Raw genomic sequence first — 446,336 nt, forward strand, 5'->3', positions numbered from 1 at the left:
GTCGGCACGATCACCTGCCAGTTGTCCTCGGCGGAGAGCTGCAGGTAGCGCTCGAGGCGGGCCGAGCTGTGCTCGGGCCCCTGCCCCTCGTAGCCGTGCGGCAACAGCATCACCAGGCCGTTCATGCGCAGCCACTTGCTCTCGCCCGAGCAGATGAACTGGTCGATGATCACCTGCGCGCCGTTGGCGAAATCGCCGAACTGCGCCTCCCACATGACGAGCGCATTCGGTTCTGCCGAGGAGTAGCCGTACTCGAAGCCGAGCACGCCGGCCTCGTTCAGGGGACTGTCGATCACCTCGAAGTGTGCCTGGCCTTCGGCCACGTGGTTGAGCGGCACGTACTTCGCCTCGCTGGTCTGGTCGACCAGGACGGAATGGCGTTGCGAGAAGGTGCCGCGGCCCGAATCCTGGCCGCTCAGCCGGACCGGCGTGCCCTCGGCCAGCAGCGTGCCCCAAGCCAGCGCCTCGCCGGTCGCCCAGTCGATGTTCTCGCCGGTGTCGATGGTCTTGCGCTTCTCCTGGAGCTGCCGCGCGATCTTGCGGTTGAGCTCGAACGACTTCGGCGTGTCGCAGAGCGCGTGGCCGACCGCGCGCAGCTGGTCGAGGTCGACCGCCGTGCTGCCCTTGCGGTCTTCCTCGCCCGGCGCGACCGTGAGGCCCGCCCAGCGTCCCTCCAGCCAGTCCGCCTTGTTGGGCTTGTACTGACCGGCCGCCTCGAGCGCCTTGTCGAGCTTTTCGCGCAGCGCGCCGTCGAGCCCCGCCACGTCCTCGGCCGTGACCACGCCCTCGGCCTCCAGCCGCGCGGCGTAGACGTCCTTGACCGACTTGTGCCCACCGATCTGCTTGTACATCAGCGGCTGGGTGAACATCGGCTCGTCCGACTCGTTGTGCCCGTGCCGGCGGTAGCAGAACATGTCGATGACGATGTCGCGCTTGAAGTGCTGGCGGTATTCGGTCGCGATGCGCGCGACGTGGACCACCGCCTCGGGATCGTCGCCGTTCACGTGCAGGATCGGCGCCTGCACGATCTTGGCGACCTCGGTGCAGTAGGGTCCCGAGCGCGAATAGGTCGGCAGGGTGGTGAAGCCGATCTGGTTGTTGACGATGAAGTGGATGGTGCCGCCGATGCGGTAGCCGCCGAGATCGCTGAGGTCGAGGCTCTCGGCCACCAGCCCCTGGCCGGCGAAGGCCGCGTCGCCGTGCATCAGGATGGCCATGACCTGGCTGCGCTCGGTATCGCCGCGCTGGTCCTGCTTGGCCCGCGCCTTGCCCAGCACGACCGGGTCGACCGCCTCGAGATGCGAGGGATTGGGCGCCAGCGAGACGTGGATCGTGGCACCGTCGAAGTCGCGATCGGCCGAGGCGCCGAGATGGTACTTCACGTCGCCCGAACCGCGCATTTCCTCGGGCAGCGACGGGCGGCCCTGGAACTCCGAGAACAGCGCCGTGTAGCTCTTGTGCAGGACGTGCACGAGCGTGTTCAGGCGGCCGCGATGGGGCATGCCGATCACGACGTCGCGGATGCCGAGCTGGCCCCCACGCTTCAGGATCTGCTCGATCGCCGGGATCAGCGATTCGCCGCCGTCGAGGCCGAACCGCTTGGTGCCGACGAACTTGACGCCGAGATAGCGCTCGAGCCCCTCGGCCTCGACCACGCGCTCGAGGATCGTGCGGCGGCCCTCGACGGTGAACTCGGTGCGGTTCTCGATATGCTCGATGCGCTCCTGGATCCACGCCTTCTGGTCGGGATCGGAGATGTGCATGAACTCGACGCCGATCTTGCCGCAGTAGGTCTTGCGCAGCCGGTCCATGATCTGGCGCAGCGTCGCCTGCTCGCCGAGCGCCAGCGAGCCGAAGATCAGGATCGGTCGGTCCCAGTCGCCCTCGCCGAATCCGTAGGTCGCGGGATCGAGCTCGCGGTGCGGCGGGTGGCGCACCAGGCCCAGCGGATCGAGGTCGGCTTCGAGGTGGCCGCGGATCCGGTAGGCGCGGATGAGCATCAGCGCCCGCGCCGTGTCCTGGGCGGCCGCCTTGATCTCCTCCTCGGTCTTGCCGGCCAGCGCAGTCGGCGCGGCGGCGCCGTTGGCCCTGACGTTACGGTTGGCGGGTGCAGGGAGGCTCTCGGGATCGACCGCGCCGATCACGCGCGCCCCGTTGGGCGCCCACGAGGCGCCGCGGATCTCCGCCTCGACGTCGTCCTGGCGCTCGGCCAGCGCCTCGAAGAAGGTCCGCCATTCGGCGTCGACGGCGTTGGCGTCATCCAGCCAGCGGCCGTACAGCTCCTCGATGAAAGGCGCATTGGCGCCGAACAGGAACGAAGTCTGCTCTGCTCTCATTGGCTTTCTCCTCTGGCCCTCCTTCTTTTTTGCTCCTCTCCCCCGCCAGGGGGAGAGGAACAGGAGGGTGAATATGGGTCAGCCCTTCATCGCCTTAAGCATTTCGTCGCCCAGCGCGGCCGGCGAATCCGCCACCCTGATGCCCGCCGAGCGCATGGCCTCGACCTTGAACTCGGCCGTGTCGTTGCCGCCCGATATGACGGCGCCGGCATGGCCCATGCGGCGGCCCGGCGGGGCGGTGCGGCCGGCGATGAAGCCGACCACGGGCTTCTTGCCCTTGCACGACTTGATGTACTCGGCGCCCTTGACCTCGGCGTCGCCACCGATCTCGCCGATCATGACGATGCCCTGGGTCTCCGGGTCGGCCATGAACATCTCGAGGCATTCGACGAAGTTGGTGCCGTTCACCGGATCGCCGCCGATGCCGATGCAGGTCGTCTGGCCGAGTCCGGCCGCCGTGGTCTGCGCCACCGCTTCGTAGGTGAGCGTGCCCGAGCGCGAGACGATGCCGATCTTGCCGCGCTTGTGGATGTGGCCCGGCATGATGCCGATCTTGCACTCGTCGGGGGTGATGACGCCCGGGCAGTTGGGTCCGATCAGGCGCGACTTCGATCCGCCCAGCACGCGCTTGACCTCGACCATGTCGTTCACCGGGATGCCCTCGGTGATGCAGACGACCAGCGGGATCTCCGCGTCGACCGCCTCGAGGATCGAATCGGCCGCGTAGGGCGCGGGCACGTAGATGACGGTGGCGTTGGCGCCCGTCCTGGCGACGGCCTCGGCCACGGTATCGAACACCGGCAGGTCGAGATGGGTGGTGCCGCCCTTCCCCGGCGTCACGCCGCCCACCATCTTGGTGCCGTAGGCGATCGCCTGCTCGGAATGGAACGTGCCCTGCGAGCCGGTGAAGCCCTGGCAGATGACCTTGGTGTTCTTGTCGACCAGGACGGCCATCAGTTCGCCTCCTTGACGGCCTTGACGATCTTCTCGGCGGCGTCGGCCAGGTTTTCCGCGGACGTGATCTTGAGGCCCGATTCCTTCAGGATCTTCTTGCCGAGCTCGACGTTGGTGCCTTCCAGCCGCACCACCAGGGGCACGTGGAGATTGACCTCGCGGGCGGCCGCGACGACGCCCTCGGCGATGACGTCGCAGCGCATGATGCCGCCGAAGATGTTGACCAGGATGCCTTCGACGTTGGGGTCCTTCAGGATGATCTTGAAGGCCGCCGTGACCCGCTCCTTGGTGGCGCCGCCGCCGACGTCGAGGAAGTTGGCCGGCGAGGCGCCGTAGAGCTTGATGATGTCCATCGTGGCCATGGCGAGGCCCGCGCCGTTCACCATGCAGCCGATCTGGCCGTCGAGCTTGACGTAGTTCAGCGCGTACTTGGCCGCCTCGGTCTCGGCCGGATCCTCCTCGTCGACGTCGCGCAGGTCCTCCAGCTCCTTGTGCCGGTAGAGCGCGTTGTCGTCGAAGTTCATCTTGGCATCGAGGGCGACGACGTCGCCCGCGCCGGTGACGACCAGCGGGTTGATCTCGATCAGCGAGGCGTCGAGCTCGGTGAAGGCCTTGTAGAGCCCGCCCAGCAGCCCGACCATCGCCCCGACCTGCTTGCCGGAAAGGCCGAGCGCGAAGGCGATCCGCCGGCCCTGGTAGGCCTGAAAGCCGGCGGCAGGATCGATCGACTGGTGGACGATCTTCTCCGGCGACTCGTGAGCGACCGTCTCGATGTCCATGCCGCCCTCGGTCGAGGCGACGATGGCGATGCGCCCGACGGCGCGGTCGACCAGCATCGAGAGATAGAGCTCCCGCTTGATGTCGCAGCCATCCTCGACATAGAGCCGCTTGACCGTCTTGCCGGCAGGACCGGTCTGCTTGGTCACAAGGTCATGCCCCAGCATCGCCCCGGCATGCTGGCCGACCTCGTCCGCCGACTTGGCGATCCGCACCCCGCCCTTGCCGTCGGGAGCGTCCTTGAAATGGCCCTTGCCGCGGCCGCCGGCATGGATCTGCGCCTTCACCACCGTGACCGGCCCGCCGAGCTTGCGCGCGACGTCCATCGCCTCGTCCTTGGTATAGGCGACTCCGCCCTTGAGCAGCGGGACCGCGAACTTGGCCAGCAGGGCCTTGGCCTGGTATTCGTGGATGTTCATGGAATCCTTCGTCGGGATTTGTGTGCAAGGCCTGCGCCAATAGTCAGTTTTCTATCAAAACCGACTAAGGCTTGCGCCACTTTATGGGTGACGCAAGCCCTTGGCAATGAAGGAGGCATGAACCTTCCAAGACGTGCGACCAAAGTCGCGCGCAGCGTGCAGATCAGGCGCGGCCGACGATCTTGTTGGTGGCGTCGATGAGCGACTTCACGGCGGCGACGGACTTGTCGAACATCGCCTTCTCCTCGTCGTTGAACTCGACCTCGACGATGCGCTCGACGCCCTCCTTGCCGATCACCACCGGGACGCCGATGTACAGGCCCTTCACGCCGTACTCGCCGTTCAGCATGGCGGCGCAGGGGATCATGCGCTTCTTGTCCTTGAGATAGGACTCGGCCATGGCGATCGCCGAGGCCGCCGGGGCGTAGAAGGCCGAGCCGGTCTTCAGCAGAGCCACGATCTCGGCGCCGCCGTCGCGGGTGCGCTGCACGATCTTCTCGAGCCGCTCCTTGGTGGTCCAGCCCATGTCGACCAGGTCGTGCAGCGAAATGCCGCCGACCGTCGAGTAGCGCAGCAGCGGCACCATCGTGTCGCCGTGGCCGCCCAGCACGAAGGCGGTCACGTCGTCGACCGAGACGTTGAATTCCTCGGCGAGGAACAGGCGGAAGCGGGCGCTGTCGAGCACGCCGGCCATGCCGACGACCTTCTTGGCCGGGAAGCCGGTGACTTCCTGCATCAGGCCGACCATGGCGTCGAGCGGGTTGGTGATGACGATGACGAAGGCGTTGGGCGCGTGCTGCTTGATGCCCTTGCCGACCGAATCGATGATCTTGGCGTTGATGCCGACCAAGTCGTCGCGGCTCATGCCGGGCTTGCGCGGCACGCCGGCGGTGACGATCACGACGTCGGCGCCCTCGATGTCCTTGTAGTCCGAGGTGCCGCTGTACTTGGCATCGAATCCCTCGACCGGGCTGAGCTGGGCGATGTCGAGCGCCTTGCCCTTGGCGACGCCCTCGAGATCGGGGATGTCGAACAGGATGACGTCGCCCAGTTCCTTCTGGCCCGCGAGCAGCGCGAGGGTGCCACCAATCTGTCCGGCGCCGATCAGCGCGATCTTCTTGCGAGCCATGCCACACTCCCGATTTCTTGAAGGCGGCGCGTGGTAGCGCGATTCGCCGGGAGCGGCAAGAACACCGCGATCAGCGCGGCGGCGGCGGCTGGCGTCCGCCGGGACCCCTCATCGGACCACCCATCGCACCGCCGGGCGGCGGGCCGCCGCGCTTCAGGAAGCTCGTGTCGGCGACACCCATGAAACAGCGCGGCACGTACGGGAATTGCGCGGTGACGACATAGTAGTAGGCGCCCTCGGGAAACTCCGCGGTGACCCCCTCGCGGCCATTGCACTCGTCGAGATTGCCGGCGCCGCGCACATAGGCGTAGTCGCGCGCGTAGGTGCCGTCGGGCCGCCCGCCGGGACCGCCGGGATCGCGCACCGGCTTCAGTCGCCAGCCCGGGCGCGCCGCGGGGTCGACGTAGATCGCGAAGCCGTCGGCCGCCCAGCCGACCAGCACGGGGCGCCCACCGCCACCCAGGCTCTCGACCAGGCCGGTCGGCACGCCGTGATAGTGGTAGGAACCGTCGGGCTGGACATGGGCATTGTTGCGGTCGATGCCGAGCGGCCGCGCGCCCGACAGCGCCTCCATCATCCAGCCCGCACGCCGGTCGTTGTTCCAGTACTCGGCGGTGTTGGGATCGAACACCACGCCGTTGACGGCGACGCCGAACAGGTGATTGGGCCGGTAGTAGGTGGCATGGCCGGTCATCACCGGCTTCAGCGGCACGCGGAACGAATAGCTCTGGGCCGAGATGCGATTGGGATTGTCGCGGTTGGGAAAGGCGCCGGTGGCGTGGTTCGGCAGGCCGTCGGCGCGGATGAAGCGAACGCCCTGCCGCTCGTCGATCTCCATCCGCTGCGCGGCGGCGGCGCGCGGCACGAGGTCGAGCCACCAGGAGTCCTGGCGCTCGACGCCCTGCGGCTGGCCGGTTCCATGGTCGCCGTGCGCCCAGGCCGGGCCGGCGAGCAGCGCCAGGCAGGCGCCGATCCAGATCTGCTTCATTGGTCCTCCCGCCCCCGTGTCGGGGTTACGGGCGGGACTCTGGCTCCATCCCCCTCAGACGGGATGCCGGCCGAGATGCGCCAGCATCAGGTCGGTCGCCCGTTGCGATGCCTGGTCCATGACGAAGTGGCCGACGCCGGGCAGCACCTCGAACGCATAGGAGCCGCCGACGAACTCGGCCGTGCCCCGGGCGGCATCGGGGCCGACCGTGGCATCGGCATCGCCCCAGATGTAGAGGGTCGGCACGTCTATGGTGCCGATATCGGCGGCCAGCCCGACATTGGCGCGATACCAGGCGAGCGCAGCCTCGATCGCCGCCGGATTGCCCAGCACCGTGAGATGCTCGGCCATCGCCTCCGGCGGCACGCCCTGGCCGAACATGCCCTCGCGCAGCCGGCGCGCATCGTCCTGCAGCAGCAGGCCGCCGGTTCCGGCATCGAGGAAGGCGCGGTGATGGCGCGAGCGATGCTTCTGGTCGCCATCCGGCTTCTCCAGCGCACGGCGGAACGATTTCGGATGGGGCCGCGACAGGATCGTGAGCGAGGCGAGGCGCTCGGGATGCGCCCCCGCCACGCCCCAGGCGACCTGACCGCCCCAGTCGTGGCCGACGAGATGGAAGCGCCGGCCGCCACGGCCCGCGGCCTCGACGATGTCGATCGCATCGGCGACGAGCTTCTCGAACGCGTAGTTCGACAGGTCGGCGGGATCGGGCCGGGCGCCCGGCGAGTAGCCGCGCTGGTCGGGCGCCACCGCGCGATAGCCCGCGGCGGCGAGAGCCGGCAGCGCCGCCCGCCACGTATGGCGGGATTCGGGAAAGCCGTGCAGCAGCAGCACCAGCGCACCGTCGGCGGGACCCGCCACGTCGGCCGTGAAGACGAGTCCCTGCCGGGTCGTGAGGCTGATGCTGTCCGCCATTCCGGCGGTCAGCCTACGCCATTGGCCTTGAACCAGGCCAGCGCCCGCTTCCAGCCGTCCTCGGCCGGTTCCTTGCGGAAGGACGGGCGGTAGTCGGCGTTGAAGGCGTGCGGCGTGTCGGGATAGGTGATGATCTCCGACTTCATCGCCGCGGCGTTGCCCGAGGCCTTCAGCGCCTCGCGCATCTTGTCGACCGAGTCGTTGGGAATGCCGCTGTCGGCGCCGCCATAGAGGCCGAGCACCGGACCGTGCAGTTCCTTCACGATGTCGATGGGGTGCTTGGGCGTGAGCGGCGTCGACTGGCCGACGACGCGGCCGTACCAGGCGACCCCCGCCTTCACCGCCGGATTGTGCGCGTCGTACAGCCACACGATGCGGCCGCCCCAGCAGAAGCCGGTGATGCCGAGCTTGGCGGTGTCGGCCTTGCCCTCGCCCTTCACGAAGGCGACGGTCGAATCGAGGTCGCCCATGACCTGCTCGTCGGGCACCTTGGAGACGACCTCGCTCAGCAGCTTGGGGATCTCGGTATAGGTCTTGGCGTCGCCCTGGCGGAAATAGAGCTCGGGCGCGATGGCGCAATAGCCCGCCTTGGCGAAGCGCCGGCAGACGTCGGCGATATGGGCATGCACGCCGAAGATCTCCTGCACGACCAGGATCGTGCCGAAGCCCTGGCCGCTGGCCGGCATGGCGCGATAGGCGGCCATGTCCTTGCCGTCCTTGGTCTTGACCACGACCTCGCCGGCGGTGAGGCCGTCGGCCGGCGTGACGATAATGGTCTGCGCGCTGACCGGCTGGACCGACAGGGCGAAGCTGGCGCCGAGTGCGGTTCCCGCCAGCGCGGTACGGCGCGACAGGCCCCGGTCCATGACGCTCTGTCCCGAAAGAGAGATCGTGCGATCGCCGTCCATGCTGCCTCCATTCGATGGTATGGCGGCGAGCCTAGGACGGACCGGCGGATCGCCCGTAATCACAATTAGGCGATGTGCTCCAGGGCGAGATATTCGGGACTCTGCATCTCCATGAGACGCGAGACCGTGCGCTCGAACTCGAACGAACCGTCGCCCGAGACGTAGAGGCCGGTGGGCGCCGTCGCCGCCGAGCAGATGAACTTCACCTTCTTCTCGTAGAACGTGTCGATCATGGTCACGAAGCGTACCGCCTTGTCGTGGCTGTCCGGTCCCATCCGCGGAATGTCGGCGACGATGACGCTGTGAAAGTGGTCGGCGATGCACAGGAAGTCGGCGGCGCCCATCGGCTTGGCGCACCAGTCCATGAAATGCGCCATCGCCACGCCCGGCGCGGCGCGCGGAATCTCGACGTTGCGGCCCTGCGTGCGCAGCACGCGAGGTGCGCCGTCGGCGCCGCCGCTCAGCGAGCGGAATGCCTCGTCGAGCTTGGCCGTCGCCCACGCGCCGAGCGGCGTCAGGTAGACGTCGAAGTTGCGCAGCCGGCCGAGGCGGTAGTCGTGGTCGCCGCCCAGCTCCAGCACCTCGAGCCGCTCCTTCACCAGATCGATGAACGGCACGAAGCGCTCGCGCTGCAGCCCGTCCTTGTAGAGATCGTCCGGCCGCCGGTTGGAGGTGGCGATCACCGTCACACCCTGGTCGAACAGGGTCTCGAACAGGCGGGCCAGGATCATCGCGTCGGCGATGTTGGTGACCTGGAATTCGTCGAAGCAGAGCAGCCGGGTCTCGGCGGCGATCTCGCGCCCGATCGGCACGATCGTGTCGGCCTCGGGCGGCGCGCCCTTGGCGGCCAGCTCCTCGCGCCGGCGGTGCAGGCGCTCCTGGACCTCGAGCATGAACTCGTGGAAGTGCACGCGCCGCTTACGCGCGACCGGCGCGTCCTCGAAGAAGAGGTCCATCAGCATCGACTTGCCGCGCCCGACCGGTCCCCAGATGTAGAGCCCGTGCGGCCCGGCGGGCGCCTTCGGCGCCGACGCCAGCCCCAGGCGCGCCAGCAGTCCGGGCTTCGGTGCCGGCCGGTCGGCCGCGAGCGCGAGCTGCTCGAACACCGCCTGCAGACGCTGGACGACGCGCTCCTGGGCGGGATCGGCATGGACTTCGCCGGCAGCGCGCAGCGCGGCGAGGTTGGCGGCAGGCCCCTTGCCGGCGATCGAGGGGGTGTGGACTTCCATTGTCGGCGCATACCTAGAGCGGAATGCGACGAGATGGAACCGCACGCGGTTCCATCTCATCGCATTCGCGCGCACTGGGACTGTGTGTTGCAGGAGGCATGGTGGGTCCAGCTGATTGCAGCTGGACCCACCATGCTATAGCTCAGCCGCGCGTGGCTGCCTATAAGGTCCGGCGATGAAGATCGCCTTCCTCGGCACCTCCGACTTCGCCGTTCCCGCGCTCGAGGCGTTGGTCGAGGCCGGCCACGACGTGGCCTCGGTCTACACGCGCGCGCCGCGCCCCGCCGGCCGCGGCCAGCAGGAGCGTCGCACGCCCGTGCACGAGACGGCGCTGGCGCTGGGGCTCTCCGTGCGCACGCCGCGCAGCCTGCGCAGCGAGGACGAGGCCGCCGCCTTCCGCGCGCTCGACCTCGATGCCGCCGTCGTCGTTTCCTATGGTCACATCCTGCCGCCGAGCTTCCTCGAGGCGCCGGTGCTGGGCTGCCTGAACATCCACGGTTCGCTGCTGCCGCGCTGGCGCGGCGCCGCGCCGATCCATCGCGCCATCCTGGCCGGCGACGTCGAGACCGGCGTCACGATCATGAAGATGGACGAGGGGCTCGACACCGGGCCCATGCTGCTGGCCGAGCGCACGCCGATCTCGGCCGCCGACACCGCGGAGACCGTCCATGACCGGCTGGCCGCGCTCGGCGCACGCCTGATCGTGTCGACGCTCGACGCGCTGGTGTCGCGCAGCCTCGAGCCGGTGCCGCAGCCGGACGAGGGCGCGACCTACGCCCACAAGCTCGGCAAGGAGGAAGGCGCGCTGGACTGGCGGCGCCCCGCCGCCGAGCTCGAGCGCAAGGTGCGGGCGTTCCATCCCTGGCCGGGCACCTGGTTCGAGGTCCAGGGCGAGCAGGGCAGCGAGCGCATCAAGGTGCTGGAAGCGGGCCTCGCGCTCGCCGCCGGTGCGCCGGGCGCGCTCAGCATCGGCCGCGACGGCTTCCCGGTCGTGGCCTGCGGCGTCGGTGGCCTGAAGCTCCTGCGCCTGCAGCGCCCGGGCAAGTCGGCGCAGGCGGCCGACGCCTTCCTGCGCGGCTTCGCCCTGCCCGCCGGCACGGTCCTGCCGCCGCCCGCCGCCGTCCCCCTGCCCGCCTGAACGCCCGCCGTGGCGCGCTACAAGCTCACGATCGAGTACGACGGCGGACCGTTCGTCGGCTGGCAGCGCCAGGACAATGGCCCGTCGGTGCAGGGCGCTCTGGAGGACGCCGTGTTCGCCTTCACCGGCGAACGCGCGGCGGTGACGGGCGCCGGCCGCACCGACACCGGCGTGCACGCACGCGGCCAGGTCGCGCATCTCGACCTCGCCGAGGAGCGGCCGGTCGACACCGTGCAGGCGGCCATCAACTTCCATCTCAAGCCGCTGCCCGTCGCGGTCGTCGAGGCCGCACCGGCGGCGCCCGACTTCCACGCCCGCTTCTCGGCCACGGGACGCCGCTACCGCTACTCGATCCTGAACCGCCGCGCCGCGCCGGCGCTCGACCGCGGCCGCGTCTGGCACGTGCCGGTGCCGCTCGATACGGCGGCGATGCAGAAGGCGGCGGCGCTGCTGGTGGGCCGCCACGACTTCAACAGCTTCCGCTCGGCCGCCTGCCAGGCCGCCTCGGCGGTCAAGACGCTCGACCGGCTCGACGTCACGCGCGAGGGCGAGCGGCTGGAGATCGACGTCGCCGCCCGCTCCTTCCTGCACAACCAGGTGCGCATCCTCACCGGCACGCTGCAGCTCGTGGGTCGCGGCCGCTGGAGCCTCGACGACGTCGCCCGGGCGCTGGCCGCCCGCGACCGAACGAAGGCCGGTCCGACGGCACCGCCGCAGGGCCTCTGCCTGATGGCGGTGACCTACGGCTCAGGCCCCGGCCATGCCGAGGATGCCGACGTAGCGGGCGACGATGAATGACAGGAGCAGCGAGGGCACCCAGTTGACGATGAGCAGCATCGCCGACATCAGCCAGTCGGTGCCGAGCGCCAGGCGGGTCGTCACCAGGAACCAGTAGAAGAAGAGCGCCCGCAGCGCGATGTCGGTCAGGACGGCGAGCGAGGCCGGCATCACCGCCTCGAAGGAGATGGCGGCGGTCGCGATGATCGTTCCGGGCAGGTTGATCCAGTTCAGCGCGCCGATGTAGCGCGGGTAGCGGTCGAGCCAGCCGCGGCGGCGCGCCACCTCGTAGAAGATCACCGGGAACAGCAGCCACTCGACGACGTAGCGCATCACCTCGATCATCACGATGTCGAGCGCGTCGGCGGCGACGTCGACGCTGGCGTAGCTCACCAGCACGTAGAGCGCATAGATCGGCGCGGTCAGCGCCATCACCCGGAACGAGCGCAGGCAGGCTTCCGGCGTGTTCTCGAAGCGCATCAGCGCCGCGGGATCGCGCTGCAGCAGACCCAGCGCGCCCTGCAGGCCGCGGGCGATCTCGGCGGCGGTCAGCACGGCCGGCCTAGGCCGCGAAGTAGCGGTCGAGCATCGTCTCGTAGACGCGGCTCAGCAGGCGCAGATCCTCGATCGCGCTCTTCTCGTCGACCTTGTGCATGGTCTCGCCGACCAGGCCGCACTCGAGCACCGGGCAGTAGCGCCGGATGAAGCGTGCGTCCGAGGTCCCGCCGGTGGTCGACAGCTCGGTCTCGACGCCGGCGACGTCGCGGATGGCGCCGGCCACCAGATCGCTGAGCGGCCCGGGCGGCGTGTAGAACGACTCGCCCGACACTTGGGCCGAGAGCTCGATCGTGCCGTGACCGCCCAGCGCGGCACTGGCGCGGTCCAGCCGCTCCTGCAGGTGCGCCAGCAGGGTCTGCGACGTCCAGAGATCGTTGAACCGCGTGTTGAAGCGCGCCCGCACGACGCCCGGCGCGATGTTGGTCGCCTTGTTGCCGACGTCGACGGTGGTGAACTGCAGCGAGGTCGGCTGGAAGTGCGTCGAGCCCTCGTCGATCGGCTCGCGCACCAGGGCGGCGATCAGCGCCGACAGGCGGTGGATCGGATTGTCGAGCCGCTCGGGATAGGCGACATGGCCCTGCACGCCGCGCACCGTCAGGTCGACGTTCATGCTGCCGCGCCGGCCGATCTTGATCATGTCGCCGAAGCGCTTCGAGCTGGTCGGCTCGCCGACGACGCAGGCGTCGATCGTCTCGCCGCGCCCGGCCAGCCGCTCCAGCATCTTGACCGTGCCGTTGATCGCGGGCCCTTCCTCGTCGCCGGTGATCAGCAGGCTGATCGAGCCGCCGAAGGCCCGCCCGCGGCGGGCGAGGAAGTGCGCGGCGGCGTCGACGAAGGCGGCGATCGCGCCCTTCATGTCGGCGGCGCCGCGCCCGAACAGGTAGCCGCCGGCGAGCTCGGCCGAGAACGGGCCGATGGTCCACGACGACAGGTCGCCGACCGGCACCACGTCGGAATGGCCGGCGAAGCAGAAGTGAGGGCCGCCGCTGCCGATACGGGCGTAGAGGTTGGCCACGTCGTCGGTCCCGGCCTCGCTGAAATCCATGCGCTCGCAGGCGAAGCCGAGCGGCGCGAGCACGCCCTCGAGATGCTGCAGGGCGCCCGCCTCGCGCGGCGTCACGCTCTCGCAGCGCACCAGCGCGGCGGTCAGTTCGACGACGTCGGTGACGGGGGGAGCCATTGTGTCGGGCATGCGGCGACACTACAGGCGGTGCCGGACAAAGAGAAGGGCGCCGACAGGCCTGGCCGGCGCCCAGTTTTTCGAGAGAGGAAGATCTGTCTTCTTGCTTGTGTAGTCTCGTCGCCCCGCGATGCGCGGGATTCCTGCCGCCTAGGCGGCGATGCGGTCGGCCTCCATCAGGTTGACCGACACGAGCTGCGACACGCCGCGCTCGGCCATGGTGACGCCGTACAGCCGGTCCATGCGCGCCATGGTGACGCGATGGTGGGTGATGACCATGAAGCGCGTGTCGGTACGGCCGGCGATCTCCTTCACGAGGCCGCAGAAGCGCTCGACGTTGAGGTCGTCCAGCGGCGCGTCCACCTCGTCCAGCACGCAGATCGGCGCCGGGTTGGTCATGAACACCGCGAACAGGAGCGAGATCGCCGTCAGCGCCTGCTCGCCGCCCGACAGCAGCGACATGACCTGCAGCTTCTTGCCCGGCGGCGAGGCGTGGATCTCGAGCCCGGCCTCCAGCGGATCCTCCGATTCGGTCAGCCGCAGCTCGGCCTTGCCGCCGCCGAACAGCTTGGTGAAGAGCTGCTGGAAGTGGCCGCTGACCTGCTCGAAGGCGGCCACGAAGCGCTCGCGCCCTTCGCGGTTCAGGCTCTGGATGCCCTGGCGCAGGCGGCCGATGGCCGCCACCAGGTCGTCGCGCTCGGCGGTCATGCCGGTGATCTGCTGCTCGAGCTCGGCAGCCTCCTCCTCGGCCCGCAGGTTGACCGCGCCCATGGTCTCGCGCTCGTGCACCAGCCGCTCCAGCCGATGCTCGGCCTTCTCCAGCTCGGGCAGCTCGTCGAGGGTCTGCACCTCCGCCGCCGCCAGCACGCCGTCGGGCTCGCAGCGCAGGCGCTCGACGATGCGCTCGACCACCGCCTCGCGGTCGCGCGTCGCCTGCTCGACCTGGCCCTCGCGCCGCACCCGGCTCTCGCGCGCCGAGGCGAGCTCGGTCTCGGCCTGCTTCAACGCCTTGTCGGCCTCGCCGAGGCGCGTCTCGCCGACCGCCAGCCGGTCGGCCGCCTCCTGGCGGCTCTGCTCGGCCTTGGCGATCTCCTCGCCCAGCGTCAGCCGCTTGGCCTCGATCTCGCCCGGCCGGGCCGCGAGCTCGGCCAGCGAAGCCGCGATCTGCTCGCGCCGCGCGTCGAGCTCGACGATCTGGCCGTCGGCATCGGCCAGCCGCTTGCTCCAGCCCTCGTGGTCCTGCGCGATCTGCGCCAGCCGGTCGCGCCGCATCGCCGCCTCGCGGGCGAGGCGGTCGCACCGTCCCTCGGCCTCGACCAGCGCGGCGCGCAGCTCGGCGATGCGGGCCCGCAGCGTCGCGGCGGTCTCGCGGTCGGCCTGGCTGTCGGAGATCGCCGACAGGCGCGCCTCGCGGAAGGTGCGGCGCATCTCGACGTCGGCGATGTCGGTCAGGACCTCGGCCATCGTCTTCTCGACGCCGCTCAGCCGGGTGTGCAGCTGGTCGGTGCGGCGCGCCACGTCGGCGTGACGGTCTGTCGCCTGGGCGGCGACACGCTCGGCGGCGGCGACCGCCTCGCGGGCGGCGCGCTCGGCCATCCGCGTGGCCTCGCCGGCCTCCTGGGTCTTGCGGCGGGCCGCCTCGGCGACGCTGCGCTCGTGCGCGCGGGCCTCCTCGACCGACGCCTTCTCGGCCTCGCGCGCGGCGGCCAGCAGGTCGGCAGCGGCCTCGACATGCGCCTGCGCCTCGGCCTGCTCGGCCGCGACGCCTTCGATCTGCTGGCGGATCTCGGCCAGCCGGTTGCGCTGGCTGAGCCGCACCGCCGCCGTCGACGGCGCGCCGGCCCGCATCGTGTAGCCGTCCCAGCGCCAGACCGCGCCGTCGCGCGTGACGAGCTGCTGGCCCGGCATCAGCCCGCCCTGCAGCACCGCACCGGTCTCGTCGTCGGCGACGATGCCGATGAAGGCCAGCCGGCGCTCGAGTTCCGGCAGGGTCCGGACGTGGTTGGCGAGCGGCGTCGCGCCTTCCGGCAGGGCCGGCGCGTCGGCCAGCGGGCCGAGCGGCAGCCAGTGCACCGGCGCGCCGCGGTCGGACGAGGCTTCCAGCTCCTCGCCGAACGCCGCGCCCAGCGCCTTCTCGAAGCCCGGCTCGACGGTGATGGCGTCGAGCAGCGGCGGCCACAGCGAATCGGCGGCCGACTTCAGCGCCGCCGCCACGCCGGCTTCCTCGGCCCGCAGCTTGGTGAGCCGCCCGTTGACCTTCTGCAGCACCTCGCCGGCCGCGGCATGGCTGTCCTGGGCGGCCTGGCGCTCGGCGGCGCGCAGGCGCTCGGTCTCGAGGCGGGCGACCTCGGCCTCGGCCACCGCCTGGCGGGCGGCGTCCGATTCGAAGCGCTCGGCCTCGCGCGCCTCGTCAACCGCCTGCTGGCCGTCGAGCCGCGCCTGCTCGAGCGCGGCGCGCGCCGCCTCGAGCTCGGCCTCGACCTCGGGAAGCTCGGGCAGGCCCGTGAGCTCGGTCTCGATCTGCCGCTGCTGGCCGACCATCTCCTCGCGACGGATGTCGAGGCGGCGCAGGCGCTCGCGCAGCTCGGCGAGCTCGCGGCCGACGCTCTGGCGCAGCGCCTCGTCGTCGGCGATCTGGCGGGTCAGCCGGTCGTGCTCGGCCTCGGCCGTGCTCGTCTCGCCCTGGGCGGTGTCGCGGGTGGCGGCGGCCTCGGCGGCGCGCTCGTCCTCGCCCACCTGCTCCTGCTCGAGCCGGGCGCGCTGGCCGTCGAGATCGGCGATGGCGGTCTCGGCGTCGGACTTGCGGCCATGCTCGCGGCCGAGATCGGTCTCGGTCTGGCCGAGCCGCGTCTGCGCCTCCTGCTGGGCCTGCGCGACGCGCTCGGCCTCGGCGGTCAGCGCATCGTGGGCCACGCGCAGCCGCTGCAGGGCGGCCGCCGCCGCGGCCTCGTCGTTGCGCAGCGGCGGCAGCGCGGTCGCCGCCTCGGCCTGCGCCGTGGTGGCGAGGCCGACCAGGCGGGTGAGATCGGCGACCTGCGATTCGGCCTCGCGCAGGCGCTCGCCGGCGTCGGCCAGCTCGCGCTCCGCGGCCGCCAGCTTGAGCGCCAGCACGGCCGCCTCGGCGCGGCGGATATGGTCGCTGAGGTTGCGGTAGCGGCTGGCCTGGCGCGCCTGCCGCTTCAGCCCCTTGTGCTGCTCCTCCAGCGCCACCAGCACGTCCTGCACGCGGGCGAGGTTCTGCTCGGCGGCGCGCAGGCGCAGCTCGGCCTCGTGGCGGCGGGCATAGAGGCCGGTGATGCCGGCGGCCTCGTCGATGATGCTGCGGCGGTCGGCCGGCTTGGCGTTGATCAGCGCGCCGATGCGGCCCTGGCTGACCAGCGCCGTCGAGCGCGAGCCGGTGGCGGCGTCGGCGAACAGCGTCTGCACGTCGCGCGCGCGGATCTCGCGGCCGTTCACCGAATAGGCCGAGCCGTGGCCGCGCTCGATGCGGCGCACGATGTCGAGCATGTCGGCGTCGTTCACCATTGCCGGCGCGGTGCGGGTCTTGTTGTCGAGGGTGAGCGTGACCTCGGCGATGTTGCGCGCCGGCCGGGAGCCGGTGCCGGCGAAGATCACGTCCTCCATCTCGCTGCCGCGCATCTGCTTGGCCGAGGTCTCGCCCATGACCCACTTCAGGGCCTCGACGAGGTTGGACTTGCCGCAGCCGTTGGGGCCGACAATGCCGGTCATGCCGGGCTCGATGGCAAGCTCCGTCGGATCGACGAACGACTTGAAGCCGGAGAGCCGGAGTTTGTCGAAATGAACCATCTACCCCACGCCTGTCTGTTGACGACTACTTCGCGCGCTTGGCGAACACCGAGTCGAGCTCCTCGACCGAACGCGCCCCCTTGTACTGCTCCCCGTCGATGAACAGCGTCGGCGTCGAGCTGACGCCGAGCGTCTCGCCGCCGCGATAGTCGGCGATGACGGCATTGGCCTTGGCCTCGTTGGCAAGGCACGTCTTGATCTCGGCCTCGTTGAGGCCGGCGATGCGCAGCGGCTTGGCCAGCTCCGCCACCGGATCGGGCGTGGCCGCCCAGGTCGGCTGGCTGCGGAAGATCAGGTCGATGATGCCGAAATAGCGGTCGGGCGCGGCGCACTCGGCGATCTGGGCGGCCTTTGCCGCGACCTGGTCCAGCGGGAAGTCGCGGTAGATCAGCTTCACCTTGCCGGTGTCGATCCACTTCTTCTTGATCTCGGGCAGGATCTGGGTGTGGAAATGGGCGCAGTGCGGGCAGGTGAACGAGGCGTACTCGATCATCGTGATCGGGGCCTTGGGATCGCCCAGCACGTGGTCGCCCGGCATCACGCCCAGCAGCTTGGCCTTTTCCGGCGTCGCCGCGACGGCGACCGGCGGCTGGCCCGGCGACGGCGCGCGGGTGCCGAAATAGACGCCAGCCGCAATCGCGGCCACCGCCACGACACCTGCGGCGACGATCAAGATATTCCGCATACCGTCTTCCTCTCCACTACATCTTGGGAATTCGCCCTGTGGGGAGTCAAACGATTACCGCCCCACCTGGCGCAAAATCGCGGCAATGGCATCGGCGCCGCCGGGATTCGAATAATTCTGGTCGTTGATGAACAGGGTGGGCGTCGAATGGACCCCGAGCGCCTGGCCGGACTGGACGTCGGCGATCACCTTGTCCATCGCCCGGTCGTCGGCGAAGCAGGCCTCGGCCTTGTCCGGGGTCATCCCCCGGCCCGCCAGCACCTTGACCATCTCCTCGAGCGGATCGCCCCCGGTCAGCCATTCGACCTGCTTCTGAAACAGGAGCTCGACCGTGGGAAAGAACCCCTCGGGACCGGCGCACTCGGAGAGCTGGCTGGCGCGGGTCGCCACGACGTCGGACGGGAAGTGGCGATGGACGAACAGCAGCTTGCCAGTGTCGATCCATTCCTTCCGCACCGTCGGCATCACGGCGATGTAGAACTGGGCGCAGAACGGGCAGGTGAACGAGGCATAGTCGATCAGGATGTTGGGCGCGTCGGTCCGGCCCATCGTGTGGTCGCCGGGCAGCGGCATCAGCAGCTTCTCGCGCGGCAGGTTCTGGGCTTCCGCCTCGCCGCGGGGAGCGAGCAGCAGGCCGCCGAGGCCGAGCAGCAGGCCGCGGCGGCCCGTGCCGATGCGGGCGCCGAGCCGGGCCAGGGCGGCGCGCAGGTCGGGATCGCTGACGGCGGCGGCGCGCTCGACCGCGGCCTGCAGGCTGCGCGCATCGGGCGGCGGCGTCGCGGCCCGCACGGGCGCGGCCGAGACGGCCCCCTGCACCAGCCGGATGTCCTCGATCATGCGATGGCCGAAGTAGGCGTTCACGCGCTCGACGATCTGACCCGCGCCGTGCTGCACCTCCAGCGCAGCAGCGCCGGGCACGCGCAGCCGCAGCATCGCGCCGCCGCGGCCGCGCGCCGGCAGCAGCGCCTCCGGCCGGCTGACCCGCGCCAGCTCGGCGCCGACGATGGCCGACCATTCTGCGCGCAGGCGGGCGACCGATCCCGACCGTCCCGCCTTGCGGCGCCGGGCGATGTCGGACGCCAGCCGCTGGGCCAGTCCGCCGACGGCGCGAAAGCCGTTTTCCCGCATGGACCCTTTCAAACTCCGCTCCGTATGGTAGGGCACGCTACCCTGCATGACCACGACCCACGCCTCACGTTTGCTTGCCTGGTACGATCGTCATCGTCGCACCCTGCCGTGGCGCGCGGCGGCCGGCGAGACCGGCGATCCCTACCGCGTCTGGCTGTCGGAAATCATGCTGCAGCAGACGACGGTGGCCACCGTCGGCGACTACTTCCGGCGCTTCGTCGAGCGCTGGCCGACCGTCGAGGCGCTGGCCGCGGCGCCGCTCGACGAGGTGCTCTCGGCCTGGGCCGGCCTCGGCTACTACGCCCGCGCGCGCAACCTGCATGCCTGCGCGCAGGCCGTGGCCACCGAGCATGGCGGGCGCTTCCCGTCGGATGAAGCGGCACTGCTGGCGCTGCCCGGCATCGGCGCCTACACCGCCGCGGCGATCGCCGCCATCGCCTTCGACCGGCCGGCCTCGGCGGTCGACGGCAATGTCGAGCGGGTGATCGCGCGCCTCTACGCCATCGACACGCCGCTGCCCGACGCCAAGCCGGAGATCCGGGCGCGCGCCGCGACGCTGGTGCCGCCGGAGCGCGCCGGCGACTACGCGCAGGCGATGATGGATCTCGGCGCCACCGTGTGCACGCCGCGCGGACCGCGCTGCGTCATCTGCCCGCTGATGGCGGGCTGCCGCGGCCGCCGGCTCGGCGTCGCCGAGGAGCTGCCGCGCCGCGCCCCCCGGGCGGAGAAGCCGACCCGGCGCGGGCTCGCCTTCGTGCTGGCGCGCAAGGACGGCGCCATCCTGCTGCGCAAGCGGCCGCCCCGCGGCCTGCTGGGCGGCATGGACGAGGTGCCGTCGAGCGCCTGGCGCGAGGGGCTGCTGGTGCCCGAGGAGGCGATGCAGGCGGCCCCCGTGCCGGCGCGCTGGAGCATCCTGGACGGGCTGGTGCGCCACACCTTCACGCATTTCCACCTCGAGCTCACCGTGGCCCGCGCCGTCGCCACGACCGGCCGGCTGGCCGAGCTCGCCCCCGGCACGAGCTGGTGCACCATCGACCGCCTGACCGAACGCGCCCTGCCGACGGTGATGCGCAAGGTGATCGCGCACGCCCATCGCTGACACACGGCTGCTTTCCGGACGACACGTTCGACTTGTAGCATGGGCCGACCACGCGATCAATAACTTCCGTTTTCATGGGCTCACGACCAACGGATCGGCAATTTAATTATATTTTTTCGCACCGAGGCACAGTCGAAGGAGATGCCGTCAATGACTGCACATCTCAGATCGTCAGCGGAAGGGATTGACGATCTTGACGCCGCCGACCCGCCGCCCGTGACTCATGTCTTCGGAAAGCAACTCCCGGCAACCCAGCGCCTGGGCGGCCGCGACGATCGCGCTGTCCCAATATGAAAAGCCGTGCGACACGCGAATTTCGAGCGCCGTCATTACGACTGCCAGCGAGATCTCCTGGACTGGAAATCGCGCCCACGCCCGAACAAGGCCGGCTGCAACCTCATGCGGCAAGGCATCGTCCCGCGTCGGACGTGTGGCCTGAACGTAGAACTCCTGCAGCACCTGCGCCGACAATCCGAGATCCGTCGCCCCGAGGAGCGCAACCGCACGTTCTCGCTTTGCCGCTTCGGCGGGGTCCCGGCTGATCGAGTAAAGGAGAATGTTGGTGTCGAGAAAGCGTCTGGGCGCCATCGCCGACGCTCAGCGCCTGCGCTCGTGAATGGCCTCTCGCGGCAGCCGATCGCTCGCGCGGAAGGACACGACACGCTCGCGCAGCTTGCGCTCCAGAGCTGCCAGTCTCTCGAACTCGCTGTCCTCGCCCGCGAGTTCGACCAGATAGCGCTTCACCAGCGCCGACACAGACGTCTCGAGTTCGGCCGCCTTGATACGGGCACGCCGGTACGTTTCATCGTCCACGGAAACTGTGATATTTTTCACATATTCACAGTATGCTCGGACCCGCCCTCCCGCAAGCCTTCGCTTACAGGCCCGCGCGCACCTGCTGGCGGAGATGGTCGATCGGCAGCCGCGCACCCTGCTGCTCGAAGTGCCAGAAGGTCCAGCCGTTGCAGGCGGGGGCCCCCTGCACCGCCGCGCCGACCTGGTGGATCGAGCCGCGATGCTCGCCGAGTGCGTTGGCGGCCGACAGCGTGCCGTCGGCACGCACGCGCGCGACGTGGCGGCCGCTCGGGTCGCTCAGCAGCGCGCCGGGCTCGAGCAGGCCCGCCTCGATCAGCACGCCGAACGGAATGCGCGGCTCGCTGCGCTTGCTGGGCTTGGGCGAGACGTCCTCGGCGGCCAGCGGCTCGATGAGCGCGATGCGCTTGCGCGCGATGGCGGCATAGTCGGGATCGCGCTCCAGGCCGATGAAGCGCCGGCCGAGCCGCCGCGCCACGGCGCCGGTCGTGCCGGTGCCGAAGAAGGGATCGAGCACGACGTCGCCGGGATTGGAGGCGGCCATCAGGCAGCGGAACAGCAGCGATTCGGGCTTCTGCGTCGGATGCGCCTTGCGGCCGTCCTCGCCCTTCAGCCGCTCGCCGCCGGTGCACAGCGGCAGCAGCCAGTCGGAGCGCATCTGCACGCCCTCGTTCAGCTCCTTCATCGAATCGTAGTTGAACGTGTAGCGCTTGGCGCGGCGATCGCGCGCCGCCCAGATCAGCGTCTCGTGTGCGTTGGTGAAGCGCTTGCCGCGGAAGTTGGGCATCGGGTTCGACTTGCGCCAGACGATGTCGTTCAGGATCCAGAAGCCGTGGTCCTGCAGCGCCGTGCCGATGCGGAAGATGTTGTGGTAGCTGCCGATCACCCACAGCGTGCCCTGCGGCTTCAGCACCCGACGCGCGGCCGCCAGCCAGGCGCGCGTGAAGGAATCGTAGCGCGAGAAGTCGGCGAACTTGTCCCAGTCGTCGTCGACGGCGTCGACCTTGCTGTTGTCCGGCCGCAGCAGGTCGCCGCCCAGCTGCAGGTTATAGGGCGGGTCGGCGAACACCATGTCGACGGAAGCGGCGGGCAGGCCCTGCATCAGCTCGATGCAGTCGCCGACCAGGACTCGATCCAACTTGTCCACAAGCATCGGCGGAGCATGAGTCATCCCCCGTTTGGAGGCAAGAAATTACAATTGATTCAATTGTTTAGAGCATCAATCCACAAGATCGAGTCGGCTGGCGGCAGGCATCCACAAGAGGTTGATAGCGGGGACTGCCGCGACCTCAGGCGCTGGCCTTCTCCACCGCCAGCAGGAAGGCCAGCAGCGCCTCGCCCGTCGCCTCGGGCGCCTCGACCAGGATCGAGTGGCGCAGCCCAGGCAGCACCTCGAGCCTGCCCTGCGGCAGGGCCTCGGCCATGCGGGCGTTGAGGGCCGGCGGGCATCCGGGATCGGCCTCGCCGGTCATGACGAGGGCCGGCACGTCGAGCGCCGGCAGCCAGGGGCCGGTGTCGGTCGTGGCGTAGGTGCGATAGGTCTCGAGGTAGACGCGCGGGTCGAGCCCGAGGACGAGCGCGCGGCGCGCCTCGACGATGTCGGGCCGGTCGCGGCGGAATTCGTCGGTGAACCAGCGGTCCATCAGCGTGCCGATCACCGCCGCCGTGCCGCCCGTCTTCATCTTCTCGACGAAGGCGGCGAGGTTGGTCTGCGCCTCGGGACCGCGGAACGCCACGGTCGAGAGCAGCCCCAGCGACCGGACGCGCGCCGGGTGGGCGCGGGCATAGGCCGGCGCGATCATGCCGCCCAGCGAATGGCCGACGACGTGCGCCCGCTCGATGCCGAGCTCGGCGCGCAGCGCCTCGAGGTCGGCGACGAACTCGCCAAGGCCGATCGGCCGGTTGCCGCCCTCCGACTCGCCGTGGCCGCGCAGGTCGTAGCTGATGCAGCGGAAATGGGGTGCCAGCCGCTCGATCACGCCGTCCCAGCTCTGGCGCCGGGCGCCGACACCGTGGATCAGGAAGACGGCCGGCCCCTCGCCCGCGATCGCGTGGCTGGAACGGATGGGAAGCGGCATGGAATGTCTCGGAGGGAAGGAACGGGACGGACGGCCCGGCGGGTTCGACGCAGGGGCCCGGACAGGCGCGGGGCCGGGAGGGCGATGCCGCCGTCCCGGCCCCGGTCTTCGGTCAGCGGAGCGTCACTTCTTCGGCGGGTCGACCTTGAACACCGGCTTGAAGTCGGCCGGCGCCAGCAGCGTCGTGCGGTCGTAGGTGTTCACGTTCTTGCCGTCGATGATGTCGAACTTGCGGCTGGCGACCTTCACCTCGAGCTTTCCCTCGAGCAGGCGGATCGCCTGGTCGACGCTGATGCGCGAACCCAGCAGGTTGTTGTCGTTCACCGTCGCCATGACGATGCCGTCGCGCACCGCCTGCTCGATCGGCGGCGTCGAGTAGAAGGCGATCAGCTTCTTGTCCTTGAGGCCGCGCTCCTTGACGATCTCCATCGCGCCCTCGATCGCCGGCGCCACGCCGCCGATGATGGTGAGGTCGGGATAGGTCTGCAGCGCATCCTCGAGCAGCTTCATCTGCGTCGCCTTGCCGGTGTCGCCGTAGATCACCTTCACCAGGTCGACGTCGGAGCCCTTGATGGCGTCCTTCATGCCCTTGACCGCATCCTCGACCCATTGCGAGCCGGCCGGGCCGGCCAGCCAGACCATCTTCTTCTTGCCCGAGCCGGCCGGGAAGGTCTGGGCGAGATACTTACCGGCGGTGTTGCCGGCATAGTAGTACTGGGCCAGCGCGGCGGCGGCGATCTTGTCGGAGGTGACGCCGTTGCCGAGGTCGAGCACCGGCACCTTCTTGCGCGCCAGCTCCTCGATCAGGCCGTTGAGGCCGGTCTTGGACACGGCATTGACCAGCACGGCATTGCCGCCCGCGGCGACGCAGTCCTCGATCTGCTGGATCTGCCCGGCGATGTCGTTGTAGCCGTTGGCGGCCATGATGGTGGCGCCGACGCCCTGGCGCTGCGCCTCCTTCACGATGCCGTAGTCCTTGGCGACGTAGTAGGCGTCCTTCATGTGCGGGAACGCCACGCAGAGCTGCCAAGGCTTGGAGACGGCACCGACCGGCAGCGGCTTGTAGACCGCCGTCGGGTTCTTCTCGTCGACCATGAGGTTGGCCGTCCAATCGTCGGCCGCGAACGCCGCACCCGCCGGCAGGGCCAGCATCAGCGACAGGGCAATGCCCGATACCTTGCTCATCATCATGTCTCCCAACTGCTTCCCCATTCTTCCCAAAGCTCCCTAGACCCGGCCGTGGATGATCATCGAGGTGAGGTCCTGGCGGGTCGTGCTCTCGGTCGGCACGACGCCGACGAGGTTGCCGTTCTTCAGCACCGCCACCCGGTTGGAGATGCTCATGACATGCTCCATGTTGTGGCTGACGATCAGGAAGGAGATGCCGCGCTGGGACAGGCTCTCGATCAGGTCGAGCACCTTCTGGCCCTCCTGCACGCCGAGCGCGGCCATTGGCTCGTCCATGATGATGAGCTTGACGTCGCCGAGCAGCAGGCGGCTGATCGCCACTGCCTGACGCTGGCCGCCCGACATTGTGCTGACCGGCCGGTCGAGATGCGGCAGGCGGATGTCGAGCTGCTTCAGGAGATCGGCGGTGCGGCGACGCATCTCGCCGTGCAGCAGGTAGGGGAAGACGCCGAGAAAGCGCGCCGAGAGCTCGCGGCCGAGGAAGACGTTCTGGGCGACGTCGAAGCAGTCGACGAGGCCGAGATGCTGGTGCAGCGTGGCGATACCCTGATCCTGGGCGTCGTGCGGGCTCGCGATCTCGGCCGGCACGCCGTTTACCTGGATCGTGCCCTCGTCGGGGATCTCGGCCCCCGACAGGATCTTTACCAGGGTCGACTTGCCGGCGCCGTTGTCGCCGACCAGCGCCACGATCTCGTTGCTGCGCACGTCGAGCGACACGCCGTTCAGCGCGCGGTTGCCGCCGAACGACTTCACGATGCCGTTCGCCCTGAGGAGCGGCACGGCGGCAGCGGCACTGGCGGGCGGGCGGACGGAGGTCTGGGCGGTGGCGGCCATGGCTTCGCTCTCCCCTATTCCGGCCGCTGCTGCTGCAGCATGCGCATGCGGAGCTGGTCGACCACGACCGCGAGGATCAGCAGCACGCCCAGCACGATCAGCTGCTGGTAGCTCGGCACCCGGAGCAGGTTCATGCCGTTGGTCACCAGCGTCACGAAGAAGGCGCCCAGCACGACGCTGCCGACCCGGCCGATGCCGCCGAAGAAGGAGACGCCCGCGATCACCACGGCGGTGATCGATTCCAGCACGTGCGTCGCGCCCAGCGTCGCCTCGCCGGTGCCGACTCGGGCCGTCAGCAGCACGCCGCCGAAGGCGACGATGGTCGAGCACATGGCGTAGGTCAGGACCGTGTGCAGGCGCGTGCTGATGCCGGCCAGCCGCGCGGCGACGCCGTTGCCGCCCAGCGCATAGATGCGGCGGCCGAACGGCGTCCAGTTCAGCACGTAGACCATGAGCGCGTAGAGGCCGGCGGCGAACAGGACCGGCGCCGGGATGCCGAACGGCGCGGCGTAGGCGAAGATCCGGCTGAATTCCTCGGGCATGCCGTACATGGGCATGCCGCCGCTCACCGTCAGCGCGACGCCCGACAGGATCGAGAGCATGCCGACGGTCATGATGAACGGGTTTACGTTGAACACCGCGATGCCGATGCCGTTCACCGTGCCGACCGCCACGCCCACCGCCAGCCCGGCGGCGATGCCGAGCGTGATGGCCAGGCCCGGCGAATCGGGAAAGGAACCGAGCACGGTCGCCATGCACAGCGCGACGCAGACGCTGACCAGCGCCTCGGTCGAGCCGATCGACATGTCGACGCCGCGGACCAGCAGCGTCAGCATCTGGCCGATGCTGACGACCACCAGGTAGCTCGCCGCGCGCGTGACGTTGAACATGTTGTCGTAGGTGAGGAAGCGCGGCTCGGCCGCGCCGAAGCCGACGATGGCGATGACCAGGACGACCGGCAGGATGCCGCCGGCGAGGAATACGGCACGCGCCATGCGCATCAGGCCGCCGATCGGATCCGCCGGTGCCTTCTGCCCGACCACCAGGCGCTCAGACATCGATTCGCTGGAGAAAGTTCGGCATCCCATCCATCCCGATAGCGGTTTCCGCTCCTGCGGCCCTGGCGAACGGGCCTGTGACAATCCCGATTAGCCTACGCGGACATACCATGAGGCAAATTGATATTTTCGATATCGAAAGCAATAATTTCGATATTGGACGAAACGATTGGAATCGCGAGGAAAACTCCATGAGCCGCCCGCCCGCGAGACAGGCCGCGCCCACCGAAGGCCTGGCCAAGAAGATCAACTGGAACCTGCTGCACATGTTCGTGGTCGTCGCGGAGATGCAGAGCATTTCACGTGCCGCGACTGTGTTGGGGCGGGGGCAGCCCGCGATCAGCGCGGCGCTGAAGAAGCTCGAGGAACGGCTCGGCACAAGGCTGGCGGCGCGCGGGCCGACCAACTTCGCACTCACGCCGGCCGGCGAGGTGCTCTATCGCGAGGCCCGCGAGATCGCCAACGGCATCGACCGCATGTCGCTGCTGATCGCCGATCTCAGCGGCGATCTCACCGGCACGGTCCACCTCGCGATGGCGAGCCACATGACCTCGCCGCTGCTGAACGACGCCTTCGCCGAGTTCCATCGCCGCCATCCCAAGGCGACGTTCCTGATCACGGTGATGTCGAGCCCGGAGATCATGAAGGCGATGGCCAGCAGCACCATCCATTTCGCGATCACGCCGCTCGCCCAGAAGCCCGACGCGTTCGACTGCCTGCAGATCTTTCGCGAGCACTGCGCGTTCTATTGCGGCCCGACGCACCGGCTGTTCGGCCGCCGCGACCTGACGGCAGCCGACCTGCGCGGCGAGGCGTCGGTCAGCTACTACCGGCCGACGGCGATCTCCTACACGCTGCAGACGATCGCCGACGCCCATGCCGACGTGCAGCTCGCCGAGCCGGCCGTGGCCGTCTCCAACCACATGGAGGAGGTACGGCGCATGATCGTCGCCGGCATCGGCATCGGCGCCATCCCGATCCATATCGCCGCCCGCGACGAGCGCGACGGGCTGCTGTGGCGGCTGCCGCCCTACAAGCCGACCATGCCGGTCGACGTCTTCATGATCACCAATCCCCGCGTGCGTCCGAGCCGCGTCGAGCAGGCGCTGATCGACGTGATCCAGGAGATGGTCGCCGCAAGGCCGCTCAAGGACCGGACCTATCCGCAGGCGCTCGGCCTGCCCTTCACGCCGATCTCCGCCGACCGGCCGCGCGCTCAGAAGAAGCGGTCGTAGCGGATCCGCTCGGCCGGCACGCCCTTGGCCCGGGAGAGCAGGGCCACGACCGCCTCGGCCATCGGCGGCGGGCCGGCCAGATAGAAATCGGCCTCGGCGAAGGCGCTGTCCGGCAGGTCGGCCAGCAGTTCGTGGATCATCCCGGTACGGCCCTGCCACAGCGGGTCCTCGCCCGAGACGCTGGCATGGAAGCGCAGCCGCGAGCCGAGCCGCGGCAGGGCGCGCAGCAGCGGCTCGCCGCAGATGTCCTGCGCCGAGCGGCCGCCCTGGAAGAAGTCGAGCGAGGCCGTGCCGGCCGCGTTGGCAGCGTCGAGGCCGCGCGCGATGCCGATCATCGGCGACAGGCCCGAACCGCCAGCGATGCAGACCACCGGCCGGGTTTCCGTGCGCAGGAAGGCGCGGCCGTACGGCCCGTCGATCGCGACGCCACCGCCCGGAGGCAGCGCGAACAGCGCGCCGGTCGCCCGGCCGCCCGGGACGCGCCGGACGATGAACTCCCAGTCGCCCTCGGCATTGGCGAGGTTCGACATGGAATAGGCGCGCGGCCCCTCGACGCCGGGCAGCGACAGGAGCGCGTACTGTCCCGGCCGGAAGGCCGCCGCGCCCCCGCCGCGGAAGCGGAAGAGGCGCATGTCGGGCGCAAGGTCGCGCGTCCCGGCCAGCACCGCCGTCCGGCGCTGCGGCAGCGGCGCGTCGGCAGGCTCGCCGCGGCCGATCATGCGGATGCTGCAATCGCCGAGCGGCCGCGACTGGCAGGCCAGCCGTCGGCCCCGCCGCCGGTCGCGTTCGCCGAGACCCGGCGCCTCCGGCCAAAGGTCGGCGACCTCGCCCGCCACCAGGTCGAACTTGCAGCTTCCGCAACCGCCGGCATTGCATTCGTAGGCGAGCGGCAGTCCCGCCCGCAGGCCGGCGCGCAGCACCACGTCGTCCGGCGCGCAGGCGAAGCGGACGCCCAGCCGCTCGTCGACGATGCTGAAGGTCACGGGGTCCAGGTTACGGCTTCCAGGTCACGCGTTCCGGATCAGGCGCGGGCGTCGCCCGTCAGTCGAGCTGCCGCGACATTGCGGCGTGCAGCGTCGCGAGCCGGCCCGGGCCGACGAAGTCGCCGTCCTTTACCAGCTGCACGTCGCCCACCCACAGCGACTGGTCGAGAACGATGCCGTCGGGATGGTTCTCGCCGCCGCCCGGCTCCCACCACGGCAGGCCCATGCCGATGGCGTTCGAGCCGGGGATGCGGATGTCCTCGATGAACTGCCGCTCGGTCAGCTTGGTGCCGGGATGGAAACCCAGCGTGAAGTGCACGAAGTAGCCGAGATCCCCCTTGCCGCTGGCCCGCCGCAGCGCCCGGCCGAAGCTCGGCCGGTCCTCGGTACCACCACCGCTGAAACCCTGGATCTTGCCGTCGACCTCGATGGTGATCGGCTGGCGCAGGTGGCGGTAGTATTCGTCGAACAGGGCCTGGATGACGATTCGCCCCTTCACGCTCTCCATCACCGGATAGAAGCTCTGCGTGCCCGGAACGGTGTGCATGCCCGGTCCCTGACAGACGCGCTGGCGGATCATCTTCAGCTTGTCGAGCGTAAGGGTGACGTCGGTGCCCAGCGGGCAGGTGAAGCGCACCTGCTCGCCCGCCGCCTCGGCGAAGTACTCGGCCAGCGCCACGTTGAAGTCCATCATCGCTGGGAAATCGACGCAGCCGTACAGACGCTCGAAGCTCTCGGCCTCGGCCAGCGCCAGCAGCGCATAGCGGCAGCGCTTGGCCTCCATCGCCGCGGACTGCGCGCCCGACCCGGCATGGTAGGGGAAGCAGAAATCGAACCAGACGTCGCAGGCGACGACGGCCGCCTTCAACGCGTCGGAGACGTAGGGGTCCGACAGGCCGCCCTGGAAGGGAAGCTGGGGGGCGATGGCGACCAGCGGCTTGGCCCCTGCCCGCACGACGGCGTCGGTCACGGCGCGGATCAGCGCCGGCTCGGTCGCCGTGTCGGCCGTGATCACCACGCTCTCGCCGGCACCGACCGCGAAATGGCGGACGACCAGGTTTTCCGCCGCCCGTACCAGCCGCTTGGATGTGAACATCGTCGTCTCCCCGGGCCGTTCGCCCGTCACTCGGCCGCGACCGCGACCCGCGTCGGCCGCGGCATGGTGAAGGTATCGCGCACGACGGCATATTCCTGGTAGCCCAGGCGCGCGATCGGCTGCAGCCGGTCGATCTTCAGCAGGCCGTCCTGCAGGAGGTCGTCGCGGATGTGAACGCCCAGCACCTCGCCCAGCACCATGCAGTTGGCCACGCCGCCGAAGGCGCCCGGCATCCGGATCACCTGCGCGACCCGGCACTCGAGGTGCAGCGGCGATTCCTTGACCCGCGGCGGCCGCACCAGGCTCGACGGCTCCTTGGTGAGGCCGGCCAGCTCGAACTCGTCGACCGTGCTGCCGGCCGGCGCCGAGGAGGCGTTGACCGCGTCGCGCAGGTCCCAGGTCGCGACGTTGACGACGAACTCGCCGACCTCGCGCACGTTGCGCAGGGAATCCTTCTCCCCGCCCTCGGCATGGGCGCCGACCGGGCAGTAGATCACCAGCGGCGGGTTCTCGCTCACCAGGTTGAAGAAGCTGAAGGGCGCCAGGTTGACCCGCCCCTCGCCGTCGACCGTGGACACCCAGCCGATCGGCCGCGGCACGACGCACTGCTTCAGCGGATCATGCGGCAGGCCGTGATCCCGGGTCCGGCAATCGTAGAACATCGCGCCGCGCCTATTCGGCGGCGGCGGTCAGCGGCGGCTCGGCGCCGTAGATGCGCTCGAGATTGTGCAGGATGAAATGCTGCACGCCCTTCTCCAGCCGGCTCATGCGGCCGGGCACGAAGTGGGTGGCCTTCGAGGCGTTCTGCAGCGATTCGACCATGGCGAAATCCTCGCCCAGGATCTTGTCGCTCATTACCAGGAACTGCGCCTTGATCTCGGGGAAGCGCGGGCTTTCCACGATGTGGCGAGGGAAGACGATGAACTGCTTCATCACCATCGTGTCGGCGTCGACCGGCCAGGACGAGTAGAGCATCACGTAGTCCGGCCGCACGAAGAAGTTGACGTTGGGCGTGATGACGCCGGCCTGAGAGAAGCGAGCCGGCTTGTCCTTCAGCGCCGGGATGCGCTCGACGAACACCTCGCCCGACTGGGTATGCGAACCCGCATCGTACTCGTTGATGAAGACTTGGCCGCGCTTGCGCGTCTCGTAGGGCACGTCGGTCGTCTTCATGTAGCGGCCGATCGTGTCCTTGTGCAGGACGCCGATGTGGTAGAAGTCGATGAAGTTCTCGACCATCAGCTTCCAGTTGCAGTTCAGCGGGATGTCGCGCTGGATGCCGAGCCGCATGGGCTCCATGTCGATGTAGCCGAACTTCTCGGCGAACTCGGCGATATAGTCCGCGAACGGTTCCGGCGTCCGGTTCAGCGACACGAACAGCCAGCCCTGGAAATTCTCGCAGGGAAGCTCGGGCAGGCGGCAGGTCTTGCGGTCGAAGCCCTCGGAATCGCGCATATGTGCGGCGCCGAGGAGCTGCCCGTCCAGCCCGTACAGCCAGCCGTGATAGGGGCAGGTGAATTCCTTGGCGTTGCCCTCGCCGCTGGCGATCTCGACGCCGCGGTGCAGGCAGGTGTTGGAATAGGCCACGACCTTGCCGTCCGGCCGGCGCACGAGCAGCACCGGCTGCCCGACCAGGCGGAGGGCCTTGTAGTCGCCGGGCTCGGCCACCTCTTCGGCGCGGCCGATGCACAGCCAGTCGCGACCGAAGATCGTCTGCTTCTCGCGCTCCAGCACCGCCGGGTCATGATAGATCCTGCCGTCGGGATGGCTGGCCTGGGTGAGCGGGAGAAACGCCTTGGCAAGAGACGCATCCGATCGGGCACCGCGGCGGCTGAGGCTGTCCATTTTCGACCCTTCGTGTTCGTTTGGGTCAACCATGACGCGGCTTGCGTCAGGTCTCAAATCGATAGAGCGGATGAAAACATCGATTGAGTTGATGAATCGTGCTGCCGCATTTGACGCCCGTCGGGGGCCGCACTATCTGGGGCGCATGACCATCGTATCGTTCGATATCATCGATATCTCCATCGATTCTCTCGATGATTATCCGCCCAAGGGCCCGGCGGCATGACCTGGCACAAGGCGGCGGATGCCGCGGAACTGGACGGCAAGGACGTGGTCGGCATCGAGGTTGCCGGCCGGGAGATCGCGATCTACCGGCTGGACGGCGAATTCTTCGCCACCGCCAACATCTGCACCCACCAGTTCGCGTTGATGTCGGACGGCTATGTCGAGGGCAACTGCGTCGAGTGCCCGCTGCATCAGGCCCTGTTCGACATCCGCACCGGTGCGGTCGTCGAGGGTCCGGCCGAGGAGGCGCTGCGCACCTTCCCCGTCAGGGTGGAGGGGACGGAGATCCTCGTCGAATTGCCGGACTGACCATCGGTCGCCGGGCATTCATCGTCTCGATATGGAAAAGAAAAGGTCATCCCGGCGGAGGCAATGCTTTGGGGTGGGAAGCCTCCGCCGCCCGCACGTTGGGAAGCGTGTGGGGCTGAGACCCGCTTGGGGGACGGGTGCAGCAGGATGACGCCGAGAAGATAGCGCCGCCGACCGGCGACGGTCAGGGCCTGGAGGCCGATCCGGGCGCTTGCCACGGCAAGGCCACAGGCCACCGGCCGCCGCCCGGTTGCCCCGAGAATCGCCTCTAAGCCGCTGACGCCAATGCCTTTTCTGCCTCGAGCGCCCGCTGCGTCGCCGCCCGCTCGCCGACCCGGCGGCGGTGGTCGATCACCCGCGGCACGCGCGCCGGGTCGACGCCGTCGGCATCGAGCCACTGCGCCAGGGTGAAGAGGTAGGGATCGCAGATCGTGTAGCGCTCGCCCATCACCCACGGCCCCTTCAGCATCCCGCGCTCGATCAGCTCGAAGCCCGCGGTCACCGACTGCGGCACCTTGCGCTGCATCGCCGCGATCGCCGCCTTGTCGTCGGGATCGACCCAGCGATGGCCGCGCATGCGATGCGCGTGTGCGACGTGGACGGTGGAGCAGAGGTAGCTGTTGAAGGCCTGGACCTCGGCGAAGGCAAAGGGATCGTCGAAGGGCGCCAGCCCGGCTGCCGGGAAGCTCTGGGCGACGAAGGCCAGCATGGCCGGCGTCTCGGTGAGGATGCCGCGGTCGGTGACGAGCGCCGGCACGCGCCCCTTGGGGTTGATCTTCAGATACTCGGGCGACTGCTGCTCGGCCTTGGCGAAGTCGATGCGTACCGTCGTGTAGTCGGCACCGGCCTCCTCGAGGGCGATGTGGGTGGCCAGCGCGCAGGTGTTCGGGGCGTAGTAGAGCTTGAGCATCCCGCGAGGTTAGGCGATCGGCCGCCGCTTCGCCTCTGCCGCGGCAGGGGAGCGCCCCGACATTTTCTCGCGTCTGCGCCGGGAAGCCGTGCCGACCCGGCTGGCCCCCCCGGCTGGCCCCCCCCCCGGATGGCCACTCGGATGGCCACTCGGATGGCACGTGGGTTGCTGGCAACCGGGCATGTCCGCAACGGAAACCGGTCCCGGCAGCGCGGCCGAACGCGAGGCCCGGGTGGCGCTGGCCGCCTGCTATCGCCTGGTGGCAAAGCTCGGCATGGACGACCTGATCTACAACCACATCTCGATGCGGGTGCCGGGCCGCGAGGGCGAGTTCCTGCTGAACCCCTACGGCCTGCTGTTCGGGGAGATCACCGCGTCGAGCCTGGTGCGCATCGACACCGAGGGCCGCAAGCTCGACAATGCGCCGCACGAGGTCAACGTCGCGGCCTTCGTCATCCACGCCGCGGTCCACAAGAGCCGGCCCGATGCCGTCTGCGTGCTGCACACCCATTCCGACGCCAGCGTCGCCGTCTCGGGCCAGCAGGACGGGCTGCTGCCGCTCAGCCAGTTCGCCATGCGCTTCTATCGCCGGCAGGCCTTCCACGACTACGAGGGCGTGGCCATCGACCTCGACGAGCAGGAACGGCTGGTACGCGACCTCGGGCCCCACAGCGTGATGCTGATGCGCAACCACGGCATCCTCACGGTCGGGCGCACGCCCGGCGAGGCCTTCATGCTCCTCTACTATTTCGAGCGCGCGGCGCGCATCCAGCTCGCCATGCAGGCCGCGGCGGCCGCCGGCGCCACGCTCACCATCCCGCCACCCGAGGTCTGCGAGAAGGCGGCGCGCCAGTTCTGGGAGCTGCAGGGCGACATCCTGGTGCCGGGCGAGCGCGAATGGCCGGCCTTCCTGCGCCAGCTCGACCGCGCCGATCCCTCCTTCCGCACCTGAGCCCGGCGATGCCCGCTTCGCCCGAGCGCCGGATGCATCTCGGCCTCTTCATCCTCGGCACCGGCAGCCACGTCGCCGGCTGGCGCCATCCCGGCGCGATGACGAGCTTCCAGGATTTCGAGCAGGTGCAGGCGATCGCCCGCATCGCCGAGCGCGGCCTGTTCGACCTGATCTTCATGGGCGACAATCTCTATGCCGATCCCGGCGCCCATCCCTCCTACACGCTCCGGCTGGAGCCGCTCACCATGCTGGCGGCGCTGGCCGCGGTCACGCGCCATGTCGGGCTGGGGGCCACCGTGTCGACGACCTACAGCGATCCCTGGACCGTCGCCCGCGCCTTCGCCTCGCTCGACCATATCAGCAAGGGGCGCGCCGCCTGGAACGCGGTGACGACGGCGAGCGGCCAGGGCGCGGGCAACTTCGGCACGGTCCATCCCGACCATGCGCGGCGCTACGAGCGCGCCGCCGAGTTCGTCGACGTGGTGAAGGGCCTGTGGGACTGCTGGGCCGACGACGCGCTGGTCGCCGACCGCGCGACCGGCACCTACATCGACCCGGCCCGCCTGCGCCCGCTCGACCACGAGGGCCCGTTCTTCAAGGTCCAGGGACCGATCAACATCGGCCGCGCGCCGCAGGGTCAACCCATCGTGCTGCAGGCCGGCGGCTCGGAGCCCGGCCAGGCGCTGGCCGCGCGCACCGCCGACGTCGTCTTCTCGGTCGTCCAGGATTTCGGCGAATCGCAGGCGCAGTACGCCGCGCTCAAGAAGCGCCTGCCGTCGTACGGCCGCGCGCCGGAAGACGTGACGGTCCTGCCCGGCGTCATGCCGGTGATGGGCCGCACCGACCGCGAGGCGCGCGACAAGCTGGCCGCCCTGCAGGGCTACGTCACGGGCAGCAATGCGCTGCAGCTCCTGTCGGACCGGCTGGGCCAGGACATCACACGCTACGCCCTCGACGAGCCGGTGCCCGACATCGCGCTTCCCGATTCCTCGCACGGCTTCGCCCGCGTCATGCTGGCCAAGGCGCGGCGCGAGGGGCTCACCCTGCGCCAGCTCTACGACCTGGTGGCGGCCGCGCGCGGCCACTGGGTGCTGTGCGGCTCGCCCGAGACCATCGCCGATACGCTGCAGCACTGGTTCGAGGAACGCGCCGCCGACGGTTTCAACGTCATGCCGGCCCACTTCCCCGAGGGCTTCGACGACTTCGTCGACGGCGTCGTGCCGATCCTGCAGGAGCGCGACCTGTTCCGCCGCGCCTACGAGGGCGAGACCCTGCGCGACCATCTCGGCCTGCCGCGGCCGAAGTCGCGGTTCTGGGGGTAACGGCCGCGCCCCGCCACGGGCGCGGAGGCGGAGGTCAGTCCCCCGCCGCGAGCGGCTCGCCCGCGGGCACCTTCTTCGAATGGTCGGCCGCCAGCATCACGTAGACGGCCGGCACCACGAACAGCGTGAACAGCGTGCCGAGCGACAGTCCGCTCGCGATCACCAGCCCCATGCTGAAGCGCGAGAGGGCGCCGGCGCCCGTGGCGACGATGAGCGGCACGACGCCCAGGACCATCGCGGCGGTGGTCATCAGGATGGGCCGCAGCCGGATCGCCGCCGCCGCCTCGATCGCCTCGCGCCGCGACTTGCCGGCGGCCTGCATCTCGTTGGCCACCTCGACGATCAGGATTCCATGCTTGCTGATCAGGCCCATCAGGGTCACGAGCCCGACCTGGGTGTAGATGTTGAGCGTGGCGCCGGGGAACGCCACGGTGCTCAGTCCCATGAGGAAGACCAGCGCGCCCGCGATCGACATCGGGACCGAGAACAGGATGATCAGGGGATCGCGGAAGCTCTCGAACAGGGCGGCGAGCGACAGGTAGATGATGATCAGGGCGAAGCCGAAGGTGACGACGAAGCCACCCGATTCCTGGATGTACTGACGCGAGGCGCCGCCGTAGTCGATCGAGTAACCCTGCGGCAGCGTGCGCGCCGCGAGCTCCTGCAGCGTCTGCAGTGCCTCGGCCTGCGACACGCCGGGGAAGGCCACGCCCTGGATGGTGGCGCTGTTGAGCTGCTGGAAGTGGTTCAGCGACTGCGGGATCGCCTTGGTGACGATCCTGGCCACCGTCGACAGCGGCACCGACGAGCCGTCGCTGGCGCGAACGTAGTAGTCGAGGATCTGGTCGATGTTCTGGCGGGAGCTCTGCTGGACCTGGGGGATCACCTTGTAGGACCGGCCGTCGAGCGCGAAATAGTTGACGTAGCCGCCGCCCAGCATCGAGCCCAGCGCCGCGCCGATGTCGCTCATCTTGAGGCCGAGCTGCGAGGCCTTGTCGCGGTCGATCACCACCGTCGCCTGGGGCGAATCGATCTTGAGATCGGTGTTCAGGAAGATGAAGCGGCCCGTGGCCAGCGCCTCCTGCAGGAAGGCCTGCGCCACGTCGTTCAGGGGCTCGAAGTCGCCCGTCGTGCTGATCACGAACTGGATGGGAAGGCCCTGGCTGCCCGGCAGCGGCGGCGGCTGGAAGGCCACGACCTGGGCGCCGGCGACGCCCGCCAGCTCGCCCTGGATCACCGGCTGCAGCTGGTTGGAGGTCCTGGTGCGCTTGTCCCACGGCTTCAGCACGTAGCCCGTGATCGACTGGCCCGGAACGTCGAGCTGAAAGACATGGTCGGTCTCGGGATGACTGGCACCGATCAGGTACATCTGCCGCGAATAGAGCTGGCGCTGATCGAGGGTCGAGTTGGGCGCCGACGTCGCCAGCGCGATGATGATGCCCTGGTCCTCCTGGGGCGCCAGCTCGCTCGCCGTGGCGCTGTAGAGGAAGTAGATGCTGGCCAGCACCAGCACGGCGAAAGTCGCCGTCACCGGCAGGTAGTTGAGGCTGCCCGCCAGCCAGCGCGCATAGGCGCGGCGCAGACGGTCGAACACGCGGTCGATGCCGCGGACCAGGCGGGCCTCGAAGCCGCCACCCGTGGCGAGGTGGGGACGCAGCATGCGCGAGCACATCATGGGCGACAGGGTGAGCGCGACGATGGCCGAGACCGTGACCGCGCCGACCAGCGTGAAGGCGAACTCGGTGAACAGCGCGCCGGTCAGGCCGCTCTGGAAGCCGATCGGGACATAGACCGCCACCAGGACCACGGTCATGGCGATGATCGGCCCGCCCAGCTCGCGCGCCGCCTGGATCGCGGCCGGGAAGGGCTTCATCCCCTCCTCGAGATGACGGTTCACGTTCTCGACCACGATGATGGCGTCGTCGACCACGAGGCCGATCGCCAGCACCAGCGCCAGCAGGGTGAGCAGGTTGATCGAGAAGCCGAAGGCCGCCATCAGGGCGAAGGTGCCGATCAGCGACAGCGGGATGGCGATGACGGGAATCAGCACGGAGCGCACCGAGCCCAGGAACGCGAACACGACCAGGGTGACGATCACCAGCGCCTCGACCAGGGTGCGGATCACCTCCTCGATCGAGCTGTTCACGAACTCCGTCGAATCGTAGATGATCTGGCCGTTCAGCCCCTGCGGCAGCTGCGCCTGGATGCCGGGAAAGACGTCGCGGACGCCCTTGATCACGTCGAGCAGGTTGGCCGCCGGCGCCACCTGGATTCCGACATAGACGGCCCGCTGGCCGTCGAAGCTCACCTCTGAATCGTAGTCGTCGGAACCCAGCGTGACGTTGGCGACGTCGCTCAGCCGCACGATCGCCCCGTTCTGCTGCTTCAGCACGAGGTCGCGGAATTCCTTGAGCGAGGTGAGCGCCGTCGAGGCCTTGAGGGTGACCTGCACCATCTGCCCCTTGGTGGAGCCGAGGCCGGAGATGTAGTCGTTGGCCGTGAGTGCCTGGGCGACGTCCGAGGCGGTGAGGCCGTAGGCCGCGAGCTTCTGCGGATCGAGCCAGGCGCGGAGCGCGAAGTTCTTGGCGCCCAGCAGCTCGGCGGTCTGCACGCCTTCGACGGACTGAAGCCTGGGCTGCACGACACGGACCAGGTAGTCGGTGATCTGGTTGGTGGCCAGCTCCTTGCTGCTGAAGCCGATGTACATGGCGTCGATCGTCTCGCCGACCTTGACGGTCATCACGGGCTGCTGCGTGCCCGCGGGCAGGCGATTCAGCACCGAATTGACCTTGGTGTTGATCTCCGTCAGCGCCTTGCTGGAATCGTAGTTGAGGCGCAGGTTGACGGTGATGGTGCTGACGCCGCTCTGGCTGGTCGACGTCATGTAGTCGATGCCGTTGGCCTGGGCGATCGCCTGCTCCAGCGGCGTGGTGATGAAGCCGGCGATGACGTCGGGATCGGCGCCGTAGTAGGTCGTCGACACCGTGACCACGGCATTCTCGGTGCGCGGATACTGCAGCACCGGCAGGGCACCGATCGCGCGCAGCCCGACGACCAGGATCAGCAGGCTGACGACCGACGCCAGGACCGGCCGGCGGATGAAGAGATCGGTGAACTTCATGGCGTGACGCTCCTGTTCGCCTCCTCCCCGGCGAAGCCGGGGAGGTGTCGGCGCAAGACGCCGACACCTCCCCTTCGCGGATTCCGCGAAGGGGAGGAAAACCTGGTCAATGGTCGACGATCTTCGGGTCGGGATCGCTCTTCGGCACGACGCGGTTGTCGACGACGACCGGCACGCCGTTGCGCAGCTTCAGCTGGCCCGAGGTCACCACGACGTCGCCCTCGCCGACGCCCTTCAGGATCGCGACCTGATCGCCGCGCGTGGCGCCGGTGGTGACGAACACCTGCCGGGCGACGAGCTTCGGCTTGCCGTCCGGGTCCTTGCCCTTGTCGTCGACGAGGTAGACCAGCGAGCCGTACGGATTGTAGGCCACCGCCGTCTGCGGCAGGGTGACCAGCCGCTCGGGCTCGCCGGTCTCGAGCCGGACCGTGGCGAACATGCCGGGCAGCAGCTTCTGGTCGGCGTTGGCCAGCGTGGCGCGCACCTGGATGTTGCGGCTGGCCGTGTCGATCCTGGGATTGATGGCGGTGATCTGCCCCTTGAACACGCGATCGGGAAACGCATCGATGCGGGCCTCGACCCTGGCGCCGACGGCGAGCTGGGCCACCGCCTGCTGCGGCAGCAGGAAGTCGACGAAGATCGGATCCAGCGACTGCAGCGTGGCGATCACCGTGCCGGCCGAGAGGAACTGGCCGAGATCGACCTGGCGCAGGCCGAGCCTGCCGCCGAAGGGCGCCCGCAGGGTCTTCTTGTCGACGACCGCCTTCTGCTGGGCGACCTGCGCCAGGGCGTTGCGCAGCGTGGCCTGGTCGTTGTCGACGATGGCCTGGCTGATCGCCTGAGCCTTGAGCTGCTTGACGTCGCGGTCGTACGTGATCTGGGCGAGCTGCGCCGTCGCCTCGAGCGACTGGAGCCTGGCGATCTCGTCGTCGGCGCGCAGGCGCAGCAGGACGTCGCCCGCCTTCACCTCGTCGCCCGACTGGAACAGGATCTCCTCGACCACGCCCGGAACCTCGAGCGACAGGTCCGCGCCGCGCACGGCGCGCAGGCTGCCGACGGCGTCGATCGCGGGCTGCCAGTCATCGAGCTCGGCCTTCGCGGTCGAAACCGTCTGGGGGGCGTTGGCCATGCTGGCCATCGCCTCCTTGATCTTGCCGTTGACGAAGACCTTGAAGCCGAACAGTCCGCCCAGGACCACGCCGACCAGGATCAGCATGGCGAGCATTCTCTTGATCATCGCGGGCCTCTCGAACTGAACTGCGCTTCCCCCACGGCGAAGCCGGGGAGGTGCCGGTGTCCTGCGCCGGCCCCGTCGGCGATCTCGCGACGGGAAGGCCTGGTGAAATCGACGTCCATGGTGGCCTGCCCGATCAGTGGCCCGCGCGGGGCAGCTTGATCTCCTGCACGGGCGGCAGGGCGAAGTAGCCGGGCTTGCCCATCGACTTCGGATCGACGTCGCTGCGGTTCCACCAGCCGCCACCCAGCGCCTGGAACAGGGCCGCGGTGTCGGAATAGCGCGCCGCCTGCGCCTTCAGCCGGCCGATCACCGCGTTCTGATAGGTCTGCTGCGCGTTCAGCAGCGTGAGGTAGCTCACGCCGCCGAGCTGGTACTGCTGCTCGGAGAGCCTGAGGCTGGCCGCCGCCGTGCGTTCGGCCTCGACCTGGGCCCGCAGGGCATCGGCATCGCTCTGCAGGGCGCGCAGCGCGTTGGCCACGTCCTGGAAGGCCGACAGGACGGTACCCTTGTACTGCGCCGCGGCCTTCTCGTAGGCCGCAACCGCAGCCTTGCGCTGATGGTCGAGCTTCGCGCCGTCGAGCAGCGTCTGGGCGATGCCGAGGCCAATGCTCCACACGCCCGACCCCGGCACGATCAGCGAGCTGATGCCGGCCGACGTGAAGCCGAGCGCGCCGGTGATGGTGAACTGGGGCATCTGGTTGGAGACCGCCACTCCGATGTCGGCGCTGGCCGAATGGAGCTGCGCCTCGGCGGCGCGCACGTCGGGCCGCTGCTCGACGAGCTGCGACGGCAGGCTGACGGGCAGGTCCTGCGGCAGCACGAGCCTGGCGAGGTCGAAGCTCTCGCCGCGATCGCGGTCCGGCGAACGGCCGACGAGGCGCATGAGCTGGTTGCGCTGCTGGGCCAGCTGCTTCTGCAGCGGCGGCAGGGTGGCGCGGGTCTGGGTCAGCGTCGCTTCCTGGGTCAGCACGTCGGCGCGCGAGGCGCCGCCCAGGTCGAACTGGCGGCGCACCACGGTGAGGGAATTCTCGAGAATGCGGATGATCCCCTGGGTGGCGTCGATCTGTGCCTGCAGCGAGGCGAGATTGATCGCGGCGACGACGACGTTGGCGGTCAGCGAAAGGTAGGTCGCCTCGAGCTGGAAGCGCTGGACCTCGGCCAGGGCCTCCTTCGATTCGACCTGGCGGCGGACACCGCCGAACACGTCGGGCGCGTAGGAGATGTTCAGCGAGGCCGAGGTGACGCCGAAGATCGTCGCCGAGCCGGACTGGCCCTGCGAGGCCGGCGAGGCGAGCTGCTGCTGGCCGGAACCGTTGCCGCTGATGGTCGGGAACAGCCCGCCCTGCTGGGCATAGAAATTCTCGCGGGCCTGGCGCAGCGACGCCTGGGCCGCATCGACGTCCGGGTTGGCCTGCATGGCCTCCCGGACCAGCGTGTCGAGCTGCGGCGACTGGAACAGCCTCCACCATTCGCCGGGAATGTCCTTGTCCGGGACGAAAGTCTGCGCCGCGCCGCCCGGACCGCCGGCCGCGCTGGTCCGCAGCGACAGCGTCTCGGGCGTGTAGCCCGTGGCGGTTGGCTTGGCGGGACGCTCGAAGTCCGGACCCGAACTGCAGCCGGCCAGCAGAGCGGCGGTGAAGACGGCGACGAAGCGCGACGGCAGGCGCATGACGGTTCCCCTAGCCCCGCGCGGGGGCAGCGAGGGCGGCGCGGCAGACGGCTTCGGTGTGCTCGCGCACGACGAGCTTCATGAGGCGCACGCTCTCCTCGTCGAGGTCGTTGAAGTCGAGGACCGCCTTCTTGTGGATGTTGCAGAAGATGACGACCTGGCCGATCAGCGCCAGGGTGCGCATGGTCATCTCCCGATCCGTCGTCGGCTTGCCGTGCAGGCGGCTCAGCAGGCCGAGGCAGGGATCGAAGATCTGTCGCATGCCGTTCTCGTGGAGGATGTCGAGGCCCGGCGTCTGCTCGATCTCGGCGCGAGCGAAGATCAGGCGCCGGCTCTCGACCTGCGTGCCGGAGGTCACCAGCACCACGAAGGTTTCGAGAACCTCGCCCAGCAGGGCCGCAAACGTTTCGCGCGGCGTGTCCGGCGCGTCGAGCGCCGCCCGCACGCGTGGCGCCACCGAGGCCATCTCCCGATCCGTCTCGGCGCAGATATCGTCGATGATGGCGCGGTACAGGCCTTCCTTGCTGCCGAAATAGTACTGGATGGCCGGCAGGTTGACCGCCGCCCCTTCGGCGATCTGGCGGGTGCTCGTGCCCTCGTATCCCTGGGCCGCGAACAGATCGAGCGCCGTCTCGAGGATGCGCCGGCGGGTGTCCTCTCCCCGGGCCTGGACCGCGGGGCGGCTGCGATTGGCAAGTCTGTCGTCGATCATGTCCGGGCTCGCATGCGAGCCTAATTATATCGATCGATATACTATGTCAATCGATCGATATGTTTTAGCGCTTCGGATGCATGAACAGGCCGCGGAGGGCGGCGAAGTCGCGGTTCTGGGGGAAGTTCATCGCCTCCCCATGCCCCGCGGGGGAAGGTGGCGGCGTCTCACGCCGACGGAGGGGTCATCAAGCTTTTCGGGAGCGGCGCACGCCGACTAAGCGGCCCATGGATCGATGACGTCGATTCCGCAGCCGTCGAAGTCGGAGACATTTCGGGTCGCAACAGCGGCACCGTGCGCGCGCGCAATGGCGGCGATCTGGGCATCGAACGCGCTGATCGGGCGGCCCCTGCTCCGACGCGCTGAGGCAATGAGGGCGAATTCGGCCGCGGCCGAACGATCGAAGGCGAGGACCCGCCCCGGGAAGTCCTCGGAAAACATGCGCCGCAGGGCGTCCTCGAGCGCCGTCCGGCGGCGCCCCGCTGGCAGGGCTGCGACGCCGTACAGGATTTCGGCCTCCGAGATGGTCGTCGTGAAAAGCGACGTCGCCTGCTGCTCGGCGAGCCAGTCCAGCACGCGCTGCTCAGGGGCAGAACGGGTTGCCTCGGAGAGAACGTTCGTATCGAGAACGATCATCAGCCGAAGCGTGGCGGCTTGCGGATCGGCTCGCGCGGCGGGATGTCGAGTTCCAGGCCGCCCAACGGCTCGAAGCGCCGCCGGATCGCCACCGCCAAGTTTTCCGGCTTGCGCGGAGTCTCGGCCAGCGCCGCGCGCAGGATGGTGCGGGCCTCTTCCTCCATCGACCGTCCATGCTGAGCGGCGCGCACGCGGAGCTTGCGCTTTACGGACTCGTCGAGGTCGCGGATCGTGATGCTGGCCATCGGCTCTTTTTGCAATCGATGCAATCAACGTAATCAATGATTGCAAATCCGGCAAGTCATCTCAGTCGACAAGGTCTACCGGGACGACCTCCAGCGGCAGGGTGGGCTCGAGCACCATCCGGACCGGGGCGAAACTGCGGCGATGATGGATCGTGGCGCCGAGACGCCGGAGACCGGCCAGGTGCTCGGGGCGGGCGTAGCCGACATTGGTCTCCCAGCCATAGCCCGGGAAGGCGCCGGCGAGCGCGCGCATGGTGCGGTCGCGGGTCACCTTGGCGACGATCGAGGCGGCGGCGATGGAATAGGAGCGCGCGTCGCCGCCGACGATGGTCTCGGCGCGGCAGCCGAGGCCTGGCGGCGCGCGATTGCCGTCGACCAGCACCAGGTCCGGCGCGTCGGCCAGGGCCTGCAGGGCACGGCGCATGGCGAGGAAGGTCGCCTGCAGGATGTTGATCGTGTCGATCTCCTCGACGCTCGCTTCGCCGACCGCGTAGCGCACGGCGCCGGATTCGACGATGGCGGCGTAGGCCTCCTCGCGCTGCTCGAGGGTGAGCTTCTTCGAATCGTCGATCAGCCGCAGCAGCTTGCGCCTGGCCAGCGTGCGGTCGATCACCGCGACCGCGGCCACCACGGGACCGGCCAGCGGGCCGCGGCCGACCTCGTCGATGCCGGCGATGCGGATCGCCCCGGCCTCGGCGCAGCGCTTCTCGTGGCGAAAGCTCGGCATATCCCCCGGCAGGTCTCCTAGAGTGCGGCCATGATCCCGATCCTGGACATCATCGCCCAGAGCCCTGTGGGCATGAAACGGCTTCGTGTCGCCCGGCGCGCGCGTCGGATGGCCGCGATGCTGGGGCGGGCCGTCGCGGTCCTTTCGCTCGCCGTGCCGACGGCGGCGTTTGCCGACAGCGCGCAGAACGCAGCCAACGATCCGCTGACGCCGAAGATGGCGGTCCAGGTGCACGACTATGCGCAGCCCATCCTGTCGGACCGGCCCGACGCCGGCGCGCACCAGCTCTACCTGCGTCACGTCCTGCCGCACGACACGCTGGGCATCGAGCAGATCGCCCGGGCCTCGCTGCCTCTGATCGCCAACCGCTGGGGGCCGGACGGCGCCTGGAACGGCATCGGCGACGTCACGATCTACGACATGGCGGTCGTCTACCTGAAGGAGACGAAGCTCGGCCTCGGCCCGCTCGTGGTGGCGCCGACCGCCACGGCGCCGGCCCTGGGATCGGGGAAGTGGCAAGGCGGCGCGCAGAGCGTGATCAGCACCACCCACGACTGGGGGCTGAGCGCGCTCCTCGCCTCGTACCAGCACGCCTTCGACGGCAGCGGCCAGACGCTCACGCTGCAGCCGCTCCTCTTCCTCGATCTCGACGGCGGGTACTACCTGCGCTCGACCGGCATCGCGACCTTCGATCTCGGCCGCAGCTCGGTCGTGCCGGTGGGACTCGGCCTCGGCCGCGTGTTCGAGCGCTCCGACGGCCGCACGGTGAACGTCTTCGTCGAGCCGCAATACTCCGTCCTGCAGACCGGAGCGGGCGTGCCGTCGTTCCAGGTCTTCACCGGAATCGTGCTGCAGTTCCCCGTCCGCCGGCAGGCCCATCGCTGACATGTCGACCGGAGCGGACATGATCGCCGCCATCGTCGCCGCCGATCCTGAGGCGCTGGCCGAGCTGCGCGCCGTGCGCGCGCTCGCCCTGCCCGACTGGTGCATCGCCGCGGGCTTCGTGCGCAACCGCGTGTGGGACCATCTGCACGGCATTGCCCCGCCGCGGCGGCCGGCCGACATCGACGTCCTCTACTACGACGCCGGCGATCTCTCGAAGGAACGCGAGGCCGGCTACGAGCAGCGACTCGACGCGCTGCTGCCCGGCCTGCCCTGGCAGGTGCGCAACCAGGCGCGCATGCATGTCTGGAAGAACCTGCCCCAGCACGCCAGCACGGCCGATTCGATGATCCACTGGCTGGAGACGGTGACGGCGGTCGGCGTGCGGCTGGAGGCCGACGACAGCCTGACCGTCATCGCACCTCTGGGCACCGACGACCTGCTCGGCCTGCGCTGCCGGCCCACCGCCTACGGCCGCACGCGGCGCGACGAATACGAGGCGCGCATCGCCGCCAAGCGCTGGCGCGAGCTGTGGCCCAGGGTGCGGTTCGTCGAGTAGTGCCCGCACCGGCTGGAAAGTCGAAACTGTCACCCCGAGCGAAGTGAGGGGCCTTTCCTGCGGCACCAAAGGCCCCTCGCTGCGCTCGGGGTGACAGCAGTACAGGCCATGCTTTCGCCGTCTCGTCGTGCGACAGGCTGAGAGACTGGAGACAGGGAGCCTGCCATGGCGATCGCCGGAAACAGGAGCGTCTTGATCTCGGGCGCCGGCATCGCCGGACCCACCCTCGCCTACTGGCTGAACAAGGCCGGATACGACCCTGTACTGGTCGAGCACGCGCCGACGCTGCGCACCGGCGGCTACGTCATCGACTTCTGGGGGCTGGGCTACGACATCGCCGAGCGCATGGGGCTGCGGGACGAGATCCATCGGCTCGGCTACAGCGTGCGCGAGATGCGGATCGTGGACGGAAGCGGCGAACGCATCGCCGGCTTCGGGACGAAGGTCTTCCAGGAGCTGACCGACGGCCGCTACGTGACGCTGGCCCGCAGCGAGCTTTCCCGGCTGCTGTTCGAGAAGGGCCGGGACCGCACCGAATTGATCTTCGGCGACGAGGTCGCCGGCCTGGAGCAGCAGGACGATCATGTGCGCGTCCGGTTCAGGCACGGCGAGGAGCGCCGGTTCGGCCTCGTGATCGGCGCCGACGGCCTGCATTCGCCGGTGCGCCGCCTGGTCTTCGGGGCGCAGGACCGGTTCGAGAAGGATCTCGGCTACGCCGTCGCAGCCCTCGAGGTCGCAGGCTACCGGCCGCGCGACGAGGACGTCTATGTCCTCTACGGCCAGCCGGGCCGCATGCTCGGGCGCTTCACGCTGCGCCAGGACAGGACGCTCTTCCTGTTCGTCTTCGCGACCGACGGCGCGCCGCTGCCGCAGACGCTCGACGGCCAGAAGCAGATGCTGCGGGCCCGGTTCGGCGACGGCGGATGGGAGTGCTTGCGCATCCTCGACGCGCTCGACGCGGCCGACGCGCTCTACTTCGACAGGGTGAGCCAGATCCGCATGCCGGGCTGGTCGCAGGGCCGGGTCGCCCTGGTCGGCGACGCGGCGTTCTGCGTGTCGCTGATGGCCGGACAGGGCTCCGCCCTCGCCATGACCTCGGCCTACGTCCTCGCGGGCGAGCTCGCGCGGGCCGCCGGCGACCATGAAGCGGCGTTCCGGCGGTACGATTCCCTCCTGCGCGCCTACATCGAGCTCAAGCAGCGCGGCGCCGAGCGCTTCTCGGCCGCGATGGCGCCAAAGACGCGCCTGGGACTGTGGTTCCGCAACCAGGTCGTCCGCGCCTTCGCCCTTCCGGGGCTGGCGACGCTCACCATCGGCCGCGAGATCACCGATCGCCTGGAGCTGCCCGACTATGACTGGCCGTCGTGAGGCCGGCCGCGCCGACCGGCGTCAGGTCTGCCAGACGATCGCGGCCATCACCAGCGCGAGGCCGGCCGTCGCCAGGTTCCAGCTCAGCGTGCGCAGCCAGGGAACGCCCAGCGCGTAGAGCGGCAGGAAGAGCAGCCGCCCGCCGAGATAGATCAGGGCGCCGATCTCGCTCAGCGGCGTGCCGGTGCGCCGCCCGACCTCGAGCATCAGGACGGCGGCGGCGAAGATCGCGAACGTCTCCAGGAAGTTGCGCTGGGCGCGGGCCAGCCGGCCGGCCATGCCGATCGGCCGGACATCCTCGTCGCGCGGACCGACCGTGTAGGCATTGCCGACCTGCGCCTTGAAGGCGAAGGACGCGGCGGCGAGATGCACCAGCCCCAGCAGCATGGCGCAGAACAGCACCCAGGATTCGATCGACATCGATGCCTCCCCACTCGGCCCCCCGGTCCGACCGGGATTCCAGTCTAGGACAGCCGTGGCGCGCCGGCTGCTTGAACCCGCACGTGCTTCATGGCTCACTGCCGGCGCTGCCCGTCCCCGGGCGGCCGTAAGCGTTTCACGTCAATCAACGCGATCGTCCCCCGCCGGGGCCGCGAGGCCGGCGGTCGGCGACGCGCGCGACGAGGTGAGGCGTCATTCTCCGCCCCTGCGAGTCCCCGCGTCCGCCGGCCTGGCGTGCCCTCGCCGTGCTCCGGCATCGCCGTCGTGAAAGGATTCGCCCATGGATATCGACCGTCTCGCCCTCTTCGCCGCCGCCTATCTCGCCATCGTCGTGCTGCCCGGCCCGGCCGTGACCGCGCTGGTCGCGCGCGTGCTGGCGCGTGGCCCGCGTGGCGCGGCCGCCTATGTGGCCGGCATCGCCGCCGGCGCCCTCGTGTGGTTCGCACTGGCAGCCGCCGGCCTCTCGGTGCTGGCGGCGGCCTTCGCCGGCGTCTTCGTCGTCCTCCGCTACGCCGGCGCGGCCTGGCTGCTCTATCTCGCGTGGAAACTGTGGACGTCGGCGCCGCAGCCGATGGAGCAATCCGCCGTCTCCGGCACCGGCAGCGGCGGCCTGTTCCTGGCCGGGCTGGCGCTGAACCTCGGCAATCCCAAGGCGATCCTCTTCTTCCTCGCCCTGCTGCCGTCAGTCGTCGACCTCCAGGGCCTGACGCCGCTCGCCGCAGCCGAGATGGCCGCCATCATCGTGGCCGTCGTCGCCGGCGTGTTCGGTGCCTATGCCGTGATGGCGGCACGCCTGCGCCGGCTGCTGGTCTCGCCGCAGGCGCTGCGGATCGCCAACCGCGGCAGCAGCGTTGCCGTCGCCGGTGCGGCCGCCCTGGTGGCGACGCGATAGCTAGAGCAGCTTCATCTGCCGCGCGTCGCGCCTGGCATCGACCAGCGCGGTGCGGGCATGCTCGGGCACCGAGAAGCGCAGCGTGTCGAGGCGGTAGCGGATGCGGTTGAGGCCGAGCCGTTTCACCGCCGCGCCGAAGCGCGCGCTCACGAGCTGGGCGATCGGCCCCTCGCCCTTCATGCGCAGGCCGAACTGCGACTGGTAGAGCGCGCCGCCGCGCATCTGGCGGATCAGCGACAGCACGCGCTCGGCGCGGTCGGGCCGGCGCTGGCGCAGCCATTCCTCGAACAGCTCCTTGATCTCGAGCGGCAGGCGCAGGACGGTGAAGCCCGCGCGCGTGGCGCCGGCCGCGGCGGCCGCCTCGAGGATCGCCTCCATCTCGTGATCGTTGAGGCCGGGGATCATCGGCGCCGTCATCACGCCCACCGGCACGCCGGCGTCGGCCAGAGCGCGGATCGCCTCCAGCCGCCGGTGCGGCGCCGAGGCCCGGGGCTCCATGTCGCGCGCCAGCGTCTTGTCGAGCGTCGTCACCGACAGGAACACCTCGGCGAGGTTGCGCCTGGCCATGTCGGCCAGGATGTCGATGTCGCGGGTAACCATGTGATTCTTGGTGACGATGCCGACCGGATTGTTGAAGTCGCTCAGCACGCCCAGGATCTGGCGGGTGATGCCGAGCTCGCGCTCGACCGGCTGGTAGGGATCGGTGTTGGTGCCCATCGCCACGACGTCGGGCCGGTACTTCGGCGCCGCCAGCTCGGCCACCAGAAGCTTGGCGGCGTCGGGCTTGAACAGCAGCTTGGTCTCGAAGTCGAGGCCCGGCGACAGGTCGAGATAGGCGTGGGTCGGCCGCGCGAAGCAGTAGATGCAGCCGTGCTCGCAGCCGCGATAGGGGTTGATCGACCGGTCGAACGGCACGTCGGGCGATGTGTTGCGCGCCAGGATGGTCCGCGTGGCGTCGCGGGTCAGCGTGGTGCGCAGCGGCGGCAGCTCCTCGTCCTCGGCCTCTGCCGGGGCCGCATTCTCCCAGCCGTCGGTCGTGCGGATGCGCCGCTCGCTGTCGAAGCGGCTCGACTCGTTGGAGAGCGCGCCGCGGCCGCGATGCACGGGCTCGGCGATGGCGTCGTCGGGATAGTCGGGAGGCTTGGTCGGCCGCATGGCGCCGACTCTGGGAACAAAAAGGGAACGAGTCAATCCACTAGGGATTGGGGGTCCACTCGCGCCGGATCGCCTGGATGGTGTCGAGGCGCAGGCAGCGGTCGATGACGCTGTCGATATGGGCCTTCATCGACGGAGCGAGGCCGGCATCGCTCCACTGGCCGGGATCGTCGGGATCGCGCGGCGCCCGCGTCTGGACGCGCCAGCGCGCCATGAACAGCGTCGTGCGCAGCCACGTGAGGCGGCGCATGGGCAGCAGCCAGGGCACGAGACGCATCGCCGGCCCGGGCCCGACCGCTGCGCGGTAGCGGGCGTGGAACGCCTCGACCTCGGCCGGCGCCAGCAGCCTGCCCGCCGCCGGATGCCACAGGGTCGAGGTCGGCAGGGTGGCATGCGCGAGGTCGATCGCGGGCGAGCCGACATGGACCTTCTCGAGATCGACGAACCAGGCGATGCCGGCTGAGTCGACGATGAAGTTGCCGGGATGGGTGTCGGCCAGCGCCACGGCGAGCGGCTGGGCCGCGCGGTCGAGGCCGGCCGCGAGAGTACGCATCCGGTCGAGCTCGTCGCGGATCGCTGCCCGCGCCTCACCGTCGGTCACGGCCGCATCGAGGAAGCGCGCGGCGTTCTGCTCGATGCCGGCCAGCGTCTCGCCGAGAGGATCGCCCTGGCGCGGGATCGGCGAGCCGGGCGGCGGCAACGGCAGGCCGTGGATCGCCGCCAGCGTGTCGGCCATGGCGGCGAGGTCGCCCGGCAGGCGCGGCACGTGACCCTCGATGCGGTCGACGATCAGCGCGCCGCCGGGCAGGCCGGGCCGCGGCGCGAGCACGTCATGCAGGCGCGGCGTGCGCCCGGCCGGCGCGAGATAGCGGAAGGAAGCGGCCTGTACCGCGAGACGCGCCGCCGCCGTCGGGTCCCCCTCGTGCGCATAGGCGACGCGCGCCAGCAGGCCTCGCGACAGCACGACATGGCCGTGCGCGGTGCCGGTGGACGGCAGCGGCACCAGGTCGGCCGCGGTGAGCGACGCGAAGGCCGGCCGTTCGCGGAGCGCGGCGAGCAGGGAATCGATCATCGCCTTACCCTGTCGTCCTGAGCGCAGCGAAGGACTTCATCGCCGCTTGCCAATGTCATGAGATCCTTCGCTCCGCTCAGGATGACAGAAGGGAGCTGCGCGCTCCCAGCTAACCACTGCGCGGCATCTTGCCTTCGTTGAGGCGCGGCATCAGCTCGGCGAAGTTGCAGGGGCGGAAGCGGATGTCGAGCTGCTGGCGCAGGATGTCGTCCCAGCCGTCCCTGCAGGCGCCGGTCGAGCCGGGCAGCGCGAAGATGTAGGTCGCGTTGGCGACGCCCGCGATGGCGCGCGACTGCATGGTCGAGGTGCCGATCTTCTGGAAGGAGATCCAGCGGAAGACCTCGCCGAAGCCGTCGATGCGCTTCTCGAACAGCGCCTCCAGCGCCTCGGGCGTGACGTCGCGGCCGGTGACGCCGGTGCCGCCTGTCGTGATGACGGCCTCGACGCCGGGATCGTCGATCCACTTCTTCACCTGGGCGCGGATCTTCTCGACGTCGTCGGTGACGATGGCGCGATCGGCCAGCACATGGCCGTCGCGGGCGATGCGCTCGACCAGCGTGTCGCCCGACTTGTCCGTCTCGAGCGTGCGGGTATCGGAGACCGTCAGCACGGCGATGTTCACCGGCTTGAAGGGCTTCGTGTCGTCGATCCTGTTCATGCCCCATCCTACAGCCGGCATCTTGCGGCGGCGAGGCCGTGCGCCTAGATGGGTGCCATGACCGACTGGAAGCACGACGGCGTGCGGGTGATCCCCGCCGGCTCGCTCGACACCAACACTGCCCAGACCCCGGGCATGAACCGCGCCGCGGCCATCAACTTCGCGCGCGTCGGCGCCCAGAAGCTGTGGGCCGGCACGGTCACCATCCACGCCCACGCCAAGACCGGCGCCCACCATCACGGCCACCTGGAAAGCGTGATCTACGTCGTGAAGGGCCGCGCCCGCATGCGCTGGGGCGACCAGCTCCAGTTCACCGCCGAGGCCGGTCCCGGCGACTTCATCTACGTGCCGCCCTACGTGCCGCACCAGGAGATCAACGCCTCGGACACCGAGCCGCTGGAATGCGTGCTGGTGCGCTCCGACAACGAGGCGGTCGCGATCAACATCGACATCGAGCCGGCCGAGAAGGTCGAAGAGGTCTACTGGGTCGACCCGACCCATCCGCATCCTCACAAGCATTGACGCGTTCCCACGCGTCAATGCAGGCGAGCGGCAGCGCCTTCGAGGCGCGAGAGCTCGCGCGGCCCAGAATAAGCAAGGATCAAGAGCGCGCGAGGAGGCCTCGGCAAACCGCGACCGAGCGCAGTCCGAGGACTACGACGCCGCCCGCGTCTCGGCGGAGCGATCCCAGATGTTGGGCTGTTCCTTGTTGGTGTAGCCCGAGACGAAGAGCTTGGGCTCGCCCGTCTTGACGTCGAACGTGTGCCGGCGCACCGCGCCGATGTTGCCGCCGTAGACGTGGATGCTGATCGAGCCGCGGTCCGTCAGCGCGTTGGTCACCTGGTGGATGTCGCCGTCGGCCGGGACCAGCAGCTCGACGTCGCCGGGCTTCAGCTCGGTCAGCGTGCCGGCCTTCAGGGCGCCGGTCTCGGCGTCGGGCTTGAAGGCGAGCGAGGTCTCCGAGCCGCGCAGCATGCCGACCATGCCCCACATCTGGTGATCGTGCACCGGGGTCACCGCGCCCGGCGCCCACACGAAGCTGACGACGCAGAAGCGCTCGAAGGGATCGCACCACAGGAGGTTCTGGGCGTAGCCGTGCGACGGCACCTTGGCCGCCTGCTCGGGCAGCCAGTCGTCGTGCAACACCAGCTCGCCCAGGAGCTTGGCCCCGACCTCGAGGGTCGCGGCCTCGTCCCTGTCCTGCCAGGCGCCGCCGACCAGCGACGTCATGTCCCCGATGAAGCGGCGCAGTCGGTCGATGCTCATCGTGTCACCTCAACTCAACGCCCATTGTCCAATGCCTGGTAGCGCGGCCATTCGTGGGCCGCGATCTGGTCGAGCGACGGCGTCGGCTGGCCGAGCCGGATCTGGTACATCCAGTAGTTGGCCAGCACGCGCTGCACGTAATCGCGCGTCTCCTGGAACGGGATCGAGGCGATGTAGAGCAGCGGATCCTGCGAGGCGTTGAGCGAGTTGTCCCAGCGCATCACGTTGCCCGGCCCGCCATTGTAGCCCGCCGCCGTGCGCACGAGGTTGTTGTCGACCTCGGTGAGCAGGGACACGAGATAGGCCTGGCCCAGCGCGACATTGGCCGACGGGTCGTAGGGGCTGACCCCGGCCTGGTCGGGCAGCCACTTGTTGGTGACGATGCGCGCGGTGAGCGGCATGAGCTGCATCAGGCCCATGGCGCCGGCATAGGAACGCGCCTTGGGATTGAAGGCCGATTCCTGACGCATGAACGCCCAGATCAGCGCGCGGTCGAGCGAGTAGCCGCCGGCCGGCTGCCAAGGCGGCATCGGATACATGGCGCCGTCGTAGCCCTTGATGCGATGGCGCTGGTCCCAGTTGGCGTTGCCGACGCGCACCGACAGGCCCGGCATCGAGGCCGCCTTCGCCAGCCCCATCACGGCTTCGATGTACTGCGGATCGGCGTCGATGGCGGCGGCGAACAGCTCGCGCTCGGCGGCGGTCGCGGCGCCGAGCTGCAGCAGGGCGAGCGCGCGGCGGCCGGCGCGGTCGTTGCGCAGCTGGTCGAGATGGGCGCGGTCGAGCGGCGGCACGTCCCAGTCCGGCTCGATCTTCATGCCCAGCGCCTTCTGGGCAATCAGCCCGTAGAAGGTGCGGCCATGCAGCGCCGCCCGCTTGAGATAGGGCGCGAACTTCTGCGGGTTGCCGGCCAGCAGGTTGGCACGCGCCGCCCAGAACGAGCCGGCGGCCAGGGTCCAGGACGAAGCCCGGTCGGGGGCGGCGTCGGCGACCAGCTCGAAGCGGCGGGCGGCGTCGGCCATGTCGCCGCGGGTGAAGCCGGACAGGGCGGCGTTCCAGTTGGCGTCGGGCGGCACGCCGGCCTCCACCGGCAGGAGGAAGCCGCGCTGCGAATCGGCCTCGAGCGCCCGCGTGCGCATGCGGCCGCGCCACAGCTCGACCTCCTGCGGCCCCAGCACCTCGGCCGTCGACTTGCGGTCGAGCAGGACGAAGGCGGCGTTGAACCCGCCATCGTCGGCCATCTGCTGCAGGCGCGCCCTGAGCTCGGCAGCGCGCGTGGCATCGGCGCCGCTCACCGTGCGGGCGGCGGCGAAGTTCGGCGAGGGCTGCGCCTGGCCGACGAAGGTGGCCGGCGTCAGGTCCCCCGAGCCGCGCGTGCGGCGGGCCAGCGCCAGCTTGTAGATCGCCGGCGCATCGGGATGGTCGTTGTACTCCTGCAGCCAGGCGGCCAGTTCGTCGTAGCGCGCCTGGTAGCCGCGGCCGAGGAAGCGCTGGGCGCCGACATAGCCCATCAGCGTCTTGTCCTTGAGCCGGGCGATCTCGGCATCGGCCTGGCCGAAATTGCCGGCGGCCTGGTCCTGGAAGATGCGGCGGTAGCTGTCGCGCGTCCCGGCATCGAGCACGGTCGGCAGATCGGCGACCACCGCGATCTCGTCGAGCTCGATCACCGGCGGCGGCGGCACGAACACGGCCGCCCGCGGAATGATCGTGGGATGGCGCCGCCCGGCCGTCGAGTGGCCGCGGGCTGCCTGCTTGGCGGCGACGGGCTTCGCCGCCGCGGGCTTGGCCGGCGGCTTGGGCTTGCTCTGGGTCTGGGCCAGGGCCGACGCCGCCACCATGGTCGCCGCCCCCATCAGGACGACCGAGACGATGCGTTTCATGCCGGGAGGGTAGTGGCATATGGCATGGGGCGACAAGCGCCGGATGGCTATACTGCCGGCAACGGAGGAACCCCCATGTCCCTGCATCAGGAGCGCGCCGCTTCCGTCCGGCGCCTGGTCGAAGAGTCCCGCGCCATCGAGAAGACCGGCGTCACCCGCGCCAACCTCGAGAAGATCGGCGGGCTGCTGGCGTCGCTGGCGGCCCGCGCCGACCTCTTCCCGCAGGACGAGTTCCCGCTCGGCGCCGACGGCGGCATCTACCGGCTGAGCGAGGATCCGGACCATCGCTTCGCGCTCTATGCCTCGGCCGGCGGCGCCGGCAAGAAGGTGCCGCCGCACAATCACACGACCTGGGCGATCATCGCGGGCGTGCACGGCGCCGAGCGCAACGTCGTCTACGACCGGCTCGACAATGGCGCGCGCGCCGACCAGGTGCAGCTGCGCGAGGCGCCGGCCAAGGAGAAGACCCTGCGGCGCGGCGACGTCATCTGCTACCTGCCCGAGGACTTCCACCATATCGAGACGCCCGCCGGCTCGGGCAACGCGCTGCACCTGCACTTCTACGGGCTCAGCCTCGAGCACCTGCCCGACCGCGTATCGGTCGACCTCGCGAGCGGCACGGCCAAGCGGTTCATGGCCAAGGCGCGCATCCTGACGCCGCTCCTGTCGGCCGCCGCGGTCAAGGCGATGCTGAAGGCGGGCGAGGTCTTCGCCTTCCTCGACGTCCGCGAGGAGGGCGAGTTCGCCCAGCAGGGCCATCCGCTGTTCGCCACGCCGCTGCCGCTGTCGCGGCTGGAGCCGCGGGCGCTGGCCCTGCTGCCCGACCCACACACCCGCATCGTGCTGATGGACAGCGGCGAGCCGGCCGTCGACCCGCAGTGGGAAGGCCGCGCCAACCGCGCCGCCGCCCGGCTGTCGCAGCTCGGCTACACGAACGTTGCCGTCATGGCGGGCGGGCTCGCGGCCTGGCGCGCCGCCGGCTACGAGGTCTTCACCGGCGTCAACGTGCCCAGCAAGGCGTTCGGCGAAGTCGTCGAGCACGAGAACGACACGCCGCGCATCGACGCCGCCGACCTCCAGAAGCTGGTCGACGACGGGACCGACCTGGTGATCCTGGATTCGCGGCCGATGCCGGAGTTCAACAACATGTCGATCCCCGGCGGCATAGACTGCCCGGGGGCCGAGCTGGTCTACCGGGTCAAGGACCTGGCGCCGCGCCCCGAGACGCTGGTGGTGGTGAACTGCGCCGGCCGCACCCGCTCGATCATCGGCGCCCAGTCGCTGATCAATGCAGGCCTGCCGAACAAGGTGATCGCCCTCAAGAACGGCACCATGGGCTGGCACCTCGCCGGCCTGCAGGTGGCGCGCGGCGAGACCCGCAGCTTCGGGCCGCAGGGCCCGGAGGCGGCGACCTTCGCCCGGGCCGCCGCCAACCGGCTCGGGGAGCGGATGAACATCGCCCATATCGACAAGGCCGGCCTCGAGGCCCTGGCAGCCGACCGGCTGGCCCGCGGCGTCCCCGTCCACCGGCTCGACGTGCGCGATCCCGCCGAGTATGCGGCCGGCCATCTCAAGGGCTTCCGCCATGCGGCCGGCGGCCAGCTCGTGCAGGCGACCGACCAGTATGTCGGCACGCGCAACGCCGCCATCGTCCTGCACGACAATGACGGGGTGCGCGCCACGCTGACGGCGCACTGGCTGATGCAGATGGGCTGGAAGGACGTCCATATCCTCGACCACGCGCCCGCCGCCGGCGAGCTCACCACCGCGGCCGAGCCGCGCTTCCCGGCAGGCTTCGCCCTGCCCGCCGTGGCCGAGATCGCGGCCGCCGAGCTGAACGCCGGCCTGGCCGGGACGCTGGTCGTCGATCTCGACACCAGCCTGCGCTACCGCGACGGCCACGTGCCGGGGGCCTGGTTCGCGGTGCGGGCCGGCCTTGCCCGCACCCTGCCCGAAATGCTGGCAAAGCAGCCGCAGGCGACCCGCATCGTGCTGGTCTCGCCCGACGGCGAGATCGCGACCCTGGCGGCGCCGGAGGCCGAAGCGGCGGCCGGCGGCCGGCCGGTCGCGGTCCTGAAAGGCGGCCTGAAGGCCTGGCGGGAGGCCGGCCTGGCGCTGGAAACCGGCCATGTCCGCATGGCCGATCCGCCGACCGACGTGTGGTACCGGCCCTACGACTTCCGTGACACGAAAGTGAAGGTCGAAGACGCCATGCGGCAGTACCTGGAGTGGGAAGTCGACCTCGTTCCGCAGGTGGCGCGCGACGGCGACGCGGCGTTTTCGGTCCTCAAGGCCTAGGTGGGCGCAACCTGTTGGTTTTTCAGGCCTTGTCACATCGCCGCGTCTGCTTGACACCCGGTGGGCCGGCCAATAGTTTCCGGCGCGTTTTTCATCCTGACCGCAGTCCATCCCGGGCGGCGGTCGGGGTGGGGACCCCGGAGCGGAGCATCCGGTGATGGCAGACAGCGATCGCAAGTCCCAGTCCGACGATCTTGACCGGCGCCTCAAGGGGGTCCGTCAGGAATACGAGAAGGGGACCGGCCGGTCCTCGAAGCCGTCCAACCGGAGTGCCGGCAGCGAGAAGCTGGGCGTCGGGATGCGGATCGCCGTCGAACTGGTCGCCGGCGTCGTGGCGGGGGCGTTCATCGGTCTGATGGCCGATCGGTGGCTGGGCACGAAGCCCTGGCTGCTGATAGTCGGCTTTGTGCTGGGGTGTTGTGCGGCGTTCCTGAACGTCTACCGGGTTGCGCAGGCGGAGGAGCGGCGCAGCAAGGAAAGCCCCGGGAAATGAGAAGAGCTGATTTGGGGATAGAGTATCGTGGCCAGTCCGCTTGAACAGTTCGCGATCCATGACATCACGCCCCCGCTGTTCAGCATCGGCGGGCATCCGATAGCGGTCACCAATTCGGCGGTCTTCATGATGGCGGCGGTGGTCGCCTCGGCCGGCCTGCTGCTCGCGGGCAACCGCGGCGCCCTGGTGCCGGGCCGCATGCAGGCGATGTCGGAGCTGTTCTACGACTTCATCGCCAACATGATCCGGGACAATGTCGGCAGCGCCGGCAAGCGATACTTCCCGTTCATCTTCACGCTCTTCATCTTCACCCTGTTCGGCAACGTGCTGGGCCTGCTGCCCTACGGCTTCACCTTCACCAGCCAGATCGCCGTCACCTTCTTCATGGCGATCGTCGTCTTCCTGGCGGTGACGCTGATCGGGATCTATCGCCACGGGCTGCACTTCTTCTCGCTGTTCTTCCCGCACGGCGCGCCGCTGTTCACCGCGCCGATCCTGATTCCCATCGAGCTCGTGTCCTATCTCAGCCGTCCGATCAGCCTGTCGGTCCGACTGTTTGCCAACATGACGGTCGGCCACGTGCTGCTGAAGGTACTGGCGGGCTTCGTGGTGGCGCTGGGCATCTTCGGCGTCGTGCCGCTGGTCGTGCTGGTCGCCATCACCGCGCTCGAGCTGCTGGTCGCGGTGCTGCAGGCCTACATCTTCACGATCCTCTGCTGCATCTACCTGAACGACGCGCTGCATCTGCACTGATCGCCGCGCCCGTACCCTTCCATCCAACACGTCAACGTTCGAAACAGGAGACAGACATGGACGCCACAGCCGCCAAGTTCATCGGTGCAGGCCTCGCCGCGATCGGCATGATCGGCGCCGGCATCGGCGTGGGCAACGTGTGGGCCAGCTACATCTCGGCCCTTTCCCGCAACCCGGCCTCGAAGGCCGAAATCGGCGCCAACATCTGGATCGGCTTCGCCGTCACCGAGGCCATCGCGCTGTTCGCGCTGATCGTCGCGCTGATCGCCCTCTTCGCCTGAGTTCGATCGTGCCCGTTCAGGCACCTCGGACCTGGGCGTCGGCCTCGGTCGCCGTCTTCCTGCTCGCCGCCGGCCCCGTGCTGGCGGCCGAGGAGACCGGGAAGAGCGGCATGCCGCAGTTCGACGTCTCGCGCTTTCCCAGCCAGATCTTCTGGCTGGTCGTGTGCTTCGCGGTCCTCTACTTCCTGATGTCGAAGCTGGTCCTGCCCGGGATCGGCAAGACGATGGAAGAGCGCGAGCGCAAGATCCAGGGCGACCTCGACGCCGCCCAGAAGGCCAATGACGTCGCTCGCGCGGCGGCCGCCGACCAGGAGAAGGCGCTGGGCGCCGCCCGCGGAGAAGCCTCCCAGGTCCTGCGCGCGGCTTCGGAAGCGGCGGCCGGCCAGACCTCGGCCCGGATGCACGAGATCGCCGACAAGCTCGCGGCCGATATCGCCGCGGCCGAGCGGCGCATCGCCGACCAGCGCAACCAGGCCATGGCAGGGCTCACCGGCATGTCGGCCGAGATCGCCTCGGCCGTGATGTCGAAGCTCGTGGGCCCGGCCGACGCCGCCCAGGTCGCGAACGCCGTCGACGCCGCGGCAAAGGCAGGCAAGACATGATCAGCACCGCTTGGGCCGCCGACGCGCATGGCGGCGGTGGCCTGTTCGCCGACCCGGCCTTCTGGGTCGCCGTCGCGTTCGTCATCTTCCTGGCGCTGACCGGCAAGAAGATGGTGGAGGGCATCGTGAAGATGCTCGACGACCGCCGCGCCCTGATCGCGCGCACGCTCGGCGAGGCCGAGATGCTGCGCCAGGAAGCGCAGAAGGCGCGCGACGAGGCGCAGAAGAACCTCGCCGATTCGGCGCGCCTGTCGCAGGAGATCGTGGCCCAGGCCCGGCAGGAGGCCGAGCGCATCGCCCAGCATGCCGCGGAGGAGCGCGAGACGCTGATCGCCCGCCGCGAGCAGCAGGCCCGCGACCGCATCGCCCAGGCCGAGGCCCAGGCGGCGCGCGAGGTCCGCAACATGGCCGTCGACGTGGCCCTGACCGCGACCCGCAACCTGCTGCGCCAGCAGGTCGGCGGCGCCCAGTCGCAGGCCCAGATCGACGAGGCGATCGCCGAGCTGCCGCGCCGCCTGCATTGAGATTGCCCGCATAGAAAAATCGCGGGCTACCTGGCAGCCCCCGCCGAAAGGCGGGGGCTTTTTCTTGCGCCGTGGTAGCGTCCGGCATGACCACCGATCCCGCCGCCGCCTCCCTGTCCACTGCCGAGACCGCAGCCCTGCGCGAGATCGCCGGCGCCATGATCCCGGCCAGCGCCGAGCACGGCGTGCCGGGTGCCGACGATCCCGCCATCCAGGACGACATCCTGCGCACGCTGGGGCGCGACCTGCCGCTGGTGCGCGAGGCGCTGGCGGCGATCGCGGCGCGGGCGCCGGGGGGCCTCAGCCCGCTCGACGACGGGCAGCGCGAGGCACTGCTCAACGACTACCAGGCGAGCGGCGGCGCGCCGGCGGCAGCCCTCGGCCGGGTCGTGCTGGCCGCCTATTACCGCGACGACCGCGTGCTGCTGGCGCTGAAGCACGAGGCCCGCGCGCCCTTCCCCGGCGGCTACGTGCTGGAGCAGGGCGACTGGTCGCTGCTCGATGCCGTGCGCCAGCGCCCGCCGCTGTGGCGCGACGATCGCCGGGAGGCCGGGCGATGAACCACGACAAGGTCGACGTCCTGATCGTCGGCTCCGGCGCCTCGGGCGCCGCCGTCGCCTGGAGCCTGGCCGAGACGAAGATGCGCATCCTCTGCCTCGAGCAGGGCGACTGGATGAAGCCCACCGACTTCCCCAGCAACGGCCGCGACTGGGAGGCGCGCCGCTACACCGACTTCGAGATCAGCCCCAACCGGCGCGGGCGCGACACCGACTATCCGGTGAACGACGACGCCTCGCCGATGAAGGTCGCGAACTTCAACGGCGTCGGCGGCGGCACGATCATCTACACCGCCCACTGGCCGCGCCTGCACCCGTCGGACTTCAAGGTGAAGTCGCTCGACGGCGTCGCCGACGACTGGCCGATCGACTACTGGACGCTGGAGAAGTTCTACGCCGAGAACGACCGCATGATGGGCGTGTCGGGCCTCGCCGGCGATCCCGGCGTGCCGCCGCGCGACCCGCCCATGCCGCCGATTCCGCTCGGCCGGACCGGCACGCATTACGGCAAGGCGATGAACCGGCTGGGCTGGCACTGGTGGCCGTCCGACACGACCATCGCCACCACGGAGTACGAGGGCCGCGCGCCCTGCATCAACCTCGGCCATTGCACGCCGGGCTGCGCCCAGGGCGCCAAGGCCAGCACCGACATCACCTACTGGCCGCTGGCGATCCGCAGCGGCGTCGAGCTGCGCCCGCGCGCCCGCGTGCGCGAGATCACCACAGACGCCGAGGGCATGGCGGCCGGCGCGGTCTACTACGACGCCGAGGGTCGCGAGCACTTCCAGCCGGCCGAGGTGGTGATCCTGGCCTGCAACGGCGTCGGCACGCCGCGCCTGCTGCTGAACTCGGCCTCGGGCAAGTTTCCGAACGGTCTCGCCAATTCCTCGGGGATGGTCGGCCGCAACCTGATGATGCACCCCTGGCCGATGGTCTCGGGCTATGTCGAGGAGACGCTGGATGGCGGCCGGGCGCCGATCACCAACATGTGGAGCAAGGAGTTCTACGAGACCGACCGCAGCCGCGGCTTCGTGCGCGGCTACACGCTGCAGTTCAATCGCGGCACCGGCCCGGTGACCCAGGCGGTCGGCGCCATGGCGGCCGGCCAGCTCCCCTGGGGGCGCGACCATCACCGCGTCTACCGCGAGATGCTCGACCACCGGGTCGGCATCGGCATCGCCTGCGACGACCTGCCGGAGGCGCACAACCGCGTCACGCTCGATCCCGTGCTCAAGGACAGCAACGGGATCCCGGCGCCGAAGATCGACTACACGATCGGCGACAATACGCGCCGCATGATGGAGCACGGCATCGCGCGCGCCGAGGAGATCCTGGCCGCCGCCGGCGCCCGGCGCATCTTCTGCTCGCGCACGGCGCTCAACTATCCCGGCCACCTGCTGGGCACGGCGCGCATGGGCACCGATCCCGAGCGCTCGGTGGTGAACGAATGGGGCCGCAGCCACGACGTCAGGAACCTGTTCATCGTCGACGGCAGCGTGTTCGTGACCGGCGGCGGCGTGAACCCGACCTCGACCATCCAGGCGGTGGCGCTCTACATCGCCGACCAGATGAAGCAGCGGCTGGCGACCCTGTTCGATTGAGTCGCTGCGAGCGCGCATGAGCGCCACGGGTGGCGCGTCATGGGAGCGCGGACCTGGAGGTCCGCGCTCCAACAGACTCTTCTACGCGTGCCTGTAGACGGTCGGGATCCGCGCGAGGTCCTGCAGCAGGTCGGGCGACAGGTCCGAGGGCTTGGCCGAGTTGGCGCTGGCGCTGATCGAATCGACCAGGCCGCCGAACCGCGCCTCGATCGCCTTGGCGATCTGGTCGTGGCGGCCGACCGCGGCGAACAGGTGCACGACGTCGTCGGGCACCTCCTTCGCCATCTGGTCCCACTGGCCCGCCCGCGTCATGGCGTTGAGCTTGCGGCCGAGATCGCCCAGCCCGTGCGCCTCGAACACCGGCCAGTAGGCCGGCGTCGAGCCATAGAAGGCGACGCGGTAGCGCACCCAGTCGAACAGCTTCTGCACCGCCGCGTCGTCCTTGCCGGTGACGACGAAGCCGCCACCCGAGATCTCGAAGGCCTCGCGCTTCCGTCCCGACTTGGCGAGTCCCGCCTCGAGGATCGGCATGATGGTCTCGGCCAGGTACTTGCGGGTGCAGAAGACGTGGAGCTTCACGTCGTCGGATTCCTCGGCCGCGACCTTCAGCATGGCCGGCCCGACCGCCGCGAGGCCGAGCCGCGGCGCCGGCCCCTCATAGGCCTCCGGCACGAAATTCGGCGTCATCAGGGTGAAGCGGTAGTGCTTGCCCTCGTAGGCGAGTTTGCCGTCGCCCTTCCAGGCCGCCCAGATCGCCCGCACCGCCTGGATATACTCGCGCATGCGCGGCGCCGGCGGCGACCAGGGCACCGAGAAGCGCCGCTCGTTGTGCGCCCGGACCTGGCTGCCGAGCCCGATCGTGACGCGCTGCGGCCCGTAGCTGGCGGCGAGGTCCCAGCCGACATTGGCCACCGTCATCGGCGAGCGCGCGAAGGAAATGGCGACGCCGGTATGCAGCTCCAGCCGCTCGGTCGCCGCCCCCGCCACCGCCAGCGACAGGAAGGGATCGTGCCGGTTCTCCTGCGTGCTGACGCCGGTATAGCCCGTCGCCTCGATGGCGCGGGCGGCAGGGCCGACCTTGCGCAGGTCTTCCTGCGGCAGCGTGGTGAAGACTCTCATGGCGCTCGCATCTCTCGACTGTTGCCGACAACGTCAACAGTCCTATCGTGCGCCAAGAGCGACCGTGTGCCTACCGATCGCGGCCCTGCCCTTTCGTAGGGAAGAACGCCCGGCCTACTCCGCCGCCTGCTTCAGCGGATCGCTTCCGGGCGGGTTGTTCGACGGGCGCCAGCGCAGGACGGGCTTGCGCGCGGCCAGCGTCTCGTCGAGGCGCCGCCGCGGGGCAAATCGCGGCGCCGCCTTGAAGTCTTCGGTCGCCGTTCCGCTCTTCGCCCGCTCGGCCAGCGAGCGCAGGGCGGCGATGAAGAGGTCGAGATCCTCCTTGGCCTGGCTCTCGGTCGGCTCGATCAGCAGGGCGCCATGCACGACCAGCGGGAAGTACATGGTCATGGGATGGTAGCCCTCGTCGATCATCGCCTTGGCGAAGTCGAGCGTGCTGACGCCGGTGTCCTTGAGGAAGCCGTCGTCGAACAGCGCTTCGTGCATGCAGGGCCCGTCGAACGCCGGCGTCATGACGTCCTTGAGCGAGGCCAGCACGTAGTTGGCCGAGAGCACCGCGTCCTCGGAGGCCTGCTTCAGGCCGTCGGCGCCGTGGCTCATGATGTAGGCGAGCGCCCGGGTGAACATGCCCATCTGGCCGTGGAAGGCCTTGAGCCGTCCCACCGGCTTGCCGTCGACCGCCGCGCCGTCCTCGGCGACGCGCCAGCCGTCGCCGTCCTTCACGATCCACGGATAGGGCGCGAAGGGCGCCAGCGCTGCCGACAGCACGACCGGTCCCGCTCCCGGCCCGCCGCCGCCGTGCGGCGTCGAGAAGGTCTTGTGCAGGTTGATGTGCATGCAGTCGACGCCGAGGTCGCCCGGCCGCACCCGGCCGGCGATGGCGTTGAAGTTGGCGCCGTCGCAATAGAAGTAGGCCCCGGCCTCGTGCACCGCGCGCGCGATCTCGACGATCTCGTCCTCGAACAGGCCGCAGGTGTTGGGGTTGGTCAGCATGATCGCCGCGACGTCGGGACCGAGCGCCGACTTCAGGGCGTCGAGGTCGACCCGGCCGCGATCGTTGGCCGGGATCGGCTTCACGGTGAAGCCAAGCGCCGCCGCGGTCGCGGGATTGGTGCCGTGCGCCGATTCCGGCGCCAGCACCGTGCGGCGTCCGGCGCGCTCGCCACGCGCCTCGAGCGCGGCGGCGATCGCCATCATGCCGCACATCTCGCCATGCGCGCCGGCGGCCGGCGACATCGCCACCGCCGGCAGGCCGGTCAGGGTCTTCAGCCAGTGCGCCAGGCTGTCGATCAGCGCCAGCGCGCCCTGAACGGTCGAGACCGGCTGCAGCGGATGCAGGTCGCCGATGCCGGGCAGCCGCGCCACCTTCTCGTTCAGCCGCGGATTGTGCTTCATGGTGCACGAGCCCAGCGGATAGACGCCCATGTCGATGGCGTAGTTCTTCTGGCTGAGCCGCGTGTAGTGCTGCACGACCTGCGGCTCGCCGAGGCCCGGCAGGCCGATCTCGCCGGCGCGCCGCAGCCCGTTCAGCCGGTCCCGGCCGCGGGGAGCGCCGGCCAGCGGTGCGGGCAGGTCGACGCCGCATCGGCCGGGCTGGCCCATCTCGAAGATCAGCGGCTCCTCGATCATGAGCGCGCGATTGCCGGTGAAGGTCGCGGGAGCCTCGCCGGCCACGGCGGCTGCGGCTCCGGTACGGCCCTGGGAGCGGTCGAGCGACTGGACCATCACAGAACCTCCTTCAGACCGGCGACCAGCGCGGCCATGCCCCTCTCGGTCGCCGTCTCGGTGGCGGCGAGCAGGAGCAGGTTGGCGACGCCCGGGTCGTCGGGGATCAGCCGCGACACCGGCACCCCGCCCAGGATGCGCCGGGCTGCCAGTGCCTCGACCACCGGCGCGGCGGGCTTCGGCAGGCGCACGCAGAACTCGTTGAAGAAGCTCTCGTTCAGCAGCTCGACGCCGGGCAGCGCGGCGACACGGTCGGCGAGCTCGTTCGCCTTGTCGTGGTTGATCTCGGCCAGGCGGCGCAGGCCCGCCTCGCCCAGCAGGGTGAGGTGCACCGTGAAGGCCAGCGCGCAGAGGCCGGCATTGGTGCAGATGTTGGACGTCGCCTTCTCGCGGCGGATGTGCTGCTCGCGCGTCGAGAGGGTCAGCACGAAGCCGCGCTTGCCGTCGGCATCGACCGTCTCGCCGGCGAGGCGTCCCGGCATCTGGCGCAGGAACTTGTCGCGGGTGGCGAACAGTCCGACATAGGGGCCGCCGAAGCCCAGCCCGTTGCCGATCGACTGGCCCTCGCACACGACGATGTCGGCGCCCATCTCGCCCGGCGGCTTGATCAGCCCGAGCGACACGACCTCGGTCACCACCACGATCAGCAGCGCGCCGGCGGCGTGGCAGGCCTCGGCCAGCGCGGCGAAGTCGCGGACATGGCCGAAGAAGCTCGGATTCTGGACGACGACGCAGGACGTCTCCTTGTCGATCCGGGCGATCAGGTCCTCCAGCCCCTCGGCGTCGGCCGCGGCCGCCACCACCCGGTAGCCCTGCCAGTGCGCGGTGGTCTCGATGACGCTGCGATAGTGCGGATGCAGCCCGCCGGAGATCAGCGCCTTGCTGCGGCGCGTGATGCGGTTGGCCATCAGCACCGCCTCGGAGGCGGCAGTCGAGCCGTCGTACATCGAGGCGTTCGCCACCTCCATGCCGGTGAGCAGGCTGACCTGGGTCTGGAACTCGAACAGGTACTGCAGCGTGCCCTGCGTCACCTCGGGCTGGTAGGGCGTGTAGGAGGTGAGGAACTCGCCGCGCTGGATCACGTAGTCGACCGTGGCCGGCACGTGATGGCGGTAGGCCCCGGCACCGATGAAGAACGGCGCGGTCGACGGCGACACGTTCATCGCCGCGAAGTCCTGGAAGGCGCGCTCGACCTCGAGCTCTCCCAGATGGTCGGGCAGGCCCGCGACCTTGCCCGACAGCCGCGCCGTGGCCGGCACGTCGCGGAACAGCTCGTCGACGGAGCGGGCGCCGATCGCCGCCAGCATGTCGCGCCGGTCGGCCTCGGTGAGCGGAAGGTAGCGCATCGCCTTCCCCGTCAGCCCAGCGACTTCACGAAGGCGTCGTAGGCGGCCTCATCCATCAGCCCGTCGAGCTCGCTCTTGTCGGCGAACCTGAGCTTGAAGAACCAGCCCTTGCCGGTCGGCTCGGCGTTGACGTCGCCCGGCGAATCGGCGAGCGCGGCATTGGCCTCGACGATCTCGCCGGAGACCGGGGCGAAGATGTCGGACGCCGCCTTGACCGATTCGACGACGGCGCAGGCCTCGTTCTTCGCGACCTTGCGGCCCGCCGCCGGCAGCTCGACGAACACCACGTCACCCAGCTGCTCCTGGGCGTACTGCGTGATGCCGATGGTGCCGACATCGCCCTCGACGCGGATCCACTCGTGTTCCTCGCTGTACTTCATGTCGGCCATCGAAAAGCTCCTATCCGCGGTAGTAGGCGTGTTTGACGAAAGGCATGGGCGCGATCTCCGCCGGCACGGGCTTGCCGCGCACCACGAGCTCGACCCGTGTGCCGTTGGCCGCCGGTCCGGCGGGCACGGCGGCGCGCTCGACATAACCCATGGCGACCGGGCGGCCGAGCGTGGGCGAGAAGCCACCCGAGGTGACCTTGCCGACCACCGTGCCGTCGATCGCGATCTCGGCGCCCTCGCGGGCGATCGCCTTGCCGTCGGGCATGAGACCGACGCGCCGGCGCGGCGCGCCCTCGGCAATCTGCTTCTGGATCACGTCGGCGCCCGGATAGCCGCCGGCCCGGCTGCCGCCCGCGCGGCGCTCCTTGCCGATGCTCCACAGCAGCCCCGCCTCGACCGGCGTCGTCGTGGTGTCGATGTCGTGGCCGTAGAGGCAGAGGCCGGCCTCGAGGCGCAGCGAATCGCGGGCGCCGAGCCCGATCGGCTTGACCTCGGGTTCGGCCAGCAGCGTGCGCGCGATCGCCTCGGCGGCATCGGCCGGCGTCGAGATCTCGTAGCCGTCGCCGCCGGTATAGCCCGACCGCGTGACGTAGCAGCGCGCGCCGTCGATCACGAAGAAGGCGCCGGTCATGAAGGTCATCGTGGCCGCCGCCGGCGCGAGGCGCGCCAGCGCCTGCGCCGCCTTCGGACCCTGCAGGGCCAGCAGGCCGCGGGCGAACATGGGCTCGATCTCGCAGGTCGCCGACAGGTGCTTCCGCAGGTGCGCGAGGTCGTCGTGCTTGCAGGCAGCGTTCAGCACCAGCAGCAGATGATCGCCCGTGCTGGTCACCATCAGGTCGTCGAGGATGCCGCCGGCAGCGTCGGTGAACTGGGTGTAGCGCTGCTGGCCGGGCTGGAGCCCTGCGATGTCACCCGGCACCAGGGTCTCCAGCGCCCGGGCCGCGTCCTGCCCGGGCTTCGCGGTGAGGCGCACCTGCCCCATGTGGGAGACGTCGAACAGGCCGGCGGCCTCGCGGGTCTGGGCATGCTCGGCCAGGATGCCGGTCGGGTACTGCACCGGCATCTCGTAGCCCGCGAACGGCACGAGGCGCGCGCCGAGCTCGCGATGAAGGTCGTGGAGGGGTGTGCGTTCGAGGGTCTCGGCCAAGCAGATCTCCAGAGTCGCAGTGCCCGACGCAAAGATTGCGCCGCCTTGCGACCCCCTCTGTCCGGAGACCTGAAAGATTCGCCGGAGCGATCCGGCTTACTTCGTCGGTGGACGCGCCCTCGATCGAAGGCTCGTCGCTTTCCAGAGACCCATCCTCCTGCGGTCCGTTTGCCTGAGAGTTTCCGGGGCCGGTTGCTCCTTCGGCGCCGCCCCCCTTCGTCACGAAGCGAGGCGGTCTCTCCCACAGGGATCGTCTGGGTCCGGGGACCTTAAGAGCCCCTTCCCGGCCCGTCCATCGGGAAAATCCCGAAAAACCAATCGATTACGAGCCCCTTGAAATTGAGTGATTGCTCACTTATAAAATGAGCGCGCACTCACCCAAGGAGGGTCCCATGTTCATGCGCCAGGCTTTCCAGACCTTTCTCCTGCTGCAGAGCGAGTCCGATCGCCGCCCCGCGGACGCCGATCGCGAGGCGACGGCCAACCCGGCGGCCTGGCCGATGGACCATGCCGACCGGACCGAGGGGCGCGACTGGACCCTGGATTGGCGCTGGTTCACCAGCGAGGACGCCCGATGAGGTTCAGGCGTCCGGTAGACCTCGGCTTCTGGCGCGCGCTGGCCGCCGAAGCCGAGGCCATCACGCGAAGCCGCGGCGGTCCGTTCGCGACAGGCGGCCTGTGGGCGAAGGCGGCGCTCTATGCCGCCTTCGTCGCGGCGAGCTACGGCTGGCTGCTGGCCGGCCCGTCGAGTTTCGCCGCCACGCTCGCGGCCTACGGCGTCTTCAACCTCGCCGCCCTCCTGCTGGTGCTGAACGTCGCCCACGACGCCGCGCACGACTCGCTCACGCGCCACCCGCGCCTGAACCGCGTCGTCGGCGAGGGCGCGTTCGGCCTGCTCGGCATCGACGGCCATCTGTGGCGTCTCCGCCACACGCGCTCGCATCACCTCTTTCCCAACGTCAATGGCTGCGACGCCGACATCGACCACAATCCCTTCCTGAGGCTGTCGCCGAATCACCCGTGGCGCCGCCGCCATCGCTGGCAGCACCTCTATGCCCTGCCCGTCTATCTGCTGGTGCACCTGCATGCCATCTTCGTGCAGGACGCGATCTACATCTGCCAGAAATCACTCGCGAATCTCAGAGACATCCGCCACTCGCCGGCGCGGCATGCGGGCTTCGTCGCCGCCAAGCTCCTCTACTTCGCGGCCCTGCTGGGCTTGCCGATCGCCTGCTCGACGCTCGCCTGGACCTCGGTGATCGCCGCCTACGTGCTGGCGACCGCGGTGACGTCGCTGGTCTTCGTCCTGATGCTGATCGGCACGCACTTCGCCGACGGCAATGTCTTTCCCGTGCCGGACGCCGAGGGCTATATCGGCTCGTCCTATGTCGAGCACGTCTTCGCCTCCTCCCTCGACTGGGCCCCGACCAGCCGGGTCGCGACGTTCCTGATCGGCGGGCTGAACGCGCATGTCGCCCACCACCTCTTCCCGCGGATCAGCCATGCCCACTATCGCGCCATCTCGCGCGCGATCGACCGGCTGGCCCGGCGGCACGGCGTCGAGTACCACCGCACCGGCCTCGCCGGCATGATCTCCGCCCATTTCCGCCATCTGCGGCAAATGGGCCGGCGGGACGGCGCGGCCGGGACTTCCTGATGTGAGCGCTCCCTCATAGACTCCCGGCCATGGGCAAGGCCGAGGAAACCAAGGCGCGGCTGGAGCGCGCCGCGCTGACGCTGTTCGTGGCGCGCGGCGTCACGGAGACGACGACCAAGGAGATCGCCATGGCGGCCTCGGTCGCCGAGGGCACGATCTATCGCTATTTCCCGAGCAAGGAGCAGCTCGCGCTGGACCTCTTCCTGCGCCATCACCGCGCGCTGGCCGAGGCGCTGGTCGAGGCCCAGCAGCCGGCGAAGGGGCTGCGCGCCAAGATCGACGCGATCGTTCGCTGCTACTGCCAGTGGGCGGACCGCGACTGGACGCTGTTCGCCTACCACCTGCTGAACCAGCACTCGTTCCTGATCCAGGTGCCGGAGGGCACGCCCAACCCGGTCAACGCCGTTCGCGAGGTGATCTCCCAGGCGATGAAGGCGGGCGAGATCCCCCGCCGCAACATCGACCTCGCCGCCGCCTCGGCGATCGGCGTGGTGCTGCAGGCGGCGACCTACAAGGTCTATGGCCGCTTCACCGGCGACCTGTCCGACCATGTCCGCTTCTTCGCCGACGCCGCGTGGGCGGTGCTGGCGGTCAAGGAGAGGTGATCAGGCGAGCCAGCCGTGACCGGCGCCACTGGTGAAGTCGAGCTGGATCAGCAGATCGTTGAAGTCGTGGTCGCCGCCGCCGTACTGGTCCTCGAAGCCCCAGGTGTTCAGCCCGTAGTTCCAGAGATGGGCGACCGACTGGCCGTTGACCGTCTCGTTGCCGCGCGCGAAGCCCCAATAGGTGGCGCCCGTCGACTGGTCGATCAGCGTCATGGCGATCACGTCGCCGGCGCCCACGTTCAGCACCGTCGATTGGGCGAAGTTGCCATATCCCGGCCCGGCGAGCTGGGTGCCGCCGCTGCCGACCTGGTAGGCACGGTTCTGCGCCGCCGCGGCATAGCCGGCATCGCCCGGCGACAGCCCGCCGATGTGGCCGGCGAGATCGTCGACCCGGTAGAAGGAGACCGCGAGACTGTCGGTGCCGGCCTGACGCAACCGCACGATCGCGTCCATCGTGCCGGCGCCATCCGGGATCTCGGCGATCGCCACCGGCCGGGCGACATGCAGGGCGCTGGTGGCCGAGGCCTGGAAGTCGGCGAACCCGAAGCTGCTGGTCAGGGCCATGCCGAAGGCGCTCGCGGCCTCGCCGTCGAGGGTGACGGACAGCGCCTGGCCCGCCCCGACCGTGACCTGGCCGACCGTGCCCTGCGCCTGCTTGTCGAACAGGATCACGAGCTGCGGATCGAAGAAGGACTGCATCACCTGGCCGGCGAAGCGCGGCGTCCAGGCGAAGGCCGACGTGGCGAGGCTGTCGAACGACGCCGAGCCCCCGCCGGCGAGGAAGTCGATGTCGACGCTCTGTCCGTAGGAGATGCCCTGCAGCAGCAGGGATTGCGCCGCGCCGCTCGACCAGCCGCCGTTCCCGTCGCTGTCGATCACGCCGGCGACGCTGCCCTCATAGTACATCTGTGAATGGGCGATGGCCGTGAGCGCTCGGCCGAGCAGCGTGCCGTTGGGCGAGCCGAGCCCGCTCGCGAGATCGTAGCCGACGGTCGCCGTGTAGCCGAAGACCGTGGGAATGATGGCTTCGCCTTCGCTCTGGTAAGTCGCGCCGCCGTAGAGGAACGACGAGACGTTGTTGCCCTGCGTGACGTCGTTGAAGGAGGCCGGCGCAATGGCCGCGGCGATGTAGAGCAGGTCCGTCATGTACCCGAGATTGGGCAGGCCCTGATCGTTGAAGATGGCGTTGAACTGCACGATCAGCGACGCCCAGAGCGGCGTCGACGCGCTGGTGCCGCCGTCGGCCGACGTGCCGATCAAGTCCGCCGGCGGCACGTTGTAGAGCATGTTGCCGCCCGCCAAGGCCGAAACGTCGGGAACGCCGCGTCCGGCGAGATTCGTCCCGTCGGCGGTCTCGAATGGGACGAAGGGCGACAGCGCCGACTGGAACCACGGCGTCGACTGCGTCGGATCGACGCCGCCGTTGCCGGATTCATCGCTCTGGTAGCCGGGCTGCAGGTCGTACGGCGCCGGCTGCGTCAGGTAGTAGCGGTTCCACACCGTCTCGATGAACCAGCGCGGATCGTCCGCGGTCGGCATGGCTGTCAGGCCGCCACCGACCAGCGACCACAGCGTCGCGGGATCGTGCTGGTCGACCGCCAGCGCATAGAGGTTGGCCGCGAGCGTGGGATCGACGGCCGCCTGCTCCCCCAGGCTGAGCGACGTGCCGCCGACCACCAGGCCGTAGGGGCTGGAGCGCGTGTAGGTGACGTTGGTGAAGCCGTTGGCGATCTCGTAACCCGAGCCACCGTCGCCGCTCGACGACACGACCGTGATGTTGCGCAGCGCCGCGTCGACGAAGAGCTGCTGGGCCGCCCACAGGAACGGCGAGCCGGGCGAGGGCTGCGCCACGACGAACCGCTCCGACGACGACACGACGGCCGGATTGTTCACGGTGTCCCAGATCGCCGCCTGGTAGGCCGTGAAGGGCTCCGAGTTGGCGGAGCCGTTCGATCCGGACCCGGCGTAGAGGATGAGCGGGCTGTTGGGGTTGATGGCGGTCGCGACGCCCATGTCGAGCGAGCGCTCCGCCGTCGACGTGCCGTTGAAGCCGCCGGGCTCGACGCCGATCACCATGGCGCCACCGGGCAGGAGGATGCCCTCGCGATACTGGTCGAGCAGTTGCGCGACCGTCATGCCCGGCACTGGCGAGAGATCGCCCAACCCCGATTCCAGCAGCCCGATGGCGCCGGTCGCCACCGACTGGCCGAGCAGCGGAAAGTTGTAGTAGCTCGCGACGGTCTGGGGATCGGTCGGCGGCAGCGAATGGCCGGGCGCCGCCGCCCCGTTGCCGATCCCCTGATAGCCCGGCGTCAGCGTCCCCTGGCTGCCGCCCGACGACGGCATCATCGCCCCGAACGTCGAATCGTCGACGTCGAACCACAGGCCCTTGACGATGCCCGCCCACGCGTCGGGGATCGTGAGATTGCCGTTCCAGTAGTACTTGCCCGACGGTTCGCCGTCCTGCTTGAGCAGGGGCGTGCCGAACAGGGTCTGGAAGCCTGCGGTGTCGAGTTGCACCCAGATGGTGCGCGAGGCGGCAGACGAGACGTATCCGGAGAGGCCGGGGAAGACAGTCTGCTCGGTCGTCTGGAGTCCCATCCCCGCAAGGTCGTTCAGGACGGTCTGGTAGGCCTGTGGGTCGGCGCCGAACGCGCTGTCGACGCCGCCCGGCCCGAGCTCGGCCAAGGCCTTCTGGCGGCTGGCCCAGTTGCCACCGAGCAGCGACTGGAGCGTCTCCTCCGGGCTGGCGCGGTCGAGCACCAGCGCCACGTTCATCGCGTAGGTCGGCGGAGCCGGCGTCGAGCCGGTTGGCATGCCGCCGTTGCTCAGCCCGTTGTTGAAGTAGCTGTCGAGATCGAGATAGGTCGAGTTCTGCAGCGAATAGGGCATACGGGTGCGGCCTCACCTGACCACGCCAACGGTGCCCCGGGAACCGACGCGACCTGTCGCTCATGATGCCAGACATCGCCGCCGCCGCGAACGGAACGGCCGTGCAATTAGATCGCTCGCGCGTTCAGTCCCCGTGAGGCGCGCGACGGCGGGCCGACCCGACGGACGTTCAGCCCGTCTTCGCCATTGCCGTGAACGCCTGCGCGAAGGCCTCGCGGCCGCCGGCGAGGCCGGTCTCGTCGAAGATGTCGGCGGTCAGCGACTTCACCGACGTCTCGTCGATCCGGACACCGTTGTCGCTCAGGAAGCGGCGCGCCGCAGCGACCGCCTCGTCCATCGCGCCGCCCTTCTTGTAGAGCCGGTAGTAGTCGGGATGGCCGCCGCGGCCCAGCGCCTCGGCCAGCACGTCGGTGAAGTTGACGACCGTCAGCCCGGGATGCACCGCCTCGGCGCCGGCCAGCGCGCGATGGCAGGAATGGTACATGGTGACGATCGTGTCGGCTCCGGCCGCGACCGCGCCCTCGGCGAGCGCCCGATGGATCGCCTGCTCGCGCCCCCTGAACTTCGCCGCCTGGCCGCCGCAGGCGTAGGAGAAGCCCGAATCCTGCGCGAGCTCGACCAGCTCGAGCTTCGGCACGGCCGAGAGCAGCGCGCGGATGCTTTCCAGCGTCGCGCCGATGCCGAGATGCTCGTGGATCACGACCCGCCGGCGTGGCTGGTCGGGCCGGAAGCGTGCCCTCAGCGCGTCGAGGTTGGCCGCCAGGAACTCGCTGACATGGCCCATGTCGAAGGCGGCAGGCTCGACGCTCTCCTCCAGCTCGTCGAAGTTCTTGGTGCAGGTCGGGCACCAGGTCAGCACCTTCGACGCACCCGACTGGCCGAAGCGCTGGAAGGTGCGATGGCCCATGCGCTCGTAGGTCGGCATGTCGGCTTCCTGGAACTGGTAGACGCCGCAGCAATGGGCGGTGCCGCCGACGACGTCGAAGTCGAGTTCCAGCGCGTCGAGGATGTCCATCACGTTGAGCACGATGTGCGGCGTGCGCAGCACGTTGCAGCCCGTATAGAACAGCACGTCGGCGGTCCGCCGCTCGGCCGGCGCCAGGATCTTCTTCAGCGTCTCCGAGGGAAGCTGCATGCTGGCGAGCAGCCGCACCGCCTGCGCCATGTGGCGGAAACGGCCGGCGGCGTTGGCCGCGCCGACCTCGCGCGCCCGCGTCGCCTCCAGCGCCTTCATCTTGGCGATGGTCACCCACTGGCGGACGTTGATGTCCTCGGGACAGGCGGCGGTGCAGCGCGCGCTGCCATCGCAGGCGTCGAGCCATTGCCGCAGGGGCGCGGCGGGTGTCTCGCCGCGCGTCAGCGCCACCAGCTCGCCGATCCGGGCGCCGGCCTCGTCGGCCGCGAGGCCGATCTCGCGCGCCGTGGGACAGGCCTCGAAGCAGTGCCCGCAGCCGGTGCAGCGATCCGCCGCCGCCGCCGCCAGCGCTTCCAGGCGTTGCGCATAGTCGCTCACGTCAGCCTCCGTCGAACGGCCCCGACCCTTGCCGGTCCAGTGGGCCGCCCGCGCCGGCGCGTGTCAAGCCGGCGGCGCGGTCAGCGACCGGTCGAGCGTCTGTTGTAGTTGAGTTCCTCGGGCGTCGGCTTCAGGCCGACCGCGATCCGGTAGTTGCCGCCGTGCGGCAGGAACAGCGACAGCTCTTCGCGCGAGGCCCCGCGCGGGCTGCCGCCCGAAAGGCGGAAGTCGGCCGCGAAATCCTGGCCCTGCACGACGGCTCCGCTGGCGTCGAGCACGCGCACGAAATAGGGCACGCGCGTCGTTCCCGGGCTGACCGACGGCCCGGCGACCGCCGAGATGCGCATCACCAGGGTGACGTCGATCCCGCGTCGGCTGGCCTTGCAGCCGCTGCGCGCATCGGTGAGCACGGCCTCGTAGGCGATGTCGCGCGGGTCGCGGCCGGGTCCGTCCTTGAAATGGGTCAGCCGCTCGGCGTCCTGCACCGTGAACGGCTCGGGACAGTAGGCAACGTACTCGTCCTTGGAGCTGCCGCAGGCGGCGAGCGACAGGGCCAGCGCAGCCGGCACGACAAAGGCTCGTCTCATCGAGGTCATGCGATTGTCTTGTGGCTTCCGTCGCAGAGCGGCTGGCGGGCCGAGTGCTTGCAGGCACAGAGCCAGTAGTCCCCGCTCTTCTCCACGCTGTACTTCATGGGCGCGAGGCCGGTCCCCTTGTGACTTCCGTCGCAAAAGGGCTGCTTGGTGCTCAAGCCGCATGCACACCACCAGTAGTCCTTTCCGGCCTCGAGCGCCACTTTCACTGGCGCTTTCGCCGCGACAACCGGTTCGGTCATGTTGCTTTCCCCGCTCTGGCGGCTTTGTTACGGTGCCGCGCCAATTCCGTAGTACTCATCTGTTGCGGGCGGAGTCTAGGCAATGGTCCGCAGGCCCGCAAGCGATCGGGTCCGCGCCGCCGCCCGCCGTCCGAACGTGCTGAATGACAGAGACGAAGAAGCCGCTCACGATCCTGCTCGCCGCCCCGCGCGGCTTCTGCGCCGGCGTCGACCGCGCCATCCAGATCGTCGAGCGCGCCATCGAGCGCTACGGCCGTCCCGTCTACGTGCGCCACGAGATCGTTCACAATCGCCATGTCGTGGAGACGCTCGAAAAGCGGGGCGCGGTGTTCGTCGACGAGCTCGACGAGGTGCCCGACGGCCGGCCCGTCGTCTTCTCGGCCCACGGCGTGCCGAAGACCGTGCCGGCCGAGGCGGGGCGGCGCAACCTCTCCTATGTCGACGCCACCTGCCCGCTGGTCTCGAAGGTCCATCGCGAGGTCGAGCGGCACCACGCCGCCGGCCGTACCGTCGTCCTGATCGGGCATGCCGGGCATCCCGAGGTCGTGGGCACGATGGGCCAGCTGCCCGAGGGCGCCGTCCTGCTGGTCGAGGACGTCGCCCAGGCCGAGGCGCTGGCGGCGCCCGATCCCGACAATCTGGCCTACGCCACCCAGACGACCCTGTCGGTCGACGACACGATGGGGATCGTGGCGGTGCTGCGCCGCCGCTTCCCTTCCATCGAGGGGCCGAAGCTCGAGGACATCTGCTACGCCACCACCAACCGCCAGGCTGCGGTCAAGGCGATCGCGCCCCGGTGCGACGCGATCGTGGTGATCGGCGCCCCCAACTCCTCCAATTCGATGCGGCTGGTCGAGGTCGCGGCGGGCTACGGCTGCGCCAGGACCCGCCTGGTCCAGCGCGCCGCCGACATGGACTGGGAATGGCTGGAGGGCGTCGACCGGCTCGGCATCACGGCCGGCGCCTCGGCGCCGGAGAGCCTGGTCGCCGAGCTGCTCGCCGCGTGTCGCGAGCGCTACGAGGTCACGGTGGAGGAGATCCGCACGACCGAGGAGACCGTCGTCTTCAAGCTGCCGCGCGCCCTGGTGGCGTGAGGACGGCCGATGGCGGTCTACACGGAAGTCAGCGACGCCGAGCTCGAAGCTTTCCTGGCCGAGTACGATATCGGCGAGGCCGATTCCTTCAAGGGAATCGCCGAAGGGGTCGAGAACTCAAACTACCTGCTGGTCACCAGCATCGGCCAGTTCATCGTCACGCTCTACGAGAAGCGCGTCGATCCCCGCGAGCTCCCCTTCTTCCTCGGCCTGATGGACCATCTGGCGGCGCGCGGCATCAACTGCCCGCAACCCATCCACGGGCGGGACGGGCAGGCGCTGCGCCAACTGGCCGGCAAGCCGGCGGCGATCACGAGCTTCCTGCACGGCCTGTGGCCGCGCCGCATCCTGCCGTCCCATTGCGGGCCGGTCGGCGAGGCGCTGGCCGGTCTCCACCTTGCCGGCCGCGACTTTCCCCTGCGACGGCCCAACGCGCTCTCGGTCGGCGGATGGCGGCCGCTGTTCGAGGCCTCGCGCCACTCGATCGACGACCCGGCGCTGGCGCACGAATTGGAGGACGAGCTCGTCTTCTTCGAGGCCGGCTGGCCGGACGGGCTGCCGTCCGGCGTCATCCACGCCGACCTGTTCAACGACAACGTCTTCTTCCTGCATGACCGGCTGTCGGGCCTGATCGATTTCTACTTCGCCTGCAACGACGCCTTCGCCTACGACGTCGCCATCTGCCTCAACGCCTGGTGCTTCGAGCCCGACATGTCGTTCAACGCCACCAAGGCGCGCGCCCTGCTGCAGGGCTACGAGCGCGCGCGGCCGCTGGAGCCGGAGGAGCGCCGGCAGCTGCCGCTGCTGGCGCGCGGCGCGGCCCTGCGCTTCCTGCTGACGCGGCTCTACGACTGGGTCCATACGCCGGAAGGCGCGCTGGTGAAGCGCAAGGATCCGCGGGAGTATCTCGACCGGCTGCGCTTCCACCGCGGCACCGCCTCGATCGCGGATTACGGCCTGTGACGGCGCCGCACGTCGACATCTTCACCGACGGCGCCTGCAGCGGAAATCCGGGCCCGGGCGGCTGGGCGGCGATCCTGCGCGTCGGCAGCCGCGAGCGCGAGCTCGCGGGCGGCGAGCCGATGACGACCAACAACCGCATGGAGCTGATGGGGGCGATCATGGGGCTGGAGGCGCTGAAGCGCCCCTGCCAGGTCCATGTCCACACCGACAGCCTCTACGTGCGCGACGGCGTCACCAAGTGGATCCACGGCTGGAAGAGGAACGGCTGGCGGACCGCCGACAAGAAGCCGGTGAAGAACGTCGAGCTGTGGCAGCGGCTCGACGCGGCGCGCGCCGGCCACGACGTCCAGTGGCACTGGGTGCGCGGCCATTCCGGCCATCCCGAGAACGAGCGCGCCGACAGCCTGGCGCGCGGGGAGATCGACAGGATCCGCGCTGGACGGCCCTCGGTCTGACGGTTCAGAGCGGCTTCCACTAAATGAGCGGCTTGCGCTAAGCCGGGATCGCCTGGCGCCCTAGCCGCGCTTGGGGACCGGCCGCTTCTCGGGCGGCTTGCTGTGCACCAGATCGAAATTCTCGCGCGCGCCGTCGCAGGGATTGTCGCCTTCGACCAGGCGCCAGACCTGCGACTTGCCCGAGCGCTTGAAGTTGAGCAGGCCGCCCACCTTGCAGGGCACGCCCTTCTCGACCTTGGCGACGCGGAAGGCGACCTCGCCGCGGATCTGCACCAGGCCGGGCGCGATCTTCTCGACCACGCCGTCGATCGACGCCCAGTCGCCTTCGGTGCCGGGTGCCGCGCTGTCGATGCGCCCCTTCACCGTCCACAGCGCGCCCTTGCGGGTCACCGTGAGCTCGCCGGGCTTGGCGCCCTTCACCTTGGCATAGCGGCCCCAGACGATCTTGCGGGCGTCGGCGAAGAGCTGCGCCTCGGCGTCGGACGCGACGTCGGTGCGCTCGACCTTGGCCGGCGCGTTCGGCAGCGGCGAGCTGAGCCCGCTGGTCGACGCGCCTTCCTGCACCGTCGGCGCCTGCTGCGGCGGCGGCGCGGGATAGTAGGGCGAGGTGGGCTGCGCCTGCTGCGCGGCGGCCGATCCGGCCAGGAGGACGAGGACGAGAGGGGCGAGGCGTTTCATGTTTCTTGGCTCCTACACCAGCGTTGGCCTGGATTCTACCGCTTGCCGCCGCCCCTGGCAGCGCCCGCCGGCGCCTGCGGCAGAGCCGGTTCGGAGGGATGGGGCAGTTCGCCCCGCAGCCCGGCTTCGGCGCGCAGGGCCGCCGGCGATCCGGGAGGCACAAGCCGCAGCACCATGCTGAAATCGACGTTGGCGGTCCCGCGCTGGCCGCGCGCCAGGTTGGCGAAGGCGCGCTCGAGCAGCGCCTCGGAATGGTCGGGCGCGATCCTGAGGGCCCGCGCGGCGTCGGCCAGCGCCCGCTCGGGATTGCCGGCGTTGCGCCATGAGGCCGCCCGCAGAACAAGGACCTCGACGTCGTCGGGCGAGAGCTGCAGGGCACGGTCGAAGTCGGAGATGGCGCGCGGCCAGGCGCGCTGGGCGGCGTGACTGAGCCCGCGATCGACCCACAGGCTGGCGTCGGTCGGCTTGAGCTCGATCGCGCGGTTCTGGGCCTCGATCGCCTTGGTGGCGACGCCCGCCTCGATGAAGGCCTGGCCGGCCTGCGCCCACAGCTCGGCGCGCAGACCCGGCCGGTCCTGGCCCATGTCGCGGGCGATCGATTCGAACTGGACGGCGGCCTGCGCATAGCGGCCCGCCATGAACATCGCCGTCGCCACGCAGTGGCGCGCCGCGAAGCCGCCACCCTGCGCGTGCCATTTCTCCGCCGCCGGCAGCGCCTTCAGGGGGTCGGCGCGCGCGAGCTTCATGCAGTCGTTGTAGAGGCGCAGATGATCGGGCGTCTCCTCCATCAGGCCGAGCCCCTTCTGGGCCATGGCCGGACCGGTCAGAAGCAGGAGGGCGAGCGCCGGACGGAGCAACATCATCCTTGCAAAGAACCGCGCCGCGCCGATGCTGACAAGGTGACAGGACGTCTTTTCATCTTCGGACTGGGCTTCAGCGGCCTTGAAATCGCCATGCTCGCGCGCTCGGCGGGCTGGCAGGTCGCGGGCACCTGCCGCGGCGAGGAAAAGGCCGGGCGCCTGCGCGCGCTCGGCATCGAGACGCACCGCTTCGACGGCACCGCGCCCCTGCCCGACCCGGCGCTGGCCGGAACGACGCACGTCCTCTGCACCATCGCGCCCGGCGAAGCCGGCGATCCCGTCCTGCGCACCATGGCCGGTTGGCCGCGCTCCGTCGGATGGTTCGGCTACCTGTCGACGACCGGCGTCTACGGCGACCGCGCCGGCGGCTGGGTCGACGAGGACACGCCGCCCCGGCCGGGCCAGCCGCGCAGCATCGCCCGGCTGGCCGCCGAGCGGGCCTGGGAAGCGGCGGCGCAGGCGGCGGGCGCGGCGCTCGACGTCTTCCGCCTGCCCGGCATCTACGGTCCGGGCCGCAGCGCCATCGACCAGGTCAGGGCCGGCACCGCGCGGCGCATCGACAAGCCGGGCCAGGTCTTCTCGCGCATCCATGTCGAGGACATCGCCGCAACCGTGCTGGCGGCGCTGGCACGACCCGGATCCGCAGGCGCCGTGCGCCTCTTCAACGTCGCCGACGACCTGCCGGCCTCGACGGGCGACGTCGTCGCCTTCGCCTGCGCCCTGCTCGGCGCGCCGGTCCCGCCCGCGATCCCCTGGGAACAGGCGGAGCCCGCGCTCAGCCCCATGGCGCGCTCCTTCTATGCCGAAAGCCGGCGCGTCCGGAACGACAGGATCAAGGACGAGCTCGGCGTGGTGTTGCGCCATCCGACCTACAAGGAAGGATTGGAGGCGATCGCGCTGGGGGCGCGCCACTCCGATGGCGCGTCATGACCTTTTCTGCAGGCGTCCCGCCCTCCAAGCGCACCAGAGGCGCGCGGTCCGGAAGAACCTGACATGACGTGCCACTGGAGTGGCGCGCCTCCAGCTACAGAAGCTCCTCTACGGTCGCGATAAGGCGCGCGATGTCGGCCGGCGTGCTGAGGCGGTGATCGCCGCCCTTCACCAGCGTGGTGATCACCTCGGGCGACTCGACGTGGCGGGCGATCTGCAGGGAATAGTCCCACGGCACGTCGGGATCGCTCTGCCCGTGCAACAGGCGCACCGGACAGGGAAGAACGAGCGGCTTGTCGAGCAGGAGATGGGAGCGTCCCTCCTCGATCAGCCGCCACGTGAACACCGACGGCTCGGGCGAGTATTGCGACGGCCGCTCCAGGCGCCCCTCGCGCTGCAGCCGTTCGCGCTCGTCGGGCGACAGGCCGGCCAGCAGCATGCGCTCGGTGAAGTCCGGCGCCGGCGCGATCAGCACCAGCCCGGCCAGACGCTCGGGCCGGGCGCGCGCGGCCAGCAGCGACAGCCAGCCGCCCATGCTCGAGCCCACGAGCACGAGCCTGCCGTCGGTGAGCCCGTCGAGCACCGCCAGCGAATCGTCGAGCCAGCGGCCGATCGTGCCGTCCTCGAAGCGGCCCGACGACTGGCCGTGACCGAGATAGTCGAAGCGCACGAAGCCCTGGCCGGTGCGTTCCGCCCAGGCCTCGAGCGCGAGCGCCTTGGTGCCGGTCATGTCGGAGCGGAAGCCGCCGAGGAATGCCACCGTCGGCGATCGTCCTTCGACGCGCGCGTAGGCGACCGTGTTGCCATCCGGTCGCGGCAGCCTCTGAACCCTATCGTCCCCCGTCATGCCGTGTTACCTGCCACAGGAAGAACCCCTCGCCAAACGCGACGTGACAGCCCCGAACCTCCTGCAGATCGTCCCGACCCTCGCCGGCGGCGGACTCGCCCGCGCCACGCTCGATGCCGCGCAGGCGGTGATCGCGGCCGGCGGATCGGCGGTCGTCGCCTCGCCCGGCGGCGCCCTGGTGCCGGACCTGCTGCGGATGCGCGCGACCCACATCGAGCTGCCCGCCAACCCGACTCTCCTGCGCGGGCGCTTCGCCTTGCCGGCGCGGCTGGCCGCGGGCCTGCGCGAGGCGCAGGTGACGCTGGTCCAGGCGCGCTCGCCGGCGACGGCCTGGATCGCCCGGGCGCTCGCCCGCCGCCTCGCGGTCAGATGGATCGCGACCCTGCACCGGCCGTTCCTGGCCACGCGAATGGCCGAGCGCTTCGTCGAGGGCCGCCAGGCGCGCGCCGACTTCGCCATCGCCGTGTCCGACTTCGTGGCGCGCGACGCGCTGCAGCGCTTTCCCGGCCTCGAGGGACGGCTCGAGGTCATCCCGCCCGGCGTCAATCTCGACCGCTTCGATCCGGCCGTCGTGCGCGCCGACCGCGTGATCCGGCTCGCCGGCACGTTGCGGGTGCCGGACGGCAGCCATCTGATCCTCTGCCCCGCCCGCTTCGACGAGGATCGCGGCCAGAAGATCCTGATCGAGGCCGTCGGCCGGCTGGGCCGCGAAGACGTCTTCTGCCTGCTGCTGGGCTCGACCGGCGACGCGACGCCCTTCGAGCGCGAGCTCGAGCGCGCCATCGACGCGGCGAAGCTCAACGGCCGCGTCCAGATCGGGCCCTATGTCGACGACATGCCCGCCGCCTACATGCTGGCCGACGTCGTGGTCGCCACGGGCGGCCGGAAGCAGGGTTTCAGCCGGACCTTGATCGAGGCGGGCGCGATGGGCCGCCCGGTCGTGTCGGAGGATGGCGGCGGCGCCGAGGAGGCGGTGGTCATCGGAAACACCGGCTGGCTGGCGCCCGCCGGCGATGCCGCCGGCCTCGCCGAGGCGTTGCGGACCGCCCTGTCGCTCGACCAGGAGCGCCGGGCCGAGCTGGCGCGCGCCGCCCAGGATCACGTGCGCGCCCGCTATGGCCTCGCCGAGGCCAATCGGCGGTTGCTGGCGCTCTACGAGCAGCTGGCGCCGGGCGGCCGAGCGGGCGCCATCGCCGGCGGCCATTGACTCAAGCGTCACGCGCAATTATCTCCAGCGCCATGGAACGCCGGTTTTTCACCGCTCCAGCCTGCACGACCACCGTTCGAACTTGATTCGGCCGGGCGCGCGCACTCGTGCCGCTTCCCGGCCTGCCGCGGCCGACAGTTCCTGTCGGCTGGCGGGTCTTGTCCGCAATTTCGTCTTTCGGTGGTAGTCATGATCAATATTTCATTGCCGGACGGTTCGGTCCGGTCGTTCGACAAACCGGTGAGCGGCGCCGACATCGCCGCCGCGATCGGGCCCGGCCTCGCCAAGGCCGCCCTCGCCCTGCGGGTCGACGGCAAGCTGATGGACCTCTCGCACGTGGTCGATCGCGATGCCCGCATCGGCATCGTGACGTCGCGCGATCCCGAGGCGCTGGAGATCCTGCGCCATGACGCGGCGCACGTGCTGGCCCAGGCCGTCCAGGAACTCTATCCCGGCACGCAGATCACGTTCGGCCCGTCGACGGAGGACGGGTTCTACTACGACTTCGTGCGCAGCGAGCCGTTCTCTCCCGAGGACTTCGCCCGGATCGAGCAGCGCATGGGCGAGATCGTCGACCGCAACCTGCCGATCGAGCGCGAGGTCTGGGACCGCGCGCGGATCAAGGACTACTTCCGCGAGCACGGCGAGAGCTTCAAGGCGGAGTGGGCCGACGAGCTGCCCAGAGACGAGGAGATCTCCGTCTACAAGCAGGGCGACTGGCTCGACATGTGCCTCGGCCCGCACCTGCCCTCGACGGGCAAGCTCGGCAAGGCGTTCAAGCTCACGAAGGTGTCGGGCGCCTACTGGCGCGGCGACGCGAACAATGCCCAGCTCCAGCGCGTCTACGGCACGATCTTCTTCTCCGACAAGGAGCTGAAGGACTACCTGCGCCGCATCGAGGAGGCCGAGAAGCGCGACCATCGCCGGCTCGGCCGCGAGATGGGCCTCTTCCACCAGCAGGAGGAAGCGGCCGGGATGGTGTTCTGGCATCCCAAGGGCTGGACGTTCTGGCGCACGCTCGAGAGCTACATCCGGCGCAAGCTCGAGGCCGGCGGCTATGTCGAGGTGAAGACGCCTCAGCTGGTCGACCGCAAGCTCTGGGAGGAGTCGGGCCACTGGGAGAAGTTCCGCGAGAACATGTATCTCAGCGAGAACGAGGAAGGGCTGCGCGAGTACATCGCCGACCCGGCCAAGCGCATCTTCGCGCTGAAGCCGATGAACTGCCCCTGCCACGTCCAGATCTTCAACCAGGGGCTCCGCAGCTACCGCGAGTTGCCGCTGCGCATGGCCGAGTTCGGGTCGTGCCATCGCTTCGAGCCCTCGGGCGCGCTGCACGGCATCCTGCGGGTGCGCAACTTCACCCAGGATGACGCCCACATCTTCTGCTCCGAGGACCAGATCGAGGCCGAGACGATCCGGTTCTGCGAGCTTCTGGGCTCGATCTACAAGGACCTGGGCTTCCCGGACTATTTCGTGAAGTTCTCCGACCGCCCGCCGGTCCGCGCCGGTTCCGACGCGGTCTGGGACCAGGCCGAGGGGGCGCTCAAGTCGGCGTCGAAGGCGGCCGGCCTGGACCTCAAGCTCAATCCCGGCGAGGGCGCGTTCTACGGGCCCAAGCTGGAATTCGTGCTGCGCGACGCGATCGGCCGCGACTGGCAGTGCGGCACGCTGCAGGTCGACTTCGTGCTGCCCGAGCGGCTCGACGCGGCCTATGTGGCCGAGGACGGCGCGCGCAAGCGCCCCGTCATGCTGCACCGCGCCATTTTCGGCAGCTTCGAGCGGATGATCGGCATCCTGATCGAGCACTATGCCGGGCGCTTCCCGCTCTGGCTGGCGCCCACACAAGCGGTGGTAGCCACGATCGTCAACGATGCCGACTCCTATGCCGAGGAAGTTGCGACCAAGCTGCGTTCTGCCGGCATGCGGGTGGACACGGACCTGCGCAACGAGAAGATCAACTACAAGGTCCGCGAGCATTCGCTGGCCCACGTCCCGCTGATCCTGGCGGTCGGCCGCCGCGACATCGACAACGGCACGGTCGCTATCCGACGGCTGGGCTCGGAAAAGCAGGAGGTCCTTGAACTCGGGGCCGCCGTCACTAAACTTTCTGAAGAAGCACGGCCGCCCTTCTAGGGCGGCCGCGTCTTCGGACCCCGCTCCCTCCGGGAGCTTTCACGAAGGAGAATGAAGCCATAGCAAGACCCGTCCAACAGAGCGCGCCCACCCGCGAGGGTCCGCGCGTCAACGGCGAAATCAGAGCGCCGCAAGTCCGACTGATCGACGAGAATGGCGACATGGTCGGCGTGCTCAGCACCCGCGAGGCACTGGAGATGGCCGAGGAGGCCAGTCTCGATCTGATCGAGATTTCACCCAATGCCGTTCCGCCGGTCGCCAAGATTTCCGACTACGGCAAGTACAAGTACGAGTCGCAGAAGAAGGCGCACGAAGCTCGGAAGCATCAGAAGGTCATCGAGGTCAAGGAGATCAAGATGCGCCCGAACATCGATGACCACGACTACGAAGTTAAGATGCGCGCCATGAAGCGGTTCATCGAGGAAGGCGACAAGGTGAAGGTCACCCTGCGCTTCCGCGGCCGCGAGATGGTACATGCCGAGCTCGGCCTGCAGGTCCTCAACCGTGTCCGTGGCGAGATGGACCCGCTCACCAAGATCGAATCGATGCCGCGCATGGAAGGCCGGCAGATGATCATGGTGCTGGCGCCGAAGTAGCTACTTCGCCTTCGTCGGACGCAGGCGCAGCGTCACCGTACCGTCGCTGCGCGATTCGTCGGGATCGAACCGGCCGGTTGCCGTCGATCCATCCTGCCAGCGCACGCTGTAGACGGCCTCGCCGGCGAAGCCCATTGGCTCGCCGGCCTTGCCGTCCAGCCAGTAGTCGCAGCGCACCGGATCGTCCGCCGCAAGGTCCTGCGCGTGGCAGATCTGGTGAAGCACGTAGGGAATGAACCGCGCCCGCCCGTCCTTCGGCAGCGTCGTCCAGCGCAGGCCGAGCGAGCGCGTTTCCTCCGCCTTGCAGCGCGGCACGGCGTGGATCTTCGCCGCGCCCGGCGCCGCCGCGCGAAGGGCGTCCAGGTCGGTCACCAAGCCCTCGACGGCGCGCGTCCGCGCGGCGTCGGTGAAGCCGGCCGCGACCAGCATCGCCTCGTAGCGGCCGATCGCCTCGGCGACGGGCTTCTCGGAATAGCCGGCGCGCACGAGGTCGCGCTGCCAGGACCGCGTCTCGATCGCGGCGACGACCATCCGGCCGGTCAGGCCGGCGCGCTCGGCCCAGTCGCCCAGCACGTTCGCGGGCGTCCAGCAGTACTTCAGGAGATTGTAGCCGCCGGGCTCGATGGGCCGCGCCCGCGCGTCGAGCACGCCCATCACCTGCCCGACCACGGTCTTCACCAGCACGTACTGCCCGGCCGGGTTTTCGCGCACCTTCTCGGAACTCGACGAGGCGGACACGGTGATGCGGGTGGCGACGGCCGGCGGCGGGGCGGTCTGCGCATGGGCCGCACCGGCGAGGATCAGGGCGCCCAGCAGGAAGGCGATGGTCTTTGTCATGGGCGCGTCGATCCTCTACCCGATCCAACGCCCGACCCGACCGATCGTTCCCCCTGCCGGAACGGGCCCCGCTCCCGTCAGGGCATGTACGACCCGCCGTTGATGTGCAGCACCTGTCCGGTCATCGCGTCGGATTCGTCCGAGGCGAGATAGACCGCGGCATGGGCGATCTGCTCCGGCCGCAGCAGCTTGCCGCCCAGCGGGATGGTGGCACGGGCGATCTCGACCAGCTCGTCGTCGGTGTTGCCGTATCGCGGCTGGGCGGTGTCGGTCGTCCCCGGCGCGATGGCGTTGACCCGGATGTCGTGCGGCGCGAGCTCGAGCGCCATGGCGCGGGTGAGCGAGACGACGCCGCCCTTGCTGGCGCTGTAGTGGACGCCGCGCACCGCGCCGCGCATCGCCTGCGACGACAGGTTGATGATGGAGCCCGGCTTGCCGGCGGCGATCAGCCCCTTGGCCACGGCAAGCGCGGCGAAGCAGCCGGCCTTGAGGTTGATGTCCATGACATGGTCCCAGTCGGCCCCGGTCATCTCGAGGAACTTCACCCGCGGGAAAACGCCGGCATTGTTCACCAGGATGTCGGGCGTCCCCAGCGTGCCCGCCGTCTCGGCGACCATGGCCTCGACCTCGGGCAGCCGGGCGACGTCTGCCTTGATCAGGTGGGCCCGCCGGCCGGCCTTGCGCACGTCCCCGGCGACCGCCTCGGCCCCGGCCCGGTCGTCGAGCCAGGTCAGCGCCACGTCGGCCCCCGCCGCCGCCAGTTCCCGGGCGATCGCCGCCCCGATCCCCTGCTGGGCGCCCGTGACCAGCGCCACCTTTCCTGCCAACCTCATCCGCATCCCCTTTCCGGCGCCCCTGCAGTCCTCTGGCCCGGCGCCCGTCGGCCCCTCCGCTTGCACGGTTCGGGCCGCATGGCTATAAGCCCCCTTCTTCGGCGGCCTGGCCGTACAGGGCATTGCCTCGGCCGCCAATCGTAACCCTTTGAAAAGGAACGAAAATGCCCAAAATGAAGACCAAGAGCGGGGCCAAGAAGCGTTTCAGCTTCACGGCATCCGGCAAAGTGAAGCATGGCGTCGTCGGCAAGCGCCACGGCATGACCAAGCGGAGCAACCGCTTCCTGCGCCAGCAGACCGGCACATCGCTGGTGGCGGAGCCCGACGCCCGCATCATCAAGCGCAACTTCTTTCCGTACGAGAGATAAGCCATGGCACGCGTCAAGCGGGGCGTGGCTGCACACGCTCGTCACAAGAAGGTCCTGAAGCTCGCCAAGGGCTATCGCGGCCGCGCCAAGGCGGCGTTCCGCGTCGGCATCGAGAAGGTCGAGAAGGGGCTGCAGTACGCCTATCGCGACCGGCGCAACAAGAAGCGCACGTTCCGCGGCCTGTGGATCCAGCGCATCAACGCCGCGACCCGCGAGCACGGTCTCACCTACTCGCAGTTCATGAACGGCATCCTCAAGGCCGGGATCGAGGTCGACCGCAAGGTCATGGCCGACCTGGCGGTGCGGGAGCCGGCGGCGTTCAAGGCCCTGGTCGAACAGGCACAAGCAGCGCTCAAGTAGGGCCGCCCTCAAGTAAGGTCTGCGCGCCCGCCGGGCGCCGCAGGCAGAGATCGCAAAGAGGGAGCCTGGACCACAGGCTCCCTTTTTTCGTGTCGGATTCGGGAGACCCGAGGGATGAGTGATCTTTCGACCATTCGCAGCGAAGCGCTCGGTGCCGTCGAGCGGGCGGCCGATCTCGCCCAGCTCGACGCGGCCCGGGTGGCGGCGCTCGGCAAGAAGGGCAGCGTCACCGGCCTGATGAAGACGCTGGGCGGCCTGTCGCCCGACCAGCGGCGCGAGTTCGGCGCCCAGGTCAACCAGCTCAAGGGCGAGATCGAGGCGGCGCTGGAGACGCGCAAGAGCGCGCTCAGCGCCTCGGCGCTGGCCGCGCGGCTGGCCGGCGAGAAGATCGATGTCAGCCTGCCGGCCCGTCCCGAGGGTCAGGGCACGCTGCATCCGATCGGCCAGGTCATGGACGAGCTCGCCGCCATTTTCGGCGAGATGGGCTTCACCTGGGCCGAGGGTCCCGACATCGAGGACGACTGGCACAACTTCTCGGCGCTCAACATCCCGCCCGACCATCCGGCGCGGCAGATGCAGGACACCTTCTATCTGCCGCCGCGTGCCGACGGCACGCCGATGGTGCTGCGCACCCACACCTCGCCGGTGCAGGCGCGCACCATGCTCGACAAGGGCGTGCAGCAGATGCTGGCCGGCGGCGGCTCGCTGCGCATCATCGTGCCCGGCCGCACCTTCCGCATCGACAACGATGCCACCCACACGCCGATGTTCCACCAGGTCGAGGGGCTGGTGATCGACCGCACGACCCACATGGGCCATCTCAAGGGCTGCCTGGTCGATTTCTGCCGCGCCTTCTTCGAGGTCGACGACCTGCCGCTGCGCTTCCGCCCGTCCTACTTCCCGTTCACCGAGCCGTCGGCCGAGGTCGATATCGGCTGCTCGTGGAAGGACGGCGAGCTGCGCATCGGCGCCGGCGATTCGTGGCTGGAGATCCTGGGGTCAGGCATGGTCCATCCCAACGTGATCGCCAACTGCGGGCTCGATCCCGCCGTCTACCAGGGCTTCGCCTTCGGCATGGGCATCGACCGAATCGCCATGCTGAAGTACGGCATCCCCGACCTGCGCAGCTTCTTCGACGCCGACTTGCGCTGGCTGCGCCACTACGGCTTCTCGGCGCTGGAATGGCCCTCGCTCACGGGAGGGCTCGGCCGATGAAGTTCACCCTCTCCTGGCTCAGGGAGCATCTCGACACGACCGCGTCGCTGGCCGAGATCCGCGACGCGCTGACCATGCTCGGCCTCGAGGTCGAGGGGATCGCCAACCCGGCCGAGATGCTGGCGGGCTTTGTCGTCGGCTACGTCGTCGAGGCCGTGCAGCATCCCAACGCCGACCGCCTGCGCGTCTGCCGCGTCGACACCGGCGCGGGCATCGTCCAGGTCGTGTGCGGCGCGCCCAACGCGCGCACCGGCATGAAGGGCGTCTTCGCGCCGCCGGGCAGCTACATCCCCGGCACCGACCTGCACCTGAAGGCGGGCAAGATCCGCGGCGAGGCCAGCAACGGCATGCTGTGCTCCTTCCGCGAGCTGCAGCTCGGCGAGGACCATAGCGGCATCATCGACCTGCCGGCGGACGCGCGCACCGGCGCGCCGGCGGCCGAGGCGCTCGGCCTCGACGACCCGGTGATCGAGATCAAGGTGACGCCCAACCGCGCCGACTGCCTCGGCGTGCACGGCATCGCCCGCGACCTCGCCGCCGCCGGGCTGGGCACGCTGAAGCCGGTCAGGGCCGACAAGATCGCGGGCAGCTACCAGAGCCCGGTCAAGTGGACGCACGGCTACGCGCCCGCGCCCGACAGCCCCTGCCCCATCGTCGTCGGCCGCCACTTCCGCGGCCTGAAGAACGGTCCCTCGCCGGACTGGCTGCAGCGCCGCCTGAAGGCGATCGGGCTGCGGCCGATCTCGATCCTGGTCGACATCACCAACCTCGTGACCTTCGACCTCAACCGGCCGCTGCACGTGTTCGACGCCAAGAAACTCGCGGGCGACCTGGTGATGCGCCAGGCGCGCGAAGGCGAGCAGATCCTGGCGCTCGACGGCAAGACCTACACGCTCGACCCGGCCGTGTCGGTGATCGCCGATGCGAAGGGCGTGCACGGCATCGGCGGCATCATGGGCGGCGAGGATACCGGCGTGCGCGACGACACGACCGAGGTCTTCCTCGAGGCGGCCTACTTCCAGCCGATCGGCATCGCCGCCTCGGGCCGCAAGCTCGGCATCCTGTCCGACGCGCGCTATCGCAACGAGCGCGGCATCGATCCCGAATCCTGCTGGTGGGGCGCCGAGGTGGCGACGCGCCTGATCCTCGACCTGTGCGGCGGCGAGACGAGCGAGCTGGTGTCCAGCGGCGTCATGCCGGCGTGGCAGCGCCGCTACACGCTGCGCACCGATCGCGTGAAGACGCTGACGGCGATCGACGTGCCGGCAGCCGACACCGCCGCGATCCTGGGGAAGCTCGGCTTCGCGGTCGAGGGCAGCGGGCCGTGGACGGCCTCCGTCCCGTCCTGGCGGCCCGACATCGTGGGCGAGGCCGACCTGGTCGAGGAAGTGACGCGCGTCTGGGGCTTCGACCGGATCCCGACGACCTCGCTGCCGCGCCTGTCGGCGACGTCGAAGCCGGTGCGCGACCCGATGCAGCGCCGCGTGCCGCTGGCGCGCCGCGCGCTGGCGACCCGCGGCATGAACGAGGCCGTCACCTGGTCGTTCCTGCCGCTGAAGCAGGCCGAGCGCTTCGGCGGCGGCCAGGCCGATCTCCGGCTGCTGAACTCGATCGCCGCCGAGCTCGACACGATGCGGCCCTCGATCCTGCCCAACCTGCTCGACGCGGCGCGGCGCAACGAGGCGCGCGGCCTGTCGGACCCCGCCCTGTTCGAGGTCGGGCCGCAATACAAGGACGCGACGCCCAAGGGCCAGCGGATCGTCGCCGCCGGCCTGCGCCATGCCCAGGCGACGCCGCGCAACTGGGCCGGCCCGGCGCGGCCGGTCGACGCCTTCGACGCCAAGGCCGATGCGCTCGCCGTGCTGGCCGGCATCGGCGCGCCGATGGACAATCTCTCGGCCCAGCCCGGCGCACCGGACTGGTACCATCCCGGCCGCTCCGGCGTGCTGAAGCTCGGCGACCGCGTGATGGCGCAGTTCGGCGAGCTGCATCCCGAGATCGTGGCCGACGCCGACCTCAAGGGGCCGGTCGTGGCCTTCGAGGTGTTCCTCGACGCGCCGCCGCTGCCCAAGGCCAAGGCGACCAAGGCGCGGCCCAAGCTCAGCCTGTCGCCGTTCCAGCCGCTGGAGCGCGACTTCGCCTTCATCGTCGATGCCGGGGTCGAGGCCGAGAAGCTGGTGCGCGCCGCGCGCAACGCCGACAAGGCGCTGGTGGCGGGCGCGCGCGTGTTCGACGTCTACGCCGGCAAGGGCGTGCCCGAGGGCAAGAAGTCGCTGGCGATCAGCGTCACCCTGCAGCCCGTCGAGCGCACCCTCACCGACGCCGAGATCGAGGCGGTGTCCGACAAGATCGTCGCGCAGGTCGCCAAGGCGACCGGTGCTACACTGCGTGGTTAGACTTTCTGTCGTCCTGAGCGTAAGCGAAGGACCTCATCGCCGCTCGCAACCGGCATGAGATCCTTCGCTCCGCTCAGGATGACAGTTCACTGGAGTTGGTAGTCTCGGCACCCATGACCGACCTGTCGTTGATCCGGAACTTCTCGATCATCGCTCACATCGACCACGGCAAGAGCACGCTGGCCGATCGGCTGCTGGTGCGCTGCGGGGCGGTGACCGAGCGCGAGTTCCATGACCAGATGCTCGATTCGATGGACATCGAGCGCGAGCGCGGCATCACCATCAAGGCCCAGACGGTTCGGCTGGAATACGCCGCGCTCGACGGCCGGACCTACACGCTGAACCTGATGGACACGCCGGGCCATGTCGACTTCGCCTACGAGGTCAGCCGGTCGCTGGCGGCCTGCGAGGGCTCGCTGCTGGTGGTCGACGCCAGCCAGGGCGTCGAGGCGCAGACGCTGGCCAACGCCTATCACGCGATCGACGCCAACCACGAGATCATCCCGGTCCTGAACAAGATCGACCTGCCCTCGGCCGAGCCCGACCGCGTGTGCCAGGAGATCGAGGACGTGATCGGCATCGACACGTCGGAGGCGGTCAAGGTCTCGGCCAAGACCGGCCTCGGCATCGACGACCTGCTGGAGGCGATGGTCAAGCGCCTGCCGGCGCCGATCGGCGACCGCAACGCGCCGCTCAAGGCGCTGCTGGTCGACAGCTGGTACGACCCCTATCTCGGCGTCGTCACCCTGGTCCGCGTCAAGGACGGCGTGCTGAAGAAGGGCATGCGCATCCGCATGATGGCGGTCGGCGCCTCCTACGACCTCGACAAGGTCGGCGTGTTCACGCCCAAGCCCAAGGACGTGGCCGAGCTCGGCCCCGGCGAGGTCGGCTTCATCATCGCCGGCATCAAGGCGATCGCCGACTGCAAGGTCGGCGACACGATCACCGACGACCGCAAGCCCGCGCCCGAGATGCTGGCCGGCTTCAAGCCGTCGGTGCCGGTGGTGTTCTGCGGCCTGTTTCCGGCCGACGCGGCCGAGTTCGAGCAACTTCGGGAGTCGCTCGCCAAGCTCCGGCTGAATGATTCGTCGTTCCATTTCGAGCCCGAGTCGAGCGCGGCGCTGGGCTTCGGGTTCCGCTGCGGCTTCCTCGGCCTGCTGCATCTCGAGATCGTGCAGGAGCGGCTGGAGCGCGAGTTCAACCTCGACCTCGTCACCACCGCACCCTCGGTCGTCTACCGGCTCACCATGACCGACGGCACGGAGATGGAGCTGCACAATCCGGCCGACTATCCCGATCCCGTGCACATCGAGACCATGCAGGAGCCGTGGATCAAGGCCACGATCATGACGCCCGACGAGCATCTCGGCTCGGTGCTGACGCTCTGCCAGGAAAGACGCGGCCAGCAGATCGAGCTCACCTATGCCGGCGCGCGCGCCATGGCGGTCTACCGCCTGCCGCTGAACGAGGTCGTGTTCGACTTCTACGACCGGCTGAAGTCGGTGACGCGCGGCTATGCCAGCTTCGACTACGAGATGGTGGGCTACGAGGAGGGCGAGCTGGTCAAACTCACCATCCTGGTGAACGGCGAGCCGGTCGATGCGCTCAGCATCATCGTGCACAAGAACCAGGCCGAGCATCGCGGCCGCGCGCTGTGCGAGCGGCTGAAGGACCTGATCCCGCGCCAGCTCTTCAAGATCGCCATCCAGGCCGCGATCGGCGGCCGCGTGATCGCCCGCGAGACGATCAGCGCGCTGCGCAAGGACGTGCTGGCCAAGTGCTACGGCGGCGACATCAGCCGCAAGAAGAAGCTCCTCGAGAAGCAGAAGAAGGGCAAGAAGCGCATGCGCCAGGTCGGCGACGTGGAGATTCCGCAGTCGGCCTTCATCGCCGCGCTGAAGATGGACAGCCGCTAGGGCGCCAGTCCTCTTCGGAGCGCGGACCTCCAGGTCCGCGCTCCAACGAGACGCCAAAGAATGGCGCGCCCCCAGCGATGCACCCGCCGGAAGCGCCGCGGGCGCAGTGGCAAATGCCACACGGCGGCCACCAGCCTGTCACGGACTGATATGCGCAATTGAGTTGTGACGCGCATTCGGCGTGCACATTATCCTTCCATGACCGTCGGCAAGCCGGCCCGGGACACAGGGCCCCTTGACCGCGATCGATCGGGGACACACCGGCCGGGGCGACATGAGCGGGATCAGCAGGACGTCGACGCAACGCGTGCGGCTCGCCGCACTCGCCCTCTTCTGCCTGCTGCTGCCCGCGGGCTGCGCACAGCCGCTCGCGGTCGAGCCCGTCCAGCTCTATGCCGACACCGCCAAGCAGACACGCGACGCGGGCGGCGTGATCCTCGACCGGGTCGCGCCCATCGTCGCCGCCCAGGACGGCGCGCCCGCCGCGGGCAATTGCGGTCCCGATCCCCAGTCCGGCATTCCGCGCTGCCTCGACCTCGGCAAGATCGCGGCCGTCGGTCCGCGCCGGGCGGATCCGCCGCCGGTCGCGGTGCAGCGCACGGCGCTCGACCTCGTCGCGGCCTATGCCCGGATCCTGGCCGACCTCGCCGAGGGCAAGAGCGCGGCCGAGCTGCAGACCCAGGTCGCCGCCACTGCGGCGATCGCCGGCACGCTGGTCACCCTGACCGGCGTCGGCGCCCCGATCGGCGTCGCGGTCGCGGCGCTGGGGCCGCAGGTCCAGGCGCTGGCCGTCCGGCTGGAGGCGGCGCGCGCCGGCCAGCTCGTCCGCCAGTCCATCGCGGCCGACAAGGACACGCTGCAGGCCGTCCTGCGGGCCCTCGAGGACAGCACGCCCTCGATGTACGAGCTCTACAAGGCGAAGCGGCAGCTCGACCGGCTGTCCGCCCTCGAGGCCCGCGACCGCGCGGCGGCCAACGCCGCCGTCGAGGACATCAAGAACTTCCACGCCGCGCTGGGGGCCTACGTGCTCCTGCTGCGCCAGACGTCGGCGACGCTCGACACGCTGGCGAGCGAAGCGCAGCAGCCGGTGAAGCTCACCCCGCAGACCGTGCAGGCCGCCCTGCGCAAGGCGATCGACGCGCGGGCCGAGGCGCAGGTGCTCCTGAACACCGTGCGCCAGCTCGAGGGGGCGCGGCCCTGAGGGAGACAGCGAGATGAGCGACATCGAGAGCGAAGCCGTCCGCCTCCAGGATGCCCTGGAGGAGACGCTGTTCGGCATCATGGAGGATTTCGACGCGCCGCAGGCGACGCGCGACGCGGCCAGCCGGATCCTGCGCGACAAGCTCAACGCGCAGCTCAAGGCGGCGCTCGGCGACTTCCAGGCCAGCACGATGAAGCTCGTCGACCTGGTGAGCCAGCTCAAGCTCGCCGTCGACGGGCTGGGCGCCAGGGTGCCGCATGCCGGCGCCGCGGCGGCGCTGCCCGCGCTGCTCCACCGGGCCGGCGAGCTGCTGCGCCGCGTGCACGACCAGCAGGGCATGCGCACCACGCACACGACGCTGCAGGAGGCGGAGGCCTCGCATCCCGACGAGCAGATGCTGCCGCCGTTGCCCGTGCCGCCGGACGGCGCGCCGCCGCCGCTGACGCCGGTCAACGAGACCGGCCAGCGCCTCGACGGGCCGGTGCCGCTCGACAGCCGGCGCTACGACGAGCTTTCGGACGAGTACATGCGCTTCTTCGTCGGCGCGCGGTTCGCCGACGCCACCGCCGAAGGCCAGGTCCGCCAGAACGCCGAACGTTGCCTGCGCTTCAAGCCGCGCTACGAGGCGGTCGGCGGGCCGCTCGGCATCCCGTGGTGGTTCATCGCCGGCATCCACATGCTGGAATCGTCCTTCAATTTCGAGACCCACCTGCACAACGGCGACCCGCTGTCGGCCAAGACCTTCCGCGTGCCGGCCGGCCGGCCGGCGGTCTGGAACCCGCCCAACGACTGGGAGTCGAGCGCCCGCGATGCGCTGCGCGGCCATCAGCTCGACGGCCAGGCGGACTGGTCGCTGCCGCGCGCGCTCTACCGCTGGGAGGCCTACAACGGCTTCGGCTACCGGCCGCAGCAGGTCGCCTCGCCCTATCTCTGGAGCTTCTCGAGCATCTATCGCGGCGGCAAGTACGTCGCCGACGGCGTGTTCGACCGCAACGCGCGCTCGCAGCAGTGCGGCGCCGCCAGCATGCTGAAGCGGCTGCATCTCGACGGCCATGTCGCCCTCACCCTCGACCGCATGAGCGAGGGCGAGCCGGCAGCGCCGCCGGAGGTCGTGGCCGCCGCCGAGGCCGCCGCCGCGGCGGGCCGCGCCACCATCGATGCCGCGCTGCCGGGCAATGCCGGCTTCGAGCAGTTCCTCAAGGCCGCGGTGCCCGGGCTGCAGCATTTCAAGGCCAGCGAGTTCCTGATGATGGGCGGCGGCGGCGACAATTCCCTGCCGCCCGAAGCGCTATGGCCCAACGTCGTGCCGCTGGCGCGCGTGCTCGACGCGCTGCGCAGCAGGATCGGCAGCGCGGTGGTGCTGACCAGCGTCTATCGCAACGAGGCGCACAATGCCGCGGTCGGCGGCGTGCAGGGCAGCCAGCACGGGCGGTTCTGCGCCGCCGACTTCCACGCCGCCACCGGCAGCCCCTCGCAGTGGGCGGCGATCCTGCGCCAGATGCGCGCCGACAACATGTTCCAGGGCGGGATCGGCCTCTATGGCCGCTTCGTCCATGTCGACACGCGCGGCTGGAACGCCGACTGGACGGGCTGAGCTTTCAGGGACGGGTCAGGAAAGTCCGCGGCTGCGCTTGCGGCGCGGCGGGCGCGAGCCGCCGAGGAAGCTCTGCTCCGGCCGGGCCGGACCGCGGCGACCGCCCAGCCAGAGGAAGACCAGGCCGAGCGCGGCGAAGGCCGGGAAGGCCGGGAGCAGCAGGATCGGGCGCACCAGCCAGGCCCACAGGGAAGGCGAGGCGTGGTTCTGGACGGCCATCTGGGTGCTGCTGAGCGAGCGCATGTCGATATGCGACCACAGCGCCCCCAGGCTGATCAGCCGGAACGTGCCTTCGGACCACCAGGCCAGGACGTCGCGGACGATGGTCGCGACCGACATGACCAGCAGAATCCACCCCAGACCCCGAAATACCACCTCGATCCCCCAAATGGCGGCGGGCACCCTACAGAAGGCGGCCGCGCAGGGGAAGATGCCGTTGCCCCACCCAGCGGCCGCGCTATAAGAGCGGCCGACCAGCCCTCCCGTCCTGCGGCGAGGGGACGCTCCCGGACAGGTGGCCGAGTGGTTTAAGGCACACGCTTGGAAAGCGTGCGTGGTGTAACAGCCACCGCGGGTTCGAATCCCGCCCTGTCCGCCAGCGCTACAGCGACCCACTCATCTATGACGAACCCGGCGCCGGACCAACGTCCGCTTGGCGTCTCACCATTTGCCTATGGCACAGTCAGGCAGCATGAGGGCCCTTCGGGAGAGGCCCCGCCAGCACGAGAGGCCATCGATGAAACGGGGCATCTATGCCGGATCGTTCGATCCGGCGACTCGCGGGCACTTCGACGTCATCCGACGCGCAAGCCTCATCGTCGACGAGCTTCACATCATGATCGGCGTCAACCCCAAGAAGAGCGGCGGCCTTTTCACGATTGGCGAACGGCTCAACCTGATCGAAGAATCATTGCAGGAGATGGAGTGGTTCGGTTGCCCCCGAAGCGCGTTCCACATCGGGCAGTTCACCGGCTTGCTCGTGGACTACTGTCGGGCGCACGACATTCGCTTCAACGTCCGCGGGCTGCGCGCCGTTCAGGACTTCAACTACGAGTTCGAGATGCACGGCACCAACTGCGAGATGGCACCGGAGGTCAATACGGTGTTCTTCATCGCCCCGCCCGAGTTCCAGTTCGTCAGCAGCAGCACCATCAAGGAACTCGCCACGTATCGGTCTCCTGCTGTCCAGAAGTACGTGACGCGATGCGTCGCTCGCGCGCTCCTCGAGGCGACCCGGACGAGCTAGCCGCGCATCATTCCGCTTTTCCGGCCGCTCTCTGCGACACCGCCAGGCCGAGAAACACCATCACCGCCCGATTGAGCCGAACCACGTTCTCGTCATCCAGCCGGCCGATCCGCGCGCCCATCTTGGACTTCGGGACGGTGGTGATCTTGTCGACCATCAGGCGGGAGGACGAGTGCAGGCCGTTGCGCTCGTTCGGTTCCACGGGCAGCCGGAACAAGGGCGCTTCGGTCGGATCGGTCGTGAGAGCGCAGATCGTGATCGAGTCGGTCGCGTCGAAGCTGTCATCCTGCAGGATCACGACGGGGCGAGGTTTGCCCGCATAGTCCGTCCCGCCCGAGACGGTCCAGATCTCTCCCCGCCTCATGCCCCGTCAGAAACCGCGTCGATGAACGCCTGATCCTCGGCCGCATGGGCACTTGCTGCCACGGCCACAGACTGCCGGTGGGCCTCCGACCGAAAGGACGGCGCACGCACGTCCGGCACCCAGATCTGGATGGGCCGCAAGCCCTGCGCGCGCAGTCGCTCGCGATGCTCGCGAACCTTCACGCGCGTCGACTTCGCGCCTCTTGCCAGCGCCATGGCTCACTCCACTGCTTGCGGTTACATGTAACATAGGAGCGAAGGAAGGCAAAAACCAGTCCCTGGCGATCTGCCCCAGTGTGCGACGGCGCTATCGGGCAATTGTGGAAGAAGACTTCCGCCAATCGCGCGATCCTCCATCCTCACCGTCTCGCACATCCGGGAAGTCTCGTGTTCCAATCGCGCCGGCTATCGGTCCAGCCTACCCAATCTCGCGGTGGATGCCGTAACTTCAACTTGGACGAAACCAACCGAGACCGGAGGAGCACCGAGACGTGACCCGCAACACGATCAAGGTCGAGATCGACGGGCCCGTCGGCTCGCTCGTCTTCAACCGGCCGCAGGTGCTGAACGCGTTCGACAACGAGGCCATGGACGAGTGCGTGGCGGCGCTGCGCGAGTTCGCCGAGGACGAGCGCGTGCGCGCCGTGCTGGTGCGCGGCGAGGGCCGCGCCTTCTCGGCCGGGTTCGACATGAAGGCGGCGGCGGCCCGCGACATGTCGACCGTCGATCTCGTGCGCCGGCAGATGGAGCGGCAGTTCGACTTCATCATGGCTTTCTGGGACTGTCCCAAGCCGACGATCGCCCTGGTCCACGGCTTCTGCATGGCCGGGGCCTTCGAAGTGGCGCTGGCCTGCGATATCACGCTGGCCGCCGAGGGCACGCGCTTCGGCGAGCCGGAAGTGCGCTTCGGCACCGGCATCGTCGCCATGCTGCTGCCCTGGACGGTGCTGCCCAAGCACGCCAAGGAGATGCTGCTGACCGGCAACGACAAGATGGATGCCGAGCGCGCCCACGCGATCGGCATCGTGAACCATGTCGTGCCGGGTGACGGGCTGCTGGCGGCCGGCCGGCGCATGGCGCTCGACATCGCCGCGGCCGCCGGCCCGTCGGTGTTCTTCACCAAGCGGGCGATGAACCGCACCTACGAGATCATGGGAATGCGCGAGGCGCTGCGCGCGTCGCTCGACATCGACGTCATCCTGAACAGCACGCCGAGCGCCGAGAAGGCCGAGTTCCAGCGCCTGCGCAAGGAACAGGGGCTGAAGGCGGCGCTGGCCTGGCGCGACGCCCGCTTCTCCGACGGCGGCCGGGACTGACCGCCTGCCCGCCTCCGGCTTTGTACTCTCGGCATGGAAGCCATACGTTTTTTCATTAGAACGATTCTAAAGAAGAGCCCATAGTCCAGTCATCAGCCCAGGAGGAAGACATGGATGGAGACAGCGCGAACGGCGGCAAGTGCCCGTTCTCGGGAGGCCCACGGGGGCCCAGCAACGCCGACTGGTGGCCCGACCAGCTCGACCTGCAGGTCCTGCACCAGCATTCGGCCCTGTCCAACCCGCTGGACGAGGCCTTCGACTATGCTGCGGCCTTCAAGAGCCTCGACCTCGACGCGCTGATCAAGGACCTGCGCGCCCTGATGACCGATTCGCAGGACTGGTGGCCGGCCGACTTCGGCCACTATGGCGGCCTGTTCATCCGCATGGCCTGGCACAGCGCCGGCACCTACCGCATCGGTGACGGCCGCGGCGGCGGCGGCTCGGGCCAGCAGCGCTTCGCGCCGCTGAACAGCTGGCCCGACAACGCCAACCTCGACAAGGCGCGCCGGCTCCTGTGGCCGATCAAGCAGAAGTACGGCCAGAAGATCTCGTGGGCCGACCTCATCATCCTGACCGGCAACGTCGCCCTGGAATCGATGGGCTTCAAGACCTTCGGCTTCGGCGGCGGACGCAAGGACGTGTGGGAGCCCGACCAGGACATCTACTGGGGGTCCGAGGGCAAGTGGCTGGCCGACGAGCGCTACAGCGGCGACCGCGATCTCGAGAATCCGCTGGGCGCCGTGCAGATGGGCCTGATCTACGTCAATCCCGAGGGGCCCAACGGCAAGCCCGACCCGCTGGCCGCCGCGCGCGACATCCGCGAAACCTTCGCGCGCATGGCGATGGACGACGAGGAGACCGTCGCCCTGATCGCCGGCGGCCATTCCTTCGGCAAGACCCATGGCGCCGGCGACGCGGCCCTGGTGGGCGCCGAGCCCGAGGGCGCCACGCTCGAGGAGCAGGGGCTGGGCTGGAAGAGCAGCTACGCCTCCGGCCGCGGCAAGGACGCGATCACCAGCGGGCTCGAGGTCACCTGGACCGCGACGCCGACACGCTGGGGCAACGGCTTCTTCGACAACCTGTTCGGCCACGAATGGGAGCTGACCAAGAGCCCGGCCGGCGCCCACCAGTGGCGGGCCAAGGACGGCAAGGCGACGATCCCCGATGCCTTCGATCCGGCGAAGAAGCACGTGCCGACCATGCTGACCACCGACCTGTCGCTGCGCGTCGATCCGGCCTACGAGAAGATCTCGCGGCGCTTCCACGAACATCCCGACCAGTTCGCCGACGCCTTCGCCCGTGCCTGGTACAAGCTCACGCACCGCGACATGGGACCGATCGTGCGCTACCTCGGGCCGCTCGTGCCCAAGGAGCACCTGCCGTGGCAGGACCCGATCCCCGCCCTCGACCATCCAGTGATCGGCGCGGCCGAGATCGCGGCGCTCAAGGAGAAGATCCTCGCCTCCGGGCTCTCCGTGGCGCAGCTCGTGTCGGCGGCCTGGGCCTCGGCCTCGACCTTCCGCGGCTCCGACAAGCGCGGCGGCGCCAACGGCGCGCGCGTCCGGCTGGCGCCGCAGAAGGACTGGGCGGTCAACCAGCCGGCCGAGCTCGCCAAGGTGCTGTCGACGCTGGAAGCCATCCAGAAGGATTTCAATGCCGGCGCGAGCGGCGGCAAGAAGGTCTCGCTGGCCGACCTGATCGTGCTGGCGGGCGGCGCGGCGATCGAGAAGGCGGCCAAGGCCGCCGGGCACGACGTCACCGTGCCCTTCACCCCGGGCCGCATGGACACGTCGCAGGAGCAGACCGACGTCCCCTCCTTCGCGCCGCTGGAACCCGTCGCCGACGGCTTCCGCAACTACCTGCACGGCGGCAGCCGCCGCCTCAAGCCCGAGGAGTGGCTGGTCGACAAGGCCCAGCTCCTCACCCTCACCGCGCCGGAAATGACGGTGCTGGTCGGCGGCCTGCGCGTGCTGGGCGCCAATGCCGGCGGCTCGAAGCACGGCGTGCTGACGGCAAAGCCCGGCACGCTCAGCAACGACTTCTTCGTCAACCTGCTCGACATGGGCACGGAATGGCGGCCGGCCGGCGACAACCTCTACGAGGGGCGCGACCGCACGTCCGGCGCGGTCAAGTGGACGGGCACGCGCGTCGACCTGATCTTCGGCTCGCACTCGCAGCTGCGGGCGCTGGCCGAGGTCTATGCCTCCGATGACGCCAGGGCGAAGTTCGTGAAGGACTTCGTCGCGGCCTGGGCCAAGGTGATGGACCTCGACCGGTTCGACGTCGCCTGACGCCGGCGGACCCGCCACCCGACGGTTGGTGGCGGGTCCTCCCCTGCGCTAAGCTCGCGAAGGCCCGCATCTCACAAGCGGGCATTCCGGGAGTTTTGCGATGACCGTCGCCACCGCCAGCCAGCCCGCCACCGAGAGCAAGTCGGCCGCGTCGCTGAGCGCCGCCGACCACGAGCGCGTCATGCGCGACTACGGCCGCCGCGCCGAGGCGCGCGCCCGGTCGCTCGGAAATCGCGGCCCGATCCGCACCGGCGCCGACGGGAGGCTGCTGCCCGAGATCCTCGACTCCTACTGGACGCACGGCTTCTACGTCTTCGAGCGCGTGGTCGGCCCCGAGGAGCTGCAGGAGCTGCGCGCCGACATCGACGCGGTGCTGGCGCGCGCGCCAGTGGCGCCCGACGCCCAGGTCGACCGCTCCGGCCGGCCGGTCGCCGAGCATGGCATCGTGCGGCCGCCCTATCGCTGGGCGCGGCCGCTCAGCGATCCGGTCGGCGGCACCGACCGGAACAACGGCCGTCACCCCGCCGCCATGCTGCAGCCCGCGCCGGGCGCCGACGCGCCCGACTGGACCGTCGAGCTGCTGGACGGGAACCTCCATCTCAGCGACGCCTGCCTGCGTCTCTACGGCCATCCCGGGCTGCTGACCGTGGCGGCGTCGATCCTGGGCGACGACTTCGTGCCCTACAACGAGGTGACCTTCGTGAAGGAGCCGGGGCTCGGCCCGTCGGTCGCCTGGCACCAGGACGGCACGACGCACTGGACCGCGGCCGACTGGGACCAGGGCGCGCACGGCTTCAACTTCATGACCCAGCTCTATCCCAGCACGGCAGCCAACGGCGTCTGGGTGCTGCCGGGCAGCCACAAGCACGGCAAGGCCGACATCAAGCGGCTGGTGGCCGAAAGCGGCTCGGACCGTATCGAGGGCGCGGTGCCGATGCTGTGCGAGGCCGGCGACACGATCGTCACCAACCGCCAGCTCGTGCACGGCTCGTTCGCCAACAGTTCGCCCGACCGGCGGATCACGCTGAACGAGGGCTTCTTCCCGCGCCGCCGCGTGCTGAACGTGACGACGCGCCGCCTCACCGGCAACGTCGAGACCTTCGACCAGGCCCGCATCGACGCCCGCACTCGAATCATCCAGATCGCGATCGATGCCCGCCGCCAGCGCTTCCCCGACGAGACGCCGTTCGTCTACCGGCCGCTGGCCGGCCACGAGGACGAGAACCGCTGGAACGAGACGACCCGGGCCACCGTGCTGAAGAACTACAACCAGCTCGACATGTTCATTTAGGGCATCGAGGTCGGCTCATCGCTGGGGGCGCGCCACTCTGTGGCGCGTCTTCGTGTCGACAGTCCATGAGCGCCACAGAGAGCCTGTGACGTTTTCGGAGCGCGGACTTCCAAGTCCGCATCATGATCATGAGCGGACCTGGAGGTCCGCGCTCCAAAGACGCGCCACGGAGTGGCGCGCCCCCAGCAGGATGGCGATGGATCTCAAATCATCGCGCATCGGCCCAGCCCGTCATCCGGGTACGTCGGTGCTGCCGCGGCTCCATTCCAGCAGGCGGCCCTCGATGAGGTCCATCAGCGAGGTGAAGGTCATCACCATCAGCGCCACCAGCAGGATCAACGCCATCACGCCCGCCACGTCGAAGCGGCCGCTGAAGGTCTGGACCAGCAGGCCGAGCCCGCTCTTGGCGGCGATCATCTCGCCGACCACCGCGCCGGCGCTGCAGTAGATCAGGGTCAGCTTCAGGCCGGCGAAGATGCCGGGCAGCGCCCAGGGCAGGCGCACGTCGCGGAACAGGCGGATCTCCGACGAGCCGAACAGGCGCGACATCAGCAGCAGGTCGCGATCGACGTTCTTCAGGCCGCCCAGCGTGCTCAGCAGCATGATGAAGTAGCCCAGCGAGAAGGCGAGCACGACCTTCGAGGCGATGCCGATGCCGAACCACAGGATGAACAGCGGGCCGAGCGCGATGCGCGGCATGCTGTTGAAGGCGGTCAGGAAGGGCGACAGGATCCGGTTCAGCCAGTCATTGCGGTCGAGCACGACCGCCGACGCGACGCCGAACACGACCGACAGGACGAAGGCGATGGCGATCTCGAGCACCGTGGTGGCGAGGTCGGGCAGGATGGCGCCGTCGCGGAACAGGCCCCACAGGGACTCCGCGACGCTGAGCGGCGTCGAGACGAAGGCGGCGTCGGCGAGGCCGACGGCGACGGCGCCCTGCCACAGCGCCAGCACGACGACCAGGAAGGCGAAGCGCGCGGCGTTGATGGCGCCGGTGCGGCCGCCCGCGGTCCGCGCGGCGGCGCCGAGATCGGCTTCCGAGCTGGCGAGATCGGTCATTCGGTGCTCGCTTTCAGGGAGGTCCAGGTCTGGCGGTAGAGATCGTGGTAGCGCGGATCGGCCTGCAGCGCGTCGGCCGAGCGCGGCCGCGGCAGGTCGACCCGGATCTCCTCGACCACGCCGGTCCCCTTCTTCGACATCACGACCACCCGGTCGGCGAGCGTGATCGCCTCGCCGATATCGTGGGTCACGAAGACGACGGTGGCGCCGCTCTGCTCCCACAGGCCGAGAAGCTGGTCGTGCAGGATCAGCTTGGTCTGGGAATCCAGCGCACTGAACGGCTCGTCCATCAGATAGATGTCGCGTCCGACCGCGAAGGCGCGCGCCAGCGAGGTCCGCTGCCGCATGCCCTGCGACAGCTTCGACGGATAGAAGTCGCGGTAGCTCCCCAGCCCGACCTTCTCGACGAAGCTCGCGGCCCGCCGCTCGCGCTCCTCGCGGCCGACGCCCGAGACCTCGAGCCCGTACGACACGTTGCCCAGCACGGTCCGCCACGGCAGCAGCGCGTCGCGGGCCAGCACGTAGGCGATGTCGCGGCGGCCCGCCATCGGCGGCCGGTCCTTGACCGTCACCGTGCCGCCGGCCACCGGCACGAGGCCGGCGATGACATTGAGCAACGTGGTCTTGCCGCAGCCGCTGGCGCCGATCAGGGCGACGAATTCGCCCCGGCGCACCGTGAGGTCGACACCGGTGAGCGCGTTGCGGGCCCGCCCGAAATTGACGGAGAGGCCGCGCACGCTGATGTCGGCAGGGATTTCGCTCTCGGGTGCCGGGTCCCGGGTCGCAGTCAGGGCCATCCGTTCGTGCCTGTTCCGGCTATTTCGGGCAGGTGAAGCTCTCGCGCGCCGTCGCGGCGATCACGTCGGCACGCTTCTTGGGCGCCTGGAGCTGCTTGTGCTCGACCAGCAGCGCCGACCAGGTGTCGATGGTGCGCGCCGTGATGTCGGGACCGAAGGTCGGGATCAGCCGCTTCACCATGTCCTTGTACTGCTCGGGGGTGAGATCGGGCACCTTCACGAACTGCTGCATCAACGACACGACCTGATCGAGGTTGGCCGGATTGCTGTACCAGCAGTACGCCTCCTCCAGCGACTTGGCGAAACGGTCGACGAGTTGCGGCTTGTCCTTGATCGTCGACAGCGACGCCCACCAGCCATTGTAGCCGAGATCGTGGAACACCTTCGGACCCTGGTTGCGGGCGAGGTCGACGACGATGGTCGCCTCGTTCTTCGCTTGCGCCAGCGACGGGAGGGGCTCGACGCTGAGATACGTGTCGACCGTGCCGCGCTGAAGGGCGGGCCGCGCGGTGTTGGGCAGGCCGACGGCGATGAAGGTCGCGTCCGTCGGCTTGAAGCCGGCATCGGTCAGGATGGTCTGCGACATGAAATGAACGGAGACGCCCAGCGCCAGGACGCCCCAGGTCTTGCCCACGAGGTCCTGGATGACCGCCGGATAGCCGTCCTTGAGATGCGGCAGCGGCAGGCCCTTGCGGGCGATCAGGCTGAACGGGACCTTGACCGTCGAGCCGGCCACGCCGCGCACCGGCAAGCCCTTCTCGACGGCCGACAGCAGATTGTCCCAGGAATTGTTGACGAACGTCACGCTGCCGCTGGCAACCGCGGCGGTCATCGCGGGACCCGTCGAGACCGGCACCAGTTCGACCTTGAGCCCGTTCTTCTCGAAGAACTTGCCTTCCTTGGCGACCAGCGCCGGCATCGAGATCAGGGCGCCGGGATAGTAACCGACCGTCGCCTCGAGCGTGTCCTGGGCGCGCGCCGGCGCCCCGGCCGCAGCCATCGACAGAAGTCCCAGGGCCAGCATGCTGGCCGTCATCCGATTGCGCATGTCCTTGCCTCCCTTGATGGCCCGCCGGCACGCCGCCAGCGGGTCGCGTCGTTCTTTCGTCACCAGACCCCGTCCCGTCGCAACGCCTGGCGCTGCTCCGCGTCGTAGCCGAGCTCGGCCAGCACCGAGTCGTTGTCCGCCGCCAGGGCAGGCGCCGACCGGTCGGGTCCGACGCGCTCGCCGTTCAGCTTGAAGCCGGCCGTCGGGTAGGATGCTTCGCGGTCCTGCCCGGGCAGGCCGAGCGAGCGGAACAGCGCGCGCGCCGCGACCTGCGGATCGTCCACCACCTCCGGCACCGAGCGCACCGCACCGACCGGCACGCCGGCCGCGCCCAGCGCCTGCTCCCACTCGAGTGCCGGCCGCTCGGCCAGCCGGGCGGCGATGAGGGCGCGCAGCGCGTCCTGGTTCTGCTTGCGAATCCGCGAATCGGCGAAGCGTGGATCGGCCAGGAACTCGGTCCGGTCAAGCGCGCGGCAGAGCGCGCGGAACTGGTCCTCGGTGTTGGCGACAATGCTGAGCGGCGAGGTGGTGGTCTGGAACAGGCCGGAGGATGCCGATCCGCTGGCCGCTGCGTTGCCGATCGGCTCCGCCTTCAGCCCGCCGTTGACGAAGGCCGAGATGATCGAGCCCATGCCGGCGACCGCGGAGTCGAGCATGCCGACATCGACGCGCTGGGCCTCGCCGGTGCGGTCGCGCTCGCGCAGCGCCGCCAGCACGCCCACCGCCGCCGACATCGCCGTCAGGTAGTCGACCAGCGGCGGTCCGGTGCGGCTCGGCGCCGTCTCGGGCGTACCCGTCACCGACATGATGCCCGAGACGGCCTGGACGATATGGTCGTAGGCCGGCCGCGGCGACATCGGCCCGTCCTGGCCGAAGCCCGAGATCGAGCAGTAGACGATGCGCGGGTTGACCGCCTTGATGTCCTCGAAGCCGACGCCCAGCCGTGCCGCCGTGCCGGGCCGCCAGTTCTCGATCATCACGTCGCAGCGCGCCGCAAGCTCGCGCGCGATCCTGACGCCGCGCGGGTCCTTGAGGTTGAGCGCCACCGACCGCTTGCCGGCGTTGCAGGACAGGAAGGTGGCGCCCATGCCGGCCCCGACCAGCGCCGCGTCGCCGCCCTGGTGGCGCATCCAGTCGCCCTGGACCGGACGCTCGATCTTGATCGTCTCGGCGCCCAGCATCGTGAGGATGAGCGACGCGTAGGGACCGGCGATGACGCTGGCGCATTCGACGACGCGCACGCCAGCAAGCGGAAGGGTCGTCATGTGCCGAACCTCGGCTCGGGCAGGCCGCGGCAGCCGAGCCCGTGGATGGCGAAGACGCGGCCCGCGAGCGGTTGCGCCTTGAGCCTCTCCGCATCGAGGAAGCGGCTGGCCGAGGCTACGTAGAGCACGTCGAGATCCGCGCCGCCGAACCCGCAGATCGTCGGATTGGCGACCGGCAGGCGCACGTGACGCATCAGCTTCCCCTCCGGATCGAACTGCGCGACGGCGCTGCCGCGGAACAGGGCCGCCCAGTAGCAGCCGTCGGAATCGACCGTCGCACCGTCGACCACGCCCTTGATGTGCTCGGTCGAGATGAAGATTTGGCGGTTGGCGATCGCGCCGCTGGCGAGGTCGAATTCGTAGCGCCAGACCGTGCCCGCCATCGTGTCGGCGAGGTACATGGCGCGATCGTCGGGGCTCCACGCGATGCCGTTGCCGACGATCAGCCCGTCCTGCGCCAACACCGGCGCGCGACCCTGCTCCAGGCACCACAGCGCCCCGGTCGCCGACTGGTGATCGGTATTGACCGAAGCGCACCAGAAGCGGCCGGCGCGGTCGCACTTGCCGTCGTTCAGCCGGTTGCCTTCCGGCCGGTCGGCCTCGACGGCCGCCACCAGCGTCGCCCCGGCTTGGTTGGGATCGAGGCGCCAGAAGCCGCCCCGCACGCCGGCCATCAGGCCGCCGCCGGCGTGGCTCACGACCGAGCCGATCGGTCGGCCGCCCAGCGCCGACGAATAGTCGACGGTCCGGATGTCCCCGGTCAGCGGATCGAAATCGTGGACCTTGGCCTTCCAGGCATCGATCCAGCGCAGCCGGCGGTCGCGTGCGTCCCAGTAGAGCGACTCGCCGAGATCGCAGGGCTCGGATGAAACGCAAACGATGTCCAAGCCGCTGCCTCCCCGGCCTTCGTCCAATTAGTTGTGCTCACAACCATATGGCTTGAGCGCTCCGGCCGTCAAGTGATAGGTCTTCGCCATGCAAGAGCCGAAGTCAGCCGCCGACCTGTTGACCTATCGCCTGCTTCGCCTGTCCAATTCGCTCGGCCTCTACAGCAGCCGTCGCTATCGGCGCGATTTCGACGTGACCTTGCCCGAATGGCGCGTGCTGTCGGTCATCGCGGCCCAGGAAACCACGACCGCCCGCGACATCAGCCTGACGCTCGCCACCGACAAGGGATGGGTGAGCTTGTCGGTCGATCGCCTTGTGAGCCGCGGCTTCGTCAAGCGTTCTCCCGACAAGCTCGACCTGCGGCGCAGCCTGCTGACCCTCACCGCGGAGGGCCGGCGCCTGCACGACACGATCATGGCCAACGCGCGCCGGCGACAGAAGCGGCTGCTGGGCGCCCTGGCGCCCGGAACGATCGACCAGTTGATCGCCAGCCTCGAGCGGCTGCAGGCCGAGGCCGACCGCATGCTGGACGAGCTCGACGTCGAGAGCGGCGAGACGCGCTCGAAGTGACCGGGATCAGAGGCTCGTGAAGACGGGCTCGGGCGCGCCCGCGAGGGAGCGGATGGTGGCGGCCAGCGCGCGGATGCGCGGCCCGATCTCGCCCTCGAGCTGGCCGGGCTGCAGCCGGAAGGCGGGGATGCCGCAATTGATGGAAAAGGTCTGGGCGAGGCTGCTCGCCGTGAACAGCGGCGCGGCGACGGCGTGGATCGTTTCCATGTACTCGCCGAAGCAGGTGCAGAAGCCGCGCCCGGCGCATTGCCTCAAGCCGTCGCGATAGAGGTCGCGGTACGCCGCCCAGTGGTCGGGACGCTCGGCCTCGATCCGCTCCTCCAGCAGCGACGCCTCGGCGGGCGGCAGGATGGCCGCCATGGCGCGGCCCATCGCCGTCCGGACGACCGAGATCGGCATGCCGATGTCGGGTACGTGCGGGCCGACGTCACCCGAGCGCGCGGACTCGACATAGATCGCTACGGTGCCATCGAGCAGGCCGATCGATACGGTGCCGCGTACGCTCTCCGCCAGCTCCTGCATCAGCGGACGCGCGAGCTGACGGAAGCGCATGCCGGCCAGCAGCGGATGGACCATGCGCAGGGCCCGCGCGCCGAGCGCGTACTTCGCGAGGTCGCGGTCGTAGCGCAGGTAGCCGAGCTCGGTGAGCGTGTGGGTGAGCCGCGCCACGGTCGGCCGCGGAATGCCGGTCCGCGCCGACAGCTCCATGTTGCCGAGCATCGCCGCGCCGGCATCGAAGGCCTCGAGGATGACCAGGCCCTTGGCCAGCGTGGTGGCGAAGCCGGAATCGCCCGCGCTCTCCGCCAGCACCACCTCCGCAGAGGTCGACGCCAGAGCGGTGGGGTTGCGCTTTACAACGGTGGCCATGGACGAACACCTACACAGTATCTGGATGTCTGTCCAATTTGCGATCGAATATATAGATGGATGTCTAATAGTTGGACACAAACGGAAATAACGTCCAATTATATGGCCAACACAAGCGACATCCTGGTCGGGAGGAAGAACCATGTTCAAGCGTCGCCATCTCATCGCCAGCGCCGCAGGCGCAATGATCCTGCCGTCGGCCGCCGTGCGGGCCCAGGCCTGGCCGAGCCAGCCCGTGAAGCTCGTCGTCCCCTACGGACCGGGCGGCGCCTCCGACGCGCTTGGCCGCGTCGTCGCCGAGAAGATGACAGCCCTGATCGGCCAGCAGGTGATCGTCGAGAACAAGGCCGGCGGCAACACGATCATCGGCATGGACGCCGTCGCGAAGGCCAAGCCCGACGGCTACACGCTGCTGCTGGGCAGCACGACGATGGCGACCAACGTGGCGCTCGGCTTCAAGATGCCGTTCGATCCGCTGAAGGACTTGCAGCCGATCTCGACCGTCGCCGACATCTACGACCTGCTGGCGGTGGGCAAGGAGGTGCCGGTCACGGACTACGCCTCGTTCGCCGCCTGGGTGAACAAGCAGCCGCAGAAAGTGCGCTTCGCCTGCTCGGGCATCGGCAACCAGCCGCACCTGTGGGGTGAGCTGTTCCGCAGCCACAACAAGCTCAACATGGAAGTGGTCGGCTACAAGGGCTCGGCCGATGCGCTGCGCGACGTGCTGGGCGGCCACGTCCCTGTGCTGGTCGACGTCGTGCTGCCGACCGGCAACCTCATCCGCCAGGGCAAGCTCACCGGCATCTGCATCGCCTCGAAGGAGCGCTCGCCGATCTGCCCGTCGGTGCCGACCGTCGTCGAACTCGGCATGCCCGACCTGGTGAGCGCCGCCTTCTACGGCCTCGTCGGTCCCGCCGGCCTGCCGCCCGCCCTCGTCGAGCGTCTGAACGGCCTGTGCGGCGAGATCCTGAAGGACGCCGCCGTGAAGGCGAAGCTCGCCGAGCTCGGCCTCGTCACCACCGGCAGCACGCCGCAGGCCTTCGCCGACAAGATCCGCTTCGAGACCGACCGCTGGAGCAAGGTCGTGAAGGAAAACAACATCAAGATCGAGACCTGAGCGTCTGACCAGCCCGTCGTCCCGACCGCAGCCGAGCGACGCGAGGCGGAGCGGAGGGAGCTTGTCTCAACGAATCGGGCCTTGTCGCTGAAACAAGGTCTCTCCGCTTCGCTCCGGTCGGGACGACGAACACTGTCGGCGCTGGAAGTGCGCCACCCCAAGTGCGGCTCATCGTCTCCGGAGCGCGAGCCTCCAGGCTCGCTCATGATCATGAGCGGACCTGGAGGTCCGCGCTCCGATAGCGCCGCACCCTGACTACCCCGGCAGCACGAAGCGCACGCCGGCGCGGGCCAGGCCGCCTGCCAGGGCGACCGGCGAGCCGTCAGCGCGCCAGCAGGCGGCGCCGGTCATGCCGCCATCGTCGTGGAACTGGATGCCGTTCATGCCGCCCGCCACCGTCGGCATGACCTGCACCTTGTGGCCGAGCCGGCGCAGCCCCTCGCGGACGTCCTCGGGAAAGCCATGCTCGACCTCGAGCATCGGCCCCTCGGTCCAGATGCGCGGCGCCTCGACCGCCTCCTGCAGCGACATGCCGTGGTCGATCAGGTTGACCAGCGCCTGCCAGGCCGAGGGGAAGATCTTGCGCCCGCCCGGCAGGCCGAGCGCGTAGGCGACGCGTCCCTCGCGCAGCGCCATCACCGGCGACATCGAGGTGGTGACGCGCTTGCCCGGCGCGATCGACAGGGCCCGGCCGGGCCGCGGGTCGAAGTTCGACATGTAGTCGTTGGGGACCATGCCGAGGCCCGGCACGACGAAGCGGGCGCCGAACAGGCTGTTGATGGTCTGGGTCGTGGTGACGACGTTGCCCGCGTCATCCGCCGCCGTGAGATGCGTCGTGTCGGCGCCTTCCTTGGCCAGCAGCCCCGGCGTCCAGGCCTGGGCGCGGCCGGGATCGATGGCGGCGCGCCGCTCGTCGGCATACTGGCGCGACACAATGCGCTCGACCGGCACGTCGACGAAATCGGGATCGCCGCTCGCCTGGGCGCGATCGGCGAAGGCGATCTTCAGCACCTCGGCCATCAGGTGGAGCGTCTCGACGGTGCCGAAGCCCATGCCGGCGATGTCGTAGCCTTCCAGGATGTTCAGCATCTGGGTGATGTGGACGCCCGAGGCGGCGGGCGGCGGCGGACCGACGATCTCCCAGCCGCGGTAGCGGCCGCGGATCGGTGCCCGCTCGGCGACGCGATACTCGGTGAGGTCGCGCAGCGACAGGGCCGCGCCCGCCTTTTCCATGCACTCGGCCAGCAGGGCGCCGAGCGGCCCGCCATGGAGAGCACCCTCGCCGTCCCGGGCGATCAGCGTCAGCGCCTCCCCATAGTCGGCCTGGACCAGCCGGGCGCCGGCCTTGATTGGCAGGCCGCCCGGCAGCAGGCGGGCGGCGGCGAGCCTGTCCTTGGCCAAATCGGCGGCGGCGCTGTCGATGCAGTCCGACAGGTAGGGCGTGACGGTGAAGCCGCGCATTGCATGGCGGATCGCCGGCTGCATCACGTCGGCGAGCGACAGGGTGCCGTAGCGGCGCAGCGCGTGGCACCAGGCCAGCAGCGAGCCGGGCGCCGCCACCGCCTTGGGACCGACCTGGTTCTCGCGGCCCTCGACGTCGAACACTTCCGGCGGCGCGCCGGCGACCGGCCGGAACATGTCGGGCGTGCCGGCCAGCGGCACCGCGCTCATGCCGTCGACGATGACGTGGCTGCCGTCGGCGCGGCGGATGTGGCAGGTCGTGCCGCCGATCAGCCCGACCATCATCGGCTCGACCACGGTCAGGGCGAACTGCGCGGCGACGGCCGCGTCCACGGCATTGCCGCCGGCGGCCAGCATCTCCATGCCGGCCGCCGAGCCCAGCGGATGGTTGGTGACCACCATCCCCTTGCTGCCCTGCGCCGGCGTCTTCTGGCACGCGAAAAGGGTGCCGGCGCGGTCGCGCCACATCGACTTGCCCATCGTCTCTCCTTGCGACCTATCTGAAGTGCCAGCGCATGCCCTGCTCGGGCACGATGAACCGTACGCCGAGATCGTTGCCGGCCTCGAGCTCCTTCAGCATCCGCGCCTGCGGCTGCTCGCGGGTCAGCGCATACTTGATGTGGCTCACGATCACCGGCAGCCCCTCCAGCGCCTTGCCGCCGGCCTGCCGGTCGAGCTCGCGCAGCGCGTCGAGCACCCAGCGCGGCGTCAGGTGGCCGAACAGCAGGTTGTCGGGTCGGTCGCTGGTGTAGGAAGACTCGATCACGATCGCCTTCAGGCGCTTCTGCTTCACCCGCTCGGCGACCGCCGTCCAGATGTCGTGCAGGCGCGTCCCCTTCTCGACCGCGTCCGGGCCGGTGTCGCCGAAGCACAGCACCGCGTCGCCGTCGCTCTCGACCAGGAAGGCGGTCGATTCCACGCCGCCGTGGCTCAGCGGAAAGCCCGTCACGGTCATGGCGGTGTCGCCCACCGGCACGGCCTCGCCGGGCTTCAGCTCGGCGATCGTGTACTTCTTGAGCTGCGGCGCCTTCCCGCGATCGGTGAAGTTGGGCCAGGCCCGCCAGTTGAAGTAGGTCTCGACCAGGTCGGCGCCGACCGAGGGCAGGACGTAGATCGGCTTCCTGCCGTCGTCGGGCGAGGCGATCACCAGGCCCGCGACATGGTCGAGATGGGCATGGCTGATCAGATAGCCCTTGATGCGGTCGGTGAGGACGTAGCCGACGCGGCTCAACGGGGAATCGGCCGGCACGGCGATGCCGTCGAGCGACCCCTTGGCCTCGGCAACGCGCAGGCCGTTCACCAGCGTGCCGGCCTCGCAGGCGACGGCGCGGCTGTCGCCGTGCGGATGGATCATCCAGGCGCTGAGATTGCCGTCCTCGATGCCGCCCAGCGCCCCCAGCGCCACGATATCGAAGCCGTCGCCGGCCGCCGCCGGCGACGCGGCGGCGGGCAGGATCGCCGCGAGCGCGAGCGCCGCGATCGTCAGTCTCTGCGATGCCATGGCGGCCTCCTGCACGTCAGCGGTTGGCCCGGGCGACCGCCGCGTTCAGCAGCAGGTTGGCGCCCGGCACCGAGCGGCTGAGCTCGATCTTCTCGTTCACATTGTGGCTGATGCCCTCGAAGCAGGGCGTGAAGATCATCGCCGTCGGCGCCACGGTGGCGACGGCGTAGGCGTCGTGGCCGGCCTGGCTGCGCATCTCGCGATAGGGCAGGCCGAGCTCGCGCGCCGTGTTCCTCAGCAGCTCGATGCAGTCCGGCGCGAACAGCTCGGTACCCCAGCTCCAGCCCTCCGACACCTCGATGTCGACATTGGCCCTGGCGGCGGAGTCGGCGATCGCCGCATCGATCTCCCGCCGCATCGCCGCGAAGCGCGCCGCGTCGAGGTGGCGGAAGTCGAGGGTCAGCTTGACCTGCTCCGCGTAGGTGCCCGCCAGGTTGGGAAAGCTCTCGATGCGCGTCGTCGTGGTCCGGCCCTCGTCGGCGGCATAGGCCAGCCCGATATCGTTCACCGCCGCGATGACGTAGCCCGCACCGACCAGCGCGTTGCGCCGCATCGCCATCGGCGTGCCGCCGGCATGGCCGGTGTCGCCGCTGATGGTGAGGCGCAGCGCCTGGGTCTTGTAGCCGCCGACCACGATGCCGACGTCGCAGCCCTCGCGGTCCAGGACCGGCGCCTGCTCGATGTGCAGCTCGAGGTAGGAATCGAAGGGCCGGTCGCCGAGCGGCACCGGACCGGCATAGCCGATCGCGTCCAGCGCCTCGGCGACGGTGACGCCGTCGTCGTCGCGGGTCGCCAACACGTCCTTTTCGGCGAGCACCTTCGCGAAGGCCATCGAGCCCATCATCGGCGGGTTGAAGCGCGCGCCTTCCTCGTTGGTCCAGCAGATCACCTCGATGCCGCGCTTGGTCTGCAGCCCGCGGTCGTTCAGCGTGCGCACGATCTCGAGGCCGCACAGCACGCCCAGGATGCCGTCGTAGCGACCGCCGCAGATCTGGGTGTCGAGATGGCTGCCGATCGCGACCGGCGGCAAAGACGGATCGGTGCCGGGCCGCCGGGCGAAGATGTTGCCCAGCCGGTCGATCTCGACCGTGCAGCCGGCCTCCCTGGCCCATTCGACGAAGAGGTCGCGCATCTGCCGGTCCTCGCCCGACAGCGCCAGGCGGCGCAGCCCGACGTCGCGGAAGCGGCCGATCTCGGCCGAGCGTTCGAGCGTCTCCCACAGCCGATCGGCGTCGATCTCCAGCACGTTTGCGACCACGTCGGAACTCCCTGCCTGCCGCATTCCCTCGCGGTGATGGCATTCTATCAGGAAGCATGCCAGTGACATGACATGGACGACGACTACGACTACATCATCATCGGCGGCGGCTCGGCCGGCGCCGTGCTGGCGGCGCGGCTGAGCGAGGACCCGGCGATCCGCGTGCTGCTGCTGGAAGCCGGGCTCGACTTCCGCACCGCCGAGACGCCCGAGCACATCCGCATTCCCAACCCGCTGCGCGCGATCGGCGACGACAATTACCGCTGGCCGAACCTGCTGGCGCGGCGGACCGAGCGGCAGGAACCCAAGCTCCTGTGGCGCGGCCGGGCGATCGGCGGCAGCTCGACCATCAACGGGCAGATCGCGATCCGCGGCGTCCCCGACGACTTCGCGGACTGGGTCGACCAGGGCGCCGAGGGCTGGGGCTGGGACGCCGTGCTGCCCTATTTCCGCAAGCTGGAGACCGACGTCGACTTCGGCGACCGCCCCTATCACGGCGACAGCGGACCGATCCCGGTCTACCGCGCGCCGGTCGAGCAGTGGGGCTTCGTCGACCGCGCGCTGAAGGACGCGGCGCTGGCGCTGGGCTACGGCTGGTGCGACGACCACAACGCCCCCGAGGGCGGCGGCGTCTCGCCCTATGCCATCAACAGCCGCGGCGGGCGGCGCGTCTCGACCAACGACGGCTATCTCGAGCCGGCGCGCGGCCGCGCCAACCTCACGATCCGCGGCCAGGCGCTGGTCGACACGCTGCAGTTCGAGGGCAACCGGCCGCACGTCTCGGGCGTGCGCGTCCGCCTGGGCGGTGGCGAGGTCCGCACCGTGCGGGCTCGCCGCGAGGTCATCCTGTCGGCCGGCGCCATCCATTCGCCCGCCGTCCTGCAGCGCTCCGGCATCGGCCCGCGCGACCTGCTGACGCGGCTCGGCATCGCCGTCGTGGCCGACCGGCCGGTCGGCGCGCACCTGCTCGATCATCCGATCCTCAGCCTGCTGCTCGACCTCCGGCCCGAGGCGCGGGTGAGCACGCTGATGCACCGTCACACCAACTGCTGCCTGCGCTACACGTCCGGGCTGGCCGGCGCCGGCGTCAACGACATGATCATGATCGCCGGCAACCTGCGGCCGGCCGAGGATGGCGGCACGGCGCGGGCCCGCCTCGCCGTCTCCGTCTTCCAGGCCTTCAGCGAAGGGTCGGTCCGCATCACGACCCGCGACCCCGCCATCGACCCGCAGGTCGACGAGCGCATGCTGTCGGACGACAGCGACCTGGTGCGCATGCGGGACGGTGTCCGCCGCCTGCGCGACATCGCCCGCCACGCCGCGATGACCGGCATCGCCACCCGCATCACCTACGGCGCCAGCGACCGGTCGATCGAGGAGCCGCTGGAGGGCGCTGCGCTCGACGACTGGATGTTCGACGAGTGCTACGACGCCCAGCATGCCAGCGGCACCTGCCGCATGGGCCGTGCGGACGACCCTCATTCGGTGGTCGATCCCGAGTGCCGGGTCATCGGCTGCACCGGCCTGCGCGTCATCGACGCTTCGACCATGCCCACGGTCGTTCGCGCCAACACGCATCTGACCACGGTGATGATGGCCGAGCGCATGGCTGACGTGCTCCGGCGATAGGGTGGCGACTCGCCACGCCGCATCGTAGAACGGAACGTGGCTCCCGCCGTCAGCGTCGCGTCCTCGCGGTACAACCGCATGTCGCCCGGGGCGATCGCGCTGGCGCTCGCCCTGCACGGGCTGGCGGCGCTCGTCCTGTGGTGGGTCACCCAGGACCGCAAGCCGCCGCCGGAAGAAGCCGCCATCGAGGTGACGATCGAGCAGCCCAAGCCGCCCGAACCTAAGCCGCCTCCCCCCAAGCCGCCGGAGCCCCCGCCCAAGCCGGCCGCCGAGAAGCCCCCGCCGCCGCCGACCCCCGTGCCGGTCGAGGGCCTGAAGCCGCCCGCGCCCATCGTCGCCGACAAGGCGACCCAGGTGCCGCCGTCCGGCGAGGCGCCCAAGGACGCCCGGCTCGCGCCACCACCGCCGCCGCTCTCCGATACGCTGCCGTCGCCAGAACCGGCGCCGACGCCGGCGGCCGCCGCGCCGCCCGCCGCCGCGCCAACCGAGCAGCCGCAGCCTCCGGTCGTCGAGCCGGAGAAGCCGGCGATGGCGCCACCGGGCCCGTCCGGCGAGCTGCCCAAGCCCGCGCCGCCGGCGGCACCCACTCCGCAGCAGCAGGCCCTGGCCGCGCCCCCCGCGCCCAAGCCGACACCGTCCCCGCCGCCGCAGCCGGTGCGGCCCCAGCACAAGCCCTCGCCGCTCACCATCGCGCCGCCCAACCGGCCGCCGGCCGGCAAGAAGTCGGAGAACCCATCGCCGTCTCCGTTCGTCAATCCCGCCGACGTCTACAATCGCGCCCGCGCGGCCGACAATTACCTGTGGCAGGTCGCCCGCAAGCTGCAGGGCTACCGCTACGAGGCGCGCGTGAACGCCAGCCACGGCACCACCGTGGTGCGGATCGTGATCGCCCGCGACGGGCGGCTGCTCAGCGTGGCGGTCGTGCGGTCGAGCGGGTATCCCGAGTTCGACAATGGCGTGCTGGCGGGCGTGCGATCGGGCTCGCCCTATTCGCCGCTGCCGCCCGACATCAAGGGCGAGAGCGCGAGCTTCGACCTGCCGCTGGTCTCGATCAACCGTCAGTGAGAGGCGATGACAAAAGCATGATGAGATTGGCTGGAAACAGCCAATCTCATCATGCCCTCCCGCATCCGACGACATTCGGGCGCGCGGATGAGACGAGGCGGGATCGCAAGCGATTCCATCTCATCCCGCTGTAGCGCGACGGACGGTCAGATGACCTTGCGCGCCTTGAAGTCGCTTATCGCGGCGGCGTCGTAGCCCAGCTCCGCGAGCACCGCCTCGTTGTGCTCGCCGAGCTCGGGGGCGATCCCGGGTCGCGCCGGCGTTTCGGAGAAGCGCCAGGGCGTGCCGTGGACCTTCAGCCGCTTGCCGTGCTTCGGATAGTCGACCTCCGTGACATGGCCGTTGGCCAGCACGTCGGGATCGTTCGAGGCCTCGAGCATGGTGTTGATCGGCGCCGACACGATGTCGGCGGCACGCAGCCGCGCCACCCAGTCGTCACGCGAGCCGGTGGCGAAGAGATCGTCGAGCAGGGCGAGAAGCTCGATCCGCTTGGCGTCGTTGTCGATGATGACGCCGAGATCCTCGAAGCCGGCCGCCTTGATGCGGTCGAGGAAGCCCAGCGCCGTCATCGAATCGTGCCAGTTGTCGGGACCGGTGAGCTGGAACACCAGCGGCTTGCCGTCGCGGTCGTTGAACGAGGCGCTGAGGCCCGGCCGCTCCGCCGTACCGGTGACGCGGGCCTGGCCGGTGACGGGATCCTTGTTGCGCCACATGGTCGTGGTGAAGGTCCAGCCCAGCAGCCGCACCAGCGAGCCCAGCAGCGACAGCTCGACCTTCTGGCCGACGCCGGTCGCGCGCGCGTGGATGAGCGCGGCCAGCGCGCCGCCGAAGGCCAGCATGGCCGTCGATTCGTCGGCCACCGAGGCGATGCCGGTGCGCATCTTCTGGCCCGGCGCGGAATAGGCCTCGGCGATGCCGCCCAGCGCCTGGGCCATCGAATCGGTCCCCGGCAGATGGCCGTTGGGTCCCTGCGTGCCGTAGCCCGAGATCGACACGTAGACGAGCTTCGGGTTGACCTTGCGCAGCTCCTCCCAGCCGAAGCCGTTCTTCTCGGCCGCGCCGGGCCGGAAGTTCTGGCCGAAGATGTCGGCGCGCTCGACCAGCCTGTGCAGGATGGCGCGGCCCTCCGGCGTCTTGAGGTTGAGGGTTACGCTCTTCACGCCGCGATTGTTGGTTTCGAAGAAGGTGCTGGGCATGCCCGGCAGGACGGTCATGCGGCGCGAGGGATCGCCGCCCTGGGGCGTCTCGATCTTGATCACGTCGGCGCCGAGATCGGCCATCAGCATGTAGGGCACGGTGCCGGCCTGGGCCGTCGAGCACGAGACGACCCTGACCCCGCTCAGGGGCCCCTGTGGCTGCGACATCCGAAGACCTCCCGGGAAGCGACGCGTCAGGACGCCAGCGGCGCGCTGACATCCTGCCCGAAGTAGGCGTGTTCCAGCCGGTTGGGCAAGTCGTCCTCGCTGGTCCGCGCCTCGAGCACGATGGTGCCGCGGGCCAGCGCATAGACGCGGTCGGCCAGCCCCAGCGCCTTCTCGATCAGCTGCTCGACCAGCAGCACGGCGGTGCCGGCGTCGCGCAACTGGGCGGCGGCGGCCAGCACGCGGTCGACCAGCACCGGCGACAGGCCGGCCGAGGGCTCGTCGAGCATCAGGAGGCGCGGCCGGCGCACCAGGCCCTGCGCCACCGCCAGCATCTGCTGCTGGCCGCCCGACAGGGTGACGGCGCGGTCGTGGCGCTTGGCGGCGATCTCGGGGAAGAAGGCGAGCGCTTCCTCCACCTGCGTCGCGAGTTCCGCCCGCCTCATGCCGTAGCCGGCCAGCATGACATTGTCCTGCACGCTGAGCTGGGTGAAGACGCGATGGCCTTCGACCACGTGCACCAGCCCGGCATTGACCGCCTCGCGCGGGTCGGCGCCGCTCATGTCGCGGCCGCCGAAGGTCACCGTCCCGGTGCGCGGCACGAGGCCGGAGATCGCCTTCAGGAGCGTGCTCTTGCCGGCACCGTTGGGGCCCAGCAGGGCGACGATCTCGCCGGCCCCGACCGTGAGGTCGATGCCGTTCAGCACGCCGATCTTGCCGTAGCCGGCCGACAGGCCGGCGATGGACAGCAGCGGTTCAGGCGCCGAGGTAGGCACTGACGACCTCCCTGTGCGAGCGGATTTCGTTCGGCGTGCCGGCCGCCAGCACCTTGCCGAGGTTGAGCACGGTCACCCGGTCGCAGATGTCGAAGATCAGGTCGGCATGGTGCTCGACCAGCAGGACGCCGGTGCCCTCGCGGCTGATCGCCTTGATGAGGTCGCCGAGGCGGCGGATCTCCTCGGCCGACAGGCCGGCCGCCGGCTCGTCGAGCATCAGGAAGGCCGGCCGCAGCATGAGCGCGCGGGCAATCTCCATGAAGCGCAGCTCGCTGTGCTGCAGCCGGTCGGCGCGCGCCTCGGCCAGCGAATCGAGGCCCACCGTGGCCAGCGCCTGCATCGCCGCCTCGCGCAGCATCCGCTCGTCGCGGCGATGGCGCGGCAGCGACAGCATCGCCTCGGTGAAGGTCGCATGGCCGTGCACCGTGCCGCCGATCATGACGTTCTCGATCACCGAGGCGGCGCCTACCAGGCGCGGCGTCTGGAAGGTGCGGGCGATGCCGCGGTCGGCCCGGATGTGCGGCTGGCCGAACGGCAGGCCGGCGCCGCCCAGCGTCAGCGTCCCGGAGGTCGGCGCGTAGTAGCCGGAGATGACGTTCAGCGTCGTGGTCTTGCCGCTGCCGTTGGGTCCGATCAGGCCGTGCACCTCACCGGACCGGATCTCGAGGTCGAGGCCGTCGATCGCCCGCACGCCGCCGAAGTGCAGGGCGATGTCCTTGAGGACGATCGCCCGATGGCCGTCGGTGCGATCGAGCACCCGCGGCAGCAGTTCGGCGCGCGGCACGATCTCGCGGTGCTGGGCGAGCGGCCGGCGGCTCTTGAAGTCGAGCAGGTCGGCGATGCCGCCTGGCATCAGCAGCACGATGGCCAGCAGGAGCGCGGCATAGAGGAAGGTCGACCACTGGACCAGGGGAGCGGCGAACTCGGGCAGCGCCGTCAGGATGATGGTGGCGAGCGCCGGGCCCAGGATCGAGCCGCGGCCGCCGATCAGGATGGCGATGAAGAACAGCACCGACATCTCGAAGGTGAAGGCCTCGGGCGTGATGTAGGACTGCAGGGAGGCGAACAGGCCGCCGGCCACGCCGCCCAGGGCGCCCGCCAGCAGGAAGATCAGGATCAGCAGGCGCGCCTTGGCGATCCCCGAGGCCTCGGCCGCGACCTCGGCGTCGCGGATCGCGACCAGCGCCCGCCCGTAGCGGCTCGAGCCGATGTTGGCCGTGATCCAGGTCGCGAGCGCCGCCAGGACGAAGCAGAAGTAGTAGAAGCCCCAGCCCGGCTCGAACGGCCACGGGAAGGTCGGGCCCGGCGTGCCGACGCCGCCGCCGGTGACGTCCTTCCAGGCCAGTGCCACCTGGGTGACGATGGTGGCGAAGCCGAGCGTGGTCATGGCGAAGTAGAAGGTGCGCAGCCTGAGCGCCGGCAGGCCGACGATCACGCCGAACACCGCGCCCATCAGGCCGCCCGCGATCAACGCCAGGTAGGGATTCCACTCCGGCCCGAGGCGGCCAGCCGCGAGCGCCGCCGTCGTGTAGGCGCCGAGCGTCAGCATCGACACCCAGCCGATCGCGATCTGGCCGGCATAGCCGACCACGAGGTTCAGCCCGGCCGACAGGACCCAGTAGATGTAGGCACGCTGGGCGATGATGCCGATGTAGGAATCGTCGAGCAGGGGCAGCAGGAGCCCGGCCAGGCCCAGCAGGATCCACGACAGGCTTCCCTCGAGCCGGCCGAGCCAGGACGAACTGGTGGCGCGCGACGCGCCGGCGGCGGTGAGTTCGGTCATGTCCCGCTCCTCACACGCGCCGTGCCGTCGCCGCGCCGGCCAGTCCCTCGGGACGCAGCAGCAGGACGACGATGAACACCGAGAACACCGCGACCGCCGCGAAGATGCCGCCGACCAGGAAGTTCGCCGCCTGCTGGAAGAGGCCGAGCGCCAGGCCGCCGACCACCGCGCCGCGGTTGGAACCCATGCCGCCCAGCGCCACCGGCACGAAGCCGTAGAAGTTCAGGATCGGCTGGTTGCCGAAGAAGGCGAGCAGCATCTGCGCGCCGGTGAAGCCGGCCAGCGTGCCGATGATGCCGGCGATGGCGAAGCTCGCCATCCTGAGCCGCGTCTCGGGCAGGCCGAGCGCCCGGGCGGCGTAGCTGTCCTCGGCGATGGCGAGGAAGGCGCGGCCGACCAGCGTCCGCCGGTAGAGGAACTCCAGGCCGGCGATGGTGACGATGCAGGCGAGCAGCGGCAGCCAGAACTTCTGGTCGAAGCCCAGGATCGAGCCTGCGCCGTCGGGGATGAGCTGCGGGAAGGGCTGCGCATCGGTGCCCCATTCGATCGCCGTCACCTGCTGGATCATCAGCGCGAAGGCGAGCGTCGACAGGACGTAGAGATGCTGCTCGATGCTCTTCAGCACCGGCCGCACGGTGACGATCTCGGTGATGATGCCGAGCAGGGCGCCGCAGGCCAGGACCAGCACGAAGCCCACGACCGCATTGATGCCGAGCTTGTCGATGAACAGCGCGCCCAGCACGCCCCCCAGCATGCCGAGCATGCCGGCGGTGAAGCTGAAGACGCGCGAGGCCGAGTACATCACGTTGTAGGTGATGCCGATCAGCGCGTAGACCGCCCCCACGGCGAGGCCGTAGGAGATGATGGACTGCAACACGGGACTAGACCTGCTTCTTTCTCCTCTCCCCCTCTTGGGGGAGAGGCAGGGTGAGGGGGCAGCGCACGTCGGCTCCCCCTCTCCCAGCCTCTCCCCCTGACGGGGGAGAGGAAGCTGAGCGACGAGGCTGCGCTCCCAGCCTGACCTGCACTACGAGTTGTAGCCCGGCGCGATGTTGAAGGCGCCGTCCCTGAGCGAGTTGACCTCGCACATGACCACATCCTCGTCGGGGAAGCCGTTGTGCTGCTCGGGGGTCCACGTCACGGTGCCGTAGATGCCCGGCCAGCCCTTCACCTTGTTGTTCCAGTAGGCGACGATGTCGGTGTTCTTCGGTCCCACCGCCTTCAGCGTATCGGCGAACATCATGGCGCCGTCCCAGCCCAGCGCGACCCACCACAGGAGCGTGTCGGCGACCTCGATCTTGTCCTTCTTCAATCGCTCGACATACTCCGCCGCCCGCGGCGGCAGCTTGCCGTTGACGTAGCAGCAGTTGCGGAAGTTGTTGGAATAGACCTTGTTCCAGTATTCCGGCTTCTCGAGCAGCGCCTTGGTCTGGCCCGATCCCAGCGTCGTCTGGCCGACGATCGGCACGTCCCAGCCCATGTTGCCGCGCGTGTTGCAGATGCGCGACAGGAAGCCGGCATTGACGCTCCACGGCATGATGGCCTGGGCGCCGGCGTTCTGCATGCGCAGGAGCTCGGGCTTGAGGTCTGGGTTCGCGGCGTCGACGTTGTTGGTGTAGACGACCTCCGCGCCCATCTCCTTGAGCATCGGCACGTAGGTGTTGGCCGAGGACGTGCCGTAGCCGGTCGTGTCGCTCACCACGGCGACCTTCTTCAGCTTCAGCACGTTGACGACATAGTGGTTGGCGCCCTTGCCGACCTGGGTGTTGGTCGGCGCCTGGCGGAAGGCCATCGGGTACTTCTTGACGTCGATCAGCGTGTCGACCCAGCACGGATGCAGCATCGGCACCTTGTCGCGGGCGATCAGCGGCGTGGCGGCCAGCGCCTCGCCGGAGTTGAGCGGTCCCCAGATCGCGGCAACTTTCTGCCGCTGGGTGAGCTCGGCCACGGCGTTCACCGCCTTGGTCGGGTCGCTCTGCGTGTCGCGGACGACCATCTCGATCTTGCGGCCGTTGATGCCGCCGGCCTTGTTGATGACATCGACCGCGAGCTCGGTGCCGCGCGTGATGCCGACGCCGGTCGAGGAGCTGGGACCGGTCAGGGCGGGCAGATAGCCGATCCGGATGGGTTCGCTGTTGGCGATGGCCGGAGCGGCAAGTCCCGATGTTAGCGATACCACACCCAGGCCGGCGGAGCCGGCCAACACTTGGCGACGCTTGAGCGACATGATGTTTCCTCCAGAATGCGAGCTGGCCTGTACGGCTCTGATTAGCTTCGTCGGGCGAACCCTATCGCCTCCCGAGGACGATGGTCAATGCGCGAGGTCTGCGGCATCACCTGTGAAATCGTCCCGTAATCCGGGACATCGGCCACGATGCTCGCGGCGGGATTGTGAGCGGAGGGGCGGTCCATTATGACTGCGCCCTGACCTCGCCACACAATTGGGGAAGCACCGCCGTGCTCAAGCTCGGATACAAGGCGTCCGCCGAACAGTTCGCTCCCGCCCAGCTGCTCGACTTCTCCTGTCGCGCCGAACGCGACGGCTTCGAATCGGTGTTCGTCAGCGACCACTTCCAGCCGTGGAAGCACATCGACGGCCACGCGCCCAACTCGATCGCCTGGCTGGGCGCGCTGGGCGCCCGCACCTCGAGCGCGATGATCGGCACCAGCGTGCTGACGCCGACCTTCCGCTACCATCCCTCGATCGTGGCCCAGGCCTTCGGCACGCTGGGCTCGATGTTCCCCGGCCGGGTGATCCTGGGCATCGGCACCGGCGAATCGCTGAACGAGGTGCCGTCGACCGGCCAGCCCTGGCCGGAGTTCAAGGAGCGCTTCGCGCGCCTGCGGGAGGCGGTCAACCTGATCCGCACCCTGTGGCGCGGCGAGCGCATCAGCTTCGAGGGCGAGTACTACAAGACCGAGAAGGCGACGATCTACGACCGGCCCGACGTCGAAGTGCCGATCTACGTCGCCGCGGCGGGCGCGCTGGTCGCCAAGTATGCCGGCCGCCAGGGCGACGGCTTCATCTGCACCAGCGGCAAGAAGCGGGAGCTCTACACCGAGACGCTGCTGCCCAAGGTCGCCGAGGGCATCGCCCTGGCCGGCGAGCGCAAGCAACCCTACGATCACATGATCGAGGTCAAGGTGTCCTACGACAGCGACCGCCAGCGGGCGCTCGAGGACACGCGCCACTGGGCGGCGCTGGCGCTGACGCCGGAGGAGAAGACCTCGGTCGAGGATCCCGTCGAGATGCAGCGCCTGGCCGATGCCCTGCCGCTGGAGCGCGCCGCCAGCCGCTGGATCGTCTCCAGCGATCCCGAGGAGATGGTCGAGAAGATCGGCTACTACGTGGGCCTCGGCTTCAACCATCTCGTGTTCCATGCGCCCGGCCCCGACCAGGACCGGTTCCTCGACCTGTTCGGCAAGGACGTGCTGCCGCGTCTGCGCAAGCGCTACGGATGAACCGGACGACGACGCTCGAGCTGGTGGCCCTCCCCGGCCTGCCGATGATCCAGCCGGGCGACGATCTGGCGGCACTGCTCGCCGAGGGCTACGGCCGCGCCGGCATCGAGCCGCGCGAGCATGACGTGCTGGCGCTGGCGCAGAAGATCGTGTCGAAGGCCGAGGGCCGCAGCGTCGCGCTGGCCGACGTGACGCCGGGCCCGCGCGCCGTCGCCCTGGCCGCCGAGGTCCAGAAGGATCCGCGGCTGGTCGAGCTGATCCTCTCGGAATCGGTGCGCGTCGTGCGCTCGCGCCCCAACGTGCTGATCGTCGAGCACCGGCTGGGCTTCGTCATGGCCAATGCCGGCATCGACCAGTCGAATGTCGGCCCGAACGACGGCACCGAACGCGCGCTGCTGCTGCCGGCCGATCCCGACGGCAGCGCCGAGCGGCTGCGCCGGCGGCTGGGCGAGCTGCTGGGCACGCCGCCGGCGGTGATCGTGACCGACAGTTTCGGCCGCGCCTGGCGGCGCGGCACCCAGGGCATCGCGATCGGCGCTGCCGGGCTGCCGGCCCTGCTCGACCTGCGCGGCAACCCCGACCTGTTCGGCCGCACCCTGCAGGTCAGCATCTCGGGCTTCGCCGACGAGATCGCCTCGGCCGCCTCGCTGGTCATGGGCCAGGGCGACGAGGCGCAGCCGGCCGTGCTGGTGCGCGGCCTCGCCTGGACGGCGCCGGCCAACCCGGCCGCCGAGCTCGTGCGTCCCGCGGCCGAGGACATGTTTCGATGAACCAGCGCACGGTCGTCGCCCTGTCGGGCGGCGTCGGCGGCGCCAAGCTGGCGCTCGGACTCACCCGGATCCTGCCGCCGGACGACCTGCTCGTGGTCGCCAACACCGGCGACGATTTCGAGCATCTCGGCCTCACCATCTGTCCCGACACCGACACGCTCACCTACGTCCTGGCCGGACTCGACAATACCGAGCAGGGCTGGGGCCGCCGCGACGAGACCTGGTCGTTCATGGACACGATCGGCACGCTGGGCGGCGCCGACTGGTTCCGCCTCGGCGACCGCGATCTCGCGCTGCACGTCGAGCGCACGCGCCGCCTGCGCGCCGGCGAGTCCCTGTCGCAGGTGACGCACGACATCACGCGCCGGCTCGGGATCGGCCCGCGCATCCTGCCGATGAGCGACGATCCGGTGCGCACCCGCGTGCGCTGCGACGAGGGCTGGATCGACTTCCAGGAATACTTCGTCCATCGCCAATGCCGGCCGGTGGTGCGCGAGCTCGCCTTCGAGGGCGCCGGCGTCGCCCGGCCGCAGCCCGAGGTGATGGCGGCGCTGGCGCCCGGCCGCGCGCGCGCCGTCGTGATCTGCCCGTCCAATCCGTTCATCAGCATCGAGCCGATCCTGGCCGTGCCCGGCCTGCGCGCGGCGATCGCCGCCAGTGGCGCGCCGGTCGTCGCGGTGTCGCCGATCGTCGGCGGCCGGGCCGTCAAGGGTCCGACCGCCAAGATGATGGAGGAGCTGGGTCTCGCCGTGAGCGCCGCCTCGGCCGCCGGCCGCTACGGAGACCTGCTGGACGGCTACATCGTCGACGAGGCCGACGGCGCGGGCATCTCGGTGGCGACGCGCGCGGCGCCGACGCTGATGAAGACGGTCGAGGACAAGGAGGCGCTGGCGCGCACGGTGCTCGACTTCGCCGATTCCCTGGCATGAGCAGCAAGGGCATCTGGGCGATCGTTCCGGTCAAGGAGCTGGAGGGCGCCAAGCAGCGCCTGGCGCCGCTTCTCTCGCCCGCCCAGCGGCGCGCCCTGATCGAGGTGATGATGGGCGAGGTCCTGGCGGCGGTGTGCGAGGCTCGGAGCCTGGCCGGCGTGCTGGTCGTCACCCTCGATCCGACGACGACGGCGCTGGCCGGGCGGCTCGGCGCGCGCGTCTCGACCGAGGGCGCGCGCGAGGGCCATACCGGCAGCGTCACGGCCGGGCTGCGGCTCCTCGCCCGCGAAGGCGTGCCGGGCATGATCACCCTGCCCGGCGACATTCCGGCGGTGACCCCGCAGGAGGTCGACCTGCTGGTCGCCGCCCATCTGCCGGCACCCGCCTTCACCATCTCGCCGGCCCACGACGATCTCGGCTCCAACGCGGTGATCTGCTCGCCGCCCGACGCCGTGCCGCTGCGCTTCGGCGAGAACAGCTACTTCCCGCACCTCGACGCGGCGCGGCGCTGCGGCATCGAGCCCACCGTGCTGCGCCAGCCGGGCATCGCCATGGACATCGACCATCCGGTCGACCTCGCCGCCTTCCTCCGCCTGCCGCAATCGGCCGGGACGCGGACGCGGGCCTTCCTCGAGGAGGCGGGGATCGCGCGGCTGCTGGCGGAGCGCTCGCCGTGAGCGCGGTTGTGTTAGTCTGGCCGACCCTCTCTTCGATGGAAGGAACTGCAGGATGAGCGTGCGGGCGGGACGAGAGTTTCTGGCCATTCCCGGGCCGACGACGATCCCCGACGAGGTGCTGCGCGCCATGCACCGGCCGGCCGTGGACATCTACTCCGGCCCGCTGCTCGCGCTGACCGACGGGCTGCTGCGCGACGTCGCCCGCGTCTTCCGGACGGCCGGCCGCGCCTACATCTACATCGCCAACGGCCACGGCGCCTGGGAGGCCAGCCTCACCAACGTGCTCTCGCGCGGCGACCGCATCCTGGTCCTGGAAAGCGGCCGCTTCGCCATCGGCTGGGGCGAGAGCGCCCGGCGCATGGGAGTCGAGGTCGAGGTGCTGAAGGGCGACATGCGCCGCGCCGTGCGGCCCGACGAGGTCGAGGCGCGGCTCAAGGCCGACCTCGCCGAAAAGCCGGCCGGCGGAACCTTCAAGGCGGTGCTGGTCGCCCAGATCGACACCGCCTCCGGCGTGGTCAACGACATCGAGGCGATCGGCAAGGCGATGCGCGCCGCCGGGCACGATGCGCTCCTGATGGTCGACACGGTGGCGTCGCTCGGCTGCATGCCCTTCGAGATGGACGCCTGGGGAGTCGACGTCGCCATGTCCGGCTCGCAGAAGGGCATGATGACGCCGCCCGGCCTCGGCTTCGTCGCCGCCAACGACCGCGCGCGCGAGCGCCATCGCAAGGCCGGCCTGCGCACGCCCTACTGGGACTGGACCGACCGCGAGGGCGACCAGCACTATCAGAAATATGCCGGCACGCCGCCCGAGCACCTGCTGTTCGGCCTGCGCCAGGCGCTCGACCTCCTGTTCGAGGAAGGGCTGGAGAATGCCTTCCGCCGGCACCGGCTGCTCGCCGAGGCGGTGCGCCGCGCCGTCGGCATCTGGGCCGAGGGCCAGGCGATCGGCTTCAACATCATCGAGCCGGCCGAGCGGTGCGACACGGTCACCGCCGTCCTGGCCAAGGGCTTCGATCCCGAGACGCTGCGCGCCTATTGCGACCGCAACTGCGGCGTCATCCTCGGCCACGGGATCGGCGAGCTCTCCGGCAAGGCCTTCCGCATCGCCCATATGGGCCATGTCAACGCACCGATGGTGCTGGGCCTGCTGGGCGTGATCGAGATGGCGCTCGAGGCGCTGCGCATCCCGCACGGCAAGGGCGGCGCGCAGGCTGGCATCGACTGGCTGGCGGAACAGGTGAAGGCCTAACGGCCGCGAACGCCAGCCCCGCGAGGGCGTGGCATCTCGATTGCATGGCCCTTCGTGGATTCCACGGAGGGCTGCATGGCGCACAACCACATCCACGTCGATCCCGCCCTGCCGCTCGTGCGGCAGGCCGACAAGGGTCACAACCGCTGGCATCCCGACATCGCACCGGCGGTGAAGATCGCCTCGGGCTCGTCGGTCGAGATGGAGACGCTCGACGGGCTCGATGGCCAGATCACCGCGCGCACGACGGCAGCCGATCTCGCCGGTGTCGAGATGGGCCGCATCCATCCGCTGACCGGCCCGGTGCATGTCGAGGGCGCCGAGCCCGGCGACCTGCTGGCGGTGAAGATCGAGAAGATCATCCCGGCCAGCCGCGGCTTCACCATGATCATGCCGGGCTTCGGCTTCCTGCGCGATCTCTTCGCCACGCCGTTCCTCGTGCACTGGGAGATGGAAGGCGGCTTCGCCGTGTCGCCGCAGCTTCCCGGCGTGCGCATCCCCGGCGCGCCGTTCATGGGCGTGATGGGCGTGGCGCCCTCGCACGCGCTCCTGCAGAAGATCACCGCCCGCGAGGCCGAGCTGCTGGGCCGCGGCGGCATGGTGATGCCGCCGGACGCGGCAGGCGCCGTGCCGACCGAGCCCGGCATCGCGTCGAAGGCGATGCGCACCATCGCGCCGCACGAGACCGGCGGCAATTTCGACATCAAGTCGCTGACCGAGGGCGCCACCCTCTACCTGCCGGTCCAGGTGCCGGGCGCGCTGTTCTCGGTCGGCGACGCGCATTTCGCGCAGGGCGACGGCGAATCCTGCGGCACCGCGGTCGAGACCTCGGCGACCTTCGTCGCCCGCTTCGACGTGCTGAAGGGCGAGGCGACGCGCCGACGCCAGAACGACCCGTCCTATGCCCTGCCCGGCCACGCCCATCACGGCGCGCCGGGCGTGCACGGCGCCCACGGCACGATGCCGAGCAAGGGCTACTACGCCACCACCGGCATGTCGCTGCGCGGCGACGGCGGCGCGGAGTCGGAGAACATCACGCTGGCCGCCCGCAACGCGCTGGTGAACATGATCGACTACATCGCCGACGCCTACAGCTTCTCGCGCGAGCAGGCCTACTGCCTCGCCAGCGTCGCCGTCGACCTGCGCATCAGCCAGGTCGTCGACGTGCCCAACATGACGGTCTCGGCCGTCCTGCCCCTCGACATCTTCGAACGGTAGAAGCAGCGAGAAACACCGTCATGTTCCTCTCCCCCTCGCGGGGGAGAGGAGCATGATTGCGAGATGCAAGAGTGCCTACGGATCAGCCCGGTCGGTGGCGTGTCTTCGAGTGGTAGAGGCAGCGAAAACTGTCATCCCGAGCGCAGCGAGGGACCTTTCCTGCGACCTTAGAGGTCCCTCGCTACGCTCGGGATGACAGCGTCATGTTCCTCTCCCCCGTTAGGGGGAGAGGCTAGGAGAGGGGGGCAACGACGGGTGCCTCCCCCCTCACCCAACCTCTCCCCCTCGCGGGGGAGAGGAGCATGATTGCGAGATGACCAAGCTCTAGGCCGCCACCCGCTTGCGGGGCGGGGTCAGGACGATCGGCGCCAGCTCGCCCGCGACAAACGACGCGGCGCGGCGGTCGTCGGGGACCTCGCCGTAGAGCGTGGTGCGCTGCTGCGGCGTGCGGCCGATCGAGCGGATCAGCTTCTCCATCTCGTCGGGCGGGAATTCCTGGCCGTGCTGCGTGCCGGCGGCGCGCGAGATGCTCTCGTTCATCAGCGTGCCACCGAGGTCGTTGGCGCCGGCGTTCAGGCAGATCGCGGCACCCGCCGGGCCCATCTTCACCCACGAGGTCTGGATGTTGGGAATGGCCGGGTGCAGCGCCAGCCGGGCGATCGAATGCATGATCACCGCCTCGCGGAAAGTCGGGCCTTTGCGCGCCAGGCCCTGGCGGTACATCGGCGCTTCCATGTGCACGAAGGGCAGCGGCACGAACTCGGTGAAGCCGCCGGTCTCGGCCTGCAGGTCGCGCAGCACCAGCAGATGCCGCGCCCAGGCGAGCGAGGTCTCGACATGGCCGTACATGATGGTCGAGGTCGTGCGCAGGCCCTGCCTGTGGGCGGCGCGCTGCACGTCCAGCCACTGGGAAGTGTTGATCTTGTCGGGGCAGATGACCGCCCGCACCTCGTCGTCGAGGATCTCGGCCGCCGTGCCCGGCAGCGTGCCGAGCCCGGCCTCCTTGAGGCCGGCCAGGAAGTCGGGGATCGACTCCTGCTTGGTCATCGCGCCCTGCGTCACCTCGAGCGGCGAGAAGGCATGGATGTGCATGCCCGGCACCGCCTGCTTGATCGCCCGGCAGATCGCCTCGTAGGTCTCGCCCGTATAGTCGGGATGGATACCGCCCTGCAGGCAGACCTCGGTGGCGCCGCGCTCCCACGCCTCGATGGCGCGCCGCGACACTTCCTCCAATGCGAGGTCGTAGGGCTTGCCGCGCAGGTCGTCATGCGTGCGCCCCTTGGAGAAGGCGCAGAACTTGCAGCGGAAGTAGCAGATGTTGGTGTAGTTGATGTTGCGGTTCACGACGTAGCGGATGACGTCGCCGCTCACCGCCTGGCGCAGCGCATCGGCCGCCTGCGTGACGTGGCGGTAGTCGGCGTCGCGTGCCGCGAACAGCCGCATGATCTCCGGCGGGTCGAGCCGCTGGCCGGCGGTGGCCCGGTCGACGATGCGCGCGACCTCGGGATCGACGGAAGACAGCAGCACCTGCGGCGCCGGCGGCGGCTCGGTGTTGCCGGGCGCCCAGTCGTCCTCGCGCGCCAGGCCCTCGGCATCGCTCATCCGCCGCACCTGGGTCGCCACCTCGGGCGCCAGCCAGGTCGCGGCCGCCCGCGCATAGGACGGATAGACCGCCAGCCGGTTCACCAGCACCTTGCCCATCTCGGCGCTGCGCCGCGCCAGCTCGTCGACCGCGGGCCACGGCGCCTCGGGATTGACGTGGTCGGGCGTCACCGGCGACACGCCGCCCCAGTCGTTCAGCCCCGCCCCGACCAGCTTCTGGTAGACGCCGGGCGACAGGTTGGGCGGCGCCTGCAGGTTCATGGCGGGACCGAGGATCAGGCGGGCCTGCGCGATGGTCCAGCAGAGCTCGTCGAGGTCGGGCTCGTCGGCGTCGGCCAGCTTGGTGTCGGCCTTGGCGCGGAAATTCTGGACGATCACTTCCTGGATATGGCCGTAGGTCTCATGCAGGTCGCGGATGGCGCGCAGCGCGTCGAGACGTTCCTCGCGCGTCTCGCCGATGCCGATCAGGATGCCGGTGGTGAACGGCACCTTGAGCTCGCCGGCGAGGCGAATCGTCTCCAGCCGCACCGCCGGGTGCTTGTCGGGCGAGCCGAAATGCACGCCGCCCTTCTCGCAGAGCCGCTCGCTGGTCGATTCCAGCATGATGCCCTGGCTGGCCGTGACCTCGCGCAACGCGGCGATCTCCTCGCGCGTCATGACGCCAGGATTGGCGTGCGGCAGCAGGCCGGTCTCGCGCAGCACCAGCGCGCACATCGCCGTCAGGTAGGCGATGGTCGAGTCGTAGCCCAGCGCGTCGAGCGCCTCGCGCGCCGCGCGGTAGCGCAGCTCGGGCTTGTCGCCGAGCGTGAACAGCGCCTCGGTGCAGCCGGCCGCCTTGCCGGCGCGGGCGATCGCCAGCACCTCGTCGGGCGACAGGTAAGCCGGCTGCGTCGCGTGCGGCGTCTCGGCGAAGGTGCAGTAGTGGCAGACGTCGCGGCAGAGCTTGGTCAGCGGGATGAACACCTTGCGCGAATAGGTGATCAGCCGGCCATGGCCCTGGTCGCGCAGATGCGCCGCATCCGCCATCAGCCCGGAAAGCTCCGACATGAGGATCCTCGAGAGAACGCTGGTGCCGTCACGATAGCGTCAATCAGGCCCGCCTGCATCGTGTAGAATGGGCGCGACACCAATGCTCGATCCGGGGGGATACGCCATGCAGTACGGCTTCAACGCACCCACCCAGGGCCCGATGTCCGCGACCGACCAGCTCGTGCGGCTGGTCGTCGAGGCCGAGGCCATGGGTTTCGACTACGCCACCTTCAGCGACCATGTCGTCATCCCGACGGACATCGAGGCAAAATACCCCTACAGCAACACCGGTGAATTCCCGTCGGGCTCGCGCGTCGAGCGCCACGAGCAGCTCATCGAGATGGCGTTCGTCGCCGCCAAGACGAAGACGCTGCGGCTCGTGTCGTCCGTCATGGTGGTCCCGCATCGCCCTGCGGTCCTGACCGCCAAGATGCTCTCGACCATCGACGTGCTGTCGGGCGGCCGGCTGGTGCTGGGCATCGGCGCCGGCTGGATGAAGGAGGAGTTCGAGGCGATCCAGGCGCCCGATTTCGCGGCGCGCGGCAAGGTCACCGACGAGTACCTCAAGGCCTTCATCGAGCTCTGGACCAATCCCAAGCCGAGCTTCGCAGGCCAGTACGTGCGCTTCGACAAGATCCTGATGGACCCCAAGCCGGTGCAGAAGCCGCATCCGCCGATCTGGGTCGGCGGCGAGAGCGGCCCGGCCCTGCGGCGCACCGCGCAGCTCGGCGACGCCTGGTACCCGATCGGCACCAATCCGGCGAACCCGCTCGACAGCCTGAAGCGCTTCAAGACCCAGGTGGCGCGGCTGCGCAAGATGACGGCGGATGCCGGCCGCAAGCCCGATTCCGTCGGCGTCACGCTGCGCGTCACCGTGTTCGGCAAGGACGCGCCGGCCAAGGCCGACGACGGCGAGCGTCGCCTGTTCTCGGGCCCGCCGGCCGACCTCGCCAACGACATCCGCGCCCTGCGCGATCTCGGCGTCGGCTGCCTCGACTTCGGCTTCCCCGGCCCCACCGTCGACGCGATGCTGGGACAGATGCAGACCTTCAAGAAGGACGTGCTGGCTCTGGTTTAGCGGATGGTGTCATCCCGAGCGCGGCGAGGGACCTTTAGCGCAACAGGAAAGGTCCCTCGCTACGTTCGGGATGACAGGCTTGCTGTTCCTAGGCCACCTTGGTCGCGAGCTTCGCCCAGCGGTCGAGCTGCGGCAGGATCACGTCGCCCTTCGCCGAATCGAGGCTGACGATGACGCGCACCACGCCGGCGTCGCGGTCACGCTTCAGCTCGCTCTCGTCCTCCTTCGATTCCCAGATCGAGACCGGGAGCGAGGCGAGGTCGCGATTGGCCTCGCGGGCCATGTCCTGGAACTTGGGGATCAGGTCGCGCACCTCGGGATAGGCCTTGCGCCGGCGCAGCGGCATCCAGCCGTCGCCGTAGCGGATGGCACGGCGGGCGCCGAACGGGAAGGCGCCGCCCACCAGCACCGGCGGATGCGGCTTCTGCACCGGCTTGGGCCAGGCCATCATCGCGTCGAAGCTCACCATGTCGCCGTGATACTCGGCCTTGGACTTTGTCCAGATCACCTTCATGGCCTCGATGCGCTCGCGCACCAGCTTGTGGCGCGATTCGAACACCGTGCCGTGATTCTCCATCTCGTCCTGGTTCCAGCCGTTGCCGACGCCGAACAGGAAGCGGCCGCCCGAGACCTGGTCGATCGAGGCGACGGCCTTGGCGGTCTGGATCGGATCGCGCTGGTTCACCAGGCAGACGCCGGTCCCGACCTTCAGCTTCTTCGTCGCCGCCGCGGCGGCGGTCAGCGTCACGAACGGGTCCATGGCATCGTAGTACTTCTTGGGCAGCTCGCCGCCGCCCGGCCATTCCGACTTGCGCGTCAGCGGGATGTGCGAGTGCTCGGGCGCCCACACCGATTCGAAGCCGCGCTCCTCCAGTGCCGTGGCGAGCGCCGCCGGCGTCATGGAATAGTCGGTGAAGAACATCGCCGCGCCGATATGCATGGTTTCCTCCTGTTGTCTGTCACCCCGAGCGAAGCGAGGGGCCTTTGAGGCCGCAGAAAGGTCCCTCGCTACGCTCGGGATGACATCGGGACCGTCCTAGGCCGCTTTCATCTTCTTCGGCCACCGCGCCTCGACCTGCGGCAGCACCTTGTCGATCAGCCTCTTCGTCTGGGCGATGATCGCCTCGCCGTCCGGGCCGACGGGACGCAGGATGAACTTCTCGACGCCGGCGGCGACATACTCGGCGACCCGGTCGAGGATCACCGTCTCGTCGCCGATCGCGAAATAGCCCGACGGGTCGCGGCCGGTGCGCTTCCGGTAGGCTTCCATGGCGCCCGAGAGCACGCTGTCGGTCGGGCTGCCGAAGTAGAACGGGAAGGCCGCGCCGTAATGGTCCTCGTCGATCGTGCGGCCGGCCTCGGCCACCGCCGCCTTGATGGCGGCGACGACCTTGCCGACGGCGTCGGGCAGCTCGGCGCCGGACTGCCAGCCTGTGCCGTAGCGGGCGGTGCGCCGAATCGCGGCATCCGACGAGCCGCCGATCCACATCGGCAGGTCGGGCTGCACCGGCTTCGGCGAGATCGCCGCGCCCTTCAGCCGGTAGTGGCGGCCCTCGAAGTCGACGCTGTCCTCGCGCCACAGCCGGGCGATGATCTCGAGCGCCTCGTCGGTGCGCCGGCCGCGCGTCTTCGTGTCGATGTCGAGCGCCTGCCATTCCGGGCCGAGCGGGCTGCCGATGCCGAAGGCCGGCAGCAGGCGGCCCTCCGACAGCACGTCGATGGTGGCGCACTGCTTGGCCAGCAGCACCGGATCGCGCAGTGCCAGCGACACGACGTTCATGCCGAAGCGCAGGCGGCGCGTGCGGCCGGCCAGCGCCGCCATCGTCGCCATGCATTCGAGGATCGGCTGGCGGCTCACCAGCCGGTCGGTCTGCCACAGCGAATCGACGCCGCCGGCCTCGCAGAGGTCGACCCATCGCCAGTAGTCGGCCCCGCCGGCGAAGGGGAATTCCATCAGGCCGAGGCCGATGGCGACGGTCACGCCGCTTCCTTGAGCTTCGCGAGCGGCGCCACCTTGTCGAGATAGGCCAGGATCTCGTCGCGGCTCTTGTCGGGCACCGCCAGCAACGCGCCGTCGACGCCCGCGCTTGCGTAGGCCTCTAGCGCCTTGGCGTCGTTCGGCGCACCGAACACGATGGTGGTGAGCGTCCTGGGATCGCGGCCCTTCTGCTCGGCCATGCGGTGCAGCCGCGCGAGCTGCTCGGGCGCGTCGAAGCCCGCGCGCGTGCGCGGGAACCAGCCGTCGCAATAGTCGACGACGCGGCGCAGCGTGTGGTCGCTCTCGCCGCCCAGGATGATCGGCGGATGCGGTGCCTGGCGGGGCTTGGGCCACGACCAGACCGCGTCGAAGTTCACGAACTCGCCGTGGAACGAAGCCTCCTCCTCGGTCCACAGGGCCTTCATCGCCAGCACGTGCTCACGCATCTGCTTGAAGCGCGTGTTGTAGCGGGCGCCGTGGTTCTCCATCTCCTCGACGTTCCATCCGCCGCCGATGCCGAACACGAAGCGGCCGCCCGAGAGCTGGTCGAGCGAGGCGATGGCCTTGGCCGTCACGATCGGCTCGTGCTGCGGCACCAGCAGGATGCCGGTGCCGACCTTCAGCCGCTTGGTGGCGGCCGCCGCGAAGGACAGCGCCACGAACGGATCGTGGGTATGCGAATAGCGCTTGGGCAGCTCGCCGCCGCCCGGGAAGGGCGACTTGCGGCTGACCGGGATATGCGTGTGCTCCGGCACGTAGAGCGAATCGAAGCCGCGATCCTCCAGCGCCTTCGCGAGCTCGGCCATGTCGATGCCGTAGTCCGTCGGAAAATAGAAGACTCCGACTTCCATGGTCCCCTCCCTCTTGTGCGTTTTGCGCCCGCGCGTCGCGCGCGAACAGGAGACGCCGCCCGGGCGTCCGGCGGCACAGCTTCCTCGAAAGCGGGCCCGCTCGTCCAGCGCCGTTCGCCCGTCCTGCGGCGGGACGGAAAGGCCCCAATGATGGCCCGGTTTCGTTCGGAAGGATCGGCGGGAGGCCGCGCGTCGGCGGGCACCAGGGCCGATGGGAAGGCGACGCCGATCGCCGCCTTCCGGGAAAGAGCCGCCCCTCGGCCCGGCCGAGGGGCGACGCGTCGGCGGCTACTTGACCTCGACGATGTCGGCGACGCCGACCTTCTTGTTCTTCACCGTCTGCAGGACGACGAAGCGGCCGGCCGAGTTGTGATCGTCGAAGGTCACTTCCTTGCCCATCACGTTGGTGAACTTGAGGGCCTTGATGGCGTCCTTGACCTTCTCGCCGTCGGTCGTGCCGGCGTTCTTGATAGCCTGGGCGAGGACGCGGATCGCGTCGTAGCCGCCCCAGGTCTGCAGGTAGGGCTCGGAATTGTGCTTGGCCTTGATCTTCTCGACGAAGGCCTTGTTCGACGGCGCGTCGATGGTCGAGTTGTAGGTCCAGGCGCTGATCGAGTTCTCCATGCCGCCAGCCTCGATGATCGGCTGGTTGCGTCCGCCCAGCTCGATGCGGCCGGTATAGGGGATGCGCACTCCGAGCTGCATGGCCTGGCGCAGGAAGTTGATCGAATCGCCGCCGACCTGGAAGGTGGCGATGGCGTCCGGCCGGCGCTGCTGCAGGCGCGTCAGGATGCTGGTGAAGTCCGGCGCATTCTGCGGATGGAAGTCGGTCGACACGACGTTGACGCCGGCCTTGCCGGCCACCGCCTTGAAGGCATCGGCGCCGCCGCGGCCGAAGTCGGTGTCCTCGCCGACGATGGCGACGGTCTTGAAGGTCTTCTTGTCGCCGAGATAGATGCCGAGCGCGTCCATCATCGCCTGGTCCGACGGGCTGATGCGGAACGAGTATTCGTTGCGGCCCGGACCGGCCAGCGCCGTGATCTGCGGATTGGACGCGATCCCGGTGATGATCGGAATCTTGGCGTCGGCCAGGATCTTCATGCTGGCGAGATGGGCCGAGCTGCAATGCGCGCCCTCGACCGCCACGACCTTGGCCTCGACCAGCTTGTTGGCGACGTTGACCGCCTCCGACGGATTGCACTTGTTGTCGAGCACCATCAGCTCGACCTTGCGGCCGAGCAAGCCGCCCGAGGCGTTGATCTCCTCGACCGCGAGGTTGACGCCCCACATCTCCCATTCCGACGCCACCGCCGCGACGCCTGTCTTCGGCGTCGAGACGCCGATCACGATCGGGCCCTGCTGCGCCAGCGCAGACCCCGCACCCCAAAGGCTGGCGATCGCCGCCGCCGTCAATAGCTTCACCCTCATCGTTTCCCTCCGTTACGCTCCCCGTTTGCAGTCAATCGCATTGCAGACGGCGTGCCAAGCGCCCCGCCGCCCAATGTGCGCGATACGCGCAACGCCGCCGCCGTCACGAGGGGCTCGGCGCTCTGCAGCGTCAGGCCCGCGGCGAGATATTTCGGAAAGGCGACGCTCAGCGCCGCCACGACGGCGCCCGAGCGGTCGCAGATCGGCGCGCCGACCGACAGCACGCCGGGAATGTTCTCCTCGGCCACGGTGGCGAAGCCCTGGCGCCGGACCCGCGCGAGCGACGCGACGAGCTGGGCGGGATCGGTGATCGTCTGCGGCGTGATGGCCGCCAGCTTCCGGCCGCCGACCAGCTTGCGCGCGTCGGCGTCGTCGAGCGAGGCCAGCAGCACCTTGCCCGCCGCCGTGCTGTGCAGCGGCATCTCGCTGCCGACATTGACCTTGATGGCGACCGGTCCGTCGGCCTGCACCGCCAGCAGGTAGACGGCGCGGCCGCCGCGCAGCACCGAGACGAAGCCGTTCAGCCGGTAGTCGTGTGCCAGCCGCTCCAGCTCGCGGCGCGCCGTGACGGCATAGTCGACGCCGCGCTCGCCGCTCGCGCCCAGGATCATGGCCCGCGGCCCGAGACGGTAGCGGGCCGTCTCGCGGCTCTTCTCGATGTAGCCGCGCGCTGCCAGCGACGTCACCAGCCGCTGCACGATCGACGGGCTGAGGCCGAGCCGGCGCGCCAGTTCGCGCACGCCGATGTCGCCGCTCTCGGCTTCGATCATCTCGAGGATGTCGAGGCCGCGCTCGAGCGACTGCGAGCCGGACGGACGACGACCGTCGCGGGGACGCGCCGCGGCGGGCCGCCGCGGTCCGGCAGCTTGTTCCGGATATCGGTACATCGTCACGATAGTTGCACGTTCGCAGGAATCTCGTTTATCTGTCAACGCACATTGGCCGCCGGCTTCGCGAGTCGCCGCTGGTCCGGGAATTGCAAAGCCGCGAGCAAGATGAACGTCGACGCCGTCTACCTCCTTCAGCTCACCCTCAACGGCATCGCATTGGGCCTGATCTACGCCCTGATCGCGGTCGGCCTGTCGCTGATCTTCGGCGTCATGGAGATCATCAACTTCGCGCATGGCGAGCTCCTGATGCTCGGCGCCTTCGCCATGACCTTCGCGCTGCCGGTGATGGGCCTGCTCTACTGGCCTGCGCTGGCGGTGGCGATCGTGTCGATCATGCTGTTCGGCTTCGTGTTCTACGAGGTGCTGCTCGCCAGGCTCAGGCCCGACGAGTTCGAGCGCAGCATCCTGATCACGCTCGGCCTGTCGATCATCATCATCCACACGATGCAGTACTTCTTCACCGCGACGCCACGCATGGTCGACACCCAGTACGGGTTCGAGGGCGTCTCGATCGGCTCGATCCGCATCACCTGGACGCGCATCATCGGCGCCGGCGCGGCGGTCGCGGCCTTCGCCGGGCTCTACGGCGTGCTGCGCTACACCCAGTTCGGCCGCGCCATGCGGGCCATCGCGCAGAACCGCGAGGCGGCGCTCATGGTCGGCATCCGCCCGCGCGTCGTCGCCCGCAACGCCGTCGTCCTGGCCGCCGGCCTGTGCGGCCTCGCCGGCGCGGCGATCTCGCCCATTCAGCTCGTCACGCCCTACATGGGCCAGTTCCTGATCTTCAAGGCCTTCGCGCTGGTCATCATCGGCGGGCTGGGCAACATCCCGGGCGCCATCGCCGCGGCGATCGGGCTCGGCCTGATCGAGAGCTGGATCGGCGGCTTCTTCGAGATCGTCTGGCAGGAAGCGGCCGTGTTCGTGATCATGATCGCGGTGCTGTTCGTGCGGCCCGACGGACTGTTCAAGCGCGGAGGCATGCGGGTCGGATGAAGCCCGCCGCCGCCCTCGGCCTCGCCGTGCTCGCCGCCCTGGCGGCGGGCGCCCTGCCGCTCGTCACCGAATCGCACTACATCATCGGCATCGGCATTTCGGCCCTGATCTTCACCGTCGCTGCGGCGGCGCTGAACCTCGTCTACGGCTACACCGGGCTGCTGTCCTTCGCCCAGCTCGCCTTCTGGGGCATCGGCGGCTACGCGACGGCACTGACCGTCGTCACCTTCGGCGGCACCTTCTGGTGGGGCGTCGTCTGGGCGGCACTGCTGAATGCCGTCCTGGCGCTCGCCCTCGGCTATCCGACGCTGCGCACCAACCGCCACGCCTTCGTCATCGTCACGCTGACCTTCGCGCTTCTGGCTGCGCTGGTGGCGCGCGACTGGATCGACCTGACGCGCGGCCCGCTCGGCATCCCCAACCTGCCGCGGCCGTCGGCCTTCGGCTTCGAGTTCGATTCGACGCCGCGCTACTACTGGGTCGCCTGGGGCTTCTCGGTCGCGATGCTGGCGTTTCTCTACGCGCTCTGCAGCTCGCGCATCGGCCGCACCCTCGTCGCCATCAAGCAGAACGAGCCGCTGGTGCGCGCCCAGGGCATCTCGCCGATGCCCTACAAGCTCGCCTCCTTCGCCGTCGCCGCCGCCGTCACCGGCGCGGCGGGCGGCGTCTACACGTTCCACCTCGGGATCATCGACCCGCTGTTCCTCGACTTCTATTACATGCAGACCTTCCTGATCATCGTGATCATCGGCGGCGCCGGCAGCTTCTGGGGCGTGATCGTGGCGGGCGTCGCCCTCTCCGCCCTGCCCGAGGCGCTGCGCTTCTCCGAGGACCTGCGCATGATCATCTACGGCGTGATCCTGGTCGTCGCCATGTTCGTGATGCCCGCGGGCGTCGCCGGCTGGCTGCGCGAGCGCCGCCTCGCCCGCATGCGCGAGGAGCTGCGATGACCGCCATCCTCGAGGTCTCCGACCTGCGCAAGTCCTACGCCGGCGTGCACGCGCTGGACGGCGTCTCCTTCGCCGTCGAGGCCGGCTCGATCACCGGCCTGATCGGTCCCAACGGCTCGGGCAAGAGCACGGCCATCGACTGCATCTCGGGCTTCCAGAAGCGCGACGGCGGCCGCATCGTGCTGGCCGGCAACGACATCTCAGGCCGCCCGGCCCATCACATCGCCCGCGCCGGCCTGATGCGGACCTTCCAGACCGTGCGCATCTACGAGCAGCTCAGCCTGCGCGACAATCTCGCGATCGCCGGCCAGCAGTTCGATCCCGCCACCTGGATCGACGAGTTCCTGCGCACCCGCCGCTATCGCGACGCGGTCGCCGCGGCCGAGACGCGGGCCCGCGAGCTGGTCGACCTGATCGGGCTCAAGCGCTACTGGAACATCGAGACCGGCATCCTGTCCTACGGCCAGAAGAAGCTGGTGGCGCTCGCCGCCGCCCTGATGCCGCGCCCCAGGATCGTCGTGCTCGACGAGCCGGTGGCCGGCGTCAACCCGACGCGCATCCGCGAGATCGAGGCGGCGCTGGCCCAGCTCAACCGGGCCGGCGAGACCTTCCTGATCGTCGAGCACAATGTCGAGTTCATCACCAACCTCTGCCACCGCGTGATCGTCCTCGACCAGGGCCGCAAGCTCGCCGAGGGAACGGCCCAGGAGATCCACACCGACGCGCGCGTGCTCGAGGCCTATCTCGGCATGACGCCCGAGATGGCCGAGGCCGAGATGCGGGGCGCGGCATGACCGCGCCCGCGCTCGAGCTGGTCTCGGTCACCGCAGGCTACGGCGACAACCCGATCGTGCGGGACTTCTCCGCCCGCCTCCTGCCCGGCAGCATCACCACGCTGATCGGCGGCAACGGCGCCGGCAAGTCGACCCTGTTGCGCGCGATCTACGGCACCAACAGGCTCTTCTCCGGCCAGATCGTCTACAAGGGCGAGACGATCGAGCGCCTGCCGCCGTGGGAGAGGCTGAAGCGCGGCATCGGCTTCGTCCCCCAGGGGCGCTGCAACTTCCCCGCGATGTCGGTCGCCGAGAACCTCAAGATGGGCTGCTACACCTTGCCGGGGTCGGTGCACGAGGCCGCCATCGGCCGCGTGACCGGCCTGTTCCCGATGCTGCAGCAGAAGTGGCGCACCGAGGCCGGCAACCTCTCCGGCGGCGAGCAGCAGATCCTCGAGATGGCCATGGTGCTCCTGGTCGAGCCCGGCCTGCTGCTGCTCGACGAGCCCTCGCTCGGCCTGTCGCCCAAGATGCAGGGCGACGTCTTCACGACGGTCCAGCGCATCGCGGCGACCGGCGTCACCGTCCTGGTGGTCGAGCAGAACGTGCGCGGCGCGCTGCTCATCTCCGACCGCGCCCTGGTCATGGAGCAGGGCCGGCTCTTCATGGAGGGCCCGGCGGAGGAGGTGCGCACCGACCCGCGCGTCAAGCAGGCCTATCTCGGCGGCAACATTCATCAAACAGCGGCATAGGAACCATGGACACGGGCAAGGACAAGGCGCGGCTGGCGGTCGACATCGGTGGCACGTTCACCGACCTCGCGCTGGAGTGGAACGGCAGGCGCGAGAGCGTGAAGGTTCTGACGACGCCGCGTGCGCCCGAGCAGGGCGTGCTGACCGGCGTCGAGGAGATCCTGAAGCTCGCCGGCCTCCAGGCCTCCGACCTCAGCCTGATCATCCACGGCACCACGCTCGCCACCAACGCCATCATCGAGCGCAAGGGCGCGAAGACGGCACTGATCGTGACCGACGGCTTCCGCGATTCCATCGAGATCGCCTTCGAGCACCGCTTCGAGCAGTACGACATCTTCATGCAGAAGCCGCCGCCGCTGGTGCCGCGCGAGCTGCGCTTCGGCGTCCCCGAGCGCATGGACGGGCGCGGCAACGTGCTGATCCCGCTCGACGAGGCGGCGGTACGCGCGCTGGCGCCCCAGCTCGAGGCGCGCGGCGTCGAGGCGATCGCCATCGGCTACATGCACGCCTATCTCGACGGCAAGCACGAGCGCCGCACGCGCGACATCCTGGCCGACCTGCTGCCCGACGTGTCGATCACCCTGTCGAGCGAGGTGTCGCCGGAGATCCGCGAGTACGAACGCTGGTCGACCGCCGTCGCCAACGCCTACGTGCAGCCGGTGATGGACCGCTATCTCGGCCGCCTCGACACGGCGCTGCGCGCCAAGGGCGTCGCCTGCCCGCTGTTCCTCATCACCTCGGGCGGCGGCCTGGCGGCGCTCGAGACGGCGCGCAAGTTCCCGATCCGCCTGGTCGAGTCCGGCCCGGCCGGCGGCGCCATCCTCGCCGCCGCGCTGGCCCGCCAGTGCGGCCTCGACAAGGTGCTGAGCTTCGACATGGGCGGCACGACCGCCAAGATCTGCCTGATCGACGACGGCGAGCCGCAGCATTCCCGCCACTTCGAGGTGGCGCGGCAGTACCGCTTCCTGAAGGGCAGCGGCCTGCCGCTGCGCATCCCGGTCATCGAGATGGTCGAGATCGGCGCCGGCGGCGGTTCGATCGCCTCGGTCGATTCGCTTTCCCGCGTCAATGTCGGACCGGAAAGCGCCGGCGCCGAGCCCGGCCCGGCAAGCTACGGCCGCGGCGGCACCGAGCCCACCGTGACCGACGCCGACGTGGTCCTGGGCCGCATCGATCCCGGCTATTTCGCCGGCGGCTCGATCAAGCTCTCGCCCGACAAGGCCGGCGGCGCCGTCGACAAGGCGGTCGGCACGCCGCTCGGGCTGAAGCGCATCGACGCCGCCTTCGGCGTCAGCGAGATCGTCGAGGAGAACATGGCCAACGCCGCCCGCGTCCATGCCGTCGAGCGCGGCAAGGAGCTGCAGGACCGCACCATGATCGCCTTCGGCGGCGCCGCCCCCATCCACGCCGCCCGCCTGGCCGAGAAGCTCGGCATCCGCCGCGTCATGGTGCCGAGCGGCGCCGGCGTCGGCTCCGCCGTCGGCTTCCTGCTGGCGCCGGTCGCCTACGAGGTGGTGCGCAGCCGCTACGTCCAGCTCGACGAGAATTTCGACCCGGCCTACGTCAACCGGCTGTTCGCCGAGATGCGCGCCGAGGCCGAGGCAGTGGTCAAGGCCGGCGCGCCCGACGCCCGGCTGATCGAGACCCGCACCGCCGACATGCGCTATCGCGGCCAGGGCCACGAGATCACCGTGACCATGCCGGCCGGCGACTTCGACGCCGCCTCCCGGGCCAAGCTGGTGAAGCTGTACGAGGACGGCTACGCCTCGACCTTCGGCCGCACCATCCCGGGCCTCGATGTCGAGATCATGAACTGGACTCTGCGGCTGGCCGCCGAGCAGGCCGACCGGCCGAAGGCGCCGCCGCAGCCCGCCGACAAGCCGGCCAGCGCACGCGCCACGCGGCCGGTCTACGATCCGGCCGAGCAGGACATGAAGGACGTCAAGGTCTACCACCGTACCGACCTGTCGATCGGCAGCCTGGTGCCGGGACCGGCGATCATCGCCGAGGACGAGACGACGACGGTCGTGCCGAGGAGCTTCGCCGCCCGCATCAACCCGATCGGCGCCATCCTGATGGAGAAAGTGCAGCCATGAGCTTCAACGATCCGCTCTCGCCCATCCGCCTCCAGCTCATGTGGGACCGCCTGATCGCGGTCGTCGAGGAGCAGGCGCTGGCGCTGATCCGTACCGGCTTCTCGACCTCGACCCGCGAGGCCGGCGACCTGTCGGCCGGCGTCTTCGACCTCACCGGCGACATGCTCGCCCAGGCGGTGACCGGCACGCCCGGCCACATCAACTCGATGGCGCGCGCCGTGCGGCACTTCCTGGCGAAGTTCCCGCCGCACACGATGAAGGAAGGCGACATCTTCCTGACCAACGACCCGTGGAAGGGCACGGGCCACCTGCACGACTTCACGTTCGTCACGCCGACCTTCCGCCGCGGCAAGATGGTGGCGCTGTTCGCCTCGACCTGCCACGTCGTCGACATCGGCGGCCGGGGCATGACCACCGAAGCCCGGCAGGTCTACGAGGAAGGCCTCTACATCCCGCTGATGCGCTTCGCGCGCGAGGGCAAGGTCGACGAGACCCTGGTGGAGATCGTGAGCGCCAACGTGCGCGAGCCGATCCAGGTGGTGGGCGACCTCTACTCGCTGGCGACCTGCAACGAGATCGGCTGCCGCCGCCTGGTCGAGATGATGGACGAGTTCGCCATCGACGATCTCGACCGGCTGGGCAGCCACATCCTCGAGAAGTCGAAGCAGGCCTCGCTGGAAGCGATCCGCAAGATCAAGCCCGGCGAGTACAAGTTCTCCATGCGCGTCGACGGCGCCGACAAGCCGATCGACCTGGTCGCCACCATGACGATCGGCGATACCGGCATCGACGTCGACTTCACCGGCACGTCGGGCGTTTCGGCCTACGGCATCAACGTGCCGGTCTGCTACACCGAGGCCTATGCCTCGTTCGGCGTGAAGTGCATCGTGGCGCCCAAGGTGCCGAACAACGAGGGCTCGCTGTCGGTGATCCGCGTCACGGCGCCGGTCGATTCGATCCTCAATGCCCAGAAGCCGGCGCCGGTCGCCGCCCGCCACGTCACCGGCCAGATGCTGCCCGACGTGATGTTCGGCTGCCTGCACCAGGCGCTGGGCGGCAAGGTCCCGGCCGAGGGCACGTCGTGCCTGTGGAACCTGTTCGCGCTGGGCGGGCCGGGCTCGACCGGCGGCGATCCGTCCGAGACGGTGCATGCCAAGCCGTTCAGCGTCATGAGCTTCCATGCCGGCGGCACCGGCGCGCGGCCGGGCTCCGACGGCCTGTCGGCCACCGCCTTCCCGAGCGGCGTGAAGAACGTGCCGATCGAGGTCAACGAGGCGGTGTCGCCGATCGTCGTGTGGCGCAAGGAGTACCGCCAGGATTCGGGCGGCGCCGGAGAGTTCCGCGGCGGCCTCGGCCAGATCATGGAGGTCGGCACGCTCGACAAGGCGCCGTTCGCGCTCTCCGCCTACTACGACCGCATCGACCATCCGGCGCGCGGCCGCGAGGGCGGCCTCAACGGCGCCGCGGGGTCGCTGACCCTGCAGTCGGGCAAGGTGCTGCGCGGCAAGGGCCTGCAGGAGGTGACGCCGAAGGACCGCGTCATCATCGCCATGCCGGGCGGCGGCGGGCTGGGCAATCCGCGCAAGCGGCCGGCCGCGGTCGTCGCCGAGGACGTGCGCCAGGGCTTCATCTCGAGCGAGGCGGCGCGCCGCGACTACGGCGTCGCCGTCAACGACGACGGCACCGTGGACGACGCCGAGACGGCGAAGCTGCGCGCGGTCGCGGCCGAGTAGCAGAGTTTTGCTCCCTGCGCGACGCGCGGGGGAGGTGGCCCGCGGGGCCGGAGGGGTCATGAGCACGAGTGCTGATGCCCACGACCCCTCCGCCTGCTGCGCAGGCACCTCCCCATCGCGGTTCCCGCAATGGGGAGGAATCAGACAGAGAGGGAGATGAAGCGATGCGCGTGAGTGCCGGCCTGCCGACCGGGATGGAAGGCCTGACCTATCCCATCCCCTTCTCCGACCCCGAGAACGTCATCAGGATCGCCCAGGCGGCCGAGAAGTTCGGCTACGACTCGGTCTGGGGCAACGACCACATGACCACCCAGAACTACGTGCGCGCCGAGTTCCCGGTGCCGCCGCGTTTCTGGGAGCCGCTGATGACCTACGCCTTCGTCCTGTCGGAGACGAAGTCGATCAAGGTCGGCACCGGCGTGCTGGTCCTGCCGATGCGTCACGACATCGTGGTGACGGCCAAGCAGATCGCCACGCTGGACCATTTCGGCAAGGGCCGCGTGGAGATCGGCGTCGGCATCGGCGCCTATCGCGAGGAATTCAAGGCGCTGCAGCCCGATGCCAAGATGGACCGCGGCGACATCGTCGACGAGGGGCTGCAGGCGCTGAACCTGCTGTTCAAGGAGCGAGTCGCGAGCTTCGACGGCAAGTACTACAAGTTCCGCGACGTCGAGCTCTACCCCAAGCCGCTGCAGAAGCGCATCCCGATCTATGTCGGCGGCAACAATCCCAACAACATCACCCGCACGGTCAAGTGGGCCGACGGCTGGCTGCCGGCCGGCATGCATGTCGACCGCCTGCGCGACGGGGTAAAGACCCTGCGCGAGGAGGCCGAGAAGGCAGGTCGCGATCCCAAGTCGATCGAGGTCGCGCCGCAGTTCGTCGTGCATGTCGGCAAGACCCGCCAGGCGGCGGTCGAGAGCTTCCGCAAGAGCCAGATGAACAAGCACCTCGTGTCGCTGTCCAAGTCTACCCTGAAGAACCAGGGCGCCGTCGCTCACGAGGACATCAACCTGATCGGCACGCCGGCCGAGATCGTCGACAAGTGCAACGCCTTCCGCGAGGCCGGCGTCACCCACCTGCTCGGCCTCTACTTCGCGGCCAACTCGGTGCAGGAGTTGATCGACCAGATGCAGATCTTCGGCGAGGAAGTGACCCCCAAGGTCAAGTAGGCGGGCTCCGCGGGGTCGCGGCCCGGCCGCGCCCCCGCCGGACGCAACATTGCCCTGCGCAAAATCGGGCTGGTATCGCTACCATCCTTCTGCCAGCCTCCGTCCGCAACGGCCAACGCGCCGACGGAGGAAACGATGAAGGCGCTCAGCGAAGCGCAGGTCGACAGCTATCGCCATGACGGATTCCTGTATCCGTTCCCGGCGCTCGGCGAGTCGGAGCGCGCCGAGTGCCTGGCCGGGCTCGCCCGCTATGAGGCCTGGCTCGGCTGTCCGGTGCCGCAGGCCGACATTCGCTGGCGCACCCAGCCGCACGCGCTCCTGCCCTGGTATGCCGATCTCGTGCGCAATCCGCGCATCCTCGACGTCGTCGAGGACCTGATCGGGCCCGACATCCTCGTCTGGACCGCGACCTTCTTCATCAAGGAGGCCCGCTCGCCGACCTTCGCGGCCTGGCACCAGGACTCGACCTATTTCGGGCTGGAGCCCCACGAGCAGGTAACCGCCTGGGTGGCCCTGACCGACGCCGGCGCCGAGGCAGGCTGCATGGAGGTCCTGTCCGCTCACGGCACGCCGCGGCAGATGCATCACGCCGCGCTACGGCTCAAGGACAGCATCAACCGCACCGGCCAGACCATCACCGAGCCGCTCGACGAAAGCGAGGCGACCGCCATGCAGCTTCCGGCCGGCTCGTTCTCGCTGCACCATACGCTCTGCGTCCATCGCTCGGCGCCCAACCGCGCAAACCACCGCCGGGTCGGGCTCGGCATCAACTACATTCCGGCCCACGTCCGGCCGACCGGGCCGGTGCGCATGTCGGCGCTGCTGGTCCGCGGCACCGACCGCTACGGGCATTTCGACCTCTACGATCCGCCGGCGGTCGAGTTCGACACCGCGACCCACGGCAGGGTCTACGAACGCTATGCCGAGAACTATCGAGAGCAGGTCCGGCGCCACGACGCGCTCTTCGCGCCGCAGCCCGCCTGAATGAAGCAAAGGGAGCAGAAGACGATGACGAAAACGACCCGGCGCACGGCGCTGCTGATGACCCTGGCCGCGCCGTTCGTGGCGCGCGGCGCCGCGGCGGCCGACTATCCGGCCAAGGCGCTCAAGATTATCGTTCCCTATGCGCCGGGCGGCGGCGCCGACGCGGTGGCGCGCATCCTGGCGCAGAACGCCGGCGCCAGCATGAAGCAGTCGATCGTGGTCGAGAACAAGGGCGGCGCCGGCTCGATCATCGGCACCGACCTCGTCGCCAAGGCCGAGCCCGACGGCTACACGCTGCTGCTCGGCCAGTCGGGCCCGATCTCGATCAATCCGGCGGTCTATAAGAGCCTGCCCTACGACCCGGCGAAGGACCTCGCGCCGGTCACCATGACGAACTCCTACCCCTACGTGCTGGTCGTCAACGGCAAGCTGCCGGTCAACTCGCTGCAGGAGTTCATCGCGCTGGCCAAGAGCAAGCCCGGGGCGATGAACTACGGCACGACCGGGGTTGGCGCCGCCAACCATCTCATGAGCGAGCTCTTCAGTTCCAAGACCGGCGTGAAGATGACGCACATCCCCTATCGCGGGACCGCGCTCGCCGTCGCCGATGCCGTGGCAGGCAACGTCACCATGGTGTTCAGCGACCCGGTGAGCGCCCTGCCGCAGGTCAACTCCGGCAACCTGAAGGCCCTGGCGGTGACCAGCCCGGCGCGCGCCACGGCCTTCCCCACCGTGCCGACCATGAAGGAGGCCGGCTACCCGGAGGTCGAGGCGGTGGCGTGGCACGGGATCTTCGTGCCCGCCCGCACGCCGCAGCCGATCGTCGACCGGCTGAACGCCGAGTTCGTCAAGGCGCTGCAGATCGCCGAGGTGAAGGACGTGCTCAGCAAGCAGGCCATGACCCCGGTCGGCGACACGCCGCAGGAATTCGCCGCCTTCCTCAAGAAGGACCTCGCCACCTGGAAAGACGTCGCCGCTCTCGCCAAGGTCAGCGTGGAGTAGCGTCTTCGCTGAGAGCGCCCCCCAGCCCTGAGCGGAAGAGGCTCGTCTACTCCTCCCCGGCGACGCTGGGGAGGTGGCGCCGTCCTACGGCGACGGAGGGGTCATGAGCTTTCGCGGCGTCCGCGAAGGGGAGGACTCTAGAGCGCCACCTTGGCGAACCATTCCACCTGGTCCTCGAATTCGGCCATGCTGTCGGCCGGTATCATCAGCGCGCAGGCATGGTCGACGCCGATCTTCTTCAGCCCCTCGATCTTCTCGAGGATCAGGTCGGGCGAGCCCACGAGGTTGGCGACGACCTGCTTGCTGAGGTCGCGGCCGGTATAGGCCAGCGACTTGCGATGGGCGACCAGCCCCGATTCCATGTAGCGCTTCTCCGCCTCTTCCGCGGTCTTCGCGATGGTGAGCGAGAACTGCGGCGCGATCTCAATGCCGGCCGGGTCGCGGCCGATCGCGGCGGCGCGGTCCTTCACCGTTCGGATTCGCTCCTCGAGCTCGGGCCAGGGCCGCCAGCCGGGCAGCCAGCCGGTCGCGAGCTGGGCCGTGCGCTCGACCGTCGCCATGTTGTGGCCGCCCAGCCAGAGCGCGAAGGGATCGGCCTTGGGCTTGGGATACATCTCGACGTCGCGCACCGCGTAGTACTTGCCCTCGTGCGTCACCCGCCGCTCGGTGAACAGCCGGCGCATCAGTTCCAGCCCCTCGTCCATCATCTCGCCGCGCTGCGCCTGGGGCGCGAGCCGCGGCGCCCAGGCCGCGAACTCCTCGCGATAGGCGCCCAGGCCCAGCGCCAGCACCAACCGTCCATTCGAGAGCTGGTCGAGGGTGGCGGCCTGCTTGGCGAGCCAGAACGGGTCGCGCATCGGCAGCACGGCCAGCGCCGTGCCGACCCGGATGCGCGTCGTCGCCGCGGCGCAGAAGGACAGGACCGTCATCAGCTCGTAGAAGTTCGGTGCCTGGTCGGGGAACAGCTCGCGCACATAGTGCTGGCTGGTGATGTGGTCGTTGCCCCACACCGAATCGTAGCCGAGCTTCTCGCAGAGCTGCGCCATGCGCACGAAATCGCCGGGCTCGACGAAGGGGATGGGATACATCACCCCCTCGAAGCCGGTCGGGAGGCTGATGCTGAATTTCATGATGTCTCCGAAGATCTATCGCCGCACGGCGGCCAGCGCCGCCGCGATCGAGGGAGCATCATCCATGCCACCGATCACCACCTCGTCGAGGCCGATGGCGCGATACTCCTCGAGCTTGGCGCGCACCTGGTCGGGCGTGCCGCAGGCGGCGTGCCGGCGCACCACGTCGTCGCTCACCAGGCGGTCGACCGTGGGCCAGTCTTCGGCCGCGTAGGCGGTCGCGAGCGCGGCCTGGTCGAGGGCCGCCCCCGACAGCCGGATGTTCTCGGCGTGATGGGCGCCGCGCAGCACGAACCCGATCGGCCGGCGGATCGGATCGATGCCCTCGCGCTCGGTGGCACCGAGCTTGGTGTAGACGATGCCGGCCTTGCGGAAGCCCGGACGGGTCCCGCTCGCCTCGGCAATGCAGGCCGCGACGAACGGCGGCGAAGTCGCTGCCGAGATCAGCACGCCGTCGGTCTCGCGGCCGGCGAGCTGCAGCATCTTCGCCCGCGAGGCGGCCAGCACGATCGGCACCGAGCGGCCGCCATTGGCCAGCCGGCGGCCGGCGACCTGGAAGACCTTGCCCTCGAACGACATCATCTCGCCGGCCAGCAGGGCGCGGCAGACCGCGATCGTCTCGCCGATCGTGGCCAGGGGCTTCGTCGCCTCGAGGCCCGACGCCTTGAGATCGGCCGGCGCGCCGGCGCCGAGGCACAGGATGACGCGGCCCGGATACATCTCGTCGAGCGTCGCCGCCGCCATGGCGATGAACACCGGGTGGACCGAATAGGGGCTCATCGCCATCAGCGCGACCTTGATGCGCCGTGTGGCGCCCAGCGCCAGCGCCGCCATGGTGATGGGATCGCGCAGGAAGAGATGGCAGGCGATCCACAGGGTCGTGGCGCCGCCTGCCTCCGCCGCCTGGGCCTGCGCCGGGATGTCGGTCACCGGCGCCCGTCCGTCCATCGAGATGCCGATGTCGCTCATGGTGCGAACCCGTAGCTGTTCTTCAGGGCCGCAAGCAGCTCGGTCAGGCCGCCCTGCACCAGCGGCGGCTCGGGTAGCGCCTCCTCGATCGGCCCCGGGTCCTTGAGCCCGCTCGCGGTCAGGAGCGCCACGCAGCGCTCGTTTGGCGCGATCGTGCCCTCGGCGCGCAGCCGCTCGATGGCCGCGAAGGGCGCGGCCGACGAGGCTTCGGGCCAGATCCCTTCCTTGGCGGCCAGGGTGACGACCCAGCGGCGCAGGTCCTCGTCGGGCACGGTCACCGCGGCCCCGCGCGACCGGCGCAGCACCTCGAGTCCCTGCACGGTCGCCTGGGCGGCGCCGATCGAGGTGGCGATGGACGGCGCGTTGCGCGGCACCTCGGGCGGCATCTCCTCGCCGCTCGCCATCGCGGCCGTGAGCGAGCCCGACACCTCGGCGGCGACGAAGCGCGGCACGCGGTCGATCCAGCCCAGCGCCTTCAGGTCCTCGAAGCCCTTCCACATGCCGTACAGCGCGTCGCCGTAGCAGACCGGCAACACGCACCAGTCGGGCGGCGTCCAGTCGAAGGCCTCGGCAACCTCGTAGGCGATCGTCTTGTAGCCTTCCATGCCGTAGGGGTTGGATCCGATCACCGGCCCGAAGAACGGCGAGGTCGGATACCAGCCGAACTCGCGCACGCCGAGCGACTGCAGCCGCCAGCGATCGGCCTTGTCGGTGACCTTCACGACCATGGCGCCATAGGACCGCATCTGCAGCACCAGCGGCCCTGCCGAGCCGACGAAGGTGAAGACGACGCAGGGCAGGCCTGCTCGCGCGGCGAACGCCGCCGCAGCGGCACCGGCATTGCCCGACGAGCTCGAGGCGATCACCTTGGCGCCGAACTGGCGGGCCATGGTGAGCGCGCCCGATGCCAGCCGATCCTTGAACGACCAGGTGGGATTGCGCGATTCGTCCTTGATCCAGACGTCGCCCAGGCCGAGGTCCGGTACCGGCAGCAGCGGCGTGTCGCCCTCGCCCAGGCTGACGGCCTGCTCGGCGGTCGCCGGCAGGAAGGCCTCCCAGCGCCACATCGAGCGCGGCCGGCGCGGCACGTCGGACGGCCGCAGACCCGTGCCGGGCGGCGTGTCGTAGGCGACGGTGAGGTTGGCGGAGATGCCGGCGGAGCGGCAGGCGGGGCAGTCGTCGGCGTAGCGGTCGACCGGATAGCGGGCGCTGCAATGAACGCACACCAGCGCGCTGGATTTGGGCATTCCGCAGCTTACCGACTTTCGGGTGGTGCCTCCAATCCGGCAGTGCCAAGGTGCGGCAATTCGGCAGGAGAATCGCGATGGCACTGGGTCGACTGGGCGTTTGGTATTCGACGGACAAGCTGACCGGATCGCAGCTCGGGAACCTCGCAAAGACCGTCGAGGGCAACGGCTACTCGGCGCTCTGGTATCCCGAATCGCGCGGCTACGAATCGATGTCGCTGGCCGGCTATCTGCTGTCGCAGAGCAGCAAGCTCACGATCGGCAGCTCGATCGCCAACATCTATGCCCGCGATTCCTATACCGCCAAGCGGGCGTTGATCTCCCTGAACGACTGGTACGGCGGCCGCTTCATCCTGGGCCTCGGCGTCAGCCACATACCGATGGTCGAGGGCGTGCGCGGCCACCGCTACGACAAGCCGATCCCGGCCATGCGGGCCTATCTCGACGGCATCAACAAGGACGTGCCGGCCGGCGAGGCCCTGCCGGTGGTGGTCGCGGCCCTGGGCCCGAAGATGCTGGCGCTGAGCGGCGAGAAGTCCCAGGGCGCCGTGCCGTATAACGTGACACCGCGGCATACCAGGCAGGCTGCCGCCATCCTCGGCCCGGACAAGATTCTCGCCGTCGAGCAGAAGGTCACGATCGAGACCGACGCCAACCGCGCCCGTGCGCTCGGCCGCAAGGAGTTGGCCCGCTACATGGTGCTGCCCAACTATCGGAACAACTGGCTGCGCGAGGGCTTCACCGAGGCCGACCTCGCCAATGGCGGCAGCGACCGGTTCATCGACGCGATGTGCCTTTGGGGCGACGCCGCGACCGTGAAGAAGGGGCTGCGGGCCCACTTCGAGGCCGGTGCCACCCATGTCTGCCTGCAGCCGGTTCACGCCGACGGCGACTTCGCCGCGCGCGACCGCATGCTCGAGGCGCTGGCCGACACCTGACGTCCGGATAGAAGAAAAGCGGAGGAAACGAATGGACTTCGGCATCGCCCTGCCCACGGCAGCGGATTCGTGGAAGGTGACGAAGGAGGCCGAGGAGCTCGGCTTCACACACGCCTGGTTCTACGACACCCAGATGCTGAGCGCCGACTGCTTCGTCGCCATGGGCGCCGCCGCCGTCAACACGAAGCGCATCCGGCTCGGCACCGGCGTGCTGGTGCCATCGAACCGCATCGCGCCGGTCACGGCCAACGCGCTGGCGACGCTCAACCAGCTGGCACCGGGCCGCATCGACTTCGGCGTCGGCACCGGCTTCACCGCGCGGCGCGCCATGGGCTTCGGCGCCATCAAGGTCAAGGACATGGAGGCCTACATCCATCAGGTCTACGGGCTGCTGCGGCGCGAGACCGTCGAGTTCGAGATGGAAGGCCAGAAGAAGAAGATCCGCTTCCTCAATCCCGAACTGCCGCTGTTCAACACCAAGGATCCGATCGCTCTCCATCTGTCCGCCTTCGGCCCGCGCACCCAGGCGCTGACCGCGAAGCTCAGGGCCGGCTGGATCGACTTCGTCGGCAAGGTCGAGAACGGCATCAAGGAAGTCGAGGCGATGCGCGGCGCATGGACGGCGGCCGGCCACGCCGTCGGCGACCTGCAGGCGACCGCCTTCGCGCTGGGCTGCGTGCTGGCCGATGGCGAGCCGGCCGATTCGCCGCGAGCCATGGCGCAGGCCGGCCCACGCGCCGCCGTCATGCTGCATCGCGCCGCCGACGAGGCGCTGGCCGGCCTGAAGCCCGGCGTCGCCATGCTGTCGACGCCGGAGATCGAGGCCTATATCGCGCTGGCCCGCGGCTTCGAGCCCAGGGACGCGCCCTATCTCGAGAACCATCGCGGCCACCTGATGTTCGTGAAGCCCGAGGAGAAGAAGTTCGTGACCGGCGAGCTGATCGCCGCCACCTCGTTCACCGCCGGCGAGGCCGAGATCAAGCGCCGCATCGGCGCCCTGCGCGACGGCGGCTACACGCAGTTCACCATCCAGCTCGTCCCCGGCCAGGAAGCCGCCCTCGCCGACTGGGCGAAGATCCGCCAGGCGTTTGCCTAGACTAAATTCCTCCCCAACAGCGTTGGGGAGGTGTCACCGTCTTCGGTGACGGAGGGGTCATGAGCATCAGCGGTGATACCCTTGACCCCTCCGCCCCTTCGGGGCACCTCCCCACGCTTCGCGTGGGGAGGAAATACCAGATCAGGCCTCCGCGAACGGACGGATCACGCGCTCGCCGAAGCGCGCCAGGCTTTCCTCGAGGTTCGGCATGAAGGGGCCGACCGGCAGCACGATGCGGCCGATGCCGTGGCGCTTGCGCTCCTCGATGGCGGTGCCCGGATCGACGGTCGAGCTCGGCAGCAGGTCGGGACAGCCCGCCAGCATCTCGATGGCGCCGGGATCGCGGCCGGCCTCGGCGGCGGCGCGCCGCGCCACGTCGAACAGCGGCAGCGTGTTGAGCGGCGAGCCGATCGAGGGGAAGAAGCCGTCGCCCAGCCGGCCGGCCCGCCGGGCCGCCGCCTCCGAATGGCCGCCGACGATGATGGGCACGTGGCCGAACGGCTTGGGATTGCAGCTCACTTCCTGGAACTTCACGAACTCGCCGTCGAAGCTCGCGCCGTCGCCGGCCCACAGCGCGCGCATGGCGCCGATATACTCGTCGGCACGCTTGCCGCGACGCTCGAAGGGCACGCCCATGGCCGCGAACTCCTCCTTCAGCCAGCCGACGCCGATGCCGAGCTCGAACCGGCCGCTGCTCATGAAGTCGAGGGTCGCCACCTGCTTGGCCAGCACCAGCGGATCGCGCTGCGGCAGGATGATCACGCCGGTGAGGAAGCGCAGCCGCGTCGTCACCGCCGCGGCGTAGGCGATCCAGATGAGCGGATCGGGAAAGGCGCCGCCGCGGCCGACCGGCAATCGACCGGTCGCCGAATAGGGATAGGTCGAGCTGTAATTGTCGGGGAAGACGACATGGTCGACGGCCAGCACCGAATCGAAGCCGGCCGCCTCGGCCAGGCGCGCCAGCCGCGCGGCGCCGGCGAAGTCGGGAAAGGTGTTGTTGCCGAAGTGCAGGGAGAATTTCATGGGTCGCTCCCTCACCAGCCGAGGTCGCGGCGCATCTGCGCCGCCATCTCGAGATGCCGGTCGTGGTCGCCGGCGAAGCGCAGCACCAGATGGGTGACGCCCGCATCGATGTAGGACTTGATCCAGGCCTTGGCCGCGTCGGGCGTTCCCGCGAAGCTTCGCTGCATCCGGCGCGTCTGCATCGGGTCGACGCCGTAGTAGCTGCGCAGAAAGGTGTTCAGCGTCTCCTCGGCGCGCTTGGCATCGTCGTCGATCGACAGCGTCACGTACTGCGCCGCCGTCAGCGACGCGGGATCGCGGCCGGCGGCCTTGGCGGCGGCAACGACCTCGGCCCATTCCCGGGCGTAGTTCTCGGGCAGGGCCGAGCTCGGGAACCAGCCGTCGAACAGCCGGCCGGCGCGCTCGCGCGCCGCGGTGACCGCGCCCGCGACCCAGATTGGCGGCCCGCCCGGCCGGTGCGGCGTCGGTCCGAGCACGCTGTCCTTCAGCGTCCAGCGGCCCTCCGACCCCGGCTTCGGCCAGGTCACGGGCTTGCCCGACCACAGCGCGCGGCAGAGCGCCATGCCCTCGACCAGGCGGCCGACCCGCTTTTCGAACGGCACACCCGCCGCCGTGAACTCGGCCCGCACGTTGGGCACGTCCGGCGCGATGCCGACGCCCAGGATCAGCCGTCCCTCGGCGATGCGGTCGAGGGTCGCCACCTGCTGCGCCAGGACGACGGGATTTCGCAGGGCAGGCAGGAGCACCGCCGTGCCGAGCTCGGGCCGGCGCGTGCGCGCGGCAACGGCGGCCAGAAGGGTCAGCGGATCGTGGCGCGGCCGCGCCAGCAATGAATCGCCCACCCACAGCGAATTGAAGCCCATCGCCTCGGCCTTCTCGGCCAGCGCCAGCAGCGAGGCGGTTGCGTCCCGCCCCTCCATCACGCGCTCGCGCGTCGGCAGGAGGTACCCAACTCGTGGCATGGCGTTTCCTCTGTCTGGTTCCTTGTTGGTATAGTTTGCGCGTCGAGTGGAGGAAACGGCAATGAAATTGGGCCTGTCGATCGGCTATTCCCGCGCGCACCTGGATATTCCGGTTGAGCTCGTCCAGCGCGCCGAGGCGCTCGGCTACGATTCCGTGTGGACGGCCGAGGCCTATGGCTCCGACGCCGTGACGCCGCTCGCCTACCTCGCCGCGCTGACCAGGCGCATCAAGCTCGGCACCGGCATCATGCAGCTCGCGGCCCGCACGCCGGCCAACGCCGCCATGTCGGCCGCCACGGTCGACGCCATGGCGGGCGGCGGCCGCTTCATCGCCGGGCTCGGCGTGTCGGGGCCGCAGATCGTCGAGGGCTGGTACGGCCAGCCCTGGGGCAAGCCCTACTGGCGCATCCGCGACTACGTGACGATCATGCGCAAGATCTTCCGGCGCGAGGCGCCGGTCACGCACGACGGCCGCGAGATCGCCCTGCCCTATACCGGGCCGGGCGCCATGGGCATCGGCAAGCCGCTGAAGTCGATCCTGCACATGAACCCGGACCTGCCGATCTACCTGGCGACCGGCAACGAATCGACCGTCAAGCTCACCGCCGAGATCGCCGACGGCTGGCTGCCCATGGGCTTCATGCCGGGCGCGATGGACGAGTATCGGCCGTGGCTCGAGGAAGGCTTCCGCCGCGCCGGCAACGGCAAGAGCTACAAGGACTTCTCGATCATCGCCTCGGTGCATGTCGAGGTCGACAATGACGTGAAGGCGGCGCTGGCCCGCCTCAAGCCCGAGGTCGCGCTCTATGTCGGCGGCATGGGCCACAGGAACAAGAACTTCCACAACGACATCATGGTGCGCCGCGGCTTCGGCGACGCCGCCCAGCGCATCCAGGAGCTCTACCTTGCCAAGCGCAAGGACGAGGCGATCGCCGCGGTACCCGACGAATGGGTCGACATGAAGTCGCTGGTCGGTCCCCCGGCGCGCATCCGCGAGCGCTACCGCGCCTGGGAGGATTGCGGCGCCGACACGATCAGCGTCCGCTCGCTACAGCCCGAGGCGGTCGAGGTCATGGCCCAGGCCGCGCGGCTGAACTGAAGGAGAGAGAGATGAAAGTCGGAGTCTTCGCCACCTTCATGTCGCCGCTGGCGACGCCGCAGATGATCGTCGACTTCGCCCGCCGCGCCGAGGCGGGCGGGCTCGATTCGATCTGGATGGGCGAGCACGTGGCCCTCTTCGACCGCAACACCTACGGCTATCCCGGCTCCAAGGACGGCCGCATTCCCGTGCCTGAAGGCGGCGGCATGCTCGACGTCACCGCGACCTTCGGCTTCCTCGCCGCGGCGACCAAGACGCTGCGCTTCGGCACCGGCGTCGCCCTCGTGCCGCAGCGCAACCCGATCTACACGGCCAAGGAGATGTGCACCCTCGACTGGCTGTCGAACGGCCGGCTCGACTTCGGCATCGGCGTCGGCTGGAACAAGGAGGAGGTCGAGGCCTGCGGCTACCGCTGGGAGGATCGCGGCAAGCGCTGCGACGAGTTCCTCGAGGTGATGCGCCGGCTGTGGACGGAGCCGGTGGTCGATTTCAAGGGCAAGTGGCTGGCCTTCGAGACGCTGCGCATGGATCCCAAGCCGATCCAGAAGCCGCACATCCCAATCATCGTCGGCGGCTATGCCGATGCCGCCTTCGACCGCGCCGTGCGCTTCGGCGCCGGCTGGTACGGCTTCAACCTCGACCCGGCGCGGACGAAACAGATGCTGGCGAAGCTCGATGCCGCCTTCGCCAAGGCCGGCCGCAAGCGCACGCCGGCCTACGAGATCATCGTGACGCCGCCGATGAACGCCGGCCCCGACACGGTGAAGGCCTATGCCGACCTCGGCGTCCACCGCCTGGTCGTCAACCTCGGCAGCCAGCGGGCCGAGAAGGTCGACCAGCGCCTGCCAGAGATCGAGACCTTCGTGAAGCAGGCGGCGTAGGTCTTCGTCTTCCGGACCGCGAGCCTCCGGCTCGCTCAACCTCATGAGGCAAGCCGGAGGCTCGCGGTCCGGAAGATGATCACAGCCCCAACCGGTACACCCGGTTGGCGGTGCCGCTGAAGATCGCCGTCTTCTCGTCGGCCGAGGCGCCGGCGGTCAGGCGCTTGAGCGCGTTCCACAGCGCGCTCGCGCCGATGCCCATCTTCTCGACCGGGAAGTTGCTCTCGACCATGCAGCGGTCGGGACCGAACAGGTCGATGCAGGTCCTGACGTAGCGGCCCCAGTGCCCGGCCAGCTCCTCCGAGGAGGGCGGCGCCGGCAGCATCATGTAGTCGTAGGCCGCCAGCCGCATCATCACGCCGCCCAGCTTCACCACGACGTTGGGACAGGTCGCGAGCTCGGTCATGGACTTCTTCCAGTCGGCGAAGACCTCGTCCTTGCGGCCGGCATAGGGGCCGTATCCCAGCGGGCCGCCCATGTGGCACATGACGATGCTGGCATCGGGGAAGGCGCGGGCGAGCTCGATCGCGTCGCCGAGCTGCGGATGGAACAGCCAGGCATCGAGCACCAGGCCCAGCCGCTCGAGCTGCTTCATTCCCGCGCGAACCTCCGGGCGGCGGTACTCGCCCGGTCCCGACACGCCGTGGCTGTTGCCGATGATGGGATCGGCATCCCAGCCGGCCGAGTAGCGGATGCCGCGGAAGCGGCCACCGCCGGCGGCGATCTCGGCCTCCAGCACCTCGGCGACACGCTCGCCCAGCGCCAGGTCGGCATAACCCACGATACCGCGGCAGAGGCGGGCCGGGCCGTAGCGGCCGCTGTCGCTCATGGCGGCGACGCCGGCCACGAACTCGACCTCGCCGACCGGCTTCATGGCCTCCGGCCCGCGCGCGCGGTACATCGAGCGGCACTCCTCGAACACCGTGGCCACGATATTGTGGCCGCAGTCGATGTCGGCCAGCAGCTCGTCGAGCAGGTAGCGATGGCGCGGGAAGTCCCACAGATGGTGATGGGTGTCGACGATCGGCAGGTCGGGCTCGAGCACGGGCTCGGCCGGCGCCCTTGCAAGCCAGGCATCGTCGGGCTTGAAGATGCGGCCGAAGCGGGCCGGCTCGCCGCGCGCGGGCGCGCCCTGGAACATCGAGCCCAGGTCCGAGGGGGTCTCCTTCGCCATGGCGTTCAGCCCTCCGCGATCAGCCGCGCGAGCGCCGCGGGCTCGCTCAGCATGGGATAGTGGCCGGTGTCGAGCTCGTGCCAGCGGGCGCGCAGCGTCTCGGCGGCGCGGCGCTGGTGCGCCAGCGGCGGGTTGGGACTCTGCTTGCACCAGACCACCGAGGTCTCCCACGGCAGGTCCCAGAACCGTTCGAGCCTGACCGGCAGGGTCATCGGACCGATCGGATGCATGCTGCAGCGCTCGACCGCCCAGGCGCGCAGCGCCGGGTCGAAGTCCTTGAACAGTCGGTTCTCGAAATCCTCGCGCGTCTGGCCCGTGGTCAGCTCGGTGCTGACCGCGGTCGGCCGCTTCACGATGTCGGGCAGCGCCTCGCCGTCGCGCAGCGCCAGCGCGTCGGCGAAGACCAGGCGGGCGACGCGCTCGCGCGCCCGCTCGGCGGCCCGCGCCATCACCATGCCGCCGGTGCTGGTGCCGACCAGGACGACGTCCTTCAGGTCCTCGTGGAACAGCAGGCCCGAGATCTCCTCGGCCTGGCTCTCGGTGGTGATGCCGGGCCGCACCTGCTCGCGGCGCTCGCCGCAGCCGTCGAGCGTCGGCGTCAGCACGCGATGTCCCTTGTCCCGCAGCGCCTCGCCCGTGGGCTTCCAGATCCAGCCGCCCTGGTAGGCGCCGTGGATCAGCACGAAGGTGGTCATGTTTCCGTCCCCCTACTTCTTCACGGTCACGCCGGCCATCTGCTCGAACACCTTGACGACCGCCGAGCCGTCCTCCTTGTTGAGGCCGCGGGCGCGGGCCATCTGGTAGACCTGCTGGCTGAGGTTCGCGAGCAGCACCGGCACGCCCAGGCGCTTGGCGAAGGCGGTCTCCAGCTCCTGGTCCTTGTAGGAGATATCGATCGTGCCGCCGGGCTCGTAGTCGCCCGCCAGGATGCGCGGAACCCGAAGCTCCCAGGCGGCGCTGGCGCCGGTCGAGACGCGCACCACCTCGTAGATCGTCTGCGGGTCGAGCCCGGCCTTGACGCCCAGCACCAGCGCCTCGGCCACCGCCACCGTGTTCACCTGGACCAGCATGTTGTTGACCAGCTTCATGGCAAGCCCGCTGCCGAGCGGCCCGACATGGAAGGTGCGGTTGCCCATGGCGTCGAACAGGTCCTGGCATTTGGCGACCGTCTCGGCGTCGCCGCCCACGATCACCGACAGATCGCCCGACTGGGCGCGACCGGTGCCGCCGCTCACCGGCGCGTCGACCATGGCGATGCCCCTGGCCTTCAGCGTCTCGGCCAGCGCGCGGGCAGCGAAAGGATCGATGGTCGACATGCAGACCACGACGTGGCCCGCCTTGGCGCCCTTGATGATGCCGCGCTCGCCCGCGATCACGTCCTGCGCCTGCTCGGTCGTCTCGACGATCAGGATGGTGCGGTCGACCGCGGCCGCCACAGCCTCGGCGTTGCCGGCGAGCTCGGCGCCGGCCGCGCGCACCGCCGCCGTCTTGCCCTGGTCGATGTCGTGCACCACCAGCTTGTGGCCCGCCTTGGCAAGGTTGAGCGCCATGGGTCCGCCCATGGCGCCGAGCCCTATGAATCCGACCTTTCCGGCCATGTTTCTCTCCCCCTCTCTTTCTTGCATTCCTTCGCTTTTCCTCCTCTCCCCCGCTAGGGGGAGAGGTTGGGTGAGGGGGGTACAGACGAACCTTTCCCCCTCACCTAGCCTCTCCCCCTAGCGGGGGAGAGGAACCTGAGCTGATCAAACCCCTCCCGTCACGTCGATCGTCAGGCCGGTCACGAAGTCGGCGTCCGACGAGGCCAGGAAGCAGATCACGTTGGCCTGGTCGGCGGCCTCGGCGACGCGGCGCAGCGGCGTGCGCTCGATCTCCTCGGCCTGCGCGGCCTGCGAGCGCGCCTCCCAGTGCGGCCGGATGCGCTCGGTGAGCGTCACGCTGGGCGCAATCGCGTTGACGTTGATTCCGTCGGGTCCCAGTTCGTAGGCCAGCTTGCGGGTGAAGGCGATGATGCCGCCCTTGGCGGCGGCGTAGGCGCTCGAGCTGTTGAAGCTCAGCCCGCGGCCGGCGATCGACGCCAGGTTGACGATCTTGCCGCTGCGCCGGGCGCGCAGGGTCGGGATCACCGCGTGGGTGCACAGGAAGGTGGCGTCGAGGTTGAAGGCGATCAGCTTCTGCCAGTCGGCGAAGCTCAGCTCCTCGGTGGTGGCGCGCGGATTGGCGATCACCGTGCTGCCCCCGACGGCGTTGACCAGGATGTCGATCGTGCCGTGGTCGCGCACCGTCCCGGCGACCAGCCCGTCGACCTGCGCGGGATCGAGCGCGTCGATCAGCGCCCCCTCGACCCTGCCGCCGCCGGCGCAGGCGCCCCGAAGCGACGCCACCGCCTCGTCCAGCCGGCCCTGATGGTTGTCGGCGGCGATCACCGTCGCGCCCTCCCGCACCATGATCGCCGCGGTGGCGCGGCCGATGCCGTTGGCCGCCGCGGTGATCGGCGCCACCTTGTTGCGGAAGCGCATCAGATGACCTTGCGCACGATGTGATGGCGGTTGGTCGTGTAGGGCCGCACCTCGGCCGGCCAGCGGCCCTGCTCGCCCGCCTCCGCCCATTCCTTGCTGAGCAGCACGTCGGGACTGTCGATCTCGTAGATCGCCATGTAGGTCGGCGCGCCGGCGCCGTCGAGCACCTTGCGCTGCCCGCCGATGTTGAACGAAGCCGGCTCGGTCTTCATGCGCGTGACACCGCGCACGCCCGGCACCTTGGACAGGAGCGGCACGTGCTCGGTGTCGTAGACCTCGTTGAACAGCGCCTCCTTGTCGGGAGCGACGTCCATGCTGACGATGAACAGGTACCTGGCGGCAATTGGCATGTTCCCCTCGCGCTCCGATGGCTAGGATGGCTTCCGGCAGGAAGCAAAGACCATCGAGGGGGGATCGGCCATGAAAATCGGCGCCGTGATGTTCTTCACCACGGAATCCATGCAACCCGCGCCGCTGGCCCGGCTGCTGGAGGAGCGCGGCTTCGAATCGCTCTGGGTGCCCGAGCACACCCACATCCCCTCCTCCCGCAAGACGCCCTACCCGGCCGGCGGGCCGCTGATCCGGCCCTACTACGACATCATGGACCCGTTCCTGGCGCTGAACACGGCGGCCACCGTGACCACGAAGCTGAAGGTCGGGACCGGCATCGCCCTGGTGGCCCAGCGCGACCCCATCGTCACGGCCAAGATGGTCTCGACCCTCGACCAGCTCAGCCGCGGCCGCTTCCTGTTCGGCGTCGGCAACGGCTGGAACCAGGACGAGATCGAGAACCACGGCACCGACTTCGCCAGCCGCCACAAGCTGGCGCGCGAGCGCATCGAGGCCATGAAGGCGATCTGGACCCAGGAGGAGCCCGAGTATCACGGCGAGCTGGTGCGCTTCGACAAGATGAAGCAGTGGCCCAAGCCGTTCCAGAAGCCGCACCCGCCCATCATCGTCGGCGGCGTCTTCCCCTATGCGGCGCGGCGCGCCATCCGCTACGGCGACGGCTGGATCCCGCGCGCCGACCGGCTGGAGAAGGACGGGATCGGCGTCATCCTCGACAAGTTCCGCGTCATGGCGAAGGAGGCCGGCCGCGACCCGGCGAGCCTGCCCATCACCATCTTCCGCGTGCCCGACGTGCTCGACCAGCTGAAGTTCTGCCAGGAGATCGGCGTCGACCGCGTCACCTTCACGCTGCCGGCCGAGAGGGAGGACAAGATCCTGCCCATCGTCGACCGCTGGTCGGAGCTCAAGCGGCAGCTGGGCGACTGACATGACCGTCGGATTCGGCCTGTCGCTCAGCTTCCAGATCCATCCCGGGCTGGGCGAGCGCTGGGACACGCCCTATCGCGAGAGCCTGGAGCTGGCGCGCGAGGCCGACCGGCTGGGCTTCGATTCGATCTGGGCCAGCGAGCATCACGGCGAGGCCGACGGCTACTGCCCCTCGCCCGTCGTCGCCTGCGCGGCGCTGGCCGCCGCCGCGCCGCGCTGCCGCATCGGCCAGGGCGTGGCGCTGGCGCCGCTGCACGGCCATCCGCTGCGGCTGGCCGAGGACCTGTCGGTGGTCGACAACCTGTCGGGCGGCCGCCTCGAGATCGGACTGGGCCAGGGCTACCGGCCGGCCGAGTTCGAGAGCTTCGGCTGGAACTACGCGACGCGCACCCGCGCCTTCGAGGAATCGCTCGACGTGCTCGGCCTCGCCTGGCGCGGCGAGCGCTTCGACTACGAGGGCCGGATCTACCAGGTGAAAAGTGGCCTGCTGCGGCCGCCGCCGCTGCAGCCGGGACCGCTGCCGCTGTGGATCGGCGCCGCCGCGCCCAAGGCGCGCGCCCGCGCCGTGCGCCACCGCGCCGGCCTGATCGTGGCGCCGCTGATCGAGCTGAAGCACCTCGCCCGGCAGATCGAGTCGTTCGACGCCGAGGCCGAGCGGCAGGGCGCCGGGCCGCTGCCGCACGCGCTGATGCGCGAGGTGCTGGTCGGCCAGTCGGCGGCCGATGCGATCGAACGCCACCGGCCCTTCATCGACCATGTCTATCGCGTGCAGTACGCCCCCGAGCGCACCGGCCAGACCTGGATCGATCCGGCGACCGGCGAACGCAAGCCGATGATGAACGACAATCCGCACTATCTTTCGGAGGCGTTCCAGCAGGACCGCTGGTTCCTCGGCACGCCCGAGGAGATCGCCGACAAGCTGATCGCCTGGCTGCCGAAGTTCGCGCTCCGGCACTTCATCTTCCAGGGTCGCCAGCCCGGAATGACGCTGCGCCATGCCGTCGACAGCCTGGAAGCGATCGCCAGCGTGCTGCCGCGGGTGCGGGCGGCGCTGGCCTAGTCTTCCGGACCGCGAGCCTCCGGCTCGCCTCATCGCCATGAGCGAGCCGGAGGCTCGCGGTCCAAAAGAGACTCAGTTGATCGGGTCGAGGACGACGACCGGGATCTCGCGGTCGGTCTTCTTGGCGTAGTCGGTGTAGGGCGGCCAGAAGACGATCGCGTCCTTCCACAGCTTCGCCCGCTCCTCGCCGGTGGCGGTGCGGGCGCGGGCCTTCATCTTGTCCGTGCCGACCTGGATCTCGACCTCGGGATTGGCGAGGATGTTCTTGTACCAGCCGGGATGATCCGGGGCGCCGCCCTTCGAGGCGACGATGAAGTAGCTGTTGCCGGTCTTGCCGTAGAACAGCGGGAACAGGAACTTCTCGCCCGACTTGCGGCCCTTGGTGACGAGCAGCAGCGACGGCACGGTGAGCTTGCCGACGTTGGGCACGTCGACCGTGTACATGTGGCCGTCCTTGCCGCCGCTCTCGAGGTAGCGATGGGTATGGTCGAGCATCCACTGCGGCAGGTTGGGGGCGAGCTTGGCTTCGGTCATGAATCGTCTCCGGGGCTCATGTGAAATTGAGCTTAAGACCAGGTGTCGCCCATTGCATGGTGCCGAGCTGGCCACTGTCAGAGAGGGTTATATAGGCAGTCCGCCGGTCGCTGCCACCGAAGCAGATGTTCGTCGGGTAGATGTCCGGCATCTTGACCGCGCGCACCACCTTGCCGTCGGGCGAGAACTCGGTGATGTGGCCGGTCGTCAGCGTGGCGACGCAGATGTTGCCGTTCTCCAGCACCGCGATGCTGTCGAAGCGCGCCGGCCCGGGCAGGCCGCCCAGCACGCGGCCGCTGTGATGGGCGAAGGGCGCGGGCTTCGCCAGCCGGCCCGGCCCCTCGACCGCGAAGGCGAGCAGCGAGGCGCTCTCGGTGTCGGCGACGTAGAGGGTCTTGCCGTCGGGCGACAGGGCGCAGCCGTTGGGGCTCAGCACCGGATAGGCGATGCAGACGATCTGCGAACCGTCGGGCTTGGCATAGTAGACGCCGCCATGGTCGCGATGGCGGGCGAAGCGCTTGCCCAGGTCGGTGAAGTAGAAGCCACCCTCGGTGTCGAACACGAGGTCGTTGGGCGCCGAGAGCTTGTGGCCGTCGCATTCGGTGTAGAGGGTCGTCGCCGCGCCGGTCTTCGGATCGAGCCGCTGGATCGTGCCGCCGGCATAGCCTTCGTACGCGCCCTGGCTCATCGAGGTGCCGGCGACGTAGCGGGCGCCGCCGTTGTTGCAGAGGTAGAGCGCGCCGTCGGGCCCGAGCGCGAGCCCGTTCGGGCCGCCGCCGCACTCGGAGAAGACCGAGACCTTGCCGTCCGGCGCCACGCGCGAGCAGCGGCCGTTGCGGATCTCGGTCAGGATCACCGCGCCGTCGGGCATGACGACGGGTCCCTCGGGAAAGCCGAACCCCTCGGCCAGGATCTTGATGTCGCTCATGTCACGCCGCCGCCTTCGCCGGTTCGGGTTTCCACGACTGCACCACCGGCAAGACTTCCTTGGCGAACAGGCGGAGGCCGCGCTCGCTCACCTCGAAGGGCGTGCCGCCGAAGCGGAAGGCGACGTTCATCTCGAAGTCGCCGATCGCCTTCCGGCGCGCCTCGAGGCCGCGCAGGATCTTGTCGGGCGAGCCCCACGACGCCGCCTGCATGAAGCCCGCGACGGCGCCTTCCAGCCCGCCCTTGCGGGCGATCTCGGCCTTCTGCTGGTAGGCGTCGTAGCCCTTCACCGTCTTGAAGTGCTGGCCGAGGAACTCGTAGTGGTGGAAGTTGCTCTCGACGAACTTGCCCTGGTAGCGGCGCGCCTCGTCCTCGATGTCGGCATTGCTGCCGCAGACGCAGAACTCGGTGAGCATGATCGTGGGCGCCGGCGTGCCGTGGTACCTGGCGTGCAGGCTGCGGCCGAGCTCGATCTGCGGCAGGCGCATTTCCCACGGCCGGTCGGCGAACATCACGATGTGGGCGCCGAGCTTCGCCGCCGAATCGACGGAGTCCTCGCTCGAGGCGACGGCGTAAATGCGGCCGTCGAACGAGTGCTGCGGCCGCGGGCGGATCTCGATGCGCGGCTGCCGGTAGTACTTGCCGTCGCCTTCCATGAAGCCGGTGCGCAGCGCCTCGATGATCATCGGCGCGGCCTCGTCGAAGCGGCCGCGCGATTCGTCCATGCTGAGCCGGAAGGCCTCGAACTCGCGGCGCGCCAGCCCGCGGCCGAGGCCGAGCCGCAGGCGGCCCTTGCTGAGCAGGTCGAGCACGGCGGCATTCTCGGCGACGCGCAGCGGGTCGTGCCAGGGCAGGATGACGGCCGCCGTGCCGACGTCGATGTCCGGGCAGAGGGCGCAGAGATGCGTCATCAGCGCCAGGTTGTCGGGCACGAAGGAATAGTCGTTGAAGTGATGCTCGGCCGACCACAGGCAGTCGAAGCCGAGATCGGCGGCCAGCCGCGCCAGCCGGATCTCCTCGTCCCACACGCGCTGGTCGGAGCAGTCGTCCCAGCCGTAGCTGGAGAAGACCATCATCATGCCGACGTCCATGGTCGTTCCTCCGGATTTTTCTTTTCTGTGTTTTCTACCCCTCCCCACGCAGTGGGGAGGTGGCCTGAAAGGCCGGAGGGGTCATGAGCAGCAGCGTTGGCGCTCATGACCCCTCCGCCCTCGTATGACGAGGGCACCTCCCCTTCGCGGAATCCGCGAAGGGGAGGAAATCAGATGGGTGTTGTCGTTGGTGCGTGTCATGCCCCCTCACCTGGCCTCTCCCCCAAAAGGGGGAGAGGAACATGAGAGAGGGACGAGGTGTTGGTGCCGCCCGTTACTCCGCGGCCATCTTCATCGGCGCGGCGGCGTCGAGGGCTTCGGAGAGGCGGGGTGGGGACATCGGCAGGTCGGTCATGCGCACGCCGGTGGCGCGGGCGATGGCGTTGCCGACGGCGGCGGTGGGCGGGACGATCGGTACCTCGCCGACGCCGCGCACGCCGTAGGGATGCGTGGGGTTCGGCACCTCGACCAGGATGGTCTCGATCATCGGCAGGTCCGAGGCCACCGGCATGCGGTAGTCGAGGAAGCCCGCATTATCGAGCCGGCCCTTGGCGTTGTAGATGTACTCCTCGTTCAGCGCCCAGCCGATGCCCTGCACGGCGCCGCCCTGGAGCTGGCCCTCGACATAGGCCGGATGGATGGCGGTGCCGACGTCCTGGGCCGCGGTGTAGCGGCCGATATGGACGCAGCCCGTGTCGGGATCGACCTTGAGGTCGCAGACATGGACGCCGAAGCCCGGGCCCGCGCCCGTGACGTTGAGCTGGGCGTGGCCGTTGATCGGCCCGCCGGTGCGGCCGGCCTGGGCGGCGATCTGGGCGATCGACAGCGGCTCGAACTCGCCGACGTTGGAGCCGGCGGGCTTGGCCATGCCGTTCTCCCAGGAGACGGCGTCGGGATCGACCTTCCAGATCTTGGCGGCGCGGACCTTGAGCTCGCGGATCAGGTCGCGCACCGAGTTCACCACCGCGAGGCCGGTGGCGAAGGTGACGCGGCTGCCGCCGGTCACGAAGTTGAAGCCGATCGAGGCGGTGTCGGCGATGATCGGCCGGACCTTGTCGTAGTCGACGCCCAGCTCCTCGGCCGCCATCAGGGCGAGCGAGGCACGGCTGCCGCCGATGTCGGGATTGCCCGAGATCACCGTCACCGATCCGTCCTCGCCGACATGGGCCGCGGCGCTGGAATCCGCACCTACGTTGAACCAGAAGCCGGCCGACACGCCGCGCGCATAGCCGTGCTTCACCGGCGCGCGGTAGTGCGCCGAGTTCTTCACCGCCTCCAGCGTCTCGATCATGCCGATCGTGTCGAAGGTGACGCCGTAGGCCGTCTTGGTGCCCTTCTTCGCCGCGTTCATCAGGCGGAGATCGATCGGGTCGATGTCGAGCTCCTGGGCCAGCATGTCCATGGTGGACTCGACCGCCCAGGCCGAGATCGGCGCGCCGGGGGCGCGGTAGGCCGCGACCTTGGGCCGGTTGCTGACGACGTCGAAGCCCTCGATGTGGACATTGTCGATGTCGTAGCAGGCGAAGGAGCACATGCAGGCCGGGCCGACCGGCGAGCCCGGGAAGGCGCCCGCCTGCATCTCGACCGTGCAGGTCGCGGCGACGATGCGGCCATCCTTGCGCGCGCCGATCTTCACCTTGACGTTGCCGCCGGGCGCCGGGCCGGAGGCGCGGAACACCTCCTCGCGGCTCATCGCCATCTTCACCGGCTTGCCGGCCTTCTGGCTGAGGCGGATCGCCACCGGCTCGAGATAGACGACGGTCTTGCCGCCGAAGCCGCCGCCGATCTCGGTCGCGGTGACGCGGATCTGCGAGGTGTCGAGGTTGAGCAGGCGGCTGCAGAAGCCGCGCACCTGGAAGTGGCCCTGGGTGGTCGACCAGAGCTGGACCTGGCCGTCCTCGCTGGCGCTGGCCAGCGTCGCGTGCGGCTCGATATAGCCCTGGTGCACCGGCTGCGTGGTGAAGCTCTTCTCGATCACCACCTCGGCCTGGGCGAAGGCGGAACCCGCGTCACCCTTCTTGAACTCGATGCGCTTGGCGATGTTCGACGGCGTCGTGGCCGGCGGCTGGGCGCCCTCGGTCAGGAGATGGTCGTGCAGCACCGGCGCGTCGGGCTTCATCGCCTCGGCGACGTCGATGACGTGCGGCAGCACCTCGTAGTCGACCTTGATCAGCGTCAGCGCCTGCCTGGCGATGGCCTCGCTGGTCGCGGCGACCGCGGCGACGGCATGGCCCTCGTAGAGCGCCTTCTCGCGCGCCATGATGTTGCGCGTGACGTCGCGCAGGTTCACCTGCATCTCGCCGGCCGGCACCGTGAGGTTGGCCTGGTCGGGGAAGTCCTTGGCCGTCACGACCGCCTTCACGCCGGGCAGCGCCTCGGCCTTCGACGTGTCGATCGAGCGGATGACGGCATGGGGATGCGGGCTGCGCAGCACCTTGCCGATCAGCTGGCCGGGCAGGTTGAAGTCGGCGCCGAAGCGGGCGCGCCCGGTCACCTTGTCGGCGCCGTCCGGACGGTCCGGACGGGTGCCGATCCACTTGTACTTGCCGTGCCCATTGGGGCCCTTGGCGTTCGGAGAAGTGCTCATTCGGCGGCCTCCCTCATCTCGGCGGCCACGTCCATGACCGCGCTGACGATCTTGTCGTAGCCCGTGCAGCGGCAGAGGTTGCCGGCCAGCCAGTAGCGGACCTCCTCCTCCGTCGGGTTCGGGTACTTCTCCAGCAGCGCCTTGGAGGCGATCAGGAAGCCCGGTGTGCAGATGCCGCACTGCAGCGCGGCCAGCTCGATGAACTTCTTCTGCAGCGGATGCAGCTTCTCGCCGTCGGCCATGCCCTCGATGGTCTCGATCTTCATGCCCTCGGCCTCGGCCGCGAGCGTGAGGCAGGAGCAGACCAGCCGGCCGTCGGCCATGACGCTGCAGGCGCCGCAGTCGCCGGTGCCGCAGCCTTCCTTGCTGCCGGTGAGGCCGAGCGTGTCGCGCAGGACCTCGAGCAGGGTCTGGTTGGCGTCGCAGAGGAACTCCGTCGGCGCGCCGTTGATCGTGGTGGTGACGTGGATCTTGGCCATGGTGAGCGCTTTTCCCTTAAACCGGTCGGTGTCCCTTGTGCTCGATCCCGTTGATGCGGTCGCGAGCGATCATGGCGGCGCGCTTCAGCAGCACGCCGGCGATCTTGGTGCGGTACTTGATGGTGCCGCGCTTGTCGTCGATCGGCTTGCAGGCCGCCGAGCAGGCGGCCGCGGCCGCCTCGAGCGCGGCATCGTCGAGCGTCGAGCCTTTGAGCGCCTTGCCGGCGTCCTCGACCAGCAGCACGGTCGGCGCCACGGCGCCCAGGCCGACGCGGGCATCGACGCACTTGTCGCCCTTCATGGTGAGCGAGACGCCGACGCCGACCACGGCGATGTCCATCTCGGTGCGCGGGATCAGGCGCAGGTAGGCGTCCGACGCGCCCTTGGACCGCTTGGGCAGGGTGAGGCTGACCACGATCTCGCCGGGCTTGAGCGAGGTCTTGCCCGGCCCGACCGCGAATTCCTCCACCGGGATCGAGCGCTTGCCCGTCGTGCCCTGGATGTTGACGGTGCAGCCCGCGGCGACCAGCGCCGGCACGCTGTCGGCCGCCGGCGAGGCGTTGCACAGGTTGCCGCCGGCCGAGGCGCGGCCCTGGACCTGGGTGGAGCCGATCAGGTTGATCGCCTCGACCACGCCCGGCCAGGTCTTGCGCAGCTTCTTGTGCTCGCCGATCACCGCCGCGGGCGTCGCCGCGCCGATGACGAAGCCGCCGCCCTTCTCGGTGATGGAGACCATCTCCGGGATCTTCTTCACGTCGACGATGACGCCCGGCGCCACCATGCCCGACTTCATCTGCACCAGGAGGTCGGTGCCCCCGGCCAGGATGCGCCCCTTGCCCTTGGCCTCCAGCATCAGCTTGGCGGCGTCCTTGGCATTCTTGGCGACCTTGTACTGCACGTCCGTCATGCGTCTGCGTCCCCCCTCGATTCGCGAATTGTCACTAAGGCTTGTATCCAAGCGGACTGCACGCCCGAGGGCAAGCCGCCCGTGCCGCTCCCGGCCCGAAATCGCTCCGTGGACACGATTCGCTTTCGCATCCCGCGCGCAAGCGGCCTTTCCCGAGGCGCGGAGTCGGCTTTTGTGCACTGCCCCCTCACCTGACATGAAGGGGATTTCTGGACACCGGAGCGTCCAATAATTGGTTCCGAATGCCGTCGTCTCGACCGAGGGCCGCAGGCCCGAGCGGAGAGACCTTGCCTGCCGAATACAGCCGCAAATCGTCGAGAGAAGGTCTCTCCGCTCCGCGCTGCGCGCTCCGGTCGAGACGACGGAAAGGGGATCACGCCCTGAACGCCTTGATCGCCTTCTCGTCGAAGCGCAGGCCCAGGCCCGGCGTCTGCGGCAGCACGAGGTGCCCGTCCTCGATCTTCGGCGTCTCCTCGTAGAGGCAGAGCATCCAGGGCATGTACTCGACCGTGAGGCCGTGCGGGCAGGCGGCGACCAGGTGGACCAGGATCTCGGGCATGACGTGGCTGACGATCGGCAGGTTGAAGGCCTCGGCCATCGCGGCGACCTTCATCCATTGCGTGACGCCGCCCACGCGCGCGAGGTCGACCATGACGATGTCGACCGAGCGCGCCTCGATCATGTGGCGGAAGGGCACGATGCCCCAGACATACTCGCCGCCGGCGACCGGCGTCGGCAGCGCGGCGGTGACGCGCGCCAGCCCGGCATAGTCGTCGAAGGTGGTGACGTCCTCCAACCAGAAGAGGCCCACCCCCGCCTCGTGCACGCGGCGGCCGATGTCGATCGCCTGCTCGGGCCGCCAGCGCTGGTTGATGTCGCACATCAGCTTGATGTCGGGCCCGATCGCCTCGCGCACCACCTGCACGCGGCGCAGCTCGTCGGCCGGCGAGGGATCGCCGGGCAGCGCCATCTGGGTCTTCATCTCGCGGAAGCCCTTGTCGAGCAGGATGCGCGCGGCCTTCTGCGCCTGGTCGTCGGAGAGGCCGCGGCGCAGCGCGCCCGAGGCGTAGGTCGGCACGCGGTCGCGATGGCCGCCCAGCAGCTTCCACAGCGGCTGGCCGAGCGCCTGGGCGCGGATGTCCCACAGCGCGGTGTCGACGGCGGCGAGCGCGAGCGTGAAGATCCCGCCCGGCCCGCCGGCATCGCCCGTGCGCAGCTTCGCGATGATGGCCTCGATCCGCATCGGGTCCTCGCCCACCGTCGCCGCCGCCAGGTCCTCGACCGCGGCGTGCAGGCTGCGCGTCAGCCGCCCGCCATAGAGCGTGACCCCGATCCCCTCGAGCCCGGAATCGGTGCGCAGCCGCAGCACGACGATCGGCCGCTTGCGCCCGGCCTCCTCCGGCATGTTGGCCAGCGGATCGTCCTCCGGCACGAGGAGGGTGAGGGTCTCACAGGCGGCGATCTTCATGCGGGCGTTTCCTCTTGGGGCGGCGATTGTTGAGGGTGGGGCGGCGGTTGTCATCAGCGGCGGCCCCTCCGAGATCTGTCGCCCGCCCTCCCAAGATCTTTCGCTCGCCCACCCACGACCGTCAGGCGAGCCCACCCGCGGTGTCATCCCGAGCGCAGCGAGGGACCTTTCTCCGGCCGCCAACGTTCGCGACGGCTGCCGATGGGTTCTCACCAACTATAACTCAAGTCATCTTCCTCCTCAACGGCGGCGCTCCGGCAAACACCGCCGCGCAACAAACTTGCGACTTTTTGGGCTCCAGGAGGCACCACCCATGGCCGGCGTGACCACGCTCCCCACCAGCCCTTGTCCAGCCGACGACCGATGCCGTCACTGCCGTCAGACGGCGGAGAGGTTCGTTCCAAGACCCTCCGACGCCCCTTCCCGCGCGCGTTCCGGTGCCCCGAGAAACTCGGCGGCAAAAACGTTAGATGCCGGCAAGCCCACGCTCTAACGTTTTCCCCGTGAGCCGAAATCTGCCGCAGCGAGAGGCCTTTGGCCGGCAGCATGACCGCACGCTGCTGGCCACCGAGCGCAAAGCCCTGCCACGTCGCGAGGCCGGACCGACCCCATCGCCGACTCTGCGAGCGATGCGCCATCCCGGCAGGCCCTGCCGCGCGCCAGGGCGCGCCCGTCCCCAGCGCCTCGCCGCCAGGCGCCATCGTTCGCAGCGCCGCCGAGAGCGCACGTGTTCATCCGTTCCTCCATGGTCTTCGGGTCTGTCGACCCGGATCAGCCAGCCATGCCACCGACGCCTGGACCGGCGCGCGCCGGAGCGTGGTGGCAGAAGGCAGGCAGCGGACAGTCCCCTGCCCGGACGAAACGGACCGGCGTTCCCACGATCGCCCCGCTGGACGGCTTGCCGCCCCTCATCCGTCTCCGGTTGCCGAGCGGCGCCCCTGAAGGCGCAGCAGGTCCGGACGCGATGCGGGTCGGTGTCGTCTTCGCAGAGGCAAGTCGCGAGTGGTCGCCATCGGCGGCCATGGTGCCGATCCTCCGAAAGGGCATCGGCAGCGATAGGCCGCAATTCCCGGCGAGAAAGTCAAGGCGCTCACACGGGAAGGCCTCAGGGCATTAGTCGGCAAGGCCTACAAGCGCCGAAGACGTCTGATAGCCTGACTGCACGAGCCAACCCCTTTGGGAAAAGCCATAAGATTCCAGAGATTCCAACGAGAGGACCGCACGCGAATAATCGGATGGCCCGGCCCTGTCGCCGAGATGGCAGATGCGCCACAGCATCGATTTCGTCAGCCGCAAAGGTAAAGTAGTCGACCGACGCGATCTTCGACAACATCCTCTCGCTCCCCCGAACCGTCTGAAGCTGTGAGAACGGTACACCTTCAAATGCGCCCGGCTCCTGTGCACCCCGAAAAACACGGCTGCCGGACGCCGTTACTATGGGCTCTCGTGAGCCGCCTCGCGGCAGGTGACGCCCTTCTTGCGTAGGTTGTGCATCCTTGCAATGCTGCCCTTGCCGTCAATTCAAGGTGGGAATCTTTGCAAAGCATTGAGTGGCAGCAGCTGCTTGTACGTCTGAAGCAGGCAAAAGATGAGTTCTCTTGCGATGATGACGGGCACGCATTTGCGTATGCGTGCGCTCGGGAAATCTTCGCTGTCTCTGGCGATGACCTTGAAGACGCGGTTACCGATGGAAGCCAAGACTTAGGCATAGATGCTGTTCTGATAGACCAGACAGGTCTTATTCCGCATATCCACCTCATGCAATGCAAGCTTCACAAGACGATCGAGAGCGCTAGCAAGAAGTCGTTTCCAGGCAATGAGGTAAACAAGCTTATTGCCTTCTTTGATAGTTTATTCGGCAATCCCCAGGCGCTGAAGAACCAAGCAAACCCCAAGCTTCAAGAGCGCTTAGAAGAGATCGAGTCTCTACTCAAATCGACAGTGCCAAGCTTTACAATCTACCTAGTTTCCAATGGACAACCGCTTGCTGTGCAGGACGCAGCAAAACTTAGCGCATTTTGTACTAAGACGAATTGCTTGAACTGGAAACAGTTCTCATCACGTGAACTTCTGGAAATTCTAATCTCGCCACGCCGCGGCAATACGCAGAGATCTTTTCAAGCGTCAGGAATGCCCGGCAATGAGCGATCTGATGGCAGTATACGCGGCGTAACCGCAACGGTCTCCATCGAGGAACTTTTCAAGCTAGTAAGGTCGGACTCCGACCCGGATCTGATTAATAGGAATCTATTTGATGAGAACTTCCGCATCTACCTCGGCGTTCAAAATGAGATTAATAATCGAATTTTTGATTCGGCAATTAGACAGGAGAATGCAAAATTTTGGTATCTCAACAATGGGATCACAGTTGTCTGCGATCGCTATTCCTATGTGAAGGGTCGCACTGATCCAGTTTTCACGATCAGCAACCCACAAATCGTGAACGGCTGCCAAACCGCAAATGTCCTGTTCGAGGCCTATCGACAACACCGGGAACGCGCGGCTGGCGTTACTGTTCTAATTCGACTCTGTGAGACCACTGAGAAGACGACCTTTGAAGAGATAGCAAATGCCACAAACACCCAAACGCGGATCGAAGATCGCGATCTTCGAGCGAATGACGATGTCCAAAAGCGGATCGAAGATATTCTCCAAAGCCTCGGGTATCACTACGAACGAAAGCGGGGTCAGTATGCAGAGAAGGCATCGGACCGGCGAGTTGATGCACGAAAATTTGGCCAGATTATCTGGGCAGCGCTACTCGGCGAGCCTCATTTCGCCAAGACACGATCCGATGAAATCTTTCGTTCCGACTACGGTCGTGTGTTTTCGACAAGTCTGGATGTGCGAACCGCGGTAGATGCATTCGCGTGCTTTCAGATGATCGAGAAGCAGCGATTTCTGGAGGATCGTGGAGTTCGTTATCGAGGCGCCAAAGCAGCTCGCGCAAGATTGCTCGCCTATGGGTCCTTCCACATATTGTATGCAATGCGGCAGGTGGCAAAGCATCGGCAACTGAAATTTCACTTCGAGAACGTCAACGTTCTGCTCGATGAAGCGATACGGACAATGGAAACGGTCGTGGAGACCGCGAAGGACGTAGCCTTTTATGAGCTCTTTCGTGACGGAAGAACCACCGATCGAATTAATCAAGTTCTCTCAGGTTCTTTCGGTCCACAACTCAGCCTTAGGCTTGTCCCGCCAGTGCAAGGCGGCGACGAGCGCCCGAGAGCTGGTTCTACAAAAGCGCAAAGTAAGCGTCGAGGAGGTCGATAGCTTCTTGCACTCATGGCCGGGACAGAGGAGCGGGGACAAGGGGAAACTCAGCACCGATATTGAAGGTGTCGCGTCAGAACTTAGTAAATGTCGCTGTCTTCATCATCATCATTGTCCAGATCCTGGAGATCGTCGAAATTCTCATCCTCAATAGCTTCGCGCAGGCGCTGTAGGCCCTGATTATCACTTCGCAAGCCACGAAGAGTCAGAGCAATTGAGGTATAGCCTCGCGAAATTTCCAAGAAATGCACGTCTTTGGCGCGCAGCAGCGAGAAATAGGGGTCTTGCGTGATAAAATCGCCATTTACTCCGGGAAGAAGTCCTTGAATGAAGGCCTCGTAAGCGTAGAGCCACATGGAGCTCCTCAAACCGTCCGTCGTCAATGAAAGGTCCCAAAGTGCGCGGGAAACGGTCCCCTGTACGAGCCCTCGCGCGTCGAGTTGAACGACGAGAAGTGCCACGAACGCGTTCTCGATAGTGAAAAGCGGCGTGAGCTTCCGGGCTGAAAGGGTCAAGTCCAGGCGGATCGCCAGGAAAAGTAGCCAGATGATCTCACCAGTGCGGTTGGCGCGCGCGAGGACCGGGACTCGGTTCTCGATCAACTCCTTGAGAGTCTCGACTTGCACGTCCCTGTGCGCGTTCTGCCTTAAAAGGCATGCCTCTACCAGCAGGGAAACCAGACTCGGGTTACGGCGATAGGCATTGATTAGACTGAATTGCAGCGCGTCCCAATCGTCGGCGGCAACCAGTGCTGAACGGGCGTGCTGAAGCCCGTACTTCTCAACGTTTATGTCCGGGTGAGCCACGCATAATCGTCCAAGCTGATATAGGAAATGCTGTAAGGCGCTCGTCGCAATCCCGCCGTGCGGTCGGGATGTGCGGGGAAGGTATTCGCGAGCAGCCTGCTGCCAGCCGGAATTCTGGCGGTGCGATGTGGGATAGATGGCGGATTTTTCATTGTTTAGATCAAGTTCGAAAGCGGCCGTCGATTGACGCAGTACTGCCAACAACTCCTCGCCGTTAGCCCCTTCGGGGCTGCTGAGCGTATAATCGTCAATGTAGCGAGAAGCGTCCCGCTCTCCGATATTCAGGCGCTTCTGAACGTGAACATCCAAAGCAGAGGCTACCACCTCAGCGATCAGTCGCGAAGTATCCGGGCCGACTGGAAGCCCTAGCGTTTGGCCGTCTTGAGCGTTGCGGCATAAGAGGTCAATCAGGTTCCCATAGTGAACTAAACCCCGGTTGCGCTTGGCAAACTCCTTACCATAAATGGCCCAAGGTATGGCATGAGTGTAAATAGAGTGGAAGAAGGCTCGTACGTCGGCCGCGACGTACTCCTCGCGACGAGATGAGAGATTGACACGAAAGTCGTCCCTAAGTTCAACACTCGGTCGTACTAGAGCTCGTGATCCTGACCAGTCAAAGACGGGTGGCGAGAGCGTGATTTTGGACTTGCGCGCCTCGCGTCGCAACTTGACATAGTTGTCAGCCAAGACTCTCGAAAGTAGCAAGTGAGCAATGGGATTAGGCACCCCATGTCGCCGGTCCTCTTTGCCATAGCGCGGAAAATAGAACCATGCATGTTCGGAAACAAAGGCACAATAATTTGGGTCGCCGCGCCGGGTCGGTGGTAGAGCATCGATTCCTTTGAGAATGGACCTACGGTGTTTAGCGAGATCGTCAGAGACGAAGCAAGGAGGCAACTCAGGCGCAAAGTAACCGTGTGAGACAAGTCTCTTAAGGCGTTCTGATTTAGTTTTAGCACTCATTCCGACTACCCCTACCCTCGGAACCAGCAGAGTACATGAAGCTCACATTTGGCAACAATGATCGCAGGATCAGTACAGTTCAAGCTAATGGGCATCGACGACATAAGGATTGAGACTGGATAAATGAAGGGGGCGACGTCTCACCAGCGGACAATCTCCCCCCCCAATTGTTCCTGTTCAGTGTGGTTCGTCGACGGGTCTAACCTTTCTGGGGTAGCGGTGTAGACTTGGAGAACGACAGGGATACGGTTGCCGCAGGCGGTGATCTTTAGGCTAATGATCGTGTCGTTTCGGACTTGAGACGCGCGGCATTGGCGAAACGGTATCGCTTATGACACTGCTAGAGCCACCGAGACTGCTGCCGTGGGTTCATCGTCGGGTCAAATCAACGAGTTCACTGGCCCGCATGTCCAAATGTTTTTCGTCAGGCAGGTACTTTGCCCCACGCTTCAGCGTAAAAACCGACCAGAGATGCGCGAAGGTGGCGACGAAATAGATCTCATCTGGCAGGTCCGTTCGCGTCTTGGCCTCAGCTTGGATCGCATCCGCTACGGCGACGTAGTTGGTCAAGATGAAGTCATCACTTTCTAGAATGAGCACGGTATCATCACCCTCAGCCTTGCACCCAGCGAGCTTTGGACACTTGTCCTCAAGCGCCCTAGCCACTCGCTTCCGCCTTTCAGATTCAAGATCCATCGGGCCAAAACGCTGGATGAAAATTCACCCTGCGTGTTTTCCAGACACCGCCCAGTGCTCCTCTCTCGTTAGAACCAAATCAAAGGGCACATTGTCGGGCCTCCCCCGCAACACATCCCGACGGCCGCGTGGCTCGTTGGTGCGTCGAACTGGTGCTCCGTACCTGGCGTCAAGTTCGGCGGCGCAATCAACGACCCACTGATGTATGCGTTCGCGAATTTCTTTATGTTTGGATGGATGGATGCCTTGGTGTGGGGCAAGCGGAAAGGTCAGACTATACGTGCCACGCGGGGGCACTGCTGTGTTAAGCCCCGCTTCTAGTTCTCCAAGCATCTTGGAGAAATGGACGCTGTCGCCTATGTGACCGGCAAAAGGCTCAATGATCGTGTGCTCTAGCGCGACAGGCCTCCCACCGACCTTACATCTAACTTCAACCGGCGGCGTTTCGCCGTCTCTATCGGGGCATCGAAGCTCCGACCGCTGCGCCTTCCTGCGAGCTTCAATCGCCTGGAGGACTGCATCGCAACATTTGCCTTCGGTCTTTGCCTTCATTTGCCCCCAACCTCGGCCCCGCCGCCGGCTACACTACGCCGGCCGCAATCAGCCCCTTCAGCATCGCCACCGCCCCACACTGCCTCGTTTCGGCATTCGCATCGAACTTGCCGTCGGCGACGTAGCGGCCCTTCGCATACTGGTCGGTGCAGGCCCAGACATAGGGCGAATGGATGCCGTGCTGGCGGTAGCCGAGGCGTTGTAGCGCTCCCAGGCGACCAGCATGCCGGCGATGCTCCAGTCGTTCCATTTGTCGTAGCGATTGGCGGCGATGGCGTCCTGCGCGCTCTCCTCCCAGGTGAAGGGCGGCTTGCCGCCGGCCGGGCGTCCGGCCGGCGCGCGGACGGTGCGCGCGGTCAGCGGGTCGCCGTTGTGCAGATGCGCGTTGAAGCGGAAGTCGGCTTCCAGGCCACGGATGATCGCGAGGAAGTACACGCTCCGGTCGAGCCAACGGGGCCTCCTTCGTCGACAAGATCCCGGAGCGCCGCCCGTCGTCGAGGGAACCTCCCGGCTGGCGGAATGTCATCCAGGTCGATGACGACGGCGCATTTCCCGACTTGTATCGTGCCCCCCGTCAAATTGGGGAGGGATGGGGCAACGTGAAACGGACTCCGGCATTGGCCCTTGCGGGTCTCGCGATCGGCATCGCCGTCGGCGCACAGGCGCAGACGCAGGCATGGAATGCGACGACGTACCTTCAGCCCGGGGCGCCGTCATCGTGTCCCAAGCCCAGCGCGACCTATGGCTTCACCATCAACGGCAGCGAGCTCGTCGCGAAGATTCCCTCCGGGCCGGTGCATCGCAGCCCGATCGCCGCCGACGGGACGGTCAACATGCGGTACGACAGCGGCCATTCCCGGGTCGGCTGGGTGACCATCGCGGGCAACGTGCCGGCGCGCGGGCTCACGCTGTCGTCCTCGGGCTTTCCCGGCTGTCTCTATGCCCTGGCCGAGTCCGCGCCGTCCGATCCGCCGTCCGCCTATGCCGGATCGCTGGGAGACTGGGCGCTGGGCCGGTGGAACGGCTTGCAGGTCCGCAATGTCGGCGGCGTCGGCCTGCAATCCTCCCCGTTCAGCCTCGTCGTCGAGCGGCAAGGCAGCGGCAAGGTCTTCTGCCGCTTCAACACGCCCGAACTCGTGCACATATCGCTCTGGGCGTCGCGATGCAGCGTCACGGCCGACGCCGTGACCGTCACGAGCGGTCCGTCCGACCTGGCGCTCTCGCGCATCGGGAACGACCGGCTCGATGGAACCATGCATTACCCCGGCGGCAGCGCCATTCTCCGCCTCAACCGTTAGGGCGGCCTGCGATCCCTCGGGACCCGTCGGCGGTCCCGACGGGCGCGACCGAAGGTGCCGGGCAGGCCCAGACATGGGGCGAATGGATGCCGTGGTGGCGGTAGCCCAGGCCGTTGTAGCGCTCCCAGGCGACGAGCATCCCGGCGATGTGCACTCGCTCCTGTTTCCCAAGGGAGAGAGGAGCATGAATCGCCAACCATTTTCCTGGGCTTCAGGGCACTGACGCCGCGGCCCTGATCCGCGCGACCAGGGCCTTCACGAGCGGATCGGCGGCGTAGCGGGCGAAGACGGGCGCGGTGGCCTCGGCCAGGGCCTGGCGATCGACATCGGCGACGATCTCCACACCGAAGGCCGCCGCCGTCGTGCGCGCCGAGTCCTCCCGCTCGAGGCGCAGCTGGCGCTGGATGGCGACGGACTCCCGGGCGGCGGCGCGCAGGATCTTCCGGTCGTCGGGCGACAGAAGCTGCCACACCGCCTTCGAGACCACCAGGACCTCGGGCGGCCGCGCATGCCGGGTCAGGCTGTAGATGCCGGTCGCGGTGCGCTGGCGCGATGCCAGAAAGGCCGAAAGATAGGCCGAGGGGTTCTCCTCCGTCGCATCGACGAGTCTGGCCTTGATGGCCTCGTGGACCAGGCGGGAAGGCAGCGGCACCGTGCGGCCGCCCATCGCCTGCACGGTCGCCTGCGCCAGATCGGAGAGCGGCACGCCGACCGTCAGGTCCTTCATGTCCGCCACGCCGCGGATCGGCCGGCGCGCCATGATCGAGCGGAAGCCGGGATCGTAGAAGCAGAGACCGACCAGCCCGACGTCGTCGAGGGAGGCAAGGATCTGCCGGCCGATCGGCCCGTCCAGCGTCCGCTCGACGTGCTCGTCCGATTCGAAGAGGTATGGCAGGGAGAGCGCCACCGTGGCCGGAACCAGGTCGTGCAAATTCGAAACGTCCACGGCCGCCATGGCCAGCCTGCCCGTGCGCACCTGCTGGAGGGTGAACGACTCGGTGTCGCCGCTCTTGGGCTGGATCGCCAGCCTGATGCGACCGGCCGTGCGCTCGGCCACCAGCCGGGACATCTCGGCCATTGCCTGGACCGACGGATAGTCCGGACGATGAACGGTCGAGATCCCGAGAGTCTCGGCGCGCGCCGCGACCGGCCCCAGGAGCAACGCCATCACCACCGACACCCACACTGCACGCATCGCGTCCTCGCTTCCGCCTCTTCCCGACGACACAAGGTGGGGCGGGCGCGGGAGGACGCTATTGCAAAGTCTTCAGGGGGACATGAACCGCATTCACGACGCGGCCGCGAGCGGCGGCACCTCGTCGAGGCGGCTGGGCGGATGACCGACCCGGCGCTTCTGCAGGACGGGCGGCGCGTAGAGGACGTCGAATTCCTCGACGATCAGCCGGCGCAGCCAGCGGTGGCCGGCATTCCTCTCGTCGCTGGCGTGCCAGATCATGTCGACGGCATATTCGATGCCGTGGAGCGGCTCCGGCAGCGGCATGGTCGCGAGCTCGCTCGGCGCGCTGTAGAGCGCCACCCAGCGCTGCGGCAGCACGGCGCAGAGATCGGTGTGGGCGAGGACGGCGACGACGCCCGCCAGGGTCGGGATCGTGACCGCGGTGCGCCGCGTCGCCCCCCGGCTTCTCAGCACCTCGTCGAGGCTGCGCCGGTCGACGATGGCGCTGGAGACGTCGAGGAACGGCAGTTCGAGGAAGCGGTCGAAGGTGAGCGTGCCCCGCCTGGCCGGATGACCGGCCCGCATGGCCACGGCGAAGGGATCGCGCCAGATGCGCTTGCGGCGATATTCCGGTCCGCGCACGCGGGCGCCGACGCGCATCTGGATGTCGCCGGGGGCGTAGGGATTTTCGTCATCGTCCGGGAGCTGGCCGACGACCAGCGTGACGCCGGGCGCTTCCGCCCGCAGCCGCGCGCACAGCCGGGGCAGCAGGCAGTCGCTCATGAAGTCGGACTGGCGGAGGTTGAAGATCCGCTGCGACGTGGCGGGATCGAAGTCGTGCTGCAGGGCAATGCCATGCTGCAGGCTGTGCAGCGCGGCGCGCACGAAGGGGATGAGCTCGAGGGCCCGGCGCGTCGGCTGCATGCCGGTGGGCGTGCGGCCGAACAGCGGGTCGCCGAAGGTCTGGCGCAGGCGGCCGAGCGCGTGGCTGACGGCCGAGGGCGTCATGCCGATCGCCTTGGCGGCGCGGGTGATGCCCTTCTCGGCCATCAGCGCATCGAAGATGACCAGGAGGTTGAGATCGATGCTGCGGAGGTTCATAGGAACCCTCGTGTTCGAGACGGCACGCTCCGGATACGCGTGCGCGACCTTGCGCCTTCGCCGGATCGATTGACACCCCAACGAGAAGGATTTCCGGACCTGCGATCTATCGGGACCCGTCGGCGGGCCCGATGGCGGCCGGTGCCGGCCGGGCCCTGGCGGGCGGCCCGGCAGCGCCGCCGCTGCTGCCGCGGCCTACCTCGGCGCCGGCGGCGGCGACACCACGCCGGCGGCGATCAGTCCCTTCAGCATCGCCACCGCGCCGCATTGCTTCGTCTCGGCCTTGGCGTCGAACTTGCCGTCGGCGACGTAGCGGCCCTTCGCATACTGGTCGGTGCAGGCCCAGACATAGGGCGAATGGATGCCGTGGTGGCGGTATCCCAGGCCGTTGTAGCGCTCCCAGGCCACCAGCATGCCGGCGATGCTCCAGTCGTTCCATCGGTCGTAGCGGTTGGCGGCGATGGCGTCCGTCGCGCTCTCCTCCCAGGTGAAGGGCGGCTTGCCCTGGGCCGGTCGTCCCGCGGGCACGCGGACGGTGCGCGCGGTCAGCGGATCGCCGTTGTGCAGATGGGCATCGAAGCGGAAGTCGGCTTCCAAGCCGTGGATGATGGCGAGGAAGTACCAGGGCATGGTCATCGACTTCGTGATCCGCTCGTAGCGCGCGCGGTTGGCGAGGATCCGCCGCACGCTCTGCGCGACCTGGTCCTGGCGGGCCGGCAGGACCTTCGCGGCGTCGAAGCGCTGCCGGTACTCCTGGCGCAGCAGCTGCGAGAGGACGGCGTTCTCGTTCTCGAGCTCGGCGAGCCGGAAGCCGCGCGTCAGCGCCAGCTCGCGGAACACCCAGGTCGAGGCGCCGCCCAGCGCCAGGATGACGAGCGCCGCCGCGCCGACGACGAGGGTCTGGCGCCGGCGCTTCCGGGCGAGCGCCTGGGCGGCGCGCAGCGCGCGGCCGCGTTCCTCGCGCTCGTCGAGGTCGGTGGGGATCGGGGCGGACGCGGCGGCTGACGGCGCGGCGGCCGCGGGCTCGGACTCTGGAGCGCGGGTCGGGGCGCCGAGGCGCGGGCCGACGAGGACCGGGCCGTCGGGGAGCGGGCCGTCGGGTTCCGATGGAGGAGGGTCGCGGTCCGCCATGCCGCCGTCACCGCGCGGGTGAAGGGCGCTGGGCTCGCGGGGGGCTGTTCGTCATCGTCACCTCGGCCGTGCTGGCAAGCCGTCGACGCAGCCGAGCCTGTTTTCGTTCCCGGGACAAGGGCGGACCGCCCCCTCACCCAGCCTCTCCCCCTCGCGGGGGAGAGGAGCTTGAGAGCTTGGACCGGGCAGATGGGTGACAGTGGAGACGCGTCTCCTCTTCGCCGGGAGAGGAGGTTGAGGGTTTGGACCGGGCACATGGGTAACAGGGGGAGACGCGGCGCGTGACCGGCCTGCCGGCTCTGCAGCCTTGCAGGGCGCGTTTCGTTGGCGGGAGGGGCCAGGATGGGGACCCCGATCCTTCCAGGCAGGCGCCGATCATGACCGTTGCGTTGCGTATGTTCCTCGTGGCGTCCGCCGCCGCGCTCCTGTCCCTCGTCTCCGCCCTGTCGAGCCGGCCGGCGCCGGCGCAACCCGGGCCGCCGCCGGTCGAGATCTACCCGGCGCCCGCGGGCGCGCCGGTGTCGCCGCACTTCACGGTGATGGTGCGGGTCGGCGGGGTGTTCGTCGAGGCGCCGGCCTACGAGACCGCCAATCCCTTCCCGCCCGCCGCGTCGTCGGCCAGCCCGCAGCCGCCGTTCGAGTGGACGACGGCATGGACCAGCTTCGCCACCGACACCGAGGTCACGGTGCAGGTGGCGCCGGCGACGCCCTTCGCCTCGGCGCGCATCCTGCCGACCAGCGCCGGCATCGAGCCGACCCTGTCGGGCCGCAACGGCAGCCACTACACAAGCCTCAGCTTCAAGATCGGCGGCAAGGGCCTCGACGGACAGGGCACCGGCATCCGCCAGGTGTCGGTCGAGTTCTGCTACACCGATTCGCCCTGCACCGCGGCGACGCAGCGGCTGCGCGACCTCCGCCATCCGCTGCTGGTCTTCGTCAGCCCGCTGTCGGCCAATGTGCCGCCCTCCGCCACCGGCGCGGTGCTGACGCCGACGCCGGGCCAGCCGGTGCCGCCGCTCGGCAGCGGCCAAACCATGGTCTCGTTCGGGCCGGGCTTCCACGACCTCGGGCCGACGCCCTACGCGCTCCCGGCCAATGCCACGGCCTACCTGGCCGGCGGGGCGTGGGTGCGCGGCACCTTCGCGATCGGCGACGGCACGACGATCGCCGGCCTCGGCGTCCTGTCGGGCGACGGCTGCACGCCGCCCCCGGACGAACCCAATCCCTGCTACATGATGATCGCGGGGCCGGCGGCGGCCGGCGCCATCCCCAAGCCCGTCAGCGGCGTGACGCTGAGCGGCGTCACGCTGGTCGACGCGCCGTTCTACAACGTGCTGCTGGGCGGCACCGGCAATCACGTGTCGAACATCAAGGTGATGGCGTGGCGGCCCAACACCGACGGGATCAGCACGGGCAGCGGCAGCCTCACCGGCAGCTTCTTCAAGGTCGGCGACGACGCGATCAAGCTCTACTCGAGCGGCCTCAGCGTGAGCGCCTGCACGCTGTGGCAGCTCGGCAATGCCGCGCCGTTCGAGCTCGGCGTGAACCTGAGCGAGGCGGTGAAGGGCATCTCGGTGCAGGACAGCGACGTCATCCGCACCGAATGGACCTATCCCAACCGCAGCAACGCGGTGTTCTCGGCGGCGTTCGGCGGCAAGGGCACCGGCTCGCAGTACACGTTCGGCAACATCCGGGTCGAGAACGCCAACCCGTCCGGCCTCGGCGCCGACGGGATCAAGCCGGTGTTCCAGCTGTTCAAGCTCGCGGTCATTCCCAATCCCTGGGCGACGGCACCCAATGTCGGGCCGGGCGCGATCGACACGGTCGGCTTCACCGACATCCATGCCGCCGAGCGGACGACGCTGCCCGACCTGTTCCAGAGCTTCGACTGGAAGCACCGCGTGTCGGGCGTCACCTTCGACCGCGTGACGGTGGACGGCGCGACCCTGCCGACCCCGGCCGCGACCTGGAACGCCAACCGCAACTACAGCCTGAGCGGCACGCCCTTCTCCAACATCCTGTGGCGCGGCGTGCCGCCCACCGTGCCCGCCACCTCGTTCCAGGCCGCGGTGTTCGACGGCGCGGCGGGCGGCTGGCCGGCGACGCCCCTCGCCTCGCTCGCCGGGCCGGACGCGTCCCAACCCGGCTTCGCGGAGGCCTGGGCGATCGGCGACGTCGACGGCCAGGGCATGGCGAGCGTGCTGTTCCTCGACAGCGCCACGACGCCGGGCGCCGTCACCTACGGCCTGTGGGACCAGCCGTTCGGGCCCTCGCCGCAGGCCGTCGAGCTGCTGAAGTACGATGCCGGCTCGCGGCCCGTCGGCCTCGGCGACTTCAACGGCGACGGCCGCGCCGACCTGGTGCTGTGGGATCCCGGCCGCCAGGTGGCGACGCTCGTGCTGATGGGCGGCGCGCGGGTCGCCGGCATGTACTTCGCCACGCCGCCGGCGCCAACCGGCGGCCGCTGGTCGCTGGCGGGCATCGGCGACGTCGACCAGAACGGCTATTCCGACCTCCTGCTGCGCGACGACGCGGGCCACATGATGATCGGCAGCTACGACGGCGGGCCGCAGCCGACCTGGCAGAAGCCGATCCCCGTGGCGGCGTTCGACTATGGCGGCGGGACCTTCGACCCGTCGTCGTGGGAGGTCGCGGCGGTCGGCGACGTGCGCGGCCTGGGCTATGCCAGCGTCGTGTGGGTCAACCGCTCGGCCTGCAAGCTCGGCATCACGGGCTTCTCCTTCACCTCGCTGTCGTCGGTCGGCGCCAATGCATTGCTGGACGGCACGATGCCCCCCGGCTGCACGGTCGCCGCGACCGGCGACTACAACGGCGACGGCACGATGGACCTGCTGCTGTCCGACGCGACGACCGGCCAGCTGACGATCTGGTACACCGGCTACAAGGACGGCGCGCTGTCGTGGACGGGCCCGACGCTGACGCCGCCGCAGGACTACGCGCTGCAGCCGTGAGTCGTTGGGCAAGAACCTGCCCGCCGCGTGAATCGATCCGGTTCGCCGGCGTGGACGCCCCCGGCGGCACGGTATAGGGTCGCCTACCATCGCCCCCCAAGCAGTCGGCTTGCGATGGCAGAGAGAGACGTGCGCTCTCGCCCCCGTTCGCGAGGTGCACGCTTGAATCGCCGGCCCGTCCCCTGCCCGTCCTGTCCCTGCCTGCCGTCGCCCTGGCCGCTATCGCACTTGCCACCGCCGCACTGGCCGACCGCGGAGGCGCCCCATGTCGCATGACGAGAACGGCGGCGGGCCGTGGGGCAACCGTGGCCGGTCGAACGGCGGCGGAAGCTCCGGCGGGCGACGCCCGTTCGACCTCGACGACTTGCTGCGCAATGGCCGGCGGCGCCTGGGCGGCCTGATCCCCGGCGGCGGGGGCTCGTACAAGGGCGTGGTCCTGGTCGTGCTGGCCGGGGTGGCGATCTGGCTGGCCACCGGCCTGTTCCGCGTGCAGCCCAACCAGCAGGCGATCCAGCTGGTGTTCGGCAAGCCCGTTGCCGCGCCGGCCGAGCCCGGGCTGCACTACAACTTTCCGGCCCCGATCGGCGATGTCGTGGTGGTCGACGTCCAGAACCAGCGGCGCCTGGTCATCGGCGAGCGCGGCGCGTCGTCGAGCGCTCCGTCGAGCAGCAGCCGCGGCACCACGCGCCTGGCCGCGCGGGAGAACCTGATGCTGACCGGCGACGAGAACATCGTCGACATCGAGTTCGTCGTGCTGTGGCAGATCAACGACGTCTTCAAGTACGCCTTCGACGTGCGCCATCCCGAGCAGAACGTGCGCGACGCCGCCGAGGCGGCGATGCGCGAGGTGATCGGCCGGTCGGACCTGCAGTACGCCCAGACCGACGGCCGCAGCCGCATCGAGCAGGCCGCCAAGGACCTGCTGCAGGGCATCCTCGATTCGTACGGGGTGGGCGTGCGCATCAGCAACATCCAGCTGCTGCGCGTCGACCCGCCCGACGAGGTGATCGCGTCGTTCCGCGACGTGCAGGCGGCGCGCGCCGACAAGGAGAAGAGCATCAACGAGGCCAACACCTACCGCAACCAGGTGCTGCCGCGGGCCAAGGGCGAGGCGGCGGCGATCGAGCAGCGCGGCGAGGCCTACAAGGCCGAGATCATCGCGCGGGCGAGCGGCGACGCGCAGCGCTTCGACCAGGTCTACGAGCAGTGGGCCAAGGCCAGGGACATCACGACCCAGCGGCTCTATCTCGACACGATGGAGGAGGTGCTGCGCGGCGCCAACAAGGTGCTGGTCGACCGCGGCGCCGCCGGCGCGGGCAGCGTGCTGCCCTACCTGCGCCTGCCCATGCCGGAGTCGCCGGCATCGCCGCAGGGCCCGACGCCGGCCGCGAGACCGGCCGCGACGGCGCCGGACGGAAAGCCGGCGTCGCCCGGCGTGCCGCCGACGCGCTGACGCCCTTCTCCCGCCGTCGGAAGCCTCATCGCACGGCCACGCCCTGGAGCCGTGACGGCAGGTCCGGCACGGCATAGAGGGTGTCATCGGCGACGGTGTAATAGTCGACCGACGTGACCTTCGACACGCGCTCGATGCGTCGCAGGACGGCCTGGAGCTGCGGGCCGCGCACCAGGATCGCCTGGCCGTACATCTGGGCGACGTCGGCGATATCGGACAGGCTGCGCGTCTCGATGATTCCCGGAACCCCGTTCGCGCGGCGCACCAGGGCCGCCGGCAGCGTCTCCACCGGACTTTCCTTCGGCGTGACGTACTTCAGGTTGCGATCGCTCTGATAGTCGTCGCTGACCCGGTACCGCCTCTGGTCGAGCCGGTCGAGGTCGAAGTTGCGGTTCACAATGATGAGATAGAGGTGACCGTCGTCGGCCCGCACCTCCGCCCGGTCCGGGAGCGCCGCAACGGGGACGGGCTGGGGCGGGTGGAAGGGACTGTCCGCCGGGACCGCATAGCTGGCGGTCTTGCGACAGGTCAGCAGCGCCCGCGGGCTTCCCGCGGCCAGGGTGGGGATGCTCTTGGGATCCATGCCGGCCAGCAGCTTCACCGACTCGTCGGCGAGGCAATGGCAGAACGCCGCCTTGCCGAGCCGCCGGCGATCGTACAGTCGTGCATAGGCGGACTTGTACGTCATGCCGCATCGTTCGAGGGACGCGGCGCGAATCGCCTCCGGCTGCACGCAGCCCGTCACCTGGGTGGTGATCACCGTGTTGAACACATTGGGAAAGCCGGGGGACTTGTCCCTGTCCCAGGCGGCCGCGAACTTGCGGGCGATGCAGCCGCAATCATAGGCGGTGTTCAGCAGATGGTTGGTCGCACAGGCCTGGCGCGCCCTCTCGACGTCGTCGGCCGCCGCGGGCCACGACACGAGCAGGGACAGGAGGAGGCAGGGCAGGATCTTCGACAGGTTCATGAGAGTCCATCGGATGAAGGCCGGTCCGGTGGCGGGGAATGGCGCTGCAGCGGTCGGCCGTCAGGCGCAGAGGCTGCCGGCCATACGACAGCACGACCGAAGGTCGCGGTATCGCCCCTGCACGACCCGACGGTCGATCTTCTCCGACCCGATCGCACGACAGGGGACGCCAGGCCGGTCGGTCGCGCGGCCCGAGTCGCGCCGCGAACGACGCGTGTTCCGGAGGACCGATGTGCGGGATGCGTGCGGCCGACACGCCCGCTACAAGCGCCGTCATGGCCCGGAAGCTGAAGACCTACACGACGCCGGCCGGCTTCTTCGAGCTGGCCGTCGCGGCGCCGTCCATGAAGGCGGCGCTCGAAGCCTGGGGCGCGGGCGCGAACCTGTTCCGGGACGGCTTCGCGACGGCGACCGAGGACCCCGCCATCGTGGCCTCGACCATGGCGCGGCCGGGTGTCGTGCTGCGCCGGCCGGTCGGCTCGACCGGCGCCTTCAGCGAACACGCGAAACTGCCGGAGAACCTGGCCAGCCGGGTCGTCCGGGGCGAAGGCCGGGCGGCGAAGCGGGATGGGAAGGTGCGGGGCGGGAAGGCGCGAGATGAAAAGGCGCGGGGCGGGGCACGCAAGTTGCCGGCCGCGGACGACCGGGCGGCGCGCGCGGCAGCCCGCGCCTTCGAGCGGGAGGAGAAGCGCCGCGACAGCGAACGGCGGCGCGAGGAGAAGGCGCGCGCGCAGGAGCAGGCGCGCCGGCGCCGTGCGGTCGCCTCGGCCGAGGCGCGGCTCGCGGCGGCGCGACGGAAACACGATGCACGCCTGGCCGCGATCGATCGCGAGCGCGCGACGCTCGACCGGAAGGCAGAGGCCGAGACCGCAAGATGGCGCGAACGCGAAGGCCGGCTGGAGCAGGCGCTGCGGCGGGCGCGCTCGAAAGACTGACACGCGACAGCAGGCGCGCGCCATGGCGTGGGCCAGGGCGACCGCCCCCTCACCCAACCTCTCCCCCGCGCGGGGGAGAGGAGGAAGAGGGCATGAACGGTTGCATTCGGCCCCCAACCTCCACCGTTGACGCGTCCGCGGCACGCCCATAAGAGCGGAAGCGATGCCCATCACTTTCACAATCGACCACGCGACCCGCACCGTCGAGGCGCGCTTCGCCGGGACCCTCACCCTGGCGGACGTCGAGGAGTTCTGCGACGCCGTGGTCGCGCAGAACGCGCTGCCCTATCGCAAGCTGATCGACGGCCGCACGGCCACCGGCAGCTACACCGACGCCGACGTCATGGCGCTGGGCGCGCGCATGGCCGCCTATGCGATGCTGGGGCCGCGCGGCGCGCTCGCGGTCGTGCCGGTGTCGGAGGCCTATGTCGAGCTGGTCGAGCGGCTGCTCAACCTCGCCAAGGACGGGCGGCCGGCGCGCGCCTTCCTGTCGATCGACGAGGCGCGGCGGTGGCTCGCCGAGCAGCCCGATCCCTGAGCGAGGGACGATCCGGACTCAGCGTCCGGGAAAAGCGAGGAGCTCGACCAGGCGCGGGCGGAGCGCGCGGGCGGACAGCGCGACGATCGCCAGGGCGACGGGCAGGCGGAAGCGGCGCGGGCCGGCGCTGCCCGGATTGAGATAGACGACGCCCTCGACGGTCTCGATCGACGGGCGATGCGAATGGCCCGACACGACCATGTCGATGCCCGCCGCCGCGGGATCGAGGTCGAGTGCGGCACGGTCGTGCAGCAGGTGGATGGTGCGGCCGCCCAGCGCCACGCGCGCCGTCGCGGGAAACGCCTCGGCCCAGGCGCCGCGGTCGACATTGCCGCGCACCGCGGTCACCGGCGCGAGGCGGCGGAGGCCTTCGATCACCTCGGGCCGGCCGATGTCGCCGGCATGGACGATGTGGTCGACGCCGGCCAGCGCCGCCACGGCCTCGGGCCGCAGCAGGCCGTGGGTGTCGGAGAGGACGCCGAGCGTCAGGGGTTGCGTCATGGCGGGCCGGTCCTCAGGCGCGCCGGAAGAAAGTGTCGAGGAAGTCCGCTGCCGCCTGCGAGAGGCCGATCACCTTGTCGGTCGCCTGGCGGTAGAACCGGAAGCCGAGCTCGGCGCCGGGGTCTCCGTCCGCGCCGCCGGCCAGGGGCTTCAGCTCGCGCCGGCCGAGCGGCCGCCGCGCGAGGGCGGTGCGGCGGATCGAGAGGCTGACGCGCGGCGTCTGGCGGGCGAGGCCGGGCTTGCGCGCGACCGGCGCGGAAGCGGTCACGATGCCGCGCGCGACCAGCCCCTGCCCGCCCTCGTTCTCGCTCGCGAACACATAGATCACGTCGCCCGCGGCGACGTGCCGGCCGCCGTACATCGTCTTCTGGGCGACGAAGTCGAAGGTCTTCGCGCGAGGATCGCGGACCTCGGCCTTGATCGCGAATGGCTTGCGCACTGCTCCGCTCCCTGCCGCAGGAGGGGAGGCTAGCACGGTCCGCGACGCGCACGACCGGCGATGCCGGCTATTCGTAGACGCCGGCATCGGCCCGCGGATGGCAGGCCAGGCAGTTCGACCGGGTCAGCACCTTCGGATCGGTCCAGACCGAGTCGGGGAAGCGGTGCTTGCGCCGGAACTCGGGATTGGCGGTGATCCGCAACGGCGCGCCGTCCGGCGACACCCATCGCATGTACTTGCCGGCGCTGCCCCGTCCCGCGACGTCGCCGGCATTGGCGGTCATGTAGGCGCGGATGATCGCGATGCTGTCGGCCGACACGCCGGCATCCTCGCCGAAATGGTCGGCCAGGCCGTCGAGCAGCCGGTGCCAGGAACGCGCCGGCAGGAACGCCGGCTGGAAGGCCATGTGGCAGGCGCCGCATTCCGCGCGCACCACCGCGTTCCCGACCGGCGGCACCCGCTCGTCGCCGCCCGCCACGGCTTGCCCGGCGGACAGGGCGCCGAGCGACAGGAGCAGGGCGACGGCGAGGCGCCCCATCGCAGCGGTCCTCACTGGCCCGCCATGAAGGTGATGTAGTCGCCCTTCTCCAGCGGCGTGCAGGCGCGGCCGAGCACGCTGTGGCAGTCGCGCGCGAACTGCTTCTCGACCCTGGCGGGATCGGTGAAGCGTTGCGGGTTGACCGACACGGCGACCGGCCCGATCGGCCGGCCCGTCTTGGCGTTGCGACCGGGCTGCCGGGGATCGGCGGTATGGCAGGCGGTGCAGGACGGCGTGCGCGCGTCGCCGCCCGCCCAGCGGCCCCGGAACAGCGCCTCGCCGCGCCCGGCCGAGAAGGCGCCGGCGGCGGGATCGGCGCGCCGCGCCTCGGCGGCGTAGCCCGCGAGGATGGCGTCGCGGCTTGCGTCGCCGGCCGCCACGACGACCGGCAGCAGCGTCATCGCCGCGGCCAGCGAGAGACGGCGGATCATCACGGGTGTCATCGCGGGTCCTTTCCCGGTTCCTTCCCCGGGACCAACCAGCGGCGGCCGCCATGCATCCAGGTGACGAAGGCGATGTGGCCGGCGACCAGCCACAGCGAGGCCTCGGCGATCGCCTCGTGCGGATGCTCGAACAGGCCCAGGAGATCCGCACTGGCGCCGCTCAGCGCGACCAGGCCGACGACGGCGATCAGGGAAGCGGCGAACCAGGCGAACAGAGGATGGCGGCCGGGGCCGCGACCCCGCCACGCGCGCGCCGCCGCCACGCCCGGCCGCGGCAGGGCGAGCGGTCCCGGCGGACGGACAAGGATGCCGGCGAGGAGGCGCAGCGCCACCGCCGCCAGCACGGCGTAGCCGGCGAACTGGTGCATGGCATAGCTGTCCTCGCCGGCCGTCAGCCAGGCGACCAGGAAGCCGCCGGCGAGCCAGGCATGCCATGCCTTGAGCAGGGCAAGCTGCCGCCCGGCGGGGAGTCGAGCGGCCATCGCGCGATCCTCAGTCGTCGTCGCCGTCATGGTCGCCTCCGTGACTCCCGAAGCGCGCCAGGTCGCGCGCGCCGCGCTCGTCGGTCCCGCCCGGCCGGCGGTCGTCGCGGCGCGCACCATGGCGGCCGTCGCGATCGAGGCGCCCGTCCCGCGCCGGCGCGGCGAGATAGCCGTCGTCGCGGGCCGCGGCCCCGCCGGGAACCGCAACGCCGGCCTGCGGCTCGCCCTGCGCCGGGGCCCCGGTCTGCACCTGGGCATGGACGGCGGCGGCGACCGCGATGACGGCCGCGGCGGCCAGGCCCTGGATCAGCATCTTCTTCAGCATTCGTCCCTCCTCCTTGGCTGTGGACGAGGGCTAGACTATCGACCGCGGCCTGAACCGAGCCTGACCGGCGCGTTCATCCTGCGTTCAGGATCGGCCGCGTAGGGTGGAGCATGGCGCTGTTGAAGGCCCTTCTGATGGCGGCCCTCGCCGCCTGCGTCGCCGGCGGCGCGGCCGCCGCCGACGACGGCCACGACCACGACCGCGCGCGCCGCGCCGTCGAGGAGGGCCGCATCCTGCCGCTGCGCGACATCCTGGCCCGCGCGCAGGCCGACAACGTGGGCCAGGTTCTCGAGGTCGAGCTCGAGGACGAACGGGGCGTGCCGGTCTACGAGATCAAGATCCTGTCGGCGGACGGGCGCGTGCTGAAGCGCCACTACGATGCGCGGACCGGCGCCCTGCTGAAGAGCCGCGACGGGGACCGCCGGCGATGAGGGTCCTGGTGGTCGAGGACGAGCCGGCGCTGTCGCTGCGCCTGCAGCGCGCGCTGGAGGCCGCCGGCTTCGCCGTCGACGTCGCCCATGACGGCGAGGACGGGTGGCACCTCGGCGAGACCGAGCCCTACGACGCGATCGTGCTCGATCTCGGCCTGCCGCGGATCGACGGCGTCACGGTGCTCAAGCGCTGGCGCGACGCCGGCCGGTCGGCGCCGGTGCTGATCCTGACGGCGCGCGGCCGCTGGTCCGAGAAGATGGCGGGCTTCGACGCCGGCGCCGACGACTACATGACCAAGCCGTTCGAGCTCGACGAGGTGATCTACCGGGTGCGCGCCCTGATCCGCCGCGCGGCCGGCCATGCCCAGCCCGAGCTCAGCTGCGGGCCGCTGCGGCTCGACAGCAATGCCGGCCGCGTCACGCGCGAGGGCGCGCCGGTGCCGCTGACGGCGCAGGAGTTCCGCATCCTGTCCTACCTGATGCATCACCCCGGGCGCGTGGTCAGCCGCACGGAGCTGATGGAGCATGTCTACGACCGGCATTTCGACGCCGATTCGAACGTGCTCGAGGTGCTGCTCGGCCGCATCCGCCGCAAGATCGGCGCCGAGCTGATCCGCACCGTGCGCGGGCAGGGCTACCGGCTGACCGACCGGCCGGACGACGCATGACGACGGGGGCTTCGGGAGAAGGCCGCGCGCTGGAGGGCCGTTCGCTCTCGGTGCGGCTGGTGCTGGCGGCGCTGGTCTGGCTGGCGGTGCTGCTCGGCGTCGGCGGCGTCGTCCTGTCGCTCGCCTTCCGCGGCGCCGTCGAGGAGGAGTTCGGCTACCGCCTCGACGCCATCCTCAAGACCATCATCGCCGCGACGGAGGTCGCGCCCGACGGCGCGGTGAGCATGGCGCGGCCGCTCGGCGATCCGCGCTTCGACCGCGTCTTCTCCGGCTGGTACTGGCAGATCGTCGCGCCCGACGGGCGGCGACTGCGGTCGCGCTCGCTGTGGGACAGCGTCATCGCGGTCGCGCCGGGCGACGAGACGTCGGCGGTGCGGCGGATCGACGGTCCCAACCACGAGCGGCTGCTGGTGGTCGAACGCGACCTGCGGTTCGCCAACGCGGCCGGCCCCGTGCACCTGCTGGTCGCCGGCGACCTTGCCGAGGTAAGCGGCGGCGTGCGGCGCTTCGACCTGCTGCTCGTCCTGTCGCTCGGCCTGCTGGGGCTCGGCATGGCGGTCGCGGTGATCGTGCAGGTGCGCTACGGGCTGCGGCCGCTGCGCGCCATGGCCGCCGACCTGGCGGCGGTGAAGGCCGGCGACGCGCCTCGGCTCGCCGGCCGCTATCCGCGCGAGCTGGCGCCGCTCGCCGCGGCGATGAACGGCGTGCTCGATAACGACGCCGACCTGATCGAACGGGCGCGCCGGCATGTCGGCAACCTCGCGCACGGGCTCAAGACGTCGCTGGCGGTGATCGGCGCCGAGCTGCAGGGCGCCGCCGACCGGAAGGTCCTGCGCGAGCAGGTCGAGGCGATGCGCCGGCAGATCGAGCATCATCTCGGCCGCGCCGCGGCGATGGCGGGCGGCGGCCGCACGCTGGGCGTGAAGACATCCGTCGAGAGCGTGGCGACCGGCGTCGCCGGCGCGCTGGCCAAGGTCCATGCCGAGCGTGGACTGACGATGGACCTCGGCATCGCGCCCGGGCTGGTGTTCCGCGGGTCCCGCGAGGATCTCGAGGAGATCGTCGGCAATCTCCTGGAGAACGCCTGCAAATGGGCGAAGCGGCGGGTGCGGCTGCGGGCCCGCGAGTCGGACGGGCGGCTGCACATCGCCATCGACGACGACGGGCCGGGCCTGCCCGCCGACCAGTTCGCCGACGCCCTGCGCCGCGGCCGGCGCCTCGACGAGAAGGCGCCGGGCTGGGGACTGGGGCTTTCGATCGCCGCCGACCTGGTCGACGTCAACGGCGGCCGGATGGACCTGTCCCGGTCCGAGCTCGGCGGGCTCGCCGTCACCATCGTGATGCCGGGTCCTTCGCCGGCTGCGGCATCGGGCTAGGCAGATGTCGTTGGCCTGCCGCGGCGGTCACAGGCGCAGGGCGGCCATGGCCTTGCGCAGCACCTCGAAGATCACGGCGGTCGACCAGCCGAACATCAGCACGCCGCACATCGCCGTCGCCGGGCCGAGCAGCTGCCAGCGCGCCAGCGGGACGACGTCGCCGTAGCCCAGGGTCGTGTAGTTGACGAAGGCGAAATAGAGCAGGTCGGCATCGTCGGGGGCCGCGCCGACGATGGCGTAGGTCGCCGCCCAGATCATGGCCTCGAGGAAGTGCGCCAGCATGAGCACCGACACGGTGGCGATCATGATGGCGATCAGGCGGAGCGTCGGCCGCACCGACTCCCGCCGCGCGCCCGAGGCCGCGACCCGCACCACCAGCGTCATGACGGTGGCGTGGATCGCGATGCAGGCCATGCTGGCGAGGCCGCCGGCGAGGAGCTCCCCGATCATCGCGGCCGCCGCGCGTGACCGCCTATCGGGTCCCGCCGGACCGGGCCGCGACGGCCCGGAGCGGACGGGTCGCAGCGAGGTGGCGCACCACCCTCCGCCTCACTTCTTCGTCTTGGCCTTGAGCTCGTCGAGCTGCTGGCGGGCGCCGGCGATCATGCAGGAGAGGTCGGAGGTCAGCATCACCATGTCGAAGCCGCGCTTCACGGCGCCGGCGGCGAAGTCGGCGCTGGCGCAGTGCATGACGCACTTGATGCCGGCCTTGTGGGCCGCCGCCAGGATCCTGTCGCAGGTGTCGAGATGCAGCTTGTCGGTATTGTCGCCGCGCGGCGGCAGGCCGAGCGCGAAGGAGAGGTCGGCCGGGCCGATATAGACGGCGTCGAGGCCGGGCGTGGCGCAGATCGCGTCGAGGTTGGCCAGGCCCTCCTTGGTCTCGATCATCGCCATGACGACGATCTCGTCGTTGGCCTTCGCCACGTAATCCGCGCCGCCATACTGCACGGCGCGCACCGGGCCGGAGGAGCGCATGCCGACCGGCGGGTAGCGGCAGGCGTCGACGGCGCGCTTCGCCTCCTCCGCCGTGTTCACCAGCGGCACGATGATGCCGTAGGCGCCGAGGTCGAGCGCCTTCATGATCGCCGCCGGCTCGTTCCAGGCGACGCGCACGACCGGCACCGTGTCGGTCTGCGACACGGCCTGAAGCATCGGCGCCACGTCCTTCATCTCGGACAGGCCGTGCTGCAGATCGACGCAGAGCGCGTCGAAGCCCTGGCGCGCCATCACCTCGGCAGTGAAGCCGTGGCTGACCGACAGCCAGCCCAGCGTCACGCACTGGCCGGCCTTCCACATCTCCTTGATCCTGTTCGTCCGCATGGCGTCCTCCCCTCCTCGCGTGTCCGCTGTCAGTTCACCAGGTCGACAATAGCCGCCTTCTGCCGATCGGTCAGCGCCGCGCCCTTTCGCGTGGCGGCGTCGACGAACACGTGGGTGAAATGGCCGACGGCGACCGGGGTCTCGCCGTCCGCGAAGATCGCGAGCTCGTAGCGCAGCGAGCTGTTGCCGATCCGGCCGATGCGCACGCCGATGTCGACCGCTCCGGGGAAGCCGACCGGCGCCAGGAAGGTGCAGCCGCTGGCGATGCAGAGGCCGATCGAGGTCTGGCCCGGCGCCTGCAGCACGCCGCGCTCGATCGCCATGGTGGTGAGCGCCGTGTCGAACCAGCTGTAGTAGACGGCGTTGTTGACGTGCCCGTAGGCGTCGCAGTCGGCCCAGCGGCTCGCCATCTTCATCCACCAGCCGTAATGCTGCCGCCGCTCGTCCCGGGCCGCCCGCTCGCCGGTTGCCCGCGCCTCCGTCCCTCGTCCGTCCGCCACCGTCTTCTCCCGTTTCACGAGCGGCAGCCTAGCCGCGCGGCGGGCGGCGGCAAGGGCGAGGTCCATTCACCCGGAGATCGTTCCGCCGCGCCTCCCCGCGCTCCGATTGCCTCACATGCGCGGAGTGGCGCGCCCCCAGCAATGAGTCGACCCGATGTCATCAAGCTCTAAGATGCGCCCACAAGACGACAGGAGGAGATGCCCATCATGGCCAAGACCGTGCTGTACGCGGAGAAGCTCTACGAGGACGACCGGGTCGAGCGCGACGTGTTCGGGCCGGACGTGCGCGTGGTGTGGCGCACGGTCGCCAACCTGTCGCAGCTCGACGAGCGCGACTGCGCCGAGGTCGACGGGCTGATGGTGATGCGCCACGCCGTGACCGAAGAGCATTTCGCGAAGTTCCCGAAGCTCGCCTGCGTGGTGCGCATGGGCGTGGGCTACGACAAGATCGACCGCAAGGCGGCGGCGGCGCGCCAGGTCATGGTGTGCAACGTGCCCGACTACGGCACCACGGAGGTCGCCGACCATGCGCTGGCGCTGGCGCTCGCGCTCCGCCGCGGGATCGTGCTGCACCTCGAGGCGCAGCGGCGGCCGCAGCCGGCGCCCTGGTCCTACATGCGCGACCCGCTGCTGAAGCGGAACGGCGTGCAGACCTTCGGCATCGTCGGGCTGGGCCGCATCGGCACGGCAGCAGCGCTGCGCGCCAAGGCCTTCCAGTTCCGCGTCGTCGCCTACGATCCCTACATGCCGAACGGCACCGAACTCGGCGTCGGCGTCGAGCGCGTGCGGACGCTGGAGGAGCTGATGGAGCGGACCGACACGCTGTCGATCCATGCGCCGCTCACGCCCGAGACGCGCGGCATGATCTCGCGGGCGATGCTGCAGCGCCTGCCCAAGGGGGCCGTGGTGGTGAACACCGCGCGCGGGCCGATCGTCGACGTCGACGCCCTGGCCGACCTGCTGAAGCGCGGCCACCTGGGCGGCGTCGGGCTCGACGTGCTGCCCGTCGAGCCGCCGGTCGAGCCGGTGCCCGAGCTGCTGCGCGCCTACCGCGCCCGCGAGCCGTGGTGCGAGGGAAGGCTGATCATCACGCCGCACTCCGCCTTCTTCACGCCCGAGGCGTGGGACGACACGCGGCGGCTGGCCGCCGAGACGATGCGCGCGGCGCTGGTGGGCCCCAGGCCGCAGAACGTCATCACGCCGGAAATGTTCTGAAGGGTCCGGGCCGGGAGCCGGACGACAAAAAGGCCCCGCCGGCTTTCGCCCCGGGGCCTTCGTCCCTCCCGCCGGGCCCGCCAGTACATCCGTGGCTCGGCCCTTTGGGAAGGTAGCGGATCAGCCGATCCGCTTCAGGTTGTCAGCCGACATCTTGCCGCTGCGGCGGTCGGAGACCAGCTCGTACTCGACCTTCTGGCCCTCGGCCAGGTGGTCGATGCCGGCGCGCTCGACGGCGCTGATATGCACGAAGGCATCCTTGCCGCCGTCATCGGGCTGGATGAAGCCGAAGCCCTTGGTTGCGTTGAACCACTTCACGGTTCCCGTCGTCATGGGAAACCCCTTTTCGTCTACGTAGAGTGCTTGCCCGCCCAAAGTGGGGCAGACCGTCGAATTCGCATGTTTCTCGGGAGTTAAGTCGGAGGCGGGCGCCTGCTCAAAGGCAGGCGGCGGCCCAGTCGTCAATCCGTCCATCGACGCCCGCCATATGGGCGCTTCCGGCGGAGATTTCAAGCGGCATTCCCCGCCGCCCGGGGGCCGGCCTCCCCCGGCACAAGGCGCTTGAAGTCTCACAGGCCCGCCGTCCATACCCGCGGTCCATGCCCGTGGCTCGGCGTCCGCGGTGCGTCGACCGGCTCTCCTGCCCCGATCGAAGAGGTGCTCCTTGGTGGTTTCCGTGCCGGCGCGCATTGCCCAGGAACTCGGGGTCAGGGAGGCGCAGGTCCAGGCCGCCGTCGACCTGCTCGACGGCGGGGCGACCGTCCCCTTCATCGCGCGTTATCGCAAGGAAGCCACAGGATCGCTGGACGACGCCCAGCTCCGCACCCTCGAGGAGCGGCTGCGCTACCTGCGCGAGCTCGAGGCGCGGCGCGCGGTCATCCTCGAGTCGGTGCGCGAGCAGGGCAAGCTCGACGCCGCCCTGGAAGCGGCGATCCTGGCGGCCGACAGCAAGGGCCGGCTCGAGGACATCTATCTCCCCTTCAAGCCCAAGCGCCGCACCAAGGCCGAGATCGCCCGCGAAGCCGGGCTTGGCCCCCTCGCCGACCGGCTGCTGGGCGAGCCGCAGCACGTGCCGGCCGACAGCGCGGCGCCCTTCGTCTCGGCCGACCGGAACGTCGCCGACGTGGCGGCGGCGCTCGACGGGGCGCGCGCCATCCTGGTCGAACGCTTCGCCGAGAACGCCGACCTGATCGGCGCCCTGCGCGAGGAATTCTGGTCGCGCGGGCACCTCGTTTCCAGGGTGCGCGAGGGCAAGCAGGAGGCAGGCGCCAAGTTCAGCGACTATTTCGACTTTTCCGAAGCGCTCGCGAAGATGCCCTCGCACCGCGTGCTGGCTCTGTTCCGCGGCGAGCGCGAGGAGGTCCTCAGCCTGGCGCTGGAGCCGGACGATCCGGCGACGCGGCCCCCGCCGCCCGCACCCGGCGCGCCGCCCGCGGCCGGCGTCTACGAGCTGCGCATCATGAAGGCGTTCGGCATCGCCGACCAGGGACGCCCCGGCGACCGCTGGCTGGCCGAGACCGTGCGCTGGGCGTGGCGCACCAAGATCCTGGTCATGCTGACGATCGACCTGCGGCTGCGGCTGTGGACGGCGGCCGAGGAGGAGGCGGTGCGGGTGTTCGCGGCCAACCTGCGCGACCTGCTGCTGGCCGCGCCGGCCGGCGCCCGGCCGACCTTGGGCCTCGATCCCGGCTACCGGACCGGCGTGAAGGTCGCCGTGGTCGACGCCACCGGCAAGGTGGTGGCCACGAGCACGATCCATCCGCACGAGCCGCAGCGCCGCTGGGACGAGGCGCTGGCGGTGCTGGCGCGGCTGGTGCGCGAGCACAAGGTGGAGCTGGTCGCGATCGGCAACGGCACCGCCTCGCGCGAGACCGACAGGCTCGCGGGCGAGCTGCTGAAGGGGCTGGGCGACCTCAGGCTGCAGAAGATCGTCGTGTCGGAGGCCGGCGCGTCGGTCTACTCGGCATCGGCCTATGCGTCGGAGGAGCTGCCCGGGCTCGACGTGACGCTGCGCGGCGCGGTGTCGATCGCGCGCCGGCTGCAGGACCCGCTGGCGGAGCTGGTGAAGATCGATCCGAAGTCGATCGGCGTCGGCCAGTACCAGCACGATCTCAGCGAGGTGAAGCTGTCGCGCTCGCTCGACGCCGTGGTCGAGGACTGCGTGAACGGCGTCGGCGTCGACCTCAACACGGCGTCGGCCCCGCTGCTGGCGCGCGTGTCGGGCATCGGGACGTCGCTGGCGCAGGGCATCGTCTCCCATCGCGACGCCCACGGCGCCTTCCGCTCGCGCAAGGCGCTGAAGGAGGTGCCGCGGCTCGGCCCCAAGGCCTTCGAGCAGTGCGCCGGCTTCCTGCGCATCCCGGCCGGCGACGATCCGCTCGACGCGTCGGCCGTGCATCCCGAGTCCTATCCCGTGGTGCGCCGGATCATCGCGGCGAGCGGCAGCGCGATCGATGCCTTGATCGGCAACGCCGCCGCGCTGCGCGCGCTGTCGCCGGCCGCGTTCGTCGACGACCGGTTCGGCCTGCCCACGGTGACCGACATCCTGCGCGAGCTGGAGAAGCCGGGACGCGATCCGCGCCCGGCCTTCAGGACCGCGGAATTCAAGGCCGGCATCGAGACGCTGGCCGATCTCGAGCCGGGCATGGTGCTGGAAGGGGTCGTCACCAACGTCGCCGCCTTCGGGGCGTTCGTCGATATCGGCGTCCACCAGGACGGGCTGGTGCACGTGTCGGCGATGTCGACGAAGTTCGTGAAGGACCCGCGCGAGGTGGCGAAGCCGGGCGACATCGTGCGCGTGAAGGTCCTCGAGGTGGACAGGCCGCGCAAGCGCATCAGCCTGTCGCTGCGGCTCGACGATCCGGCGGGCGCAGCTTCTGGAGGACCGGCGGCGCGCGCGGGTCGCCCCGATATGGGCCGCAACCACGGCGGTCGTCCGGACGGCGCGTCCCGGCGCGGCCCGTCCGGTTCGCAAGCCGGCCCGCAAACCGGCAAGGCCGGTTCGGCCGGCGGCGCGCTGGCCGACGCGCTGCGGCGGGCGGGCCTCGGCGCGCGCGAGCGCTGAGGGTCAGCCCGCCGGCAGCGGACGACACGCCGGCGCTGATGGGCCCGCGGCCCCGGAACGTCGTCACGCCGGAGATTCTCCGACGCCTCCGATCAGCAGAAAGGCCCCGCAGGCTCGCGCCCCGGGGCCTTCCTCTCATCCACCGGCGCGAGGCCGGCAGGCAGCGGATCAGTCGATCCGCTTCAGGTTGTCGGCCGACAGCTTGCCGCTGCGGCGATCCGAGACCAGTTCGAACTCGACCTTCTGGCCCTCGATCAGGTGATCGATGCCGGCGCGCTCGACGGCGCTGATGTGAACGAAGGCATCCTTGCCGCCGTCATCGGGCTGGATGAAGCCAAAGCCCTTGGTTGGGTTGAACCACTTCACGGTTCCCGTCGCCATGGGAAACCCCTTTTCGTCTACGTAGAGTGCTTGCCTGCCACACAAGGCCGGCCGTCGAATTCGCATGTTTCTCGGGAGCAAGTCGGAGGCTGGCGCCTGCTCGAAGGCGGGCGGCGTCCCAGTCGTCAATCCGTCCATCGACGCCCGACGTATGGGCGCTTCCGGCCGCCATGACAAGCGGACATTGCGCCGGGTGCGCCTCATCCCCATGTAGAGGCATCGCCCTCTGCCAAGGACCGTCGATGATTCCTGAACGGGATTGCGCCCGCTCGGACGCGGAGGTCCGCCGCACGGCCGCCGCCTTCGCGCGACCGAGCCTCGGCCGGGCGTTGCTGCAGCTGCTCACATCGTTCGGGCCCTTCGTTGCCGGATGCGCGGCGATGTACCTCGCGCTGCCGCTCTCCTACCCGCTGGCTCTCTGCCTGGCCTTGCCAACCGGCCTGCTGCTGGTGCGCATCTTCATCGTCCAGCACGATTGCGGACACGGGTCCTTCCTCGCCTCGCCGCAGGCCAACGCCCTGGTCGGGCGACTGTGCAGCCTCGCGACGCTGACGCCGTTCGGCAACTGGCGGCGGCAGCACGGACTCCACCACGCCGACTGGAACAACCTCGACCGCACGAGCGGCGGCAGCGACATCTACTCCGCGTGCCTCACGGTTCGCGACTATCTCGCGCGCACGCCGCGGCAGCGGCTGCTCTACCGACTGCCGCGCCATCCGCTCATCGCCAACGTCCTGCTGCCGCCGCTGGTGTTCGTGCTGCTCTACCGGGTGCCGTTCGACACGCCGCGCGGCTGGGTGCGCGAACGGAACTCGGTGTTCCTCACCGATGCCGCGCTTGCGGTGCTGTTCGCGACCCTGGCCGCCCTGCTGGGCTGGCGCGAGGTGCTGGCGGTCCACCTGCCGGTCATGGCCGTGGCCTCGATCGTCGGCGTGTGGCTGTTCACGGTGCAGCACCGCTTCGAGACCGCGCACTGGAGCCGGGAAGGGCAATGGAGCTTCGTCGGGGCGGCCCTCGCGGGATCGTCGTGGCTGCGCCTGCCGCGCGTCCTGCACTGGCTGACCGGCAACATCGGCTTTCATCACGTCCATCATCTCAACCCACGGGTGCCCAACTATCGGCTGGACGCGGCGCATGGCGCCGTCCAGAAGATCCGAAAGGTCCGCGGGCTCTCGCTCAGGGACAGCTGGCATGCGCCTTGGCTCACGCTTTGGGACGAGGCGTCGGGCCGACTGGTCCGCTTCAGCCAGGCCGAGGACCAGGCGCTCCACGGGGCCACCCACGGGAGGGAACACGGCATGACGGACCCAACGCCTGCGGCGCGTTATCGAGTCACCGTGACCCGGCGCGGCCCACCGCCGCGCCCCTTCGGATGGGAGGTGTGCCGTCGGGGCGACGGCGCCGAGATGATGCGGTCGAGCGAGACGTTCCAGGCACGGCACGAGGCGATCGCCGACGGCGAGCGCGCCGCCCGAAATCTCGACGCCCTGCCGGACGACTGAACGGCCGCGCGGCCGTTGGACGCTCGGGACGGAAGAGCGTAGACGAAGGCCACCATCGCACGACGGCCCCGGCAGCGATGGCTGAGAGAGACGCGTGCTCCCGCCCCTTTCGCGAGGTGCACCATGAAGTCAGGCGGCGACCGACTTTCGCGTTCCCCCGAAGACCGGCGCTCCCGCGCCTCGCTGGCGTGGCGACAGTACGAGGTGAGACTGGCATCCGGCCGCATGGCGAGGCTGGGCTTCTCGCTCGCCGACCCGCTGGATGCCTCCATGGCCCGCGCGATGAAGGCGCACGACGCCGCGCATCTCGGGCTGCTGATCGTGCTCGACGATCCGGAGTCGCTGGAAGAGGTGGTAGTGTGGTTCCACCAGACCACGTCCCTCACGCTGGTCGCGCAGACCGGCGACATCGCGATCGGAGAGGAGGTCAGGAGCCTGCTGCCGCGCTACTTCGCCGCCTTCTTCGACGAGATCAGGGACGTCGCGCCGGCGCTGGCCGACGTCCGGCTGGCCATGCCACGCACCCGCGACAAGAACCTGCACTGAGTCGCCGATCGCCCCGCGGCGAACGGTACGACCGACCTCACCGGCAGGATCAGCCGGTCTTGGCCTCCGCCGCCATCCTCTCCAGGCGCGACGCACTTTCCCCGAGCTCCTCGACATAGCGGGCCAAACGACGGCGGTCGCCGTCGTCGGTCACCGTCTCGGTCAGGCGCCGCGCGCGGCGGGCGAGGTCGCGCATGTCGTCGGCCTGCTTCAGGATGCTCTCCTTGCTCGGCGGCCGCACCATGGGGGCCGTCTGCGTCTTCTCGAACATGCGCTTCTCCGTTGGGGCGCTGCGGCCGGGCCGCACGCGCAGGGGGCTCGCCGGCGGGCTTTCCGCCGACGGCGCAGGGCACTGGTTGGGAGGATTCCTTTCAGGCCTTGGCGGCCGGGCAGAAAGCGGCGGCGAACGCCACCTTCGACAAAGGCATAGCAGCCCGCGCGACCGGTGGCCACCCGCCGGGACGCGCTTTCGCCGGACCCCGGTCTTGCATGGTGCCTGCCATGCGCCCATATCCACATCATCGTCGGCAGCGACCACCGGGCGCCGGCGGCTGAGAGCGTGCCCGCTCCCGCCTGCCCCGCCATTCCAAAGGTGATCACTGTCCCCCTCCCGAACGCGCTCGTACCGTTTCCTGGACAGTCCCAAGGACCGGCTCGTCCGCCATGAACTGGCACTGCTGCGTTCCCTGGGCGTGGCGCGCCGAAGCGCCTCCGCGCGCGTTCCGCCGACCCGCCGGCGAACGGATCGTCTGCGCGACGCCTCGTCCGAGCGCGATGGCGCGTATCGCATCCCCCCGTTCCCGGGTCCGACACGCTCCACCGCGCGCTCCGCGTGAACATGGCCGACCCGGGTCGCTTCGACCCGCCGGCGCGCCGGCTGCCTGCCGGGTGCCGTCTGCGGCGCGCGGCGAGCGGCGATGCAGGCCGCATCGCCGGCCTGTTGCGGGCCGACGACCGCCGCGAAATGGAAGCACTGGACGGACGCCCCGCCCTCGACGTGCTGGAAGACTGGATGCGCGGCGGCTGCCACGTCCTCTCCGTGCGCGGCGAGGCGACGGCGATATTCGGCATCGTCGGCTGCCCCGGTTCGTCCGTGGCCCCGGGCCAGCGCGCGGCGACGCCGTGGGCGGCCATCGTCTCCACGCTCGGCGGCGACGATCTCGCCGACATGATGTGGCTGTCGCGCTTCCAGGTCGATTCCTGGCAGCGTCGATGGCCGCTGCTCCAGACCGTGTGCGACACGCGCAACAGCTTCCGCCGGCATTGGCTCGACTGGCTGGGCTTCGAGCATCGGGGCCGCGTCGAGGGCTTCGGCGCGGCCGGCCTGCCCTTCGATCTGCTGGTCCGTCTGCGCGTCGGGACGCCAGCCCTGTCGGCGAACGCGCCATGAGCCGGCCGACGCGCGGCGCCATGCGTCATCTCGGCGTGCTGCGCGGCAGCGGCGTGCTGCGCAGCCAGGGCGCGGTGCTCGGGGACGCGCGCTACGAGATCGACGGCTATCGGATGAAGCCGGGCGAGGTCGTGGGCTCGGGCGAGATCAGCATGACCCCCGACGACCTCGCCAATGCGCTGGGCCGCCGAGACCTCGAGCTGACGACCGAGGACGGCAGAGTCCTGGCGGTGCGATTCTCCGGCGGTGCGCGCAGCGCGCGGTCAGGCATCGCCCATGCCGACATCACCGGCGGCCTGCCGGCCGAGGACGACTGGCGCCGCTGAGGGGGAAACGAGCGCCCGATCAGGCCCCCGCCGAGCGCACCAAGGTTCCCGGCCGCGCGCCGGTCTCCTCGCCCTGCTCGAAGATCGGCGTACCCGAGCAGATCGTCATGTCGTAGCCGTCGACCTTCTGGACCAGCCGGCGGCCGCCGGCCGGCAGGTCGAAGACCATCCGCGGCGCGTGCAGGCGCATGTTGTCGAAGTCGATGACGTTGACGTCGGCCTTCAGCCCGGGCTGCAGGCGGCCGCGGTCGCGGAAGCCGAAGAAGTCGGCGGTCTCGCTGGTCTGCGCCTTGACCACGCGCTCGAGCGCCATGCGCGGGCCGCGCGTGCGGTCGCGCACCCAGTGGCACAGCATGGTGGTGTTGAGCGAGGCGTCGCAGATCACGCCGCAATGGGCGCCGCCGTCCGACAGGCCGAGCAGCGTGTGCGGGTCCTCGATCATCTCGCGCACCACCTCGAGATCGCCGTGCACGTAGTTGGTGACCGGGAAATAGACCATGCGGCTGCCGTCGCCGCCGACCAGGTAGTCGTAGCAGAACTCGGCCGGGCTCACGCCGTCGCGCGCCGCCATGGCGGCGATGCTGCTCTCCGGCGGCGGCTCGTAGTCGGGCGGATCACCCAGGAGATACATGCGGTCCCAGCGCGTCGCGATCTGGCGCGACAGCGGCGGAAGCACCTCGAGCAGGCGCGGCGAGGCCTCCTCGGCCAGGATCTGGCGCCGCACCGCGGGATCGCGCAGGCGGGCCAGCATCTCGGCCGGCGGCAGCTTCGAGAGAGCGGCGAAGGCCTCGCGCAGCGCGAAGGGATTGAGCGAGGTGCCGAGGCCGAGCGTCAGGCCGACCGGCCGGCCGGCGACCTGGGCCGACAGCGGCAGGCGGTCGGCGCGGGCGGCGCGCACGCCGTCCATCAGGCGGCGCCAGCGCTCGGGATCGTAGCTGCGGTCGGTCAGCAGGAACCAGACGGGACGGCCGCTGTCCTGCGCGACCTGGCGCAACCAGCGGAACTCCGCCGCCTCGTCCTCGAAGTCGGAAAGCATGCCGAAGGCGCCGCGGCCGGCGCGGCCCATGGCGCGGCCGATCGCCAGCAGCTCCTCGTGCTCGGCGTAGCGGCCGGGCACCAGGTCGCCGGCCAGGGTCTTGTGCTGGTCGGTGCGGCTGGTGGTGAAGCCGACGGCGCCGGCGCGCATCGCCTCCTCGGCCAGCCGGCCCATCGCCTCGATGTCCTCGGCGGTGGCGTTCTCGCGGGCAATGGCGCGCTCACCCATGACGTAGACGCGCAGCGGATGGTGGGCGAGCTGGGCGGCGACGTCGATGGTGCGCGGCAGGCGGGCGAGCGCGTCGAGATAGTCGGGGAAGCTTTCCCAGTCCCACTTCAGCCCCTCGGAGAGGGTGATGCCGGGAATGTCCTCGACACCCTCCATCAGGTCGATCAGCGCCGTGTGGTGCTCGCGGCGCACCGGCGCGAAGCCGACGCCGCAATTGCCGAACACGATGGTGGTGGCGCCGTGCCAGGAGCTGGGCGCCAGCACCGGATCCCAGGTCGCCTGGCCGTCATAGTGGGTGTGCACGTCGACCCAGCCCGGGGTCACGATGCGGCCGTCGGCCTTCACCTCGCGGCGGCCGGGACCGGCCTTGCCGCCGACCTGGACCAGCCGGTCGCCGTCGATGGCCACGTCGCCCTGCACGGCGGGCGCGCCCGTGCCGTCGACGATCCTGCCGCCCCGGATGACGATGTCGTGCATTGCCCGTCCCGCCTGCTGTCAAAGGAAGAAGCGCCGAGCTTTCCACACATCGCCGGCCGCCGGAAGGCTCGCGTTCCGGAGCGCGGGCGCTGGCACCGGCCGGCGGGGGTGCTACACGGGAACCACGGGTCGTCGAAGGAGCGTCGAATGGAGTACAGGCCTCTCGGGAAGACCGGCCTCACGGTGAGCGTGGCCGGGCTGGGCTGCGGCGGCAACAGCCGGCTGGGGCTGGGCCGCGGCGCCTCGGTTGCGGACTGCGTCGCGGTGGTGCGCACGGCGATCGACCTCGGCGTCAACTTCCTCGACACGGCCGAGGCCTACGGCACCGAGGCGATCGTCGGCGAAGCCGCTCGCGCGCACGGGCGCGACAGGCTCGTGATCTCGACCAAGGCGGTGTTCGGTACCGGCGACACGGCGGCAACGGTGGCGCAGAAGGTCGAGGCCTCGCTGCGGCGGCTCGGCCTCGATCATGTCGACATCTTCCACTTCCACGCGGTGGCGCCCGCCGCCTACGCCCATCATCGCGACGTGCTGGCGCCCGCCCTGCTGAAGCTCCGGGACCAGGGCAAGGTGCGCCATGTCGGCATCACCGAGACCAGCCCCGCCGATCCCGAGCAGAAGATGCTGGCTCAGGCGATCGAGGAGGATCCGTGGGAGGTCATCATGCTCGCCTACAGCCTGATGAACCAGGGCGCGCGGCGGCACGTCTTCCCGACGACGGCGCGGCGCGGCATCGGCACGCTGCTGATGTTCGTGGTGCGCAACATCTTCAGCAACGCCACCTATCGCGCCGAGATCTTCGCCCGGCTGGTCGCCGAGGGCCGACTCGACCGGGCGCTGGTCGCCGACGGCGATCCCCTCGGCTTCCTGACGGCGGGCGGCGCGGCGGAGAGCCTGACCGACGCCGCCTACCGCTTCGTGCGCCACACGGAAGGCGTCGACGTCGTGCTCTTCGGCACCGGCAACAAGGACCATGTCGCGGCCAACGTCGCCTCGATCCTGCGCCCGCCGCTGCCTGCGCCGGTGGTCGCGCGCCTGCAGGACTCGTTCGGGCACCTGACCGGAGTCGGCCTCGATCGGCCCGGACCGGTCACGGCGTAGCGAATTAACCAAAGGACCCTGCAAATTGGCCGGCCCCTTCGTTGCCGTTCGATGACGAACGGGCCAAAATGGTCAGCGCCGCTTCAGGCTGCGACAATGGAGGGAGGACAACCGCTGGACATGGCACTTTCCACGGTCGTTCCATGCCTTGGCCGCCCCACTCACCGGGCGGCCGCCGAGAGATGAAAGCCACCCTGTTCGCGCATCTTGGCGCCATCATGCTGGCCGCACTGGCCGTCTGGGCGATGCGCCAGGAGGTGACCGCCAAGGCCGCCCCGCGGCGCGCCTGGGCGATCGCGCCGGTCGCGGCCCTGCTGGTGGCCGTGATCCTGCTGGTCGTGTCGCCGGGCAAGCGCTTCGAGCTGTGGGCCGCCGCCATCGTCGGCGGCGTGGCGCTGGGCGCGGCCGCCGGGATGCTGCTCAAGGTCAACCAGGATTTCGGCCACAAGCTGATCCGGGTCGCCCCGGCCTGGGACGGGATGGGCGCGGCGGCGGCGCTGCTGCTGCTGGCGGTGGCCCGCTTCGTGTCCTCCGACCTCATGACGCGCCGCTCCGGCAAGTTCGGCGTGCTGGCGGCGGCGGCGACCTTCCTCGCCGTCTATATCGGCGTCCGCTACCTCGTGATGCGCTTCCACAAGGCGCCCAACGCCATGCATCTCGACATGTCGCCGGGCCAGGACCCGGGCCGCACCTTGGTCCACTGAGGCCGGCCGCGTCGCGCGCTCAGACGGCGCGGACACCGCTCAGGCGGCGCGGACCCGGACGCTGCCGATGAAGGCGTCGACCTCGGCCGGACCGAGCGTGCCGCCGAGCGGCGCGCAGCGGATGCCGTAGAGGATCCAGAGGAAGCCGTCGCCCTGCGAGGGGCCGTAGCGGCGGACGCCGATGCAGGCATGGCCGTGCTCGCTGGTGAAGGTCATGAAGTCGGCGCCCAGGCGATGGCCGAGCGGCGAGAAGTCCCGGGTCATGCGGCCGTCGCGCATCTCCGACCGGATGTCCTTCTGCAGCGAGGCCCCCTCCATGATCGAGGCACCGGAGCTGGTCGCCTCGGCGAGATAGTAGAAGACGCTCGAGCCGTTCTCGCTGCCCTGCGCGACCCAGTTCCGGAAGGTGCCGTCGGCGTCGGCCTCCCAGCCCCTCTGTCCGCCCGAATAGTTCTGGGTCGAACGGCAGCGCAGGCCGTCGGGCACGGCGATCCGCGAATGGCTGCAGGCGATGCCGTACCAGCGCACCGTCTCCTGGGCGCCGGCGACGGCGGCCCCGCCCAGAACGGCGCCCGCGAGCGTCAGCGTGAACAACAGGCCCAGGATCATGAAGACCTCCCCCGATTTTCGGAGAGGCTAACGAGGATGGCAGGCGATAAAAACGTTGCGGGACTGCAATTGGTCGCCGGCGCCCCCTCAGCCGCCCGGCGCGAGCGCGGCGTCGCGGACCGTCACCTCGAGCGGCGTCCGGACATGCAGGTCGCGCTGCGGGAACGGGATCTCGATACCGTCGGCCTGGAAGCGGTCCCAGATGTTCAGCAGCACCTCGCTCCGGACGTTGGATAGGCCGTTCATCGGATCCTGGATCCAGAAGCGCAGCTCGAGGTCGACCGAACTGTCGCCGAAGCCCTTGAGCAGGCAGACCGGCGCCGGCTCCTTCATCACCCGCCCGACCGCACCGGCGGACTCGAGGCAGAGCGCCATCGCGCGGCGGACATCGGAGCGGTAGGAGATGCCGACCGGCTGCCTCAGCCGCACCTGTCGCGAGCTGTAGGTCCAGTTGACGACCTGGCGCGTCACCAGCTCCTCGTTGGGGATCAGGTACTCCATGCCGTCGCGGGTGATGACGGAGACGTAGCGCGCGGCCAGCGCGTTCACGCGGCCGTAGGTGTCGCCGACCACCAGCACGTCGCCGGGCTTGATCGACTTGTCGAGCAGGATGGTGATGCCGCTCACGAAGTTGGCCACGATCTTCTGGAGACCGAAGCCGATGCCGACGCCGATCGCGCCGGTCAGGACGGCGAAGGCCGTGAGGTCGATGCCGACCGTGCGCAGGGCCAGGAACACGGCGATGACCGCCAGCACGATCTTCAGCAGCTTGACGACCAGCACCTGCAGCGAGGGCGTCAGCGTCGCGGCGCTGGTGATGCGCCGCTCGAGCACGCGCCCGACCAGGGTCGCGACCCACAGCAGCAGCGCCAGCGAGAGCAGGCCCTCGATCACCGTCAGGACCGAGATGCGCAGGCCGCCGAGACTGAGGGCGACTCGGTCGAAGGCGACCATGGTCGGCTCCAGCAGGTCGAGGATGCTGAGCGCGGCGATGACCCAGATCACGACGGCGACGAGGCGCGACCAGAGCGGGTCGCGCACCAGCGAGGCGGTGAGGCGGATCACCACCCAGGCGCTGAGCAGGCTCGCCGCGGTCTTCAGCAGGTGGAGCGGCAGGCCGGCGCCGGCCGCCAGCACGACGGACGGCCACAGGAGCAGGAGCCAGACGGCCGGCAGGACGAGCGGCGTGGCCACCAGGGCCAGGCGCGAGGCCTCCGGCCGCGCCGCGCCGGCGGCGCCGGTGCGCAGCAGCCGCGCCCGGATTCGGCCCGACAGGAGCCGCGCGACCAGATAGAGGATGCCGATCGCCAGCGCCTGGCCCAGCGTCGCGACGCTGAGCGAGAGCGCATTCTCCTCCAGCCAGTGCCGCGTCGCGTCGAGCTCGGCGTCGTAGAATGCCGGATCGAGGTACCTGTCCATCCCTGGGCCTCCCTGTCTTTCCTTGCGCGCGGTCCAGACAAAACAGCCGGCGGACAGGGCGGGTTCCTTTCCCGGGGCGTCAGGACCCGGGCGGCGGGTCCTTCAGCCCCTCGCGCACCGACTTGAAGTTCAGCATGCGGTCGATGATGCGGTCGAGCCAGCGGTCGGGCAGCAGGCGCGGCGCCACCCAGAATTTCCAGTAGTGGTCGGGCACGAGGTAGCGCGCCCGAGGCCGGCGGCTCTCGAGCGCCTCGACGATGCGACGGGTCACGGTCGCGACCGGCATGGCGGTGCGCCGGTTGTGCTGCAGGTCGACGCCGCGGAACAGCGGGGCGTAGTCGCTGTCCTCGAAGGCCGTGCTGATGTGCTGCGCCTTGTCCCAGATCGGCGTGTCGATCGAGGCCGGCTGCACCACGATGACGTCGATGCCGTAGATCATGAGCTCGCGCCGGAGCGAATCCGAAAGTGCCTCGAGCGCGTGCTTGGAGGCGGCATAGGCGCCCATGAACGGATAGGCGATGCGGCCGCTCACCGAGCTGATGTTGACGATGCGGCCGGGCGCCTGGCCGCCGTCGCGCGGCGTCCGCAGGAGCGGCAGGAAGGCCTGCACGACGTGCAGCACGCCCACGACGTTGACCTCGAAATGCCGGCGCACGATCTCCGGTGCCATCACGCTGAGCGGCCCGGGACTGGAGATGCCGGCATTGTTGACCAGGCCCGCCAGCGTGTCGCCGGCCAGCGTCTCGCGAACGCGATCGGCCGCGGCGCGCACGGCACCGGCATCGGTGACGTCGAACACCAGGGGCGTGAAGGACGGGCCGAGCTCGGTCTGCAGGCGGTCGGCATCGGCCGTGGTGCGGACGCTGCCGAAGACGCGCCAGCCGCGCCGGCAGAGCTCGGCCGCGGCGGCGTTGCCGATCCCGGTCGAAACGCCGGTGATGACCACGGACTTCATCGCAGCGTCTCTATCCCCGTTGCCCGCCTGCGGGCAACGGGCGCCGGCCTACTCCGCCGCCTGGCGCCGGCGTGTCACGGAGTCGAAGCGCTGCTGGCGGCGCTCCCGGCGTGGATCGTCCATCTCCGTCCCCAGCGGCTCGGCCACCCAGCCGTCGCGGCCCGGCACGTAGTTGCGGTTGTTCTGTGCCGGGTTGCGGTTGACCAGCGGCCGCGCATAGAGCGGGTTGGTCATCGAGCGCACCTCGTGCTCGATCTGGAACAGCGGCGCGCCGGTCTCGAGATCGATGATCTGCTCGAAGCGGTACTGGTACTGGTTGCTTTCCTCGGTGACGAGATCGCGGGCGAGCAGCCGCTTGTGCGGACGCGAGAAGTTGGCGACGTAGACCTGGATGTGATGGCCGTCATAGGCCTCCTGTGGGGCCTTGCTCTCGCGGAAGATCAGCTCCTGCGAGGGCCCGACCGAGACGTGCGCCGCCGGCGCCTCGCCGCCCTCGTCGACCGCGGTGTCCGTCTCGAAGACCTCGGCGTAGAAATCCGCGATCGGCCGGGCGGCGCCCGTCGGCACGTCGAACTCGACATAGGGCATGCCGAGCTGCATCCGGCCGAAAGCACCGGGCTCGTGGATGCGCAGCGTGTTGCCCCACGGGCAGGTCGTCTCGACGAAGTCCTCGTGCTCGGCGAAGGCGAAGCGCGTGCCCTCGAGCGGCTTCTTCATCCGGTCCAGCCGCTGCAGCAGCGCGGCTCGATCGGGGATCACCAGGCCGGTGCGGCCGCGCAGGCGCTGCGGCTTGCCGGTGATCAGGTGGAACTGGCTGTGGCCGACGTTCACCCACATGTTGTCGACGCTGGTCATCAGGTAGGGGTCGCGGGTGAGGCCGAGGCCGCTGATGTAGAACAGCGTCGTCAGGCCCTGGTCCGCGACCTGCAGGTTGACGTGCTCGAGGCCCACGATGTTGCCGAGATCCTCGGCACTGCGGTCGTACGTCTTGCCGTCCTTGGGCATGGGTCGCCTCCCTCCGGGAGAAGGGAGCTTTGCACGAATCCCGGTTGGCAGCCCCTGCAAAAAATGCGGAACTGCCGCCAAGGGCACGCCCGGCGGGCGAAAAGCTGCCCGGGAGGATCTGCCCATGATCACCAAATTCGACAGTTCCTATGTCGGCACCGTCGACATGGAGGAGCTCGGCTACCTCGGCAAGCCGATCAACGACCGGTGGTATTCCAACGAGGAGCTCGCCGGCGCCCTTCACAAGGCGGTCGCCTATGCCCGGACCATGGACGGGCTGGGCTACGACACGTTCTGGATGGCCGAGCATCATTTCCAGCCGGAAGGGACGGAGTGCATCCCCAACCTGCTGATGATGGCGACCCACCTCGCCGGCCTGACGCGTAACCTGCGGCTCGGCTGCGGCTTCAACATCGTGCCGATGTGGCACCCGCTGCGCCTGGCCGAGGACTATGCCATGGCCGACATCCTGACCGGCGGCCGCGTCGTGTTCGGCGTCGGCCGCGGCTACCACACGCGCGAGGTCGAGACCTTCGGCTCGCCGCTGACCGACCAGGCGGCCAACCGCGAACTGTTCGAGGAAGGCGTCGACATCGTCTTCAAGGCCTTCAACGAGGAGCGCTTCAGCCATCACGGCAAGCACTACACGCTGCCGCCGGCCGTGCCCTATCGCGGTTACACGCTGAAGGAGCTGACCCTCGTGCCGCGGCCGATGCGCCTGCCGGTCGAATGCTGGCAGCCGATCCAGAGCGGCTCGGCGCGCGCCTTCGACTTCATGGCCAAGCACGGCATCTCCGGCGTGATCGGCGGCGGCTCGGCCGAGGGCGGCGCCGTCGACCGCCACATGGTCGAGTTCCGCGCCGCCTATGCGCGGCGCGGCGTCGAGCTGGCGCTCGGCGAGCGGCTGTCGCTCGGCTACCAGTTCTTCATCGCCGAGAGCCGCGAGGCCGCCATGCGGGCGGCGGCGCAGTACTACGAGGAGAACATGAAGATGTTCGGCGAGCTTCGCCTGGTGCGCGCCATCACCGAGGAGCAGATCGCGGCCATGCGCGACCCGCGCCTGGTGCCCGGCATCAGGCTGCCGCGCATCGAGGATGCGGTGAAGGCGGGCGGCTTCCTGGCCGGCACGCCGGACGACATCATCGCCGAGCTGAAGGCGGTCGAGAAGCGCTACCCGGGACTCGAGCGCGTGAGCTGCAGCATGGCGCTCGGCACGCCGCTGTCGGTCGCGCTGGAGCAGCTCGAACGTTTCGCCAAGGAAGTGATGCCGGCCTTCGGCTCGCCCGCGGCCAGGGCGGCAGCCGACTAGGGCGTGGCCTGATCCCACGATCGAATCCGTGCGCCACCGTCGGGCGCATGTCAGGAGAGAGGAAGCCAGATGATCTTCGAAATGCGCACCTACCTGATGAAGCCGGGCAGCATCCCCAAGGTCGAGGAGCTGTTCGGCGCCGCCTTGCCGGCGCGCGCCAAGCTGTCGCGTTTCGCCGGCTTCTGGCGGACCGAGGTCGGCACGCTGAACCAGATCATCCATATCTGGCCCTACAAGGACATGAACGAACGCGACCAGATCCGCGCCGAGGCGGTGCGGAGCGGCGTGTGGCCGCCCAAGATGGCCGAGTTCATCCTCGAGATGGAGAGCAAGATCCTGCACCCGGCGCCCTTCTCGCCGCCGTTCGATCCCGGCGAGCACGGCGCGCTCTACGAGTTCCGCACCTACACCTACAATCCCGGCGCCATCCCCAAGGTGATCGAGGCCTGGAAGCCGCTGGTGGCGGCGCGCTCGGCGATCTCGCCGCTGGTGTTCGCGGGCTTCTCCGACATCGGCGCGCTCAACCAGTGGGTCCATGTCTGGGCCTACAAGAACATGGCCGACCGCGAGACCCGGCGCGCCCAGGCGATGAAGCCCGGCCAGTGGCCGCCGCCGCGCCCCGACGGCGTCAACCTGCTGAAGCAGGAGAACTGCTTCGCGGTGCCGGCGAGCTGGTCGCCGCTGCGCTGACGATGTCCTTGCACGAGTTCATGCTCCTCTCCCCCGTTGGGGGGAGAGGAATCCGAAAGAAAGCAAAAGAGGAAGCGCCGCCATGACCGTCAGCATCCGCCAGATCGGACCCTGCTTCGCCGGCGAGGTCGAGGGCATCGACATGCGCCGGCCGCTCACGCGCGACGAGGTCGCCGCGATCCATGCCGGCATGGATCGCTACGCCATCCTGGTGTTCCACGACCAGGACATCGACGACGCCCAGCAGCTCGCCTTCACCCAGAGCCTGGGCGAGATCGAGCACGCGATCGGCACCAGCCTGCGGGCGGCCAGCGAGTATCGCCTCCCGACGACCTTCGCGGACGTCTCCAACCTCGACAAGGAGAACCGGCCGTTTGCCCGCGACGACCGGCGGCGGTTGTTCGGCATCGGCAACCGGCTGTGGCATTCGGATTCGTCGTTCAAGGTCGTGCCGGCCAAATACTCGTTGCTGCACGCCGTCAGCCTGCCGACCAGGGGCGGCAACACGCAGTTCGCCGACATGCGCGCCGCCTACGACGCGCTCGACGAGGAGACCAAGGCGCTGGTCGAGGACATGGTCTGCGAGCATTCGCAGATGTTCTCGCGCCAGCTCATCGGCTTCACCGACTTCACGGACGAGGAGCGCGAGCGCTTCCGGCCGGTGCGGCAGTGCATGGTGCGCGTCCATCCGGTGACCGGCCGCAAGTCGCTCTATCTTTCGAGCCACGCCGGCGAGATCGTCGGGTGGCCGATGCCGGAGGCGCGCGCCTTCCTGCGCGACCTGATCGAGCACGCCACCCAGCGCGAGTTCGTCTACACCCACCAGTGGCGGATCGGCGACCTGGTCATGTGGGACAACCGCCAGACCATGCATCGCGCGCGGCCGTTCCCGGCGCACGAGCGGCGCGACATGCGGCGCACGACCCTGGCCGGCGACGGTCCGACGGCGGTGCAGCTGGCGGCGTAGGGCTCAGACCGCCGACGGCGGGTAGACCGCGCGACGCGGACCGATCCGTGGCGGATTCGGCCGTGGACAGGCATGCGTCGGATGGAACAAGACGGGGGGTCGAGAACTCCTCGCGACATTCGAAGCCATCGCCCGAGGCGCCCCCGCACATGCTTTCGACAAGCCTCGTGGTCTCCTGCGTCGTCTTCCTGTTGATCGCCGTTCGCCAGCGGTTGCCTCGATTCGTCCGCATCTGGCACATCATGACGGCGGGGGCCGCCGTTCTGCTGATACTCGGCGAGATTTCGCCGCTTGCCGCCGTCAAGGCCGTCGACTGGAACGTCATCGTCTATCTGTTCGGCGTCTTTGCCGTCGGATCGGCGCTGTACGATTCGGGCATTTCTCACGCGATCGGCCGGCGCATCATCGATACGCGCCGACCGGCCCGCACTTTCCTGATCTTCATCCTGGCCACCGCGCTCTGTTCGGCGGTCCTGACCAATGACGCGGCCGCGGTGATCGGCACGCCGATCGCCTTGATGCTCGCCCGGGCGCTCAACCGGCCACCCGTCACCCTCCTGATCGCGCTGTGTGCGACCGTGACGGTCGGCAGCATGGTGAGCCCGGTCGGCAATCCGCAGAACATCCTGATCGCCACCGCCGGACATTTCGACAATCCGGTCGGCACGTTCGCGCTGTGGCTGGCGGTGCCGACACTGGCCTCTCTCGCCTTCGTTTTCGTCTGGCTCGGGCGCGCCCTCCGCAGAGGACCATCGGCCACCGGGAGCACGATCGTCGACCTGCCGCCGCCGCATTCCGAGCCGCGTACCTGGCCGGCCTATCTGGGAACCGCCCTGCTCGTCGTCCTGGTCGGCGCCGACAGCCTGCTCGAGAGGAGCGCGAGCGGGCTTTCCGTGCCGTTCGGCGTGGCCAGCCTGATCGGCTGCGCACCGATCTTCCTGTTCTCCAACCGGCGTCTCCAGACGTTCAGGGAAGTCGACTGGCCGACTCTGGCCTTTTTTGCGGCGATGTTCGTGGTCACCGGGTCGCTGCTGCAGTCGGGATCGCTGCAGGCTTTGCTCGGCTCCCTGCAGGATCGGCTCGACGAGCCGCCGGTCACGGCGGCGATCAGCTTCTGGGCAAGCCAGCTGTTCTCCAATGTCCCGGTCGTGGACATCTACCTGAAGCTGCTGCCCAACGGCGAGGTCCCCAACCTGATGATGCTGGCCGGCATCTCGACGCTGGCCGGCAACCTGTTCATCATCAGCGCCGCCAGCAACGTCATCGTCGTTCAGCAGTCGGAGAAATTCGGCCAGGCACCGTTCACGTTCTGGCAGTTCTCGCTCGCGGTCCTCCCGATCACCGTCGTGTCGGTCGGATTGACCTATGGATGGATTTCCTGGAGGGCCGGCGGCGCGTGAGGCGCCTCGTCGGTCGGAAGTTCAGGGCTTGCCGGGGCAGGCGCAGCCGGCGGGCTTCTTGCACATGGCGCCGCCCTTGTCCTTGGCCATGCACACGCCGCCGCACGGGACCTCGTTGGGCCGGCAGTGAATGCAGCAGTACCGGCCGGGATAGTTGCCGCCGCTCAGGCTGCCGCGCGGCTCGATCTTGCCCCCCTGCTGTCCCTGTCCCGGCTGGCCCGGCTTGCCCGGGGTCTGGGCCTGCGCCAACTCGATGCTGCCGGCGTCCGGCCACGGCGAATAATCGGCGGCGAAGGCCGGCAGGGAGAGCAACACAAGCAACAGGGCCAGCACGCGCATCGCCACTTCTCCATTCCGTTCGCGGGCCCGTCCGCGCGCCTCTCCGGGCAGGCGCCCCAGATATAGGCCGCCCGTCAGGTCTTGAGCAATGCGGCCATGATGCGCTCGCGGTCGAGCGGCATGTCGCGAATGCGCACGCCCAGCGCATGATTGACGGCGTTGCCGATGGCGGCCGCCGTCGGCCCGACGGTGCATTCGCCGACTCCGAGCGGCGGATTGCCGGCGCCATCGACGAACTCGGCCGCCATCTCCGGCACCTCGCCGAAGCGCAGGATGGGGTAGCTGTCCCAGTCGCGCGAGGCGATGCCCTCGCCGTCGAGCCGTACCTGTTCCTTCAGGGTCCAGCTCACGGCTTGCAGGATGCCGCCCTCGAGCTGGTTGCGCGCGCCGTCCGGGTTGACGACGAGGCCGGCGTCGGCGACGCACCAGACCCGGTCGACCCGCACCGTCTCCTCGACGGTGACGGCGGCGACCACGGCGGCGTAGGCGGCGCGGTTCTTGTAGCGCGCGACGCCGATGCCGAGCCCCTTGCCGGTGCCGGCGGGGCCGCGCGACGGCCAGCCGGAGCGCTCGGCCACCAGTTCCACCAGCCGTCGCGCCCGCTTCTCGCTCAGGATGGACAGGCGGTAGGCGACCGGATCCTCGCCGGCGCGCGCGGCGAGATCGTCGATCAGCGATTCGATGGCGAAGACGTTGGGCAGCGCGCCCAGCCCGCGCAGCGCCGAGGTGCGCACCGGCGGGTCGAGCACGAGATGATGCAGGATGCGATGCGCCGGCACGTCGTAGATCGGCACGGCGTTGCGCGTGCCGCCGCCGCCGCGCGCCTCGGGCGGATCGAACGGCGCCACCGGGGGCGGCGGCTCGGCCAGCGCCTCGCTGGCCAGCAGCCAGCCGGTGCCGTTGCCAGGGCGCTGCACATGCGTCGGGCTCCAGATCTCGGTCGTCCAGTCGGCCGGCCGGCCCTCAGCGTCGAGGTCGACGTGCAGCGTGACCAGCATCGCGGGCCCGACCGGCTCGAAGCCGAACTCCTCCTCTCGCCGCCATTGCAGGCGAATCCAGCGGTCCGGCAGGTGGCGGGCGACCAGCGCGGCGTCGAGCGCGGCATCGTCGGCGCCGTTGTGGCCATAGCAGCCCGCGCCGTGCAGATGCTGGGCGGTGATCGCCTCGACCGGCAGGCCGAGCACGGCGGACAGGTTCTTCCGCAGCGGATGCATGCCCTGGCCGTGCGAACGCACGGTGAGGTGCCCGTCGCTGAACCGGGCGAGCGCACAGGACGGCGCCATCGAGGCGTGCGCGATGTAGGGCCGCGACACGGTGATCCGCACCGGATCCTTCGGCGGCGTCGCGGGTCCCGGCCAGGCGCCGATGCGCCGGTCGTCGCTCGGCCGGCCCTGCAGCCAGGCGGCTTCCTGCTGCGCCGGATCGAGGCGAGGCGCCCCCTGCCAGGTGGCATGCGCCGGCGCGGCGGCGGCGGCGGCCTCCGCGACGCTCTCGACCGGGCTCACGAAGGCCGCGAAGCTCGCCTCGCGCACGATCGTGAGTTCGGCGCCCGCGTGGCCGCGCAGGGCAGCGCGGCGGATGGCGGCCTCGTCGAGCGCCGCCAGCGTGGCGCCACGGCCGGGCTGGCGCAGCGTGCGGGCATGCAGGACGTCCTTCGGCATCTCGTCGTGGACGAAGGCAGCGCCCGAGAGCTTGGCCGGCAGGTCGACGCGCGGCACGCTGCGACCGACGACGGTGTAGGCCGAGGCCGGCTTGACCGGCGCCGTGCCGGTAGCGGCCTGGCCGAAGTCGATCTCGCCCGCGACGGTCCAGTAGTCCTGCCCGGTCGCCGCACCGTTCTGCACGAAGTGTCCGTCGACCACGGCGAGGTCGTCGGGGCTGCAGTTCAGCCGCAGCGCCGCGCGCTCCAGGGCCTTCGCACGGACCTCGGCGCAGACCAGCCGCACCGAGCCGCCGGAGACCTCGATCGACAGCGACGAGGTCGTGTACTGCTCGTCGGGCCCGTCGGTGGTGCTGCCCGACAGGACGGCGACGCGGTCGAGCGGCAGGTCGAGCTCGTCGGCCGCGATCTGGCCGATGGCCGTGACAACGCCCTGGCCCATCTCGACCTTGCCGGTGGCGATGCGCACCGTGCGGTCGGGCAGGAAGCGGATCCACCGGTCGAGCCGTGGATTGTCGACCAGGCTCTGCGGCAGGGTCGGCGCGCTCACGACGGCGTCCCCGCGCCCGCGCTGGTGCCGGCGCGCAACGCGGCCGCCGCGCGCTCGACGGCGCGCAGGATGCGCTGGTGCGCGCCGCAGCGGCAGAGATGGCGGTCGAGCGCCGCCACGATGGCGGCGCGATCGGGCGCGGGATTGCGGTCGAGCAGCGCCTTGGCCGACATCACGATGCCGCTCAGGCAGTAGCCGCACTGGCCGGCCTGCTCGTCGAGGAAGGCCTGCTGCAGGGGATGCGGCCGCTCGGCCGAGCCCAGCCCCTCGACCGTGGTCACCCGGGCGTCGGCGACCGTCCCGACCTCGCGCGTGCAGGCATAGACCGGCTCGCCGTCGACCAGCACCGTGCAGCAGCCGCACTGCTCCAGCCCGCAGCCATAGCGCGTGCCCATCAGGCCGAGATGGTTGCGCAGCACCTCGAGCAGCGTCGCCGTCTCCGGCGCGTCGACTGTTCGGGCCTGACCGTTGAGCGTGAAAGCGATGGCCATGAACCTTCCCTCCGATTCCTCTCCCTCTTTGGGGGAGAGGTCAGGTGAGGGGGCCATCGAGGATTCTCTCCACTGTCCCCCTCACCCAGCCTCTCCCCCAAGGGGGAGAGGAGCATGATGCTTGAGCCTACAGGAGATCGGCGACGGCCGCGCGATAGCGGGTGATCGCGTCGAGATGGTCGGCGTAGCCCTTGCCCGCGATGCGCTTGTGATGGTTGCTGACATAGGTCGTATGGCAGGTGACGTGGGTCACGCCGGCCTTCTTCCAGAAGGTGAACTCGCGGCGCCAGTCGTCGGGCGTTCCCTTGCCGGGCGACACCCAGACCTCGAGCCCGACCGCCGCGGGATCTCGGCCCTCGGCCCTGATCAGGGCGCGCAGCTTGTCGAAGGCCTTCAGGGCATCGTCGCCCGCCGGATACTGCAGCGGCATGAAGCCGTCGCCGTACTTGGCGGTCCGCTTGAAGGTCGCCTCGGCATGGCCGCCGAACCACACCGGCACGCGGCCGGACTTCGGCCGCGGGTTGATGCCGCCATCGTCGAGCTGATGGAACTCGCCCTTGAAGGTGATGCTGGGCTCGGCCCACAACGCCTGCATGAAGCGCACCTGCTCGGCCGAGCGCCGGCCGCGCGTGCGGAAGTCCATGCCAAGTCCCTGGAACTCGATCTCGTTCCAGCCGACGCCGATGCCGAGGCGAAAGCGGCCCTCGCACAGCTCGTCGAGGCAGGCCGCCTGCTTGGCCACCAGCGCCGCCTGGCGCTGCGCCAGGATCACCACGCCCGAGGCGAAGCCCATCTTCTTCGTGACGCCCGCCAGGAAGGCGAAGACCACGAAGGGATCGTGATAGGCCGTCGCCGTGGTGCCGACGCGCCGGCCGCCATAGTCGATGTCGGGATTGCCGCCCAGCACATGGTCGGCCGCCAGGAGATACTGGTAGCCCAGCCCTTCGGCCGCCTGCGCATAGTCACGCAGCGGCGCGGGACCGGTACCGATGTCGCCGACCGGTAGAGAGGCGCCGAGTTGCATGGTGTTGTCTCCCCTCTTGCAGGACCGCAGTCCTCCAGGCCAGCTCATGATTCAAGCTCCTCTCCCCCGCTAGGGGGAGAGGTTGGGAGAGGGGGCATCAGCAGCTCGTGCAACCCCCTCACCTAACCTCTCCCCCTAGCGGGGGAGAGGAACATGACATGAGAACCAGATCATGAGCGGGCTTGCGGACCCGTGATCGTCGAAGACTACTCCGCGGCGGCTGCCTTGGCGGGCTTCAGGTCGGTCGAATACTTGAGATGGACCGGCGCGTCGGCCTCGAACGGGCTCTTGAGGTCGAGGCTCCGGGCGATCTCGCGGATCGCCGGGAAGACTTCCTGGCCCATCAGGCGGATGCAGGTCAGCGAGTCCTTCTGGCTGACCCGGCCGTCGTTGCCCCACAGCGCCAGGATGCCGGGCCGCGTCTCCTCGAGGATGCGCTTCAGCTTGGCGACCACCGTCTTCGGGGTGCCGGCGATGATGCGCAGGTCGGCCATCTGCTGCTCGAAGCTGGTGTTGCCGCGCGGGTTGATGGCACGGCCGGCGGCGAACTCGACGAAGGCGCGCCGGTTCGACGGCGAGCCGTAGCCCGAGGGCGTGCTCCACACCGGATGGGCGAGGCCGGTGAACTCGCCCTGCATCCAGCGGAACTGCCGGGCGTTCTCGATCGCTTTCTCCTCGCTGTCGGAGATGTGGACCTGGATCAGGTAGCCGCGATTCTCCGGCCCGCCGACATAGCCCGCCTGCAGCGCCACCTGGTCGTAGAGCTCCCAGATCTTCTTGGTCTGCTCGATCGAGGTGTTGAGCGCGATGTAGGGATAGCGCTGCTGCGCCGCCCAGATGATCGTCTCCTTGCTGATGACGCCGGGGATCCAGACGCGCGGATAGGGCTTCTGCAGCGGCACCGCCCAGGGGTTCACGACCCGGTGCTGGTAGTGCGTGCCCTCGAAGCGAAACGGGCCGGGCTGGGTCCAGGCGCGGACCACCAGCTCGTGCGCCTCCTCGAAGCGTTCGCGGTTGAAGGCGGGATTGACGCCGGTGGCGAGCTGCTCCTGGCCGCCGCCGCGCACGAAGCCCGAGACCAGCCGGCCCTTGGAGATCATGTCGATCATGGCCAGCTCCTCGGCCAGCCGCACCGGGTTCTCCGCCAGCGGCAGCGGATTGCCCAGCATCACGATCTTCACCTTCTTGGTCATGCCCGCGAGGATCGCGGCGAAGATGTTGGCCTTGGCCTGCATGCAGAACGGCGCGTTGTGATGCTCGTTCAGCATGATGCCGTCGATGCCGACCTCCTCGGCCAGCATGTACTGCTCGATATACTCGTTGTAGAGCCGCGAGCCGGCGACGGGATCGAAGTTCTTGTTGGGGAACATCAGCGCGGTGGCGCCGAAGTCGCGGCCGGCCTGTTCGTCGTAGGCCGACATGGGCTGTTCGGTGAAGTACATCAGGTGCATGGCGTCTACCCCCGACCGATGAAGTTGCTGACAAGCCTGGCGAGCGTCTCGGGCTGCTCCATCTCGACGCAATGCCCGCACGACGGTACGATCTCGAGCCTGGCCGACGGAAGGACCTCGACGTAGCGGCGCCCGGCACTCGGCGGCACCACGCGGTCATCCTCGCCCCAGACGACGAGGGCCGGCGCCGCCACCGCCCCCAGCAGGTGCGGAAGCGTCTGGCTGTACATGTAGGGCTTCCAGGCGATGCGGAAGCTCATCTCGCGGCAGATGTCCCACATTTCGAGCTGGTCGACGCTCGGCTCGGCGCCGTAGAGCCGGTCGAACGCCGCCTGGTCATGAAAGCCCGCCCGCACATAGTCGACATAGCCGGTGATCGCCTGGTCCAGGATGTCGCCCTGCGGCGGCTTGATGCCCATCGCGCCGGCCAGCACCAGATGGGAAAGGTCGCCCGGCGCCATGGTCGCCATCTCGGCGGCGATCCAGCCGCCGAAGCCCAGCCCGACCAGCGCCGGGCGGGACAGGCCGAGCTTGTTCAGCAGGCCGCGATAGACGATGGCGATGTCGCGGGTGCTGCGCATCCAGTCGGGACGCGGCGAGCGGCTGTAGCCGGGATGATGCGGCACCAGCACGTCGTACTGCGTCGCCAGGGCGTCGTAGAAGGGCAGGTCGTCGAGCGTGCCGGTCTCGTGGTGCAGCACCAGCACCGGATGGCCGCGGCCGCCGCGTTTCAAGTGCAGCTTCGTGCCGCCGACCTCGATGGTGGAATCCGACCAGTCCACGCCCGCCATTGGCACCGTCCCTCCGGATTGTGTTTGGAGGGATGGTTGCAACGTCATCGCGGCAAGTCAAACTTCCGGGGCACCTCCCGAGCCGCAGGGCAGTACGGGCCCTCCGTCAGCCGCCGTCGCCCAGCGCATCGCGCAGCCGCGCCGTCGCCGCGCGGCCCAGCGTGAGCTGCTCGTCCATGCCGCGCAGCGTGATCTGCGCGCCGTCCCGCGACGGCGTCTCGACGCTGCGCAGCCGATCGCGATTGATGATCAACGAGCGTCCGAGCCGCAAGAAAGGCGGCGACGGCAGCATCTCCTCGAAATGGCCGAGCGTGCGCCAGATCATCAGCGGCGGCTGGTCGGCCGGGAAGACGTGGGTGAAGTCGCCGTCGGCCCGCAGGGCAACGATCTCGTCGGGACGCGCGACGACCGTGCGCCGCGGCGTGCGCAGCGCGATCACCGTGCGATCGGCCGGCGCCGGCTCGGGTGTCGCGGTGGCGGCCGCGAGCTTGCGCTCGGCGCGGACCAGCGATTCGGCCAGCCGCTCGGGATCGACCGGCTTCAGGAGATAGTCGACGGCGTCGACGGCGAAGGCCTCGACGGCATGCTCGGCATAGGCGGTGACGAAGACGACGATCGGCGGATGGTCCAGCGCGGCCAGCAGGTCGAACCCGTCGCCGCCGCCCAGCTCGATGTCGAGGAACAGAAGCTGGGGATTCGTGCGCTCGATGGCCGCCATCGCCTCGGCGATGCCGTCGGCCTCGCCGACGATCTCGACCTCGGGGTGCGCCGCCAGCAGGCGACGCAGCGCCTGGCGGGCGAGCCGCTCGTCGTCGACGATCAGGACACGGAGCATGGCTCTCCCTTCAGCACGAGGCGGGCGACGACCTTGTCGTCGCGATCGGCGATGGTGAAGGAATGGCGGCCGGGATAGTGCAGGTCGAGTCGGCGGCGCACGTTGGCGAGCCCGATGCCGCCGCCCGGCCGCCGCCGGCCGTTCGGGGCGGAAAGCGAGCCGGTGTTGGCGATCGCGATCTCGAGCGCGTCCTCCGCGGCATGGACGTCGACATGGAGGTCGAGCGCCTTGTCGCGCCGACCGTGCTTGATTGCATTCTCGACCAGGGGCTGCAGGAGGAAGCTCGCGATGGGACGGTCGCCCGCCGTGTGCTCGACATGGACGTGCGTCCGCAGCCGTTCGCCGAAGCGCGCTTTCTGGACCCCGAGATAGGCGGCGATCGAGCCGACCTCGGCATCGACGGTGACGACCGTCTGCTTGATGCCGTCCAGCGAATGCCGCAGGTAGCCCGTCAGGTTGCGCAGCATGGACAGCGCCGCTTCCGGATGCTCGGGGATCTCCTCGGCGACGCCGTTCAGGGCGTTGAACAGGAAGTGCGGGTCGAGCTGAAGGCGCAGCTCCTCGAGCTCGAGGCGCAGCGCCTCGGTCTCGGCCCTGAGCGCCCGACGGTGCTCGGCCTGCTCGGCGATCTCGGCATGGATCCAGAAATAGCAGAGGCTCCAGCCGGCGAGCGCCAGGAAATAGTGGATCAGCGGGACGACGAACTCCTCGAGGAATCCCCAGTGCGGGATGCGCCAGCCGAGCGTGTCGCGCAGGGCGAAGGCGACGCCGACGACAATGAAGGAGGACAGCAGCGAGACGACCGCCACGAGGCCCAAGGCGCGGGGCGTCAGGCGCCTGTCCTCGAGCTGCCTGTCGTAGAGGATGCGCAGCAACGTCGACAGCGCGACCAGGCACGGAGCGACGGCGAGGGTGAGTCCCAGGGCAACGCTGAGGCGACCGTAGGTCAGCCACCGGTTCACCAGGTCGAGAATGGCGAACAGGCCCCAGCCGGCGATCTGCGCCCGCCAGAACATCGGCAGGCGGTTCCACCAGCCTGCGACGGCGCCGGTGGCGTTGCTCAGCACGTTCGCTTCCAAGAAAGCCTTCCCACCCGTTCCCGGCGACACTGCGGGGCGCATGAAAGGCCAATTGCCGCCGACCGGCAAGCCGCCGGACACAGGCTTGCCACCGGCCGCCCCATGTTCACCGATTAATCTGGCCGCTTCATCGAGAGTCGGCTCGCCGGTCCGTGTTGTCCTGCCACCGACATGACATATCGCCGCCTGGCGCGACCTGGCGTCGAGGCGGGAGGAGTCGGAATGGCAGCCATCACCTATGCCGTTGGGGACAACTGGGGCTCGGGCTTCATCGGCACCATGACGGTGCCGGGCGGCACGCAGGGGCTCAGCGGCTGGACGCTGGAATTCGACGCCGCGTTCCTCATCACCAACCTCTGGGGCGCCGAGATCGTCAGCCACGTCGGCAACCACTACGTCATCCGCAACGCCTCGTGGAATGCGACCGTGGCGGCCAACGGCCAGGCGAGCTTCGGCTTCCAGGCCACGGCGGGCGCCGGTGGCGACACGGCGGCGGGCGGCTTCACGCTGAACGGTGCGCCCGATACGTCCTCGCCGCCGGCCCTGCCGACGCTCAGCATCGATGACCCCTCGATCGCCGAAGGCGACAGCGGCACCGCGCAGATGACCTTCACGGTGCGCCTGTCGCAGGCGGCCGCTGGCCCGGTGACGGTGGGCTATGCCACCACCGACGGAACGGCCGCGGCGGGCGGCGACTACACGGCGCGCAGCGGCACGCTTACCTTCGCCGCCGGCGAGACCGTGAAGACCTTCACCGTGCCGATCGCGGGCGACACGACCGTCGAAGGCAACGAGACCTTCCAGGTGACGCTCTCGGGCGCCAGCGGCGCCACCATCGCCGACGGATCGGCCACCGGGACCATCGTCAACAACGACACCGCGCCGCCACCTCCTCCCCCGCCGCCGCCCTCCGGCGGCGACGGCGCGTCGCTCGCCTACCATGTCGCCAGCAACTGGGGCTCGGGCTTCACCGCCACCATGGACGTCGGCGCCGGCGCCACCGCGCTCGGCGGCTGGACGGCGGAGTTCGATGCCAGCTTCACCATCACCAACCTGTGGAACGCCGTCATCGTCTCCCATGTCGGCAACCACTACGTGGTGCGCAACGCCGGCTGGAACGGCAGCGTCGGCGCCGGCCAGTCGACCTCGTTCGGCTTCCAGGCGACGCCGGGCAGCGACGGCACCGCGGCGACCGGCTTCAGGATCAACGGCGCCGACGCCGGTGGCGGCACGCCGCCCGTCCTCCCGACGCTTTCCGTCGCCGACGCCTCGGTGGCCGAGGGCAACAGCGGCACGCACGACCTCGCCTTCACCGTCATCCTGTCGGCCGCCGCAACGACCCCCGTCACCGTCGCCTATGCGACCGGCAACGGCACCGCGACGGCCGGCAGCGACTATGCGGCGCAAACCGGCACGCTCACCTTCGCCGTCGGTGAGACCAGCAAGGTCGTCCACGTCCAGGTCGCGGGCGACACCGCCGTCGAGGCCAACGAGGCGCTGACCCTCACCCTGTCCTCGCCCAGCGGCGCAACGCTCGCCCAGGCCACGGCCACCGGCACGATCCTGAACGACGACACGACGCCGCTGCCGACGCTCGCCGTCGCCGACGCCGCGGTGGCCGAGGGCCACGGCGGCGGCCAGGACCTCGCCTTCACCGTCACGCTCTCCACTGCCGCCACGACACCCATCACCGTCGCCTACGCGACCGCCAACGGCACCGGCACGGCCGGCAGCGACTACACGGCCCAGAGCGGCACGCTCACCTTCGCCGCCGGGGAGACTTCCAAGGTCGTGCATGTCGACGTCGCCGGCGACACCGCTGTCGAAGCCAACGAGACGCTGACGCTCACCCTCTCCTCGCCGAGCGGCGCCACGCTCGCCCAGGCCACGGCCACGGGCACGATCCTGAACGACGATGCCGCGCCGCTGCCGTCGCTCGCCATCTCCGACACGTCGGTGACCGAGGGCAATCCGGGCAGCGGTGGCGGGGCGGCCGGCTTCTTCAGCACCGCCGGCAACCAGATCGTCGACAGTGCCGGCCAGCCGGTGCAGATCGCCGGCGTGAACTGGTTCGGCTTCGAATCCTCGACCCTGGCGCCGCACGGCCTGTGGACGCGCGGCTACCAGGACATGATGGACCAGATGAAGGAGCTCGGCTTCAACACGATCCGACTGCCCTTCTCCAACGACACGTTCCACAGCGGCGGAACGCCGAACGGCATCGACTTCTTCCAGAATCCCGACCTGCAGGGCCTGTCGGCGCTGCAGATCATGGACAAGATCGTCGACTATGCCGGCGAGATCGGCCTGCGCATCATCCTCGACCATCATCGCAACGATTCCGGGCCGGGTCCGTCGTCGAACGGCCTGTGGTACGACGACCAGCACAGCGAGGCGCAGTGGATCGCCGACTGGCAGATGCTGGCGGAGCGCTATGCCGGCAACCCGACGGTGATCGGCGCCGACCTGCACAACGAGCCGTTCAACGGCACCTGGGGCGGCGGCGGCCCGACCGACTGGGCGGCAGCGGCCGAGCGGGCCGGCGACGCCATCGGCTCGGTCAACCCGGACTGGCTGATCTTCGTCGAGGGCGTCGCCACCTACCAGGGCCAGAGCTACTGGTGGGGCGGCAACCTGATGGGCGTGGCCGACCGCCCGATCGACATCGCAGTCGACAACAAGCTGGTCTACTCGGCGCACGACTATCCCAACTCGGTCTACGCCCAGCCGTGGTTCCAGGGCAGCGACTTCCCGGCCAACCTGCCCGCCAAATTCGACCAGATGTGGGGCTACATCTACAAGGAAGGCATCGCCCCCGTTTACATCGGCGAGTTCGGCACCAGCCTCATCGACCCGAAGGATGCGCCCTGGCTCGACGCCATCACCGCCTACCTGGCGGGCGACCTCGACAACAACGGCACGACCGACATCCCCGCCGGCAGCCTGGGCGTGAGCTGGACCTACTGGTCATGGAACCCCAACTCGGGCGACACCGGCGGCATCCTGGGCGACGACTGGCGCAGCGTTAACCAGAACAAGCTCGCCTACCTGACGCCGATCGAGTTCGACTTCGGCGACGGGAGCGGCGATGCGGGCGGCGATTCAGGTGCCCAGGCGACCTTCCTGGTCTCCCTGTCGGCGCCCTCGGCCGATACCGTGACGGTCGACTACCATACGGTGCCGGGCGAGGCCGGCAGCGCCGACTTCACGGCCGCGAGCGGCACCGTCATCTTCGCGCCGGGCGAGGTCAGCAAGACGATCGCCATCGCGATCACGCCCGACCTGCTGGTCGAGGGAAACGAGCATTTCAGCGTCGTGCTGGACAACATCCACGGCGCGACCTTGGGCGACGGCATCGGTGTCGCCACCATCCTCGACGACGACACCGCAAGCACGCCCGCGCCCACGCCCGATCCGACGCCCACACCGGCTCCGACGCCGGAGCCGACGCCCACGCCTGGTCCGGCCGGCAGCTTCATCGCGTCGTTCGCGCTGGTCGATTCCTGGAGCGGCGGCTTCAACGGCAGCGTCGTGGTGCACAACGACGGCGCCGCCACCACCGACTGGCAGATCGCCATCGACACGGCCTACCAGATCACCGACATCTGGAATGCCCGCATCGTGTCCCACGACGCCAGCGGCTACGTCATCGGCGCGGCGGCCTGGAACGGCACGCTCGCCCACGACGGCGAGACCAGCTTCGGCTTCATCGCCTCGGGCCAGTACAGCGCGGCGGCGATCGAGGTCCACGGTCTCGGCGACGACGCGACGGTTCCCGCCGCGACCTTCCTCCACGACGACGTGCTCTGACCAGACGTCAGTCGGCGAAGGTGACCAGGAGGTAGGCGCCCGCGCCCAGCCAGGACAGCACGCCCAGGCCACAGAGCGACCAGAAGGCGGCCGCCATCCGCTTGGAACTCCTGTTCCAGTAGATGCCGGGAAACAGGATGGCCATCAGCTCGGCCACGATCCACAGCGGAAAGAAGGCGAGCGAGATCGGGAACTCGCGGCGGACGGAGTTGCGGATCCCGTCCGACCGCACGTAGCCGGCCCGCCAGGATCGCGACCATTCCACCGACACCGGTCGCGCCGGCTCGGGCGCCGGCGGCGGCGGCGGTTCGAGCAGGTCCGACCAGTCCTTTCCGGCGGCGCGCAGCATCGCATTCGACTTGCGAATGGCCGCAAGGACCTCGGCGTCCTGGGAGCTCTCCGTCATCCTCAGCAGCTTGATCAGCCGCCTCTTGTCGATCGTCACGACATGCCTCGCTCGGCGGCGAGCTTAGCATACGAAGGCGGTGAGACCGTCCCCGCAGATCGGCCCGGCCCGGAAGATTTGTAACCTTTGTGGGTCGGATAGTTGCACTCCCTTGCGCCGGCCTTCCGCCATCGGGTCGCGATCCGCACCGGATCGTCGATTTCGCAAGGCACGAGCGGCGCACACGGGCCGGCGGGATAGGCTCTGGCGCCTGCGACGAAGCTGCCGCAGAGTGGTCCTGTCATGGAAACGTTCGACTACGTCATCGTCGGCGCCGGCTCGGCCGGCAGCGTGCTCGCCAACCGGCTGAGCGAGGACGCCACCACCACCGTCTGCGTCCTCGAAGCCGGGCCATGGGACTGGCATCCCTTCATCCACATACCGGCCGGCTTCATGTACACGCTGGTCAATCCCCGGGTGAACTGGCTCTACACGTCGGAAGCCAGCGAATGGACCGGCGGCCGGCGGATCGCCGCGCCGCGCGGCAAGACGCTGGGCGGCTCGAGCTCGATCAACGGCCACATCTACAATCGCGGCCAGCGCCTCGATTTCGACGGCTGGGCCCAGCGCGGCAACCGCGGCTGGGGATATGCCGACGTCCTGCCCTACTTCCGGCGGACCGAGCGGCGCATCGGCGAGGCCGACGACACCTTCCGCGGCCGGGACGGCAACCTGCCGATCACCGACCTCGACTGGCGCGACCCGATCTGCGAGGCCTTCATCGAGGGCGCCGTGCAGATGGGCATCCCGCGCAATCGCGACTACAACGGCACCCAGCAGGCGGGCGTCAGCTACGTCCAGCGCATCATCCAGAACGGCCGGCGGCGCAGCGCCGCCCGCGGCTATCTCCACCCGGCGATGCGCCGTCCGAACCTGACGGTGCGCACCCACGCCCATGCCACCGGGATCGTGCTCGAGGGCAAGCGCGCGGTCGGCGTGCGCTACGCCAAGGGCGGACGCAACGGGCCGGTCGTCGAGGTCCGGGCGCGCAAGGAAGTGATCCTGAGCGGCGGCGCCGTCAACTCGCCGCAGCTCCTGCAGGTCTCGGGCATCGGTCCGGCGCCGCTGCTCCAGTCGCTCGGCATCGCGGTTAGGCACGAGCTGGCCGGCGTCGGCGAGAACCTGCGCGACCACTACGCGCCGCGCTTCGTCGCCCGCGTCAAGAACGCCGAAACGATCAACGAGAAATCGCACGGGCTGAAGCTGGCCGGCGAGGTGCTGAAGTACGCCTTCACCCGCAAGGGCATCCTGTCGCTCAACCCGACCCTGATCTACGTCTTCTGGAAATCGGACGAGGCCGTCGACAACTACGACCTGCAGCTGACCTTCACGCCGGCCAGCTACAAGGAAGGCGTCCAGTCGACGCTCGACGACTTCCCCGGCATGACGATCGCGTCGTGGCAGCAGCGGCCCGACAGCATCGGCTGGGTGCGCGCCCGCTCGGCCGACCCGTTCGAGCATCCGGTGATCCAGCCCAACTATCTTGCCGCCGAGAGCGACCGCCGCGTGCTGCTGGCGGGCATGAAGCTGGCCCGCCGCCTGCTCTCCTCGCCGGCCCTGTCCAAGTACTATGACCGCGAGGAGTTCCCCGGGCCGCAGGCCCAGAGCGACGCCGATCTGCTCGAGGCCGCCAAGCAGCGCGGCACGACGACCTTCCACCTGATGGGGACGTGCCGCATGGCGCCCGATACCGACCCGACCGCGGTCGTCGACGACCAGCTGCGGGTGCGGGGACTCGAGGGTCTTCGCGTGATCGACGCCTCCATCATGCCGACCATGCCGTCGGCCAACCTCAACGCCTCGGTGCTGATGATCGCGGAAAAGGCGGCCGACATGATCCGCGGCAAGCCGGCCCCCGAAGCCGTCATGCTGAAGGACTGAGGCGAACGTGGCCGACGTCGAGGCTGCCGTCGAGGCCGTCAGCCGGCTGGTGCCGGCGACCCTGAAGGCCCTGCATGTCCTCGAGTTCGCCGGCCGTCACCTCTCGCCGACGTCGCTGATCCAGGTGGTCGCCGCCATGGCCGGGCGCGACGACGAGCTGAAGGATGCCCTCGACTCCTCGCACGCGGTCGGCTGGCCGGATCGGCTGGAGCCGGTCCGCGGCTGCCTGGAGCCCGCGGCGGAAGCGGCCTGCGCCGGCATCGCGGGCCTGCGCGCCGCGCCGGAGGCGCCGCAGCCGATCGTCGCCGCCTACCGTGCCCTGCGCAACTATGCCCGTGCCGCCGAATCCATCTACCCGATGACGGCGTTCTTCAAGCCGGTCAGCCAGTTCTTCCTCGAGCCCTCGGCGCGCGACGACGCTGCCCGTCTCGCCCGGCTGGGCGAGATCGATCCCGGGCGCGACCGGGTCGGCGTGATGCACGGCGGCGGCCCCGCGGGAACGCGCGGCGGCTTCTCGCTCTACGTGCCCGAGACCTACGACGGCAGCCGCGCCTGGCCGCTCGTGGTCGCCCTGCATGGCGGCAGCGGCAACGGTGGCGCCTTCCTGTGGAGCTGGCTGCGCGAGGCCCGCACCCGCGACTTCGTCCTGCTGGCGCCGACCGCCAGCGGCTCGACCTGGTCGCTCATGGAGCCGGAGGTCGACGGCGCCATGATCGACGGCATGGTCGAGCAGATCGCCGGCGAATGGCGCATCGACCCCGACCGGCAGCTCCTGACCGGGATGAGCGACGGCGGCACGTTCACCTACGTTGCGGGCCTGCGCGGCGACTGCCGGTTCACGCACCTGGCCCCGGTCGCCGCGGCCTTCCATCCGATGCTTCTCGGCTCGGCGGACCCAGAACGGGTGCGCGGCCTTCCCGTCCACATCGTGCACGGAGCCCAGGACTGGATGTTCGGCCCCGAGATCGCGCGCGAGGCCGAGCGCAGCCTGGCCGCCGCCGGCGCGGACGTCGTCTACCGCGAGATCGCCGACCTGTCGCACACCTATCCGCGCGACGAGAACGGCACGATCCTCGACTGGTTCGGCGTGACCACCTGAACCCGCCGATCGGACGGCCCGGCCGAGGAAGACTTCTAGTCTTCGTCCTCCTGATCGGCGCGGTTGGTGAACCGCGCGTTGCCGAGACCGGTGCCGATCGTCAGGATGCCCCAACGCTCGACGTCCTTCTGGTTGGGCACCTCGCTAAGGCCCTGGACCACGGCGTCGTTATGCATGATGACGGCCGGCTCGTGGCCGCCGAAACGCGGCAGGCGCCGGGCCAGCGCAGCACTCAGGTTGAAGTCCTTCTCGTGCCAGTTGCCGCCCGGCAGATTCTGGCCGCCGTTGACGATCAGGCCGTGCTCGTCGATCAGACCGGGGCAGCCGATCCCGACGAACGGCGCAAGCTTCAACTTCTCTCCGTCGGCCAGCTCGATCAGCTCGCGCGCCATCTCGGCCATACGGTCGAGCGCCTGCTCGCGAGTCGGCTCGTCGTCGCGATGGCGCCAGTGCAGGTGCTTCCACACCGCCGCCTTGGTCACGTCGCCCGACTTCTTCATCTTGAGGTCAATGACGCCGACCCGGATGTTGGTGCCACCGATGTCGGCGGCCAGGATGGCGTCATGGCCGGCCAGCACCCAGCTCGGGGCGAGATGCACGCTGCCGATCAGGCCGGCCTTGTCGGGATGATTGCTGATCGTCCGTAGTTCGATGTGCTGACTCTCGGCCGCCAGGATCACCGCCGCGCGACCCATGGCGAGTTCACCGATGTGACTCGAACTCAGGCCGCCGCCGATGACGATGCGCTCGGTACCCTGCCACTTCTGGAGACGCAGGAAGCGGCGCACGACGGTCGCGAGCTCGACAGCAAACTCCTCGACGACTGTATGCACCAATCCGGCCGCCAGCGGATCGTCGCCCCCCAGGATCTTGTCCAGCTTGGACTTGGAAATCTCATGGGTCTCGACGTCGCCGAACGGATCCTCTCCCTGAGCGCGGAGCTTGTCGCGCCAATCCTCGAGGATGGCACGGAATGCCCGGCCGCTGGCGCGGTCACCGACGAAACCTTCCTCGTCGCGCAGCTCCTCGTTGTAGGTATCGACGGTGACGGCCGGGAGAACCCGGCCCCCATGGCTGAGGACACCCGGAGGAGCCGCCGACGGAGACTCCGGCTCGGGGTTCATCGCTATGCTTGTATTGTCGGGAATGACCGCCTCCCCGCCGCATCCAGACGGGCGGCCTGCGCCAAGCAACGATCCGCGAGGATCGCGGTTGCACCGCCCGCGGGGCTTCAGGTGTCTACGGCCGACCGCCCATCACCCGACGCGCGCTGGCGATCGTCTCGCGATCGACCGGTCGGGTTGCGAGCTGGGCGCGGCGGGCGGCCATTCGCTCGCCCGTCCCCGCCAGGTCGAGGCCCGAATGGCGCAGTGCCGGGAACAGGTCCTTCTCCTCGCGCTCCGCCAAGCGATGGGTGCGTTCCAGGACGGCTTCGAAGGCCGCGTCGAACCCCGGATCGTCGGCCGGCGTCCGTTCGACCGCTTCGACCAGATGCCCTATCTCGTCCTGATCGCGCCGGGAAACCGCGACAAGCTCCTGTCGCTCCGGCGCGAGAACCGCCTCCGCCGCGGGATAGAACACCTCTTCCTTGATGGCGGCGTGCACGCCAAGGGCGTGGCAAACGCGCAACGCCAGCTTTCCCGTCTCGACCCTGTCAGCTGTGTTGGGCCGGCGCGCAAAGGCGCGCCCCAACTGCTCGATCGCCCTGCTCCCCGCCGTCAGCAAGGCCAGCGCGTCCTGCTCGACCTTCGAGTGCGTCGTCGACATCGGAATCCTCCGCGGCTGCCCCCCCCGACCAAACGGCCGGTTCCGCGAACAGTTGCCGGCCGCTCGGCCTGAGGCCGACGCATCTCCTCGGTCTGTGGCAACTTTTTGCCAGGCAGAGGCGTTTTCAGAGCATGCAACCGACCCGGATCGTGATACCGCTCACCCCCGACGAGGAAGATACGTTGCGGCTGGTCGCCCACGGCCGCTCCCCGGTCGACCATCTGCGGGGGCGCGACCTCGATCAGCTCGAGCAGCTGGGTCTGCTTGAAATCACCCAAGACGGCGCCGGATTGACACCGTTCGGCGAGGTCCGGGTCGCGCAGATCAGCGAGATGCGGGCCGCGGCGATGCTTCGGGCCGCCCGCCACCGCGGCGCCCGGGCCCTCGCGGCCTGATCGGGCGTCGGCGCTCAGCCCTTGGGCGGCGGTGCGCTGGGCTCGCCCAGCGACAGCATCAACCGGTTCGCCCAGTTGAAGAACGACGCCGCATTGATCACGTCGACGATCGCGGCGTCATCCAGGCCCGCCGCGCGCAGGGCATCGACATGCTCCGGCCCGAACGTGATCGGGGTCGCGGTGAGCGCCACCGAGGCCGCGACGATCGCCTGCCAGCGGGGATCGAGCGGCGCCTCGACCCCTTCCTTCAGCAAACGGTCGACGTCGTCGACGCGCTTCGAGTAGGTCGCGGCGAACCGGGCGTGCACCGACGCGCAGTAGATGCAGCCGTTGGAGCGCGAGGTGGCGGCCGCGGCCAGCTCGCGCTCGGCACGCGGCAGGCCGGCCTCGGGATTGTAGAAGATGTCCTTGTCGGTGAGCGTGCGCGCCTCGAGCACCTCCGGATCCCGCACCAGCAGCCGGAAGTAGGGCGACTTGGCGCGCGCGGCCTCGACAAGCGCCGTCATGTGGCGCGCCGTCAGCCCCTCCTCTGCCATGGGTTCCAGCCATGGCAGCCAGTCGAGCATGTCGCGGGTGAAGACCACCGGCTCGACGTGCGGCGGCGGGGTGAGAACCTGATCGGTCATGCGAGTCTCCCGTTCAGGACGCGCAGGCCGGCGGCGACCCTGATCTGGTAGGACAGGAAGGCGACGAGCTGGGAGATCACCACGATGCCCGTGGTCGACCAGCCGCCGTCGATCAGCGCCTGCAGGTGGGCGGGCGAGGAATCGCGCGGATGGAAGACGAGCATGTGGGTGTGCTCGAAGGCGGCGGCCAGGCGCGGCCCCAGCGCCGCTTTCAGCGAACCGTCCAGCGTCAGCACCGGTCCCGGCGTGTCCTCGCCGCTGAGCGGACCCTTGGGATAGCGACCGAACGGTCCCTGGCCCTTGCCAGCGGCGACCGCGCCGGCGATGGCGTCGCGCCAGGCGGCGGGCGCTTCGGAGTCGGAGAGCCCTTCCAGATAATAGGCCTCGACGCCGGGCTGCCCGTGCAGGCCGCTGACGAAGCAGGCGATCGCCAGCCGCTCCGCGCGGCTGGCATCGGCCTCGCTCGCCGGCTTGAACAGCGCGTCGTAGGCGGCCTGCGCGTGCTTGCGCGCCTGCAGCCGGCCGTCCCGGATCGCGTCCAGCGGCGAGCCGGGCGCTATGCCGGCCAGCCTGTCGATCACATCCATCGCTTTCCCCCCTTCGTCAGGCCACGCGCCGGGCCGCCGCGTCGTCGCCCGGTCGCCAGCCCAGCGCCGGCGCGACCGCCTCGGCCATCAGCTCGATCGAGCGCAGGATGAACGGATGCGGCGGATCGATCGAGTGGACCTGCATGGTGAGATCGGTGGCGCGCGCCAGCGTGGCGTCGGCCTGCAGCGAGGCGATCACCTCGGCGGGCGTGCCGATATGGACGTCCATCGCCGCGATCAGGTCGCCCACGAGATTGCCCGAGGTGAAGTTGCCGGTCGCCGCCAGCCGGTGGCGCATGCGCGCCAGGCCCTTCTCGGCGAAGCGCATCGCCTCGGCGCGATCGTCGGCCACGAACACCGTGCGCGACGCCAGGATGCGCGGCTCGCAGCCGGCCGGCAGCCCTTCGAGATAGGCGTCGATCATCGGGTTCTGGATGTCGGCCAGCGAGAGCTGCGGCTGCCCTTCGGGCCGCGGCTGGGTACGCGACAGCATCAGCCCGTCGCCCGCCAGGCCGGCGCGGCGCGCGCCGGCCACCGTGAAGGTCGCCTGCCAGATCCGGTCGGCCAGTCCGGGGCTCGCGGGATAGAGATGGTCGCCGCCCGGCAACGTGCCGCCCGACCAGGCGGTGCGCATCAGATCGAGATTGCGGTCCATCAGCAGGTGGCGGTCGCCGGCGTCCAGGCCGAAGGCCGTGAAGGCCGACAGGTTTCCGCCGGGACCGACTCCGACCTCCAGGCGTCCGCCCGAGATCAGGTCGGTCACCGCCGCATCCTCGGCCACGCGCAGCGGCAGTTCGAGCGGCAGGGTCACGATGCCGGTGCCCAGCCGGATGCGCGAGGTCTGCACCGCCGCCTGGGCCAGAAACACGAAAGGCGAAGGCAGGCCGCCTTCGCCTTCGTGGAAATGATGCTGGGCGATCCACGCCGAGTCGAAACCGTACTTCTCGGCGTGGACGATCTGTTGGGTCGCCAGCCGATAGCGTTCCGCGGCAGTCGTCTCGTCGAGCAAACGCGAGAAGAAACCCAACCGTTTGAACGTGGAATGAACGGTCATGAGTTCGACCGTAGCAGGCGCGTTCCGACGCGCCTAGCGCCGTGCGGCGAACGAGGCCTTGTGCCGCGATTCCCCGTGCCTAACGGGTGAAAACAATGCCGGCCAGATCGGCACGCTCCTCCCAATGGTGGCGCTCCAGTTCAGGATCGAGATGCTCCTCGGCAGGCAGGCCGAGACAGAGGTAGGCAACGAGATTCCAACCCGCCGGAACGTCGAGCACCTTCTTCACCTTCAGCGGGTCCAGGATCGACACCCAGCCCATGCCGATGCCGTCGGCGCGCGCCGCCAGCCACAGGGTCTGGATCGCCGCGACGACGGAATAGTGCATCGTTTCCGGCATGGTCTGCTGGCCGAGGCCGCTGCCGGTATGGGTTGTATCGTCGGAAAAGACCGCGAGATGGACCGGCGCTTCCTTCAGGCCCTCGAGCTTCAGCCCGGCATAGATCGCGTGCTTCTCCCCGGAGTAGCCGGCCAGCGCGCGCTCGTTGGCATCGGTGAAGCTCTTCACCACCGACTGCCGCCGCTCGGGTGCTTCGACATACACGAAGCGCCACGGCTGGCTGAGCCCCACGGAGGGGGCGTGGCTCGCCACTTCCAGCAGCGTGTCGATGCGCTCGCGCGCGATCGGGTCGCGGCGGAAGCGGCGCACGTCGCGGCGCCACAGGACAAGCTCACGGAACTGGCGGCGGAACTCGGCGTCGAAGCAGGGGGTCATGTCGGCCTGTCGATGAAATGGAAGAAGGTGCCGCTCACCGTGCCGCGCCGCGCGCCGCTTTCGGCGACCGGGTGCCCGCCGGCATCGCGGCAGTCGACCAGCGGAGAATCGTCGTTGGCCAGCACGCTGGCATAGTGGAACTCGTGGCCCAGAACCTCGGTGCCCGCCTCGCCCAGTGCCGACGGCGCCCTGAGCCGCGCCCGCCGATAGCCGAGATGCAGCCGCCGCTGGGCGAAGGAAGATTCCAGCGACAGCAGACCGGTCATCTCATGGCGATGGCCCTCGCCGTCCTGCAGCCCGCGTCCCAGCACCATGTAACCGCCGCACTCGCCGTGGATCGAAACGCCGCGCGCCGCCAGCGCCTGCAGCCCGCTCTTGAAACGGTGCGCGGCGGCGAGCGTTGCCGCGTGCAGCTCGGGATAGCCGCCGGGCAGCCACACCGCGTCGGCGTCCGCCGGCGGCGGTTGGTCGGCGAGCGGCGAGAAGGGCAGGATTTCCGCGCCGGCCGAGCGCCAGCCCTCGAGCAGGTGCGGATAGAGGAACGAGAAGGCCGCGTCGCGCGCGACCGCGATGCGCTGGCCGGGCGGCACGATCGCCGCACCCGCCACCGTCGCCAGCCGCGTCGGCGCCGCGCATGCGACGACGGCATCGAGGTCGACGGTCGCCTCGACGATGTCGGCCAGGGCGTCGAGCCGAGCGTCGAGGTCGGCCGTCTCGCCCGCCTGGACCAGGCCGAGATGGCGCTCGGGCAGCGCGAAGCGCGCATCCTGCGCGACGGTACCCAGGATCGGCAGCCCGATGCGGCGGAAGCCGGCGCCGATCATGTCGGCGTGCCGAGCGCTGGCGACCCGGTTCAGGATCGCGCCGGCCACTACGATGTCGTCGCGATAGGCGGCGCAACCGGCCGCCACCGCGGCCGCCGTCTCGGCCTGGCCCGAGACGTCGAGCACCAGCACGACCGGCCAGCCCAGCAGCGCCGCGAGGTCGGCGGTCGATCCGCGCGCCGTCTGCCCCGGCTCGGCGACCCCGTCGAACAGGCCCATCACGCCCTCGGCGATCGCGACCTCGCCTTCGCCGCCCTGGACCAGACGGGCCAGCGTGGCGCGGCCCATCGCCCAGGTGTCGAGGTTGACGCTCGGCCGGCCGGCGGCCGCCGCGTGGAAGGCGGGATCTATGTAGTCGGGCCCGCACTTGAAGGGCCGGACGGCGAGGCCGCGGCGGGCCAGCGCACGCATCAGGCCGATGGTGACGGTGGTCTTGCCGGCGCCCGAGCGCGGCGCGGCGATGACGAGGCCGCGGCTCATCGCCAGCCGACCAGCGACCCGCGCACCTCGTGGCGCAGGCCGGCGGTGGCGCCGATCACCACGATGCAGGGCGAGCCGACGCCGGCACGCCGCGCATCCTCGGCCAGCGCATCGAGACGGCTGTCGACGACGCGCTCGTCCTCCGTCGCGGCTGACTGGACGAGCGCGGCCGGCGTGTCGGGCGCGAGGCCGCCGCGTTGCAGGGCGGCGGCGATGCCGGCGAGCTGGGCCATCGGCATGTAGAGCACGATGGGCTGCCCGAGCCGCGCCAGCGCCTCCCAGTCGGCATCGGAGCTGCCGTCCTCGGCACGATGGCCGGCCGCCAGCACGACGGCATGGTTGGTGTCGCGCGAGGTCGCGGGGATGCCGGCCAGCGCCGTCCCGGCCAGGCCGGCGGTCAGGCCGGGGATGATGCGGAAGCGCAGGCCCGCTTCGGTCAGCGCTGCCGCCTCGTCCCAGCCGCGGCCGAACACGAAGGGATCGCCGCCCTTGAGGCGCAGCACGCGGCGACCGGCGCGGGCGTGCTCGACCAGCAGGGCGTTGATCTCGCCCTGCTTCGGCGAGGGCCGGCCGCCGCGCTTGCCCGCCGACAGCAGCTCGGCCCCGGCAGCGCGAAGATCGAGGACGCGACGATCGATCAGGGCATCGTGCACGATCACGTCGGCACAGCCGATCGCATGCAGCGCCAGCACCGTCAGCAGGCGCGGATCGCCCGGGCCGGCGCCGGCCAGCCAGACCTCGCCCGGCGGGAATTCGGGCAGCGCGGGGAAGTTGGCCGGAATCACGCGCCGCGCCCCCGGAAGCGCCGCTGGTAGGCGGCGTCGTAGAGCGCGCTGTCGCGGAAATCGCCGGCATCCAGCACCTCGCCGACCAGGATGAGCGCGGTGCGCTCGATCGATTGGCGCGCCACCTCGGCCGCGATCGTGCCGAGCGTCGCTCGGATCACGCGCTCGTCCGGCCAGGTCGCGCGGTAGACGATGGAGGTCGGGCAGTCGGCGCCGTAGTGCGGCACCAGCGTAGCCACGACCTTGTCGAGCACATGGATGGAGAGATGGATCGCCAGCGTCGCACCGGTGGCGGCGAAGGCCTCCAGCGTCTCGCCCGGCGGCATTGCCGAGGCGCGGCCGGACGTGCGGGTCAGGACGACCGACTGCGCGACCTCGGGCAGGGTCAGCTCCTGGCCAAGCACGGCGGCGGCGGCGGCGAAGGAGGGCACGCCCGGCGTCACCGTGACGGCGATGCCTTCGGCGCGCAGGCGGCGGAGCTGCTCGCCCATCGCGCTCCACACCGAGAGGTCGCCGGAATGCAGGCGCGCCACGTCGTGCCCGTCGTCGGTGGCGCGACGGCACTCGGCGACGATCTCGTCGAGCGACAGCGGCGCGGTGTCGACGATGCGCGCACCCGACGGGCAATGGGCGAGCAGCGCCGGCGGCACCAGGGAGCCGGCGTAGAGGCAGACCGGGCAGCGGCCGATCAGGTCGCGGCCGCGCACGGTGATGAGGTCCGGCGCGCCGGGGCCGGCACCGATGAAATGCACGGTCATCGGCCTTCTCCCGTGGCGATGGCGCAGGTCGCGCGTTCGCTGGCGACCCGCGCGCCCAGCAGCCGCGCGCCGCGACCGGCCACGACCAGCGCCGAGGCCTCGGCGATCGACGGCAGGCCCTTGGCCTTCAGCACCAGCTTGGACGGCGACAGGACCTGTCCCGCGACGCGGTCGAGATCGCTCACCGTGCAGGCGACCAGCCGCACCGAGAGGCGGCGCGCCAGCTCGGGGAAGCCCGGCTCGGTCGCCTTCTCCGATTCGGTGGCGATGGCCTCCAGCCGCTCGATGGGCAGCTCGTGGAGGCCGAGCGCCAGGCGCACGACGCGCTCCAGCTCGTCGGCCGAGGTGCCGCGCCGGCAACCGATCCCCGCCACGATCACGGCTTCCTCGCGCGCCACTGCACGATCGGCGCCGCGGCACGCCAGACGAAGACGCGGCCCGCGCCGGCCTTGCCCGCCTTGGAGACGTCGAGCCGCACCAGATCGCCGCCGTGGCGCTGGAAGGCTTCGATCAGCCGCGCCTCCGACTGCAGCGACACGGCGTTGGCGACCAGCCGGCCGCCGGGCTTCAGCGCCGACCAGGCCGCGTCGAGCAGACCGGGGTTGGAGAGGCCGCCGCCCAGGAACACGGCGTCGGGCGGCGGCAGGCCGGCGAAGGCATCCGGCGCCTTGCCCTCGACGATGCGCAGGTCAGTGGCGCCCAGCCGCGCGGCATTGTGGGCGGCGCGGGCGGCGCGCGCCGGCTCGGCCTCGATGCCGATGGCGGCGAGCGAGCGATGGCGCAGCAGCCACTCGATGGCGACCGAACCCGCCCCCAGGCCGACGTCCCACAGGAGCTCGCCGGGGCACGGCGCCAGCGCGGCGATCGTCACGGCGCGCACCTCGCGCTTGGTGAGCTGGCCGTCGTTCTCGAACAGCCCGTCGTCGAGACCGGGCGCCAGCGGCACGACCAGCCCGCCCGCCGCGGCCGCGACCTCGAGGGCGATCGTGTTGAGCGGCGCCACGTCGTTCAGGTCGAAGCCCTCGGCCGTCGCGCGCCGCCGTCGCTCGTTCGGCCCGCCCATCGCCTCGAGCACGGTGAGCGCCGTGGCGCCGAGACCGCGCTCGACCAGCAGCCGGGCGAGCGCGGCCGGCGTCCCGCCGTCCCACGACAGAGCGAGGATGCGCGCGCCGGGATGGAGATGGCGCACGATGCCGTCCAGCGCGCGCCCGTGCAGGCTGACCAGGGTAGTGTCCTGCAACGGCCAGCCGAGCCGCGCCGCCGCCAGCGAGAAGGCCGAGGGCGCGGGAATGCAGAGCGTCTCGTCAGCGGGAACGGCACGCGAGAGCAGGCCGCCAACGCCGTAGTGGAAGGGATCGCCGCTCGCCAGCACGACCACGGGGCGGCCGCGCTGCGCCAGGATCTCAGGCAGGGCGTCGGCGATCGGGCTGGGCCAGGCGAGCCGGCGGCCGCGGACCAGCGGGTCGGCCAACGCGAGATGGCGGGCGCCGCCGACCACCAGCTCGGCCGCCTCGACCAGCCGGCGCGCCACCGGCGCGAGCCCGTCGATCCCGTCCTCGCCGATGCCGACGATGGACAGCCAAGGCGGGGCCGGGCAGCTTGCCCCGTCCTTCATCGCCCGCTCCCGACATGCGCGTTCTGATTCTCGGCGGCACGACCGAAGCCTCCGCCCTCGCCCGCCTGCTGGCGGCCGATGCGCGCCACGAGGCGACGCTGTCGCTCGCCGGGCGCACGGCGCGGCCGCTGCCGCAACCCGTGCCGGTTCGCAGCGGCGGATTCGGCGGCGTCGCGGGGCTGGTCGAGCATCTCGACCGCGAGCGGATCGAGGCGGTCGTCGACGCGACGCATCCCTACGCCGCCCGCATGTCGGTGAACGCCGTCGCGGCCTGCGCCGAAGCCGGCGTACCGCTGGCCTCGCTGCGCCGGCCCGCCTGGGAGCGGCAGCCCGGCGATCTCTGGCAGGAGGTGCCGTCGACGGCGGCCGCTGCCGCGGCGCTCGGCGACCCGCCGCGCCGCGTGTTCGTCACCGTCGGCCGCCAGGAGCTGCATGTCTTCGCCGCCGCGCCGCAGCATCGCTACGTCGCGCGGCTGATCGAGACGCCGGACCAGGACGGCCTGCCCCCCGACCTCGTGCTGCTGCGCCAGCGCGGCCCGTTCGACCGCGCCGCCGAGGAGCGGCTGCTGCGCGAGCAGGCGATCGACGTCGTCGTGTCCAAGAATGCCGGCGGCAGCGCCACCTACGCCAAGATCGCGGCGACGCGCGCGCTTGGCCTGCCGGTCGTGATGATCGCCCGGCCCGACAAGCCGGTCGGCCACGTCGTGGCGAGTCCCGAGGCGGCGCTGGCGTGGCTCGACCATCAGCGCTCGCTTCGCGGCGTGTAGACCCAGCGGCCGATCCGTCGCGTCCTGCTGGCGCCGACGATCACCAGGGTGCGCATGTCGGCGCGCGCGGGATCGGCCTCGGCCAGGGTCGTGGCCAGCACCGTCACCTCGGGCGTGCCGGCGGCGCGCACGAACAGGACCGGCGTGGCGGCGGCCTTGACCACGCGCAGCCGCTCGAAGGCCCGGCCGAGCTGGTGCGGCCGCGCCCGCGAGGCGGGATTGTAGAGAGCGATCACGAAGTCGGCCTCGGCGGCGGCCGCGAGGCGGCGCTCGACGGTCGACCAGGCCTTGAGATTGTCCGACAGCGAGATGGCGCAGAAGTCGCCGCCGAGCGGCGCGCCGACCTCGGCCGCCGCCGCCAGCATGGCGGTGACGCCGGGCTCGACGCGGATGTCGAGATCCTGCCAGGCGGGCTCGCCGTCCTCGACCGCCTCGAACACGGCGGCGGCCATGGCGAAGACGCCGGGATCGCCGCCCGACACGACGACGACCTGCCGTCCCGCCGCCGCCAGCGACAGCGCATGGCGCGCCCGGTCGAGCTCGACGCGATTGTCCGAGGCGTGGCGGCACTGGCCGGGTTGCGATGGCACGCGCGCGAGATAGGGACCGTAGCCCACCAGGTCGGTGGCGCGCGCGATCGCCGCCGCCGTCGCGGGCGTCATCAGCTCCGCCCGGCCCGGCCCGGTGCCGATCACCACCAGCGAGCCCGTCACAGCCGCCGTCCCTCGCCGGCGATCAGCACCATGGCGAAGTACGGGCCGTCGGCGGCGGCGCAGTCGGCGAGCGGGAGGATGCGCTCGTCCTGCATGGTGCCGCGCTCGACATAGATGGCGCGCGACAGCAGCCCGGCCGCCTCGACCGCGCGGCGCACCTTCGCGAGGTTGCGTCCCACCTTCATGATGACGGCCGCGTCGGTCAGGCGCAGGCGCTCGACCAGCGCCGTTTCCGGCAGCGTGCCGGGCAGCACGGCGAGCGTGTCGTTGCCCCAGGTGATGGGCAGGTTGGCGCGCGTCCAGCAGCCCGACATGCCGGTCACGCCGGGCACGACCTCGACCGGGAAGTCCGTCGCCAGCCGCCGCCACATGTGCATGAAGGAGCCGTAGAAGAACGGATCGCCCTCGGCCAGCAGGCCGACCGAACGGCCGCCGCGCAGCAGGTCCGCGAGCGCCGCCGCCATGTCGCGGTAGAAGGACGCGATCTGCTGCTGGTAGTCGGCGCTGTCGGCCGGCACCTCGTCGGTCACCGGATACTCGAAGCGGCGCTCGTCGCGGCCCGGCGCGACCAGCGGCGCCACGATGCGGCGCGCATTGCCCGGCGCCCCGGCTTTGGCGACATAGGCCAGCACGTCGACCGCCCGCACCAGGCCGGCGGCCCGCAGCGTCAGGTAGCGCACGTCGCCCGGCCCGACGCCGATCCCGTAGAGCGTGCCCGCCGCGGCGCCGCCGGCCAGCGTGTCGAGGTCGCTCATTCCTGCTCGCTCGCCAGCGCATTGACCGCGGCCACCGCCATGGCGCTGCCGCCCTTGCGGCCGCGCACGACCAGGAACGGCAGGCCGGCGCGCGCCGCCAGCGCCTCCTTGGATTCCACGGCGCCGACGAAGCCGACGGGAAGGCCGATCACCGCCGCCGGTGCAGGCGCGCCGTCGTCGAGCAGCTCGAGCAGGTGGAACAGCGCGGTCGGCGCGTTGCCGATCGCCACCAGCGCGCCGCCCAGCCGGTCGCGCCACAGGTCGAGAGCGGCGGCCGAGCGCGTGTTGCCGATGCGCCGCGCCAGCTCGGGCACGGCAGGATCGTCGAGCGTGCAGACGACCTCGTTGCCGGCCGGCAGACGGTTGCGGGTGATGCCGTTGGCCACCATCCGCGAATCGCACAGGATGGGCGCGCCGGCCAGCAGCGCGGCGCGGCCGGCCGCGGCGAAGTCGGGCGACAGGACGATGTCGCGGGCGATCTCGGTCATGCCGCAGGCGTGGATGATGCGCACGGCGACACGCTCCTCGGCCGGCGAGAAGCGCGCGAGGTCGGCCTCGGCGCGGATGGTGGCGAACGAGCGGCGATAGATCGCGGCGCCGTCGCGGATGTAGTCGTAGCCGCTCATGGTCGCTCCGCCAGCGCGGACGCGAACAGGCCCACAAAGTCGGCGGGGCCGACCGTGCGCTCGACGTTTCCGCGCGCGGTGGCGTCGTGCAGCACGCCGTAGGCGCCGCCCTGCCCCACGAGCACCAGGTCCGACGGCGCCGAGCGGGCGCAGCCCTTGGCGCAGCCCGAGACATGGACGGTGCCGCGATAGGCGTGCCGGGCGGCCAGCGCCGCGAGCCATCGCGCGTCGCGCCGCGTGTCGACGCTGCTGGACGTGCAGGCCGGCGCGCCGGGACAGGCCTCGACGCGCAGCAGCCCGTCGGCCTCGTCGACGATGAGGCCCATCGTGGCCGCCGCGCCGGCCAGCCGGCAGGCGGCGGGATCGTCGGCCGTTCGCACATAGAAGGTCCGCCACGGCGAGAGGCGCAGCTCCGCGGCCCCCGCCTCGCCGGCCAGCAGCGCCAACCGTCGAAGCTGCTCGGACTCCATCCGGCCGAACGGCGCGGCGATGCCGACGGCACCGGCATCGGCACCGACACCGGCGATCGGGCCGAGACGACGACCGCCAGCGGATGGGATCCGCGCCAGCGGCCCCAGCGCCGGCGCCACGGCGGCGCACAGGCGCGTGAAGGCGGCCGGGGCGAGATCGCGCACGCGGCAACGCTGGCCGAGATCGAGGAAGGCGTGCAGCGCGGCGATCGCCGCCGCGGCCGCCCGCTCACGCGGGACCGTGCCGAGCCACAGCGTGCCGCGCGCCGCGTCGAGGCCGAGCGCCACGCCATCGTCTAGGGCGGCGAGCGCGACGTCGGCCCGCTCGCCCGCAATCTTCAGAGGCCCGCCGTCGACCAGCAGGCCGAACTTGGCCGGCAGCGACGCGAGCCGCCGGTCGGTCGTCAGGGCGGTCTCGAGCGCGGTCGCGAGGGTCCGCATCGCCTCGCCGGCCAGCGGCGCCACCATGACGTTGCGCACCGCCTCGGTCTCGGCGTCGCGGTCGAGCAGGCCGAGATCGGCCAGCCCGTCCTGCAGAGCCGCGAGCCCGACGTCGGAAACGCCGCGCAGTTGCACGTTGGCGCGCCGCGTCAGGTCGATATGGCCGCTGCCCCACCGTTCGGCGAGTCCGGCCAGGGCCCGCGCCTTCGCCGGAGCGAAGCCGCCGCCGCGTGGCCGCACGCGCACCAGCAACCCGTCGCCGCTCGGCATCGGGCGCAGGATGCCGGGGCACCAGCCCTTGGCGGCGATGGCGGCGCTCATCGGGCCTTCCCGCGCAGGACGCGCTGCAGTTCCTGATCGACGGCATTGCGCTGCGGCTGCCACAGGCCGCGGGCCAGCGCGTCCTGCAGCCGCGCGGCGATCGCGGCGGCGGCCGCGGCGTTGCTCGCGACCATGGCGCTGCGCACCCGCTCGTCGGCGATCAGGGCGGCGTGGGTGGCGTCGAACAGCGCGTCGGGCACGACGTGCGCCGTCGCGGCGAAGGCGTAAAGCGCGTCGACCGACTGGGCGATCTCGGCGACGCCGCGATGGCCGTGGCCGAGCATGGCGGCGAGCCAGCGCGAGTTGGTCAGCCGGCCACGCACGACGCGGGCGATCTCCTCGGCGAGCCGCCGCGCCCGCGGCGAGTCCGTGCGGCTCGTGTCGAGATGGTAGAGCTCCGGCGCGCGGCCGAGCAGCGCCGCCGCCGCGGCGAAGCCGCCGGCGAAGTCGGCGACGCCGTCGCCGTCGAGCAGATCGCGCTCGCGGTCGTCCTGGGGATGGACCAGCACATCGGCCTCGCCGACCCGGTCGCGGAAGCCTTCGGCCGCCGGCCGCACCGGCTCGGCGCCGCCATAGGCATGGGTGACGGCGGCGAGATAGTGCGCGCCGAGCTCGGCTTGGTCGCGCCAGGCGCCATCGAGCGCCACGTCGCCGGCGCGCGCGCCGTAGCTGCCCGGCGCCCCGCCGAACACGCGCGCGAGGTCGTGGCCGGCGCGGCGTGCGGCGGCCAGCGGATTGTCCTCGGCCGGCTCGTCGAGCGCCGCGACGCGGCGCACCGCGAGGTCGAACAGGGCGATCTGCGCCTCGAAGATGTCGCGGAACAGGCCCGAGATTCGCAGGGTGACGTCGATGCGCGCCCGGTCGAGCGCGGCCAGGGGCAGGATCTCGACGCCGGTGACGCGACTCGACGTCCTGTCCCACACGGGCGTCGCGCCGAGATACCACAAAGCCTGGGCGAGATCGTCGCCGCCCGGTGCGCAGCGACGCCGAGGCCCAGAGGTCGAGCACCAGCGCGCGCGGCGGCTCGCCATGGTCCTGCAGGTAGCGGCGCACGACCTCGCCGCCGGCCCGCGCGCCGATCGACGCGGCCGTCCGTGTCGGGATGGCGCGCGGATCGATCGAGGTGAGGTTGCGGCCGGTCGGCAGGACGTCGGCGCGGCCGCGCGTCGGCGCTCCGGCCGGTCCCGGCGCCACGCGCCGCCCGTCGAGCGCGGCGAGCAGGGCCGCGCGCTCGCGCACCGCACTGTCGCGCACCGCCGCCTCGGCGCCGGTCGCCTCGGCCAGTGCTCGCAGCGCCGCGTCTTCGGGCGCGCGGCCGAAGACGTGCAGCCCGTCGCGGATCGCCAGTTCCTTGATGTCGCAGAGCTGCGCGTCGAGCTTGGCGATGGCCTGGCGATTGGGCTCGTCCTTCGCCAGGCCGCAATCGTGGGCGAGGCCGCTGCGCCAGGCGCGATCGACGATCTCCTGCTCGAGGAAGGAGAGCCGGCGACGGTCGAGCCCGTCGGCCGTGGCATATTCCTCGATGACGCCCTCCAGCTCCGCGAGCGGGCCGTGCAGCCCGGCGGCGCCGAGCGGCGGCGTGAGATGGCCGATCGTGACCGCGGCGAGCCGGCGCTTGGCCTGCACGGCCTCGCCGGGATTGTTGACGATGAAGGGATAGACGACCGGCAGCGGGCCGAGCACGGCCTCGGGCCAGCAGTCGCGCGACAGGGCCAGCGCCTTGCCGGGCAGCCATTCCAGCGTGCCGTGCGTGCCGAGATGGATCAGAGCGTCGATCCCGGCCTGCTCGCGCAGCCAGGCATAGGCGGCGACATAGGCGTGCGACGGCGGCTGGTTCGTGTCGTGATAGCCGGCCTTGCGATCGCCGCCCGCGCCGCGATCGGGCTGCAGCAGGACCAGCACCTTGCCACAGCGCAGCAGCGGCAGCTCGAGGACCGGCGGCGGCTCGCCCCAGGCGGCGGCGAGCGCGTCCCGCAGGTTCGGCGGCAGCGCCCCGCGCCAGGTGTCGTAGCGGCTGCGCGCGATCTCGACGCGATCGCCGCGGCCCGCGAGCAGCCGCTCGATGTCCGTGACCTGCCAGTCGCGCGCGCCGGTGTCGTAGCCCTCGGCGCGCAGCAGGCTCAGGATCTCCACGACGCTGGCCGCCGTGTCGAGCCCGACGGCGTAGCCGGTGCGGCCGCCGCGCGCCGGATAGTCCGACAGCACGAGGGCGAGGCGGCGGCGGGCGCGCGGCGTGGCGCGAAGCTGCGCCCAGGCGGCGGCGAGCCGCGCCACGTAGTCGATGCGATCGGGGACGGCCGCATGATGCGGCGCCGCGAACTCGAGGCGCGGGTCGACATCGGCCTCGGCCTTGAACGACACCGCGCGCGTCAGCAGCCGCCCGTCGAGTTCGGGCAGCACGACGTTCATTGCGAGGTCGGCCGGCGACAGGCCGCGCGGCGAGCCTTCCCATGCGACGCGCGCGCTGCCCGACAGGACCACCTGCAGGACGGGCGCGTCGGCCGCGTCGAGCACGGTCGCCTCGTCGTCGCCGCGCGCCGAGAATGCGGTGGTGTTGAGGATGACCGCCGGCCGATGGCGGGCGATCAGGGCCGACAGGCCGGGCCGGACCAGCGGGTCCTTGAGGCTGCTGACCGCCACGGCGACCGACGCCAGGCCGCGCCGGTCGAGGGCGGCGCTGAGCGCCGTCACCGGCTCGATGTCGGCGGCGAGCAGGCTGGCGCGATAGAAGACGATCAGCGCGACCGGGCGTCCGTCATCGGCGGTGCCCAGCACCGAGAGCGGGCCGACCGGCTGCGGCGGTGACGCCGCGAGCGGACGGCCGAGCAGGCCCGCGGCAAGCCGCAGCGCCTGGCTGAGGTTGGCTGCGCTGCCCTCGCGGAAGTAGCGGTCGAGGGCGCCCAGTGCGTCGGCGGGCACGGTCGACAGCGACGCGAGCCGCGGGTCGTCGCGCTCATCGCCGGGAAGGGCGGCCAGCAGCACGCCCCTGTCGCGCGCGAGGTCGGCCAGGCTCTCCAGCCCGTAGCGCCAGTAGTCGAGGCCACCCAGGCAGCGCACGATCACGAGGCGCGCCTTCGACGCGACGGTCTCGACATAGAGGTCGACCGACATCGGATGGCGCAGCCGCTTCAGGCTGGCCAGCCGCAGGGTCGGCAGGATGTCGGCCTCTTCGCGCCACGCCGCCGCCAGCGCCGTCAGGTCGCTGTCGGAGAAGGACAGGACGACGATCTCGGCGGGCGTCTGGCCGAGGTCGACGGCGGCGTCGGCCTCCTCCAGCGTCGCGAGCTCAGTCGCCAGGACATGCATGCGCTATCCCCGGATCAGCTCCGAGATCGCGTCGCGGTCGAAGCCCTTCTCGGCGATCACCACCAGGCGGCCGCGGCGCGCGTCGGCCGGCCACTTGCGGTCGTACTGGTGCTGGATGCGGGCGCCGACGCCCTGCACCAGGAGCCGCATCGCCTTGCCGGCGATGTCGACGAAGCCTTTCATGCGCAGGATGTCGTGCGCCTCGGCGGCACGCACCAGCCGGTCGACGACCTGCTGCGGTGAACTGAAGGTCGGCAGGTCGAGGATGAAAGTGTCGAAATCCTCGTGATCGTGCTCGCCCTCGAGATCGTGGTGCGAAGGCCGGCGGTCGAGGTCGCTCTCGGCCTCGGCGCCGAGGCCCAGCAGGACGCGGACCGGCACCCGGCCGTTCTCGGTCTCGACCACCTTGACGGCGCGCGGCAGCGTGCGGCCGATCTCCGCCGCGACGCTCTCGCGCTGGTCGGCCGACAGCAGATCGGCCTTGTTCAGGATCACCAGGTCGGCGCAGAGGAGCTGGTCCTCGAAGACCTCCTCGAGCGGATTGTCGTGATCGAGCGAGGCATCCTCGGCGCGCTGGCGGGCCAGCGCCTCGGGATCGTCGGCGAAGCGGCCGGCCGCGACCGCCGCGCCGTCGACCACCGCGACGACGCCGTCGACGGTGACGCGCGAGGCGATCTCCGGCCAGTTGAACGCCTTGACCAGCGGCTTGGGCAGCGCGAGGCCCGACGTTTCGATCACGATATGCTCGGGCGGCGAGGGCCGGTCGAGCAGCCCCTTCAGCGCCGGCACGAAATCGTCGGCGACGGTGCAGCAGAGGCAGCCGTTGGCCAGCTCGACGATGCTGTCCTCGGGGCAGCTCTCGACGCCGCAGCCTCTCAGGATCTCGCCGTCGATGCCGACGTCGCCGAACTCGTTGACGATGACGGCGAGCCGCCGGCCGTCGGCATTCTCCAGCACGTGGCGTACCAGCGTCGTCTTGCCGGCGCCGAGGAAGCCGGTGACGATCGTGCAGGGAACTTTGGACAGGGCGTTCATCATCGCTCCGAGTGGTTCAACATTGGGGGTACGCGCGCGATCGTGCTCTTGCGGACATGGGCGGGCCGCTCGCGCCATACGGGCAGCCCGTCCTGGTGTCCCTGGTGCAGGCGTGCGAAGGCAACGATATCGCCGGCATGCCGATCGGGGTCGAGATCGCCGATGACGTAGGTCCATTTGCCCGGTGCGGCGATCGCCGCGCTGCAGCCGCGCTGGCAATTGGAAAGGCATTCGACAGGAACGATCGAGAGCTGCATGTCCTGAGGCTGCTCGGCGGCCAGCCGCTCGACCGCGGCCAGCAGGCGAGCGCCGGGACGTGCCGCGTCGGGGGGCCCGGGCGGCGTGCCACGGCAGCTGATGCAGACGTAAAGCGTCGAGGCCGTCACGTCAGACGATGCCTGCTGCCTGCGCCGTCGCGATGCCGCCTGCCAGCGCCACCGCCGCACCGGCCGCGGTCAGGCCGCTCACGCGCGCCGGCCAGCCGGTCATGGCGCGCGTGGCGCCATAGACCGCGACGCCAATCGCGGTCTGAACGATCAGCAGGCCCAACAGGTAGGCGAACAGCGGCGCGGATTCGGCGCCGACGATCGATTCTCCAAGGGCGTAGCCGTGGACAAGTCCCGCGACAGCGAACAGCAGGGCGGCGGCGCCGGCCGGCATGGACGGCCGCAGGATCACCAGCCCACCGAGGACCAGGGTCGTGAGACCGACGAACAGTTCACCGGCCGGCAGGTCGACCCCCTGCAGATGCAGGCCGACGCCGGCGATGATGGCGACGCTGAAGGCCAGCACCATGGCGGCGCTGCGACCGCTCAGCGCTGCCAGGATACCCACGCCGACGATGGCAGCGAGATGGTCGATGCCGATCACCGGATGGCCAAAGCCCGACAGGAGTCCTTGCAGGAATGTCTCGGGCATCTCTCCGCCCATCACGTGATGGGCCCAGGCCGGCGGTGCTGCCACGATCAACGTCAGCGCCAGCGCGCCGAGCCTGCGAGTCGAAGACACCATCGCTTCCCTCCGTCGTTGCGGATCGCCGATCGAGCGACCCGAATGGATGCCGTCTCCGACGGAGCGCCTCCGTCCGGCGGCGGCCGGACGACAGGACTACCTCGACCTCGCTCTTCCCCGCGCGAGGGCTCGGATGCGGCGACGACGGCAGGTTTCCTGGCTCTCGGGTCCTCGCTTTCGGCCACCTTCCCGGTTTCCCAGTGGTCTCTCGGCCGTCGGCTTCCCGACTACAGTTGCGGGGGCAGCCGCGGAATTGGCCCTGAGGCCGTCACCGCGTTCCCTTTTCCCCCGGAGGGGCACCGTCATCCGTTTGATACGTTCGCCGGCGAAGGGCCGTCAACGGGATTCCAGCCGCCTTGAAGCGATCCGCCGGGCCGACCATTGTGCCGCCATGTCCATGGAAACCGACGAAGCCGCCCGCCACCGCGCCAAGATGGCCAACCGCAAGGCGGCGCAGGATGCCGAGGTCGCGGAAAAGACCGTCGAGAAGGGCCTTCTGATCGTCCATACCGGCAAGGGAAAGGGCAAGTCGACGGCCGCCTGGGGTCTGTTGCTGCGCGCCCTGGGCCGAGGCCTCGCCTGCGGCGTCGTGCAGTTCGGCAAGGGCGCCTGGCAGACCGGCGAGCGCACGGCACTGGAGCGCCTGGGCGCGCAGCTGCAATGGTACACGCTGGGCGAGGGCTTCACCTGGGAGACGCAGGATCGCGGCCGAGACGTCGCCGCCGCGCAGCGCGCCTGGGCCAAGGCCCGCGAGCTGATGGACGATCCCGCGATCCGCATGGTCGTGCTCGACGAGCTCAACATCGCGCTGCGCTACGACCATCTCGACATCGCCGAGGTCGTGGCGACGCTGAGCGCACGCCGGCCCGACCTGCATGTCGTCGTCACCGGCCGCAACGCCAAGCAAGAGCTGATCGAGGCCGCCGATCTCGTGACCGAGATGACGCTGGTGAAGCACCATTTCGCCGCCGGCGTGAAGGCGCAGGAGGGCATCGAATTCTGATGACCGCCCGCGCCATCATGGTCCAGGGCACGGGGTCGGACGTCGGCAAGTCGATGCTGGTCGCGGGACTGGCCCGCGTCTTCACGCGCCGCGGGCTGCGCGTGCTTCCGTTCAAGCCGCAGAACATGTCGAACAACGCCGCAGTGACGGCCGACGGCGGCGAGATCGGCCGGGCCCAGGCGCTGCAGGCGCGGGCCGCGCGCGTCACCCCCAGCGTCCACATGAACCCGGTGCTGCTGAAGCCCCAGAGCGACGTCGGCGCCCAGGTCGTGGTGCAGGGCAAGGTCGTGGGCAATGCCAGGGCGCGCGCCTACCAGCAGCTCAAGCCGTCGCTGCTCGCCGCCGTGCTCGACAGTTTCGCGCGGCTGGCGGCGGACTGCGACCTGGTGCTGGTCGAGGGCGCCGGCTCGCCGGCCGAGGTCAACCTGCGCGCCAACGACATCGCCAACATGGGCTTCGCCCGCGCCGCCGGCGTGCCGGTCGTGCTGGTGGGCGACATCGACCGCGGCGGCGTGATCGCGAGCCTGGTCGGCACCCGGGACGTGATCGATCCCGCGGACGCCGCGACGATCGCCGGCTTCATCGTCAACCGCTTCCGCGGCGATCCCACGCTGTTCGACGACGGCATGGACTTCATCGCCCGGCGCACCGGCTGGCCGTCGCTGGGGCTGGTGCCGTTCTTCGCCGACGCCCACCGCCTGCCGGCCGAGGATGCGGTGGTCCTGCAGGACCGCACCGTCGCGCGCCCCGACGGCCGGCTGCGCATCGCCGTGCTGGTCTATCCGCGCATCGCCAACTTCGACGACTTCGATCCGCTGCGCCTGGAGCCCGGCGTCGATCTCGTCTTCGTCGGACCCGACCGGCCGATCCCGGGCGATGCCGCGCTGGTCGTGCTGCCGGGCTCGAAGGCGACGATCGCCGATCTCGCGGCCTTACGCGGGTTCGGCTGGGACATCGATCTGCGGGCGCATCTGCGGCGCGGCGGCCACGTGCTGGGCATCTGCGGCGGCTACCAGATGCTCGGCCGCCGCATCGCCGATCCGCAAGGCATCGAGGGCCCGCCGTCGACCGTCGAGGGGCTCGGCCTGTTCGACGTCGAGACCGTGCTGGAAGGCGACAAGGTGCTGGTCGAGGTCGCCGGCGAGACGGTCGCGGGCGGCGTGCCGTTCCGGGGCTACGAGATGCATGTCGGCCGCACGACCGGCGCGCTCAGCCCCCTGCTCTCGTTCGGCGACGGCAGGACCGACGGCGCGGTGAGCGCCGACGGCCGCGTCGCCGGCTGCTACGTCCACGGGCTGCTGGCCGACGACCGCCAGCGCCGCCACTGGCTCGAGCGCCTGGGCGGCGGCGCCTCTTCCTACGACTACGAGGCCGATGTCGAGGCGACGCTCGACGGGCTGGCCGACCATCTCGAACGCCATCTCGATTGCGACCGCATCCTCGAACTGGCGCGCCCGCCGCAGCCGTGCGGTCAGCCGGCGCGATAGATGCTCGCCGGTCTCGCCAGTTCGACGATCCTGCTGGGCTTCACGGCCAGCCTGCTGGCCGGGCTGGCGTCCGGGCTCGGCGCGCTGCCGATCTTCGCGGTGCGACGCCTGTCCGACCAGGTCCAGGAGGTGATGCTGGGCTTCGCCGCCGGCGTCATGCTGGCAGCCTCGTTCTTCTCGCTGATCCTGCCCGGACTCGCCGCCGCGCAGGCGCGCGGCTCGAGCGAGCTGGGCGCCGTCAGCATCGTCGGTTGCGGCATCCTGCTCGGCGCCGCGGGCCTGTGGCTGGTCCACCGCTACGCCCCGCACGAGCACTTCGTGAGCGGCCGCGAGGGACCGTCCAGCGAGCGCATCCGGCGGATCTGGCTGTTCGTCGTCGCCATCACGCTGCACAATTTTCCCGAGGGGCTGGCGGTCGGCGTCGGCTTCGGCGGTGGCGAGGTCGGCAACGGCGTGGCACTGGCGATCGGCATCGGACTGCAGAACATCCCCGAAGGCCTGGCCGTCGCCGTGGCGTTGCTCACCCTCAACTACAGCCGCCTGCAGGCCCTCTGGGTCGCCACCCTGACCGGGCTGGTCGAGCCGGTCGGCGGGCTGGTCGGCGCTGCCGCCGTCACGGTGGCACAGCCGATCCTGCCGTGGGGCCTCGCCTTCGCGGCCGGCGCGATGATCTTCGTCATCAGCAACGAGATCATTCCGGAGATGCACCGCCGCAGCGGGCTCAAGAACTTCGCGACCGAGGGGCTGATGGTCGGCCTGGTGGTGATGATGTTCCTCGACGTGCTTCTGGGCTGAGCCCGCCACTCAAGGATTGAGGACGGCGACGATCGCCAGAAGCACCGCGGCCTGCACGAGGCAGGCGGCACGATAGAGGCGCAGCGCCGCGCGGATGTCGGCCGCTCGCAGGTCGGCACGGCCCTCGCCCACCCAGCGTTCGTCGACCGGCACGCCGCCGTAGATGCGCGGGCCGGACAGGCGGATGCCGAGCGCGCCCGCCATCGCCGCCTCGGGCCAGCCGGCATTGGGCGAGCGGTGATGGCCGGCATCGCGCCGCACCGTGGCGAGCGCGTCGGCCGGCGAGCGGCCGAGCAGCGCCGCGGCGAGCACGAGCCACAGGACCGACAGGCGCGAGGCCGGCAGGTTCACGAGATCGTCGAGGCGCGCGGCGGCCCAGCCGAAGGCCTCGTGGCGCGGGGTGCGATGGCCGATCATGCTGTCGGCGGTGTTGATCGCCTTGTAGGCGAGCGCGCCGGGCAGGCCGGCCACGACCATCCAGAAGAGCGGCGCCACGACGCCGTCGGAGAAGTTCTCGGCCAGGCTCTCGATAGCGGCGCGGCAGATCCCGGGCTCGTCGAGCGCGCGGACATCGCGGCCGACAATGTGCGCCACCGCCGCGCGTCCCTCGGCGACGCCGCCGCTCTCGAGCGCGCGCGCCACCGCGGCCACATGGGAGTCGAGGCTGCGCTGGGCGAGCAGGCTGCTGGCGAGCACGCCACCGACCGCGAGCGAGGCGACGGGACCCAGCAGCCGGTCAACCAGCCAGACGATGACGAGACCGGACGCGATGGACACGACAAGAAGCAGCAGCAGCGTGGCGAGCCCGAACAGGCGCCGCCGCTCGGGGGAATCGGTCTCCGAATTCCACGCCCTGTCGCACCATGTTATGAGCCGGCCGATCCAGGTCACGGGGTGGCCGATCAGGCGGTAGACGGAATCGGGATAACCGACCATCGCCTCGATGACGACAGCAACCAGGGCGAGGTCGGCAAACATGCTGCGCGTGCCTATCACAGGCGATGCACCCGGCAAACCGCTGGCCCATGGCGGCGACCTGGAGGCGGCGCGCCGCCGTCATCCCGCCGCGCCCGAGCCGTGGATCGACCTGTCGACCGGCATCAATCCCCGTTCCTGGCCGGTGCCCGACCTGCCGGCCGAGGCCTGGACGCGCCTGCCGTCGCGCGACGCCGAGCAGGCGCTCGCCGCCGCCGCGGCGACGCGCTACCGCGCCGCTCCGGCCGAAATCGTCGCCGCGCCGGGCACACAGGCGCTGATCCAGCTCCTGCCGCGCCTCGTCGCCCCGTCGCGGGTCGCGATCCTCGGACATACCTATGCCGAGCACGCGCATTGCTGGCGGCAGGTTGGCCACGCGGTGAGCATCGTGGAACACGAAGCCGATCTCGCGGGCGCCGACGTCGCCGTCGTGGTCAATCCCGACAATCCGACGGGGCGGCTGCTGTCTCCCGACCGGCTGCGTGCCCTGCAGGCGGGCCTGCTGGTCGTCGACGAGGCCTTCATCGACCTTCATCCGCCTGAGGCGAGCCTCGCCGCCGGCCTGCCGGAGCAGGCCGTCGTCCTGCGCTCGTTCGGCAAGACCTACGGACTCGCCGGGCTCCGGCTCGGCTTTGCGATCGCGCCGCCGGCTCTCGCCGGCCGATTGCGCGAGGCACTGGGCCCCTGGTCAGTCTCGGGACCGGCGCTGTCCATCGGACGGCAGGCGCTCGAGGACGGCGCGTGGCTCGCCGCGACGGCGACGCGGCTGGCTGGTGATGCAGCGCGGCTCGACGCCGTGCTGATGGCCGCCGGCTTCTCGGTGGTCGGCGGCACCGCTCTCTTCAGGCTGGCGGGCCATCGGGATGCAGCAGCCCTGGCCGACCGGCTGGGACAATGCGGCATCCATGTCCGCGTCTTCGAGCATCGGCCGCACTGGATACGCTTCGGCATTCCCGGCGACGCGCCGGCGTTCGACCGCCTCGCCGCGGCGCTTCAGGTGCCGCAGAAGGTCTGGGAGACGCGCTCCTCGGGCCTCGGCGGATCGGCGTAGGCGGCGAAGGCCTCGCGCGCCTCGTAGGGTCGGGACAGGACCTCGACGAGTTCCTCGAACGGCGCGTAGTCGTCGCGCTCGATCGCCGCCGCCAGCGCAGCCTCGACCCGGTGGTTGCGCGGAATGTAGGCGGGATTGGCGGCGTGCATCGCGGCCCGGCGACCTGCGGCCTGCTCCGGCTCGCGCGCCAGGCGCTCCCGCCAGCGGACCACCCAGGCATCGTAGGAAGCGGCATCGCCGAACAGCGGCCGCGCCGCCTCGTCCGAGTCCGGGTCGAGGGCGCGGAACGCCAGGGTGAAGTCCGCCTGCCCCTTCGCCAGGGCATCGAGGAAGCCCTGTGCCAGGCCTGCGTCCTCGTCTTCCTCGGTGAACAGGCCGAGCTTGCGCCGCATGCCGGCGATCAGCGCGCCGCCATAGAGGGACTGGAAGGAGGCGAGCGAGTCGTTGGCCATTGCCAGCGCCTTGTCGTCATCGTCGGACAGGAGCGGCAGCAGCGTCTCCCCCAGCCGCGCCAGGTTCCAGTGGCAGATGCGCGGCTGATTGGCATAGGCGTAGCGGCCGCCCTGGTCGATCGAGCTGAACACGGTGCGCGGATCGTAGGTGTCCATGAAGGCGCAGGGCCCGTAGTCGATGGTCTCGCCGGCGACCGAGCAGTTGTCGGTGTTCATGACGCCGTGGATGAAGCCGACCAGCATCCAGCGGGCGACGAGCGCGGCCTGGCGGGCGATGACGGCTTCGAACAGGGCGCGGTACGGGTCGGGCCGCTCGCGTGCCTCGGGATAGTGGCGGTCGATGACATGGTCGGCGAGCAGGCGCAGCGCCTCGCCGTCGCCACGGGCGGCGAAGAACTGGAAAGTGCCGACCCGGACATGGCTCGACGCCACGCGCGTCAGCACCGCACCGGGCAGCGCGGTCTCGCGAAACACCGGCTCGCCCGTGGCGACGGCGGCGAGCGAGCGCGTGGTCGGGATGCCGAGCGCCGCCATAGCCTCGCTGACGATGTACTCGCGCAGCACCGGTCCGACGGCGGCCCGACCATCGCCGCGACGGGAGAAGGGTGTCGGGCCGGAGCCCTTGAGCTGGATGTCGCGCCGCCGGCCGGCACGATCGATCACCTCACCCAGCAGGATGGCGCGGCCGTCGCCGAGTTGGGGCACGAAGTTGCCGAACTGGTGCCCGGCATAGGCGAGCGCGATGGGCTCGGACCCCGGGGCGACCCGGTTGCCGGCCAGCACGGCGATGCCTTCCGGCGTGGCGAGATGCGCGGGATCGAGGCCGAGTTCGCAGGCCAGCGCCTCGTTCAGCCGCAGCAGCCTCGGCGCGGCCACCGGCGTCGGCTCGAGCCGGGCATAGAAGCGCTCGGGCAGACGCGCGTAGCGGTTGTCGAACGGAAATGCGGATTTGCCGTCGGCGGGCGCGAGCCGCGAGGAGACAGCCAGTCCGGTCTCGTTCGCCATCGCCGCCTCGCTTCCTATTCGTCGTAGCTCGCCGTGGTGACACCGCTCATGCGGTCGTACTGCAGCTTTATCTTGCTGAGCGTACAGATATTAAGGTCTTCCCAGATCGCCGGGTTGCCGCCGTCGGCGAATTCGACCCGCAGATCGGCCTGACAGTAATCCGCAGGGGCCTTGAACGAAACCTGCCGGCGCTCGCCGGCCTTGATCGGCGGCGGGCGCAGGAAGTTCGGCGTCCAGAAGCCGAGGTCGACCGGCGACACGGCGAGCTGGCTGATCGGATAGGCGGTGCCGTTGATCAGCAGGAAGCTCGTCTCCTGGGCGGCCACCTCGGTGGCGGCGAACGACAGAAGGACGGCGAGGGACTTACGCAGCATGCACAACGTCTCCGGCGGCGGTTTCGCCCTTATCGTCGCTTTTGCGCAGGCGCTCAAGCCGGCCCGGCGCATAGCGCGGCGGCTATCGGCTGGCCGGCAATCCGGCCTACAATGGAAGCGACGAACCGGCCCAGCGACGAAGACGCCGGACGACCTTCGCCTTCCACATTGGGACGGAAACGGTACATGACGACGCTGCTGGTCAGCCATCCCTCGTTCCTCGAGCACGATACCGGCCCCCATCATCCGGAACGGGCCGACCGGTTGCGCTCGGTCCTGGCGGCGCTCGACGATCCGGGCTTCGCCGGCCTGCAGCGGCGCGAGGCGCCGTCGGCCTCGATGGAGCAGCTGACGCGCGTCCATCCGGCCGACTATGTCGAGGCGATCCTCGGCGTGCGGCCGGCCGAAGGTGAGCGTGTCCAGATCGACGGCGACACGGTGATGAGCCACGGCAGCGCCGAGGCGGTGCGCCGCGCCGCCGGTGCCGCCGTCGCTTCCGTCGATGCCGTGATGACGGGCAAGGCGCGGACGGCCTTCGCCGCCGTGCGGCCGCCGGGCCACCATGCCTCGCCGGCCGTTCCGGGCGGCTTCTGCCTGTTCAACAACGTCGCCATCGCCGCGCGCCATGCCCAAGCGGCCCATGGCATCGAGCGGGTGGCGATCCTCGACTTCGACGTCCACCATGGCCAGGGCACGCAGGCCGTGGTCGAGCCCGATCCCAACCTGTTCTATGCCTCGACCCACCAGTATCCGCTCTATCCCGGCACCGGCTCGGCGCGCGAGCGCGGCATCGCGGGCAACGTCGTCAACGTTCCGCTGGCGGCCGGCACCGACGGCAGCCGCTTCCGCGACGCCTGGGGCCAGCGTATCCTCCCGGCGCTCGACGATTTCAGGCCCGAGCTGGTGATCGTCTCGGCCGGCTTCGACGCCCATGCGGCCGATCCGCTGGCCGGGTTGGAGGTCGAGACCGAGGACTTCATCTGGCTGACCGAGGAGTTCCTGGCGATCGCCGACCGTCACGCCAAGGGTCGCGTCGTGTCGGTGCTGGAAGGCGGCTACGACCTCGACGCGCTGGCCGAATCGGTGGCCACGCACGTCCAGACCCTGATGCGGAGCTGAGCGCCCGCTCGGGTTCGCCCTACCCTTCCGGCACCGTGCGGTCGATCTGCCAGGTGGCCGCCGACACATGCGGCTCGAGGCTGAGCCGTCCGACGACCTGCTCCAGCGCAGTATCGTTGCGCCGCGGCGCGAAGGCCTGGGCGCTCACCTTCACCCGGGCGGTATCCGGGATGTCGACGCTGTCCAGCCGGCGCAGGCCGAGACCCGCCTGGGAGAGCGACGTCAGGAGCACCGAGCGCATGCGCGCCTCCTCGGTGGCCTGGCACTGGACCTCGACGGCGTAATAGGTCTCCACGTCGGTCGCCGTCAGCAGCTTGGTGTTCATGCGCCGTACCAGCGGCCGCAGGAAGAGGTTCGTGGCGATCACGAAGGCGGCGGCGATCAGGCTGGGGCCGAAGAAGCCCGCCCCGGCGAAGGTGCCGACCATCGCCGAGCACCACAGCGTCGCCGCCGTGTTGAGGCCGTGCACGTTCACGCCCTCGCGCAGGATGACGCCGGCGCCGAGGAAGCCGATGCCGGTCACGACCTGGGCGGCGATGCGCGTCGGATCGCCCTTGTCGACCAGCCAGGACAGGATCACGAAGCCGCTGGCGCCCAGCGCCACGAGGGCGTTGGTGCGCAGGCCGGCCATCTTCTGATGCCATTGCCGCTCGATGCCGATGGCGGCTCCCAGCAGGACGGCCACGAGGAGGCGGAGGGCGGCGTCGGCGAAGGACGCGAATTCGGTCGGGATCGTCATTCCGGAGTCTTGTCGCCGTCATCAAAACAGCCGATTGTTTCGGCCGCGTGAAACGTCCCGGTATCGTCGGCCTCCTGGTGGCTTTTTTGCTGCACGCCCTCGAGGCTGCGGCGGCCGGCGGCGCCCATATCGTCGACGATTCCGAGGTCGAGACGCCCGGCACCTGCCACCTGGAGACGTGGGTGACCCGGTTCGTACCGGGCGAGGGCTATTTCAACCTGTCGCCGGTGTGCACGGCCGAACGCCTGCCGCGGCTCGAATTCGGCGCCGCCTTCCAGCACTACTGGGACCAGACCACCCAGGCACCGCTCCTTGGGCCGGCGGTGAAGCTGAATTTCCAGCCGGAATCGACCGGTGTCGGCGTCGGACTGGGCTTCAACGCCGGGGTCAGCCTGAGCACGGGCGATCTCGGTTTCTCGCAGCTCGTCATGCTGGTGACCCTGCCGCTCGACGAGAAGGTGAGGTTCAACCTCAATGCCGGCTGGAGCTACCTGAAGAGCGACCATCCCGACGCCCTGTTCTACGGCGCCCAGGTCGAGGCAAAGGTCGGCTGGGACCTCACCCTCATGCTCGAAGTGTTCGGCCGGGCCCCCAACGGCGTCGCCGGCACCCAGCTCGGCCTGCGCTACACGCCGAAGGACGGGCCGATCGACTTCGACTTTCTCGCCGGCAGCTTCTTCGACACCTCCAGCTCGCGCTTCTTCACGGTCGGCGTCACCGTCCGCTACTGAGCCGGTGCCTCGACGGAGCGCGGCACCGGGAAGCGCAGCCGGCACCGGAAGCCATGCGCCGCGTAGTCCGAGTCGAACTGGGCATTGAGCTGGCGGACGCTGCCGGCCAGCAGCCGGCTGCCGAACCCGCGGCTGGCCGGCGGCACGACGGGCGGACCGTCCTCCTCCTGCCAGCGCAGATCGACCGCGATCCCCGCGCGCTCCTCGCGCACCTCCCAGGCGATGGACAGGTGGCCCGCCTCGTTCGACAGCGCGCCGTACTTGGCGGCATTGGTCGCCAGCTCGTGCAGCATCAGGCTGAGCGTGATGGTGCCGCTGGCCGGGATGCGGACCGGCGGGCCGGCGATCCGAATCCGCCCCGCCTCCGCCATGAACGGCTCCAGCGCCGCCGATACGATCTCCTGGAGCGGCGCGCCCTGCCAGGATTCGTTCGTCAGCAGGCTGTGCGCCCGCGCCAGCGAGGCCAGCCGCTCGGCGAAGGCATCGTTGAAGTCGGCCGGGTCGGGCCGCGTCCGCAGCGTCTGCTGGGCCAGCGCCTGGACGATCGACAGGGTGTTCTTGACGCGATGGTTCAGCTCGTCGAACAGCAGGCGCTGGCGCTGCTCGGCGTCCTTCAGGGCGGTGATGTCGAGCACCACCCCGACCACGTTCAGCGCCTGGCCGTCAGCGTCGCGGATGACGCGGCCGCGGTCCATCACCCAACGCACCTGGCCGTCGGGCCGCAGGATGCGGTAGTCGAGCTGGTAGCGGTCGCCGCCGCCGTCGAGGATCGCGCGCTTGCGCTCGCGCGTCGCCTCGCGGTCGTCGGGATGGACGAAGCCGAGGCCGCCTTCGAACGTCGCCGACGCGGCCTCGGGTCCGGCACCCAGGATCTCCAGGAACTGCGGAGAGCGGTGGGTGCGATCGTGCACGACGTCGTACTCGTGGACGCCGAACTGCGCGGCCTCGGCGGCCGTGCGCAGCTGCTCCTCGTTGCGGCGCAGGGCCGCCGATCGCGCGTCGAGCTCCTGCCGGGCCCGCCGCAGGGCGTCATTGACGGCGTCGATCTCCGTGATGCGGGACGGGCCGATGGACAGCGGCTCGCCGCGGCCCAGCGCCAGCGCCGCCTGGCGCGCCGCGACCAGCGGCCGCGTCAGGCCCCGTCCGAACAGGAAGGCCAGGCCCACCACCAGCCCGCTGACGGCCAGGATGGTGGCGCCCCAGAGCCAGACCGAGGCCGCCAGCTGCTCGTCGATCTGCGACGCCGCCACGGTGACGGCGATCCCCCAACCCGCCAGCCCGGTGTGGCCGACGGCCGCCAGCACCTTCTCGCCGTCGATGTCGGCGGTGCGTATCACCCGTTCCGGCGTCTGGTCGACGAGGCGCGGCGGCACCGCTGTGCCCAGGAGGCGCGCATGGTCGCGGGTGCGGGCCATGACGATGCCGCGGCTGTCCCAGATCGTCGCCGACCATTGCGGCGGCAGGCCCTGGCTCTGCAGCAGGTCGCGCAGGTCCTCCGGCAGCAGGCCGAGGCTCATGACGAAGCGCAGGTCGTCGCCGCGACGCACCGGGATCGACACGTTGTAGACGGGTTGCCTGACCACGAGGCTGGTGAACAGGTCGGACACGACCGGGCGGCCGGTGTCCCGCATCCGCTTCACCGTCTCCGGATTGCCGGTCATCGCCGGCTCCCCGCCGAACGGCACAAAGGTGTTCACCAGCTGCCGGCCCTCGATGTCGACCAGCACGAGAAAGGCACGGCCTTGGAGGCTTTCCCTGGCCTGGCGGTAGAAGGCCGGCCAATCCTCCGCCACCAGAAGCGGCGAGGTCGACAGCGTCTCGAGGACGGACACGCGCCGGTCGATGTCGCGGTCGACGTCGGCGACCAGCCCTTCCAGCACCTGGCTGACGCGCTGCTTGGTCTGTTGGTCCTCGAGAGTCACCGACCGGTAGAGCAGCATGCCGACCAGCAGCAGCAGCGGCAGGGCGACGATCGCGGCCAGCGCCGTCAGGTGCGCCGCCGCCGGGAAGCTGCGGGCCGTCCGGCCGTTGCCCGCGTCGGCCATCAGGAGCGTCCGGGCAGCGAAGCCGCCAGCGCCTCGTGGAGGTCGCGCGTCCGGTAGGGCTTGGCGATCACCCGGCGCTCGCGGTGCCGGTCCGGCGCGGCCGACGGCCCATAGCCGGTGGCGAACACGAAGGGCACGCCGCGCGCGGCCAGCAGGTCGGCCACCGGATCGACGCGGTCGCCGGCGATATTGACGTCGAGGATCGCGATGTCGAACGCCAGCGCCTCAGCCTTGCCCAGCGCCTCGGGCACCCGCATCGCGCTGGCGACGATTTCGCAGCCAAGATCGGCCAGCATGTCCTCGAGGGCAAAGAGGATCAGCGGCTCGTCCTCGACGATGAAAACGCGCATGCCGGCCACGGACAACTCGATCTCCCTCAAGGCCGCGCCGTCGGGAGGGCAGCCGCCCATCGCGATCCTATCGGCAGGGCGCCGACCGCGACAACCGGGACCGTTACTTCTTGTCGAAGTGCCAGGCGCCCGTCCAGCCGGGCGGCGTGCCGTCGCGCAGGAAGGCCTCGCACCGCCCGATGAAGAGCGCGCAGGGCGCATCCTCCGGCCGCAGCGTCGCGGCAGCGCGGAAGGCCGACCGGGCGTCCTCGAAACGGCCGGCCCGGTAGGCCTCGGACGCCTCGCGCCAGCGGTCGAGGAAGGCCGCGTCCTCGCCGTTTCCGTCGAGCTCGCCCATCGGCTCGTAGATCTCCATCTCCTCGGTCGTGCCGGCCGCCACGATGCGGTCGATGTGGCGCCACACGAATTGATCGCCAGCGATCGCCGCCACCTCGCCGCTGGCCAGCACCTCCGTGCCGTAGACCTTGTTCAGCCCCTCCAGCCGCGAGGCCTGGTTGGCGACCGCGCCGACCAGCGTGTAGTTGATGCGCTCGCGCGCGCCGACATTGCCGACCACCGCCGGACCGGTATGGAGGCCGAAGCGGGTGCGGAAGCCCGGCCGCCCGCGACCCCTCCATTTCTCGGACAGGGCGCGACTCGCCGCCGAGGCCTGCAGGGCGGCGCGGCAGGCATTGACGACATGGTCGGGATCGGGCTCCGGCGCGTTCCAGAACGCCATGATGCTGTCGCCGATATACTTGTCGATGGTGCCGCGGTTGACGAGGATCGCCGAGCCCAACACGTCGAAGTAGCGCGACAGTCGGCTGGTCAGGAGCTCGGGCTCCATGCTCTCGCTGAGCAGCGAGAAGCCCTCGATGTCGGAGAACATGACCGTGATCTCGCGTCGCGTGCCGCCGACGCCTGCCGATTCGGGCGAGCGCATGATCTGGTGGACCAGGTTCTTCGACACATAGCGGCCGAACACTTCCAACCCTTCGCGCATGCGCTCGATCGAATCGGACAGGCGCACGATCTCGGTGATTCGGCTGTCGACCGGCGTGCGGTCGGAGAAGTCGAGGCTGCGGATGCTTTCGGTCTTGACCGCGATGCGCGAGATCGAGCGTGACAGCAGCAGCGACGCGAGCAGCGTGCCGATGACGGCCAGCGTCACCGCGATCGCCGCCGCGATGGTGGCGCGGCGCACCAGGGCCTGCGAATCGGCCGTGAGCTCGACCAGCGGGACCGCGGCGGCCACCCTGAAGCTCTCGCCGAAGGTCTCGGGCATCGCATGCACCAAGAGCTGGTAGACGCGGCCGCCCAGCGGCATCACGCGCTCGAGACGCTCGCCCTTGCTCCCTTGCGCGATCGTCTCGCGCATCGCCGAGCGCACTGCATCCTCGCCAGGGAGGCACGCCGTCTTCTCGATTCGGCAGGCCTCCGATTCCATGAAGACCTTGCCGGTGCCGCTGGCCACCATGATGATGGAGTTCGGGGTGATCCTGTACTGGTCGAGCAGCCGCGTCAGCGTGTCGATCGTGAAATCGAAGCCGATCACCCCCTCAAGCCCCATGGGCACCCCGGCCGAGACGCCGATCGTGTTCATGAAGGCGAAGGCGTAGGGCTCGGTGAGGACCGGCCGCTTCTCCCGCCGGGCATCGATGAACCACGGCCGGCGGCGCGGATCGTAGTCCGTCGTGCGGCGGCGCGGCGGCGTCCAGCTTCCGTCTTCGAGCTCGAACCACCAGGTCTCCCGTCGCGCCGACCCGTCCGCCGCCGCCGTGCGCAGCAGGAAGGTGGCGCCGTCGGGGACGTCGTAGTCCAGCCGCTGCTGCGGCGACATGAACTCCGTCTCGCCGGCATAGAGGAAGTCGCCGTTGTCGTAGCCGACATAAGCCGCCGAAATCGCCGGAAAGCGCCCGACAATCAGCGCCAGCTGGCGCAGCTTGGCATCCGGCGAGTCGACGCCGCTGTCGCGCTTGAACTCCGGCGTGTCGGCCAGCGTCGTGCCCACGGCCACGACGAGGCGCAGGCCCGACACAAGGGTGCCCTCCATCGCATTGTCGAGCGCCGCCATGCGATGGCTGACGTTTCTCATCTCGAGCTGGTCGACCGCCCGCCAGCCGAGCAGCAGCAGCGCGGCCGCCAGCGGCACGATGATCAGCCCCATCAGCGTCAGCAGCGTGACGCTGAAAGGGATCGAGCGCCGCTCGCGCTTCATGCCGCCGCGGAGATCGCTCGCGCGGACAGCGGCTAGCTCCTGACGGCCATCCACTTGCAGCCGAGGTTCTTCTCGGTGACCGTGAGCGTCGGCGGGCTGGCCGCGAGGTCGGCGACGAGGTGCAGGTGCAGGCGACCTTGCGCGTAATCGGTCTCGAAGACGTTGGGCTTCGTCGCCTTGAGCTTGGTGTTGACGCCGCCGGGCGAGGTCAGCTCCGCCTCGCCGCCGGCAACGGTCAGCGTGTGCTCGCGGGTGAACTGCGGATCGGCCGCGATGCAGCCCTGGATGTTGCCAGGCTGAGCGGCCAGCCGGAACTTGACCGACTGCTGTGCCGACGCAACGGCGGGCAGCAGGCCCAGGACGGCGAGGCAGGCGAGGCGGCGGGCGAGGTTCATGACGGCTCCTTCAGTGGCCGGGGATGGCCGGTTCACTGTACCGTCCCCGGCGCGCGGCGTCAGTCCTCGCGACCGAGGGCGCCGTAGGCGAGGCCGGCGATGGCACCGCCGACCAGAGGCGCCAGCCAGAACAGCCACAGCTGCTGCAGGGCCGCCCCGCCGACGAACAACGCCGGCGCCGTGCTGCGGGCGGGGTTCACCGACGTGTTGGTGACGGGGATGCTGATCAGATGGATCAGCGTCAGCGTGAGGCCGATGGCGAGCGGTGCGGCGCCGACGAAGGCCATGGCCCGCTTGTCGGTGACGCCCAGGATCACGGTGACGAAGAAGAAGGTCATGACGACCTCGCAGACGACGGCCGCCAGGAGACCATATTTGCCGGGCGAGTGCTCGCCGTAGCCGTTGGTCGCGAAGCTGCCGATCTCGGCACCGGCCCGGCCGGTCGCCACGACGTAGAGGATCGCCGCTCCGACGATGCCGCCCACGACCTGGACGACGACATAGGGCACGACATCGCGCCAGGGAAAGCGCCGGGCGCAGGCCAGACCCACGGTGATCGCCGGATTGAAGTGCGCGCCCGACACCGGAGCGACCGCGTACGCCATGGTCACGACGGTGAGGCCGAAGGCGAGCGCCACGCCGGCGAAGCCGATCCCGAGCTGCGGAAAGGCCGCGGCGAGGACGGCGCTGCCGCATCCGCCGAGCACCAGCCAGGCGGTCCCGAGAAACTCGGCATAGAGACGATTGGCTGTGGGCATTGTCGTTTCCCCCGATTGGAGCGCGCGGCGCGCGCCCGCTGGGAGTTTAGCACACCGCACGCAAACATCGGCTGTGGCCGCGCGGTGGGAAACTTGTTGCACCGCACAACGAAGCGTCACGCGAACGCAACCTATCCTTCATCGTCGGTCCCTAGCGTTGCCGCCCTCTTCCTGAGGGAGCCCGTGCACATGTTCCTGCGTCGTCGCCGTCTGATCGCCACCACCGGACTCGCTGCGGCGAGCCTCGGCCTGCCACGCATCGCCATCGGCCAGTCCAACGACCGGCCCAGCATCACCATCGCGGTGCAGCAGATCGCCAACAGCGCCTCCCTGGAGCCGTTGCGCGAGCAGTCGAACGTCGGCCAGCGGGTCTTCTCGTTCCTGTTCGAGCCGCTGATCATGCAGAACCTGCTGGGCAAGCTCGAATCGAAGCCCGGCCTGGCCGAGAGCTGGAAGCGGATCGACGAGCGCACGGTCGAGTTCACCCTGCGCAAGGGCGTGAAGTTCCACAACGGCGACGAGATGACGGCCGACGACGTGGTCTTCACCTTCAGCCGCGACCGCATGTTCGGCCCGGACTACGACATCACGTCCAACAAGACGCTGTTCACCTCGGTGCTGGTGCGCGATTCGGTCGAAGGCAAGAAGCTGCCCCCGGAGGTTCCGGCCGTCGCCAAGCGCCTGCTGCCGGCGCTCGAAAAGGTCGAGGCGATCGACAAGTACACGGTCCGCTTCACCAACCGCACGCCCGACGTCACCCTGGAAGGGCGGCTGGGCCGCATGGGCAGCGACATCATCTCGCGCCGCGGCTTCGAGGAGGCCAAGACCTGGCTCGACTGGTCGCGCGCGCCGGTCGCCACCGGCCCCTACAAGGTGCGCGAGTTCGTGCCCGACCAGTCGCTGACGATGGACGCCCACGACGACTACTGGGGCGGCCGTCCGCCGATCAAGAGCGTGAAGATGGTGGTCGTGCCCGAGGTCGCGACTCGCATCAACGGCCTGCTGGCCGGCCAGTTCGACTTCATCTGCGACGTGCCGCCGGACCAGATCCCCGGCATCGAGAAGAACCCGAAGTTCGAGGTGCTGGGCAGCACCATCGTCAATCATCGCCTGACGGTGTTCGACAAGAACCATCCGCAGCTCGCCGATCCGCGCGTGCGCCAGGCCTTCACGCATGCCATCGACCGCCAGGCGATCGTCGACGCGTTGTGGTCGGGCCGCACCCGCGTGCCGGCCGGGCTGCAGTGGGAATTCTACGGGCCGATGTTCATCGAGAACTGGACGGTGCCGGCCTACGACCTCGCCAAGGCCAAGGAACTGCTCAAGGCCGCCAACTACAAGGGCGATCCGATCCCCTATCGCCTGCTCAACAACTACTACACGAACCAGGTGGCGACGGCGCAGGTGCTGGTCGAGATGTGGCGCCAGGCCGGACTCAACGTCCAGATCGAGATGAAGGAGAACTGGCAGCAGATCTTCGATGCCGGCAGCCCGCGCGCCGTGCGCGACTGGTCCAACAGCGCCGGCTTCAACGACCCGATCTCCTCGATCGTCGCCCAGCACGGGCCGCAGGGCCAGCAGCAGCAGGTCGGCGAATGGACGAACGAGGAGATGAACAAGCTCTCCGTCGCCCTGGAGATCGAGACCGACATGCAGAAGCGCAAGGCGATGTTCAAGCGCATGCTCGAGATCTGCGAGCGCGAGGATCCCGCCTTCACCGTGCTGCACCAGAACGCGACCTTTACCGCCAAGCGCAAGGACATCCGCTGGAAGGCCTCGCCCTCCTTCGCGATGGAGTTCCGCGCCAGCAACTTCGCCAGCAACTGAGCCGGCCGCCATGGCCGCCCCGTTGGTCGAGATCGCCGGCCTCACCGTCGATTTCGCGAAGGACGACCGCAGTGCGCGGGCGGTCGACGGCGTCGACCTCGCCGTCGCGCCCGGCCAGGCGCTGGGCATCGTCGGCGAATCGGGATCCGGCAAGAGCGTGACGTGGCTCGCCGCGCTCGGGCTCCTGCCGGCACGCGCCCGCGTCGGCGGCTCGGTGCGCCTCGAGGGCTCCGAGCTGGTCGGGGCGCCACGGCGGGCGCTGGAGACGGTGCGCGGCAAGCGCATCGCCATGATCTTCCAGGATCCGTCGAGCTGCCTGAATCCGGTGCACCGGATCGGCTGGCAGCTCGGCGAGGCGCTGCGGCTCCATCGCGGCCTCGGCGCCGCGGCCGCCCGGGCCGAGGCGCTGCGGCTGCTCGACCAGGTCGGCATCGCCGACGCCAGACGCCGGCTCGGCGACTATCCGCACCAGCTCTCGGGCGGTCTGAACCAGCGCGTGATGATCGCCATGGCACTGGCCGGCCAGCCCGACCTGCTGGTGGCCGACGAGCCGACGACGGCGCTCGATGCCACGATCCAGGCGCAGATCCTGGCGCTGCTGGGCGCGATCCGCCGCGACACCGGCATGGCGCTGGTCCTGATCAGCCACGACCTCGGCGTGGTGGCCGAGAATGTCGACCGTGTCGCCGTCATGTATGCCGGCCGACTGGTCGAGGAGGCGCCGGGCCGCGACCTCTTCGCCGCGCCGCGACACCCCTATACCCAGGGCCTGCTGGCGGCGTTGCCGCCGCTCACCGGACCACGGCGGCGCCTGACAGCCATTCCGGGCACAGTCCCCGAGCCGGGCAAGGCGCCGGCCGGCTGCTCCTTCGCGCCGCGCTGCCCGACGGCCCGCACGCGCTGCCTCGCCGAGCCGCCGGCCAGCCGGCCGGTCGGCTTCCTGCACCGCGTGGCCTGCCACTACCCCAGCGACGAGGGCCTGTCGGCCTGGACGCTGCCGAAGGCCGCGGAATGACCACTTCAGCGGACCGCGGACCTCCAGGTCCGCTCATGCATCTCAGGCTCCTTCCTCCGTTGGGAGGAAAAACTACACATGAGCGGACCTGGAGGTCCGCGCTCCGATGAGCCCCCTCCTCGAAGCCGTCGATCTGCGGCGCCACTACCGGGTGCGGACCGGGCGTGGGCCGTTCGGTACCAAGGCGCTGCTGCGCGCCGTCGACGGCGTGTCGCTACAGCTCTCGGCCGGCCGCACGCTGGGCCTGGTCGGCGAATCGGGTTGCGGCAAGTCGACGACCGGGAAGCTGGTGCTGGGCCTGATCCCGCCCAGCGCCGGCACGGTCCGTTACGGCGGCGGCGACATGCCCGCCACCGGCAGCTCGGCCTGGCGCGCCCTGCGCCGGCGCATCCAGATGGTGTTCCAGGATCCGCTGGGGGCGCTCGACCGGCGCCTTCCGGTCGGCGTCCAGATCATGGAGCCGCTCGCCATCCACAGCGAGCAGGCACCGGCCGAGCGGCGCGAGCGCGCGCGGGCGGTCATGGATGCGGTCGGCCTGCAGGGCCACCAGTTCGACCGCTACCCGCACGAGCTGAGCGGCGGCCAGCGCCAGCGTGTCGTGCTGGCCCGCGCCCTGATCACCGAGCCCGACCTGCTGGTCTGCGACGAGCCGATCTCGGCGCTCGACGTGTCGATCCAGGCGCAGGTGGTGAACCTGCTGCTCGACCTGCAGGAGCGACTGGGCATCGCCTACCTGTTCATCAGCCACGATCTCAAGGTCGTGCGCCAGGTGAGCCACGACGTGGCCGTGATGTATCTCGGCCGCATCGTCGAGCAGGGCGAGGCCGAGAGCCTGTTCGCCGAGCCGGCGCATCCCTACACCCGCGCGCTGGTCTCGGCGATCCCGTCGGTCGGCGAACGCCGCGAGCGTCTGCTGCTGCAGGGCGATCCGCCCAACCCGGTCGACGTGCCGGCCGGCTGTGCCTTCCACACGCGCTGTCCCTTCGCTGTCGCGGCCTGCCGCAGCCAGACGCCGCCACTGCGCGCGCGGCCCGACGGCCGGCTGGTCGCCTGCCTGCGCGCCGACGAACCGGCCTTGGAGGCCGCCGCCTGATGCTCCTGTTCGCCGCCTCCCGCCTGCTGCGCGCCGCGCTCACCATCCTGTTCGTGATGACCTTCGCCTTCGTGGTGCTGCGCCTGTCGGGCGACCCGGCGCTGCTCATCATGTCCGTCGACGCGCCACCCGAGGCGATCAAGGCGTTCCGCACCGCCTGGGGCCTCGATCAGCCGATCTGGGACCAGTACCTCGCCTATGTCGGTCACGCGTTCGCCGGCGATTTCGGCAAGTCGATGCGCGACGGGCGGCCGGCGATGGACCTGGTCATGGAACGGGTGCCCGCCACGCTCGCCATCACCCTGCCGGCGCTGGCGCTGAAGATCGGGCTCGGCATCCCGGCCGGCATCTACGCCGCCCTGCACCGCAACTCGATCGCCGACCGGCTCACCATGGCCGTGTCGGTCGCGGGCTTCACCATGCCGAGCTTCGTGCTGGCGCTTCTCCTGGTGCTGGTCTTCTCCGTCAATCTCGGGTGGCTGCCGGCCAGCGGCGCGGACCATCCGGTCAACGCCATCCTGCCCATCGTCACCCTGGGCGCCGGTGGTGCCGCCATCATGGCGCGCTTCACCCGCTCGGCGATGCTCGAGGTCATGGGGCAGCCCTACATCCGCGCCGCCTCGGCCAAGGGCGTGCAGTGGCGGCGCGTCGTGTCGCGCCATGCCCTGCCCAATGCCGCCATCCCCACCGTCACCATCATCGGCTTCATGATCGGCAGCCTGGTCGCCGGCGCCGTGGTCGTGGAGAGCGTGTTCGCCTGGCCCGGCATCGGCCGCCTGCTGGTCTCGGCCGTCGCCAACCGCGACCTCGCCGTCGTGCAGTGCCTGCTGATGGTGATCGCGAGCTGGATGGTGCTGGCCAACTTCACCGTCGACATGGCCTATGGCTGGCTCGATCCGCGCGTGCGCAGCGCCACGGCGGGACACTGACCATGGCCGTGCGCGACGCCCTTCCCGCCGCCCTGCCGGCCTCGCCGATCGCCGCGATCGGCCGGCGGCTGGCCCGCATCCCCTTCGGCGTCGGTCTGGCGGCGGCGTGGCTGCTGCTGATGGCCGTGTGCGCCGTCGGCGCCGACCTGATCAGGCCCTACTCGATCACCGCCTTCGACCTCAAGGCGCGGCTGGCGCCGCCGCTCCTGTTCGGCGGCACGCCGGCCCATCCGCTGGGCACCGACGAGCTCGGCCGCGACGTGCTTTCGCGCCTCATCATGTCGATCCGCATGAGCCTGCTGATCGCCCTGTTCGGCACGCTGATCGCCGCCAGCCTGGGCACCGCGCTCGGCATCCTGGCGGCGCATTTCCGCCGCTTCGTCGAGACGCTGATCCTGATGGCGATCGACTTCCAGGCCAGCATGCCCTTCATGATCATCGCGCTCTCGGTGCTGGCCTTCTTCGGCAACAGCCTGCCGCTGTTCGTCGCGCTGATGGGCTTCCACTCCTGGGAGCGCTACGCCCGCATCACGCGCGGCCTCACCCTGGCTGCCAACGAACAGGGCTATGCCGCCGCGGTGCGCCAGCTCGGCGCCGGACCGGGCCGCATCTACGGCCTGCACATCCTGCCCAACATCGCCTCGACCCTGATCGTGTCGATGACGCTCACCTTCCCCGAGATCATCCTGCTCGAATCGGGCCTGTCTTTCCTCGGGCTCGGCGTGCAGCCGCCGCTGAGTTCGCTCGGCAACATGGTCGGCTACGGCCGCGAGTACATCACGCGGGCGCCGTGGATCATGCTGGCGCCCGCCACCGTGATCGTGCTCACGACGCTCTCGATCAGCCTGCTCGGCGACTGGCTGCGCGACCGGCTCGACCCGACTTTGCGCTGAGGGTCCTCAGCCCTTGGGCAGGATGTTGTAGTTCCGGCGCACCTCGTCGACCGGCCGCTCGATGTCGGCCCAGTAGTCCCACCGGTCGGTCAGGTCCTTGTTGACCTGGGAGCCGCGCTCGATGGCGGCGAACATCCTCTCGGCGACGCCGGGCTTGCCCAGCACGCCCACGGTCGTGAAGCCTTCCTTGCTGGGACGCATGTTGACGCCGCTGCTGAAGACCAGCTCGGCGAACAGAACCAGATAGAGCGCCCTGGTCCGCTTGAAGCCGGCCGTGAACGACGCGACTTCGACCTCGCCCTCGGGGTCGGTACCGTAGCCGCCCAGCACGTGGCAGAGATCGTGGTAGAGCCCGGCCTCGGGGAAGCCGTTGCGCTCGCCCGGAACGGCGAAGCCGTTCTTGTTGTAGAAGTCGACCAGGGCGCGGCCGAGCGTGCCCTCGGGCAGCTTCTCCCAGGCGCGGTAGCGAGCCGCCAGCGCCGGATCCTCCATCAGGCCGCGCATGCCGAGGATGCTCTTGGCGAAGCCCAGCGGCCCCTTGAGCGCGAGCTGGTCCTTCATGATGTCGGCGATGTGGCCGCGGCGCAGGAAGTCGAGCTTGAAGATCAGCATGTGGCCGTCGGCGAGCAGCCTGAGGTCGGCCAGCTCGGGCGGGGCGATGCCCAGCGCCTTCGCATAGGCCTCGACCTGCGCCAGCGTCTTCTCGGTCGGCACGCCGTCGGCCAGCGCCATCACCAGCATGCCGTTGGTGAACTGCTGGCGCAGCTCGGGCGAGGGGAAGCCGGCGGCGAGATCGGCGGGAGTCACGGGCTGAAGGCTGTCGATGTCGGCATCGACATGGAGGACGACCTTCTTGACCGCTTCCATCAGGGCCCGTCGGGACGGGCCGATCTCGCCGTCGTCGGTCCGGGCAATCGTCTTCATGGCACGCAGGCCGAGCAGGGCGGCCGTCGGATCAGGCTGATGCAGACGCATGCTTTCCCTCCGCTCGCTGCAAGTCAACGAGTGTTGACTTAAGCGCGATGATTGCCATTGTCAACGGTTGTTGGCATTAATTTCCGATGGCAGAGGCGCCAGCCCGGACGGCCAAGTCGCAGCGGACCCGAGCGGCCATTCTCAAGGCGGCGCAGGACCTTTTTGCCCGGCAGGGCTACGAGCGGACGACGGTGCGCGACATCGCCGCCGGAGCCTCGATCGATCCGGCGATGGTGATCCGTTACTTCGGCAGCAAGGAAGGGCTGTTCACCGCAGCCACGGCCTTCGACCTCCGGCTGCCCGACCTCTCGGCCATCGAGCGGTCGCAGTGGGGCGCGACCCTGATGCGTCACTTCGTCGACATGTGGGAGGGCTCGCTCAGCACCGGCAGCCTGGTCATCCTGCTGCGCGCCTCCGCGTCAAACGAGGAGGCGGCCGACCAGACGCGGCGAATTTTCCTGGGCCAGGTCGTGCCGATGCTGGCGCAGGTGGTCCCGCCGGCCGAGCTGCCGGTGCGCGCCGGCCTGGTCGCCAGCCAGATCCTCGGCCTCGCCTTCGGCCGCTACGTGCTGAAGGTGCCGCCGCTGGTCATGATGCAGCCGCCGCAACTCGTGGCGCTGATCGGGCCGACCCTGCAGCGCTACATCGACGGCGAGGTCCCTCAGCCAGCCGGTCAGCAGACGCGGTAGCGCTCGACGGCGTCGCGGTCGAGCTCGACGCCGAGGCCGGGCCCGTCGGGCAGCAGCACGTGCCCCGCCTCCAGTCGCAGCGGCGTCTTCAGCAGGCCGGTGCGCAGCGCATTGTCGCTCATATCGTATTCCAGCATCAGCGGCGCCGGCGGATGGTCGGTGTGCGGCGTGTCGGGCAGCGACGCGATGAACTGGCAGGCCGCGGCCAGGCCGATCGCGCCGCCCCAGACGTGCGGCGCCACCCTGAGGTTCTGCGCCTGGGCCAGCGTCGCGATGCGGCGCGCCTCGGTCAGCCCCCCGGTGCCGGGGATCGAGGGCTGCACGATGTCGACGCAGCGTCCGTCGATCAGGGCGCGGAAGTCGCGCACCGTGTGGTGCGCCTCGCCGGCGGCGATCGGGATCGGCGAGCGCAGCCTGAGCTCGGCATAGCCGCGCAGGTCGCCGGGCGGCAGCGGCTCCTCGACCCAGTGGATGTCCCACGGCTCGATGGCGCGCGCGCAGGCCAGCGCCAGGTCGGCGGTGTAGGCGCCATTGATGTCGACCATCAGCAGCCTGTCGGGACCGAGCGCCTCGCGGGCGCGGCGTACCCGCGCCACGTCGTCCCGGATGCCGCGGCCGATCTTGATCTTGGCCCCGGCATAGGGATGGGCCGCCGCCTCGGCCAGCATGTGGTCGAGCTGGCGGTCGGGATCGTCGGAGAAGAAGCCGGTCGAGGCGTAGGCCGGGAAGCGCGTGCGGCCGCAGCCGCCGATCAGGTCGCAGACCCGCACGCCGAAGCCGCGCGCGATCGCGTCCCACAGCGCGACGTTGATGGCCGCGAGGCACGCCGTGAGCTGGTTGCCCACGCCGAGATGGTACATCGCGTTGCGCACGCGCGCCTCGACATGATCGAAATCGAAGATGCTGCGGCCGGCGAACAGCGGCTCGATCATGCGAAAGTATTCGAGGGTGACCCGCGGATTGCCGAACGCCTCGCCGACACCGGTCACGCCGGCGTCGGTCTCGATCTCGACGAGCCCGCCGGGCCGGCGAAAGCCTCCGCCGCGGGACATGCCATAGGCTTTCTCGGGCGCGAACGAATACTCGAGGCCGATGAAGGATATTTTCTCGATCTTTGGCATCGCACCATTGTGCCTCGGCTGATACCTTAGGCAAGGTCTTGGGGGAGGCTTGGACATCCGACCATCGACGATCATCCTGGCAGGGGTGGCGCTGCTCGCCGCCTGCAAGGACGACCGCGCCTCGACGGTACCGCTCACCCGCGTGCGGGCGGTGACCGTCGAGAGGGTCGACTTCGCGCCGTCGCTCACCTTCACCGGCGACATCGAGGCGCGGATCCAGACGGATCTCGCCTTCAAGCTGAGCGGTAAGATCAGCGAGCGGCTCGTGAACGTCGGCGACCATGTCACCAAGGGGCAGGTGCTGGCGCGCCTCGATCCGGAGCAGCAGGAGGCGGACGTCGCCTCGGCCAAGGCGAGCGTTGCATCCGCCCAGGCCATGCTGCGCCAGTCGACGGGCGCCTTCGAGCGCCAGCGTTCGCTGCTCGCCACCGGCAACACGACGCGTCACAACTACGATCAGGCCGAGAGCACGCTGCGCACCAACGAGGGGCAGCTCCGGCAGGCGCAGGCCGATCTCGCGACCGCGCAGGACATGCTGTCCAACACGGAGCTGCGCGCCGACGCCGACGGTGTCATCACCAAGCAGTCTGCGGAGGTCGGCCAGGTCGTTGCCCAGGCGCAGGTCATCTACACGCTGGCGCGCGACGGACCACGCGACGCCGTCTTCAACGTCCACGAGCTGGCGCTCGTGCACCTCGCGGCCGACAAGGGGCTGAAACTTTCACTCGTCTCCGATCCGGCCGTGCAGGCGGTGGGCGACGTGCGCGAGACCTCGCCCGCGGTGGATCCCGGCACGCAGACCGTCAAGGTCAAGGTCGGGCTGCGCCAGACGCCGCCCGAGATGTCGCTCGGGGTGCTGGTCAACGCGCTCGCGCCGGTGACGCCGCGCAAGGTGGTCATGGTGCCGTGGGCGTCGCTGTTCGACATCGCGGGCAAGCCGGCGGTGTGGACGGTCGATCCCGGCGCCGGCACCGTCTCCCTGAAGCCGATCGTGATCGACCGCTACACCCGGCACAGCATCGCCGTCGCGAGCGGCCTGCAGCCCGGCGAGGTCGTGGTGAGCGCCGGCGTCCAGCTGCTGCGGCCGGGGCAGAAGGTCGAGGTCGTGCCGGAGGGCAAGCCATGAGATGCGGCGGGATGACGGCGCTCCCGGTGCTGCTCGGGCTTCTCCTGGGTGGCCTCGGCGGGTGCAAGGAGGATGCGACGCCGGCCGCCGCGCCCGTCCGTCCGGTCCTGTCGGTGGTGGCCGAAGAGCGCACCCGCGAGGTCTTCGGGCCGTTCGCCGGCTCCATCGAGGCGCGCTACAAGACCGACCTCGGTTTCCGCATCTTCGGCCGCATGGTGGCGCGCTACGTCGACGTCGGCTCGATCGTGAAGGAGAACCAGGAGCTTGCGGCGCTCGACCCGACCGACGAGGTCCAGTCGGTGCGCGGCGCCGAGGCGTCGCTGGCCAGCGCGCAGGCCCAGTTCGCCAACGCCGCCGCCGAGGAGACCCGCCAGAGCGACCTCGTGCAGCGCAACATCACGCCCCAGGCGCAGTTCGACGTCGCCGAGCAGAACCGTGCGACCACGGCGGCCAATGTCGAGAGCGCCCAGGCACGCCTGTCCAAGGCCCGCGACCAGCTGTCCTACACCCAGCTTCGGGCGGACTATGACGGCGTGATCACGGGCCGCTACGCCGAACCGGGCCAGGTGGTCAACGCCGGGCAGAGGATCGTCACCCTGGCGCGGCCCGAGATCCGCGAGGCGGTGATCGCCGTGCCGATCGACCTCGCGGACATGCTGTCGGGCCGGAACGACCTCGACATGACGGTGTTCCTCGACGAGTCCGTGTCGATCAAGGCCGCCGGCGTGCGCGGCGTGGATCCCGCGGCCGATTCCACGACCCGCACGCGCGTCGCCTATCTCAGCCTCGACAATCCGCCCCCCGCCTTCCGGCTCGGCATCACCATCTCCGTGCTGATGTCTCGGCCGGTGCCGCCGCGCATCGAGCTGCCCGCCACCGCGATCCTCGACAGGGACGGCAAGGCGTTCGTCTGGATCGTCGACCCCGCCACGAATACCGTGTCGACCCGCGAGGTCACGGTCGCGGCGCGGCGCGGCGAGAGCGTGATGCTGAGCGCGGGGGTCAAGGCCGGCGAGCGCGTCGTGATCGTCGGCGTCCACAGCCTGACACCCGGCCAGGCGGTGAGGGTGGCGCCATGACGCGTTTCAACCTCTCCGAATGGGCACTCGGCCACCGGTCCTTCATCTGGTACCTGATGCTGCTCGTCGTGGCGGCGGGGCTGCTGTCCTATCGGCATCTCGGACGCGAGGAGGACCCCTCGTTCACCATCAAGTCGATGGTGATCCAGGCAAACTGGCCGGGCGCCACCGTCGAGGAGATGACCAACCAGGTCACCGACCGGATCGAGCGCAAGCTGCAGGAGCTCGAGACCCTCGACTTCACCAAGAGCTACACGACGCCGGGACAGACCACCGTCTTCGTCAATCTCAAGGACGAGACGCCCGGCCGCGACATCCGCGCGATCTGGGTGCAGGTTCGCAACAAGATCAACGACATCCGCCAGGACCTGCCGACCAACGTCCAGGGACCGTTCTTCAACGACCAGTTCGGAGACGTCTTCGGCAACATCTATGCGCTCACCGCCGACGGCCTGTCGCTGCGCCAGCTCAGGGACTATGCGGAGCAGGCACGGTCGCAGATCCTCAAGATCCCGGGCGCCGGGCGCGTCGAGCTGCTGGGCGTGCAGGACGAGGTCATCTATCTCGACTTCTCCACCCAGCACATCGCCGGGCTGGGCATCGACCAGCAGGCGGCGATCAACAGCCTGCAGCAGCAGAACGCGGTCGTGCCGTCGGGCGTCGTGCAGGCCGGCCCCGAGCGGGTCAGCCTGCGGGTGAGCGGCCAGTTCACCTCGGTCGAGAGCCTGCGGGCGGTCAACATCCGGGTCAACGACCGCTTCTTCCGGCTGAGCGACGTCGCCACCATCAGCCGCGGCTATGTCGATCCGCCGAGCAATCTCTTCCGCTACAACGGCCAGCCGGCGATCGGCATCGCCATCGGCATGAAGCCGAACAACAACCTGGTGGAGTTCGGCAAGGCCCTGCGCGCGCGCATGCTTCAGGTCGTCGGCGACCTGCCGATCGGGGTCGGCGTCCACCTGGTCTCCAACCAGCCCGCCGTCGTCGAGGAGGCGATCGGCGGCTTCACGCAGGCGCTGTTCGAGGCGGTTGCGATCGTCATGCTCGTGAGCTTCCTGAGCCTCGGCCTGCGCGCCGGCCTCGTCGTCGCGGTGGCCATCCCGCTGGTGCTGGCCGGCACCTTCATCTTCATGGAGTATGCCGGCATCGGGCTGCAGCGTATCTCGCTCGGCGCCCTGATCATCGCGCTCGGCCTCCTGGTCGACGACGCCATGATCTCGGTCGAGATGATGGTGGCTCGCCGCGAGGCCGGCGACACGCTCGAGCGGGCGGCGACCTTTGCCTACAGCTCGACCGCCTTTCCCATGCTCACGGGCACGCTGGTCACCGTGGCAGGCTTCGTGCCGATCGGCCTGAACGGCAGCTCGGCCGGCGAATACACGTACTCGCTTTTCGCGGTGATCGCTGCCGCCTTGCTGATCTCCTGGGTCGTCGCCGTGCTTCTGACACCGCTGCTCGGCGTCACCATGCTGCCGCGCACGGCGCCCGCCGGGGGCGAGCGGCAATCGCGCCTCAAGGCGTGGTTCCTGCCGGCGCTGCTCCGCACCATGCGCTGGCGCTGGCTGACCATCGCCGTGACGCTTGGTCTGTTCGCCGTGTCGCTGTTCGCCTTCCGCTACGTCCAGGACCAGTTCTTCCCGGCATCCGACCGGCCGGAACTCCTGGTCGACATGACCCTGCCGCAGAACAGCTCGATCGCCGAGACGAAGAAGCAGATGGACCGGCTGGAAAAGACGCTGGCCGGCGACCCCGACATCGTGCGCTGGAGCTCGTATGTCGGCCGCGGCGCCGTGCGCTTCTACCTGCCGCTCGACGAACAGCTCGGCAATCCGTTCTTCGGACAGATCGTCATTGTCGCCCGCGACTTCGACGCGCGAGAGCGTTTGGGCGCGCGTCTGAAGCAGCGCCTGCGCCAGGACTTCGTCGGCATCGACGGCTTCGTCCATCCGCTCGAGCTCGGCCCGCCGGTCGGCCGTCCGGTCCAGTACCGGCTGAGCGGTCCGGACATCCAGCAGGTGCGCGGGCTCGCGCTCCAGTTCGCCGAGGTGATGGCATCCAATCCCCACCTCGGGAACATCGTCTACGACTGGAACGAGCCCGGCATGGTGCTGCGCATCGATGTCGACCAGAACCGCGCGCGCCAGCTCGGCGTCAGCTCCCAGGACATCTCCACGGTGCTGAACAACGTCGTGGGCGGCTCGTCGATCACCCAGGTCTACGACAGCATCTACATCGTCGACATCGTGCCGAGGGCCGATCGCGCCGAGCGCGTGGCCATCGAGACCTTCCAGGGGCTCCAGCTTGCCGGGCGCAACGGACAGCCGGTGCCGCTGTCGGCCATCGCCACCGTGCAGTACACGATCGAGCAGCCGATCGTGTACCGCCGCGACCGGCAGCCGACGATCACGCTCTACGCCTCGATCGGCGACGACCTGCAGCCCGCCACGATCGTGGGCGAGCTGAAGCCCGCGGTCGCGGCGTTCGAGGCGAAGCTCCCGCCGGATTACTCGATCGCCATCGGCGGCACGGTCGAGGAGAGCGGCAAGGGCGAGCGACCGATCGCCGCCGTGGTGCCGCTGATGCTGCTGCTGATGGCGACCGTGCTGATGCTGCAGCTCCAGAGCTTCCAGAAGCTGTTCCTGGTGGTGAGCGTTGCGCCGCTCGGCCTGATCGGCGTCGTGGCCGCCCTGCTGCTCAGCGACAAGCCGCTGGGCTTCGTGGCCATCCTCGGCGTGCTGGCGCTGATCGGGATCATCATCCGGAACTCCGTCATCCTGGTCGCCCAGATCGATTCCTTCCGCGCCGAGGGGCTGGCGCCGTGGGACGCCGTCGTCGAGGCCACGACGCATCGCATGCGCCCGATCCTGCTGACCGCCGCCGCGGCCAGCCTCGGCATGATCCCGATCGCCCGCGAGGTGTTCTGGGGACCGATGGCCTTCGCCATGATCGGCGGCATCGTCGTGGCCACGATGCTGACCCTGTTCTTCCTGCCCGCGCTCTACGTCACCTGGTACCGCATCCGGGAGCCGAACCGCCCCTAGGCGTGGCATTGGAGCGCGGACCTCCAGCTCCGCATCATGATCATGAGCGGACCTGGAGGTCCGCGCTCCGATAGGTTCACGGCCTCTCCGCGGTGCTCAAGGGCTGCGGGCCCAATCAGACCCCCGCGATGTCACAGCGGCGAGGGACGGTCCCGCGTGCATGGGTGGTAGCCTGCGATGGCCGTCAACCGGCGGCCGCGGAGGGAAAGCCGTCCAGATGGCGAAGCTTGCCGGCAGCGTCGATGCCTTGGCCGCCGCTCTGCCCGACACCGATCCGGTCAAGCCAAGGTTGCGCGCCCGCGCGGTGACGCTCGGCCAGGAATGCGGCTGTGCGATGAGCGGCGCGTTCTTCGCCGGCGCCGCGCTGCTCGCCGCCGGCCACTTCGTCTTTTTCGGAAGCCTGACCCCGGGCTCGGCCGCCACGGCCGTCGGGCTGGTGTTCGCCGCGGCGGCGGCCGGAAAGGTCGCGGGCGTTGCGGTGTCGCGGCTGCGCCTGCTGGCGCTGCGACGCACGATCGCACGGCGACTCGCAAGCAACGGGGGACGACATGTCCACCTGCACTAAGTGGGTCAACCGCTTCGTCATCCAGTGCAAGAACTGGTCGACCATGGTCGACTACGAATGCACCCAGTGGGCCGACGAAGGATCGAACCAGTGCTCGCGATGGGCCGACGAAGGATCGAACCAGTGCGCCGAATGGGGCAAGGACTGCCACTGGTACACGTTCTGGAACTGCGTCGTCGAATGGTTCTGCAAGGCCTGGTACTGGGTCGCCAAATGGGTCTGCAAGGCCTGGTACTGGGTGGCCAAATGGGTCTGCAAGGCATTCGCCTGGGTGGTGAAGACGGTCTGCATCGTCTTCTCCTGGGGGCTGGAGCTGGTCTGCGTCGCCTGGGACTGGCTGCGCTGCGCGATCCTGGCGATCGTCGATGCCATCGTCTCGCTGTTCGGCGGCCGGCGCCGGCAGCGCGCGAAGATCGACCGCATCTTCGTGCTCATCCTCGAGAACCGCTCGTTCGACCACATGTTCGCGTTCAGCGGCCTGCGCGGTGTCGGGATCGACGGCCAGCCGACGTCGATCGACGTCGCGACGACGGTCGACACCAACCTCGCCAACGGCGTGCCCGTCGCGGTCAATGCGCCCGCCGACTTCGCGCTGAAGAACGTCGACAAGGACCCGCCGCACGAATTCCGCGATGCCCTGGCCGCCCTGTGTGGCGTCGCGGCCGGGCCCTACGATCCGGCCGCCGGCTACCCGCCGATCGACAATTCCGGTTTTGCCCAGCACTACGTCGACAAGGGCGGCGCCTCGGCGGCGCGCGCCCTGAGCTGCTTCGCTCCCGAGCAGCTTCCGGTCCTGACCACGCTCGCCCGCGAGTTCGCGATCTGCGATGCCTGGTTCTCCTCGCTGCCCGGCCCGACCTGGCCCAACCGGTTCTTCGCCATGGCCGCCTCCTCGGGCAGCCTCGACGACAGCCCGAGCAAGCTCGACGTCGTCGCGTCGGTGACCGTCGGCGGCTACCGCTTCTACAACGGCACCATCTTCGACAAGCTGGACGACCGCTGCATCGAATGGAAGGTCGTCGAGGGCGACGAGTTCCCGGTGGCTTTCGCGCTCGCGGGCATGAACCTCAACGCCCTGCAGGGCCGCTTCCAGGACTTCGACGATTTCGTCGAAGCCGTCGGCCGCGCCGACTTCGGGCCGAAGTTCGTCTTCATCGAGCCGCAGTACGGCGAGAGCACCTTCGGCGCGACCGGGCCGGGCGACTATACCTGCGGCAACTCCATGCATCCGCTCGACGATGTGACGCGCGGCGAGCGACTGATCAAGCGGACCTACGAGGCGATCCGCAATTCGCCCTACTGGGAGCGCAGCATGCTGATCGTGACCTTCGACGAGCATGGCGGCTTCTACGACCACGCGCGACCGCCACCCGCCCCACCGCCCGGCGACGTGGCCGTCGACGACTACAATCACTTCGGCTTCAGGTTCGACCAGCTCGGCGTGCGCGTGCCGGCGCTGGTCATCTCGCCGTGGGTGCGGCGCGGCACCATCGACCATACGACCTACGACCATACGTCGATCCTCGCCACCACCGAGCGGCTGTTCGGCATGGGCGCCATCACCGGTCGCGATGCGGCGGCCGCCGACCTGCTCCATCTCGTGTCGCTCGACGCCGCGCGCACCGACGCGCCGACGACGCTGCCGGAGCCGGCCGTCAATCCCGACCCGATCGGCTGCTCGGACGAGCCCGAGTCGGAGGACCAGCTGCTGCTGCGCCGTGCCGAGCTGCGCCTGGCCCGCCGGGATCTCGACGGGCAGGTCGAGCGCAGCGTGCCGGTCGAATCCGGTTCCACCCAGCTCGGCTTCGCCCAGGTGGCGCTGATGAAGGTCCTGCAGACGGCGGAGTATCCTGAGCGCGAGCGCTGGATCGAGCAGTTCCGTGCCATCCAGACGCGGCAGGATGCCGAGCTGTTCGTGGTCGAGGCCAAGCTCAAGATCCGCCACGACCTCGACTTCAAGCGGCCGCGCACCACCGATCCGCCGCGCCAGGCGTCCCGGCGCAGCGAACTCTGACCGTTTCGCAGCCAGCGAGACTCTTGCCCACGGCTGCCGCTCCCGCGCTAAGCTCCGGCAAACAGCGGAGCGAACGTCCATGGCCACGATCCCGAAGACCCATCGCCGCGTCGTGCTGCTGCGGCGCCCGCCCGGCGAGCCCGCCGAGTCCGACTTCCGGGTCGAGGAGGCGCCGGTGCCGGAGCCCCGGCACGGCGAGGTGCTGGTCAAGGTGCTCTACCTCTCGCTCGACCCCTACCAGCGCGGCCGCATGCGCGACGCCGCCTCCTATGCCGCGCCCGTCGGCATCGGCGAGGTCATGACCGGCGGCATCGTGGGCGAGGTCGTGGCGTCGCAGAATCCGGGCTTCGCGGTCGGCGACATCGTCGAGGACCGGCTGGGCTGGCAGGAATATGCGATCGGCGGCGGACCCACCCTGCGCAAGGTCGATCCGTCGATCGCGCCGATCTCGACGGCCAACGGCGTGCTCGGCATGCCGGGCATGACCGCCTATTTCGGCCTGCTCGAGGTCGGCCAGCCCAAGCCGGGCGAGACCGTCGTCGTCTCGGCGGCTTCCGGCGCCGTCGGGCAGGTCGTGGGACAGATCGCCAGGATCATGGGCTGCCGCGCCGTCGGCATCGCCGGCGGCAAGCGCAAGTGCGCCTTCGTGACCGACGAACTCGGCTTCGACGCCTGCCTCGACTACAAGGAGACGAAGGATCTCGACGCGGCGCTTCGCGAGGCCTGCCCCAACGGCATCGACGTCTACTTCGACAATGTCGGCGGCGAGATCTCCGACGCCGTCCTGCGCAACATCAACTTCTTCGGTCGCGTGGCGCTCTGCGGCTCGATCTCGCAATACAACGCCACGACCCCGCCGATGGGCCCCCGCCTGCTCGGCACCTTCGTCGGCAAGCGCGTGCGCGCGCAGGGCTTCATCGTCACCGACTTCGCCGAGCGCTACGGGCCGGCGCGCCGCCAGATGGGCGAATGGGTGCGCTCGGGCCGCCTCAAGTACCGCGAGGACGTGGTCGAGGGCATCGCCCAGGCGCCGCGCGCCTTCATCGGCATGCTGCGCGGCGAGAATTTCGGCAAGATGCTGGTCAAGCTCGCGTGACGCCGGCCATGCGCCAGGGCGGGACATGAGCTACGAAGCGCCCTTCGCCGGCCTGAAGGTCGTCGACCTCAGCCAGGGGATCGCGGGCCCCTACTGCGCCATGCTGCTGGCCCAGCACGGCGCCGAGGTCATCAAGGTCGAGGGGATCGGCGACGGCGACTGGGCCCGCACGCTCGGCGCCCGCTACGGCAGCCACACAGCCTTCTCCATCATCGGCAACCTCGGCAAGAAGAGCATCGCCGTCGACCTGAAGTCGGAGGCCGGCAAGCAGGTCGTGTGGCGGCTGCTGGAAGGCGCCGACGTCTTCCTCGAAGGCTTCCGGCCGGGCGTCATCCAGCGGCTGGGCTTCGGCTACGAAGCGGTCGCCGCCCGCGAGCCGCGGCTCCTCTACCTGTCGATCTCGGGCTTCGGCCAGAGCGGGCCGCTGAGCGGCCGGCCGGCGATGGACCCGGTGCTGCAGGCCTACACGGGGCTGATGAGCGAGAATCGCGGCGAAGACGGCATCCCGCATCGCGTACCGGTGATCGTGGTCGACATGTCGACGGCGCTATACGCCTTCCAGGCGCTTTCGGCGGCCCTCTACGCACGGCGCGACGAGCCGCGCGGCCGCTACCTCGACGCCAGCCTGATGCAGGCCGCGACGGCGCTGCAGTCGATCCGCCTGATGGCCTGCCACCTCGAAGGCGGCACGATGAAGCCCGGCGGCGCGCCGGGCGGCGTGTTCCAGGTCGCCGACGGCTGGATGTCGCTGGTCGCCATCAACGACCGCGACTGGCGAAGCCTGTGCGCCGCGATGGCTCAGCCGGCGCTGGCCGCCGATCCGCGCTTCGCCACGCCCGCGCTGCGGCTGGCCAACGACACCACGCTCTACACCATCGTGCGGCCGATCCTGGCCGCGGAGCCCTGGGCCGTGTGGAGCCGCCGGCTGACCGAGGCCGGCCTGATGCACGAGCGGCTGAACAGCTATGCCGAGTTCCTCGACCAGCCGCAGGTGCGCGAATCGGGCCTGATCCAGTGGCTGAACCAGGCCGGCCTCGAGCAGCCGGTGCCGGTTCCCGCCCTGCCCGGCATGCCGGCCCCGGCCGACAGGACGCCGCGTGGCACTGCACCGGTCACCGGCCAGCACACGGTGGAGATCCTGGCCGGTCACGGCTATGCGCCGGGCGAGATCGACGCCCTGCTCGCCCAGGGAGTCGTGGCCGCAACCGGCTGACGAACCAACCCTGATCACCCCTCTCGATCCTGCCGGCTACATCCGCACGCCCTGGAGAAACGGCGGTGGCGTCACCGTCGACATCGCGCTCGACGGCGATGTCTGGCGCTTCGGCCGCACGCCGATCACCGCCGCCGGCCCGTTCTCCGACTATGCCGGCTTCGAACGGCTGCAGGTGCTGGTCGCCGGCAGGGGGCTGGTCCTGGAAACGCCGCAGGGGGACATCGACGTCCGGCAACCGTTCCGGCCGGTGCGCTTCGCCGGCGAGACGCCGATCGTGAGCCGCCTCGAGGCCGGCCCGGTCGAGGTCGTGAACCTGATCGGCGACCGCTCGCGCGTGCGCCTGGACCTCGGCGTGCTCGAGGCGGGCGAGAAGCAGCCCTTGGGTGCCGGCATCCACATCGCCTATTGTCCGGCCGGGCCGGCAAGCCTGGACCTGCGGGGCGGCGTCCACGCGCTCGCGGCCGGGCATGCGCTGCGGATCGAGGACGAGGTTTGCGACCTGGCCTGCCGGGAGGGGCTGATCGTGTTGGGGAGCGTGACATGCGTATTGCCGTAGTGGGTGCCGGCGGCGTGGGCGGCGGCTACGGCGCCGTGCTCGCCAAGGGGGGCGCCGACGTGACCTTCATCGCGCGGGGCGCGCACCTCGTGGCGATAAGGAGCGAGGGCCTGCGGCTGGAGAGCGCGCGCGGCGACATCCACCTGTCGCCGACCCGGGCGACCGACGATCCCGCCGCCGTCGGACCGGTCGACATCGTCCTGTTCTGCGTCAAGCAATGGGACGTCGAGAGCGCCGGTGCCGCGATCAAGCCGATGGTCGGCCCCGGCACGGCGGTCGTCCCGCTGCAGAACGGCATCGACGCTTCCGATCGCCTCCTCCCGATCCTCGGCGAGGCGGCCGTGCTGGGCGGCGTCGCCACCATCTCCGCCACCATCGCGGCCCCGGGCGTCATCCGCCAGACCGGCACGGGGATGCGCCTGGTTTTCGGCGAGCTCGACGGCCGCCGCAGCCCGCGCGCCGAGGCCTTCGCCGCCCTGTGCGCCGCCTCCGGAATCGACGGCGTCCTGTCGACGTCGATCCACACCGACCTCTGGCTCAAGTTCATCCTGCTGGCATCGAATGCCGGCATCATGGCGCTGACACGGCTGCCGGTCGGCAAGCTGCGCGACGATCCCGACATCGCCCCGTTGTTCGCGGCTGCCTACGAGGAGGTGGCGGCGGTCGGCCGCGCCGCCGGCGTGGCGCTGCCCGAGGACGCGGTCGAGCGGACGCTTGCCTTCACCCGCAACGCGCCGGCTGGGCTCATCGCCTCGATGGCCGTCGACCTCCTGCGCGGCAACCGAATCGAGCTGCCCTGGCTGTCGGGCAAGGTGGTCGAGCTCGGCCGCCGCCACGGCGTCGCGACCCCCCTCCATGCCTTCATGTATGCGACACTCAAGCCCTACACGATGGGCACGCCCGCCTAGAGGCTGCTCCCGTCAGGGTTGCCCGAGTCGATGCGTTTCCGATAGGAGATGATCATGCGCCTGCTGTTCGCCGCCCTCCTCGCCGTCGCCGGCTTCGCCGGTGGCGCCGCAGCGGCGGATCTCAAGATCCTTTCGGCCGGCGCCTACAAGGCGGCCGCCCAGGAGATCGCCGCGGCGTGGACGAAGACGTCCGGCCATACGGTGACGATCGAGAACGACACCGCCGGCAACCTCGCCCGACGCGTGGCGGCCGGCGAATATTTCGACATCGTCGTCCTGCCCCCGCTGGTCATGGGCCCCTATCTCGGCAGCCGGCTCGACGAGAGCAGCGCCAAGGAGCTGGCGCGCGTCGGCATCGGCGTCGCCGTCAAGAAGGGCGCGGCCAAGCCCGACATCTCGACCGTCGATTCCTGGAAGCAGGCCCTGCTCGGCGCCCGCGCCATCGCCTACATCGACCCCGCGGCCGGCGGTTCGAGCGGCATCTACCTCTCGAAGCTGTTCGAGAAGATGGGCATCGCCGCCGCGCTGAAGCCCAAGAGCGTACTCGTGAAGGGCGGCCTGGTGGCCGAGAAGGTGGTCAATGGCGAGGCCGAGATCGCCATGCAGCAGATGAGCGAGCTGCTGGCCGTGCCCGGCGCCGAGGTGGTCGGCCCGCTGCCCCTCGACGTCCAGCATTTCACGATCTATTCGGGCGCCATCTCGGTCGCCACGCGCAACCGCGTCGCCGCGGACCAGCTCATGCTGGCGCTGGCCAACCCGGGGAACCTGAAGATCCTGAAGAGCAAGGGCCTCGACGGCCCTTGAGAGCGACAGCCGCCCTGCCGGTCGCCCTGGCCGGCACGGTGGTGGCGGCCGGGGCGGCACTGCTCGCGACGGCGGGGCTCGTCGTGTCGCGCGAGATGTCGTGGGACCTTCTGTTCAACCTCGCCGGCGCGTGGCACCTCGCGAACGGACAGGTCGCCAACGTCGACTTCCACGATCCGGTCGGGCAGCTCTACTTCCGGCTGACCCAGCTCGGCATGTGGATCTGCGGTCCGACCGTGGCGGCCTTCGTCGCCGGAAACATCCTCGCCGCCGTCGCCCTCTTCGCCGCCGCCGCCGTGGCGGCCGCGACGCGCCTGCCGCCGGTGGCCGCCGCGCTGTTCATGCTGTTTCCGCCGCTGCTGGTGCTGATGCCGGCCAATATCGGCGACGACCCTACCCACTTCACGTTCGCCATGTCCTACAACGACTATGGCTGGGCGACGATCTCGATCCTGTGCCTGCTCCTCTTCCTGCCGCGGCGGCGGCCGACGGCGCCAGGAGACTGGGTCGACGCCCTGGTCGGCGGGCTCCTGATGGCGGCCCTCTACCATCTCAAGATCACCTACTTCGCCGCCGCGCTCGGCGCGCTGGGCGTTGCCTACCTGGTCGAGCCGCACGTGCGCCGTCCGGCCTGGCTGGTCGCCGGCGGCCTGGTCCTCGCCAACGCGGTCGCACCCTGGAACTGGCCCTATCTGGCCGATCTGGCCGAGGTGGCGGCACGGCCCGGCGCGGTCGCCGACTATCTCGTCGTCGGCCATCTCGAGGACCTGCTGCGCACCAGCGGTCGCGACCAGGCGCTCTGCCTCCTGCTCCTGGCGATGGCGCTCGGCCTGTTCTGGCTCGGCCGGGCGTCGTGGCGATTGCCGCTGGCCGTGGCGGCGCTCGTCGTCCTGGCCGGCGCCCTGCTGGTCTTCAACACCCAGGCGCGCGGCCTCCCGCTGGTGCTGGTCGCGGCGTTCCTGCTGCACGCCTGCCTGCGCGACGATCCCGTGATGCGGCCTCTCGCCGCCGCACCGCTCGTCCTGCCCCTCGCCTCCGTGCTGGTCGCGGCCTCGAGCCTCCTCGCATATCGCGAGGCCGCCGCCCGGCCGGGCGACCTGCTCGTGGTCGACCGGACCAACCTGCGCGGCCTCGCCGTGCCGGCCGGCGACGTGCCGATCCGAAACGGCGAGGAGATCGACCAGGACGACTATGTCGGCACGATCCTCGAAGCGGCGTCACTGCTGCGGCGCACCGCCAACGGCGGCCAGGGCGTGGTGGTGTTCGACCAGGTCAACCCGATGCCCTTCGTCCTCGGCCGCGCACCGCGCCGCGGCGCGCGCCTGTGGCTCGACGTCAACTTCCCCTGGCCGGCGCCGGCGACGATGTTCGCCGGCGTGCGTCACGTCCTGGTGCCGCGGCAGCCGACCTATGCGGCCGTCACGTCAAAGGCGCTCGACCTCTACGGCGACTACCTGGCGGAGCACTTCCCGAAGCGGACCGAAAGCCCGCACTGGATCCTCTTCAGCCGCGCTCCCTGACCAGCGTGTCGACCGCCGCCGTCCAGGCGGCGATCGTCTGGTCGATGTCGGCGCGGGTGTGCGCCAGGCTGACATAGTACTTGCTCTCGCCCTTCATGATGCCGTTCTCGCGCAGCACCTGGTTGAAGCGCGTCAGCATCGCCTTGTCGCCCTTCAGCGTGTCGCGATAGTCGCGCACGGGCTGGTCGGTGAAGATGACGTCGAACAGCGGCGGCTCGCCGAGCACCTGGGCCGGGATGCCGGCCTTCCTCAGGAGCCCGTCGAGGGCCGCCATCAGTTCGCGGCCGGTGGCGAAGACCTGCTCGTAGGTGCCGGGCCGCTTCAGGATGTCGAGGGTCGCGAGGCCGGCGACGGCGGCGACCGGATTGCCCGACAGGGTGCCGACCTGGAAGATGTAGTCCTCGTCCTCGACCGCCAGACGGTCGAAGTGGCGCATGATGTCGGCGCGGCCGGCGACGGCGGCCAGCGCGAAGCCGCCACCCACGATCTTGCCCAGCGAGCACAGGTCCGGCGTCACGCCGTAATATTCCTGGGCGCCGCCATAGGCGAAGCGGAAGCCGGTCACGACCTCGTCGAAGATCAGCGGGATGCCGTGCTTCTGCGTCACCTCCCGCAGCGCCTGCAGGAAGCCCGGCTGCGGCGGAATCAGGCGCTGGAACGGCTCGACGATGACGCCCGCCAGCTCGTCCTTCTGCTCCTCGATCAGGCTTTCGACCATGTCGATGTCGTTGAAGGCGGCGACCAGCATCTCGTCCTGCACGGACTTCGGGATGCCGGCCGAATCGGGCGTGGGGCGCGGGAAGTTGCCCGGCCGCTTGGGCGCCAGCGACATCAGCGCGTAGTCGCTCATGCCGTGATAGCCGCCCTCGAACTTCAGGATCTTGTCGCGCTTGCGGAAGGCGCGCACCGCCCGCATGGCGTAGAGATCGGCCTCGGTACCCGAGCAGACGAAGCGGACCTGGTCGGCGCAGGGCACGGCGTCGCAGATCGCCTCGGCCAGCGCCACGCCGTGGCGGTTGTTGGCGAAGTAGGTCGTGCCGAGCGGCACCTGGGCCTGGACCGCCGCCGTCACCTCGGGATGGGCATGGCCGACGAACATCGGCCCGGAGCCCAGCAGGAAATCGACATACTCGCGTCCTGCCTCGTCCCGGATGCGGCCGCCCTTGCCCTCCTTGAGCAGGACCTCGGCCGGCATGTTGCCGAAGCTGCCGCCGGGAAGGACGCGCTTGGCCTGGGCGACGAGATCGGCGGTGGGATCGGGGACGGTCTGGACGCTCATGACTACTCCTTACTCGATGGGGACGAAGATGGAATGGCGCATCTTGCCTTCGACGGCCTTTGAGAAATGGCCCTTGCCGGACGTGTCCTCGACCAGCAGCACCTCGCCGGCGCCGATGATCCGGGTCTCGCCGTCGCTCGCCTGGATGCTCACGCCGCCGTCGAGATTGATGATGTACTGCCGGCGGGGCGCCGGATGCCAGGCATAGTCGTAGGTGCCGGGAGTCTGGCGGAAGATGATGCCGGTGGCGGGCAGGGTGGCGGAGGTGCGGCCGCCGGGCCCGTCATGCTTCCATTCCACCTCGATGTCGCGGAAATGGGTCTCGCCCTGCTCGTCGACATAGAGATTGTGAATGCGCATGGTCGTCTCCCGCCCTTTCGGAATTCTGGCGCGAGCTTAGACTGAAAGCATGTCGAGCACACACGCCGAGGACGGTCTTTTCGACACGGGGTCCCCGGCCCGGCATCGCGGGGCCGCCGCCGGAGGGCGCCGCCGACGGGCATGATCGAGTTGCTTCTGCTCCTGGTCGGCGCCCGCGTTCTCCGGCGCAAATGGTGGATCCTGTTCCTGCTCGGCACGGCGTGGTTCCTGCTCGGCCTCTTCTTCTTCCTCGATGCCTTCACCGACGACCGGATCCCCCCGACCTGGTTCGCCGTCCCGCTGCTCATCGATGCCGCGATCGCCCTGGCCGCCGCCGCCCAGACGGCCGGCACGGAGCGCGCGCTGCGCATCGCCAAGGCCGTGCTGTTCGTGGCCATCGCCCTGGTGCTGGTCGAATCGCCGTGGCACGTCGACATGATCGTCGGCATCCTGGCCGGCACCTTCCTGCTCGCCGACGCCGCCTGGCGGGCCACCTCGGCATGGGTCGTGCGCTTCGCGCGCTGGCGGCTGTCGCTGGTCGGCGCCGGCCTGGAGCTGCTGTGGGCGATCGCCTCGTTCCAGCCCTACCCCACCAACTGGGCCGGCGAGACCGGTGCCGATGTCGGGCTGCTGCTGATGGTGTCCGCGGTCGGCCTGGGCGGCCTGGCCATTCGCCTGCGTCAGCTTCCGGTCGGCCTCCCCCTGTCGGCCGTCCTCGCCTCGGGCTGGCCGAGGGAAGAGGACGAGGCGGGACCGGCCACCGCCGCGACGCGCCTGTCGCGGACGCCCGGACCTGTGACCGTGCATGTCTGGACTCCGACCGGCGCCCTCGCGCCCGTCGGAGTCCGGCGCTACGTCGCGGCGTTCGACGAGAAGGGCAGCGTGTCGACCGGCCACGCGGCGCTCGAGGCGCCGCCGGACATCTACATCAGCCACTATCCGGCGACCGAGATCAGCCTCGACCAGCCCCTCACCCGCACGCTGCGCGCCACGCCGGACAACGACGTGGCCGGGCTCTTTCAGCCGAGCTACGAGGAGGAAGCGCGCGACTGGTGCCCGTCGACGCGGCAGGTCCGGCTGAGGGGTCTCGACATCGCGGCGATGCGCGCCTTCTGGCGCGCCTATCGCCGCGACACGACCTACAACCTCACCAGCCGCAACTGCTCGAGCGGCGTCGCCAAGGCACTCGACGCCGGGCTCGAGGGAATGTTCGAGGCGCGCGCCGGCTCGCCGTACTTCCTGGCGAGGCTTCTCTTCTCGCCCGAGCTCTGGGTCGCCGGCGTGATGCGCCGGCGCGCCGCGGCGATGGCCTGGACGCCGGGCATGGTGCTCGACTATTCGCGGGCGCTGAAGCACATCATCGCCCTGCCCGACCGGCTGCGGGCTGGCCGGCGGCCGGAGATTCGGGCCTGATGGCGACCGGCAGCCTGGTCGCGCGCGGCGCCGTCATCGCGACCGCCATGGTGTTCGGGCTGACCTACAGCCTGGCGGCCGCCCTGATCGCGCTCGACCTCGCCGAGCAGGGCCTGGGCGAGGCCGCGATCGGCGCCAACGCGGCAATGCAGGCGGTCGGCGTGCTGGCGATGGCCTTCGCGCTGCCGCGCCTCACCGCCTTCCTCGGCATCCGCCGCGCCGTCGTCGGATCGCTCCTCTCGGCAGCGATCCTGCTGCTCGCCTTTCCTGCCCTGCCGTTCCTGTGGCTGTGGTTCGCGCTGCGCATCCTGCTGGGCGCGGCCTCCGAGGTCCTCTTCGTGCTGTCCGAGACCTGGCTGAACGCGCTCACCGCCGAGGAGACCCGCGCCCGCGCCATGGGTGCCTACACCACCGCCCTGTCGCTGGGCTTCGCGCTGGGGCCGCTGATCCTGTCGGCCGTCGGCAGCGACGGCATGCTGCCCTATGCGGTGGGTGCAGCTCTCGCGGCCGTCGCCGCTTGCTTCGTCGTCTGGCCGGGGATCGAGGCGCCGCCGTTCGAGCGGCCGGCCGTCGGCAATCCGCTGCAGGCGGTGCGGCTGGCGCCGGTCGCCATGGCCGCGACGGCGCTCACCGCCGGGGTCGAGACCGCGGGGCTGAGCTTCCTCGCGCTCTACGCGATGGCGACGGGCTGGCCGGAGGCCGAGGCGACCCAGCTCATCTCCTGCATGATGATCGGCGCCATCGTCCTGCAGCTTCCCATCGGCTGGCTGGGCGACAAGGTCGACCGTCGCCGGCTGATCGTCGCCCTGGCGGCGCTCTCGTCGCTCGGCGCGCTGATCTGGCCATTCGCCCTCGAAGCCGCTCCGTGGATCCTGTTCGTGGTGCTGTTCGTCTGGGGCGGCGCCTTCGTCGGCATCTACACGATCATTCTGAGCATCGTCGGCAGCCGCTTCTCGGGCGACGCCCTGGTCGGCATCTACGCCGGCATGGGACTCACCTGGGGCGCCGGCGCGCTGGCCGGACCGCTGCTGGCCGGGCTCGCGATGCACGCCAGTCCGCACGGCCTGCCGTTGTTCGTGGCCCTCGTCTGCGCCCTTTTCGCCGCGGCGTCGCTGCTGTTCAGGGATGCGCCGCCGAAGGCGCTTCGGTAGAAGGCGCCATGTTGAAGAAACCCGTCGAGGCCGCCCTGTTCGACATGGACGGCCTGCTGCTCGACACCGAGGCGCTCTACATCGAGGCGATGCAGGCGGCAGCGGAGACGCTCGGCCGCGACCTGCCGATGGATCTCTGCCATGCGATGGTCGGCGTCCCGGGGCACGAGTGCAACCTGATGATCGAGGCCCATTACGGCGAGGGCTTCAGCATCGCCGAGTTCCGCGGTCACTTCTCCGCTCACCTGCGCCGGCTGCTCGAGGCCGGGATCCCGCTGAAGCCGGGGGTCGTCGAGCTGCTCGAGTTCCTGGCCGGTCGCGGCCTGAAGCTCGCCGTGGCGACCTCCGCCGGCCGGGCTACCGCCGAGAACCATCTCGGCAAGGCCGGGCTGCTCGACCGCTTCCAGGCGGTCGCGACCCGCGACGATGTCGAGCACGCCAAGCCCGATCCCGGCGTCTATCTCGAGGCCGCCCGGCGACTCGGCGTGCCGCCGCGCCACTGCCTCGCCTTCGAGGATTCCAACATCGGGCTCGCCGCCGCGCATGCCGCCGGCGCCATGGCCTTCATGGTGCCCGATCTCCTGCAACCGCTGCCCGAGAGCCGCGCGCGCTCGGTCGACATCCTGCCCGACCTGCATGCAGCCCTCGACCTGCTGCGCCGGCACCTGTAGCGCGTCGGCCCGACCGATCGGCCCTAGAACCTCTCGACCCAGGGCCTGACCTCGATCTCCCAGCTCCAGGCGCTGCGATGCTGCTGCAGCGTCGCCCAGTAGGTCTCGGCGATGGCATCGGGATCGAGCAGGCTGTCCGGCGCGTTGTCGGGCACCGGCCGTGCGTCGCTGCGGATGCCGCCGTCGATCACGAAGTGCGCGACGTGGATGCCCTTGGGCGACAGCTCGCGGGCCATCGACTGGGCGAGGCCGCGCAGCGCGAACTTGCCCATGGCGAAGGTCGCCGACAGGGCGAAGCCCTTCACGCCGGCGGTCGCGCCGGTCAGGAAGATGGCGCCGTGGCCCTTCGGCAGCATGCGGCGCGCCGCCTGCTGGGACACGAGGAAGCCGCCGAAGGCGCTGATCTCCATCGCCCGCCGTACATCGGCGGGATCGAGATCGACCAGCGGCCCGCGCACCCGGTTGCTGGCGTTGTAGACGACGACGTCGGGCGTCCGGCCCTTCGCGTCGAGGTCCTTGAACACGGCGGCGACCGCGTCGGGATCGGCTGCGTCGCAGGCATGCAGCGAAGCGCCCGTCTCGCCCGCCAGCGCGGCGAGCTTGTCGAGCTGGCGGGCAGCCAGGGCCACCGAGAGCCCCTGCCGCGCGAACAGGCGGGCCAGGGACGCGCTGAGACCGGGGCCGGTGCCGACGATCAGGGCGGAACGATACTCGGGCTTGTCCATGAGATTCCCCTCGCTGCCGTGGCCCTCGTTGCCGTCGAATGGACACGGGTATAGGCTCGCACGCAATAGGGAAGGAAACAGCCATGGATCAGGCACAGCCTGTTGGCCGTATCGACGTCATCTCGGACGCGATCTGCCCCTGGTGCTACATCGGCAAGCGCCATCTCGAGCGTGCGCTGGACCTGCTGGAACAACAGCGGCTGCGCTTCACCGTCGCCTGGCACCCTTTCCAGCTCAATCCCGAGATGCCGCGCGAGGGCGTCGACCGCGCCGAGTACCGCATCGCAAAGTTCGGCAGCGCCGAGCGCTCGCGCCAGCTCGACGAGCGGATCACCGAGGCGGCGGCGTCGGTCGGTCTGGACTTCCATCTCGACCGTCTGACGCGCACGCCCAATACGCTGGACGCCCATCGCGTCATCCGCATGGCTGGCGAGCAGGGCGTGCAGGACGGCGTGGTCGAGGCGCTGTTCGAGGGCTACTTCTGCCGCGGCGCCGACATCGGCGATGCCCGCGTGCTGGCCGAGCTCGGCGCGCGCGGCGGACTGGCGCACGACGACGTCGAGGCGATGCTGGCCGGCGATGCCGGGCTCAAGGAGGTTACGGCCGCCGACCGCATGGCGCGCAACGCCGGCATCCAGGGCGTGCCGAGCTTCGCGCTGCAGGGCCACATCCTGTTCTCCGGTGCGGTCCCCGCGGAGGAGATGGCGCAGGCCTTCCGCCGCGCCTGGGAGATCCTCAAGAGCCGAGCCGCCTGAAGAATCCTTCGCGCGGCACGAGCCGAGTGGAAGAGCCGCGTCCGGCCGCGCCGCGGATATTGCAGCCGCAACGCTGGCTTGGCGGCGGGAACACCATCTCCTTGCAGCGCCTCGACTGTATCTTTTGTTTTCCTGCCTTACGCCGGGCACGCCACCTGATACTTTGACGCGTCATAGAAATCGGGTGTTTTTCCGATGAGGCCACGACCGGCCAGCGACCAGCACGGGCGCCAGGCATGCGCCTGAGCGCCGCCCTCGCATTCTGTGCCGTGTTGACCGCTGCCCTGCTCGCCGGCAGCCCGGTCTCGGCACAGAGGGCCGGCGGGACGCTGCGCATGTTCCATTGGGACAATCCGCTCAGCTCCTCGATCCTGGAGGAAGACACGCCGGCCGCCGTCATCCCCTTCCTGCCGGTGTTCAACGGCCTCGTCATGTTCGACCCGACGAAGCCGCAGAACACGGAAGACTCGATCGTTCCCGACCTCGCCGAATCGTGGAGCTGGAACGAGGACAGGACCGAGCTCACCTTCAAATTGCGCCGCGACGTGAAATGGCACGACGGGTGGGCTTTCACGGCCGCCGACGTCGAATGCACCTTCGAGCTGCTGACCGGCCGCGCGCGCGACCCGCTGAAGCAGAATCCGCGCGGCTCGTGGTTCCGCAACATCAACTACGTGCACGGCAATACCGACCAGGACGTCACGATCTACCTCAACCGTCCGCAGCCCTCGCTGCTGATGCTGCTGGCATCCGGCCTCACGCCGATCTATCCGTGCCACGTGCCGGGCTCCCACATGCGCACCAAGGCGATCGGCACCGGTCCCTTCAGGATCGAGTCGTTCAAGCAGTTCGACAGCGTGCGGCTGGTTCGCAATCCGGACTACTTCAAGCCCGGCAAGCCGCTGCTGGACGGGATCGAGTTCAGCATCGTCGCGAGCCCCTCGACCGCCCTGCTGGGCTTCGTCGCCGGGCGCTACGACATGACCTTCCCGTGGGACGTCTCGATCCGTCAGCTGCGCGACGTGCGCCGCCAGGCGCCGCGGGTGGCCTGCGAAACGACGCCGATGAACAGCAGCACGAACATACTGATCAACCGGGACGCGGCGCCGTTCGACGATCCCGAGATCCGCCGCGCGCTGGTGATGGCGCTCGACCGGCGCGCCTTCATCACCGCCCTCAACGAAGGTTTCGGCGACATCGGCGGCATTCTCCAGCCGCCGCCCGAAGGCCTGTGGGGTCTGCCGCCGGACAGGCTGGCGGAGGTCCCCGGCCGCGATCCCGACGTCGCCAAGAATCGTGCCGAGGCGCGTGCCATCATGGAAAAGGCGGGATACGGGCCGGCCCGTCCGCTGCAGATCAAGATCCTGACGCGCAGCCGCGCCTCCCTGCGCGAGCCGGCGGCGCTCCTGGCCGAGCAACTGCGCACGATACACGTCGCCGCCCAGCTCGAGCCGGTCACCGCCTCGCGCTGGCTCGGGCGGATGCACCGCCGCGACTTCATGCTCAGCATCAACGTGACGGCCAACGGGGTCGACGACCCCGACCAGACGTACTTCGAGAACTTCTCCTGCCGATCCGAGCGGAACTACAGCGGCTACTGCAATGGCGAGATCGAGCGCCTGTTCGACCTCCAGTCGGCCGAGACCGACGCCGAGAAGCGCAGGCAGATGGTGTGGGACATCGACGCGCGGCTGCTGGCCGACGCCGCGCGCCCGACGATCATGTGGAACAGCAACGCCACCTGCTGGCAGCCCTATGTCCGCGGCTTCGTGCCGTCGGTCAACAGCATGTTCAACGTCGGCCACTTCGAGGACGTCTGGCTCGACCGCTGACGGACGCGGCGCGGCGAGTCAGGCCAGGACCGCGACCTTCTTGCGCTCGATGAGCTTGAAGTCGATCGCGGCCCCCAGGCCCGGGCCGTTGGGCACGTGGACCATCCCGTCCGGGCCGACGACGATGTCCTCTTCCAGCCCGTACTTCTGGGCGCCGTCCGGCAGCAGCACCTCGAAGAACTCCGTGTTCTTCAGCGATGCGATGACGTGCAGGTTGGCGATGTTGTTCAGCGAGTTGCCGCCGTGATGGACCTCGTAGTTCATCCGGAAGGCCTCGGCGAGGTGTGCCGCCTTCACCAGGGTCGTGATGCCACCCTTCACCGCGACGTCGCCGCGCAGGAAGTCGGTCGCCTGCATCATGATCCATGGCTGGTACGAATCGAGGCCGGCGATCGGATACTCGGTCGCCAGGATGGGAATCGAGAGATGCTGCTTCAGCTTGACGTAGTTGTAGACGTCCTGGTCGGCGAGCGGATCCTCGTACCAGTGGAACGCCAGCTCCTCGGCGACGCGCCCGACCCGCAGCGCCGTCGGATAGTCGTAGGCCCAGGTCGAATCGAGCATGATGGTGAAGTTGCCGACCGCGCGGCGTACGGCGCGGCAGACCTCGACATCCTCGCGCCAGCGGGTCGGCGGATGGATCTTGTAGGCGGCCCAGCCGCTCTCCTTGAACCGCGTCGCCTCGTCGGCATAGGCGCCGGGCGAGGCCAGGACCGCCGAGCTGGCGTAGGCCGGCACGGCCTCGCGATAGGTGCCGAGCAGGCGATGGATTGGCTGCCCCACCGCCTTGCCCAGAAGGTCCCACAGGGCAACGTCGACGGCGCCGATCGCCCGCACGCCGGCCGGACGCTGCCGCTTCCAGAGGTCGACCACCAGCGCCTCGCGATGCAGCGGATTGCGTCCCATCAGCATCGGCTTGAGATGGGTGATCAGCCCCTGCCCGTCGACGGCCGCCGAGTTGGAGGCCGAGCCGAGGAAGGCGTGTCCCTCGACGCCCTCGTCGGTCGCGATGCGCAGCAGCCCGAGCGCGCTCGAGCCGGCGAACTTGCTGTGCTGGCCGTACTGGGTGGGCGGGATGTCGTCCCAGGCAAAAAGCGTCAGCGTGACGTCGGTGATCTTCATGGCTTCTGCTCCCAGACCCGCCGCTCGCCCGCGCGGGGATCGTCCTCGAGGCGGCAGGTATCGTCGAACACCATCGTCGGGCGCCGCTCCCGATCATAGGCCGGCCAGGCGGGAAGTCCGGCATGCCCTGGCCGGCCGGTGCGGGCGAAGGCAATCCAGGCCCGGCTCATCGTCTCGCCCAGCGCCAGGCGCGCCGGGTCCTCGCCGGTCAGTTCGGCGCTCTCCAGATTGGAGAAGACGAAGGGAATCTCGAGCGTGTGGCAGGAGCGGAGCCGGCCCCCGAGCACCGGCGTCTCCCAGGCGAAGTAGTAGACGAAGACCGGCGCCGCGGCCTGCGCGAGCTTGCGCTCGGCCATCAGGAGCGACAGCGACCGGACGCCGAGATCCGAGACGATCGAGAGGCCGATATCGTCGGCCGGCGCATCCGGGCGGGCGGCGCGATAGGCCGCGACAACCTCGGCCGCGCGGTCGCCCAGGTAGCCGGCGAGCGCCGCGGGAAGATTGTCGAAGGTGGCGTCGCGCACCCAGTCGAGATGGCCGAGGAACAGGGTCATCTCGTCCTTGTTCGAGCCAATCATCAGCGGCACCCCGGAAGAGACGTCGGGCGCGCGCGGTGCGAAGGGCCCGCCGGGAAAGACCTTGCCATCGATCACGGGGTTGAAACCCAGCCGGCGCCGATCGGCGAAGCTCGCGCGGCCGACGCCGGCCTGCACGGCAGCCTGGGCCTCGAGGATGCGTGCCGCCGGCAGCTCGCGCAGGCGGTTGGCCTCGCCCGGTTCTAGTCCGAGCTGCGCCAGGACCTGGCGGGCGGTGCGCGTGCCGTCTTCGCGGTTGGCCATCTGCACCGCAGGACCGCTCTGGATGATCGCCTTGTGGAACAGGCCCTGCGCCGACGGCAGCGCCATCAGCACGCTCACCTTCGCGCCGCCGCCCGATTCGCCGAAGATGGTCACGTTGCCGGGGTCGCCGCCGAACGCCGCGATGTTGTCGCGCACCCAGCGCAGCGCCGCGACGATGTCCATGACGCCGGCCGTCCCGCTGCCTTCGAAGCCCGGCGCGATGTCCTCGAGATGGAGGTAGCCCAGCGCCCCCAGCCGATGGTTGAAGGAGACGACGACAACGTCGTCGAGCCGGCAGAGGTTGGCGCCGTCGCTCCACGGCGAGGAGCCGGAGCCGGTGATGAACGCGCCGCCATGGCACCAGAACAGCACCGGCTTGGCGCGGCCGCCGGCCGAGCTCCAGGCGTTGAGGTAGAGGCAATCCTCGTCGCGCTTCTCGACGCCGCCCAGGGTGAAGAGCGCCAGCAGGTCGTCGGGCAGGCCGAACACGTTCTCGCTCTGGATCGCGCGGTTGCCGTAGCCCAGCGCCTCGCGCACGCCGCTCCAGGGGTCCGGCGCTTCCGGCGGTCGAAACCGCCGTTCGCCCACCGGCGCGCGAGCATAGGGAATTCCCTTGAAGATCGAGACGCCGCGCTCGGCGACGCCGCGCACCTTGCCGCTCGCAGTCTCGATGACGACGTCATTCATGTGCGCTTCGCTCCCCTTGGCCGTTCAGTATAGACTGCCGGCATGACAGACAAAGCCCGAGCCGAACTAGCACCGACCGGCGTGCTGCGTGCCGGAATCAACCTCTCCAACTTCCTGCTCGTGACGGGACGCAGCGCGAGCGGCGACCCCGAGGGCGTGGCGCCGGACATGGCGAGCGAGATCGCCAAGGCGCTCGGCGTGCCGGTCAAGTACGTCACCTTCAAGTCGCCGGGCGAACTCGCCGACCAGTCGGGCAAGGATGTGTGGGACATCGGCCTGATCGGCGCCGAACCGCAGCGCGCGGCGACCATCGCCTTCACCGCGGCCTATGTCGAGATCGAGGCGACCTACATGGTGCCCCCCGGCTCTCCTCTCGCGTCGATCGCCGATGTCGATCGCAAGGGCGTTCGCATCGCCGTATCGGCGCGCTCCGCCTACGGCCTCTGGCTGGAGAACAACATCAAGCATGCGACGCTGATGCCGGTGTCCGGACTCGAGGGCGCGTTCAACACGTTCGTGAACGAGAAGCTCGAAGCGCTCGCGGGCCTGCGGCCCGGCCTTCTCAAGGATCTCGAGAAGCATCCGGAGCTGAAGATCCTCGACGGCAAGTTCACCGCCGTGCAGCAGGCTGTCGGGACCGCGAAGTCCAACACGGCCGGCGCGGCCTTCCTCTCGTCGTTCGTCGAGGAAGCGAAGCGCTCGGGCCTGGTCGGCCGCCTCATCGAACGCCATCGCGTCAGGGGCCTGTCGGTGGCGCCGCCCGCAGCCTGAGACCGGCCCGCGCTGCGCCTCTTCACATCGGCGAAACTATGGCGGTTCCGCCGCATATCTGAATTCTGGCGAAAACCTTCGCCCGTCGTCTTGCGTTTTCATCGCATCGCGCAAAGCGCGCCTTGTGCATGACAGACAGGAGACGACACGATGGTTCGCAACATTCGAACCGCGCCCCGTGGGCTTGTGGCCCCGCTCAGCCAGACGGCCCTGGCCGCGCTGCGCGCGCTGCACGAAACCAACCGGGAGATTCCCCAAGAACATCGCTGCCGCCTGCTCGATCTCGGCCTGATCGAAACGGCGACCGACGGGATGAAGGTGACGGCGATCGGCCGCGAACGGCTGGTATCGGATCGATGACCGGCCGCAGGCCGCCGTCAGGGCCTCGCCGGGAGGCAACCCGGGTCGACCGCCTGCCCCACGATCTCGACGAAACGCTCCAGCGGGCAGGCCTGCTCGTAGAGATCGGCCTGGCAGGCCGGCAGCGCGACCTCGACCATGCCCGGCGGATGCGGAGCATCGAGACGCGCCACGGCACGCATCTGCTCCATCGTCTGGGCGTAGTAGGCCACGCGCACATACTGCCGCGAGGTCTTGACGTCGCGCATCATCTCGAACGCGAGCGCACCCCCCGGCACGATCTCGTTCGGCTGGAAACCGGTGATCTGCCAGCGCAGGTTCAGCAGGCGAGCGACGTTGGCGACGTTGGTGACCTGCCCGACCAGCAGGGCCAGGCGGACCGGTTGCGCGACCTTGGGATGACCGGGGAAGTCGTGACCGTCCTTCAGCGTCGCGCCGATCTGGGAAAGCAGGCTGGAGCCTCGCTGGCGGGCGATCGGCAGGGTCTTGGCCACGAGGTCGATCTCGAGGCGCCGGATCTTCAGCGCATCCTGTAGCTGTCCCTCGCCCGAGAGCCTGCCCCAGGCGACCTGGTCGGGCGGCAGTCCCTCGGCATCCTCCATCAGGAAATCCTCGGCCGCATCCGCGGCCGTGGCGATGGGGCCGACGAGGCGGACGGAGCCGTCGGCCGCGCTCTCGACCGCGGATGCCCGGGTCGACAGGCCGCACTGGCTGCCCGGACGAACCAGCGACGGCGGGCAGAGCGTGGCCTGGATGAGCGACAGTTGCGAGGCGTACTCGCGCTGCACGGAGCTGAAGTCGCCGCCGATGCGGTCGAGCACGGCTTGCCGGTTGCTCGCGGCATCCATCGGGCACCGCGCGCTGGGCGTCGGATGGAAGAGCGGATCCGCGGCCGTCGGCGGATGGGAAAGGCTCATGTCGCGGCTGCAGCGGGGATACATGCCGGACAGGATCGCCAATCCGGTCATCCGGCTGCGCTGGTCGGTGTCGGTCCAGGCGGAGACCGAGCCGACGGGCGGACAGTCGTCGGCCTGAATGAGGCCGCGCCCGCCATAGAGGACGCGATAGAAGCCGCCCATCAGCTTCATCAGCTCGGCGCCGCGCGCCGTCAGCTCGCCGGGCTGGACGGACCAGGTCGGCCAGGGCGTGGCGGAATGGCGGTCGAGCCCGTCGTTCGGCGTCTCCGGCGCGCGCACGCCATGCAGGCTGAGCAGCACGGCCCGCTCCATCTGCCAGCCCTTCGGAATCGGCTGGACCTGGGCGAGCGCCGCGCCCGCGGGCAGCAGGGACAGCATGACGGCAAGATGAAGCAGGATTCGCATGATACCCCCCGGTCCCGGACTATGCCGGTCCCGTCCCCGGGACGCACCTGTCTTCGTCGCGGCCGATGGCGGAGCGGGCCCCGCGGCATCGCTGACAGGCGGCCACCGTGGCCGCAGGCCGATGTCGGTGGTAGGCTTCATTCGATGCCTGTCCACTGGACGATCTCCCATCCACAGAAACTGGTGGTTGCCGTCACCAAGGACGAGGTCACGGCCGCCGACATCGAGCAGTATTTTGCCGGCGTGACGGCAGCGGGCGCGATGGCCTACCGCAAGATATTCGAGATCACCCACGCGCCGGCCGCCCTCTCGGAGGACAATCTGCGGACGCTCGGCCAGAAGGTCATTTTCTACGCCCAGCACGGCCAGGTCGGCCCGCTGGCCATCGTCGCGGCGTCGGACGAGAGTTTCGCCCAGGCCGAGACCTTCGCCCGGGCTGCCGCCGTGCGACGGCCGCTGAAGATCTTCCGCGAGCTGCACGCCGCCCGGCAGTGGCTCGACCAGCAGCCCGTTCCGTCCGCCGCCCGCTAGAATCGTGCCCAGTCTCAATCTCCCGACGCTCAACCTCATCAGCGTGATCGTCACCCTGGTCTCGGCCGGCGTGTCCCTGCTGACCTGGTACCATCATCGCGGCGGCCCGGGACTGCGCGGCTGGGCGCTCGCGCTGCTGCTCGGCAGCGCCGGAAGCTATCTCTACAGCCTGCGCGGTCCCGATACGTCGTTCCGCCTGATCCTGACCGGCAATGCGCTCTACGTTGCGGGGTTCGCGGCGATGTGGGTGAGCATGCGCCGGTTCAACGATCCGTCGCTGGCGTCCGAGCTCATGGCCGCGACCACGGTGGCGATCACCACGGTCTTCGTCCTGCTCTTCGTGCTGGCCTGGAAGGCCGGGCCGGGCGTGCGTGCGCAGTCGATCGTGTTCTCGCTGTTCGTGTTCAGCCTGACCACCGCCGCGGCCTGGGAAACATGGCGAGGGCGGCGGCTCGACGGCCTGCGCAGCCGGTCGGTGGCAGCGATCGCCCTGGCCGGGATCGCGCTGGTCCCGCTGATGCGGGCGGCAGCGGTCACGCTCGTGGGGATGGGGCTCCTGGACATCGCCGACTGGGCGACGATCCGGAACTACGGCAACTATGCCACGACCGTCTTCATCCTCGTCGTGACGTTCGGCCTCGTGCTCATGGCCAACGAGCGCTTCGAACGCCAGTACGCGCAGCAACTCGACGAGCTGGACGCGAGACCGTGAGTCGCCGCCGACGGGACCCGATGATAGGGTCCGCCGTCAACCTTGAGGAATTCGCATGCGCCTGATCCTGGCAGCCGTCTCCTGGCTCCTGCTGTCCCTCGTCCTGGCGACCGGGACGGCGGCGCAGAACGGCCTCGACCGCTTCGAGAAGGAGGTCAAGCCGCAGTTCGAGCTGAAGAGCTTCACCTATGCGAAGGCGGAGCCGCTCGGCGATGCCGGCTTCGTCCTGAACGACGTGGTTGCCGTCGTGCCGGCCAACGAGGCCACGGGCGACAAGGAAAGCACCGTCAAGATCGAGAAGGTGACCGTCGAGGCGCTGGACTTCGATCGCCTGAAGAAGGACGGCGACAACACGCCCCGCTTCGCCAAGCTGAAGCTCGAGGGCATGACCGGCGACGACGAGCTCTTCACCGCCCTGCAGCCCTATGGCGTCCCCAGGGCGCCGTTCGACCTCACGCTCGACTATGCGCTCGATCCGGCGACCAAGGTGCTCGACGTCAAGACCCTGGAAATCGGCATGCGCGGCCAGGCCCGGCTCGCATTGTCCGTCGTCGTCGACGGGATCAGCGACATCGCCGAAGCCAAGGACGACGGACGGGTGCGCAAGGCGGACCTCACGATCGACGACAAGGGCCTGCTCGCCCGGCTCGTGCCAGCCTGGGCCAAGGAGGAGAAGGTCGAGCCCAAGGAGCTTGTGAACACCGGCCTCACGCTGCTGGCCGCCTTCGCCGCGGCGCAGGGGCCGACGACCCTGAAGGCGCTGGATGCCGTGGCCTCCTTCGTCGGCGACTGGCAGGACCCGAAGGGGCCCCTGCTGCTCGGCATCAAGCCGGCCAAGACCGCCAGCCTTGCCGATCTCGACAAGCTCGCGCTGCCCGACGCCCTGACGAACGACTTCGGGTTCACCGCCACCTATCCCGGCACGCGCGACGGCGCGGCCAAGGCAGGAGCGGGCGCGAAGTAAGCTGCGGCCTGGCGCAGGAGGACAGCCCCTACCGCTTGCCTTCGATCTCGATCTCGAGCAGGTGCGGCTTGCCCGACCTGAAGGCAGCCGCCAGCGCCGGCTGGATGTCCTCCGCCCGGGTGACGTGCGTGCCCGCGACGCCCATCCCCTTCGCCAGGTCGACGAAGCCCATCACGGGACCGCTCAGGTCCATGTGCATGTAGGGCTTGTTGGACTTGACGTCGAAGCGCGCGCGGTAGGCGTCGATATTGTGCTTCAGCACGCGGTACTCGCGGTTCGCCAGGATCACGAACACGATCGGCAGCTCGTGGTGCGCCGCCGTCCACAGCGCCTGGATCGAGTACATCGTGGAGCCGTCGCCGGAGACGCAGAGGATCGGCCGGCCGGGCTCGGCCACCGCCACGCCGATGGCGCCGGCCACGCCCTGGCCGATGCCGCCGCCGCGGCCGCTGAAATAGTCGCCCCGTCCCTTGAAGGTGAAGGTCTTGAAGAGGTCGAGGTTGGCCGTGATCGTCTCGTCGACCACCACGACGTCGGCCGGCGCGCCGGCCTTCAGCTCCGCCATCACCCGCGGCATCGAGATCGGCGTGCGCGACCAGGCCTTCTGCACCCGCGCCTTCTGGGCGGCGTCGTCGGCCTGCTGGCGCTGGCGGAAACCGTCCTGCCGCGCGCGGGCCGCCGCGCCGTTGATGCCGGTCGTGGCCTGCCACAGCGCCTCCAGCGCGGCGCCGACATCGGCCACGACGCCGGCGTCGACGGCGAAATTGTAGGCAAGCCGCGGCGGCGCCGCCTCGACCTGCAGGACCTTGCAGCCCGGCGGGAAGGGCGAACCCGGCCCGTACCAGACCTCCTCGAAGAACGGCCCGCCCAGCAGCAGCACGAGGTCGTGGTCGGCGAGCTGCTTGGCGACGCCCGGCGCGTCGAAGGCCAGCGTGCCGCGATAGGCCGGATGGTCGGTCGGGAAGGAATTGCGCCCGCGCAAGCCTTCGAACCACACCGACGCGCCGATGCGCTCGACCAGCTTCTCCAGCGCCGGCCCGGCGCCGGCGCGGGCCACGTCGTCGCCGGCCACGATCGTCGGGTTCTGCGCCGCAATGATCAGGCGCGCCATCGCCTCGATGCCGGCCGGATCGGGGCGGCTCGCCGGGTACAGGGTCGCGGGCCGGCCGGCCGGGATCGCGGTCTCCTGCTCCATGACGTTGATCGGCAGCGCGACGAAGACCGGACCGGCCGGCGCCTCGTTGGCGATCTTGAAGGCGCGCTGCAGGATCGGCCCCAGCTCGTCGGCGCTCTCGACCTGCACGCTCCACTTGGTGACCGGCGCGGCCATGGCGGCGAGGTCGTGGCCCAGCACCGGATCGCGCAGGCGCATGCGCGTGTCCTGCTGGCCGGCCGTCACGACCATGGGCGAGCCGTTCTTCAGCGCGCTGTAGATCATGCCGATGGCGTTGCCGAGGCCAGGCGCCACGTGCAGGTTCACGAACGCGGTCTTGCCGCTCGCCTGGGCGTAGAAGTTGGCGGCGCCGACCGCCACGCCCTCGTGCAGGTGCACGATGTACTGGAGCTGCGGATAGTCGAGCAGCGAATCGAGCAGCGGGCTCTCGGTCGTGCCCGGATTGCCGAAGATGCGATCGACGCCGTGGGCCAGCAGCGTCTCCATGAAAACCTGACGACCGCGCATTGCTTCCCCCTTCAGTTCCCTTGTTTGGCCCGCAGCGCCTCGAGCGCGCGGTCGACGAATCCCAGCCGGTCCTGACCCCAGTAGCGCACGCCGTCGACGATGAAGGTCGGTGCGCCGAACACCTCCGCCGCTTCGGCCTCCTGCGTGAACCGGCGGTAGGCGTCCTGCACCGGTGCGCTGGTCTCGGCCGCCTGCAGGGCGCGACCGTCGAGACCGTTCTCATCGGCCACCTGGATCCTCACCTCGGCGGCGGCCGTGTCGCGCTCCTCCGCCCACAAGGCGCGCAACAGCGCGTGGCTCAGCCGGAAGGCGTCGAGCCCCTGGAGCTGGGCGGCGATCACCATCCAGCCCGGCCGCTTGTTCCAGTCGGGATCGGTCACCTTCTCCGGGTAGTGGCGCGGCTTCAGGTTGAGCGGCATCTGCAGGTAGTGCCGCCAGCGATCCAGTTCCTCATGGTGATACGAGCGCCGGGCCGGCGGCCGGGTGCGCAGCGGCACGCCGCCGGTGCGCGGCACGATCTCCTGGAAGTCGAACGGCTTCAGGACCAGCCGCACCTTGTGTCGGCGCACGATGTCCTCGAGCTGCGGGCCCATGAAATAGGCCCACGGCGAGGACAGGCTGTAGAAGCACGGCAGTTCAATCATCTCCCCGTCCCTGCTATGGGAATCGGCTGAGGGTGAGAAGCACGGTATGGTCGGTCTTGTCGAGCGCCAATCCGAAGGTCTGCAAGCGTTGGAACGGATCGCGCGCCACGACCTCGCCCGCCTGAATTTTCCGCCGGCCAACTGGGTTCCCGAACGGACCGCAACCGACGGCAGCCGGGTCCTCGACGTGCTGGTCGTCGGCGCCGGCATGTGCGGCCAGACGGCCGGCTTCGCCCTGCTGCGCGAAGGCATCCGCAACATCCGCGTCGTCGAGCGCGAGACGCGCGGCCGCGAGGGACCGTGGAACACCACCGCGCGCATGCCCATCCTGCGCTCGCCCAAGCACCTGACCGGGCCCGACCTCGGGATCCCCTCGCTGACCTTCCGCGCCTGGTACGAGGCGCAGCATGGCGAGGACGGCTGGGAGCGGCTGTACAAGATCGCGCGCCTCGACTGGCTCGCCTATCTCCTGTGGGTGCGCCAGGTCGTGGGCCTGGCCGTCGACAACGGAGTCGAGCTGCTGCGGCTGGAACCGGCCGGCGACCTGCTGGCGGCCACGCTGTCGACTGGCGAGCGCGTCCAGGCGCGCCACGTCGTGCTGGCCAACGGGCGCGACGGATCGGGCGGCTTCCGCTGGCCGCGTTTCCCGTCGTTCGATCCGGAGGATCCGAAGCGGCAGGGCCGCGTCCACCACACGCTCGAGGAAATCGATTTCGCCGCGCTGGCCGGCAAGCGCATCGGCATCCTGGGCGTGCTGGCCACCGCCATCGACAATGCCGCGACGGCCCTGGAGGGCGGCGCCCGCGAGGCGATCTGCTACGCCCGCCGGTCCCACCTGCCGCAGGTCAACAAGGCCAAGGGCATCTCCTTCCCCGGCTTCCAGCGCGGCCAGGCCGAGCTCGACGACGACTGGCGCTGGAAGATCTACACCTACATGCTGGCCGCCGGTTCGCCGCCGCCGCACGAATCGGTGCTGCGGGTGCAGAAGCTGCCGGGCTTCTCCTTCCGCTTCGGCGAGCCCTGGCTCGACGTCGTCGTCGAGGGCGACGGCGTCACGGTGAAGACGACGAAGACGAGCGAGCGGTTCGACGCGGTGCTGTTCGGCACCGGCTTCGACGTCGACCTCGCGCGCGTGGCACCGCTGGCGGCCTTCGCCGACAATATCCGCCTGTGGCGCGACGTCCGGCCGCCCGCGGAGGCGGCCGCCAACGACGAGGCGGCGCGCTACCCCTATCTCGGGCCGGGCTTCGAGCTTCTGGAGAAGACCGCCGCCCGGACGCCGCTCCTCTCGCGCATCCACCTGTTCAACTGGGGCAGCATCCTCAGCCTGGGCGCGCTGGCCGGCGACATTCCGGGCATCTTCTTCGGCGCGACCCGGCTGTCGCGCGAAATCTCGCACAAGCTCTTCCGCGACGATGTCGCCCATCACGTGCAGGCGATGGTCGATCTCGAGGATCCCGAGCTGCAGCCCACCGATTACTTCGTACCCCGCGACAAGAGAACGGGGACACTTTAGGGAGAACGCCCATGCAGGCGGATTATGTCGTCGTCGGCGCCGGCTCGGCCGGCTGTACGGTCGCGGCCCGGCTGTCGGAGACCGGCGCCTCGGTGATCCTGCTGGAAGCCGGTCCCAGCGACTGGCATCCCATGATCCACATCCCGGCGGGCATGCGCTCGCTGATCCGCAATCCGCTGGTCAACTGGAACTACACGACCGAGCCCGAGGCGGGTACCGGCGAGCGGCGCATGGAATGGCCGCGCGGCCGTACGCTCGGCGGCTCGTCGTCGATCAACGGCATGCTCTACGTGCGCGGCGCGCCGGCCGACTTCGACGGCTGGGCCCAGATGGGCTGCCGCGGCTGGAGCTGGGACGACGTGCTGCCCTACTTCCGCAAATCCGAGCACTACGTGCAGGGCGGTGATCCCGAAGTGCGTGGCCAGGGCGGTCCGCTCAAGGTCGAGGACTACCGCACCATCCTGCCCCTCACCCATCGCTTCGTGGAGGCCGCGCAGCAGGCCGGCTTCCCGTTCAATCCCGACCTCAACGGCCGGCAGCGCGAGGGCGTCGGCTATTCGCAGATGACGCGGCGCGGCCGCTTCCGCGGCTCGACGGCTCAGACCTACCTGCGCGAGGCGCGCGGCCGCGCCAACCTGAGGATCGAGACCGAGGCGCAGGGCGGCACCCTCACCTTCGAGGGCAAGCGCTGCACCGGCGTCACCTTCCGCCGCGGCGGCAACATCACCACGGTCAAGGCCAACCGCGAGGTGATCGTGGCGGGCGGCGCCATCAACTCGCCGCACATCCTGCAGATCTCCGGCATCGGGCCGGCGGCGCACCTCCAGGCGCTCGGCATCCCGGTGGTGCACGACCTGCCCGGGGTCGGCGCCAACCTGGTCGATCACTACGTGATCCGCGTCGTGCACCGCGTGCACGGCACCGAGACGGTGAACGAGATCGCCCGCTTCCCGCGCGTGCTGCCCGAGATCGTCCGCTTCGCGCTGACCGGCAAGGGCGCGCTCACCTTCGGCGTCACCACCGCGCAGGTCTTCTGCGACAGCCGCGAGGGGCTCGCCTCGCCCGACCTGCAGCTCCTGTTCACGCCGGGCAGCACCCATCCGCTGAAGTTCGGCCAGCTCGACGAGCAGCCCGGCATGAGCTGCGTGGTCTGTGTCGTGAAGCCCGACAGCCGCGGCACCATCATGGCGGCATCGGCCGACCCGTTCGCCCGGCCGGCGATCAAGCCCAACTACCTCTCGACGCGCACCGACGAGCTGGCGCTGCTGTCGGGCACGCGCCACGTGCGCCGCATCTTCGCCGCGCCGGCGCTCAGTCAGCACAGCCGGGGCGAGATCCAGCCCGGTCCGGACGTGCAGAGCGATGCCGACCTGCTGGCCTATGCCCGCCGCGCCGGCAACACGCTCTACCACCCGGTCGGCACCTGCAAGATGGGCGAGGACCCGCGCGCCGTCGTCGATTCGCGGCTGCGCGTGCACGGGATCGAGGGCTTGAGGGTGATCGACGCCTCGGTGATGCCGACGCTCACCACCGGCAACACCAACGCGCCCACCATCATGATCGGCGAGAAGGGCGCCACCATGATCGCCGAGGACGCGCGCTAGGATTGCCAATCATGCTCATGTTCCTCTCCCGCTTGGGGGAGAGGCTAGGAGAGGGGGACGACGCCAATGTGCCCCCTCACCCGACCTCTCCCCCGAGCGGGGGAGAGGAGCATGATGACTGGATGAACGCCCGCGGCCGCAGCCCGGCGTGGAACCAGGTGACCAGCGAATAGATGTCGTAGACCGGCAGGCCCACCGCCGCCTGCAGGGCCGCCGCATAGGGCGGCATGTTGGTGCATTCGAGCACGATGGCGCCGATCTCGGGATGGCGCGCCACCAGCTCGCGGCCCGCGCCGACCACGTCCTCGCGCGCCAGGTCGACATCCATGTCCTGCTTCTCGCCCTTGATCAGCACGCGGAAGAATTCGCGCCCGTTCTCGGTGCCGGCGATCGGCGCATCGAGCGGCACGCCGGCCGCCTCGAGATGGGCCGGCGTCAGCGACCCGGCGCTCACCGTCACGATGCCGACCCGCCGGCCGGGCGGCAAGGTGGCCTGCACCCAGGGCACCTGCATCAGCGACGAGGTGGCGACCGGCACGCCGACCGCGGCGGCGATCTCGCGCTGGAAGATCGACAGGAAGCCGCAATTCGTCGTGATCGCCTCGGCGCCGAGGTCGACCAGGTCGGTGGCGGCCGCGACGAAGTCCTGCAGCAGGCCGCGCGCGCCCTGCATCACCACGCGTTCCGGGCTGGCGCCGCGCACGACGCGGTAGAGGACGGGGAACGGCCAGGTCGCCGCATTGCCCATGTCGCCCGGGATGCGGGGGAAGCGCGCCTCCAGCATCAGGATGCCGAGCGGCGCGCCATAGATCGCCTTGCCGCCGCGCGCCATCGACGAGACCGTCATCCGGCCCTCCTCAATCGATGGTCGCGCCGACCGACTTGACGACCTGCGCCCACCGGGCGCGATCCTTCGCCACCGTCGCCTTGAACTGGTCCAGCGTCTCGTAGCGCGGCGTGTTGCCGAGTTCGACCATCTTCCGGTTGACCTCGGGATCCTCGATCGCCGTCTTGAGCGCCGCATTCATCCGGGCCGCGATCGCCGCGTCGAGTCCCTTGGGTGCGAAGACGCCGAACCAGATGTAGCTTTCGTAGCCGGGCAGGCCCTGCTCGGCGATGGTCGGCAGGTCCGGCATGGCACCGACCCGGTGCGCCGTCGTCACGCCCAGCAGCCGCACCTTACCCGCCTTGGCATGCTGCATCATGGCCTGAAGCAGCGCGAACACGCAGCAGGTCTCGCCCTTGAGCACGGAGTTGGTGGCGTCCGGTCCCCCCTTGTACGGCACATGCACCATGTTCAGCCCCGCCTGGGCATTGAAGGCCGCGAAGGCGAGATGGGTGCCGGTGCCGTTGCCGGTCGAGGCATAGCTGTAGCGACCGGGCGCCGCCTTCACCTTGGCGATGAAGTCCTGGACGTTGGTCGCGTCGATCACCGCCGGGTTGATCGCCAGCACGTTGGGCACGTCGACGATGGGCGCGATCGGCGTGAAGTCCCGCTCCACGTCGAACGGCAGCTTGCTGTAGAGCGCGGCATTGACCCCGTGCGTCGCCGCCGTACCGAGGAGGAACGTGTAGCCGTCGGCCTTGGCATTGGCGACGGTCTCGGAGGCGAGGTTGCCGCCGGCGCCGCTCTTGTAGTCGATGACCAGCCGCTGCCCCAGGGTCTTCTCCAGCGACGGCTGCAGCAGGCGGGCGATGACGTCGACCCCGGAACCCGCCGGGAAGCCCATGTAGAGCGTGATCGGCCGCGCCGGCCAGTCCTGCGCCATTGCTCCGGCCGCAGAGAGGAAGAACGCGGCGAATGAACCCATCAGGGCCTTGAGCATCGTCGTCTCCGGAAATCGCTGCATTGGCTGCTATGCTGGGGCAACGAAGGGAGAATTGCCATGGGTTACATGACCGAAGAACGCCGGCTGATCCAGGAGACGGCCCGCGCCTTCGCCATGAAGGAGGTCCTGCCGGTCGCCAACCGGCTCGACCCGGAGAAGGGCGACATACCGCCGGAGCTGATCCAGAAGCTGGCCGACATGGGCTATTTCGGCATCGTCATCCCCGAGGAGTATGGCGGGCTGGGCCTCGGCGTCTTCGAGTACTGCCTGATCACCGAGGAGCTGGCGCGCGCCTGGATGAGCGTCGCCTCGATCATCGCCCGCGGCAACGGCCTATCGGCCGGGCGCGGCATGACCGACGCGCAGCGCGCCGTCTTCCTGCCGCGCGCCGCCCGCGGCGAGTTCCTGGGCGCGGCCGCGATGTCGGAGCCCAATGTCGGCTCCGACCTCGGCAGCATCGCCTGCCGGGCCCGCCGCGACGGCGACGACTGGGTGATCAACGGCAACAAGTACTGGTGCACCTTCGCCGACGGCGCCGACTACATCATGCTGGTGGCGCGCACGTCCGATTCGCCCGACCCCAAGCGCAAGCATGTCGGCCTGTCGTCGTTCCTGATCGAGAAGCCGCGCGGCACGCTGCCGCCCGGCGTCAAGGGCGCGCCGATCCCCAAGATCGGCTATTTCGGCTGGAAGACTTGGGAGCTCGCCTTCGACGATTGCCGCCTGCCCGGCTCGGCCCTGATCGGCGAGGAAGGCCGCGCCTTCTACTACATCTCGGCCGGGCTGGAGCGCGCCCGCGCCCACACCGCCGCGCGCTCGATCGGGCTGGCCCGCGGCGCCCTCGAGGACGCCACCGCCTATGCCCAGGAGCGCCGCCAGTTCGGCCAGGCGATCGGCGACTTCCAGAACACCCGCTTCCGGCTCGCGCGCATGGCGACCGACATCGAGGCGGCGCGGCAGCTCATGTACTTCGTGTGCGACGAGATCGACCAGAAGCGCCGCTGCGACAAGGAGGCGGCGATGGTCAAGCTCTTCGCCTCGGAGATGGCCGAGCGGGTCACCTCCGAGGCGCTGCAGGTCTTCGGCGGCGCGGGCTACACGACCCTGCACGCCGTCGAGCGCTACTGGCGCGACGCGCGGCTGACCAAGATCTTCGAGGGCACCTCGGAGATCCAGCAGCGCATCATCTCCGACCACTTGCTGGGCAAGCCCCAGCAGAAGGGCCAGGAACGCGACAAGGCCGCCTGACATGGAGCTCGACGGCTCGATGTCGCTGCTCGTCCGCGGCGTCGTCATGGTCGGCGCCACGGGCGTGATCCAGGTGGTGGCGCAGCTCGTGCTCAGCGGCACGCTGCGCCTCCTGCCGTCGCCGCCGCAGACGCGCTACCCGACCTTCTACATGCTGACCCACAGCGTCACCGCGGTGGTGATCCTGCTGATCGGCCACGTGCTGCAGGTCATGATGTGGGCGGCGCTCTACTACGATGCCTGGGGCGAGTTCGGGAGCTTCGGCAACGCGCTCTACTTCTCGCTGGCGAGCTTCACGACGCTCGGCGCCAACGAGCTCACCCTGCCGCCGTCGCACCGCCTGATCGGCGCCTTCGAATCGGCGGCCGGCATGATGATGTTCGGCTGGTCGACCGCCCTGCTGGTCTCGGTGGTCCAGCGCGCCGACCGGCGGCCGCAGGGCTAGCCTGCCTCCTGAAGGCGCTTGCTCATTTGGACGGCGATGCCGACGCCGACATCCTCCTCGCGGTCCACGCGATAGCCCAGCTTGCGGTAGAGCGCGACGTTCTCGGCGAAGCGCTGGTTGGTGTAGAGGCGGATCTCGCCGTAGCCGGCCGCGAGCGCCAGCGCCTCGGCATGGGCCATCAGCCGGCGGCCGAAGCCACGTCCCTGGAAGTCGGGCGACACCGCCACGTTCTCGACCAGCAGATGGTCGGGCTCCGCGATGGTCTCGATCAGGGCGGCGAGCACGCCGTTCGCGAGGAGGAGGTCGAAGCGATGCGCCTGCACCGCCGCGTCGTAGTCCGCGCTCATCGGCTTGGGCTCGCGGCCGATCAGCGGCACCCATTTGGCGTAGGCCGACCGCGTGAGGTCGCGGATCGCCGCCGCATCGGTTGCCTCGGCGCGCCGCAGCTCTAGTCTGGTCTCTTCCATCCTGCCCTCCTGACGGGGACCCGCCATGAGCGACGACATCGACCGCTTCATCGCCACCGCGCCGCCGCTGCGCTTCGCTTTTGCCATAAAGGCCAGGGTCGCGCCGCTGCAGGACCTCGGGCAGACGGCCCGCGGCCATCGCCGCATCATCGACATCCTGGGCGGCGAGGTGCACGGGCCGCGGCTCAGCGGCGAGATCCTGCCGGGCGGCGCCGACTGGCAGGTCGTGCGGCCCGACGGCACCATCGAGGTGGTGGCCCGCTACACGATCCGGAGCGAGGCGGGCGCGCTCGTCTACGTCCAGAACGAGGGGCTGCGCATCGCCGGCCCCGAGATCCTGGCCCGCCTGTCGCGCGGCGAGACGGTGCCCCCCGACAGCTACTACTTCCGCACGGCGCCGCGCTTCGAGACCTCGGAGCCGTCGCTGAAATGGTTGGAGCGCGCGACCTTCGTCGGCGTGGCGACACGCGCGCCCGACCGCGTCGCCATCGGCTTCCACGAGGTCCTGTGAAAGGCGCGCGTCTGCGTAGCGTACCTTTGCGGACTTGAAGGTCCGCGCCCCGACAGCTTCAAGACATGCGCAGCGCGCTTTATCCGCCGATCAGGTTCTTGCGCAGGGTTCGCCAGAAGCTCGGCTTGCCGATCTCCGCCCGGCTGGTGGCGGCCATGCGCCGATAGAGGTCGCGCAGCCCGTGGGGCTGCTCGCGGGCCCGCAGCTGGGCGCCGCCCACCCCCGGCTCCAGGAACAGTTCGCGGGTGTGGAAGGCCTCCAGGCCGGGCCGATGGCCGATGCTGACGACCGCCGTGCCGGGCAGCTTCTCGATCAGCAGGCGCATGATGTTGGCTTGGCCGGCATCGTCGAGGGCCGACGTCGCCTCGTCCATGAACACCCAGGCCGGCTGGTGGATCAGCACCCGGGCGAAGGCGACGCGCTGCTGCTCGCCGCCCGACAGGATGTGGTCCCAGCGCTCCTCCTCGTCGAGGCGGCCGCGCAGATGGTCGAGCCCGACCAGATGCAGCGCCTCGCGCAGCCGGTCGTCGGCAATTCCGGTGGGCTCCTCCGGATAGAGCAGCACGTCGCGCAGCGTGCCCAGCGGGAAGTAGGGCTTCTGCGGCATGAAGGCGATGCTGCCGCGCGGCAGCTGGACGGCGCCGCGGCCCCACGGCCAGACGCCGGCGATCGCGCGCATGATGGTGCTCTTGCCGCTGCCCGACTGGCCCCGGATCAGGACGCGCTCGCCGGGCTGGATCTCGACCTCGGCCTCGGCGACCAGCGCCTCGCCATCCGGCCGCGACAGGCCGACCTCGCGCAACACCAGCCGGTCGCTGTCGCCGGGCGTGACGTCGATATGCTCGCCGGCCGGCGTGTCGAGCGTGTCCTCGAGGTCGTGCAGCGCGGTGTGCAGGTGGACCACGCGGTCGGTCGAGGCGCGCCAGTCGGCGAAGCGCGGGAAATTGTCGATCAGCCACGACAGCGCCCACTGCACGCTGGAGAAGGCCTGGGCCGTCTGCATCAGCCCGCCGAGCTGCAGTTCGCCGCCGAGATAGCGCGGCAGGGCGACGACGATCGGCACGATCGGCGCCATATAGGCGAGCGCGCTGGTCAGCAGGGCGAGGCTTCCCTGGCCCCGGGTCTGGGTGTGCCAGGCGCCGCGCAGGTCGCCCATCGCCTCCTGCAGGCGCCCGCGCTCGTCGGCCTCGCCGCGCATCAGGGCGATGCCTTCGGCGTTCTCGCGGGCCCGGATCAGCACGGAGCGCACGTCGGCCTCGCGCCCCTGGCGGATATTGCCGGCCTCGATCAGGCCGCGGCCCAGCGCATAGGTCAGGATGGATCCGAACAGCGCGTACAGGACCGCCGCCCAGACCATGTAGCCCGGCAGCTCGAACTCGAGCGAGCCGATGCGGATCGGCAAGGCGCCCGACAGCACCCACAGAACGCTGAGGAAGGTCACGAGCTGGAGCACGCACTGCAGGATGCTCTGCGCGAATTCGACTGCGAGCTCGGTGGCGACGCGGATGTCCTCGGCGATGCGGCCGTCGGGATTGTCGCATTCCTCGGCCAGCAGCCCGAGCTGGTACTGCCGCCCGTCGTCCAGCCAGCGCCGCGTCGTGACCTGGGTGAGCCAGCTCCTCCAGTCGATCTGCAGCCGCCGCCTGATGTGGAGATGGATCGCGACCGACACGCCGCCCGAAACGACGATCGCCGCCAGGATATAGAGCTGATGGATGAGCTGGGCGGTGTTGCGCTGGTCCAGGGCGTTGAAGAAGTCCCGGTTCCAGATGTTAAGCCAGAGCGCAATGGCGACGTTGATGACGCCGAACGCGAGCATGCCGGCGGTGAGCGTCCAGGCCATCGCCCGCCGCCCGGGCACGGTCCAGTACCCGCAGGCGACGGCGGCGAAGGCGCGAAGGGAGCTATGCGGGGTCTGCAATCAATCGCGGAAGCCCGGATCGATCCGGTCGAGCTTCCGCAGCAGAGCCGGCCAGTCGAGTACCCCGAAGGGACGGCGGACATGCGGCTGGTAGTTCTGGTAGGTCGCCTCGACCACGTCGGCCGGGACGTCGATCAGCTTGGTGTTGCACGACATGGCCGCGATCTGCGTCTTGCAGGACAGTTCCAGCCGATGCATGGCGTTGAACGCCTCGGGGATGGTCTTGCCGGTCGTCAGCAGGCCGTGATTGCGCAGGATCATGGCGTTGTTGTCGCCAAGGTCCTCGACCAGCGCCTCGCGCACGGCCGTGTCCAGCACCACGCCGTCGAAGTCGTGGTAGGCGATCTTGGCGAAGCGCATCGAGGTCTGCGTATTGGGCAGCAGGCCGCACGCCATGGTCGAGACCGCCATTCCCGCCCAGGTGTGGGTGTGGATCACGCAGTTGACGTCGGGCTTGGCCATGTGGATGGCGCTATGGATCACGAAGCCCGCCCGGTTGACCCCGTAGTTCAGGTCGCCGAAGTCGGGCTTGGCGATGATGTTTCCGTCGTGGTCGATCTTGAGCAGGCTCGAGGCCGTGATCTCCTCGTACAGGAGGCCATAGGCGTTGATCAGGAAATGGTCCGGCTCGCCCGGGACGCGCATCGAGATGTGGTTGGCGATCAGGTCGGACATCCCGTAGAGGTGGATCAGCCGGTAGGCGGCGGCGAGGTCGACACGCGCCTGCCATTCCTCGGGAGAAACCTCGGACCGAAGGCTGGCGGCGTTCGACTTCTTGAGGGCGTGCACGTTCATGGAAACGCTCCGGGGTATTGGGCGGTTCCTGACGGTACCGTCGCCCCCGGCCACCGTCCATCGGCCGATCAGGCGAGCCCACGCAGTGCGAGACAGGCACCCAGTACCAGCAAGCCGGTGAAAAAGCACAACCGGAACACCCGCGCGCTCAGCCGCGCTCGGACGGCCTGGCCCAGGCGCATGCCGGCCAGGGCGGCCGCCAGCGCCAGCAGGGAGGACGGCAGAAGGTCCGCCGTGAAGGTCTCGGCTCCGGCCAGGGCGACGGCCAGGGCCAGGGTCGACACCGTGAAGGACAGGCCAAGCGCCTGCACCAGCTCGTCCTTCTGCAGCCCGATCGCCTGCAGGTAGGGCACGGCGGGGAGGACGAAGACACCGGTCGCGGCCGTGATCCCGCCCGTGAGCGCCCCGGCCAGGGGTCCCAGGACCGGCTCGGCGGCGCGCGGCAGGGAGATCCTCGCCGCCGAGAGCCCGACCCCGGCATAGGCCATCAGGGCGATGCCCAGGAACAGGCCGCCATGCCGGCCGCCGACGCCGGCCAGCAGGGCCGCGCCCGCCCAGGTGCCGAGGCAGACCCCGAGGTTGAGCGGCCACAGGCGCCGCACCAGGCGCGCGAGGTGGGGACCATCCAGGGCCTGCCACGCGTTGGTCACCAGCGAAGGCAGGACCAGCAGGGCGGCGGCCTCCGCCGGCGGCAGCGCGACCGCCAGCACGCCCATCGCGACGGTCGGTAGGCCGAGGCCGACGATGCCCTTGGTGATGCCCGCCAGGACGAACACGGATGTCACCAGCAGGAACGAGGAGAGCGCCATGACCGGCAGTTTGCCGCTGGCCGGCCGGTCGACAATGCGGAGAATACGGAATCTGCCTTCGTTCTTTGCAGAGGCTCCATGCGCTTCGATCTCATCGACCTTCGCCTGTTCCAGAACATCGCCGGGACCGGCAGCATCACGCGCGGCGCCGAGCGCTCGCACCTCGCGCTCGCCTCGGCCAGCGCGCGCGTCCGCGGCATGGAGGACATGCTCGGCGTGCCGCTGCTGATGCGCGGCCGACGCGGCGTGCAGCCGACCGAGGCCGGCCGCGCGCTGCTCGACCATGCGCGCATCGTGCTGCAGCAGGTCGAGACCATGCGTGGCGAGCTCGGCGCCTTCTCGCGCGGCCTGCGCGGCAGCGTGCGCGTGCTGGCCAACACCTCGGCCCTGTCGGAGCACCTGCCCGGACCGCTCGCCGCCTTCCTGGCCGACAACCCGACGATCAACCTCGACCTCGAGGACCGCGAGAGCCCGGCGATCGCCGCCGCCATCGCCGCCGGCGACGCCGATATCGGCATCGCCTCGCAGGCGGCCCTGGTCGAGGGCCTGGAGAGCCACCCGTTCCGGCCGGACCGGCTGGTCGTCGTGGCGCGGCGCGACCATCCGCTGGCGGCGCGCCGGCAGGTGGACTTCGCCGAGCTGCTGGAGGTCGATCTGGTCGGGCTGCCGCGCGGCACGGCGCTCGACGAGCATGTGGCGATGCACGCGGCCCGGCTGGGCCGGCCGCTCCGCCTGCGCGTGCGGGTGAACAGCCTCGACGCCGTCTGCACCATGGTGGCGGCGGGCGCCGGCATGGGCATCGTGCCGGAAGCCACCGCACGCCGTCATCGCCGCGGCCTGCCCATCGTCGCCCGGCGCCTTGCCGCCCCCTGGGCGGACCGGCATCTCATCCTCTGCGTGCGCGATTCCCGCCGTCTCTCGCGTCCCGCGCGCCGCCTGTTCGACGCCCTGCGCGCCGCCGCGTCGCCTCAGCGCTTGCGCGAGGGCTTGAGGTCGGCCCCGATGGGATAGGCCGTGGTCGACTTGATCCGCTCCATCGAGAAGCGCGAGGTCACGTTCTTGAGCGGCATCGTGTCGATCAGCTTCTTGTAGAAGGCATCGTAGGCCTGCATGTCGGGCACCGCCACGCGCAGCATGTAGTCGATGTCGCCGGCCATGCGATGGAACTCCATGACCTCGGGCATCGCCGTGACGGTCTGCGCGAACTTCGCCAGCCAGGTCGAGGAATGGTCGCCGGTCTCGATCGAGACAAAGACGGTCAGGCCCATGCCGATGGATTCCGGGGCCACGAGCGCCACCCGCTTCAGGATGACCCCCGCCTTCTCCAGGCGCTGGATTCGCTTCCAGCACGGGCTTTGCGACAGGCCGACCCGATGGGCGATCTGGGCCAGCGACAGGCTGGCATCCTCCTGCAGGAGGGCCACGATCTTGCGATCGATCGCGTCCATGGCGCGATCGGCGGTCATGCGCCGGCCGCCGGATGGCAGGCGGGAATGGGCAGGTCGGGGATCACGGTGGCGGGGCTCGTCCTCGACCCACTCTATGGGCGGCGGCGGCCGGGCGGCAATGGAAGACACAAGCCCGTCCGGATCGTGGGGACGGCAGGATTTCCTGCCGGACCGACCGGCGGCGGCAAATCCTGCCGGCGCCGCCCGCCCCCCGTCAGATCAGACCGAGCTCGCGGTAGTAGCGCGCCACGCCGGGATGCAAGGCGTCGGGGCGCGGCAGGGCGGCGAGCGTGTTGCGCGCCGTGCTTTCAGCCAGGTGACCCTCGAACAGGGTGTTGCTGCGCTCGAGCTTGCGCAGCGCGACGGCCAGCGTATAGCCGGCGGCTTCGTCGAGGTCGGGCCGGGCCAGCACGTAGCTCCACGACCCGACTGTCAGCACCGGATCCGACTGTCCCGGGTAGCGGCCCGGCGGGATTTCGACTCGCTGCATGAAGGCATGCTGACTGACGATCCTGTCGACCTGGTCCGCATCGGGGACGATGAAGCGCGCGCCGTACGGGGAGCTGGCGATCTTCACGAATCCCGGCCAGCGCTTGCCCGCTCCCCAAAGGGCCGACGCGGTGCCGTCCAGGATCATGGTCGGTCCCTCGATCATGGTCGGCGTGTAGACCGGCTCGAAATCCTTCTCGGGGTCGAGACCGAGCGCCGCCATGACATAGCGGCCCTGGAGCGCGAGCGCCGAGTTGCGCCCGTTCCACACGACTGGCCGACCCTTGAGCTCCTCGATCCTCCGATAGCGTGTATCGGCCCGGACGACGAACATGCCCGGGCTGAGATAGACGGTGCAGATGACCTTGAGCCCCGTCGGCGGGCCGGACGACGGATGGAAGCGGGCCCGCGCCACCTCGCCGAACACGAGCCCGATGTCGACCTCGCCCGACTCCAGCAGTGAGACGTTCTCGACGCTGCCGGCGGTGGCCACCGGCCGGATGCTGATGTCCGGGTTGGCGAGCCTCAGCCCGTTCACGAAGGCGCCGGCATAGACGATGAACCCGCCGCCCGGGGACGCGGTGCCCAGGCGCAGCGTGAGCGAATTGGCGGCCGCGCCGCGCGGCCTCGCTGTTCCGGCGGCCAATCCGGCCATCAAAACGCCGCGCCGGCCGAGACGCGTCGCCGCTCCTCCCGTGGATCTTCTTTTCATTCCGACGCTTTCAGGGCCTCACGCCGGGCGCCTCGAAGGGCATGCCCTGCGCGCGATTCATCAGGTACGCAGCCAAGGAGATATAGGCCGGCGAGTCTGCCGGAAAGGTCTCGGCCCGCATACCATGGAGACAGTTGCGCAGCCGGCGGCGCAGCGAGCCCAGCGTCTGCCATTCGAGGCGGTAGATCGGATAGGCGGTCGGATGGCCCTGCGGGATCATCACCCCGGCGAGCTTGCGGCCGGCATTGTCGTCGTGGCAGGCGGCGCAGCTCAGGTTGAGCTGGCCCTGCCGGGTCCGCCACAGGGTGGCGCCCTCGGCGACGACGGACGCCAGCCGCGGATCGTCGGGCGGCGCGATCGGCAGGCCGCGCGACTGGCGGGCGACGAAGGCCTCGAGGGCCAGCAGGTCCCGGCTTTCCGGTGCCAGGGGCTCGGCCTGCTGGTGTTCGGTCCGGCACCGGCCGATGCGCTCGGCCAGATCGATCGGCTGGCCGTCGCCGGCGATCGCCGGATAGCGGACGGCCACGCCCTTCATGCCGGCGACGCTGTGGCAGTCGGCGCAGGCCCTGCCCGCCGCCCCGGCCGGGCGCGACCAGAGCTGCTCGCCGAGTTGCACGAACAGCATGGCCGGGTTCGACGACTCGTCGTCCTGCATCTTCTGCAGGGCCGTTCCCATGTCCTGGTAGCCCGACCGCCTCTCGGCGCCAGCCTGCGCCAGCGCCCACGAGGCGGCGAGGACGACGGGCAGCCCGGCCAGCGCCCATCGCCTACTGGTCTCAGGCGACGTCAATGGCGACCGATTCCTCGACCGCGAACCCCTCGTCGCCGGTCCAGCGGAAGGTCACGGTGCCGCTTTCCGCCGCGACGGCAAAGAACGACACGAACGGGTTGGCGGCGATCGCGGGCGAGAACGCCATGCTGAAGATCTCGCTGCCGTTCCAGGTGGCGACGAAGCGCTCGATGATGTTGCGCGGGATCAGGCGGCCGTTGGTGCCGGGGCGGAAGCCGGTCTCCATCGGATGCAGGATCAGCGCCTTGAGCTCCACGAGCTCGCCGCGCCGCGCCGACTTCGGCGCATTGATCAGCACGTTGGTCACGTCAGGTCCTCGATGCAGGCTGCGAGCGTGACGATCACGTCGGCGCCGGCGCTCCAGAAGGTGCCGTCGCTCAGCTCGGCGACGGCGACGATGCGCTGCGAATCGCCGAGCTTGATGCGCGTGGCGATCAGCGCCTTGCCGTTGCGCGGGGAAAGGCGGGCGTCGAAGACATGCGGCTGCGGGTTCTTCTCGTTGAACACGTGGATCGCCCGCACATGGTCGGCGTCGCTCATCGGACTGTCGACCGTGACGGTGAGCGGCACGGCATTGCCGTTCTCGACCAGCGGCGGCAGGTCGAGCGTCACCCGACCCTCGCGCACCTCCGCGTCGCCCACGACCTCGCGGATCGCCGCTTCCATCGCCTCCGGCGTCGCCCGCGCCGGCGACAGGGGCAGCAGCGCGACCGCGGCGGCGCCGGCCATCAGGCGACGCCGGTTCAGCGACCTTGTCGTCACGGGCGAGGGAGGCTTCATCGGTCAGTCCTTCAGGGTCGCGAGCCAGGCCACCACGTCCTCGACCTGTGCGGCCGTGAGGATGGGCCGGCCGGCATGGGCCGCGGCGACGCGCTGCAGCCCGGTCGTCCGGTAATAGGGGGGCATGATGGTGTCGGGGTTGAGGCGCGCGGCATCGACGATGCGCAGCCGGAGCTGGGGCACCGACCAGCGCGTGCCGGCACCGGCGAGGCTGGGCGCCAGCGTGCCCTGGAAGCGCTCCTCGGCGATCGGGCCGGTATGGCAGAGCAGGCAGAGGCCGACCGTGCGGTTGGCGACAAGGGCGCGGCCGCGGCCGGGATCGCCGGGCTCAGCGGTCAGCGGCCGCGGGATGCCGTCGCCGACCACGGTGTAGGCGACGAGGTGAGCCGGAGTCCCGCCCGGAGGCACCTGCGCCGACGCGGCAACGGCGGCGAGCCCCAGCAGCAGGGCGAGCCCGCCGGTCCGGGCCGCGCTCAACCGAACACCTCGGCGGTGATCGTGTCGAACCAGCTCGTGGCGAAGAGCGCTTCCTGGCCGCGGAAGCCGCCCACCACGTCGAGCGGGCTGGCGCCGCCGGCCCCGGGAATCTCGATCAGCCGTCCCCGGTCGGGCCGATACACGCCGGCAATGGAGATGCCGTAGTCGGGCGCCAGCAGGCTGTAGCAGGTGTTGATCAGGATCGGATCGGCCGGCTTTCCGCCGGCCAGCAGCGCGACCACGGCGGCGGCGCAGACCTTGGCCTGGGCATTGGCGGCGAAGGCCGACTTCGGCATGGCGCCCATGATGGCGGCGTCGCCCAGCACGTGGATGCCGGGCTGCAGCGTCGATTCGAAGGCGACCGGCTCGACCGGGCACCAGCCGGTACGGTCGGCCACGCCGGCGTGCTGCGCGATGGCCGCCGCCTTCTGCGGCGGGATGACGTTGGCGACGGCTGCCTGGTGGCGCCCGAAGTCGGTGACCAGGGTGAGGGTCGCGGGGTCGACCGAGGTCACCTTGCCGCCCTGGCTGAGCGGCACCCATTCGATGCGGCCGGGATAGAGCTCGGCCCAGCCGTTCTGGAACAGCCGCTGCTTGGAGAAGCCGTCCTTGGCATCGAGGATCAGGAGCTTCGACCGCGGCTTCCAGATCGACAGCCAGTAGGCGATCAGGCTGGCCCGCTCGTAGGGGCCGGGCGGGCAGCGGAACGGATTGGCCGGCGCCGAGATGACGACCAGGCCGCCATCCTTCATGGCCTGGAGCTGGCGGCGCAGCAGCAGGGTCTGCGCGCCAGCCTTCCAGGCATGCGGCATGATCTCGGCGGCCTCGCGGCCGTAGCCCGGCAGCGCGGTCCAGTCGATGTCGATGCCCGGCGACAGGACCAGCCGGTCCCAGTCGAGCGTGCTGCCGTCGGCCACGGTGACGGTCCGCGCCCGCGCGTCTACCGACGTCGCCGACGTCTTGGCGAGGATGACGCCCGCCTTCCGCACGCCATCGTAGCGGAACTGCTGGCGGTCGATGTCGCGCAGCGCCGCCAGGACCTCGTTGCTGAAGGGGCAGGCCGTGAAGATCGGATTGGGCTCGACCAGCGTCACCTGCAGGGCGGGCTGCAGCGTCTTCAGGGTGCGCGCCGCCGTGGCGCCGCCGAAGCCGCCGCCCACGACCACGACCCTGGCCGCTCCCTGGGCGCGGACGAGCGACGGGGCCGCCAGGGCGGCGGCGGCAGCTCCGAGCAGGCGACGGCGCGTCGGCATGGTCACTTCGGCTGGTTGGCGAACCAGGCGGCGATCGCGGCGATCTGCGCCTCGTCGAAGCCTTTGGCGATTCGCCCCATGATGCTCGAGGCCCAGGCGCCGCTGCGGTACTCGCCCATGATCCGCACGATCTCGTCAGCCGGGCGGCCGGCGAGACGCGGGATCACCGAGTTGGCGACCGGTTGGGCGGCGTGGCAGCCGGTGCAGGAGCTCGCCCCGGGCGGCGCGTCGGCCGCCCGGGCCGGGCCGGCCAGCAGGAACACGCCGGCCAGCAGCGCCGCCGACGGTCCCCGCCGCATCAGGCCCCTTTCTTCAGGTCGTGGTGCATCAGCGGCAGGAGACGGACGCGCTTGCCCGTCGCCCTGGCGATGCCGTTCAGGACCGCCGGCGCGGCGACCGCGATCGTCGGCTCGCCGACGCCGCCCCAGAAGTCGCCGGTCGGCACCAGCACCGTCTCGACGTCCGGCATCTCGTCGATGCGCATCAGGTTGTAGGAATCGAGATTGGTCTGCTCGACGGCGCCATCCTTGACGGTGATCTCGCCGTAGAGGGCCGCCGACAGGCCGTAGGCGAAGGAGCCCGCGACCTGGCGCTCGATCTGCGCCGGGTTGACGACATGGCCGGGATTGGTCGCCGCCGTGATCTTGTGGATCTTCAGCATGCCGTCGGCACTGACCGAGACCTCGGCGACGCCGGCGACATAGCTGCCGTAGCCCATCACCTGCGCGAGCCCGTGATGATGCCCCTCGGGCAGCGGCTTGCCGTAGCCCGCCTTGTCGGCCGCCGCCTTCAGCACCGCCGCCCACTTGGGCTTGAGCATCTTGAGGCGGAAGGCCAGCGGATCCTGGCCGGCCGCGTCGGCCAGCTCGTCCATGAAGCACTCGACGTAGAACGCGTTCTGGTTGGTGTTGACCCCGCGCCAGAAGCCCGCCGTGACGTGCGGGTTGCGCATCGCGTGGTCGACCAGGAGGTTGGGCACGGTGTAGCCGAACGCCGCCTCGACGCCGGACGCCATGACGCCCTGGAAGGCCGCCGGATCCATGCCGTTCTGAAGGTTCTGCGGCAGCAGCGATGCCAGGATCGACTGGCCCGAGATGCGCATGTGCAGACCCACCAGATTGCCCTGGGCATCGAGCCCGCCGGTCAGCTTGCACATGGTGGTCGGGTGATACTGGCAGTGCGTCATGTCCTCCTCGCGCGTCCAGATCATCTTGACCGGGACACCGGGCATCTCCTTGGCGATCAGCACCGCCTGCCGGACATAGTCGGCCCGGCCGCGCCGCCCGAAGCCGCCGCCCAGCAGCAGCTTGTGGACCTCGCACTTGGCGATCGGCAGGCCGCTCGCCTCCGACGCCGCGGCCATCGCGGCCTCGCCGTTCTGCGTGCCGCACCAGACCTCGCACTGCTCGGCCGTGACCCGCGCCGTGGCGTTCATCGGCTCCATCGTGACGTGGTGCTGGTAGGGATAGCGGTAGACCGCCGTGACCTTCTTGGCGGCGCCGTCGATCGCCGTCCGCGCGTCGCCGGCCTTGTTGCCGACGAAGGCCTCCGAGGCGTCGAGCCCCTCCTTCAGCATCGCGTCGATGGTCTCGCTCTGGACCTCGCCCAGCTTGCCGACATCCCATTCCGGCTTGAGCGCCGCCGCCGCGGTGCGGGCGTTCCAGAACGTGTCGGCGACCACGGCCACAGCAATGCCGTCGACCGCCAGCACCTTCTTCACGCCGGGCATCTTCTCGACCTTGGAAGCGTCGAAGCCCTTGAGCTTGCCGCCGATCACCGGACAGGCGCGCACGGTGGCGACCAGCATGCCGGGCAGCGTGAAGTCGATGCCGTAGACCTGCTTGCCCGTGACCTTGTCGGCCGTGTCGAGCCGCTTCAGCGGCTGGCCCGCGATCGTCCAGTCCTTTGGATCCTTGAGCTTGACCGACTTGGGCGGCTCGAGCGCGGCGGCGGCCGAGGCGACCGCGCCGTAGGTGACGCTCTTGCCCGAGGCATGGGTGATGACGCCCTTGGCTGGCTTGCACTCGCCGGCCGGCACGCCCCACTGGTTGGCCGCGGCCTGGACCAGCATCTCGCGCGCGGCCGCACCGCCCTCGCGCACGTACTGGTGGCTCTCGCGGATGCCGCGGCTGCCGCCGGTCGAGAAGTTGCGCCACACGCGGTTGCGCCGGAGGTTCTCGCCCGGTGTCGGATATTCCCAGGTGACCTTGCTCCAGTCGCACTCGAGCTCCTCGGCGACGAGCTGGGCGAGTCCGGTCAGCGTCCCCTGCCCCATCTCGGAGCGGGCGATGCGAATCACGACGGTGTCGTCGGGCCGGATCACCACCCAGGCATTGATCTCCTTGGCTTCGGCGGCGAGCGCCGGACGCGACGCGAAGGACCAGCCGAGCGACAGGCCGCCGGCCGCGGCGGCCGTGCCGACCAGGAAGCGGCGCCGGCCCGTCAGGTACCGGCCGGTCGGGACCATGCCAGTCGGGCGCCGGCCGAGAGGAGTCTGGATCGTCATGCTAGCCTCCCTCACGCCTTGGCGGCGGCGTGGATCGCCTCGCGCACCTGCTTGTAGGTGCCGCAGCGGCAGACGTTGGTCATCGCGGCGTCGATGTCGGCGTCGGTCGGCTTCGGGTTGGCGGCAAGCAGTGCCGTCGCCGCCATGACCATGCCGCTCTGGCAGTAGCCGCACTGGGGAACGTCGAGCTCGACCCAGGCGGCCTGGATCCGGTTCAGCTTGCCGTCGGCGGCGATCCCCTCGATGGTCACGATCTTCTTGGCGCCGACCGAGTTCACCGGCACCTGGCAGGAGCGCGTCGCCACGCCGTCGATCAGCACGGTGCAGGCGCCGCACTGGGCGATGCCGCAGCCATACTTGGTGCCGGTCAGGCCGAGCTGCTCGCGCAGCACCCAGAGCAGCGGCGTACGCGGATCGGCGGCGTGGTTCACGGCCTTTCCGTTGACATTGAGGACAGCCATCCCGGCCTCCATGAATGAGGTAAGGCCGCGAGCCTAGCCGAGCGCGCGCGTCCGCGCCCGGCGGCCGACGCACTCTCACGCAGGTTTGATGGCGCCGTGCTGCTTGCGCTCTGTCTGCGGACCACACAGGCACAGAGCGACGTGACGGAGGCCGCTCCCTAGAGTTTGGGCGGCGGGTAGTACGGCCGGTCGCCCAGCGCCTCGACGCGCTTCCAGAAGTCGGGGCCCGAGGCCTTGCCGACCTCGTCGAGGTCGGCCGCCTGACGCCACATGCTCCAGGACCCGGGATGCAGCCGGCTCGCCGCCTGCAGCTGGCGGTCGCCTTCGGCCGTCCTGCCGTGCTTGTGCAGCCAGACGCCCAACCGGAAGCGGGCATGCGCCTCGGCGATCTCCGGCGTCGCCTCCGGCAGGCCGGCACGCGCGGCGTCGGCCGGCAGCGCGTGCGCGCCGGTTGTCACCCAGGCGCGCACGGCGTCGAGATAGGCCTCGCGCGCGGCCAGGCGCGCGGCCTGGTCCTCGGGCGACATCTTGCGCGTCGCAAGGTCCATGCGGCGGAAATGATCGGTCGAGCCCGCGGTCTCGGGCGGCCGCACGATCGTGCCCTGCTCGTCGATCCAGACGGCCTGCGGCACGTTCACGAGATTGTAGAGGTCGCTCAGGCGGTGATCGGTGTCGATGAGCTGCCAGTAGCTCGCCGCGCCCGGCGTGCGGGCCTGCTCGATCCAGGGCCGTGCGTGATCGGCGCCGCGGCTCTCCTCGGCGACGGCCACCACCATGAAGCCCCGGTCCTTCAGCTCATCGTAGAGGGTCTGCCACACGGGCAAGTCGAGCCGGCAGCCTCACCAACTGGCCCAGGTGGCGAGAAAGACCTTGCGGCCGCGCAGGTCAGAGAGCGTGCGCGGCACGCCGTCGACGTCGGGCAGGGTGAAGTCGGGCGCCGTCAGCCCTTCGAGCGCGTCGTTGCGCTCCCCGGCCGGCGCGCCCAGCGCCCAGACGCTTCCGTCGTCGCTGGCGATCGCCGGCCCGCCGAGCTTCGTCCAGAAGGCGGCGACGTCGACCGCGCCGTCCTTCACCGCCGACGCCGGCAGCGGCACGCAGCGCTCGTCGCGGCACATGCCCTCGGGCTTCAGCGTCCAGCCGGTGACCGTGGCGGCATCGGCTGCGTCCATCCAGAGCCCGTCGCTCGCCGCGACCTCGTGCTCGCCGGTCGCGCTCAGGATCACGGTCATCGCTGCCTCCGTCGCCTATTTGGGGGTCGAGATGGTGACTTCCTTGGAGGTGATGAACTCGAGCAGCGCCGGCACGCCCTTCTTGGTCTGCTCGATGCCGCGCCGGATCGCCGGCACGATGTCCTCGGGCTTGGTCACGCGCTCGCCGTAGCCGCCGAAGGCCCGGGCCATGGCGGCATAGTCGCCCGAGATGTCCGTCGACCGGTACTTCTCGGTCGAGACCTTCATGATGTGCAGCTCGATCGCCATCGAGAAGTTGTTGAGCAGGATCGACAGGATCGGGATGCGCTCGCGCACCGCGGTCTCGAAGTCCATGCCGGTGAAGCCGATGGCGGCATCGCCCCACACGTTGATGCAGAGCTTGTCGGGACAGGCGAGCTTGGCGCCCATGGCGAGGCCGAGCCCGTAGCCGAGCTGCGTGGTCTTGCCCCAGCCGATGTAGGTGTGCGGCGCCGTCGTCTTCCAGAACGGCGAGAGCTGGTCACGCGGGCTGCCGGCATCGTGGGTGATGATCGTGTTGGCGATATCGACCGTGTGCTGCAGGTCCCACAGGACGCGGTAGGGATTGAGCGGCGCGTCGTCGTGGGTGAGCTTGGGCATCCACTCCTTCAGCCATTCGTCGGCCACCGCCTTGATCTCGGCGGCGACCGGCGCGGCGTCGCGCTTCGTGGCGCCCAGCGCCTTGCAGGCAGTGACCAGCGCCGCGAGGGTGAGCCTGGCGTCCCCCACCAGCCCGTGCTTGATCGGCACGTCCTTGTTGAGATGGGCGGGATCGAGCGTGGCGTGGATGACCGTCTTGCCCTTCGGCATCGAGATGCCGAAGTTGGTCTCGGTGAAGGAGCAGCCGATGCCCAGGATCACGTCCGACTGGTCGAGGAACTGCCGCACCGCCTTCGGATAGGCGCGGCCGCCCGAGCCCAGCGACAAGGGATGGGTCTCGTCGAAGCAGCTCTTGCCCTCGAGGCTGGTGCAGACCGGGATGGCGAGCAGCTCCGCCAGTTCCCTGAGCTCGTCGTAGGCCTCGGCCCAGTGCACGCCCTGGCCGGCATAGATCACCGGCCGCCGCGCCGACATCAGCACCTTCGCCGCTTCCGACACCGCCGCCGGATCGGGCGCGTAGCGGGTGACGACGACGGGCTCGTAGTCGAGCGGCTCCGGCGCGTCCTCGGCATAGGCGTCGGCCGGCAGCTCGACGATCACCGGCGAGCCGCGGCCGTTGCGGAGCAGGCTGAAGGCGCGGCGCATGATGTTGGCCACTTCCTTGCCGCTGGTGATCGGCTCGCAGTGCTTGGCGACGTGCGCCATGGCAAGGGTCGAGTTGAAGTTCGGCGGCACGTGGGCGATGCGGCGCGGATAGCCCTGCGGGATCACCAGCAGCGGCACCGACTCGCCGAACGCCTGGGCGACGCCGCCATAGGCGTTCTCCGAGCCCGGGCCGCTCTGCATGCAGAACACGCCCATGCGGCGGCCCTTGCTGAGACGCGACATGGCGTCGGCCATGTGCAGTCCGATGCGCTCCTGGCGCACGATGATGGGACGGATGTCGACGGCCGCGCAGGCCTCGATCAGATGGTTGACCGGATAGGCGAAGAGATACTCGACGCCCTCCTTCTTGAGGATGTCGGCGATCGCGGGCCCGGTCTTCATGTCGTCCCTCCCCTCGTCATCGGAGCGCGGACCTCCAGGTCCGCATCATGAGTCTCGAGCGGACCTGGAGGTCCGCGCTCCGGCTGTTATTTGTTGAGTTCCCTCATGGCGCTGTCGAGACCGCCCAGGGTCAGGGGGAACATGCGGTTGCTGCTGAGCTGCTGCAGCAGCTGGATCGACGGCGTGTAGCTCCAGTGCCGCTCGGGCACCGGGTTCAGCCAAACCATGCTGTGATAGGTGTCGGCCATGCGCTGGATCCAGACCTGGCCCGCCTCCTCGTTCCAGTGCTCGACCGAGCCGCCGGGATAGGCGATCTCGTACGGGCTCATCGAGGCGTCGCCGATGAAGATCACCTTGTAGTCCGGCGGATAGGTGTGCAGCAGCTGCGCGGTCGAGAAGGTGTCGACGTGGCGGCGGCGATTGTCCTTCCACAGCTTCTCGTAGAGGCAGTTGTGGAAGTAGAAGAACTCGAGGTGCTTGAACTCCGAGCGCGCCGCCGAGAACAGCTCCTCGCAGACGCGGATGTGGGCGTCCATCGAGCCGCCGATGTCGAACAGCAGCAGCAGCTTTACCTTGTTGCGCCGCTCGGGGATCATCTTGATGTCGAGGTAGCCGGCGTTGCGCGCCGTCGAGCGGATCGTGTCGGGCATGTCGAGCTCGACCTCGGCGCCCTCGCGCGCGAACTTGCGCAGCCGGCGCAACGCGATCTTGATGTTGCGCGTGCCGATCTCGACCGTGTCGTCGAGATTCTTGTACTCGCGCTTGTCCCAGACCTTGACGGCGCGGCCCTCGCGGTTCTTGTCCTGGCCGATGCGCACGCCTTCGGGATTGTAGCCGTAGGCGCCGAACGGCGAGGTGCCGGCCGTGCCGATCCACTTGCTGCCGCCCTGGTGGCGCTTCTGCTGCTCCTCGAGACGCTTCTTCAGCGTCTCCATGAGCTTCTCCCAGCCGCCCATCGCCTCGATCTGCTTCTTCTCCTCCTCGGTGAGGAGCTTCTCGGCGAGCTTGCGCAGCCATTCCTCGGGGATCTCGGCCGCGGCGCCCTCGCCGGCCGGCGCCTCGAGGCCCTTGAAGACGTGGCCGAACACACGGTCGAACTTGTCGAGGTTGCGCTCGTCCTTCACCAGCACCGCGCGCGACAGGTAGTAGAAGTCGTCGACGCTGTAGTCGGCGACGCCCTTGTCCATGGCCTCCATCAGGGCGAGGTACTCCTTGATGGAGACCGGCACCTTGGCCTGGCGCAGCTCGAGGAAGAAGTTGGTGAACATCGAACTCTCCTCAGGCGGAGCGCGGACCTCCAGGTCCGCTCATCATCATGATGCGGACCTGGAGGTCCACGCTCCAATGAACCCTACTGCCGCTGCTCGCGCCGCGCCATGAAGGCCAGCCGCTCGAAAAGATGGACGTCCTGCTCGTTCTTGAGCAGGGCGCCGTGCAGCGGCGGGATGAGCTGCTTGGAATCCTTGGAGCGCAGCGCCTCGGCCGGCATCTCTTCGACCATCAGCAGCTTCAGCCAGTCGAGCAGCTCGGAGGTCGACGGCTTCTTCTTCAGGCCCGGCACCTCGCGGATGTCGTAGAAGATGTTCAGCGCCTCGCGCAGCAGGTTGCGCTGCAGGTCGGGGTAGTGGACGTCGACGATCTGGGTCATCGTCTCGCGGTCGGGGAAGCGGATGTAGTGGAAGAAGCAGCGGCGCAGGAAGGCGTCGGGCAGCTCCTTCTCGTTGTTCGAGGTGATCATCACCACCGGGCGCTGGCTCGCCTTGATGACCTGCTGCGTCTCGTAGACGTAGAACTCCATGCGGTCGAGCTCGAGCAGAAGGTCGTTGGGGAACTCGATGTCGGCCTTGTCGATCTCGTCGATCAGCAGGACCGGCCGCTGCTCGGCGGTGAAGCCTTCCCACAGCTTGCCGCGCTTGATGTAGTTGCTGATGTCCTTGACCCGCTCGTCGCCGAGCTGGCTGTCGCGCAGGCGGCTGACCGCGTCGTACTCGTAGAGCCCCTGCTGCGCCTTGGTCGTCGACTTGATGTGCCACTCGATCAGGGGCGCGCCCAGCGCCTTGGCCACCTCGTGCGCGAGCACGGTCTTGCCGGTGCCCGGCTCGCCCTTGATCAGCAGCGGGCGCTGCAGGGCGATCGCCGCGTTGACGGCCACGCGCAGGTCGTCGCTGGCGACGTAGGAATCGGTACCGGTAAATTTCATGGTGCAAAATCCAGGTTTCACGGAGGCTCGGGTCACCCTAGTGGGGGGTCCGTGCCGCAGCAAGGCCGCCGCCGGGGCTCACCCCAGCCGGACCACGAGGTAGACGATGGCCGCCGAGACGACCAGCACGGCGAGCGCCAGCCAGCCCGAGGCGAAAGCGAGCACGGGCGCCGGTGCGCCGGGCGGCGCCACCAGCTCGACCGGCTTGGCGCCGGTGACCATGGCGCGGATCAGGTTGTGGCGCTTCCACACGAGATAGACGATCGCGGCCAGCACGTGCACCGCGATCAGCAGCAGCAGGATGTTGACCCAGAACTCGTGGAACTCGGTCAGCCGGTCGACCCACTTGTCGGCGATGAGGTTGGCGAGCGGACCGTTCACCATGCCGGTGTCGGTGTCGGCGGCGAACAGGCCGGCCACGACCTGCATCAGCACGGCGACGATCATCACCACGACCATCAGGCCGCCCGCCGGATTGTGCCCGATGTCGTAGGTGCGTTCGCCGCGCGCCAGTGCCCGCAGGTAGGCGATGGCGGCGACCGGTCCGCGGACGAACCCGGAGAAGCGCGCCGTCGTCGAGCCGATGAAGCCCCAGGCGATGCGGAAGATCAGCAGGGTGAGGATCGCGTAGCCCGACCAGAAGTGCAGGTTCATCCAGTCGCCGCCGGCCTGTCCCGAGAAGTAGGACGTCGCCAGAAGGATCACGAGCGCCCAATGGAAAAGCCGCACCGGCAGATCCCAGATGCGCACCTTGTCGACCGTTCTCTCCGCCATCGCCTTCTCCCCCGGGTCCGCCAACCACACGCAGTCGTGATACAAGTTGCCGTCCGGCCCTGTTCGCTTTGGGCCGAACCTCTGCAACAAATATTGCGCCGTCGAGCGAAACATGCCGCCGGTCGCAAGGATTTCATAGGGGATGGCTTCATGAAGAGGACGCTGATCGTAGCGATCGTGAGTGCAGTGGCGGCCGGCGCGGTCGTCGGCGGAACGACGATCGCCTTTGCTCAGGCCGATATCGTCAAGCAGCGGCAGGACAACCGCAAGCAGGCGGGCGCGGCGATGCGGGCCATCAAGGGCATCATCGACGCCAAGGGCCCGACCTCCGGCGCCGTCGAGCAGGCGGCGAAGCTCAAGACGCTCGAGGCGGCGTTCGTGAAGATGTTCCCGCCGGGCTCGGACAAGGACACCAAGGCGCTGCCGACGGTGTGGAGCGACCGGGCCGGCTTCGAGGCCGCGAGCAAGGCAGCCGACGTCGCCTACGACAATCTCGCCGCGGCGGCGGGCTCGGGCGACATGGCCAAGCTGCAGGCGGCCTTCGCCGAGACCGGCAAGACGTGCGGCGCCTGCCACGACAAGTTCCGCGCCAAGGCGAACTGATCGCCGCCGCAACGGCGGCCGCGCGGGCGGCGGCTTCGGCCGCCGCCCTTTTTCTTGCGAAGGTTCCTTGCGCCGCTTTCGGTGCCGGCCGTCAGGCGGCCGCGGCGCCGCGTCCGGGATCGGTGAGAGCCTGCTGGACGATGGCCTGGGCGGTGAAGCGCCAGGTCCGCGACGCGCTCATGGGCGACAGCCTCTGGCGCTGGCGCAGGTTCATCCAGCTGTCGAGCCCGAAGGCGACGTCGAGCGAATCGAGCACGACGTCGCGCGTGCCCGGCGAGAGACTTTCGAGCTCGGCCGAGAACCACGCGGCCAGCCGCTCGCGCAGCCGCCGGCGCAGCACCACCAGGCCCGAGCCGACCGCCGGCGCCGTGCCGCGCACGCGCTCGGCGAAGTGCCAGACCGGCAGCCATTCCTCGAACAGCCGCGCGCGATCGGCGACCAGCCGCTCGACCCGGCTGGCCAGCGGCGCCGCGGCCTCGACCGGACGATTGCCGTCGAAGGCCCGCCCCACTGCCAGCTCGAAAGCCGCGCTATAAAGATCGGCAAGTGACGGGAACTGCTCGAAAAGCGCCCGCCGGTTGACCCCCGCGATGGTGGCGATGGCGGTCGCCGAGGGCTCGATGTCACCGGCCTGGATGAGGTCCAGGGCCGACTGAAGGAGCGTCTGGCGGGTGCGGAGGCCCCGGACGATGCGGCCATCCTGGCACTGCGAAACGTCAATCGGGAAACCGACAATTTTCATAGTTTGACCGACCGACCGAAACTGCTCCCCAATCCACAAACCCTACCATGGTGGTCGCGGATCGTAACTTGCAAAAATGCATATCTAAGAACCCGTCGACCCCTGCTTTTGCTGCATTTTCACTAGCCGAGATAGACATTTTTGGGTGATCTCAGGCTCTGAAGGGCATTTCGATCGCCAGCTGCCGAAGCCCCATTCTCCATCGCCGGTTGACCCCGCCCCGGCAGAAGCCGGCACCCCGAAATACGAAAGGCCGGTCGCTTGGGGAACGACCGGCCTTCCTTTAGAGCCCGCCTGGGTGTGGGGTGTCGAAGCCTTGGGGTGTGTGGGAAGGGGGCTTCAACGAGCGGCTTGGGGAGCCGCCGGCGGGCAATGGAAATCTCGCTTTGACGGGCCAGGCGCCGGAGCGTCGCCCTGGATGCAAGAACCTCTCGGTGGTTCGAACCAGCCTTGACAGTCTCTGATGATGTGAACCTAACAAATGGGTCGGCGTCGCGTTAGTTGCAAAATTGCATATCTGCAGGGGATAGCCCCTCGCTAATTCAAGGTTTTGTCACGGCTCGGGCAATTGAGATAGTCAAAAAAGGGAAAGCAGAAAAGGCCAAAAACGCTCGACTCCTGTGCCATTGCTGTGCCCGGCGAGGCTGCAGACAGGCCCATCCTGTCATTCCGGGTTCTTCTTGCACTGCAACAAGTCTCACGACGGCCAGAGGGTGCGGCCCGGGCGGTCTCGCGAGTCTGATTCGGCCTCAATTCCGTGGTAAACGCATTCTATCCGGCGGCACGACAGGCTCACCCCGAGAGGCCGACGGCGCCCCTTCTCGTTCCCGGGAGTTCTCGACCGTGCGACTTCATCGTTCCCCCCGCGCGCTGCTGGCCCTCGCCGGCGTTGCCCTGGTCGCCACCGCCCAACCCGCCGCGGCCGGCCTCGAGGAGGCCGTGAAGGCCATGCAGGCCAACGACCTTGTGACGGCCGAGAAGGAGCTGCAGGTCCTGGTCAAGGAGCGCGATCCGCGCGCCCAGTTCTTCGCCGGCCTGTACATCTACGGCAATCCGGAATCCAAGTTCTACGACGTCAACAAGGCGACGCCGATGCTGCTCGACGCGGCCGAGCGCGGCTACGTGCCGGCCATGCTGCCGGTCGCCGGCGCCTATGCCGAGGGCAAGGGCGTGCCGAAGAGCATCCCGGAAGCCTACAAGTGGGTGGCGATCGCCGAGCGCTGGCACGGGCCGGTGTCGCCGCAGGCCCTGGACCAGCTGGCCCGAGAGATGAAGCCCGACGAGATCGAGAAGGCCAAGGCCGCCGCCACGTCCTACACCTTCAAGACGAAATGACGTCACGCCCGCTGGCCCTGCTCGCGGCGCTGCTGGCCCTGAGCGGGGCGGCACACGCCCAGCAGGGCGGCGCGGACGTGTCGCCGGCACTGCGGCCGGCGGTCGAGGCCTACCGGGCCGGCGACTTGGCGCGCGCCGAGGCGAGCCTGCGGACCCTCGCCCCCGGCAATCCCGACGCCGAGGCCTGGCTCGGCGCCGTCCTGCTCGAGCGCGGCGCCAGCCGCGATGGGCTGCGCGCCATCCAGCGGGCCGCCGACGCCGGCTCGGCCGAAGGCAACCACCGCCTCGGTCTCGTCTATGCCCAGGGCCTCGCCGGGGTCCCGCGAGACGACAAGCGCGCGGCCGAGCTGTTCGCGCGCGCGGCCGCTGCCGGCAACATGCGGGCCCAGGTCAATCTCGGCATCCTCTACCTGCGCGGCCAGGGCCTGCCGCGCGACGTCGTGCAGGCGCGCGCCTGGCTCGAGAAGGCGGCCGTCAGCGGCGATCCGCAGGCGCTCTACACGCTCGGCCGGGCGCTGTCGGAGGGCGGCGAGCAGGTCGCTCCCGACCCGGTGCGGGCCGCCGATCTCTACCGGCGTGCGGCCGAGAAGGGCCATGCGCTGGCCGGGCTGCGCTACGGGCTGGCGCTGAGCGAAGGCGTCGGCATCAAGCGCGACCTCCCCGCCGCCCAGCACTGGCTGATGCAGGCGCGCGCCCAGGGCATCCCCGAGGCGGCGCTGGCGCTGGGCGACATGGCGGCGCGGACGCCCGCCTCGCGCGACAAGGCGGTGAACGAGCAGATCGTGCAGTCGGCGCTGAGCTGGTACCAGGTCGCGGCCAATGGCGGCGTGCCCTCGGCGCAATTCAAGCTCGCCAACGCCTACTTCGCGGGAGTCGGCGTCCCGCGCGACCAGGCGCAGGCGCTGCGCTGGTACACGAGGGCGGCGCAGCAGGGCCTGGCGGCGGCGCAGCATGCGCTGGCGCTCATGCTGATCGGCGGCGTCGCCGGCCCCGCCGACAAGGTCGAGGGCTTCAAGTGGCTGCTGCTGGCCGAGCGCGGCGGCTATCCCGATTCGAAGACCGTGCGCCAGAAGACCGCCGAGACCCTGGGCGACAAGGACCGGCGGCAGGCCGAGGCGCTCGCGCAGCGCTTCACGCCGACGCTCGAACGCCCCGTCGAGGGCGCGGCCCAGCCCGCCGCCGCGCCGGCGCGTCCCGCGCCCGGTCGGTAGGTCTCAGGCCGTGAGCCTGACATCCGTTCCGCGCCAGGCGCGACCGGAGATCACGCTCGCGGTCTGCCGCGGCGCCTGCCGCATGATGCGCCAGTCCGGCCATACGGTGCTGCTCGAGATGCCGCTGCCCGACGGCCGGCGCGCCGACATCTTCGCGCTGGGGCGCGGCGGCGAGATCGTCATCGTCGAGGTCAAGTCGTCGGTCGAGGATTGGCGGGTCGACGCCAAGTGGCCCGACTACCTCGACTGGTGCGACCAGCTCTACGTCGCCGTGCCGGTCGACTTCCCCCAGCCGCTGATCCCCGGCGAGATCGGCCTGATCGTGGCCGATGCCTATGGCGGCGAGGTGCTGCGCGTGCCGGCGCGGCGCCCGGTCGTCGCGGCGCGCCGCAAGTCGCTGCTGATCGACTGCGCGCGGCTGGCGTCGGAACGCTTGGCCCGCCTCGACGATCCCGACTTCGGCGACTTCGCCTGAACCCGGGCGGCGCGCCGGATCAGGCCGGCACCGCGACGCGGCGCGGGCCCGCGCCTCGGCTCGCCTCGGCCATGCGGATGCGCGCATAGGCCATGACCTCCGATGGCGTTCCGATGCGCTCGATGCGGCCGTCCATCAGCAGCGCGACCCGATCGGCGATGGCGAGCGGGGCCAGGCGGTGCGTGATCATGATCACCGTGCGGCCGCGCGTGTTGGCCTTGAGCCGGCGCAAGAGCTGCTCCTCGGTGGCGGGATCGAGGGCGCTGGTCGCCTCGTCGAGCACCAGGATGCGCGGATTGCGCAGCAGCGCGCGGGCGATGCAGAGCAGCTGGCGCTGGCCGGCCGACAGGCCCTGGCCGCGCTCGCCGAGCACCGTGTCGTAGCCCTGCGGCAGGCGCTGGATGAAATCGTGCGCGCCGACGAAGCGCGCGACGGCGACGATCCGCGCCGGATCCTTGTCGACGACCCCGAGCGCGATGTTCTCGCGCACCGAACCGGTGAAGAGCTGGACGTCCTGCGGCACGCCGCCGATCTGCGAGCGCAGCAGCGCCGGCGACAGGTGGGCGAGATCGGTGCCGTCGACGAGCACGCGGCCGGCCGTCGGCCGGTACAGGCCTTGGAGGAGGTTGGCGAGCGTCGACTTTCCGGCCCCCGACGGACCCACGATGCCCAGGATCTCGCCGGCGGCGATGTCGATGTCGGCGTCCTGCAGGACGGCCGGACGCCGCTCGTCGGGACGGAACCCGACCTGCTCGAACACGATGCCGCCCGTGAGGGCGGGCATGGGCGAACGCGCGCCCGCGGCCGCTTCCGGTTCCTCTTCCATCAGCTCGTCGATGCGGCGGAACGCGGCCAGCCCGGCCTGAACCTGATGCCAGGCCACCGCGAGCTGCCGCATCGGCTGCAGGGCGCGCACGGCCAGCATGTTGGCGGCGACCAGCGCGCCCACCGACAGCCGGTGATCGACCACCGCCATCACGCCGACCGTCACGATCGCCAGCGAGGCGAAGAGCTGCAGCGTGCCCGAGGCGCTGGCCGCGATGCTGGCGAGGTTGCCGGCGCGCAGTCCGGTCGCGGCCGACTGCTCGACCCGGGCCTGCCAGCGCTTCTCGATCTCGGCCTCGAGCGCCAGCGCCTTGATGGTGGCGGCGTTGGCGACGGTCTCGGCCAGCGCCGAGCTCTTGGCCGCCAGCGCCTGGAAGCTCTGCTCCGCCAGCCGCCGCTGCGCACGGTGGGTCGCCAGCGACACGCCGATCAGCACCGGCACGGCAGCCACCGCGATCGCGCCCAGCGTGGCGTCGATCGCCAGGGTGGCGGCCAGGAACAGGACGGCGAACAGGATGTCGATAGCCAGCACCGGCATGTGGCCGGTGAGGAAGCCGCGCAGCACGTCGAGCTGGCGCAACCGCTCGGCGATGACGCCCGAGGGCGTGCGCTCGAAATGGCGATAGGGGAGCTGCAGGAGGTGATGCAGCGCCTCGACGTTCATCTCTGCGTCGAGGCGCGCGCCGGCTCGCACCGACAGCCAGCCGCGCGCGAGCCGCAGCACGAAGTCGAGGCCGTAGACCACCGCCATGCCGGCGCACAGGGCGGCCACGATCGCGGCCGCATCGGCCGGCGCGTGGCCGGCGATGCGGTTGAGCAGCAGCATCATGAAGAGCGGCGTCGCGAGGGCGAGGACGTTGATGACGAAGGACGCGGCGGCGAGCTTCAGGACGACCGGACGCAGGCGGCGCCACAGCGGCCCGTACCAGCGCTCGTCGACCTCGTCGGGAAGGCGCTCGCGAACCGCCAGCGCGCGCGTGCCGAGCGCCAGCACCGCGTCCGCCGGCAGGTGCCAGGCGCGGCCCTCGACGACGTCGAGCACCGCCCACTGGCCGCCCTCTCCGGCCACGACGACGTGCGCGGGCCGGCCGGGCGACACCAGCACGACGGGGAACGGCAGGCGGTCGAGGCCTTCGGCCTCGAGATCGAGGGCGCGAACGTGCAGGCCAAGCCGGCCGGCGGCGGCGCGGAAGCCGGCCTCGTCGAGCCCGCCCGCGGGCACCGAAGCGATTTGACGGACATCGGCCTCGCTGACCGGCCGGCCCGCCTGCTGCGCGACGTACAGGAAGGCGCGCATCAGCGTGTCGATCGGCCGGCCGACCTCGCCGTTCCAAGTGGTCGGCGAGGGGTCGCCGATCTCCAGAGGGGCCATTCGCCGTCTGCTCCGGCAGACTTGTTATTGCCCCTCTGACTCTATCGATTATTCGCGAAAAAACAATCGCTTAGGACTAAAACTTAACGCGCGCCGAAAGCCCGCTTCAGTTCCGGCACCATGTCGGTGCGCTCCCAGGAAAAGCCGCCGTCCTTCTCCGGCTTGCGCCCGAAATGGCCGTAGGCCGCCGTCCGCTGGTAGATCGGCTTGTTGAGCTGCAGCGTGCGGCGGATGTTGGTCGGCCGCAGCGGGAAGACGTCCGACAGCACCTTCTCGAGCTTGCGCTCGTCCACCTTTCCGGTGCCCTGCGTGTCGACGTAGAGCGACATCGGGTCGGCGACGCCGATCGCATAGGCGACCTGGATCAGGCAGCGGTCGGCGAGGCCGGCGGCCACGACGTTCTTCGCCAGGTAGCGGGCCGCATAGGCCGCCGAGCGGTCGACCTTGGTCGGGTCCTTGCCCGAGAACGCGCCGCCGCCATGAGGCGCGTAGCCGCCGTAGGTGTCGACGATGATCTTGCGGCCGGTGAGGCCGCAGTCGCCGTCGGGGCCGCCGACGACGAAGTTGCCGGTCGGGTTGACGAAGAAGTCGGCCGCCTTCTTGGGCATCCAGCCGGCCGGCAGCGACTTCTTCACGTGCCCCGCGATCATCTCGCGGATCATGCCGGAATTGTACTTCCGGCCCTTGGCCGTGGCTTCCCTGTGCTGGGTCGAGACGACGACCTTGGTGGCACCCACCGCCTTGCCGTTGACGTAGCGGACGGTGACCTGGCTCTTGGCGTCGGGCTGCAGGTCGGGCAGCTCGCCCGAGCGGCGCGCCTTGCTCAGCACCTCGAGGATCTTGTGCGAGAAATAGATCGGGGCCGGCATGAACGAGCCCTTCTCGTACTCCTCGCTGTCGCGGCAGGCGAAGCCGAACATCAGGCCCTGGTCGCCCGCGCCCTCCTGCTCGCCGAGATTGCCGCCCTTCTTCTTGGCGTCCACGCCCATCGCGATGTCGGGCGACTGGCCGTGCAGCAGGACCTCGACGTCGGCGCCGTGGAAGGAAAAGCCGTCCTGGTCGTAGCCGATGTCGCGCACGACCTCGCGCGCGATCTCGGTGATGGCCTCGCGGTTCACGACCGTGTGCTTGCCGTACTTGCGCATGAACGGCGCCGAGGCGCGCCCTTCGCCGGCGACCACGATCTTGTTGGTCGTGGCCAGGGTCTCGCAGCCCAGGCGGGTATTGGCGTGGCTGTCGTCGGCGATGCCGAGCTTGACGTCGTTGGAAATGAAAGCATCGAGAACGGCGTCGGAGATCTGGTCGCAGACCTTGTCCGGATGACCTTCGGAAACCGATTCGCTGGTAAAGATATAGTCCTTGAGCGCCAAGACAGCCCTCCCACAGATCGCGCTGGACTCCGGGCAGGGCGGAAGGGCCGCCAACGTCCGGCTTAGCCTTTTTTGTCGCGGTGGCAAGTCGTCCAAATCCGTCCGCGGCGGCAACGACCATCGAAGCCGCGCCGCTAAAAACTCCAGATGTGATCGGAAATCAAGGGGCTGCGTGAAGGATCCCGCCGGCCCCGTGCTTCGCGGCCCGGTCTAGCGGCCAGTCTAGCGGCCCTTGCGGCCGCCCAGGACCTCGGCATGGCTGGCGGCGCCGACCGCCTTGACCATCTCGAAAATGCGCTTGCGCACGCGGCTTTCGCGGATCTTGTAGTAGGCCCGCACCAGCTCCAGCGTCTCGCGCTTGATGAGCGGATCCTTCTCCTGCTCGAAGGGCGTCGCCGCCTCGCCGAAACCCTTGCGGCCGCGACCCGACATCGGGCGGCCGGAAAGGGCGTTCGAGGGCATCTCGTCGAAGAAGTACGAGACCGGCACGTCGAGGACCTTGGCGAACTCGTAGAGGCGGCTCGAGCCGATGCGGTTGGAGCCGCGCTCGTACTTCTGGATCTGCTGGAATGTCAGGCCGACGGCAGTGCCCAGCTTCTCCTGGCTCATCCCCAGGAGCGTGCGGCGCTGCCGCATGCGCGCGCCGACATGGACGTCTACGGGATGTGATCTTGCCATGGGTCTCTATTCCTCTCGCTCTGCTCTCATCCTCGAAGGAGCTCTCGCCTTCGACGGAGGTTGTATGAACTACGCTCTAAACGCTTCTAAAGTGTGGCCCATCTGCAAGTCCATCTGTGCAAAAATGCATATCTACACGTCAGGGCTGCATATGACATTACCCGCTCATGTTGATAATGCAAGCCGAAGATGGACGCTCCTCTCATCCGGTCGTTGTGCTGTCATCCCGACGAATGCGCAAGATCGCGACCAGCACCGACAGAAGGGCCACAACCAGCAGAAGTAAAGTCCAGTCGCCCCAAAGGCCATAGGGCGTCGGTGACCGGGCCGGCGGAAGACGGTGATCGAGAATGCCTGTCTGCCGCATATCGAGTGAAGCGAGCACGCGACCGTAGGAATCGATCACTGCCGATACGCCGGTATTGGCGGCGCGGATCATAGGTAGGCCCTCTTCGACCGAACGCAACCGGGCGCTCACGAGATGCTGATAGGGCCCGCTGCTCAACCCGAACCAGGCGTCGTTGGTGACATTGAGCAGCCATTGCGGCCGCGCGCCGGGACCGGTGACCGCCGCCGGGAAGATGACCTCGTAGCAGATGATCGGCGAGAACGACGCCAGCCCCGGCGGAGCGAGGGTCACGCGCCCCTCGCCGACCTCGAACGAGCCGCGGCCGATGAAGCCCGAGACCGGTGCCAGTTGCTTGTGGAAGGGGATGTACTCGCCGAGCGGCACCAGATGGACCTTGTCGTAGTGCGCCACGATGCCGCCGGCCCGGTCCACCACCAGCAGCGAGTTCCAGACGCCGTCCTCGGGCCGCGGCGTGCCGCGGGCCGCCCCGGTGATCAGGTATCCGTCCGGCGGCACCGCCGCCTTCATGACGTCGAGCGCCGGGGAGCCGGGCTCGATCACCAGCGGGGGTGCCGTCTCCGGCCAGACGACCGCCGCCAGGCGATCGAAGCCGGGCCGGCGGCTCATCTCGACGAGCTGGGTGAGCTGGGCCTGGCGGGTCGCCGCACGCCACTTGTCCGCCTGCGGCACGTTGGGCTGGACGATGCGAATCCAGGGCCCGCCCTCGGCGACGGGCGCCACGGCCAGATGGCCGGCAAGTCCTGCCAGCACGACCACCGCGAGGGCGGCGGCCGATGCCCACCATCCGGCGACGGGAGCGGCCAGGACCAGGAAGGTCAACATGCCCAACCCATAGACGCCGAACAAGGCCGCGCCTTGCAACAAAGGCGTGGCAAACGCCCAGACGTGGCCGAGCGGGTTCCATGGATAGCCGGTGAAGACGTGGCCGCGCAGCCATTCCGCGGCGGTCCAGGCGATGGCGAGCACGACGAGGCGGCCGTAGCGGCCGGCCAGCGCGGGCCAGCGGTCGACGATCCGCCGCGAGGCCCACGCGGCGAGGCCGGGAAAGAAGCCCAGCAGCAGGGCGAGGCCGAGCACGAGCGGCGGCCCCAGCGCCGCGAAGTCGGCCGGCGGCACGTAGAAGGCCTCGAGGATCCAGTAGGAGCCCACGGCGAAATGCCCGGTGCCCCAGGCCCAGCCGCGCACCAGGGCGGCCCGCGGCGTCGGCGCGGCCGACCACAGCCACACGAAGGCGCAGACGCCGATCACGCCGAGCGGCAGCCAGTAGAGCGGCGGCATGGCCAGCGCCGCGACGGCGCCCGCCACGAAGGCCGCGCCCGAGGCGCGCCACCCCTTGAGATTCATCACCGCTCGGCGGTCAGACGGCGGCCGGTGCCGTGTTCGGCGGCCGTACGCGCAGGCGGCGGATGCGCCGCGGATCGACGTCGAGGACCTCGAACTCCACGCCCGACGGATGACGGACCACCTCGCCGCGCTCGGGAATGCGGCCGAGCAGCGAGAAGATCAGGCCGCCGACCGTGTCGATCTCGCGCCGCTCGTCCTCCGACAGGACGCGGCCGATCTCCTGCTCGAGCAGCTCGATCGGGGTGCGGCCGTTGACGTCGATCGTGCCATCGACGCGGCGCGCCACCGTCGGCGTCTGCGCGACGTCGTGCTCGTCCTCGATCTCGCCCACGATCTCCTCGACCAGGTCCTCGATGGTCAGCAGCCCGTCGGTGCCGCCGAACTCGTCGACCACCAGCGCCATGTGCGTGCGCGAGCGGCGCATGTCGAGCAGCATGTCGAGCACGGGCAGCGTCGGCGCCACGAACACGACGCGCCGCAATATGTCGCGCAGGTTGAACTTCTTGGGCGTGCCCCAGTAGGCCAGCACGTCCTTGATGTGGATCATGCCGATCACGTCGTCGAGCGATTCGCGATAGATCGGGTAGCGCGAATGCGCCTCGGCCTGGATCAGCCGCACGACCTCGTCGAGCGGCGTGTCGGCGGCCATCGCCACGATGTCGACGCGCGGCACCATGACGTCGGCCACCGTCTTGTCGCGCAGCTTCAGGATGTTGGCCAGCAGGACGCGCTGATCGTCGCTGATCGGCGTGTCGCTCTCGGGCGTCTCCTCGATCAGCTCCTCGATCGCCTCGCGGACCGCCTCGTTCTTCTCGCGACGCCTCAGGCGACGCAGGATGGCCCGCAGCAGGCCGCCCGTCGAAGGGACCTCCGTCGCGATGGACGAAGACGGAGGTTGGTATGGCTCGCTTGCCGAGGCCGGGCCGTCGCCCGGCGGCGTACTGTGCGCAGTGGAGTCCGGCATGGTCGATAAGATAGGCTATTGCCGACGCGTTGCAATGTCGGATGTTCCTCATGCGTTCCTGCAAACTTCCTTCGGGCGCAATGATGCCGCTCCTCGGGCTGGGCACCTGGCGCATGGGCGAGAGCGGCCGCCGGCGCGCCGCCGAGCTCGACGCCCTCACGTTCGGGCTCTCGCTCGGCTACCCGATGATCGACACGGCGGAGATGTACGGCGAGGGCGTGGCCGAGGAGATCGTCGGCGAGGCGATCAAGGGTGTCGCCCGCCGGCCCTTCCTCGTCAGCAAGGTCTATCCGCACAATGCGACGCGCAGCGGCACGGTCGCCGCCTGCGAGCGCAGCCTGAAGCGGCTGGGCGTCGAGCGCATCGACCTGTACCTCCTGCATTGGCGGGGCGGGGCGCGCCTCGAGGAGACGTTCGAGGCCTTCCATCGCCTGCGCGCGGCGGGGAAGATCGGCGACTTCGGGGTCTCCAACTTCGATCGCGACGACATGGAGGACGCCGCCCGCCTCGACAAGGGCCTGAACGGCTCCAACCAGGTCCTGTACTGCCTGTCGCGGCGCGGCCCCGAGTTCGATCTCCTGCCGTGGATGCGGGAACGGTCGATCCCCCTGATGGCCTACTCGCCGCTCGACCAGGGCCGCCTGCTGGGCAAGCCCGCGCTGAAGAAGCTCGCGGCCGAAGCGGGCTGCACGCCGGCGCAGCTGGCCCTGGCATGGGTCATGGCCCAGCCGGGCGTGGTCACGATCCCGAAATCGTCGAGCCGCGCGCGCGTCGAGGAGAACTGGGGCGCCCTCGACGTCGAGCTCACGCCCGCGCTCCTGGCCGAGCTCGACCGCGCCTTCCCGCCGCCGGAAACCCGCCAGCCGCTCGCGATGCTGTAGCGCATTTCTTCCTCCCCAGCGCGCAACGCGCTGGGAGGAATTCGCAAACTACGCGTTGCTCTTGTCGCGCAGGATGGCGGCGATGTCGTCGGGATCGCACTTGATCGTGAGGCCCGAGCGCTCCTTCTGCAGGATCATCGACGAGCGCGAATCGCGGCCTTCCCAGCCGCGCGCCAGCGCCTCGGTCATCTCCTCCAGCGTCAGGTTGGCGAGGCGCATCGGCACGCCATGCTCCTTGCCGACCTGCGTGGCCAGCGACACGTCCTTGTGCGCGAGCTTCAGCGCGAAGCGCGGCGGGTCGTAGACGTCGGGCAGGAAATGGTCGGCGAGGCCGTCGAAGGTGCGGCGCCGGCCCGTGACGCCGTTGCGCACCGCCTTCCACAGGGTCAGCGGATCGACGCCGGCCTTCACGCCCATGGTGAAGGCCTCGGCCAGCGCCGTCTGGATCATGTAGCCGCTGAGATTGTGCACCAGCTTGGCGACCGAGGCCGAGCCGATCGGTCCGATATAGGCGACCTGGTCGCCCGCCGAATCGAGCACCGGGCGATAGCGCTTGAAGACCTCCTCGTCGCCGCCGACCCAGATCGCCATCTTGCCCGACTGCGCGCCGGCCGGGCCGCCGCTCACCGGGCTGTCGAGCAGCACGGCGCCGCGCTCGGCGAACAGCGGCTCCAGGCCGCGGATGACGGTCGGCGAGTTGGTCGTGAGATCGAACAGCGGCTGGCCGCGCGTCAGGCCGGCGAGCAGTCCACTGTCCCCCTTCACGACCGCTTCGAACTCCTTCGGACCCGGCAGCGAGGTGAAGACGACCTCGGTCGCCTCGGCGACGGCCTTGGGTGACTCGGCCCAGGTGGCGCCAGCGGCGCAGATATTCTCGGCCGCCTGACGGCGGGCGTCGTGCACCACCATCTCGTAGCCGGCCTTGCGCATATTGGCCGAGATGCCCGAGCCCATGGTGCCCAGGCCGATGAATCCCACGCGCATGAACGTTCCTTCCCTAATATGGATCGGCGATGCCGAGCTTTGCGAGGATCCGACGTTCCAGCGCTTCCATGCGCTCGGCGTCGGCGTCGCTCGTCTCGTGATCGTATCCCATCAGGTGCAGCGTGCCATGCACGACGAGATGCGCGACATGATCGGCCGGCGTCTTGCCCTGCGACTTCGCCTCTCGCCAGACGGTTTGCCGGGCCAGCACGATGTCGCCCAGGAATGCGCGCTCGCCCGACGGATAGGACAGCACGTTGGTCGGCTTGTCCTTCCTGCGGTCGCGCGCGTTCAGCGTGCGCACGCGCCGGTCGTCGGCCAGCGCGACGGTCAGCGATCGCTCGCGCTTGCCGACCGCGGCACGCGCGGCCTTGCGCACCAGCCGCGCCACGCCCGGCAGGACTCGCGCCCAGGCCGGGTCGAGCAGCACGACGTCAACGGTGGTCGGGCTTGATCTTCTTGTCGCGCGCGTCATAGGCCTCGACGATCCGGGTCACCAGGTCGTGGCGCACCACGTCCTGCGCCGTCAGCCGGATGAAGCGGATGCCGTCGACCGCCTGCAGCGTCTCGACCGCATCGGTCAGGCCGGACCGCTGGCCGCCCGGCAGGTCGGTCTGGCTGGGATCGCCGGTGACCACCATGCGCGAGCCTTCGCCGAGGCGGGTGAGGAACATGCGCATCTGCATCGGCGTCGTGTTCTGCGCCTCGTCGAGGATGACGTAGCAATGGGCGAGCGTGCGGCCGCGCATGAAGGCGAGCGGCGCGATCTCGATCTCGCCGTTCTCCATGCGATGGGCGATCTGCTCGGCCGGCAGCATGTCGTGCAGCGCGTCGTAGAGCGGCCGCAGGTACGGGTCGATTTTCTCCTTCATGTCGCCGGGCAGGAAGCCCAGCCGCTCGCCGGCCTCGACCGCCGGGCGCGACAGCACGATGCGCTCGACCTTGCCGGCCATCAGCAGCGACACGCCCATGGCCACCGCGAGATAGGTCTTGCCGCTGCCCGCCGGCCCCAGCGCGAACACCATGTCGCGCTCGCGCAGCGCCGCGAGGTAGCCGCGCTGGCCGGGCGAGCGGGCCTGCACCGTGCGACGGCGCGTGCGGATGCCCTCGCCGTCGCCGCCTTCGGCGCCGGTGCGCGCGAAACGGATGGCGGCATCGACGTCGGCCATCTCGACCGAAAGCCCGCGCTTCAGCCGTTCGTAGAGGCTCGCGATCGCCTTCTGGGCGATCGCGGCATCGTCGGTCGTGCCGGCGATCGCCAGCTGGTTGCCGCGGGCGCTGAGCTGCACGTTGGCGAGCTGCTCGATGCGGACGAGATTGCGATCGTGGTTGCCGTACAGGAGGGCGAGCAGCGCGTTGTCGTCGAACGTCATGCGGCGCACGTCGGCCGGGCGGCCGGTGGCGGCGGTGTCGCTCACGCGGCAGCCTCCCAGGCGCCGGCGACGATGGCGCCGGCGAGGCTGTTGGCATGGCCTTCGATCAGGCGCACGTCGACGATCGAGCCGATCAGCCGCGGCGGCCCATCGGCATAGACCGACTGCAGCCACGGCGTCTTGCCGATGACCTGGCCGGGCTTGCGGCCGGGCTCGGCGAACAGCACCGGCACCGTGGCGCCGACCTTCGAGGCGTTGAACGCGCGCGCCTGGCGGCCGAGCAGGGCCTGGAGAGCGGCGAGGCGCGCGGACTTCAGGGCCTCCGGCACTTGGTCGGCCATGGCCGAGCCCGGCGTTCCCGGCCGGCGGCTGTACTTGAACGAGAAGGCGGACGCGAAGCCGACCTCCTCGACCAGCCGCATCGTGTCGTCGAAGTCCGCGTCGCTCTCGCCGGGGAAGCCGACGATGAAGTCGGAAGACAGGGCGAGGTCGGGCCGCGCCGATCGCAGCCGGTCGACCAGGCCGCGGAAGAGATCGCGGCCGTGCCGGCGGTTCATCGCCTCGAGGATCCGGTCGGACCCCGACTGCACCGGCAGGTGCAGGTACGGCATAAGCTGCGGGACCGTGCCGTGGGCGGCGATCAGCGCCTCGTCCATGTCGCGCGGATGGGAGGTCGTGTAGCGCAGCCGCGCCACGCCCTCGATCTCGGCCAGGGCGTGGATCAGGCGGGCCAGCGACCAGGTCGATCCGTCGGCGGCCTCGCCGTGCCAGGCGTTGACGTTCTGGCCGAGCAGCGTGATCTCGACCGCGCCGCGGGCCACGAGCTGGCGTGCCTCCGCGAGGATCGCCGCGGCCGGACGCGAATACTCCGCGCCGCGCGTGTAGGGCACGACGCAGAAGGTGCAGAACTTGTCGCAGCCTTCCTGGATCGACAGGAAGGCCGAGCCGGCCCGTACGCCCTGCGGCGTCGGCAGGTGGTCGAACTTGCTCTCGGCGGGAAAGTCGGTGTCGAGCACGCCGGCGCCGGGAAGGCGCTTGCCGGCGCGCCGGATCGCGGCCTTGCGCTCGGCCTCGGCCAGCAGTTCGGGCAGGCGGTGGTAGGCCTGCGGGCCGACCACGATGTCGACGGCGGGCTGGCGGCGCACGATCTCCTCGCCCTCGGCCTGGGCGACGCAGCCGGCGACGGCGATGGTGAGGTCACGTCCTTCGGCCCGCCGCTCGACCTTGGCGTCGCGCAGCCGGCCGAGCTCGGAGTAGACCTTCTCCGAGGCGTGCTCGCGGATGTGGCAGGTGTTCAGCACGACCAGGTCGGCTTGGTCGGGCGTGTCGGCCATCGCATAGCCGAGCGGCCGCAGGACGTCGGCCATGCGGTCGGAATCGTAGACGTTCATCTGGCATCCATAGGTCCGGATGAACACGCGCTTGCGCTGCCCGTCGGTGCGGACGTCCGTCATCTGTCTCCATTGGTGGATCGGGCGGGTTGTATCAAATGCTCCCTGTCGCCGCTAGGGGGAGGGAGCACGAGGGAGGACCGGGCCGGAACCGGCCTCAGGCCGCCTTGCGGGGCGGCGGCAACAGTTCATAGCGGCCGGAATTGGCCGCCTGCACCGCCGACGAGACCTCGCGGAAGCAGTACTCCGCCAGCTTCTTTCGGTCGCCGAGCGCCTCGATATCGACCGGCGGGAAGAAGGTCACGATCGCCTCCGTCTCGCCCAGGCAGACCATCTGCCAGAGGTGGGGCACGAGATCGAGATCGCCGAACCAGGCGAACAGCGGCCGCCAGTAGCGGCCCAGCGGAATCCCGTCGAGGCGCGTGTAGGCGATCGCCACCGACTGGACCGCGATCGGTGCATCTTCGTGGCGCAGCTGCGCGACGCCGAACAGGGCGCTGCGGAAGGGCAGGACGCGCGTGCCGTCGCTGCTCGTCCCTTCCGGGAACAGCATGAGATTGTCGCCGGTGTTCAGCCGCCGCATCATCTCGTCGCGGCTGTTGCTGGTCTTGCCGCTGCGCCGCTCGATGAAGATCGTCCGCTGCGCCTTGGCGAGCGTGCTGAAGAACGGCCAGGTCGCGACCTCGGCCTTGGCGACGAAGCTGCCGGGGATCAGGCCGCCCAGGACCTCGATGTCGAGATAGGAGACGTGGTTGCACACGTAGAGGGTCGGCGTGACGTCCGAGCGCTTTCCGTGCACCCGCACCCTGATGCCGAGGATGACGCAGACCAGGCGATGATAGCCCACCGGCATCCAGCGGATGACCGGCCGGATGCGCAGCATCAGCGCCAGCAGATAGATCGGCAAGGCCGCCAGGGTCAGCAGCAGATAGGCGAGCAGCCGAAAGGCGCCGCGCAGGGGAGAACCGATCCACATCGCCCAAGTCGGCCGGTCAGCTGTCCTGGTCGCGCATCCCGCGTTCGTAGTGGCGGATGTACTTCTCGGTCACGAGCTCGGTCTTCACGATGATGAAGACATCGGTGGTGTTGAACTCCGGATCGATCACCGCGCCGTCGCCGACATAGCCGCCCAGCCGCAGGTATCCCTTGATGAGCGGCGGCACGCGCGCCATCGCCTTGCGCGGGTCGTAGCTGCCCGGTTCCAGCACGTCCATCCGGACGTAGCGGCTGGCCAGCGCGCGGACGCGGATCTCCGGCGGCGCGAGATGATGGTGATAGAGGTAGGAAAGTCCCAGCGAGTGCTGCGCCGGATCGGTGCCCGGGAAGCTGGCGCAACCGAACATCACCTGGATGTTGTAGTGGTACGAATAGAGCGCGATGCCGCGCCAGAGCATCTGCATGGTCGCGGTGTTGCGCGCGTCCTTCTCGATGCACGAGCGGCCCAGTTCCAGGACCTCGCCCGGATAGTCGATCATCGGCTGGATGTCGTACTCGGCCGACGAATAGAAGCGGCCCATCCTCGCGGCGGCGGACCGCCGGATCAGCCGGTAAGTGCCGACGATGCCCTCGGGCCCGTCGCCGCGACGGCGGTCGAGGACCAGCAGATGGTCACAGACCTCGTCGAAGGCATCGAAGTCGCGCCGCCGCGCCGCCATCTCGGGCGTCGGCCGCGCCGTCATCTCTTCGTAAAAAACGCGATAGCGAAGCGCCTGCGCCGCATCGATCTCCGCGGCGCTCTCGGCCAATCGCACTTCGAAGTCGCCGGCAACGACCTTGACGATCTCCGCGCTGGAAGCGGGAGCGCCTAAAAGCTCGGCTTCGCTGTCAGCGCGGTCAATGCGCATGTGCCATCCGCAAGGGACCCGCCCCGATCATGCGCCCATTATCGGGCCGATGACGGCCCCGTCCACTCATTTTTGGCGGTCGGTTTTCCCGCCCAAGGGCACGCCATAGAGTTCGAGCCGATGACCCACCAGACGGTATCCGGCCTTCTCGGCGATCCGGCGCTGGAGCTCCTCGATCTCGTCGTTGTGGAACTCCACGACCTTGCCGGTCTGGATGTCGATCAGGTGGTCGTGATGCTCCTCGGGCGTCTCCTCGTAGCGCGCGCGGCCGTCGCCGAAATCGTGCTTGGCGAGAATGCCGGCTTCCTCGAACAGTCGAACGGTTCGGTAGACCGTCGCGATGGAGATGTTGGGATCGATCGCCGTGGCGCGGCGATGCACGGCCTCGACGTCGGGATGATCCGACGAGTCCGAGAGCACCCGCGCGATCACGCGCCGCTGATCGGTCATCTTCAGACCGCGTTCGACGCACATCGCTTCGAGCTTGGATTTCTGATCGGGCATCTTCTCTACCCTACACCGACCTGCGCTCGGGGTATAGTTGGCATGCGATGACCATCCAGGCCGATCAGAGCATCGACATCACCGGCGAGGTCTGCCCGATGACCTTCGTGCGCACGAAGCTCAAGCTCGAGCGCATGCAACCCGGCGAGATCCTGAGCGTGCGGTTGCGCGGCGACGAGCCCCTGCGCAACGTCCCGCGGGCGGCACGCGACGAAGGCCATGCCATCCTGTCCATCGAGCCCGACGGCGATGCCCATGTCCTGATCATCCGACGGGCCTAGCGCCGGTCAACTGAGACTGAGACGCATGACGATGGCATCGACAGCATCGCCCGACACGCGCCGGTAGTAGGCGCGGCGGCTGCCGACCGGCGCAAATCCCCACGACCCGTACAGGCTTCGCGCCGGCTCGTTGTCGCCGGCAACCTCGAGGAAAAGCGACCGCGCACCCGACGCGCGGACACGCTCGACGACGGCCTGCAGCAGCCGACTGCCGGCCCCTTGCCGCCGGCGAGTCGGTGCCACGGCGATCGTCAGCAGCTCGGCTTCGTCGGCCGCGATCCGGCAGAGCGCAAGGCCGGCGTCGCCTCCCTCGATCTCGAGCAGGAAGCCCGCGACACCGGGCGATGCGAGGAGCTCGGCAAAGTCCTGGCGCGTCCAGGCACGCTCCCCCAGGGGAACGAAGGACGCGGCATGCAGGGCGGCGGCGCGGTCGAGGTCGAGCGCACCGAGGCGCGACAGCACCATCGCCATGAACCTTCATTCAACCGTGCGCCGCGCGCCGTCGGGCAGCGTGACGTTGACGCCGCGCAGGTAGAGCGGCCGCGGCAGTCCCTCGCGCGCGTTGCGCTCCCGCCAGGCCTCGATCCCCGGCGCCGCGGCGAGCCGCGCCAGGACGACCGGATCGGGAACCGCCTCCTCCGCCGTCGCCGCGATGCCGCGGTCGACGAGGTCGGCGGCCAGCCGGTGCGTGCCCGATCCGACGATCGCGCACGCCCGTCCTCGCAGACGTCCGGCAAGATCGTCGGCCGAGGCGAGGAACGGCGCCTCTCCTTCCGCCATCGCGCAGAACCAGTCGCCGAGCTGGCTGTCGATGGCTGCGATCGGGAGCTGGCCGGACGGCGGCGCCTGGGCCAACAGGACGGAGGTGGTCGCGACGCCGGCGAGCGGCACGTCCAGTCCGACGGCCAGGCCGCGGGCGGCGGCGAGGCCCACGCGCACGCCCGTGAAGCTGCCCGGCCCGGTCGTGACGGCCACCAGCCCGACGGCGCGGCGCGCGATCCCGGCCTGATCGAGAGCCGTCGCGATGGCGGGCAGCAGGCGCGCCGCCTGGTCGCGCCCCTCCTCCACCACGGTCGCCAGCACGGTCTCGCCGCGGAGCACGGCCACGCCGAGACCGGTCACGGCACAGTCGAAGGCCAGGACGATGCTCACGGCATCCGCCTCGCGCTGGCGTCACGGCAGCGCGCTGGGCATTGTGGGCTCATGAAGCCCGACCTTGTTGCAATCGCCCCGCCCGAATTCGATGTCGATGTCATGCTCGCCTATGCGACGCCGGCCAATCTAACGGGACGACCGCTCTACCGGAATGCCGAATGCTGGCTGCACCGCGAGGCCGCCGCGAAGCTCGCCGACGCGATCGCGCTGGCGCGGCCGCTCGGGCTCAGGCTGCGGATCTTCGATGCGCTGCGGCCGGTCGAGGCGCAATGGGCGATGTGGAACGTAAACCCCGACCCCGAATTCCTCGCCGACCCGAGGCGCGGCTCGCCGCATTCGCGCGGCGTGGCGGTCGACCTCACGCTCCTCGACGGCGACCGCGAGCTCGACATGGGGACCGGGTTCGACGCCTTCACGCCGCTGTCCCATCATGGCCGGCTCGACGTGCCGGTGGAGGCCCAGCGCAACCGGCTGCTGCTGATGGGGCTGATGACCAGCGCCGGCTGGGATTTCTACCGCAATGAATGGTGGCACTATCAGCTGTTCGATCCGCGGCGCTTCCCGCTGCTGAGCGACGCCGACCTGCCGCGGCCGATGATGTAGCGCTCCGGCGCCGCCGCGTGGAGCGCCCGACAGTCGGCGCTCAGTGCTCCGGCAGCCGCGCCCTGTCGAAGTCGCCGAGCTCGTTCTCGCGCATGATCTGGCGCACGAACTGCACGTACTGCAGGCCGCGCTCCGAGTAGCGCAGCAGCGTGCCGATCAGCTGATACCCTTCGAGCGACTCGCCCTGCTGGCGCATCCTGGCGCGCGCGGTGCGGAAGCCGGCATAGGCCGGATGGGTGTTGAGGTTGGCGATATAGGCTTCCGTCGCGTCGCCCACGCTGGAGAAGGGCTGCGGCATGCCGCGACCCGGCTTCCACGGCGCCGCGACGCTATGGCGCCCGACGGCCTGGATCTGGCCGTAGAGAGCGTTGGCGGTGCGTGCGGCGAAGGAAGTCCCCCACCCCGATTCGACGCCGCCCTGGGCGATCGCCATCGACGGCGGAACGATGTCGACGCGCTTCACCAGCTCGTCGATGTCGTCGACCGAGCCGTCGTAGCGATCGGCCAGATCGTCCAGCCAGATGCGCTCGAGCGGGCTGAGGCCCTCCTCAAAGGCAAGCTTCTCGCGAATCTGCAGGAGATGCTCGCGGTCGGCGAGGACCCGCTGGTTGACCTCCAGCACCACCGGCAGGATGGCCGTGATGAACAGCGTCTTGCGCTCGTTGCCGTCCTTCTTGCCGAGATCGTCCGGCACGCGCTCGACCTTGAGGGGCGGCACCGCCTCGCCCAGGCGAATCTCGTTCAGCGTGTAGGCAACGTCGCGGAAGAACCCCGCCAGCTCGTCGGCCGTGCGCGGATTGATCGGCTGCATCTGGACCTTGCGGCGCACCGCGTTGCCCGGCGCCGCGAAGCGCCCGTGGCCCATCGTGGGGCGCTCGGCCGGATAGTGGAAAGTGTCGGCAGCCTCCGCGACCTGGCGGCTGAGCTCGTCGACCTCACGGCGCACGAAGATCAGCGCTTCGGGCTCGGAATCCATGACGGGAAGCGAGGCGGACTGCGGGTCGAGCGTCCGGGCATTGGCGGCGCCGATCGGCGCGAACGACAGGTACGGCGCGATGTCGAAGGACGGCAACGGCTCGCTGAGCCCGATGCCGGTGGCAAACACGGCTGCCCATGCAGCCGGGAACGCAAAGCGGCGCCCCCGTTCCATGACGGGCAGAATCGCGAAATCCATTGAGCACACCCTCGTTCGTTTCGTTGGCCCAAACGACGAACCCGCGCCGCGGCCCCCACGACCGCGGCGTTGCGTTCACGCTGTACGCTTGAGCGAAGCGGCCTACTGAGCCGCCTGAACTTCGATGACTTCCGGCACGTAATGCTTGAGCAGGTTCTCGATGCCCATCTTCAGCGTGGCGGTCGAGCTCGGGCAACCCGAGCAAGAGCCCTGCATGTGCAGGTAGACCACGCCATCACGAAAATCCTGGAAGACGATGTCGCCGCCGTCCTGCGCCACCGCCGGACGCACGCGCGTGTCGAGCAGGTCCTTGATCTGGGCGACGACCTCGTCGTCCTCCTCGGCAGCCGCCTCGCCGGCCGCGGCATCGACGATCACGGGCTCGCCCGACGTGTAGTGTTCCATGATGCCGCCGAGGATCGACGGCTTCAGCACCTGCCAGTCGCGGTCGGCGGTCTTGGTGACGCTGACGAAGTCCGCACCGAAGAACACCCGCTCGACGCCCTCCACGGCGAACAGGCGCCGCGCCAGGGGAGAGGATGCGGCCGCGTCCGCCGTCGCGAAATCCATCGTTCCCCGCTCCATGACCACGCGGCCAGGGATGAACTTCAGGGTCGATGGGTTCGGCGTCTGCTCGGTCTGGATGAACAATCCAACCTCCACTTCAAGCGAGGCGCGCGGCCCCGCTCAGGATCGGGAACGGGACATCGCCGGTCCCGGGTAGGCATTCGACGTAGGAACCGCCGCCGGGCCGATCAAGTTGATTCTGGAAACGCCTTGAATAATTATTATGGAAAGAGATGCTATAATCAATAAAAGAGAACACGTTGCGCCGATATGCGCCGAGAGAATGGGTCCGTGCATGCAGCCATAAAGATAATCCGCCCGCCCCTGTCGCGCATTTCGTCGCAGAGGCCGACCGCCCGCATCAGGAAATGGCGTCGATTTCCGCCTCGGTGAGAGCGCCGGGAACGATGGTGAGCGGGATGCGCAGCTGGCCGCCTGCCTTGCCGGCGAAGGCCGTCACCAGCGGCCCCGGTCCCTCGCCGCTCGAGGCACTGCCGAGCACCAGCACGGAGATCGAGCGATCCTCGGTCAGGAGCTTGACCAGCTCGTCGCGGCTCTTGCCCTCGCGGATGTGGATGGCGGGGGGCTGGCCGGTGAGCGACACGGCGACATCGGCGTGCAGGCGGATCACTTCCTCCGCCTGGTGCCGCGCCTCCTGCCGCATCAGGTCGACGACTGCGCCCCATTGCTGGCCTTCCGGCGGCTCCATCACATAGAGCATGGCGACGCGGCCGCCGGTACGCTTGGCGCGGCGGCAGGCATAGCGCAGGGCGTTGCGCATCTCCGGACTCTCGTCGACGACGACGAGGAAGGTCCGTTGCGCGGCCCGACCCTGTTCACTCATGGCTCTCTCCCTTCGCCCGATGGTGCATTCGTCGAGGCAGGCGTCACAGGCGCCGCATCAGGGCACCGCCGATCCAGCCGACCAGCAGGGCCATCACGATGGCGCCCAGCCCGTACCAGGGTCCGTCATGCGACGCCCAGCCCGCGAGCTGGGCGCTGAACCCGACCTTGCCGACCGGCAGCGGCCGCGACACCGCCGCGACGATGCGGCCCTCCCGCAGGAGATAGGTGCGCACGTCGTAGACGCCCTCGGGCAGGCGCGACGGGAACGGCAGTTCGGCCCTGAACAGCCGCCCCGCCTGCACCGTCACCTGGCCGATGGCGGCGGGGTAGAGACCCTCGCGCCGCTTCACCTCGACCAGCCCGGCGCGGAACTGCGCCACCCGGGCCGCCTCGTCGGCGGTGACCGGCTTGATCGAGGCCAGCCGGTCCTCCAGCGACAGGATTTCGCCGCCGGCGCCGCGCGCCAGCAGCCGCTGCAGCGGCTGGCTGGCGGCAATGGCGTAGTAGGCCGGCACGTCGTCGAAGGCCTGGCGACCCGTGTTCAGCCACAGGCCGAGGACGCGCTGCTTGCGCAGCACCGTCTCGCGCGCCGACGGCCCGGCCACGACGACGACGATCTCGCCGGGCGGATCGAACATGCCGAACAGCAGGATGCTCTCGCCCTGGAAGGCGGAGGTGATGTTCACGCGCGGCCGGGAGAAGTCCACGATCAGCTCGGGAGTCGCCACCTCGTTGGGCACCGAGGGCGGCACCGACGGGTCCGACGGCGGGCCGAAAGGCCCGCTGCCGAGCGGAGCGGTGCCGGGCGGCGGCTCGACACGCGGCCCCTGTGCGGCGGCGCTCCCGGCGAGCAGGAGGGCGAGGCCGGCGGCGGCCAGCCGCAGCATCCGTCGGGGCCTCACAGCGGCACCACGCGCTGGCCGAGCGAGTAGAGCGAGGACGGCGTGCGCAACAGGTCGGTCAGCAGCTCGACCGCGACCGCCAGGATGAGCACCGCCATCAGCCCGCGCAGCGCGACGCCCGGCAGCCGTGCCGCCAGGCGCGAGCCGATCGGCGCGCCGATGACGCCGCCCAGGATCAGCAGCAGGGCGAGCACGACGTCCACCGTGCCGTTGGTGGCGGCCTGCAGGAAGGTGACGTTGGCCGCCACGAACAGGATCTGGAAGTTGGAGGTGCCGATGACCACGGCCGTCGGCATGCCGAGCAGGTAGATCATGGCCGGCACCAGCACGAAGCCGCCGCCGACGCCCAGGATCGCCGACAGCACGCCGATCAGGAAGCCGATGCCGATCGGCAGCAGGGCGCTGATGTAGAGCTTGGACTTGTAGAAGCGCAGCTTCAGGGGCAGGCGATGCACGAGATAATGGGTGTGCAGCTTGCCGCGCGGCGCCTCGGGATTGCGCCGACGCTTCAGCCAGGTGCGCAGGCTCTCGACCAGCATCAGCATGCCGATGGTCGAGAGCATGACGACGTAGAGCACGGCGATCACGAAATCGATCTGGCCGATGCGCTTGAGGTAGGTGAACAGCCAGACGCCGGCGGTCGAGCCGAACATGCCGCCGAGCAGGAGGATCAGGCCCATGCGCAGGTCGACGTTGCCGCGGCGGAACTGGACCTGCAGCGAGGAGATCGAGTTGGCGATGACCTGGTTGGCCTGGCTGGCCACGGCAACGGCCGGCGGGATGCCGACGAAGATCAGGAGCGGCGTGGCGAGGAAGCCGCCGCCGACGCCGAACATGCCGGCCAGCAGGCCCGCGGCCCCGCCCAGGCCGAGCAGAACGAAGACGTTCATCGAGAGTTCGGCGATGGGCAGGTAGATTTCCACGAGTCTTCTACTTCAGGAGGATGTTGCTGATCTCGCGGAGCTGGGTGCGTGCCCGCAGCAGGTAGAAGCCCTGCGCCGCCAGATGGTTGGGAATGATGAAGCCGTCGGGGTAGCCGTTCCACACGACCAGGGGATCGAGCTCGGCCGCGAGGCGGAAGGTCTCGACCATGGCGCCCCAGGCATTGGCCAGGCCCTTCTCGCGGATCACGGACTGGAAGTCGACGCCGAGATCGCGCAGCAGCAGGTAGTTGGCGTAGAGCCGGCCCTTGTTGAAATAGAAGATGTCGTCGGCTCGCACGTCGAACAGATCGCCGGCCGTCTCGATGATGTGCTGGTCGATGACGGCGGAGTCGGAACCTTCGTCGCTCGCGATGCGGTCGAGCAGGGCCTGGAGGTTGTCGGCGCGCCGCTCGAAGACGGCCTGCCCGGCCGCCAGGCGGCGGTTGTAGGCGAGCAGCTTGTCGCGGCCGGCGCGGTACTTCTGGGCCGAGGTGGCCGAGGGCATCAGCGAGACGCTGGGCTGCCAGATCCAGATGTTGGGCTGCTCGTTCAGGAAGCCGCGCGCCTGCTCGAGGTCGCGGTCGAGCTGGCTCGAGCCGCGGACGCGGCCGAGCTGGTCCATCAGCTCGGTGCCGAAGCGGCCGAGCGCCGCCATCACGCCGCGCTGGAAGTTCGGCATGTTGTCGAGCAGGCCCGACGGCATGAAGAACGGCATCATCGGCGTCCAGGTGTTCTCGTCGACCTCCCGCGTGATCAGGGCGGCGGCGGTGGCCACCGCGCGACTTTCGCCGGGCGCGCTGCTGGCCGCGGCGAACTGCGGATCGTCGTCGATGTTCTGGATGACCAGCGCGCCCAGCGGATAGTAGAGGAGCAGCAGCGCGACCAGCGTCCAACCCAACCAGCTCAACCAGCGGCGGCGGCGCGGCGGCGACGCGGTCGCCGGCGTCCCCCGCCGGAAGCGCACGCGGTCGAGCGCCCGGCGCCATCGCGAGGGTGCGGCAGGGGGTACGGCGTCGTCCGGCTGGAACGTCATGGCTCACCTTACCATTCGTCTCGTGACGAAACAGGGGCGAGCGCTGATAGAGTGCGGCGAATGTCAGCGAATGGAGCCGGAGGCATGTCGTCACTCGATCCCGAATCGCAGCGCCTGATCGATCTGATGGTCAAGGCCAACCGTCCGGCGTGGAACACGCTCACGCCCGCGGCGGCGCGCGAGCTCTACCTGTCGCTGCGGCCGCCCGCCCAGGGTCCGCGTCCGGCCGACGTGACGGTCGTCGATCGCACGATCGACGGGCCCGGCGGCGCGCTGCCGGTGCGGCTCTATCGGCCGGCCGCGGCGCCGGCGGGCGAGCCGCTTCCCGGGCTGGTCTACGCCCATGGCGGTGGCTGGGTGTTCGGCAATCTCGACAGCCACGACGTGCTGTGCGCCCAGCTCGCGCTCGAGGCCGGCATCGCGGTCTGCGCCGTCGACTACCGGCTGGCGCCTGAGGCGCGCTTCCCCGGCGCCTTCGACGACGTGGTGGCGGCGCTCCAGTGGGTGGCGGCGGACGGCGCCTCGGTCGGCATCGATCCGACGCGCCTCGCGATCGGCGGTGACAGCGCCGGCGGCAACCTCGCCGCCGCGGTCTCGATCTGGGCGCGCGAGGCGGGCGGCCCGCGGCTGCGCCTGCAATTGCTCGCCTACCCCGTCACCGACGGGGTCGGGCGGAGCGACTCGTACCGGGCCTTCGCCGACGGCTACGGGCTGAACGCCGCAACCATGGAATGGTTCTTCGACCACTATGCGCCGGACCGCGGCGGACGCGACGACTGGCGCCTGTCGCCGCTGCGCGCCAAATCGCTGCGCGGCCTGCCGCCGGCGCTGGTGGTCACGGCCGGCTTCGATCCGCTGCGCGACGAGGGCCGCGCCTACGCCTTCCGGCTGCAGCAGGACGGCACGCAGGCCGACCTCATGGAGTTCGGCGGCCAGCTCCACGGCTTCCTGAGCTCGCCGATGTTCCTGCACGGCGCGCGGCGCGCGACCACGCTGTGCGCCGCCGCCCTGCGCGAGGCGCTGATCCAGCGCGCCGCCTAGCGACGCCGTGAGCGCCGCCGCGCCGTCGCCGGGCGCCCTGCCCGCGGGCATGGCGCTGCCGGGCCTGGTGATCGCCGTCGCCATGATCGGCGACACGCTGCTCTATGCCGTGCTGCCGCTCTATCACGAGGCGTTCGGCGTCAGCCTCGCCATGGTGGGCGTGCTGCTGTCGCTCAACCGCTGGATCCGCCTGCTTGCCAATTCCGGCGTCGCCGCCATCGGCGAGCGGGCGGGGCCGCACGCGCTGATGGTCGCCGCCGCGATCGGCTCGGTCGTGTCGACGACGCTCTACGGGCTGGTCGACAGCGCTGCCGTGCAGGTGGCCGCCCGCATCCTGTGGGGCGTCTCCTATGCCGCCCTCAACCTCTCGACCCTGGCCTATGCGGTCAGCGACCGGGCCCATGCCGGCAAGCGGGTCGGCGCCAGCCGGGCCGCCATCGGCATCGTGCAGGCGGCGTCGCTGGTCGGCGGCGCCTGGATCGTCCTGCAGGCCGGGCCGCGCCCGGCCTTCCTGATCTACGGCGGCCTGACCCTGGTCTCGCTGGGCGCGGCGCTGCTGCTGCCGCGCCTGCCACGCGAGGCGGCGGCGCGGACGGGCTTCCGCCTGCCGGTTCCGCACCGGCTCGAGACCTGGGGCTTCCTGCTGGGCTTCGCCAGCGACGGCGTGTTCCTGCTCACGCTTGCCTTCCTGATGAAGGATGCGATCACCTCCGTCGCCCCGGTGATGGCAACGGCCCTGCTGCTCGCCCTGCGCTGGCTCGTGGAGGTGACGACCGGCCCGCTCGGCGGCTGGATCGGCGACCGTTTCGGCGCCCGCCGCATCGCCATCGTCAACGGCGTCCTGCTGGTTACGGGCTTCGCGCTGATCGCGCTCGATCACGAGCTGCTGGGCGCCCTCATGATCGTGATGACCCGCGGCATGTTCAACACCCTGATCCCCGTGCTGGTCATCGAGCGCGGCAAGACGAGCGTGCTGGCCTCGCAGGCGAGCTACTCGACCTGGCGCGATTTCGGCGCCGCGGTCGGCCCCCTCTCCGCGCCCTGGCTGTTCCTCAACGTGCCGCAGGCGCCGCTCTATGCGGCCCTGACGGCCGTGCTGGCCGCGGGCGCCTACCTCTGCCTGGTCCGTCGATAGCTAGCGGAAAACGTCCTTGCGGTGGCGCACCTCGGCGAACACCGCCACGGGGTCGCCGCCCGGCAGGCCGACCGCCTTCTGCACCGACGGCACGTCGGCGCGCAGGAAGGGGTTGGTCTCCTTCTCCTCGCCGAGCAGCGAGGGCACGGTGGCCTCGCCCTTGGCGCGCGCCGCGTCGATCGCCGCCGAGCGCTTCATCAGCCTGTCGTTGTCGGTCTCGACGGTGACGGCGAAGCGGGCGTTCGACTGCGTATACTCGTGGGCGCAGTAGACGCGCATGTCGTCGGGCAGGGCGCGCAGGCGGCTGAGCGAGGTCCAGAACTGCTGCGGCGTGCCCTCGAACATCTTGCCGCAGCCGAGCGCGAACAGCGTGTCGCCGCAGAACAGCGCCTTCTGCTCGCGGAAGGCGTAGGCGATGTGGCCGCTCGTGTGGCCCGGCACGAAGAAGACCTCCGCCTCGGCCTCGCCGAAACGGTAGCGGTCGCCGTCGTCGACCTCGACGTCGATGCCGGGAATGCGGGCGCGGTCGCGCCGCATGCCGACGATGGTGCAGCCGGTGGCTTCCTTGATCTCGCGGTTGCCGCCGACATGGTCGCCGTGGTGATGCGTGTTCAGGATGTGCGTGATCTTCCAGCGGCGCTTTTCGGCCTCCGCCAGCACGGGGCCGGCCACCGCCGGGTCGACGACGCCGACCGCGCCGCTCTGCGGCTCGCGCATCAGCCACACGTAATTGTCGCTCAGGACCGGGATTCGGACGATTTCCAGGGAAGTGCTCATGTTGCAACGTTAGCAAGGCTGCCCTGCTGCCGCCATGGGCCTGCCATGGCCGCGGGGCCGCGGTTTCTGCTAGACTTTCAAAATGTGGACGGACGTCCTCGATCTCAACGAGTTCTACGCCAGCACGCTCGGCCAGATGACGGTGCGCCTGCTGCGCGCCCGCCTGCGCGACGTCTGGCCAAACGTGCGCGGCGAGACCGTGCTGGGCCTGGGCTATGCGACGCCCTTCCTGCGCCCCTTCCGCGAGGAGGCGGCGCGGACGCTGGCCTTCATGCCGGCGCCGCAGGGCGTGACGCGCTGGCCGCGCGAGGGCCGCAACCTCACCGCCCTTGTCGACGAGAACGACCTGCCCCTGCCCGACCGCTCGGTCGACCGCGTCCTGCTGGTCCATGCGCTGGAAAGCACCGAGCCGGTGCGACCGATGCTGCGCGAGATCTGGCGGGTGATGGCCGACGGCGGCCGGCTGGTCACCGTGGCGCCGACCCGCGCCGGCCTGTGGTCGCAGATCGACCGCTCGCCCTTCTACCAGGGCCATCCCTACTCGTCGGGGCAGCTCGCCGCGCTGCTGCGCGCCAACATGTTCGCGCCGCTGCGCCAGAGCCGTGCCCTGTTCATGCCGCCCACCCGGTCGCGGGTGATGCTGCGCATGGCGCCGGCCGTCGAGCGCTTCGGCCAGCGCTGGCTCGGCCGCTTCGCCGGCGTCACCGTGATGGAGGCGGGCAAGCAGCTCTATGCCGGCATCGCCGAGCGCTCCGGGACGCCCGAGCTCGCCGTGGTGCGGCCCAAGCTGCGCGTCGCGAGCTCGCGCGACACCGCGCGCGTGCCCGGCGCGGCGCGCAGCACCGAGGACGGCGAAGCGCCGGCGTCCTGAGCCCCGATCGGAGCATCGCAATGTCTTTGTCGCCGCGCGTGATCGCGTTGCTGGGATTCGGCGAGGCGGGATCGGCCATCGCCCGCGGCCTCGCCGCCGAGGGCGGCTGGCGGGGCACGCCGCGGCCGGGCGACAACGCGCCCCGCCGCATCATCGCCATCGACACGGCGCTCGACCGCGACGCCCGCGGCACGGCGCTCGGCAAGGAAGCACGCCGGCTCGATATCGCCATCGAGGGCCGCTACACGGCCGCCCTCGGCGACGCCGACCTTGTGATCTGCGCCGTCCAGGGCGAGCATGCGCTGGAGGCGGCCCGGTCGGCGGCGCCGTTCCTGAAGCGCGGCGCGCACTATCTCGACCTCTGCACCGTGACCGGCGCCATGTCCGATGCCGACCGTGCGCCGATCGAAGAAGCCGGCGGACGCTACATCGACATCGCCGTCATGGGCGGCTTCTTCAAGCAGGGCATCAAGGCGCCGATGCTGGTCGCCGGCGAGGATGTCGAGCCGGTCGTCGCCTGGATGAATGCCAGCGGCTTCGAGGCCACGGTGCTGGGCCCGCGGCCCGGCAGCGCCTCGTCCGTGAAGATGATCCGCAGCGTCCTGATCAAGGGGGTCGAGGCGCTGGGCGTCGAGGCCTACGTCACCGCCGAGCGGCAGGGCATCCTGAAGGAGGTCATGGGTTGCATGGGCGATGTCGACGCGATCGGCTTCGCCAACTTCGTGGCCATGCTGGTGCAGACCCATATCGTCCACGCCCACCGGCGTTGGGAGGAGATGGGGCTGGTCGGCCAGACGCTGCGCGAGACGGGCGTCGAGCCGCTGATGACCGAGGTGATCGAGCGCAGCCACCGCCGCACCGTCGACGCCGCGATCGCCCCGTCCGACGGCGCGGTGCCGCCGCTCGACGAGGCGCTGAAGGTCCTGTCCGAGAAGGTCGTCCGTGGCCGGTGAGGTGTTCGAGCGGCTGGTGGCGTTGCTGAGCGAGGCCAAGGCGACGTTCCGCGTCATCGAGCACGAGGCCGAGGGCCGGTCGGAGGCGATCAGCGTCATCCGCGGCAACCGGCCTGACCAGGCCGCCAAGGCCATGGTGCTCGACGTGCGGGGCGGCGGCGGCGGCAAGCGCCACGTGCTGGCGATCCTGCCCGGCAGCCGCAAGCTCGACTTCGCGGCCGTCGCGGCGCTGTTCGAGGCCCGCAAGTGCGGCTTCGCCTCGCCCGACACCGCGCAGCAACTGACCGGCTGCGTCATGGGCTCGGTGCCGCCCTTCGCCCTCGATCCCGGGCTCGCCATCGTGGTCGACGAGGACCTGCTGGCCAACGAGACGCTGTTCTTCAACGCCGGCCGGCTCGACCGCTCGATGGAGCTCGCCACCGCCGACTGGCTGGCCGTCGCGCGGCCGCGCGTCGCGCGCATCGCCGCGCCGGTCTGACCGGCTCACGGCCGTCGCCTTGGAAAGGCCGCAGGTCGACCTATAGTGCGGGAGGAACCACAGCGGGGATCACCATGGCCGACGGCCCACCCGTCCCGGGCGAGCGCAGGATCGACTGGCTGAAGCAGTTCAAGGCGGTGCTGCTGGCGGTCGGCTTCGTCTTCGTGGTGCGGACCGTGGTCGCCGAGCCCTATCACGTGCCCTCGGCCTCGATGGTGCCGACGCTGCTCAACGGCGACGAGCTGATCGCGAGCAAGTACGCCTACGGCTACAGCAAGTATTCGCCGCCGATCGACCTGCTGCCGGACTTCCCGGGCCGGCTGCTCGGCCGGCCGCCGCAGCGCGGCGACGTCATCGTCTTCCGCCTGCCGCGCGAGCCCTCGACGACCTACGTGAAGCGCCTCATCGGCCTGCCCGGGGATCGCATCCAGGTGAGCGGCGGGCGGCTGTCGATCAACGGCGCCACCGCGCCGCGTCGCCTCGTCGGCCCGTTCACCGGCGACATCGGCCGGTCCGGCACGGCGACCCTGTACATCGAGACGCTGCCGGGTGGCAGCGAGCACGAGATCATCGAGATGTCCGATGCCGACCGGCTCGACAACACGCGGGAATACGTCGTGCCGCCCGGCCACTACTTCATGATGGGCGACAACCGGGACAATTCCGTCGACAGCCGCATTCCCGAGAACGAAGGCGGCGTGGGCTTCGTCCCGGCCGACAACCTGGTGGCCCGCGCCGATCTCGTCCTGCTGTCGCGCGATCCCGCCGTGGATCTCACCCACGTCGCCGAATGGCCGCATGCGTTCCGCATGGCGCGCCTGATGGGCCGCATCCACTGAACGGCACGCCATGACGGTCGCCTGGCGGTTCGCGCCGGTCGGCGAGGCCGACTTCGAGCCGCTGCTGGCGATCCGCATCGAGGTGATGCGCGAGCATCTGGAGCACGTCTTCCGCTATGAGCCCGAGCGGGCGCGGCGGATCTTTCGCGAGGCCTTCGACCGGCCCGGCCTGCGGCTGATCATGGTCGACGGCGTCCGCGCCGGCTGCGTCGGCTTCCGCGTCGGCGACCGCGAGATCCGCATCGATTCGTTCTACCTGGCGGGCTGCCTGCACAATCGCGGTCTGGGCGGGACGATCCTCGACGTCCTTCTGGGCGAGGCGGACGCGCTCGGCCTGCCGGTGACGCTCGACGTACTCACGGGCAGCCCGGCCGGGCGGTTCTACGAGCGGCGCGGCTTCGTCAAGGTCCGCGAGGACCAGATCGAGGGCCGCTACGAGCGGCCGGCGCCGGACCGGGCGCACCAGGGCCCGGTCAGTCCCGCCTCAGCATGAACACGGCCTGCTCGCCGACCAGGTTGGCGAGGAGCGGCGGCATCTGGATCGGCCGGCTCTTGCTGTTCAGCACGATCGCCCGCTCGATGCTCACCCCCATCTCGCGGCACAGCGCGCGGAAATCGTCGATGCTGCACAGGTGGATGTTGGGCGTGTCGTACCACTTGTAGGGCAGCGACGTCGTCTGCGGCATGCGCCCGCCGAACACCATGCGCAGCCGCACCTGCCAGTGCGCGAAATTGGGAAACGACACGATGGCGCGCCTGCCGACCCGCAGCATCTGGCGCAGCACCTCGCGGGGCTCGCGCGTGGCCTGCAGCGTCTGGCTCAGGATGACGTAGTCGAAGGCGTTCTCGGGATAGTCGCGCAGGTCGGTATCGGCATCGCCCTGGATGACCGAGAGTCCGTTGGCCACACAGGCATTCACGCCGGCCTGGCTGAGCTCCATGCCGCGGGCATCGACCCGCTTGAAGTCGGCCAGATAGGCGAGCAGCGCGCCGTCGCCGCAGCCTACGTCGAGCGCGCGCGTCGACGGATCGACCATGTCGGCGATCAGCTGCAGGTCGACGCGGATCGCGGCGGTCATGCGACCCCCTTGAGGCCGCGTGCCGACGCGGCGCCCTTCAGGAAGCCGGACAGGGTGCGGAACATCTCGGGCTCGTCGAGCAGGAAGGCGTCGTGACCCTTGTCGCTCTCGACCTCGACGAAGGAGACGTTGGCCGCCGCCGCGTTCAGCGCATGCACGATCTCGCGGCTCTCGCGCGTCGGGAACAGCCAGTCGCTGGTGAAGGAGAACAGGCAGAAGCGGGTCGGCGTTCCCTTGAAGGCGTTGGCCAGCACGCCGCCATGGGCGGCCGCTAGGTCGAAATAGTCCATGGCGCGCGTGATGTAGAGATAGCTGTTGGCGTCGAACCGGTCGACGAAGGTCGAGCCCTGGTGGCGCAGGTAGCTCTCGACCTGGAAGTCGGCGTCGAAGCCGAAGCCCAGCGCGTTGCGATCCTGCAGCGCGCGGCCGAACTTGCGCTGCAGCGCCTGCTCCGAGAGGTAGGTGATGTGCGCCGTCATGCGGGCGACGGCGAGGCCGCGCGCCGGCACCGTCTGGTGCAGGCGGTAGTCGCCGCCCTTCCACTCCGGGTCGGCCATGATCGCCTGGCGGCCGACCTCGTGGAAGGCGATGTTCTGCGCCGAATGACGGGCGGCGCAGGCGATCGGCACGGCCGAGAAGACACGGGACGCATGGCTCGCCGCCCATTCCAGCACCTGCATGCCGCCCATCGAGCCGCCGATCACGCAGAACAGGTCGGGGATGCCGAGATGGTCGATCAGCGCCGCCTGGGCGCGCACCATGTCGGCGATGGTGACCACGGGAAAGCGCAGGTTCCAGGCTTCCCCGGTCGCCGGATTGGCGGCCTGCGGCCCGGTCGAGCCCATGCAGCCGCCCAGCACGTTGCTGCAGATGATGAAGTAGCGCGCCGGGTCGAGGATCCTGCCCGGACCGACCAGCTTCTCCCACCAGCCCTCCTTGCCGGTGACGGGATGCTGCTCGCTGGGGAACTGGTCGCCGGTCAGCGCGTGGCAGATCAGGACCGCGTTCGACTTGTCGGCGTTCAGCGTGCCGTAGGTCTGGTAGGCGACACGGTAGGGGCCGAGGTCGACTCCACAGTCGAGCCTGAGTGGCCGCTCGACGCCGAGAACCGCGTGGCGGCACCGCTCCAGCGCCTTGCGCTCCGCATCGGTGAGGTCGTCGAACACCCGTCCTCCAACGAAAAACCCCCGACCGGAGGACGGGGGCTTTGCGGGCGCTCCGACCTTTTAGCGATGTTTAACGTGGTCGCAAGCCGGTCGGCTCAAATTCCACGGAGACGCTTCTATAAGGAGGTCGCGCGGCTTGCGCAAGCGTCCCGAGGTTTCTTGGCTTTACGCCGGCCGGCCGGACGTAGTATCGCCGCTGCCTCACAGGAACGCATCGGCCATATGGATTCGCCCAGTCTCGACAGCTTGCGCCAGGACATCGACGCCATCGACGGCGAGCTGCATGGCCTGATCCAGCGCCGCGCCGACCTGGTCGACCGCATAGCGGCCGCCAAGCCGCCGGGCGGGCTGGCGCTGCGCCCCGGCCGCGAAGCACGGGTGATGCGCCAGCGCCTGGCGCGCCACGAGGGGCGCTTCCCGGCCGCCGCCGTCTATCGCATGTGGCGCGAGATGATGTGCGCCTTCACCCTCATGCAGACGCCCGACATCAAGGTCGCGATCTGCCGGCCGCACGACCAGCCGGGCTTCTGGGACCTCGCGCGCGATCATTTCGGCTGCCAGATCCCGTTCGTCGCCCACGACACGCCGGCCCAGGTTCTGGCCGCGGTGCGCGCCAATCCGACGACGCTCGGCGTCGTGCCGGCCCCGGGCGAGGCCGAGGCCACGCCCTGGTGGCCCCTGCTCGCCGGCCAGGACGCCACGCTGCCCAACGTCGTGGCGCAGCTCCCCTTTCTCGACATGCCCAACTCGCGCGCCCGCGGCATCACCGCCTTCGTGCTGGCCCGCATGGAACCCGAGGATTCGGGCGAGGACCGCGCCCTGGTGTCGATCGAATCGGTCACCGGGCTGAGCCGCAACCGCATCTCGGGCGCCATCGCCAAGTCCGGCCTGCCGGCCTTCACGTCGGTGCTGGACCAGATCGCGGGCGGCGTGCATCACTACCTCGTCGAGCTGCCGGGCATGATCGCCGATGACGATCCGCGCCTGCGCGACCTCGGTGCGGCCCTGGAGCTGCAGAGCGGACGCGTCGCCACCATCGGCGCCTACGCCGTGCCGGCCACGGTCCGCTCCTAGAGGCGGGACCCATCAACTCTTACGGGAGACGGCGATGAGCGCGCTCACCCCGCGTCCGGGAATCATGAAGATCGCGCCCTACGTACCGGGCAAGGATTCGGTCGAGGGCAAGGAGACGGTCGCCAAGCTGTCGTCCAACGAGGGCGCGCTCGGCCCGAGCCCCAAGGCGATGGCGGCCTATGCCAAGGTGGCGGCCGAGCTGCACCGCTACCCGGACGGCGATTCGGCCAACCTGCGTGCCGCCATCGGCCGCCGCTACGGGCTCGATCCCAAGCGCATCGTCTGCGGCGCCGGCTCCGACGAAATCCTGAACCTTCTGGTCCGGGCCTACTGCGGTCCCGGCGACGAGCTGCTCTACAGCCAGTTCGGCTTCCTGATGTATCCGATCAACGCGCTCGGCGTCGGCGCGACGCCGGTCGCGGCGCCGGAAAAGAACTATCGCAGCGACATCGACGCGATGCTCGCCAGGGTCACCGACCGCACCCGCATCGTCTGCCTCGCCAACCCCAACAACCCGACCGGGAGCTACGTCACCAAGGACGATGTCCGCCGCCTGCAGGCCGGCCTGCCGAAGAACGTGCTGCTGGTGATCGACGCGGCCTATGCCGAATATGTCAGCCGCAACGACTACGAATCGGGCGTCGAGCTGGTCGACCAGGCCGAGAACGTCGTCATGACCCGCACCTTCTCCAAGATCTACGGGCTGGGCGGGCTGCGGCTGGGCTGGATGTACGGCCCGGCGTCCATCGTCGACGTGATGAGCCGCCTGCGCCAGCCGTTCAACGTCAACCTGGCGGCGCAGGCCGCGGGCATCGCGGCGCTGGAGGACATCGCGCACGCCGACGCCAGCCGCACCAACAACGACACCTGGCTGCCCTGGCTGTCGGGCGAGCTCGCGAAGATCGGGCTCGAGCCCCTGCCCAGCGTCGGCAACTTCGTGCTGGTCGGCTTCGGCTCCAGGGAGCGCGCCGTCGCGGCCAACGACTGGATGATGAACGACGGGCTGATCCCGCGCCTGGTCGCGGGCTACGGCCTGGCCGAGCATCTGCGCATCACCATCGGCACCGAGGCCGAAGTGCGGGCCGTCCGTGACTCGCTCGCCCGCTTCGTCGCCGCCACGTCAGCCGGCAAGTCATGAGCACCGCCCCGTTCAACAAGATCGCGCTCATCGGCATCGGGCTGATCGGCGGATCGATCGCACTCGCCGCGCGCCGCGGCGGACTCGCGAAGACGATCGTCGCGGCGACGCGGCGCCAGGAGACGGCCGACGCCGCCAACCGGCTCAAGCTGGTCGACCATTGCGGCACCGATCTCGCGGCCGCCTGCAAGGACGCCGACCTGGTGATCGTCTGCACGCCGGTCGGCGCCTGCGGCGAGGCGGCCCGCCTGATCGCGCCCAACCTGAAGCCCGGCTGCATCGTCTCCGACGTCGGCTCGGTGAAGCAGGCGGTGATCGACGCCATGACGCCGCACCTGCCGGCGAATGTGCACTTCGTGCCGGCCCATCCCGTGGCCGGCACCGAGAATTCCGGACCTGAAGCCGGCTTCGCCGAGCTGTTCGACGGCCGCTGGACCATCCTGACGCCGCTGCCCGGCAGCGACGCCGCGGCGGTCGACCGGCTGGAAGCCTTCTGGAAGGGGCTGGGCAGCCTGACCGAGCGGCTCGATGCCGCCGATCACGACCGCATCCTCGCCATCACCTCGCACCTGCCGCATCTCATCGCCTACACGATCGTCGGCACGGCCGACGACCTCGCCGGCCATCTCAACAGCGAGGTGCTGCGCTTCGCCGCCGGCGGCTTCCGCGACTTCACGCGCATCGCGGCGTCCGATCCGACGATGTGGCGCGACGTGTTCCTGAACAACCGCGAGGCCGTGCTCGAGGTCCTGCAGCGCTTCCAGGAAGACCTGTTCTACCTCCAGCGCGCCATCCGCTGGGGCGAGGGCGACAAGCTGTTCGACCTGTTCACCCGCACCCGCGAGATCCGGCGCGCGCTGATCCATCTCAACCAGGCATGAGCGCAAGCCGGCCGACCTGGGTCTTCGGCTACGGCTCGCTCATGTGGAACCCTGGCTTCGAGACGCCGGAGACGCGGCCGGCCCGCCTCTCGGGCTGGCATCGCGCCTTCTGCATCTACTCCGAGCACTATCGCGGCACGCCGGAGAAGCCCGGCCTGATCCTGGGACTGCTGCCGGGCGGATCGTGCCGCGGGTTCGCGCACCGGCTGCCCGAGGAAGCGTATGACGCGGTGCGCCGCTACCTGATCCATCGCGAGATCGACCATGACGGCGTCTACGAGGAGACGGTGCGCACGATCCATCTCGACGATGGCCGCGCCGTGCCGGCGCTGGTCTATCTCGCCGACCGCCGCCATCGCCAGTTCGCCGGCAAGCTGCCGCTCGAGGCGGCCGCCCGCCTGGTCCGCGGCGGCAGCGGCGTCACCGGCAGCAACCTCGCCTATGTCCAGAACACGGTCGCGCATCTCGCGCAGCTCGGCCTGCGCGACCCGGCGCTCGAAGCGCTAGCGCAGGCCGCCGGGGCGGCGGGCGCATGACGCCGCTCGACGCGAGGGTCGCGGGTTCGGCCGCGTTCGGCCGAACCCGTCGGAACTCAGCGCTTGGGCGTGACGCCGTTCATCACCGAGCGGGTGACGAAGCCCAGCTCGTCGCGCGCCTGCTCGAGGCTGAGGCCGAGCCGCTCGCGCAGCACCACCCAGCTCTCCGGCGCCAAGGTCATGGCGAGCGCGTTCAGCGTGCGCTCGCGCACGTCGGCCGGCAGGGCGCCGAGGTCACCGTCGAAATATTCGGCGATCTGGGTCCGGTTCGCCTTGTACATGCGGCCGATCATGCTCGACGCCTCGGGCGAGCGGCGCTGCAGCGCCTCGACGAACGTCCACATCGGCAGCAGCCGTTCGCCGCGCTCGGCGCACTGCTCGATGATCCCCGACAGGCGCTGCTCGAGCGGCTGCGAAACCGCGACGTCGCGCGCGCCGCTCACGATGTCGGCGAGCACGCGATCGAGCACCGCCACATAGAGCTCGGCGGTGTCGGCGAAGTGCTGGAAGACGGTGCGGGCCGAGACGCCCGCCGCCTTGGCGATGTCGCGGACGATCGGCGCGACCTGCCCGGCCAGGGCGAGCGCCTGGGCGGAGGCGACGATGGCGTCGCGCGTGCGGGTGACGCGATCGCCGCGGAGCGGCGTCTGCAACTGTGGCGCGTAGGCGACGGTTTCAACATCCATTCTCCGGACTCCCAGAGGCTTGTCTCGTGACACAAGAAAAGTGTGCGGCAGGATCGCGGACCGGCGAAGCCGGACGGGTCCCACTCGCTGTGAAGGACGATAGTAGTGCATTCGTCCCAAAAGCGCGACGATGCGCCATAAAATCGCGCTCTCTGTAAGCAACTCGTAAGCAAGCGGACAACACGATGACCGAACCCAAGCTGACCGCCGCCTCTCTTGCCGCCCAGGCGATGGGCTGGGTCGATCCTGTGACCAAGGCGGTGGTGCCGCCCATCCACATGTCGAGCACCTATGTGCGCGACGAGGACAATGGCTATCGCTCCGGTCGCATCTACGCCCGCGCCGACAATCCCACTTTCGACCAGGCCGAAACGACGCTCGCCGCCCTCGAGGGCGGCGCCCGGGCGCTGGTCTTCTCGTCGGGCATGAGCGCGGCGACGGCCTGCTTCCTTGCCCTGGCGCCGGGTGACCATGTCGTGGCGCCCAAGGTCATGTACTGGTCCTTGCGTAACTGGCTTGCAGGATTTGCAAGGCAGTGGGGCCTCGCCGTCGACTTCGTCGACGCCGACCGCAGCGACGCCATCGCCGAAGCCGTCCGGCCGGGCGCCACCCGCCTGGTCTGGATCGAGACCCCGGCCAACCCGACCTGGAGCGTGACCGACATCGCCGCCGCCGCCACCATCGCCCATCGCGCCGGCGCCCTGCTGGCCGTCGATTCGACCGTCGCCACGCCGGTGCTGACCCGGCCGATCGAGCACGGCGCCGACATCGTCATGCATTCGGCGACCAAGTACCTCAACGGCCATTCCGACATCATCGCCGGCGCGCTGGTCGGCGCGCGCGACGACGAGCACTGGCAGAAGCTGCGCACGATCCGCGCCCAGCTCGGCACCATCCTCGGCCAGACCGAGGCCTGGCTGCTGCTGCGCGGCATGCGCACCCTGTTCCCGCGCGTCGCCTGGGCCTGCCGCTCGGCCGAGACGCTGGCGGAGCGTCTCGCCGCCCATCCGATGGTGGCCGAGGTCCTCTATCCCGGCCTGCCGGGCTTCGCCGGCCATGCGGCGGCGAAGCGTCAGATGGCGGGCGGCTTCGGCGGCATGCTGTCGGTGCGCGCCAGGGGCGGCGAACGGGCGGCGATCGCCACCGCGGCGCGCGTCGCGCTGTGGAAGCGCGCCACCTCGCTGGGCGGCGTCGAGAGCCTGATCGAGCACCGCGCCAGCATCGAGGGACCGGGCACGCCCTGCCCGCCCGACCTGCTGCGCCTGTCGGTCGGCGTCGAGGATGCCGGCGACCTGTTCGACGATCTCGACCAGGCGCTGCGCCGCGCCCACAACGCGTAGGTCCGGCAAGACCGGACCGCGTTCGCCCGGCCTGTCGGGCCTTCGGTCCAAGCCATTGGCGCCACAGCGTTTTTCGGCGCCGTCATGGCCGGCAAATGTCGCCTGAATCGCGACACCGCGACACGCGCTCCCGTTCCTCGCGGCCGCGCCCTGGCCGACGCACAATCACCCGATGGACGATGGATAGAGCAGCGAGAACAATAACACAGGTTATTGTCCGCCTCCAGCACCTGCCACTTGCTCTCGTCTTCCTCCCTGCGCATCCGCGCGGGGAGAAAGAAAAAAGCGCCATGGAACAGCGCGCTCCAGTAAGATTGATCTCTTCATCCGCGCGCACGACTGTCGCCGGTTGCCGGAGGGCACGATGAGATTGGCTGTTTCCAGCCAGTCTCATCATGCTCTAGCCGCCGAGGGAAAAGCCTTCCCGCAGCGGGTCCTCGGGATCGAAGCGGAAGCGCGCCTCGCCGGTCGGATGGGCGCGGCCGCCGACCTCGACGATGACCGCCTTGCGGCCGCCGACCGGCGGCGCCTCGCGCACGATGCGGCCGCTGAACAGCGCGCCGGTGCAGCTCTCGAACAGCCGCTCCTCGCCCGGCCGCGCGGCGCGCCGCGCCGCCTGCAGCGCCATCCGCGCCGTCACGCCGCTGCCGGTCGGGCTGCGGTCGACCTGCCGGCCGGCGAAGATGCAGACGTTGCGGCTCGGCTGGCCGCCGGCGCCGTCGCCGCCGTCGGTCAGGATCGTGCCGTAGAGGAAGCCGAGCTCGGGTTCCTCGGCATGCTCGATCGGGATGGCGCGCGCGGCGGCCTCGGCGATCTCCGCGCCGGCATCGACGATGGCCCGCATCGGCGAGGTGTGCAGGTCGAGCCCGATCGAATCGGCCGACAGGAAGGCATAGAAGGCGCCGCCATAGGCGATGTCGACCGTGACCGGTCCCCAGGTGGCGGTGGGCGCGATGCGGTCGAGCGCATAGGCGAAGGCGGGCACGCTCTCGAACCGCACCGTGCCGTCAGCCGCGACGCGGCAGGTCACCAGGCCGCACGGGCATTGGAGGCGCACGATGGTTTCTGAGCCGGGGGTCTCGGAGCCGGGCGTCTCCGGCCCGGCCCGCACCACGCGCCCGCTGTCGACCGCCCAGCGCGCCAGCGCGATGGTCGCGTGGCCGCACATGGTCGACCAGCCCTCGTTGTGCATGAACAGGACGGCGAGGTCGGCCTCGGGATGGTCGGGCTCGACCAGGAGCGCGCCGTACATGCCGTCGTGGCCGCGCGGCTCCAGCATCAGGCCGCGGCGCAGCCCGTCGTGCCGCTCCCGCGCCTCGCGGCGCTTGTCGAGCAGCGTCCGGCCCGCGAGGCGCGGCCAGCCCTCGACCACGATGCGTGTCGGCTCGCCGCCGGTGTGCATCTCGACGGTGGACAGGATCATGCCAATACCGGTGCCCCGAAGACCTGCGGCAGGCCGGCCCCGATGCGCTCGTTCATCATCTCGATCGAGCCGTCGGTGTAGGCCGCGATCTTGGCGCCGGCGAGGTGGCGCGCCAGCGGATACTCCGCCCGCAGCCCGTTGGCGCCCATCGCCTGGATGCAGTCGGCGATGCGCCGCACCGCCATCTCGGTGGCGAACTTCTTGGCGTGCGCCGCCGGCAGGACGGCGTCGGCGCCCTCGTCGATCAGCCGCGCCGCACGATAGGACAGCAGCCGCGCCGCCTCGAGGTCGGTGGCGGCATCGACCAGCTTCCAGCGCACGCCCTGGTGATCGATCACCGGCTGGCCGAATGTCTTGCGCTGCTGCGTGTAGCGCACCGCCGTCTCCAGCGACGCCTTCAGCATGCCGCAGCACATGGCGGCAACGTAGGCCCGAGCGCCGTTGATGCCGGCCAGCGCCGCCTTGAAGGCGGCACCCGGCGGATGCAGCACGGCCTCGTCCGGCGCGACGTAGTCGACCAGGCGAAACCCGCCGACGCCGATCGCGTGGCCGCCATGCAGCTCGAACGGCTTCTCGCGCTGGAAGCCCGGCCGGTCGGCCTCGATGGCGAAGCACGCGATGCCGCGATAGCCCTTTTCCCTGTCGGTCTGGGCGTAGGCGACCGACAGGCCGGCCACGGCGGCGTTGGTGATCCAGGCCTTGGCGCCGTTCAGCTTCCAGCCGCCCTCGACCCGGACCGCCGCCATCTCGAGTCCGCCGAAGTCGCTGCCGACGCCGGGCTCGCTCAGGCCGGCGCAGCCGATCACCTCGCCGGCGATCATGCGCGGCAGCAGGCGGGCCACATGGGCCGGCTGGCCATCGCGGGCGAACCGCGCGACGGCGTTATGGTGGTTGATCAGCGCGAAGGCGAAGGCGAAGTCGTGGCGGGCGATCTCCTCGAAGGCGCGCAGCTTGCAGGAGAAGCTGAGGCCCTGCCCGCCCTGCTTCTTGGCCAGCTCGATCGTGTTCAGTCCGACGGCGCAGGCGGCCCGGATCGTCTCCAGCGGATAGCGGCGCTCCCATTCCCAGCGGGCGGCATTGGGGGCCACATGTTCTTCGGCAAAGGCGCGGGCGCGCGCCACCACGGCGCGTTCCTCGGGAGTCAGGATCTCGTCGAGCATGCGCTACTATCGCACGGTCGCGGCAAAAGGCGACGATTGGACGGCGGCCGACCGCACGCTAGAATGACGGCGACGCGGGTGTAGCTCAGGGGTAGAGCGTCGGCTTCCCAAGCCGTAGGTCGCGGGTTCAAATCCCGTCGCCCGCTCCAATATTCAGGCAGGAAACGACCATGGACACGGTGGCCGCGGCGCCGGCCGCAACGGGCGACTTCGCGGCCGATGCGGCTGCCTTCTCCAGCTACTGGCGCCAGACCCGCGAACGGCTGGCGCGCCTGCCGCCGAAGCCCGACCGCGATCCCGCCGCCTACGATCGGGCGGAGGCGCTGAAGCAGGCCGCGCGCGACGCCCGCTTCGCCTTCCTGCGCCGCCACGCCGTCGCGCTCTACGACCGGTTGACGGCCGGCCGCACGAGGTTCGTGCGCGTCGAGCAGCTCGTCTACGACGCCGCCGACGCGGTGCCGGGCCTGGTCCCGACGCGCGCCGAGGTCGCGGCCGAGGCCGAGCTGCGCCAGTCCGAGAAGGACGGGTTCGAGATCGACCAGGGCATCCTCTGCAACCAGATCCTGGCCGACCGCGCCTCAGGCCTCCATCTCTGCCACGCCATGCTGCTGCCGCGCGCCGAATCGGCCGAGGCGCTGGCCAAGTTCCGGCGCGACGGCCGGCTCGACCTCGGCACCGCCCGGGTTGAGCGCCACGGCAAGGCGGCGGTGCTGCTGCTGTCCAACCGCCGCTTCCTCAACTCCGAGGACAATGCCACCCAGACCGCGACCGAGATCGGCGCCGACGTCTGCATCCTCGATCCCGAGAGCGAGGTCGCGGTGCTGCGCGGCGACGTCGTGCCCGAGGGCAAGTATGCCGGCCGCCGGGTCTACAATGCCGGCATCAACCTCACGCATCTCTATTACGGCCGCATCCCGTTCCTGTGGTTCCTGATCCGCGACCTGGGCTTCGTGAACAAGATCTTCCGCGGCCTCGCGACGCCCGACGTGCCGCCCGACGAAGTCGCGGGCGAGTCGATCGAGAAGCTCTGGATCTCGGCGGTCGAGACCTTCGCCATCGGCGGCGGCTGCCAGATCCTGCTCGCCTCCGACTTCAACATCGCCGGCCGCGACGCCTACATGACCTTGCCGGCGCGCAAGGAAGGCATCATCCCGGCGATGGCCAACCTGCGCATGTCGCGCTTCGTCGGCGACCGCATCACGCGCCAGGCGATCATGTACGAGCGCCGCATCGACTGCGATTCGGAGATCGGCCGCCGGATCTGCGACGAGATCATCGACCCGGCCGAGATGGACGCCACCATCGCCCGCGTCATCGACCGCCTGACCGGCTCGGGCGCCGTCGGCGCCATCGGCAACCGCCGCGCGCTGCGGCTGGCCGCCGAGCCGCTCGACCTCTTCCGCCAGTACGCGGCGCTCTATGCCCGCGAGCAGGCCTGGTGCCATTTCAGCCCGGCGCTGATCGCCAACCTCGAGCAGTTCTGGAACGCGCAGAGCCGGCGGGCGTGACGGTCCTCGGCGCTTCCGCTACGCCTAAGCGGCGCGGCTTTGCCGCCGAATGCCGCCGCCAGGCACGGCTTGCCGCCGAGTCCGACCGCGGGAACGGTGCACTCATGCGCTTCATGGACATGGCATTCGACGATCTGCCGGATGGCGACCCGAGCAGCGCCGCTGCGGCGCGAGCGCAGCCGCGCGGCTGACGATCAGCTCATGCTCGGTCGGCCGCCTTCTGGCGGTCGTCCGTGACGACTCGAGATCCATCGCCATTTTGCTGGGGGCGCGCCATTCCATGGCACGTCTTTGCAACGACAGGCCATGAGCGCCGCGGAGAGGTTGAACAACTATTGGAGCGCGGACCTCCAGGTCCGCTCATGAGCATGAGCGGACCTGGAGGTCCGCGCTCCAAAGATCGCCCCCAGCAACGAGTCGACCCAACGTCAGCGTCACCCGCCCGCCATCAGATCGGCCAGCGCCGGATCGGCGGCGATCTCGGCCGCCGGCCCCGCACGCACGACGCGGCCGCGGCTCAGCACGACGGCGCGCTGCGCCACGCCCAGCGCCAGCGCAGCACGCTGCTCGGCCAGAAGGATCGCCGTGCCGTCGGCGGCGAGCGCCGCCAGCCGGCGCCACAGCTCGGCGACGACGGCGGGGGCGAGGCCGAGCGTCGGCTCGTCGAGCAGCAGGAGGCGCGGCCGGTTCATCTGCGCGCGCGCCAGCGCCAGCATCTGCTGCTGGCCGCCGGACAGCAGCCAGGCCCGCGCCCCAGGGCGCTCGCCCAGCATGGGGAAGAGCGCCAGCATCTCCTCGACGCGCCGTTCGCGCGCGCCGGCCGGCAGCGAACACGCGGCCTGGAGGTTCTCGCGCACGGTGAGGCCGGCGAAGACACGGCGGCCTTCCGGGACATAGCCGACGCCGCGGGCCACGCGCCGCTCGACGCCGAGCGCCGTCACGTCCTCGCCGAACAGCACGACCGGCCCGGGCCGGAAGCCCAGCACCGTCTCCAGCAGCGCCGTCTTGCCCGCGCCGTTGCCGCCCAGCAGGGCCACGATCTCGCCGGCGCCGAGCGAGAGATCGCCGACGTCGAGGACCGCGCTCACGCCGCCGCTCCGTCGAGCCCCAGGAAGCTCGCGCGCACGCGCGCGTCGGCGCGGACCGCGGCAGGCGTGCCGCTCGCGATCACCGCGCCGCGTTCCAGGCACACGAGCCGGTCGCAGGTGCGCGACAGCAGCTCGATGTCGTGGTCGACCACCAGCACGCCGCGGCCAGCGGCACGCAGGCGGTCGAGGAAGGCGGCCAGGCTCTGCCGCTCGCGCTCGCCGGCGCCGGCCGCCGGCTCGTCGAGCAGCAGGAAGGGCGCGCCGCCCACCACCGCCCGCGCGAGATCGGCCGTCTTGGATTCGCCGGGCAGCGGCGGCGCCTGGAAGCTGCGGCCGATTCCGGCGCGGGCCACTTCGTGTGCCGGCAGCCGCTCGATGCGCCGCCCGTCGAGGGCGATGGCGCCGGCGTCGGCGCGCTCGAGGCCGCTCACGACGTTCAGCAGCGTCGTCTTGCCCGATCCGTTCGGCCCGATCAGGCCGACGATCTCGCCGCGCTCGACCGAGAGCGAGACGGCAGCCAGCGCCTCGACCCCGCCGAAGCGCTTCACGACGCGATCGAGCACGAGGCGCCGGGGACCGGCAGCGGGCGGCAGTTCGTCCGGCAAGGCGGGCGCGGGCGGCACGGGCGGCGCGGCGCCCCGCCGGCGATCGATCCAGCCGGCCAGGCCCTCCGGCGCCCAGAGCACCACGGCGAGAGTTGCCGCGGCATAGGCGATCAGCCAGGCACCCTGCAGGCCGCGCAGCAGCTCGGGCAGGCAGACCGCAAGGATGGCGCCCAGCACCGCGCCCATCGGATGGCGCGCGCCGCCCAGCACCACCAGGGTGAGGCAGAGCACCATGATCGAGAAGCCGGTCGCCTCCGGCGAGACCACGCCGCTCACCGCCGCCGAGAAGCCGCCGGCCAGTCCCGCCAGCGCGCCGCCCGCGACGAAGGCGATGAGCCGCCAGCGGCCGGCGTCGATGCCGAGCGTGGCCGCGGCGAGCGGCGCCTCGCGCAGCAGCCGCGCCGTCTCGCCCAGGCGTCCGGCGAAGAGACGGGCAGAGACGAGCACGCCGGCAATGAGGCAGAGCCACACCGCCGCCAGCAGCGCCAGGCCGCGCGGCAGCGCGGCGCCGAAGCCTGCCAGACCGTTGGCGCCGCCAGTGAGGGACTCGGCATTCACCGCCGCCAGCGCGACCAGCGAGGCCAGCGCCAGGGTGGCGAGCGCGAAGTAGTGCGACTGCAGGCGCAGCAGGGGGACGGCGACCAGGGCCGCCGGCACGGAAGCCGCCAGCACGGCGACGGCGAGGGCGAGCGGACCCAGCAGCGGCGCCGTCAGGGCCGCGCCATAGGCGCCCAAACCGAACAGCGCGCCCTGCGCCAGGTTGAGCGCACCGAGCTGGCCGAACACGAGCTGGTAGCCCAGCCCCATCAAGGCGTAGATGCCGATCAGCACCACCATGCGCTGGCCGAACGGCGGCAGCACGATCGCCGCCAGCACGGGCGGCGCCAGCAGCACGACGAGCCAGAACGCTGGTAGCCGCAACGCTGGCAGCCAGAATGGCGGCAGCCCGCGCATGTCAGGCGCGCCGGCCGACCGGCTCGCCCAGCAGGCCCTGCGGCCGCAGCGCCAGCACGGCCAGCACGCAGACATAGAGCGCGGCCGAGGCCCAGACGTCGCCGAAGCGGGCCGAGACGAAGGTCTCGAACAGGCCGATCGCGAGCGCCCCCAGCAGCGCGCCGGGCAGGCTGCCCCAGCCGCCCAGCGCCACGGCGATATAGGCCTTGAGCATGTGGCCGGCGCCCTGGGTCGGCGCGACGAGGAACTGATGGCCGAGCAGGAAGCCCGCGATGCCGGCCAGCGCGCCGGCCAGCGCGAAGGACAGCATGACGATGCGGCCGACCGGGATGCCGACGGCGCGCGCCATGTGGCGGTCGGCGGCGACGGCGCGCATGCGCCGGCCGGTCTGGGTGCGCTCGAGCAGCAGCCAGGTCGCGGCGACCAGCACGCCGCCCACGACGACGATGGCCAGCGGCTGGCGGCCGAGCACGAGACCCGCGACCTCGAACGAGCCGGTGCCGGCGAGCGGCGGCGCGCTGAGCGGCGCCCCGCCCATCGCGAGCGTCAGGCTCTGCTCGATCAGGGCGGCCAGCGCGATGGTGGCGACGAAGGTGGCCTCGGGCGGACGGTTGGCGAGCGGGAGGATGGCGATGCGCGCCGCCACCATGCCGGCGCCGGCCAGCGCCAGCGCGACCAGCGGCAGCAGGAGGACGCTCGGCAGGCCGGTCGAGAGGCCCACGAACACAGCGAGCGCGCCGCCCAGCACGACGAGGTCGCCGTGCGCGAAGTTCACGGCGCCGGCCGCGTTCAGCGCCAGCACGAAGCCCAGCGCGACCAGCGCATAGGCCATGCCCAGCGCGAGCGCGTTCAGCAGGAGTTGGACGGTGATGGGTGCCAGTCCGCCGGCGTCCGCGTCGTCAGTGCTCGCGCGGGGCGTGCTTGCCCAGGATGCGCTGCAGCGTGCGGCGATGCATGTTGAGACGACGCGCCGTCTCCGAGACGTTGCGGTCGCATTGCTCGAACACGCGCTGGATGTGCTCCCAGCGCACCCGGTCGGCGGACATCGGGTTGCTGGGCGGCGGCGGCAGCTTGCGGCCGTGCGCCACCAGCGCCTGCTCGATCGCATCGGCGTCGGCGGGCTTGGCGAGATAGTCGACGGCGCCTTCCTTCACCGCGGCGACGGCGGTGGCGATGTTGCCGTAGCCGGTCAGCACGACGATGCGGATGTCGGGGCGCGCCTGGCGCAGCGGGCCGACGAGCTCGAGCCCGTTGCCGTCGCCCAGGCGCAGGTCGAGCACGGCAAAGGCCGGCGGCCGCGCCGTCTGGGCAAGCGCCTCGGCGACCGATCCGACCGCGGTCACGATGAAGCCGCGCTGCTCGAGCGCGCGCGCGATGCGGTTGCGGAACGCCGCGTCGTCGTCGGCGATCAGCAGCGTGCGGTCCTTGTTGTTCGTCGCGCCGGCGATGGCGGGCGACACGGGGCGGCTGGCACCTGTGTCCTGGGTCATGGCGACTCCTTCCACATGGGGCGCTATGTAGCCTTGAAGACCGGATTTGGCCAGCGCACCGAAACCAGGGCGCCGCCGCCGGATTCGCGGCGGTTGCCGAAGGTCACGGTGGCGCCGGTCCGCTCCAGCAGCGTCTTGGCGATGAAGACGCCCAGTCCCATGTGTCCTCCCTCGCCCTGGCGCGTCGAGATGAAGGGCGTGCCGAGCTCGTCGAGCAGCGCCTCGGAGAAGCCGGGGCCGTCGTCGGTGACCTCGACCTCCGACCAGGACGCCGTCCAGCGCGTGCTGATCACCACCTCGCGCCGCGCGAAGGAGAAGGCGTTCTGCACGATGTTGCCCACACCCTGCATCAGCTCGGGGCTGCGCACCTGGATCGGCGCCGTGGCCGGCACGCCGTCGCCGACCGGGCCGGCGCGGAAGCTGATGGCGATGCCCTCGCGCCGACAGGGCTGGGCTGCGGCCTCGATCAGGGCGGGCAGCGGCACCAGCGTGTAGGCGTCCGACACGTCGCCGGCGGGATCGACCGAAAGGCGGGCCAGGATCGTCCGGCAGCGTTCGGATTCGGCGGACAGGAGCTCGACATCCTCGCGCAGCGGATCGTCGGGCTCGACCTCGCGCAGCATCTCCTTGGCCACGACGGCGATAGTCGACAGCGGCGAGCCGAGCTCGTGCGCGGCGGCGGCGGCCAGCGCGCCGAGCGCCGACATGCGCTGCTCCTGCGCCAGCGACGCCTGCGCGGCGGCGAGCGCATCGGCCATCTGGCGCGCCTCCTCGGCCAGCCGCCAGCCGTAGAGCGTCACCAGCAGCGTGGTGAGCGTGAGGCCCGCCCACACGCCGGCGCGGTAGATGTCGGGCAGCTCGGGTGGCGGGCCATGCCACGGCAGCGGCTGGTGGAACAGGCCGAGCAGCGAGATGCTCGCCATCGTCAGCATCGACAGGACGATGTTGCTGGTGAGCGACAGGATGGTGGCGCCGATGGCGACCGGTGCCAGCAGCAGCAGGGCGAAGGGATTGACCAGCCCGCCGGTGAGATAGAGCAGCACCGCGAGCTGCAGGATGTCGAAGGCGAGGAAGATCGTGGCCTCTCGATCGTCGATGCGTGCCGAGGCCGGCCGGCCGAGGCTGACCGTGAGGTTGAGCAGGGCCGACAGGGCGATCGCGCCGCCGACCGCCAGCAGCGGCAGCTTGAAGCCCAGCCCCCAGTGGACGACGGCGGCGGTGAAGAACTGGCCGGCGACGGCGGCCCAGCGGATGAGCACCAGGGCGCGCAGGCGCACGCCGCCGCGCGGCAGCATCGCGGCCGCCACCGGACCGCCGAGCCGCGGCCCGCCGGCAGCCGACGGGACCGTCTCGGCGGGGTCCGCCATGCCGCTACTCCTCGAGCATCAGGTGCTTGCGATGCACCGTGGTGAAGAGCGGGATGCGACGCTGGGCGGCGCGGTTGGGCGGCTCCTTCACCAGGCGGCCGATCTCGCCCAGGATCAGGCCGGTGATGGTCGGCAGCGGCAGCTCGCGCGCCTCGTCGAGGCGTACCCAGCGGATGTCGCCGAGCTCGCTGGAATGGCGGATCTCGCCCGTCGCATCCTCGGCGCGGGCCATGAAGAAGCGGGCGTTGAAGCGGCGCGGCCGGCCGGGCGGCGTCACGGCGCGGGCGATCAGGTCGAGGCGATCGAGCGCGGGGCCGAAGCCCTTGTCGAGGAAGCCGCGCCAGTGCTCGCCATAATCCTGCTTCGGCGGACCGTCCTTGAACGGCTGGGCCAGCATCAGGCCGGTCTCCTCGAAGGTCTCGCGCACGGCCGCCACCGCGAGGGCGCGGGCGCGCTGGGCGGTCGCCGCCTTGCGCAGGCGCTCGTCGACGAACCGGTCGAGCGGCGTCGCCACCGGCACGCGCGCATCGTCGGGATCGACGCGGCCGCCGGGGAAGACGTAGCGGTTGGGCATGAAGGCGTGCTTGGCGTCGCGGCAGCCCAGCAGCACCTCCGGGACGTCGCCCTGCTGGCGCACCAGGATCAGTGTCGCGGCATCGCGCGGCCGCAGGTAGGGGTACTTCTGGTCGATCTTCTCGACCGGCCGCTCGCTGCCCGGCTTCAGCACCGGCGTCGAAGGAGAATGGTCGTAACCCTTGTCGGTCCCGCGCACGACGGCATCGGCGGGAATGCTTCTTCTGCTCATGGGCTCGAAAATAGAGCAATGACCCATCCTCCCCAAGCGAAGCTTGGGGAGGTGTCGGCGTCTTCCGCCGACGGAGGGGTCGGAGACGTCATGCGTTGCTCGTGACCCCTCCGTCCGCTGCGCGGACACCTCCCCACGCCATGCGTGGGGAGGAATTTGAACCCTTCAGAACGCCCACTCGACGGGCGTGTCGGGGCGGAAGACCAGGATGCTCTTGCCGCCGCCCGGGACCTCGACCGTTTCCGGCGCGTCGAGCGGGGCGGCGCGCAGGGTGATGCGCGCCTCGTTGGGCGCGAGGCCGTAGAAGCGCGGGCCGTTCAGCGAGGCGAAGGCCTCGAGCCGGTCGAGCGCGCCCTCCTCCGCGAAGACCTGGGCGTAGACCTGCATCGCCACCGGCGCGTTGAAGATGCCGGCGCAGCCGCAGGCGCATTCCTTGGTGTCGATCGTGTGCGGCGCGGTGTCGGTGCCGAGGAAGAACTGCGCGCTGCCCGAGGTCGCGGCGCGGCGCAGCGCCAGCCGGTGCTCCTCGCTCTTGGCGATCGGCAGGCAGTAGAGATGCGGACGGATGCCGCCCTTGAACAGGGCGTTGCGGTTGTAGCTGAGATGGTGCGGCGTGATCGTGCCGCCCATGCGCGGCCCGTTGGCCTCGACGAAGGCGACGCCCTCCTTGGTCGTGATGTGCTCCAGCACGACCTTCAGTCCCGGATGGCGGCGCAGCAGCGGCGCCAGCACCTTGTCGAGGAACACCGCCTCGCGGTCGAAGATGTCGACCTCGGGATCGGTCACCTCGCCGTGGACCAGGAGCGGCATGCCCGCCTTCTCCATCGCCTCGAGGCCGCGGGCGATCCTGTCCATCGAGGTGACGCCGTGCGCCGAGTTGGTGGTGGCGTGCGCCGGATAGAGCTTGGCCGCGACCCAGACGCCCTGCTGCTTGCCGTTGGCGAGCTCGACCGGATCGGCGCCGTCGGTCAGGTAGCAGGTCATCAGCGGCTCGAAGGCGAGCCCTTCCGGAACCGCTCTGCGGATTCGGTCGCGATAGGCCGCGGCCTCGGCGATGCGCGTCACCGGCGGCACCAGGTTGGGCATGATGATCGCACGGGCGAACTGGCGGGCGGTGTGGATCGCGCACGCCTGCAGCATCGCCCCGTCGCGCAGATGGACATGCCAGTCGTCGGGCCGACGGAGCGTGATCGAGGCAGGCGGGCTCATTTGCGTTTTCTACGCTTGCTCCGGCGCGGGCTCCAATGTTGATTGCGGGCATGAACGCGTTGAAAGAGGCGATCGCCTTCGCCGAGGCCGCCGGGTCGCAGTGGCCCGAGAGCATGCACATGCCGGACGGCCAGTTCGTCATGACCTACGATTCCGGCGAGAAGGCGCCCGACAACGAGGTGCTGGGTCCGGTGACGCCGCGCGGCGGTCCCGCCGGCATCGTCTATCGCGGGGACAAGCTCGTGGCGGAATGGGGCGATGTCGGCCGCGCCGACATGACATTCAGCGTCGCCAAGAGCTTCCTCTCCCTGCTCGCCGGCCTGGCGGTGGGCGACGGGCTGATCCGGAGCCTCGACGACAAGGTGGCGCCCACCGCGCTCGACGACGGATTCGAGAGCGAGCAGAACCGCGACATCACCTGGCGCCACCTGCTGACCCAGACCAGCGAATGGCAGGGCACGGTGTTCGGCAAGGAGGACCGGATCGACCACAACCGCGTGGTCGGCGTCGCGGTCGCCGACGCGCCCAAGGGCACGCGGCGGGCGCTGAAGAAGCCCGGCACCTTCTACGAGTACAACGACGTGCGCGTGAACCGCCTGTCGCTGTCGCTGCTGCAGGTCTTCAAGGAGCCGCTGCCGTCGGTGCTGAAGCGACGCGTCATGGACCCGATCGGCGCGTCGGCCGGCTGGCGCTGGGACGGCTATCGCAATTCGACGGTCACGATCGACGGCAGGGACATGGTCTCGGTGCCGGGCGGCGGCCACTGGGGCGGCGGCATCATGATCTCGGCCCGCGACCTCGCCGCCGTCGGCCGGCTGGTGGCGCAGGGCGGCATGTGGGACGGAAGGCGCGTCCTGCCCGAAGGCTGGACCGCGGAGCTGGTGAAGCCCTGCCCGGTCGCGCCCTTCTACGGGCTGATGTGGTGGCTCAACACCGACCGGCGGCAGTTCGCGGCCGCGTCCGAGCGCAGCTACTTCGCGCTGGGCTGGGGCAGCCACATCGTCTGGATCGATCCCGACCACGACCTCGTCACGGTGCTGCGCTGGATCGACCGCAAGAAGGCGCCGGGCTTCGTCGAGCGGCTGCTGGGCGCGATCGCCCCATGAGCCTCGACTATTCGGCCGTCCCGCGCATGCCGGACGGCCGCACCGCCGCCGAGCACATTGGCGCCGTCGAGGCCACCGGCCGCGCCATCCGCGTCCCGATGGGGAACGGCGGGACCATGATGTGGCACGCCTGGGGCGAAGGCTCGGGCAAGCCGATCCTGCTGCTGTTCCACGGCGGCTCGGGCTCGTGGATCCACTGGATCCGCAACGTCCAGCCGCTGTCTCGCCACTTCACCGTCTACGCCGCCGACCTGCCCGGGCTGGGCGACAGCGATCCGCCCGACGACGTGCGCGACGTCTGGTCGGTGACGCGCTGCGTCGAGGCGGCGATGACGGCGCTGCTGCCGCCGGACGCGACCCTCGCCATCACCGGCTTCTCCTTCGGCGGCATGATCGCGGGCCACATCGCGACCCTGTTCGCCGACCGCATCCGCCGCATCGTCCTGGTCGGCGCCGGCGGGCTGAAGGCGACGCGCAAGCCGGGGCCGAAGCTGCACAAGCTGCTGCCCGAGATGCCGGCCGAGACACTGGCCGCCGAGGCCCGCCGCAACCTCGAGATCCTGATGATCCACGATCCCGCCAAGGTCGACGGCGTGGCGATCCACATGCAGATCCTGAACACGACGCGGGCCAAGACGCGCAGCCGCGAGATGGGCCAGGCCTTCCGGCTGAGCGAGGTGCTGCCGCGCGTGACGGTGCCGCTCACCGGCATCTGGGGCGAGTTCGATTCGACGACCTATCCCCACATCCAGGAACGCATCGACCTTTTCCGCGCCCTGCAGCCCGACTTCGAGATGAACGTCATCCCGGGCGCCGGCCACTGGGTTGCCTACGAGGCCGCCGAAGCGTTCAATGAGAAGCTGATCGGGATTCTCAGCGGCTGACGCGGCATTTTCTTCTGGACCGCGAGCCTCCGGCTCGCTCGGGATCATGAGCGAGCCGGAGGCTCGCGGTCCGGAAGACACGAGGAGATCACCATGCAGACCGACGTCTCCGAAATCGCCGACGGCGTCTATCGCCTCTCGACCTTCGTGCCCCAGATCGGGCCGACGGGGTTCACCTTCAACCAGTTCCTGGTCGATGCCGACGAGCCGCTGCTGTTCCACTACGGCCAGCGCGCGCTCTTCCCGCTCGTGTCGGAGGCGGTGCGGCGCGTGATCCCGCTGGAGAAGCTGCGCTGGACGACCTGCAGCCATGTCGAGGCCGACGAGAGCGGCGCGCTCAACCAGTGGCTGGCGGCCGCAATCCACGCCACCCCGGCGCACGGGCAGGTCGGCTGCAACATCTGGCTGACCGACATGGCCGATCGGCCGCCGCGCGCGCTGAAGGACGACGAGGTGCTGGACCTCGGCGGCAAGCGCGTGCGCTGGCTCGACACGCCGCACGTGCCGCACAACTGGGACGCCGGCGTGATCTACGAGGAGACGACGGGAACGCTGTTCAGCAGCGACCTCTTTACCCAGATGGGCCCGGCCTCGCCCACCACCGAAAGCGACATCGTGGGGCCGGCGATCGCCACCGAGAAGGCCGTGCCCTTCATGCCGGCGACGCCGCTCGCCGCGCCGACCCTGCGCCGGCTGGCCGCCCTCGCGCCCACCACCATCGCGCTGATGCACGGCCCGACCTTCAAGGGCGACGGCGGCGCGGCGCTCACGGCGCTGGCGGACCATTACGACGCGCGCCTGTCTCCCGCCTGAGCGAAGCGCAGGATCTCGCACGGGGCGCGACCGTCAGGGCGAGCCCTTGAGCCCCAGCGAGTCGAGATAGCTCCAGCGCACCACACCGTTCCGGAAGCGGATGCCGTCGAGGTACTGGGCGATGGCGCGGTCGACCAGCGCCGCGTCGGGACGGTCGGCCCGCTTGCCGTCGGCGAAGGCCACGATCTCGTTCCAGCCCTCGGGCCGCGGGATCGACACGATCGTCGATTGCGTGTCGAGGTTCTTGTAGGTCCAGAACGACCAGCCGATGTCGTGCTCCTCGTGCAGGCGCCGGAAGCGCGCGTTCCATTCGTCGGTCAGCTCGCCGGTCTCGCCCAGAAACAGCGGCACGTCGTAGCGGTTGGCGAAGTTGAGATGGCGCTGGATCGAATCGCGCCGCGTGCTGGCCCAGAACGAATGGTACGTGTAGGCGAGGTTGTCGGCGAAGGGCGGGCCGAACATGTCGAAGCTCGAGCTCCACTGGCCGGCGGCCAGGATCACCACGCGTCCGGGATCGACCTCGCGGATCGCCGCCGTGACCTCCTTGTAGAAGGGCTCGAGGCGGGGATTGAGCGTCGCCACGTCGTGATAGGGCGCGATCGGCTCGTTCAGGATGTCGTAGCCCAGGATCACCGGGTTGCCGGCGTAGCGGAAGGCGATGGCGCGCCACAGCTTGACCGTGAGGTTGCGGTGGCGCGGCACGTAGAACATCAGCGGGTAGCCCGGCCCGTCATCGTGATTGATGCCGGTCTGCCCGCCAGGCGCGGCGTGCAGGTCGACGATGGCGTAGAGGCCGGCCTCCCTCACCCAGCCCAGCACGCGGTCGAGCAGGTACCAGCCCTCGCCGCCGACGGTGCCGTCCTCGCCCATGAAGAGGCGCCAGTGCAGCGGAATGCGCACGGTGTTGAAGCCCACCGACTTGATGAACCGGATGTCGTCGGCCGTGATGTAGGTGTCGCGGAACTGCCGCCAGAACGCGGCTGCACGCGCGGGGCCGAGCAGGCGGTCGAACGCGCCGTAGATCTGGCGCGGCGCCTTGGCGACCTCGAACTTGAACATGTAGCCCTCGGGCATCAGCCAGTTGCCGAGGCTGATGCCCTTGATGTGCAGCGTGCGGCCGTCGGGCTCGACGAACGACTGGCCCTCGGTTCGCACCAGGCCGCCGGCGGCTGCCGGCACGGCCAGCCCGACCAGGAGCAGCAGGGACAAGAGGACGCGCATCATCGCCACGAGCATCGCCCGGCGTGACAACGCCTTCAACCGCGTTAAGGTCCGGTCCGCATGCTTCTTGCCTCGCTTCTCCTGCCGATCGCGGTGCTGGCGATCGTGCTGCTGGTCCAGCGTCTCCGCCTTCCCGTCTTCCTGGCGATCATGGCCACGGTGGTGGTCTACGGCATCGCCGCCGACATGACCTTCCAGTCGGTCGGCAAGGCCTTCGGCCAGGGCTTCGCCACCGCGCTCGAGCAGGTCGGGCTTCTGGTCATCGCGGGCGCGCTCGCCGAGGCCGCGGCCCTGCGGGCGCCGCTCGGCACCGGCCTGTCGGCGGCGGCCGGCGCGCTGGCCGGGCTCGGACAATCGGCGGCGGGCGGCCTCGCCCTGCTGCAGGCGGCCGGCCAGGAAGCGCCGCGGCGGGCGCTCGGTCTCGCCCTGACGCTGCTGGCCGTGGCGTCCCTCGTCGCACCCTCGCCGCTCGCCGTCGCCGCGGCCTCGGTGATGAAGGCCGACATCCGCACGGCGCTGGCCGTCGCGCTGCCCGCCGTCGCGTCGGCCGTCGTGCTCGGCTGGTGGCACGTCGCCCGCCAGGTGCCGAGCAGCGACGTGCCCGGCCGGCTGGGCTGGGCCTGGCTCGCCGTGCTGATCCCGGTCCTCCTGCTGGTCCTCCAGGCGGTGGCGCAGATGCCGAGCGAGCCGCTCGGCAAGGGCGGCGCCCGCGAATTCTATATCGGTCTTTCCAAGCCGCTGATGCTCGCCACCATCGCCATCACGCTGGCTGTCCTTTTCGCCGGGCGCTGGCAGCCCTCGTCGCTGGCCGGACGCAGCTGGGCGCCTCTGCTGCTGGCCGTGGGCGCGGCCGGCGGCCTGTCGCGGGTGTTCGACGAGACCGGCATGGCCGAGCTCCTGGCCGAGCATGCGCTGCAGCCGCGCTACGGCATCCTGACCCCGTTCCTGGCGGCGGCCATCGTGAAGACGATGCAGGGCAACACGCTCACCGCCGTCCTCACCGCCTCGGGCATGGTCGAGCCGATGCTGCCGGCACTCGGGCTCGACAGCGCCACCGGGCGCGCGCTCGCCGCCGCCGCGGTGGGCGCCGGCTCGATCGCCGTCTGCCACGTCAACGACCCGTTCTTCTGGATCGCCGCCGCGGTCGCCCGCCTGTCGCCGGGACGCGCCCTCTACGTGATCTCGCTGGGCAGCGTGGTCATGGCCGTCGGCGCGCTGGTCGTGCTCGCCGTGCTGCGCCAGCTCCTGTAGGCCTCCTGTTCCCGCCCGCGCCGCAGCGTGGCTGTAACGCACGTGCGCCAAGGTCCGGCCGGGGAAATCATGGCATCACTGCAGCTTCACGCCCGACGCCTTGACGACGGGCGCCCACAATTTGCGGTCCTCGGCGAGGAATTCCGCGAAGCCGGCGCGTCCCGGCGGCGGCATGTCGAGGCCGAGATCGTCGGCCCAGCGCTTCTGGATCTCCGGCTACTTCATCGCCTCGGCGAGCGCGCCTTCCAGCCTCGCCAGGATCGGCTCGGACGTGCCGGCCGGGGCACCGAGTGTTTCCTCGGATATTTCTTTTCGTTCCAGTGAGCAGTGACATGACCGAACAGCCGCGGACCGTCCAGAGCTACATCGACCAGACGCCGTTCTGGCCGGACGGAACGCCGACCGTGTTCATTCCCATGACCCGGATGCAGTGGCGCATCTGGGTGCTGGCCTCGGCCGGCAAGTTCTTCGAGGGGCTGATCGTCTTCATGACGGGCGTGGCCCTGCCCCTGGTGGTCCAGGACTTCGGCCTCACGCCGGCCGGCAAGGGCCTGGTCGGCGCCGCCACGCTGGCCGGCATCATGGTCGGCGCGACGGCGCTCGGCGGCATGGCCGACACCTACGGACGGCGCCGCATGTTCGTGGTCGAGATGGCGGTCTTTGCCCTTTTCCTGTGCGGGCTGGCCTGGAGTCCCAGCCTGCCCTGGATGCTGGTCTTCCTGTTCGGCGTCGGGCTGGCGCTGGGCTGCGACTATCCCACTGCCCACATGATCATCTCGGAGAGCATCGCGACCAAGGACCGTGGGCGCCTGGTGCTGAGCGCCTTCGCGTTCCAGGCCGTGGGCGCGCTGGTGGGCACCGGGGTGGGCTATCTCATCCTCGCCAACCTGCCCGAGATCAGCGCCTGGCGGTGGATGTACGCGACCGCCATCGTGCCGGCGATCCTGGTCACGCTCGCCCGCCTCACGATCAGCGACAGCGGCCACTGGCTGATGAGCCAGGGCCGGCAGGCGGAGGCCGAGAGCGAGGTGGCGCGCCTGCTGGCCCGCGTGCCGCCCTATCCCAAGCGCATCCGGCTGAGCGGGCCGGCAACGGCTTCGCCGTCCCGCACCGGGCGCCGGGTCGGCGGCTGGACCGAGCTGTTCCGGCTGCCGGTTCGCCGCGCCACCATCCTGGCCGCCGTGCCGTGGTTCCTGCAGGACCTCGGCACCTACGGGATCGGCATCTTCACGCCGACCATCATCGCCCGCTCGATCGGCCACGAGATCGGCCAGCCGCACAACCTCACCGCCCTCATCGAACGCGACCTGCTGGCGGCCAAGGGCGCGGCCCTGCTCGACACGCTGCTGATCGTGGGCATCATCGGCGCCGTGCTGCTGGCCGACCGCGTCGGCCGCATCCGCCTGCAGATCCTGGGATTCATCGGCTGCGCCGTCGGCCTCGCCCTGGCGGCGCTGTCGGTCCACGCAGCCGAGCCGACGCGGAGCTTCCTGCTGTTCGGCGGCTTCATGCTGTTCAACTTCATGACCAACATCGGCCCCAACGCGCAGACCTACCTGCTGGCGGGCGAGGTCTTCCCGACCCGCATCCGCGGCAAGGGCGCGGGCTTCGCCGCCTCCTTCGCCAAGGCCGGCGCGGTGCTGACGGCCTTCCTGTTCCCCGTCGTGCTGGCCGACGTCGGCATGGACGCGCTGCTCGCCACGCTGATCGCGACCTCGCTGCTGGGCGCGTGGCTGACCTGGCGGTTCCGCATCGAGACGGCCGGCGTCAGCCTGGAGAAGATCGGCCAGTAGCCGACGCCGCGACCCCGCTTCCTGCAAGGGGCGCATGCCGCTCCGCCGATTCCGGCCGGGCGGATTGTGCTCTAGGGTCTGCCCCAATGAACGGGCCGATCGGGGAACTGCTCAGGACGCCGGACTTCCTCCGGCTATGGCTGGTGGGCGCCTTCGCCAATGCCATGCGCTGGCTGGAGCTGCTGGCCTCGGGCCTGTTCGCCTATGCGGTGACCGAGTCGGCCCTGGCGGCGACCGCCGTCGTCGCGGCGCGGCAGATCCCCCAGCTCCTGTTCGGCGCCTTTGCCGGCGCGGTCTCGGAGGCGGTGAACCGCAAGACCATGGTGATGCTGGCGCTGGTCGTGCCGGCCGCGGTCTCGACCCTGCTCGCCACGCTGGCCACGGCCGACGCGCTCCAGCTCTGGCACGTGGCGCTGGGCAACCTCGTCTCCGGCACGATGTGGGCGACCGAGATGCCGACCCGCCGGCGCATGGTGGGCGAGGTCGCGGGCCCGCACCGCATCGTGCCGGCCATCGCCCTCGATTCGGCGACCAATGCCGCCACGCGCATGATCGGCCCGCTGCTGGGCGGCATCGTCTTCCAGTGGCTGGGCATGCGCGGCGTCTACACCGTCACCGCCCTGGTCCAGTTCGGCGGCGCCTTCGCGCTGGCCGCCCTGGTCCATCCGCAGATCGTGCGGCGGCTCGACCTGGTGCGAATCCCGGCCGAGATCGCCGAAGGCGTGGCCTTCGCCCGCCGCCAGCCGACCCTGCTGCTGGTCTACGGCATCACGGTCTTCACCAATTTCTTCGCCTTCGCCTACTCCGGCCTGGTGGCGCCGCTCGGCATCGGCACCTTCCACGTGAGCCCGGCGCTGGTCGGCCTGCTGGCCGCCGGCGAGCCCCTCGGCGCCTTCACCGGCGGCACGCTGATCGCGGCCGGCCTGCTGCGCATGGACCGCCGGCTGGCCTTCGCCGGCGGCGCGGCGCTGTTCATGGCGGCCCTGGTGGCGATGGCGCTGTCGCCGTCCTACTGGCTCGCCTTCGCCCTCCTGGTGCTGGGCGGCCTGGGGACGGCAGGCTTCTCCAACATGCAGACGACGCTGATGCTGACCGAGGCGCCGCCCGAGATGCGCTCGCGCCTGATGGGCCTGGTGACGGTCGGCATCGGCACCGGGCCGCTCGGCGTGCTGACGGCGGGCGCGCTGGCGGCCGAATGGGGACCACGCGCCGCCATTCTCGCCATGGCGGCGACCGGCCTCGCGTGCACGGCGGCTCTGGCGGCCTGGCTGCGGCACCGTTCTTCCTGATCCCGTTCTCCGCGGCGCAACGTCGCCCGCACTCGCGGGTTGTCATGGCAAAACCGGAGGTTCCTGCATGCGTCACATTCTCGCCGCGGCGGCGCTCGTTTCCGCCCCGCTCTTCCACGTTCCGGCCGGCGCTCAGGCGCCGACCACAAGCGCCAACATCGAAGCGTCACGACTGCACGAATCGGGGCCCGCCGTCGTCGGCGGAACCGGCGCCACCGTCGGACCGAATTCCCGCAACCAGGCGATCACGCCGATGCCGGGCCTGCCGAGACAGGACGAAGAGGTGCTGATCAGCGAAAAGCCGCCGGTGACGATGCCCCCACCCGTTGTCCGGCCGGTGACGCCGCCGCCCAAGCGGTGATTCGCCGAGGCCTGTTCAAGGTCTTTTTTCGGAATTTTCGGCGCAACGCCCCGGGAGGGGTGTCGTTAGCCGGGTACGACCAACATCGAGAGAGAGGGAGTCCTCACATGCTCAAGCACATCGTGCTCGCCACCTTCATCACCTGCGGCGCCGCCGGCGCCTACGCCCAGACGGCCAAGAATCCGCAGCAGGCCGCGACCCCGCCGGCCGCCACGGCGCCTGCCCAGGCGACGATACCGTCCGCCGCTTCGGCCGACGCCAGCAAGCTGATCGGCCGCAACATCAAGAACACCAAGGACGAGACGATCGGCGAGATCAAGTCGATCTATATCGGCAAGGACGGCAAGGTCGACAGCGTCATCGCCAGCGTCGGCGGCTTCCTCGGCATCGGCGACCGCGAGGTCCGCATCGCCTGGTCCGAGCTCAAAATCTCCGACAAGGGCGAGCATGTCATGGTCAACATGACCAAGGACGAGCTGAAGGCCCAGCCGGCGTACAAGTACACCGACGAATCCTATCGTGGCCAGGTCTTCACCGACACCGGCCCGTACAAGCGGGACGAGGCGATGCGCAAGGACCGCGCCGCCGACCGCATGGCGAGCAACGACAAGAACGTGCCGGCCCGCGCGACCACCTCGACCGGCGACTTCAATGCGAATGGTGACATGTCGGCCGACGCCCTCATCGGCACCAACGTGAAGAACCAGAACAACGAGACGGTCGGCGAGATTGAGGACGTCTATGTCGGCAAGGACGGCGCCATCAAGGAGATCGTCGTCTCGGTCGGCGGGTTCCTGGGCATGGGCACCAAGAACGTCGCCGTGAAGTGGAACGACGTGAAGTTCTCGCGCGACGACAAGGACATCGTCGTCATGACGAACTGGACCAAGGACTCGCTGAAGGCGATGCCGGACTACAAGTACGAGCGCCGTGAACCGGTGACCAAGACCGGCGGCTGATCCTCGGAAAGATCGGAAGGCCAAGCGGACGGGCACCCGAAAGGGTGCCCGTCCTGCTTTTGCGCCTTATCCCGGCGTCAGCGCACGATGAAGGGCTTGGCCTGCGCATCGTAGTCGGCATAGCCCAGCAGGGTCCGCAGCTCCGGCGGGGCCATGGCGGACGCGGCCTCCGACTGGCCGGCCTTGAGCGCCGCCAGGCCCGCCTGCATGCCGGCGACCGCCGGCGACAAGAGTCCCGTCGGGAAGGTGCCGATCTTGAAGCCGAGCGTCGCCGCCTCCTTCTGGGATGGCGTGGCCCGCGGCGCCCCCGGCGACAGGACGACGAAGGACGGGCGCCCTGCCGCAGCGGCGACGGCACGCCCGATCTCGCCGTCGTCGGCCGGCGAATCGAGGAACAGGATGTCGGCCCCCTCCTCGACGTACATCTCGATGCGCGCCACCGCCTCGTCGATCCCCTGCGTCGGCCGGCAGTCGGTCCGCGCCAGCACCAGGATCCCTGAGTCCTTCGCGGCCTCGACGGCGGCGCGGATCTTCATGCGTGCCTCCTCGCGCGGCAGGCAGGGCTTGCCGGCGGACGTGAGTGCGCGCGGCGTGATCTTGTCCTCGATCAGGACGGCGGCGGCGCCGGCCCGGCCATAGGCGCGGACGGTGCGCTGCACGTTCATGGCGTTGCCGTAGCCGTGGTCGCCGTCGGCCAGCACCAGCAGGTCGGGCGCCGCGCCGCGCACCATCTGGAAGGAATCGAACATCTCGCCGAACGACAGGAGATCGAGGTCGGGCCCGCCGAGCCGGGCGGCAGCCACGCACGAACCCGAGAGGAAGGCCGATTCGAAACCGGCTGCGGCACTGAGCTTGGCCGTCAGCCCGTCATGGACGGCCGGCATGACGACGAAGCCGGGCTTCGCCAGCAGGGCGCGCAGGCGGTCCGGCGCGCTCGCGGCGGCGGCAACTGGGGCGTTCATGGACATCTCCTCCGATCGGTTCGATCGCGTACGATAGCAGACCGACGCCGCGGCAGGAGGCTCGCGGGCGCGGCATCGGAACGGTCGACGCCGCGCCCGCACGAGCCTACCTTGGAGGGGCTGGATGCGGCTGGGGGACGTCCATGGACGGCAGGAAGGGGGGTATTGCCTGCGCGATCGCGATGGCGCTCGCCGGTTGCGTCACTGCCGCTCCCGTCGACGTCGCGCACCATGGCGTCGTGCTGCCCTGGCCCTATGCCCACCTGCCGGCCGACGCACCGATCGAGGCCGGCGTGCCCGTGGGCCTCGACCCGCTGCAGCAGGAAGCCGTCGTGGTGGGCGTTTCGCAGTGGATGAAGGAACCCTCCTCCGCGACGTTCGGCACGATGCGCGGCGCCCGCAACACCCGCGGCATCGTCACGATCTGCGGCCTCGTGGCCGGCCGCACGAGCGCGGGCGCCACGGCCGCGCTGGCGCCTTTCATCGGCGTGATGCTGGGCACGCCCGGCGATCCGGAGTTCGTCGTGGTCGGCATCGGCAGCCTGCCCCGCTCCCGCGCCGAGGTCCTGTCGCTCTGCCGCGAAAGCGGCGTCGCCCAGATCGAATAGCCGCCTCCGCCCTCATAGGAGTCGCTTCGCCCCCCGGACCGGCCCTATGATGACCGCAACCACAGGCCGCAAAGGCCGATCCAGGGAGGCGCCATGTACAGCTACATCGCGCGCAGGCTCATGTTCGGCGCGCTGACCGTCGTCGGCGTGTCGGTCATGGTCTTCATCGTGATGCGCATTCTGCCGGGCGATCCGCTGGTCGCCCTGTTCGGACCGGAGGGCTTCATCAAGCTCACCGAGGAGCAGCGTGCCAACTACATGAAGGAGCTCGGTCTCAGCGACCCGCTGTGGATCCAGTACGTCAACTGGGTGAAGGACATCGCGAACGGCGATTTCGGCCACTCGTTCTTCCGGTCCGAGAGCGTGGCCGACATGATCCTGCGCCGCGGGCCGCTCACGGCCGAGATCGCCATCCTCTCGGTGGTGCTGTCCTGGCTGGTCGGCATCCCGGTGGCGATCGTGAGCGCGCTGAAGCCCAACACGCTGGCCGACAGCGCGGCGCGCTTCGTCAGCATCCTGTTCATCGCCGTGCCCGGCTTCTGGGTCGGCATGCTGATCGTGCTGGCGCTGCTCTTCTGGTTCGGCTACCGCGCGCCGATGGCCGGCGTCGGCTTCTTCGACGACCCGTTGGCCAACCTCGAACTCGTGATCGGCCCCGCCATCGTGCTGGGACTGGGCCAGGCCGCCTACATCGCCCGCATGGGCCGCTCCAGCCTGCTCGAGGTGGTGCGCGAGGACTATGTCCGGACGGCGCGGGCCAAGGGCCTGAACAGCCGGCTGGTCATCGCGTTGCATGCCCTGCCCAACGCGCTGCTGCCGGTCATCACCCTGTCGGGCGTGCTGCTGGGACTGGTGCTGGCCGGGTCGATCCCCGTCGAGCGGGCCTTCGGCACGCCCGGCCTGGGCTTCGCGATGTTCACCGCGGTCAGCGAGCGGGACGTCTTCGTGATGCAGAACCTGGTCTTCCTCTACGCCATGGTGTTCGTCGTGCTGAACATCGTGGTCGACGTCACCATCGCCCTGCTCGATCCGAGGATCCGCTACCGATGACGACCATCACCACCGCCCTGCCGGCCCCGCCGTCGCGCCTGCGCACGGTGCTGGGCGCCGTCGGCCGCTTCTTTCGCCGCTCGCCGCTCTCGGCCTTCTGGGGCGTGGTGGCGGCGCTGATCGTGGCCATGGCCGTGGCGGCGCCGGTGATCGCGCCCTATCCGCCGCTGAAATCCGACTTCCGCGCCATGCAGAAGCCGCCCGACGAGAAGCACTGGTTCGGCACCGACCAGATCGGCCGCGACACGCTGAGCCGCGTGATCTACGGCAGCCGCACCTCGCTCACGGTGGCGCTGGGCGCCGTCATCTTCGGCACGACGCTCGGCGCGCTGTGGGGGCTCGCCTGCGGCTATTTCGGCGGCCGCTTCGACATGGTGAGCCAGCGGCTGATCGAGTTCCTGCAGTCCTTCCCCGACCTCATCCTGGCCATGGCCATCGCCATGGCGCTGGGCGGCGGCATCACGACGGTGATCGTCGCCATCGCCGTCACGCGCATCCCGTTCGGCGGCCGCGTCATCCGCTCCGTCGTGCTGTCGCTCAAGGAGATGCAGTATGTCGAGGCGGCGCGCGGTCTGGGCGCCTCGCACCAGCGCCTGATGTTCCGACACATCCTGCCGCAATGCGTGGCGCCCTACCTGATCCTGGCGACCACCCATCTCGGCGTCGCCATCATCATCGAGGCGTCGCTGGGCTTCCTCGGCGTCGGCATCCCGCCGCCGACCCCGACCTGGGGCAACATGCTGGCCGATTCGCTGAACGCCGGCCTGGTGCCGCCCTGGTGGCTGGTGCTGTTCCCCGGAGCCGCCATCACCCTGACCGTGCTCGCCTTCAACCTGCTGGGCGACGGAATCCGCGACATGCTCGATCCCAGGCTGCGCGGGTCGTTGTAGCGCCGTCGAAGTCCTTCGGTCGCCGTATTCCCTCTCAGGCCGCCGCGCCCAGCGGGAACTTCACGCCGTCGTCGTGGAGGTGGCACGACGCGAGGTGCCCCGGCTGGATCTCGCGCAGCGCCGGCACGTCGGTGCGGCAGCGCGGCATGGCGTAGGGGCAGCGGGCGTGGAAGTGGCAGCCGGGCGGCGGGTTGATCGGGCTCGGCACGTCGCCGGTCAGGATCACGCGCTTGCGGCCGCGCGCGCTCGCCCTGGCGATCGGCACGGCCGACAGCAGCGCCTCGGTGTAGGGATGCAGCGGCATCTCGAACAGGCTGCGCTTGTCGGTCGTCTCGACGATGCGGCCGAGATACATGACCGCGACCCGGTGGCTGATGTGCTCGACCACGGCGAGGTCGTGGGCGACGAACAGATAGGAAAGGCCGAGCTCGTCCTGCAGTTCCATCAGCAGGTTCAGGATCTGGGCCTGGATCGATACGTCGAGCGCCGACACCGGCTCGTCGCCGACGATCAGGTCGGGATTGAGAGCGAGCGCACGGGCGATGCCGATGCGCTGGCGCTGGCCGCCGGAGAATTCGTGGGGATAGGCGTTCACCGCCTCGGGCCGCAGCCCGACCCGGTCGAACAGGGCCGCCACGCGCTCGCGGCGTTCGGCCGGCGTGCCGATGCCGTGGATGATCAGCGGCTCGCCCACGATCTCGCCGGCCGACATGCGCGGGTTCAGCGACGCGTAGGGATCCTGGTAGATCATCTGCATGCGCCGCCGGTAGGGCAGCAGCTGCTCGCGTCCGAGATGGGTGATGTCCTCGCCCTCGACCGCGATCGTGCCGCCGGTCGGCTCGAGCAGGCGCAGCAGCGTGCGGCCGACCGTCGACTTGCCGCAGCCGCTCTCGCCCACCAGGCCGAGCGTCTCGCCGCGGCGGATCGCGAAGGACACGCCGTCGACCGCGTGGACATGGCCGGCGACGCGGCCGAACACGCCCTGGTGGATCGGGAAGTGCTTCTTGAGGCCGTCCACCGCGAGCAGGGGGGCCTCGGATGCCGCGCCCGTCATGCGTCGCCCCGCAGCAGGCGGTCGGCGTGCCAGCAGGCGATCCAGTGGTCGGGACGGTGCTGCGCGAGCGGCGGCGACTCGGCGCGGCAATGGTCGGTGGCGAAGGAGCAGCGGTCGGCGAAGCTGCATCCCTGCGGCAGGTTGAACAGCGACGGCACCATGCCCTTGATCTCGTTCAGCCGCGGCCGGCGGGCGTCGCTGCGGGCGGCGGCGTCGATCTGCGGGATCGAGCCCAGGAGACCGCGCGTGTAGGGATGGCCCGGCCGGTCGAACAGTTCCGCCGCGGGAGCCTCCTCGACCTTGCGGCCGGCATACATCACCACGACCCGGTCGGCATTCTCGGCGACCACGCCCATGTCGTGGGTGATCAGGATGATCGCCGTGCCGAACGTCTCCTGAAGCTCTTTTATCAGGTCGAGGATCTGCGCCTGGATGGTGACGTCGAGGGCGGTCGTCGGCTCATCGGCGATCAGCACCTTCGGATTGCACGACAGCGCCATGGCGATCATCACGCGCTGGCGCATGCCGCCCGACATCTGGTGCGGATAGGCGTGCACGCGCTTCTCCGGCTCGGGGATGTAGACGCGGCGCAGCATCTCGACCGCCTTGTCCATCGACGCGCGCTTCGACAGGCCCTGGTGCAGCGCCACCGCTTCGGCGATCTGCTTGCCCACCGTGTAGAGCGGGTTGAGCGAGGTCATCGGCTCCTGGAAGATCATCGAGATGGCGTTGCCGCGGATCGCCTCCATCTCGGGCTCGGGAAGGTCGAGCAGGTTCCTGCCCTCGAAGCGGATGGCGCCGCCGACGATGCGGCCGGGCGGGTTCGCCACCAGGCGCAGGATCGACAGCGCGGTCACGCTCTTGCCGCAGCCCGATTCGCCGACGACGCCCAGCGTCTCGCCGCTGGCCAGCGCGTAGGACACGCCGTCGACGGCGCGCACCGTGCCGATGGCGGTGAAGAAATGGGTCTGCAGGTCGTCGATTTCGAGAACCGTCCGGGCCGGCGCCGCCGCCGGCTCACCGACCACACGCAGAGCGTGCTGGCGAGGATTCAAGGCGAGACTCCCTGTGCGTTGTCGTGTAGTTTTGGCCTTACGGGGAAGTAAAGGCCATCCATCAGAGCACACAGTGCTCGATAAGGAAAAGGCCAATCGGGAGGAAACGCCATGAAAGACCACGTGTCCCAGCGTTCCCGCGTAAATCGTCGTAAGTTCATCAAGGGTGGTTCGGCGGCGCTCGGCGCCGCCGTGGCCGGCATGCCATGGCAGCTTATGGCCCAGGGCGTGCCCAACGAGTTCGACGGCTCCAAGTTCCAGCTGAAGGCGCCGGAGCCCAATCCCAAGTCCGGCGGCGTGTTGAAGTACGGCATCACCATGCGTCCGCCGCACTTCGACTTCCACCAGTCGGGCACCATCAACAGCCTGGGCAGCCAGGGCTGCATGTTCGACAACCTGGTGCGCCGCGATCCGCGCGATTCGGGCAAGACCATCATCCCCGACCTGGCGCATAGCTGGGAGATCGCCAAGGACGGCAAGACCTACACCTTCCACCTGCGCAAGGACGTGCAGTTCCACGACGGCGCCGAGCTCACCTCGGAGGACGTCAAGGCGACGTTCGACCGTATCGCCAAGCCGCCGCAGGGCATCTCAATCCCGCGCAGCACGCTGTTCGCCGCGGTGAGCGAGATCACCGCGCCCGACAAGTACACGGTGCAGTTCAAGCTGTCGGCGCCGCGGCCGCCCGACTTCATCATGGGCGCCATCGCCAGCGGCTGGAACGGCATCGTCCGCAAGAAGACGCTCGAGGACAACCAGTACAACCTGCGCCGCGTCGTCGACATTCCCGGCACCGGACCGTTCAAGAGCAAGCGCCGCGTCGAGAACGAAGTCTGGGTGATGGAGAAGAACGCCAACTACTGGAACAAGGGCCTGCCCTATCTCGACGGCGTCGAGTTCTATCACGCCCTGCCGTTCTCGCCCGAGCTGGGCTCGGCCCTGCTGTCGGGCCGCGTCGACTATGCCCGCCTGCTCGACCCGGTCTCGCAGCGCAAGGTCAAGTCGACCCCGGGCATGTCGGGCACCGACTTCTACCAGTCGGTCATCCAGGCGACCTGGATGAACAACACGAAGAAGCCGATGGACGATCCGCGGGTGCGCCGCGCCTTCCACCTGGTGCTCGACAAGCCGGTGCTGGTCGACGTCGTGAAGGACATCGCGCCGATGATGGTGGGCGGGTTCATCTACCCGTTCTCCGACTTCGCCACGCCGCTGCCCGAGCTCAGCAAGCGCCTGGGCTACCAGGCCGACCCGACCGCCTCGATTCAGGAAGCCAAGGCGCTGATGAAGGCCGCGGGCTACGAGAAGGGCATCCAGGGCCTCGACTACCTCGTGCGCGAGGTCGCCTCGTTCAAGCTGTGGTCGCAGGCCATCCAGGCCATGCTGCAGCAGACCCTGAACGTGCAGTCCAACATCCGCACCGCCGTCGAATCGGTGTGGTTCGACGACGTGCGCACCGGCAAGTTCGATCTCGCGATCGGCGCCATCGTGTCGACGCTGATCGATCCCAGCGACTACTTCAACGCCTGGTACAAGAAGGGCGGGCCGCAGAACTATTCGCAATGGGACAATGCCAAGTTCGCCGCGCTGCTGCCGGGAATCGACGGCGAGGTCGATCCGAAGAAGCGCCTGGCGCTGATCCGCCAGGCCGAGATGATCATGGAGGAGGATCCCCCGCTGCTGCCGATGTCGTGGGAGAAGATCAACGACGGCTGGTACAATTACGTGAAGGGCCATCGGCCGAACGACTATTTCGGCATCTACGACGTGGTGCGTCTCGACACGTTCTGGCTGGACAAGTAACGGCCGGCCGCGCCATCAACCGGGGATGCTGACCTTCTACTTCGCCCCCGGTTCGAGCTCGATGGCGCCGCACATCGCGCTGCACGAGACGGGCGCGGCCTTCGAGCCGCGCCCGTTGTCGTTGGCCGCCAAGGATACGAGGACGCCGGAATTCCTGGCGATCAACCCGGTCGGCAAGGTGCCGGTCCTGCTGGTCGACGGCCGGCCGCTGACGGAGGTCGCCGGCATCCTGTTCTATCTGGCGCGCGCCTTCCCGGCCGCGAACCTGCTGCCGGTCGACGATCCGGAAGCCGAGGCGCAGGTCGTGTCCTGGATGTCCTACATCGCCTCGACGATCCACCCGGCGCGACGCGAGGGGCTGGACCATGCCCGCGAAGTCTACAGGGTCGCCGACCGCAAGCTCGGTCCCCGCGAGTGGATCGCCGGCCAGTATTCGATCGCCGACATCCATCTCTTCCGGCTGTTCTGGCGCTTCCGCGGCTCGCTCGAGCCCAAGCCCGGCGACTTCCCCAACATCGAGGCGCACTACGACCGCATGATGGCCCGGCCGGCGGTGCGCAAGACGATCGAGATCGAGGAGAAGATCGGCTACGCGCTGCCGCGGTAGGCGCCCCCTGTCACCCCGAGCGCAGCGAGGGGCCTTTCGGGCAACAGGAAAGGTCCCTCGCTACGCTCGGGATGACAGCATTGCCGTAGAGACAGCGTGCCTCACGCCTTCAGCAGCAGCTTGCCCGCGACGTGCCGGCCCTCGAGGCGGCGGTGCATCTCGGCGGCCTCGGCCAGCGGAAAGACACCCTCGATCGGCACCCTGAGCCAGCCGTCGGCGATGGCGCCCACGACATGGTCGATGCCGGCCTGCCACTGCGGCAGGTCGTGGTCGACATGGCCGAGATGCAGCCGCGTGAAGGTCTGCGACCGCGGCAGGATGCGCTCGCGGATGTTCTTGAACGGCTGACCCTCGGCCTCGCCGATGCTGATCACGTGGCCGAGCTTCTTCACGACGTTGAAGGTGCGGTCGAGCATGGTGGCGCCATAGGAATCGATCGCGAGGTCGACGCCGCGGCCGCCGGTGAAGTCGAGCACCGCCTTCTCGAAATCCTCCTGCGAGGTCACGACCACGCGCGCCGCGCCGTAGTCGAGCGCACGCTTCTCCTTGCCCGGCGTGCCGGTGGTGCCGATGACGCGCGCGCCGGCATGGGTGGCGAGCTGGGTGCACATCAGGCCGACGCCGCCGCCCACCGCGTTGACCAGCACCGTGTCGCCCGGACCGACGCCGCCGTACACGGTCCACATCATGTGATAGGCGGTCAGCGCCTGGATGGGGAAGGCGGCGCCGACATCGAGCCCGACCGGGTCGGGCAGCCTGATGAGGCCGGCCGCCGAGGCCACGCACTTCTCGGCATAGGCGCCGCCCTTCTCGGGAAAGGTCGCGACGCGGTCGCCCACCTTGACCCCGCTGACGCCCGGCCCAAGTGCCGACACCGTCCCCGACACCTCGAAGCCCAGCACCATCGGATAGGTCATGGGATGCGGATAGAGGCCCTGCCGCACCTGCGTGTCGGCCCAGTTGCAGCCGGCGTAGGCCACGTCGATCAGCACCTCGCCGGCGCCCGGCACCGGATCGGGCATGTCGGCCAGGGTGAGCTGCTCGGGCCCGCCCAGGGCATGGATCACGACGGCTTTCATTGGGGTCCTCCTCGAAACACGGCACGCAAGTCCTGTGCCGCAGCCACGGGGGCCAGCCGCTACACCGCGCCGTTCAGCACCCGCCAGACCTTCTCCGGCGTGACCGGCATGTCGATGTGCGTCACGCCGAACTCGCTGAGCGCGTCGACGACGGCGTTCATCACCGACGGGAGCGCGCCGGCGCAGCCGGCCTCGCCGCAGCCTTTCACGCCCAGCCGGTTGGTCTTGCAGGGCACCGAGTGGTTCTGGATCGACATGGGCGGCGCGTCGGTGGCGCGCGGCAGGGCGTAGTCCATGAACGAGCCGGCGACCGGCTGGCCCTGCGGGTCGTAGACCGTGCGCTCCATCAGCGCCTGGCCGATGCCCTGCATCACGCCGCCATGCGCCTGGCCCGCGACCAGCATCGGATTGATGACCGTGCCGAAGTCGTTGGCCATGAAGTAGCGCACGACCTCGATCACGCCGGTGTCGCGGTCGATCTCGACCTCGGCGACATGGCAGCCGTTGGGGAACGAAAAGGGCGGATTGTCGGAGATGTGGCTGACGTCGAGCGACTGCGGCCCGTCGGGCGGCAGCGCGAGGCCGGCGCGCAGCCTGTCGGCCAGCTCCAGGATTCCGATGCCGCGGTCGGTGCCGGCGATGGTGAAGCGTCCACCAGCGAACTCGATGTCAGCTGCCGACGCTTCGAGCACGTGGGCAGCGATCTGCCGTCCCTGCTCGATCAGCTTGTCGCCGGCCTCGAGGAAGGCCTGGCTGCCGACCAGCGCCGACTTCGAACCGCCGGTGCCGCCGCCGACCTTGAGCTGGTCGGAGTCGCCCTGCAGGAGCTGGAAGCACTCGAACGGGATGCCGAGCTGCTCGCCCAGCACCTGGGCGAACGGCGTGGCATGACCCTGGCCATAGTCCAGCGTGCCGCTCAGCATGGTGATCTTGCCGTCGGCCTCGAAGCGGATACCGCCATATTCCTTGGCCGGCGGACCGGTCACCTCGAGATAGGAACCGATGCCGCGCCCGCGCAGCTTGCCGCGGCTCAGGCTGTCCTGCTTCCGCGCCTCGAAGCCCTGCCAGTCAGCGGCGTCCAGCGCCTTGTCGAGCAGGGTGGCGAACTCGCCCGAATCGTAGTTCATGCCCGACGGCGCCTTGTAGGGCATCTGCGACGGCGCGATGTGGTTGCGGCGCCGCAGCTCGATCCGGTCGATGCCCATCTCGCGCGCCGCCGTGTCGATCAGCCGCTCCATGTAATAGTTGCCCTCGGGACGGCCGGCGCCACGATAGGCGCCGATCGGCGTGGTGTTGGTGAACGCCACCCTGGAGTTCACCTCCATGGCGGGCGTGGCATAGACGTCGATCAGGTTCTTCACCGCATTGGTGGTCGCGGGCATCGGCGGATAGATGTAGGCGCCGGCATTGCCCGTGCCGGTGAGACGCACGGCGAGGAAGCGGCCGTCACGGTCCAGCGCCAGCTCGGCGACGCGCTGGTGGTCGCGGCCGTGATGGTCGCTGAGGAAGCTCTCGGACCGCTCGTCGGTCCATTTCACCGGCCGGCCGAGTCGCCTGGCAGCCAGCAGCAGCGGCCCGTACTCGGGATAGACCTGGCTCTTCATGCCGAACGAGCCGCCGACATTGCCGGTTAGCACCCGCAGCTTGTCGGGCGTGACGTTCAGCACGTCGCGCGCCAGCCCGCCGCGGATGCCCATGACGCCCTGGCAGCCGACATGCAGCGTGTAGCGTCCGGCCGCCTCGTCCCACGAGCCGATCGCCGAGCGCGGCTCCATGGGATTGACGACGATGCGGTTGGAGACGATCTCCAGCCGCGTCACGTGCGCGGCTTCGGCGAAGGCTTTCTTCACCGCCTCGGCGTCGCCGTAGTGGAAGTCCAGCGCGAGGTTGCCCGGCGCCTCGTCGTGGAGCTGCGGCGCGCCGGGCGCCAGCGCCTCGGCCGGCGAGCTGACGGCGGGCAGTTCCTCGATGTCGAGCGCGACCGCCTCGGCGGCATCCTTGGCCTGCACGGCGGTCTCGGCCACGACGCAGGCCACCGCCTCGCCGACATAGCGCACCCTCCCCTTGGCCAGCGACGGCCGGGGTGGCGTCTTCATCGGCGAGCCGTCGCGCTGCGGGATGTTCATGGCGCACTTGAGCGGCCCGAAGCCCGCCTCGTCGAGATCGGCGTGGGTGTAGATCGCGATGACGCCCGGCATCTTCTTCGCCGCCTCGGCGTCGATGCCCTTCAGCACCCCGTGGGCGATCGGGCTGCGCACCATCACGGCGTAGGCCTGGCCGTCGAGGTTGATGTCGTCGGTGTAGCGGCCCTGGCCGCGCAGCAGGGTCGGATCCTCCTTGCGCGGCACCGGCTGGCCGACCCCGAACTTCATCAATGCCAGCGCGGTGTCGTCGTAGGAGTCCATGGCAGGCCTTTCCAAACGCACAATGTCATCCCGAGGGCGAAGCCCGAGGGACCTTTGGTGTTGCCGTAAAGGTCCCTCGCTTCGCTCGGGATGACAGATGTTACTTGAGCGGCGAGTAGTTCGTCGGGATCAGCAGGGTCGAATGCATCTCGGCGAGCTTGGCCGGGCCCTTGGCGAGGTAGGCCTGCCAGGCCGGGTCCTTGGTCGCGGCGGCGCGTGCCTCGAAGCGCTCGGCCAGGTTCTTGTAGCGCCAGAGATGGATCCACTCGTTGGGCGTCGGGAACTCGCCGGTCCAGGCGCCCCAGATCGGCGAGTACTTCTCGCGCGCTTCCTTGACCTCGAGGAAGTCCTTGCCGTACTGCGCCGCGCCGCCCATCTGCGTGCGGTAGATGCGCAGCTCGTAGACGTTGCCGGTGGTGCCGTCGTCGGGCCGGATGTCGACCACGGCGTTCATCACCCGCAGGTCCTGGCGCTGGATCATCGGCCGGATGGTCGGCACGTACTTCTCGGTCCAGTCCTTGTTCTTCATCAGCTCGCCGCGCAGCCGCTCGCGATCGTTCAGGCTGTCGTACTTCCAGAGGTGCCAGATCTGGTTGAGCGCGCCGAACTCGGCCGTCCAGTAGCCGTGGTTGACGCCGTAGTTGTTGCCGCGCGCCGGCCGGCCGATCGTCTCGGCCGCCTTCAGGTACTCCGGCATCTTGCCCGGAGCCAGCGTGTAGCAGCGCAGTTCGTAGACCATGACTTTCTCTCCCTCGCGGATGCGGGTCAGGGATGCGGATTCCGGGGCGGATGCGCCCGCACCGCGTCTTCGTTGATGTCGGCACCCCAGCCCGGCCGGGTGGGCACGATCAGCTCGCCATTCTGGATGACCGGCGGATGCGTGACCAGATCGTCCTTCCAGGGCACATCGTCGATATCGATTTCCATGATACGGAAATTGGGAATCGCCGCGCACAGGTTGGCGCTCATCAGGGTCGACAGGTGGCCGTAGAAATTGTGCGGCGCGCAGTTGATCTCGTAGGGCTCTGCCATCGCCGCAATCTTCACGCCCTCCAGGAGGCCGTTCCACGGCACGTCGATGATGGCGACGTCGACCGAGCGGTTCTCGAAGAACGGCCGGAACTGGCGCCGGCCGAACAGCGATTCGCACGAGGCGACCGGCATGGGCGCGCGGTCGCGGATCAGCCGCAGGCCCTCGGCATCGTAGGAATCGATTTCGAGCCAGAAGAGATCGAAGGGCTCGCAGGCGCGTGCCACCTTGATGTAGCCCTCGGTCTTGAAGTTGAAGTTGCTGTCGAGAAGGATGCCCATCTCGGGGCCGGCGCCCTGGCGGAACGCGGCCAGGCCGTCGGTGATGGCGGCCAGCGTGGCACCATCGGCGTTGAGCTCGGGATAGCCCGGCCCGCGGGCGAACCCGGGCTGGTGCATGTAGGGCGGGTTGCCGTCGAAGCGGAAGATGTTGGTCTTGAGCGCCTTGAAGCCGCGCTCCCTGACGTGCCGGCCGAGCTTCACGAGGTCGTCGACCGAGCGCACGGGCTCGACGCCCATGACCTCGGCATGGCCGAAGCGGTAGCTGCCGCAATGCGACCAGTAGAGCGGCAGCCGGTCGCGCACCGGGCCGCCGAACAGCTCGTGGACGGGCACGCCCAGCGCCTTGGCCTTGACGTCGAGGAGCGCGTTCTCGATGGCCGCCATCGCCTGCTGGTTGATGCCGCCCGGCGCCTGGCGGGTGATCCCCTGCAGGCGCCCCATGATGCGCTCGATCGGCCGCGGATCGAGGCCGATCAGCCCGTCGGCCATGCGGCGGATGACGGCGGTGATGCCGCCGCTGCCGTAGCCCTCGTTGTACTCGGACCAGCCGACCAGGCCCTCGTCGGTCGTGATCTTCAGGAACGAGAAGTCGCGCCAGCCTGCATTGCAGTGCAGATCGTCGATTCTTGCGATTTTCATGGGTGTTTCCTCTCCCTTTGCCGTCAGCATAGACTAGGGCCGGCCAATGCGGGGAGAATCCATGCCGCTTCACGGCAAGGGGATGCTGGTCGTGTTCTGCGAGGTCAAGGCCCGCGACGAGCGCGACTTCAACGAATGGTATAATCGCGAGCATATCGACGAGCGCGTGAACCTGCCGGGGTTCCACCGCGGCCGCCGCTACGTCGCGGTCCGCGGCTCGCCCAAGTACCTCGCGACCTACGAATGCGACACGGCCGAGGACCTGGCGACACCGGGCTATCTCGCCCTGCTGGCCAACCAGACGCCCTGGACCCAGGCGGTCATGGCGAAGTTCACGCGCTTCAACCGCCTGACCCTGCGCATCCAGGCCGATCACGCCCACGGCGTCGGCGGCGCCATCGCCGCCGTGCGCTTCGCACCCGACCCGCACCTCAGGCGGTCGCTGCTCGCCTGGCTGCAGGAAGTCGCGCTGCCCAAAGCCATCGCCCGGCCGGGCGTGGTGGGCGCGGTGGCGGGAGAGAACGACCTCGAGATCGCGCATGCGCCGCTGCAGGCCAAGAGCATGGATCACCCGCGCGCCGACGAGGCCGAATGGGTGATCCTGCTGGAGGGCAGCGACATCGGCGCCGTGGGCGCGGCGGCCCGCCTCACCTTCTCCCTCGCGAAGCTGAAGCCGTTCGGCGTCACGGCGGCGCCGACCATCGGCACCTACCGGTACCTCTTCGGCAACCAGCGCTGACCGGCGCCGGTCGTGCAGGCGCCGTGAGCCGGGTGACGGAAGTTTGAGCGACCGGTGAGCGCCTCATCGCCTATGGTCCCCCCGTGACCGCCAAGCAGAAGATCTTCTGGCTGCGCCTCGTGACGCTGGTCGGGCTGTGCCTGCCCGCGCTCGAGCTAGGCTGGCGCTGGGCCACGGGAGCGCTCGAGCCGCGGCCGGTCACCCTCGCGACCCATGCCACCGGCGACTGGGCCGTGATCTTCCTGCTCCTTTCGCTCGCCATGACGCCGGCGCGCGCCCTGTTCGACTGGACGCCGCTGGTGCATGTGCGCCGGCGCATCGGCGTGGCGGCCGCGCTCTACGCGCTCGCCCACCTGCTGATCTATGTCCTCGACCAGAAATGGAACCTGCTGGTCGTGGCGACGGAGATCCTGCGACGCTTCTATCTCACCATCGGCTTCGTCGCGCTGGTCGCGCTGCTCCTGCTCGCCATCACCTCCACCGACGGCTGGCAGAAGCGGCTCAAGCGCGGCTGGAAACGCCTGCACTGGCTGGTCTACCCGGCGGCCTTCCTGGCACTCATCCATTTCTTCATCCAGTCCAAGGTCAAGATCGGCGAGCCGGCCTTCGCCGCCGGCCTGTTCGCCTGGCTGATGCTGTGGCGGGCGCTGCCCGTGCGCCTGCAGAAGAGCTTCGCGGGCCTCGCCCTTCTCGCCGTCGGCGCCACCGCCGCCACCGTGGCCTTCGAGGCGACGTGGTACTGGCTGGTGAACGGCATCGACCCGGCGCGCGTGCTGGCCGCCAACCTCGATCCCGACCTCGCCTTCCGGCCGGCCCAGAAGGTGCTGATCGCCGCCCTAATGATCGCGGCCGCGGTCGGCCTCCGGCGCCTGGCGCTGGCGGCAAACAGGCTCTGGACGAGGCGCTATATCCAGTCGACTATATCGTCTCCCTGACCAGAGGAGTTTCGGTATGGTCGAAAGACGTGTTTGGCTCGGATGGCTGCTGGCGCTCGCGCCGGTCCTCGCGCCCGCGCTGGCGCTGGTGGCCGGCCCCGCCCGGGCGCAGGACGGCGTCGTGGTCTTCGCCGCAGCCAGCCTCAAGAACGCGCTGGACGACGTCGCCGCCGGCTGGACCCGCGAGACCGGGAAGCCGGCGCCCAGGATCTCCTACGCCGCGAGCTCCGCGCTCGCCAAGCAGATCGAGCAGGGTGCCCCGGCCGACCTCTTCCTCTCGGCCGACCTCGCCTGGATGGACTATCTGGCCGAGCGCAAGCGCATCAAGGCCGATACCCGCTTCAACCTGCTGGGCAACAAGATCGTCCTGATCGCCCCGCGCGACACCAGGGCCGCCACGGTCGAGATCACCGGGCCGGCGCTGAAGGCGGCGCTCGCCGGCGGCAGGCTGGCGATGGCCAACGTCGCGGCCGTTCCCGCCGGCAAGTACGGCAAGGCCGCGCTGGAGAAGCTCGGCGCCTGGGACACGGTCAAGGGCGACATCGCGCAGGCCGACAATGTGCGGGGGGCGCTGGCCCTGGTGGCACGGGGCGAGGCCCCGCTCGGCGTGGTCTATGCCACCGATGCCGCGATCGACCCCGCCGTGAAGATCGTGGCGACCTTCCCCGATGGATCGCATCCGCCGATCATCTATCCGGCCGCGCTGACGGCGGACGCGAAGAACGCCGACGCCAAGGCCTTCCTCGACTATCTGCGCAGCGCCAAGGCGCGGCCGGCCCTCGAGAAACAGGGCTTCACCGTCCTGGTGCGCTCCGCCTCGGCATCATGACGCCGGAGGAGTGGACGGCCGTCCGGCTGAGCCTGCTGGTCGCGACCACGGCGACTCTGGCCAGCCTGCCGGCCGGCATCGCCGTGGCCTGGCTGCTGGCGCGCCGGCGCTTCTGGGGCAAGGGGCTGGTCGACACGCTGGTCCATCTGCCCCTGGTCATGCCGCCGGTCGTGACCGGCTACCTCCTGCTCCTCTCGTTCGGCCGGCGCGCGCCGTTCGGCGCCTTCCTTGCCGAGACGCTGGGCATCGTCTTCTCCTTCCGCTGGACCGGCGCGGCGCTGGCCTGCGCCGTCATGGGCTTTCCCCTGATGGTGCGGGCGATCCGCCTGTCGATCGAGGCCGTCGACCCGCGGCTGGAGGCGGCAGCCGGCACGCTGGGCGCCCGCCCCGCCTGGGTGTTCGCGACCGTCACCCTGCCGCTCTGCCTGCCCGGCATCATCGCCGGCGCGATCCTGTGCTTCGCCAAGGCGATGGGCGAGTTCGGCGCCACCATCACCTTCGTGTCCAACATCCCGGGCGAAACCCAGACGCTGCCGACCCTGATCTACAGCCTGCTGCAGGTGCCGGGTGGCGATTCCGGGGCGCTCCGGCTCACCCTCGTGTCGATCGCGATCTCCATGCTGGCCCTGCTGGGCTCCGAGTGGCTGGCGCGACGCGTCGCCGTGCGCCAGCCGGCGACATGAGTCTCGAGGTCGACGTCGAGCTGGCGCGCGGCGCCTTCCGGCTCGCCGCCCGTTTCACCGCCGCGCCCGGGCTGACGGCGCTGTTCGGCCGGTCCGGCTCCGGCAAGACGACCCTGGTCGACATCGTCGGCGGCCTGGCCCGGCCCGATCGCGGCCGCGTGGCGGTCGACGGCGAAGTGCTGGTCGACACCACGCAGCGCGTCTTCGTGCCCCCGCACCGGCGACGCATCGGCTACGTCTTCCAGGACAGCCGCCTGTTCCCGCATCTCAGCGTGCGCCGCAACCTGCTCTACGGACGCTGGTTCACGGGCCGCGCCGCCGATGCGGCACCGGACCTCGCCGCGGTCGTCGAGCTGCTGGGCATCGGCCCCCTGCTCGACCGGCGGCCGGCCGGCCTGTCGGGCGGCGAGAAGCAGCGCGTCGCGATCGGCCGGGCGCTCCTCGCGCGCCCCCGGCTGCTGCTGATGGACGAGCCGCTGGCGTCGCTCGACGAGGCGCGGCGGGCCGAGATCCTTCCCTATGTCGAGCGGCTGCGCGACGAGGCGCGCGTGCCGATCCTCTATGTCAGCCATTCCGTCGCCGAGGTGGCGCGGCTGGCGACCACGGTGGTCATCATGGGCGACGGCAAGGTCACGGCCGTCGGCCCGGTGGCCGACATCCTGCCGCTGGCCGACGCCGGCGACGCCGGCAGCGTGCTGGACGCGACGGTGGCGCGCCACGACGACGCCTTCCACCTGACGGTGCTGAGCTCGGCGGCCGGCGAGCTGCAGGTGCCGCGGCTGAGCGCATCCGTCGGCGCATCCGTCCGTGCGTACATCCGGGCACGCGACGTCATGCTCTCGCTGCGCCCGCCGGAGGAGATCAGCGCCTTGAACGTCCTGCCCGGCCGCATCGCCGCCGTCGTCGCCGACGCCGCCGGCGCGCAGGCCGAAGTCCGGCTGGACTGCAACGGCGCGCCCCTCGTCGCCCGGCTCACCGCCAAGTCGGTGCAACGGCTGGCGCTGGGACCGGGCAAGCCTGTATATGCCGTGATCAAGAGCGTCTCCTTCGAGCGCACCTAGACGGACATCGGGAGTGCGATGCCCCATCTCAGCATCCGCATCGACTTCGACCACGAGGGCCGGCTCGGCCCCGGCAAGGTCGCCCTGCTCGAGGGCATCGCCCGCGAAGGATCGATCTCGGCCGCCGGCCGCGCCATGAACATGTCTTACAAGCGCGCCTGGCAGCTCGTCGCCGAGATCAACGACAGTTTCGACGAGCCGCTGGTCGAGGCCCAGACCGGCGGCCGCGCGGGCGGCGGCGCCGCGCTGACGCCGCGCGGCCGCGAGCTGATCCGGCACTACCGGGCCATCGAGCGCAAGGCGCTCTCGGCCACCGCGACCCATCTCAAGGCGCTGCAGGCGATTTCCCGCAACCGCCGGCCCCGATAACGCGCTATCCTGCCCGGACAGGGGAGGATGTCGGGCGTCATCATCGTGACACCGGTCGACTGGTATCAGCCGCCGACGGCGGCGTCGGGCACGGATTCGACGGAATTCGTCGCGGTCGAGGACGCACGCCGGCTCCCCGCCGGTCCCACATGAGAAACAGATGTCGCCGATCTTCCTGCCGCTGACGCCGAGGTTCATCACGCTCACCCTCGCCGTCCTGGCGACCGTCATCTTCGGCGCCGGCCTGCTGCTCGACGGCGGTTCCATCGTCCTCGCCATCCTGTTCGGCGTCGCGCTCTTCCTGACCATCGTCGGCATCGTCGACCTGATCCAGAAACCGCATGCGGTGCTGCGCAACTATCCGATCGCCGCGCACCTGCGCTTCATCTTCGAGGCGATCCGCCCGGAGATGCGCCAGTACTTCTTCGAGGGCGAGAAGGACGGCATGCCGTTCAGCCGCGACCGGCGCGCCGTCGTCTACCAGCGCGCCAAGAACGCCCTCGACGTGCGGCCGTTCGGCACCAACTACGACGTCTACGCCCCGGGCTACGAATGGATGTCGCATTCGGTCGCGCCGGCGCCGGTCAGCCGCGAGCCGATCCGCATCACCATCGGCGGCCCCGACTGCAGCCAGCCCTACTCGGCCTCGGTGTTCAACATCTCGGCGATGAGCTTCGGCTCGCTCAGCGCCAACGCCATCCGCGCGCTGAACAACGGCGCGCGCATCGGCGGCTTCGCCCACGATACCGGCGAAGGCGGCTACAGCCCCTACCACCGCGAGGGCGGCGGCGACATCATCTGGGAGATCGGCTCGGGCTATTTCGGCGCCCGCAATCCCGACGGCACCTTCTCGGCCGAGCGCTTCGCCGCGACCGCCGTCAACCCCCAGATCAAGATGATCGAGGTGAAGCTCAGCCAGGGCGCCAAGCCGGGCCATGGCGGCGTGCTGCCGGCGCCCAAGGTCAGCGCCGAGATCGCGCTGACGCGCGGCGTGGCAATGGGCGAGGACTGCATCTCGCCGTCACGGCACTCGGCCTTCTCGACGCCCCTGGAGATGATGGGCTTCATCGCCGAGCTGCGCCGCCTGTCGGGCGGCAAGCCGACCGGCTTCAAGCTCTGCATCGGCCACGAGTGGGAATTCCTCGCCATCTGCAAGGCGATGCTCGAGACCGGCATCTATCCCGACTTCATCGTGGTCGACGGCAAGGAGGGCGGCACCGGCGCCGCGCCGATGGAGTTCCTCGACCATATCGGCAAGCCGATGCGCCAGGGCCTGTTCCTGGTCCACAACGCGCTGATCGGCATCGGCGTGCGCGACCGCATCAAGGTCGGCGTCGCCGGCAGGATCGTCACGGCCTTCGACATGATCCGCGCCATGGCGCTGGGCGCCGACTGGTGCAATGCCGCGCGCGGCTTCATGTTCGCCATCGGCTGCATCCAGTCGCAGCACTGCCACACCGACCGCTGCCCGACCGGCGTCGCCACCCAGGATCCGACCCGCCAGCGCGCCCTGGTCGTGCCCGACAAGACGCAGCGCGTGGTCAACTTCCATCGCGCCACCGTGCGCGAGCTGGCCGAGATGACGGCGGCGGCGGGCCTCGACCATCCGAGCCAGTTCAAGCCGCTCCACATCTCGCGCCGCATCTCGCCCAGCGAGGTGCTGACCTACGCCGAACTCTATCCCGGCCTGGGCGAGGGCGAGCTGCTGGCCGGGACCGCCGGGCCGCGCTGGACGGAGGCCTGGAACATGGCCGACGCGCGGTCGTTTCGCGCCGTGACCTGATTGGCCCCAAGGCGGTTGCGAATCCCGCCGGGTTGGCCCAGCAATGGGCAAAAGCCCGAGAGGAAACGCCATGACCGCTCCCTTCGACGTCGCTCCGCTTCTCGCCCCCGGCACGCCCGCGCCCGCCGTGAAGTGGAACGGCTTCCCGAAGTACAATTTCATCGGCGGCCACAACGATGCGAAGCACGTGCCGGTCGACGCGCTGATCGAGGCGGCGACGGCGGTGCTGAAGCGCGAGGGCGCGACGCTCGCCACCTACGGGCTGAACAGCGGGCCGCTCGGCTACCGGCCGCTGCGCGAGTTCCTCGCGGACAAGCTCAAGGGCCATGCCGGCATCGCCTGCTCTCCGGACGAGATCCTCATCACCTCGGGCTCGATGCAGGGCCTCGACCTGGTGAACAACCTTCTGCTCACCCGGGGCGACACGGTGCTGATCGAGCAGGAGACCTATGGCGGTGCCCTGACCAAGCTCGGGCGGCTCGGCGTCAATGCCGTCGGCATCCCGCTCGACGGCGAGGGGCTCCGGCTCGACGCCCTGCAGCAGAAGCTGGAGGAGCTCAAGGCCAAGGGCGTCAAGCCCAAGTACATCTACACGATCCCGACGGTGCAGAACCCGACCGGCGCGATCATGGGCGAGGCGCGCCGCAAGGCGCTGCTGAAGCTCGCCGCCGAGCACGGCGTCATGATCTTCGAGGACGAGTGCTACTCGGACCTGACCTGGAGCGGCGAGCGGCCGCCCTCGCTCTACGCCCTGGCCGGAGGCGAAGGCGTGATCCATATCGGTTCCTTCTCCAAGTCGATCGCCCCGGCGCTGCGCGTCGGCTACCTGGTCGCCCGGTGGGAAGTGCTGTCGCGCATCCTGGCGCTCAAGGCCGACGCCGGCTCGGGCTCGCTCGAGCAGATGGTGCTGGCCGAGTTCTGCCGCCGGCACTTCGCCGATCACGTGCCGCGGCTTTCGAAGACGCTGGCCGGCAAGCTGCAGGTCCTGCGCGAGGCGCTGGCCGAACAGTTCGGCACCGCCGCCGAGTTCGGCGATCCGCCGGGCGGCATCTACCTCTGGATCAAGCTGCCGGACAATGTCGACACGGTGAAGCTGGCGCAGGCCGCGCAGGCGGCCGGCGTCTCGCTCAACCCCGGACCGGAATGGTCGACCAACAAGGACTATGCCCGTTGCCGGCTGCGGCTCTGCTTCGCCAATCCCGATCCGGAGACCATCCGGCAGGGCGTCGCCGTCCTGGCCGATGTCTGCCGCCGCGAGTTCGGCGTACCGGTGCGCAGCGCGAACCTCGACAAGGCCTGACGGCGGATTGACTTACGACGGCGTGCTCACCATCCAGAGCACGCCGAAGCGGTCGGTCACCATGCCGAACGTCGAGGCGAAGAACGTCTTGACCAGCGGCTGCTGGACCTGACCGCCCTTGCCGATGGCGGCGAACATCTTCTCGGCCTCGGCGTCGCTCGCCGCGCTGAGAGCCAGCCCGAAGCCCTGGAACGCGGTCGCGCCCGAGCAATGGCCGTCGGAGGCCATGATCACCGTGTCGCCGACCTTGAAGGAGGCGTGCATGATCTTGTTCTCCGAGTTCGGCGGCAGGTGGCCCGAATCCTTCTCGGGGCTCTCGCCGAACCGCATCATCATCTCGACCTGGGCGCCGATGGCCTCCTTGTAGAAGGCGATCGCCTCCTCGCACTTGCCGTTGAAGAACAGGTACGGCTGCACGGTCATGTCTTCACTCCTTGATCGAGGGTCGGCTACTTCTCGGCGATCGCCTTGAGGTCGGCGAGGCCCTGCTCGAAGTCGCGTCCGATCATCCTGTCCATGTCCATGAAGAGGCCCATCACCCGTGACACGAGGGGGCTCGGCCCGTAGATCGCCCAGGTCACCGACGTCGCGTCTCCCTGCGGCCGCAGCAGGAACTCGGCGGTATTGTGCGCCTCGAACGGCTTCTCGAAGTCGAGCTTGATCACGACCTTGTCCGGCGTCTCCTCGAGAATTTTCATATGGCCTTGGCCAACATGCTCATTGCCGTCCCAGGCGTAGGTCGCCCCCTTGCCCTTGGTGACGGCGCCGTAGCTGCGCTTCATTCCCGGATCCTTCTTCTCGTAGGGCGACCAGGTGGGCCACGCCTTGAGATCGTCGATCAGCGGAAGGATTTTGGCGGGTGAGGCCTTGATCTCCACGGTCCGCTGGACGCGAAACGTGTCCGGCTTCGTCGCCGCGTAGATCACGATGCCGGCCACGACGGCAATGATCAGGCCGACGAAGATGGCGAGCGTCCTCAGCATCGGTGCGGCTCCCCCCGGGTCACTGGACCGTCGCAGCAAGCCCTAGAAAGCAGGCGGCGGACTGTCAACCGCCCGGCACGCGCTCCACCCCGACGCATATTCGCATCGGCCTCGCGCCCGTCCCTGTGATAGTCACGACGCGTGACGATCGACTTCGCTGCCGGCCGCCCGGCCATCCAATCCACCCGGGGCATGGTGACCAGCCCGCACGCGCGCGCCTCGCAGGCCGGCGCCGAGATCCTGCGCGACGGCGGCTCGGCCGTCGACGCCGCGGTGGCGGCGAGCGCCGCGCTCTCCGTTCTCTATCCGCACATGACCGGCGTCGGCGGCGACGCGTTCTGGCTGATCCACGACGCCGCCGACGGATCGGTCCGCTACATCGACGGCGGCGGCCGCGCCTGCGCCGGCGGCACGATCGAGGCCTTCGCGCGCCGTGGCCTCGACGAGGTGCCCTATCGCGGGCCTCTGCCGGCCACGCTCACCGTGCCGGGCGCCGTGGCGAGCTGGGGCATGGCGCATGCTGCCTACGGCCGCCTGCCGCTGCGCCGCTGCCTGGAGAGCGCCATCGGCTACGCCCGCGAGGGTTTCCCCGTCACCGCGCGGCTGGCGCACTGGCGCGGCCTGGCGCGCGACGAGCTGGAGAAGAATCCCGAGGCGGCGGCGATCTTCCTGCGCGATGGTGCCGTCCTCGACAATCCCGACCTCGCCCGCACGCTGGAAGCGATCGCGAGCGACGGCTGGTACGGCTTCTACGCCGGCGAAGTGGCGCGGGAGCTGGTGCGCTGGTCGGCGGCCAACGACGGCTTCTTCACGCCGGACGATCTCGCCGTCCAGGCGGCGCGCTGGGGCGAGCCGCTGCAGGGCACTTATCGCGGCGTCACGATCTACGAGACGCCGCCGCCCACCCAGGGCTTCGCCGTGCTCGAGATGCTGAACCTGCTCGAGCCCTTCGAGCTCCACCGCAAGCCCTTCCTGGGCGCCGATTCCGTGCATCTCATGGTGCAGGCCAAGCAGATCGCCTACCACGACCGCGACCGTCATGTCGGCGATCCGCGCTTCGCCGACGTGCCGACGGCGCGGCTGACCTCCAAGTCCTACGCCGATGAGCGCCGCCACCTGATGGACCCCAACCGCGCCCTGCCGTGGGATCGCGTCCCCTCCTACGGCAGCCTGTCCGGCGACACGGTCTACGTCGCCGCGGTCGACAAGGAGGGCAACGCCGCCTCGCTCATCCACTCGCTCTACGGTGTCTTCGGCGCGGCGGTGGTGGCAGGCCGGACCGGCGTCGTGCTTCAGAACCGCGCCGCCTATTTTTCGCTCGACCCGAAGAGCCCCAACCGGCTGGAGCCTGGCAAGACGCCGCTGCACACGCTGATCGCCTCGCTCGCCTTCAGGAACGGCAAGCCGTGGGCGGTGTTGGGCTGCATGGGCGCCGACGGGCAGCCGCAGATCCATCTGCAGGTCTACAGCGCCCTGATCGATCACGGGCTCGGAATCCAGGAGGCGCTCGACATGCCGCGGTTCCTGTCCGGCCGCTTCGGCCTTCTCGAAGCCCGCGACACCCTGCATGTCGAGGGACGCTTCCCCCGCGAGACCCTGGTCGAGCTCGAGCGCCGTGGCCACTTGCTCGACCGCTGGGCAGACTGGAGCGAGTCGGCGGGCCATGCCCATGGCATCACCATCGATGCCGAAACCGGCATGCTCTCGGGCGGCGCCGATCCGCGCAGCGACGGCGCGGCCGTCGGCGCCTGATCGGGGCGGGCGCGCCAAGCGGCCTGCGATTCCCGTCGCCATGGCTCCGCCCGCCACCGATCCGTGCCATGCTGCGCCGATGGCCGACGCCGACTATCCCGCGAGCTGGTACGCCGCGACCCGCGACGCGGCGCCCGAGCGCGCGCCGCTCGACGGCCGGCGCGAGGCGGACGTCGCCGTCGTGGGCGGCGGCTTCGCCGGCCTGCATGCGGCGCGGCTGGCGGCGATGCGCGGCCTCAGCGTCGTGCTGGTCGAGCGGCATCGCATCGGCTGGGGCGCATCGGGCCGCAACGGCGGCTTCGTCGGTGCGGGCTGGGCCGAGCGGTCGGGCGCTCTGATCGACCGGCTGGGCGTCGACGCCGCGCGCCGCCTCTACGCCCAGTCGCAGCGCGGCGTCGCCGTCGTGCGCGACGCCATCGCCGCCCTCGACCGGTCCGACATCATGATGGGTCGCGGCAAGCTCACCGTGTCGCGCACCGACCAGGGCGCCGGCTTCGCCGACCGCACGCGCGCGCTCGCCGAGACGCTGGGCGCCAGCTTCGAGCCGTGGCCGACGGAGCGGGTGCGTAGCGTACTGGCGACCGGCCGCTACCATCAGGCACTGCACGATCCCGCGTCCTTCCACATCCATCCGCTCAACCTCGCGCTGGCGCTCGCCGGGGACATCGAACGCCGGGGCGGCACGGTGTGCGAGCGCACCGATGCTGTCGCACTCGAGCGCAGCACGGGCTGGTTGCTGCGCACTGCGGCCCGCTCGGGCCCCGGCAAGGCGATGGGCGAGATCGCGGCGCGCCACGTCGTGCTGGCCGGCAATGCCGATCTCGGACCCGTCGAGCCGCGCGTGGCGCGCGCCGTCCTGCCGGTCGCGACCTATGTTGCGGTCACCGCGCCGCTCGGTCCGGCGCTGGCCGAGGCCGTCCGCTGGCCGGGCGCGATCTCCGACACCCGTCGCGCCGGCGACTACTACCGCGTGGTCGACGGCGACCGGCTGCTGTGGGGCGGCCGCATCACCACCGACACGCGCGAGCCGCCGCGGCTGCGCGCATTGATGCGCGGCGACATCCTGTCGGTGTACCCGCAGCTCGGCGACGTCCGCATCGACCATGCCTGGCCCGGCATCATGGGCTACGCAACGCACAGGATGCCCCAGGTCGGCGAGATCGCGCCCGGCCTGTGGGTCTGCTCGGCCTTCGGCGGCCACGGCGTCGCCCAGACCGCGGCCGGCGCCGACGCCGTCGTCGCGGGCATCGCCGGCGAGGACGACCGCTGGACACAGTTCCGTCCGTTCGGCATCGGTTGGGCCGGCGGCGCCGTCGGCCGGCTGGCCACCCAGCTCGTGTACTGGAAGCTGCAGGCGTCCGACTGGTGGGACGAGAAACGACAGGCGCAGAACGCGGAGGCGCTCCGGACATGACGACCGCAACCATCGGCGATTCGCCCCGCCGGCGCGAGGACCAGCGCCTCGTGACCGGCGGTGGCGCCTATCTCGACGACCTTTCCTTCGCACGCCTCGCCCACGCGGTCGTGCTGCGCTCGCCGCATGCCCATGCGCGCATCCGCGGCCTCGACGCCACGGCGGCGCTGCGGGCCCCCGGCGTGCTGGCGGTGCTGACCGCGGTCGAGGCGGCGGCGGACGGACTGAGCCCGCTGCGCCCCTATGCCGAGGCCAACGTGCAGACCGGCGAGCCCTTCGCCTTCGCGCCGCAGCCGCTGCTGGCGATCGACAAGGTGCGCTTCTCGGGCGAACCGGTGGCGCTGGTGGTGGCCGAGACGCGCGCCCAGGCCCTCGACGCCGCCGAGCTGGTCGCCGTCGACTACGAGAGCCTGCCGGCCGTGACCACGGGCCTCGCCGCCCGCGCGGCCGGCGCGCCGCTGGTCGCCGACGAGGTGCCGGGCAATGTCTGCCTCGACTGGCGGACCGGCGACGAGGCGGGCGCCGAGGCGGCGTTCGCGCGGGCGGCGCACGTCGTCACGCTCACCCTCGACAACCACCGCATCGTCATCAACCCGATGGAGCCGCGCGGCGGCGTCGGCGCCTTCGACCCGGCGAGCGGCCGCTACACGCTCCACGTCTCGAGCCAGAACATCCACATCAACCGCAACCACGTCGCGCGCTGCCTCGGCGTCGAGCCGAAGGACGTGCGCTTCGTCGCGCCCGACGTCGGCGGCGGCTTCGGCGCCAAGAACTTCGCCTACGCCGAGCACGCGCTCGTCCTGTGGGCCGCCCGCCGCACCGGCCGGCCGGTCAAGTGGATCGCCAGCCGCAGCGAGGTCTTCCTCTCGGACCATGCCGCGCGCGACATGTGGGCGGAGGCGTCGCTGGCGCTCGACGCCGAGGGGCGGTTCCTGGCGCTCAGGGCGGAAAGCGTGGCCAATCTCGGCGCCTACATGGCCGGTGCGGGCGGCGGCGTGCAGACCTACCAGTACCCGCACCTGCAGGGGACCGTGTACCGGCTGCCCTCGATCGCGCTGCGCGTCGTGGCGGTGCTGAGCAACACCGCGCCGATCGGCGTCACCCGCGGTCCGGGCTTCGCCGAGACCGTGAACATCCTCGAACGCCTGATCGACGAGGCGGCGCGGCGGACCGGCATCGACCGCGCCGAGCTGCGCCGTCGCAACATGGTGCCGGCCGACGCCATGCCGATGACCAACAGCTTCGGCTTCCAGGTCGACAGCGGCCGCTTCGCCGAGACGCTCGACGCGGCCCTGGCGCGTGCCGACGCGGCGGGCTTCGCCGAGCGTCGGCGCCGCAGTGAGGCGGCCGGCCGGCTGCGCGGCATGGGCTTTGCGTACCACATCAAGGGAACTGGCGGGCCGCCGGAGGAGAATGTCGAGATCCGCTTCGAGGAGGACGGCACGGTGTCGCTGATCACCGGCACGCAGCATATCGGCCAGGGTCACGAGACCACCTTCCCGCAGATCGTGGCGCATCGGCTGGGCGTGCCGAACGAGCGCATCCGGCTGCGCCAGGGCGACACCGACCTGATCGCCATGGGCGGCGGCCACGGCAGCTCGCGCGCCACCTTCATGGGCGGCACTGCGATCTGGCGCGCCGCCGACGAGATCATCGCCAAGGGCACCGAACTCGCGGCCGACCTGCTCGAGGCCTCGGAGAGCGACATCCGCTTCGAGGCCGGCCGCTTCGTCGTCTCGGGCACCGATCGCGCCATCGGCCTGATCGAGGTCGCCGCCCGCAGCCGTGCGGCGGGCAAGCCGCTCGACACCTATCACTGCTGGAAGCGCGAGCACCTCACCTTCCCCAACGGCGCGCACGTGGTCGAGGTCGAGATCGATCGCGACACCGGCGTGGTGCACCTCGACCGCTACACCGCGGTCGACGACTACGGCGTGCTGGTCAATCCGATGATCGCCGCGGGCCAGGCGCACGGCGCCATGGCCCAGGGCGCGGGCCAGGCGCTGCTCGAGCACGCGACCTATGATGCGGGCTCGGGGCAGATGGTGGCCGGCTCCTTCATGGACTATGCCCTGCCGCGCGCCGACGACCTCCCGTCCTTCGATCTCGGCTTCAACAACACACCCTGCACGACCAACCCCTTGGGCGTGAAGGGCTGCGGCGAAGCCGGCGCAATCGCGGCTTTCCCGGCGATCGCCAACGCCATCCTGGACGCGCTGGAGCCGTTCGGCGTCACCAGTTTCGAGGGGCCGGCGACACCGGCTCACATCTGGCAGGCCCTGCATGGCGCGGCGTCGCCGGGACGCGCCGCCTCGTGAAGCTCCACGCGCCCGCCGCCGCCCGCAACCGCCAGCCGATCCTCGACGTGCTCGGGCCGCGCCTGCCGGCGCAGGGCCTGGTGCTCGAAGTGGCGAGCGGCACCGGCGAGCATGTCGTGCACTTCGCCGCCAGCCTGCCGCATCTCGTCTTCCAGCCCAGCGACCCCGACGCGCCATCGCGGGCCAGCATCGACGCCTGGTCGCAGGAGAGCGGTCTCGCCAACGTGCGACCGGCGGTGGCGCTCGACGTCGAGGCGGCGGACTGGCCGGTCGCGGCAGCCGACGCGGTCCTGTGCAGCAACATGATCCACATCGCGCCCTGGTCGGCCGCCGAGGGACTGCTGGCCGGCGCGGCGCGGATCCTGCCCTCGGGCGGCGTGCTGCATCTCTACGGTCCCTATCGCCGCGAGGGCCGGCACACCGCCCCGAGCAACGAGGCCTTCGACGCCGACCTGCGACGCCGTAATCCTGCCTGGGGCGTGCGTGATCTCGAGACCGTGGCGGGCCGCGCGGCCGACCGGGGCTTCGGCCCGCCGGAGATCGTCGAGATGCCGGCGAACAATCTCTCGCTCACCTTCCGGCGGCGCTGATCCCGTGCTGCTGGCCCAGATCTCCGACCTGCATGTCCGCCCGGCCGGCCAGCGCTACAAGGACGCCGTCGATTCGAACCGCATGCTGGCCGAGGCCATCGCCCATCTGAATGGGCTGGATCCTCGTCCGGAGCTGGTGCTGATCACCGGCGACCTGGTCGACGAGGGGCTCGACGCGGAGTACGAGGCGCTGTGGGACCTGCTGGCGGCGCTCGAGCCGCCGTTCCTGCTGATGCCGGGCAATCACGACGATCGCGAGACCCTGGTGCGGCACTTCCCCGAGCATGCCTACCTGCCGCCGCGCGGCCCCAAGCACTACGTCGTCGACCGACCGCCGCTCCGGATCGTGGCGCTCGACACGACGGTGCCGGGCGACCACCACGGCGAGGTCGACGCGGCGGGGCTGGCCTGGCTGGAGACGGCCCTGCAGGGCGGGCGCGGGGCGCCGACCGTGGTGCTGATGCACCATCCGCCCTTCGCCTGCGGCATTCCCTACCTGGACAGGTACATGTGCCGCGATCCCGGCCGTCTCGAAAAGGTGATCGGCCGCTTCCCCAACGTCGAGCGGGTCCTGTGCGGCCACGTCCACCGGCCGATCCTGCGCCGCTGGGCGGGCACGGTCCTGGCGACCTGCCCCAGCACCGCGACACAAATTGCATTGAGGCTTCGCACCGACGCCTCGCCCGCCTCGTTCTGCGAGCCGCCGGCCTGCCTGCTGCATCACTGGCAGGATGGCGCAATGGTCACACACACTTCGTATATCGGTCGCTTTGAAGGACCTTTTCCCTTCGCCTGAGCCGCCGCCCTCGGCCCGTCGACGCGGGTAGCGTTCCGGGTTGGGATGGGGTAACGCTCAGGAACCATCGCACGGGGGAGACTCGTCTGAACATGGCGTATCGCAGCCTGATCCTGCTGCCGCTCGTGGCCGCCTTCCTCGCGGGCTGCAAGCCCGAGAACAAGTTCCAGCCGCCGCCGCCGCCCGACATCTCCGTGGCCGTCCCGCTGAAGCAGTCGATCATCCCGTACGAGCAGCTGACCGGCAACACGGTCGCCTTCAACACGGTCGACCTGGTGGCCCGCGTCGAGGGCTTCCTCGAATCGCAGAACTACGTCGACGGCTCGCCCATGAAGAAGGGCGACACGCTCTTCGTCATCGAGCAGACGATGTACAAGGCGAAGGTCCAGGAGGCGGAGGCCCAGCTCGACGCCGCCAAGGCCGAGCTCGTCCAGTCGGAAGCGGAGTTCGACCGCCAGGAGACGCTGCTGCGGCAGAACGTGTCGGCCCAGACCACCTACGACAAGGCCAAGGCCAAGCGTGACAGCGACCGCGCCAACGTCGAGAACGCCCAGGGCAACCTCACGATCGCCAAGACCAACCTCGGCTACACGACGGTGCAGGCGCCCTTCGACGGGCTCGTGACCAAGCACTTGATCTCGGTGGGCGAGCTCGTGGGCAGCAGCACCGCCACCAAGCTCGCGACGATCGTCCAGCTCGACCCGATCTACGTCGAGTTCAACATGAGCGAGCAGACCCTTCTCGACATCCGCGCTGGCCTCAAGAAGCGGCTGACCCTCGAGGAACTCTCGAAGATCCCGCTCGACATCGGCCTGATGACCGAGGAGGGCTTTCCGCATTCGGGCCACCTGAACTACGTCTCGCCCGAGGTCGATCCGAACACAGGCACCATCCTGATCCGCGGCCTGTTCCCGAACCCGAAACTCGAGCTGCTGCCCGGCTTCTTCACCCGCATCCGCGTGCCGCTGGCCCAGGGGGCGAAGGAAGACCTGCTGGTCCCGAACCGCGTGATCGCCGAGGACCAGGCGGGCCAATACGTCCTCACCGTCAACAAGGACGATGTCGTCGAGCAGAAGCGCATCAAGACCGGCCAGCTGCTGCCCGGCGGGCTGCGCATCGTCACCGACGGGCTGAAGCCCGACGACCGCGTCGTGCTGACCACCAACGGCCGCGCCGTTCCGGGCAGCAAGGTCGTGCCCAAGGATGGCACCATCCCGCCGCCGCCGGCGGGGGCCAACATCACGACGACCAAGTAACCGCCGGGTCCGCGAGCGATGATTTCCGCGTTCTTCATCAACCGGCCGGTGCTCGCCAACGTCCTGGCGATCGTCATCGTGCTGCTCGGCGCGGTGGCGCTGGCGACCCTGCCGGTCGCGCAGTATCCCAACATCGTGCCGCCGACGGTGCAGGTCACGACGACCTATCCGGGCGCCAGCGCCAAGACGGTGGTCGACAACGTCGCGCTGCCCATCGAGCTGCAGGTCAACGGCGTCGAGGACATGATCTACATGTCGTCGACCAGCACGGATGCCGGCACCTATACGCTCACCGTGACCTTCGCGATCGGCACCGACCTCGATTTCGCGCAGGTGCTGGTGCAGAACAGGGTGAGCGCCGCGCTGGCCTCACTGCCGATGGCCGTCCAGGCCCAGGGCGTGGTGACGCAGAAGAAGTCGACCTCGATCCTGCAGATCGTCACGCTCAATTCGCCCGACAACACGTTCGACAGCCTCTACATGTCGAACTACGCCACCATCAACCTGGTCAACGAACTGTCGCGGCTGCCCGGTGTCGGCAACACCCAGGTGCTGGGCGTCGGCGAGTACTCGATGCGCGTCTGGCTCGATCCGCAGAAGCTCTACACCTACGGGCTCACGCCCTCCGACGTCAGCCGGGTCATCCAGGAGCAGAGCCAGCCGGTGACGGCCGGGCAGGTCGGCCAGCCGCCCGCGCCCAAGGGCCAGGACTTCCAGTTCACCATCGACATCCTCGGCCGGCTGAGCACGCCCGACGAGTTCGGCAACGTCGTCGTCAAGTCCGGCCAGGGCAACGGCGGCCGCATCCTGCGGCTGAAGGACATCGCCCGCATCGAGATGGGCGCCCAGACCTACGTCAACACCTCGCGCCTGAACGGCAAGCCCAACGCCGGCGTCGCCATCTACCAGCTGCCCAACGCCAACGCGCTGGACGTGGCCAAGCTCGTCGACGCCAAGATGAAGGAGCTCGCGAAGGCCTTCCCCAAGGGGCTGGTCTACGACGTTCCCTTCGACACGACGCGGTTCGTGAACGCCTCGATCAAGGAGGTCTTCATGACCCTGATCGAGGCCGGCATCCTGGTGCTGATCGTCATCGTGCTGTTCCTGCAGGACTGGCGCGCCATGCTGGTCCCCGCCACCACGATCCCGGTCACCATCATCGGCGCCTTCGCCGCCATGGCCGCGCTCGGCTTCACGGTGAACACCACGACGATGTTCGGCATCGTGCTGGCGATCGGCATCGTGGTCGACGACGCCATCGTGATCGTCGAGGGCGTCGCGCATCACATCGAGCGGGGCCTGACGCCCCACGACGCCGCCATCAAGGCGATGGACGAGCTGTTCGGGCCCGTGATCGGCATCACGCTGGTGCTGATGTCGGTGTTCCTGCCGGCCGCCTTCGTGCCCGGCCTGACCGGCCAGATGTTCGCGCAGTTCGCGCTGGTCATCGCCGCGACGGCGCTGATCAGCGCCATCAACGCCGCGACGCTGAAGCCCACCCAGTGCGCCCTGTGGCTGAGGCCCGCGGTGCCGCCGGAGAAGCGCAACTTCTTCTTTCGCGGCTTCAACAAGGTCTATGGCCGGATCGAGGACGGCTATGCCTGGTTGATCGGCAAGATGACCCACCATGCCCTGTTCATGGTGCTGATCGCTTTCGCCCTGGCGGCGGCGGGCGGCTGGGGCATCGCGCGCCTGCCGACGGCGTTCATCCCCAACGAGGATCAGGGCTACATGCTGATCGGCGTGCAGCTTCCCGACGGCGCCTCGCTGGAGCGCACCGACGCGGTGATGGGCGAGGTCAGCAAGATCGCCGAGGCCACGCCCGGCGTCGACAAGGTCGTGGCGCTGAGCGGCATGTCGGTGCTCGACGGCAACGCCGTCCTGGCCAATGCCGGCGTCGCCTACGTCATCCTCAAGGACTGGAGCGTGCGTCTCGACCAGCCGGGCCAGGACCTGCGCTCGATCGTCCTGCATATCGCCGGCGCCGTGCAGAACCTGCAGGATGGGCGGGCCTTCCCGCTGGTGCCGCCGGCCATCCAGGGCATCGGCAATGCCGGCGGCTTCCAGCTCCAGGTCGAGCAGAAGGACGGCAGCTTCGACTACGTCAAGCTGCAGAACGCCACCAACAACATGATCCAGCAGGCCCGCACCCAGTCGGGCCTGTCCAACCTGGTGACGTCCTTCCGCGCCGGGGCGCCGCACGTCCGCGTCGAGGTCGACCGGCTGAAGGCGGAAACGCTGAAGGTCTCGATCGGCGACGTGTTCACCACCCTGTCGACCTATCTCGGCTCGGCCTACGTCAACCGCTTCAACAAGTTCGGCCTCAGCCTGATGGTCTTCCTGCAGGCCGATTCGCAGTACCGCACGAGGCCGAGCGACATCCTGCTCCTGCAGGTGAAGAACCAGGACGGCAAGATGGTGCCGATCGGCGCGCTGGCCGAGCTGAAGGATGCGGCCGGTCCGCCGCTGATCACGCTCTACAATCTCTACCCGTCGGCCGCGATCGTCGGCTCGCCGGCGCCGGGCTTCAGCTCGGGCGAGGCGATCGGCCTGATGGACCAGATCGCCGCCGCCACCCTGCCGCCGGGCACCGGCTCGGAATGGACGGCGATGTCGTACCAGGAGAACCTGGTCGGCAACCAGCTCACCTACGTGTTCGCGCTCGCCATCCTGCTGGTCTATCTCTGCCTGGCCGGACAGTACGAGAGCTGGATCGCGCCGCTCGGCGTGATCTTCGCGGTGCCGCTGTCGCTCTCCGGACCCGCCATCGCGCTGGGTTTTCTCGGCCTGCCCAACAACATCTACACGCAGATCGGGCTGATGCTGCTGATCGCGCTCAGCGCCAAGAACGCCATCCTGATCGTCGAGGTGGCGCGCGACGCGCGGCTGATCCACGGCAGGGACATCCTGGAGTCCGCGGTCGAGGCCGCTCGCACCCGCTTCCGGCCCATCCTCATGACCTCCTTCGCCTTCATCCTCGGCGTCGTGCCGCTGGTGACGGCGACTGGCGCGGGCGCCAACTCGCGCATCTCGCTCGGCCTCGCGGTGTTCAGCGGCATGATCGCCTCGACCTGCCTCGCCGTGCTGTTCGTGCCGTCCTTCTTCGTCGTGCTGCAGCGCTTCGAGGAGAGGCGCAAGGGACGCAAGGTGCCGAAGGCCGTCCCGTCGGCGACCTGACGGGCGGGCCGCGGGAAGGGGCGACGCCGGGTCCGGCTTGCGCCGCCCCATTTCTGTGCTAGGGGGCTGCGTCGTCCAAGGAAACGCCCCTGAAGAACGCCCTCCTCTTCCTCGTCTCGATGGTTCTCTGCCTCGCCGCCGCCGAGGCCGCCGTCCGCTACATCGACGGCTATGCGATGTTCGCCATGCCGCTCAGCGCGCCGACCGGCAGCTCGAGCGTGAGCCCGGCCGTCCTCGACAGCGTCCCCGTCGCCGCCGGCGTCGAGCGCCAGTGGTTCTACGACGATCCGCCGGCTCTGGCGAACCGCCGCGCGGTGCCCGAGGAATGGACACGGCTGTTCCGCGCCATCGAGGCCGATCCCGACGGCAGCATGGACTTCCGTCCGCCGGACGTGTTCAAGGCCTGGAACTCGGTGTTCGCCGGCCCCGATCCCTGCAAGCACCCGTTCCTGCGCCGGGCGCCCGGCGTGCTGTGGCTCTACGATCCGCCGGACGGCTCGCCGCATCCGCCCTATCGCTACCTGCCGAACGCCACGCTGCCCAACGGCCTCGTCACCAACCAGATGGGCTGGCGCGGCGCGCCGATCGAGGATCCGCGCGGCCCGCGCACGATCCGCATCGTGTTCGTCGGCTCCTCGACCACCATGGGCGCCCCGCACCTGCCCTTCTCCTATCCCGAGTTTGTCGGCTACTGGCTGAACCGCTGGGCGAAGGCCAGGGGCCTCGACCTGCGCTTCGAGGCGCTGAACATGGGGCGCGAGAGCATCACCTCGGCCGACAGCGCGGCCGTCGTGCGGACCGAGATCCTTCCGCTGCGGCCCGACCTCGTCGTCTATTACGAAGGCGGCAACCAGTTCCGGCCGGCCTCGGTCGTGACCGGCGCGCCGAAGGGCGCCACACCGAAGCCGCCGGCCGCCGTCGCCTCGACCTCGCCGTCGTGGCTGCAGGAAGCCGCCCGCTACTCGGCGGTGATGGCGCGCGTGCAGGCGGCGGTCGGCATGGCCGGGACGCGGGACGAGAAGGCCGGCGCCGAATGGCCCAAGCCGGACTATCGCTTCACATGGCCCGAAGGGCTCGACGAGAAGGATCCCGACCTCGCCTATCCCGACCTGCCGGTCAGCCTCAACGAGATCGAGAACGACCTCGACCGGATCCGCGCCGACCTCGCGACCGTCGACAGCGACTTCGCGCTGAGCTCCTTCCTCTGGATGGTGAAGGACGGGATGGTGCTCGATCCCGTGCGCCACAAGTACATCCTGGAGCAGCTCAACGTCGCCAACTTCCCGTACCGGTATCGCGACATGGAGCGGCTGTCGAACTTCCAGAACCGCTTCCTCGCCAAGTACGCCCGCGTCCACAAGCTGCCCTTCATCGACTTCGCGCGCTACGTGCCGCTCGACCCCGACCTGTTCGTCGACGCGGTCCACACCAACTATGCCGGGCTGCGCCTGCAGGCCTGGGTGGCGTTCAACCAGCTCCTGCCGACGGTCGAGAAGCATCTCGCCGACGGTTCGTGGCCGCGGCCGGTCGATCCCAAGGCGCCGCCGCTGCCCACCATCACGCCGCGCCGGATCACGCTGCACTGCCGCTGAGCCTCCCCCGGCCTCCCTCGCCAAGGCCCGTCCGGTCGGCTAGCCTCGATCCCAATCCGGCCACCGAGGGAGGAAGGCCATGCGCAACACGCGCCTCGACATCCGTCTCCTGTCCGGCGCCGGCGGCGCCGAGATCTCCGGCGTCGACGTCGCGCAGGACCTCGACGACGGCACGATCGGCGAGATCCGCGACGCGCTGAACGAGCACTGCGTCGTCTTCTTCCGCGACCAGACGCTCGACGTCGCGCGCCACAAGGCCTTCGCCCGCCGCTTCGGCGAGATCTTCATCCATCCCAACTATGTCGGCACGGGCGACGATCCCGAGATCGTCATGGTGCGGCGCGAGCCCGGCGACACCGGCTATGTCGGCGAGGACTGGCATGCCGACACGACGATGATGGAAGAGCCGCCGATGGGCGCCATCCTCTACGCCATCGACGTGCCGGCCTATGGCGGCGACACGATGTTCGCCAACCAGTACCTCGCCTACGAGGCGCTGTCGGACGGCATGAAGAAGCTGCTCGAGGGCCTGCGCGCCTGGCACAGCGACATCATGGTGGCGGGACCGCAGGCCGGGAAGAACAAGGGGCGCTCGACCAAGCATCGCGACGGCGCCGACTGGCGCGAGACGCGCAGCCTGCATCCGGTGGTCCGCACCCATCCCGAGACCGGCCGCAAGATGCTGTTCGTCAACAAGTCCTACACGGTCGGCTTCGAGGGCATGACCGAGGCCGAAAGCCGGCCGCTGCTCGACTTCCTGATGGAGCACGGCAACCGGCCCGAGTTCACCTTCCGCTGGCGCTGGCAGAACGGCTCGATCGCCTTCTGGGACAATCGCAGCGCCAAGCACATCGCGCTGGGCGACACCGGCCCGTTCCGCCGCCTGCTGCGCCGCATCCAGGTCAGCGGCGACCGGCCGGTCTGACAGGTCGCGCGTCGAAGGTCGACGCGCGATCAGCGCCCCGCCACCGCCGGCAGGCCCTGCGCCAGCCGCGCCGCCTCGGCCAGCATGCCCTCGATCAGGTCGGCGACGGGCACGATCCCGGTGATCAGGCCGGCGACCTGCCCCGCCGCCGACTGACGCCGGTCGCGCTTGCCCTCGCCGTAGCGCGACGCGCGGACCTGCGCGGCCATCTCCTTCAGCGTCGCCGCATCGGTGCCGCGCGCCACCGCCTCCTCGTAGGTCACGATCTCGGGCGTGCGGATGCAGCGCACCGTGGCGCCGGTCATGGCGCGGGTGACGATCGTGTCGGTCTCGCGCATCGCCAGCAGCCGCTCGCGCCCCCACTCGTTGAGGTCGGACTCCTCGGTGGCCATGAAGCGCGTCCCCATCTGGACCCCGACCGCGCCCAGCGCGAAGGCGGCGAGGAAGCCGCGCGCGTCGCCGATGCCGCCGGCCGCCAGCACCGGGATGCGGACCGCGTCGACGACCTGCGGCACCAGCGGCAGGGTCGACACGGTGCCGACATGGCCGCCGGCCTCGCTGCCCGAGGCGACGACGGCGTCCACGCCCTCGCCCGCCATGCGCCGCGCATGCTCGACCGTCGGGATCACCGACACGACCTTGATGCCGGCATCCTTGAGACGACGCACCACGGCCTCGCCGGGATCGGCCCGGCCGGTGGTGACGACCGGAATGCCGAGTTCGATGCAGGTCGCGGCGCAGCGCTCGGTGATGCCGCGGCCCATCGGCATGATGTTGACCCCGAACGGCCGGCCGGTGCGCGTGCGCACCGCTTCGATGTCCTCGCGGAGCTTCTGGTCCGTACCACCGAAGGTCGGCAGGACGCCGAGCCCACCGGCCTCGCTCACCGCCGCCACCAGCTCGACGCCGCCGCCGCCCTGCATGGCGCCCTGCAGGATGGGGTAGCGGATGCCCAGCAGGTCGCAGACGGCGGTATGGAACATGGTCAGGCCGCCCTGGTGCCCGTGACGCGGCCGAGCGAGCCGGGAATGAAGTCGTGCAGCGCGACGTCGCCGAAGCCCGCCGCCCGGAAGTAGCCCAGCACGTCGGCTTCCGAATGGGCGAGCCCCAGCGAGTCCGACACGGCCTGCCCCAGGCCCCAGTAGGCCGGGCCCCACGGGCCGGTCCGCTGGTCGTTGGTCATCTCGCCGATCAGGTGCATCTGCCCGCCCGGCAGCAGCGCGTCGTGTGCCTTGGCGATGACGCTCGCGATCATGTCACGGCCGTACATCGGCAGGTTCGACGCCATGATGGCGACGTCGCAGTCGGTGGGGAACGGATCGCGCGTGAAGTTGCAGGGACGCGCCTCGATGCGGTCGGCGAAGCCGTGCTCGGCGATGAAGTCGCGCGCCACCTCGCACACGACCGGCAGGTCGAGCACCACGCCGCGGATCGAGGGATGTTCCTTGGCGGCGGCGATGCAGTAGGCGCCCGAACCGCCGCCGATGTCCATGATGCGGCGCCTCCCGGCGAGGTCGACCTGGCGCACGAAGCGGCGGCCGGCGCCCAGTCCGATCGAATAGGTCGCCGCGTGGTAGCGCCGCGCGTCGGCCACGGTGAAGGTCTCGATCGACCCCATCGTCCGCAGGTCCTTGACGCGCAGATGCTCGGCCAGCCGGCCCCATTCGCCCCACTGCGGCTTGGTGAAGGTGATCCACGGGCCCATGTAGCCGGGCCTGCCCTCGACCAGGTAGCGCTCGACATCGGGCGCATTGACGTGGCGCTCGCCCGACTTCTCCAGCAGGCCGGCGGCGCACAGCATGACCATCAGCCGCTCGGCATTGGTCGGATGGATGTCGACGGCGCGCGCCACCTCCTCGTAGGTGCCGGCGCCGTTGCCGATCGCCGTGAAGACGCCGATCTCGACCGCGGCCATCAGGGCCGCCGACTGGCCGTAAGACTGCGCGATGTTCTGCAGGCGGACCGTGGTCGGCGGCGGCGCGGCCGCCGAAGAACGCTGCTCTTGCTTCGCCATGCTTCCTCCCGCCGTTTCGCGAAAAGACAGCACGGCCGACCGTCAGGAACAATGTGATCGAGCCGCACCGCGGCCGAGGCAGACATCGTATCGCAGCCTCACGTTCCGATCAATAACAATAGTTATCGAGCGCGATGCTGCGCAGCGAGGTTCTTTTATTGCGACTTTTTGGGCTCCAGAAAGGGCTCTCTGTAGGATCCGCTGGCGGAAACTCTACCAAATCTAGTCGCCTGCGCGCTGGGCCGCCTCCATCAGCACCACACTGTGACGGCAATGACTGCACACAGGCCAAAGATGCGGTTTGAGCGTGGAGCTTGAGTGCCTCCACCGCAATTTGGCATCGTCACGACGTGCCTTGGACCGAGCGCAAGTACGAGATCCCCTGTAGGACGACACCGATGTCCAAACAGTCCGTTCGCTGGAAGATGATGCTATGGGATGTATTCACCCGATGGGCACTCATCGGCGCAGCATTCTCTGTCGTGATGTACGGCGCCTCGCTTTTCCTCTCTCCTCCGCTCGACATCAAGTTTCGCAAGGCCGCCTATATCGCCATGATATCGTCTATGGGGCTCGGCATATTTTTTTCGATCGTCTTCTTCATTCGAACGCGAGAAAAGTAGCCTCGCGTTCGAGATAGTCTCTCACTCGCCGACCCTACCCGAACGTGCGGCGGTAGCTCTTCGTCATCAGTTCGTCGAGGCGCGTGCCGGGCTCGAAGTCGGCCATGTCGGCCGGCCGCTGCAAGCCGGGGATCTGGCGCTCGCATTCCGACGGCGTGCCGATGACCTGGGTGACCGGGTAGAGCGCCGACCAGGCCCGAACGCCCTCGTAGTCCTCCTCCTCGTCGGCGACGTGCTTGTCGCGGATCTTGCCCGAGGCGTGCTCGATCTCCATGCCCATCATCGTGGTCGCCTTGAACTCCTGGGCGTTGGGCTGGCGGATCAGGGTGGAGCGGCCGGGATAGATGCGGTCGATGAAGCGGTCCATCAGCTTCAGCTTCTTCTCCGCGTCGTCGACGATGTGCGCGGTGCCGAACGCCATCACCGCGCGGTAGTTGACCGAATGGTGGAAGCCCGAGCGCGCCATCACCAGCGCGTCGAGATGGGTGACCGTGAGGCAGACCGGCACGCCCTGGCCCTGGGTGCGGATCATGCGGCTGGCCGAGGAGCCGTGCCAGTAGAGATGGTCGCCCTCGCGCCAGAACGAGGTCGGCGTGCAATAGGGGCGGCCGTCGATCACGTAGGCGATGTGGCAGACCAGCGCGGCATCGAGGATCTCGTAGACCGTCTTGCGGTCGTAGCGGCCGCGCTCGTGCACGCGCTTCACCCGGTTGACCGGGGTGACGCCGAAGCTCTCGGCGGTGTTCTCGGGATTGTGGCCGCGTGCGACGGTCTGGGTGCTCATGACGAAAACGGTCTCCGGCGATGGCGAGGGACGATTGCGGGCCGGACCATCGCCCCGTTAAGGTACAGGCGAAAGAGCCAGTTTGGACAATCCGGACTGTACCAGTCATGCCCCGTCCCCAGCGCCCGGCCGCTCCGCTCGGCCTCGTCCTCGACGTCGGCTCGACCGCGCCGCTGCACCGCCAGATCGGCGAGCAGGTGCGCCGCGCCATCCTCGAGCGGCGGCTGGCGCCCGGCCAGCGCCTGCCCTCCTCGCGCCTGATGGCGCGCGAGCTCGAGGTCGCGCGCGGCACCGTGCTGCTGGCGATGGACCAGCTCGTGGCCGAGGGCTACGTCGTGGCGCAGGCGGCCTCCGGACTTTCCGTCGCGACCGACCTGCCCGACGACATGCTGACGGCTCCGCGCGATGCGGCGAATCGACCGGCAACGAGTGCCGTCGCCGCGCCGGACCTCTCACGCCGCGCCCGCAAGGTGCTGCGCGACGACATGGCGGGCTTCGGCTTCGAGGACGCGCCGCTTGCCTTCCCCACCGGCCAGCCCGATCGCGCGGCCTTTCCCTTCGCCCTGTGGGCGCGCCTGCTCGACCGCGAATGGCGGCGGCCGTCGTGGGCGGTCGCCGGCGCGCTGCATCCGTTCGGCCATGCCGCGCTGCGCGCCGCCATCGCCGGCTATCTCGGCGCCGCGCGCGGCTTCGCCTGCACGGCCGACTCGGTCGTGATCACGACGGGGGTGCGCCAGAGCCTGGCCCTGCTGGCCTGGCTGGTGCTCGACCCCGGCGAGTCGGCATGGATCGAGGAACCGAGCTTCGTCGGCACGCGCGAGGCGCTGGCGGCCGCCGGCGTGCGCGCCATGCCGGTGCCGATCGACGACTCGGGCTTCGTCGTCGAGCGCGCGCTCGTCGCCGCGCCTCGCGCCCGCCTCGCGGTGGTGGCGCCGGCCCATCAGTTCCCGCTCGGCACGGTGCTCGGCCTGCAGCGGCGGCTCGAGCTGCTGAGCTGGGCCGAGCGCGAGGGCGGCTGGATCGCCGAGGACGATTTCGACGGCGAGTACCGCTATGCCGGCCGGCCGCTGGCGCCGCTGCGGGCGCTCGACCGCAGCGGCCGCGTCGCCTATCTCGCCAGCTTCTCGAAGCTGCTCTTCCCGGCGCTGCGGCTGAGCTACGTCGTTCTCCCGGATGCACTCGTGCCCGCCGCGGAACGATGGATGGCAGCGGTGGCGGCGCGTCCCTCGCTGCTCGGCCAGGGCGCGCTGGCACGCTTCATCGACGACGGGCACCTCGCCACCCATCTGCGCCGCACGCGCCTGCTCTACGCCGCGCGCCAGGAGGCGCTGCTGGCCGCCCTCGACCGGCATCTCGCGCCATGGCTGGAAAGCGAACGCGACGCGGGCGGCATGCATCTGGTTGCGCGACCGGTTCGAGACATCGCCGCCGGATTCGACGATCGTGCTACTGCCGCCGCTGCTGCGCGGGCGGGAATCGCGGTCGCGCCGCTGTCGACCTGCTATGTCGGCCGGCGACGACGGCACGGACTGATCCTGGGCTATGCCGGCACGCCGGACGCCGCGATCGATGCCGGCTGTGCCACGCTTGCCGGCGTGCTGCGCGACGCCGTGGCGCCGACCGGCAGGCGACAGCAGACGACGGCCGCGTCGCGGACAAAGGTCCGGAGCCGGCGCGGCCGGTAATCCCCGTCAGGAATCGCGTTCGATTTCCTCACGCGCCATGAACGTCGCGAGCCTGTCCTGATCAGCGTCGCCGGCAGGCGCCGTTGGCCGAGCGTGAGCCTCACACCGTTCACGCGACTGTGTAGCCGCATCCATGACACGTGACGCCGCTTCGACAATCCGGCTCGCGCCGCGGGGCGTAACCCTGACGATCCGCGCATCGTCGCGGAGGAACTGCTCGCAATCCCTTTCCGGAGAATGCAAATGACCCTGCGAATCCTCTTCGCGTGCTCGCTCACGGCTGCCGCTTTCGCGGCGGCGTCGCCCGTGCTGGCAGCCAATCCCGCGGTCGGCGGTGCAGCGATGTACGACAACAAGACGATCGTCGAGAACGCCGCCAATTCGAAGGATCACACGACGCTCGTTGCCGCGGTCAAGGCCGCAGGCCTGGTCGATACGCTGTCCGGACCGGGTCCCTTCACGGTCTTCGCCCCGACCAACGCCGCCTTCGCCAAGTTGCCCGCCGGCACGGTCGACTCCCTCGTGAAGCCCGAGAACAAGGCGAAGCTCACCAAGATCCTCACCTGTCATGTCGTTTCCGCCAACGCGATGTCGGGCGCCATCGCCAAGATGATCGCCGACGACAAGGGCAACCATCCCGTCAAGACGGTCGGCGGGTGCGTTCTGCAAGCCAAGATGATGGGCGACAAGATCACGCTCACCGACGAGAACGGCAACGTGGCCACCGTGACCATCGCCGACGTGAAGCAGTCGAACGGCGTCATCCACGTGGTCGACACCGTCCTGCTGCCGAAGATGTAGCGCGCTCGATGTCGCCGGCAGGCTGGCCTCGCTCGGGGCCAGCCTGCTCAGGTGGACGGAGCTTCGGCTTTGATCGAGAAGGGGCGACGACTACAAGCTTTGCACGCGCGTTCAGTTCCGTGCGATGGCGATCAGATCCACGAGGATGAGTCCGAAGCCGATCGTCAGGAGGATCGTCACGGCGAGCGCCGCCGCCGTTCCCGCCGCATCCGATGTCAGGATGTCGGCTCTTCCTTCCTTGGGCCTGACATAGAAGAGCAGCGCGAAACCGACGGCAATCATCACCGCACCACCGAGCAACTGTTCCATGGCCTCTTCTCCGAGAGCTGACGGAGAAAAGTATTGCCGAGCGGACGGACGGCGACAATTGGAGATTGGCTAAGGTTTCAACTTTGCAGAGTTTGTGAAGAGCGGCGTGCGATTCACATGCTGTGCGGCCGTCCGGACCGGCTGCGTCAGGCGGAAGACCGGATGGCATCGAAACGCATGATACAACCCAAGCGTGCTCGCGAGCAGAGCCGCCAGCGACAGCGCGGCCGTCACCAGCCCGAACAGCGGTGTCGGGGCGAAGGGCGGCTTGCCGTCGAGGCCGTAGAACAGCACGAGATTCAGGTTGGAGAAGGTGGCGACGGCAATTGCATAGGGTGCGAAGGACGGCTGACGCGACCACAGGACGAATCCCAGGATCGTCGGCACGTAGAGATGGTTCTCGTGGACACTCGCCGACAGCAGGAAGTAGGCGACGAACCCGGCAAAGGCGGCGGTGAGCATCGCCATCGGGTCGCGACGGTACCGGAGGAAGGCGGTGACCAGGATCGGCAGGTAGACGGCGGCGAAGAGAGCCTTGAGCGCCAAGAGCCAGGGCTCCTGGTGCGGCATGTAGAAGAAGAGGGCGATCGGCGGCTTGCCGTAGAGGATCTGCGCCAGCCAGGCGAGGTTGAGCGCCTGGCCGCTCCAGGTATCGCCCTCGAGGGCCAGGAACAGGGCCTCGGCACTGGCCGGCCAGAAGAAGGCGGCGACGCCGCCGGCGATCAGGGTCGGCACGAGGATCAGGGCCACGACATGCCGGGGCCCGCGCGCCCAGGCCTGGTCGAGCCAGAGGATGGCGAGGAACGGCAGCAGGATCAGGGGCTGCCACTTGATCAGGCAGGCGACGGCGAAGGCCGAGGCCGCGAGCGTCGGCCGGCGGTCGAGCGACGCGTAGAAGGCGACCAGGAGGGGAACGGCGTAGAGCACGTCGAGGTACATGAGGGCCGAGCTCGACAGCGCCGTGGCGGCGAGGAAGGCGAGCGAGAGGACCAGGCTGCGCGCATGGACGGCGAACAGCAGGGCGGCGGCGAGCTGCGCGGCGCCGACGAGCGACGACAGGACGTAGAAGTTCTCGGCGCGGGGCAGCAGCCGGTCGGCGAGGTTCAGCAGGATCGCGACGCCCGGCGGATACATGTCCTCCCAGGATTCGTAGCCTGCGCCGAGACCGAGGTCGTGCAGCGAGGCCATCCAGGGAAGGAACTCCTCCGCAACGTCGTCCGACCCCGGCGCCCGGAGGAACAGCAGCGACAGGATCAGCGAGGCCGCGGCGACGGCGACATACGTGCCGATCGCGCGCGCGTCCGCGCCGCTCGCCGACGCGGCCGCGCGGCGCCCGGGCCGCGCCCTGTCGTCCATCCGGCCTGCCCGGTCCTCAGTAGGCTTCGCGCCAGCCGCGCCGGAGATAGGCCGTGCGCACCAGACGGACGGCGACGATGCCCTGCATCACGACGGCGCCCAGGGGAAGAAGGATGACGGCCGGCAGGTCGATCACCAGGTTCTGGAAGAACCCGACCACGGCCACGAGGGCGAAGGCCGCCCCCAGGACGATGAAGATGCTGGCCGCCAGCATCTTGATGGCCGGGCCCAGGAATCCCTTGGCCAGCACGTAGACCGGCCCCGCCAGGCCGGCCCACACATAGGACCATCCCCCGAGGGAATGGGATTCGTCGGTGTTCGGATTGTCGAAGTGGTAGGTCACGAACATCGTTTCCGCCCCCTGGAGGCCCGGCTGCCGCTTGCTTGGTCTGAAACGCCGGATGGCCTGGTCGACTTGTCTCGTTCAGTGGACGGCCCGGCGCAGCGCCGGACCACGGATCCCGACCGTCACGCGGCGACCGGGCAGTCGGAGAACGCTCCTGGTGTCAAGGTTCGTGGGCAGCCGCCGGACCGACAGCCGCAGCGGGCAGCACCGGGCCATGCTCGCGCAGAAGACTCCATCCGGTCGTCATCGGCTGTGCTCCACACTTCACTTCCCGTGGCGAGGCTCCCCAGCCCCGTCACCACCCGGTCACAGTGCTAAGTTCATTTCCCTCTAAGTGCAAGCATTCAACATAGAGGGTGAGTGCAATTTGTTGGGGTCCGGTGGAACCTGTCGACAATCAGGGGACCGGCCGCGCCCGCCACAGACGGATCGTGGCGATCGAGGCCTGCGTATAGCCGGCGGGCTGCGATTCGCCACCGAACGGGGCCCGGCTGGTCATGGTGTTCGTCGTCAGAAGCCCTCCGATGAACGGGGCCGGCAACCCGTCCAGCACGAGTTGGCAGCGCACCGGGAACAGGCCGGGCTCGGGCACGTCGATCCCGAGGGCGAGGCATTCGCCCGTCCCGTGAAACGAGAGCGGCCCCAGCCGGACCTCGGCGTGGAAGTTCTGCCGGGCCCGGTCGCCGGTCGGCCCGAAGCAACCGCGCAGCTCGGCGACCCGGGCCTGGTGCGCGTCGACGATCCTGCCGTCCTCGGGCTGGGAACGGACGCTCCAGAACGAGAAGAAGCGCTCGGCATCCGTCGGGAAGGGCTCGAAGCCCGTTCGCGACCGGCTGCACCACCCGTCGGTCGGCGGCCACGGCTCGCGGATGCTGCGCAGGACGTAGATCTCCTCGAGGGGCTCGTCGGATGCCGATGCCGGCAGCGCGAGCCCGGCGCCAGCGATCCAGGCCATGGCGGCCCAGACCATTGCAGCGGAAGGCGCCAGGCGCCTCATCGCGGCAGCCAGCCGATGCCGTGGGCATGCAGGCTGTGGATGTAGAGCCGGTCGGCCGTCTCGGTCGCGCCGGTCGTTTCCGGATAGGCGCCGGTCGGATCCTGCAGGTCGTCGACGACGCGCCCCTCCGCGTCGAACGCAAAGACGTGTCCGTAGGGCTCGCCCAGCGGCAGCAGGGACCGCGGCAGGCGCAGCAGCAGCGCGCGCAGGAACGGCCGCTGCGCCAGCGAGTCGGCCGCCGGGTTGCGCGGCTTGAACAGGCCGACCCAGTAGCGGCCATCGCGCCCCCGCATCAGGTTGTCGGGATAGCCGGGCAGATTGTCGAGCAGCACCCTTGCCCGGGGCGAGTCCCGCCGCACGTCGAGGTCGCGGGCCGCGGCGTCGAGCCGCCAGATCCGGTAGCGCCCGGTCTCGCTGACGAACAGCGTCCGGCCATCCGGCGCCAGGGCGAGGCCGTTGGCGAACGAGAAGCCATGGGCCACGACGCGGGTGCTGCCGGTCCGCGGATCATGGGCCAGCACGCGCCCGGTCGCGGACTGTTCCAGGATGTCGAGAACGCTGGCTTCGTAGGTGCCGCCCCATCGGGACGGAGCGAACCGCATCGAGGCGTCGGTGAAGTAGATCGTCCCGTCCGGCGCCACGACGATGGCGTTGGCATAGCGCACCGGGTCGCCGGCGGCCACGCGGTCGACCAGCAGGGTCACGCGCCCATCGCCGGCGATGGCGAGCAGGCCCTTCATGGGATCGGCGGCGATGATCCGACCACCGGCGTCGAAGTCGAAGCCGAGGACGCGGCCGCCCGTGTTGGCGAAGACTTCCTGCCGCCCTCCATCGGGGTCCATGCGCAGCAGGTCGCCGCTTTCCATCGCCGCATAGAGCTTGTGATCCGGCCCGATCGCGATCTGCTCCGGGCCGACCTCGCTGCCGGTGGCGATCATGCGCAGGCCGGCCAGGCGGGTATTCGGCGCGAAGGCGCCGGTGAAGCCGGGAGGCGTCGGCGCCGACCACGCCACGGGATCGATCGGGACGGGCCAGAAGCAGAGGTAGGCCGCCAGGCCCACCAGCAGCACGCCGACACCAGCGGCGATCTTCCGGAAGGTGCTCACGTCACGCCTCCGGCCGCCGCGCCATCCGGCACGTGCGGTCTCACTGGGCCCCGGTCCGGCCGGCGCCGGGTCCGACGACGAACCACCAGTGCATCAGCAGGCCGATGCCCCAGCCGAGCAGGACCCACAGGATCCACCAGGGGCGGCCCACCAGGACGTTGACGATCGCCAGCACGACCATCGTGGGGACGAAGACGACCGCGTGGATGTTGAAGCCCTGCTTGCGGGCCGCTTCGCTCATGTGCCTCATGACACTCTCCCGATTCCTCTCCAATTGCCCACCCTCGACCGGCCGCTATTGCGCGAGATAGCCGCCGTCGATCACCAGCTCGGCGCCCGTGACGAAGCTCGCCTCGTCCGAGGCGAGGAAAAGACAGCCATAGGCGACCTCGATCGGCCTGCCGCCGCGCTTCATCGGCGTCGACGCGATCACGGCGTCGTTGAGGTCGGCCGCCTGCGCGTTGGTCAGCGCCGTATGGATGAAGCCGGGATGGACCGAGTTGACGCGGATTCCGTCGCCGACATAGGTCATCGCCGCGTTCTTCGTCATGTTGCGCACCGCGCCCTTGGCGGCGTGATAGCCGTGAGCACCGGCGACCGCGGCGCTGCCCCAGATCGACGAGATGTTGACGATCGAGCCCGGATTGCGGCCGCGCATGACGCGAACCGCCTCGCGCATGCCGAGGAAGACGCCGGTCTGGTCGACCGCGATCATCCTCGTCCACGCGTCCATCGTGAGCTCGTGCAGCGGCTCGTAGGCGATGATGCCGGCGTTGTTGACCAGCACGTCGAGACGGCCGTGGTCGCGCACGACGGCATCGACCGCCGCGGCCCAGTCGGCTTCGCTCGTGACGTCGAGGCGCACCGACCCGATCCCGCTGGAATAGGCCTGCTTCGGCGCGGCGATGTCGCTGGCCACGACGGCCGCGCCTTCCTTGACGAAGAGCTCCGCGACGGCACGACCGATGCCGCTCGCCGCTCCGGTCACCAGCGCCACCTTGCCGTGAAGCCTCATCGTCCGCCTCCCTTGCCGCGACGAGCGTGCGGCGGCGGCCGGGCGACGGCGAGTTAATCGTCGTTAAGCGCGGCTCGCCGGAGAAGCAGGATCAGGCGAGCGCGGCGAGCGAGGCCCGAGCGGCGGCGACCTCGGTGCCCGGGCCGGCTTCCGTGAACTTCGCGCAGGTGCGCTCCAGCACGCCGCTGGCCTCGTCGCGCCGGCCCTCGGCCGCGAGGCTGCGCGCGAGGTCGCGGGCCGCCCGCAGCTCGAACGTCAGCGCGCCCAGGGCCGCGGCGTCCTCGATCGCCGCCGCGAAGCGGGCCTGCGCCGACCGGCGATCGCCGCCGGCCGCGTCGACCAGCCCGCCGATGCGCCGAAGCTCGGGGCGGCACCACCGCTCGCCGTACCGGTCGAGTCGCGCCGCGGCATCGTCGAGCCGCGCCCGCGCCGCGTCGAGCCGGCCGTCACCTGCAAGCGCTTCGGCCAGCATGGCGAGATACATCGGGGCGCGGGTGACGAAGCCGGTCTCGAGCAGGTCGTCGAGGCTGCGGCCCATGGCGTCGATCGCCGACCTCTCGCCCCTCGCCTGGCGCAGCGCCGCCTCGAAGAAGCGCGTGACCCCGTCCCAAACCGCCAGATTGCGGATGGCGAAGTTGCGCTGCAGCGCGCCGATCCCCGCCTCGGCACGGTCGAGGTCGCCCGTCCAGAGCGCGAGCGGCACGCCGGCGAAGACCAGGGCGTTGGAATGCGAGACCGCGTGGTCGACCGCGAGCGCGGCCTCGACCGCCTGCCGGGCGGCGGCGAGGGCGGACTCGCTGCGGCCGCGCAGCCAGCGCGTGAAGGCCAGCGAGCTCCGGATGATGCAGTACCGGTCGATCGAGAAGCGGGTGAGCTGTGCCCGCTTCTCGACGCGGTTGAAGCGCAGCGCGAGCTGCTCGAGAATCTCGTTGCCCGCGCCGAGCTCGCCGACATAGGCGCGTGCCAGCCCGAGCAGGCGCTGGCCGTCGGGAAGCACCGACCAGTCCTCCGCGCGTTCCGCCATCGCCTCGAACTCGAGCAGGTGACCGATCGCGGCGGGGCAGCGGCCTGTGAACGTCTCGAAGATGGAGAGACCCCACAACGAGCGCAGCTGGTACTCGGTGTCGCCGGCCGCGCGGGCCAGGCGCAGGCAATCGAGCCAGGGCGCCGCGGTGGCGGGGAGCCGCGATTCCGACCAGGTCAGCGTCCAGCAGTGCCGGTACGCCAGCCGGGCCTTCAGCCCGACGTCGCAATCCCCGAGGCCATCGGCGACGCGCATCGCCTCGCGCACGCGCCGGCCGCACTCGTCGACCAGGCTGAGGCCCTCCCACAGCGGGATGGCGGCGGCGGTGAGCCGGACGCCGATCAGCCCATCGCCGCAGGCGCCGAAGGCCCAGGCGATGGCGCGGCGCAGATCGTCGACGCGCCGGCCGTGATAGGCGATCCAGTCGTCGGCAACGCGCCAGCGCCACTCGTCCTCAGCCCGTTCGAGCACCGTCAGCAGGTGACGCGCATGCGCGCCATGGGCCTCGTCCCGTTCGCCCCGGTCGTCGAGCCGGGCGAGCGCGTAGCTGCGGCTGCTCTCGAACAGCCGGTAGCGGCGCGATCCGGGCGAGATGTCGGCCAGCACGAACGAGCGGGCCACCAGGCTCTCGATGCCGACGACGACGTCTGCGGGATCGAGACCTGCAGCACCGAGGATCGCGATGACATCGTCCAGCGCGAAGTCGCGCGCGAACACCGCGGCGAAGCGCAGGATGCGGCTCTCGATGTCGGACAGCAGCCGGTAGCTCCAGTCGAGCGTGGCCTGCAGCGTGCGCTGGCGCATCGGCACCGCGAGGTCCGTGCGTTGCAGCAGGTCGAAGCGGTCGCCGAGCCGGTCGAGCAGCTCGGCCGGGCCGAGCGTGTCGAGCCGAGCCGCGGCGAGCTCGATCGCGAGCGGCAGACCGTCGAGCCGGCGGCAGATCAGCGACACGACCGTGGCATTGTCGCCGTCCGCCAACGAGAAGCCGGCCGGGTGCGGCACCCGCGCGACGAACAGCGCCACGGCCGGATGGCGCAGCGCCTCGTCGGCGGAGAGGTCCGCCGTCTTGTCGGGACAGGCCAGCGGCGACAGCCGGCAGACATGTTCCTGGCGCGCGCGCAGCGGCTCGCGGCTGGTGGCGAGCAGCGTCGATCGGCCGAGGTCGCCCGCCAGGACCTCGGCGGCGGCGGCCACGGCGGCCGCCAGGTGCTCGCAATTGTCGAGGATCAGCAGCCGCGACGTCGCGCGCAGGTGATCGCCGACGCCACCCAGGAGATCGTTGAGATCGACGCGCACGCCCAGCGCCGCGGCGATCGCGTGCACGACGATCTGCGGGTCGTCGACCGACGCAAGGTCCACGAAGCAGGGGGCCGCGTCGTGGCGGCCGGCCAGGCGTTCCGCCGCCGCCAGGGCCACGGTCGTCTTGCCCACGCCGCCCGCGCCGACGACCGTGACCAGCGGATGCCGCGACAGGGCCTGGACGACGGCGGCGATCTCGCCGTCGCGGCCGATCACGTCGGGCGGCGGGCCGAACGCGTTCGCTCCCGCCTGCAGCAGGCGCCGGGCCGAGGCGCGGGCCCGGCCCTCGACGGTCACCGGCAGCATGAAGCAGTAGCCGCGTCCGGGGATGTTCAGGATGCAACGCGGAGCGTCGACGGCCGCGCCCAGCACCTTGCGGAGCGCGGTGACATGGACCTTGAGGTTGCTCTCGTGGACGAAGATGCCGGGCCAGACATAGGCTTCGAGCTCGGCCTTGGTCACAAGCTCGCCGGCGCGCTGCACCAGCAGGGTGAGGATGTCGAGGGCCCGGCTGCCGATGCGGACGGGCCGGCCGGCGTGCAGCAGCGCCTTGCGATCGGGCAGGAGGCAGAAGCCGGCGAAGACGTAGGACCGTTCGCCGGGCTGCGGCCGCCAGTCGGCGTCCTCCGGCGGCGTGCCGCCGGGCACGGAGGCGTCGCCGGGCGGCCGGCGCTTGCGTCCTCGATCCACGGATGGCCTGCGCCGCATCTCATTCCGCCAATGCTACGGGAACACGGGGCGACGCGCGCCGGCAGGTCCTCGCGCGCCCGCGGGATTGTGTGGCCCGGTCGGGGGATTCGCAACCGTCGGCGGCAGCGAACGGACCCTCGCCGCCCATGGGGAGATGGAACGATCGCGTCGCTTCGCTCGTTTCCTTGGATGCCGCGACGCCCGGCAGCCGCGACGTTCGGCAAGCGCACCTGACGCGCCCCCCTTGCGATACGACGGAGCTGGATGATCGGCGCGGACCTGGACGCACCCGTGGGACAAGAGTCGTTCTCGTCAGGTCCCGGCGACACCGAGCGACCGAAATCGAGGTAAGCCTTGACCAAGACCGAGCCCGGCGATCATCGCCCCAGGAGCGGCTGGAGCAGCCTCGCGGGCCGCATCTGGCATCGTTCCGTGCACGATCGGCTGACGACGGCCGCGTCGAGCGTGGCCTTCTACCTTCTCCTCGGCAGCATTCCCGGCCTGGCGGCGATCGTCTCCGTCTACAGCCTGTTCGCCGACCCCGGGGACGTGGTCCGCCTGACGCAGGCTCTCGGCGGCGTGGTCCCTCCCGAGGTCGCGCAGCTCCTCACCCAGCAGATCGGGCGGCTGGCCGACCAGCAGGATGCGAGCGGACGGTCGCTGCTCCCGGCTGCCGGATGGCTCGCCTTCGTCCTCTGGTCGGCAAACCGGGGGATGCGCGGCATGGTCGAGGCGCTGAACGTGATCTACGACCATGCGGAACGACGGCCCCTGATCGTCAGGCTCATGCTCACGATGGCCATGACGATGGGCGTCGTGGCGTTCCTCGCGCTGGCGATCTTCGCCGTCATCCTTCTCCCCCTCTTCCTGCAGATCCCGGCGGTGAGCGGGGAATTCGGCCCCCTGCCGGACCTCCTTCGCTGGGCGGCCATGCTCCTCGTCGCGGGCGTGGCCATCGCCCTGCTCCTGCGTTTCGGGCCCAACCGCCGGCGCGTGCATTGGCCGTCGCTGCTCGGCGGCAGCATCGCCGGCGGCCTGTCGTGGATCCTCCTGTCGATCGTCTTCTCGTGGTATGCCCGGACCTACGGCGGCTTCTCGGCCGTCTATGGCTCCCTGGGCTCGGTCGCGGCCTTCATGATCTGGCTGTGGCTGTCCGCCGTCGCCGTGCTCCTGGGGGCGGAGCTCGACGCTGCGCTGACCGCCGCCCGCTCAGGCGATCGCGCCGATGGCCAGAACGCCGAGGACAAGGAAGATCGCGAAGATGATGAGAGCGATCACGAACAGCCATTTGGCGATGGTCCTCGTGCCGGCGGCGATGTCCGTAAAGCCGAAAATGCCGGCGACGACTGATATAAGGAAGAAGACCAGGGCAAGCTTCAGCATTGGATCTCCGTTGTCGGCGTCATCGCCATTCTTCTTTTCATCGCCAGCCACGCCTTGGCGCCGGAGGGGAACGCCCGTTCACCGATTTCGTTCCTTCTAGCCGGCGACGAGGCCGAGCTGGTGCGCCCGGCCGGGCGTGCGTCTCGCCCATCCCAGAACAGGAGTCTCCCATGACCATCATTCCGCATCGCGCCCTTGTCGTCGTCGCAGACGGCGCGGGTGCCATCCTGTTCCACAACGAGGGTGTCGGAGGCGAGATCACCCTTCGCGAGGACCGGCGGCTGTCGCCCAGCCATCTGAGCGACGACGGCCCCTCGGGCGTCCGTCCCCCGGAACAGACGCCGCGACAGACCGACGAAGCGACCTTCGCCAAGCAGCTCGCCCACGAGCTCAACAGGATGAGCGAGCAACACCGCTTCGAGTCGCTGGTCGTCGTCGCCGATCCCCAGACGCTCGGCCAGCTGCGGCCCGCCCTGCACAAGAACGTCGAACGCTGCGTGGCCCTGTCGATCGCGAAGGATCTGACCCGTCACACGCCGGAGCAGATCGCCGCGGCCATACGCGACGCCAGATAGGAGAAGGCTCGGGGAGGTCGCCGCCGAGGCCGTCGCAACGACACAACGGGGTCATGAAATGGCGTCCCCGAGAGGATTCGAACCTCCGACCTCCGGTTTAGGAAACCGCTGCTCTATCCGGCTGAGCTACGGGGACGTGCCGACCAATCTAGCATCCGATGCCGGGATCGTCTGTGCTGATTTTGCGGCGTCGAATCGCCGCCGCTCGCGTCGTCGGTCGCCCCTCTCCCGCAAGCCACGCGCGATGGTCTTCACGGCAAACGCCGCGCGCTGGATCCACCAGGAAGCGGCGGCACCACCACGACCAGAGGAGCGTTGCCGACCGGCGCAATGACCACCTGACGCGCGGTTGAACAGACCGGCTTGGGCGGCACGGCCGGCGACAGGGATATCTCTTCTCCTATCGAGGTGTCTGCGCGCCAATCGACTCCGAAAAGGTTGTGACCAATTTGAAGCAAAGATGCTTCGCGCATATCTCGAGCCATAGATTTGCACCATCGGCGCGGCCGTACGCGTTCGGAAATTTCCCGGCAGACGAATCTCACGTTGATCGTCCTTCGACGCGCTGTACTATCTTTCCAGCGGGTCGGGACGCGAGGTCGTGCCGTCCGCGGATTTGGATCACATCGTTCGCATTGGCTGTTTCCGGGCAGGTTGCCTGACGCGTCCTTCGGTCGTGGCAGGCGCATTTGCGGTTCTTGCCGCTGAGGTCGCGCCATGGAAGCTCTCGGAAGACATTCCGCCACGGTAGGATGGGATCCTGGCCCGCGCGCCCAGGAGCGTCTCAACGCGCTGTTCAAGCGCTATCGCACGGGCGTCGGCGACCGCCTCGAGCCGATCGTCCGCCAGTACAATCCATCGATGCTCGACGGCGGGCAGGTCGAGTATCGCAAGATGCTCGAGCTCAGCGCCAAGATGAACGTGGTCGGTCACGCCTGCGCGGAGATCGGCGGCTTCGACTACGACGAGCGGCGCCACACGATCGGCAGCCTGTTCGGCGCCTGCTGCTTCCTGGCCGACAGCTTCATCGACGATTTCGGCGAGGACGCCACGCGCGACTATCTCGAGCGTCTGGGCACGCTGCTGACCGAAGGCTGGTTCGACCCGAAGACCGACCGCGAGCGGCTGTTCTTCGTGATCGCCGCCCGGCTGTTCGCCGAGCGCGACGTCCTGCATCCCATCGTCCGGCAGGCGGTGCTGCAGCTGTACAGCGCCCAGAAGCAGGACGTGGAACTGAGGTCGATGCGCAGGGACGGCCGACGGCTCGGCCGCACCGAGCTCAACATGCTGAAGCGCTGCGCCCGCAACCGCAGCGGCCACGCCATCCTGGTCCTGTCGGCCTTCCTGCTGCCGGAGCTGCGGCTCGACTACCTGGCGCGGATGTTCTGGGCCGGGGCGCTCATCATGTACATCGACGACCACGGCGACTGCTGGTCCGACCTCGAGAGCAACCGGCTCACCTTCATGAACCAGGTGAGCCATCCCGAGCGCACGCTGCGGCGCCTGTTCCACGTCCATATCGGGCAGCTGGCATCGGGGCTGCCGGACGGCGACGGGCGCGACCTGCTGCTCGCGTTCCTGACCCGCTACTACCTCACGCGGATCGAGAAGCATCGCCAGCAGCGCGCGAGGGGGGCCTCCCCCTGGGCGATCTATGAGTGAGGGGATTCCCACCTCCCGGACCACGCTCGTCGATGCGGTCGGCCTGCGCATCCAGGAGCTGCACGCCTCCGGCAAGCTCGCCGGCAACCAGCCGCTGCTGCGCATCGACAACAGCGAGCGGGCGCGGCA

Annotated in this window: 431 protein-coding genes, 3 tRNA genes, 2 pseudogenes and 4 riboswitches (1 of these 440 running past the window's edge); of the genes and pseudogenes, 195 read left to right on the forward strand and 241 right to left on the reverse strand. The window is 69.8% G+C overall.

Annotation, left to right across the window (positions count from 1 at the left end):
- The 8 genes from ACO073_RS00410 to zapE form a co-directional block, all read right to left on the reverse strand.
- A partial coding sequence (locus ACO073_RS00410; protein WP_421994127.1) for a 2-oxoglutarate dehydrogenase E1 component occupies positions 1-2,336 on the reverse strand: 2,336 nt, incomplete at its 3' end.
- A gap of 78 nt (positions 2,337-2,414) precedes the next feature.
- A complete protein-coding gene (sucD, locus tag ACO073_RS00415; protein WP_421994129.1) occupies positions 2,415-3,290 on the reverse strand; it encodes a succinate--CoA ligase subunit alpha in 876 nt (291 codons plus the stop codon).
- The gene (gene sucC / locus ACO073_RS00420) at positions 3,290-4,486 is read right to left on the reverse strand and encodes an ADP-forming succinate--CoA ligase subunit beta (RefSeq protein WP_421994131.1); all 1,197 of its coding nucleotides are present in this window, start codon (positions 4,484-4,486) and stop codon (positions 3,290-3,292) included. The genes sucD and sucC overlap by 1 nt, the downstream gene beginning before the upstream one ends.
- A gap of 163 nt (positions 4,487-4,649) precedes the next feature.
- The gene (gene mdh / locus ACO073_RS00425) at positions 4,650-5,615 is read right to left on the reverse strand and encodes a malate dehydrogenase (RefSeq protein ID WP_421994133.1); all 966 of its coding nucleotides are present in this window, start codon (positions 5,613-5,615) and stop codon (positions 4,650-4,652) included.
- A 70-nt stretch (positions 5,616-5,685) separates the two neighbouring features.
- Positions 5,686-6,603: a YHYH protein gene (locus tag ACO073_RS00430; protein ID WP_421994135.1), complete on the reverse strand. Its 918-nt coding sequence runs from the start codon at positions 6,601-6,603 to the stop codon at positions 5,686-5,688.
- Between the two features lie 54 nt (positions 6,604-6,657).
- Positions 6,658-7,518 (reverse strand): alpha/beta fold hydrolase, encoded by an 861-nt coding sequence (locus ACO073_RS00435; RefSeq protein WP_421994137.1) that lies wholly within the window; start codon positions 7,516-7,518, stop codon positions 6,658-6,660.
- Positions 7,519-7,526: 8 nt separating this feature from the next.
- The gene (locus tag ACO073_RS00440; RefSeq protein ID WP_421994139.1) at positions 7,527-8,426 is read right to left on the reverse strand and encodes a dienelactone hydrolase family protein; all 900 of its coding nucleotides are present in this window, start codon (positions 8,424-8,426) and stop codon (positions 7,527-7,529) included.
- A 65-nt stretch (positions 8,427-8,491) separates the two neighbouring features.
- On the reverse strand, positions 8,492-9,655 hold the full coding sequence (gene zapE, locus ACO073_RS00445; protein WP_421994141.1) for a cell division protein ZapE: 1,164 nt from the start codon (positions 9,653-9,655) through the stop codon (positions 8,492-8,494).
- 175 nt (positions 9,656-9,830) lie between these two features.
- Here zapE and fmt point away from each other — a divergent pair, with 175 nt between their 5' ends.
- Positions 9,831-10,793 (forward strand): methionyl-tRNA formyltransferase, encoded by a 963-nt coding sequence (fmt, locus tag ACO073_RS00450; RefSeq protein ID WP_421994143.1) that lies wholly within the window; start codon positions 9,831-9,833, stop codon positions 10,791-10,793.
- Positions 10,794-10,802: 9 nt separating this feature from the next.
- On the forward strand, positions 10,803-11,591 hold the full coding sequence (gene truA / locus ACO073_RS00455) for a tRNA pseudouridine(38-40) synthase TruA (RefSeq protein WP_421994145.1): 789 nt from the start codon (positions 10,803-10,805) through the stop codon (positions 11,589-11,591).
- Here the strand turns inward: truA and ACO073_RS00460 are convergent.
- From ACO073_RS00460 to ACO073_RS00480, 5 genes are all read right to left on the reverse strand, one after another.
- Positions 11,541-12,125: a hypothetical protein gene (locus tag ACO073_RS00460; protein WP_421994147.1), complete on the reverse strand. Its 585-nt coding sequence runs from the start codon at positions 12,123-12,125 to the stop codon at positions 11,541-11,543. The genes truA and ACO073_RS00460 overlap by 51 nt on opposite strands.
- A gap of 7 nt (positions 12,126-12,132) precedes the next feature.
- Complete coding sequence (gene dapE, locus ACO073_RS00465) at positions 12,133-13,320, reverse strand: succinyl-diaminopimelate desuccinylase (RefSeq protein WP_421994149.1); 1,188 nt, start codon at positions 13,318-13,320, stop codon at positions 12,133-12,135.
- A gap of 138 nt (positions 13,321-13,458) precedes the next feature.
- Positions 13,459-17,115 carry an AAA family ATPase gene (locus ACO073_RS00470; protein ID WP_421994151.1) on the reverse strand — a complete coding sequence of 1,219 codons (3,657 nt, stop codon included), beginning with the start codon at positions 17,113-17,115 and terminating at the stop codon, positions 13,459-13,461.
- Between the two features lie 25 nt (positions 17,116-17,140).
- Entirely contained in the window at positions 17,141-17,800 is a 660-nt protein-coding gene (locus ACO073_RS00475) for a DsbA family protein (RefSeq protein ID WP_421994153.1), read from the reverse strand.
- A gap of 54 nt (positions 17,801-17,854) precedes the next feature.
- Positions 17,855-18,928 (reverse strand): DciA family protein, encoded by a 1,074-nt coding sequence (locus ACO073_RS00480; RefSeq protein ID WP_421994155.1) that lies wholly within the window; start codon positions 18,926-18,928, stop codon positions 17,855-17,857.
- A 46-nt stretch (positions 18,929-18,974) separates the two neighbouring features.
- Here ACO073_RS00480 and mutY point away from each other — a divergent pair, with 46 nt between their 5' ends.
- A complete protein-coding gene (mutY, locus tag ACO073_RS00485; protein WP_421994157.1) occupies positions 18,975-20,027 on the forward strand; it encodes an A/G-specific adenine glycosylase in 1,053 nt (350 codons plus the stop codon).
- A 171-nt stretch (positions 20,028-20,198) separates the two neighbouring features.
- Here mutY and ACO073_RS00490 read toward each other — a convergent pair whose 3' ends face one another.
- From ACO073_RS00490 to ACO073_RS00520, 7 genes are all read right to left on the reverse strand, one after another.
- Positions 20,199-20,615, reverse strand: coding sequence for a PIN domain-containing protein (locus tag ACO073_RS00490; RefSeq protein ID WP_421994159.1), 417 nt, complete (start codon positions 20,613-20,615; stop codon positions 20,199-20,201).
- A 9-nt stretch (positions 20,616-20,624) separates the two neighbouring features.
- Positions 20,625-20,840 carry a hypothetical protein gene (locus tag ACO073_RS00495; protein ID WP_421994161.1) on the reverse strand — a complete coding sequence of 72 codons (216 nt, stop codon included), beginning with the start codon at positions 20,838-20,840 and terminating at the stop codon, positions 20,625-20,627.
- Between the two features lie 64 nt (positions 20,841-20,904).
- Positions 20,905-21,993, reverse strand: a complete 1,089-nt coding sequence (locus tag ACO073_RS00500) for a site-specific DNA-methyltransferase (protein ID WP_421994163.1) — start codon at positions 21,991-21,993, stop codon at positions 20,905-20,907.
- Between the two features lie 136 nt (positions 21,994-22,129).
- Positions 22,130-22,918, reverse strand: a complete 789-nt coding sequence (locus ACO073_RS00505) for an alpha/beta fold hydrolase (RefSeq protein WP_421994165.1) — start codon at positions 22,916-22,918, stop codon at positions 22,130-22,132.
- Between the two features lie 123 nt (positions 22,919-23,041).
- Positions 23,042-24,103 carry a TMAO reductase system periplasmic protein TorT gene (gene torT / locus ACO073_RS00510; protein WP_421994167.1) on the reverse strand — a complete coding sequence of 354 codons (1,062 nt, stop codon included), beginning with the start codon at positions 24,101-24,103 and terminating at the stop codon, positions 23,042-23,044.
- A gap of 42 nt (positions 24,104-24,145) precedes the next feature.
- On the reverse strand, positions 24,146-24,940 hold the full coding sequence (locus tag ACO073_RS00515) for an ATP-binding cassette domain-containing protein (RefSeq protein ID WP_421994169.1): 795 nt from the start codon (positions 24,938-24,940) through the stop codon (positions 24,146-24,148).
- A 14-nt stretch (positions 24,941-24,954) separates the two neighbouring features.
- The gene (locus tag ACO073_RS00520; protein ID WP_421994171.1) at positions 24,955-25,998 is read right to left on the reverse strand and encodes an ABC transporter permease; all 1,044 of its coding nucleotides are present in this window, start codon (positions 25,996-25,998) and stop codon (positions 24,955-24,957) included.
- Between the two features lie 191 nt (positions 25,999-26,189).
- Here ACO073_RS00520 and ACO073_RS00525 point away from each other — a divergent pair, with 191 nt between their 5' ends.
- Positions 26,190-27,233, forward strand: coding sequence for a LysR family transcriptional regulator (locus ACO073_RS00525; protein WP_421994173.1), 1,044 nt, complete (start codon positions 26,190-26,192; stop codon positions 27,231-27,233).
- On the opposite strand, the gene ACO073_RS00530 is transcribed toward ACO073_RS00525, so the two are convergent.
- Genes ACO073_RS00530 through ACO073_RS00545 form a run of 4 tightly spaced genes read right to left on the reverse strand, consistent with a single transcriptional unit; the run spans position 27,215 to position 31,157 of the window.
- Positions 27,215-28,216, reverse strand: coding sequence for a 2Fe-2S iron-sulfur cluster-binding protein (locus tag ACO073_RS00530; RefSeq protein WP_421994175.1), 1,002 nt, complete (start codon positions 28,214-28,216; stop codon positions 27,215-27,217). The genes ACO073_RS00525 and ACO073_RS00530 overlap by 19 nt on opposite strands.
- Positions 28,217-28,274: 58 nt before the next feature.
- Complete coding sequence (locus tag ACO073_RS00535; protein ID WP_421994177.1) at positions 28,275-29,312, reverse strand: hypothetical protein; 1,038 nt, start codon at positions 29,310-29,312, stop codon at positions 28,275-28,277.
- 26 nt (positions 29,313-29,338) lie between these two features.
- Positions 29,339-29,974, reverse strand: a complete 636-nt coding sequence (locus ACO073_RS00540; RefSeq protein WP_421994179.1) for a flavin reductase family protein — start codon at positions 29,972-29,974, stop codon at positions 29,339-29,341.
- A gap of 10 nt (positions 29,975-29,984) precedes the next feature.
- Complete coding sequence (locus tag ACO073_RS00545; protein ID WP_421994181.1) at positions 29,985-31,157, reverse strand: aromatic ring-hydroxylating oxygenase subunit alpha; 1,173 nt, start codon at positions 31,155-31,157, stop codon at positions 29,985-29,987.
- Between the two features lie 31 nt (positions 31,158-31,188).
- On the opposite strand from ACO073_RS00545, the gene ACO073_RS00550 reads away from it, so the two are divergent.
- Both ACO073_RS00550 and ACO073_RS00555 read left to right on the forward strand, forming a co-directional pair.
- Positions 31,189-31,383: a hypothetical protein gene (locus ACO073_RS00550; RefSeq protein WP_421994183.1), complete on the forward strand. Its 195-nt coding sequence runs from the start codon at positions 31,189-31,191 to the stop codon at positions 31,381-31,383.
- Positions 31,380-31,691 (forward strand): non-heme iron oxygenase ferredoxin subunit, encoded by a 312-nt coding sequence (locus ACO073_RS00555; protein WP_421994185.1) that lies wholly within the window; start codon positions 31,380-31,382, stop codon positions 31,689-31,691. Before ACO073_RS00550 ends, ACO073_RS00555 begins: the two co-directional genes overlap by 4 nt.
- 268 nt (positions 31,692-31,959) lie before the next feature.
- On the opposite strand, the gene ACO073_RS00560 is transcribed toward ACO073_RS00555, so the two are convergent.
- Positions 31,960-32,601 carry a glutathione S-transferase family protein gene (locus ACO073_RS00560; RefSeq protein WP_421994187.1) on the reverse strand — a complete coding sequence of 214 codons (642 nt, stop codon included), beginning with the start codon at positions 32,599-32,601 and terminating at the stop codon, positions 31,960-31,962.
- Between the two features lie 181 nt (positions 32,602-32,782).
- On the opposite strand from ACO073_RS00560, the gene ACO073_RS00565 reads away from it, so the two are divergent.
- Both ACO073_RS00565 and ACO073_RS00570 read left to right on the forward strand, forming a co-directional pair.
- Positions 32,783-33,553 (forward strand): class II aldolase/adducin family protein, encoded by a 771-nt coding sequence (locus ACO073_RS00565; protein WP_421994189.1) that lies wholly within the window; start codon positions 32,783-32,785, stop codon positions 33,551-33,553.
- An 8-nt stretch (positions 33,554-33,561) separates the two neighbouring features.
- A complete protein-coding gene (locus ACO073_RS00570; protein WP_421994191.1) occupies positions 33,562-34,875 on the forward strand; it encodes an LLM class flavin-dependent oxidoreductase in 1,314 nt (437 codons plus the stop codon).
- Positions 34,876-34,909: 34 nt separating this feature from the next.
- Here the strand turns inward: ACO073_RS00570 and ACO073_RS00575 are convergent, their stop codons facing one another.
- From ACO073_RS00575 to ACO073_RS00605, 7 genes are all read right to left on the reverse strand, one after another.
- Positions 34,910-37,996, reverse strand: a complete 3,087-nt coding sequence (locus tag ACO073_RS00575; RefSeq protein WP_421994193.1) for an efflux RND transporter permease subunit — start codon at positions 37,994-37,996, stop codon at positions 34,910-34,912.
- A 106-nt stretch (positions 37,997-38,102) separates the two neighbouring features.
- Complete coding sequence (locus ACO073_RS00580) at positions 38,103-39,233, reverse strand: efflux RND transporter periplasmic adaptor subunit (RefSeq protein ID WP_421994195.1); 1,131 nt, start codon at positions 39,231-39,233, stop codon at positions 38,103-38,105.
- A gap of 133 nt (positions 39,234-39,366) precedes the next feature.
- Complete coding sequence (locus ACO073_RS00585) at positions 39,367-40,902, reverse strand: efflux transporter outer membrane subunit (protein WP_421994197.1); 1,536 nt, start codon at positions 40,900-40,902, stop codon at positions 39,367-39,369.
- A gap of 10 nt (positions 40,903-40,912) precedes the next feature.
- Positions 40,913-41,614: a CerR family C-terminal domain-containing protein gene (locus tag ACO073_RS00590; RefSeq protein WP_421994199.1), complete on the reverse strand. Its 702-nt coding sequence runs from the start codon at positions 41,612-41,614 to the stop codon at positions 40,913-40,915.
- 216 nt (positions 41,615-41,830) lie between these two features.
- Complete coding sequence (locus tag ACO073_RS00595; RefSeq protein WP_421994201.1) at positions 41,831-42,250, reverse strand: type II toxin-antitoxin system VapC family toxin; 420 nt, start codon at positions 42,248-42,250, stop codon at positions 41,831-41,833.
- Positions 42,250-42,495: a FitA-like ribbon-helix-helix domain-containing protein gene (locus tag ACO073_RS00600; protein WP_421994203.1), complete on the reverse strand. Its 246-nt coding sequence runs from the start codon at positions 42,493-42,495 to the stop codon at positions 42,250-42,252. Before ACO073_RS00600 ends, ACO073_RS00595 begins: the two co-directional genes overlap by 1 nt.
- 61 nt (positions 42,496-42,556) lie before the next feature.
- On the reverse strand, positions 42,557-43,222 hold the full coding sequence (locus ACO073_RS00605; protein ID WP_421994205.1) for a ribonuclease HII: 666 nt from the start codon (positions 43,220-43,222) through the stop codon (positions 42,557-42,559).
- Between the two features lie 30 nt (positions 43,223-43,252).
- Between ACO073_RS00605 and ACO073_RS00610 the strand changes: the two genes are divergently transcribed.
- The 3 genes from ACO073_RS00610 (at position 43,253) to ACO073_RS00620 (ending at position 46,031) form a co-directional block, all read left to right on the forward strand.
- On the forward strand, positions 43,253-44,107 hold the full coding sequence (locus ACO073_RS00610; protein WP_421994207.1) for a hypothetical protein: 855 nt from the start codon (positions 43,253-43,255) through the stop codon (positions 44,105-44,107).
- 1 nt (position 44,108) lies between these two features.
- On the forward strand, positions 44,109-44,663 hold the full coding sequence (locus ACO073_RS00615) for a nucleotidyltransferase family protein (protein ID WP_421994209.1): 555 nt from the start codon (positions 44,109-44,111) through the stop codon (positions 44,661-44,663).
- A 165-nt stretch (positions 44,664-44,828) separates the two neighbouring features.
- Positions 44,829-46,031, forward strand: coding sequence for an FAD-binding domain (locus ACO073_RS00620; protein ID WP_421994211.1), 1,203 nt, complete (start codon positions 44,829-44,831; stop codon positions 46,029-46,031).
- 21 nt (positions 46,032-46,052) lie between these two features.
- Here ACO073_RS00620 and ACO073_RS00625 read toward each other — a convergent pair whose 3' ends face one another.
- Entirely contained in the window at positions 46,053-46,451 is a 399-nt protein-coding gene (locus ACO073_RS00625; RefSeq protein WP_421994213.1) for an MAPEG family protein, read from the reverse strand.
- 301 nt (positions 46,452-46,752) lie between these two features.
- Between ACO073_RS00625 and ACO073_RS00630 the strand changes: the two genes are divergently transcribed.
- Positions 46,753-47,364, forward strand: coding sequence for a LysE family translocator (locus ACO073_RS00630; RefSeq protein ID WP_421994215.1), 612 nt, complete (start codon positions 46,753-46,755; stop codon positions 47,362-47,364).
- Here the strand turns inward: ACO073_RS00630 and ACO073_RS00635 are convergent, their stop codons facing one another.
- The 3 genes from ACO073_RS00635 to moaB all read right to left on the reverse strand — a co-directional run bounded on the left by ACO073_RS00635 (position 47,365) and on the right by moaB (position 50,249).
- On the reverse strand, positions 47,365-48,519 hold the full coding sequence (locus tag ACO073_RS00635; RefSeq protein WP_421994217.1) for a PA0069 family radical SAM protein: 1,155 nt from the start codon (positions 48,517-48,519) through the stop codon (positions 47,365-47,367). It abuts the gene before it with no gap.
- Between the two features lie 40 nt (positions 48,520-48,559).
- Positions 48,560-49,591, reverse strand: a complete 1,032-nt coding sequence (locus ACO073_RS00640; RefSeq protein ID WP_421994219.1) for a hypothetical protein — start codon at positions 49,589-49,591, stop codon at positions 48,560-48,562.
- Positions 49,592-49,700: 109 nt separating this feature from the next.
- Entirely contained in the window at positions 49,701-50,249 is a 549-nt protein-coding gene (moaB, locus tag ACO073_RS00645; RefSeq protein WP_421994221.1) for a molybdenum cofactor biosynthesis protein B, read from the reverse strand.
- A gap of 57 nt (positions 50,250-50,306) precedes the next feature.
- Between moaB and ACO073_RS00650 the strand changes: the two genes are divergently transcribed.
- Positions 50,307-50,771: a cupin domain-containing protein gene (locus ACO073_RS00650; RefSeq protein WP_421994223.1), complete on the forward strand. Its 465-nt coding sequence runs from the start codon at positions 50,307-50,309 to the stop codon at positions 50,769-50,771.
- Positions 50,772-50,903: 132 nt separating this feature from the next.
- Here the strand turns inward: ACO073_RS00650 and ACO073_RS00655 are convergent, their stop codons facing one another.
- Both ACO073_RS00655 and ACO073_RS00660 read right to left on the reverse strand, forming a co-directional pair.
- Positions 50,904-51,515 carry a cysteine dioxygenase gene (locus ACO073_RS00655; protein WP_421994225.1) on the reverse strand — a complete coding sequence of 204 codons (612 nt, stop codon included), beginning with the start codon at positions 51,513-51,515 and terminating at the stop codon, positions 50,904-50,906.
- 14 nt (positions 51,516-51,529) lie between these two features.
- Positions 51,530-53,395 (reverse strand): lytic transglycosylase domain-containing protein, encoded by a 1,866-nt coding sequence (locus ACO073_RS00660; protein ID WP_421994227.1) that lies wholly within the window; start codon positions 53,393-53,395, stop codon positions 51,530-51,532.
- Between the two features lie 75 nt (positions 53,396-53,470).
- Here ACO073_RS00660 and ACO073_RS00665 point away from each other — a divergent pair, with 75 nt between their 5' ends.
- The 8 genes from ACO073_RS00665 (at position 53,471) to ACO073_RS00700 (ending at position 60,504) form a co-directional block, all read left to right on the forward strand.
- Positions 53,471-55,693, forward strand: coding sequence for a rhodanese-like domain-containing protein (locus tag ACO073_RS00665; RefSeq protein ID WP_421994229.1), 2,223 nt, complete (start codon positions 53,471-53,473; stop codon positions 55,691-55,693).
- A gap of 157 nt (positions 55,694-55,850) precedes the next feature.
- Entirely contained in the window at positions 55,851-56,186 is a 336-nt protein-coding gene (locus tag ACO073_RS00670) for an AtpZ/AtpI family protein (protein WP_421994231.1), read from the forward strand.
- A gap of 27 nt (positions 56,187-56,213) precedes the next feature.
- Positions 56,214-56,939 (forward strand): F0F1 ATP synthase subunit A, encoded by a 726-nt coding sequence (locus tag ACO073_RS00675; protein WP_421994233.1) that lies wholly within the window; start codon positions 56,214-56,216, stop codon positions 56,937-56,939.
- 56 nt (positions 56,940-56,995) lie between these two features.
- Positions 56,996-57,220 (forward strand): F0F1 ATP synthase subunit C, encoded by a 225-nt coding sequence (locus tag ACO073_RS00680; RefSeq protein ID WP_421994235.1) that lies wholly within the window; start codon positions 56,996-56,998, stop codon positions 57,218-57,220.
- A gap of 8 nt (positions 57,221-57,228) precedes the next feature.
- Positions 57,229-57,822: a hypothetical protein gene (locus ACO073_RS00685; RefSeq protein WP_421994237.1), complete on the forward strand. Its 594-nt coding sequence runs from the start codon at positions 57,229-57,231 to the stop codon at positions 57,820-57,822.
- Entirely contained in the window at positions 57,819-58,346 is a 528-nt protein-coding gene (locus ACO073_RS00690) for an ATP F0F1 synthase subunit B (RefSeq protein ID WP_421994239.1), read from the forward strand. Before ACO073_RS00685 ends, ACO073_RS00690 begins: the two co-directional genes overlap by 4 nt.
- Positions 58,347-58,432: 86 nt before the next feature.
- A complete protein-coding gene (locus tag ACO073_RS00695) occupies positions 58,433-58,906 on the forward strand; it encodes a hypothetical protein (protein ID WP_421994241.1) in 474 nt (157 codons plus the stop codon).
- Entirely contained in the window at positions 58,903-60,504 is a 1,602-nt protein-coding gene (locus ACO073_RS00700; RefSeq protein ID WP_421994243.1) for a GMC family oxidoreductase, read from the forward strand. The genes ACO073_RS00695 and ACO073_RS00700 overlap by 4 nt, the downstream gene beginning before the upstream one ends.
- Positions 60,505-60,585: 81 nt before the next feature.
- On the opposite strand, the gene ACO073_RS00705 is transcribed toward ACO073_RS00700, so the two are convergent.
- From ACO073_RS00705 to gcvT, 5 genes are all read right to left on the reverse strand, one after another.
- Positions 60,586-61,623 carry a TIGR03617 family F420-dependent LLM class oxidoreductase gene (locus tag ACO073_RS00705; protein WP_421994245.1) on the reverse strand — a complete coding sequence of 346 codons (1,038 nt, stop codon included), beginning with the start codon at positions 61,621-61,623 and terminating at the stop codon, positions 60,586-60,588.
- A 114-nt stretch (positions 61,624-61,737) separates the two neighbouring features.
- The gene (gene gcvPB / locus ACO073_RS00710) at positions 61,738-63,348 is read right to left on the reverse strand and encodes an aminomethyl-transferring glycine dehydrogenase subunit GcvPB (RefSeq protein WP_421994247.1); all 1,611 of its coding nucleotides are present in this window, start codon (positions 63,346-63,348) and stop codon (positions 61,738-61,740) included.
- Entirely contained in the window at positions 63,348-64,694 is a 1,347-nt protein-coding gene (gene gcvPA / locus ACO073_RS00715; RefSeq protein WP_421994249.1) for an aminomethyl-transferring glycine dehydrogenase subunit GcvPA, read from the reverse strand. Before gcvPA ends, gcvPB begins: the two co-directional genes overlap by 1 nt.
- Positions 64,695-64,705: 11 nt before the next feature.
- Positions 64,706-65,083, reverse strand: a complete 378-nt coding sequence (gcvH, locus tag ACO073_RS00720; RefSeq protein WP_421994251.1) for a glycine cleavage system protein GcvH — start codon at positions 65,081-65,083, stop codon at positions 64,706-64,708.
- A 10-nt stretch (positions 65,084-65,093) separates the two neighbouring features.
- Positions 65,094-66,236 carry a glycine cleavage system aminomethyltransferase GcvT gene (gcvT, locus tag ACO073_RS00725; RefSeq protein ID WP_421997364.1) on the reverse strand — a complete coding sequence of 381 codons (1,143 nt, stop codon included), beginning with the start codon at positions 66,234-66,236 and terminating at the stop codon, positions 65,094-65,096.
- A gap of 49 nt (positions 66,237-66,285) precedes the next feature.
- A riboswitch (glycine riboswitch) is annotated at positions 66,286-66,377 on the reverse strand.
- Between the two features lie 3 nt (positions 66,378-66,380).
- A riboswitch (glycine riboswitch) is annotated at positions 66,381-66,484 on the reverse strand.
- Positions 66,485-66,622: 138 nt separating this feature from the next.
- Between gcvT and ACO073_RS00730 the strand changes: the two genes are divergently transcribed.
- The 3 genes from ACO073_RS00730 to ACO073_RS00740 are packed head-to-tail and all read left to right on the forward strand — an operon-like array spanning position 66,623 to position 68,492.
- Entirely contained in the window at positions 66,623-66,808 is a 186-nt protein-coding gene (locus ACO073_RS00730) for a hypothetical protein (protein WP_421994253.1), read from the forward strand.
- A complete protein-coding gene (locus ACO073_RS00735) occupies positions 66,805-67,887 on the forward strand; it encodes a fatty acid desaturase family protein (protein WP_421994255.1) in 1,083 nt (360 codons plus the stop codon). The genes ACO073_RS00730 and ACO073_RS00735 overlap by 4 nt, the downstream gene beginning before the upstream one ends.
- 29 nt (positions 67,888-67,916) lie before the next feature.
- On the forward strand, positions 67,917-68,492 hold the full coding sequence (locus ACO073_RS00740; RefSeq protein ID WP_421994257.1) for a TetR/AcrR family transcriptional regulator: 576 nt from the start codon (positions 67,917-67,919) through the stop codon (positions 68,490-68,492).
- Here ACO073_RS00740 and ACO073_RS00745 read toward each other — a convergent pair whose 3' ends face one another.
- The 4 genes from ACO073_RS00745 to ACO073_RS00760 all read right to left on the reverse strand — a co-directional run bounded on the left by ACO073_RS00745 (position 68,493) and on the right by ACO073_RS00760 (position 73,732).
- Positions 68,493-71,384, reverse strand: coding sequence for a hypothetical protein (locus ACO073_RS00745; RefSeq protein WP_421994259.1), 2,892 nt, complete (start codon positions 71,382-71,384; stop codon positions 68,493-68,495).
- Positions 71,385-71,553: 169 nt separating this feature from the next.
- Positions 71,554-72,897, reverse strand: a complete 1,344-nt coding sequence (locus tag ACO073_RS00750) for a (Fe-S)-binding protein (RefSeq protein WP_421994261.1) — start codon at positions 72,895-72,897, stop codon at positions 71,554-71,556.
- Positions 72,898-72,977: 80 nt separating this feature from the next.
- Positions 72,978-73,484: a hypothetical protein gene (locus ACO073_RS00755; protein WP_421994263.1), complete on the reverse strand. Its 507-nt coding sequence runs from the start codon at positions 73,482-73,484 to the stop codon at positions 72,978-72,980.
- 5 nt (positions 73,485-73,489) lie between these two features.
- Complete coding sequence (locus ACO073_RS00760; RefSeq protein WP_421994264.1) at positions 73,490-73,732, reverse strand: CDGSH iron-sulfur domain-containing protein; 243 nt, start codon at positions 73,730-73,732, stop codon at positions 73,490-73,492.
- A 143-nt stretch (positions 73,733-73,875) separates the two neighbouring features.
- Between ACO073_RS00760 and ispH the strand changes: the two genes are divergently transcribed.
- From ispH to rnhA, 3 genes are read left to right on the forward strand one after another with little or no spacing between them, the layout of a single operon-like run.
- Positions 73,876-74,826 carry a 4-hydroxy-3-methylbut-2-enyl diphosphate reductase gene (gene ispH, locus ACO073_RS00765; protein WP_421994266.1) on the forward strand — a complete coding sequence of 317 codons (951 nt, stop codon included), beginning with the start codon at positions 73,876-73,878 and terminating at the stop codon, positions 74,824-74,826.
- A gap of 9 nt (positions 74,827-74,835) precedes the next feature.
- A complete protein-coding gene (locus ACO073_RS00770) occupies positions 74,836-75,789 on the forward strand; it encodes a homoserine kinase (RefSeq protein WP_421994268.1) in 954 nt (317 codons plus the stop codon).
- The gene (gene rnhA / locus ACO073_RS00775; protein ID WP_421994270.1) at positions 75,786-76,244 is read left to right on the forward strand and encodes a ribonuclease HI; all 459 of its coding nucleotides are present in this window, start codon (positions 75,786-75,788) and stop codon (positions 76,242-76,244) included. Before ACO073_RS00770 ends, rnhA begins: the two co-directional genes overlap by 4 nt.
- Before the next feature lie 60 nt (positions 76,245-76,304).
- Here rnhA and ACO073_RS00780 read toward each other — a convergent pair whose 3' ends face one another.
- Positions 76,305-76,922, reverse strand: a complete 618-nt coding sequence (locus ACO073_RS00780; RefSeq protein ID WP_421994272.1) for a hypothetical protein — start codon at positions 76,920-76,922, stop codon at positions 76,305-76,307.
- Positions 76,923-76,957: 35 nt separating this feature from the next.
- On the reverse strand, positions 76,958-77,782 hold the full coding sequence (locus ACO073_RS00785; RefSeq protein WP_421994274.1) for a tetratricopeptide repeat protein: 825 nt from the start codon (positions 77,780-77,782) through the stop codon (positions 76,958-76,960).
- 39 nt (positions 77,783-77,821) lie between these two features.
- Between ACO073_RS00785 and ACO073_RS00790 the strand changes: the two genes are divergently transcribed.
- Positions 77,822-78,712, forward strand: a complete 891-nt coding sequence (locus tag ACO073_RS00790) for an SDR family oxidoreductase (RefSeq protein WP_421994277.1) — start codon at positions 77,822-77,824, stop codon at positions 78,710-78,712.
- Between the two features lie 94 nt (positions 78,713-78,806).
- On the opposite strand, the gene ACO073_RS00795 is transcribed toward ACO073_RS00790, so the two are convergent.
- Positions 78,807-79,559, reverse strand: a complete 753-nt coding sequence (locus ACO073_RS00795; RefSeq protein ID WP_421994279.1) for an alpha/beta hydrolase — start codon at positions 79,557-79,559, stop codon at positions 78,807-78,809.
- A gap of 43 nt (positions 79,560-79,602) precedes the next feature.
- On the opposite strand from ACO073_RS00795, the gene ACO073_RS00800 reads away from it, so the two are divergent.
- The 3 genes from ACO073_RS00800 to infC all read left to right on the forward strand — a co-directional run bounded on the left by ACO073_RS00800 (position 79,603) and on the right by infC (position 83,495).
- Positions 79,603-80,766, forward strand: coding sequence for a glycosyltransferase (locus ACO073_RS00800; protein ID WP_421994281.1), 1,164 nt, complete (start codon positions 79,603-79,605; stop codon positions 80,764-80,766).
- Positions 80,767-80,955: 189 nt separating this feature from the next.
- Positions 80,956-82,899 (forward strand): threonine--tRNA ligase, encoded by a 1,944-nt coding sequence (gene thrS / locus ACO073_RS00805; protein WP_421994283.1) that lies wholly within the window; start codon positions 80,956-80,958, stop codon positions 82,897-82,899.
- A 59-nt stretch (positions 82,900-82,958) separates the two neighbouring features.
- Entirely contained in the window at positions 82,959-83,495 is a 537-nt protein-coding gene (infC, locus tag ACO073_RS00810; RefSeq protein ID WP_421997365.1) for a translation initiation factor IF-3, read from the forward strand.
- Here infC and ACO073_RS00815 read toward each other — a convergent pair whose 3' ends face one another.
- Together ACO073_RS00815 and ACO073_RS00820 are read right to left on the reverse strand one after the other, a co-directional pair.
- Positions 83,496-84,332 carry a hypothetical protein gene (locus ACO073_RS00815; protein ID WP_421994285.1) on the reverse strand — a complete coding sequence of 279 codons (837 nt, stop codon included), beginning with the start codon at positions 84,330-84,332 and terminating at the stop codon, positions 83,496-83,498. It lies immediately after the preceding gene.
- A gap of 77 nt (positions 84,333-84,409) precedes the next feature.
- A complete protein-coding gene (locus tag ACO073_RS00820) occupies positions 84,410-85,165 on the reverse strand; it encodes an SDR family NAD(P)-dependent oxidoreductase (RefSeq protein ID WP_421994287.1) in 756 nt (251 codons plus the stop codon).
- 164 nt (positions 85,166-85,329) lie between these two features.
- On the opposite strand from ACO073_RS00820, the gene rpmI reads away from it, so the two are divergent.
- The 7 genes from rpmI to ACO073_RS00855 all read left to right on the forward strand — a co-directional run bounded on the left by rpmI (position 85,330) and on the right by ACO073_RS00855 (position 94,215).
- Complete coding sequence (gene rpmI / locus ACO073_RS00825) at positions 85,330-85,533, forward strand: 50S ribosomal protein L35 (RefSeq protein WP_421994289.1); 204 nt, start codon at positions 85,330-85,332, stop codon at positions 85,531-85,533.
- Positions 85,534-85,536: 3 nt separating this feature from the next.
- Positions 85,537-85,893 carry a 50S ribosomal protein L20 gene (gene rplT / locus ACO073_RS00830; protein ID WP_421994291.1) on the forward strand — a complete coding sequence of 119 codons (357 nt, stop codon included), beginning with the start codon at positions 85,537-85,539 and terminating at the stop codon, positions 85,891-85,893.
- Between the two features lie 114 nt (positions 85,894-86,007).
- Positions 86,008-87,108: a phenylalanine--tRNA ligase subunit alpha gene (pheS, locus tag ACO073_RS00835; protein WP_421994293.1), complete on the forward strand. Its 1,101-nt coding sequence runs from the start codon at positions 86,008-86,010 to the stop codon at positions 87,106-87,108.
- Positions 87,105-89,504 carry a phenylalanine--tRNA ligase subunit beta gene (gene pheT / locus ACO073_RS00840; protein ID WP_421994295.1) on the forward strand — a complete coding sequence of 800 codons (2,400 nt, stop codon included), beginning with the start codon at positions 87,105-87,107 and terminating at the stop codon, positions 89,502-89,504. Before pheS ends, pheT begins: the two co-directional genes overlap by 4 nt.
- A 113-nt stretch (positions 89,505-89,617) precedes the next feature.
- Positions 89,618-91,420, forward strand: coding sequence for a translation elongation factor 4 (lepA, locus tag ACO073_RS00845; RefSeq protein WP_421994297.1), 1,803 nt, complete (start codon positions 89,618-89,620; stop codon positions 91,418-91,420).
- 235 nt (positions 91,421-91,655) lie between these two features.
- Positions 91,656-92,621, forward strand: coding sequence for a hypothetical protein (locus ACO073_RS00850; RefSeq protein WP_421994299.1), 966 nt, complete (start codon positions 91,656-91,658; stop codon positions 92,619-92,621).
- A 13-nt stretch (positions 92,622-92,634) separates the two neighbouring features.
- Positions 92,635-94,215 carry a D-Ala-D-Ala carboxypeptidase family metallohydrolase gene (locus tag ACO073_RS00855; protein WP_421994301.1) on the forward strand — a complete coding sequence of 527 codons (1,581 nt, stop codon included), beginning with the start codon at positions 92,635-92,637 and terminating at the stop codon, positions 94,213-94,215.
- A gap of 15 nt (positions 94,216-94,230) precedes the next feature.
- On the opposite strand, the gene ACO073_RS00860 is transcribed toward ACO073_RS00855, so the two are convergent.
- Positions 94,231-94,554 carry a hypothetical protein gene (locus tag ACO073_RS00860; RefSeq protein WP_421994303.1) on the reverse strand — a complete coding sequence of 108 codons (324 nt, stop codon included), beginning with the start codon at positions 94,552-94,554 and terminating at the stop codon, positions 94,231-94,233.
- Between the two features lie 169 nt (positions 94,555-94,723).
- On the opposite strand from ACO073_RS00860, the gene ACO073_RS00865 reads away from it, so the two are divergent.
- Both ACO073_RS00865 and coaD read left to right on the forward strand, forming a co-directional pair.
- Positions 94,724-94,813 (forward strand) — tRNA-Ser (locus tag ACO073_RS00865).
- A 138-nt stretch (positions 94,814-94,951) separates the two neighbouring features.
- Complete coding sequence (gene coaD, locus ACO073_RS00870) at positions 94,952-95,461, forward strand: pantetheine-phosphate adenylyltransferase (RefSeq protein ID WP_421994305.1); 510 nt, start codon at positions 94,952-94,954, stop codon at positions 95,459-95,461.
- A 7-nt stretch (positions 95,462-95,468) separates the two neighbouring features.
- On the opposite strand, the gene ACO073_RS00875 is transcribed toward coaD, so the two are convergent.
- Both ACO073_RS00875 and ACO073_RS00880 read right to left on the reverse strand, forming a co-directional pair.
- On the reverse strand, positions 95,469-95,825 hold the full coding sequence (locus ACO073_RS00875) for a type II toxin-antitoxin system PemK/MazF family toxin (RefSeq protein ID WP_421994307.1): 357 nt from the start codon (positions 95,823-95,825) through the stop codon (positions 95,469-95,471).
- On the reverse strand, positions 95,822-96,040 hold the full coding sequence (locus tag ACO073_RS00880; RefSeq protein ID WP_421994309.1) for an antitoxin MazE family protein: 219 nt from the start codon (positions 96,038-96,040) through the stop codon (positions 95,822-95,824). The genes ACO073_RS00875 and ACO073_RS00880 overlap by 4 nt, the downstream gene beginning before the upstream one ends.
- Positions 96,041-96,315: 275 nt before the next feature.
- On the opposite strand from ACO073_RS00880, the gene ACO073_RS00885 reads away from it, so the two are divergent.
- The 3 genes from ACO073_RS00885 to ACO073_RS00895 all read left to right on the forward strand — a co-directional run bounded on the left by ACO073_RS00885 (position 96,316) and on the right by ACO073_RS00895 (position 100,722).
- Complete coding sequence (locus tag ACO073_RS00885) at positions 96,316-97,140, forward strand: enoyl-CoA hydratase/isomerase family protein (protein ID WP_421994311.1); 825 nt, start codon at positions 96,316-96,318, stop codon at positions 97,138-97,140.
- Positions 97,141-97,250: 110 nt separating this feature from the next.
- Entirely contained in the window at positions 97,251-99,431 is a 2,181-nt protein-coding gene (gene katG, locus ACO073_RS00890; protein ID WP_421994313.1) for a catalase/peroxidase HPI, read from the forward strand.
- 100 nt (positions 99,432-99,531) lie between these two features.
- Positions 99,532-100,722: a phytanoyl-CoA dioxygenase family protein gene (locus tag ACO073_RS00895; RefSeq protein WP_421994315.1), complete on the forward strand. Its 1,191-nt coding sequence runs from the start codon at positions 99,532-99,534 to the stop codon at positions 100,720-100,722.
- Positions 100,723-100,953: 231 nt separating this feature from the next.
- Here ACO073_RS00895 and ACO073_RS00900 read toward each other — a convergent pair whose 3' ends face one another.
- Genes ACO073_RS00900 through ACO073_RS00920 form a run of 5 tightly spaced genes read right to left on the reverse strand, consistent with a single transcriptional unit; the run spans position 100,954 to position 105,781 of the window.
- Positions 100,954-101,784 (reverse strand): ABC transporter permease, encoded by an 831-nt coding sequence (locus ACO073_RS00900; protein WP_421994317.1) that lies wholly within the window; start codon positions 101,782-101,784, stop codon positions 100,954-100,956.
- A complete protein-coding gene (locus tag ACO073_RS00905) occupies positions 101,781-102,581 on the reverse strand; it encodes an ABC transporter ATP-binding protein (protein WP_421994319.1) in 801 nt (266 codons plus the stop codon). Before ACO073_RS00905 ends, ACO073_RS00900 begins: the two co-directional genes overlap by 4 nt.
- 19 nt (positions 102,582-102,600) lie before the next feature.
- Positions 102,601-103,692, reverse strand: coding sequence for an ABC transporter substrate-binding protein (locus tag ACO073_RS00910; protein WP_421994321.1), 1,092 nt, complete (start codon positions 103,690-103,692; stop codon positions 102,601-102,603).
- Positions 103,689-104,894, reverse strand: coding sequence for a CaiB/BaiF CoA transferase family protein (locus ACO073_RS00915; protein WP_421994323.1), 1,206 nt, complete (start codon positions 104,892-104,894; stop codon positions 103,689-103,691). The genes ACO073_RS00910 and ACO073_RS00915 overlap by 4 nt, the downstream gene beginning before the upstream one ends.
- Positions 104,891-105,781, reverse strand: coding sequence for an SMP-30/gluconolactonase/LRE family protein (locus tag ACO073_RS00920; protein ID WP_421994325.1), 891 nt, complete (start codon positions 105,779-105,781; stop codon positions 104,891-104,893). The genes ACO073_RS00915 and ACO073_RS00920 overlap by 4 nt, the downstream gene beginning before the upstream one ends.
- Positions 105,782-105,869: 88 nt before the next feature.
- Between ACO073_RS00920 and ACO073_RS00925 the strand changes: the two genes are divergently transcribed.
- Entirely contained in the window at positions 105,870-106,352 is a 483-nt protein-coding gene (locus ACO073_RS00925) for a MarR family winged helix-turn-helix transcriptional regulator (RefSeq protein WP_421994327.1), read from the forward strand.
- A 6-nt stretch (positions 106,353-106,358) separates the two neighbouring features.
- Here ACO073_RS00925 and ACO073_RS00930 read toward each other — a convergent pair whose 3' ends face one another.
- Entirely contained in the window at positions 106,359-107,219 is an 861-nt protein-coding gene (locus ACO073_RS00930) for an IclR family transcriptional regulator (RefSeq protein ID WP_421994329.1), read from the reverse strand.
- Positions 107,220-107,361: 142 nt separating this feature from the next.
- Here ACO073_RS00930 and ACO073_RS00935 point away from each other — a divergent pair, with 142 nt between their 5' ends.
- Positions 107,362-108,336 carry a Bug family tripartite tricarboxylate transporter substrate binding protein gene (locus ACO073_RS00935; RefSeq protein ID WP_421994331.1) on the forward strand — a complete coding sequence of 325 codons (975 nt, stop codon included), beginning with the start codon at positions 107,362-107,364 and terminating at the stop codon, positions 108,334-108,336.
- A 255-nt stretch (positions 108,337-108,591) separates the two neighbouring features.
- Here the strand turns inward: ACO073_RS00935 and ggt (ACO073_RS00940) are convergent, their stop codons facing one another.
- Genes ggt (ACO073_RS00940) through ACO073_RS00950 form a run of 3 tightly spaced genes read right to left on the reverse strand, consistent with a single transcriptional unit; the run spans position 108,592 to position 112,556 of the window.
- Positions 108,592-110,277, reverse strand: a complete 1,686-nt coding sequence (gene ggt, locus ACO073_RS00940) for a gamma-glutamyltransferase (protein WP_421994333.1) — start codon at positions 110,275-110,277, stop codon at positions 108,592-108,594.
- A gap of 16 nt (positions 110,278-110,293) precedes the next feature.
- On the reverse strand, positions 110,294-111,298 hold the full coding sequence (locus tag ACO073_RS00945) for an MBL fold metallo-hydrolase (protein ID WP_421994335.1): 1,005 nt from the start codon (positions 111,296-111,298) through the stop codon (positions 110,294-110,296).
- A gap of 16 nt (positions 111,299-111,314) precedes the next feature.
- Positions 111,315-112,556: a Zn-dependent hydrolase gene (locus ACO073_RS00950; protein WP_421994337.1), complete on the reverse strand. Its 1,242-nt coding sequence runs from the start codon at positions 112,554-112,556 to the stop codon at positions 111,315-111,317.
- 72 nt (positions 112,557-112,628) lie between these two features.
- On the opposite strand from ACO073_RS00950, the gene ACO073_RS00955 reads away from it, so the two are divergent.
- Both ACO073_RS00955 and ACO073_RS00960 read left to right on the forward strand, forming a co-directional pair.
- Positions 112,629-114,185, forward strand: a complete 1,557-nt coding sequence (locus tag ACO073_RS00955; protein WP_421994339.1) for a GMC family oxidoreductase — start codon at positions 112,629-112,631, stop codon at positions 114,183-114,185.
- Between the two features lie 36 nt (positions 114,186-114,221).
- Positions 114,222-115,250, forward strand: coding sequence for an energy transducer TonB family protein (locus tag ACO073_RS00960; protein WP_421994341.1), 1,029 nt, complete (start codon positions 114,222-114,224; stop codon positions 115,248-115,250).
- Positions 115,251-115,396: 146 nt separating this feature from the next.
- Here ACO073_RS00960 and ACO073_RS00965 read toward each other — a convergent pair whose 3' ends face one another.
- From ACO073_RS00965 to ACO073_RS00985, 5 genes are all read right to left on the reverse strand, one after another.
- Positions 115,397-116,614 carry a CaiB/BaiF CoA transferase family protein gene (locus ACO073_RS00965; RefSeq protein WP_421994343.1) on the reverse strand — a complete coding sequence of 406 codons (1,218 nt, stop codon included), beginning with the start codon at positions 116,612-116,614 and terminating at the stop codon, positions 115,397-115,399.
- 26 nt (positions 116,615-116,640) lie between these two features.
- Positions 116,641-117,387: an ABC transporter ATP-binding protein gene (locus ACO073_RS00970; RefSeq protein WP_421994345.1), complete on the reverse strand. Its 747-nt coding sequence runs from the start codon at positions 117,385-117,387 to the stop codon at positions 116,641-116,643.
- Positions 117,368-119,170, reverse strand: coding sequence for an ABC transporter permease subunit (locus ACO073_RS00975; protein WP_421994347.1), 1,803 nt, complete (start codon positions 119,168-119,170; stop codon positions 117,368-117,370). Before ACO073_RS00975 ends, ACO073_RS00970 begins: the two co-directional genes overlap by 20 nt.
- Before the next feature lie 10 nt (positions 119,171-119,180).
- On the reverse strand, positions 119,181-120,044 hold the full coding sequence (locus ACO073_RS00980; RefSeq protein WP_421994349.1) for a branched-chain amino acid ABC transporter permease: 864 nt from the start codon (positions 120,042-120,044) through the stop codon (positions 119,181-119,183).
- A gap of 153 nt (positions 120,045-120,197) precedes the next feature.
- A complete protein-coding gene (locus ACO073_RS00985; RefSeq protein WP_421994351.1) occupies positions 120,198-121,397 on the reverse strand; it encodes an ABC transporter substrate-binding protein in 1,200 nt (399 codons plus the stop codon).
- A 230-nt stretch (positions 121,398-121,627) separates the two neighbouring features.
- On the opposite strand from ACO073_RS00985, the gene fgd reads away from it, so the two are divergent.
- The 6 genes from fgd (at position 121,628) to ACO073_RS01015 (ending at position 127,478) form a co-directional block, all read left to right on the forward strand.
- Positions 121,628-122,632, forward strand: coding sequence for a glucose-6-phosphate dehydrogenase (coenzyme-F420) (fgd, locus tag ACO073_RS00990; protein WP_421994353.1), 1,005 nt, complete (start codon positions 121,628-121,630; stop codon positions 122,630-122,632).
- Complete coding sequence (gene cofE / locus ACO073_RS00995) at positions 122,629-123,402, forward strand: coenzyme F420-0:L-glutamate ligase (protein WP_421994355.1); 774 nt, start codon at positions 122,629-122,631, stop codon at positions 123,400-123,402. The genes fgd and cofE overlap by 4 nt, the downstream gene beginning before the upstream one ends.
- Positions 123,399-124,331 carry a 2-phospho-L-lactate transferase gene (gene cofD / locus ACO073_RS01000; protein WP_421994357.1) on the forward strand — a complete coding sequence of 311 codons (933 nt, stop codon included), beginning with the start codon at positions 123,399-123,401 and terminating at the stop codon, positions 124,329-124,331. The genes cofE and cofD overlap by 4 nt, the downstream gene beginning before the upstream one ends.
- Positions 124,328-125,008 carry a 2-phospho-L-lactate guanylyltransferase gene (gene cofC, locus ACO073_RS01005; RefSeq protein WP_421994359.1) on the forward strand — a complete coding sequence of 227 codons (681 nt, stop codon included), beginning with the start codon at positions 124,328-124,330 and terminating at the stop codon, positions 125,006-125,008. The genes cofD and cofC overlap by 4 nt, the downstream gene beginning before the upstream one ends.
- Before the next feature lie 52 nt (positions 125,009-125,060).
- Positions 125,061-126,260: a pyridoxal-phosphate-dependent aminotransferase family protein gene (locus tag ACO073_RS01010; protein ID WP_421994361.1), complete on the forward strand. Its 1,200-nt coding sequence runs from the start codon at positions 125,061-125,063 to the stop codon at positions 126,258-126,260.
- A 75-nt stretch (positions 126,261-126,335) separates the two neighbouring features.
- Complete coding sequence (locus ACO073_RS01015; RefSeq protein WP_421994363.1) at positions 126,336-127,478, forward strand: acetamidase/formamidase family protein; 1,143 nt, start codon at positions 126,336-126,338, stop codon at positions 127,476-127,478.
- Positions 127,479-127,802: 324 nt separating this feature from the next.
- Here the strand turns inward: ACO073_RS01015 and cofH are convergent, their stop codons facing one another.
- Complete coding sequence (gene cofH, locus ACO073_RS01020; RefSeq protein WP_421994365.1) at positions 127,803-130,127, reverse strand: 5-amino-6-(D-ribitylamino)uracil--L-tyrosine 4-hydroxyphenyl transferase CofH; 2,325 nt, start codon at positions 130,125-130,127, stop codon at positions 127,803-127,805.
- Between the two features lie 67 nt (positions 130,128-130,194).
- On the opposite strand from cofH, the gene ACO073_RS01025 reads away from it, so the two are divergent.
- Positions 130,195-131,187 carry an LLM class F420-dependent oxidoreductase gene (locus ACO073_RS01025; RefSeq protein ID WP_421994367.1) on the forward strand — a complete coding sequence of 331 codons (993 nt, stop codon included), beginning with the start codon at positions 130,195-130,197 and terminating at the stop codon, positions 131,185-131,187.
- Positions 131,188-131,275: 88 nt separating this feature from the next.
- Here ACO073_RS01025 and ACO073_RS01030 read toward each other — a convergent pair whose 3' ends face one another.
- From ACO073_RS01030 to ACO073_RS01050, 5 genes are all read right to left on the reverse strand, one after another.
- Entirely contained in the window at positions 131,276-132,127 is an 852-nt protein-coding gene (locus tag ACO073_RS01030) for an LLM class F420-dependent oxidoreductase (protein ID WP_421994369.1), read from the reverse strand.
- 96 nt (positions 132,128-132,223) lie between these two features.
- The gene (locus tag ACO073_RS01035; RefSeq protein ID WP_421994371.1) at positions 132,224-133,168 is read right to left on the reverse strand and encodes an LLM class flavin-dependent oxidoreductase; all 945 of its coding nucleotides are present in this window, start codon (positions 133,166-133,168) and stop codon (positions 132,224-132,226) included.
- Positions 133,165-134,016 carry an LLM class F420-dependent oxidoreductase gene (locus ACO073_RS01040; protein ID WP_421994373.1) on the reverse strand — a complete coding sequence of 284 codons (852 nt, stop codon included), beginning with the start codon at positions 134,014-134,016 and terminating at the stop codon, positions 133,165-133,167. Before ACO073_RS01040 ends, ACO073_RS01035 begins: the two co-directional genes overlap by 4 nt.
- Before the next feature lie 288 nt (positions 134,017-134,304).
- On the reverse strand, positions 134,305-135,444 hold the full coding sequence (locus ACO073_RS01045; RefSeq protein WP_421994375.1) for an ABC transporter substrate-binding protein: 1,140 nt from the start codon (positions 135,442-135,444) through the stop codon (positions 134,305-134,307).
- A complete protein-coding gene (locus ACO073_RS01050) occupies positions 135,441-136,331 on the reverse strand; it encodes an IclR family transcriptional regulator (protein ID WP_421997366.1) in 891 nt (296 codons plus the stop codon). Before ACO073_RS01050 ends, ACO073_RS01045 begins: the two co-directional genes overlap by 4 nt.
- A 108-nt stretch (positions 136,332-136,439) precedes the next feature.
- Between ACO073_RS01050 and ACO073_RS01055 the strand changes: the two genes are divergently transcribed.
- The 9 genes from ACO073_RS01055 to ACO073_RS01095 all read left to right on the forward strand — a co-directional run bounded on the left by ACO073_RS01055 (position 136,440) and on the right by ACO073_RS01095 (position 146,789).
- Positions 136,440-137,327, forward strand: a complete 888-nt coding sequence (locus ACO073_RS01055) for a branched-chain amino acid ABC transporter permease (protein ID WP_421994377.1) — start codon at positions 136,440-136,442, stop codon at positions 137,325-137,327.
- The gene (locus ACO073_RS01060) at positions 137,324-138,277 is read left to right on the forward strand and encodes a branched-chain amino acid ABC transporter permease (protein WP_421994380.1); all 954 of its coding nucleotides are present in this window, start codon (positions 137,324-137,326) and stop codon (positions 138,275-138,277) included. The genes ACO073_RS01055 and ACO073_RS01060 overlap by 4 nt, the downstream gene beginning before the upstream one ends.
- The gene (locus ACO073_RS01065) at positions 138,274-139,071 is read left to right on the forward strand and encodes an ABC transporter ATP-binding protein (protein ID WP_421994382.1); all 798 of its coding nucleotides are present in this window, start codon (positions 138,274-138,276) and stop codon (positions 139,069-139,071) included. Before ACO073_RS01060 ends, ACO073_RS01065 begins: the two co-directional genes overlap by 4 nt.
- Positions 139,068-139,802 (forward strand): ABC transporter ATP-binding protein, encoded by a 735-nt coding sequence (locus ACO073_RS01070; protein WP_421994384.1) that lies wholly within the window; start codon positions 139,068-139,070, stop codon positions 139,800-139,802. Before ACO073_RS01065 ends, ACO073_RS01070 begins: the two co-directional genes overlap by 4 nt.
- A gap of 5 nt (positions 139,803-139,807) precedes the next feature.
- Positions 139,808-141,898, forward strand: coding sequence for a hydantoinase/oxoprolinase family protein (locus ACO073_RS01075; RefSeq protein ID WP_421994386.1), 2,091 nt, complete (start codon positions 139,808-139,810; stop codon positions 141,896-141,898).
- Positions 141,895-143,631, forward strand: coding sequence for a hydantoinase B/oxoprolinase family protein (locus ACO073_RS01080; RefSeq protein ID WP_421994388.1), 1,737 nt, complete (start codon positions 141,895-141,897; stop codon positions 143,629-143,631). Before ACO073_RS01075 ends, ACO073_RS01080 begins: the two co-directional genes overlap by 4 nt.
- A 164-nt stretch (positions 143,632-143,795) precedes the next feature.
- The gene (locus tag ACO073_RS01085; RefSeq protein ID WP_421994390.1) at positions 143,796-144,803 is read left to right on the forward strand and encodes an LLM class flavin-dependent oxidoreductase; all 1,008 of its coding nucleotides are present in this window, start codon (positions 143,796-143,798) and stop codon (positions 144,801-144,803) included.
- 135 nt (positions 144,804-144,938) lie between these two features.
- Positions 144,939-145,787 carry a phytanoyl-CoA dioxygenase family protein gene (locus ACO073_RS01090; RefSeq protein WP_421994392.1) on the forward strand — a complete coding sequence of 283 codons (849 nt, stop codon included), beginning with the start codon at positions 144,939-144,941 and terminating at the stop codon, positions 145,785-145,787.
- Between the two features lie 24 nt (positions 145,788-145,811).
- Positions 145,812-146,789, forward strand: coding sequence for a Bug family tripartite tricarboxylate transporter substrate binding protein (locus ACO073_RS01095; protein WP_421994394.1), 978 nt, complete (start codon positions 145,812-145,814; stop codon positions 146,787-146,789).
- 137 nt (positions 146,790-146,926) lie between these two features.
- Here ACO073_RS01095 and ACO073_RS01100 read toward each other — a convergent pair whose 3' ends face one another.
- The 3 genes from ACO073_RS01100 to ACO073_RS01110 are packed head-to-tail and all read right to left on the reverse strand — an operon-like array spanning position 146,927 to position 150,135.
- Positions 146,927-147,919 carry an LLM class flavin-dependent oxidoreductase gene (locus tag ACO073_RS01100; RefSeq protein WP_421994396.1) on the reverse strand — a complete coding sequence of 331 codons (993 nt, stop codon included), beginning with the start codon at positions 147,917-147,919 and terminating at the stop codon, positions 146,927-146,929.
- Between the two features lie 15 nt (positions 147,920-147,934).
- The gene (locus ACO073_RS01105) at positions 147,935-148,888 is read right to left on the reverse strand and encodes an LLM class flavin-dependent oxidoreductase (RefSeq protein WP_421994398.1); all 954 of its coding nucleotides are present in this window, start codon (positions 148,886-148,888) and stop codon (positions 147,935-147,937) included.
- Positions 148,885-150,135: a pyridoxal-phosphate dependent enzyme gene (locus ACO073_RS01110; RefSeq protein WP_421994400.1), complete on the reverse strand. Its 1,251-nt coding sequence runs from the start codon at positions 150,133-150,135 to the stop codon at positions 148,885-148,887. Before ACO073_RS01110 ends, ACO073_RS01105 begins: the two co-directional genes overlap by 4 nt.
- Before the next feature lie 77 nt (positions 150,136-150,212).
- On the opposite strand from ACO073_RS01110, the gene ACO073_RS01115 reads away from it, so the two are divergent.
- Both ACO073_RS01115 and ACO073_RS01120 read left to right on the forward strand, forming a co-directional pair.
- On the forward strand, positions 150,213-151,073 hold the full coding sequence (locus ACO073_RS01115) for a TIGR03620 family F420-dependent LLM class oxidoreductase (protein WP_421994402.1): 861 nt from the start codon (positions 150,213-150,215) through the stop codon (positions 151,071-151,073).
- 31 nt (positions 151,074-151,104) lie between these two features.
- Complete coding sequence (locus ACO073_RS01120; protein ID WP_421994404.1) at positions 151,105-152,169, forward strand: LLM class flavin-dependent oxidoreductase; 1,065 nt, start codon at positions 151,105-151,107, stop codon at positions 152,167-152,169.
- Positions 152,170-152,310: 141 nt separating this feature from the next.
- Here ACO073_RS01120 and ACO073_RS01125 read toward each other — a convergent pair whose 3' ends face one another.
- Both ACO073_RS01125 and ACO073_RS01130 read right to left on the reverse strand, forming a co-directional pair.
- Entirely contained in the window at positions 152,311-153,192 is an 882-nt protein-coding gene (locus ACO073_RS01125) for an LLM class F420-dependent oxidoreductase (RefSeq protein ID WP_421994406.1), read from the reverse strand.
- Positions 153,193-153,203: 11 nt separating this feature from the next.
- Positions 153,204-154,154: an LLM class flavin-dependent oxidoreductase gene (locus ACO073_RS01130; RefSeq protein WP_421994408.1), complete on the reverse strand. Its 951-nt coding sequence runs from the start codon at positions 154,152-154,154 to the stop codon at positions 153,204-153,206.
- Positions 154,155-154,215: 61 nt separating this feature from the next.
- Between ACO073_RS01130 and ACO073_RS01135 the strand changes: the two genes are divergently transcribed.
- Together ACO073_RS01135 and ACO073_RS01140 are read left to right on the forward strand one after the other, a co-directional pair.
- The gene (locus ACO073_RS01135) at positions 154,216-155,253 is read left to right on the forward strand and encodes an LLM class F420-dependent oxidoreductase (protein WP_421994410.1); all 1,038 of its coding nucleotides are present in this window, start codon (positions 154,216-154,218) and stop codon (positions 155,251-155,253) included.
- A gap of 11 nt (positions 155,254-155,264) precedes the next feature.
- Positions 155,265-156,134, forward strand: a complete 870-nt coding sequence (locus ACO073_RS01140; protein ID WP_421994412.1) for an LLM class F420-dependent oxidoreductase — start codon at positions 155,265-155,267, stop codon at positions 156,132-156,134.
- A 79-nt stretch (positions 156,135-156,213) separates the two neighbouring features.
- Here the strand turns inward: ACO073_RS01140 and ACO073_RS01145 are convergent, their stop codons facing one another.
- The 5 genes from ACO073_RS01145 to ACO073_RS01165 form a co-directional block, all read right to left on the reverse strand.
- Entirely contained in the window at positions 156,214-157,308 is a 1,095-nt protein-coding gene (locus ACO073_RS01145; protein WP_421994414.1) for an amidohydrolase family protein, read from the reverse strand.
- Positions 157,309-157,313: 5 nt separating this feature from the next.
- On the reverse strand, positions 157,314-158,003 hold the full coding sequence (locus tag ACO073_RS01150; protein WP_421994416.1) for an alpha/beta fold hydrolase: 690 nt from the start codon (positions 158,001-158,003) through the stop codon (positions 157,314-157,316).
- Positions 158,004-158,015: 12 nt separating this feature from the next.
- The gene (locus ACO073_RS01155) at positions 158,016-158,906 is read right to left on the reverse strand and encodes an NAD(P)-dependent oxidoreductase (RefSeq protein ID WP_421994418.1); all 891 of its coding nucleotides are present in this window, start codon (positions 158,904-158,906) and stop codon (positions 158,016-158,018) included.
- A gap of 144 nt (positions 158,907-159,050) precedes the next feature.
- A complete protein-coding gene (locus tag ACO073_RS01160) occupies positions 159,051-159,824 on the reverse strand; it encodes an SDR family NAD(P)-dependent oxidoreductase (RefSeq protein ID WP_421994420.1) in 774 nt (257 codons plus the stop codon).
- Complete coding sequence (locus tag ACO073_RS01165) at positions 159,824-160,174, reverse strand: hypothetical protein (RefSeq protein WP_421994422.1); 351 nt, start codon at positions 160,172-160,174, stop codon at positions 159,824-159,826. Before ACO073_RS01165 ends, ACO073_RS01160 begins: the two co-directional genes overlap by 1 nt.
- A 70-nt stretch (positions 160,175-160,244) precedes the next feature.
- On the opposite strand from ACO073_RS01165, the gene ACO073_RS01170 reads away from it, so the two are divergent.
- Together ACO073_RS01170 and ACO073_RS01175 are read left to right on the forward strand one after the other, a co-directional pair.
- Entirely contained in the window at positions 160,245-161,099 is an 855-nt protein-coding gene (locus tag ACO073_RS01170) for an LLM class F420-dependent oxidoreductase (RefSeq protein ID WP_421994424.1), read from the forward strand.
- A 1-nt stretch (position 161,100) separates the two neighbouring features.
- Positions 161,101-162,159, forward strand: coding sequence for an LLM class flavin-dependent oxidoreductase (locus ACO073_RS01175; protein WP_421994426.1), 1,059 nt, complete (start codon positions 161,101-161,103; stop codon positions 162,157-162,159).
- Positions 162,160-162,231: 72 nt separating this feature from the next.
- On the opposite strand, the gene ACO073_RS01180 is transcribed toward ACO073_RS01175, so the two are convergent.
- The 7 genes from ACO073_RS01180 to ACO073_RS01210 all read right to left on the reverse strand — a co-directional run bounded on the left by ACO073_RS01180 (position 162,232) and on the right by ACO073_RS01210 (position 170,152).
- A complete protein-coding gene (locus ACO073_RS01180; protein ID WP_421994428.1) occupies positions 162,232-162,693 on the reverse strand; it encodes a nitroreductase family deazaflavin-dependent oxidoreductase in 462 nt (153 codons plus the stop codon).
- A gap of 16 nt (positions 162,694-162,709) precedes the next feature.
- A complete protein-coding gene (locus ACO073_RS01185; RefSeq protein WP_421994430.1) occupies positions 162,710-163,621 on the reverse strand; it encodes an SMP-30/gluconolactonase/LRE family protein in 912 nt (303 codons plus the stop codon).
- A gap of 1 nt (position 163,622) precedes the next feature.
- Positions 163,623-164,711 (reverse strand): LLM class flavin-dependent oxidoreductase, encoded by a 1,089-nt coding sequence (locus ACO073_RS01190; RefSeq protein ID WP_421994432.1) that lies wholly within the window; start codon positions 164,709-164,711, stop codon positions 163,623-163,625.
- A 274-nt stretch (positions 164,712-164,985) separates the two neighbouring features.
- Entirely contained in the window at positions 164,986-167,298 is a 2,313-nt protein-coding gene (locus ACO073_RS01195; RefSeq protein ID WP_421994434.1) for a xanthine dehydrogenase family protein molybdopterin-binding subunit, read from the reverse strand.
- Positions 167,295-167,777, reverse strand: a complete 483-nt coding sequence (locus tag ACO073_RS01200) for a (2Fe-2S)-binding protein (RefSeq protein ID WP_421994436.1) — start codon at positions 167,775-167,777, stop codon at positions 167,295-167,297. Before ACO073_RS01200 ends, ACO073_RS01195 begins: the two co-directional genes overlap by 4 nt.
- Positions 167,778-167,793: 16 nt before the next feature.
- Positions 167,794-168,675, reverse strand: a complete 882-nt coding sequence (locus tag ACO073_RS01205; protein WP_421997367.1) for an FAD binding domain-containing protein — start codon at positions 168,673-168,675, stop codon at positions 167,794-167,796.
- Positions 168,676-169,057: 382 nt separating this feature from the next.
- Entirely contained in the window at positions 169,058-170,152 is a 1,095-nt protein-coding gene (locus ACO073_RS01210; RefSeq protein ID WP_421994438.1) for a mandelate racemase/muconate lactonizing enzyme family protein, read from the reverse strand.
- 1,536 nt (positions 170,153-171,688) lie between these two features.
- Here ACO073_RS01210 and ACO073_RS01215 point away from each other — a divergent pair.
- Positions 171,689-173,428: an AIPR family protein gene (locus ACO073_RS01215; protein ID WP_421994440.1), complete on the forward strand. Its 1,740-nt coding sequence runs from the start codon at positions 171,689-171,691 to the stop codon at positions 173,426-173,428.
- An 80-nt stretch (positions 173,429-173,508) separates the two neighbouring features.
- On the opposite strand, the gene ACO073_RS01220 is transcribed toward ACO073_RS01215, so the two are convergent.
- The 3 genes from ACO073_RS01220 to ACO073_RS01230 all read right to left on the reverse strand — a co-directional run bounded on the left by ACO073_RS01220 (position 173,509) and on the right by ACO073_RS01230 (position 176,880).
- Positions 173,509-174,921, reverse strand: coding sequence for an RNA-directed DNA polymerase (locus ACO073_RS01220; protein WP_421994442.1), 1,413 nt, complete (start codon positions 174,919-174,921; stop codon positions 173,509-173,511).
- A gap of 645 nt (positions 174,922-175,566) precedes the next feature.
- On the reverse strand, positions 175,567-175,767 hold the full coding sequence (locus ACO073_RS01225; protein WP_421994444.1) for a hypothetical protein: 201 nt from the start codon (positions 175,765-175,767) through the stop codon (positions 175,567-175,569).
- Between the two features lie 735 nt (positions 175,768-176,502).
- Entirely contained in the window at positions 176,503-176,880 is a 378-nt protein-coding gene (locus ACO073_RS01230) for a hypothetical protein (RefSeq protein ID WP_421994446.1), read from the reverse strand.
- 164 nt (positions 176,881-177,044) lie between these two features.
- Between ACO073_RS01230 and ACO073_RS01235 the strand changes: the two genes are divergently transcribed.
- The gene (locus ACO073_RS01235; RefSeq protein WP_421994448.1) at positions 177,045-177,743 is read left to right on the forward strand and encodes a hypothetical protein; all 699 of its coding nucleotides are present in this window, start codon (positions 177,045-177,047) and stop codon (positions 177,741-177,743) included.
- A 211-nt stretch (positions 177,744-177,954) separates the two neighbouring features.
- Here ACO073_RS01235 and dctP read toward each other — a convergent pair whose 3' ends face one another.
- From dctP to ACO073_RS01250, 3 genes are all read right to left on the reverse strand, one after another.
- The gene (gene dctP, locus ACO073_RS01240) at positions 177,955-178,938 is read right to left on the reverse strand and encodes a TRAP transporter substrate-binding protein DctP (RefSeq protein WP_421994450.1); all 984 of its coding nucleotides are present in this window, start codon (positions 178,936-178,938) and stop codon (positions 177,955-177,957) included.
- Between the two features lie 93 nt (positions 178,939-179,031).
- Positions 179,032-180,021, reverse strand: a complete 990-nt coding sequence (locus tag ACO073_RS01245; protein ID WP_421994452.1) for a LysR family transcriptional regulator — start codon at positions 180,019-180,021, stop codon at positions 179,032-179,034.
- Between the two features lie 195 nt (positions 180,022-180,216).
- Positions 180,217-181,152 carry a hypothetical protein gene (locus tag ACO073_RS01250; protein ID WP_421994454.1) on the reverse strand — a complete coding sequence of 312 codons (936 nt, stop codon included), beginning with the start codon at positions 181,150-181,152 and terminating at the stop codon, positions 180,217-180,219.
- 377 nt (positions 181,153-181,529) lie between these two features.
- Here ACO073_RS01250 and ACO073_RS01255 point away from each other — a divergent pair, with 377 nt between their 5' ends.
- Together ACO073_RS01255 and hflK are read left to right on the forward strand one after the other, a co-directional pair.
- Positions 181,530-184,124 carry a hypothetical protein gene (locus ACO073_RS01255; protein WP_421994456.1) on the forward strand — a complete coding sequence of 865 codons (2,595 nt, stop codon included), beginning with the start codon at positions 181,530-181,532 and terminating at the stop codon, positions 184,122-184,124.
- A gap of 265 nt (positions 184,125-184,389) precedes the next feature.
- The gene (hflK, locus tag ACO073_RS01260) at positions 184,390-185,577 is read left to right on the forward strand and encodes an FtsH protease activity modulator HflK (protein WP_421994458.1); all 1,188 of its coding nucleotides are present in this window, start codon (positions 184,390-184,392) and stop codon (positions 185,575-185,577) included.
- A 25-nt stretch (positions 185,578-185,602) separates the two neighbouring features.
- Here hflK and ACO073_RS01265 read toward each other — a convergent pair whose 3' ends face one another.
- Positions 185,603-186,544: a hypothetical protein gene (locus ACO073_RS01265; RefSeq protein WP_421994460.1), complete on the reverse strand. Its 942-nt coding sequence runs from the start codon at positions 186,542-186,544 to the stop codon at positions 185,603-185,605.
- Positions 186,545-186,819: 275 nt separating this feature from the next.
- Between ACO073_RS01265 and ACO073_RS01270 the strand changes: the two genes are divergently transcribed.
- Both ACO073_RS01270 and ACO073_RS01275 read left to right on the forward strand, forming a co-directional pair.
- Complete coding sequence (locus ACO073_RS01270) at positions 186,820-187,479, forward strand: cell envelope biogenesis protein TolA (protein WP_421994462.1); 660 nt, start codon at positions 186,820-186,822, stop codon at positions 187,477-187,479.
- 163 nt (positions 187,480-187,642) lie between these two features.
- Entirely contained in the window at positions 187,643-188,017 is a 375-nt protein-coding gene (locus ACO073_RS01275) for a hypothetical protein (RefSeq protein ID WP_421994464.1), read from the forward strand.
- A gap of 18 nt (positions 188,018-188,035) precedes the next feature.
- Here ACO073_RS01275 and ACO073_RS01280 read toward each other — a convergent pair whose 3' ends face one another.
- From ACO073_RS01280 to ACO073_RS01305, 6 genes are all read right to left on the reverse strand, one after another.
- Entirely contained in the window at positions 188,036-188,518 is a 483-nt protein-coding gene (locus ACO073_RS01280) for a metallophosphoesterase family protein (protein ID WP_421994466.1), read from the reverse strand.
- Between the two features lie 13 nt (positions 188,519-188,531).
- Positions 188,532-188,957 (reverse strand): hypothetical protein, encoded by a 426-nt coding sequence (locus ACO073_RS01285; protein ID WP_421994468.1) that lies wholly within the window; start codon positions 188,955-188,957, stop codon positions 188,532-188,534.
- A 67-nt stretch (positions 188,958-189,024) separates the two neighbouring features.
- Complete coding sequence (locus ACO073_RS01290; protein WP_421994470.1) at positions 189,025-189,495, reverse strand: diheme cytochrome c; 471 nt, start codon at positions 189,493-189,495, stop codon at positions 189,025-189,027.
- An 11-nt stretch (positions 189,496-189,506) separates the two neighbouring features.
- Positions 189,507-189,926, reverse strand: coding sequence for a DUF1924 domain-containing protein (locus ACO073_RS01295; protein WP_421994472.1), 420 nt, complete (start codon positions 189,924-189,926; stop codon positions 189,507-189,509).
- 8 nt (positions 189,927-189,934) lie between these two features.
- Positions 189,935-190,420 (reverse strand): hypothetical protein, encoded by a 486-nt coding sequence (locus ACO073_RS01300; RefSeq protein WP_421994474.1) that lies wholly within the window; start codon positions 190,418-190,420, stop codon positions 189,935-189,937.
- A gap of 10 nt (positions 190,421-190,430) precedes the next feature.
- Positions 190,431-190,745, reverse strand: a complete 315-nt coding sequence (locus tag ACO073_RS01305; protein ID WP_421994476.1) for a hypothetical protein — start codon at positions 190,743-190,745, stop codon at positions 190,431-190,433.
- A gap of 110 nt (positions 190,746-190,855) precedes the next feature.
- Here ACO073_RS01305 and ACO073_RS01310 point away from each other — a divergent pair, with 110 nt between their 5' ends.
- From ACO073_RS01310 to ACO073_RS01320, 3 genes are read left to right on the forward strand one after another with little or no spacing between them, the layout of a single operon-like run.
- Entirely contained in the window at positions 190,856-191,176 is a 321-nt protein-coding gene (locus ACO073_RS01310; RefSeq protein ID WP_421994478.1) for a PepSY domain-containing protein, read from the forward strand.
- Entirely contained in the window at positions 191,173-191,844 is a 672-nt protein-coding gene (locus ACO073_RS01315; protein ID WP_421994480.1) for a response regulator transcription factor, read from the forward strand. Before ACO073_RS01310 ends, ACO073_RS01315 begins: the two co-directional genes overlap by 4 nt.
- A complete protein-coding gene (locus ACO073_RS01320; protein WP_421994482.1) occupies positions 191,841-193,220 on the forward strand; it encodes an ATP-binding protein in 1,380 nt (459 codons plus the stop codon). The genes ACO073_RS01315 and ACO073_RS01320 overlap by 4 nt, the downstream gene beginning before the upstream one ends.
- A 27-nt stretch (positions 193,221-193,247) precedes the next feature.
- Here ACO073_RS01320 and ACO073_RS01325 read toward each other — a convergent pair whose 3' ends face one another.
- The 3 genes from ACO073_RS01325 to ACO073_RS01335 form a co-directional block, all read right to left on the reverse strand.
- Positions 193,248-193,670 carry an ion channel gene (locus ACO073_RS01325; RefSeq protein WP_421994484.1) on the reverse strand — a complete coding sequence of 141 codons (423 nt, stop codon included), beginning with the start codon at positions 193,668-193,670 and terminating at the stop codon, positions 193,248-193,250.
- A gap of 99 nt (positions 193,671-193,769) precedes the next feature.
- The gene (locus ACO073_RS01330; RefSeq protein ID WP_421994486.1) at positions 193,770-194,540 is read right to left on the reverse strand and encodes an HpcH/HpaI aldolase family protein; all 771 of its coding nucleotides are present in this window, start codon (positions 194,538-194,540) and stop codon (positions 193,770-193,772) included.
- Between the two features lie 29 nt (positions 194,541-194,569).
- Positions 194,570-195,106 (reverse strand): acyl-CoA thioesterase, encoded by a 537-nt coding sequence (locus ACO073_RS01335; RefSeq protein WP_421994488.1) that lies wholly within the window; start codon positions 195,104-195,106, stop codon positions 194,570-194,572.
- Positions 195,107-195,247: 141 nt separating this feature from the next.
- Here ACO073_RS01335 and ACO073_RS01340 point away from each other — a divergent pair, with 141 nt between their 5' ends.
- Positions 195,248-196,255, forward strand: a complete 1,008-nt coding sequence (locus tag ACO073_RS01340) for a C-terminal binding protein (protein ID WP_421994491.1) — start codon at positions 195,248-195,250, stop codon at positions 196,253-196,255.
- Between the two features lie 120 nt (positions 196,256-196,375).
- Here the strand turns inward: ACO073_RS01340 and ACO073_RS01345 are convergent, their stop codons facing one another.
- On the reverse strand, positions 196,376-196,588 hold the full coding sequence (locus ACO073_RS01345) for a cold-shock protein (RefSeq protein ID WP_421994493.1): 213 nt from the start codon (positions 196,586-196,588) through the stop codon (positions 196,376-196,378).
- 334 nt (positions 196,589-196,922) lie between these two features.
- Between ACO073_RS01345 and ACO073_RS01350 the strand changes: the two genes are divergently transcribed.
- Positions 196,923-199,319, forward strand: a complete 2,397-nt coding sequence (locus ACO073_RS01350) for a Tex family protein (RefSeq protein WP_421997368.1) — start codon at positions 196,923-196,925, stop codon at positions 199,317-199,319.
- 168 nt (positions 199,320-199,487) lie between these two features.
- Here the strand turns inward: ACO073_RS01350 and ACO073_RS01355 are convergent, their stop codons facing one another.
- Positions 199,488-199,700 carry a cold-shock protein gene (locus tag ACO073_RS01355; protein WP_421994495.1) on the reverse strand — a complete coding sequence of 71 codons (213 nt, stop codon included), beginning with the start codon at positions 199,698-199,700 and terminating at the stop codon, positions 199,488-199,490.
- Between the two features lie 242 nt (positions 199,701-199,942).
- Between ACO073_RS01355 and ACO073_RS01360 the strand changes: the two genes are divergently transcribed.
- Positions 199,943-201,202, forward strand: a complete 1,260-nt coding sequence (locus ACO073_RS01360; protein ID WP_421994497.1) for a fatty acid desaturase family protein — start codon at positions 199,943-199,945, stop codon at positions 201,200-201,202.
- A gap of 204 nt (positions 201,203-201,406) precedes the next feature.
- Complete coding sequence (locus ACO073_RS01365) at positions 201,407-201,748, forward strand: hypothetical protein (RefSeq protein ID WP_421994499.1); 342 nt, start codon at positions 201,407-201,409, stop codon at positions 201,746-201,748.
- Positions 201,749-201,797: 49 nt separating this feature from the next.
- On the opposite strand, the gene ACO073_RS01370 is transcribed toward ACO073_RS01365, so the two are convergent.
- Positions 201,798-202,019 (reverse strand): hypothetical protein, encoded by a 222-nt coding sequence (locus ACO073_RS01370; RefSeq protein WP_421994501.1) that lies wholly within the window; start codon positions 202,017-202,019, stop codon positions 201,798-201,800.
- Between the two features lie 567 nt (positions 202,020-202,586).
- Here ACO073_RS01370 and ACO073_RS01375 point away from each other — a divergent pair.
- Both ACO073_RS01375 and ACO073_RS01380 read left to right on the forward strand, forming a co-directional pair.
- Positions 202,587-203,138, forward strand: coding sequence for a hypothetical protein (locus ACO073_RS01375; RefSeq protein ID WP_421994503.1), 552 nt, complete (start codon positions 202,587-202,589; stop codon positions 203,136-203,138).
- Positions 203,135-203,464: a hypothetical protein gene (locus ACO073_RS01380; protein WP_421994505.1), complete on the forward strand. Its 330-nt coding sequence runs from the start codon at positions 203,135-203,137 to the stop codon at positions 203,462-203,464. Before ACO073_RS01375 ends, ACO073_RS01380 begins: the two co-directional genes overlap by 4 nt.
- A 19-nt stretch (positions 203,465-203,483) precedes the next feature.
- Here the strand turns inward: ACO073_RS01380 and ACO073_RS01385 are convergent, their stop codons facing one another.
- A complete protein-coding gene (locus ACO073_RS01385) occupies positions 203,484-205,205 on the reverse strand; it encodes an N-acyl-D-amino-acid deacylase family protein (protein ID WP_421994507.1) in 1,722 nt (573 codons plus the stop codon).
- Between the two features lie 147 nt (positions 205,206-205,352).
- Between ACO073_RS01385 and ACO073_RS01390 the strand changes: the two genes are divergently transcribed.
- Both ACO073_RS01390 and ACO073_RS01395 read left to right on the forward strand, forming a co-directional pair.
- Complete coding sequence (locus ACO073_RS01390; protein WP_421994509.1) at positions 205,353-206,306, forward strand: aldo/keto reductase; 954 nt, start codon at positions 205,353-205,355, stop codon at positions 206,304-206,306.
- A gap of 182 nt (positions 206,307-206,488) precedes the next feature.
- Positions 206,489-207,010 carry a hypothetical protein gene (locus ACO073_RS01395; protein ID WP_421994511.1) on the forward strand — a complete coding sequence of 174 codons (522 nt, stop codon included), beginning with the start codon at positions 206,489-206,491 and terminating at the stop codon, positions 207,008-207,010.
- 39 nt (positions 207,011-207,049) lie between these two features.
- On the opposite strand, the gene ACO073_RS01400 is transcribed toward ACO073_RS01395, so the two are convergent.
- The 4 genes from ACO073_RS01400 to ACO073_RS01415 all read right to left on the reverse strand — a co-directional run bounded on the left by ACO073_RS01400 (position 207,050) and on the right by ACO073_RS01415 (position 210,998).
- Positions 207,050-207,619 carry a hypothetical protein gene (locus ACO073_RS01400; RefSeq protein ID WP_421994513.1) on the reverse strand — a complete coding sequence of 190 codons (570 nt, stop codon included), beginning with the start codon at positions 207,617-207,619 and terminating at the stop codon, positions 207,050-207,052.
- An 87-nt stretch (positions 207,620-207,706) separates the two neighbouring features.
- On the reverse strand, positions 207,707-209,038 hold the full coding sequence (locus tag ACO073_RS01405) for a mechanosensitive ion channel family protein (RefSeq protein WP_421994515.1): 1,332 nt from the start codon (positions 209,036-209,038) through the stop codon (positions 207,707-207,709).
- Positions 209,039-209,117: 79 nt separating this feature from the next.
- Positions 209,118-209,993, reverse strand: a complete 876-nt coding sequence (locus ACO073_RS01410; RefSeq protein WP_421994517.1) for an SDR family NAD(P)-dependent oxidoreductase — start codon at positions 209,991-209,993, stop codon at positions 209,118-209,120.
- Positions 209,994-210,041: 48 nt separating this feature from the next.
- The gene (locus ACO073_RS01415; protein WP_421994519.1) at positions 210,042-210,998 is read right to left on the reverse strand and encodes a hypothetical protein; all 957 of its coding nucleotides are present in this window, start codon (positions 210,996-210,998) and stop codon (positions 210,042-210,044) included.
- A gap of 124 nt (positions 210,999-211,122) precedes the next feature.
- Between ACO073_RS01415 and ACO073_RS01420 the strand changes: the two genes are divergently transcribed.
- From ACO073_RS01420 to ACO073_RS01435, 4 genes are all read left to right on the forward strand, one after another.
- Entirely contained in the window at positions 211,123-212,307 is a 1,185-nt protein-coding gene (locus ACO073_RS01420; RefSeq protein ID WP_421994521.1) for an LLM class flavin-dependent oxidoreductase, read from the forward strand.
- 69 nt (positions 212,308-212,376) lie between these two features.
- Positions 212,377-212,997, forward strand: a complete 621-nt coding sequence (locus tag ACO073_RS01425) for an NIPSNAP family protein (protein WP_421994523.1) — start codon at positions 212,377-212,379, stop codon at positions 212,995-212,997.
- 82 nt (positions 212,998-213,079) lie between these two features.
- Complete coding sequence (locus tag ACO073_RS01430) at positions 213,080-213,964, forward strand: TauD/TfdA dioxygenase family protein (RefSeq protein WP_421994525.1); 885 nt, start codon at positions 213,080-213,082, stop codon at positions 213,962-213,964.
- A gap of 149 nt (positions 213,965-214,113) precedes the next feature.
- Positions 214,114-215,364 (forward strand): SLC13 family permease, encoded by a 1,251-nt coding sequence (locus ACO073_RS01435; protein ID WP_421994527.1) that lies wholly within the window; start codon positions 214,114-214,116, stop codon positions 215,362-215,364.
- A gap of 21 nt (positions 215,365-215,385) precedes the next feature.
- On the opposite strand, the gene ACO073_RS01440 is transcribed toward ACO073_RS01435, so the two are convergent.
- The 8 genes from ACO073_RS01440 to ACO073_RS01475 form a co-directional block, all read right to left on the reverse strand.
- The gene (locus ACO073_RS01440; protein WP_421994529.1) at positions 215,386-215,703 is read right to left on the reverse strand and encodes a hypothetical protein; all 318 of its coding nucleotides are present in this window, start codon (positions 215,701-215,703) and stop codon (positions 215,386-215,388) included.
- Positions 215,704-215,777: 74 nt separating this feature from the next.
- Positions 215,778-217,913 carry a molybdopterin cofactor-binding domain-containing protein gene (locus ACO073_RS01445; RefSeq protein WP_421994531.1) on the reverse strand — a complete coding sequence of 712 codons (2,136 nt, stop codon included), beginning with the start codon at positions 217,911-217,913 and terminating at the stop codon, positions 215,778-215,780.
- On the reverse strand, positions 217,910-218,404 hold the full coding sequence (locus tag ACO073_RS01450) for a (2Fe-2S)-binding protein (RefSeq protein ID WP_421994533.1): 495 nt from the start codon (positions 218,402-218,404) through the stop codon (positions 217,910-217,912). The genes ACO073_RS01445 and ACO073_RS01450 overlap by 4 nt, the downstream gene beginning before the upstream one ends.
- A 127-nt stretch (positions 218,405-218,531) precedes the next feature.
- The gene (locus ACO073_RS01455) at positions 218,532-219,428 is read right to left on the reverse strand and encodes an LLM class F420-dependent oxidoreductase (protein ID WP_421994535.1); all 897 of its coding nucleotides are present in this window, start codon (positions 219,426-219,428) and stop codon (positions 218,532-218,534) included.
- A 206-nt stretch (positions 219,429-219,634) separates the two neighbouring features.
- Positions 219,635-220,870 carry an LLM class flavin-dependent oxidoreductase gene (locus ACO073_RS01460; RefSeq protein ID WP_421994537.1) on the reverse strand — a complete coding sequence of 412 codons (1,236 nt, stop codon included), beginning with the start codon at positions 220,868-220,870 and terminating at the stop codon, positions 219,635-219,637.
- A gap of 14 nt (positions 220,871-220,884) precedes the next feature.
- The gene (locus tag ACO073_RS01465) at positions 220,885-221,670 is read right to left on the reverse strand and encodes an alpha/beta fold hydrolase (protein ID WP_421994539.1); all 786 of its coding nucleotides are present in this window, start codon (positions 221,668-221,670) and stop codon (positions 220,885-220,887) included.
- 106 nt (positions 221,671-221,776) lie between these two features.
- Positions 221,777-222,505 carry a LytR/AlgR family response regulator transcription factor gene (locus ACO073_RS01470; RefSeq protein WP_421994541.1) on the reverse strand — a complete coding sequence of 243 codons (729 nt, stop codon included), beginning with the start codon at positions 222,503-222,505 and terminating at the stop codon, positions 221,777-221,779.
- Entirely contained in the window at positions 222,490-223,584 is a 1,095-nt protein-coding gene (locus tag ACO073_RS01475) for a sensor histidine kinase (protein WP_421994544.1), read from the reverse strand. The genes ACO073_RS01470 and ACO073_RS01475 overlap by 16 nt, the downstream gene beginning before the upstream one ends.
- 222 nt (positions 223,585-223,806) lie before the next feature.
- Between ACO073_RS01475 and ACO073_RS01480 the strand changes: the two genes are divergently transcribed.
- On the forward strand, positions 223,807-227,394 hold the full coding sequence (locus ACO073_RS01480; protein WP_421994546.1) for a Calx-beta domain-containing protein: 3,588 nt from the start codon (positions 223,807-223,809) through the stop codon (positions 227,392-227,394).
- 7 nt (positions 227,395-227,401) lie between these two features.
- Here ACO073_RS01480 and ACO073_RS01485 read toward each other — a convergent pair whose 3' ends face one another.
- Positions 227,402-227,839 (reverse strand): hypothetical protein, encoded by a 438-nt coding sequence (locus ACO073_RS01485; protein ID WP_421994548.1) that lies wholly within the window; start codon positions 227,837-227,839, stop codon positions 227,402-227,404.
- Positions 227,840-228,082: 243 nt separating this feature from the next.
- Between ACO073_RS01485 and ACO073_RS01490 the strand changes: the two genes are divergently transcribed.
- Positions 228,083-229,720, forward strand: a complete 1,638-nt coding sequence (locus tag ACO073_RS01490) for a GMC family oxidoreductase (RefSeq protein ID WP_421994550.1) — start codon at positions 228,083-228,085, stop codon at positions 229,718-229,720.
- 7 nt (positions 229,721-229,727) lie between these two features.
- Entirely contained in the window at positions 229,728-230,819 is a 1,092-nt protein-coding gene (locus ACO073_RS01495; protein ID WP_421994552.1) for a phospholipase, read from the forward strand.
- Positions 230,820-230,854: 35 nt separating this feature from the next.
- Here ACO073_RS01495 and ACO073_RS01500 read toward each other — a convergent pair whose 3' ends face one another.
- Together ACO073_RS01500 and ACO073_RS01505 are read right to left on the reverse strand one after the other, a co-directional pair.
- On the reverse strand, positions 230,855-231,943 hold the full coding sequence (locus tag ACO073_RS01500; protein WP_421994554.1) for an ROK family protein: 1,089 nt from the start codon (positions 231,941-231,943) through the stop codon (positions 230,855-230,857).
- 115 nt (positions 231,944-232,058) lie between these two features.
- Complete coding sequence (locus ACO073_RS01505; protein WP_421994556.1) at positions 232,059-232,586, reverse strand: hemerythrin domain-containing protein; 528 nt, start codon at positions 232,584-232,586, stop codon at positions 232,059-232,061.
- A gap of 131 nt (positions 232,587-232,717) precedes the next feature.
- On the opposite strand from ACO073_RS01505, the gene ACO073_RS01510 reads away from it, so the two are divergent.
- Complete coding sequence (locus tag ACO073_RS01510; RefSeq protein WP_421994558.1) at positions 232,718-232,981, forward strand: hypothetical protein; 264 nt, start codon at positions 232,718-232,720, stop codon at positions 232,979-232,981.
- Positions 232,982-232,995: 14 nt separating this feature from the next.
- Here ACO073_RS01510 and ACO073_RS01515 read toward each other — a convergent pair whose 3' ends face one another.
- The 9 genes from ACO073_RS01515 to cbiE all read right to left on the reverse strand — a co-directional run bounded on the left by ACO073_RS01515 (position 232,996) and on the right by cbiE (position 240,425).
- A complete protein-coding gene (locus ACO073_RS01515; RefSeq protein ID WP_421994560.1) occupies positions 232,996-233,607 on the reverse strand; it encodes an alkylhydroperoxidase domain protein in 612 nt (203 codons plus the stop codon).
- Positions 233,604-234,194, reverse strand: a complete 591-nt coding sequence (locus ACO073_RS01520; protein ID WP_421994562.1) for a CMD domain protein — start codon at positions 234,192-234,194, stop codon at positions 233,604-233,606. The genes ACO073_RS01515 and ACO073_RS01520 overlap by 4 nt, the downstream gene beginning before the upstream one ends.
- 16 nt (positions 234,195-234,210) lie before the next feature.
- Positions 234,211-235,248 (reverse strand): putative FMN-dependent luciferase-like monooxygenase, encoded by a 1,038-nt coding sequence (locus ACO073_RS01525; protein WP_421994564.1) that lies wholly within the window; start codon positions 235,246-235,248, stop codon positions 234,211-234,213.
- A 79-nt stretch (positions 235,249-235,327) separates the two neighbouring features.
- The gene (gene bluB / locus ACO073_RS01530; protein WP_421994566.1) at positions 235,328-235,963 is read right to left on the reverse strand and encodes a 5,6-dimethylbenzimidazole synthase; all 636 of its coding nucleotides are present in this window, start codon (positions 235,961-235,963) and stop codon (positions 235,328-235,330) included.
- Positions 235,960-237,267: a cobyrinate a,c-diamide synthase gene (locus ACO073_RS01535; RefSeq protein WP_421994568.1), complete on the reverse strand. Its 1,308-nt coding sequence runs from the start codon at positions 237,265-237,267 to the stop codon at positions 235,960-235,962. The genes bluB and ACO073_RS01535 overlap by 4 nt, the downstream gene beginning before the upstream one ends.
- Entirely contained in the window at positions 237,264-238,052 is a 789-nt protein-coding gene (gene cobA / locus ACO073_RS01540) for a uroporphyrinogen-III C-methyltransferase (protein WP_421994570.1), read from the reverse strand. The genes ACO073_RS01535 and cobA overlap by 4 nt, the downstream gene beginning before the upstream one ends.
- The gene (cobM, locus tag ACO073_RS01545; protein ID WP_421994572.1) at positions 238,049-238,810 is read right to left on the reverse strand and encodes a precorrin-4 C(11)-methyltransferase; all 762 of its coding nucleotides are present in this window, start codon (positions 238,808-238,810) and stop codon (positions 238,049-238,051) included. The genes cobA and cobM overlap by 4 nt, the downstream gene beginning before the upstream one ends.
- Complete coding sequence (locus ACO073_RS01550; RefSeq protein ID WP_421994574.1) at positions 238,807-239,184, reverse strand: cobalamin biosynthesis protein; 378 nt, start codon at positions 239,182-239,184, stop codon at positions 238,807-238,809. Before ACO073_RS01550 ends, cobM begins: the two co-directional genes overlap by 4 nt.
- A 2-nt stretch (positions 239,185-239,186) precedes the next feature.
- Entirely contained in the window at positions 239,187-240,425 is a 1,239-nt protein-coding gene (gene cbiE, locus ACO073_RS01555; protein ID WP_421994576.1) for a precorrin-6y C5,15-methyltransferase (decarboxylating) subunit CbiE, read from the reverse strand.
- Between the two features lie 14 nt (positions 240,426-240,439).
- Here cbiE and ACO073_RS01560 point away from each other — a divergent pair, with 14 nt between their 5' ends.
- Entirely contained in the window at positions 240,440-241,192 is a 753-nt protein-coding gene (locus ACO073_RS01560; RefSeq protein ID WP_421994578.1) for a cobalt-precorrin-6A reductase, read from the forward strand.
- On the opposite strand, the gene cobJ is transcribed toward ACO073_RS01560, so the two are convergent.
- The 8 genes and pseudogenes from cobJ to ACO073_RS01600 all read right to left on the reverse strand — a co-directional run bounded on the left by cobJ (position 241,168) and on the right by ACO073_RS01600 (position 249,870).
- Entirely contained in the window at positions 241,168-241,905 is a 738-nt protein-coding gene (gene cobJ / locus ACO073_RS01565) for a precorrin-3B C(17)-methyltransferase (RefSeq protein ID WP_421994580.1), read from the reverse strand. The two genes, ACO073_RS01560 and cobJ, sit on opposite strands and share 25 nt — an antisense overlap.
- Positions 241,902-242,660, reverse strand: a complete 759-nt coding sequence (locus ACO073_RS01570) for a precorrin-2 C(20)-methyltransferase (protein WP_421994582.1) — start codon at positions 242,658-242,660, stop codon at positions 241,902-241,904. The genes cobJ and ACO073_RS01570 overlap by 4 nt, the downstream gene beginning before the upstream one ends.
- The gene (locus ACO073_RS01575; protein ID WP_421994584.1) at positions 242,657-243,286 is read right to left on the reverse strand and encodes a precorrin-8X methylmutase; all 630 of its coding nucleotides are present in this window, start codon (positions 243,284-243,286) and stop codon (positions 242,657-242,659) included. The genes ACO073_RS01570 and ACO073_RS01575 overlap by 4 nt, the downstream gene beginning before the upstream one ends.
- Complete coding sequence (gene cobG / locus ACO073_RS01580; protein ID WP_421994586.1) at positions 243,283-244,518, reverse strand: precorrin-3B synthase; 1,236 nt, start codon at positions 244,516-244,518, stop codon at positions 243,283-243,285. Before cobG ends, ACO073_RS01575 begins: the two co-directional genes overlap by 4 nt.
- Positions 244,515-247,824 (reverse strand): annotated as a pseudogene (gene cobN, locus ACO073_RS01585) (cobaltochelatase subunit CobN). The gene cobG and the pseudogene cobN overlap by 4 nt, the downstream one beginning before the upstream one ends.
- Positions 247,825-247,827: 3 nt before the next feature.
- On the reverse strand, positions 247,828-248,859 hold the full coding sequence (cobW, locus tag ACO073_RS01590) for a cobalamin biosynthesis protein CobW (protein ID WP_421994588.1): 1,032 nt from the start codon (positions 248,857-248,859) through the stop codon (positions 247,828-247,830).
- Complete coding sequence (locus ACO073_RS01595) at positions 248,859-249,245, reverse strand: DUF1636 family protein (RefSeq protein WP_421994590.1); 387 nt, start codon at positions 249,243-249,245, stop codon at positions 248,859-248,861. The genes cobW and ACO073_RS01595 overlap by 1 nt, the downstream gene beginning before the upstream one ends.
- Before the next feature lies 1 nt (position 249,246).
- Positions 249,247-249,870 (reverse strand): HupE/UreJ family protein, encoded by a 624-nt coding sequence (locus tag ACO073_RS01600; RefSeq protein ID WP_421994592.1) that lies wholly within the window; start codon positions 249,868-249,870, stop codon positions 249,247-249,249.
- Between the two features lie 129 nt (positions 249,871-249,999).
- A riboswitch (cobalamin riboswitch) is annotated at positions 250,000-250,189 on the reverse strand.
- Between the two features lie 78 nt (positions 250,190-250,267).
- Here ACO073_RS01600 and cobO point away from each other — a divergent pair.
- The 3 genes from cobO to ACO073_RS01615 are packed head-to-tail and all read left to right on the forward strand — an operon-like array spanning position 250,268 to position 253,155.
- Positions 250,268-250,873 (forward strand): cob(I)yrinic acid a,c-diamide adenosyltransferase, encoded by a 606-nt coding sequence (gene cobO, locus ACO073_RS01605; protein ID WP_421997370.1) that lies wholly within the window; start codon positions 250,268-250,270, stop codon positions 250,871-250,873.
- On the forward strand, positions 250,873-252,360 hold the full coding sequence (locus ACO073_RS01610; protein WP_421994594.1) for a cobyric acid synthase: 1,488 nt from the start codon (positions 250,873-250,875) through the stop codon (positions 252,358-252,360). Before cobO ends, ACO073_RS01610 begins: the two co-directional genes overlap by 1 nt.
- Positions 252,361-253,155, forward strand: a complete 795-nt coding sequence (locus tag ACO073_RS01615; protein ID WP_421994596.1) for a ZIP family metal transporter — start codon at positions 252,361-252,363, stop codon at positions 253,153-253,155.
- Between the two features lie 9 nt (positions 253,156-253,164).
- On the opposite strand, the gene cbiB is transcribed toward ACO073_RS01615, so the two are convergent.
- Positions 253,165-254,133, reverse strand: coding sequence for an adenosylcobinamide-phosphate synthase CbiB (gene cbiB, locus ACO073_RS01620; RefSeq protein WP_421994598.1), 969 nt, complete (start codon positions 254,131-254,133; stop codon positions 253,165-253,167).
- On the opposite strand from cbiB, the gene cobD reads away from it, so the two are divergent.
- Positions 254,132-255,181, forward strand: coding sequence for a threonine-phosphate decarboxylase CobD (cobD, locus tag ACO073_RS01625; protein WP_421994600.1), 1,050 nt, complete (start codon positions 254,132-254,134; stop codon positions 255,179-255,181). The two genes, cbiB and cobD, sit on opposite strands and share 2 nt — an antisense overlap.
- Here the strand turns inward: cobD and ACO073_RS01630 are convergent.
- Both ACO073_RS01630 and ACO073_RS01635 read right to left on the reverse strand, forming a co-directional pair.
- Positions 255,124-256,638 carry a protein adenylyltransferase SelO gene (locus tag ACO073_RS01630; protein ID WP_421994602.1) on the reverse strand — a complete coding sequence of 505 codons (1,515 nt, stop codon included), beginning with the start codon at positions 256,636-256,638 and terminating at the stop codon, positions 255,124-255,126. The genes cobD and ACO073_RS01630 overlap by 58 nt on opposite strands.
- Before the next feature lie 14 nt (positions 256,639-256,652).
- Positions 256,653-257,012 (reverse strand): hypothetical protein, encoded by a 360-nt coding sequence (locus ACO073_RS01635; RefSeq protein ID WP_421994604.1) that lies wholly within the window; start codon positions 257,010-257,012, stop codon positions 256,653-256,655.
- A gap of 186 nt (positions 257,013-257,198) precedes the next feature.
- Between ACO073_RS01635 and ACO073_RS01640 the strand changes: the two genes are divergently transcribed.
- The gene (locus ACO073_RS01640) at positions 257,199-258,131 is read left to right on the forward strand and encodes a histone deacetylase family protein (RefSeq protein WP_421994606.1); all 933 of its coding nucleotides are present in this window, start codon (positions 257,199-257,201) and stop codon (positions 258,129-258,131) included.
- Between the two features lie 19 nt (positions 258,132-258,150).
- Here ACO073_RS01640 and ACO073_RS01645 read toward each other — a convergent pair whose 3' ends face one another.
- Positions 258,151-258,870 (reverse strand): MgtC/SapB family protein, encoded by a 720-nt coding sequence (locus ACO073_RS01645; protein ID WP_421994608.1) that lies wholly within the window; start codon positions 258,868-258,870, stop codon positions 258,151-258,153.
- Between the two features lie 47 nt (positions 258,871-258,917).
- On the opposite strand from ACO073_RS01645, the gene ACO073_RS01650 reads away from it, so the two are divergent.
- Positions 258,918-259,601 carry a hypothetical protein gene (locus tag ACO073_RS01650; RefSeq protein WP_421994610.1) on the forward strand — a complete coding sequence of 228 codons (684 nt, stop codon included), beginning with the start codon at positions 258,918-258,920 and terminating at the stop codon, positions 259,599-259,601.
- Here ACO073_RS01650 and ACO073_RS01655 read toward each other — a convergent pair.
- From ACO073_RS01655 to aqpZ, 5 genes are all read right to left on the reverse strand, one after another.
- Positions 259,595-261,646 (reverse strand): sensor histidine kinase, encoded by a 2,052-nt coding sequence (locus ACO073_RS01655; RefSeq protein WP_421994612.1) that lies wholly within the window; start codon positions 261,644-261,646, stop codon positions 259,595-259,597. The two genes, ACO073_RS01650 and ACO073_RS01655, sit on opposite strands and share 7 nt — an antisense overlap.
- On the reverse strand, positions 261,646-261,996 hold the full coding sequence (locus tag ACO073_RS01660) for a response regulator (protein WP_421994614.1): 351 nt from the start codon (positions 261,994-261,996) through the stop codon (positions 261,646-261,648). The genes ACO073_RS01655 and ACO073_RS01660 overlap by 1 nt, the downstream gene beginning before the upstream one ends.
- A gap of 103 nt (positions 261,997-262,099) precedes the next feature.
- A complete protein-coding gene (locus ACO073_RS01665; protein ID WP_421994616.1) occupies positions 262,100-264,193 on the reverse strand; it encodes an adenylate/guanylate cyclase domain-containing protein in 2,094 nt (697 codons plus the stop codon).
- 32 nt (positions 264,194-264,225) lie between these two features.
- Positions 264,226-264,588 (reverse strand): hypothetical protein, encoded by a 363-nt coding sequence (locus tag ACO073_RS01670; RefSeq protein WP_421994618.1) that lies wholly within the window; start codon positions 264,586-264,588, stop codon positions 264,226-264,228.
- A gap of 59 nt (positions 264,589-264,647) precedes the next feature.
- Positions 264,648-265,346 carry an aquaporin Z gene (gene aqpZ, locus ACO073_RS01675; protein ID WP_421994620.1) on the reverse strand — a complete coding sequence of 233 codons (699 nt, stop codon included), beginning with the start codon at positions 265,344-265,346 and terminating at the stop codon, positions 264,648-264,650.
- Positions 265,347-265,535: 189 nt separating this feature from the next.
- Between aqpZ and ACO073_RS01680 the strand changes: the two genes are divergently transcribed.
- The 5 genes from ACO073_RS01680 (at position 265,536) to ACO073_RS01700 (ending at position 271,103) form a co-directional block, all read left to right on the forward strand.
- On the forward strand, positions 265,536-267,173 hold the full coding sequence (locus ACO073_RS01680; RefSeq protein ID WP_421994622.1) for an ABC transporter substrate-binding protein: 1,638 nt from the start codon (positions 265,536-265,538) through the stop codon (positions 267,171-267,173).
- Between the two features lie 10 nt (positions 267,174-267,183).
- Positions 267,184-268,188, forward strand: a complete 1,005-nt coding sequence (locus ACO073_RS01685) for an ABC transporter ATP-binding protein (RefSeq protein ID WP_421994624.1) — start codon at positions 267,184-267,186, stop codon at positions 268,186-268,188.
- A gap of 106 nt (positions 268,189-268,294) precedes the next feature.
- Positions 268,295-269,281, forward strand: coding sequence for an ABC transporter ATP-binding protein (locus ACO073_RS01690; RefSeq protein WP_421994626.1), 987 nt, complete (start codon positions 268,295-268,297; stop codon positions 269,279-269,281).
- Complete coding sequence (locus ACO073_RS01695) at positions 269,281-270,210, forward strand: ABC transporter permease (RefSeq protein WP_421994628.1); 930 nt, start codon at positions 269,281-269,283, stop codon at positions 270,208-270,210. The genes ACO073_RS01690 and ACO073_RS01695 overlap by 1 nt, the downstream gene beginning before the upstream one ends.
- A 2-nt stretch (positions 270,211-270,212) precedes the next feature.
- A complete protein-coding gene (locus ACO073_RS01700) occupies positions 270,213-271,103 on the forward strand; it encodes an ABC transporter permease (protein ID WP_421994630.1) in 891 nt (296 codons plus the stop codon).
- A gap of 6 nt (positions 271,104-271,109) precedes the next feature.
- On the opposite strand, the gene ACO073_RS01705 is transcribed toward ACO073_RS01700, so the two are convergent.
- Positions 271,110-272,078, reverse strand: coding sequence for a hypothetical protein (locus tag ACO073_RS01705; protein ID WP_421994632.1), 969 nt, complete (start codon positions 272,076-272,078; stop codon positions 271,110-271,112).
- An 86-nt stretch (positions 272,079-272,164) separates the two neighbouring features.
- On the opposite strand from ACO073_RS01705, the gene ACO073_RS01710 reads away from it, so the two are divergent.
- Entirely contained in the window at positions 272,165-272,767 is a 603-nt protein-coding gene (locus ACO073_RS01710) for a TetR family transcriptional regulator (protein ID WP_421994634.1), read from the forward strand.
- On the opposite strand, the gene ACO073_RS01715 is transcribed toward ACO073_RS01710, so the two are convergent.
- Positions 272,752-273,888, reverse strand: coding sequence for a mandelate racemase/muconate lactonizing enzyme family protein (locus ACO073_RS01715; RefSeq protein WP_421994636.1), 1,137 nt, complete (start codon positions 273,886-273,888; stop codon positions 272,752-272,754). The two genes, ACO073_RS01710 and ACO073_RS01715, sit on opposite strands and share 16 nt — an antisense overlap.
- Positions 273,889-273,937: 49 nt before the next feature.
- On the opposite strand from ACO073_RS01715, the gene ACO073_RS01720 reads away from it, so the two are divergent.
- The 11 genes from ACO073_RS01720 to ACO073_RS01770 all read left to right on the forward strand — a co-directional run bounded on the left by ACO073_RS01720 (position 273,938) and on the right by ACO073_RS01770 (position 287,813).
- Positions 273,938-275,014, forward strand: coding sequence for an efflux RND transporter periplasmic adaptor subunit (locus ACO073_RS01720; RefSeq protein WP_421994638.1), 1,077 nt, complete (start codon positions 273,938-273,940; stop codon positions 275,012-275,014).
- A gap of 11 nt (positions 275,015-275,025) precedes the next feature.
- On the forward strand, positions 275,026-276,093 hold the full coding sequence (locus ACO073_RS01725) for an efflux RND transporter periplasmic adaptor subunit (protein ID WP_421994640.1): 1,068 nt from the start codon (positions 275,026-275,028) through the stop codon (positions 276,091-276,093).
- Positions 276,090-279,134 carry an efflux RND transporter permease subunit gene (locus ACO073_RS01730; protein ID WP_421994642.1) on the forward strand — a complete coding sequence of 1,015 codons (3,045 nt, stop codon included), beginning with the start codon at positions 276,090-276,092 and terminating at the stop codon, positions 279,132-279,134. Before ACO073_RS01725 ends, ACO073_RS01730 begins: the two co-directional genes overlap by 4 nt.
- Positions 279,135-279,351: 217 nt before the next feature.
- Positions 279,352-279,699: a hypothetical protein gene (locus ACO073_RS01735; RefSeq protein WP_421994644.1), complete on the forward strand. Its 348-nt coding sequence runs from the start codon at positions 279,352-279,354 to the stop codon at positions 279,697-279,699.
- Complete coding sequence (locus tag ACO073_RS01740) at positions 279,683-281,713, forward strand: alkaline phosphatase family protein (protein ID WP_421994646.1); 2,031 nt, start codon at positions 279,683-279,685, stop codon at positions 281,711-281,713. The genes ACO073_RS01735 and ACO073_RS01740 overlap by 17 nt, the downstream gene beginning before the upstream one ends.
- Positions 281,714-281,792: 79 nt before the next feature.
- Positions 281,793-282,809 carry an NADP-dependent oxidoreductase gene (locus ACO073_RS01745; protein ID WP_421994648.1) on the forward strand — a complete coding sequence of 339 codons (1,017 nt, stop codon included), beginning with the start codon at positions 281,793-281,795 and terminating at the stop codon, positions 282,807-282,809.
- Between the two features lie 25 nt (positions 282,810-282,834).
- Complete coding sequence (locus tag ACO073_RS01750) at positions 282,835-284,022, forward strand: CaiB/BaiF CoA transferase family protein (RefSeq protein WP_421994650.1); 1,188 nt, start codon at positions 282,835-282,837, stop codon at positions 284,020-284,022.
- On the forward strand, positions 283,964-284,581 hold the full coding sequence (locus ACO073_RS01755; RefSeq protein WP_421994651.1) for a HutD family protein: 618 nt from the start codon (positions 283,964-283,966) through the stop codon (positions 284,579-284,581). The genes ACO073_RS01750 and ACO073_RS01755 overlap by 59 nt, the downstream gene beginning before the upstream one ends.
- Entirely contained in the window at positions 284,566-285,489 is a 924-nt protein-coding gene (locus ACO073_RS01760; RefSeq protein WP_421994653.1) for a 2-dehydropantoate 2-reductase, read from the forward strand. The genes ACO073_RS01755 and ACO073_RS01760 overlap by 16 nt, the downstream gene beginning before the upstream one ends.
- A gap of 54 nt (positions 285,490-285,543) precedes the next feature.
- Entirely contained in the window at positions 285,544-286,293 is a 750-nt protein-coding gene (locus ACO073_RS01765; RefSeq protein WP_421994655.1) for a molybdate ABC transporter substrate-binding protein, read from the forward strand.
- Positions 286,290-287,813: a hypothetical protein gene (locus ACO073_RS01770; RefSeq protein WP_421994657.1), complete on the forward strand. Its 1,524-nt coding sequence runs from the start codon at positions 286,290-286,292 to the stop codon at positions 287,811-287,813. Before ACO073_RS01765 ends, ACO073_RS01770 begins: the two co-directional genes overlap by 4 nt.
- Here ACO073_RS01770 and ACO073_RS01775 read toward each other — a convergent pair.
- Together ACO073_RS01775 and ACO073_RS01780 are read right to left on the reverse strand one after the other, a co-directional pair.
- Entirely contained in the window at positions 287,797-289,092 is a 1,296-nt protein-coding gene (locus tag ACO073_RS01775) for an aspartate aminotransferase family protein (RefSeq protein ID WP_421994659.1), read from the reverse strand. The two genes, ACO073_RS01770 and ACO073_RS01775, sit on opposite strands and share 17 nt — an antisense overlap.
- Before the next feature lie 9 nt (positions 289,093-289,101).
- Positions 289,102-289,452, reverse strand: coding sequence for a hypothetical protein (locus ACO073_RS01780; protein ID WP_421994661.1), 351 nt, complete (start codon positions 289,450-289,452; stop codon positions 289,102-289,104).
- A 141-nt stretch (positions 289,453-289,593) separates the two neighbouring features.
- Here ACO073_RS01780 and ACO073_RS01785 point away from each other — a divergent pair, with 141 nt between their 5' ends.
- Genes ACO073_RS01785 through ACO073_RS01795 form a run of 3 tightly spaced genes read left to right on the forward strand, consistent with a single transcriptional unit; the run spans position 289,594 to position 292,687 of the window.
- A complete protein-coding gene (locus ACO073_RS01785; RefSeq protein WP_421994663.1) occupies positions 289,594-290,865 on the forward strand; it encodes a protease in 1,272 nt (423 codons plus the stop codon).
- Positions 290,865-292,016, forward strand: coding sequence for an MFS transporter (locus ACO073_RS01790; protein WP_421994665.1), 1,152 nt, complete (start codon positions 290,865-290,867; stop codon positions 292,014-292,016). The genes ACO073_RS01785 and ACO073_RS01790 overlap by 1 nt, the downstream gene beginning before the upstream one ends.
- Positions 292,017-292,024: 8 nt before the next feature.
- Positions 292,025-292,687 carry an HAD family hydrolase gene (locus tag ACO073_RS01795; RefSeq protein WP_421994667.1) on the forward strand — a complete coding sequence of 221 codons (663 nt, stop codon included), beginning with the start codon at positions 292,025-292,027 and terminating at the stop codon, positions 292,685-292,687.
- Between the two features lie 23 nt (positions 292,688-292,710).
- Here the strand turns inward: ACO073_RS01795 and ACO073_RS01800 are convergent, their stop codons facing one another.
- Positions 292,711-293,412: an SDR family NAD(P)-dependent oxidoreductase gene (locus ACO073_RS01800; RefSeq protein WP_421994669.1), complete on the reverse strand. Its 702-nt coding sequence runs from the start codon at positions 293,410-293,412 to the stop codon at positions 292,711-292,713.
- Positions 293,413-293,495: 83 nt separating this feature from the next.
- Here ACO073_RS01800 and ACO073_RS01805 point away from each other — a divergent pair, with 83 nt between their 5' ends.
- Together ACO073_RS01805 and ACO073_RS01810 are read left to right on the forward strand one after the other, a co-directional pair.
- Positions 293,496-294,167, forward strand: a complete 672-nt coding sequence (locus ACO073_RS01805) for a DsbA family oxidoreductase (RefSeq protein ID WP_421994671.1) — start codon at positions 293,496-293,498, stop codon at positions 294,165-294,167.
- Positions 294,168-294,436: 269 nt separating this feature from the next.
- Positions 294,437-295,999 (forward strand): ABC transporter substrate-binding protein, encoded by a 1,563-nt coding sequence (locus tag ACO073_RS01810; RefSeq protein WP_421994673.1) that lies wholly within the window; start codon positions 294,437-294,439, stop codon positions 295,997-295,999.
- An 18-nt stretch (positions 296,000-296,017) separates the two neighbouring features.
- Here the strand turns inward: ACO073_RS01810 and ACO073_RS01815 are convergent, their stop codons facing one another.
- On the reverse strand, positions 296,018-297,121 hold the full coding sequence (locus ACO073_RS01815; protein WP_421994675.1) for an enolase C-terminal domain-like protein: 1,104 nt from the start codon (positions 297,119-297,121) through the stop codon (positions 296,018-296,020).
- Positions 297,118-298,647 carry a carboxylesterase/lipase family protein gene (locus ACO073_RS01820; RefSeq protein WP_421994677.1) on the reverse strand — a complete coding sequence of 510 codons (1,530 nt, stop codon included), beginning with the start codon at positions 298,645-298,647 and terminating at the stop codon, positions 297,118-297,120. The genes ACO073_RS01815 and ACO073_RS01820 overlap by 4 nt, the downstream gene beginning before the upstream one ends.
- A gap of 42 nt (positions 298,648-298,689) precedes the next feature.
- On the opposite strand from ACO073_RS01820, the gene ACO073_RS01825 reads away from it, so the two are divergent.
- Positions 298,690-299,418 carry a transporter substrate-binding domain-containing protein gene (locus tag ACO073_RS01825; protein WP_421994679.1) on the forward strand — a complete coding sequence of 243 codons (729 nt, stop codon included), beginning with the start codon at positions 298,690-298,692 and terminating at the stop codon, positions 299,416-299,418.
- A 150-nt stretch (positions 299,419-299,568) separates the two neighbouring features.
- Positions 299,569-299,778, forward strand: a complete 210-nt coding sequence (locus ACO073_RS01830) for a hypothetical protein (protein ID WP_421994681.1) — start codon at positions 299,569-299,571, stop codon at positions 299,776-299,778.
- Positions 299,779-299,795: 17 nt separating this feature from the next.
- On the opposite strand, the gene ACO073_RS01835 is transcribed toward ACO073_RS01830, so the two are convergent.
- Positions 299,796-301,100, reverse strand: a complete 1,305-nt coding sequence (locus tag ACO073_RS01835) for a histidine-type phosphatase (protein ID WP_421994683.1) — start codon at positions 301,098-301,100, stop codon at positions 299,796-299,798.
- Positions 301,101-301,244: 144 nt separating this feature from the next.
- On the opposite strand from ACO073_RS01835, the gene ACO073_RS01840 reads away from it, so the two are divergent.
- Genes ACO073_RS01840 through ACO073_RS01850 form a run of 3 tightly spaced genes read left to right on the forward strand, consistent with a single transcriptional unit; the run spans position 301,245 to position 303,307 of the window.
- Positions 301,245-301,631, forward strand: coding sequence for a hypothetical protein (locus ACO073_RS01840; RefSeq protein WP_421994685.1), 387 nt, complete (start codon positions 301,245-301,247; stop codon positions 301,629-301,631).
- Between the two features lie 4 nt (positions 301,632-301,635).
- The gene (locus ACO073_RS01845) at positions 301,636-302,343 is read left to right on the forward strand and encodes a hypothetical protein (protein WP_421994687.1); all 708 of its coding nucleotides are present in this window, start codon (positions 301,636-301,638) and stop codon (positions 302,341-302,343) included.
- Positions 302,344-302,398: 55 nt separating this feature from the next.
- The gene (locus ACO073_RS01850; protein WP_421994689.1) at positions 302,399-303,307 is read left to right on the forward strand and encodes a hypothetical protein; all 909 of its coding nucleotides are present in this window, start codon (positions 302,399-302,401) and stop codon (positions 303,305-303,307) included.
- 28 nt (positions 303,308-303,335) lie between these two features.
- Here ACO073_RS01850 and ACO073_RS01855 read toward each other — a convergent pair whose 3' ends face one another.
- Positions 303,336-304,988 (reverse strand): thiamine pyrophosphate-binding protein, encoded by a 1,653-nt coding sequence (locus ACO073_RS01855; RefSeq protein WP_421994690.1) that lies wholly within the window; start codon positions 304,986-304,988, stop codon positions 303,336-303,338.
- Positions 304,989-304,999: 11 nt separating this feature from the next.
- Positions 305,000-305,632, reverse strand: coding sequence for a 2-hydroxychromene-2-carboxylate isomerase (locus ACO073_RS01860; protein WP_421994692.1), 633 nt, complete (start codon positions 305,630-305,632; stop codon positions 305,000-305,002).
- A gap of 88 nt (positions 305,633-305,720) precedes the next feature.
- On the opposite strand from ACO073_RS01860, the gene ACO073_RS01865 reads away from it, so the two are divergent.
- On the forward strand, positions 305,721-307,148 hold the full coding sequence (locus ACO073_RS01865; RefSeq protein WP_421994694.1) for an FAD/NAD(P)-binding protein: 1,428 nt from the start codon (positions 305,721-305,723) through the stop codon (positions 307,146-307,148).
- Between the two features lie 11 nt (positions 307,149-307,159).
- Positions 307,160-308,752, forward strand: a complete 1,593-nt coding sequence (locus ACO073_RS01870; protein WP_421994696.1) for a GMC family oxidoreductase — start codon at positions 307,160-307,162, stop codon at positions 308,750-308,752.
- A 76-nt stretch (positions 308,753-308,828) separates the two neighbouring features.
- On the opposite strand, the gene ACO073_RS01875 is transcribed toward ACO073_RS01870, so the two are convergent.
- The gene (locus ACO073_RS01875; RefSeq protein ID WP_421994698.1) at positions 308,829-309,599 is read right to left on the reverse strand and encodes an aspartate/glutamate racemase family protein; all 771 of its coding nucleotides are present in this window, start codon (positions 309,597-309,599) and stop codon (positions 308,829-308,831) included.
- A 10-nt stretch (positions 309,600-309,609) separates the two neighbouring features.
- Positions 309,610-310,578: a Bug family tripartite tricarboxylate transporter substrate binding protein gene (locus ACO073_RS01880; RefSeq protein WP_421994700.1), complete on the reverse strand. Its 969-nt coding sequence runs from the start codon at positions 310,576-310,578 to the stop codon at positions 309,610-309,612.
- A gap of 60 nt (positions 310,579-310,638) precedes the next feature.
- On the opposite strand from ACO073_RS01880, the gene ACO073_RS01885 reads away from it, so the two are divergent.
- Complete coding sequence (locus tag ACO073_RS01885) at positions 310,639-311,829, forward strand: acyl-CoA dehydrogenase family protein (RefSeq protein ID WP_421994702.1); 1,191 nt, start codon at positions 310,639-310,641, stop codon at positions 311,827-311,829.
- Between the two features lies 1 nt (position 311,830).
- The gene (locus ACO073_RS01890) at positions 311,831-312,274 is read left to right on the forward strand and encodes an ion channel (RefSeq protein ID WP_421994704.1); all 444 of its coding nucleotides are present in this window, start codon (positions 311,831-311,833) and stop codon (positions 312,272-312,274) included.
- Here the strand turns inward: ACO073_RS01890 and ACO073_RS01895 are convergent.
- The gene (locus ACO073_RS01895) at positions 312,271-312,741 is read right to left on the reverse strand and encodes a GNAT family N-acetyltransferase (RefSeq protein WP_421994706.1); all 471 of its coding nucleotides are present in this window, start codon (positions 312,739-312,741) and stop codon (positions 312,271-312,273) included. The two genes, ACO073_RS01890 and ACO073_RS01895, sit on opposite strands and share 4 nt — an antisense overlap.
- A gap of 25 nt (positions 312,742-312,766) precedes the next feature.
- Here ACO073_RS01895 and ACO073_RS01900 point away from each other — a divergent pair, with 25 nt between their 5' ends.
- Positions 312,767-313,252, forward strand: a complete 486-nt coding sequence (locus tag ACO073_RS01900) for a DUF3237 domain-containing protein (RefSeq protein WP_421994708.1) — start codon at positions 312,767-312,769, stop codon at positions 313,250-313,252.
- A 79-nt stretch (positions 313,253-313,331) separates the two neighbouring features.
- Here ACO073_RS01900 and ACO073_RS01905 read toward each other — a convergent pair whose 3' ends face one another.
- The 3 genes from ACO073_RS01905 to ACO073_RS01915 all read right to left on the reverse strand — a co-directional run bounded on the left by ACO073_RS01905 (position 313,332) and on the right by ACO073_RS01915 (position 316,777).
- Positions 313,332-315,113 (reverse strand): ABC transporter ATP-binding protein/permease, encoded by a 1,782-nt coding sequence (locus ACO073_RS01905; protein WP_421997371.1) that lies wholly within the window; start codon positions 315,111-315,113, stop codon positions 313,332-313,334.
- A 60-nt stretch (positions 315,114-315,173) separates the two neighbouring features.
- Positions 315,174-315,968 carry a class II aldolase/adducin family protein gene (locus ACO073_RS01910; protein ID WP_421994710.1) on the reverse strand — a complete coding sequence of 265 codons (795 nt, stop codon included), beginning with the start codon at positions 315,966-315,968 and terminating at the stop codon, positions 315,174-315,176.
- 68 nt (positions 315,969-316,036) lie between these two features.
- The gene (locus ACO073_RS01915) at positions 316,037-316,777 is read right to left on the reverse strand and encodes a sulfite exporter TauE/SafE family protein (protein WP_421994712.1); all 741 of its coding nucleotides are present in this window, start codon (positions 316,775-316,777) and stop codon (positions 316,037-316,039) included.
- Between the two features lie 78 nt (positions 316,778-316,855).
- On the opposite strand from ACO073_RS01915, the gene ACO073_RS01920 reads away from it, so the two are divergent.
- Complete coding sequence (locus ACO073_RS01920; RefSeq protein ID WP_421994714.1) at positions 316,856-317,788, forward strand: LysR family transcriptional regulator; 933 nt, start codon at positions 316,856-316,858, stop codon at positions 317,786-317,788.
- Here ACO073_RS01920 and ACO073_RS01925 read toward each other — a convergent pair.
- The 15 genes from ACO073_RS01925 to ACO073_RS01995 all read right to left on the reverse strand — a co-directional run bounded on the left by ACO073_RS01925 (position 317,746) and on the right by ACO073_RS01995 (position 331,543).
- Positions 317,746-318,243, reverse strand: a complete 498-nt coding sequence (locus tag ACO073_RS01925; RefSeq protein WP_421994716.1) for an Lrp/AsnC family transcriptional regulator — start codon at positions 318,241-318,243, stop codon at positions 317,746-317,748. The genes ACO073_RS01920 and ACO073_RS01925 overlap by 43 nt on opposite strands.
- A 196-nt stretch (positions 318,244-318,439) precedes the next feature.
- A complete protein-coding gene (locus ACO073_RS01930) occupies positions 318,440-319,360 on the reverse strand; it encodes a TAXI family TRAP transporter solute-binding subunit (RefSeq protein WP_421994718.1) in 921 nt (306 codons plus the stop codon).
- 76 nt (positions 319,361-319,436) lie between these two features.
- Positions 319,437-320,216, reverse strand: coding sequence for a sulfur oxidation c-type cytochrome SoxA (soxA, locus tag ACO073_RS01935; protein ID WP_421994720.1), 780 nt, complete (start codon positions 320,214-320,216; stop codon positions 319,437-319,439).
- Positions 320,203-320,523, reverse strand: a complete 321-nt coding sequence (gene soxZ, locus ACO073_RS01940) for a thiosulfate oxidation carrier complex protein SoxZ (protein ID WP_421994722.1) — start codon at positions 320,521-320,523, stop codon at positions 320,203-320,205. Before soxZ ends, soxA begins: the two co-directional genes overlap by 14 nt.
- Positions 320,520-320,996, reverse strand: coding sequence for a SoxY-related AACIE arm protein (locus ACO073_RS01945; protein ID WP_421994724.1), 477 nt, complete (start codon positions 320,994-320,996; stop codon positions 320,520-320,522). The genes soxZ and ACO073_RS01945 overlap by 4 nt, the downstream gene beginning before the upstream one ends.
- A 3-nt stretch (positions 320,997-320,999) precedes the next feature.
- A complete protein-coding gene (soxX, locus tag ACO073_RS01950; RefSeq protein WP_421994726.1) occupies positions 321,000-321,473 on the reverse strand; it encodes a sulfur oxidation c-type cytochrome SoxX in 474 nt (157 codons plus the stop codon).
- Positions 321,470-322,726 (reverse strand): FCSD flavin-binding domain-containing protein, encoded by a 1,257-nt coding sequence (locus ACO073_RS01955; protein WP_421994728.1) that lies wholly within the window; start codon positions 322,724-322,726, stop codon positions 321,470-321,472. Before ACO073_RS01955 ends, soxX begins: the two co-directional genes overlap by 4 nt.
- Before the next feature lie 2 nt (positions 322,727-322,728).
- Positions 322,729-323,025 (reverse strand): c-type cytochrome, encoded by a 297-nt coding sequence (locus ACO073_RS01960; protein ID WP_421994730.1) that lies wholly within the window; start codon positions 323,023-323,025, stop codon positions 322,729-322,731.
- The gene (locus tag ACO073_RS01965) at positions 323,025-325,193 is read right to left on the reverse strand and encodes a molybdopterin cofactor-binding domain-containing protein (RefSeq protein WP_421997372.1); all 2,169 of its coding nucleotides are present in this window, start codon (positions 325,191-325,193) and stop codon (positions 323,025-323,027) included. Before ACO073_RS01965 ends, ACO073_RS01960 begins: the two co-directional genes overlap by 1 nt.
- Before the next feature lie 50 nt (positions 325,194-325,243).
- Complete coding sequence (locus tag ACO073_RS01970; protein ID WP_421994732.1) at positions 325,244-325,693, reverse strand: (2Fe-2S)-binding protein; 450 nt, start codon at positions 325,691-325,693, stop codon at positions 325,244-325,246.
- 158 nt (positions 325,694-325,851) lie between these two features.
- The gene (locus ACO073_RS01975; RefSeq protein ID WP_421994734.1) at positions 325,852-326,922 is read right to left on the reverse strand and encodes a redoxin domain-containing protein; all 1,071 of its coding nucleotides are present in this window, start codon (positions 326,920-326,922) and stop codon (positions 325,852-325,854) included.
- A gap of 15 nt (positions 326,923-326,937) precedes the next feature.
- Positions 326,938-328,569: a thiamine pyrophosphate-requiring protein gene (locus ACO073_RS01980; protein ID WP_421994736.1), complete on the reverse strand. Its 1,632-nt coding sequence runs from the start codon at positions 328,567-328,569 to the stop codon at positions 326,938-326,940.
- Between the two features lie 86 nt (positions 328,570-328,655).
- Entirely contained in the window at positions 328,656-329,837 is a 1,182-nt protein-coding gene (locus ACO073_RS01985; RefSeq protein WP_421994738.1) for a vWA domain-containing protein, read from the reverse strand.
- Positions 329,838-329,920: 83 nt separating this feature from the next.
- Positions 329,921-330,769, reverse strand: a complete 849-nt coding sequence (locus tag ACO073_RS01990; protein WP_421994740.1) for an AAA family ATPase — start codon at positions 330,767-330,769, stop codon at positions 329,921-329,923.
- Between the two features lie 78 nt (positions 330,770-330,847).
- Positions 330,848-331,543, reverse strand: a complete 696-nt coding sequence (locus ACO073_RS01995) for a cytochrome b/b6 domain-containing protein (RefSeq protein WP_421994742.1) — start codon at positions 331,541-331,543, stop codon at positions 330,848-330,850.
- 150 nt (positions 331,544-331,693) lie between these two features.
- Between ACO073_RS01995 and ACO073_RS02000 the strand changes: the two genes are divergently transcribed.
- A complete protein-coding gene (locus tag ACO073_RS02000) occupies positions 331,694-332,146 on the forward strand; it encodes a c-type cytochrome (protein WP_421994744.1) in 453 nt (150 codons plus the stop codon).
- A 91-nt stretch (positions 332,147-332,237) separates the two neighbouring features.
- Here ACO073_RS02000 and ACO073_RS02005 read toward each other — a convergent pair whose 3' ends face one another.
- The gene (locus ACO073_RS02005; RefSeq protein ID WP_421994746.1) at positions 332,238-332,888 is read right to left on the reverse strand and encodes a TetR/AcrR family transcriptional regulator; all 651 of its coding nucleotides are present in this window, start codon (positions 332,886-332,888) and stop codon (positions 332,238-332,240) included.
- Positions 332,889-333,731: 843 nt separating this feature from the next.
- Between ACO073_RS02005 and ACO073_RS02010 the strand changes: the two genes are divergently transcribed.
- From ACO073_RS02010 to ACO073_RS02020, 3 genes are read left to right on the forward strand one after another with little or no spacing between them, the layout of a single operon-like run.
- Positions 333,732-334,223: a hypothetical protein gene (locus tag ACO073_RS02010; protein ID WP_421994748.1), complete on the forward strand. Its 492-nt coding sequence runs from the start codon at positions 333,732-333,734 to the stop codon at positions 334,221-334,223.
- Positions 334,220-335,434 (forward strand): tetratricopeptide repeat protein, encoded by a 1,215-nt coding sequence (locus ACO073_RS02015; RefSeq protein ID WP_421994750.1) that lies wholly within the window; start codon positions 334,220-334,222, stop codon positions 335,432-335,434. The genes ACO073_RS02010 and ACO073_RS02015 overlap by 4 nt, the downstream gene beginning before the upstream one ends.
- Before the next feature lie 10 nt (positions 335,435-335,444).
- The gene (locus ACO073_RS02020) at positions 335,445-335,909 is read left to right on the forward strand and encodes an MmcB family DNA repair protein (protein ID WP_421994752.1); all 465 of its coding nucleotides are present in this window, start codon (positions 335,445-335,447) and stop codon (positions 335,907-335,909) included.
- A gap of 19 nt (positions 335,910-335,928) precedes the next feature.
- Here the strand turns inward: ACO073_RS02020 and ACO073_RS02025 are convergent, their stop codons facing one another.
- The 5 genes from ACO073_RS02025 to ACO073_RS02045 form a co-directional block, all read right to left on the reverse strand.
- On the reverse strand, positions 335,929-338,106 hold the full coding sequence (locus ACO073_RS02025) for a peptidase domain-containing ABC transporter (protein WP_421994754.1): 2,178 nt from the start codon (positions 338,104-338,106) through the stop codon (positions 335,929-335,931).
- Between the two features lie 83 nt (positions 338,107-338,189).
- On the reverse strand, positions 338,190-339,476 hold the full coding sequence (gene metK, locus ACO073_RS02030) for a methionine adenosyltransferase (protein ID WP_421994756.1): 1,287 nt from the start codon (positions 339,474-339,476) through the stop codon (positions 338,190-338,192).
- 222 nt (positions 339,477-339,698) lie between these two features.
- Complete coding sequence (locus tag ACO073_RS02035; RefSeq protein WP_421994758.1) at positions 339,699-340,154, reverse strand: helix-turn-helix domain-containing protein; 456 nt, start codon at positions 340,152-340,154, stop codon at positions 339,699-339,701.
- Positions 340,155-340,356: 202 nt separating this feature from the next.
- Entirely contained in the window at positions 340,357-341,868 is a 1,512-nt protein-coding gene (lnt, locus tag ACO073_RS02040) for an apolipoprotein N-acyltransferase (RefSeq protein WP_421994760.1), read from the reverse strand.
- A 13-nt stretch (positions 341,869-341,881) separates the two neighbouring features.
- Positions 341,882-342,832: a hemolysin family protein gene (locus tag ACO073_RS02045; RefSeq protein ID WP_421994762.1), complete on the reverse strand. Its 951-nt coding sequence runs from the start codon at positions 342,830-342,832 to the stop codon at positions 341,882-341,884.
- A gap of 80 nt (positions 342,833-342,912) precedes the next feature.
- Here ACO073_RS02045 and ACO073_RS02050 point away from each other — a divergent pair, with 80 nt between their 5' ends.
- Positions 342,913-343,713: an aldo/keto reductase gene (locus tag ACO073_RS02050; RefSeq protein WP_421994764.1), complete on the forward strand. Its 801-nt coding sequence runs from the start codon at positions 342,913-342,915 to the stop codon at positions 343,711-343,713.
- A gap of 48 nt (positions 343,714-343,761) precedes the next feature.
- On the opposite strand, the gene ACO073_RS02055 is transcribed toward ACO073_RS02050, so the two are convergent.
- From ACO073_RS02055 to ACO073_RS02085, 7 genes are all read right to left on the reverse strand, one after another.
- Positions 343,762-344,697, reverse strand: a complete 936-nt coding sequence (locus ACO073_RS02055; protein ID WP_421994766.1) for an NAD(P)-dependent oxidoreductase — start codon at positions 344,695-344,697, stop codon at positions 343,762-343,764.
- Between the two features lie 13 nt (positions 344,698-344,710).
- Positions 344,711-345,127 carry an rRNA maturation RNase YbeY gene (ybeY, locus tag ACO073_RS02060; protein ID WP_421994768.1) on the reverse strand — a complete coding sequence of 139 codons (417 nt, stop codon included), beginning with the start codon at positions 345,125-345,127 and terminating at the stop codon, positions 344,711-344,713.
- A gap of 4 nt (positions 345,128-345,131) precedes the next feature.
- Positions 345,132-346,070 carry a PhoH family protein gene (locus tag ACO073_RS02065; RefSeq protein ID WP_421997374.1) on the reverse strand — a complete coding sequence of 313 codons (939 nt, stop codon included), beginning with the start codon at positions 346,068-346,070 and terminating at the stop codon, positions 345,132-345,134.
- Between the two features lie 41 nt (positions 346,071-346,111).
- On the reverse strand, positions 346,112-347,524 hold the full coding sequence (miaB, locus tag ACO073_RS02070; protein ID WP_421994770.1) for a tRNA (N6-isopentenyl adenosine(37)-C2)-methylthiotransferase MiaB: 1,413 nt from the start codon (positions 347,522-347,524) through the stop codon (positions 346,112-346,114).
- Positions 347,525-347,618: 94 nt separating this feature from the next.
- Positions 347,619-348,437 carry a lysophospholipid acyltransferase family protein gene (locus ACO073_RS02075; RefSeq protein WP_421994772.1) on the reverse strand — a complete coding sequence of 273 codons (819 nt, stop codon included), beginning with the start codon at positions 348,435-348,437 and terminating at the stop codon, positions 347,619-347,621.
- A 16-nt stretch (positions 348,438-348,453) separates the two neighbouring features.
- Positions 348,454-349,305, reverse strand: a complete 852-nt coding sequence (locus tag ACO073_RS02080; protein WP_421994774.1) for a GNAT family N-acetyltransferase — start codon at positions 349,303-349,305, stop codon at positions 348,454-348,456.
- A gap of 66 nt (positions 349,306-349,371) precedes the next feature.
- Positions 349,372-349,809 (reverse strand): Fur family transcriptional regulator, encoded by a 438-nt coding sequence (locus ACO073_RS02085; RefSeq protein WP_421994776.1) that lies wholly within the window; start codon positions 349,807-349,809, stop codon positions 349,372-349,374.
- 47 nt (positions 349,810-349,856) lie between these two features.
- On the opposite strand from ACO073_RS02085, the gene ACO073_RS02090 reads away from it, so the two are divergent.
- Positions 349,857-350,090: a sulfurtransferase TusA family protein gene (locus ACO073_RS02090; RefSeq protein WP_421994778.1), complete on the forward strand. Its 234-nt coding sequence runs from the start codon at positions 349,857-349,859 to the stop codon at positions 350,088-350,090.
- A gap of 6 nt (positions 350,091-350,096) precedes the next feature.
- Here ACO073_RS02090 and ACO073_RS02095 read toward each other — a convergent pair whose 3' ends face one another.
- Both ACO073_RS02095 and tsaB read right to left on the reverse strand, forming a co-directional pair.
- The gene (locus ACO073_RS02095) at positions 350,097-350,561 is read right to left on the reverse strand and encodes a GNAT family N-acetyltransferase (protein ID WP_421994780.1); all 465 of its coding nucleotides are present in this window, start codon (positions 350,559-350,561) and stop codon (positions 350,097-350,099) included.
- 6 nt (positions 350,562-350,567) lie between these two features.
- A complete protein-coding gene (tsaB, locus tag ACO073_RS02100; protein WP_421994782.1) occupies positions 350,568-351,242 on the reverse strand; it encodes a tRNA (adenosine(37)-N6)-threonylcarbamoyltransferase complex dimerization subunit type 1 TsaB in 675 nt (224 codons plus the stop codon).
- Positions 351,243-351,293: 51 nt separating this feature from the next.
- On the opposite strand from tsaB, the gene ddpX reads away from it, so the two are divergent.
- A complete protein-coding gene (ddpX, locus tag ACO073_RS02105; RefSeq protein WP_421994784.1) occupies positions 351,294-351,848 on the forward strand; it encodes a D-alanyl-D-alanine dipeptidase in 555 nt (184 codons plus the stop codon).
- Between the two features lie 40 nt (positions 351,849-351,888).
- Here ddpX and ACO073_RS02110 read toward each other — a convergent pair whose 3' ends face one another.
- From ACO073_RS02110 to ACO073_RS02135, 6 genes are all read right to left on the reverse strand, one after another.
- Positions 351,889-353,022 carry a glucosaminidase domain-containing protein gene (locus ACO073_RS02110; RefSeq protein WP_421994786.1) on the reverse strand — a complete coding sequence of 378 codons (1,134 nt, stop codon included), beginning with the start codon at positions 353,020-353,022 and terminating at the stop codon, positions 351,889-351,891.
- Between the two features lie 102 nt (positions 353,023-353,124).
- The gene (locus ACO073_RS02115; RefSeq protein WP_421994788.1) at positions 353,125-353,673 is read right to left on the reverse strand and encodes a NifU family protein; all 549 of its coding nucleotides are present in this window, start codon (positions 353,671-353,673) and stop codon (positions 353,125-353,127) included.
- 277 nt (positions 353,674-353,950) lie between these two features.
- Entirely contained in the window at positions 353,951-354,433 is a 483-nt protein-coding gene (locus tag ACO073_RS02120; protein WP_421994790.1) for a universal stress protein, read from the reverse strand.
- A gap of 43 nt (positions 354,434-354,476) precedes the next feature.
- On the reverse strand, positions 354,477-355,322 hold the full coding sequence (locus ACO073_RS02125; protein ID WP_421994792.1) for a TIGR02186 family protein: 846 nt from the start codon (positions 355,320-355,322) through the stop codon (positions 354,477-354,479).
- Positions 355,323-355,333: 11 nt separating this feature from the next.
- On the reverse strand, positions 355,334-356,260 hold the full coding sequence (locus ACO073_RS02130; RefSeq protein ID WP_421994794.1) for a sulfite exporter TauE/SafE family protein: 927 nt from the start codon (positions 356,258-356,260) through the stop codon (positions 355,334-355,336).
- Between the two features lie 7 nt (positions 356,261-356,267).
- Positions 356,268-357,293 (reverse strand): DUF2333 family protein, encoded by a 1,026-nt coding sequence (locus ACO073_RS02135; protein WP_421994796.1) that lies wholly within the window; start codon positions 357,291-357,293, stop codon positions 356,268-356,270.
- An 84-nt stretch (positions 357,294-357,377) separates the two neighbouring features.
- On the opposite strand from ACO073_RS02135, the gene ACO073_RS02140 reads away from it, so the two are divergent.
- Together ACO073_RS02140 and ACO073_RS02145 are read left to right on the forward strand one after the other, a co-directional pair.
- Positions 357,378-358,334: an alpha/beta hydrolase gene (locus ACO073_RS02140; RefSeq protein WP_421994798.1), complete on the forward strand. Its 957-nt coding sequence runs from the start codon at positions 357,378-357,380 to the stop codon at positions 358,332-358,334.
- A 7-nt stretch (positions 358,335-358,341) separates the two neighbouring features.
- Complete coding sequence (locus ACO073_RS02145) at positions 358,342-359,469, forward strand: MFS transporter (protein WP_421994800.1); 1,128 nt, start codon at positions 358,342-358,344, stop codon at positions 359,467-359,469.
- Here ACO073_RS02145 and gloB read toward each other — a convergent pair whose 3' ends face one another.
- Positions 359,470-360,246: a hydroxyacylglutathione hydrolase gene (gene gloB / locus ACO073_RS02150; protein WP_421994802.1), complete on the reverse strand. Its 777-nt coding sequence runs from the start codon at positions 360,244-360,246 to the stop codon at positions 359,470-359,472.
- A gap of 82 nt (positions 360,247-360,328) precedes the next feature.
- Here gloB and ACO073_RS02155 point away from each other — a divergent pair, with 82 nt between their 5' ends.
- The 5 genes from ACO073_RS02155 (at position 360,329) to ACO073_RS02175 (ending at position 363,880) form a co-directional block, all read left to right on the forward strand.
- On the forward strand, positions 360,329-361,117 hold the full coding sequence (locus ACO073_RS02155) for a class I SAM-dependent methyltransferase (protein WP_421994804.1): 789 nt from the start codon (positions 360,329-360,331) through the stop codon (positions 361,115-361,117).
- A gap of 20 nt (positions 361,118-361,137) precedes the next feature.
- Positions 361,138-362,070 carry a DUF1932 domain-containing protein gene (locus tag ACO073_RS02160; protein ID WP_421994806.1) on the forward strand — a complete coding sequence of 311 codons (933 nt, stop codon included), beginning with the start codon at positions 361,138-361,140 and terminating at the stop codon, positions 362,068-362,070.
- On the forward strand, positions 362,060-362,548 hold the full coding sequence (locus ACO073_RS02165; RefSeq protein WP_421994808.1) for a YbaK/EbsC family protein: 489 nt from the start codon (positions 362,060-362,062) through the stop codon (positions 362,546-362,548). The genes ACO073_RS02160 and ACO073_RS02165 overlap by 11 nt, the downstream gene beginning before the upstream one ends.
- A gap of 74 nt (positions 362,549-362,622) precedes the next feature.
- On the forward strand, positions 362,623-363,387 hold the full coding sequence (lepB, locus tag ACO073_RS02170) for a signal peptidase I (RefSeq protein WP_421994810.1): 765 nt from the start codon (positions 362,623-362,625) through the stop codon (positions 363,385-363,387).
- 10 nt (positions 363,388-363,397) lie between these two features.
- Positions 363,398-363,880: a GNAT family N-acetyltransferase gene (locus ACO073_RS02175; protein ID WP_421994812.1), complete on the forward strand. Its 483-nt coding sequence runs from the start codon at positions 363,398-363,400 to the stop codon at positions 363,878-363,880.
- On the opposite strand, the gene metW is transcribed toward ACO073_RS02175, so the two are convergent.
- Both metW and metX read right to left on the reverse strand, forming a co-directional pair.
- Positions 363,861-364,466, reverse strand: coding sequence for a methionine biosynthesis protein MetW (gene metW, locus ACO073_RS02180; protein WP_421994814.1), 606 nt, complete (start codon positions 364,464-364,466; stop codon positions 363,861-363,863). The two genes, ACO073_RS02175 and metW, sit on opposite strands and share 20 nt — an antisense overlap.
- Positions 364,463-365,596, reverse strand: a complete 1,134-nt coding sequence (gene metX / locus ACO073_RS02185) for a homoserine O-acetyltransferase MetX (protein WP_421997376.1) — start codon at positions 365,594-365,596, stop codon at positions 364,463-364,465. The genes metW and metX overlap by 4 nt, the downstream gene beginning before the upstream one ends.
- Before the next feature lie 76 nt (positions 365,597-365,672).
- Positions 365,673-365,748: riboswitch (SAM riboswitch) on the reverse strand.
- Between the two features lie 106 nt (positions 365,749-365,854).
- On the opposite strand from metX, the gene ACO073_RS02190 reads away from it, so the two are divergent.
- From ACO073_RS02190 to ACO073_RS02205, 4 genes are read left to right on the forward strand one after another with little or no spacing between them, the layout of a single operon-like run.
- On the forward strand, positions 365,855-366,706 hold the full coding sequence (locus ACO073_RS02190) for a chorismate mutase (RefSeq protein ID WP_421994816.1): 852 nt from the start codon (positions 365,855-365,857) through the stop codon (positions 366,704-366,706).
- A 34-nt stretch (positions 366,707-366,740) separates the two neighbouring features.
- A complete protein-coding gene (gene hisC / locus ACO073_RS02195; protein ID WP_421994818.1) occupies positions 366,741-367,844 on the forward strand; it encodes a histidinol-phosphate transaminase in 1,104 nt (367 codons plus the stop codon).
- Positions 367,841-368,725 carry a prephenate/arogenate dehydrogenase family protein gene (locus ACO073_RS02200; protein WP_421994820.1) on the forward strand — a complete coding sequence of 295 codons (885 nt, stop codon included), beginning with the start codon at positions 367,841-367,843 and terminating at the stop codon, positions 368,723-368,725. The genes hisC and ACO073_RS02200 overlap by 4 nt, the downstream gene beginning before the upstream one ends.
- Positions 368,722-369,261, forward strand: coding sequence for a gamma-glutamylcyclotransferase (locus ACO073_RS02205; protein ID WP_421994822.1), 540 nt, complete (start codon positions 368,722-368,724; stop codon positions 369,259-369,261). The genes ACO073_RS02200 and ACO073_RS02205 overlap by 4 nt, the downstream gene beginning before the upstream one ends.
- A gap of 56 nt (positions 369,262-369,317) precedes the next feature.
- Here the strand turns inward: ACO073_RS02205 and ACO073_RS02210 are convergent, their stop codons facing one another.
- Positions 369,318-369,947: a TetR/AcrR family transcriptional regulator gene (locus ACO073_RS02210; RefSeq protein WP_421994824.1), complete on the reverse strand. Its 630-nt coding sequence runs from the start codon at positions 369,945-369,947 to the stop codon at positions 369,318-369,320.
- Positions 369,948-370,132: 185 nt separating this feature from the next.
- Here ACO073_RS02210 and ACO073_RS02215 point away from each other — a divergent pair, with 185 nt between their 5' ends.
- Entirely contained in the window at positions 370,133-371,287 is a 1,155-nt protein-coding gene (locus ACO073_RS02215; protein ID WP_421994826.1) for a trans-sulfuration enzyme family protein, read from the forward strand.
- A 400-nt stretch (positions 371,288-371,687) separates the two neighbouring features.
- Here the strand turns inward: ACO073_RS02215 and ACO073_RS02220 are convergent, their stop codons facing one another.
- Together ACO073_RS02220 and ACO073_RS02225 are read right to left on the reverse strand one after the other, a co-directional pair.
- The gene (locus tag ACO073_RS02220) at positions 371,688-372,710 is read right to left on the reverse strand and encodes a proline racemase family protein (RefSeq protein WP_421994828.1); all 1,023 of its coding nucleotides are present in this window, start codon (positions 372,708-372,710) and stop codon (positions 371,688-371,690) included.
- A complete protein-coding gene (locus tag ACO073_RS02225; RefSeq protein WP_421994830.1) occupies positions 372,707-373,870 on the reverse strand; it encodes an acyl-CoA dehydrogenase family protein in 1,164 nt (387 codons plus the stop codon). Before ACO073_RS02225 ends, ACO073_RS02220 begins: the two co-directional genes overlap by 4 nt.
- Positions 373,871-373,944: 74 nt before the next feature.
- On the opposite strand from ACO073_RS02225, the gene ACO073_RS02230 reads away from it, so the two are divergent.
- The 3 genes from ACO073_RS02230 to ACO073_RS02240 all read left to right on the forward strand — a co-directional run bounded on the left by ACO073_RS02230 (position 373,945) and on the right by ACO073_RS02240 (position 375,569).
- A tRNA-Gly gene (locus ACO073_RS02230) sits at positions 373,945-374,019 on the forward strand.
- 21 nt (positions 374,020-374,040) lie between these two features.
- On the forward strand, positions 374,041-375,378 hold the full coding sequence (locus tag ACO073_RS02235; protein ID WP_421994832.1) for an enoyl-CoA hydratase/isomerase family protein: 1,338 nt from the start codon (positions 374,041-374,043) through the stop codon (positions 375,376-375,378).
- The gene (locus ACO073_RS02240; RefSeq protein WP_421994834.1) at positions 375,375-375,569 is read left to right on the forward strand and encodes an antitoxin MazE-like protein; all 195 of its coding nucleotides are present in this window, start codon (positions 375,375-375,377) and stop codon (positions 375,567-375,569) included. Before ACO073_RS02235 ends, ACO073_RS02240 begins: the two co-directional genes overlap by 4 nt.
- 243 nt (positions 375,570-375,812) lie before the next feature.
- Here the strand turns inward: ACO073_RS02240 and ACO073_RS02245 are convergent, their stop codons facing one another.
- From ACO073_RS02245 to pyrC, 7 genes are all read right to left on the reverse strand, one after another.
- Positions 375,813-376,466 carry an ABC transporter ATP-binding protein gene (locus ACO073_RS02245; RefSeq protein ID WP_421994836.1) on the reverse strand — a complete coding sequence of 218 codons (654 nt, stop codon included), beginning with the start codon at positions 376,464-376,466 and terminating at the stop codon, positions 375,813-375,815.
- Positions 376,463-378,025, reverse strand: coding sequence for an ABC transporter permease subunit (locus ACO073_RS02250; protein ID WP_421994838.1), 1,563 nt, complete (start codon positions 378,023-378,025; stop codon positions 376,463-376,465). Before ACO073_RS02250 ends, ACO073_RS02245 begins: the two co-directional genes overlap by 4 nt.
- A gap of 1 nt (position 378,026) precedes the next feature.
- Positions 378,027-378,977, reverse strand: coding sequence for a branched-chain amino acid ABC transporter permease (locus ACO073_RS02255; RefSeq protein WP_421997377.1), 951 nt, complete (start codon positions 378,975-378,977; stop codon positions 378,027-378,029).
- Complete coding sequence (locus ACO073_RS02260) at positions 378,925-379,515, reverse strand: ActR/PrrA/RegA family redox response regulator transcription factor (RefSeq protein WP_421994840.1); 591 nt, start codon at positions 379,513-379,515, stop codon at positions 378,925-378,927. Before ACO073_RS02260 ends, ACO073_RS02255 begins: the two co-directional genes overlap by 53 nt.
- A gap of 23 nt (positions 379,516-379,538) precedes the next feature.
- Entirely contained in the window at positions 379,539-380,882 is a 1,344-nt protein-coding gene (locus tag ACO073_RS02265; protein ID WP_421994842.1) for an ActS/PrrB/RegB family redox-sensitive histidine kinase, read from the reverse strand.
- Between the two features lie 4 nt (positions 380,883-380,886).
- A complete protein-coding gene (locus tag ACO073_RS02270) occupies positions 380,887-381,687 on the reverse strand; it encodes an NUDIX hydrolase (RefSeq protein WP_421994844.1) in 801 nt (266 codons plus the stop codon).
- A gap of 165 nt (positions 381,688-381,852) precedes the next feature.
- Positions 381,853-382,896, reverse strand: coding sequence for a dihydroorotase (gene pyrC / locus ACO073_RS02275; protein WP_421994846.1), 1,044 nt, complete (start codon positions 382,894-382,896; stop codon positions 381,853-381,855).
- Between the two features lie 50 nt (positions 382,897-382,946).
- Here pyrC and ACO073_RS02280 point away from each other — a divergent pair, with 50 nt between their 5' ends.
- The 3 genes from ACO073_RS02280 to ACO073_RS02290 all read left to right on the forward strand — a co-directional run bounded on the left by ACO073_RS02280 (position 382,947) and on the right by ACO073_RS02290 (position 385,699).
- Positions 382,947-384,002 (forward strand): serine hydrolase domain-containing protein, encoded by a 1,056-nt coding sequence (locus ACO073_RS02280; RefSeq protein WP_421994848.1) that lies wholly within the window; start codon positions 382,947-382,949, stop codon positions 384,000-384,002.
- Positions 383,999-384,886, forward strand: coding sequence for an alpha/beta fold hydrolase (locus ACO073_RS02285; RefSeq protein WP_421994850.1), 888 nt, complete (start codon positions 383,999-384,001; stop codon positions 384,884-384,886). The genes ACO073_RS02280 and ACO073_RS02285 overlap by 4 nt, the downstream gene beginning before the upstream one ends.
- Positions 384,887-384,979: 93 nt before the next feature.
- Positions 384,980-385,699 carry an MBL fold metallo-hydrolase gene (locus tag ACO073_RS02290; RefSeq protein WP_421994852.1) on the forward strand — a complete coding sequence of 240 codons (720 nt, stop codon included), beginning with the start codon at positions 384,980-384,982 and terminating at the stop codon, positions 385,697-385,699.
- A 33-nt stretch (positions 385,700-385,732) separates the two neighbouring features.
- On the opposite strand, the gene ACO073_RS02295 is transcribed toward ACO073_RS02290, so the two are convergent.
- Complete coding sequence (locus ACO073_RS02295) at positions 385,733-386,923, reverse strand: glycoside hydrolase family 5 protein (protein WP_421994854.1); 1,191 nt, start codon at positions 386,921-386,923, stop codon at positions 385,733-385,735.
- Positions 386,924-386,980: 57 nt separating this feature from the next.
- Here ACO073_RS02295 and ACO073_RS02300 point away from each other — a divergent pair, with 57 nt between their 5' ends.
- From ACO073_RS02300 to ACO073_RS02325, 6 genes are all read left to right on the forward strand, one after another.
- Entirely contained in the window at positions 386,981-388,171 is a 1,191-nt protein-coding gene (locus ACO073_RS02300) for a hypothetical protein (RefSeq protein WP_421994856.1), read from the forward strand.
- 69 nt (positions 388,172-388,240) lie between these two features.
- Positions 388,241-388,495 carry a hypothetical protein gene (locus ACO073_RS02305; RefSeq protein WP_421994858.1) on the forward strand — a complete coding sequence of 85 codons (255 nt, stop codon included), beginning with the start codon at positions 388,241-388,243 and terminating at the stop codon, positions 388,493-388,495.
- Between the two features lie 8 nt (positions 388,496-388,503).
- The gene (locus ACO073_RS02310) at positions 388,504-389,964 is read left to right on the forward strand and encodes an MFS transporter (RefSeq protein WP_421994860.1); all 1,461 of its coding nucleotides are present in this window, start codon (positions 388,504-388,506) and stop codon (positions 389,962-389,964) included.
- Positions 389,965-390,050: 86 nt separating this feature from the next.
- Positions 390,051-391,253 carry an MFS transporter gene (locus ACO073_RS02315; protein WP_421994862.1) on the forward strand — a complete coding sequence of 401 codons (1,203 nt, stop codon included), beginning with the start codon at positions 390,051-390,053 and terminating at the stop codon, positions 391,251-391,253.
- 67 nt (positions 391,254-391,320) lie between these two features.
- Positions 391,321-391,614 (forward strand): hypothetical protein, encoded by a 294-nt coding sequence (locus ACO073_RS02320; protein WP_421994864.1) that lies wholly within the window; start codon positions 391,321-391,323, stop codon positions 391,612-391,614.
- Positions 391,615-391,721: 107 nt separating this feature from the next.
- Positions 391,722-392,573: a PRC-barrel domain-containing protein gene (locus ACO073_RS02325; RefSeq protein WP_421994866.1), complete on the forward strand. Its 852-nt coding sequence runs from the start codon at positions 391,722-391,724 to the stop codon at positions 392,571-392,573.
- A gap of 77 nt (positions 392,574-392,650) precedes the next feature.
- Here ACO073_RS02325 and ACO073_RS02330 read toward each other — a convergent pair whose 3' ends face one another.
- Positions 392,651-393,535 carry an isocitrate lyase/PEP mutase family protein gene (locus ACO073_RS02330; protein ID WP_421994868.1) on the reverse strand — a complete coding sequence of 295 codons (885 nt, stop codon included), beginning with the start codon at positions 393,533-393,535 and terminating at the stop codon, positions 392,651-392,653.
- Between the two features lie 143 nt (positions 393,536-393,678).
- Between ACO073_RS02330 and ACO073_RS02335 the strand changes: the two genes are divergently transcribed.
- The 3 genes from ACO073_RS02335 (at position 393,679) to ACO073_RS02345 (ending at position 396,083) form a co-directional block, all read left to right on the forward strand.
- On the forward strand, positions 393,679-394,143 hold the full coding sequence (locus tag ACO073_RS02335) for a hypothetical protein (protein ID WP_421994870.1): 465 nt from the start codon (positions 393,679-393,681) through the stop codon (positions 394,141-394,143).
- A 93-nt stretch (positions 394,144-394,236) separates the two neighbouring features.
- Positions 394,237-395,193, forward strand: a complete 957-nt coding sequence (locus ACO073_RS02340) for an ABC transporter permease (RefSeq protein WP_421994872.1) — start codon at positions 394,237-394,239, stop codon at positions 395,191-395,193.
- Positions 395,190-396,083 (forward strand): ABC transporter permease, encoded by an 894-nt coding sequence (locus tag ACO073_RS02345; RefSeq protein ID WP_421994874.1) that lies wholly within the window; start codon positions 395,190-395,192, stop codon positions 396,081-396,083. The genes ACO073_RS02340 and ACO073_RS02345 overlap by 4 nt, the downstream gene beginning before the upstream one ends.
- 34 nt (positions 396,084-396,117) lie before the next feature.
- Here the strand turns inward: ACO073_RS02345 and ACO073_RS02350 are convergent, their stop codons facing one another.
- The gene (locus ACO073_RS02350) at positions 396,118-397,137 is read right to left on the reverse strand and encodes an ABC transporter ATP-binding protein (protein ID WP_421994876.1); all 1,020 of its coding nucleotides are present in this window, start codon (positions 397,135-397,137) and stop codon (positions 396,118-396,120) included.
- Positions 397,134-398,165 carry an ABC transporter ATP-binding protein gene (locus ACO073_RS02355; RefSeq protein ID WP_421997378.1) on the reverse strand — a complete coding sequence of 344 codons (1,032 nt, stop codon included), beginning with the start codon at positions 398,163-398,165 and terminating at the stop codon, positions 397,134-397,136. Before ACO073_RS02355 ends, ACO073_RS02350 begins: the two co-directional genes overlap by 4 nt.
- Before the next feature lie 138 nt (positions 398,166-398,303).
- Here ACO073_RS02355 and ACO073_RS02360 point away from each other — a divergent pair, with 138 nt between their 5' ends.
- Both ACO073_RS02360 and ACO073_RS02365 read left to right on the forward strand, forming a co-directional pair.
- Positions 398,304-399,995, forward strand: a complete 1,692-nt coding sequence (locus tag ACO073_RS02360) for an ABC transporter substrate-binding protein (RefSeq protein WP_421994878.1) — start codon at positions 398,304-398,306, stop codon at positions 399,993-399,995.
- 25 nt (positions 399,996-400,020) lie between these two features.
- Entirely contained in the window at positions 400,021-400,602 is a 582-nt protein-coding gene (locus tag ACO073_RS02365; protein ID WP_421994880.1) for a glutathione S-transferase family protein, read from the forward strand.
- Positions 400,603-400,703: 101 nt separating this feature from the next.
- On the opposite strand, the gene ACO073_RS02370 is transcribed toward ACO073_RS02365, so the two are convergent.
- The 4 genes from ACO073_RS02370 to ACO073_RS02385 form a co-directional block, all read right to left on the reverse strand.
- Positions 400,704-401,681 carry a quinone oxidoreductase family protein gene (locus ACO073_RS02370; protein ID WP_421994882.1) on the reverse strand — a complete coding sequence of 326 codons (978 nt, stop codon included), beginning with the start codon at positions 401,679-401,681 and terminating at the stop codon, positions 400,704-400,706.
- Between the two features lie 59 nt (positions 401,682-401,740).
- Positions 401,741-404,086 (reverse strand): xanthine dehydrogenase family protein molybdopterin-binding subunit, encoded by a 2,346-nt coding sequence (locus ACO073_RS02375; RefSeq protein ID WP_421994884.1) that lies wholly within the window; start codon positions 404,084-404,086, stop codon positions 401,741-401,743.
- Between the two features lie 100 nt (positions 404,087-404,186).
- On the reverse strand, positions 404,187-404,825 hold the full coding sequence (locus ACO073_RS02380; RefSeq protein WP_421994886.1) for an NIPSNAP family protein: 639 nt from the start codon (positions 404,823-404,825) through the stop codon (positions 404,187-404,189).
- Positions 404,826-404,851: 26 nt separating this feature from the next.
- Positions 404,852-406,036 carry a mandelate racemase/muconate lactonizing enzyme family protein gene (locus ACO073_RS02385; protein WP_421994888.1) on the reverse strand — a complete coding sequence of 395 codons (1,185 nt, stop codon included), beginning with the start codon at positions 406,034-406,036 and terminating at the stop codon, positions 404,852-404,854.
- A 61-nt stretch (positions 406,037-406,097) separates the two neighbouring features.
- Between ACO073_RS02385 and ACO073_RS02390 the strand changes: the two genes are divergently transcribed.
- The 9 genes from ACO073_RS02390 (at position 406,098) to ACO073_RS02430 (ending at position 413,735) form a co-directional block, all read left to right on the forward strand.
- A complete protein-coding gene (locus tag ACO073_RS02390) occupies positions 406,098-406,775 on the forward strand; it encodes a hypothetical protein (RefSeq protein WP_421994890.1) in 678 nt (225 codons plus the stop codon).
- A gap of 83 nt (positions 406,776-406,858) precedes the next feature.
- Entirely contained in the window at positions 406,859-407,710 is an 852-nt protein-coding gene (locus tag ACO073_RS02395; RefSeq protein ID WP_421994892.1) for a sulfite oxidase heme-binding subunit YedZ, read from the forward strand.
- Between the two features lie 16 nt (positions 407,711-407,726).
- On the forward strand, positions 407,727-408,539 hold the full coding sequence (gene modA / locus ACO073_RS02400; protein ID WP_421994894.1) for a molybdate ABC transporter substrate-binding protein: 813 nt from the start codon (positions 407,727-407,729) through the stop codon (positions 408,537-408,539).
- Positions 408,536-409,222, forward strand: coding sequence for a molybdate ABC transporter permease subunit (gene modB / locus ACO073_RS02405; protein ID WP_421994896.1), 687 nt, complete (start codon positions 408,536-408,538; stop codon positions 409,220-409,222). Before modA ends, modB begins: the two co-directional genes overlap by 4 nt.
- Positions 409,219-410,283 carry a molybdenum ABC transporter ATP-binding protein gene (gene modC, locus ACO073_RS02410; RefSeq protein WP_421994898.1) on the forward strand — a complete coding sequence of 355 codons (1,065 nt, stop codon included), beginning with the start codon at positions 409,219-409,221 and terminating at the stop codon, positions 410,281-410,283. The genes modB and modC overlap by 4 nt, the downstream gene beginning before the upstream one ends.
- A gap of 18 nt (positions 410,284-410,301) precedes the next feature.
- Positions 410,302-410,652 (forward strand): winged helix-turn-helix domain-containing protein, encoded by a 351-nt coding sequence (locus ACO073_RS02415; RefSeq protein WP_421994900.1) that lies wholly within the window; start codon positions 410,302-410,304, stop codon positions 410,650-410,652.
- A gap of 27 nt (positions 410,653-410,679) precedes the next feature.
- The gene (locus ACO073_RS02420; protein WP_421994902.1) at positions 410,680-410,805 is read left to right on the forward strand and encodes a hypothetical protein; all 126 of its coding nucleotides are present in this window, start codon (positions 410,680-410,682) and stop codon (positions 410,803-410,805) included.
- Between the two features lie 7 nt (positions 410,806-410,812).
- Complete coding sequence (locus ACO073_RS02425; RefSeq protein WP_421994904.1) at positions 410,813-412,435, forward strand: FMN-binding glutamate synthase family protein; 1,623 nt, start codon at positions 410,813-410,815, stop codon at positions 412,433-412,435.
- Between the two features lie 70 nt (positions 412,436-412,505).
- Positions 412,506-413,735: a PLP-dependent aminotransferase family protein gene (locus tag ACO073_RS02430; protein ID WP_421994906.1), complete on the forward strand. Its 1,230-nt coding sequence runs from the start codon at positions 412,506-412,508 to the stop codon at positions 413,733-413,735.
- A 12-nt stretch (positions 413,736-413,747) separates the two neighbouring features.
- On the opposite strand, the gene ACO073_RS02435 is transcribed toward ACO073_RS02430, so the two are convergent.
- Together ACO073_RS02435 and ACO073_RS02440 are read right to left on the reverse strand one after the other, a co-directional pair.
- Complete coding sequence (locus ACO073_RS02435; RefSeq protein ID WP_421994908.1) at positions 413,748-414,158, reverse strand: VOC family protein; 411 nt, start codon at positions 414,156-414,158, stop codon at positions 413,748-413,750.
- Between the two features lie 26 nt (positions 414,159-414,184).
- Complete coding sequence (locus tag ACO073_RS02440) at positions 414,185-414,718, reverse strand: SRPBCC family protein (RefSeq protein ID WP_421994910.1); 534 nt, start codon at positions 414,716-414,718, stop codon at positions 414,185-414,187.
- Positions 414,719-414,859: 141 nt separating this feature from the next.
- On the opposite strand from ACO073_RS02440, the gene ggt (ACO073_RS02445) reads away from it, so the two are divergent.
- The 9 genes from ggt (ACO073_RS02445) to ACO073_RS02485 all read left to right on the forward strand — a co-directional run bounded on the left by ggt (ACO073_RS02445) (position 414,860) and on the right by ACO073_RS02485 (position 428,538).
- The gene (gene ggt, locus ACO073_RS02445; protein WP_421994911.1) at positions 414,860-416,470 is read left to right on the forward strand and encodes a gamma-glutamyltransferase; all 1,611 of its coding nucleotides are present in this window, start codon (positions 414,860-414,862) and stop codon (positions 416,468-416,470) included.
- Positions 416,471-416,510: 40 nt separating this feature from the next.
- A complete protein-coding gene (locus ACO073_RS02450) occupies positions 416,511-417,884 on the forward strand; it encodes an NAD(P)/FAD-dependent oxidoreductase (RefSeq protein ID WP_421994913.1) in 1,374 nt (457 codons plus the stop codon).
- Complete coding sequence (locus ACO073_RS02455; protein ID WP_421994915.1) at positions 417,881-420,202, forward strand: xanthine dehydrogenase family protein molybdopterin-binding subunit; 2,322 nt, start codon at positions 417,881-417,883, stop codon at positions 420,200-420,202. The genes ACO073_RS02450 and ACO073_RS02455 overlap by 4 nt, the downstream gene beginning before the upstream one ends.
- Complete coding sequence (locus ACO073_RS02460) at positions 420,199-420,792, forward strand: DUF938 domain-containing protein (RefSeq protein ID WP_421994917.1); 594 nt, start codon at positions 420,199-420,201, stop codon at positions 420,790-420,792. The genes ACO073_RS02455 and ACO073_RS02460 overlap by 4 nt, the downstream gene beginning before the upstream one ends.
- A 4-nt stretch (positions 420,793-420,796) precedes the next feature.
- Complete coding sequence (locus ACO073_RS02465; RefSeq protein ID WP_421994919.1) at positions 420,797-421,588, forward strand: phosphodiesterase; 792 nt, start codon at positions 420,797-420,799, stop codon at positions 421,586-421,588.
- A 92-nt stretch (positions 421,589-421,680) separates the two neighbouring features.
- Positions 421,681-422,844 carry an efflux RND transporter periplasmic adaptor subunit gene (locus tag ACO073_RS02470; RefSeq protein WP_421994921.1) on the forward strand — a complete coding sequence of 388 codons (1,164 nt, stop codon included), beginning with the start codon at positions 421,681-421,683 and terminating at the stop codon, positions 422,842-422,844.
- Between the two features lie 18 nt (positions 422,845-422,862).
- Complete coding sequence (locus ACO073_RS02475; protein ID WP_421994923.1) at positions 422,863-426,021, forward strand: efflux RND transporter permease subunit; 3,159 nt, start codon at positions 422,863-422,865, stop codon at positions 426,019-426,021.
- 119 nt (positions 426,022-426,140) lie between these two features.
- Positions 426,141-427,613, forward strand: a complete 1,473-nt coding sequence (locus ACO073_RS02480; protein WP_421994925.1) for a hypothetical protein — start codon at positions 426,141-426,143, stop codon at positions 427,611-427,613.
- 79 nt (positions 427,614-427,692) lie between these two features.
- Entirely contained in the window at positions 427,693-428,538 is an 846-nt protein-coding gene (locus ACO073_RS02485; protein ID WP_421994927.1) for a TauD/TfdA dioxygenase family protein, read from the forward strand.
- A 29-nt stretch (positions 428,539-428,567) separates the two neighbouring features.
- Here the strand turns inward: ACO073_RS02485 and ACO073_RS02490 are convergent, their stop codons facing one another.
- Both ACO073_RS02490 and ACO073_RS02495 read right to left on the reverse strand, forming a co-directional pair.
- Positions 428,568-429,521, reverse strand: a complete 954-nt coding sequence (locus ACO073_RS02490) for an NAD(P)H-dependent flavin oxidoreductase (protein ID WP_421994929.1) — start codon at positions 429,519-429,521, stop codon at positions 428,568-428,570.
- A 2-nt stretch (positions 429,522-429,523) separates the two neighbouring features.
- Entirely contained in the window at positions 429,524-430,552 is a 1,029-nt protein-coding gene (locus ACO073_RS02495; protein ID WP_421994931.1) for a methyltransferase, read from the reverse strand.
- Between the two features lie 398 nt (positions 430,553-430,950).
- On the opposite strand from ACO073_RS02495, the gene ACO073_RS02500 reads away from it, so the two are divergent.
- Entirely contained in the window at positions 430,951-431,175 is a 225-nt protein-coding gene (locus ACO073_RS02500; RefSeq protein WP_421994933.1) for a hypothetical protein, read from the forward strand.
- A 34-nt stretch (positions 431,176-431,209) separates the two neighbouring features.
- Here the strand turns inward: ACO073_RS02500 and ACO073_RS02505 are convergent, their stop codons facing one another.
- Positions 431,210-431,959: a pyridoxamine 5'-phosphate oxidase family protein gene (locus tag ACO073_RS02505; RefSeq protein WP_421994935.1), complete on the reverse strand. Its 750-nt coding sequence runs from the start codon at positions 431,957-431,959 to the stop codon at positions 431,210-431,212.
- Positions 431,960-432,066: 107 nt separating this feature from the next.
- Between ACO073_RS02505 and ACO073_RS02510 the strand changes: the two genes are divergently transcribed.
- Positions 432,067-433,644, forward strand: coding sequence for a PLP-dependent aminotransferase family protein (locus tag ACO073_RS02510; RefSeq protein ID WP_421994937.1), 1,578 nt, complete (start codon positions 432,067-432,069; stop codon positions 433,642-433,644).
- A 243-nt stretch (positions 433,645-433,887) separates the two neighbouring features.
- Complete coding sequence (locus tag ACO073_RS02515) at positions 433,888-434,445, forward strand: fasciclin domain-containing protein (protein ID WP_421994939.1); 558 nt, start codon at positions 433,888-433,890, stop codon at positions 434,443-434,445.
- A 111-nt stretch (positions 434,446-434,556) separates the two neighbouring features.
- On the opposite strand, the gene ACO073_RS02520 is transcribed toward ACO073_RS02515, so the two are convergent.
- From ACO073_RS02520 to ACO073_RS02555, 8 genes are all read right to left on the reverse strand, one after another.
- Complete coding sequence (locus tag ACO073_RS02520; protein WP_421994941.1) at positions 434,557-434,754, reverse strand: hypothetical protein; 198 nt, start codon at positions 434,752-434,754, stop codon at positions 434,557-434,559.
- A gap of 69 nt (positions 434,755-434,823) precedes the next feature.
- Positions 434,824-436,110 (reverse strand): hypothetical protein, encoded by a 1,287-nt coding sequence (locus tag ACO073_RS02525; RefSeq protein WP_421994943.1) that lies wholly within the window; start codon positions 436,108-436,110, stop codon positions 434,824-434,826.
- 16 nt (positions 436,111-436,126) lie between these two features.
- Positions 436,127-436,459, reverse strand: coding sequence for a hypothetical protein (locus ACO073_RS02530; protein ID WP_421994945.1), 333 nt, complete (start codon positions 436,457-436,459; stop codon positions 436,127-436,129).
- Positions 436,460-436,853: 394 nt separating this feature from the next.
- Positions 436,854-437,411, reverse strand: a complete 558-nt coding sequence (locus tag ACO073_RS02535; RefSeq protein WP_421994947.1) for a hypothetical protein — start codon at positions 437,409-437,411, stop codon at positions 436,854-436,856.
- Positions 437,412-437,449: 38 nt separating this feature from the next.
- Positions 437,450-438,559 (reverse strand): SMP-30/gluconolactonase/LRE family protein, encoded by a 1,110-nt coding sequence (locus ACO073_RS02540; RefSeq protein ID WP_421994949.1) that lies wholly within the window; start codon positions 438,557-438,559, stop codon positions 437,450-437,452.
- Between the two features lie 40 nt (positions 438,560-438,599).
- Positions 438,600-438,800 carry a 2TM domain-containing protein gene (locus ACO073_RS02545; protein WP_421994951.1) on the reverse strand — a complete coding sequence of 67 codons (201 nt, stop codon included), beginning with the start codon at positions 438,798-438,800 and terminating at the stop codon, positions 438,600-438,602.
- Between the two features lie 54 nt (positions 438,801-438,854).
- Positions 438,855-439,574, reverse strand: a complete 720-nt coding sequence (locus tag ACO073_RS02550) for an SDR family NAD(P)-dependent oxidoreductase (protein WP_421994953.1) — start codon at positions 439,572-439,574, stop codon at positions 438,855-438,857.
- A gap of 91 nt (positions 439,575-439,665) precedes the next feature.
- A complete protein-coding gene (locus tag ACO073_RS02555; protein ID WP_421994955.1) occupies positions 439,666-442,587 on the reverse strand; it encodes an ATP-binding protein in 2,922 nt (973 codons plus the stop codon).
- 354 nt (positions 442,588-442,941) lie between these two features.
- Here ACO073_RS02555 and ACO073_RS02560 point away from each other — a divergent pair.
- Positions 442,942-443,778, forward strand: a pseudogene (locus ACO073_RS02560) (YihY/virulence factor BrkB family protein); the annotation flags it as partial.
- Between the two features lie 18 nt (positions 443,779-443,796).
- Here ACO073_RS02560 and ACO073_RS02565 read toward each other — a convergent pair.
- A complete protein-coding gene (locus ACO073_RS02565; RefSeq protein ID WP_421997380.1) occupies positions 443,797-443,970 on the reverse strand; it encodes a DUF1328 domain-containing protein in 174 nt (57 codons plus the stop codon).
- Between the two features lie 170 nt (positions 443,971-444,140).
- On the opposite strand from ACO073_RS02565, the gene ACO073_RS02570 reads away from it, so the two are divergent.
- On the forward strand, positions 444,141-444,545 hold the full coding sequence (locus ACO073_RS02570; protein ID WP_421994957.1) for a host attachment family protein: 405 nt from the start codon (positions 444,141-444,143) through the stop codon (positions 444,543-444,545).
- A gap of 59 nt (positions 444,546-444,604) precedes the next feature.
- On the opposite strand, the gene ACO073_RS02575 is transcribed toward ACO073_RS02570, so the two are convergent.
- Positions 444,605-444,681, reverse strand: a tRNA-Arg gene (locus ACO073_RS02575).
- 581 nt (positions 444,682-445,262) lie between these two features.
- Between ACO073_RS02575 and ACO073_RS02580 the strand changes: the two genes are divergently transcribed.
- Both ACO073_RS02580 and ACO073_RS02585 read left to right on the forward strand, forming a co-directional pair.
- Positions 445,263-446,207 carry a hypothetical protein gene (locus tag ACO073_RS02580; protein WP_421994959.1) on the forward strand — a complete coding sequence of 315 codons (945 nt, stop codon included), beginning with the start codon at positions 445,263-445,265 and terminating at the stop codon, positions 446,205-446,207.
- A protein-coding gene (locus ACO073_RS02585) for a hypothetical protein (protein WP_421994961.1) crosses the window boundary here: on the forward strand, positions 446,200-446,336 show its 5' portion. Its footprint extends 625 nt past the window's final position; only the first 137 of its 762 coding nucleotides appear in the window; the start codon lies at positions 446,200-446,202; the stop codon falls past the right edge of the window. Before ACO073_RS02580 ends, ACO073_RS02585 begins: the two co-directional genes overlap by 8 nt.

It is taken from the genome of Reyranella sp., assembly GCF_965229815.1.
Classification (GTDB): Bacteria; Pseudomonadota; Alphaproteobacteria; order Reyranellales; family Reyranellaceae; genus Reyranella.

Bases quoted from the DNA above. Each gene is read 5' to 3' on its own strand.
- ACO073_RS01375 (WP_421994503.1), top strand. From the start codon at position 202,587: ATGGCCGACCCGGGTCGCTTCGACCCGCCGGCGCGCCGGCTGCCTGCC.
- ACO073_RS00555 (WP_421994185.1), top strand. From the start codon at position 31,380: ATGACCTGGCACAAGGCGGCGGATGCCGCGGAACTGGACGGCAAGGAC.
- ACO073_RS01655 (WP_421994612.1), bottom strand. From the start codon at position 261,646: ATGGCCGACGCGGGCAACGGCCGGACGGCCCGCAGCTTCCCGGCGGCG.
- ACO073_RS00625 (WP_421994213.1), bottom strand. From the start codon at position 46,451: ATGTCGATCGAATCCTGGGTGCTGTTCTGCGCCATGCTGCTGGGGCTG.
- ACO073_RS00535 (WP_421994177.1), bottom strand. From the start codon at position 29,312: ATGTTCACATCCAAGCGGCTGGTACGGGCGGCGGAAAACCTGGTCGTC.
- coaD (WP_421994305.1), top strand. From the start codon at position 94,952: ATGAAACGGGGCATCTATGCCGGATCGTTCGATCCGGCGACTCGCGGG.
- ACO073_RS00795 (WP_421994279.1), bottom strand. From the start codon at position 79,559: ATGACGGGGGACGATAGGGTTCAGAGGCTGCCGCGACCGGATGGCAAC.
- ACO073_RS00755 (WP_421994263.1), bottom strand. From the start codon at position 73,484: ATGAGACGAGCCTTTGTCGTGCCGGCTGCGCTGGCCCTGTCGCTCGCC.
- gcvH (WP_421994251.1), bottom strand. From the start codon at position 65,083: ATGGCCGACATGAAGTACAGCGAGGAACACGAGTGGATCCGCGTCGAG.
- moaB (WP_421994221.1), bottom strand. From the start codon at position 50,249: ATGAACAGGATCGACGACACGAAGCCCTTCAAGCCGGTGAACATCGCC.
- ACO073_RS01405 (WP_421994515.1), bottom strand. From the start codon at position 209,038: ATGGACAGGTACCTCGATCCGGCATTCTACGACGCCGAGCTCGACGCG.
- ACO073_RS00500 (WP_421994163.1), bottom strand. From the start codon at position 21,993: ATGCTTGTGGACAAGTTGGATCGAGTCCTGGTCGGCGACTGCATCGAG.
- ACO073_RS01095 (WP_421994394.1), top strand. From the start codon at position 145,812: ATGACGAAAACGACCCGGCGCACGGCGCTGCTGATGACCCTGGCCGCG.
- ACO073_RS01250 (WP_421994454.1), bottom strand. From the start codon at position 181,152: ATGGCGGACCGCGACCCTCCTCCATCGGAACCCGACGGCCCGCTCCCC.
- ACO073_RS01105 (WP_421994398.1), bottom strand. From the start codon at position 148,888: ATGAGCGACATCGGCATCTCGATGGACGGACGGGCGCCGGTGACCGAC.
- ACO073_RS02425 (WP_421994904.1), top strand. From the start codon at position 410,813: ATGTCGCCGATCTTCCTGCCGCTGACGCCGAGGTTCATCACGCTCACC.
- ACO073_RS01575 (WP_421994584.1), bottom strand. From the start codon at position 243,286: ATGAGCGGCTACGACTACATCCGCGACGGCGCCGCGATCTATCGCCGC.
- ACO073_RS01505 (WP_421994556.1), bottom strand. From the start codon at position 232,586: ATGTCGACGACGCACTCGAAGGTCGAGCAGGACGCGCTGGCCTTGCTG.
- ACO073_RS01615 (WP_421994596.1), top strand. From the start codon at position 252,361: ATGCTCGCCGGTCTCGCCAGTTCGACGATCCTGCTGGGCTTCACGGCC.
- ACO073_RS02415 (WP_421994900.1), top strand. From the start codon at position 410,302: ATGCCCCATCTCAGCATCCGCATCGACTTCGACCACGAGGGCCGGCTC.
- ACO073_RS02090 (WP_421994778.1), top strand. From the start codon at position 349,857: ATGACCATCCAGGCCGATCAGAGCATCGACATCACCGGCGAGGTCTGC.
- ACO073_RS02510 (WP_421994937.1), top strand. From the start codon at position 432,067: ATGCCCCGTCCCCAGCGCCCGGCCGCTCCGCTCGGCCTCGTCCTCGAC.
- ACO073_RS02535 (WP_421994947.1), bottom strand. From the start codon at position 437,411: ATGGCCTGGATCGCTGGCGCCGGGCTCGCGCTGCCGGCATCGGCATCC.
- metW (WP_421994814.1), bottom strand. From the start codon at position 364,466: ATGACCGCCGCGATCCGCGTCGACCTGCAGCTGATCGCCGACATGGTC.
- ACO073_RS00880 (WP_421994309.1), bottom strand. From the start codon at position 96,040: ATGGCGCTGGCAAGAGGCGCGAAGTCGACGCGCGTGAAGGTTCGCGAG.
- fmt (WP_421994143.1), top strand. From the start codon at position 9,831: ATGAAGATCGCCTTCCTCGGCACCTCCGACTTCGCCGTTCCCGCGCTC.
- ACO073_RS01525 (WP_421994564.1), bottom strand. From the start codon at position 235,248: ATGACCGTTCATTCCACGTTCAAACGGTTGGGTTTCTTCTCGCGTTTG.
- ACO073_RS01980 (WP_421994736.1), bottom strand. From the start codon at position 328,569: ATGAAGACCGGGCCCGCGATCGCCGACATCCTCAAGAAGGAGGGCGTC.
- ACO073_RS01015 (WP_421994363.1), top strand. From the start codon at position 126,336: ATGGCGCACAACCACATCCACGTCGATCCCGCCCTGCCGCTCGTGCGG.
- ACO073_RS01670 (WP_421994618.1), bottom strand. From the start codon at position 264,588: ATGAACCTCGCCCGCCGCCTCGCCTGCCTCGCCGTCCTGGGCCTGCTG.
- ACO073_RS00505 (WP_421994165.1), bottom strand. From the start codon at position 22,918: ATGCCGCTTCCCATCCGTTCCAGCCACGCGATCGCGGGCGAGGGGCCG.
- ACO073_RS01295 (WP_421994472.1), bottom strand. From the start codon at position 189,926: ATGATCCGCCGTCTCTCGCTGGCCGCGGCGATGACGCTGCTGCCGGTC.
- cobO (WP_421997370.1), top strand. From the start codon at position 250,268: ATGGAAACCGACGAAGCCGCCCGCCACCGCGCCAAGATGGCCAACCGC.
- ACO073_RS01885 (WP_421994702.1), top strand. From the start codon at position 310,639: ATGGGTTACATGACCGAAGAACGCCGGCTGATCCAGGAGACGGCCCGC.
- ACO073_RS00595 (WP_421994201.1), bottom strand. From the start codon at position 42,250: ATGATCGTTCTCGATACGAACGTTCTCTCCGAGGCAACCCGTTCTGCC.
- ACO073_RS01110 (WP_421994400.1), bottom strand. From the start codon at position 150,135: ATGCCCAAATCCAGCGCGCTGGTGTGCGTTCATTGCAGCGCCCGCTAT.
- ACO073_RS01500 (WP_421994554.1), bottom strand. From the start codon at position 231,943: ATGAACCCCGAGCCGGAGTCTCCGTCGGCGGCTCCTCCGGGTGTCCTC.
- ACO073_RS01175 (WP_421994426.1), top strand. From the start codon at position 161,101: ATGACCGTCGGATTCGGCCTGTCGCTCAGCTTCCAGATCCATCCCGGG.
- ACO073_RS02475 (WP_421994923.1), top strand. From the start codon at position 422,863: ATGATTTCCGCGTTCTTCATCAACCGGCCGGTGCTCGCCAACGTCCTG.
- ACO073_RS02470 (WP_421994921.1), top strand. From the start codon at position 421,681: ATGGCGTATCGCAGCCTGATCCTGCTGCCGCTCGTGGCCGCCTTCCTC.
- ACO073_RS01180 (WP_421994428.1), bottom strand. From the start codon at position 162,693: ATGACCGAAGCCAAGCTCGCCCCCAACCTGCCGCAGTGGATGCTCGAC.
- ACO073_RS00635 (WP_421994217.1), bottom strand. From the start codon at position 48,519: ATGCGGCCGACCAAGCCTCCCGACTATCCCGACGACGCCATCGCCGAG.
- cofC (WP_421994359.1), top strand. From the start codon at position 124,328: ATGAGCAGCAAGGGCATCTGGGCGATCGTTCCGGTCAAGGAGCTGGAG.
- ACO073_RS01140 (WP_421994412.1), top strand. From the start codon at position 155,265: ATGAAAGTCGGAGTCTTCGCCACCTTCATGTCGCCGCTGGCGACGCCG.
- ACO073_RS02375 (WP_421994884.1), bottom strand. From the start codon at position 404,086: ATGGACTCCTACGACGACACCGCGCTGGCATTGATGAAGTTCGGGGTC.
- ACO073_RS01775 (WP_421994659.1), bottom strand. From the start codon at position 289,092: ATGAGCGTCCAGACCGTCCCCGATCCCACCGCCGATCTCGTCGCCCAG.
- ACO073_RS01830 (WP_421994681.1), top strand. From the start codon at position 299,569: ATGGTTCGCAACATTCGAACCGCGCCCCGTGGGCTTGTGGCCCCGCTC.
- ACO073_RS01680 (WP_421994622.1), top strand. From the start codon at position 265,536: ATGTTCCTGCGTCGTCGCCGTCTGATCGCCACCACCGGACTCGCTGCG.
- ACO073_RS01135 (WP_421994410.1), top strand. From the start codon at position 154,216: ATGAAATTGGGCCTGTCGATCGGCTATTCCCGCGCGCACCTGGATATT.
- ACO073_RS02155 (WP_421994804.1), top strand. From the start codon at position 360,329: ATGTGGACGGACGTCCTCGATCTCAACGAGTTCTACGCCAGCACGCTC.
- ACO073_RS01795 (WP_421994667.1), top strand. From the start codon at position 292,025: ATGTTGAAGAAACCCGTCGAGGCCGCCCTGTTCGACATGGACGGCCTG.
- ACO073_RS01325 (WP_421994484.1), bottom strand. From the start codon at position 193,670: ATGATCGGGGAGCTCCTCGCCGGCGGCCTCGCCAGCATGGCCTGCATC.
- ACO073_RS01255 (WP_421994456.1), top strand. From the start codon at position 181,530: ATGACCGTTGCGTTGCGTATGTTCCTCGTGGCGTCCGCCGCCGCGCTC.
- ACO073_RS00680 (WP_421994235.1), top strand. From the start codon at position 56,996: ATGGACGCCACAGCCGCCAAGTTCATCGGTGCAGGCCTCGCCGCGATC.
- ACO073_RS01915 (WP_421994712.1), bottom strand. From the start codon at position 316,777: ATGGCGCTCTCCTCGTTCCTGCTGGTGACATCCGTGTTCGTCCTGGCG.
- ACO073_RS01355 (WP_421994495.1), bottom strand. From the start codon at position 199,700: ATGGCGACGGGAACCGTGAAGTGGTTCAACCCAACCAAGGGCTTTGGC.
- ACO073_RS01150 (WP_421994416.1), bottom strand. From the start codon at position 158,003: ATGACCACCTTCGTGCTGATCCACGGCGCCTACCAGGGCGGCTGGATC.
- ACO073_RS00895 (WP_421994315.1), top strand. From the start codon at position 99,532: ATGACCGTCGCCACCGCCAGCCAGCCCGCCACCGAGAGCAAGTCGGCC.
- ACO073_RS00700 (WP_421994243.1), top strand. From the start codon at position 58,903: ATGAACCACGACAAGGTCGACGTCCTGATCGTCGGCTCCGGCGCCTCG.
- ddpX (WP_421994784.1), top strand. From the start codon at position 351,294: ATGAAGCCCGACCTTGTTGCAATCGCCCCGCCCGAATTCGATGTCGAT.
- ACO073_RS00905 (WP_421994319.1), bottom strand. From the start codon at position 102,581: ATGGCCCTGACTGCGACCCGGGACCCGGCACCCGAGAGCGAAATCCCT.
- cobG (WP_421994586.1), bottom strand. From the start codon at position 244,518: ATGAGCGCCGCCATCGCCGCCAAGGGCTGGTGCCCCGGCATCCTGCGC.
- ACO073_RS01415 (WP_421994519.1), bottom strand. From the start codon at position 210,998: ATGCCCAAGGACGGCAAGACGTACGACCGCAGTGCCGAGGATCTCGGC.
- miaB (WP_421994770.1), bottom strand. From the start codon at position 347,524: ATGACGGACGTCCGCACCGACGGGCAGCGCAAGCGCGTGTTCATCCGG.
- ACO073_RS01600 (WP_421994592.1), bottom strand. From the start codon at position 249,870: ATGGTGTCTTCGACTCGCAGGCTCGGCGCGCTGGCGCTGACGTTGATC.
- ACO073_RS01965 (WP_421997372.1), bottom strand. From the start codon at position 325,193: ATGGTCCCGACCGGCCGGTACCTGACGGGCCGGCGCCGCTTCCTGGTC.
- ACO073_RS00690 (WP_421994239.1), top strand. From the start codon at position 57,819: ATGATCAGCACCGCTTGGGCCGCCGACGCGCATGGCGGCGGTGGCCTG.
- ACO073_RS01130 (WP_421994408.1), bottom strand. From the start codon at position 154,154: ATGCCACGAGTTGGGTACCTCCTGCCGACGCGCGAGCGCGTGATGGAG.
- ACO073_RS01145 (WP_421994414.1), bottom strand. From the start codon at position 157,308: ATGGCGAAGGAGACCCCCTCGGACCTGGGCTCGATGTTCCAGGGCGCG.
- modC (WP_421994898.1), top strand. From the start codon at position 409,219: ATGAGTCTCGAGGTCGACGTCGAGCTGGCGCGCGGCGCCTTCCGGCTC.
- ACO073_RS02430 (WP_421994906.1), top strand. From the start codon at position 412,506: ATGACCGCTCCCTTCGACGTCGCTCCGCTTCTCGCCCCCGGCACGCCC.
- katG (WP_421994313.1), top strand. From the start codon at position 97,251: ATGGATGGAGACAGCGCGAACGGCGGCAAGTGCCCGTTCTCGGGAGGC.
- ACO073_RS02380 (WP_421994886.1), bottom strand. From the start codon at position 404,825: ATGGTCTACGAACTGCGCTGCTACACGCTGGCTCCGGGCAAGATGCCG.
- ACO073_RS01665 (WP_421994616.1), bottom strand. From the start codon at position 264,193: ATGAAGCGCGAGCGGCGCTCGATCCCTTTCAGCGTCACGCTGCTGACG.
- ACO073_RS01410 (WP_421994517.1), bottom strand. From the start codon at position 209,993: ATGAAGTCCGTGGTCATCACCGGCGTTTCGACCGGGATCGGCAACGCC.
- ACO073_RS02080 (WP_421994774.1), bottom strand. From the start codon at position 349,305: ATGCGCATTGACCGCGCTGACAGCGAAGCCGAGCTTTTAGGCGCTCCC.
- ACO073_RS02050 (WP_421994764.1), top strand. From the start codon at position 342,913: ATGATGCCGCTCCTCGGGCTGGGCACCTGGCGCATGGGCGAGAGCGGC.
- ACO073_RS02215 (WP_421994826.1), top strand. From the start codon at position 370,133: ATGACCGAACCCAAGCTGACCGCCGCCTCTCTTGCCGCCCAGGCGATG.
- ACO073_RS01870 (WP_421994696.1), top strand. From the start codon at position 307,160: ATGCAGGCGGATTATGTCGTCGTCGGCGCCGGCTCGGCCGGCTGTACG.
- ACO073_RS01075 (WP_421994386.1), top strand. From the start codon at position 139,808: ATGGACACGGGCAAGGACAAGGCGCGGCTGGCGGTCGACATCGGTGGC.
- ACO073_RS01080 (WP_421994388.1), top strand. From the start codon at position 141,895: ATGAGCTTCAACGATCCGCTCTCGCCCATCCGCCTCCAGCTCATGTGG.
- ACO073_RS02520 (WP_421994941.1), bottom strand. From the start codon at position 434,754: ATGGAACAGTTGCTCGGTGGTGCGGTGATGATTGCCGTCGGTTTCGCG.
- ispH (WP_421994266.1), top strand. From the start codon at position 73,876: ATGACAGAGACGAAGAAGCCGCTCACGATCCTGCTCGCCGCCCCGCGC.
- gloB (WP_421994802.1), bottom strand. From the start codon at position 360,246: ATGAGCACTTCCCTGGAAATCGTCCGAATCCCGGTCCTGAGCGACAAT.
- ACO073_RS00770 (WP_421994268.1), top strand. From the start codon at position 74,836: ATGGCGGTCTACACGGAAGTCAGCGACGCCGAGCTCGAAGCTTTCCTG.
- ACO073_RS00745 (WP_421994259.1), bottom strand. From the start codon at position 71,384: ATGCCCTATTCGCTGCAGAACTCGACCTATCTCGATCTCGACAGCTAC.
- ACO073_RS00560 (WP_421994187.1), bottom strand. From the start codon at position 32,601: ATGCTCAAGCTCTACTACGCCCCGAACACCTGCGCGCTGGCCACCCAC.
- ACO073_RS00780 (WP_421994272.1), bottom strand. From the start codon at position 76,922: ATGAAACGCCTCGCCCCTCTCGTCCTCGTCCTCCTGGCCGGATCGGCC.
- ACO073_RS01185 (WP_421994430.1), bottom strand. From the start codon at position 163,621: ATGAGCGACATCAAGATCCTGGCCGAGGGGTTCGGCTTTCCCGAGGGA.
- ACO073_RS01210 (WP_421994438.1), bottom strand. From the start codon at position 170,152: ATGAAGATCGCCGCCTGTGAGACCCTCACCCTCCTCGTGCCGGAGGAC.
- cbiE (WP_421994576.1), bottom strand. From the start codon at position 240,425: ATGAAGGACGGGGCAAGCTGCCCGGCCCCGCCTTGGCTGTCCATCGTC.
- ACO073_RS01840 (WP_421994685.1), top strand. From the start codon at position 301,245: ATGCCTGTCCACTGGACGATCTCCCATCCACAGAAACTGGTGGTTGCC.
- bluB (WP_421994566.1), bottom strand. From the start codon at position 235,963: ATGACCCCCTGCTTCGACGCCGAGTTCCGCCGCCAGTTCCGTGAGCTT.
- ACO073_RS00705 (WP_421994245.1), bottom strand. From the start codon at position 61,623: ATGAGAGTCTTCACCACGCTGCCGCAGGAAGACCTGCGCAAGGTCGGC.
- ACO073_RS00470 (WP_421994151.1), bottom strand. From the start codon at position 17,115: ATGGTTCATTTCGACAAACTCCGGCTCTCCGGCTTCAAGTCGTTCGTC.
- ACO073_RS01090 (WP_421994392.1), top strand. From the start codon at position 144,939: ATGAAGGCGCTCAGCGAAGCGCAGGTCGACAGCTATCGCCATGACGGA.
- torT (WP_421994167.1), bottom strand. From the start codon at position 24,103: ATGAGCAAGGTATCGGGCATTGCCCTGTCGCTGATGCTGGCCCTGCCG.
- ACO073_RS02440 (WP_421994910.1), bottom strand. From the start codon at position 414,718: ATGCTGAGGACGCTCGCCATCTTCGTCGGCCTGATCATTGCCGTCGTG.
- ACO073_RS02035 (WP_421994758.1), bottom strand. From the start codon at position 340,154: ATGGCAAGATCACATCCCGTAGACGTCCATGTCGGCGCGCGCATGCGG.
- ACO073_RS02365 (WP_421994880.1), top strand. From the start codon at position 400,021: ATGCTGACCTTCTACTTCGCCCCCGGTTCGAGCTCGATGGCGCCGCAC.
- ACO073_RS02125 (WP_421994792.1), bottom strand. From the start codon at position 355,322: ATGCTGCGGCTGGCCGCCGCCGGCCTCGCCCTCCTGCTCGCCGGGAGC.
- ACO073_RS00620 (WP_421994211.1), top strand. From the start codon at position 44,829: ATGGCGATCGCCGGAAACAGGAGCGTCTTGATCTCGGGCGCCGGCATC.
- ACO073_RS01320 (WP_421994482.1), top strand. From the start codon at position 191,841: ATGACGACGGGGGCTTCGGGAGAAGGCCGCGCGCTGGAGGGCCGTTCG.
- ACO073_RS01900 (WP_421994708.1), top strand. From the start codon at position 312,767: ATGAGCGACGACATCGACCGCTTCATCGCCACCGCGCCGCCGCTGCGC.
- cofD (WP_421994357.1), top strand. From the start codon at position 123,399: ATGAACCAGCGCACGGTCGTCGCCCTGTCGGGCGGCGTCGGCGGCGCC.
- ACO073_RS01955 (WP_421994728.1), bottom strand. From the start codon at position 322,726: ATGCCGACGCGCCGTCGCCTGCTCGGAGCTGCCGCCGCCGCCCTGGCG.
- lepA (WP_421994297.1), top strand. From the start codon at position 89,618: ATGACCGACCTGTCGTTGATCCGGAACTTCTCGATCATCGCTCACATC.
- dapE (WP_421994149.1), bottom strand. From the start codon at position 13,320: ATGCCCGACACAATGGCTCCCCCCGTCACCGACGTCGTCGAACTGACC.
- mdh (WP_421994133.1), bottom strand. From the start codon at position 5,615: ATGGCTCGCAAGAAGATCGCGCTGATCGGCGCCGGACAGATTGGTGGC.
- ACO073_RS02320 (WP_421994864.1), top strand. From the start codon at position 391,321: ATGCGTCACATTCTCGCCGCGGCGGCGCTCGTTTCCGCCCCGCTCTTC.
- ACO073_RS01360 (WP_421994497.1), top strand. From the start codon at position 199,943: ATGATTCCTGAACGGGATTGCGCCCGCTCGGACGCGGAGGTCCGCCGC.
- cobW (WP_421994588.1), bottom strand. From the start codon at position 248,859: ATGAACGCCCTGTCCAAAGTTCCCTGCACGATCGTCACCGGCTTCCTC.
- ACO073_RS02310 (WP_421994860.1), top strand. From the start codon at position 388,504: ATGACCGAACAGCCGCGGACCGTCCAGAGCTACATCGACCAGACGCCG.
- ACO073_RS00440 (WP_421994139.1), bottom strand. From the start codon at position 8,426: ATGGACGGCGATCGCACGATCTCTCTTTCGGGACAGAGCGTCATGGAC.
- ACO073_RS02015 (WP_421994750.1), top strand. From the start codon at position 334,220: ATGACGTCACGCCCGCTGGCCCTGCTCGCGGCGCTGCTGGCCCTGAGC.
- ACO073_RS00695 (WP_421994241.1), top strand. From the start codon at position 58,433: ATGACCACCGATCCCGCCGCCGCCTCCCTGTCCACTGCCGAGACCGCA.
- ACO073_RS02335 (WP_421994870.1), top strand. From the start codon at position 393,679: ATGGACGGCAGGAAGGGGGGTATTGCCTGCGCGATCGCGATGGCGCTC.
- ACO073_RS01730 (WP_421994642.1), top strand. From the start codon at position 276,090: ATGACGCGTTTCAACCTCTCCGAATGGGCACTCGGCCACCGGTCCTTC.
- ACO073_RS00730 (WP_421994253.1), top strand. From the start codon at position 66,623: ATGTTCATGCGCCAGGCTTTCCAGACCTTTCTCCTGCTGCAGAGCGAG.
- ACO073_RS01640 (WP_421994606.1), top strand. From the start codon at position 257,199: ATGACGACGCTGCTGGTCAGCCATCCCTCGTTCCTCGAGCACGATACC.
- ACO073_RS01790 (WP_421994665.1), top strand. From the start codon at position 290,865: ATGGCGACCGGCAGCCTGGTCGCGCGCGGCGCCGTCATCGCGACCGCC.
- ACO073_RS01920 (WP_421994714.1), top strand. From the start codon at position 316,856: ATGCGCTTCGATCTCATCGACCTTCGCCTGTTCCAGAACATCGCCGGG.
- ACO073_RS01970 (WP_421994732.1), bottom strand. From the start codon at position 325,693: ATGGCTGTCCTCAATGTCAACGGAAAGGCCGTGAACCACGCCGCCGAT.
- ACO073_RS02285 (WP_421994850.1), top strand. From the start codon at position 383,999: ATGAGCCTCGACTATTCGGCCGTCCCGCGCATGCCGGACGGCCGCACC.
- ACO073_RS01635 (WP_421994604.1), bottom strand. From the start codon at position 257,012: ATGCTGCGTAAGTCCCTCGCCGTCCTTCTGTCGTTCGCCGCCACCGAG.
- ACO073_RS01270 (WP_421994462.1), top strand. From the start codon at position 186,820: ATGGCCCGGAAGCTGAAGACCTACACGACGCCGGCCGGCTTCTTCGAG.
- ACO073_RS01115 (WP_421994402.1), top strand. From the start codon at position 150,213: ATGGCACTGGGTCGACTGGGCGTTTGGTATTCGACGGACAAGCTGACC.
- ACO073_RS01200 (WP_421994436.1), bottom strand. From the start codon at position 167,777: ATGGCCAAGATCCACGTCACCACCACGATCAACGGCGCGCCGACGGAG.
- ACO073_RS01725 (WP_421994640.1), top strand. From the start codon at position 275,026: ATGACGGCGCTCCCGGTGCTGCTCGGGCTTCTCCTGGGTGGCCTCGGC.
- ACO073_RS01050 (WP_421997366.1), bottom strand. From the start codon at position 136,331: ATGTACCGATATCCGGAACAAGCTGCCGGACCGCGGCGGCCCGCCGCG.
- ACO073_RS01455 (WP_421994535.1), bottom strand. From the start codon at position 219,428: ATGCAACTCGGCGCCTCTCTACCGGTCGGCGACATCGGTACCGGTCCC.
- ACO073_RS01100 (WP_421994396.1), bottom strand. From the start codon at position 147,919: ATGAAATTCAGCATCAGCCTCCCGACCGGCTTCGAGGGGGTGATGTAT.
- ACO073_RS02085 (WP_421994776.1), bottom strand. From the start codon at position 349,809: ATGCCCGATCAGAAATCCAAGCTCGAAGCGATGTGCGTCGAACGCGGT.
- ACO073_RS01690 (WP_421994626.1), top strand. From the start codon at position 268,295: ATGAGCCCCCTCCTCGAAGCCGTCGATCTGCGGCGCCACTACCGGGTG.
- ACO073_RS01695 (WP_421994628.1), top strand. From the start codon at position 269,281: ATGCTCCTGTTCGCCGCCTCCCGCCTGCTGCGCGCCGCGCTCACCATC.
- ACO073_RS02225 (WP_421994830.1), bottom strand. From the start codon at position 373,870: ATGCTCGACGAGATCCTGACTCCCGAGGAACGCGCCGTGGTGGCGCGC.
- ACO073_RS01165 (WP_421994422.1), bottom strand. From the start codon at position 160,174: ATGCCAATTGCCGCCAGGTACCTGTTCATCGTCAGCATGGACGTCGCT.
- ACO073_RS01820 (WP_421994677.1), bottom strand. From the start codon at position 298,647: ATGAATGACGTCGTCATCGAGACTGCGAGCGGCAAGGTGCGCGGCGTC.
- ACO073_RS01785 (WP_421994663.1), top strand. From the start codon at position 289,594: ATGATCGAGTTGCTTCTGCTCCTGGTCGGCGCCCGCGTTCTCCGGCGC.
- ACO073_RS00520 (WP_421994171.1), bottom strand. From the start codon at position 25,998: ATGTCTGAGCGCCTGGTGGTCGGGCAGAAGGCACCGGCGGATCCGATC.
- cofH (WP_421994365.1), bottom strand. From the start codon at position 130,127: ATGTCGGAGCTTTCCGGGCTGATGGCGGATGCGGCGCATCTGCGCGAC.
- ACO073_RS01030 (WP_421994369.1), bottom strand. From the start codon at position 132,127: ATGCATATCGGCGCGGCGATGTTCTTCACCGACTATTCCATGACGCCG.
- ACO073_RS01760 (WP_421994653.1), top strand. From the start codon at position 284,566: ATGCGTATTGCCGTAGTGGGTGCCGGCGGCGTGGGCGGCGGCTACGGC.
- ggt (WP_421994333.1), bottom strand. From the start codon at position 110,277: ATGGGCAAGTCGATGTGGCGCGACCGCGCCGGCACCCTTTTCGCGTGC.
- ACO073_RS01025 (WP_421994367.1), top strand. From the start codon at position 130,195: ATGGGCGCGACACCAATGCTCGATCCGGGGGGATACGCCATGCAGTAC.
- ACO073_RS01685 (WP_421994624.1), top strand. From the start codon at position 267,184: ATGGCCGCCCCGTTGGTCGAGATCGCCGGCCTCACCGTCGATTTCGCG.
- ACO073_RS02530 (WP_421994945.1), bottom strand. From the start codon at position 436,459: ATGTTCGTGACCTACCACTTCGACAATCCGAACACCGACGAATCCCAT.
- ACO073_RS02075 (WP_421994772.1), bottom strand. From the start codon at position 348,437: ATGTGGATCGGTTCTCCCCTGCGCGGCGCCTTTCGGCTGCTCGCCTAT.
- ACO073_RS00605 (WP_421994205.1), bottom strand. From the start codon at position 43,222: ATGCCGAGCTTTCGCCACGAGAAGCGCTGCGCCGAGGCCGGGGCGATC.
- ACO073_RS02265 (WP_421994842.1), bottom strand. From the start codon at position 380,882: ATGGCGGACCCCGCCGAGACGGTCCCGTCGGCTGCCGGCGGGCCGCGG.
- ACO073_RS01400 (WP_421994513.1), bottom strand. From the start codon at position 207,619: ATGATCCTGGGCCTGTTGTTCACGCTGACGCTCGCGGGCGCCGTTCTG.
- ACO073_RS01045 (WP_421994375.1), bottom strand. From the start codon at position 135,444: ATGAGGGTGAAGCTATTGACGGCGGCGGCGATCGCCAGCCTTTGGGGT.
- ACO073_RS00955 (WP_421994339.1), top strand. From the start codon at position 112,629: ATGGACGACGACTACGACTACATCATCATCGGCGGCGGCTCGGCCGGC.
- ACO073_RS00655 (WP_421994225.1), bottom strand. From the start codon at position 51,515: ATGAGCATCGACCGACTGCGCCGCTTCATCGGGGACATGACGTCGCTG.
- ACO073_RS02160 (WP_421994806.1), top strand. From the start codon at position 361,138: ATGTCTTTGTCGCCGCGCGTGATCGCGTTGCTGGGATTCGGCGAGGCG.
- pheT (WP_421994295.1), top strand. From the start codon at position 87,105: ATGAAGTTCACCCTCTCCTGGCTCAGGGAGCATCTCGACACGACCGCG.
- ACO073_RS00670 (WP_421994231.1), top strand. From the start codon at position 55,851: ATGGCAGACAGCGATCGCAAGTCCCAGTCCGACGATCTTGACCGGCGC.
- ACO073_RS02450 (WP_421994913.1), top strand. From the start codon at position 416,511: ATGGCTCCGCCCGCCACCGATCCGTGCCATGCTGCGCCGATGGCCGAC.
- ACO073_RS00430 (WP_421994135.1), bottom strand. From the start codon at position 6,603: ATGAAGCAGATCTGGATCGGCGCCTGCCTGGCGCTGCTCGCCGGCCCG.
- ACO073_RS01315 (WP_421994480.1), top strand. From the start codon at position 191,173: ATGAGGGTCCTGGTGGTCGAGGACGAGCCGGCGCTGTCGCTGCGCCTG.
- ACO073_RS00475 (WP_421994153.1), bottom strand. From the start codon at position 17,800: ATGCGGAATATCTTGATCGTCGCCGCAGGTGTCGTGGCGGTGGCCGCG.
- ACO073_RS00580 (WP_421994195.1), bottom strand. From the start codon at position 39,233: ATGATCAAGAGAATGCTCGCCATGCTGATCCTGGTCGGCGTGGTCCTG.
- ACO073_RS01570 (WP_421994582.1), bottom strand. From the start codon at position 242,660: ATGAGCGACCTCGACACGCTGGCCGGCGGCGCCGCGGCGGGCACGCTC.
- ACO073_RS00525 (WP_421994173.1), top strand. From the start codon at position 26,190: ATGAGCCGCCCGCCCGCGAGACAGGCCGCGCCCACCGAAGGCCTGGCC.
- ACO073_RS02515 (WP_421994939.1), top strand. From the start codon at position 433,888: ATGACCCTGCGAATCCTCTTCGCGTGCTCGCTCACGGCTGCCGCTTTC.
- ACO073_RS01390 (WP_421994509.1), top strand. From the start codon at position 205,353: ATGGAGTACAGGCCTCTCGGGAAGACCGGCCTCACGGTGAGCGTGGCC.
- ACO073_RS02360 (WP_421994878.1), top strand. From the start codon at position 398,304: ATGAAAGACCACGTGTCCCAGCGTTCCCGCGTAAATCGTCGTAAGTTC.
- ACO073_RS01630 (WP_421994602.1), bottom strand. From the start codon at position 256,638: ATGGCGAACGAGACCGGACTGGCTGTCTCCTCGCGGCTCGCGCCCGCC.
- ACO073_RS01990 (WP_421994740.1), bottom strand. From the start codon at position 330,769: ATGAAATTTACCGGTACCGATTCCTACGTCGCCAGCGACGACCTGCGC.
- ACO073_RS01345 (WP_421994493.1), bottom strand. From the start codon at position 196,588: ATGACGACGGGAACCGTGAAGTGGTTCAACGCAACCAAGGGCTTCGGC.
- ACO073_RS02485 (WP_421994927.1), top strand. From the start codon at position 427,693: ATGCGCAACACGCGCCTCGACATCCGTCTCCTGTCCGGCGCCGGCGGC.
- ACO073_RS01435 (WP_421994527.1), top strand. From the start codon at position 214,114: ATGCTTTCGACAAGCCTCGTGGTCTCCTGCGTCGTCTTCCTGTTGATC.
- ACO073_RS00815 (WP_421994285.1), bottom strand. From the start codon at position 84,332: ATGACAAAGACCATCGCCTTCCTGCTGGGCGCCCTGATCCTCGCCGGT.
- ACO073_RS02110 (WP_421994786.1), bottom strand. From the start codon at position 353,022: ATGGATTTCGCGATTCTGCCCGTCATGGAACGGGGGCGCCGCTTTGCG.
- ACO073_RS01055 (WP_421994377.1), top strand. From the start codon at position 136,440: ATGAACGTCGACGCCGTCTACCTCCTTCAGCTCACCCTCAACGGCATC.
- ACO073_RS01850 (WP_421994689.1), top strand. From the start codon at position 302,399: ATGCGCCTGATCCTGGCAGCCGTCTCCTGGCTCCTGCTGTCCCTCGTC.
- ACO073_RS02280 (WP_421994848.1), top strand. From the start codon at position 382,947: ATGAACGCGTTGAAAGAGGCGATCGCCTTCGCCGAGGCCGCCGGGTCG.
- lnt (WP_421994760.1), bottom strand. From the start codon at position 341,868: ATGAATCTCAAGGGGTGGCGCGCCTCGGGCGCGGCCTTCGTGGCGGGC.
- ACO073_RS02345 (WP_421994874.1), top strand. From the start codon at position 395,190: ATGACGACCATCACCACCGCCCTGCCGGCCCCGCCGTCGCGCCTGCGC.
- ACO073_RS01060 (WP_421994380.1), top strand. From the start codon at position 137,324: ATGAAGCCCGCCGCCGCCCTCGGCCTCGCCGTGCTCGCCGCCCTGGCG.
- ACO073_RS00935 (WP_421994331.1), top strand. From the start codon at position 107,362: ATGTTCAAGCGTCGCCATCTCATCGCCAGCGCCGCAGGCGCAATGATC.
- ACO073_RS01610 (WP_421994594.1), top strand. From the start codon at position 250,873: ATGACCGCCCGCGCCATCATGGTCCAGGGCACGGGGTCGGACGTCGGC.
- ACO073_RS00820 (WP_421994287.1), bottom strand. From the start codon at position 85,165: ATGAGGTTGGCAGGAAAGGTGGCGCTGGTCACGGGCGCCCAGCAGGGG.
- thrS (WP_421994283.1), top strand. From the start codon at position 80,956: ATGATCAATATTTCATTGCCGGACGGTTCGGTCCGGTCGTTCGACAAA.
- ACO073_RS02190 (WP_421994816.1), top strand. From the start codon at position 365,855: ATGGATTCGCCCAGTCTCGACAGCTTGCGCCAGGACATCGACGCCATC.
- lepB (WP_421994810.1), top strand. From the start codon at position 362,623: ATGGCCGACGGCCCACCCGTCCCGGGCGAGCGCAGGATCGACTGGCTG.
- ACO073_RS00585 (WP_421994197.1), bottom strand. From the start codon at position 40,902: ATGCGCCTGCCGTCGCGCTTCGTCGCCGTCTTCACCGCCGCTCTGCTG.
- ACO073_RS01715 (WP_421994636.1), bottom strand. From the start codon at position 273,888: ATGCCAAAGATCGAGAAAATATCCTTCATCGGCCTCGAGTATTCGTTC.
- ACO073_RS01880 (WP_421994700.1), bottom strand. From the start codon at position 310,578: ATGCTCAAGGCCCTGATGGGTTCATTCGCCGCGTTCTTCCTCTCTGCG.
- pheS (WP_421994293.1), top strand. From the start codon at position 86,008: ATGAGTGATCTTTCGACCATTCGCAGCGAAGCGCTCGGTGCCGTCGAG.
- ACO073_RS02495 (WP_421994931.1), bottom strand. From the start codon at position 430,552: ATGGCGAAGCAAGAGCAGCGTTCTTCGGCGGCCGCGCCGCCGCCGACC.
- rpmI (WP_421994289.1), top strand. From the start codon at position 85,330: ATGCCCAAAATGAAGACCAAGAGCGGGGCCAAGAAGCGTTTCAGCTTC.
- sucC (WP_421994131.1), bottom strand. From the start codon at position 4,486: ATGAACATCCACGAATACCAGGCCAAGGCCCTGCTGGCCAAGTTCGCG.
- ACO073_RS00925 (WP_421994327.1), top strand. From the start codon at position 105,870: ATGCAAGAGCCGAAGTCAGCCGCCGACCTGTTGACCTATCGCCTGCTT.
- ACO073_RS00760 (WP_421994264.1), bottom strand. From the start codon at position 73,732: ATGACCGAACCGGTTGTCGCGGCGAAAGCGCCAGTGAAAGTGGCGCTC.
- ACO073_RS01440 (WP_421994529.1), bottom strand. From the start codon at position 215,703: ATGCGCGTGCTGGCCCTGTTGCTTGTGTTGCTCTCCCTGCCGGCCTTC.
- ACO073_RS00590 (WP_421994199.1), bottom strand. From the start codon at position 41,614: ATGATCGACGACAGACTTGCCAATCGCAGCCGCCCCGCGGTCCAGGCC.
- ACO073_RS01860 (WP_421994692.1), bottom strand. From the start codon at position 305,632: ATGATTGAACTGCCGTGCTTCTACAGCCTGTCCTCGCCGTGGGCCTAT.
- ACO073_RS00665 (WP_421994229.1), top strand. From the start codon at position 53,471: ATGTCCCTGCATCAGGAGCGCGCCGCTTCCGTCCGGCGCCTGGTCGAA.
- ACO073_RS01855 (WP_421994690.1), bottom strand. From the start codon at position 304,988: ATGCGCGGTCGTCAGGTTTTCATGGAGACGCTGCTGGCCCACGGCGTC.
- ACO073_RS00570 (WP_421994191.1), top strand. From the start codon at position 33,562: ATGCCCGCTTCGCCCGAGCGCCGGATGCATCTCGGCCTCTTCATCCTC.
- ACO073_RS00660 (WP_421994227.1), bottom strand. From the start codon at position 53,395: ATGAAACGCATCGTCTCGGTCGTCCTGATGGGGGCGGCGACCATGGTG.
- ACO073_RS02315 (WP_421994862.1), top strand. From the start codon at position 390,051: ATGAACGGGCCGATCGGGGAACTGCTCAGGACGCCGGACTTCCTCCGG.
- ACO073_RS01190 (WP_421994432.1), bottom strand. From the start codon at position 164,711: ATGGACGTCGGCATGATGATGGTCTTCTCCAGCTACGGCTGGGACGAC.
- ACO073_RS02200 (WP_421994820.1), top strand. From the start codon at position 367,841: ATGAGCACCGCCCCGTTCAACAAGATCGCGCTCATCGGCATCGGGCTG.
- ACO073_RS02270 (WP_421994844.1), bottom strand. From the start codon at position 381,687: ATGAGCAGAAGAAGCATTCCCGCCGATGCCGTCGTGCGCGGGACCGAC.
- ACO073_RS01120 (WP_421994404.1), top strand. From the start codon at position 151,105: ATGGACTTCGGCATCGCCCTGCCCACGGCAGCGGATTCGTGGAAGGTG.
- ACO073_RS02435 (WP_421994908.1), bottom strand. From the start codon at position 414,158: ATGACCGTGCAGCCGTACCTGTTCTTCAACGGCAAGTGCGAGGAGGCG.
- ACO073_RS01420 (WP_421994521.1), top strand. From the start codon at position 211,123: ATGATCACCAAATTCGACAGTTCCTATGTCGGCACCGTCGACATGGAG.
- ACO073_RS01395 (WP_421994511.1), top strand. From the start codon at position 206,489: ATGAAAGCCACCCTGTTCGCGCATCTTGGCGCCATCATGCTGGCCGCA.
- ACO073_RS01960 (WP_421994730.1), bottom strand. From the start codon at position 323,025: ATGCGGCGGGGACCGTCGGCGGCGCTGCTGGCCGGCGTGTTCCTGCTG.
- mutY (WP_421994157.1), top strand. From the start codon at position 18,975: ATGACCACGACCCACGCCTCACGTTTGCTTGCCTGGTACGATCGTCAT.
- ACO073_RS00875 (WP_421994307.1), bottom strand. From the start codon at position 95,825: ATGAGGCGGGGAGAGATCTGGACCGTCTCGGGCGGGACGGACTATGCG.
- ACO073_RS02140 (WP_421994798.1), top strand. From the start codon at position 357,378: ATGTCGTCACTCGATCCCGAATCGCAGCGCCTGATCGATCTGATGGTC.
- ACO073_RS00490 (WP_421994159.1), bottom strand. From the start codon at position 20,615: ATGGCGCCCAGACGCTTTCTCGACACCAACATTCTCCTTTACTCGATC.
- ACO073_RS01700 (WP_421994630.1), top strand. From the start codon at position 270,213: ATGGCCGTGCGCGACGCCCTTCCCGCCGCCCTGCCGGCCTCGCCGATC.
- ACO073_RS02135 (WP_421994796.1), bottom strand. From the start codon at position 357,293: ATGACGTTCCAGCCGGACGACGCCGTACCCCCTGCCGCACCCTCGCGA.
- hflK (WP_421994458.1), top strand. From the start codon at position 184,390: ATGTCGCATGACGAGAACGGCGGCGGGCCGTGGGGCAACCGTGGCCGG.
- ACO073_RS00650 (WP_421994223.1), top strand. From the start codon at position 50,307: ATGACCGACTGGAAGCACGACGGCGTGCGGGTGATCCCCGCCGGCTCG.
- ACO073_RS00545 (WP_421994181.1), bottom strand. From the start codon at position 31,157: ATGGACAGCCTCAGCCGCCGCGGTGCCCGATCGGATGCGTCTCTTGCC.
- ACO073_RS01290 (WP_421994470.1), bottom strand. From the start codon at position 189,495: ATGGGGCGCCTCGCCGTCGCCCTGCTCCTGTCGCTCGGCGCCCTGTCC.
- ACO073_RS02420 (WP_421994902.1), top strand. From the start codon at position 410,680: ATGTCGGGCGTCATCATCGTGACACCGGTCGACTGGTATCAGCCGCCG.
- ACO073_RS01490 (WP_421994550.1), top strand. From the start codon at position 228,083: ATGGAAACGTTCGACTACGTCATCGTCGGCGCCGGCTCGGCCGGCAGC.
- ACO073_RS02175 (WP_421994812.1), top strand. From the start codon at position 363,398: ATGACGGTCGCCTGGCGGTTCGCGCCGGTCGGCGAGGCCGACTTCGAG.
- hisC (WP_421994818.1), top strand. From the start codon at position 366,741: ATGAGCGCGCTCACCCCGCGTCCGGGAATCATGAAGATCGCGCCCTAC.
- ACO073_RS02455 (WP_421994915.1), top strand. From the start codon at position 417,881: ATGACGACCGCAACCATCGGCGATTCGCCCCGCCGGCGCGAGGACCAG.
- ACO073_RS01070 (WP_421994384.1), top strand. From the start codon at position 139,068: ATGACCGCGCCCGCGCTCGAGCTGGTCTCGGTCACCGCAGGCTACGGC.
- ACO073_RS02390 (WP_421994890.1), top strand. From the start codon at position 406,098: ATGCCGCTTCACGGCAAGGGGATGCTGGTCGTGTTCTGCGAGGTCAAG.
- cobD (WP_421994600.1), top strand. From the start codon at position 254,132: ATGCTGCGCGTGCCTATCACAGGCGATGCACCCGGCAAACCGCTGGCC.
- ACO073_RS01910 (WP_421994710.1), bottom strand. From the start codon at position 315,968: ATGAACGTGCACGCCCTCAAGAAGTCGAACGCCGCCAGCCTTCGGTCC.
- ACO073_RS02055 (WP_421994766.1), bottom strand. From the start codon at position 344,697: ATGCGCGTGGGATTCATCGGCCTGGGCACCATGGGCTCGGGCATCTCG.
- ACO073_RS01275 (WP_421994464.1), top strand. From the start codon at position 187,643: ATGCCCATCACTTTCACAATCGACCACGCGACCCGCACCGTCGAGGCG.
- ACO073_RS01945 (WP_421994724.1), bottom strand. From the start codon at position 320,996: ATGAAGCCTCCCTCGCCCGTGACGACAAGGTCGCTGAACCGGCGTCGC.
- ACO073_RS01430 (WP_421994525.1), top strand. From the start codon at position 213,080: ATGACCGTCAGCATCCGCCAGATCGGACCCTGCTTCGCCGGCGAGGTC.
- ACO073_RS00945 (WP_421994335.1), bottom strand. From the start codon at position 111,298: ATGGCATCGCAGAGACTGACGATCGCGGCGCTCGCGCTCGCGGCGATC.
- ACO073_RS02250 (WP_421994838.1), bottom strand. From the start codon at position 378,025: ATGCGCGGGCTGCCGCCATTCTGGCTGCCAGCGTTGCGGCTACCAGCG.
- ACO073_RS02330 (WP_421994868.1), bottom strand. From the start codon at position 393,535: ATGAACGCCCCAGTTGCCGCCGCCGCGAGCGCGCCGGACCGCCTGCGC.
- ACO073_RS01765 (WP_421994655.1), top strand. From the start codon at position 285,544: ATGCGCCTGCTGTTCGCCGCCCTCCTCGCCGTCGCCGGCTTCGCCGGT.
- ACO073_RS02260 (WP_421994840.1), bottom strand. From the start codon at position 379,515: ATGACCCAGGACACAGGTGCCAGCCGCCCCGTGTCGCCCGCCATCGCC.
- pyrC (WP_421994846.1), bottom strand. From the start codon at position 382,896: ATGAGCCCGCCTGCCTCGATCACGCTCCGTCGGCCCGACGACTGGCAT.
- ACO073_RS01755 (WP_421994651.1), top strand. From the start codon at position 283,964: ATGCGCCGGGCGAGATCGACGCCCTGCTCGCCCAGGGAGTCGTGGCCG.
- zapE (WP_421994141.1), bottom strand. From the start codon at position 9,655: ATGGAAGTCCACACCCCCTCGATCGCCGGCAAGGGGCCTGCCGCCAAC.
- ACO073_RS01155 (WP_421994418.1), bottom strand. From the start codon at position 158,906: ATGGCCGGAAAGGTCGGATTCATAGGGCTCGGCGCCATGGGCGGACCC.
- ACO073_RS01985 (WP_421994738.1), bottom strand. From the start codon at position 329,837: ATGTTCACCAACTTCTTCCTCGAGCTGCGCCAGGCCAAGGTGCCGGTC.
- ACO073_RS01510 (WP_421994558.1), top strand. From the start codon at position 232,718: ATGCAACCGACCCGGATCGTGATACCGCTCACCCCCGACGAGGAAGAT.
- dctP (WP_421994450.1), bottom strand. From the start codon at position 178,938: ATGCGTGCAGTGTGGGTGTCGGTGGTGATGGCGTTGCTCCTGGGGCCG.
- ACO073_RS00610 (WP_421994207.1), top strand. From the start codon at position 43,253: ATGATCCCGATCCTGGACATCATCGCCCAGAGCCCTGTGGGCATGAAA.
- ACO073_RS00740 (WP_421994257.1), top strand. From the start codon at position 67,917: ATGGGCAAGGCCGAGGAAACCAAGGCGCGGCTGGAGCGCGCCGCGCTG.
- ACO073_RS02370 (WP_421994882.1), bottom strand. From the start codon at position 401,681: ATGAAAGCCGTCGTGATCCATGCCCTGGGCGGGCCCGAGCAGCTCACC.
- ACO073_RS02000 (WP_421994744.1), top strand. From the start codon at position 331,694: ATGAAGAGGACGCTGATCGTAGCGATCGTGAGTGCAGTGGCGGCCGGC.
- ACO073_RS01280 (WP_421994466.1), bottom strand. From the start codon at position 188,518: ATGACGCAACCCCTGACGCTCGGCGTCCTCTCCGACACCCACGGCCTG.
- ACO073_RS00985 (WP_421994351.1), bottom strand. From the start codon at position 121,397: ATGTCGCTCAAGCGTCGCCAAGTGTTGGCCGGCTCCGCCGGCCTGGGT.
- ACO073_RS01745 (WP_421994648.1), top strand. From the start codon at position 281,793: ATGGCCACGATCCCGAAGACCCATCGCCGCGTCGTGCTGCTGCGGCGC.
- ACO073_RS01835 (WP_421994683.1), bottom strand. From the start codon at position 301,100: ATGCGAATCCTGCTTCATCTTGCCGTCATGCTGTCCCTGCTGCCCGCG.
- ACO073_RS01170 (WP_421994424.1), top strand. From the start codon at position 160,245: ATGAAAATCGGCGCCGTGATGTTCTTCACCACGGAATCCATGCAACCC.
- ACO073_RS01040 (WP_421994373.1), bottom strand. From the start codon at position 134,016: ATGGAAGTCGGAGTCTTCTATTTTCCGACGGACTACGGCATCGACATG.
- ACO073_RS02295 (WP_421994854.1), bottom strand. From the start codon at position 386,923: ATGATGCGCGTCCTCTTGTCCCTGCTGCTCCTGGTCGGGCTGGCCGTG.
- ACO073_RS00900 (WP_421994317.1), bottom strand. From the start codon at position 101,784: ATGACCGATCTCGCCAGCTCGGAAGCCGATCTCGGCGCCGCCGCGCGG.
- ACO073_RS01660 (WP_421994614.1), bottom strand. From the start codon at position 261,996: ATGCGCGTTTTCATCGTCGAGGACGAGCCGCTGATCCTCTTTGCCCTC.
- ACO073_RS02065 (WP_421997374.1), bottom strand. From the start codon at position 346,070: ATGACGTTCGACGACAACGCGCTGCTCGCCCTCCTGTACGGCAACCAC.
- ACO073_RS01335 (WP_421994488.1), bottom strand. From the start codon at position 195,106: ATGGACCTCGCCCTTGCCGCCGCCCGCCGCGCGGCTAGGCTGCCGCTC.
- ACO073_RS00640 (WP_421994219.1), bottom strand. From the start codon at position 49,591: ATGATCGATTCCCTGCTCGCCGCGCTCCGCGAACGGCCGGCCTTCGCG.
- ACO073_RS01340 (WP_421994491.1), top strand. From the start codon at position 195,248: ATGGCCAAGACCGTGCTGTACGCGGAGAAGCTCTACGAGGACGACCGG.
- ACO073_RS02525 (WP_421994943.1), bottom strand. From the start codon at position 436,110: ATGGACGACAGGGCGCGGCCCGGGCGCCGCGCGGCCGCGTCGGCGAGC.
- ACO073_RS01800 (WP_421994669.1), bottom strand. From the start codon at position 293,412: ATGGACAAGCCCGAGTATCGTTCCGCCCTGATCGTCGGCACCGGCCCC.
- ACO073_RS00855 (WP_421994301.1), top strand. From the start codon at position 92,635: ATGAGCGACATCGAGAGCGAAGCCGTCCGCCTCCAGGATGCCCTGGAG.
- ACO073_RS00965 (WP_421994343.1), bottom strand. From the start codon at position 116,614: ATGTCGCAGCCACAGGGGCCCCTGAGCGGGGTCAGGGTCGTCTCGTGC.
- ACO073_RS01330 (WP_421994486.1), bottom strand. From the start codon at position 194,540: ATGCGGACGAACAGGATCAAGGAGATGTGGAAGGCCGGCCAGTGCGTG.
- sucD (WP_421994129.1), bottom strand. From the start codon at position 3,290: ATGGCCGTCCTGGTCGACAAGAACACCAAGGTCATCTGCCAGGGCTTC.
- ACO073_RS00515 (WP_421994169.1), bottom strand. From the start codon at position 24,940: ATGGCCGCCACCGCCCAGACCTCCGTCCGCCCGCCCGCCAGTGCCGCT.
- ACO073_RS01805 (WP_421994671.1), top strand. From the start codon at position 293,496: ATGGATCAGGCACAGCCTGTTGGCCGTATCGACGTCATCTCGGACGCG.
- ACO073_RS01425 (WP_421994523.1), top strand. From the start codon at position 212,377: ATGATCTTCGAAATGCGCACCTACCTGATGAAGCCGGGCAGCATCCCC.
- modB (WP_421994896.1), top strand. From the start codon at position 408,536: ATGACGCCGGAGGAGTGGACGGCCGTCCGGCTGAGCCTGCTGGTCGCG.
- ACO073_RS01380 (WP_421994505.1), top strand. From the start codon at position 203,135: ATGAGCCGGCCGACGCGCGGCGCCATGCGTCATCTCGGCGTGCTGCGC.
- ACO073_RS00915 (WP_421994323.1), bottom strand. From the start codon at position 104,894: ATGACGACCCTTCCGCTTGCTGGCGTGCGCGTCGTCGAATGCGCCAGC.
- ACO073_RS01735 (WP_421994644.1), top strand. From the start codon at position 279,352: ATGGCGAAGCTTGCCGGCAGCGTCGATGCCTTGGCCGCCGCTCTGCCC.
- ACO073_RS01450 (WP_421994533.1), bottom strand. From the start codon at position 218,404: ATGGCCATCGCTTTCACGCTCAACGGTCAGGCCCGAACAGTCGACGCG.
- ACO073_RS02290 (WP_421994852.1), top strand. From the start codon at position 384,980: ATGCAGACCGACGTCTCCGAAATCGCCGACGGCGTCTATCGCCTCTCG.
- ACO073_RS01300 (WP_421994474.1), bottom strand. From the start codon at position 190,420: ATGGCCGCTCGACTCCCCGCCGGGCGGCAGCTTGCCCTGCTCAAGGCA.
- ACO073_RS02025 (WP_421994754.1), bottom strand. From the start codon at position 338,106: ATGGCCCCTCTGGAGATCGGCGACCCCTCGCCGACCACTTGGAACGGC.
- ACO073_RS01645 (WP_421994608.1), bottom strand. From the start codon at position 258,870: ATGACGATCCCGACCGAATTCGCGTCCTTCGCCGACGCCGCCCTCCGC.
- ACO073_RS02350 (WP_421994876.1), bottom strand. From the start codon at position 397,137: ATGACGGGCGCGGCATCCGAGGCCCCCCTGCTCGCGGTGGACGGCCTC.
- ACO073_RS02550 (WP_421994953.1), bottom strand. From the start codon at position 439,574: ATGAGGCTTCACGGCAAGGTGGCGCTGGTGACCGGAGCGGCGAGCGGC.
- ACO073_RS00565 (WP_421994189.1), top strand. From the start codon at position 32,783: ATGTCCGCAACGGAAACCGGTCCCGGCAGCGCGGCCGAACGCGAGGCC.
- ACO073_RS01065 (WP_421994382.1), top strand. From the start codon at position 138,274: ATGACCGCCATCCTCGAGGTCTCCGACCTGCGCAAGTCCTACGCCGGC.
- ACO073_RS02505 (WP_421994935.1), bottom strand. From the start codon at position 431,959: ATGAGCACCCAGACCGTCGCACGCGGCCACAATCCCGAGAACACCGCC.
- ACO073_RS02340 (WP_421994872.1), top strand. From the start codon at position 394,237: ATGTACAGCTACATCGCGCGCAGGCTCATGTTCGGCGCGCTGACCGTC.
- ACO073_RS01245 (WP_421994452.1), bottom strand. From the start codon at position 180,021: ATGAACCTCCGCAGCATCGATCTCAACCTCCTGGTCATCTTCGATGCG.
- ACO073_RS01160 (WP_421994420.1), bottom strand. From the start codon at position 159,824: ATGCGCTTCCGCAACAAGGTGGCGCCGATCACCGCGGCGGCCAACGGC.
- ACO073_RS01535 (WP_421994568.1), bottom strand. From the start codon at position 237,267: ATGAGCCGCGGCCTCGTCATCGCCGCGCCGCGCTCGGGCGCCGGCAAG.
- ACO073_RS01890 (WP_421994704.1), top strand. From the start codon at position 311,831: ATGGAGCTCGACGGCTCGATGTCGCTGCTCGTCCGCGGCGTCGTCATG.
- ACO073_RS02220 (WP_421994828.1), bottom strand. From the start codon at position 372,710: ATGATCCTGTCCACCGTCGAGATGCACACCGGCGGCGAGCCGACACGC.
- ACO073_RS02235 (WP_421994832.1), top strand. From the start codon at position 374,041: ATGGACACGGTGGCCGCGGCGCCGGCCGCAACGGGCGACTTCGCGGCC.
- ACO073_RS00930 (WP_421994329.1), bottom strand. From the start codon at position 107,219: ATGGCCACCGTTGTAAAGCGCAACCCCACCGCTCTGGCGTCGACCTCT.
- ACO073_RS00550 (WP_421994183.1), top strand. From the start codon at position 31,189: ATGACGCGGCTTGCGTCAGGTCTCAAATCGATAGAGCGGATGAAAACA.
- ACO073_RS01780 (WP_421994661.1), bottom strand. From the start codon at position 289,452: ATGCGCATTCACAATCTCTATGTCGACGAGCAGGGCGAGACCCATTTC.
- ACO073_RS00435 (WP_421994137.1), bottom strand. From the start codon at position 7,518: ATGGCGGACAGCATCAGCCTCACGACCCGGCAGGGACTCGTCTTCACG.
- ACO073_RS01305 (WP_421994476.1), bottom strand. From the start codon at position 190,745: ATGCTGAAGAAGATGCTGATCCAGGGCCTGGCCGCCGCGGCCGTCATC.
- gcvPA (WP_421994249.1), bottom strand. From the start codon at position 64,694: ATGCGCTACCTTCCGCTCACCGAGGCCGACCGGCGCGACATGCTGGCG.
- rplT (WP_421994291.1), top strand. From the start codon at position 85,537: ATGGCACGCGTCAAGCGGGGCGTGGCTGCACACGCTCGTCACAAGAAG.
- ACO073_RS01515 (WP_421994560.1), bottom strand. From the start codon at position 233,607: ATGACCGATCAGGTTCTCACCCCGCCGCCGCACGTCGAGCCGGTGGTC.
- ACO073_RS01560 (WP_421994578.1), top strand. From the start codon at position 240,440: ATGCGCGTTCTGATTCTCGGCGGCACGACCGAAGCCTCCGCCCTCGCC.
- ACO073_RS00480 (WP_421994155.1), bottom strand. From the start codon at position 18,928: ATGCGGGAAAACGGCTTTCGCGCCGTCGGCGGACTGGCCCAGCGGCTG.
- ACO073_RS01370 (WP_421994501.1), bottom strand. From the start codon at position 202,019: ATGTTCGAGAAGACGCAGACGGCCCCCATGGTGCGGCCGCCGAGCAAG.
- ACO073_RS02500 (WP_421994933.1), top strand. From the start codon at position 430,951: ATGTCCAAACAGTCCGTTCGCTGGAAGATGATGCTATGGGATGTATTC.
- ACO073_RS00575 (WP_421994193.1), bottom strand. From the start codon at position 37,996: ATGAAGTTCACCGATCTCTTCATCCGCCGGCCGGTCCTGGCGTCGGTC.
- ACO073_RS01815 (WP_421994675.1), bottom strand. From the start codon at position 297,121: ATGAAGATCACCGACGTCACGCTGACGCTTTTTGCCTGGGACGACATC.
- ACO073_RS02545 (WP_421994951.1), bottom strand. From the start codon at position 438,800: ATGAGCGAAGCGGCCCGCAAGCAGGGCTTCAACATCCACGCGGTCGTC.
- ACO073_RS01705 (WP_421994632.1), bottom strand. From the start codon at position 272,078: ATGCGTCTGCATCAGCCTGATCCGACGGCCGCCCTGCTCGGCCTGCGT.
- modA (WP_421994894.1), top strand. From the start codon at position 407,727: ATGGTCGAAAGACGTGTTTGGCTCGGATGGCTGCTGGCGCTCGCGCCG.
- ACO073_RS01195 (WP_421994434.1), bottom strand. From the start codon at position 167,298: ATGAGCACTTCTCCGAACGCCAAGGGCCCCAATGGGCACGGCAAGTAC.
- ACO073_RS01265 (WP_421994460.1), bottom strand. From the start codon at position 186,544: ATGAACCTGTCGAAGATCCTGCCCTGCCTCCTCCTGTCCCTGCTCGTG.
- ACO073_RS01895 (WP_421994706.1), bottom strand. From the start codon at position 312,741: ATGGAAGAGACCAGACTAGAGCTGCGGCGCGCCGAGGCAACCGATGCG.
- ACO073_RS01825 (WP_421994679.1), top strand. From the start codon at position 298,690: ATGACAGACAAAGCCCGAGCCGAACTAGCACCGACCGGCGTGCTGCGT.
- ACO073_RS00600 (WP_421994203.1), bottom strand. From the start codon at position 42,495: ATGGCCAGCATCACGATCCGCGACCTCGACGAGTCCGTAAAGCGCAAG.
- cobM (WP_421994572.1), bottom strand. From the start codon at position 238,810: ATGACCGTGCATTTCATCGGTGCCGGCCCCGGCGCGCCGGACCTCATC.
- ACO073_RS01480 (WP_421994546.1), top strand. From the start codon at position 223,807: ATGGCAGCCATCACCTATGCCGTTGGGGACAACTGGGGCTCGGGCTTC.
- gcvPB (WP_421994247.1), bottom strand. From the start codon at position 63,348: ATGGTCCAGTCGCTCGACCGCTCCCAGGGCCGTACCGGAGCCGCAGCC.
- aqpZ (WP_421994620.1), bottom strand. From the start codon at position 265,346: ATGCCCACAGCCAATCGTCTCTATGCCGAGTTTCTCGGGACCGCCTGG.
- ACO073_RS01470 (WP_421994541.1), bottom strand. From the start codon at position 222,505: ATGCTCCGTGTCCTGATCGTCGACGACGAGCGGCTCGCCCGCCAGGCG.
- ACO073_RS01750 (WP_421994650.1), top strand. From the start codon at position 282,835: ATGAGCTACGAAGCGCCCTTCGCCGGCCTGAAGGTCGTCGACCTCAGC.
- ACO073_RS00540 (WP_421994179.1), bottom strand. From the start codon at position 29,974: ATGTTCTACGATTGCCGGACCCGGGATCACGGCCTGCCGCATGATCCG.
- ACO073_RS02210 (WP_421994824.1), bottom strand. From the start codon at position 369,947: ATGGATGTTGAAACCGTCGCCTACGCGCCACAGTTGCAGACGCCGCTC.
- ACO073_RS01925 (WP_421994716.1), bottom strand. From the start codon at position 318,243: ATGACCGCCGATCGCGCCATGGACGCGATCGATCGCAAGATCGTGGCC.
- ACO073_RS01460 (WP_421994537.1), bottom strand. From the start codon at position 220,870: ATGTACTTCACCGAACAGCCCATGTCGGCCTACGACGAACAGGCCGGC.
- ACO073_RS00975 (WP_421994347.1), bottom strand. From the start codon at position 119,170: ATGACCGAACTCACCGCCGCCGGCGCGTCGCGCGCCACCAGTTCGTCC.
- ACO073_RS02580 (WP_421994959.1), top strand. From the start codon at position 445,263: ATGGAAGCTCTCGGAAGACATTCCGCCACGGTAGGATGGGATCCTGGC.
- ACO073_RS02480 (WP_421994925.1), top strand. From the start codon at position 426,141: ATGGTTCTCTGCCTCGCCGCCGCCGAGGCCGCCGTCCGCTACATCGAC.
- ACO073_RS02095 (WP_421994780.1), bottom strand. From the start codon at position 350,561: ATGGCGATGGTGCTGTCGCGCCTCGGTGCGCTCGACCTCGACCGCGCC.
- ACO073_RS02045 (WP_421994762.1), bottom strand. From the start codon at position 342,832: ATGCCGGACTCCACTGCGCACAGTACGCCGCCGGGCGACGGCCCGGCC.
- ACO073_RS02565 (WP_421997380.1), bottom strand. From the start codon at position 443,970: ATGCTGAAGCTTGCCCTGGTCTTCTTCCTTATATCAGTCGTCGCCGGC.
- ACO073_RS01465 (WP_421994539.1), bottom strand. From the start codon at position 221,670: ATGGCGGGCGTGGACTGGTCGGATTCCACCATCGAGGTCGGCGGCACG.
- ACO073_RS01710 (WP_421994634.1), top strand. From the start codon at position 272,165: ATGGCAGAGGCGCCAGCCCGGACGGCCAAGTCGCAGCGGACCCGAGCG.
- ACO073_RS01085 (WP_421994390.1), top strand. From the start codon at position 143,796: ATGCGCGTGAGTGCCGGCCTGCCGACCGGGATGGAAGGCCTGACCTAT.
- ACO073_RS00785 (WP_421994274.1), bottom strand. From the start codon at position 77,782: ATGTTGCTCCGTCCGGCGCTCGCCCTCCTGCTTCTGACCGGTCCGGCC.
- ACO073_RS00615 (WP_421994209.1), top strand. From the start codon at position 44,109: ATGTCGACCGGAGCGGACATGATCGCCGCCATCGTCGCCGCCGATCCT.
- ACO073_RS02205 (WP_421994822.1), top strand. From the start codon at position 368,722: ATGAGCGCAAGCCGGCCGACCTGGGTCTTCGGCTACGGCTCGCTCATG.
- ACO073_RS01520 (WP_421994562.1), bottom strand. From the start codon at position 234,194: ATGGATGTGATCGACAGGCTGGCCGGCATAGCGCCCGGCTCGCCGCTG.
- ACO073_RS02570 (WP_421994957.1), top strand. From the start codon at position 444,141: ATGACCATCATTCCGCATCGCGCCCTTGTCGTCGTCGCAGACGGCGCG.
- ACO073_RS02385 (WP_421994888.1), bottom strand. From the start codon at position 406,036: ATGAAAATCGCAAGAATCGACGATCTGCACTGCAATGCAGGCTGGCGC.
- ACO073_RS02325 (WP_421994866.1), top strand. From the start codon at position 391,722: ATGCTCAAGCACATCGTGCTCGCCACCTTCATCACCTGCGGCGCCGCC.
- ACO073_RS01125 (WP_421994406.1), bottom strand. From the start codon at position 153,192: ATGAAATTCTCCCTGCACTTCGGCAACAACACCTTTCCCGACTTCGCC.
- ACO073_RS00630 (WP_421994215.1), top strand. From the start codon at position 46,753: ATGGATATCGACCGTCTCGCCCTCTTCGCCGCCGCCTATCTCGCCATC.
- ACO073_RS00860 (WP_421994303.1), bottom strand. From the start codon at position 94,554: ATGTCGGTCGCGACCATCGTCCGCGACGTCCTGGCCTGGTGGTCCGAA.
- cbiB (WP_421994598.1), bottom strand. From the start codon at position 254,133: ATGTTTGCCGACCTCGCCCTGGTTGCTGTCGTCATCGAGGCGATGGTC.
- ACO073_RS01310 (WP_421994478.1), top strand. From the start codon at position 190,856: ATGGCGCTGTTGAAGGCCCTTCTGATGGCGGCCCTCGCCGCCTGCGTC.
- ACO073_RS02005 (WP_421994746.1), bottom strand. From the start codon at position 332,888: ATGAAAATTGTCGGTTTCCCGATTGACGTTTCGCAGTGCCAGGATGGC.
- ACO073_RS02305 (WP_421994858.1), top strand. From the start codon at position 388,241: ATGGCATCACTGCAGCTTCACGCCCGACGCCTTGACGACGGGCGCCCA.
- ACO073_RS02300 (WP_421994856.1), top strand. From the start codon at position 386,981: ATGCTTCTTGCCTCGCTTCTCCTGCCGATCGCGGTGCTGGCGATCGTG.
- ACO073_RS01010 (WP_421994361.1), top strand. From the start codon at position 125,061: ATGAGCGTGCGGGCGGGACGAGAGTTTCTGGCCATTCCCGGGCCGACG.
- cofE (WP_421994355.1), top strand. From the start codon at position 122,629: ATGAACCGGACGACGACGCTCGAGCTGGTGGCCCTCCCCGGCCTGCCG.
- ACO073_RS01995 (WP_421994742.1), bottom strand. From the start codon at position 331,543: ATGGCGGAGAGAACGGTCGACAAGGTGCGCATCTGGGATCTGCCGGTG.
- ACO073_RS02120 (WP_421994790.1), bottom strand. From the start codon at position 354,433: ATGAGTGAACAGGGTCGGGCCGCGCAACGGACCTTCCTCGTCGTCGTC.
- ACO073_RS02490 (WP_421994929.1), bottom strand. From the start codon at position 429,521: ATGTTCCATACCGCCGTCTGCGACCTGCTGGGCATCCGCTACCCCATC.
- ACO073_RS01740 (WP_421994646.1), top strand. From the start codon at position 279,683: ATGTCCACCTGCACTAAGTGGGTCAACCGCTTCGTCATCCAGTGCAAG.
- ACO073_RS01875 (WP_421994698.1), bottom strand. From the start codon at position 309,599: ATGACGGTCTCGTCGATGGCGCGCGGCGGCAAGGCGATCTATGGCGCG.
- ACO073_RS00735 (WP_421994255.1), top strand. From the start codon at position 66,805: ATGAGGTTCAGGCGTCCGGTAGACCTCGGCTTCTGGCGCGCGCTGGCC.
- ACO073_RS01385 (WP_421994507.1), bottom strand. From the start codon at position 205,205: ATGCACGACATCGTCATCCGGGGCGGCAGGATCGTCGACGGCACGGGC.